Source organism: Mycobacterium sp. DL440, from assembly GCF_011745145.1.
Lineage (GTDB): Bacteria > Actinomycetota > Actinomycetes > Mycobacteriales > Mycobacteriaceae > Mycobacterium.
On the sequence record NZ_CP050191.1, the window covers coordinates 639641 to 1096872 of the forward strand.

The 457232-nt window shown below is 65.2% G+C and carries 448 protein-coding genes, 1 tRNA gene, 1 other RNA gene and 7 pseudogenes (2 of these 457 running past the window's edge); 243 read left to right on the plus strand and 214 right to left on the minus strand.

Annotated elements, in window-relative coordinates:
* The 4 genes from HBE63_RS03200 to HBE63_RS03215 all read right to left on the minus strand — a co-directional run.
* A protein-coding gene (locus HBE63_RS03200; protein ID WP_166903209.1) for an acetyl/propionyl/methylcrotonyl-CoA carboxylase subunit alpha crosses the window boundary here: on the minus strand, positions 1 to 1238 show its 5' portion. The gene continues 562 nt to the left of window position 1, outside the view; only the first 1238 of its 1800 coding nucleotides appear in the window; the start codon lies at positions 1236 to 1238; its stop codon lies beyond the left edge, outside the window.
* A gap of 190 nt (positions 1239 to 1428) precedes the next feature.
* A complete protein-coding gene (locus tag HBE63_RS03205) occupies positions 1429 to 1704 on the minus strand; it encodes a hypothetical protein (protein ID WP_166903211.1) in 276 nt (91 codons plus the stop codon).
* 211 nt (positions 1705 to 1915) lie between these two features.
* Positions 1916 to 2335, minus strand: a complete 420-nt coding sequence (locus tag HBE63_RS03210) for a SufE family protein (protein WP_166903213.1) — start codon at positions 2333 to 2335, stop codon at positions 1916 to 1918.
* A complete protein-coding gene (locus HBE63_RS03215; protein WP_166903215.1) occupies positions 2332 to 3228 on the minus strand; it encodes a sulfurtransferase in 897 nt (298 codons plus the stop codon). Before HBE63_RS03215 ends, HBE63_RS03210 begins: the two co-directional genes overlap by 4 nt.
* 162 nt (positions 3229 to 3390) lie before the next feature.
* On the opposite strand from HBE63_RS03215, the gene HBE63_RS03220 reads away from it, so the two are divergent.
* Positions 3391 to 3627, plus strand: coding sequence for a hypothetical protein (locus HBE63_RS03220; RefSeq protein ID WP_166903217.1), 237 nt, complete (start codon positions 3391 to 3393; stop codon positions 3625 to 3627).
* A gap of 1 nt (position 3628) precedes the next feature.
* Here the strand turns inward: HBE63_RS03220 and HBE63_RS03225 are convergent, their stop codons facing one another.
* The 5 genes from HBE63_RS03225 to HBE63_RS03245 form a co-directional block, all read right to left on the minus strand.
* Positions 3629 to 3856, minus strand: coding sequence for a hypothetical protein (locus tag HBE63_RS03225; RefSeq protein WP_234927067.1), 228 nt, complete (start codon positions 3854 to 3856; stop codon positions 3629 to 3631).
* A gap of 111 nt (positions 3857 to 3967) precedes the next feature.
* Entirely contained in the window at positions 3968 to 4606 is a 639-nt protein-coding gene (locus HBE63_RS03230; RefSeq protein WP_166903219.1) for a nucleoside triphosphate pyrophosphatase, read from the minus strand.
* 10 nt (positions 4607 to 4616) lie between these two features.
* On the minus strand, positions 4617 to 4889 hold the full coding sequence (locus HBE63_RS03235) for an acyl-CoA carboxylase subunit epsilon (protein ID WP_166903221.1): 273 nt from the start codon (positions 4887 to 4889) through the stop codon (positions 4617 to 4619).
* Complete coding sequence (locus HBE63_RS03240) at positions 4886 to 6514, minus strand: acyl-CoA carboxylase subunit beta (protein WP_166903223.1); 1629 nt, start codon at positions 6512 to 6514, stop codon at positions 4886 to 4888. Before HBE63_RS03240 ends, HBE63_RS03235 begins: the two co-directional genes overlap by 4 nt.
* A 126-nt stretch (positions 6515 to 6640) precedes the next feature.
* Positions 6641 to 7261, minus strand: a complete 621-nt coding sequence (locus tag HBE63_RS03245; protein ID WP_166903225.1) for a hypothetical protein — start codon at positions 7259 to 7261, stop codon at positions 6641 to 6643.
* Positions 7262 to 7906: 645 nt separating this feature from the next.
* Here HBE63_RS03245 and HBE63_RS03250 point away from each other — a divergent pair.
* Genes HBE63_RS03250 through HBE63_RS03275 form a run of 6 tightly spaced genes read left to right on the plus strand, consistent with a single transcriptional unit; the run spans position 7907 to position 14184 of the window.
* On the plus strand, positions 7907 to 8476 hold the full coding sequence (locus tag HBE63_RS03250; RefSeq protein ID WP_166903227.1) for a DapH/DapD/GlmU-related protein: 570 nt from the start codon (positions 7907 to 7909) through the stop codon (positions 8474 to 8476).
* Positions 8467 to 9699 (plus strand): WcaI family glycosyltransferase, encoded by a 1233-nt coding sequence (locus HBE63_RS03255; protein WP_166903229.1) that lies wholly within the window; start codon positions 8467 to 8469, stop codon positions 9697 to 9699. The genes HBE63_RS03250 and HBE63_RS03255 overlap by 10 nt, the downstream gene beginning before the upstream one ends.
* 11 nt (positions 9700 to 9710) lie before the next feature.
* Entirely contained in the window at positions 9711 to 10958 is a 1248-nt protein-coding gene (locus tag HBE63_RS03260) for a hypothetical protein (protein ID WP_166903231.1), read from the plus strand.
* A gap of 1 nt (position 10959) precedes the next feature.
* Positions 10960 to 12405 (plus strand): hypothetical protein, encoded by a 1446-nt coding sequence (locus HBE63_RS03265; RefSeq protein WP_166903232.1) that lies wholly within the window; start codon positions 10960 to 10962, stop codon positions 12403 to 12405.
* Complete coding sequence (locus HBE63_RS03270) at positions 12398 to 13597, plus strand: glycosyltransferase (RefSeq protein ID WP_166903234.1); 1200 nt, start codon at positions 12398 to 12400, stop codon at positions 13595 to 13597. Before HBE63_RS03265 ends, HBE63_RS03270 begins: the two co-directional genes overlap by 8 nt.
* Before the next feature lie 11 nt (positions 13598 to 13608).
* Complete coding sequence (locus HBE63_RS03275; RefSeq protein ID WP_243858476.1) at positions 13609 to 14184, plus strand: YdcF family protein; 576 nt, start codon at positions 13609 to 13611, stop codon at positions 14182 to 14184.
* A 9-nt stretch (positions 14185 to 14193) separates the two neighbouring features.
* Here the strand turns inward: HBE63_RS03275 and HBE63_RS03280 are convergent, their stop codons facing one another.
* Both HBE63_RS03280 and HBE63_RS03285 read right to left on the minus strand, forming a co-directional pair.
* On the minus strand, positions 14194 to 14583 hold the full coding sequence (locus HBE63_RS03280; protein ID WP_166903238.1) for a hypothetical protein: 390 nt from the start codon (positions 14581 to 14583) through the stop codon (positions 14194 to 14196).
* Positions 14580 to 14834, minus strand: coding sequence for a hypothetical protein (locus HBE63_RS03285; RefSeq protein ID WP_166903240.1), 255 nt, complete (start codon positions 14832 to 14834; stop codon positions 14580 to 14582). The genes HBE63_RS03280 and HBE63_RS03285 overlap by 4 nt, the downstream gene beginning before the upstream one ends.
* Positions 14835 to 15280: 446 nt before the next feature.
* On the opposite strand from HBE63_RS03285, the gene HBE63_RS03290 reads away from it, so the two are divergent.
* From HBE63_RS03290 to HBE63_RS03360, 15 genes are all read left to right on the plus strand, one after another.
* Complete coding sequence (locus tag HBE63_RS03290) at positions 15281 to 16741, plus strand: sugar transferase (protein WP_166903242.1); 1461 nt, start codon at positions 15281 to 15283, stop codon at positions 16739 to 16741.
* A 59-nt stretch (positions 16742 to 16800) separates the two neighbouring features.
* Entirely contained in the window at positions 16801 to 17835 is a 1035-nt protein-coding gene (gene gmd, locus HBE63_RS03295; RefSeq protein WP_166903244.1) for a GDP-mannose 4,6-dehydratase, read from the plus strand.
* 79 nt (positions 17836 to 17914) lie between these two features.
* On the plus strand, positions 17915 to 18826 hold the full coding sequence (locus HBE63_RS03300; protein ID WP_243858679.1) for a GDP-L-fucose synthase: 912 nt from the start codon (positions 17915 to 17917) through the stop codon (positions 18824 to 18826).
* A 157-nt stretch (positions 18827 to 18983) separates the two neighbouring features.
* Entirely contained in the window at positions 18984 to 20642 is a 1659-nt protein-coding gene (locus HBE63_RS03305; protein WP_166903248.1) for an AMP-binding protein, read from the plus strand.
* Positions 20643 to 20652: 10 nt separating this feature from the next.
* On the plus strand, positions 20653 to 22200 hold the full coding sequence (locus HBE63_RS03310; RefSeq protein WP_166903250.1) for an FAD-binding protein: 1548 nt from the start codon (positions 20653 to 20655) through the stop codon (positions 22198 to 22200).
* Positions 22193 to 23323, plus strand: coding sequence for a Rieske 2Fe-2S domain-containing protein (locus HBE63_RS03315; RefSeq protein WP_166903252.1), 1131 nt, complete (start codon positions 22193 to 22195; stop codon positions 23321 to 23323). The genes HBE63_RS03310 and HBE63_RS03315 overlap by 8 nt, the downstream gene beginning before the upstream one ends.
* A 23-nt stretch (positions 23324 to 23346) precedes the next feature.
* Positions 23347 to 24147: a biotin--[acetyl-CoA-carboxylase] ligase gene (locus HBE63_RS03320; protein WP_166903254.1), complete on the plus strand. Its 801-nt coding sequence runs from the start codon at positions 23347 to 23349 to the stop codon at positions 24145 to 24147.
* Positions 24148 to 24156: 9 nt separating this feature from the next.
* Positions 24157 to 24675 (plus strand): PH domain-containing protein, encoded by a 519-nt coding sequence (locus HBE63_RS03325; RefSeq protein WP_166903256.1) that lies wholly within the window; start codon positions 24157 to 24159, stop codon positions 24673 to 24675.
* A gap of 85 nt (positions 24676 to 24760) precedes the next feature.
* The gene (locus HBE63_RS03330) at positions 24761 to 25510 is read left to right on the plus strand and encodes a glycosyltransferase family 2 protein (RefSeq protein WP_166903258.1); all 750 of its coding nucleotides are present in this window, start codon (positions 24761 to 24763) and stop codon (positions 25508 to 25510) included.
* Entirely contained in the window at positions 25507 to 26460 is a 954-nt protein-coding gene (locus tag HBE63_RS03335) for an acyl-CoA dehydrogenase family protein (protein ID WP_166903259.1), read from the plus strand. Before HBE63_RS03330 ends, HBE63_RS03335 begins: the two co-directional genes overlap by 4 nt.
* Positions 26457 to 27236, plus strand: coding sequence for a PIG-L deacetylase family protein (locus HBE63_RS03340; protein WP_166903261.1), 780 nt, complete (start codon positions 26457 to 26459; stop codon positions 27234 to 27236). The genes HBE63_RS03335 and HBE63_RS03340 overlap by 4 nt, the downstream gene beginning before the upstream one ends.
* On the plus strand, positions 27233 to 27883 hold the full coding sequence (locus tag HBE63_RS03345) for an SAM-dependent methyltransferase (protein WP_243858478.1): 651 nt from the start codon (positions 27233 to 27235) through the stop codon (positions 27881 to 27883). The genes HBE63_RS03340 and HBE63_RS03345 overlap by 4 nt, the downstream gene beginning before the upstream one ends.
* Before the next feature lie 241 nt (positions 27884 to 28124).
* Positions 28125 to 28379 (plus strand): hypothetical protein, encoded by a 255-nt coding sequence (locus HBE63_RS31265; protein WP_243858480.1) that lies wholly within the window; start codon positions 28125 to 28127, stop codon positions 28377 to 28379.
* 120 nt (positions 28380 to 28499) lie between these two features.
* Positions 28500 to 28673, plus strand: coding sequence for a CsbD family protein (locus HBE63_RS03355; protein WP_166903265.1), 174 nt, complete (start codon positions 28500 to 28502; stop codon positions 28671 to 28673).
* Between the two features lie 58 nt (positions 28674 to 28731).
* Entirely contained in the window at positions 28732 to 28881 is a 150-nt protein-coding gene (locus HBE63_RS03360; protein ID WP_166902185.1) for a hypothetical protein, read from the plus strand.
* A 98-nt stretch (positions 28882 to 28979) separates the two neighbouring features.
* Here HBE63_RS03360 and HBE63_RS03365 read toward each other — a convergent pair whose 3' ends face one another.
* Together HBE63_RS03365 and HBE63_RS03370 are read right to left on the minus strand one after the other, a co-directional pair.
* Positions 28980 to 29555, minus strand: a complete 576-nt coding sequence (locus tag HBE63_RS03365) for a DUF421 domain-containing protein (RefSeq protein ID WP_166903267.1) — start codon at positions 29553 to 29555, stop codon at positions 28980 to 28982.
* A 77-nt stretch (positions 29556 to 29632) separates the two neighbouring features.
* Positions 29633 to 30295: a GtrA family protein gene (locus HBE63_RS03370; protein WP_166903269.1), complete on the minus strand. Its 663-nt coding sequence runs from the start codon at positions 30293 to 30295 to the stop codon at positions 29633 to 29635.
* A gap of 113 nt (positions 30296 to 30408) precedes the next feature.
* On the opposite strand from HBE63_RS03370, the gene HBE63_RS03375 reads away from it, so the two are divergent.
* Positions 30409 to 31617, plus strand: coding sequence for a 5-(carboxyamino)imidazole ribonucleotide synthase (locus HBE63_RS03375; RefSeq protein ID WP_166903271.1), 1209 nt, complete (start codon positions 30409 to 30411; stop codon positions 31615 to 31617).
* On the plus strand, positions 31604 to 32116 hold the full coding sequence (gene purE, locus HBE63_RS03380) for a 5-(carboxyamino)imidazole ribonucleotide mutase (RefSeq protein WP_371814909.1): 513 nt from the start codon (positions 31604 to 31606) through the stop codon (positions 32114 to 32116). Before HBE63_RS03375 ends, purE begins: the two co-directional genes overlap by 14 nt.
* A 2-nt stretch (positions 32117 to 32118) precedes the next feature.
* On the opposite strand, the gene HBE63_RS03385 is transcribed toward purE, so the two are convergent.
* Entirely contained in the window at positions 32119 to 32775 is a 657-nt protein-coding gene (locus tag HBE63_RS03385) for a TetR/AcrR family transcriptional regulator (RefSeq protein WP_166903275.1), read from the minus strand.
* A gap of 127 nt (positions 32776 to 32902) precedes the next feature.
* Between HBE63_RS03385 and HBE63_RS03390 the strand changes: the two genes are divergently transcribed.
* Complete coding sequence (locus tag HBE63_RS03390) at positions 32903 to 34072, plus strand: acyl-CoA dehydrogenase (protein WP_166903277.1); 1170 nt, start codon at positions 32903 to 32905, stop codon at positions 34070 to 34072.
* 99 nt (positions 34073 to 34171) lie between these two features.
* Here the strand turns inward: HBE63_RS03390 and HBE63_RS03395 are convergent, their stop codons facing one another.
* Together HBE63_RS03395 and HBE63_RS03400 are read right to left on the minus strand one after the other, a co-directional pair.
* Positions 34172 to 34876 (minus strand): TIGR03089 family protein, encoded by a 705-nt coding sequence (locus HBE63_RS03395; RefSeq protein WP_166903279.1) that lies wholly within the window; start codon positions 34874 to 34876, stop codon positions 34172 to 34174.
* A 25-nt stretch (positions 34877 to 34901) separates the two neighbouring features.
* Entirely contained in the window at positions 34902 to 36383 is a 1482-nt protein-coding gene (locus HBE63_RS03400; RefSeq protein WP_166903281.1) for an LCP family protein, read from the minus strand.
* Between the two features lie 66 nt (positions 36384 to 36449).
* On the opposite strand from HBE63_RS03400, the gene rfbD reads away from it, so the two are divergent.
* Genes rfbD through HBE63_RS03415 form a run of 3 tightly spaced genes read left to right on the plus strand, consistent with a single transcriptional unit; the run spans position 36450 to position 39302 of the window.
* Positions 36450 to 37334, plus strand: coding sequence for a dTDP-4-dehydrorhamnose reductase (gene rfbD / locus HBE63_RS03405; protein ID WP_166903283.1), 885 nt, complete (start codon positions 36450 to 36452; stop codon positions 37332 to 37334).
* On the plus strand, positions 37331 to 38221 hold the full coding sequence (locus HBE63_RS03410) for a glycosyltransferase family 2 protein (RefSeq protein ID WP_166903285.1): 891 nt from the start codon (positions 37331 to 37333) through the stop codon (positions 38219 to 38221). The genes rfbD and HBE63_RS03410 overlap by 4 nt, the downstream gene beginning before the upstream one ends.
* Before the next feature lies 1 nt (position 38222).
* Positions 38223 to 39302: an NDP-sugar synthase gene (locus HBE63_RS03415; RefSeq protein ID WP_166903286.1), complete on the plus strand. Its 1080-nt coding sequence runs from the start codon at positions 38223 to 38225 to the stop codon at positions 39300 to 39302.
* A 250-nt stretch (positions 39303 to 39552) separates the two neighbouring features.
* Here HBE63_RS03415 and HBE63_RS03420 read toward each other — a convergent pair whose 3' ends face one another.
* Together HBE63_RS03420 and HBE63_RS03425 are read right to left on the minus strand one after the other, a co-directional pair.
* Positions 39553 to 40122 (minus strand): hypothetical protein, encoded by a 570-nt coding sequence (locus HBE63_RS03420; RefSeq protein ID WP_166903288.1) that lies wholly within the window; start codon positions 40120 to 40122, stop codon positions 39553 to 39555.
* Positions 40116 to 40436 carry a hypothetical protein gene (locus tag HBE63_RS03425; protein WP_166903290.1) on the minus strand — a complete coding sequence of 107 codons (321 nt, stop codon included), beginning with the start codon at positions 40434 to 40436 and terminating at the stop codon, positions 40116 to 40118. Before HBE63_RS03425 ends, HBE63_RS03420 begins: the two co-directional genes overlap by 7 nt.
* 170 nt (positions 40437 to 40606) lie before the next feature.
* Between HBE63_RS03425 and HBE63_RS03430 the strand changes: the two genes are divergently transcribed.
* Positions 40607 to 40963 (plus strand): DUF732 domain-containing protein, encoded by a 357-nt coding sequence (locus HBE63_RS03430; protein WP_243858482.1) that lies wholly within the window; start codon positions 40607 to 40609, stop codon positions 40961 to 40963.
* Here the strand turns inward: HBE63_RS03430 and HBE63_RS03435 are convergent.
* Genes HBE63_RS03435 through cofD form a run of 3 tightly spaced genes read right to left on the minus strand, consistent with a single transcriptional unit; the run spans position 40960 to position 43858 of the window.
* Positions 40960 to 41502 (minus strand): NUDIX hydrolase, encoded by a 543-nt coding sequence (locus HBE63_RS03435; RefSeq protein ID WP_166903292.1) that lies wholly within the window; start codon positions 41500 to 41502, stop codon positions 40960 to 40962. The genes HBE63_RS03430 and HBE63_RS03435 overlap by 4 nt on opposite strands.
* Positions 41499 to 42842 carry a coenzyme F420-0:L-glutamate ligase gene (locus HBE63_RS03440; protein WP_166903294.1) on the minus strand — a complete coding sequence of 448 codons (1344 nt, stop codon included), beginning with the start codon at positions 42840 to 42842 and terminating at the stop codon, positions 41499 to 41501. Before HBE63_RS03440 ends, HBE63_RS03435 begins: the two co-directional genes overlap by 4 nt.
* A 20-nt stretch (positions 42843 to 42862) precedes the next feature.
* The gene (cofD, locus tag HBE63_RS03445) at positions 42863 to 43858 is read right to left on the minus strand and encodes a 2-phospho-L-lactate transferase (RefSeq protein ID WP_166903296.1); all 996 of its coding nucleotides are present in this window, start codon (positions 43856 to 43858) and stop codon (positions 42863 to 42865) included.
* Positions 43859 to 44284: 426 nt separating this feature from the next.
* Between cofD and HBE63_RS03450 the strand changes: the two genes are divergently transcribed.
* A complete protein-coding gene (locus tag HBE63_RS03450) occupies positions 44285 to 44557 on the plus strand; it encodes a WhiB family transcriptional regulator (protein ID WP_208301400.1) in 273 nt (90 codons plus the stop codon).
* Positions 44558 to 44599: 42 nt separating this feature from the next.
* Here HBE63_RS03450 and HBE63_RS03455 read toward each other — a convergent pair whose 3' ends face one another.
* Positions 44600 to 45022: a metallopeptidase family protein gene (locus HBE63_RS03455; RefSeq protein ID WP_166909312.1), complete on the minus strand. Its 423-nt coding sequence runs from the start codon at positions 45020 to 45022 to the stop codon at positions 44600 to 44602.
* Between the two features lie 129 nt (positions 45023 to 45151).
* Between HBE63_RS03455 and HBE63_RS03460 the strand changes: the two genes are divergently transcribed.
* The 5 genes from HBE63_RS03460 (at position 45152) to HBE63_RS03480 (ending at position 51065) form a co-directional block, all read left to right on the plus strand.
* Entirely contained in the window at positions 45152 to 45571 is a 420-nt protein-coding gene (locus HBE63_RS03460; RefSeq protein WP_166903300.1) for a DUF3499 domain-containing protein, read from the plus strand.
* A 97-nt stretch (positions 45572 to 45668) separates the two neighbouring features.
* A complete protein-coding gene (locus tag HBE63_RS03465; protein WP_166903301.1) occupies positions 45669 to 47057 on the plus strand; it encodes a phosphomannomutase/phosphoglucomutase in 1389 nt (462 codons plus the stop codon).
* Positions 47054 to 48124 (plus strand): TobH protein, encoded by a 1071-nt coding sequence (locus HBE63_RS03470; protein WP_166903303.1) that lies wholly within the window; start codon positions 47054 to 47056, stop codon positions 48122 to 48124. The genes HBE63_RS03465 and HBE63_RS03470 overlap by 4 nt, the downstream gene beginning before the upstream one ends.
* 3 nt (positions 48125 to 48127) lie before the next feature.
* Positions 48128 to 49354 carry a mannose-6-phosphate isomerase, class I gene (manA, locus tag HBE63_RS03475; RefSeq protein WP_166903305.1) on the plus strand — a complete coding sequence of 409 codons (1227 nt, stop codon included), beginning with the start codon at positions 48128 to 48130 and terminating at the stop codon, positions 49352 to 49354.
* A 403-nt stretch (positions 49355 to 49757) separates the two neighbouring features.
* Positions 49758 to 51065: a diiron oxygenase gene (locus tag HBE63_RS03480; RefSeq protein ID WP_166903307.1), complete on the plus strand. Its 1308-nt coding sequence runs from the start codon at positions 49758 to 49760 to the stop codon at positions 51063 to 51065.
* A 121-nt stretch (positions 51066 to 51186) separates the two neighbouring features.
* On the opposite strand, the gene HBE63_RS03485 is transcribed toward HBE63_RS03480, so the two are convergent.
* Positions 51187 to 52020, minus strand: a complete 834-nt coding sequence (locus HBE63_RS03485) for a class I SAM-dependent methyltransferase (protein WP_166903309.1) — start codon at positions 52018 to 52020, stop codon at positions 51187 to 51189.
* 153 nt (positions 52021 to 52173) lie between these two features.
* Here HBE63_RS03485 and HBE63_RS03490 point away from each other — a divergent pair, with 153 nt between their 5' ends.
* From HBE63_RS03490 to ahcY, 6 genes are all read left to right on the plus strand, one after another.
* The gene (locus HBE63_RS03490; RefSeq protein ID WP_166903311.1) at positions 52174 to 53646 is read left to right on the plus strand and encodes an amino acid permease; all 1473 of its coding nucleotides are present in this window, start codon (positions 52174 to 52176) and stop codon (positions 53644 to 53646) included.
* Positions 53647 to 53969: 323 nt separating this feature from the next.
* Complete coding sequence (locus HBE63_RS03495; RefSeq protein ID WP_243858682.1) at positions 53970 to 55136, plus strand: alkane 1-monooxygenase; 1167 nt, start codon at positions 53970 to 53972, stop codon at positions 55134 to 55136.
* A 2-nt stretch (positions 55137 to 55138) separates the two neighbouring features.
* Positions 55139 to 55312, plus strand: coding sequence for a rubredoxin (locus HBE63_RS03500; RefSeq protein ID WP_166909314.1), 174 nt, complete (start codon positions 55139 to 55141; stop codon positions 55310 to 55312).
* Positions 55309 to 55494 (plus strand): rubredoxin, encoded by a 186-nt coding sequence (locus HBE63_RS03505; RefSeq protein WP_166903313.1) that lies wholly within the window; start codon positions 55309 to 55311, stop codon positions 55492 to 55494. Before HBE63_RS03500 ends, HBE63_RS03505 begins: the two co-directional genes overlap by 4 nt.
* 53 nt (positions 55495 to 55547) lie before the next feature.
* On the plus strand, positions 55548 to 56171 hold the full coding sequence (locus tag HBE63_RS03510; protein ID WP_166903315.1) for a TetR family transcriptional regulator: 624 nt from the start codon (positions 55548 to 55550) through the stop codon (positions 56169 to 56171).
* Positions 56172 to 56308: 137 nt separating this feature from the next.
* A complete protein-coding gene (gene ahcY / locus HBE63_RS03515) occupies positions 56309 to 57769 on the plus strand; it encodes an adenosylhomocysteinase (RefSeq protein ID WP_166903317.1) in 1461 nt (486 codons plus the stop codon).
* An 83-nt stretch (positions 57770 to 57852) separates the two neighbouring features.
* On the opposite strand, the gene gjpA is transcribed toward ahcY, so the two are convergent.
* Positions 57853 to 59643 (minus strand): outer membrane porin GjpA, encoded by a 1791-nt coding sequence (gene gjpA, locus HBE63_RS03520; RefSeq protein ID WP_166903319.1) that lies wholly within the window; start codon positions 59641 to 59643, stop codon positions 57853 to 57855.
* A 507-nt stretch (positions 59644 to 60150) separates the two neighbouring features.
* Positions 60151 to 61998, minus strand: a complete 1848-nt coding sequence (locus HBE63_RS03525; protein ID WP_166903321.1) for a fatty acyl-AMP ligase — start codon at positions 61996 to 61998, stop codon at positions 60151 to 60153.
* A 171-nt stretch (positions 61999 to 62169) separates the two neighbouring features.
* Here HBE63_RS03525 and HBE63_RS03530 point away from each other — a divergent pair, with 171 nt between their 5' ends.
* From HBE63_RS03530 to secA, 7 genes are all read left to right on the plus strand, one after another.
* A complete protein-coding gene (locus HBE63_RS03530) occupies positions 62170 to 62802 on the plus strand; it encodes a dTMP kinase (protein ID WP_166903323.1) in 633 nt (210 codons plus the stop codon).
* Positions 62803 to 62854: 52 nt separating this feature from the next.
* Positions 62855 to 63541: a two-component system response regulator MtrA gene (gene mtrA, locus HBE63_RS03535; protein WP_070187218.1), complete on the plus strand. Its 687-nt coding sequence runs from the start codon at positions 62855 to 62857 to the stop codon at positions 63539 to 63541.
* Complete coding sequence (gene mtrB / locus HBE63_RS03540; protein WP_166903325.1) at positions 63538 to 65199, plus strand: MtrAB system histidine kinase MtrB; 1662 nt, start codon at positions 63538 to 63540, stop codon at positions 65197 to 65199. The genes mtrA and mtrB overlap by 4 nt, the downstream gene beginning before the upstream one ends.
* The gene (gene lpqB / locus HBE63_RS03545; protein WP_166903327.1) at positions 65196 to 66956 is read left to right on the plus strand and encodes an MtrAB system accessory lipoprotein LpqB; all 1761 of its coding nucleotides are present in this window, start codon (positions 65196 to 65198) and stop codon (positions 66954 to 66956) included. The genes mtrB and lpqB overlap by 4 nt, the downstream gene beginning before the upstream one ends.
* A 187-nt stretch (positions 66957 to 67143) precedes the next feature.
* On the plus strand, positions 67144 to 67773 hold the full coding sequence (locus tag HBE63_RS03550; protein WP_166909318.1) for a ComF family protein: 630 nt from the start codon (positions 67144 to 67146) through the stop codon (positions 67771 to 67773).
* Between the two features lie 329 nt (positions 67774 to 68102).
* On the plus strand, positions 68103 to 68753 hold the full coding sequence (hpf, locus tag HBE63_RS03555; protein WP_166909319.1) for a ribosome hibernation-promoting factor, HPF/YfiA family: 651 nt from the start codon (positions 68103 to 68105) through the stop codon (positions 68751 to 68753).
* A 183-nt stretch (positions 68754 to 68936) separates the two neighbouring features.
* The gene (gene secA / locus HBE63_RS03560) at positions 68937 to 71801 is read left to right on the plus strand and encodes a preprotein translocase subunit SecA (protein WP_166903329.1); all 2865 of its coding nucleotides are present in this window, start codon (positions 68937 to 68939) and stop codon (positions 71799 to 71801) included.
* Here the strand turns inward: secA and HBE63_RS03565 are convergent.
* The gene (locus HBE63_RS03565) at positions 71798 to 72328 is read right to left on the minus strand and encodes an Rv3235 family protein (RefSeq protein WP_208301288.1); all 531 of its coding nucleotides are present in this window, start codon (positions 72326 to 72328) and stop codon (positions 71798 to 71800) included. The two genes, secA and HBE63_RS03565, sit on opposite strands and share 4 nt — an antisense overlap.
* A 155-nt stretch (positions 72329 to 72483) precedes the next feature.
* On the opposite strand from HBE63_RS03565, the gene HBE63_RS03570 reads away from it, so the two are divergent.
* The 8 genes from HBE63_RS03570 (at position 72484) to HBE63_RS03605 (ending at position 82804) form a co-directional block, all read left to right on the plus strand.
* Positions 72484 to 74337: an ABC transporter ATP-binding protein/permease gene (locus tag HBE63_RS03570; RefSeq protein ID WP_166903331.1), complete on the plus strand. Its 1854-nt coding sequence runs from the start codon at positions 72484 to 72486 to the stop codon at positions 74335 to 74337.
* 117 nt (positions 74338 to 74454) lie between these two features.
* Complete coding sequence (locus tag HBE63_RS03575) at positions 74455 to 75864, plus strand: wax ester/triacylglycerol synthase family O-acyltransferase (RefSeq protein ID WP_166903333.1); 1410 nt, start codon at positions 74455 to 74457, stop codon at positions 75862 to 75864.
* A 61-nt stretch (positions 75865 to 75925) separates the two neighbouring features.
* Entirely contained in the window at positions 75926 to 77713 is a 1788-nt protein-coding gene (locus HBE63_RS03580) for a BCCT family transporter (RefSeq protein ID WP_166903334.1), read from the plus strand.
* 9 nt (positions 77714 to 77722) lie between these two features.
* Entirely contained in the window at positions 77723 to 78232 is a 510-nt protein-coding gene (locus HBE63_RS03585) for a hypothetical protein (RefSeq protein ID WP_166903336.1), read from the plus strand.
* A gap of 22 nt (positions 78233 to 78254) precedes the next feature.
* Positions 78255 to 79676, plus strand: a complete 1422-nt coding sequence (locus HBE63_RS03590; RefSeq protein ID WP_243858483.1) for an amidohydrolase family protein — start codon at positions 78255 to 78257, stop codon at positions 79674 to 79676.
* Between the two features lie 58 nt (positions 79677 to 79734).
* Positions 79735 to 80898 carry a ferredoxin reductase gene (locus HBE63_RS03595; RefSeq protein WP_166903338.1) on the plus strand — a complete coding sequence of 388 codons (1164 nt, stop codon included), beginning with the start codon at positions 79735 to 79737 and terminating at the stop codon, positions 80896 to 80898.
* A 68-nt stretch (positions 80899 to 80966) separates the two neighbouring features.
* Positions 80967 to 82205: a fatty acid desaturase gene (locus HBE63_RS03600; protein WP_166903340.1), complete on the plus strand. Its 1239-nt coding sequence runs from the start codon at positions 80967 to 80969 to the stop codon at positions 82203 to 82205.
* Positions 82206 to 82381: 176 nt separating this feature from the next.
* Positions 82382 to 82804, plus strand: coding sequence for a hypothetical protein (locus HBE63_RS03605; RefSeq protein ID WP_166903342.1), 423 nt, complete (start codon positions 82382 to 82384; stop codon positions 82802 to 82804).
* A gap of 4 nt (positions 82805 to 82808) precedes the next feature.
* Here the strand turns inward: HBE63_RS03605 and HBE63_RS03610 are convergent, their stop codons facing one another.
* The 3 genes from HBE63_RS03610 to aroA are packed head-to-tail and all read right to left on the minus strand — an operon-like array spanning position 82809 to position 85940.
* On the minus strand, positions 82809 to 83615 hold the full coding sequence (locus HBE63_RS03610) for an SDR family oxidoreductase (protein WP_166903344.1): 807 nt from the start codon (positions 83613 to 83615) through the stop codon (positions 82809 to 82811).
* Between the two features lie 36 nt (positions 83616 to 83651).
* Positions 83652 to 84632 carry a ribosome small subunit-dependent GTPase A gene (gene rsgA, locus HBE63_RS03615; protein ID WP_166903346.1) on the minus strand — a complete coding sequence of 327 codons (981 nt, stop codon included), beginning with the start codon at positions 84630 to 84632 and terminating at the stop codon, positions 83652 to 83654.
* 6 nt (positions 84633 to 84638) lie between these two features.
* Positions 84639 to 85940, minus strand: a complete 1302-nt coding sequence (gene aroA / locus HBE63_RS03620; protein ID WP_166909326.1) for a 3-phosphoshikimate 1-carboxyvinyltransferase — start codon at positions 85938 to 85940, stop codon at positions 84639 to 84641.
* Positions 85941 to 86006: 66 nt separating this feature from the next.
* Here aroA and HBE63_RS03625 point away from each other — a divergent pair, with 66 nt between their 5' ends.
* From HBE63_RS03625 to HBE63_RS03640, 4 genes are read left to right on the plus strand one after another with little or no spacing between them, the layout of a single operon-like run.
* Positions 86007 to 86801 (plus strand): SOS response-associated peptidase, encoded by a 795-nt coding sequence (locus HBE63_RS03625; RefSeq protein WP_208301289.1) that lies wholly within the window; start codon positions 86007 to 86009, stop codon positions 86799 to 86801.
* A complete protein-coding gene (locus tag HBE63_RS03630; protein WP_371814910.1) occupies positions 86798 to 88321 on the plus strand; it encodes a methyltransferase in 1524 nt (507 codons plus the stop codon). Before HBE63_RS03625 ends, HBE63_RS03630 begins: the two co-directional genes overlap by 4 nt.
* Before the next feature lie 42 nt (positions 88322 to 88363).
* Entirely contained in the window at positions 88364 to 88954 is a 591-nt protein-coding gene (locus tag HBE63_RS03635; RefSeq protein ID WP_166903350.1) for a TetR/AcrR family transcriptional regulator, read from the plus strand.
* Positions 88954 to 89799, plus strand: a complete 846-nt coding sequence (locus HBE63_RS03640) for an enoyl-CoA hydratase/isomerase family protein (RefSeq protein WP_166903352.1) — start codon at positions 88954 to 88956, stop codon at positions 89797 to 89799. The genes HBE63_RS03635 and HBE63_RS03640 overlap by 1 nt, the downstream gene beginning before the upstream one ends.
* A gap of 13 nt (positions 89800 to 89812) precedes the next feature.
* Here the strand turns inward: HBE63_RS03640 and HBE63_RS03645 are convergent, their stop codons facing one another.
* On the minus strand, positions 89813 to 90601 hold the full coding sequence (locus HBE63_RS03645) for a class I SAM-dependent methyltransferase (protein ID WP_166903354.1): 789 nt from the start codon (positions 90599 to 90601) through the stop codon (positions 89813 to 89815).
* 317 nt (positions 90602 to 90918) lie between these two features.
* Between HBE63_RS03645 and HBE63_RS03650 the strand changes: the two are divergent.
* The 4 genes and pseudogenes from HBE63_RS03650 to HBE63_RS03665 all read left to right on the plus strand — a co-directional run.
* Positions 90919 to 91254, plus strand: a pseudogene (locus tag HBE63_RS03650) (SDR family oxidoreductase); the annotation flags it as partial.
* A gap of 8 nt (positions 91255 to 91262) precedes the next feature.
* On the plus strand, positions 91263 to 92546 hold the full coding sequence (locus HBE63_RS03655) for a MaoC family dehydratase N-terminal domain-containing protein (RefSeq protein ID WP_055111261.1): 1284 nt from the start codon (positions 91263 to 91265) through the stop codon (positions 92544 to 92546).
* Positions 92547 to 92555: 9 nt separating this feature from the next.
* Positions 92556 to 93698, plus strand: a complete 1143-nt coding sequence (locus tag HBE63_RS03660) for an acyl-CoA dehydrogenase family protein (RefSeq protein ID WP_166903356.1) — start codon at positions 92556 to 92558, stop codon at positions 93696 to 93698.
* 22 nt (positions 93699 to 93720) lie between these two features.
* Positions 93721 to 94476 carry an enoyl-CoA hydratase-related protein gene (locus HBE63_RS03665; RefSeq protein ID WP_166903358.1) on the plus strand — a complete coding sequence of 252 codons (756 nt, stop codon included), beginning with the start codon at positions 93721 to 93723 and terminating at the stop codon, positions 94474 to 94476.
* A 279-nt stretch (positions 94477 to 94755) separates the two neighbouring features.
* Here the strand turns inward: HBE63_RS03665 and HBE63_RS03670 are convergent, their stop codons facing one another.
* The 4 genes and pseudogenes from HBE63_RS03670 to HBE63_RS31815 form a co-directional block, all read right to left on the minus strand.
* The gene (locus HBE63_RS03670; protein ID WP_055111256.1) at positions 94756 to 95019 is read right to left on the minus strand and encodes an enoyl-CoA hydratase/isomerase family protein; all 264 of its coding nucleotides are present in this window, start codon (positions 95017 to 95019) and stop codon (positions 94756 to 94758) included.
* 51 nt (positions 95020 to 95070) lie between these two features.
* Positions 95071 to 95709 carry an NAD(P)-dependent oxidoreductase gene (locus HBE63_RS03675; RefSeq protein WP_055111254.1) on the minus strand — a complete coding sequence of 213 codons (639 nt, stop codon included), beginning with the start codon at positions 95707 to 95709 and terminating at the stop codon, positions 95071 to 95073.
* Between the two features lie 15 nt (positions 95710 to 95724).
* Positions 95725 to 96168, minus strand: coding sequence for a TetR-like C-terminal domain-containing protein (locus HBE63_RS03680; protein ID WP_243858484.1), 444 nt, complete (start codon positions 96166 to 96168; stop codon positions 95725 to 95727).
* Positions 96169 to 96225: 57 nt separating this feature from the next.
* A pseudogene (locus HBE63_RS31815) lies at positions 96226 to 96351 on the minus strand (TetR family transcriptional regulator); the annotation flags it as partial.
* 134 nt (positions 96352 to 96485) lie between these two features.
* Here HBE63_RS31815 and HBE63_RS03685 point away from each other — a divergent pair.
* Both HBE63_RS03685 and HBE63_RS03690 read left to right on the plus strand, forming a co-directional pair.
* Positions 96486 to 97634, plus strand: a complete 1149-nt coding sequence (locus tag HBE63_RS03685; RefSeq protein ID WP_055111249.1) for a phosphotransferase — start codon at positions 96486 to 96488, stop codon at positions 97632 to 97634.
* A gap of 27 nt (positions 97635 to 97661) precedes the next feature.
* Complete coding sequence (locus HBE63_RS03690) at positions 97662 to 98834, plus strand: cytochrome P450 (RefSeq protein ID WP_166903362.1); 1173 nt, start codon at positions 97662 to 97664, stop codon at positions 98832 to 98834.
* A 15-nt stretch (positions 98835 to 98849) separates the two neighbouring features.
* Here HBE63_RS03690 and HBE63_RS03695 read toward each other — a convergent pair whose 3' ends face one another.
* Genes HBE63_RS03695 through HBE63_RS03725 form a run of 7 tightly spaced genes read right to left on the minus strand, consistent with a single transcriptional unit; the run spans position 98850 to position 105470 of the window.
* Positions 98850 to 99446, minus strand: coding sequence for a TetR/AcrR family transcriptional regulator (locus tag HBE63_RS03695; RefSeq protein WP_082448856.1), 597 nt, complete (start codon positions 99444 to 99446; stop codon positions 98850 to 98852).
* A 29-nt stretch (positions 99447 to 99475) separates the two neighbouring features.
* Positions 99476 to 101074, minus strand: a complete 1599-nt coding sequence (locus HBE63_RS03700) for a class I adenylate-forming enzyme family protein (protein ID WP_166903364.1) — start codon at positions 101072 to 101074, stop codon at positions 99476 to 99478.
* Entirely contained in the window at positions 101071 to 102303 is a 1233-nt protein-coding gene (locus tag HBE63_RS03705; RefSeq protein ID WP_055111241.1) for a CaiB/BaiF CoA-transferase family protein, read from the minus strand. Before HBE63_RS03705 ends, HBE63_RS03700 begins: the two co-directional genes overlap by 4 nt.
* 5 nt (positions 102304 to 102308) lie before the next feature.
* The gene (locus HBE63_RS03710) at positions 102309 to 103505 is read right to left on the minus strand and encodes a cytochrome P450 (protein ID WP_166903366.1); all 1197 of its coding nucleotides are present in this window, start codon (positions 103503 to 103505) and stop codon (positions 102309 to 102311) included.
* A 55-nt stretch (positions 103506 to 103560) separates the two neighbouring features.
* Complete coding sequence (locus tag HBE63_RS03715) at positions 103561 to 104370, minus strand: SDR family NAD(P)-dependent oxidoreductase (protein ID WP_243858486.1); 810 nt, start codon at positions 104368 to 104370, stop codon at positions 103561 to 103563.
* Positions 104367 to 104513, minus strand: coding sequence for a hypothetical protein (locus tag HBE63_RS03720; protein WP_166903368.1), 147 nt, complete (start codon positions 104511 to 104513; stop codon positions 104367 to 104369). The genes HBE63_RS03715 and HBE63_RS03720 overlap by 4 nt, the downstream gene beginning before the upstream one ends.
* Before the next feature lie 18 nt (positions 104514 to 104531).
* A complete protein-coding gene (locus HBE63_RS03725) occupies positions 104532 to 105470 on the minus strand; it encodes a hypothetical protein (RefSeq protein ID WP_166903370.1) in 939 nt (312 codons plus the stop codon).
* 273 nt (positions 105471 to 105743) lie between these two features.
* On the opposite strand from HBE63_RS03725, the gene HBE63_RS03730 reads away from it, so the two are divergent.
* From HBE63_RS03730 to HBE63_RS03745, 4 genes are all read left to right on the plus strand, one after another.
* Positions 105744 to 106547 (plus strand): enoyl-CoA hydratase/isomerase family protein, encoded by an 804-nt coding sequence (locus tag HBE63_RS03730; protein ID WP_166903372.1) that lies wholly within the window; start codon positions 105744 to 105746, stop codon positions 106545 to 106547.
* Positions 106548 to 106579: 32 nt separating this feature from the next.
* Positions 106580 to 107971: a phosphotransferase family protein gene (locus tag HBE63_RS03735; protein ID WP_166903374.1), complete on the plus strand. Its 1392-nt coding sequence runs from the start codon at positions 106580 to 106582 to the stop codon at positions 107969 to 107971.
* Between the two features lie 109 nt (positions 107972 to 108080).
* The gene (locus HBE63_RS03740) at positions 108081 to 108893 is read left to right on the plus strand and encodes a phytanoyl-CoA dioxygenase family protein (RefSeq protein ID WP_166903376.1); all 813 of its coding nucleotides are present in this window, start codon (positions 108081 to 108083) and stop codon (positions 108891 to 108893) included.
* A 58-nt stretch (positions 108894 to 108951) separates the two neighbouring features.
* Positions 108952 to 109914, plus strand: a complete 963-nt coding sequence (locus HBE63_RS03745) for a hypothetical protein (RefSeq protein WP_243858487.1) — start codon at positions 108952 to 108954, stop codon at positions 109912 to 109914.
* A gap of 129 nt (positions 109915 to 110043) precedes the next feature.
* Here the strand turns inward: HBE63_RS03745 and HBE63_RS03750 are convergent, their stop codons facing one another.
* Positions 110044 to 111054: a phosphotransferase family protein gene (locus HBE63_RS03750; RefSeq protein WP_166909333.1), complete on the minus strand. Its 1011-nt coding sequence runs from the start codon at positions 111052 to 111054 to the stop codon at positions 110044 to 110046.
* Between the two features lie 11 nt (positions 111055 to 111065).
* Positions 111066 to 112274, minus strand: coding sequence for an acyl-CoA dehydrogenase family protein (locus HBE63_RS03755; protein WP_166903378.1), 1209 nt, complete (start codon positions 112272 to 112274; stop codon positions 111066 to 111068).
* Positions 112275 to 112406: 132 nt separating this feature from the next.
* On the opposite strand from HBE63_RS03755, the gene HBE63_RS03760 reads away from it, so the two are divergent.
* Complete coding sequence (locus HBE63_RS03760) at positions 112407 to 113249, plus strand: TetR family transcriptional regulator (protein WP_243858488.1); 843 nt, start codon at positions 112407 to 112409, stop codon at positions 113247 to 113249.
* Positions 113250 to 113511: 262 nt separating this feature from the next.
* On the opposite strand, the gene HBE63_RS03765 is transcribed toward HBE63_RS03760, so the two are convergent.
* Positions 113512 to 114165: a TetR/AcrR family transcriptional regulator gene (locus HBE63_RS03765; protein WP_166903380.1), complete on the minus strand. Its 654-nt coding sequence runs from the start codon at positions 114163 to 114165 to the stop codon at positions 113512 to 113514.
* Positions 114166 to 114498: 333 nt separating this feature from the next.
* On the opposite strand from HBE63_RS03765, the gene HBE63_RS03770 reads away from it, so the two are divergent.
* The gene (locus tag HBE63_RS03770) at positions 114499 to 115728 is read left to right on the plus strand and encodes a CaiB/BaiF CoA-transferase family protein (protein ID WP_166903382.1); all 1230 of its coding nucleotides are present in this window, start codon (positions 114499 to 114501) and stop codon (positions 115726 to 115728) included.
* A 39-nt stretch (positions 115729 to 115767) separates the two neighbouring features.
* Here HBE63_RS03770 and HBE63_RS03775 read toward each other — a convergent pair whose 3' ends face one another.
* The 13 genes from HBE63_RS03775 to HBE63_RS31820 are packed head-to-tail and all read right to left on the minus strand — an operon-like array spanning position 115768 to position 127597.
* Entirely contained in the window at positions 115768 to 116589 is an 822-nt protein-coding gene (locus HBE63_RS03775) for a thioesterase family protein (protein ID WP_166903384.1), read from the minus strand.
* Entirely contained in the window at positions 116590 to 117333 is a 744-nt protein-coding gene (locus tag HBE63_RS03780) for an alpha/beta fold hydrolase (protein WP_166903386.1), read from the minus strand. It abuts the gene before it with no gap.
* A 14-nt stretch (positions 117334 to 117347) separates the two neighbouring features.
* Complete coding sequence (locus tag HBE63_RS03785; protein ID WP_208301405.1) at positions 117348 to 118244, minus strand: LLM class F420-dependent oxidoreductase; 897 nt, start codon at positions 118242 to 118244, stop codon at positions 117348 to 117350.
* A 51-nt stretch (positions 118245 to 118295) separates the two neighbouring features.
* Positions 118296 to 119462 (minus strand): acyl-CoA dehydrogenase family protein, encoded by a 1167-nt coding sequence (locus HBE63_RS03790; protein WP_166903390.1) that lies wholly within the window; start codon positions 119460 to 119462, stop codon positions 118296 to 118298.
* Positions 119462 to 120052: a flavin reductase family protein gene (locus HBE63_RS03795; protein WP_166903392.1), complete on the minus strand. Its 591-nt coding sequence runs from the start codon at positions 120050 to 120052 to the stop codon at positions 119462 to 119464. The genes HBE63_RS03790 and HBE63_RS03795 overlap by 1 nt, the downstream gene beginning before the upstream one ends.
* 22 nt (positions 120053 to 120074) lie before the next feature.
* On the minus strand, positions 120075 to 121565 hold the full coding sequence (locus HBE63_RS03800; protein WP_166903394.1) for an aldehyde dehydrogenase: 1491 nt from the start codon (positions 121563 to 121565) through the stop codon (positions 120075 to 120077).
* Between the two features lie 9 nt (positions 121566 to 121574).
* A complete protein-coding gene (locus HBE63_RS03805) occupies positions 121575 to 122357 on the minus strand; it encodes an enoyl-CoA hydratase/isomerase family protein (protein ID WP_166903396.1) in 783 nt (260 codons plus the stop codon).
* Complete coding sequence (locus HBE63_RS03810) at positions 122354 to 123928, minus strand: class I adenylate-forming enzyme family protein (protein ID WP_208301290.1); 1575 nt, start codon at positions 123926 to 123928, stop codon at positions 122354 to 122356. The genes HBE63_RS03805 and HBE63_RS03810 overlap by 4 nt, the downstream gene beginning before the upstream one ends.
* 16 nt (positions 123929 to 123944) lie before the next feature.
* Positions 123945 to 124466, minus strand: coding sequence for an aromatic-ring-hydroxylating dioxygenase subunit beta (locus tag HBE63_RS03815; RefSeq protein ID WP_166903398.1), 522 nt, complete (start codon positions 124464 to 124466; stop codon positions 123945 to 123947).
* Entirely contained in the window at positions 124463 to 125752 is a 1290-nt protein-coding gene (locus HBE63_RS03820) for a Rieske 2Fe-2S domain-containing protein (protein WP_208301291.1), read from the minus strand. Before HBE63_RS03820 ends, HBE63_RS03815 begins: the two co-directional genes overlap by 4 nt.
* Entirely contained in the window at positions 125749 to 126189 is a 441-nt protein-coding gene (locus tag HBE63_RS03825; RefSeq protein WP_036446922.1) for a Zn-ribbon domain-containing OB-fold protein, read from the minus strand. Before HBE63_RS03825 ends, HBE63_RS03820 begins: the two co-directional genes overlap by 4 nt.
* Entirely contained in the window at positions 126186 to 127340 is a 1155-nt protein-coding gene (locus HBE63_RS03830; RefSeq protein WP_166903399.1) for a thiolase family protein, read from the minus strand. The genes HBE63_RS03825 and HBE63_RS03830 overlap by 4 nt, the downstream gene beginning before the upstream one ends.
* The gene (locus HBE63_RS31820; RefSeq protein ID WP_166903419.1) at positions 127337 to 127597 is read right to left on the minus strand and encodes a hypothetical protein; all 261 of its coding nucleotides are present in this window, start codon (positions 127595 to 127597) and stop codon (positions 127337 to 127339) included. The genes HBE63_RS03830 and HBE63_RS31820 overlap by 4 nt, the downstream gene beginning before the upstream one ends.
* Before the next feature lie 190 nt (positions 127598 to 127787).
* Between HBE63_RS31820 and HBE63_RS03840 the strand changes: the two genes are divergently transcribed.
* From HBE63_RS03840 to HBE63_RS03870, 7 genes are all read left to right on the plus strand, one after another.
* The gene (locus tag HBE63_RS03840) at positions 127788 to 128717 is read left to right on the plus strand and encodes an alpha/beta fold hydrolase (RefSeq protein ID WP_166903421.1); all 930 of its coding nucleotides are present in this window, start codon (positions 127788 to 127790) and stop codon (positions 128715 to 128717) included.
* On the plus strand, positions 128714 to 129565 hold the full coding sequence (gene hpaH / locus HBE63_RS03845; protein ID WP_166903423.1) for a 2-oxo-hept-4-ene-1,7-dioate hydratase: 852 nt from the start codon (positions 128714 to 128716) through the stop codon (positions 129563 to 129565). The genes HBE63_RS03840 and hpaH overlap by 4 nt, the downstream gene beginning before the upstream one ends.
* A gap of 41 nt (positions 129566 to 129606) precedes the next feature.
* On the plus strand, positions 129607 to 130323 hold the full coding sequence (locus tag HBE63_RS03850) for an aldolase/citrate lyase family protein (RefSeq protein WP_208301406.1): 717 nt from the start codon (positions 129607 to 129609) through the stop codon (positions 130321 to 130323).
* Positions 130324 to 130453: 130 nt separating this feature from the next.
* Positions 130454 to 131626 carry an acyl-CoA dehydrogenase family protein gene (locus tag HBE63_RS03855; RefSeq protein WP_166903426.1) on the plus strand — a complete coding sequence of 391 codons (1173 nt, stop codon included), beginning with the start codon at positions 130454 to 130456 and terminating at the stop codon, positions 131624 to 131626.
* A 21-nt stretch (positions 131627 to 131647) separates the two neighbouring features.
* Positions 131648 to 132670, plus strand: coding sequence for an acyl-CoA dehydrogenase family protein (locus tag HBE63_RS03860; protein WP_166903428.1), 1023 nt, complete (start codon positions 131648 to 131650; stop codon positions 132668 to 132670).
* Entirely contained in the window at positions 132667 to 133818 is a 1152-nt protein-coding gene (locus HBE63_RS03865) for an acetyl-CoA acetyltransferase (protein ID WP_166903430.1), read from the plus strand. The genes HBE63_RS03860 and HBE63_RS03865 overlap by 4 nt, the downstream gene beginning before the upstream one ends.
* On the plus strand, positions 133819 to 135375 hold the full coding sequence (locus tag HBE63_RS03870; RefSeq protein WP_166903432.1) for a class I adenylate-forming enzyme family protein: 1557 nt from the start codon (positions 133819 to 133821) through the stop codon (positions 135373 to 135375).
* 252 nt (positions 135376 to 135627) lie between these two features.
* On the opposite strand, the gene HBE63_RS03875 is transcribed toward HBE63_RS03870, so the two are convergent.
* The 14 genes from HBE63_RS03875 to HBE63_RS03940 all read right to left on the minus strand — a co-directional run bounded on the left by HBE63_RS03875 (position 135628) and on the right by HBE63_RS03940 (position 149879).
* Positions 135628 to 136473 carry a patatin-like phospholipase family protein gene (locus HBE63_RS03875; protein WP_166903434.1) on the minus strand — a complete coding sequence of 282 codons (846 nt, stop codon included), beginning with the start codon at positions 136471 to 136473 and terminating at the stop codon, positions 135628 to 135630.
* A complete protein-coding gene (locus tag HBE63_RS03880) occupies positions 136466 to 138445 on the minus strand; it encodes an NAD(P)/FAD-dependent oxidoreductase (RefSeq protein WP_208301292.1) in 1980 nt (659 codons plus the stop codon). Before HBE63_RS03880 ends, HBE63_RS03875 begins: the two co-directional genes overlap by 8 nt.
* A 270-nt stretch (positions 138446 to 138715) precedes the next feature.
* Positions 138716 to 139615 (minus strand): LysR family transcriptional regulator, encoded by a 900-nt coding sequence (locus tag HBE63_RS03885; protein ID WP_166903438.1) that lies wholly within the window; start codon positions 139613 to 139615, stop codon positions 138716 to 138718.
* Positions 139616 to 139702: 87 nt separating this feature from the next.
* Complete coding sequence (locus HBE63_RS03890) at positions 139703 to 140647, minus strand: cyclase family protein (RefSeq protein ID WP_166903440.1); 945 nt, start codon at positions 140645 to 140647, stop codon at positions 139703 to 139705.
* Complete coding sequence (locus HBE63_RS03895) at positions 140647 to 141450, minus strand: HpcH/HpaI aldolase/citrate lyase family protein (protein WP_166903442.1); 804 nt, start codon at positions 141448 to 141450, stop codon at positions 140647 to 140649. The genes HBE63_RS03890 and HBE63_RS03895 overlap by 1 nt, the downstream gene beginning before the upstream one ends.
* A gap of 33 nt (positions 141451 to 141483) precedes the next feature.
* On the minus strand, positions 141484 to 142434 hold the full coding sequence (locus tag HBE63_RS03900; protein WP_166903444.1) for a cyclase family protein: 951 nt from the start codon (positions 142432 to 142434) through the stop codon (positions 141484 to 141486).
* A gap of 224 nt (positions 142435 to 142658) precedes the next feature.
* On the minus strand, positions 142659 to 143273 hold the full coding sequence (locus HBE63_RS03905; RefSeq protein WP_243858489.1) for a TetR/AcrR family transcriptional regulator: 615 nt from the start codon (positions 143271 to 143273) through the stop codon (positions 142659 to 142661).
* 58 nt (positions 143274 to 143331) lie between these two features.
* The gene (locus HBE63_RS03910) at positions 143332 to 143958 is read right to left on the minus strand and encodes a TetR/AcrR family transcriptional regulator (protein WP_166903446.1); all 627 of its coding nucleotides are present in this window, start codon (positions 143956 to 143958) and stop codon (positions 143332 to 143334) included.
* A 317-nt stretch (positions 143959 to 144275) separates the two neighbouring features.
* Complete coding sequence (locus HBE63_RS03915) at positions 144276 to 145310, minus strand: acyl-CoA dehydrogenase family protein (protein ID WP_166903448.1); 1035 nt, start codon at positions 145308 to 145310, stop codon at positions 144276 to 144278.
* Position 145311: 1 nt separating this feature from the next.
* On the minus strand, positions 145312 to 146484 hold the full coding sequence (locus HBE63_RS03920; RefSeq protein ID WP_166903450.1) for an acyl-CoA dehydrogenase family protein: 1173 nt from the start codon (positions 146482 to 146484) through the stop codon (positions 145312 to 145314).
* A gap of 53 nt (positions 146485 to 146537) precedes the next feature.
* Positions 146538 to 147572, minus strand: a complete 1035-nt coding sequence (locus HBE63_RS03925) for a zinc-binding dehydrogenase (RefSeq protein WP_208301293.1) — start codon at positions 147570 to 147572, stop codon at positions 146538 to 146540.
* A 55-nt stretch (positions 147573 to 147627) separates the two neighbouring features.
* Positions 147628 to 148728: an amidohydrolase family protein gene (locus HBE63_RS03930; protein ID WP_166903452.1), complete on the minus strand. Its 1101-nt coding sequence runs from the start codon at positions 148726 to 148728 to the stop codon at positions 147628 to 147630.
* Positions 148729 to 148737: 9 nt separating this feature from the next.
* Positions 148738 to 149199, minus strand: a complete 462-nt coding sequence (locus HBE63_RS03935; protein ID WP_166903453.1) for an Hsp20/alpha crystallin family protein — start codon at positions 149197 to 149199, stop codon at positions 148738 to 148740.
* Entirely contained in the window at positions 149199 to 149879 is a 681-nt protein-coding gene (locus HBE63_RS03940) for a maleylpyruvate isomerase N-terminal domain-containing protein (protein WP_166903455.1), read from the minus strand. Before HBE63_RS03940 ends, HBE63_RS03935 begins: the two co-directional genes overlap by 1 nt.
* A 68-nt stretch (positions 149880 to 149947) precedes the next feature.
* Between HBE63_RS03940 and HBE63_RS03945 the strand changes: the two genes are divergently transcribed.
* The gene (locus HBE63_RS03945; protein WP_166903457.1) at positions 149948 to 151132 is read left to right on the plus strand and encodes a cytochrome P450; all 1185 of its coding nucleotides are present in this window, start codon (positions 149948 to 149950) and stop codon (positions 151130 to 151132) included.
* A gap of 87 nt (positions 151133 to 151219) precedes the next feature.
* Positions 151220 to 152134 (plus strand): MBL fold metallo-hydrolase, encoded by a 915-nt coding sequence (locus tag HBE63_RS03950; RefSeq protein WP_166903459.1) that lies wholly within the window; start codon positions 151220 to 151222, stop codon positions 152132 to 152134.
* 52 nt (positions 152135 to 152186) lie between these two features.
* On the opposite strand, the gene HBE63_RS03955 is transcribed toward HBE63_RS03950, so the two are convergent.
* From HBE63_RS03955 to HBE63_RS03980, 6 genes are read right to left on the minus strand one after another with little or no spacing between them, the layout of a single operon-like run.
* Entirely contained in the window at positions 152187 to 153341 is a 1155-nt protein-coding gene (locus tag HBE63_RS03955; protein WP_166903461.1) for an acyl-CoA dehydrogenase family protein, read from the minus strand.
* Positions 153338 to 154408 (minus strand): acyl-CoA dehydrogenase family protein, encoded by a 1071-nt coding sequence (locus HBE63_RS03960; RefSeq protein WP_166903462.1) that lies wholly within the window; start codon positions 154406 to 154408, stop codon positions 153338 to 153340. Before HBE63_RS03960 ends, HBE63_RS03955 begins: the two co-directional genes overlap by 4 nt.
* Position 154409: 1 nt before the next feature.
* Positions 154410 to 155285 (minus strand): LLM class F420-dependent oxidoreductase, encoded by an 876-nt coding sequence (locus HBE63_RS03965; RefSeq protein WP_166903464.1) that lies wholly within the window; start codon positions 155283 to 155285, stop codon positions 154410 to 154412.
* Entirely contained in the window at positions 155282 to 156175 is an 894-nt protein-coding gene (locus HBE63_RS03970; RefSeq protein WP_166903466.1) for an enoyl-CoA hydratase, read from the minus strand. Before HBE63_RS03970 ends, HBE63_RS03965 begins: the two co-directional genes overlap by 4 nt.
* Positions 156172 to 156564: a nuclear transport factor 2 family protein gene (locus HBE63_RS03975; RefSeq protein WP_166903468.1), complete on the minus strand. Its 393-nt coding sequence runs from the start codon at positions 156562 to 156564 to the stop codon at positions 156172 to 156174. The genes HBE63_RS03970 and HBE63_RS03975 overlap by 4 nt, the downstream gene beginning before the upstream one ends.
* Positions 156565 to 156566: 2 nt before the next feature.
* Positions 156567 to 158051, minus strand: coding sequence for an aldehyde dehydrogenase (locus HBE63_RS03980; protein ID WP_166903470.1), 1485 nt, complete (start codon positions 158049 to 158051; stop codon positions 156567 to 156569).
* A gap of 106 nt (positions 158052 to 158157) precedes the next feature.
* Here HBE63_RS03980 and HBE63_RS03985 point away from each other — a divergent pair, with 106 nt between their 5' ends.
* The 6 genes from HBE63_RS03985 to HBE63_RS04010 all read left to right on the plus strand — a co-directional run bounded on the left by HBE63_RS03985 (position 158158) and on the right by HBE63_RS04010 (position 163622).
* Complete coding sequence (locus tag HBE63_RS03985) at positions 158158 to 159030, plus strand: alpha/beta hydrolase (RefSeq protein WP_166903472.1); 873 nt, start codon at positions 158158 to 158160, stop codon at positions 159028 to 159030.
* A 54-nt stretch (positions 159031 to 159084) separates the two neighbouring features.
* Entirely contained in the window at positions 159085 to 160323 is a 1239-nt protein-coding gene (locus tag HBE63_RS03990) for an amidohydrolase family protein (RefSeq protein WP_166903474.1), read from the plus strand.
* Between the two features lie 59 nt (positions 160324 to 160382).
* Positions 160383 to 160787, plus strand: a complete 405-nt coding sequence (locus HBE63_RS03995; RefSeq protein ID WP_166903475.1) for a Zn-ribbon domain-containing OB-fold protein — start codon at positions 160383 to 160385, stop codon at positions 160785 to 160787.
* Positions 160780 to 161928 (plus strand): thiolase family protein, encoded by a 1149-nt coding sequence (locus HBE63_RS04000; protein ID WP_166903477.1) that lies wholly within the window; start codon positions 160780 to 160782, stop codon positions 161926 to 161928. Before HBE63_RS03995 ends, HBE63_RS04000 begins: the two co-directional genes overlap by 8 nt.
* 33 nt (positions 161929 to 161961) lie before the next feature.
* Positions 161962 to 162765 carry an enoyl-CoA hydratase/isomerase family protein gene (locus tag HBE63_RS04005; RefSeq protein ID WP_208301294.1) on the plus strand — a complete coding sequence of 268 codons (804 nt, stop codon included), beginning with the start codon at positions 161962 to 161964 and terminating at the stop codon, positions 162763 to 162765.
* 113 nt (positions 162766 to 162878) lie between these two features.
* Positions 162879 to 163622 (plus strand): SDR family NAD(P)-dependent oxidoreductase, encoded by a 744-nt coding sequence (locus HBE63_RS04010; protein ID WP_166903479.1) that lies wholly within the window; start codon positions 162879 to 162881, stop codon positions 163620 to 163622.
* Here the strand turns inward: HBE63_RS04010 and HBE63_RS04015 are convergent.
* Entirely contained in the window at positions 163593 to 165143 is a 1551-nt protein-coding gene (locus HBE63_RS04015) for a class I adenylate-forming enzyme family protein (RefSeq protein WP_208301295.1), read from the minus strand. The two genes, HBE63_RS04010 and HBE63_RS04015, sit on opposite strands and share 30 nt — an antisense overlap.
* 413 nt (positions 165144 to 165556) lie before the next feature.
* On the opposite strand from HBE63_RS04015, the gene HBE63_RS04020 reads away from it, so the two are divergent.
* From HBE63_RS04020 to HBE63_RS04030, 3 genes are all read left to right on the plus strand, one after another.
* Complete coding sequence (locus tag HBE63_RS04020; protein WP_166903483.1) at positions 165557 to 167062, plus strand: AMP-binding protein; 1506 nt, start codon at positions 165557 to 165559, stop codon at positions 167060 to 167062.
* A 194-nt stretch (positions 167063 to 167256) separates the two neighbouring features.
* A complete protein-coding gene (locus HBE63_RS04025; RefSeq protein ID WP_166903484.1) occupies positions 167257 to 168327 on the plus strand; it encodes a YCF48-related protein in 1071 nt (356 codons plus the stop codon).
* Between the two features lie 44 nt (positions 168328 to 168371).
* The gene (locus HBE63_RS04030; RefSeq protein WP_166903486.1) at positions 168372 to 169175 is read left to right on the plus strand and encodes a TetR/AcrR family transcriptional regulator; all 804 of its coding nucleotides are present in this window, start codon (positions 168372 to 168374) and stop codon (positions 169173 to 169175) included.
* Between the two features lie 84 nt (positions 169176 to 169259).
* Here the strand turns inward: HBE63_RS04030 and HBE63_RS04035 are convergent, their stop codons facing one another.
* Positions 169260 to 170030: an SDR family oxidoreductase gene (locus HBE63_RS04035; RefSeq protein ID WP_166903489.1), complete on the minus strand. Its 771-nt coding sequence runs from the start codon at positions 170028 to 170030 to the stop codon at positions 169260 to 169262.
* Between the two features lie 415 nt (positions 170031 to 170445).
* On the opposite strand from HBE63_RS04035, the gene HBE63_RS04040 reads away from it, so the two are divergent.
* Together HBE63_RS04040 and HBE63_RS04045 are read left to right on the plus strand one after the other, a co-directional pair.
* Entirely contained in the window at positions 170446 to 171654 is a 1209-nt protein-coding gene (locus HBE63_RS04040; protein ID WP_166909346.1) for a cytochrome P450, read from the plus strand.
* Positions 171655 to 171706: 52 nt separating this feature from the next.
* Positions 171707 to 172537 (plus strand): NAD(P)-dependent oxidoreductase, encoded by an 831-nt coding sequence (locus tag HBE63_RS04045; protein ID WP_166903491.1) that lies wholly within the window; start codon positions 171707 to 171709, stop codon positions 172535 to 172537.
* A 497-nt stretch (positions 172538 to 173034) separates the two neighbouring features.
* Here the strand turns inward: HBE63_RS04045 and HBE63_RS04050 are convergent, their stop codons facing one another.
* The 3 genes from HBE63_RS04050 to HBE63_RS04060 form a co-directional block, all read right to left on the minus strand.
* Complete coding sequence (locus HBE63_RS04050) at positions 173035 to 174312, minus strand: ABC transporter substrate-binding protein (protein ID WP_166903493.1); 1278 nt, start codon at positions 174310 to 174312, stop codon at positions 173035 to 173037.
* An 84-nt stretch (positions 174313 to 174396) separates the two neighbouring features.
* Complete coding sequence (locus HBE63_RS04055; protein WP_166903495.1) at positions 174397 to 175689, minus strand: amidohydrolase family protein; 1293 nt, start codon at positions 175687 to 175689, stop codon at positions 174397 to 174399.
* Positions 175690 to 175879: 190 nt separating this feature from the next.
* A complete protein-coding gene (locus tag HBE63_RS04060) occupies positions 175880 to 177097 on the minus strand; it encodes a CaiB/BaiF CoA-transferase family protein (protein ID WP_166903497.1) in 1218 nt (405 codons plus the stop codon).
* A 441-nt stretch (positions 177098 to 177538) separates the two neighbouring features.
* On the opposite strand from HBE63_RS04060, the gene HBE63_RS04065 reads away from it, so the two are divergent.
* The 4 genes from HBE63_RS04065 to HBE63_RS04080 all read left to right on the plus strand — a co-directional run bounded on the left by HBE63_RS04065 (position 177539) and on the right by HBE63_RS04080 (position 180984).
* The gene (locus tag HBE63_RS04065) at positions 177539 to 178165 is read left to right on the plus strand and encodes a TetR family transcriptional regulator (protein WP_166903499.1); all 627 of its coding nucleotides are present in this window, start codon (positions 177539 to 177541) and stop codon (positions 178163 to 178165) included.
* Between the two features lie 111 nt (positions 178166 to 178276).
* Entirely contained in the window at positions 178277 to 179440 is a 1164-nt protein-coding gene (locus tag HBE63_RS04070) for an amidohydrolase family protein (protein WP_243858490.1), read from the plus strand.
* A 17-nt stretch (positions 179441 to 179457) separates the two neighbouring features.
* Positions 179458 to 180636, plus strand: coding sequence for an amidohydrolase family protein (locus HBE63_RS04075; RefSeq protein ID WP_243858491.1), 1179 nt, complete (start codon positions 179458 to 179460; stop codon positions 180634 to 180636).
* Positions 180637 to 180786: 150 nt separating this feature from the next.
* Complete coding sequence (locus HBE63_RS04080) at positions 180787 to 180984, plus strand: ferredoxin (RefSeq protein ID WP_166909350.1); 198 nt, start codon at positions 180787 to 180789, stop codon at positions 180982 to 180984.
* A gap of 831 nt (positions 180985 to 181815) precedes the next feature.
* Here HBE63_RS04080 and HBE63_RS04085 read toward each other — a convergent pair.
* From HBE63_RS04085 to HBE63_RS04100, 4 genes are all read right to left on the minus strand, one after another.
* Positions 181816 to 182655, minus strand: a complete 840-nt coding sequence (locus HBE63_RS04085) for a hypothetical protein (RefSeq protein WP_166903503.1) — start codon at positions 182653 to 182655, stop codon at positions 181816 to 181818.
* Between the two features lie 717 nt (positions 182656 to 183372).
* Positions 183373 to 184542, minus strand: a complete 1170-nt coding sequence (locus HBE63_RS04090) for a thiolase family protein (protein ID WP_166903505.1) — start codon at positions 184540 to 184542, stop codon at positions 183373 to 183375.
* The gene (locus HBE63_RS04095) at positions 184539 to 185708 is read right to left on the minus strand and encodes a Zn-ribbon domain-containing OB-fold protein (RefSeq protein WP_166903507.1); all 1170 of its coding nucleotides are present in this window, start codon (positions 185706 to 185708) and stop codon (positions 184539 to 184541) included. The genes HBE63_RS04090 and HBE63_RS04095 overlap by 4 nt, the downstream gene beginning before the upstream one ends.
* Before the next feature lie 67 nt (positions 185709 to 185775).
* Positions 185776 to 187272 (minus strand): aldehyde dehydrogenase family protein, encoded by a 1497-nt coding sequence (locus HBE63_RS04100; RefSeq protein WP_166903509.1) that lies wholly within the window; start codon positions 187270 to 187272, stop codon positions 185776 to 185778.
* A 319-nt stretch (positions 187273 to 187591) separates the two neighbouring features.
* Between HBE63_RS04100 and HBE63_RS04105 the strand changes: the two genes are divergently transcribed.
* The 3 genes from HBE63_RS04105 to HBE63_RS04110 all read left to right on the plus strand — a co-directional run bounded on the left by HBE63_RS04105 (position 187592) and on the right by HBE63_RS04110 (position 189302).
* Positions 187592 to 188458, plus strand: coding sequence for a mycofactocin-coupled SDR family oxidoreductase (locus HBE63_RS04105; RefSeq protein ID WP_166903511.1), 867 nt, complete (start codon positions 187592 to 187594; stop codon positions 188456 to 188458).
* A 122-nt stretch (positions 188459 to 188580) separates the two neighbouring features.
* Positions 188581 to 188712 carry a hypothetical protein gene (locus HBE63_RS31675; protein ID WP_256367916.1) on the plus strand — a complete coding sequence of 44 codons (132 nt, stop codon included), beginning with the start codon at positions 188581 to 188583 and terminating at the stop codon, positions 188710 to 188712.
* 80 nt (positions 188713 to 188792) lie between these two features.
* Positions 188793 to 189302 (plus strand): hypothetical protein, encoded by a 510-nt coding sequence (locus tag HBE63_RS04110; RefSeq protein ID WP_166909352.1) that lies wholly within the window; start codon positions 188793 to 188795, stop codon positions 189300 to 189302.
* 20 nt (positions 189303 to 189322) lie between these two features.
* On the opposite strand, the gene HBE63_RS04115 is transcribed toward HBE63_RS04110, so the two are convergent.
* Both HBE63_RS04115 and HBE63_RS04120 read right to left on the minus strand, forming a co-directional pair.
* Complete coding sequence (locus tag HBE63_RS04115; protein ID WP_166903513.1) at positions 189323 to 189979, minus strand: TetR/AcrR family transcriptional regulator; 657 nt, start codon at positions 189977 to 189979, stop codon at positions 189323 to 189325.
* On the minus strand, positions 189966 to 190850 hold the full coding sequence (locus HBE63_RS04120; protein ID WP_166903514.1) for an SDR family oxidoreductase: 885 nt from the start codon (positions 190848 to 190850) through the stop codon (positions 189966 to 189968). The genes HBE63_RS04115 and HBE63_RS04120 overlap by 14 nt, the downstream gene beginning before the upstream one ends.
* Positions 190851 to 191064: 214 nt before the next feature.
* Here HBE63_RS04120 and HBE63_RS31680 point away from each other — a divergent pair, with 214 nt between their 5' ends.
* Together HBE63_RS31680 and HBE63_RS31685 are read left to right on the plus strand one after the other, a co-directional pair.
* Positions 191065 to 191682: an SDR family NAD(P)-dependent oxidoreductase gene (locus HBE63_RS31680; RefSeq protein ID WP_166903516.1), complete on the plus strand. Its 618-nt coding sequence runs from the start codon at positions 191065 to 191067 to the stop codon at positions 191680 to 191682.
* Positions 191679 to 192110, plus strand: a complete 432-nt coding sequence (locus HBE63_RS31685; protein WP_166903518.1) for an SDR family NAD(P)-dependent oxidoreductase — start codon at positions 191679 to 191681, stop codon at positions 192108 to 192110. The genes HBE63_RS31680 and HBE63_RS31685 overlap by 4 nt, the downstream gene beginning before the upstream one ends.
* Positions 192111 to 192132: 22 nt before the next feature.
* On the opposite strand, the gene HBE63_RS04135 is transcribed toward HBE63_RS31685, so the two are convergent.
* Positions 192133 to 193839, minus strand: a complete 1707-nt coding sequence (locus HBE63_RS04135; RefSeq protein ID WP_166903520.1) for an NAD(P)/FAD-dependent oxidoreductase — start codon at positions 193837 to 193839, stop codon at positions 192133 to 192135.
* Between the two features lie 633 nt (positions 193840 to 194472).
* Here HBE63_RS04135 and HBE63_RS04140 point away from each other — a divergent pair.
* From HBE63_RS04140 to HBE63_RS04170, 7 genes and pseudogenes are all read left to right on the plus strand, one after another.
* On the plus strand, positions 194473 to 195204 hold the full coding sequence (locus HBE63_RS04140) for an SDR family NAD(P)-dependent oxidoreductase (RefSeq protein ID WP_166903522.1): 732 nt from the start codon (positions 194473 to 194475) through the stop codon (positions 195202 to 195204).
* Between the two features lie 126 nt (positions 195205 to 195330).
* Positions 195331 to 196248 (plus strand): alpha/beta hydrolase, encoded by a 918-nt coding sequence (locus tag HBE63_RS04145; RefSeq protein WP_166903524.1) that lies wholly within the window; start codon positions 195331 to 195333, stop codon positions 196246 to 196248.
* 14 nt (positions 196249 to 196262) lie between these two features.
* Positions 196263 to 197039 (plus strand): SDR family NAD(P)-dependent oxidoreductase, encoded by a 777-nt coding sequence (locus tag HBE63_RS04150; protein WP_166909354.1) that lies wholly within the window; start codon positions 196263 to 196265, stop codon positions 197037 to 197039.
* A gap of 97 nt (positions 197040 to 197136) precedes the next feature.
* Positions 197137 to 198328 (plus strand): annotated as a pseudogene (locus tag HBE63_RS04155) (MCE family protein).
* A gap of 40 nt (positions 198329 to 198368) precedes the next feature.
* A pseudogene (locus HBE63_RS04160) lies at positions 198369 to 199342 on the plus strand (MCE family protein).
* Entirely contained in the window at positions 199342 to 200424 is a 1083-nt protein-coding gene (locus HBE63_RS04165; RefSeq protein ID WP_166909356.1) for an MCE family protein, read from the plus strand. Before HBE63_RS04160 ends, HBE63_RS04165 begins: the two are co-directional and overlap by 1 nt.
* A gap of 97 nt (positions 200425 to 200521) precedes the next feature.
* A pseudogene (locus HBE63_RS04170) lies at positions 200522 to 200866 on the plus strand (ABC transporter permease); the annotation flags it as partial.
* Positions 200867 to 200922: 56 nt separating this feature from the next.
* Here HBE63_RS04170 and HBE63_RS04175 read toward each other — a convergent pair.
* From HBE63_RS04175 to HBE63_RS04190, 4 genes are read right to left on the minus strand one after another with little or no spacing between them, the layout of a single operon-like run.
* The gene (locus HBE63_RS04175; RefSeq protein WP_166903526.1) at positions 200923 to 201351 is read right to left on the minus strand and encodes a hypothetical protein; all 429 of its coding nucleotides are present in this window, start codon (positions 201349 to 201351) and stop codon (positions 200923 to 200925) included.
* A gap of 30 nt (positions 201352 to 201381) precedes the next feature.
* Positions 201382 to 202053 (minus strand): nitroreductase family protein, encoded by a 672-nt coding sequence (locus tag HBE63_RS04180; RefSeq protein ID WP_166903528.1) that lies wholly within the window; start codon positions 202051 to 202053, stop codon positions 201382 to 201384.
* A gap of 17 nt (positions 202054 to 202070) precedes the next feature.
* On the minus strand, positions 202071 to 202610 hold the full coding sequence (locus HBE63_RS04185; protein ID WP_166903530.1) for a cupin domain-containing protein: 540 nt from the start codon (positions 202608 to 202610) through the stop codon (positions 202071 to 202073).
* Positions 202611 to 202645: 35 nt separating this feature from the next.
* Positions 202646 to 204367, minus strand: a complete 1722-nt coding sequence (locus HBE63_RS04190; protein WP_166903531.1) for a class I adenylate-forming enzyme family protein — start codon at positions 204365 to 204367, stop codon at positions 202646 to 202648.
* 204 nt (positions 204368 to 204571) lie between these two features.
* Here HBE63_RS04190 and HBE63_RS04195 point away from each other — a divergent pair, with 204 nt between their 5' ends.
* The 4 genes from HBE63_RS04195 to HBE63_RS04210 all read left to right on the plus strand — a co-directional run bounded on the left by HBE63_RS04195 (position 204572) and on the right by HBE63_RS04210 (position 207960).
* Complete coding sequence (locus HBE63_RS04195; protein ID WP_166903533.1) at positions 204572 to 205159, plus strand: TetR/AcrR family transcriptional regulator; 588 nt, start codon at positions 204572 to 204574, stop codon at positions 205157 to 205159.
* Positions 205160 to 205220: 61 nt separating this feature from the next.
* Complete coding sequence (locus HBE63_RS04200) at positions 205221 to 206336, plus strand: CaiB/BaiF CoA-transferase family protein (RefSeq protein WP_166903535.1); 1116 nt, start codon at positions 205221 to 205223, stop codon at positions 206334 to 206336.
* Between the two features lie 82 nt (positions 206337 to 206418).
* Positions 206419 to 207708 carry an acyl-CoA dehydrogenase family protein gene (locus HBE63_RS04205; RefSeq protein WP_166903537.1) on the plus strand — a complete coding sequence of 430 codons (1290 nt, stop codon included), beginning with the start codon at positions 206419 to 206421 and terminating at the stop codon, positions 207706 to 207708.
* Between the two features lie 57 nt (positions 207709 to 207765).
* On the plus strand, positions 207766 to 207960 hold the full coding sequence (locus HBE63_RS04210; RefSeq protein WP_166903539.1) for a hypothetical protein: 195 nt from the start codon (positions 207766 to 207768) through the stop codon (positions 207958 to 207960).
* Positions 207961 to 208008: 48 nt separating this feature from the next.
* Here the strand turns inward: HBE63_RS04210 and HBE63_RS04215 are convergent, their stop codons facing one another.
* The 5 genes from HBE63_RS04215 to HBE63_RS04235 all read right to left on the minus strand — a co-directional run bounded on the left by HBE63_RS04215 (position 208009) and on the right by HBE63_RS04235 (position 211962).
* A complete protein-coding gene (locus HBE63_RS04215; RefSeq protein ID WP_166903540.1) occupies positions 208009 to 208554 on the minus strand; it encodes an ester cyclase in 546 nt (181 codons plus the stop codon).
* Positions 208555 to 208637: 83 nt separating this feature from the next.
* Positions 208638 to 209441: an enoyl-CoA hydratase/isomerase family protein gene (locus HBE63_RS04220; protein WP_166903542.1), complete on the minus strand. Its 804-nt coding sequence runs from the start codon at positions 209439 to 209441 to the stop codon at positions 208638 to 208640.
* A 193-nt stretch (positions 209442 to 209634) separates the two neighbouring features.
* Positions 209635 to 210609, minus strand: coding sequence for an NADPH:quinone oxidoreductase family protein (locus tag HBE63_RS04225; RefSeq protein WP_166903544.1), 975 nt, complete (start codon positions 210607 to 210609; stop codon positions 209635 to 209637).
* Between the two features lie 184 nt (positions 210610 to 210793).
* A complete protein-coding gene (locus HBE63_RS04230; RefSeq protein WP_166903546.1) occupies positions 210794 to 210988 on the minus strand; it encodes a nuclear transport factor 2 family protein in 195 nt (64 codons plus the stop codon).
* Positions 210989 to 211383: 395 nt separating this feature from the next.
* The gene (locus HBE63_RS04235) at positions 211384 to 211962 is read right to left on the minus strand and encodes a TetR/AcrR family transcriptional regulator (protein ID WP_166903548.1); all 579 of its coding nucleotides are present in this window, start codon (positions 211960 to 211962) and stop codon (positions 211384 to 211386) included.
* 579 nt (positions 211963 to 212541) lie between these two features.
* Between HBE63_RS04235 and HBE63_RS04240 the strand changes: the two genes are divergently transcribed.
* The 6 genes from HBE63_RS04240 (at position 212542) to HBE63_RS31115 (ending at position 217103) form a co-directional block, all read left to right on the plus strand.
* Positions 212542 to 213573: a phosphotransferase family protein gene (locus tag HBE63_RS04240; RefSeq protein WP_166903550.1), complete on the plus strand. Its 1032-nt coding sequence runs from the start codon at positions 212542 to 212544 to the stop codon at positions 213571 to 213573.
* The gene (locus tag HBE63_RS04245) at positions 213570 to 214334 is read left to right on the plus strand and encodes an SDR family NAD(P)-dependent oxidoreductase (protein ID WP_166903552.1); all 765 of its coding nucleotides are present in this window, start codon (positions 213570 to 213572) and stop codon (positions 214332 to 214334) included. The genes HBE63_RS04240 and HBE63_RS04245 overlap by 4 nt, the downstream gene beginning before the upstream one ends.
* Before the next feature lie 85 nt (positions 214335 to 214419).
* Positions 214420 to 215289 (plus strand): LLM class F420-dependent oxidoreductase, encoded by an 870-nt coding sequence (locus tag HBE63_RS04250; protein ID WP_166903554.1) that lies wholly within the window; start codon positions 214420 to 214422, stop codon positions 215287 to 215289.
* Between the two features lie 274 nt (positions 215290 to 215563).
* Complete coding sequence (locus HBE63_RS04255; RefSeq protein ID WP_208301297.1) at positions 215564 to 216094, plus strand: hypothetical protein; 531 nt, start codon at positions 215564 to 215566, stop codon at positions 216092 to 216094.
* 12 nt (positions 216095 to 216106) lie between these two features.
* The gene (locus HBE63_RS31825; protein WP_208301298.1) at positions 216107 to 216838 is read left to right on the plus strand and encodes an LLM class flavin-dependent oxidoreductase; all 732 of its coding nucleotides are present in this window, start codon (positions 216107 to 216109) and stop codon (positions 216836 to 216838) included.
* A gap of 4 nt (positions 216839 to 216842) precedes the next feature.
* Positions 216843 to 217103 (plus strand): hypothetical protein, encoded by a 261-nt coding sequence (locus HBE63_RS31115; protein ID WP_208301299.1) that lies wholly within the window; start codon positions 216843 to 216845, stop codon positions 217101 to 217103.
* A 197-nt stretch (positions 217104 to 217300) separates the two neighbouring features.
* Here HBE63_RS31115 and HBE63_RS31690 read toward each other — a convergent pair whose 3' ends face one another.
* The 4 genes from HBE63_RS31690 to HBE63_RS04275 form a co-directional block, all read right to left on the minus strand.
* Positions 217301 to 217429, minus strand: a complete 129-nt coding sequence (locus tag HBE63_RS31690) for a hypothetical protein (protein WP_256367917.1) — start codon at positions 217427 to 217429, stop codon at positions 217301 to 217303.
* Positions 217426 to 217935, minus strand: coding sequence for a hypothetical protein (locus HBE63_RS04265; RefSeq protein WP_166903555.1), 510 nt, complete (start codon positions 217933 to 217935; stop codon positions 217426 to 217428). The genes HBE63_RS31690 and HBE63_RS04265 overlap by 4 nt, the downstream gene beginning before the upstream one ends.
* Before the next feature lie 343 nt (positions 217936 to 218278).
* Positions 218279 to 219121: an SDR family NAD(P)-dependent oxidoreductase gene (locus HBE63_RS04270; protein WP_166903558.1), complete on the minus strand. Its 843-nt coding sequence runs from the start codon at positions 219119 to 219121 to the stop codon at positions 218279 to 218281.
* Between the two features lie 103 nt (positions 219122 to 219224).
* Positions 219225 to 219761: a hotdog domain-containing protein gene (locus HBE63_RS04275; protein ID WP_371815005.1), complete on the minus strand. Its 537-nt coding sequence runs from the start codon at positions 219759 to 219761 to the stop codon at positions 219225 to 219227.
* Positions 219762 to 219985: 224 nt separating this feature from the next.
* Here HBE63_RS04275 and HBE63_RS04280 point away from each other — a divergent pair, with 224 nt between their 5' ends.
* Complete coding sequence (locus HBE63_RS04280; protein ID WP_166903560.1) at positions 219986 to 222442, plus strand: CaiB/BaiF CoA-transferase family protein; 2457 nt, start codon at positions 219986 to 219988, stop codon at positions 222440 to 222442.
* Positions 222443 to 222444: 2 nt separating this feature from the next.
* On the opposite strand, the gene HBE63_RS04285 is transcribed toward HBE63_RS04280, so the two are convergent.
* Entirely contained in the window at positions 222445 to 223128 is a 684-nt protein-coding gene (locus tag HBE63_RS04285; protein WP_166903562.1) for a TetR/AcrR family transcriptional regulator, read from the minus strand.
* Between the two features lie 140 nt (positions 223129 to 223268).
* On the opposite strand from HBE63_RS04285, the gene HBE63_RS04290 reads away from it, so the two are divergent.
* The 8 genes from HBE63_RS04290 to HBE63_RS04325 all read left to right on the plus strand — a co-directional run bounded on the left by HBE63_RS04290 (position 223269) and on the right by HBE63_RS04325 (position 230333).
* Complete coding sequence (locus HBE63_RS04290) at positions 223269 to 224405, plus strand: amidohydrolase family protein (RefSeq protein WP_166903564.1); 1137 nt, start codon at positions 223269 to 223271, stop codon at positions 224403 to 224405.
* Positions 224406 to 224409: 4 nt separating this feature from the next.
* Positions 224410 to 225609: a thiolase gene (locus tag HBE63_RS04295; RefSeq protein WP_166903566.1), complete on the plus strand. Its 1200-nt coding sequence runs from the start codon at positions 224410 to 224412 to the stop codon at positions 225607 to 225609.
* Positions 225606 to 226052 carry a Zn-ribbon domain-containing OB-fold protein gene (locus HBE63_RS04300; RefSeq protein WP_166903568.1) on the plus strand — a complete coding sequence of 149 codons (447 nt, stop codon included), beginning with the start codon at positions 225606 to 225608 and terminating at the stop codon, positions 226050 to 226052. The genes HBE63_RS04295 and HBE63_RS04300 overlap by 4 nt, the downstream gene beginning before the upstream one ends.
* A gap of 4 nt (positions 226053 to 226056) precedes the next feature.
* Positions 226057 to 226266, plus strand: coding sequence for a hypothetical protein (locus tag HBE63_RS04305; RefSeq protein WP_166903569.1), 210 nt, complete (start codon positions 226057 to 226059; stop codon positions 226264 to 226266).
* Positions 226267 to 226472: 206 nt separating this feature from the next.
* Entirely contained in the window at positions 226473 to 227678 is a 1206-nt protein-coding gene (locus tag HBE63_RS04310) for a cytochrome P450 (RefSeq protein ID WP_208301300.1), read from the plus strand.
* 1 nt (position 227679) lies between these two features.
* A complete protein-coding gene (locus HBE63_RS04315) occupies positions 227680 to 228660 on the plus strand; it encodes an alpha/beta hydrolase (RefSeq protein ID WP_243858496.1) in 981 nt (326 codons plus the stop codon).
* A 9-nt stretch (positions 228661 to 228669) separates the two neighbouring features.
* Positions 228670 to 229515: an NAD(P)-dependent oxidoreductase gene (locus tag HBE63_RS04320; RefSeq protein ID WP_166903571.1), complete on the plus strand. Its 846-nt coding sequence runs from the start codon at positions 228670 to 228672 to the stop codon at positions 229513 to 229515.
* A complete protein-coding gene (locus tag HBE63_RS04325) occupies positions 229512 to 230333 on the plus strand; it encodes a mycofactocin-coupled SDR family oxidoreductase (RefSeq protein WP_166903573.1) in 822 nt (273 codons plus the stop codon). The genes HBE63_RS04320 and HBE63_RS04325 overlap by 4 nt, the downstream gene beginning before the upstream one ends.
* A gap of 8 nt (positions 230334 to 230341) precedes the next feature.
* Here HBE63_RS04325 and HBE63_RS04330 read toward each other — a convergent pair whose 3' ends face one another.
* Positions 230342 to 230689 (minus strand): nuclear transport factor 2 family protein, encoded by a 348-nt coding sequence (locus HBE63_RS04330; RefSeq protein ID WP_166903575.1) that lies wholly within the window; start codon positions 230687 to 230689, stop codon positions 230342 to 230344.
* Positions 230686 to 231285, minus strand: coding sequence for a TetR/AcrR family transcriptional regulator (locus HBE63_RS04335; RefSeq protein ID WP_166903577.1), 600 nt, complete (start codon positions 231283 to 231285; stop codon positions 230686 to 230688). The genes HBE63_RS04330 and HBE63_RS04335 overlap by 4 nt, the downstream gene beginning before the upstream one ends.
* Before the next feature lie 47 nt (positions 231286 to 231332).
* Between HBE63_RS04335 and HBE63_RS04340 the strand changes: the two genes are divergently transcribed.
* Positions 231333 to 232565: an NAD(P)/FAD-dependent oxidoreductase gene (locus HBE63_RS04340; RefSeq protein WP_166903579.1), complete on the plus strand. Its 1233-nt coding sequence runs from the start codon at positions 231333 to 231335 to the stop codon at positions 232563 to 232565.
* Positions 232566 to 232573: 8 nt separating this feature from the next.
* Here the strand turns inward: HBE63_RS04340 and HBE63_RS04345 are convergent, their stop codons facing one another.
* Entirely contained in the window at positions 232574 to 233656 is a 1083-nt protein-coding gene (locus HBE63_RS04345; RefSeq protein WP_166903580.1) for a phosphotransferase family protein, read from the minus strand.
* A 47-nt stretch (positions 233657 to 233703) separates the two neighbouring features.
* On the opposite strand from HBE63_RS04345, the gene HBE63_RS04350 reads away from it, so the two are divergent.
* Both HBE63_RS04350 and HBE63_RS04355 read left to right on the plus strand, forming a co-directional pair.
* Positions 233704 to 234756: a TIGR03857 family LLM class F420-dependent oxidoreductase gene (locus HBE63_RS04350; protein WP_166903582.1), complete on the plus strand. Its 1053-nt coding sequence runs from the start codon at positions 233704 to 233706 to the stop codon at positions 234754 to 234756.
* Positions 234753 to 236093 carry a phosphotransferase family protein gene (locus HBE63_RS04355; protein WP_208301301.1) on the plus strand — a complete coding sequence of 447 codons (1341 nt, stop codon included), beginning with the start codon at positions 234753 to 234755 and terminating at the stop codon, positions 236091 to 236093. Before HBE63_RS04350 ends, HBE63_RS04355 begins: the two co-directional genes overlap by 4 nt.
* A 4-nt stretch (positions 236094 to 236097) precedes the next feature.
* Here HBE63_RS04355 and HBE63_RS04360 read toward each other — a convergent pair whose 3' ends face one another.
* Positions 236098 to 236733: a TetR/AcrR family transcriptional regulator gene (locus tag HBE63_RS04360; RefSeq protein WP_166903584.1), complete on the minus strand. Its 636-nt coding sequence runs from the start codon at positions 236731 to 236733 to the stop codon at positions 236098 to 236100.
* Between the two features lie 128 nt (positions 236734 to 236861).
* Between HBE63_RS04360 and HBE63_RS04365 the strand changes: the two genes are divergently transcribed.
* Positions 236862 to 238277: an amidohydrolase family protein gene (locus tag HBE63_RS04365; RefSeq protein WP_166903586.1), complete on the plus strand. Its 1416-nt coding sequence runs from the start codon at positions 236862 to 236864 to the stop codon at positions 238275 to 238277.
* Positions 238278 to 238398: 121 nt separating this feature from the next.
* On the opposite strand, the gene HBE63_RS04370 is transcribed toward HBE63_RS04365, so the two are convergent.
* From HBE63_RS04370 to HBE63_RS04390, 5 genes are read right to left on the minus strand one after another with little or no spacing between them, the layout of a single operon-like run.
* Entirely contained in the window at positions 238399 to 239331 is a 933-nt protein-coding gene (locus HBE63_RS04370; protein WP_166903587.1) for a nitronate monooxygenase family protein, read from the minus strand.
* A 9-nt stretch (positions 239332 to 239340) separates the two neighbouring features.
* The gene (locus tag HBE63_RS04375; protein WP_166903589.1) at positions 239341 to 240264 is read right to left on the minus strand and encodes an SDR family NAD(P)-dependent oxidoreductase; all 924 of its coding nucleotides are present in this window, start codon (positions 240262 to 240264) and stop codon (positions 239341 to 239343) included.
* Positions 240261 to 240686, minus strand: coding sequence for a Zn-ribbon domain-containing OB-fold protein (locus HBE63_RS04380; RefSeq protein WP_166903591.1), 426 nt, complete (start codon positions 240684 to 240686; stop codon positions 240261 to 240263). The genes HBE63_RS04375 and HBE63_RS04380 overlap by 4 nt, the downstream gene beginning before the upstream one ends.
* Positions 240687 to 240688: 2 nt before the next feature.
* Positions 240689 to 241492 (minus strand): enoyl-CoA hydratase/isomerase family protein, encoded by an 804-nt coding sequence (locus tag HBE63_RS04385; RefSeq protein ID WP_036446955.1) that lies wholly within the window; start codon positions 241490 to 241492, stop codon positions 240689 to 240691.
* Entirely contained in the window at positions 241489 to 242763 is a 1275-nt protein-coding gene (locus HBE63_RS04390) for a cytochrome P450 (RefSeq protein ID WP_208301302.1), read from the minus strand. Before HBE63_RS04390 ends, HBE63_RS04385 begins: the two co-directional genes overlap by 4 nt.
* 139 nt (positions 242764 to 242902) lie before the next feature.
* Between HBE63_RS04390 and HBE63_RS04395 the strand changes: the two genes are divergently transcribed.
* A complete protein-coding gene (locus HBE63_RS04395; RefSeq protein WP_166903593.1) occupies positions 242903 to 243997 on the plus strand; it encodes a Gfo/Idh/MocA family protein in 1095 nt (364 codons plus the stop codon).
* A 13-nt stretch (positions 243998 to 244010) separates the two neighbouring features.
* On the opposite strand, the gene HBE63_RS04400 is transcribed toward HBE63_RS04395, so the two are convergent.
* From HBE63_RS04400 to HBE63_RS04410, 3 genes are all read right to left on the minus strand, one after another.
* On the minus strand, positions 244011 to 244844 hold the full coding sequence (locus tag HBE63_RS04400) for a mycofactocin-coupled SDR family oxidoreductase (RefSeq protein ID WP_166903595.1): 834 nt from the start codon (positions 244842 to 244844) through the stop codon (positions 244011 to 244013).
* Positions 244845 to 244919: 75 nt separating this feature from the next.
* On the minus strand, positions 244920 to 245114 hold the full coding sequence (locus HBE63_RS04405; protein ID WP_166903597.1) for a ferredoxin: 195 nt from the start codon (positions 245112 to 245114) through the stop codon (positions 244920 to 244922).
* A complete protein-coding gene (locus HBE63_RS04410) occupies positions 245114 to 246310 on the minus strand; it encodes a cytochrome P450 (protein WP_243858497.1) in 1197 nt (398 codons plus the stop codon). Before HBE63_RS04410 ends, HBE63_RS04405 begins: the two co-directional genes overlap by 1 nt.
* Positions 246311 to 246481: 171 nt before the next feature.
* Here HBE63_RS04410 and HBE63_RS04415 point away from each other — a divergent pair, with 171 nt between their 5' ends.
* A complete protein-coding gene (locus tag HBE63_RS04415; protein WP_166903599.1) occupies positions 246482 to 247105 on the plus strand; it encodes a TetR/AcrR family transcriptional regulator in 624 nt (207 codons plus the stop codon).
* On the opposite strand, the gene HBE63_RS04420 is transcribed toward HBE63_RS04415, so the two are convergent.
* On the minus strand, positions 247102 to 248226 hold the full coding sequence (locus tag HBE63_RS04420; RefSeq protein ID WP_036446961.1) for a Zn-dependent alcohol dehydrogenase: 1125 nt from the start codon (positions 248224 to 248226) through the stop codon (positions 247102 to 247104). The two genes, HBE63_RS04415 and HBE63_RS04420, sit on opposite strands and share 4 nt — an antisense overlap.
* A 19-nt stretch (positions 248227 to 248245) precedes the next feature.
* On the minus strand, positions 248246 to 249694 hold the full coding sequence (locus HBE63_RS04425; RefSeq protein WP_166903601.1) for an aldehyde dehydrogenase: 1449 nt from the start codon (positions 249692 to 249694) through the stop codon (positions 248246 to 248248).
* Between the two features lie 78 nt (positions 249695 to 249772).
* On the opposite strand from HBE63_RS04425, the gene HBE63_RS04430 reads away from it, so the two are divergent.
* Genes HBE63_RS04430 through HBE63_RS04440 form a run of 3 tightly spaced genes read left to right on the plus strand, consistent with a single transcriptional unit; the run spans position 249773 to position 252039 of the window.
* Entirely contained in the window at positions 249773 to 250210 is a 438-nt protein-coding gene (locus tag HBE63_RS04430) for a MaoC family dehydratase N-terminal domain-containing protein (RefSeq protein ID WP_208301303.1), read from the plus strand.
* 26 nt (positions 250211 to 250236) lie between these two features.
* Positions 250237 to 250686: a MaoC/PaaZ C-terminal domain-containing protein gene (locus tag HBE63_RS04435; RefSeq protein ID WP_243858498.1), complete on the plus strand. Its 450-nt coding sequence runs from the start codon at positions 250237 to 250239 to the stop codon at positions 250684 to 250686.
* Positions 250687 to 250698: 12 nt separating this feature from the next.
* Complete coding sequence (locus HBE63_RS04440; RefSeq protein ID WP_166903604.1) at positions 250699 to 252039, plus strand: TetR/AcrR family transcriptional regulator; 1341 nt, start codon at positions 250699 to 250701, stop codon at positions 252037 to 252039.
* Here the strand turns inward: HBE63_RS04440 and HBE63_RS04445 are convergent.
* Both HBE63_RS04445 and HBE63_RS04450 read right to left on the minus strand, forming a co-directional pair.
* On the minus strand, positions 252008 to 253216 hold the full coding sequence (locus HBE63_RS04445; RefSeq protein ID WP_166903606.1) for a CaiB/BaiF CoA-transferase family protein: 1209 nt from the start codon (positions 253214 to 253216) through the stop codon (positions 252008 to 252010). The genes HBE63_RS04440 and HBE63_RS04445 overlap by 32 nt on opposite strands.
* Complete coding sequence (locus tag HBE63_RS04450; protein ID WP_166909373.1) at positions 253213 to 255387, minus strand: acyl-CoA dehydrogenase; 2175 nt, start codon at positions 255385 to 255387, stop codon at positions 253213 to 253215. Before HBE63_RS04450 ends, HBE63_RS04445 begins: the two co-directional genes overlap by 4 nt.
* Positions 255388 to 255489: 102 nt before the next feature.
* On the opposite strand from HBE63_RS04450, the gene HBE63_RS04455 reads away from it, so the two are divergent.
* Complete coding sequence (locus HBE63_RS04455) at positions 255490 to 256602, plus strand: CaiB/BaiF CoA-transferase family protein (protein ID WP_166903608.1); 1113 nt, start codon at positions 255490 to 255492, stop codon at positions 256600 to 256602.
* Here the strand turns inward: HBE63_RS04455 and HBE63_RS04460 are convergent.
* On the minus strand, positions 256571 to 257428 hold the full coding sequence (locus tag HBE63_RS04460; protein ID WP_166903610.1) for a 3-carboxyethylcatechol 2,3-dioxygenase: 858 nt from the start codon (positions 257426 to 257428) through the stop codon (positions 256571 to 256573). The genes HBE63_RS04455 and HBE63_RS04460 overlap by 32 nt on opposite strands.
* 124 nt (positions 257429 to 257552) lie before the next feature.
* Between HBE63_RS04460 and HBE63_RS31830 the strand changes: the two are divergent.
* A pseudogene (locus HBE63_RS31830) lies at positions 257553 to 257723 on the plus strand (nuclear transport factor 2 family protein); the annotation flags it as partial.
* Between the two features lie 183 nt (positions 257724 to 257906).
* On the plus strand, positions 257907 to 258950 hold the full coding sequence (locus HBE63_RS04470; protein ID WP_166903612.1) for a spirocyclase AveC family protein: 1044 nt from the start codon (positions 257907 to 257909) through the stop codon (positions 258948 to 258950).
* 6 nt (positions 258951 to 258956) lie between these two features.
* Here HBE63_RS04470 and HBE63_RS04475 read toward each other — a convergent pair whose 3' ends face one another.
* Positions 258957 to 259547 carry a TetR family transcriptional regulator gene (locus HBE63_RS04475; protein ID WP_036446967.1) on the minus strand — a complete coding sequence of 197 codons (591 nt, stop codon included), beginning with the start codon at positions 259545 to 259547 and terminating at the stop codon, positions 258957 to 258959.
* Positions 259548 to 259717: 170 nt separating this feature from the next.
* Here HBE63_RS04475 and HBE63_RS04480 point away from each other — a divergent pair, with 170 nt between their 5' ends.
* The gene (locus HBE63_RS04480) at positions 259718 to 260902 is read left to right on the plus strand and encodes a cytochrome P450 (protein ID WP_166903614.1); all 1185 of its coding nucleotides are present in this window, start codon (positions 259718 to 259720) and stop codon (positions 260900 to 260902) included.
* Here HBE63_RS04480 and HBE63_RS04485 read toward each other — a convergent pair.
* The 7 genes from HBE63_RS04485 to HBE63_RS04510 form a co-directional block, all read right to left on the minus strand.
* Positions 260899 to 261615: a TetR/AcrR family transcriptional regulator gene (locus HBE63_RS04485; protein ID WP_243858499.1), complete on the minus strand. Its 717-nt coding sequence runs from the start codon at positions 261613 to 261615 to the stop codon at positions 260899 to 260901. The two genes, HBE63_RS04480 and HBE63_RS04485, sit on opposite strands and share 4 nt — an antisense overlap.
* Positions 261616 to 261653: 38 nt before the next feature.
* Complete coding sequence (locus HBE63_RS04490; protein WP_166903615.1) at positions 261654 to 262880, minus strand: cytochrome P450; 1227 nt, start codon at positions 262878 to 262880, stop codon at positions 261654 to 261656.
* The gene (locus tag HBE63_RS31120) at positions 262877 to 263293 is read right to left on the minus strand and encodes a carboxymuconolactone decarboxylase family protein (RefSeq protein WP_208301304.1); all 417 of its coding nucleotides are present in this window, start codon (positions 263291 to 263293) and stop codon (positions 262877 to 262879) included. The genes HBE63_RS04490 and HBE63_RS31120 overlap by 4 nt, the downstream gene beginning before the upstream one ends.
* Positions 263286 to 264164, minus strand: a complete 879-nt coding sequence (locus HBE63_RS31125; protein WP_208301305.1) for an NAD(P)-dependent oxidoreductase — start codon at positions 264162 to 264164, stop codon at positions 263286 to 263288. Before HBE63_RS31125 ends, HBE63_RS31120 begins: the two co-directional genes overlap by 8 nt.
* Entirely contained in the window at positions 264161 to 265369 is a 1209-nt protein-coding gene (locus tag HBE63_RS04500; protein WP_243858501.1) for an NAD(P)/FAD-dependent oxidoreductase, read from the minus strand. Before HBE63_RS04500 ends, HBE63_RS31125 begins: the two co-directional genes overlap by 4 nt.
* Entirely contained in the window at positions 265366 to 265560 is a 195-nt protein-coding gene (locus HBE63_RS04505; RefSeq protein WP_036446970.1) for a ferredoxin, read from the minus strand. The genes HBE63_RS04500 and HBE63_RS04505 overlap by 4 nt, the downstream gene beginning before the upstream one ends.
* A 243-nt stretch (positions 265561 to 265803) precedes the next feature.
* The gene (locus HBE63_RS04510) at positions 265804 to 266619 is read right to left on the minus strand and encodes a mycofactocin-coupled SDR family oxidoreductase (protein WP_166903617.1); all 816 of its coding nucleotides are present in this window, start codon (positions 266617 to 266619) and stop codon (positions 265804 to 265806) included.
* Positions 266620 to 266820: 201 nt separating this feature from the next.
* Between HBE63_RS04510 and HBE63_RS04515 the strand changes: the two genes are divergently transcribed.
* Positions 266821 to 268452, plus strand: coding sequence for a PEP-utilizing enzyme (locus HBE63_RS04515; RefSeq protein WP_166903619.1), 1632 nt, complete (start codon positions 266821 to 266823; stop codon positions 268450 to 268452).
* 5 nt (positions 268453 to 268457) lie between these two features.
* Positions 268458 to 269450, plus strand: a complete 993-nt coding sequence (locus HBE63_RS04520; RefSeq protein WP_243858503.1) for a 6-phosphofructokinase — start codon at positions 268458 to 268460, stop codon at positions 269448 to 269450.
* Between the two features lie 33 nt (positions 269451 to 269483).
* Here the strand turns inward: HBE63_RS04520 and HBE63_RS04525 are convergent, their stop codons facing one another.
* Genes HBE63_RS04525 through HBE63_RS04535 form a run of 3 tightly spaced genes read right to left on the minus strand, consistent with a single transcriptional unit; the run spans position 269484 to position 272661 of the window.
* Complete coding sequence (locus tag HBE63_RS04525) at positions 269484 to 270089, minus strand: MarR family transcriptional regulator (protein ID WP_166903621.1); 606 nt, start codon at positions 270087 to 270089, stop codon at positions 269484 to 269486.
* Entirely contained in the window at positions 270082 to 271740 is a 1659-nt protein-coding gene (locus tag HBE63_RS04530; protein WP_166903623.1) for a pyruvate, phosphate dikinase, read from the minus strand. The genes HBE63_RS04525 and HBE63_RS04530 overlap by 8 nt, the downstream gene beginning before the upstream one ends.
* The gene (locus HBE63_RS04535; RefSeq protein WP_166903624.1) at positions 271741 to 272661 is read right to left on the minus strand and encodes a TIGR03619 family F420-dependent LLM class oxidoreductase; all 921 of its coding nucleotides are present in this window, start codon (positions 272659 to 272661) and stop codon (positions 271741 to 271743) included.
* Between the two features lie 161 nt (positions 272662 to 272822).
* Here HBE63_RS04535 and HBE63_RS04540 point away from each other — a divergent pair, with 161 nt between their 5' ends.
* The 6 genes from HBE63_RS04540 to HBE63_RS04565 all read left to right on the plus strand — a co-directional run bounded on the left by HBE63_RS04540 (position 272823) and on the right by HBE63_RS04565 (position 279247).
* Positions 272823 to 274427 carry a class I adenylate-forming enzyme family protein gene (locus tag HBE63_RS04540; protein ID WP_243858505.1) on the plus strand — a complete coding sequence of 535 codons (1605 nt, stop codon included), beginning with the start codon at positions 272823 to 272825 and terminating at the stop codon, positions 274425 to 274427.
* Positions 274428 to 274531: 104 nt separating this feature from the next.
* Complete coding sequence (locus HBE63_RS04545) at positions 274532 to 274897, plus strand: DUF4286 family protein (protein ID WP_036450334.1); 366 nt, start codon at positions 274532 to 274534, stop codon at positions 274895 to 274897.
* Positions 274897 to 275505 carry a nitroreductase family protein gene (locus HBE63_RS04550; RefSeq protein ID WP_166903626.1) on the plus strand — a complete coding sequence of 203 codons (609 nt, stop codon included), beginning with the start codon at positions 274897 to 274899 and terminating at the stop codon, positions 275503 to 275505. The genes HBE63_RS04545 and HBE63_RS04550 overlap by 1 nt, the downstream gene beginning before the upstream one ends.
* 19 nt (positions 275506 to 275524) lie before the next feature.
* On the plus strand, positions 275525 to 277675 hold the full coding sequence (locus HBE63_RS04555) for an acyl-CoA dehydrogenase (protein ID WP_166903628.1): 2151 nt from the start codon (positions 275525 to 275527) through the stop codon (positions 277673 to 277675).
* 13 nt (positions 277676 to 277688) lie between these two features.
* Positions 277689 to 278825 (plus strand): nonspecific lipid-transfer protein, encoded by a 1137-nt coding sequence (locus HBE63_RS04560; RefSeq protein ID WP_166903629.1) that lies wholly within the window; start codon positions 277689 to 277691, stop codon positions 278823 to 278825.
* On the plus strand, positions 278822 to 279247 hold the full coding sequence (locus HBE63_RS04565; RefSeq protein WP_081814220.1) for a Zn-ribbon domain-containing OB-fold protein: 426 nt from the start codon (positions 278822 to 278824) through the stop codon (positions 279245 to 279247). Before HBE63_RS04560 ends, HBE63_RS04565 begins: the two co-directional genes overlap by 4 nt.
* Positions 279248 to 279280: 33 nt before the next feature.
* Here the strand turns inward: HBE63_RS04565 and HBE63_RS04570 are convergent, their stop codons facing one another.
* From HBE63_RS04570 to HBE63_RS04580, 3 genes are all read right to left on the minus strand, one after another.
* A complete protein-coding gene (locus HBE63_RS04570) occupies positions 279281 to 280402 on the minus strand; it encodes a phosphotransferase (RefSeq protein ID WP_166903631.1) in 1122 nt (373 codons plus the stop codon).
* 100 nt (positions 280403 to 280502) lie between these two features.
* Positions 280503 to 280970 (minus strand): Zn-ribbon domain-containing OB-fold protein, encoded by a 468-nt coding sequence (locus tag HBE63_RS04575; RefSeq protein ID WP_166903633.1) that lies wholly within the window; start codon positions 280968 to 280970, stop codon positions 280503 to 280505.
* 61 nt (positions 280971 to 281031) lie between these two features.
* Positions 281032 to 281850: an SDR family NAD(P)-dependent oxidoreductase gene (locus HBE63_RS04580; RefSeq protein WP_166903635.1), complete on the minus strand. Its 819-nt coding sequence runs from the start codon at positions 281848 to 281850 to the stop codon at positions 281032 to 281034.
* A gap of 101 nt (positions 281851 to 281951) precedes the next feature.
* Here HBE63_RS04580 and HBE63_RS04585 point away from each other — a divergent pair, with 101 nt between their 5' ends.
* Both HBE63_RS04585 and HBE63_RS04590 read left to right on the plus strand, forming a co-directional pair.
* Positions 281952 to 282779: an acyl-CoA thioesterase gene (locus HBE63_RS04585; protein ID WP_371814915.1), complete on the plus strand. Its 828-nt coding sequence runs from the start codon at positions 281952 to 281954 to the stop codon at positions 282777 to 282779.
* Positions 282780 to 282843: 64 nt separating this feature from the next.
* Positions 282844 to 283785, plus strand: a complete 942-nt coding sequence (locus HBE63_RS04590) for an SAM-dependent methyltransferase (protein WP_166903638.1) — start codon at positions 282844 to 282846, stop codon at positions 283783 to 283785.
* A 10-nt stretch (positions 283786 to 283795) separates the two neighbouring features.
* On the opposite strand, the gene HBE63_RS04595 is transcribed toward HBE63_RS04590, so the two are convergent.
* The gene (locus HBE63_RS04595) at positions 283796 to 284644 is read right to left on the minus strand and encodes an NAD(P)-dependent oxidoreductase (RefSeq protein WP_166903640.1); all 849 of its coding nucleotides are present in this window, start codon (positions 284642 to 284644) and stop codon (positions 283796 to 283798) included.
* Positions 284645 to 284845: 201 nt separating this feature from the next.
* Here HBE63_RS04595 and HBE63_RS31295 point away from each other — a divergent pair.
* Positions 284846 to 284944, plus strand: a pseudogene (locus tag HBE63_RS31295) (hypothetical protein); the annotation flags it as partial.
* 340 nt (positions 284945 to 285284) lie between these two features.
* Here the strand turns inward: HBE63_RS31295 and HBE63_RS04605 are convergent.
* On the minus strand, positions 285285 to 286520 hold the full coding sequence (locus tag HBE63_RS04605) for an acyl-CoA dehydrogenase family protein (RefSeq protein WP_166903641.1): 1236 nt from the start codon (positions 286518 to 286520) through the stop codon (positions 285285 to 285287).
* 255 nt (positions 286521 to 286775) lie between these two features.
* Here HBE63_RS04605 and HBE63_RS04610 point away from each other — a divergent pair, with 255 nt between their 5' ends.
* Genes HBE63_RS04610 through HBE63_RS04635 form a run of 6 tightly spaced genes read left to right on the plus strand, consistent with a single transcriptional unit; the run spans position 286776 to position 291852 of the window.
* Entirely contained in the window at positions 286776 to 287228 is a 453-nt protein-coding gene (locus tag HBE63_RS04610) for a nuclear transport factor 2 family protein (protein ID WP_166903643.1), read from the plus strand.
* A gap of 11 nt (positions 287229 to 287239) precedes the next feature.
* Entirely contained in the window at positions 287240 to 287752 is a 513-nt protein-coding gene (locus HBE63_RS04615; protein WP_166903644.1) for a ketosteroid isomerase-related protein, read from the plus strand.
* A 21-nt stretch (positions 287753 to 287773) separates the two neighbouring features.
* Positions 287774 to 289366: an AMP-binding protein gene (locus HBE63_RS04620; protein WP_208301409.1), complete on the plus strand. Its 1593-nt coding sequence runs from the start codon at positions 287774 to 287776 to the stop codon at positions 289364 to 289366.
* Between the two features lie 16 nt (positions 289367 to 289382).
* A complete protein-coding gene (locus tag HBE63_RS04625) occupies positions 289383 to 290885 on the plus strand; it encodes an aldehyde dehydrogenase (protein WP_166903648.1) in 1503 nt (500 codons plus the stop codon).
* A gap of 32 nt (positions 290886 to 290917) precedes the next feature.
* On the plus strand, positions 290918 to 291361 hold the full coding sequence (locus tag HBE63_RS04630; RefSeq protein ID WP_243858507.1) for a hypothetical protein: 444 nt from the start codon (positions 290918 to 290920) through the stop codon (positions 291359 to 291361).
* Positions 291358 to 291852: a flavin reductase family protein gene (locus tag HBE63_RS04635; RefSeq protein WP_166903652.1), complete on the plus strand. Its 495-nt coding sequence runs from the start codon at positions 291358 to 291360 to the stop codon at positions 291850 to 291852. The genes HBE63_RS04630 and HBE63_RS04635 overlap by 4 nt, the downstream gene beginning before the upstream one ends.
* An 18-nt stretch (positions 291853 to 291870) precedes the next feature.
* On the opposite strand, the gene HBE63_RS04640 is transcribed toward HBE63_RS04635, so the two are convergent.
* The gene (locus tag HBE63_RS04640; RefSeq protein WP_166903654.1) at positions 291871 to 293061 is read right to left on the minus strand and encodes a LuxR C-terminal-related transcriptional regulator; all 1191 of its coding nucleotides are present in this window, start codon (positions 293059 to 293061) and stop codon (positions 291871 to 291873) included.
* Positions 293058 to 294140: a LuxR C-terminal-related transcriptional regulator gene (locus tag HBE63_RS04645; protein ID WP_243858508.1), complete on the minus strand. Its 1083-nt coding sequence runs from the start codon at positions 294138 to 294140 to the stop codon at positions 293058 to 293060. The genes HBE63_RS04640 and HBE63_RS04645 overlap by 4 nt, the downstream gene beginning before the upstream one ends.
* Before the next feature lie 192 nt (positions 294141 to 294332).
* Here HBE63_RS04645 and HBE63_RS04650 point away from each other — a divergent pair, with 192 nt between their 5' ends.
* The 9 genes from HBE63_RS04650 (at position 294333) to HBE63_RS04690 (ending at position 305278) form a co-directional block, all read left to right on the plus strand.
* On the plus strand, positions 294333 to 295283 hold the full coding sequence (locus HBE63_RS04650; RefSeq protein WP_166909385.1) for a nitronate monooxygenase family protein: 951 nt from the start codon (positions 294333 to 294335) through the stop codon (positions 295281 to 295283).
* A 116-nt stretch (positions 295284 to 295399) separates the two neighbouring features.
* Entirely contained in the window at positions 295400 to 296998 is a 1599-nt protein-coding gene (locus HBE63_RS04655; protein ID WP_166903657.1) for an acyl-CoA carboxylase subunit beta, read from the plus strand.
* A gap of 5 nt (positions 296999 to 297003) precedes the next feature.
* The gene (locus tag HBE63_RS04660) at positions 297004 to 299013 is read left to right on the plus strand and encodes a biotin carboxylase N-terminal domain-containing protein (protein ID WP_243858509.1); all 2010 of its coding nucleotides are present in this window, start codon (positions 297004 to 297006) and stop codon (positions 299011 to 299013) included.
* Positions 299010 to 299768 (plus strand): enoyl-CoA hydratase/isomerase family protein, encoded by a 759-nt coding sequence (locus HBE63_RS04665; protein ID WP_166903661.1) that lies wholly within the window; start codon positions 299010 to 299012, stop codon positions 299766 to 299768. The genes HBE63_RS04660 and HBE63_RS04665 overlap by 4 nt, the downstream gene beginning before the upstream one ends.
* Positions 299768 to 300562, plus strand: coding sequence for a TIGR03084 family metal-binding protein (locus HBE63_RS04670; protein ID WP_166903663.1), 795 nt, complete (start codon positions 299768 to 299770; stop codon positions 300560 to 300562). Before HBE63_RS04665 ends, HBE63_RS04670 begins: the two co-directional genes overlap by 1 nt.
* Entirely contained in the window at positions 300559 to 302313 is a 1755-nt protein-coding gene (locus HBE63_RS04675) for an acyclic terpene utilization AtuA family protein (protein ID WP_166903665.1), read from the plus strand. Before HBE63_RS04670 ends, HBE63_RS04675 begins: the two co-directional genes overlap by 4 nt.
* A gap of 14 nt (positions 302314 to 302327) precedes the next feature.
* On the plus strand, positions 302328 to 303464 hold the full coding sequence (locus HBE63_RS04680; RefSeq protein ID WP_166903667.1) for an acyl-CoA dehydrogenase family protein: 1137 nt from the start codon (positions 302328 to 302330) through the stop codon (positions 303462 to 303464).
* Positions 303465 to 303488: 24 nt separating this feature from the next.
* Positions 303489 to 304517 (plus strand): LLM class F420-dependent oxidoreductase, encoded by a 1029-nt coding sequence (locus HBE63_RS04685; protein ID WP_166903669.1) that lies wholly within the window; start codon positions 303489 to 303491, stop codon positions 304515 to 304517.
* 8 nt (positions 304518 to 304525) lie between these two features.
* The gene (locus tag HBE63_RS04690; RefSeq protein ID WP_166903671.1) at positions 304526 to 305278 is read left to right on the plus strand and encodes an enoyl-CoA hydratase/isomerase family protein; all 753 of its coding nucleotides are present in this window, start codon (positions 304526 to 304528) and stop codon (positions 305276 to 305278) included.
* 4 nt (positions 305279 to 305282) lie between these two features.
* Here the strand turns inward: HBE63_RS04690 and HBE63_RS04695 are convergent, their stop codons facing one another.
* The 3 genes from HBE63_RS04695 to HBE63_RS04705 form a co-directional block, all read right to left on the minus strand.
* Entirely contained in the window at positions 305283 to 306314 is a 1032-nt protein-coding gene (locus HBE63_RS04695; RefSeq protein WP_166903673.1) for an LLM class F420-dependent oxidoreductase, read from the minus strand.
* Between the two features lie 21 nt (positions 306315 to 306335).
* Positions 306336 to 307178, minus strand: coding sequence for a hypothetical protein (locus HBE63_RS04700; protein WP_166903675.1), 843 nt, complete (start codon positions 307176 to 307178; stop codon positions 306336 to 306338).
* Positions 307179 to 307326: 148 nt separating this feature from the next.
* Complete coding sequence (locus HBE63_RS04705) at positions 307327 to 307977, minus strand: TetR/AcrR family transcriptional regulator (RefSeq protein ID WP_166903677.1); 651 nt, start codon at positions 307975 to 307977, stop codon at positions 307327 to 307329.
* Between the two features lie 324 nt (positions 307978 to 308301).
* Between HBE63_RS04705 and HBE63_RS04710 the strand changes: the two genes are divergently transcribed.
* The 12 genes from HBE63_RS04710 (at position 308302) to HBE63_RS04765 (ending at position 319672) form a co-directional block, all read left to right on the plus strand.
* Positions 308302 to 309015, plus strand: coding sequence for an ABC transporter permease (locus tag HBE63_RS04710; protein ID WP_243858685.1), 714 nt, complete (start codon positions 308302 to 308304; stop codon positions 309013 to 309015).
* Positions 309016 to 309085: 70 nt separating this feature from the next.
* The gene (locus HBE63_RS04715) at positions 309086 to 309877 is read left to right on the plus strand and encodes an ABC transporter permease (protein ID WP_243858510.1); all 792 of its coding nucleotides are present in this window, start codon (positions 309086 to 309088) and stop codon (positions 309875 to 309877) included.
* Between the two features lie 3 nt (positions 309878 to 309880).
* A complete protein-coding gene (locus HBE63_RS04720; protein WP_166903681.1) occupies positions 309881 to 311305 on the plus strand; it encodes an MCE family protein in 1425 nt (474 codons plus the stop codon).
* Positions 311306 to 311335: 30 nt separating this feature from the next.
* Positions 311336 to 312364 carry a virulence factor Mce family protein gene (locus HBE63_RS04725; protein WP_166903683.1) on the plus strand — a complete coding sequence of 343 codons (1029 nt, stop codon included), beginning with the start codon at positions 311336 to 311338 and terminating at the stop codon, positions 312362 to 312364.
* Positions 312361 to 313677, plus strand: coding sequence for an MCE family protein (locus tag HBE63_RS04730; protein WP_166903685.1), 1317 nt, complete (start codon positions 312361 to 312363; stop codon positions 313675 to 313677). The genes HBE63_RS04725 and HBE63_RS04730 overlap by 4 nt, the downstream gene beginning before the upstream one ends.
* On the plus strand, positions 313674 to 314975 hold the full coding sequence (locus HBE63_RS04735; RefSeq protein WP_166903687.1) for a virulence factor Mce family protein: 1302 nt from the start codon (positions 313674 to 313676) through the stop codon (positions 314973 to 314975). Before HBE63_RS04730 ends, HBE63_RS04735 begins: the two co-directional genes overlap by 4 nt.
* A gap of 38 nt (positions 314976 to 315013) precedes the next feature.
* The gene (locus HBE63_RS04740) at positions 315014 to 316144 is read left to right on the plus strand and encodes an MCE family protein (RefSeq protein WP_166909388.1); all 1131 of its coding nucleotides are present in this window, start codon (positions 315014 to 315016) and stop codon (positions 316142 to 316144) included.
* A gap of 1 nt (position 316145) precedes the next feature.
* Positions 316146 to 317606 (plus strand): MCE family protein, encoded by a 1461-nt coding sequence (locus HBE63_RS04745; protein ID WP_166903689.1) that lies wholly within the window; start codon positions 316146 to 316148, stop codon positions 317604 to 317606.
* Complete coding sequence (locus HBE63_RS04750) at positions 317570 to 318163, plus strand: mammalian cell entry protein (protein WP_166903691.1); 594 nt, start codon at positions 317570 to 317572, stop codon at positions 318161 to 318163. Before HBE63_RS04745 ends, HBE63_RS04750 begins: the two co-directional genes overlap by 37 nt.
* Positions 318160 to 318825, plus strand: coding sequence for a hypothetical protein (locus HBE63_RS04755; protein ID WP_243858512.1), 666 nt, complete (start codon positions 318160 to 318162; stop codon positions 318823 to 318825). The genes HBE63_RS04750 and HBE63_RS04755 overlap by 4 nt, the downstream gene beginning before the upstream one ends.
* Complete coding sequence (locus HBE63_RS04760) at positions 318795 to 319181, plus strand: DUF732 domain-containing protein (RefSeq protein WP_166903692.1); 387 nt, start codon at positions 318795 to 318797, stop codon at positions 319179 to 319181. Before HBE63_RS04755 ends, HBE63_RS04760 begins: the two co-directional genes overlap by 31 nt.
* Positions 319178 to 319672 (plus strand): CAP domain-containing protein, encoded by a 495-nt coding sequence (locus tag HBE63_RS04765; protein WP_166903694.1) that lies wholly within the window; start codon positions 319178 to 319180, stop codon positions 319670 to 319672. The genes HBE63_RS04760 and HBE63_RS04765 overlap by 4 nt, the downstream gene beginning before the upstream one ends.
* A gap of 183 nt (positions 319673 to 319855) precedes the next feature.
* Here the strand turns inward: HBE63_RS04765 and HBE63_RS04770 are convergent, their stop codons facing one another.
* From HBE63_RS04770 to HBE63_RS04780, 3 genes are all read right to left on the minus strand, one after another.
* Complete coding sequence (locus HBE63_RS04770; RefSeq protein ID WP_166903696.1) at positions 319856 to 320521, minus strand: HNH endonuclease signature motif containing protein; 666 nt, start codon at positions 320519 to 320521, stop codon at positions 319856 to 319858.
* The gene (locus HBE63_RS04775; RefSeq protein WP_166903698.1) at positions 320475 to 321239 is read right to left on the minus strand and encodes a DUF222 domain-containing protein; all 765 of its coding nucleotides are present in this window, start codon (positions 321237 to 321239) and stop codon (positions 320475 to 320477) included. The genes HBE63_RS04770 and HBE63_RS04775 overlap by 47 nt, the downstream gene beginning before the upstream one ends.
* A 101-nt stretch (positions 321240 to 321340) precedes the next feature.
* Positions 321341 to 322189: an NAD(P)-dependent oxidoreductase gene (locus HBE63_RS04780; protein WP_166903700.1), complete on the minus strand. Its 849-nt coding sequence runs from the start codon at positions 322187 to 322189 to the stop codon at positions 321341 to 321343.
* Between the two features lie 109 nt (positions 322190 to 322298).
* Here HBE63_RS04780 and HBE63_RS04785 point away from each other — a divergent pair, with 109 nt between their 5' ends.
* On the plus strand, positions 322299 to 322448 hold the full coding sequence (locus tag HBE63_RS04785; RefSeq protein ID WP_166903702.1) for a metallothionein: 150 nt from the start codon (positions 322299 to 322301) through the stop codon (positions 322446 to 322448).
* Between the two features lie 11 nt (positions 322449 to 322459).
* Here HBE63_RS04785 and HBE63_RS04790 read toward each other — a convergent pair whose 3' ends face one another.
* From HBE63_RS04790 to ybaK, 6 genes are all read right to left on the minus strand, one after another.
* Positions 322460 to 323011, minus strand: coding sequence for a M15 family metallopeptidase (locus HBE63_RS04790; RefSeq protein WP_166903704.1), 552 nt, complete (start codon positions 323009 to 323011; stop codon positions 322460 to 322462).
* A 13-nt stretch (positions 323012 to 323024) separates the two neighbouring features.
* A complete protein-coding gene (locus tag HBE63_RS04795) occupies positions 323025 to 323945 on the minus strand; it encodes a LysR family transcriptional regulator (RefSeq protein WP_166903706.1) in 921 nt (306 codons plus the stop codon).
* Between the two features lie 58 nt (positions 323946 to 324003).
* Positions 324004 to 326445: a CoA transferase gene (locus HBE63_RS04800; RefSeq protein WP_166903707.1), complete on the minus strand. Its 2442-nt coding sequence runs from the start codon at positions 326443 to 326445 to the stop codon at positions 324004 to 324006.
* Positions 326446 to 326448: 3 nt separating this feature from the next.
* Positions 326449 to 327645: an acyl-CoA dehydrogenase family protein gene (locus HBE63_RS04805; protein ID WP_166903709.1), complete on the minus strand. Its 1197-nt coding sequence runs from the start codon at positions 327643 to 327645 to the stop codon at positions 326449 to 326451.
* 2 nt (positions 327646 to 327647) lie between these two features.
* A complete protein-coding gene (locus HBE63_RS04810; protein WP_166903711.1) occupies positions 327648 to 328763 on the minus strand; it encodes an acyl-CoA dehydrogenase family protein in 1116 nt (371 codons plus the stop codon).
* A 181-nt stretch (positions 328764 to 328944) separates the two neighbouring features.
* Complete coding sequence (gene ybaK / locus HBE63_RS04815; protein WP_166903713.1) at positions 328945 to 329436, minus strand: Cys-tRNA(Pro) deacylase; 492 nt, start codon at positions 329434 to 329436, stop codon at positions 328945 to 328947.
* Positions 329437 to 329650: 214 nt separating this feature from the next.
* Between ybaK and HBE63_RS04820 the strand changes: the two genes are divergently transcribed.
* Together HBE63_RS04820 and rsrA are read left to right on the plus strand one after the other, a co-directional pair.
* Complete coding sequence (locus HBE63_RS04820; RefSeq protein ID WP_166903715.1) at positions 329651 to 330295, plus strand: sigma-70 family RNA polymerase sigma factor; 645 nt, start codon at positions 329651 to 329653, stop codon at positions 330293 to 330295.
* Positions 330292 to 330597, plus strand: coding sequence for a mycothiol system anti-sigma-R factor (rsrA, locus tag HBE63_RS04825; protein ID WP_166903717.1), 306 nt, complete (start codon positions 330292 to 330294; stop codon positions 330595 to 330597). The genes HBE63_RS04820 and rsrA overlap by 4 nt, the downstream gene beginning before the upstream one ends.
* 82 nt (positions 330598 to 330679) lie before the next feature.
* On the opposite strand, the gene HBE63_RS31835 is transcribed toward rsrA, so the two are convergent.
* Complete coding sequence (locus HBE63_RS31835) at positions 330680 to 330772, minus strand: 50S ribosomal protein bL37 (protein ID WP_003882799.1); 93 nt, start codon at positions 330770 to 330772, stop codon at positions 330680 to 330682.
* A 135-nt stretch (positions 330773 to 330907) separates the two neighbouring features.
* On the opposite strand from HBE63_RS31835, the gene HBE63_RS04830 reads away from it, so the two are divergent.
* Complete coding sequence (locus HBE63_RS04830) at positions 330908 to 331123, plus strand: biotin/lipoyl-binding carrier protein (RefSeq protein ID WP_166903719.1); 216 nt, start codon at positions 330908 to 330910, stop codon at positions 331121 to 331123.
* 64 nt (positions 331124 to 331187) lie between these two features.
* Complete coding sequence (locus HBE63_RS04835) at positions 331188 to 332687, plus strand: sensor histidine kinase (protein ID WP_166903721.1); 1500 nt, start codon at positions 331188 to 331190, stop codon at positions 332685 to 332687.
* A 180-nt stretch (positions 332688 to 332867) separates the two neighbouring features.
* On the opposite strand, the gene whiB1 is transcribed toward HBE63_RS04835, so the two are convergent.
* The 3 genes from whiB1 to HBE63_RS04850 all read right to left on the minus strand — a co-directional run bounded on the left by whiB1 (position 332868) and on the right by HBE63_RS04850 (position 334766).
* Positions 332868 to 333122, minus strand: a complete 255-nt coding sequence (whiB1, locus tag HBE63_RS04840) for a transcriptional regulator WhiB1 (RefSeq protein ID WP_003882795.1) — start codon at positions 333120 to 333122, stop codon at positions 332868 to 332870.
* Between the two features lie 259 nt (positions 333123 to 333381).
* Positions 333382 to 334344, minus strand: a complete 963-nt coding sequence (locus tag HBE63_RS04845; protein ID WP_166903723.1) for a diacylglycerol kinase family protein — start codon at positions 334342 to 334344, stop codon at positions 333382 to 333384.
* Positions 334345 to 334379: 35 nt separating this feature from the next.
* Positions 334380 to 334766, minus strand: coding sequence for a YchJ family protein (locus HBE63_RS04850; protein ID WP_166903725.1), 387 nt, complete (start codon positions 334764 to 334766; stop codon positions 334380 to 334382).
* A gap of 183 nt (positions 334767 to 334949) precedes the next feature.
* On the opposite strand from HBE63_RS04850, the gene aroQ reads away from it, so the two are divergent.
* Together aroQ and HBE63_RS04860 are read left to right on the plus strand one after the other, a co-directional pair.
* The gene (gene aroQ, locus HBE63_RS04855; RefSeq protein WP_166903727.1) at positions 334950 to 335390 is read left to right on the plus strand and encodes a type II 3-dehydroquinate dehydratase; all 441 of its coding nucleotides are present in this window, start codon (positions 334950 to 334952) and stop codon (positions 335388 to 335390) included.
* Positions 335387 to 335764: a hypothetical protein gene (locus HBE63_RS04860; protein WP_166903729.1), complete on the plus strand. Its 378-nt coding sequence runs from the start codon at positions 335387 to 335389 to the stop codon at positions 335762 to 335764. The genes aroQ and HBE63_RS04860 overlap by 4 nt, the downstream gene beginning before the upstream one ends.
* On the opposite strand, the gene HBE63_RS04865 is transcribed toward HBE63_RS04860, so the two are convergent.
* Genes HBE63_RS04865 through HBE63_RS04875 form a run of 3 tightly spaced genes read right to left on the minus strand, consistent with a single transcriptional unit; the run spans position 335761 to position 337939 of the window.
* Positions 335761 to 336249, minus strand: coding sequence for a GNAT family N-acetyltransferase (locus HBE63_RS04865; protein WP_166903730.1), 489 nt, complete (start codon positions 336247 to 336249; stop codon positions 335761 to 335763). The two genes, HBE63_RS04860 and HBE63_RS04865, sit on opposite strands and share 4 nt — an antisense overlap.
* Positions 336246 to 337343, minus strand: coding sequence for an isochorismate synthase MenF (locus HBE63_RS04870; protein ID WP_243858513.1), 1098 nt, complete (start codon positions 337341 to 337343; stop codon positions 336246 to 336248). Before HBE63_RS04870 ends, HBE63_RS04865 begins: the two co-directional genes overlap by 4 nt.
* A complete protein-coding gene (locus HBE63_RS04875; RefSeq protein ID WP_166903732.1) occupies positions 337328 to 337939 on the minus strand; it encodes an acid phosphatase in 612 nt (203 codons plus the stop codon). The genes HBE63_RS04870 and HBE63_RS04875 overlap by 16 nt, the downstream gene beginning before the upstream one ends.
* Before the next feature lie 28 nt (positions 337940 to 337967).
* Between HBE63_RS04875 and HBE63_RS04880 the strand changes: the two genes are divergently transcribed.
* Together HBE63_RS04880 and HBE63_RS04885 are read left to right on the plus strand one after the other, a co-directional pair.
* Positions 337968 to 338795 carry a ParA family protein gene (locus tag HBE63_RS04880; protein WP_166903734.1) on the plus strand — a complete coding sequence of 276 codons (828 nt, stop codon included), beginning with the start codon at positions 337968 to 337970 and terminating at the stop codon, positions 338793 to 338795.
* A gap of 54 nt (positions 338796 to 338849) precedes the next feature.
* Positions 338850 to 339551 (plus strand): PP2C family serine/threonine-protein phosphatase, encoded by a 702-nt coding sequence (locus HBE63_RS04885; RefSeq protein WP_166903736.1) that lies wholly within the window; start codon positions 338850 to 338852, stop codon positions 339549 to 339551.
* Between the two features lie 12 nt (positions 339552 to 339563).
* On the opposite strand, the gene HBE63_RS04890 is transcribed toward HBE63_RS04885, so the two are convergent.
* Complete coding sequence (locus HBE63_RS04890) at positions 339564 to 340790, minus strand: hypothetical protein (RefSeq protein WP_166903738.1); 1227 nt, start codon at positions 340788 to 340790, stop codon at positions 339564 to 339566.
* Between the two features lie 27 nt (positions 340791 to 340817).
* Positions 340818 to 342320 (minus strand): DEAD/DEAH box helicase, encoded by a 1503-nt coding sequence (locus HBE63_RS04895; RefSeq protein ID WP_166903740.1) that lies wholly within the window; start codon positions 342318 to 342320, stop codon positions 340818 to 340820.
* Positions 342321 to 342613: 293 nt separating this feature from the next.
* Here HBE63_RS04895 and HBE63_RS04900 point away from each other — a divergent pair, with 293 nt between their 5' ends.
* Positions 342614 to 343312, plus strand: coding sequence for a ferritin-like fold-containing protein (locus tag HBE63_RS04900; RefSeq protein ID WP_166903742.1), 699 nt, complete (start codon positions 342614 to 342616; stop codon positions 343310 to 343312).
* 42 nt (positions 343313 to 343354) lie between these two features.
* Here HBE63_RS04900 and HBE63_RS04905 read toward each other — a convergent pair whose 3' ends face one another.
* On the minus strand, positions 343355 to 344131 hold the full coding sequence (locus HBE63_RS04905; RefSeq protein WP_166903744.1) for a hypothetical protein: 777 nt from the start codon (positions 344129 to 344131) through the stop codon (positions 343355 to 343357).
* 230 nt (positions 344132 to 344361) lie between these two features.
* Here HBE63_RS04905 and HBE63_RS04910 point away from each other — a divergent pair, with 230 nt between their 5' ends.
* Positions 344362 to 344601: a DUF3107 domain-containing protein gene (locus HBE63_RS04910; RefSeq protein ID WP_166903746.1), complete on the plus strand. Its 240-nt coding sequence runs from the start codon at positions 344362 to 344364 to the stop codon at positions 344599 to 344601.
* 2 nt (positions 344602 to 344603) lie between these two features.
* On the opposite strand, the gene HBE63_RS04915 is transcribed toward HBE63_RS04910, so the two are convergent.
* Entirely contained in the window at positions 344604 to 345260 is a 657-nt protein-coding gene (locus tag HBE63_RS04915) for a TetR/AcrR family transcriptional regulator (protein WP_166903748.1), read from the minus strand.
* Positions 345261 to 345460: 200 nt separating this feature from the next.
* Here HBE63_RS04915 and HBE63_RS04920 point away from each other — a divergent pair, with 200 nt between their 5' ends.
* The 3 genes from HBE63_RS04920 to HBE63_RS04930 all read left to right on the plus strand — a co-directional run bounded on the left by HBE63_RS04920 (position 345461) and on the right by HBE63_RS04930 (position 348753).
* Entirely contained in the window at positions 345461 to 346498 is a 1038-nt protein-coding gene (locus HBE63_RS04920) for a DUF3152 domain-containing protein (protein ID WP_166903750.1), read from the plus strand.
* Positions 346499 to 346683: 185 nt separating this feature from the next.
* A complete protein-coding gene (moeZ, locus tag HBE63_RS04925; protein WP_166909394.1) occupies positions 346684 to 347862 on the plus strand; it encodes an adenylyltransferase/sulfurtransferase MoeZ in 1179 nt (392 codons plus the stop codon).
* Between the two features lie 36 nt (positions 347863 to 347898).
* Complete coding sequence (locus tag HBE63_RS04930; RefSeq protein ID WP_166903752.1) at positions 347899 to 348753, plus strand: TIGR02569 family protein; 855 nt, start codon at positions 347899 to 347901, stop codon at positions 348751 to 348753.
* A 74-nt stretch (positions 348754 to 348827) separates the two neighbouring features.
* Here the strand turns inward: HBE63_RS04930 and HBE63_RS04935 are convergent, their stop codons facing one another.
* Both HBE63_RS04935 and HBE63_RS04940 read right to left on the minus strand, forming a co-directional pair.
* Complete coding sequence (locus HBE63_RS04935; protein WP_166903754.1) at positions 348828 to 349136, minus strand: MGMT family protein; 309 nt, start codon at positions 349134 to 349136, stop codon at positions 348828 to 348830.
* Positions 349137 to 349138: 2 nt separating this feature from the next.
* Complete coding sequence (locus HBE63_RS04940; RefSeq protein WP_166903756.1) at positions 349139 to 349912, minus strand: alpha/beta hydrolase; 774 nt, start codon at positions 349910 to 349912, stop codon at positions 349139 to 349141.
* A 96-nt stretch (positions 349913 to 350008) separates the two neighbouring features.
* On the opposite strand from HBE63_RS04940, the gene HBE63_RS04945 reads away from it, so the two are divergent.
* Both HBE63_RS04945 and HBE63_RS04950 read left to right on the plus strand, forming a co-directional pair.
* Positions 350009 to 353161, plus strand: coding sequence for an ATP-dependent DNA helicase (locus HBE63_RS04945; RefSeq protein WP_166903758.1), 3153 nt, complete (start codon positions 350009 to 350011; stop codon positions 353159 to 353161).
* Positions 353158 to 356472, plus strand: coding sequence for an ATP-dependent DNA helicase (locus HBE63_RS04950; RefSeq protein ID WP_166903759.1), 3315 nt, complete (start codon positions 353158 to 353160; stop codon positions 356470 to 356472). The genes HBE63_RS04945 and HBE63_RS04950 overlap by 4 nt, the downstream gene beginning before the upstream one ends.
* Before the next feature lie 16 nt (positions 356473 to 356488).
* Here HBE63_RS04950 and HBE63_RS04955 read toward each other — a convergent pair whose 3' ends face one another.
* Together HBE63_RS04955 and HBE63_RS04960 are read right to left on the minus strand one after the other, a co-directional pair.
* On the minus strand, positions 356489 to 357202 hold the full coding sequence (locus HBE63_RS04955; protein ID WP_166903760.1) for a VIT family protein: 714 nt from the start codon (positions 357200 to 357202) through the stop codon (positions 356489 to 356491).
* A 134-nt stretch (positions 357203 to 357336) separates the two neighbouring features.
* Positions 357337 to 357726, minus strand: coding sequence for a hypothetical protein (locus HBE63_RS04960; protein ID WP_166903761.1), 390 nt, complete (start codon positions 357724 to 357726; stop codon positions 357337 to 357339).
* 75 nt (positions 357727 to 357801) lie between these two features.
* Between HBE63_RS04960 and HBE63_RS04965 the strand changes: the two genes are divergently transcribed.
* Together HBE63_RS04965 and nudC are read left to right on the plus strand one after the other, a co-directional pair.
* On the plus strand, positions 357802 to 358896 hold the full coding sequence (locus tag HBE63_RS04965) for a TrkA family potassium uptake protein (protein WP_166903762.1): 1095 nt from the start codon (positions 357802 to 357804) through the stop codon (positions 358894 to 358896).
* Positions 358893 to 359876: an NAD(+) diphosphatase gene (gene nudC, locus HBE63_RS04970; protein WP_166903763.1), complete on the plus strand. Its 984-nt coding sequence runs from the start codon at positions 358893 to 358895 to the stop codon at positions 359874 to 359876. The genes HBE63_RS04965 and nudC overlap by 4 nt, the downstream gene beginning before the upstream one ends.
* A gap of 21 nt (positions 359877 to 359897) precedes the next feature.
* On the opposite strand, the gene HBE63_RS04975 is transcribed toward nudC, so the two are convergent.
* Complete coding sequence (locus HBE63_RS04975) at positions 359898 to 360143, minus strand: mycoredoxin (RefSeq protein WP_166903764.1); 246 nt, start codon at positions 360141 to 360143, stop codon at positions 359898 to 359900.
* A 95-nt stretch (positions 360144 to 360238) separates the two neighbouring features.
* Here HBE63_RS04975 and HBE63_RS04980 point away from each other — a divergent pair, with 95 nt between their 5' ends.
* The 5 genes from HBE63_RS04980 to HBE63_RS05000 all read left to right on the plus strand — a co-directional run bounded on the left by HBE63_RS04980 (position 360239) and on the right by HBE63_RS05000 (position 364888).
* Positions 360239 to 361381 (plus strand): acyl-CoA dehydrogenase family protein, encoded by a 1143-nt coding sequence (locus HBE63_RS04980; protein WP_166909396.1) that lies wholly within the window; start codon positions 360239 to 360241, stop codon positions 361379 to 361381.
* A gap of 23 nt (positions 361382 to 361404) precedes the next feature.
* Complete coding sequence (locus tag HBE63_RS04985; protein WP_166909398.1) at positions 361405 to 362391, plus strand: acyl-CoA dehydrogenase family protein; 987 nt, start codon at positions 361405 to 361407, stop codon at positions 362389 to 362391.
* A gap of 98 nt (positions 362392 to 362489) precedes the next feature.
* Positions 362490 to 363017 carry a helix-turn-helix domain-containing protein gene (locus HBE63_RS04990; protein ID WP_166903765.1) on the plus strand — a complete coding sequence of 176 codons (528 nt, stop codon included), beginning with the start codon at positions 362490 to 362492 and terminating at the stop codon, positions 363015 to 363017.
* 155 nt (positions 363018 to 363172) lie between these two features.
* The gene (locus HBE63_RS04995) at positions 363173 to 363958 is read left to right on the plus strand and encodes an aldolase (protein ID WP_166903766.1); all 786 of its coding nucleotides are present in this window, start codon (positions 363173 to 363175) and stop codon (positions 363956 to 363958) included.
* Between the two features lie 45 nt (positions 363959 to 364003).
* On the plus strand, positions 364004 to 364888 hold the full coding sequence (locus tag HBE63_RS05000; RefSeq protein ID WP_166903767.1) for a dihydrodipicolinate synthase family protein: 885 nt from the start codon (positions 364004 to 364006) through the stop codon (positions 364886 to 364888).
* A 6-nt stretch (positions 364889 to 364894) separates the two neighbouring features.
* Here HBE63_RS05000 and HBE63_RS05005 read toward each other — a convergent pair whose 3' ends face one another.
* Positions 364895 to 365371, minus strand: a complete 477-nt coding sequence (locus HBE63_RS05005; RefSeq protein WP_166903768.1) for an Rrf2 family transcriptional regulator — start codon at positions 365369 to 365371, stop codon at positions 364895 to 364897.
* Positions 365372 to 365444: 73 nt separating this feature from the next.
* On the opposite strand from HBE63_RS05005, the gene HBE63_RS05010 reads away from it, so the two are divergent.
* From HBE63_RS05010 to HBE63_RS05025, 3 genes are all read left to right on the plus strand, one after another.
* Entirely contained in the window at positions 365445 to 366200 is a 756-nt protein-coding gene (locus HBE63_RS05010; protein ID WP_166903769.1) for an SDR family oxidoreductase, read from the plus strand.
* Positions 366201 to 366254: 54 nt separating this feature from the next.
* Positions 366255 to 368381 carry an ATP-dependent DNA helicase UvrD2 gene (locus HBE63_RS05015; protein ID WP_166903770.1) on the plus strand — a complete coding sequence of 709 codons (2127 nt, stop codon included), beginning with the start codon at positions 366255 to 366257 and terminating at the stop codon, positions 368379 to 368381.
* A 481-nt stretch (positions 368382 to 368862) separates the two neighbouring features.
* Positions 368863 to 369174: a WhiB family transcriptional regulator gene (locus HBE63_RS05025; RefSeq protein WP_166903772.1), complete on the plus strand. Its 312-nt coding sequence runs from the start codon at positions 368863 to 368865 to the stop codon at positions 369172 to 369174.
* 116 nt (positions 369175 to 369290) lie between these two features.
* On the opposite strand, the gene HBE63_RS05030 is transcribed toward HBE63_RS05025, so the two are convergent.
* From HBE63_RS05030 to HBE63_RS05040, 3 genes are all read right to left on the minus strand, one after another.
* Entirely contained in the window at positions 369291 to 370625 is a 1335-nt protein-coding gene (locus HBE63_RS05030) for an AarF/ABC1/UbiB kinase family protein (protein ID WP_166903773.1), read from the minus strand.
* Between the two features lie 42 nt (positions 370626 to 370667).
* Positions 370668 to 371513 (minus strand): cyclodehydratase, encoded by an 846-nt coding sequence (locus HBE63_RS05035; protein WP_166903774.1) that lies wholly within the window; start codon positions 371511 to 371513, stop codon positions 370668 to 370670.
* A 64-nt stretch (positions 371514 to 371577) separates the two neighbouring features.
* The gene (locus tag HBE63_RS05040) at positions 371578 to 372993 is read right to left on the minus strand and encodes a zinc-dependent metalloprotease (protein WP_166903775.1); all 1416 of its coding nucleotides are present in this window, start codon (positions 372991 to 372993) and stop codon (positions 371578 to 371580) included.
* 91 nt (positions 372994 to 373084) lie between these two features.
* Here HBE63_RS05040 and HBE63_RS05045 point away from each other — a divergent pair, with 91 nt between their 5' ends.
* From HBE63_RS05045 to HBE63_RS05080, 8 genes are all read left to right on the plus strand, one after another.
* Entirely contained in the window at positions 373085 to 374125 is a 1041-nt protein-coding gene (locus HBE63_RS05045) for a PDZ domain-containing protein (protein WP_166903776.1), read from the plus strand.
* A gap of 94 nt (positions 374126 to 374219) precedes the next feature.
* Positions 374220 to 377225, plus strand: a complete 3006-nt coding sequence (locus tag HBE63_RS05050; protein WP_166903777.1) for a UPF0182 family protein — start codon at positions 374220 to 374222, stop codon at positions 377223 to 377225.
* A gap of 100 nt (positions 377226 to 377325) precedes the next feature.
* Positions 377326 to 377847, plus strand: a complete 522-nt coding sequence (locus tag HBE63_RS05055; RefSeq protein WP_166903778.1) for a WXG100 family type VII secretion target — start codon at positions 377326 to 377328, stop codon at positions 377845 to 377847.
* A 25-nt stretch (positions 377848 to 377872) separates the two neighbouring features.
* A complete protein-coding gene (locus HBE63_RS05060) occupies positions 377873 to 379048 on the plus strand; it encodes a type VII secretion target (RefSeq protein WP_166903779.1) in 1176 nt (391 codons plus the stop codon).
* Complete coding sequence (locus HBE63_RS05065; protein ID WP_166903780.1) at positions 379045 to 379578, plus strand: hypothetical protein; 534 nt, start codon at positions 379045 to 379047, stop codon at positions 379576 to 379578. The genes HBE63_RS05060 and HBE63_RS05065 overlap by 4 nt, the downstream gene beginning before the upstream one ends.
* 47 nt (positions 379579 to 379625) lie before the next feature.
* Complete coding sequence (locus tag HBE63_RS05070) at positions 379626 to 383042, plus strand: BTAD domain-containing putative transcriptional regulator (protein WP_243858515.1); 3417 nt, start codon at positions 379626 to 379628, stop codon at positions 383040 to 383042.
* Positions 383043 to 383157: 115 nt separating this feature from the next.
* Entirely contained in the window at positions 383158 to 384579 is a 1422-nt protein-coding gene (locus tag HBE63_RS05075; RefSeq protein WP_166903781.1) for an FAD-binding oxidoreductase, read from the plus strand.
* A gap of 85 nt (positions 384580 to 384664) precedes the next feature.
* A tRNA-Met gene (locus HBE63_RS05080) sits at positions 384665 to 384741 on the plus strand.
* A 60-nt stretch (positions 384742 to 384801) separates the two neighbouring features.
* On the opposite strand, the gene HBE63_RS05085 is transcribed toward HBE63_RS05080, so the two are convergent.
* Positions 384802 to 385578, minus strand: a complete 777-nt coding sequence (locus tag HBE63_RS05085; protein ID WP_166903782.1) for an RsiV family protein — start codon at positions 385576 to 385578, stop codon at positions 384802 to 384804.
* 34 nt (positions 385579 to 385612) lie between these two features.
* Positions 385613 to 386980: a TIGR00366 family protein gene (locus tag HBE63_RS05090; protein ID WP_166909402.1), complete on the minus strand. Its 1368-nt coding sequence runs from the start codon at positions 386978 to 386980 to the stop codon at positions 385613 to 385615.
* Between the two features lie 276 nt (positions 386981 to 387256).
* Between HBE63_RS05090 and HBE63_RS05095 the strand changes: the two genes are divergently transcribed.
* Positions 387257 to 388702 carry a DHA2 family efflux MFS transporter permease subunit gene (locus tag HBE63_RS05095; protein WP_166903783.1) on the plus strand — a complete coding sequence of 482 codons (1446 nt, stop codon included), beginning with the start codon at positions 387257 to 387259 and terminating at the stop codon, positions 388700 to 388702.
* 10 nt (positions 388703 to 388712) lie between these two features.
* Positions 388713 to 389459 (plus strand): SDR family oxidoreductase, encoded by a 747-nt coding sequence (locus HBE63_RS05100; protein WP_166909404.1) that lies wholly within the window; start codon positions 388713 to 388715, stop codon positions 389457 to 389459.
* A gap of 86 nt (positions 389460 to 389545) precedes the next feature.
* Here HBE63_RS05100 and HBE63_RS05105 read toward each other — a convergent pair whose 3' ends face one another.
* Both HBE63_RS05105 and HBE63_RS05110 read right to left on the minus strand, forming a co-directional pair.
* Complete coding sequence (locus tag HBE63_RS05105; RefSeq protein ID WP_088304596.1) at positions 389546 to 389695, minus strand: hypothetical protein; 150 nt, start codon at positions 389693 to 389695, stop codon at positions 389546 to 389548.
* Between the two features lie 257 nt (positions 389696 to 389952).
* Complete coding sequence (locus HBE63_RS05110) at positions 389953 to 391149, minus strand: acyl-CoA dehydrogenase family protein (protein WP_166903784.1); 1197 nt, start codon at positions 391147 to 391149, stop codon at positions 389953 to 389955.
* A 206-nt stretch (positions 391150 to 391355) separates the two neighbouring features.
* On the opposite strand from HBE63_RS05110, the gene HBE63_RS05115 reads away from it, so the two are divergent.
* Positions 391356 to 393419, plus strand: a complete 2064-nt coding sequence (locus HBE63_RS05115; protein ID WP_166903785.1) for an acyltransferase family protein — start codon at positions 391356 to 391358, stop codon at positions 393417 to 393419.
* Between the two features lie 3 nt (positions 393420 to 393422).
* On the opposite strand, the gene HBE63_RS05120 is transcribed toward HBE63_RS05115, so the two are convergent.
* Positions 393423 to 393845: a nitroreductase family deazaflavin-dependent oxidoreductase gene (locus HBE63_RS05120; RefSeq protein WP_166903786.1), complete on the minus strand. Its 423-nt coding sequence runs from the start codon at positions 393843 to 393845 to the stop codon at positions 393423 to 393425.
* Positions 393846 to 393893: 48 nt separating this feature from the next.
* Positions 393894 to 394865, minus strand: a complete 972-nt coding sequence (locus HBE63_RS05125) for an NADPH:quinone oxidoreductase family protein (RefSeq protein WP_166903787.1) — start codon at positions 394863 to 394865, stop codon at positions 393894 to 393896.
* Between the two features lie 69 nt (positions 394866 to 394934).
* On the opposite strand from HBE63_RS05125, the gene HBE63_RS05130 reads away from it, so the two are divergent.
* Positions 394935 to 396020, plus strand: coding sequence for an NAD(P)-dependent alcohol dehydrogenase (locus HBE63_RS05130; RefSeq protein WP_166903788.1), 1086 nt, complete (start codon positions 394935 to 394937; stop codon positions 396018 to 396020).
* 18 nt (positions 396021 to 396038) lie between these two features.
* Here HBE63_RS05130 and HBE63_RS05135 read toward each other — a convergent pair whose 3' ends face one another.
* The gene (locus HBE63_RS05135; RefSeq protein ID WP_166903789.1) at positions 396039 to 397394 is read right to left on the minus strand and encodes a flavin monoamine oxidase family protein; all 1356 of its coding nucleotides are present in this window, start codon (positions 397392 to 397394) and stop codon (positions 396039 to 396041) included.
* Between the two features lie 27 nt (positions 397395 to 397421).
* On the opposite strand from HBE63_RS05135, the gene HBE63_RS05140 reads away from it, so the two are divergent.
* Positions 397422 to 398393: a TIGR03617 family F420-dependent LLM class oxidoreductase gene (locus HBE63_RS05140; RefSeq protein WP_166909406.1), complete on the plus strand. Its 972-nt coding sequence runs from the start codon at positions 397422 to 397424 to the stop codon at positions 398391 to 398393.
* Positions 398394 to 398438: 45 nt separating this feature from the next.
* Positions 398439 to 399950, plus strand: coding sequence for an NAD(P)/FAD-dependent oxidoreductase (locus tag HBE63_RS05145; RefSeq protein ID WP_166903790.1), 1512 nt, complete (start codon positions 398439 to 398441; stop codon positions 399948 to 399950).
* 65 nt (positions 399951 to 400015) lie between these two features.
* Here HBE63_RS05145 and HBE63_RS05150 read toward each other — a convergent pair whose 3' ends face one another.
* Positions 400016 to 400756, minus strand: a complete 741-nt coding sequence (locus HBE63_RS05150) for an AraC family transcriptional regulator (protein ID WP_243858518.1) — start codon at positions 400754 to 400756, stop codon at positions 400016 to 400018.
* A 13-nt stretch (positions 400757 to 400769) separates the two neighbouring features.
* Between HBE63_RS05150 and HBE63_RS05155 the strand changes: the two genes are divergently transcribed.
* Positions 400770 to 401168: a DUF4345 domain-containing protein gene (locus HBE63_RS05155; protein ID WP_208301307.1), complete on the plus strand. Its 399-nt coding sequence runs from the start codon at positions 400770 to 400772 to the stop codon at positions 401166 to 401168.
* 84 nt (positions 401169 to 401252) lie between these two features.
* On the opposite strand, the gene HBE63_RS05160 is transcribed toward HBE63_RS05155, so the two are convergent.
* Positions 401253 to 402368, minus strand: coding sequence for a hypothetical protein (locus HBE63_RS05160; RefSeq protein ID WP_166903792.1), 1116 nt, complete (start codon positions 402366 to 402368; stop codon positions 401253 to 401255).
* Positions 402368 to 403513, minus strand: a complete 1146-nt coding sequence (locus HBE63_RS05165) for a phosphotransferase family protein (RefSeq protein ID WP_166903793.1) — start codon at positions 403511 to 403513, stop codon at positions 402368 to 402370. The genes HBE63_RS05160 and HBE63_RS05165 overlap by 1 nt, the downstream gene beginning before the upstream one ends.
* Before the next feature lie 45 nt (positions 403514 to 403558).
* Between HBE63_RS05165 and HBE63_RS05170 the strand changes: the two genes are divergently transcribed.
* The 6 genes from HBE63_RS05170 (at position 403559) to HBE63_RS05195 (ending at position 409104) form a co-directional block, all read left to right on the plus strand.
* On the plus strand, positions 403559 to 404167 hold the full coding sequence (locus tag HBE63_RS05170) for a TetR/AcrR family transcriptional regulator (RefSeq protein ID WP_166903794.1): 609 nt from the start codon (positions 403559 to 403561) through the stop codon (positions 404165 to 404167).
* A 97-nt stretch (positions 404168 to 404264) separates the two neighbouring features.
* Positions 404265 to 405557 (plus strand): MFS transporter, encoded by a 1293-nt coding sequence (locus HBE63_RS05175; RefSeq protein ID WP_243858688.1) that lies wholly within the window; start codon positions 404265 to 404267, stop codon positions 405555 to 405557.
* Positions 405554 to 406918 carry an LLM class flavin-dependent oxidoreductase gene (locus HBE63_RS05180; protein WP_166903796.1) on the plus strand — a complete coding sequence of 455 codons (1365 nt, stop codon included), beginning with the start codon at positions 405554 to 405556 and terminating at the stop codon, positions 406916 to 406918. Before HBE63_RS05175 ends, HBE63_RS05180 begins: the two co-directional genes overlap by 4 nt.
* 33 nt (positions 406919 to 406951) lie before the next feature.
* The gene (locus tag HBE63_RS05185) at positions 406952 to 407350 is read left to right on the plus strand and encodes an SgcJ/EcaC family oxidoreductase (RefSeq protein WP_166903797.1); all 399 of its coding nucleotides are present in this window, start codon (positions 406952 to 406954) and stop codon (positions 407348 to 407350) included.
* 2 nt (positions 407351 to 407352) lie between these two features.
* Positions 407353 to 408027 (plus strand): PIG-L deacetylase family protein, encoded by a 675-nt coding sequence (locus tag HBE63_RS05190; RefSeq protein WP_166903798.1) that lies wholly within the window; start codon positions 407353 to 407355, stop codon positions 408025 to 408027.
* 30 nt (positions 408028 to 408057) lie between these two features.
* The gene (locus tag HBE63_RS05195; RefSeq protein ID WP_166903799.1) at positions 408058 to 409104 is read left to right on the plus strand and encodes a zinc-dependent alcohol dehydrogenase family protein; all 1047 of its coding nucleotides are present in this window, start codon (positions 408058 to 408060) and stop codon (positions 409102 to 409104) included.
* Here the strand turns inward: HBE63_RS05195 and HBE63_RS05200 are convergent.
* The 18 genes from HBE63_RS05200 to HBE63_RS05285 form a co-directional block, all read right to left on the minus strand.
* Positions 409101 to 409877 carry an enoyl-CoA hydratase gene (locus tag HBE63_RS05200; protein WP_166903800.1) on the minus strand — a complete coding sequence of 259 codons (777 nt, stop codon included), beginning with the start codon at positions 409875 to 409877 and terminating at the stop codon, positions 409101 to 409103. The genes HBE63_RS05195 and HBE63_RS05200 overlap by 4 nt on opposite strands.
* A gap of 68 nt (positions 409878 to 409945) precedes the next feature.
* A complete protein-coding gene (gene nuoN / locus HBE63_RS05205; protein ID WP_166903801.1) occupies positions 409946 to 411511 on the minus strand; it encodes an NADH-quinone oxidoreductase subunit NuoN in 1566 nt (521 codons plus the stop codon).
* 2 nt (positions 411512 to 411513) lie between these two features.
* Complete coding sequence (locus HBE63_RS05210) at positions 411514 to 413103, minus strand: NADH-quinone oxidoreductase subunit M (protein WP_166903802.1); 1590 nt, start codon at positions 413101 to 413103, stop codon at positions 411514 to 411516.
* Positions 413097 to 414977: an NADH-quinone oxidoreductase subunit L gene (gene nuoL, locus HBE63_RS05215; protein ID WP_166903803.1), complete on the minus strand. Its 1881-nt coding sequence runs from the start codon at positions 414975 to 414977 to the stop codon at positions 413097 to 413099. Before nuoL ends, HBE63_RS05210 begins: the two co-directional genes overlap by 7 nt.
* Positions 414978 to 414984: 7 nt before the next feature.
* Positions 414985 to 415284, minus strand: a complete 300-nt coding sequence (gene nuoK, locus HBE63_RS05220; RefSeq protein WP_166903804.1) for an NADH-quinone oxidoreductase subunit NuoK — start codon at positions 415282 to 415284, stop codon at positions 414985 to 414987.
* 4 nt (positions 415285 to 415288) lie between these two features.
* Positions 415289 to 416074, minus strand: a complete 786-nt coding sequence (locus HBE63_RS05225; protein WP_166903805.1) for an NADH-quinone oxidoreductase subunit J — start codon at positions 416072 to 416074, stop codon at positions 415289 to 415291.
* Complete coding sequence (nuoI, locus tag HBE63_RS05230; protein WP_166903806.1) at positions 416071 to 416604, minus strand: NADH-quinone oxidoreductase subunit NuoI; 534 nt, start codon at positions 416602 to 416604, stop codon at positions 416071 to 416073. The genes HBE63_RS05225 and nuoI overlap by 4 nt, the downstream gene beginning before the upstream one ends.
* A complete protein-coding gene (nuoH, locus tag HBE63_RS05235; RefSeq protein ID WP_166903807.1) occupies positions 416597 to 417820 on the minus strand; it encodes an NADH-quinone oxidoreductase subunit NuoH in 1224 nt (407 codons plus the stop codon). Before nuoH ends, nuoI begins: the two co-directional genes overlap by 8 nt.
* Entirely contained in the window at positions 417817 to 420204 is a 2388-nt protein-coding gene (locus HBE63_RS05240) for an NADH-quinone oxidoreductase subunit G (RefSeq protein WP_166903808.1), read from the minus strand. The genes nuoH and HBE63_RS05240 overlap by 4 nt, the downstream gene beginning before the upstream one ends.
* Positions 420205 to 420320: 116 nt before the next feature.
* Positions 420321 to 421637: an NADH-quinone oxidoreductase subunit NuoF gene (gene nuoF / locus HBE63_RS05245; RefSeq protein WP_166903809.1), complete on the minus strand. Its 1317-nt coding sequence runs from the start codon at positions 421635 to 421637 to the stop codon at positions 420321 to 420323.
* Positions 421634 to 422365: an NADH-quinone oxidoreductase subunit NuoE gene (gene nuoE / locus HBE63_RS05250; protein ID WP_208301308.1), complete on the minus strand. Its 732-nt coding sequence runs from the start codon at positions 422363 to 422365 to the stop codon at positions 421634 to 421636. Before nuoE ends, nuoF begins: the two co-directional genes overlap by 4 nt.
* A gap of 28 nt (positions 422366 to 422393) precedes the next feature.
* A complete protein-coding gene (nuoD, locus tag HBE63_RS05255; protein ID WP_166903810.1) occupies positions 422394 to 423698 on the minus strand; it encodes an NADH dehydrogenase (quinone) subunit D in 1305 nt (434 codons plus the stop codon).
* Positions 423698 to 424393, minus strand: coding sequence for an NADH-quinone oxidoreductase subunit C (locus tag HBE63_RS05260; RefSeq protein ID WP_166903811.1), 696 nt, complete (start codon positions 424391 to 424393; stop codon positions 423698 to 423700). Before HBE63_RS05260 ends, nuoD begins: the two co-directional genes overlap by 1 nt.
* Positions 424390 to 424944 (minus strand): NADH-quinone oxidoreductase subunit B family protein, encoded by a 555-nt coding sequence (locus tag HBE63_RS05265; protein ID WP_036428153.1) that lies wholly within the window; start codon positions 424942 to 424944, stop codon positions 424390 to 424392. Before HBE63_RS05265 ends, HBE63_RS05260 begins: the two co-directional genes overlap by 4 nt.
* Positions 424935 to 425303 (minus strand): NADH-quinone oxidoreductase subunit A, encoded by a 369-nt coding sequence (locus HBE63_RS05270; RefSeq protein WP_003881436.1) that lies wholly within the window; start codon positions 425301 to 425303, stop codon positions 424935 to 424937. The genes HBE63_RS05265 and HBE63_RS05270 overlap by 10 nt, the downstream gene beginning before the upstream one ends.
* A 172-nt stretch (positions 425304 to 425475) precedes the next feature.
* Entirely contained in the window at positions 425476 to 425874 is a 399-nt protein-coding gene (locus HBE63_RS05275) for a response regulator transcription factor (RefSeq protein WP_166903812.1), read from the minus strand.
* Positions 425875 to 425943: 69 nt separating this feature from the next.
* Positions 425944 to 426459, minus strand: coding sequence for a YceI family protein (locus HBE63_RS05280; RefSeq protein ID WP_166903813.1), 516 nt, complete (start codon positions 426457 to 426459; stop codon positions 425944 to 425946).
* A 26-nt stretch (positions 426460 to 426485) separates the two neighbouring features.
* The gene (locus HBE63_RS05285) at positions 426486 to 426878 is read right to left on the minus strand and encodes a nuclear transport factor 2 family protein (RefSeq protein ID WP_166903814.1); all 393 of its coding nucleotides are present in this window, start codon (positions 426876 to 426878) and stop codon (positions 426486 to 426488) included.
* A 56-nt stretch (positions 426879 to 426934) separates the two neighbouring features.
* Between HBE63_RS05285 and HBE63_RS05290 the strand changes: the two genes are divergently transcribed.
* A complete protein-coding gene (locus HBE63_RS05290; protein ID WP_166903815.1) occupies positions 426935 to 427570 on the plus strand; it encodes a class I SAM-dependent methyltransferase in 636 nt (211 codons plus the stop codon).
* Positions 427571 to 427575: 5 nt separating this feature from the next.
* Here HBE63_RS05290 and HBE63_RS05295 read toward each other — a convergent pair whose 3' ends face one another.
* Genes HBE63_RS05295 through HBE63_RS05330 form a run of 8 tightly spaced genes read right to left on the minus strand, consistent with a single transcriptional unit; the run spans position 427576 to position 435211 of the window.
* Positions 427576 to 427929: a DUF6285 domain-containing protein gene (locus tag HBE63_RS05295; RefSeq protein ID WP_166903816.1), complete on the minus strand. Its 354-nt coding sequence runs from the start codon at positions 427927 to 427929 to the stop codon at positions 427576 to 427578.
* Complete coding sequence (locus tag HBE63_RS05300) at positions 427926 to 428906, minus strand: phosphotransferase family protein (protein ID WP_166903817.1); 981 nt, start codon at positions 428904 to 428906, stop codon at positions 427926 to 427928. Before HBE63_RS05300 ends, HBE63_RS05295 begins: the two co-directional genes overlap by 4 nt.
* Positions 428903 to 430147, minus strand: coding sequence for an acyl-CoA dehydrogenase family protein (locus HBE63_RS05305; RefSeq protein ID WP_166903818.1), 1245 nt, complete (start codon positions 430145 to 430147; stop codon positions 428903 to 428905). Before HBE63_RS05305 ends, HBE63_RS05300 begins: the two co-directional genes overlap by 4 nt.
* Before the next feature lie 20 nt (positions 430148 to 430167).
* On the minus strand, positions 430168 to 430779 hold the full coding sequence (locus tag HBE63_RS05310; RefSeq protein ID WP_166903819.1) for a TetR/AcrR family transcriptional regulator: 612 nt from the start codon (positions 430777 to 430779) through the stop codon (positions 430168 to 430170).
* Positions 430780 to 430787: 8 nt separating this feature from the next.
* Positions 430788 to 431690 carry a hydroxymethylglutaryl-CoA lyase gene (locus tag HBE63_RS05315; RefSeq protein WP_166903820.1) on the minus strand — a complete coding sequence of 301 codons (903 nt, stop codon included), beginning with the start codon at positions 431688 to 431690 and terminating at the stop codon, positions 430788 to 430790.
* Between the two features lies 1 nt (position 431691).
* Positions 431692 to 432894 (minus strand): CaiB/BaiF CoA-transferase family protein, encoded by a 1203-nt coding sequence (locus HBE63_RS05320; protein ID WP_166903821.1) that lies wholly within the window; start codon positions 432892 to 432894, stop codon positions 431692 to 431694.
* On the minus strand, positions 432891 to 434117 hold the full coding sequence (locus HBE63_RS05325; RefSeq protein WP_166903822.1) for a S9 family peptidase: 1227 nt from the start codon (positions 434115 to 434117) through the stop codon (positions 432891 to 432893). Before HBE63_RS05325 ends, HBE63_RS05320 begins: the two co-directional genes overlap by 4 nt.
* 2 nt (positions 434118 to 434119) lie before the next feature.
* Positions 434120 to 435211 (minus strand): homogentisate 1,2-dioxygenase, encoded by a 1092-nt coding sequence (locus HBE63_RS05330; protein WP_166903823.1) that lies wholly within the window; start codon positions 435209 to 435211, stop codon positions 434120 to 434122.
* Between the two features lie 177 nt (positions 435212 to 435388).
* Between HBE63_RS05330 and HBE63_RS05335 the strand changes: the two genes are divergently transcribed.
* Positions 435389 to 435946: a type 1 glutamine amidotransferase domain-containing protein gene (locus HBE63_RS05335; RefSeq protein ID WP_166903824.1), complete on the plus strand. Its 558-nt coding sequence runs from the start codon at positions 435389 to 435391 to the stop codon at positions 435944 to 435946.
* Positions 435947 to 435972: 26 nt separating this feature from the next.
* On the opposite strand, the gene HBE63_RS05340 is transcribed toward HBE63_RS05335, so the two are convergent.
* From HBE63_RS05340 to HBE63_RS05355, 4 genes are all read right to left on the minus strand, one after another.
* On the minus strand, positions 435973 to 437799 hold the full coding sequence (locus HBE63_RS05340) for a multicopper oxidase family protein (protein ID WP_166903825.1): 1827 nt from the start codon (positions 437797 to 437799) through the stop codon (positions 435973 to 435975).
* Between the two features lie 131 nt (positions 437800 to 437930).
* Positions 437931 to 438497 (minus strand): TetR/AcrR family transcriptional regulator, encoded by a 567-nt coding sequence (locus HBE63_RS05345; RefSeq protein WP_166903826.1) that lies wholly within the window; start codon positions 438495 to 438497, stop codon positions 437931 to 437933.
* 51 nt (positions 438498 to 438548) lie between these two features.
* Complete coding sequence (locus HBE63_RS05350) at positions 438549 to 439160, minus strand: NAD(P)H-dependent oxidoreductase (RefSeq protein ID WP_166903827.1); 612 nt, start codon at positions 439158 to 439160, stop codon at positions 438549 to 438551.
* Positions 439161 to 439173: 13 nt separating this feature from the next.
* Positions 439174 to 440340 (minus strand): acyl-CoA dehydrogenase family protein, encoded by a 1167-nt coding sequence (locus HBE63_RS05355; RefSeq protein ID WP_166903828.1) that lies wholly within the window; start codon positions 440338 to 440340, stop codon positions 439174 to 439176.
* A gap of 462 nt (positions 440341 to 440802) precedes the next feature.
* On the opposite strand from HBE63_RS05355, the gene HBE63_RS05360 reads away from it, so the two are divergent.
* Positions 440803 to 441780 (plus strand): esterase family protein, encoded by a 978-nt coding sequence (locus HBE63_RS05360; RefSeq protein ID WP_166903829.1) that lies wholly within the window; start codon positions 440803 to 440805, stop codon positions 441778 to 441780.
* 86 nt (positions 441781 to 441866) lie between these two features.
* Here HBE63_RS05360 and HBE63_RS05365 read toward each other — a convergent pair whose 3' ends face one another.
* The 3 genes from HBE63_RS05365 to hisN form a co-directional block, all read right to left on the minus strand.
* A complete protein-coding gene (locus tag HBE63_RS05365) occupies positions 441867 to 443087 on the minus strand; it encodes an acyl-CoA dehydrogenase family protein (RefSeq protein WP_166903830.1) in 1221 nt (406 codons plus the stop codon).
* A gap of 38 nt (positions 443088 to 443125) precedes the next feature.
* The gene (locus tag HBE63_RS05370) at positions 443126 to 444523 is read right to left on the minus strand and encodes an acyl-CoA dehydrogenase family protein (RefSeq protein WP_166903831.1); all 1398 of its coding nucleotides are present in this window, start codon (positions 444521 to 444523) and stop codon (positions 443126 to 443128) included.
* Between the two features lie 161 nt (positions 444524 to 444684).
* Positions 444685 to 445467: a histidinol-phosphatase gene (gene hisN / locus HBE63_RS05375; protein ID WP_166903832.1), complete on the minus strand. Its 783-nt coding sequence runs from the start codon at positions 445465 to 445467 to the stop codon at positions 444685 to 444687.
* Between the two features lie 22 nt (positions 445468 to 445489).
* On the opposite strand from hisN, the gene HBE63_RS05380 reads away from it, so the two are divergent.
* Complete coding sequence (locus tag HBE63_RS05380) at positions 445490 to 445837, plus strand: hypothetical protein (protein WP_166903833.1); 348 nt, start codon at positions 445490 to 445492, stop codon at positions 445835 to 445837.
* A gap of 4 nt (positions 445838 to 445841) precedes the next feature.
* On the opposite strand, the gene HBE63_RS05385 is transcribed toward HBE63_RS05380, so the two are convergent.
* Entirely contained in the window at positions 445842 to 447212 is a 1371-nt protein-coding gene (locus HBE63_RS05385; RefSeq protein ID WP_166903834.1) for an FAD-dependent oxidoreductase, read from the minus strand.
* A gap of 150 nt (positions 447213 to 447362) precedes the next feature.
* Between HBE63_RS05385 and prfB the strand changes: the two genes are divergently transcribed.
* The 14 genes from prfB to HBE63_RS05455 form a co-directional block, all read left to right on the plus strand.
* Entirely contained in the window at positions 447363 to 448481 is a 1119-nt protein-coding gene (gene prfB / locus HBE63_RS05390; RefSeq protein ID WP_166903835.1) for a peptide chain release factor 2, read from the plus strand.
* Between the two features lie 13 nt (positions 448482 to 448494).
* Positions 448495 to 449448 (plus strand): mechanosensitive ion channel family protein, encoded by a 954-nt coding sequence (locus tag HBE63_RS05395; protein ID WP_371814919.1) that lies wholly within the window; start codon positions 448495 to 448497, stop codon positions 449446 to 449448.
* On the plus strand, positions 449445 to 449972 hold the full coding sequence (locus HBE63_RS05400) for a hypothetical protein (RefSeq protein ID WP_166903837.1): 528 nt from the start codon (positions 449445 to 449447) through the stop codon (positions 449970 to 449972). Before HBE63_RS05395 ends, HBE63_RS05400 begins: the two co-directional genes overlap by 4 nt.
* A gap of 45 nt (positions 449973 to 450017) precedes the next feature.
* Complete coding sequence (gene ftsE / locus HBE63_RS05405) at positions 450018 to 450707, plus strand: cell division ATP-binding protein FtsE (RefSeq protein ID WP_064896558.1); 690 nt, start codon at positions 450018 to 450020, stop codon at positions 450705 to 450707.
* The gene (gene ftsX, locus HBE63_RS05410) at positions 450708 to 451604 is read left to right on the plus strand and encodes a permease-like cell division protein FtsX (RefSeq protein WP_166903838.1); all 897 of its coding nucleotides are present in this window, start codon (positions 450708 to 450710) and stop codon (positions 451602 to 451604) included.
* A gap of 10 nt (positions 451605 to 451614) precedes the next feature.
* Positions 451615 to 452103, plus strand: coding sequence for an SsrA-binding protein SmpB (smpB, locus tag HBE63_RS05415; protein WP_166903839.1), 489 nt, complete (start codon positions 451615 to 451617; stop codon positions 452101 to 452103).
* A gap of 104 nt (positions 452104 to 452207) precedes the next feature.
* Positions 452208 to 452576, plus strand: a transfer-messenger RNA (tmRNA) gene (gene ssrA / locus HBE63_RS05420).
* Positions 452577 to 452679: 103 nt separating this feature from the next.
* Positions 452680 to 453012: a hypothetical protein gene (locus HBE63_RS31300; protein WP_243858521.1), complete on the plus strand. Its 333-nt coding sequence runs from the start codon at positions 452680 to 452682 to the stop codon at positions 453010 to 453012.
* Positions 453013 to 453395: 383 nt separating this feature from the next.
* Positions 453396 to 453656 (plus strand): hypothetical protein, encoded by a 261-nt coding sequence (locus HBE63_RS05430; RefSeq protein WP_243858523.1) that lies wholly within the window; start codon positions 453396 to 453398, stop codon positions 453654 to 453656.
* Positions 453653 to 454819: a hypothetical protein gene (locus tag HBE63_RS31130; protein ID WP_208301309.1), complete on the plus strand. Its 1167-nt coding sequence runs from the start codon at positions 453653 to 453655 to the stop codon at positions 454817 to 454819. Before HBE63_RS05430 ends, HBE63_RS31130 begins: the two co-directional genes overlap by 4 nt.
* Before the next feature lie 52 nt (positions 454820 to 454871).
* Positions 454872 to 455669, plus strand: coding sequence for a DUF2993 domain-containing protein (locus HBE63_RS05440; RefSeq protein ID WP_243858524.1), 798 nt, complete (start codon positions 454872 to 454874; stop codon positions 455667 to 455669).
* Positions 455669 to 456226, plus strand: a complete 558-nt coding sequence (locus tag HBE63_RS05445) for a chorismate mutase (RefSeq protein ID WP_166903841.1) — start codon at positions 455669 to 455671, stop codon at positions 456224 to 456226. The genes HBE63_RS05440 and HBE63_RS05445 overlap by 1 nt, the downstream gene beginning before the upstream one ends.
* A 73-nt stretch (positions 456227 to 456299) precedes the next feature.
* The gene (locus HBE63_RS05450; protein WP_166909413.1) at positions 456300 to 456932 is read left to right on the plus strand and encodes a hypothetical protein; all 633 of its coding nucleotides are present in this window, start codon (positions 456300 to 456302) and stop codon (positions 456930 to 456932) included.
* Positions 456929 to 457232: the 5' portion of a hypothetical protein gene (locus HBE63_RS05455; protein ID WP_166903842.1), read on the plus strand. The gene runs 2 nt beyond the window's last position; 304 of the gene's 306 nt are visible here — the first part of the coding sequence; it begins with the start codon at positions 456929 to 456931; the stop codon is cut by the window's right edge — 1 of its three bases falls inside, at position 457232. Before HBE63_RS05450 ends, HBE63_RS05455 begins: the two co-directional genes overlap by 4 nt.

Below are 457232 nucleotides of genomic sequence, written 5' to 3' on the forward strand. Positions count from 1 at the left end.
AGCGCACGACGCGAGCGGGCCAGGGCCTCGTCGCGGGTGGCACCCGACACGATCAGCTTGGCCAGCATCGAGTCGAACTGACCGCCGATGACGGAGCCGGACTCCACTCCGGAGTCCATCCGGACACCCGGGCCCGTGGGGGCCTCGAACTTGGTGACGGGGCCGGGGGCGGGCAGGAAGCCGCGGCCGGCGTCCTCACCGTTGATGCGGAACTCGAACGAGTGGCCGCGCGGGGTCGGATCCTCGGTGATGTCCAGCGCCTCACCGTTGGCGATCTTGAACTGCTGCAGGACCAGGTCGATGCCGGAGGTCTCCTCGGTGACCGGGTGCTCGACCTGCAGACGGGTGTTGACCTCCAGGAAGGAGATCAGGCCGTCCTGGCCGACCAGGTACTCGACGGTGCCGGCACCGTAGTACCCGGCCTCCTTGCAGATGCGCTTGGCGGACTCGTGGATCTCCTTGCGCTGCGCGTCGGTCAGGAACGGGGCCGGGGCTTCCTCGACCAGCTTCTGGAAGCGGCGCTGCAGCGAGCAGTCACGGGTACCGGCGACGACGACGTTGCCGTGTGTATCGGCGATCACCTGGGCCTCGACGTGGCGCGGCTTGTCCAGGTAGCGCTCGACGAAGCACTCGCCGCGACCGAACGCGGCGACGGCCTCACGGGTCGCCGACTCGAACAGTTCGGGGATCTCCTCGATGGTGCGGGCCACCTTCATGCCGCGACCGCCACCGCCGAAGGCGGCCTTGATCGCGACCGGCACGCCGAACTCCTTGGCGAACGCGACGACCTCGTCGGCGTTCTTGACCGGGTCCGGTGTGCCCGGCACCAGAGGCGCCTTGGCCTTGGCGGCGATGTGGCGGGCGGTGACCTTGTCACCGAGATCGCGGATCGACTGCGGGCTCGGCCCGATCCAGATCAGCCCGGCGTCGAGCACGGCCTGGGCGAAATCGGCGTTCTCCGACAGGAAGCCGTAACCCGGGTGGATGGCGTTGGCGCCTGACTTCGCGGCGGCGTCCAGGATCTTCTCGAAGACCAGGTAGGACTGGGCTGAGGTCTGGCCCCCCAGGGCGAAAGCTTCATCGGCGAGCCGCACATGCGGTGCATCAGCGTCAGGCTCGGCATAAACGGCCACGCTGGCCAGTCCGGCGTCCTTGGCGGCGCGGATCACCCGGACCGCGATCTCCCCGCGATTGGCGACCAGCACCTTGGAGATCTTTGAGCTGGCGTGGTTGGCCACGGTGCCTCCTCGGCAGTGTTCTCTAAGAAACGTCTTTAAGAATCTATCGCGGGCAGTTTATGCGCCGCACCTTGGCGCTCGCCAAACCGGTATCGGTTACTGGTGAGTAGGGTTCGGCTCGGATTTCTCTGTGAACCCATCACTCCTGTTGACGACCAGAATTCGCGTGTCGACCGGCAGCCGGACGCCATTACTGTTGGTCCGTGGGCGCGGCGATATTCATCATTGCCGTGGGCGTGTTGGTGGGCGGCGTGATGGTCGCGGCGCCCAGGAGGATCTGGTGGGCCACCCAGTCCTGGAAGTTCCGCGATCCCGATGCCGAAGCGCAACAGCGGGCAGCCGAGGTGGCCTTCGTGGTGCGGACGATCGACGGACCGTGGACGCGGAACTCGTCTGGGCGCCAACCAAACTCGGCGACGTCGAACACGCCGACGACTGTCGGCTGGGCAACAAGTACGTGATCCACGCGGTCGATGTCAGAGACGCGACAGCGACGACTCCGATCCGCACCAAAGGGCCAATCGTCAATCCGGAGGGCAGCGAGATCAACCTCGCGCCGGGGAACGGCAGACGGTACGGGCGTTCCGACGATACTCACCGATGGCCCGGCGGCCGATCGCCGCGGCACCATCGTCATGCCGCCTGCGCCTGGCAACCGGGTTCCTGGAAAGCGCTGATCAGGCGCCGCGCAGCCGCCGCTTGATCCGCGCCAGCATCGCCGACATACCGCGCAGCCGTAGCGGGCTGATCAACGCGGCCAGACCCAGCGCGGTGTAGAAGTCGTCGGGCACCGCCAGGATGTCATCGGCCGACTGGCCATCCAGGCCGGTCGCCAAGATGGCGGCGAAGCCCCGCGTCGTCGGGGCCTCCGGGGGAGCGCTGAAGAACAGCCGCACCTTGCCCCGATCGGACGCGTCGACGTCCAGAAACAGCGGGGACTGGCATTCCGGCACGGGCTCCATCCCCGCCTCCTCGAGATGAGTCGGCAGAGGGGGAAGCTCGTTGGCGAACTCCAGCAACAGCTGCAACTTGTCCTGGCCGGCCACCTCCTGGAAGTCGGAGACAACCTCTGCCAGGGCGGCCGGCATCGAACTCATGAGGCGCCCGGAGCCTCACCTGCATCGGGGCCGACGGCCACTGGCACCCGCACGGCATTGCCCCACTCGGTCCACGAGCCGTCGTAGTTGCGCACACCGGGCAGCCCGAGCAGGTGGGTCAGGACAAACCAGGTGTGGCTGGAGCGCTCACCGATGCGGCAGTACACCACCGTCTTGTCGTCGGGGTTGAGGAAGCCGTAGAGCTCCTCGAGCTCGGCGCGGCTGCGGAACTGGCCGCTGTCGCGGGCGGCCTTGGCCCACGGGATCGACTTCGCCGTGGGGATGTGCCCGCCGCGCAGCGCGCCTTCCTCCGGGTAGTCGGGCATGTGGGTGCGTTCGCCGGTGTACTCCTGGGGCGAGCGGACGTCGATCAACGGCTGCTTGCCGAGAATGTCCAGCACGTCGTTGCGGTAGGCCCGGATCGGGGCGTCGTTGCGTTCCACGACCGGATAGCCGCTGGACTGTCGGGTGGGCACCTCAAGGGTGGTGTCGCGGCCGTGGGAAACCCACAGGTCGCGGCCTCCGTCGAGCAGGCGCACGTCGGGGTGACCGAACAGAGTGAACACCCACAGCGCGTAGGCCGCCCACCAGTTGCTCTTGTCGCCATAGATGACGACGGTGTCGTCGCGGCTGATGCCCTTGCGATCCATCAGTTCGGCGAACTGCTCACCGTCGATGTAGTCACGCACATTGGGGTCGTTGAGGTCGAGATGCCAGTCGATCTTGACCGCGCCGGGGATGTGGCCCGTGTCGTAGAGGAGGACATCCTCGTCGGATTCGACGATGGCCAAACCGGGCCGGCCCAGGTTGCTGGCCAGCCAGTCGGCGGTGACCAGACGCTCCGGATGGGCGTACTCGGCAAGAGTGGGGCTGGGATCAGCAGGCAGCGGCACACCAAGAGCGTACCGTCGGGCCGGATATCCGGGGTGTGGCAGTGCCTACGACCGGCGCAGATTGCCGCATCGGGGGCCCGTTGCGCGGCCTTAGGCTTACGGCCGTGGGAGTTGCGATCCTGTGTCAGTCGATATGCGCCAAAAGGTGTCAATCCGGCGCCGGTGAAGGCCTATCTGAGCTGGGCGCCCGATGTGCCGCAAGTCGACAGTGCCGCTTCGGACCGATGCACCGTCCGCGACATCGGGCAGACGAACGAGATCAAATCGGAAACCCTCTACGTCGAGCCGGGGGTGGGACTGGTCACCGACTCGCCCATCGTCGACACGCACGGAACGGTGCTGATGCCCGCCAAGCCCGGCAACGCGGTGCCGAAACTCGACGCACCGCCCAGGCGCTGAGCTACGCGGTGAATGCCACCTCGTAGGCCACGGCGAAGCGGCGGGCGCCATTGTTGGCGCGGAAGAGTGAGCCACCGTTCTGAGACCAGGTCACCACGCGCAGCAATCGCTTACCCGGAGACAGGCGCTTGGAGATGATGTCGGCGAATGCGGCGCGCAGCCGCTCGAGGTCGCATGTTTCGAAGTCGCGTGCTACGCGAACATCCCACATTGTTTCTTCGACTGGCATCGGCCCAGTGTCAACCCGTGGTTGAGACTATTCGGGACGTCGGCGCGGCGTGCCGCCGTCCAGAAGGTTGCAATTTGGTCACTGCAGTCACACGGCGCCGCGGTAAGGCGGTCAGAGCGGCGCGCCGGCCGCCCACAGATCTGCGATGGAAAGCTCTGCCGCAGCAAGCATCCGGCGCAGCAGCGGCAGGCTCAGCCCGATCACGTTGGACGGGTCACCGTCGATGCCGTCGACGAACCAGCCGCCGAGCCCGTCGAGCGTGAATCCGCCTGCGACACCGAGTGGTTCACCGCTGCGCAGATACGCTTCCAGATCCGCTTCGGTAGGCGAGCCGAAATGCACTGCGGTGACTCCGGTGTCGACGATGCGGTGGCTGACCGACCCATCGCGGACGACGAGCACGGCATGACCGGAGTACAGCTGGGCCGTCCGGCCCGACATGGCCTGCCATTGTCGCCGTGCGGTATCGACGTCTCCGGGCTTACCGCACAACCGTCGGTCGAGAAACAGCATCGAGTCACAACCGATGACGACGCAGTCCGCGGCGATGGCGGCGGGAACCTGGGTGAGCACTTCGTCGGCCTTGGCCGCGGCCAATCCGCTCACCACCCGCTCGGGTGGGGCATCGGCCAACGATGCGATGACGGCATCCTCGTCGACCCCTGACACCACCACCAACGGATCGAGGCCGGCCTGGCGCAGAACGCCAAGCCGGCCCGTCGATGCCGAACCCAGGACGACCCGGGTCATTCAGTGCTCACTAGCGCCGCATGTGGGTGCGTTCCCACAGCGTGATGCGCTGCCAGCTGTAGATCGAGTAGCGCAGCTTGTCCACCGGGTGCCCCCACAGGTTGCGATCCCGCACCACGGGGCCGGCGTCGCCGCCACCTGCGGTACCGAGGACAGCCATCAGCGCGGCCATCTCCGCATCGGTGGGCTGACCGCGCAGCACCTTGATGTGTGCCTCGTGGTTGGCTTGCTGATCAGCCTGAGCCTCGTCGGTGGCGACGTCGGCCTGTACTTCAGCGCTCACAGGGGAATGTTCCCGTGCTTCTTCGGCGGCATCTGAATGATCTTGCGCTCCAACAGCCGCAGCGCATTGGCCACGTACCCGCGGGTGTGCGACGGCGGGATGACCGCGTCGACGTATCCGCGCTCGGCCGCGATGTACGGGTTGACCAGAGTGTCCTCGTAGGTCTGCTGGAGCTCCAGGCGCAGCGCGTCGACGTCTTCGCCATTCTTGGCGGCTTCCTTGAGCTGCGAACGGTAGACGAAGCCCACCGCGCCCGAGGCGCCCATCACGGCGATCTGGGCTGTCGGCCAGGCCACCACCACGTCGGCGCCCATGTCCTTGGAACCCATCACGCAGTACGCGCCGCCGTAGGACTTGCGGGTGATGACGGTGATCTTGGCGACCGTGGCCTCGCCGTAGGCGTAGAGCAGCTTGGCGCCGCGACGGATGATGCCGTTGTACTCCTGGTCGGTGCCGGGCAGGAAGCCAGGGACGTCGACCAGCAGCACGATCGGGATGTTGAAGCAGTCGCAGGTCCGGATGAACCGGGCGGCCTTCTCCGAGGCGTTGATGTCGAGGCAGCCGGCGAACTGGGTGGGCTGGTTGGCGACGATGCCCACTGGGCGGCCGTCGACCCGGCCGAAGCCGATCAGGATGTTGCCGGCGTACCCGGCCTGCACCTCGAGGAACTCGTCGTCGTCGAGTAGGCGGGTGATGACCTCGTGCATGTCGTACGGCTGATTCGGGGAATCCGGGATCAGCGTGTCGAGCTCGATGTCCTCGTCGGTCAGGGTCTCCTCGATCGAGCCCTGCGCGGCGGCCACCGGGTAGTGCGGCGGCTCGGCGTAGTTGTTCGGGGGCAGGAAGCTCAGCAGATCGCGGACGTACTCGAAGGCGTCCTGCTCGCCGGAGGCGACGTAGTGCGCGGTGCCGGACTTGGCCATGTGGGTGTGGGCGCCGCCCAGCTCCTCCATGGTGACGTCCTCGCCGGTGACGGTCTTGATGACGTCCGGGCCGGTGATGAACATCTGGCTGGTCTGGTCGACCATGACGATGAAGTCGGTCAGGGCGGGGGAGTAGACGTGCCCACCGGCCGCGGCACCCATGATCAGCGAGATCTGCGGGATGACACCCGAGGCCTTGATGTTGTTGTGGAAGATCCGGCTGTACAGGCCGAGCGAGACCACACCCTCCTGGATGCGGGCGCCGGCGCCGTCGTTGATACCGATCAGCGGGCGGCCGGTCTTGATGGCCAGCTCCTGGACCTTGACGATCTTCTCGCCGTAGACCTCACCGAGGCTGCCGCCGAACACGGTGGCGTCCTGGCTGAAGATGCAGACGTCGCGGCCGTCGATGGTGCCGTAGCCGGTGATCACACCGTCGCCCAGCGGCCGGTTGCTCTCCAGGCCGAAGTTGGTGCTGCGGTGCTTGGCCAGCGCGTCGAGTTCGACGAACGACCCCTCGTCGAGCAGGGCAAGGATGCGCTCGCGGGCGGTCAGCTTGCCCTTGGCGTGGACCTTCTCCACGGCGGCTTCGCCGACGGGATGCAGCGTCTCCTCGGCCCGCCTCTTGAGATCAGCCAGCTTGCCTGCAGTGGTGTGGATGTCCACCTGGTGCTCGGCGGACGGCTCGGTAACGCTCGTCATGGGTCCCGATGCTATCGGTAACCCTAAGACTGGTCTAAGAGAGGTCGGCGTGGCGCGTGTCACATCCGCCTGGTCGGAAACGCGCCGACGCTTGGAGCAAACCGGCTCGCGGTGCCTGCAGGCCGGTCAGCGACTGGGGAGTTCGGTGTCGAGTTCACTACTGGACCGGTCCTCGGGCAGCACTCCCATCGGGCTGTCGATGACATGTTCGGTCATGCTCAGCGTGTTGCGGTCGAAGTACGCACCTTCCGTCTCCCGTTTCCATGTTGCCGGCGACCCGGCGTACAGCCCGCGCTTCGACTCGGGTGCCGATCCCCGGGTCATGGTCGAGTTGGCAGCCAAGAGCGATTGATCGGGAAGGCGGCTGTCCTTCAGCATCACGGCTCGGCTGCCGACCAATGAGTGGTGCCCGACGGTTATCCGGCCGACCGTCTGTCTCTTGTGGGCGAAATCGGGCTCGTGGGTTTGCAGGAGGCAGCGGTTTCCGCCCACCGCGGCGTACTCGCGGAGGATGATGGTGCCGGAGCAGTCCGCGTAGTGCCTGCTGCCCAGCTTCGCGCCATAACCGACGTACAACGTCCCGGCCCTCGCGTCAATTTGCTGGAAGGCGGGGTGCGCGGAAATCCAATTCCACGATTCCATCGCTGCGTGGTCGTCGAAACGGACCAAACCCAACCCACGGACGACATTGAATGCTCCGATCCGAACACCTTCGCCGAGCTCGAATCGCCCAACGTTGCGCACCACGGTCGGTCCAATTCTGGCCGTACCGGCAATTCGGTGACCGAATAGCCGTAGTGCGCGGTTCTTGAACGACGACGGCGGAAGGAGTAGCCAGCAAAGCATTTCTAGCATCGGCACGCCTTTCTGCGTAAGGGGCGGGATGGCGGACATCGTCGGGTGGTCACTGCCGAATCTACTGAAACCGCCCAGCTCTCACGTTGACCCTGGCGACAGATTGTGGGGCGCATCACGGTGGCGTCGCGATGCGGTACGCGTCGGACATCTGTGCGGGCACGGGTGGTTCCGAGTATGTCAGGACGGCGAGCCGAAGCTGTTTTCCCATGCTCTACCAGGCTATTTGGGACTCTTCATTCGGGAGTGAGCCGCTGTCGGAGAGCCGGGGACATCGAGCGGCCGACCGCGCGCCGATCTGCGGGCGGGTGCGAGATCGCGTGCTGTTGCGTAGGGTCGGGACGTCACACCAGCGTTGAAGACACTGGGTGTCCACGATCTGAACCAGCGACCGGGATCGTAGCCAAAATTGCCGGTAGGCGCCGGGGATGTCCGACAAGCAAACATTGTCATGTCGCGTATTCGCGCATTTTGTTATGGACCTCCGCGTGCCGACAAGGGGACGGGAGTTTTCAACTGATCGCGCCAATGTCATCAATGCCATCGAGCGAGCCACCGTCCACCGGCAATGAGTTCTCGCTCTCCGGCTTCACCGGCCAGGGCTATGACCGCGGTCGGAGTCTGCCAGTGCAGATCATTTGGCTGGTGGTTTCCCGCTCCGTTCTGTTCCGCTGGTGGATGCCGAACCGGGTACGGATAGCCGTACTGCGGGCATTCGGAGCCAGAGTCGGCGCTGGTGCGCTGATCCGCCACGGTGTCAGGATCCACTGGCCGTGGAAGCTCGAAGTGGGCGAGTGTTCGTGGATTGGTGAAGGCGCGTGGATTCTGAACCTGGAGAATGTCACGATCGGGTCGAATTCGTGTGTCTCCCAAGATGTTCTGCTGTGCACGGGCGGTCATGATCGTTACAGCCCGACATTCGAATTCGACAACGGGCCGATAGTGATAGGTGATCGGGTCTGGGTGGCTGCCCGCGCGACCGTGTTGCGGGGTGTGCGGATCGGCGACGGCGCCACAATCGCCGCGACCGCGCTTGTCTCCCAGGATGTTCCGGCCGGCGGCACCGTGTTTCCGCCGCGGTCGACGAAGGGGGCCGCATGCGGGTGACGATCATCGGCATCAACTACACGCCCGAAGTGACCGGAATAGCCCCGTACACCACCGGGATTGCTGAAGGCCTGGCCGAGCGTGGGCATGACGTCACGGTGATCACCGGGTTGCCGCACTACCCCCAGTGGCGTGTCACCGAACAGTACCGCGGCGTGCGGCGCTGTACCGAGGTAGTACGTGGCGTGACCGTGCACCGCGTCGGCCACTATGTGCCCGGCGAGCACAGTGCACTGGGGCGAATCCGGATGGAGGCCAGCTTCGGATCTGCTGCGGCCGCCCACAAGTGGGATGATCCCGATGTCGTCATCACGGTGAGTCCGGCGCTGCTGTCGGCCGCGCAGGCGGTGGCGCGGGCCCGGTTGTCGAAGACCCCGGTCGGGATCATCGTGCAGGACGTCTACAGCAAGGGCGTGGTGGAAACCGGGGCGGTCGGAGGGCGCCGCTCTGCCGCGGCGGCCGCACGGCTGGAATCGACGGTCCTTCGGTTGGCGACCGGCGTCGCGGTAATTCACCCCCGCTTTGCCGATTCTCTGGCCGAGATCGGCGTGAACAGTGACGATCTGACCGTCATCCGAAATTGGACCCATATCGACGGTGCTGCTCCGGTGAGCGGATCGTCGGCAGTGCGAGAGAAGTACGGGTGGCAGCCGAACGAAACCATCGTGATGCACACCGGAAATATGGGTGTGAAGCAAGGCCTTGAAAACGTCGTTGAGGCAGGGAAACTCGTCGGCGGACCGGACGACGACGGTCGGGACATTCGGTTTGTCCTGATCGGTGACGGTAACCAGCGTCGCATGCTCGACAACGCCGCCCGAGACGCCCCGGCGGTGCAACTGATCGACCCGTTGCCGGACGACGAGTTTCGCGCGGCGCTGGCCGCCGCCGACATCCTGCTCGTCAACGAGCGTCCCGGAGTGGGCGAGATGGCCGTTCCGAGCAAGCTGACGTCGTACTTCGTTGCAGCCAAGCCGATTCTCGCCGCCACCGACCGGACCAGCGGAAGTGCCGAAGAGCTGCGCGCGTCCGGAGCTGGACTTGTCATTCCGCCGGGCGACCCGACGGCCCTCGTCGAGTCGGTGCGACAGCTGGCTGCCGACGAACAGAGCCGGCAGCGATTCGGCTCCTGCGGCGCACGGTATGCCCGCGAGCGCCTCGATGGGGCCAACGCGGTTGCGGAGTACGAGAAGTGGGTCAGCGATCTGGTATCCGGCAGGTGAGGGCTACCGGGATGAATACGCAGGTAAGTCGCAACGACTGCTTCTACGCCGGACAGCCGGCCACCTATCTGGTCGGCCCGTTGGAGCGGGTGCTCCCCGTGCCGCTGCTCAGAACGCGGCTGCAGACCATCGCGGCGGCGGGACCGCAGAACCGCCTCGGTTTGCGCCCGAGCCGCACGTCGCGCCACTGGGAATTCGACCCGGAGTGCGACAGGGTGGTGCTGACCAGCGGCCCGGCCCCGGATATGACCGACCCCGGCCGGGCGCTAATGGACCTGTTGGCCGATGGTCCGGCGATTCCGCCGGCTACCCTGCATGTCCACATCGCCGACGGCTGGCTGTTCTTGAATTTCGACCACGGTCTCGGTGGCGGACGGCTGTTCAGCGAGGTGATCGCGGCGGCCGGCGCGGAAGGTCACGGATTCAGTGAACCTGCACCCGTCGCGGGGACCCGCAACCCCGGCCTGCGTGCGTTGGCACATACCGTGCGCAAACAGCCGATGCGGCTGCTGCGGGCCCTGGATGAACCGCTGCGCCGCAGTGCCGCAGTGGTTCCCACCGGGAAATTCGATGAGCGAGAAGCGTTGGCATACGTCCGAAGCCGACCCGGCTTCCTCGAAACGGTACGGGCGAGCCGCGACAAATGTCTGCCACGCGCACCGCTGGCGGCGCTCATCCTCTCGGCCTTCATGGACGGACTGCACAGCCACGGAATAACACCGGAGGACGAAGTCGGCCTCCTGGTCGATCTGGGCCGGTACCTTCCGCCCGGGGCGGGCACCTTGGCGAACTTCGTCGGCATCGCGCCCATACAGATCGCGCCGCCGTACGATCCGGCCGGGGTAGCCCGTGCGATGAACGACTACACGCACGGAGGCCGAGCCCTTATCCGGTACGGCATGGCATATGCGGCGCGGCTCCGGGCCCGCCCGGCTGAGCTTCCCCGTTGGCAGACGAACAGCCGAAAGGCCCGGATCGTCGTGACGGACCACGCCAACTCGGCGGCAGGCAGCAAGATTTCCTGGGCGGCAACGCCGGACGGTCATCACTTCGTCCGTAAGGCCCCGGTGCGTTACGCCAACCAAATCTCGTTGGCGATCAACCGCGTCGGCTCCGAGCTGCATCTCACCGCGTCGTACTACGCCGGCACCTTCGACCCGGGGAAGATCACGGCCGTCCTTGACCGGATCGTGGCAGCGGATTCGCCTCTGATGCGCATGGAACAGATTGCGACACCGAGCAGTCGGGCGGTGCGGTGAGATGGCTCGGATACCCATACCGTCGAGTCAGAGCGGCCCCCAGGGACGCTCGATAGGGGTCATCACCACTGCCGACCAGGTGTTGTCGAGTGCCAGCAACGCGCTGATGGTCTTTGCGGTGGCACAAGTTTCACCGGCCGAGCAGTTCGGGATCGTCGCCCTGCTCGTCACGGTGGCCACCACCTGGATCGGCTTCAATCGGGGTGCGCTGGGCACCGCGCTGCTGCTGACCAGCAACATGCACCGGCGCGAGGTATCGGCCGAAGGTGGGTACGCGACCAGCTGGTCGCTGGTGACATCGGTTGTCGCGGGCGCAGTATTGCTGGTCCTGTCCTGCGTTTTCGGTCAACTCTGGATCGGTGTGGCGTTTGCCGTGAGCGTGGTCGCCGTGCTGGCGCAGGATGTGCTGCGATTTGTCGCCATCGCGCAAGCCAGGCCGCTCGTCGCGGCCGTCTGCGATGGGTTGTGGGTGGCGTGGATCTTGGCCATCTACCTGATCAACCTGATCGGCTCTGGGATGTCGGCCGCGGGCACTGTGTATCTGTGGGGCGCGGGGGGACTCGTTTCGGCGCTGGTGCTGATGCGGGTGCTGCGGACCAGGCCACGGGGCCATCGCCTCGTCGGGTGGTGGCGCACGTACGATCGTGCTCGGCTGAGATTCGGAATTGTTTACGCGCTCAACCAGGTTGGTGCCACCCTCGTGACGCTGACCGTCACGGTTGTCATCAGCGGCACGGCGGCGGCCGGTCTGCGCGGCGCCGCGACACTGTTCGGGCCGATTGCGATGCTGGTGTCGGCGTTGCCGTTGGTGTTCGTGCCGCATGTCCGCCGCGCTGCGTCGTCGGCCGGTGAGCAGTGGCGGGTACTGGTCAAGACATCCATGGCGACATCCGGGTTGACCGTGGCGGCCGGCGTGTGCCTGGCCGTCGTCCCAAGCCGGCTGGGCTCGGCCATCCTGGGGGACACCTGGACATACGCGTCCGCGCTCGTCGTCTATCTCGGGATCGAGTGCGCGGCGATGTGCTGGATGGTCAGTGTCTACAGCTTCTTCCAGGCGCACGGCATGAGCAGGACAGTGTTACGGGTCAAGCTGTTCCAGATCGGTCTGCAACTCGGCCTGTGCGTGTGTGCCGGACTGGCCATCGGCACGGCGGTCGCCATCGCCATCTCCCTGGCTGTGTCTGGCATCCTCGCCGCCGTGGTCGGTGTTGGGCTGGCCTGGCGCGTCGTGCGGCGCGAAGCGACCGAGCATCCCCCTCCTGCCGAGGAGGCGACGGAGACGATCGAAAGCCCCGCCGGCGGCGGTGCTGTCAGCGTGGCGCAACGACAGCGGTCGCGGTACGGCGATACCGTCGAGCTGCAAAAACCGTTGGAACAGAACGGGTTTGCGTGGCCCACGGTTGATGTCCTCGAAGCGGAGATGAGAGGCCACAGATCTGATGAGTGACGAGTTCAGCGGGACGGGCCACCCGCAACCGGCGGTGCTGCAGGTGGTAACGCTGATCACGCCGGATGGCGCCTACGGCGGTCCGGTCAGAGTGGCGTTCAACCAGTCCCGACAACTGCGTGCGGCCGGTCATCGCACCATGGTCGCGGGCGGGGTACGCGGCTATCGGAAGATCCCCACCGCGCTCGACGGGATTCCGGTCCGACTCGCGAAGGCGCGCAGCATCATTCCCATGCTGGGGTTCTCCGGCATGATCGCTCCCGCACTGCTCGGCTGGATGGTGTTGAACCGCAGGTCCTTCGACGTGATCCACGTACACCTGGCGCGCGATCTGATCACGCTGCCGGCGGCCGTGATGGCGCTGATATTGCGGAAACGGCTGGTCGTGCAGACACACGGAATGATCGCCGACAGCAGCCATCCGATCGCGCCGCTCCTGGACCGCGTTCTGACCAGGCCGATCCTCCGCCGAGCAGCCGCTGTCCTGTACCTGACCGTCGAGGAGCGGGTCGCCTTGTCGCGGGTGCAACCCGAGGCCGCGGTGCAACATCTTCCCAACGGTGTGCCCGGGTACGACGGGACCAGCACGGTGGGTAGTGGCGACCGGACGTCCGACCAGGTCGAGGTGCTGTACTTGGCGCGGCTGCAGTCACGCAAACGTCCCGTGCTCTTCGCGAAAACCGCCGCACGCCTTGTGGCCGAGGGGTGCGATGCGCGCTTCACCCTGGTCGGGCCTGACGAAGGCGAGGCGGCCCAGGTTCTCGAAACGATCATGCGATCAGGTACCCGGACCGACGAGATCCGTTGGGAGGGAGCGTTGCCACCCGACCGTACCGTGGCGCGGATGGCTGCTGCGTCCATCTACGTACTGCCGTCGGTCGACGAGCCCTTCCCGATGTCGGTGCTCGAGGCGATGTCTGTCGGATTGCCTGTGGTGATCACCGAGAGCTGTGGACTCGCGGAAACGGTGCGTGCATCCGGTAGCGGAATGGTGGTCGACGAATCGGAGGATTCCCTGATCGAGGCGATACGCATGTTGATCACCGACCAGCGGCTGCGCGAGCAGATGAGCGCTGCCGCGCGGCAGACGGCAGCTGCGGCCTTCAGCATGGAAGCCGTCGCGCGCGATCTGACTGCGGTCTACGATGGTCGCCGCCCGGTGGCGAATTCATGGGCTCGAGCCGAAAGTTGATGGGAGGACGATTGACTCGACGTGTACGCACCGCCGTGACCATCGTCGCCACTGCTGTCGTGGTGGTGCTGCTTCTCGTGGCGGCCGTCGGCACGATCGTGTTCCGCTACGCACCGGAAGACAACTTGCGTAAAGCCGATGCGGTGTTCGTGCTGGGCGGTGAGCACGATGGCCGTGAAGACTATGGCTTTCAGCTCGTTCGCGACGGCGTCGCCCCCGTGTTGGTGCTGTCCAACCCATACCGGTCGTCGGACCCGGTGATGAAAAAAGCGTGCAACCGGCATCCGCGAGGTGTCGAAGTGCTGTGCGTGCCGCCGAAACCTTCCACCACCCTCGGTGAGGCGAAGTTGATTCGGCAGTTGGCCCGCGAAAGAGGTTGGACCACTGTGGTGGTTGCCTCCTGGCAGTACCACCTTCCCCGGGCCCGCTTCATCTTCGAGCACTGTTTCTCATCCGCGGCAGACTCCACCGTGATGCGCGCAGTACCGCGGGAGTACCGCCTGTCTGCCGGCTCGTGGGAGTACACCTACCTGTACCAGTTCTTCGCGTTGGGCAAGGCAGTCATGGAGTCGAAGAAGTGTGACTGACGCGGCGAGTCACCACTTCAACTTGTACTGGACGCCCGCGAATACATAGACACTGAGATATCCGAGCATGGCAAATGCGCTGCAGTACATGGCGGTTAGCGCAAGTGTGCGTGCAGCCCGACGGATCGCCTGCCAGATGTGCTCGCGAGGTTCGATCGCGGCCAGGGGGAACAACACGGTGGTGAGGGGAGCCGCGGTTACCAACAATCCCTCGCCGACGAGCAGGACCGGCGGCGGCGAATCCATGGTTGTCTGCAGGGCAGTGAGACAACCCAGCAGGGCGCACACCACAGAGTTGATCGCAATGATGCGCCAGCGGTCGGCATTTCGATACAGGAAGGCCGCGGCCGGGGCGCCTACCGCGCCCCCCGCCGCGACCAGCAGCAGATCCGTGGTCACGGCAGGGTGCCCTCGCCTCGCGTAGTGGCGAATCTCGACCCCACCGCTGCTCCGCCGCACAGCCCGGCCAACGTGCACGCGGGTGCCAGCAGCAGCATTGCGAGTGCACCCAGCGCAGGCTGGTCGATGGCGAGCGCGTTATAGCCGCTGAGGCTGGCCGCGGCTCCGGCCATGCCCCAGATCAAGGACCGAAACTGTTGGCGCACCGGCCACGTGAGGACGGCACCCACCGCGCAACCGGAGATCGTCATTACGATCAGAGTGCTCAAAAGCAGATGGGCGGGCTTGTCCCATATCTCGATTATGAGATGGCGCACAACGGCTCCGGCTACGGCGCCCACAACGATCCACCGCAGCTGCCAACTGCCGGCAGAACTCGAGGTCATCATCGCTGATCAGGTTAACCGCCGTTGGCCGAACGTCGCGGTGTGGGTTGTCACAGCACCCGTTGTCACTGATTGCGTTGTCGCAGCGTGCGATCGGAAAAGCGAGCGGATCCGGGTCGTTTTGGGCCGGTCTGGCCGGAACCTGCCCGGCTGACGACGACGGCGAACTGTTAGATTGCAGACAGACCGCATAATCGATGTACGACGCCCAAGGTCGCGCGGTTTTGTTGTAAAGATTGTCGCAATTGCCGCGTTGAGTGGATTGCGAGGCATTTCCGCCGGCCATGGGCCGGGGAGGTGCACGATAAAAAATGACCGTCGTGACGATGCCGCGCGAAGTGTTCAAGCGCACTCGATGGCAACGGCAGTACCTGGTCAACATACTGATCACTGACGTCCTCGTGGTAGGCGCGGCGGTGGTGCTGGCACAATACGTTCGTTTCGGGCAAGCCCCGGATCTGTCTGGTACCGACGGATACATCACGTTCGTCTCGATTCTGTTCGGTGTCATCTGGCTGGGCGCGCTCTCGCTGTGTCGCACCAGGTCGGCGCGGGTCATCGGGGCTGGTGCCGAGGAGTACAAGCGTGTTGCATCCGCGTCGTTCTGGACCTTCGGGGGCATCGCGATCATCACGTTCCTACTTCAGCTTGAGATTGCGCGCGGCTACCTTGCGGTAGCGCTGCCCACCGGCACCGTGGCCTTGTGCCTGACCAGATGGCTGTGGCGTCGGTATCTCGCCAAGAAGCGGGCGGAGGGGCATTATCAGACGGCGGTGATGGCGATCGGTGACGCCGACGCGGTCACCTACCTCGCGCAGGAGCTGACCCGCGATCCACGCGCCGGATACGACGTTGTGGCAGTGGGGATTCCGGGGTACGGGGCGCCCGCGGGCGAGCGCCTCACCGTGGGCGACCGGGACATCCCGATCATGGGCGGCGAGGAGCATGTCCTGGACGCCATCCGAGAGTGCGGCGCTGACACGGTCGCCGTCACGGGCGTCGAAAACTTCGGCTACGACGGAATCCGGAAACTCATGTGGGACCTGGAGGCGATGGGAGTCGATCTCGTGGTGTCGCCGGGTGTGATGGATGTATCTGGCGCACGGTTGGAGATGCGGCCGGTAGCCGGGTTCCCGCTGGTACATGTCGAGAAGCCGCAGTACGACGGCGCAAAGCGATTCGAGAAACGGGCCTTTGACTTCGTTTTCGCGGCGTTCGCACTCGTTGTCGCCTCCCCGATCCTGCTGATCGCTGCGATCGCCATCAAGCTCGACAGTCGGGGATCGGTGTTCTACACGGCGGAACGCATCGGCATCGACGGTCGGCCGTTCGCCATGCTGAAATTCCGTACGATGGTTTCGGATGCCGATCGTCAACTGGAGAGTTTGCAAAACCTCAACGAGAGCTCCGGCGGCGTTCTCTTCAAGATCAAAGACGACCCGCGCGTCACGTCGGTGGGCAAGGTTCTCCGCCGGTTCAGCATCGATGAGCTGCCACAGTTCGTCAACGTGCTCAGGCAGGAGATGAGCGTCGTCGGTCCCCGCCCACCGCTGCGACAGGAGGTCGAAACCTACGATGGCGACGTCCAGCGCAGATTGCTGGTCAAGCCCGGTATCACCGGCCTGTGGCAGGTCAGCGGACGGGCGGACCTGTCTTGGCGGGAATCGGTGCGGTTAGACCTTTCCTATGTCGAGAACTGGTCGATGGTGGCCGACCTTGTCATCATCGCCAAGACCGTGCGGGCAGTGCTGCTCAGCCAAGGGGCGTACTGATCTCCAAAAGCAAATCCACCCAATGCGTTACGGGTGTACGAGATTAAGGAGAACACGCAGTGAAGCAGGCCAAGAAGAAAGCCCTGATCACCGGAATCACCGGTCAGGACGGTTCTTACCTGACCGAGTTCCTGCTCAACAAGGGTTACGAGGTACATGGACTGATTCGCCGGTCCTCGTCCTTCAACACCGCTCGGATCGATCATCTGTATGTCGACCCACACGATCCACACGCGCAACTGTTTTTGCACTACGGCGATCTCAGCGATGGGGCACGTCTGGTGACCCTGCTCAGCACCATCGAGCCGGACGAGGTGTACAACCTGGCCGCGCAATCGCATGTGCGGGTCAGCTTCGACGAACCCGAACACACCGGTGACACCACTGGTATCGGCTCCGCGCGACTGCTGGAGGCAGTGCGGATCTCGAAGGTCCCCTGCCGCTTCTATCAGGCCTCCAGTTCGGAGATGTTCGGTGGCTCACCCCCTCCGCAGAACGAGCAGACAAGTTTCTATCCGCGCTCGCCGTACGGCGCAGCCAAGGTGTACTCGTACTGGATGACCCGGAATTACCGCGAGGCTTATGGGATGTTCGCCGTCAACGGCATCTTGTTCAACCACGAATCACCGCGCCGCGGAGAGACTTTCGTGACGAGGAAGATCACCCGAGCCGCCGCGCGGATCAAAGCCGGCATCGATGAGCACCTCTACCTCGGCAACCTGGACGCGGTTCGCGACTGGGGTTACGCACCGGAATACGTCGAGGGGATGTGGCGGACGCTGCAGGCCGACGAGCCCGAAGACTACGTGCTGGCGACCGGCGACAACTACACCGTGCGCGACTTTCTCGTCGCCACATTCGAACATGCGGGCCTGGACTGGGAACGCCATGTGCGATTCGACGAGCGCTACCTGCGTCCCACCGAAGTCGACGCGCTGGTCGGCGACGCCACCAGGGCCGAGCAGTTGCTGGGCTGGCGGCCGTCCGTCCGCACACCGCAACTCGCGCAGATCATGGTGGAGGCCGATATCGCGCAGCTGGAATGCCAGGGCAAGCCATGGATCGATACGCCGGCCTTGGCGGGGTGGAGCTGAATTGCCGCCGAATGACAGCGTGACCACGACACCCCCGCTCGACCCCGCGGCGCCGACGTACATCGCCGGCCATCGGGGCATGGTCGGGTCGGCGATTCACCGGAAGTTGCGATCGGAGGGGTTTACCGATCTCATCGGCCGGTCGCACAGCGAGTTGGATCTGACCGACCGGGCGGCGACATTCGAGTTCTTCGCGAAAACTCAACCACCGGTGGTGGTTTTGGCGGCGGCTCGGGTCGGTGGAATCCTGGCGAACAAGACCTACCCGGTGGACTTCCTCTCCGAGAATCTGCGGATACAGACCAACGTGATGGACGCGGCGCTCAAGTACGGCACCCAGCGTCTGCTCTTTCTCGGATCGTCATGCATCTACCCGAAGCTGGCAGCACAGCCGATTACCGAAGATGCATTGCTGACCGGTTCCCTCGAGGAGACCAACGATGCCTACGCGATCGCGAAGATCGCCGGAATCGTGGCGGTCCAGGCGGTGCGACGGCAGTACGGCTTGCCGTGGATATCGGCGATGCCGACGAATCTGTACGGGCCCGGAGACAACTTCTCCCCGACGACCTCGCACGTCCTACCGGCCTTGATCCACCGGTACGAACAAGCGAACGAGAAGGGTGAGCCCCAGGTGACGAACTGGGGCACCGGCACCGTGCGCCGTGAGTTCATGCACGTCGACGACATGGCGTCGGCCTGTCTACATCTGCTGCAGCGGTTCGATGGGCCCCAACAGGTCAACGTGGGCACCGGGATAGACCACTCGATCCAAGAAACGGCGCAGATCGTCGCGGCCGCAGTGGGATACGAGGGGGAGACGGCCTGGGACACGAGCAAGCCCGACGGCACGCCACGCAAGCTGCTGGACATCAGCACCTTGCGGGACAGCGGCTGGCAACCGTCGATTTCGCTGCATGACGGGATCGAGCAGACCCTGGCGTGGTACCGGCAGAATCGGGCGGACGTCCGACGGGTAGCACTCGCGTGAGAGCCCGACGAAACCGGGCCGAGCGGCCACTTATGACACGCAATACCGCGATCCGCATGTCATAAGTGGCCACCCGACGAGCGTCGGGTGGACGATGATCTGGTGATGACCGAAGGCTGGATGAAGATGATCTATCCGGGCGCCGCCGCCGAAGCTCATGCCTGACGCTCGGACTGACATCGCGTCGCTGCTGCTCGACCGCGTCGGCGACCAACACCTCGGCCTGCGTACCCGCGATCGGGACTGGACCTGGGACGAGGTGGTCGCCGAGTCCGCCGCGCGTGGCGCGCTGGCACAGGCGATGCAGGTGGATGGCCCGTTGCACATCGGCGTGCTGCTGGACAACGTGCCGGATTTCCTGTTCTGGCTGGGTGGTGCGGCTCTGGTCGGGGCCACCGTTGTCGGAATCAACCCGACCCGAGGTGCTACCGAGTTGGCAGCCGAAATCCGGCTTGCCGATTGCCAATTGATCGTCACCGACTCCGCAGGCGCAGCGCGGCTGCGCAGTCTGGACCTCGGCCTGGCGCCCGAGCGGTTCCTCGTGGTCGACGGCCGGGACTACACCGCGCAACTCGACGCGCATCGCGTCACCCCCGCGGTCTCACCCGGGGTCACCGACGACTCCCTGATGCTGCTGCTGTTCACCTCGGGAACGACGGGCGCCTCCAAGGCGGTCATCTGCAGTCAGGGCCGGCTGGCCCGGATCGCCTACACAGCCGCCGAGAAATTCGGCCACGTGCGCGAAGACGTGGAGTACTGCTGCATGCCGCTGTTCCACGGCAACGCCATCATGGCGTTGTGGGCGCCGGCGCTGTCGGTGGGTGCCACCGTCTGTCTGACGCCATCGTTCTCGGCGTCCGGATTCCTCCCGGACGTGCGGTATTTCGGTGCCACTTTCTTCACCTACGTCGGCAAGGCGCTCGGTTACCTGATGGTCACCGCAGAACAACCTGACGATGCCGAGAACCCGTTGATCCGGGGCTTCGGTACCGAGGCGTCACCCGACGACCAGAACGAGTTCCGGCGCCGCTTCGACGCCGAACTGTTCGAAGGCTACGGCTCCAGCGAAGGCGGTGGGGCCGTGGTGCTGGCCCCGGACATGCCGCCGGGCGCTCTCGGCCGCCCGGCACACGACGGGGTGGCGATCGTCGACCCGGAATCACTGAATGACTGTGTGCCGGCAGTTTTCGATGAGCACGGCCGGGTGCTCAACTCCGATGATGCGGTGGGGGAGATCGTCGACAAGTTCGGCACCCGCACCTTCGAGGGGTACTACAAGAACGACGCGGCTAATGCCGAACGCATCCGTAACGGCTGGTACTGGACGGGTGATCTCGGCTATCTCGACGAGCAGGGGTTCATCTACTTCGCCGGCCGCCGTGGTGACTGGATCCGGGTGGACGGCGAGAACACCTCGGCGCTCAACATCGAGCGGGTACTGCGGCGTCATCCCGACGTGGTGGCAGCCGGCGTCTACGCGGTGCCCGATCCGCGCTCGGGTGATCAGGTGATGGCCGCGATCGAGGTGTCCGACCCCACCGGCTTCGACGCCGCGGCGTTCGGGACCTACCTGACCGACCAGAATGACCTGGGTGCCAAGGCAATTCCGCGATTCCTGCGGGTGTCGAAGAACCTGCCGGTCACCGGGTCCAACAAGGTGCTCAAACGTGAACTGCAACAGGAACGCTGGCACACCGGCGAGGTGGTGTACCGGTGGACGGGACGCGGCGAACCGGTGTATCGGGCCATGGGCGACGATGACAAGCAATCGTTGGACGCCGAGTTCAGGCAGTACGGGAGGCAGCGTTACATATGAGGCGGTTCGCATGAAATGGGATGAAGCGTGTGACGTCCTGGTCGCCGGATCGGGCGGTGGCGGCGTGGCCGGCGCCTACACCGCGGCCCGTGAAGGGCTGTCGGTGATCCTGGTGGAGGCCAGCGACAAATTCGGCGGCACCACAGCGTATTCCGGTGGCGGCGGGGTGTGGTTTCCGTGCAACCCGGTGCTCACCCGGGCCGGCACCGATGACACCATCGAGGACGCGCTGGAGTACTACCACGCCGTCGTGGGCGACCGTACCCCGCGGGAACTGCAGGACACCTACGTCCGCGGTGGCGCCGGACTGATCGAGTACCTCGAAGCAGATGACAACCTGAAGTTCGCGCCAATGCCGTGGCCTGACTATTTCGGCAAGGCGCCCAAGGCCCGGACCGACGGGCAACGCCACATCGCGGCTCGGCCGCTCAAGGTGGAGAAGGCCCCGCACCTGCGCGAGCTGGTGCGGGGGCCGCTCGACGCCGACCGGCTCGGCACCGAACAGCCCGACGACTACTTCATCGGCGGCCGGGCATTGATTGCCCGGTTCCTGAAAGCGATCGGGCAGTACCCGAAAGCGTCGCTGCGGCTCAACACCCCGCTGGTGGAGTTGGTGGTCGAGGACGGGGCCGTGACCGGTGCGATCGTCGAATCCGACGGCGAGCGCCACGCGATCCGGGCCCGACGCGGCGTGCTGCTCGCCGCGGGCGGATTCGAAGGCAACGATGAGCTGCGCCGTGAATACGGCGTGCCGGGCGTCGCCCGCGACACCATGGGGCCGCCGGCCAACCTGGGCCAGGCGCATCAGGCGGCGATGGCCGTCGGCGCCGACGTCGACCTGATGGAGCAGGCCTGGTGGTCCCCGGGCCTGACGCACCCCGACGGTCGCTCGGCGTTCGCGCTGTGGTTCACCGGCGGCATCTTCGTCGACCAGAACGGACAGCGTTTCGTCAACGAATCTGCCGCCTACGACCGTATCGGCCGGGCGATCCTGCCGCGGCTGGCCGATGGTTCGATGACGTTGCCGTACTGGATGATCTACGACGACCGGGAGGGGGAAGTCCCTCCGGTCAAGGCCACCAACGTCTCGATGGTCGACACGCAGCACTACGTCGACGCCGGTTTGTGGCACACCGCCGACACCCTGGAAGAGCTGGCCATCAAGATCGGCGTCCCGGCCGAGAACCTGACCGCCACCGTGACGCGCTTCAACGGCTTCGTCGACGCCGGCTCGGACGAGGATTTCGGCCGCGGCGACGAGGCCTACGACCGGGCCTTCTCCGGCGGCGCATCCCCACTCGTCGCGATCGAGAAGGGGCCTTTCCACGCCGCTGCCTTCGGTATCTCCGACCTCGGTACCAAGGGCGGGTTGCGTACCGACACCGCTGCCCGGGTACTCGACGTCGACGGGCAGGCGATCGCCGGACTGTATGCCGCGGGTAACACCATGGCCGCTCCCAGTGGCACCGCATATCCGGGCGGCGGAAATCCGATCGGAACCAGCATGCTGTTCAGCCACCTGGCGGTCAAAGACATGTTAGGGAAGACGTATGAGTGACATCCGGGAAATCGACGCCGGCACTGCGATGACGCGGTTCGCGCGCGGCTGGCACTGCGTCGGGCTCGCTGAATCGTTCCGTGACGGGCAGCCGCACGGCATCGAAGCGTTCGGCACCAAGCTCGTCATCTATGCCGACTCCGCCGGTGAACTGCATGTGCTCGACTCGTACTGCAGGCACATGGGCGGCGACCTGTCGATGGGGTCGGTCAAGGACGACAACCTGGCCTGCCCCTTCCATGACTGGCGTTGGGGCGGCGACGGAAAGTGCAAGCTGGTGCCGTATGCCAAGCGCACCCCGCGGCTGGCACGCACCCGTAAATGGCCCACGTCTGAGGTCAACGGTCAGCTGCTGGTCTGGCACGACCCGGAAGGTTCTGAGCCCGCTGCCGAGTTGATCCCGCCCACCATCGAGGGCTATGAGCAGGGCCTCTGGTCGCCGTGGCAATGGAATTCGCTCCTGATCGAAGGATCGCACTGCCGCGAGATCGTCGACAACAACGTCGACATGGCGCACTTCTTCTACATCCACCACGCCTACCCGACGTACTTCAAGAACGTGATCGAAGGTCACACCGCGAGCCAGTTCATGGAGTCCAAGCCACGTCCGGACTACGCCACCAGAGAGCTCTGGGACGGCACCTACCTGCGTTCGGAAGCTACGTATTTCGGCCCGGCATACATGATCAACTGGTTGCACAACGACCTCGCCCCGGACTTCACCGTCGAGATCGCCCTGATCAACTGTCACTACCCGGTGAGCCATGATTCGTTCGTGCTGCAGTGGGGTGTCGCGGTCCAGCAGAATCCCGCACTGCCGGCGGAGAAGGCCGAGAAACTCGCGGCGACGATGAGCCGGAGTTTCGGAGACGGCTTCATGGAGGACGTCGAGATCTGGAAACACAAGGCTCGCATCGACAACCCGTTGCTCACCGAGGAGGACGGGCCGGTGTACCACCATCGCCGGTGGTACGAGCAGTTCTATGTCGATGTCGCCGATGTCACGCCCGACATGACCGACCGCTTTGAGCAGGAGGTCGACACCACGCACGCCAACGAGCTCTGGCATCAGGAGGTCGCCGACAACCTGGCGGCCCTCAACACTGCGAAAGCCGCGCACTAGGCGCGCCCCGTAGGCTGGCCGCGATGAACACAAGGCCAGCGTTGGACGTGACGACCTTGCGCGACGGGCTCGACGCCCTGTCGTGGCGGCGCGTCGACATTGTCGAGGAGACCGGATCCACCAACGCCGATCTGCTGGCGCGGGCGGCGGCGGGGGAGGACATCGTCGGCGCGGTGTTGTTCGCCGAACATCAGAACGCCGGCCGCGGCCGGCACGGCAGGCACTGGTCGGCGCCGCCGCGCTCACAGGTGATCGTGTCCTTCGGCGTCGACGGGTCGGCGGTGCCCCCGAACCGTTGGGGGTGGCTGCCATTGGCCACGGGACTGGCGATCGTCGATGCGGTCGCAGAGGTCGCCGGGACGCGGGTCGGCCTGAAATGGCCGAACGACGTCCTCGTCGGTCCTGGCGGCGGAAAACTGGCCGGTATCCTCGCCGAGGTGGCCTCGCCCGCTCCGGTCATCGTTGTCGGCCTCGGCCTGAATGTGACGATGACTGCCGAGGAAGCGCCCGATCCTCGTGCTACCTCGCTCACTCAACTCGGCACGGCGACTGTGGACCGCGCGCCGCTGGCGCGGGCCCTGCTGCGGCATCTCGATGCCCGCATCACCAGCTGGCGCAACGATGATCCCTCGCTCGCCGCTGATTACCGGGCCCGCAGCGTCACCTTCGGCAGCCGGATCCGCGCGATCCTGCCCGGGGACAACACATTGGTGGGCACGGCCGTCGACGTCGACGATCTCGGGCGCCTGATCATCGACACCGCGACCGAACAGGTCACGTTGTCGGCGGGCGACATCACGCATCTGCGCCCTGAGGAGTCGTAGAGTTCTGCCGTGGGTTACCCGGAGAATGTGCTGGCCAAGGACGAGCAGGTGGTGCTGCATCGGCACCCGCACTGGAAACGCCTTATCGGCGCGGCCCTCGTCCTGATCCTGGCCACCGCGGCCTCGTCGTTCGTCGCTGCCGTGGTCAACACCATGGACTGGCAGGCCACCGCGAAGAACGTCCTGTTCATCGTGATCGGCGCGATCTGGCTCATCGTGGTCGGTTGGCTGACGGTCTGGCCGTTCCTGAACTGGTGGACCACGCATTTTGTCATCACCGATCGGCGGGTGATGTTCCGGCACGGCGTACTGACCCGCTCGGGCATCGACATTCCGCTCGCACGGATCAACAGTGTCGAGTTCCGCCACGGGCTGACCGACCGGCTCATGCGCACCGGCACTCTGATCATCGAATCGGCATCGCAGGATCCCCTGGAATTCCACGACATTCCGCGCGTGGAACAGGTGCATTCACTGCTGTATCACGAAGTTTTCGACACCCTGGGGTCCGAGGAGTCACCCAGCTGATCGTGTTTTCGCTGGACGGCCCGGCCAGTTGCCGCCACTCGGGCCAGTGGGTGTGGAATCCAGTGGAAATGGCTATCTATCAGCCATGACCGCACGGCTGAACCACTTGGAGACCGCCTTCGATCAGGCCATAGTGGTGATACCGGCGCACAACGAAGCTGCACTGCTGCCTCGCTGTCTGCGCGGGATCACCACGGCCGCAGCATGTTGGCGGGGGCCGGTGCTGGTCGTTGTCGTCCTCGATTCCTGTGACGACAGCAGCGCCCAGTTGGCGGGCCAGTTCGGCTGCGACGTCCACTTCGTCAGTGTCACGGCGGGCAACGTCGGTGCGAGCCGGGCGGCCGGTTTCGCCTATGCGCGCTCGCTGAGCAACCACGTCGACGACTCGCGCGTCTGGTACGCCACCACCGACGCCGACAGCCGAGTGGATCCCGACTGGCTGCTGCGTCAGACCGCGCCGGTTGCCGACATGGTGCTGGGCGTGGTGCGGGTGGCTGACTGGCGGCATCACCCCGCCGCACTGGTCCGGCGATACCTGCGTGCATACGAGTCCGACATGCGGGGCATCAACGGTCACAACCACATCCACGGCGCCAATATGGGTTTCTGTGCCGACGCGTACTGGCGGGTTGGTGGCTTCCACCCGCTGACCACTGGCGAGGATGTCGAATTGGTCGAAAGGTTCGAGACCGCCTCCTATCGGATACGACGGGACCCGTCGCTGTCGGTCACCACGTCAGCGCGGCGGAACGGCCGGGCTCCCGGCGGCTTCGCCGGTTACCTCCGCGATTTGTCGCGATCGGTATTCCCTTCGGCCGAACGGGATTCCGCATGACGGCGGGCTTGGTTCGGAGCTGGTTGGAGTCGGGCCGGCTGGAGTTGCCACTGCCGGGTTCCGGTGCGACGGCGCGGCGCTGGCAGCGGCTTGCGGAGCTGACGGAGATCGACGTCGTCGCTGGGCGACTCGCAGAAGCTCACGTCGACGCGGTCGCGATCCTCGACGAGCTCGGTGCAAAACCGCCTGCACCAGGCGAGCTGTGGGCGGTGTGGGCCGCCGAAGACCCGGAGGCTGTACTCAACGCCCACACCACTGCAGACCGCGAAACAGACACAGTGAGACTGTCAGGAACCAAACCGTGGTGTTCGGGGGCGGGGCTCTGCACACACGCGTTGGTGACAGCTCGCCGAGACGACGGCCGACGCGCGCTGTACGTGGTGGCGACTGACAACGCCGGGGTACAGCCCCTGCCCAGTACCTGGAGGAATGCCGGCATGGCGGCCAGTGACACCCGCTCGGTCCAATTCGGTAACGCGCTGGGTGTACCCGTCGGTGGTCCCGGCGACTATCTGGATCGTCCCGGCTTCTGGCACGGCGCGATCGGCGTCGCGGCGTGTTGGCTCGGTGCCGCCCGCGCGGTCGCCGCACCCTTGTACGCCCGCGTCGCCCGCGGAGATGCCGACGAGCATGCGCTGGCCCACCTCGGCGCTGTCGACGCTGCGATCACGGCCGCCGAAGCGATGCTGGCTGCGGCGGCTGCGGCGACCGACGCCGACCCGTTCGACCGGTCCGGGTCTGCCCAATTGCTGGCCAGGCGAACCCGCGCCGTCATCGAAACCGCCGTCGACGCGGCGATTAACCGCACTGGCCGCGCACTCGGGCCCGCGCCGTTGTGTCGGGATGCCCAACACGCACGTCGCGTCGCGGATCTGACGATCTACGTGCGACAGAGCCACGCCGAGCGTGACCTCGCCGCGCTCGGAAGGCTGGCGGGGGAGCGCCGATGACTGCCGCGGAGTCCGCTGAATCGTGCGGCAACGCACCGCGGTTCGGGTCGCGGCCGCTGAGCTGCGGCGGCACCCCCGGTCACGTCTGGACCAGCTGGGGTCGCTCCTTCGGAGAGTTGGACCTCGGGACATGTCCTGCGCTGGTGGTGGTCGCACCGCATCCCGACGACGAGACCCTCGGCTTCGGGGCGACCATGGCGCTGCTGGCGGCGCGGGGTATCGACGTCCAGGTGGTGTCGGTCAGTGACGGCGGGGCGGCCCAAGGCGATCTCACGCCGTTCGACAGATTCCGACTGGAACGCACCAGGAGCGCCGAGTTGGCAAAGGCAGCAAAGGTTCTCGGTGTGGACGAGCCGATCAGCCTCGCATTACCTGACGGCGAGCTTGCCGGCTACCAGGACTCGATCACCGATCTGCTGACCGGGATTCTCCAGGCCTGCCCGCCCGGCACCTGGTGCGCCACAACGTGGCGCGGTGACGGGCACCCCGATCACGAGGCCGTCGGACGGGCCGCCGCCACGGCCGTGCAACGCACCGCGGCGGTCCTGCTCGAGTACCCGGTCTGGATGTGGCACTGGGCCAGACCCGGAGACTCCGCAGTGCCGTGGGATCGGGCGCTTACGGTGCCACTGACGGCCTCCGCCGTGGGGCTCAAGAAGGTTGCCGCACAATGCTTCCGCAGTCAGTTCCACCCACTGGTGCCTGGTGCGGGCCCAGTGCTGCCGCCGTTCGTGTTGCCTCGGCTGCTCGCGGTCGGGGAGATGGTGTTCCGTTGACGGCGCGCCTGCCCGACGCATACTTCGACCGCATGTACGCGACCTCGGCCGATCCGTGGCAGCTGGCGACCCGCTGGTATGAGCAACGCAAGTACGCGATCACTCTGTCGATGCTGCCGTACCGGCGCTATCGGCATGCCTTCGAGCCGGGTTGCTCGATCGGCACCCTCACCGCGTTGCTTGCCGGGCGCTGCGATCACGTCACCGCAATGGATGTGGCGGCCGCCGCGCTGGAGATCGCCGACGTCCGACTGCGTGCCGATGGCTGCCGTGACGGGACGCGGGACCGCATCACCCTGACGCGTGGGTCTCTCGACGATCCTTGGCCGCCAGGGCCTTTCGACCTACTTGTGCTTTCTGAAGTGGCGTACTACCTAGACGAGGAATTGCTGGCTGAGCTGCTCCGCCGGGAGTGTCCGCAGTTGGTCCGCGGTGCGACGGTGGTAGCGGCGCACTGGCGTCACGAGGTGGCCGACTATCCGCTCAGCGGTGATCAGGCCAACCGGGTCATCGCGGCGACGCCGGGGCTCATTTCGATCGGCGGCTACCGCGACCGCGACGTGGTCATCGAAGTCTTCGACACCCACAGCGCTGCATCCGTCGCTGCGCGCAATGGTGTCCCGGGAGCCGGTTCGTACGGCGAATAGGCCGGACCCATACAAGCCACGTTTGGCGGGCGCGCCGGCGGGGCAATCTCACCCATGAGCACAGACCAGACAGCCGGACCCGCCGGCCGTATGGATCATCGTCGCGGTCGTCGTCATTGCGATCCTGGCACTGGTTACCTGGGCATTGGTCCGCAGGAGCACCGAAAACCGCCGCGGTGAAGCAGCCGATATCCGGGACAAAGCCAGAGACACGTCATTCGAGGTCGGGCAGCGAGAGGCCTTGGCCGAGGAGACTGAGGCCAAAGCTCGGTTGGCTGCGGCGGAGGCCGATGTCAAGGCGGCCGAGGCCGCACGCCTGCAAGAACGCGCGGGCGCACACACCTCCGATGCGGCCGCGTCCCGCGAGGAGCTGAACAAGGATTGGGAACGCGCCGACGCGATCGACCCGGACTACAAGTCAAAGGAGGCGCAGCCCGACACCGACCGCCGGTCGAACCCGGACGAACGTGTCTCTAGATCTCCTGAGAACGGTTAGACCAGCTCCGGGATGGGTATGCAGGAGCTGACCGCGTGGCGAATGTCATTCCCACGCAGCGTCATTGTCGCGCCGCGAATCCGCGGCCGGATTAGTATTGCCAAGCCAAGGAGAAGTCACATGAGTGCTGTTGACAAGGCGAAGAACAAGGCCGAAGAGTTGGCTGGAAAGGCCAAGGAAAAGGTCGGCCAGGCAACCGGAGACAAGGACACCGAGGCGGAGGGTCACAAGGATCAGGCCAAGGGCAACCTGAAGCAGGCCGGCGAGAAGGTCAAGGACGTCTTCAAGAAGTGACGCCCTGTCCGCACAGGCTCCCCCAGGGGTGCTGCACCGGTACTGGAAGGAGTCCGTCGTGATCGGTCTCATTGTTGCGCTGCTTGTGATTTGGTTGATCTTCATTCTGCTCGGGGTGTTCATCAAAGGGCTCTTCTGGCTGGTCGTGGTGGGTGCTGTGCTGTTCGTCGCAACAGCGATCGTGGGATGGGTCAAACGAAACGCCTGAGCCCGAAGACCGCCTAACGGTGGCGGGCGTACCACGGCGAGTCCACCGGCCGGCAGGTGCGGGACCGTCGATGAACTGGCCCGCCACATCGCGGCGAGTCACCCCTGATCGGGCCGGCGGGCGATCGCCAATTGTCGGTCGATGTGATCGAGGCGGGCGAGTAGCAGGGCGAGGTCGCCGCGGGTTGCGGGCTGCGCATCGTGGGCGAGGGTGAGGACCAGCTGGCCGCTGGGCTCCAACAAGCCCAGCTCCACGTCATCGGTGCTGTCACCGTCCTGGACGCGGACGGCGTGTTCCAACTCGGCGCGGCGCAGACCGAGCCGCCGCATCGCCCGCCGGTCCACCTCACCGTTTTCGATGACCGCCGTTGCGGTGCCCTCGAACACCCGGGACGCGGTGGGGCTGACGGCGATCAGCCGGTTCATCGCAGTGTTGACCGCGACCAGCGTCACGGCCCCGACCACCCCGCCGAGCAGGCTGTTGTCAGCGCCGATGATGGCGTTCTGCACAACATTGCTCAACAGGAAGATCACCACGAAGTCCAAGGTGTTGAGGCTGGCCAAGCCGCGTTTGCCGGTCAGGCGGAACAACACCATGATCACCGCATAGACCAGCACCGTGCGCAGAACCTTCTCCAGGATGGGTATCTGCATCACGAACATGTCGTTGACCACGGTGTCCTCCTCGGTAGGTTCCCACTTCTGCGGGTGCTACCGGGAGCATGACAGCGAATGGGGCGTTCACCGCTGAATCAGGAAGTTTTCGACACCCTGGGGTCCGACGGGTCACCGAGCTGACGCGCCTTCGCGCGGCGGCTCGGCCGGCGCAGCGGCGTCACGGTGGCCGACTTGTGCTCGGCATGGTCCTCGAAGGCTTCGGCGAAGCCACCGCCGGTGAGCGTGGATTCGAGTGCCAGGTCGGGCTTGTCGACGAACTCGTCGGGGAACACCCAGCGGCGGAACGCCCAGAACCGGAACGCCATTTGCAGCAGATTGCCCAGGATGTAGGCCGAGACGAAGTCGGCGATGTTCTCCATCGTCAGCGACACCTCGGGAACCCGAAGGCCGAGCACGTAGCTGGAGAAGTACAGCGGCAGCATCGACAGCAGCACGCCCACGCCACTGAACGCGAAGAACAGCAAGGCCTCGTGGTGGCGCTCGCGGCCGCCGCGGTTCTGGAAGCTCCATTCCCGATTGAGGATGTAGGAAGCGATGACCGCGACGACGCCGGCGATGATCTTGGCGGTCACCGGCTTGGGTTCAAGGACCGTGAGCTTGAGGGTGAAGAAGATCGCCGAATCGATGACAAACGTCGTCGCGCCGACGATCGCGAACTTGATCAGTTCGTGATGCCGCTCGGCATAGGGACGGACGAATCGCGGCAATCGAGCGATTGTCGCATCGGCGAAGGACACAGCTAGGCAGTGTACGTAAATGCGCCGTTCGATGCCGAATCGTTGGGAAGCCCGACCTTAACCGCAGGTCAATGCGCCGGTCACGACGAGGACATGAATCCACGCATGACACCATGGAGTGCGTGCCGACAACTCCCAAGAATCCGCCTGTCGTGGTGATGATCGGCGGCGGTCAGCTCGCGAGGATGACACACCAGGCTGCCATCGCGTTGGGGCAGACCCTGCGGGTGCTGTCTGCCGAGCCGGATGAATCCGCCGCGCAGGTGACACCCGATGTCGTCATCGGTTCCCACACCGACCTCGAGGCGCTGAGGCGGGCGGCGGCCGGTGCATCGGTGCTGACGTTCGACCACGAGCATGTGCCGACCGAGCACCTCGAGACGCTCGTAGCCGAGGGCGTCACGGTCAACCCGCCGCCACAGGCCCTGGTGCATGCCCAGGACAAGCTACTGATGCGGCGCAAGCTGCACAGCCTGGGCGTCCCGGTGCCGCGCTTCGCCGAGATCACCTCGGTCGCCGACATCGAGGCGTTCGTGCGGCAGATCGACGGTCCGGTGGTGATCAAGACCGTGCGCGGCGGCTACGACGGCAAGGGCGTGGTGATGGCCGACGATCTGGCCTCCGCGCGCGAGACCGTGGCCGGTTACCTCGCGGACGGGGTACCGGTACTGGCCGAGGAACGTGTCGCGATGCGTCGGGAACTCGCCGCGCTGGTGGCGCGCTCGCCCTTCGGTCAGGGGGCGGCGTGGCCCGTCGTCGAAACGGTGCAGCGAGACGGCATCTGCGTCGAGGTCTACGCACCGGCCCCCGGACTGTCCGACGAACTCGGCTCGGCCGCACAGGAACTCGGCCTGCGAGTGGCGAACGAGCTGGGCGTGGTCGGTACGCTGGCGGTCGAGTTGTTCGAGACTGTCGACGGCGCGCTGCTGGTCAACGAGTTGGCCATGCGTCCACACAACTCGGGGCACTGGACCATGGACGGCGCGGTAACCAGCCAGTTCGAGCAGCATTTGCGGGCGGTCCTGGATTACCCGCTCGGGGACACCTCGGCCATCGCGCCTGCCGCTGTGATGGCCAATGTGCTCGGGGCGCCGCAGACGCCGACGATGTCCATGGACGAGCGATTGCACCATCTCTTCGCGCGGATCCCCGACGCGAAGGTGCACCTGTACGGCAAGGGTGAGCGGCCCGGGCGCAAACTGGGGCACGTCAACATCATCGGCGCGGACTTGGATGAACTTCGCGAGCGCGCGGTGCGGGCGGCGCACTGGTTGTCACACGGTGAGTGGACCGACGGATGGGATGAACATGCCGAGAAGTAGTGCACGGGTCGGCCTCATCATGGGCAGCGACAGTGACTGGTCGGTGATGTCCGACGCGGCCGAGGCGCTGGCCGAGTTCGAGGTGCCGTTCGAGGTCGGTGTGGTCTCGGCCCACCGCACCCCGCAACGCATGCTCGACTACGCCGGGACCGCCGCGGACCGTGGGATCGAGGTGATCATCGCCGGAGCGGGAGGCGCCGCGCACCTGCCCGGCATGGTGGCTTCTGCCACACCGCTTCCCGTCATCGGTGTTCCGGTGCCACTGGCCCGGCTGGACGGCATGGACTCGCTGCTGTCCATCGTGCAGATGCCCGCCGGAGTTCCGGTGGCCACGGTTTCCATTGGTGGAGCGCGTAATGCGGGCTTGCTGGCTGTGCGGATCCTGGGCTCCGCCGACGACGGATTGCGGGCCCGGATGGTGAAATTCCAGGCCGACCTGGAAAACATGGTGTTGGCGAAAGACGCCGCCCTGCGCGATCGCCTGTTGGGCGAGCGCTGACGTCAATCCCCGATGAGCCCGCGAATGCGGGGCGTCAGGGACTCGATCGGTTCATCGGTCGACATCACCACAATCGCGGTGCGACCGACACCGCCCCGGTAGATCGGCCAGGTCGCGGCCAGCGCCTCAGCCAGGTCCGACCGCGGGTTGGTCACGTCGCCGCGCAGCCATCGGCGCAGAACATGGTTGTGGGCAGCGACCACGGCGTTGGCGAATAGTTCGGCGCGCAGGTCCGCCGTCCAATCCCCGGTCTGCGCGGCCCGCAGGTGTCGGGTGAACAGACGGACATACCGCGACACCACGGCCGTTTCGAAGTCGCGCAGGGCAGGTACCGAGCGGGTGAGCCGATACCGCGTCCGGGCCCGCTCGCCCTCGGCCAGATAGTTCTCGAATACCGAGGTTGTTGCCACCGCGATGACTTCGGCCGGGAGCGCTTCGGCCGGCACCGTCGACAACCTCTCGTCGGCGCGGCGCAGCAACGCCTCGTGATCGGGAAAGATCAACGCCTCTTTCGATCCGAACTGGCGAAACGCGGTGGTCCGTCCCACCTGCGCTCGTGCCGCGATGTCATCGACGCTGGTGGCCTCGTACCCGCGTTCTTCGAACAGGTCGAATGCCGCGCTCACCAGACGCTCACGGGTGCTTGGCAGGCCGGACATGGGTGCACCTCCGTTGGGTACTGAGTGCCGATGGTATGGTACTGAGTACCAAAAGTAGCAGGGCGATGTACTCGATGTGCAGTCCGGGCAACGATGGAACCAAGAGCTGAAAGCGAAGGAGAAGATCATGGCTGGTTGGGCCGGTAACCCATCTTTTGATCTGTTTCAGCTGCCGGAGGAGCACCAGGAGCTTCGGGCGGCGATCAGGGCGCTGGCGGAGAAGGAAATCGCGCCGCACGCTGCCGACGTCGACGAGAATGCGCGGTTCCCGGAGGAAGCTCTGCAAGCACTGAATGCCTCGGGTTTCAACGCGGTTCACGTGCCCGAGGAGTACGGCGGTCAGGGTGCCGACTCGGTCGCGGCCTGCATCGTGATCGAGGAAGTGGCCCGGGTCGATTGCTCGGCCTCGCTGATCCCGGCGGTCAACAAGCTGGGCACCATGGGCCTGATCCTGCGAGGCTCCGACGAGCTCAAGAAGCAGGTGCTGCCGTCGCTGGCCTCAGGTGAGGCGATGGCCTCCTATGCGCTGTCCGAGCGTGAGGCGGGTAGCGACGCGGCGGGCATGCGGACCCGCGCGAAGGCCGACGGTGACGGCTGGATCCTCAACGGCACCAAGTGTTGGATCACCAACGGCGGCAAGTCGACCTGGTACACCGTCATGGCGGTGACCGATCCCGACAAGGGCGCCAACGGCATTTCGGCGTTCATGGTCCACAAGGACGATGAGGGCTTCGTCGTCGGCCCCAAGGAGCGCAAGCTCGGCATCAAGGGCAGCCCGACCACCGAGTTGTATTTCGAGAACTGCCGCATTCCGGGGGACCGGATCATCGGCGATCCCGGCACCGGGTTCAAGACCGCGTTGGCGACGCTGGATCACACCCGTCCGACGATCGGCGCGCAAGCCGTCGGTATCGCTCAGGGCGCGTTGGACGCCGCGATCGCCTACACCAAGGACCGCAAGCAGTTCGGCCGTCCGGTCAGTGACAACCAGGGCGTGCAGTTCATGCTCGCCGACATGGCGATGAAGGTGGAAGCCGCCCGGCTGATGGTGTACTCGGCGGCGGCGCGGGCCGAGCGTGGCGAGGGCAACCTCGGATTCATCTCGGCCGCGAGCAAGTGCCTGGCCTCGGATGTGGCCATGGAGGTCACCACCGATGCGGTGCAGCTGTTCGGCGGCGCCGGCTACACGGTGGACTTCCCGGTCGAGCGGATGATGCGTGACGCCAAGATCACCCAGATCTACGAGGGCACCAACCAGATTCAGCGTGTCGTCATGTCGCGGGCGCTCCTGAAGTAATCCCCGCGAGCAGCCCCAAACCTGCCCGTTTTCACGTGAAATTGGGCAGGTTTGTTGGGGGCCCCTCCCGCTTGCGGGGGACTGCTCGGCATGAGAACGCTAGCCGCGGGTGACCTTCTCCGTGGTGCGACGCCGTTCCTGCGCGCCCGCATCGGGGTTGGCCACCTGCACGAGTGACGCACCGGCGGCGAACAGCGCGATGAGATTCGTGATCAGCTCGTCGGGAGTATCCCAGCCCGCGGTGGACAGCACCCGGTCGCCGGCGGTGAAACCCTGTGCGGCAGCGACATTCTGGGCGGCCTCCAACACCTCGGCGACCGATCGCCCTGCCAGCGCCGGGCCCGGAACGCGCTCGGGCACGATCTGGTCACCGTGCACCCGCACCGCGGTCGCGTAGTCGGTGACCCCGATGGGAAGATCTGCGGCCGGCTTGCCGAACGGGTCCAGCGACAGCACCGCGACCTCGCCCCCGGACACCGCATCGTCGGCCTCGTCGAGTCGGTCCCGCGTGCACAGTGCCACGTCGGCTTCCCCGTCCAGAACTACTTCGGCGCCGATCCACCAGATCCCGAACAACACCGCGGCGGTCTGCCAGTGCGCGGGCAGAAGCACCGTCACCCGCGTTCCCGGGCCGGCCCCCATCTCGTCCCGCAACAGATTGGCGGTCTTGGCGGCCCAGTTGGCCATGGTCACGGTGGACAACTCGATCCGCTCACCGGTGGCGTCGTCGTAATAGGTGATCCGCGGCCCGGCCGGGTCCGCGGCCAACAAAGGGTCCAGGACGGCAGCGCTGACTGTGCTCATAGCCTCTGGTTTTACTCGAGGACGATCAGTTCACACACTTGGGATCGTCCGAACCCGCGTTGAGGATCGGAGACGGCGGTGGTGGCGGGCTCTGTTCGCCGGTATCGCTGTAGGTGTCACCGGCGGCAGCCGGATCTACGATGCCCGCAGACGGGTCCATGCCGTCGGAGCCGGGCCCGGTGTAGTCGGCGGCCAGGACTACCCGCACCGCGCCGGGCGGCAGCGACGAATCCTCGTTCACCGGCAACCCACCGAGATCTTTGGCCACCGCCTGGGCGCCGAGGTCCTCGGACTTGGCGGCCAGCACCTGGCTGGACGCCGGCGGGGCGCCTTCGTGATTCCCGGTGGCACCGGGCACGAATCCCTTGTTACCGAGCACCTGCGACACCGCGGCGGCCAGGCCGTTGATGTCGGTGCCGTTGACCACCTCGACGGTGGTGTTTTCCGGTGAAAAGCTGAGTTGTTCGGTCTTACCCGCGTCCTGGTCCTGCAGCAGGCCCGACACCCACTGGTGAACATCGTCGGGATCCACGCGAACCACGCTCTGCATGCCGTCGTCGCTCCACCCGTCCTCACGCAGGATCGGGATGGTGGCGAATGCGACGCTCCCGGCGGCCAGCTTCTGCAGCTGTTCGACGAAATCCATGATGTCCCAGCCATCGGAGATCACCACCGAGCGCTGCACGGCCTGCTGCAGCCGCCCCAGGGTTCCTGGACTGGACAGCGTCTTGCTGGAGATCACCTCGTGAGCCAGCGACGCCATCACCGACTGCTGGCGGGTCACCCGGTCGAGGTCACCGCGCGGTAGGTCATGACGCTGCCGAACGAAGCTGAGTGCCTGCGGGCCGTTGAGCTTCTGCCAGCCCGACGGAAAATCGGCACCCGAAAGGGGTTCGTAGACAGCATCTTTGAGGCACACATTGACGCCGCCCAAGGCGTCGGTGATCAACGCGAAGCCGAGCAGCCCGATCTCCGCGTAATGATCAACGGTGACGCCGGTCAGGCCGGCGACAGTCTGGATCAGCTCCTCGCGGGCGGCCTCGGTGGCCTTGGGCTCGGCGACGGTCGGATCCTCACCCTCGACCTCGACGAGTTGCTTCATCCGGTCCAGCTTCACATCGCCGAACACCCCGTTGATCTTCATCTTTCCCCAGCCCGGCGCTTCGACGTATGAATCACGGGGGATGGAGATGGCGGTGGCCGACTTCCCGTTGTTGGGGATGCGGATCAGGATGATGGTGTCGGTGTTGGTCGAGACATCGTCACCGGCGCGCAAGGTATCCAGCTCTTCCTGCGACAGCGGGTTGCCGTGGGCATCGGTGCGGCTGTCCATACCGACCAGCAGGATGTCGATGGCCCCGTCCTCGCCGCCGCCGCCGAGTGCCGCCGAGCTGATGTGGTTGATGCCGGATTCGAACGAGCGGATCTGGGTCCAGGCCACCCCTGTTCCGAGCACCACGGCCGACGCCGTGGCGACAGCAAGGGAGCGAAGGAGGGGGATACGCACGTGCCCAGGCTACTTGCGGCCGGGACGTGAGCCGGGTAACGCCGACCGGCGTGCCAGACTCGGCGCATGGCGCAACGGATTGTGATCACCGGGGCCGGAGGCATGGTCGGCCGGGTATTGGCTGATCAGGGCCGTCGTGAGGGCCGTGACGTGCTGGCCCTCACCTCTGCGGAATGTGACATCACCAACCGCGACTCGGTTCGGCAATTCGTCGAACCAGGCGATGTGGTGATCAACTGCGCGGCATATACGCAGGTGGACGCTGCCGAGACGGACCAGGCCAGGGCTAACGCCGTCAACGCCGTCGGCCCGGGCCACATCGCCACGGTGTGCGCGCAGGTCCGAGCGCGGCTGGTGCACATCTCCACCGATTACGTATTCGGCGCGTCCCGTGAGCGTCGTACGCCGTACGAGGTCGACGACGTGACCGGCCCGGTCAACGTTTACGGCCAGACCAAGCTGGCGGGGGAACGCGCGGTGCTGGCCGCCAAGCCGGACGCGCATATCGTCCGCACCGCCTGGGTGTACCGGGGCGGCGACGGGAAAGATTTCGTGGCGACCATGCGCAGGCTGGCGGCCGGAGACGGCCCGGTCGATGTGGTCGCCGACCAGATCGGATCGCCGACCTACACCGGCGACCTGGTGACGGCCCTGCTGCAGATCGCCGACGGCGGTGTGCGCCCCGGCGTGCTGCATGCCGTCAACACCGGACCGGCCAGCCGGTTTGAGCAGGCGCGGGAGACCTTCGCCGCCGTCGGTGCAGATCCGGAGAGGGTCCGCCCGGTCGGTAGTGACCGACATCCGCGGCCCGCGCCGCGTCCGGCTTACACCGTCCTGTCCGGGCTCCGATCCGCCGAGGCCGGCCTGGCCCCGCTGCGGGATTGGCGGGAAGCGCTGGTGGCGGCGGTTGGAAATGAGAACCCGTCCGGCCCGCTACCCTCTACGCCGTGACTGAGGATGCGGCCCGCCCGCTCGTGGTGGTGACGGTGACGTACTCGCCGGGCCGACACCTTGACCGTTTCCTGGCGTCGCTCGCGTTGGCCACCGATCGGCCGGTGAAGGTCGTCATGGCCGACAACGGCTCGACCGACGGCGCGCCTGAACGGGCCGAAAAGCACTACCCGAATGTGCAGCTGCTGCGCACCGGCGGCAATCTGGGTTATGGCAGTGCGGTCAACCGCGGTGCGGCCCAGATAACGGATGCGGAGTGCTCGGAATTTTTTGTCATCGCCAACCCCGACGTGCAGTGGGGGCCCCATTCGATCGACCTGCTGCTCGACGCCGCCCAACGGTGGCCGCAGGCCGGGGCATTCGGACCGCTGATCCACGATCCCGATGGATCGGTGTACCCGTCGGCACGCCACCAACCCAGCCTGATCCGCGGTGGCATGCATGCCGTGGTGGGCCCGTTCTGGAAATCGAATCCGTGGACCGCGGCCTACCGGCAGGACCGGCAACAGCCGAGTGAGCGTGAGGTGGGCTGGCTGTCCGGTTCGTGCCTGTTGATGCGCCGGGCCGCCTTCGATGCGGTCGGCGGTTTCGACGAGCGCTACTTCATGTATATGGAAGACGTCGACCTCGGTGACCGGGTCACCCGGGCCGGCTGGCAGAACGTCTACGTGCCGTCGGCGGAGGTGCTGCACCACAAGGGACACTCCACCGGCCGCGACCCGGCGCGCAACTTGGCCGCCCATCACCGCAGTACCTACACTTTCTTGGCTGATCGATACCCGGCAGCCTGGCAGGCGCCGTTACGGTGGACAATTCGGGGCGCGCTGGCAGCACGTGCCGGCCTGGTGGTCGGTAGTTCTCGACGTAAACAGGCGAAAGGGCACTGACGTGATCAATCCCGCGGAGGTGGACGCTGTCGTCCTCGTCGGTGGACGAGGCACCCGGCTGCGGCCCCTGACCCTCTCGGCGCCCAAGCCGATGTTGCCGACGGCCGGCGTGCCGTTCCTGACCCACCTGCTGGCGCGGATCTCCGAGGCCGGGATCAAACACGTGGTGATGGGCACCTCGTACAAGGCCGAGGTATTCGAGGAGGCGTTCGGCAACGGCTCCGAGCTCGGGCTCGAGATCGAATACGTCACGGAGACAGAGGCACTCGGCACCGGCGGTGCCATCGCGAACGTGGCGGACAAGTTGCGCTATGACACGGCGATGGTGTTCAACGGTGACGTTCTGTCCGCGGCCGACCTCGGCGCGTTGTTGGAGTCACACGACACCCACCAGGCCGACCTCACGCTGCATCTGGTCCGCGTCAGCGATCCGCGTGCGTTCGGCTGTGTGCCCACCGATGCCGACGGTCGCGTGACGGCTTTCCTGGAGAAGACCCAGGACCCGCCGACCGACCAGATCAACGCCGGCTGCTACGTGTTCAAAAAGCATGTCATCGACCAGATTCCGAAGGGCCGGCCAGTGTCGGTCGAACGCGAGGTGTTCCCCGGACTGCTCGCCGACGGGCTGAAGGTGTGCGGATATGTCGACGTCTCCTATTGGCGCGATATGGGTACACCCGAGGATTTCGTTCGCGGCTCCGCCGATCTGGTCCGTGGCATCGCACCGTCGCCGGCGCTGGGCGGTCAGCGCGGTGAGTCACTGGTCCACGAAGGCGCGGCGGTCGCTCCGGGCGCATTGCTGATCGGTGGCACTGTGGTGGGCCGCGGCGCCGAGATCGGTGCCGGCGCACGCCTCGACGGCGCGGTGATCTTCGACGGGGTGCGAGTGGAAGCCGGTGCGGTGATTGAACGTTCGATCATCGGCTTCGGCGCCCGCATCGGCCCGCGGGCGCTGATCCGCGACGGCGTGATCGGCGACGGTGCCGACATCGGTGCGCGCTGCGAACTGTTGCGCGGTGCCAGGGTGTGGCCCGGGGTGTCCATCCCGGATGGCGGTATCCGATACTCCACCGACGTTTGAGACTCGTGTGAGTTGCGCCGAAACTGCGGGTTTCGACGGGAATTGACGCTCAGTCTCAACGGGTCGGGTGCAGATCGGACTCGGCGGGTGAATATTCGGACCGGGTCGAATGTTCCTGAAGGCGTGGCATTTTCGATTGTGGTGGCCTCGTCCATCCCCTTCTCGGGATCCTCGACTGACGTGCCGGTGCCCAGCAGCGGGACCAGCAGCGGCGTCGTGAACATATTGTGGTCCACCACGGTGAAGATCCTCAGTACCGGGTGGTCTGCGACCAGGTCCTCGATTGCGCCTTTAGCACCGAACTGAGTCCAGTGCACAGCGCTTTGCCGCCTGGCCAGTCGTGGAGAACGTCTGCTTCATTCAAGTATCCGGAGATGTCTGCGTTGTAAGACTTCTTCGGCTCGTAGCAGGTGCGGGTCGAGGCGACCCTTTCGGCCGTCGCAGGTTCCTCCGGAATTCCAAACGGGTATGCCGCCACTCGCATCACGCCACCAGGTATGTCGACGGCGACCGAACTTCGGTTGTGCATGGTGAGTTTGGCCGAGAGGTGGATGATCGAGCCGGACGAACCCACTGGAGTCAGTTCGGCCTGCACATCGACCAAGGGGAGCGAACGCGCAGGCAGGTAGTCCGATTGCAGCCAGAACTGCACCAGGCCCAGCAGGGGGAAGAGCGCGACGACGGCAACGGCACCGCGGTTGACCGCTCCGTTGAACATCAGCGCGGTCCCGGTGACCCCGCCCAGTTGGTCGACCGGGCTGCGTTCGTCGACCAGCCACAAGTAGGCGGCCAGGCACACCACGAAGATTTGGCTCACCATCGCGGTGAGAACCGCGTTCGACGAGCGTCTGAGTATCCCCTCGGCAGCCAGCCCGCATGTGATGCCGATCCCGAAAGCAGTGCGGTACCTGATAGATCCCACGCCGTGCGCGTCAACGTGGCATCCCAGACGGCGAGCCACAGAAGAATCGCGGCATCGACGGTCAAACAGGTGACGAGCAGTAGCCGCATCCGTCTGGACAGGTTGCCGATGTTGAACTCGGAGGCGGGTTCTGGGCCGGTGACGACGGATTTGGCGGCGTGCTCGGCGTCGACCGCGGGTTCTCCGACCTGAGATCCGGTCTGCAGGCTCATGGTGCCTCCTACACGTATTTGCGTGGGTATCAACGGTATGGCGGCCGGGGACAGCAACGCTCTACCTGATCTGCGGGCGCTGATCTGCTGGCGCAGTCGACGCCTACCGAGAAAGTGTGTTTGCCCCGGCCCGTCAGGTCTTAGGCTTTGAGAGTCGAAAGGGGCGGGATATGTCGATGGGATTGCACATGGCGCGGGAGGTCGCTCGGCGCAGGGCGGTACCGCCGCTCGCGGCACTCATGGTGCTCGGAGCGGTTTTGGGGGCTACCGCGCCGGAGGCAGGCGCCTGGCCGATACCGCTGACCGCGCAGGACACCACCTATCTCAAGGCCACGCGCGGGGTGTTTCCCGGCGACGACGACCAGTTGCTGCTTGTTGGTCGGGAGATGTGTCGCCTGCTCTACACCGGTACGCCGGCGCAGGCGGTGATCGACCAGATGGCAGGCCAGTACGCCGCCACTCCGGATCAAACCGCGGTTGCGTTGCGCGCTGCCCGCCGGGCGTACTGCACGCAGGCGCCTGGTTAGACGGTTACGGTTGCGGCCAGTTGGGTCAACCCGAAGTCGGTACCCTCGGGCAGCGCATCCAACGGCCACCACCGAAGATCCAAAGACTCGTCACTGCAGGCGATCTCAGCACCTTGTGGTGCCCGCACCACGAACTGCATGTCGAGGTGCCGGGTCGGTACACCCAGTGAGCAGGTCACCGGATGCACGTGGAGTGCGGCTAACTGCGGGTCGATGGTGAGCTCGTTGATGCCGGACTCCTCGGTGGCCTCGCGTAGTGCGGCCGAACGCACGTCGGAATCCGTTTCCTCACAGTGCCCGCCGAGCTGCAGCCACCGCCCGAAGCGGGGATGCAGGGTGAGCAACGTCTGAGTTCCGGTGTGGTCGACAACCAATGCCGAGGCGGTGATGTGGCCGGGCACGCACGCCCGTAAACAGGCATCGGGACGGGCCGCCAGAAATGACAGCACCGCATGCCGCAGCGTGTCCTGACCGGGATCTGCTGTCTGCCAATGCGTCAGCACCTCGACTGCGGAAGCGTGCAGACTTTCGGCGCTCACTTCACCACCAGAAGGCCGTCGGTGGGCACCGGGTCGCGGGGCGGCTGCGGATCGGCGGGGTGGCCGATCGCGATGGCCCCCAAGGGCTCCCAATCCGACGGAAGGTCGAGCTCGGTACGCACCAGATCGCCGGCGAAGATCGTGGAGCCGATCCAGCAGCTGCCCACCTCACGCACCGCCAGCGCCACCAGCAGGGCTTGCACCGCGGCGCCGACGGCGACCGTGAACATGGTGCGCTCGGCCTCGGTGCGGGCGTCGTCGGGATAGCTGTGCGCACCGTCGGGGACCATGAAGGGAATCACCAGTTCCGGAGCGTCGTACAAGATCTGGCCGCGGTTCAGGCGTCGCTCGACGGACTCAGGATCTCGACCGTCCCCGGTGAGATCGGCACGCCACTTGTCCTTCATCCGGCCCAGCAGTCGCACGCGGGTAGCACCGTCCTGCACCCAGACGAAGCGCACCGGGCGGGTGTGATGCGGTGCGGGCGCGGTGAGTGCCTCCCCGACGGCGGCTTCGATGAGTGCGTGATCGACCGGTTCATCGGAGAAGGTGCGCACCGAGCGACGCATCAGTTGAGCTTGGCCGCGCCCCATCTCGATTGCCTCGGCCGTACCGAGCCAGAACAGATCGTCCTCGCCGGCGCGCAGCAGCGTGCGGGCGTTCGACCCGTCATCGGTCAGATCCAGCCCGCGCACCACCGCGACGGGGATCGCGGTGAGTTTGCCCTTCACCAGATCGGCTGCTGCGGCGATCTCGTCGGCCACCGCGACCTCGGTGACCAGCAGTTCGTTGCCGTGCCGGTCGTGTGCGCCCGCGTAACCGTGCAGCACGGTGAGCCCGGATGCGCCGATCGCGAAATCGGCTTGGCCGTTGCGCCAGGCGCGGCCCATGGTGTCGGTGATCACGACGGCGACGGTGACGCCGAGTCGCGCGCGCAGGCCTTCGCGCAACGCCTCTGCGCTGCTGTCGGGATCGGTTGGCAGTAGCGCCAACTCGTTCGAGTCGACATTGGAGCCGTCGACTCCGGCGGCGGCCTGGACCAGTCCGATGGCGTTCTCGGTGATCAGGGTCCGGCCCTTGCGTGCCAGCACGCGTATTGCCTCGCCGTCGATCAGCTTGCGCCGCATGGCGTCGCGCTCATCGGGATCAGAAGGGGCGGTGACGATGCGGCCTTCGCACTTGGAGACGATCTTGCTGGTGACCACCAGCACATCGCCGTCGCTCAACCATGGTGCGGCCTCGGCGAGGGCAGCGGCCAGATCATCTCCGGGTCGGAACTCCGGAAGCCCTGGTACGGGCAGAATCTCGACCCGGCCGGCGGATCCGTGCTCGGTGCTCACATCGCTGTCCACTCCAGAGCTCACAGCGGAACGCCGGCCAGGTCCAGGCCGGCCCGCACCATCTCGGCGGTGGTCGGCGGATCTGTCATCAGCAGGGGCACCGCGCGCACCTGAACGCCCTCGATCTCGGCGTCATCGCCCTCGTGCACCAGCCAGCCGTCCAGGATTCCGGTGCCCGAGCGAGCGCCGAAGTGCCGGCCGACGGCCTGTGAGGAGGATTGGACACCGATGATGGACAGGCACTCATCGGCCATGCCGCGCAACGGTTTTCCGTCGATGATGGGGGAGTAGCCGACCACCGGCGCCTTGGTCGAGCGCAGTGCGCCGCGGACACCGGGGATCTGCAGGATCGGGCCGATGCTCACGACGGGATTCGACGGTGCCAGCAACACCACGTCCGCATCGGCGATCGCCTCGGTGACGCCCGGCGCCACGGTTGCCTGTTCTGCACCGACGAACGCGAAGCTGTGCGAGGGCACCTGGGCGCGGTAGCGCACCCACCACTCCTGGAAGTGGATCGCGTGACGAACACCGGCCTGATCACCCGGACCGGGGTCGGTGATCACCACGTGGGTCTCGCTGCGGTCGTCGGTGACGGGCAGCAGGCGCGCCCCCGGCGACCAGCGCTTGCACAACGCCTCGGTGACCTGCGACAGCGGGTAGCCGGCCCGCAGCATCTGGGTACGGACCAAATGGGTGGCCAGGTCCCGGTCGCCGAGGCCGAACCAGTCGGGTTGCACGCCGTAGGCGGCAAGTTCCTCCTTGGCGTGCCAGGTCTCGTCGCGGTGACCCCAGCCGCGTTCGGGATCGATACCGCCGCCCAGGGTGTACATGCAGGTGTCGAGGTCCGGGCAGATCCGGACGCCATGCATCCAGGCGTCGTCACCAACGTTCACGATCGCGGTGAGTTCATGCTTGCTGTCGGTCTCCGCGAACTGGCCCAGGCCCAACAGGTGCTGAACTCCCAGCAAAAACCGGGCGCCTCCGACGCCGCCGACCAGAACGGTGATCTTCACAACGTCCGACCCTAGGCGTTGAGAGCGTGCGGATGGAAACGACGTCGTCACGGGCAGGACACGCCGATGTCGCGACGCGCCGATTTGACATTACGAGATGGTATGAATTCGCGCTCTGGCGCTTGACCCCGGCAGCTAACACGTGTGTAATCACAGTTGTGTCATTTCCCGGTTGGTGACCGATTCCGGTGTCGCGGACCGAGATTCGATCAACTGTTCGAATGGGGTGACCGCACATCGCAGTAGTGGGGCTCCACTTAGGATCTACGAGACCGAGTGAGGAGGCGGGGGATAATGTCTTATGAGAGCGGCGATTTCGATCATGTGGTCCGGTTTGACGATCGGCTACTCGGCTCGGTAGACAACGCACCGCACATCAACACGGGAACGACACCGATGGGGGCGGCCGGACGTCCTCAACTGAGTCTGGTTCCGGTGAGTTCGGTTCCCGAACACATTGATGTTGATCCGGAATCCGAAGACGACCAATGGCAGGAACGTGCGCTGTGCGCACAGACCGACCCGGAGGCGTTCTTCCCGGAGAAGGGCGGGTCTACCCGCGAGGCCAAGCGCATCTGCTTGGGATGCGAAGTCAAGGATGCCTGCCTTGAGTACGCGCTCGCGCACGATGAACGCTTCGGCATCTGGGGAGGGCTGTCCGAACGGGAGCGTCGCCGGCTCAAACGCGGCATCATCTGACGCTCGTCGGCGGGTGCTCATCGCACGATGCAGCGCTCGACGTCAGTCGTCGTCGATCGTTGGGTCGATGACTGACGGTTCAACCCCCAGATAGGTGGCCACCTGCGCCACCAGGATTTCATGCAGCAGGTCAGCCAGCTCTTCGGATCCTTTGACCCGGCGCTCGATGGGCTTGCGGAACAAGACAATTCGAGCCCGGGTCGCATTCCCTCTGACGTCAACCCCAGCAGGTATCAGCCGTGCCAACGCGATCGGGCCATCGGCGATGACCTCGGGTGGCCATTGCACACTGTCGGGATCTTTCGGAGACATCCGCGGAATCTCATCGACGGCGACATCGAGTTCTTTGATCCGCGACGCCCACCGACGCTCGATCGGCTCATAGGCTTCCAGCACCGCCATGTCGAACCGCTCGGCGCGGCTACGCCAGCCGGGAACCGAACGCGGAAGCAGCGGTCCGCGCATATCGCGGCCGCGACGCGATCGCCATGGGTTGCGCTGGGCCACGGCGATGATCGTAACGGTTCGGGATCGGGGACCCGACCCCTGCGTGTCCGGCACCGCACAGCGATCGTCCAAAGTAATCTCTGTTGCGTGAATGTTCCCCGTCGCTGCTGCCGGCCCGGGTGCCCGCACTATGCCGTGGCGACGTTGACCTTTGTCTACTCCGACTCCACGGCGGTAGTCGGACCCCTGGCCACGGTGTCTGAACCCCACTCCTGGGACCTCTGTGTCGGCCACGCCGGCCGCATCACGGCGCCGCGAGGCTGGGAGCTGGTTCGTCATGCCGGTCCGTTGCCCACCCATCCCGACGAGGACGATCTGGTGGCCCTGGCCGACGCGGTCCGGGAAGGCCAGTCCGGTGCGGTTCCCCGCGGCGGGGTGGTAGCCGGATTCTCCGATCCCTCCACCGGGGTGGGCGCCAGCGCGATGATGGCGCCGCAGGCACGTCCCGCCGAGACGAATGGTCGCCGTCGCGGGCACCTGCGGGTGTTGCCGGATCCCACCGATTAAGACCTGATTAGACGACGACCGGCCCAAGAGTAGTGAACGTGTCGATGCCGCCCGGCGGTTAGGCTGGCGCCAACGATCCCGTTTCACAAGGAGCTATATGTCTAGGCCAGCGGCGGCTGTTCACGATGTCATCAAGGCCTATGACGTCCGTGGTCTGGTCGGTAGCCAAATCGATGAGGCGTTCGTGGCCGAGGTCGGCGGTGCGTTCGCTCGTCTGGTCCGCGCCGAAGGCGCCGCACAGGTGGTGATCGGCTATGACATGCGGGAGAGTTCGCCAACGCTGGCAGCCGCATTCGCCGACGGTGTGACGGCCCAGGGCTTGGACGTGGTCCGAATCGGGCTGGCTTCCACCGATCAGCTGTACTTCGCCTCGGGCCTGTTGGACTGCCCCGGAGCGATGTTCACGGCCAGTCACAACCCGGCCGCCTACAACGGGATCAAACTGTGCCGCGCCGGGGCCAAGCCGGTGGGCAAGGAGACCGGACTGTCCGTCATCTCGGACGAAGTGATCGCCGGGGTGCCGGCTCATGACGGCCCGGCCGGTGTGACCTCCGATCGCGACGTGCTGGCCGACTACGGCACCTTCCTCCGCTCGCTCGTCGATCTCAGCGCGCTGCGTCCCCTGCGCATCGCCGTCGACGCGGGCAACGGCATGGCCGGCCACACCACGCCCGCGGTTCTCGGGCCGATCCCGGGCGTCACCATTCTCCCGCTGTTCTTCGAACTGGACGGCAGCTTCCCCAATCACGAGGCCAACCCGCTGAATCCGGCCAACCTCGTCGACCTTCAGGCCCACGTACTGGCCAGCGGCGCTGATATCGGCCTTGCGTTCGACGGTGACGCCGACCGCTGTTTCGTGGTCGACGAACTCGGACGCCCGATATCGCCGTCGGCGGTAACCGCATTGGTGGCTGCCCGTGAGCTCAACCGGGAGATCGGCGCCACGGTGATCCACAACCTGATCACCTCGCGTGCGGTTCCCGAGTTGGTGATCGAGCGCGGCGGCACTCCGGTGCGGTCCCGCGTCGGGCATTCCTACATCAAGGGACTGATGGCCGAGACCGGCGCCATCTTCGGCGGCGAACACTCGGCGCACTACTACTTCCGTGACTTCTGGGGCGCCGATTCCGGCATGCTCGCAGCGCTGCACGTGCTGGCCGCACTGGGCGAGCAGGACCGCCCGCTCTCGGACTTCATGGCGGACTATCAGCGGTACGAGGCCTCCGGCGAGATCAACTTCACCGTCGGCGATGCGCCGGCATGTGTGGAGACCGTACTGAAATCGTTCGGCAGCTCGATCCAGTCCATCGACCACCTCGACGGCGTCACGGTCGACCTCGGCGACGGCAGTTGGTTCAACCTGCGTACGTCGAATACCGAACCGCTGCTGCGGCTGAACGTGGAAGCGCGCACTGCCGAGGACGTCGCCGCGCTCGTCGACAGAGTTTCGGCACAGATCCGTGGGGTGAGCGAGCCGGTGCCGTGAACGCCGTGGACGCCACGGTCGACCTGGACGACAGCGACGGACTTCTCGCCGCCGATCGCAACGGTCTGCTGCGGGCGGCGGCCATGGCGGGTGCCCAGGTTCGTGCCACCGCCGCGGCCCTGGCGGAAGGCTTGCTCGACCCGCTGCGCGCCGATCATCCACCGCGCACAGTGATTTGGGTTGCCGGCCGCGGCACCGCCGAGAATGCGGGCGCCATGTTGGCCGGTGCACTCAGCGCATCGATCGCGGCCCCCATCGTGGTGGCCGCCGAGAGCCCGCCGTGGCTGGGCGCCCTCGACGTGGTGATCGTGGCCGGTGACGATCCGGGTGATCCGGCGCTGGTGAACGCGGCGGCCACCGCTGTGCACCGCGGTGCCCGGGTGTTGATCGTGGCACCGCACGAGGGTCCGTTGCGTGATGTGGCGGCTGGACGCGCGGTGGTGCTGGCACCCCGGCTGTGGGTTCCCGATGACTTCGGACTGACTCGATACCTGGCCGCCGGCCTGGCCGCGCTCCACGTGGTGGATCCCGGTATGCGAGTGGATCTGGCCGCGCTGGCAGACGAATTGGACGCCGAGGCGCTGCGCAACAGCGCGGGGCGGGATCTGTTCACCAACCCGGCCAAGACCCTGGCCGAACGGATGTCGGACAGCGCCGTCGTGCTGGCCGGCGACAATCCGGCCACCCTGGCGCTGGCCCGGCACGGGGCGACGGTGATGCTGCGCCTGGCCGGGGAAGTGGTGGCCGCCGCCGGACTGGGTGACGTCCTCGCCGCGATCGGCAGCGGAGCGATCGGGCTGCCCGCGGCCCGATCGCTGTTCCACGACGAGGAGATCGACGGACCGCTGCCGCGCCGCATGCGTACGTTCGCCTTGATCACCGACACCGAACGACAACTGGTGGGCGCCAAGGTCAGCGGCTTTGACGACATCGCGATGATCAGCGCCGAGGACGTGCCCGACCAGGCTGGAACGACCCTGCCGGTCGGGCGCCCGGAACAACAACTGGCGGTTCTGGCTGTCCGCATGGAGATGACGGCCGTATATTTGAAACTGGTTCGAGGATAAGAAGTGCATCTGCTACGGGGAGCGGTGCGGACCTATGCCTGGGGTTCGCGTACTGCAATCGCTGATTTCACCGGAAGGTCCAGTCCGACAATCCATCCGGAGGCTGAGCTGTGGCTCGGTGCGCACCCGGGCGACCCGGCCTGGCTGCAGACCGAACACGGTGAAGAGTCGCTGCTGCAGGCGGTCCAGGACGACCCAGAGGGGCAATTGGGCAGCGTGGCGATCGGCAGATTCGGCGATGCGCTGCCCTTCCTCGTCAAGGTTCTGGCCGCCGATGAACCGTTGTCGTTGCAGGCCCATCCCAGTGCCGTGCAGGCGAGGGAGGGCTTCGACCGCGAGGACCGGCTCGACATCCCGGTGAATTCACCCATTCGCAATTACCGTGATCGCAGCCATAAGCCTGAATTGCTGGTTGCACTAGGACAATTCGATGCGCTAGCCGGATTCCGCACGGTGGACCGCACGGTCGAGTTGATGCGGGCGCTGGCGGTCTCGGATCTTGACCCGTTCATCAACCTCCTGTCGGACCAATCCGATGCCGACGGGTTGCGGGCCCTGTTCACTACCTGGATCACCGCGCCCCAACCCGATCTCGACGTGTTGGTGCCGGCCGTTCTTGATGGGGCGGTCCACTACATCCGTTCCGGGGCAAAGAAATTCGGTGCCGAGGTCAAGACGGTGCTGGAACTCGGCGAGCGATACCCCGGTGATGCCGGTGTGTTGGCCTCCCTGTTGCTCAACCGCATCAGCCTGCGGCCGGGGGAGGGCATCTACCTTCCCGCCGGAAACCTGCACGCGTATCTGCACGGTGTCGGCGTCGAGGTGATGGCCAACTCCGACAATGTGCTGCGTGGTGGGCTGACCCCGAAGCACGTGGATGTTCCCGAACTCCTGCGGGTGCTGGACTTCACCCCGACTCCGGAAGATCGGCTGCGCCCGGAAACCGTCACGGACGGAACGGAAACCATCTATCGGACGCCCGCGCAGGAATTCGCGGTGTCGGTGCTGACGGTCGACGGCGAACGCATCGGCGACGAGATCGACGTGCACTCCCACCATGATGGTCCGCAGCTGCTGCTGTGCATCGAAGGCGCCGCCGTGATATATGCCGATGACGACAAGCTGACCATAGAGCGCGGGGTGGCAGCCTGGGTGGCAGCCGAGGACGGCCCGATCCGGTTGACCGCCGCCGAGCCGACGAAACTGTTCCGCATCACCATCGGGATCTAGCCGGCGATGCCCGGTGTCAGCAGCTCGTAGCGCTGGCCGGAATAAATTTACGCTGCCACCCATTTCGGTCCCGCGCACGGCGCGTTGCCAGTACGGTGTCCGTGAAATGAGAAGAATTCTTAAGACCTCGCCAGGGTACGTCGCTCACTTGCCGCGCGCCCAAAGCCGCGGGGGCCCAGGCAGTCAGGGGTTGCCACGCCACTCGCGGCGTCGGGGTTTCGTACCCATTTACCTGCGGCCGGAGCGGCTACCGCGAACCGGCGGCGGGCTGCCTGAGTTTGCCTGATGCCGTACGTCTAACGAACATGCAACAACTCATGGCACAATGCCGTGGCTGGAGGCGTGATTCGGCTCTCAGGTTGCTACCCTCTGCAAGGAACCTCACAGATCAACGGATAGGAAAATGACAGCGGTCAGCGACGCGGACGACACGGAAACAGGGGACCTCTATTTCGACAGGGTGGAGGCCCTCTCTCGTGCGACGGTCCGGCGACGCTTCGATCCCTACGTCGACATCGACTGGGACGCACCCGAGAACGCGGTGGAGGACGACGACCCGCGGTGGCAGCTCGATCCAGAGAGCGCTCCTCTCGCGGCGACCGACTGGTATGCCCAACAGCCGTTGCAGCGCCGTATCGACATGGGCCGCTGGGTAACTGCGAACACCCTCAAGGTCACACTCCAGTTCGAGATGATGCTGATCCGGGGTGTGGTGCATTACGCCGGAAAGATGCCGAATCGTTCGCCGGTGTTCCAGTACCTGCTCCACGAACTGATCGACGAATGCAATCACATCCAGATGTTCCAGGAGTTCATCAACCGCACCGGCGAGGATGTGCCAGGGATGCGGCGGGGCTCCCGGGTAATAGGGCCGATCCTGGGCTTCATCGGCGGTTATGCCAACATCATCCTTTTCATCGGGGTGCTGTGCGGTGAACAGCCGCTGCACTTCCAACAGACCTTGCAGCATCGTGGAGCGGCCCACGTGCCGCCACTGCTCAACAAGATCACCTATATTCACTTGGCTGAGGAAGCCCGCCACATCTCGTTTGCCGACGATCTTCTGGCTGAACGGATGGGAGCGGTCACCCGCCTGAAGCGCGCGTGGTACGCAATTCTGTTCCCCTTCTTTCTGCGGTGGTTGATCGGCGAGATGGTGGGGCCGCCGCGGACCTTTGCCCGGCAATTCGGGGTTCCGCGACGGGTTTTCAAGGCTGCGTTCTGGCGGAGTGATCCGTCCCGCCAGATGATGGCGGAATCGGCCGCCGACGTCCGGCGGGTAGCCGAGGACCTGGGTCTGCGGACGGCATGGTCGCGTTGGATCTGGCGAATGTTGGGTATCGAGGGACGTCTACCGCGGTACCGCGGTGAGCCGGATCGGGGTTCTGCGGTCACCCGCGTGGGCAGGCTTCGCACTGCTCTGACGGCGCGCCTCGCGGGTGTGGCGATCATGGCGAGCGTGGCCCTGTTGGTTGCGCCGGACGGCCTGAAGATCATCGCGTGTGCCGCTGCCGGAGCGGGGGTATGGGCGGCTTATCACACTCTCCGGGAACGCCGTGGTGGCGTGATGGGGGACCAGTCCTTTGAATGGCCGCGGCTGTTCGTGTGGGTCGTGGTGTGCGTGGCCATGATTCCCGCGGGCGGGCTGATCGGCCTCGCCTTGGTGGTGTTCATGATCCTGGCGCTTGCCGAATTCATGCCCACCATCTGACCGGACGCCAAGCCCTCGCGCCGGAAGCGGACACGCCGGCCCACATGGAGTCGGCAGCCCGATGACCGCGTCGGCGAGAAGCGCCGCGCGGGTACGGGGTTTCAGGTGGAGGCAGCTGCCGTCAGGCGGGCTTTTGGAATGTGTACACCCGGTACTGGATGAGGCCGACCTTGGACAGCCACTTCATCCACCGGGTGCCGACGATCATCGTCTGCTGGGCATCCGCTGACCCCTGCTCACGGAAGAACTTGAGCAGGAAGGGATACGTCGGCAAGGTGTTCTTCCGGATGTTGCGTTTCGCCGCGAGCTGGAGGCCCGCACGCTTGCCCATGGACTTGTAACCCCGCAGGGGGACGTTTCCGAGTGTTCCGTAGGACTTTGCGATCCGAGGACGGATCGCCATCCAGATCGGGGTCTTGCCGAAGAACATCAGGGTCGGCACGAAGTCGGACACCGCCAGGTAGCCGCCGGGCTTGAGCACCCGCGCCGCTTCCGCGAGGAACTTCTCGCGGGACGGGAAATGGAAGATGCATTCGACGGCCAGGACGCGGTCGAAGGAGTTGTCCTCGAATGGCAGCTGGCAGGCGTCGGCCTCGACCCAGCCGATCTTGTTGCCGTTGGTGGGCTTGGTCTGGGCCTCAGCCGCCGCGAGCTGGCGCGGGTCGATGTTCAGGCCGGTGAGGTCCATGTCCGAGTAGGTGCCGTTGATCTGCTGGATGGTTCCGCCGAACCCGCAGCCGGCATCCAGCAGCTTCTGTCTGTCAGCTACCTCTGCCGCCGCGAACAGCACATGGTCCATCTGCTCCATGGCGGCGATGTAGTCAGCCCGGGTGCCCTTGGCGGCCTTGGGGTCTTCCCAGTAACCCCAATGCACCTGGTTTTCCCACAGCTGGCCGGTTTCGCCACCGCCCTGCCGTTCATCGATCAGCAGGTCAAAGTAGGGGAGCTCAGCCATGCGCGGACCGTATCACGATCCTTGCGAGGTGTGACGTAGGCCCCACTCCTGAGGACGGCACGGTTCGGCGGCAGTTTGAGAGTCCTACCCAATTGGCGGTCAACGTGATGGGAACATTGCGTGACCCCGGCCAGGATGAGAGGCAAACCGATTATGTCTGCCCTTCGGCGAATCAAATCTGTCGAGCAGTCGATTGCCGACACCGATGAGCCGTCGACCCGGCTCCGCAAGGACCTCACGTGGTGGGACCTGACGGTTTTCGGTGTGTCGGTCGTGATCGGCGCAGGCATTTTCACCATCACCGCCTCCACAGCGGGCAATCTGACCGGACCCGCGATCTCGATTGCCTTCCTTATCGCCGCCGTGGCGTGCGGTTTGGCCGCCTTGTGTTACGCCGAGTTCGCCTCCACCGTGCCGGTGGCCGGCAGCGCTTATACCTTTTCCTATGCGACGTTCGGTGAATTCGCGGCGTGGATCATCGGATGGGATCTGATCCTGGAGTTCGCCGTCGCATCCGCGGTGGTGGCCAAGGGGTGGTCGAGCTACCTCGGGACAGTGTTCGGATTCGGCGGCGGAATAGCGGATTTCGGCGGTCTTGCCGTCGACTGGGGTGCGCTGGTGATCATTGCGCTGGTGACGGTTCTGCTGGTGGTCGGCACCAAGCTGTCTGCGCACTTCAGTCTGGTGATCACGATCATCAAGGTGTCGGTCGTGCTGTTGGTGGTGATCGTCGGTGCCTTCTACATCAAGGCCGCGAACTACACCCCGTTCATCCCGCCGAACGAGGCCGGTGAGGGCGCCAGCGGGGCCGACCAGTCCCTGTTTTCGCTGTTGACCGGGGCAGCGGGCAGCCATTACGGCTGGTACGGCGTGCTGGCCGGCGCCTCGATTGTGTTCTTTGCGTTCATCGGCTTCGACGTTGTCGCGACCACCGCCGAGGAGACCCGCGATCCGCAGCGCGATGTGCCCCGCGGCATCCTGGCCTCGCTCGGCATCGTCACCGTGCTGTACGTCGCGGTCTCTGTGGTGCTGTCGGGCATGGTCTCCTACACCGTGCTGCGCGATGCACCCGGTGGCCACGCCAACCTCGCCACGGCCTTCGACGCCAACGGCGTGCACTGGGCGGCGACAGTCATCTCCATCGGCGCGCTTGCGGGGCTCACCACGGTGGTGATCGTGTTGATGCTGGGGCAGACCCGGGTGCTTTTCGCGATGTCGCGTGATGGCCTGCTGCCGCGGCGGTTGGCCGCTACGGGCAGCCACGGCACACCGGTCCGGATCACCATGATCGTGGGTGTTCTTGTAGCGATCGCTGCGTCGGTGTTCCCGATGGGCCGCCTCGAAGAGATGGTCAACATCGGCACGCTGTTCGCCTTCGTGCTGGTTTCGGCCGGGGTGATCGTGCTGCGGCGGACCCGGCCTGACCTACCGCGCGGATTCCGCGTGCCGTGGGTGCCGGTGTTGCCGATCGCCGCGATCCTGGCGTGCCTGTGGTTGATGCTCAACCTGACCGGACTGACCTGGATCCGGTTCCTGCTCTGGATGGTGATCGGTGTAGTGGTGTACGCCGCCTACGGCCGCAGGCATTCGATGCTGGCCAACCGGGAAGCCGCCGCTACGGTCTGAACGTCACGGCGCCGTTGAGGCGGACGGCACGCGGGCCATCGAAACTGAAGCCAGGGACAGATCAATCGCCGATTCTGTCCCTGGCTTCAGTTTCGGTGTCGGCCCCGTGCCGGCACTGCCCGACCAGACTGTGATCCCGCACACCGAATGATTTTACAAATGACTGTCGAATGTCTAGACAACGGACATAACGATGCTTATAGTCAAGTCATTGCAGTGATAGCACTCACATAAGGAGGCTCATCGTGGTGGCAGGACTTTCCGGCAGGCAGGACGTCGCAGACGTCGGGCAATGGCGGGACAAGAAGCGGCATCTCTGGCTCATGGGACTGATCGCCCCGACGGCGATCTTCGTGATGCTGCCGCTGGTCTGGGCGCTCAACCAGCTCGGCTGGCACACCGCCGCCCAGGCGCCGTTGTGGATCGGGCCGATCCTGCTCTACGTGCTACTGCCGCTGTTGGACCTGCGGTTCGGGCCGGACGGCCAGAACCCGCCCGATGAGGTGATGGAGCAGCTGGAGAACGACAAGTACTACCGCTACTGCACCTACGTCTACATCCCGTTCCAGTACGCGAGCGTCATCATGGGCGCCTACCTGTTCACCGCGTCCGACCTCAGCTGGCTCGGGTTTGACGGCGGGCTGGGCTGGCCGGCCAAGATCGGCATCGCGCTGTCGGTGGGTGTGCTCGGCGGGGTGGGAATCAACACCGCCCACGAGATGGGGCACAAGCGTGACTCGCTGGAGCGCTGGCTGTCCAAGATCACCCTGGCCCAGACCTGGTACGGCCACTTCTACATCGAGCACAACCGTGGTCACCACGTCCGCGTCGCCACTCCCGAGGATCCCGCGTCGGCCCGCTTCGGCGAAACGTTCTGGGAGTTCCTGCCGCGCAGCGTGTTCGGCAGCCTGCGCTCATCCTGGGAGTTGGAGGCCCAGCGGTTGCGCCGGCAGGACAAGTCGCCGTGGCACTGGTCCAACGATGTCCTCAACGCGTGGGCCATGTCGGTGGTGTTCTTCGGCATCCTGATCGCGGTGTTCGGACCCGCGCTGATCCCGTTCATCGTCATCCAGGCCATCTACGGCTTCAGCCTGCTGGAATCGGTGAACTACCTCGAGCACTACGGGCTGCTCCGGCAGAAGACCTCCAGCGGCCGCTACGAGCGTTGCGCGCCGGTGCACAGCTGGAACTCCGACCACATCGTGACCAACCTGTTCCTGTATCACCTGCAGCGCCACAGCGATCACCACGCCAACCCCACCCGCCGATACCAGACCCTCCGCAGCATTGACGGTGCGCCCAACCTGCCCAGCGGGTACGCGTCGCTGATCGGGCTCACCTACCTGCCGCCGTTGTGGCGCAGGCTGATGGACCACCGGGTACTGGAGCACTACGACGGTGACATCACCAAGGTGAACATCCAGCCGCGGCTGCGGGCCAAGATGCTGGCGCGCTACGGTGCCGGCGACCAGCAGGGGGCGGCGGCATGACCGTGAGCGCGTACGAGTGCCCCGGATGCGGCTACGTGTACGACGAAGCGAAAGGTGCCCCGCGCGAGGGCTTTCCGGCCGGAACCCCGTGGAGTGAAGTGCCCGACGACTGGTGCTGCCCGGACTGTGCGGTGCGGGAGAAGGTCGATTTCGAGGCGATAGGAGTTCCGAAATGAGCGAGCCGTACAAGCTGTACATCTGCGTGCAGTGTGGATTCGAATACGACGAGGCCAAGGGCTGGCCCGAGGACGGTATCGCCCCGGGCACCCGATGGGACGACATCCCCGAGGACTGGAGCTGCCCGGACTGCGGCGCGGCGAAGACCGATTTCGAGATGGTCGAGGTCGCACGGCCTTGACCGCTTCGAGCGACGCGCTCGAAACCCGCCCGGAAAGCGATAGTGTCGCCCGTGTGAGTCGGCCGCGAGACAAACAGCGCATCCCGTATGCGGAGGCATCCAGGGTGCTGCTGCGCGATTCGATTCTCGATGGCATGCGGGAACTGCTGTTGACCCGCGACTGGTCGGCCATCACGCTCTCGCACGTGGCCCAGGTCGCGGGGATCAGCCGTCAGACCATCTACAACGAGTTCGGCTCTCGGCAGGGGCTGGCCGAGGGATATGCGATGCGCCTGGCTGACCGGCTCGTCGACGCGGTCGACGAGGCGATCAACCACAACGTCGGCGAGGTCCACGCGGCATTCCTGGAGGGGTTCCGGGCGTTCTTCCTCGAATCCGCCGCCGACCCTCTGGTGATCTCGTTGCTCACCGGCGCCTCCAAGCCCGACCTGCTGCAGATCATCACCACCGGCAGCGGGCCGATCATCTCCCGATGCTCGGCGCGGCTGACCGGAACCTTTCAGAACAGTTGGATGAAGGCCAGCGATGAGGACGCCGGCGTGCTGGCCCGGGCGATCGTGCGGCTGGCGATGAGTTACGTGTCGATGCCGCCCGAGGCGGATCACGATGTGGCCGGTGACCTGGCCCAACTGATGACGCCATTCGCCGAGCGCTACGGTGTCATAGATACCCCGTAGCTGTCAGAGCGCCGCCGCCGTCACAACCGCATGAGCGCCTGTCCCGCGAGCCCGCAGGCTAGAGGTATCTGCGTGTGGCGTCGCCGTTCGGCGCACCTCTGCGCTTGCAAGCAATCACGACTGAAAGAGGGCTCTACATGACTGAGTTGAAGGCCGATAGCCGGGGCGGTATCGACTACAAGGTGGCCGACCTCTCGTTGGCCGAATTCGGCCGCAAGGAGATCCGCCTGGCCGAACACGAGATGCCCGGCCTGATGGCCCTGCGTCGCGAGTACCACGACGTGCAGCCGCTCAAGGGCGCCCGCATCTCCGGTTCGTTGCACATGACCGTGCAGACCGCGGTTTTGATCGAGACGCTGGTGGCTCTCGGGGCAGAGGTCCGCTGGGCCTCCTGCAACATCTTCTCCACCCAGGATCACGCCGCCGCAGCCATCGTTGTCGGCCCGCACGGCACTCCCGAGGAGCCCAAGGGCACCCCGGTCTTCGCCTGGAAGGGCGAGACGCTGGAGGAGTACTGGTGGGCCGCCGAGCAGATGCTCACCTGGGAGGGCGAGCCGGCGAACATGATCCTCGACGACGGTGGCGACGCCACCATGCTCGTGCTGCGAGGCGCCGAGTACGAAAAGGCCGGCGTGGTTCCGCCTGCCGAGGAAGACGACTCGGCCGAGTGGAAGGTCTTCCTGTCCCTGGTGCGCAAGCGCTTCGAGACGGAGAAGGACAAGTGGACCAAGATCGCCGCCTCGGTCAAGGGTGTCACCGAGGAGACCACCACCGGCGTGCTGCGGCTGTACCAGTTCGCCGCCGCAGGTGAATTGGCGTTCCCGGCCATCAACGTCAACGACTCGGTCACCAAGAGCAAGTTCGACAACAAGTACGGCACCCGGCACTCGCTGGTCGACGGCATCAACCGCGGCACCGACGCGCTGATCGGCGGCAAGAAGGTGCTGATCTGCGGCTACGGCGACGTGGGCAAGGGCTGTGCCGAATCGCTGGCCGGTCAGGGTGCGCGCGTGCAGGTCACCGAGATCGACCCGATCAACGCCCTTCAGGCGCTGATGGACGGTTACGACGTGGTGACCGTCGAAGAGGCGATCGGCAACGCCGACATCGTGGTGACCGCGACCGGCAACTTCGACATCATCCTGCTCGAGCACATGAAGGCCATGAAGGACCACGCGATCCTGGGCAACATCGGCCACTTCGACAACGAGATCGACATGGCGGCCCTGGAGAAGTCCGGCGCGGTGCGGCTGAACATCAAGCCGCAGGTCGACCAGTGGACCTTCGGTGATTCGGGCAAGTCGATCATCGTGCTGTCCGAGGGCCGGCTGCTCAACCTCGGAAACGCCACGGGGCACCCGTCATTCGTGATGAGCAACAGCTTCTCGAACCAGGTGATCGCCCAGATCGAACTGTGGACCAAGACCGACGAGTACGACAACGAGGTCTACCGCCTGGCCAAGCACCTCGATGAGAAGGTCGCTCGCATCCACGTCGAGGCGCTGGGTGGCGCGCTGACCAAGCTCACCAAGGAGCAGGCCGAGTACATCGGCGTCGACGTCGACGGTCCGTACAAGCCGGAGCACTACCGCTACTGAGTTAGCTTCCTCTGCGCGAGCAGACGGAAAATTGCCCCAAATCACTTGATTTGGGGCAATTTTCCGTCTGTCGACCGGTTTGGTTACTTCTTGTTGTCGTGCTTGCTCTTGCTGCCGGCGTCCTTCTTGGCCGGCTTGGTGGATTCGGAACCGGAGTTGGACGCACCGGCACTCGAATCGCTTGAGCTGGAAGTGGATTCGCTGGACTTGCGGGTGCTGTTCGCGCCCAATCCGTTGCGAACGTTCTTCACCGCATCCTTGACACCCTTGACCAGATTGCTGCGCGGGGTCTTGTCCGTCGGGCCGGCGGTCCGGGTCGTCGGCGCATTCAGGCGGGTCTGAACCTTGGGCGTCGGCTTACCAGCGGTTGCGGCATCGTCGGCCGATTCCGTCGGTGCCGCGGTCTCGTCGGTGGTGCCTGCCTCGTCAGCGGTAGCGACCTTGGTGGCGGCCGGGGCCTTGGCGGCATCCGCGGTCGCGGATACGGCGGTCGGCTTCTCCAGCGACACCGTGACGGTCTTGTTCGCGGTCGAGTAGGTCAGCTCGTTGGCCGCTGCGATGGCGTTCGCGGCCGAACTGTCGGCAGCCGAACCCTCGGCATCCGTGACCGGAGCGGCAGCCTCGTCGGTGGCCTCCTCGGTGCCGGTCGCGATGCCTTGCAGCTTCTTGACGATGTTCTCGACAGCTGCACCCTTCAACGCGTCACGAAGTTTGGTGACGCCTGCGCTTTCGGCGGTGTCGCTCAGGATGTCGCCCGTAGCGAGCGGATGCAGTCCGAACAGTGGGGGCTTCGGGGCCGGAGCATTCCCCTTGCCGTCCCAATCGTCCCAGCCGCTGCCGAGCAGCACGCCGACCGTTTGCGACAGCCCCTGCAAGGCGCCGATCGGGCCGACGGCCTCGCCCTTGACCGAGATGCCGAGGGCACCGAGTTTGACGTCCAGACCGAGGCTGTTGAAGATCGAGCCGCCGACCGAGGGGATCGTTACCTTGTTGCCCTCTTCGTCGGTGTATTCGTAGGTGCTCCGATCGGTTGAGCCCGGGGTGAGCAGACCGCCGAACGCGATGTTGAGCCCGCCGATGGTGACGCTGTCCTTGATCAGGCCCGCATCGTTGATCATCGGCGCCAGCGCGTCGAGGTTCAGATTGGCGCCGTTCAGGAACGCGTCGACCATGCCGGCCGGCACCCCCAGCAGGCTGGAGAGTGCGGTTGTCGAGTCGCCGGCCTGGAGCGCGTCCGAAATCGCCACGGCACTGTTGAGGAGGGCCACCGCCGGGCTGATCACCGGGCCGACCGATCCGATGAGGACGCCGCTCAGCGGCGAGGCCAGGACACTCATGACCGCGGAGAAGGAGTCGACGTCGACACCTTCCTCCAGGAACGAGGGAAACATGTCGAGCGCCAAGCCGTGCATACCGCCGAGGGTGTGCTTGAGCACCGCGTCCTTGGTGGCGTCGTCCGCACCGATCAGGGTGAGACCCGTCACCACCTTCATCGCATTGGCGGCGAACTGTTGCGACACGGCCTCGAAGCTCGACGGGTCATCGAAAAGCTGCTTGGCATAGCCGATCTGGTTGGCGATCGCCTGCTGCAGTCCGACGCCCGGGGCCAACAGGAAGTTGTCGCCCAGGATCGTGCCGTTGGCCTTCGCGGTGTCGAAGGCCGTTTGCAGTGGCGCGAAGGGGTCCCAACCAGCGGTGAGGCGCACGGCGTCGGCGTGAATGTCGTGCTGGGCACCGGCAGGGACGGGAGAGATTCCCGGCGTGGCGGCAATCATCCCGGCGGCGGCGACGACGATGCCCGCTGCGGTGAGCCAGTGACGGGTGGTTTCTTGCTTTGCGCCCACGGGGGGGTGGGGCTGAGCAACGAGATGCACGGCATCTCCTTTCGCATCTGTAAATAATCGGACAGACCATAGCCCGGCGAAGTAGTTGCCGATGCAATATTTGGGCAACGAATGTAGCCAGTTTAAGGTTCGGCGCCGTCGAGCAACGCGGTGTTGCAGGAGAAGTGGCAGCTCGCTGGGCTTGAACCCGATTTGGGCTAATGATTAGACATTTTTTAATGTCGGGTTGCATCCATGGCTGCTTCAGGGCGCGTGCGACTGGACGGCTCTCGCGAGACCGTGATTTGTCTGTCAAAAAATTTGTCTGACAACATGATTCAGAGTTGTGCCATGCCCGCTGCTCCGGTGCGGCGAAGCGCCGTGTCCCCTGATGCCGATGTGCAGGGGCCCACTTTTATTTGTTGGGGAGTGCGCGGCAACCGCGGCTCGTGGTACCGGCAGTGCAGGGACCGCGCAGACCGGACCGGGGTGCGGCACTACCGCGGCGACCGTGCAGGCGGCCGCGATCAGCTAACAAATGCTGGCAGCTCCTGGGCGTCAGTTCAGGCCTGGTGCCTGCTGACGGGCCGCCTCGGCCTTGATCAGCTCGGCGATGCGGATCGCGGCCTCGAGTTCCCTGGCCTTGGCGAGGTCGTCGAGCGCCGACGGCCTGAGCCAGTGCGCCACGGGCGCGATCTCGTCGTCGAGCAACTGTTGCCGGCACCGGCCCCGTTGGATCTTGCCGCTCGACGTCGTCGGAATCGACAGATGTTCCACCAGCAGAACCGCGTTCGGCTCTACGCCGTATCGCGCGGTCACCGCGGCCCGGACCGCATCGGCAACCGCGGAGAGGTCGACCGATCCGTCTCGTTGGCGAGCCACCTCCTGCACGATCACCATCTGTTCGACCGCTCCCAGACCGGGAGTGATCGCGAAGACGGCGCCGCGCCCGGATACGAGTGCCGGATGGCTGTCCTGCACCGTCCGCTCGATGTCGCTGGGGTAGTAGTTGCCGCCGCGGATGACGACGAGATCCTTACAGCGTCCCGTGATGTACAGCTCGCCCGACCGGAGGAAACCCAGATCACCGGTGCGCAGGAATGGCCCGCCGGATACCTCGGCCGCAACAGCGGAAAACGTCTGCGCCGTCTCATCTGGCCTGGCCCAATATCCCCAACCGACGCTGGGGCCGGCGATCCAGATCTCGCCGACCTCATCCGCCCCGCACGGCCGGTGGGTCAACGGATCGATGACGACCACGTGCTGGCCGCCTCGCGGGCGGCCGCACCCCACCAAAGCGACCGCGGACGGATGTCCCGGCTCGACGTCGACGACGCGATCTGCCTGAAGCCCGGTGCGATCGACGTGCGCAACGACCGGCAGCGCGGAGTCCGAACCGCCGGACACCAGCAAGGTCGCCTCGGCGAGTCCGTACACCGGACACAGTGCCTCCGGCCGGAACCCCGCCGGAGCGAACGCCTCGGCGAACTTCTCCAGCGTGGCGGCCTGTACCGGCTCGGCGCCGTTCATGGCGGTGGCGAGGCTGGACAGATCGAGCGCCGCGCGCTGCTCTGCAGTGCTCTCTTCGACACACCGGTCGTAGGCGAAGTTCGGTGCGGCGGTGAAGGTTGCGCGATGCCGGGATATCGCTTCCAGCCAGCCCATCGGCCGTTTGACGAAGGAGGACGGTGACATCAGATGGGTGGTGCACCCCACGTAGAGCATCGACAGAATCCCGCCGATCAGACCCATGTCGTGGTGGGACGGCAGCCAGAACACGCTGGTTGCGGTGTCGTCGCCGTCCCACACCTGGCGGATCGACTCCATGTTGTGGAGAAGGTTGCGGTGCGTCAGTGCGACGCCCTTCGGCGTCGTGGTGGAGCCAGACGTGTACTGCACCATGGCGATCGCGTCCGGGTCGATCTCCGGTGCCGCCCAACTGCTGCCTTCGGCGGCGGGGGTGTCCACCTCATCGGCACGGACCCACCGCAGGTCGCGCCCCTCGGCCAACTCGTCGATCGCGGCCTTGATCTTCGCCTGCGTCTCGGCGGTGGCGAGCGCGAAGCGCGCATGTGCGTCGGGCACCACCGAGGACAGGCGTGGAGCCAGCCGCTCGTGCACCGGCACGGCGACAGCACCCGCGTAGACGCAGCCGAAGAACCCGGCGATGGAATCCAGGCCGGGCCGGCACAGCACCAGGACGCGTTCACCGACAGCCCCCAGGTCGTGCAGGGTGGACGCGATCGCGCGGGCCCGGCGATCCAGGTCGCGGTATGTCAGCTGGGTGCGGTTCTGGTCGTCGCCGTCATACGAGAAGCTGAACGCGACCTTGTCCTGATACGTCGCGGCCCGCTGCTGCAGCAGGTCCAGCAGGGTGGCTGCGGTGAGCGCTGTGTTCTGGTGCATCCGCTACCTCATATGTCGGCGATTCCTGGGATCAGGCGACCGTACCGGACGCAAAAATAAGCCGGGCTATCTTGTGGGGCCTTCCCGGCTGTCTGATTTACCCGCGAGGCAGGGGTGCCACTCCAACGTGACATCGGCGGCGGCGCCCGGTCTCAGGGATAGGCTCGCGGCGTGCTCATTGCGATCGAAGGTGTCGACGGTGCCGGCAAACGTACGTTGACCAACGGCCTGCGGGCGGCGTTCGAGGCCGATCGCAAGTCCGTCGGCAGCCTGGCATTCCCGCGCTACCACCGGTCGGTGCCCGCCGACCTGGCCGCCGAGGCGCTGCACGGGGCGCACGGCGACCTGGCCGAATCGGTGTACGCGATGGCGGCCCTGTTCGCGCTCGACCGCGCCGGCGCCCGGGAGGAGATCGAACACCTGCAGGGCGCCTACGACGTCGTCATCCTGGACCGCTACGTCGCCTCCAATGCCGCCTACAGTGCGGCGAGGCTGCACCAGGGCGCCGACGGCGAGGCGGTCGCCTGGGTGCGCGAGCTCGAGTTCGACCGCCTGAAACTCCCCAGCCCGGATTGGCAGGTACTGCTCGATGTCCCGACCGAGCTGGCCGCCCAGCGGGCCGAGCACCGCGCCAACACCGAGGCCGACCGCGCCAAGGACGCCTACGAACGCGACGGCGGGCTGCAACAGCGCACCGGCGAGGTCTATACCGCGCTGTCGGCCGCCGACTGGTGCGGTCGATGGGCCGTCGCGGGCCCAGACGTGGACGCAACTGTCCTTGCGGGTCGGCTAAGCAGCAGATAAAGCCGAGAAACCCGCGTGTGGTACCCCGGTTTTATCGCGATCGGGTGACACCATGGACACCATGAGGCAAAGGATCCTTGTCGTCGATGACGACCCATCACTGGCCGAGATGCTCACCATCGTCTTGCGTGGTGAAGGATTCGACACCGCGGTCGTCGGCGATGGCAGCCAGGCGCTGACCGCCGTTCGTGAATTGCGCCCCGATCTGGTCCTGCTGGACCTGATGTTGCCCGGGATGAACGGGATCGACGTGTGCCGGGTGCTCCGTGCCGACTCGGGTGTCCCGATCGTCATGCTGACCGCCAAGACCGACACCGTCGACGTGGTACTGGGCCTGGAATCCGGCGCCGACGACTATGTGATGAAGCCGTTCAAGCCCAAGGAGCTGGTGGCCCGGGTGCGCGCACGGCTGCGCCGCAACGAGGACGAGCCTGCCGAGCTGCTGTCGATCAACGATGTCGAGATCGACGTGCCGGCCCACAAGGTGACCCGCCAGGGCGAGCAGATTTCGCTGACACCGCTGGAGTTCGACCTGCTGGTGGCGCTGGCACGCAAACCACGCCAGGTGTTTACTCGTGATGTGCTGCTCGAACAGGTGTGGGGATATCGCCACCCCGCTGACACCCGTTTGGTGAACGTGCATGTCCAGCGGTTGCGGGCCAAGGTTGAGAAAGACCCGGAGAACCCGCAGGTGGTGTTGACCGTTCGAGGAGTGGGATACAAGGCCGGACCCCCGTGATCTTCAGCTCCAGACGGCGCATTCGTGGTCGCTGGGGTGGTTCCGGCCCGCTGTTGCGCGGATTGGGGACGCTTGGTCGGGCGGTGAGCCTGGTGTGGCGTCGTTCGCTGCAACTGCGGGTCGTGACGCTGACTCTGGGGCTCTCGCTTGCCGTCATCCTGGTGCTCGGCTTCGTGCTCACCAGCCAGATCACGGACCGGATCCTTGAGGTCAAGGTCAAGGCCGCCACCGAGGAGGTGGAACGGGCCCGCATCACGGTCGGCGGCATCGTCGGCGGTGAAGAGAGCCGTTCGCTCGACAGCAGCCTGCAGTTGGCCCGGAACACCCTGATCGATCGCAAGGCCGACGCCCGCGCGGACGTGGCCGGAGCGTTCGACGCGGTACTCATGGCTCCCGGCGACGGGCCACGCGAAGCCGCTGCGGCCGGGCCGGTGCAACAGGTGCCGAAGGCCCTACGTGACTTCGTCAAGGCCGGACAGGTCAGTTACCAATACACCACGGTCGCCACCGATGGGTTCTCCGGTCCTGCGCTGATCGTCGGCAGCCCGGCGTCCTCGTCGGTGCCCAATCTTGAGCTGTACCTGATCTTTCCGCTGAACAACGAGGAGAGCACCATCTCCCTGGTGCGCGGCACCATGGCGACCGGCGGCGTGGTGCTGTTGGGCCTGCTGGCGGCGATCGCGCTGGTGGTGGCCCGTCAGATCGTGCAGCCGGTGCGGTCGGCCTCACGCATCGCCGAGCGGTTCGCCGAAGGTCACCTGACCGAGCGGATGCCGGTGCGCGGCGAGGACGACATGGCCCGGCTGGCGGTGTCGTTCAACGACATGGCCGAGAGCCTTTCGCGCCAGATCCAGCAGCTCGAGGAATTCGGTAACCTGCAGCGCCGCTTCACCTCTGACGTCAGCCATGAACTACGTACCCCGCTGACCACGGTGCGCATGGCTGCCGACCTGATCCACGATCACAGCGAGGATCTCGACCCTGCGCTGCGCCGGTCCACCGAGCTGATGGTCAACGAACTGGACCGGTTCGAGACCCTGCTGGCCGATCTGCTGGAGATCTCCCGCCACGACGCCGGTGTGGCCGAGCTGTCGGTGGAGTCGGTGGATCTGCGGACCACGGTGCAGAGCGCGCTGGACAATGTCGGGCACCTGGCGGCGGACGCCGAGGTCGAACTCGACGTCAACATGCCAGGCGACGGGGTGATCGCCGAGGTGGATCCGCGCCGCGTGGAACGCATCCTGCGCAACCTCATCGCCAACGCCATCGATCACGCCGAACGTAAACCGGTGCGCATCCGGATGGCCGCGGACGAGGACACCGTCGCCGTCACCGTGCGCGATTACGGTGTCGGCCTGCGCCCCGGTGAGGAAAAATTGGTGTTCAGCCGGTTCTGGCGGTCCGACCCGTCGCGGGTACGCCGCTCCGGCGGCACCGGCCTGGGCCTGGCCATCAGCATCGAGGACGCGCGCCTGCACCAGGGTCGGTTGGAGGCGTGGGGTGAACCCGGCAAGGGGGCCTGCTTCCGCCTGACGCTGCCGCTGGTGCGCGGTCACAAGGTGACCGCCAGCCCGCTGCCCCTCAAACCCATTGCGCCGCAGCAGAAACAGCGGCAGCATGCCAATCGCGACCGGGAGCATGCGGAGGAGAACGTGTGAAGCGCCTGCTGACGGTCGTGGTCGTCGGTCTGGTCGTTCTGGTGTCCGGGTGCGCGGGAATTCCGAATTCGTCCTCCCCGCAAGCAATCGGAACAGTCGACAGACCGGCACCGCCGAACCTGCCCAAACCCGCGCCGGGCATGGACCCCGATGTGCTCCTGCGTGAATTCCTCAAGGCCACGGCCGATCCCGCGAACCGGCACCTGGCAGCCCGGCAGTTCCTCACCGAGTCGGCCTCCAGCTCATGGGACGACGCCGGCAGTGCACTGCTGCTCGACCGGGTGGTGTTCGTCGAAACCCGTGGCGCGGACCGGGTTTCGGTGAGTATGCGGGCAGACATCCTGGGATCGCTGTCCGACATGGGGGTGTTCGAGACGGGGGAGGGCGCACTGCCCGACCCCGGCCCCATCGAGCTCGTCCAGACTCCGGGCGGTTGGCGCATCGACCGGCTGCCCAACGGGGTTTTCCTTGACTGGCAACAGTTTCAGGCCACCTACAAGCGCAACACGCTCTATTTCGTCGACCCGACCGGAGCCACGGTCGTGCCCGACCCCCGTTACGTCGCGGTGTCCGATCCCGACCAGTTGGCCACCGAGCTGATCTCCAAACTGGTCTCCGGGCCACGCCCCGAAATTGCCAGGGCGGTACGTAATCTGCTCGACGCACCCTTGCGGCTGCGCGGTCCGGTCACCCGGGCCGACGGCGGGAAGACCGGGGTGGGGCGCGGCTACGGTGGTGCCCGAATCGACCTCGAGAATCTCTCGACCACCGATCCGCACAGTCGGCAACTGCTTGCCGCACAGATCATCTGGACCCTGTCGCGGGCCGGGATCAGTGGGCCCTACGTGATCAACGTCGACGGTGCGCCGCTGGACGATCGGTTCGCCGACGGATGGGAGACCTCCGACGTCGCGGCCACGGACCCGGGGGCCGTGCCCGGCGCGGCCGCCGGTCTGCACGCGCTGGTCGGCGGTTCCCTGGTGGCGTTGGACGGGCAGCAGACCGCCCGCGTGCCGGGGGCGTTCGGTTCGGCGCCCAACCAGATATCGGCGGCGGTGTCGCGCAACGGTCAGGACGCGGCGTCGGTCGTGGTACTGCCCGACGCCCCGGAGGCCACTGCCGCCTCGCTGTGGATGGGGCCGTTGGGAGGGCCCACCGCCAAGGCCATCGAGGGCCGCACGCTCAGCCGGCCGAGCTGGTCGCTGGATCAGGCCGTATGGGTGGTAGTCGACGTCGCCAATGTGGTGCGCACCATCCGCGACGCGTCCGGGGTGCCGGCCCGCATCCCCGTCGACGCGGCGGCGGTGACCACCCGCTATCCGGGCCCGATCACCGAACTGCAGCTGTCCCGGGACGGCACCCGCGCGGCGATGGTGATCGGTGGGCAGGTGATCCTGGCCGGGATCGAGCGGACTCCCGAGGGCCAGTTCCTGCTGACCTATCCGCGGCGTCTCGGCTTCGGCCTGGGCAACACGGTGGTGTCGCTGTCCTGGCGTACCGGCGACGACATCGTGGTCAGCCGGACCGATCCGGCGCACCCGGTGTCCTACGTCAACCTCGACGGCGTGAATTCGGACGGGCCCAGCCGCAATCTGCAGGTCCCGGTGGGCACGGTGGCCGCCAATCCGTCGACGGTCTACGTCGCCGACCAGCGCGGGGTGATGCAGCTGTCCGCTTCGGTCAGTGACGACAATCCCGGATGGGTCGAGGTCCGGCCGCTGATGGTTCCCGGTTCGTTGCCGGTGCTGCCCGGCTGACTCTTCGGCGCGTGGTGTGGCGGTGCGCCGGCGGTGCGCCGATTTCCACGCCAGGGCTGCGCTACCCCCCCGGGATCGCGACCTCAGGTAGAAACCGGCGGTGGTGCAGTCGCGGCGGTGCGGTGGCAGCGCGGCGGCCGTGCAGTGGCGGAGCGGCGATGTCACCCCCGGCGGGCAGACTGCCGGCATGCTCGACCTCATCCTGCCGCTGGAGTGCGGTGGCTGCGGGGCACCGTCGACCCGGTGGTGTGCGACGTGTGCCGCGCAGCTCGGTGTCGGTGACGACGAGCCGCACCTGGTCACCCCGCGCACCGATCCGGGAGTTCCGGTGTTCGCCCTGGGGCGCCATGCGGGTATCCGTCGGCGCACCATCGTGGCGGCCAAGGAGCAGGGCCGCGCCGACCTGATCGTCCCGCTGGCCGGCGCGCTGAATGTCGGCCTGCAGCATCTGCTGACCTGGGGCGTCGTCGGTACTCCGCTGACGCTCGTTCCGGCGCCCACCCGCCGCGCCGCGGCACGGCGCCGCGGCGGTGATCCGGTCCGCCGGATCGCGACGGCAGCGGTTGCCGGGCTACCGGGTGTTCGCGTCGTGCCCGCGCTGCGCCTGCGGCCGTGGGTGCGTGATTCGGTGGGCCTGTCGGGCGCCGCCCGCCAGCGCAACATCGCCGGCCGGGTACGTCTGATCAGGCCGGTCGCGGGTGAAGTGGTGCTGGTCGACGACATCGTCACCACCGGAGCCACCGCGGCCGAATCGGTACGGATGCTCACGGCCGCCGGGGTCGACGTGTCTGCTGTACTGGCGATTTCGCACGCCTGACGCGCGCGTCATTTCGTCGAGATCAAACCCACGTGAAGAACTGAGAACACGTATCTGAAATTGGTGGCACGAGTGGGTGAACACGGACTACCGTCGGCAGCAACCACCCGTGAACGACTCACGGCGGCGCCCCCGAACGCGGCGCCACTTCACCGCCAAACGGTAGGAGGTGAGTACCCGACACCTTTCGCCGATGGGTGGAGCAAACTATTCGGCCCATCGGCACCATCTCGATTCGTTGAGAAGTAGGGCACGCGTGAACGCGTGTGACAACTGAGAGAAACGAGTTGCCGAGTATGTCAACCCATTCCCCGGACACAAGCGCCACCATGGTGGTCGACCCCGACGAGCAGGTCGGCGACACCACCCCGGAGCCGAACGCAGAGGTCGTGGTCAAAGGTCGAAACGTCGAAGTTCCCGATCACTTCCGTATCTACGTCTCGGAGAAGTTGTCGCGCCTGGAGCGGTTCGACCGCACCATCTACCTGTTCGACGTCGAACTCGACCACGAACGTAACCGCCGTCAGCGCAAAAACTGCCAGCACGTCGAGATCACGGCCCGCGGCCGTGGCCCGGTGGTGCGCGGCGAGGCCTGCGCAGACAGCTTCTATGCGGCCCTGGAATCAGCGGCCGGCAAACTCGAGAGCAGGCTCCGCAAGGGCAAGGACCGCCGCAAGATCCACTATGGCGACAAGACCCCGGTCTCCCTGGCCGAAGCGACCGCGCACGAGACGCTGTTCGAGCAGCAGCCGATGGCTACGGCCGATGCCGGATTGTCGGATGGTCTCGACGATCATGAGCCAGGCCGGATCGTGCGGACCAAGGAACACCCCGCGAAACCGATGACAGTCGACGACGCCCTCTATGAGATGGAGCTGGTCGGCCACGATTTCTTCCTGTTCCACGACAAGGAGAGTGACCGCCCGTCGGTGGTGTACCGCCGACACGCCTACGACTACGGGCTGATCCGCCTGGCCTGAGCGCCGGCAGTCCCACGCACGTGGGAGGGGCCCAGCGGAATCGCACCTCGGAGCATTCCGGGGTGCGATTTTGTGTGTTCGCGCCAGCAGAACCAGCGACTTCGACCGGTCACCTACGATGGACGTCAACTAAGCCCGTGCGATCCCGCCCACGGGATCCATCGAACCCACAGGGGAAATAGCGTGCTGTCGAAGTTGCTCCGTCTCGGTGAAGGCCGCATGGTCAAGCGCCTCAAGAAGGTGGCCGACTATGTCGACACCTTGTCCGACGACATGGAGAAGCTCTCGGACGCCGAGTTGCGAGCCAAGACCGACGAGTTCAAGAAGCGGATCGCCGACGGCGAGGACGTCGATGACCTGCTGCCCGAGGCGTTCGCGGTGGCCCGTGAGGCGGCGTGGCGGGTGCTGTCGCAAAAGCACTTCGAGGTCCAGATCATGGGTGGCGCGGCGCTGCATTTCGGCAATGTCGCCGAGATGAAGACCGGTGAGGGAAAGACCCTGACCGCGGTGCTGCCCGCCTACCTCAACGCGCTCGGCGGCGAGGGCGTGCACGTCGTCACGGTCAACGACTACCTGGCCAAACGCGACAGCGAGTGGATGGGTCGCGTGCACCGGTTCCTGGGCCTGGACGTGGGCGTCATCCTCTCGGGCTTGACCCCGGAGGAACGCAGGGCGGCCTACCACGCCGACATCACCTACGGCACGAACAACGAGTTCGGCTTCGACTACCTGCGCGACAACATGGCGCATTCCACCGAGGACATGGTCCAGCGTGGCCACAACTTCGCCATCGTCGACGAGGTCGACTCGATCCTCATCGACGAGGCCCGTACCCCGCTGATCATCTCCGGCCCCGCCGACGGCGCCTCCAACTGGTACTCCGAGTTCGCCCGGCTGACCCCGCTGATGGAGAAGGACACCCACTACGAGGTCGACATCCGCAAGCGCACCATCGGTGTGCATGAACTGGGTGTGGAGTTCGTCGAGGATCAGCTGGGCATCGAGAACCTCTACGAGGCCGCCAACTCGCCGCTGGTCAGTTACCTGAACAACGCCATCAAGGCCAAGGAGCTGTTCCAGCGGGACAAGGACTACATCGTCCGCGACGGCGAGGTGCTGATCGTCGACGAGTTCACCGGCCGCGTGCTGCTGGGCCGCCGCTACAACGAGGGCATGCACCAGGCGATCGAGGCCAAAGAGCACGTCGAGATCAAGGCCGAGAACCAGACGTTGGCCACGATCACGCTGCAGAACTACTTCCGGCTCTACGACAAGCTGTCCGGCATGACGGGTACGGCCGAGACCGAGGCCGCCGAGCTGCACGAGATCTACAAGCTGGGTGTGGTGCCCATCCCGACCAACAAGCCGATGGTTCGAGCCGATCAGGGCGACCTGATCTACAAGACCGAGGAAGCCAAGTACATCGCGGTCGTCGACGACGTCGCGGAGCGCTATGAGAAGGGCCAGCCGGTCCTCATCGGTACGACGAGCGTGGAGCGCTCCGAGTACCTGTCGCGGCAGTTCACCAAGCGCAAGATTCCGCACAACGTGCTGAACGCGAAGTACCACGAGCAGGAGGCGAACATCATCGCCGAGGCCGGCCGGCTCGGCGCCATCACCGTCGCCACCAACATGGCCGGTCGCGGTACGGACATCGTGCTCGGCGGCAACGCCGACTTCCTGGCCGACAAGCGGCTGCGCGAAAAGGGCCTGGACCCGGTGGAGACCCCCGAGGAGTACGAGGCCGCCTGGGACGACACCCTCACGGCCATCAAGGAAGAGGCCAACAAGGAGGCCGAGAAGGTCACCGACGCCGGTGGGCTGTACGTGCTGGGTACCGAGCGCCACGAGTCCCGGCGTATCGATAACCAGCTGCGCGGTCGCTCGGGCCGCCAGGGCGACCCGGGCGAGTCCCGCTTCTACCTGTCACTGGGTGACGAGTTGATGCGACGGTTCAACGGCGCGACGCTCGAGTCGCTGTTGACCAGGCTGAACCTGCCCGACGATGTGCCGATCGAGGCGAAGATGGTGACCCGCGCCATCAAGAGCGCCCAGACCCAGGTCGAGCAGCAGAACTTCGAGGTCCGCAAGAACGTCCTCAAATACGACGAGGTGATGAACCAGCAGCGCAAGGTCATCTACAAGGAGCGCCGGATGTTGTTGGAGGGCGAGAACCTCCAACAACAGGCCCGCGACATGCTCGTCGATGTCATCACCGCGTACGTCGACGGTGCCACCGCCGAGGGCTATGCCGAGGACTGGGATCTGGCCAAGCTGTGGGATGCGCTCAAGACGCTGTACCCGGTCGGTATCGACCACCACGACCTGGTCGATTCCGATGCGGTGGGCGAGCCCGGTGAGCTGACCCGCGACGAGTTGCTCGAAGCGCTCGTCGCCGACGCCGACCGTGCCTACGCCGAACGCGAGAAGCAGCTCGAAGAGCTCGCGGGCGACGGTGCCATGCGTCAGCTGGAGCGCAACGTCCTGCTCAACGTGATCGACCGCAAGTGGCGTGAGCACCTCTACGAGATGGATTACCTCAAGGAGGGCATCGGCCTGCGGGCGATGGCGCAGCGCGACCCGCTGGTCGAGTACCAGCGCGAGGGCTACGACATGTTCGTCGGCATGCTCGACGCGCTCAAGGAGGAGTCGGTCGGATTCCTGTTCAACGTTCAGGTCGAGGCCGCGCCTGCGCCTGCCGTGGCACCGGTGGCCGCGCCCAGCGGGCTGGCCGAGTTCGCCGCGGCAGCCGCAGCGAAGGCCGGTGAGGCCACGGCTGCCGATCCGGAGTCGGGTGCGGTGGCGACCAAGGAACGGCCGGCACCCGCGTTGCGTGCCAAGGGGATCGACAACGGGGCAACCGACAATGGGGCATCCGCGCTCACCTATACGGGTCCGTCCGAGGACGGTACCGCCGAAGTGCAGCGCTCCGGTGGTGCCGGACGGCATTCTGCGGCTGCGGGCGGCGGCACTCGCCGTGAGCGTCGCGAAGCGGCCCGCAAGCAGGCCAAGACAGGCCGGCCGTCGAAGTCGCACCGCAAGAGCTAACCGAGCTGTAGCGCAGTGAGTTGCCAACGGCCACTGCGTGTTTCGATACGTCCGGCGATGGCGCGCACCCGCGGGCCGCGGGTGTAGGTGGCGAACAGCTCGGCGGCCTCGGGTGAGGCTGCCGGGCGTAACCCCACCCGGCGCAGGCTGGCGGTGGTGCCGTGGCGCGACGCGGTGGAGGCGATGACCGCGTCGAGCAGCAGTTGGCTCATCAACGATTTCAGCTGGGACGGTGGCCTGCGCCGATCGACGACCTCAAGGACCCGGCGCAGGGCCATATCGGCGAACTGCGCGGCGCCGGGCTGCACTTGCCCGTCGGTCTCGGGGCTGACCAACCGCAACCGGCGCGGGTTGTGGCCGTGTAGCACGGTCGGTGCCGGGCAGGGCGCCGGCGGTGCCGGCAAGTCAGCCGGTGTGCCTCCCAGGGGCAGTGCGGGCGGCTCGCAGTCGATGACCGGGGCGGTCAGCGGCAGACGCCGGGAACCGTTCGCGGTGGCGGATTGCGCGGCAAGTTTCGGGGTGGGCACAGGCAACCTCCAGCGGTCGGCATCACGGACGACATCTGCTGGAGAGGTGCAGACCTACCCATGATCGCATGGGTTCGGCGTGCCGGAAGCACGCATGATCCGGCGCTCGGTTTCGCCGGTTAGCGTGACGAGAGTCGTCGAACCAGGGGGGCGGAATGGTTCAGCCCAGCATCGATTGGCCGGCCGAGCCGCTGCGCTCGCTGCTGTGGACGCTGCAGGCGTGGGTGATCACGCTTGTGGTGTTCCTGGCCGTGGCACTGCTCATCGCGAGATTCACCCGGTGGGGACAGCAGTTCTGGCGGGTCAACGCGCCGTTTTTCAGCGGCGCGGGCAGTTGGCGCACCTGGGCGCTGCTGGCGTTCATCCTCTGGCACACCGTGTATTCGGCGCGGGTGGTGGTGATTTTCACCTACCAGTACGCGGACCTGATGAATGCGGTGCAAGCCGGTGCGGAGGCATTGGCCACCCATGATGGCGCGAAGCTCGACGCTGCACGGCAGGCGTTCATGACGTCGTTTGCGATCAGTGGGATTCTGGTGGCACTCACCGTGATCTACACAGTGGTCGATCTGTTCCTGCGCCGGGTGTTCTCGATTCATTGGCGCATCTGGCTCAACACCCGCCTCGTCGACGACTGGATGACCGGCGATGCGTTCTATCGCAACCGCTTTCTGGACCCGCCGGTGGAGAACCCGGACCAGCGCATCCAGACGGACGTCGAGACGTTCACCACCAAGTCGGTGGACATGAGCATCGGAGCGGTGAACAGGTCGCTGTTGATCGTCATGTTCACCGGCGTGCTGTGGCAACTGTCCGGTCCGTTGCAGTTGGGTGGCTGGACGATTCCGCGGGCCATGGTGTTCGTGGCGTTCGTCTTCTCGATCACGGTGACCGTCGTCGCGTTCTGGATCGGCCGCCCGCTGGTGCGGCTGAACTTCCTCAACGAACGGTTCAGCGCCAGTTTCCGGTACGCGCTGGTTCGATTGCGTGACAGTGCCGAGCGTGTCGCGTTCTACCGCGGCGGGGAGCGCGAACGGCAACTGCTGCACTCCCGGTTCGCCGAGATCATCACCAACATGTGGCGGATCGTGTTCGCCCAGTTGCGGCTGGGCGGCTGGAACCGCGGGGTCGGCGACGTGACGACGGGCATGATTCCCTACATCGTGCAGGCGCCTCGGTTCTTCGCCGGCCAGATCACGCTCGGTGGTCTGCTGCAGACTGTCGCGGCCTTCGGAAATGTTTGTGCCGCAATGGCGTTCTTCCGTGAGAGCTATGACGAGTTCACCGTCTACCGCGCCGCCCTGATGCGTATCGACCAGATGCTCGCTCACGATCACCGGGCACGGGAGTTGCCCAGGATCTCGGTCGCGGCCACCCGGGATTCGCTGGCGCTCACCGAGGTGCAGGTGGATGACCTGCAGGGGCGGCCGATGATCACCGATCTGTCGATGGTGCTGAACCCGGGTGACAGTGTGGTGGTCAAGGGTCCGTCCGGGTGCGGTAAGACCACCCTGCTGCGCAGCCTGGCCGAGTTGTGGCCGCGGACAGCGGGACTGGTGCAGTACCCGCCCGGATGGGCGACGCTGTTCCTGCCCCAATTGCCATACCTGCCACTGGGAGATCTGAGGGCCTCGGTGGTGTACCCGCTGCCGATTGCCGACGTGAGTGACAGCGAACTGCGGGATACGTTGCGCGCGGTGGCCCTCGGGCATCTGACCGAGCGCCTGGACGACGAGGCCGACTGGTCGTCGGTGTTGTCCCTGGGTGAGCAACAGCGGGTCTCCTTTGCGCGGGTGCTGCTGGTCCGTCCGCGGGTGGTGTTCCTCGACGAGTCGACCTCCGCGTTGGACGAGGGACTCGAAGACGCCATGTATGGACTTGTGCGTGAACAGTTACCCGACTGCGTGGTGGTCAGCGTGGGGCACCGGTCCACCATCGACCGTCATCACCGGTCGCGTCTGCAGCTGGAGGGCAGCGGGCACTGGGAGCTCTCGGTGATTACGGCATGAACTCCGGCTAGCTCCGGCGTGAAATTGACGCGGGGCAGCACCCGTGATGCACAACAGCAGATTCGCCAGTTAACGTGACGTGGTTCGAGCGGAGCGACGAGGGGAGGTTGGCGCCGCATGGTGAACAGGCTGTCGGCGTCCGACGCAGCGTTCTTCCATCTGGAGAACACCGCCACGCCGATGTACGTCGGGTCCTTGTCGATCCTGCGCAAGCCGCGGGCCGGCCTGAGTTACGAGACCCTGTTGGAGACCGTCGAGCATCGGTTGCCGCAGATTCCGCGTTACCGCCAGAAGGTGCGTGAGGTGACGCTGGGCCTGGCCCGACCGGTGTGGGTGGATGATCGGGATTTCGACATCACCTACCACATCCGGCGTTCGGCGCTGCCGTCTCCGGGCAGCGACGCGCAGCTGCACGACCTGATCGCCCGGCTCGGCTCGCGGCCGTTGGACCGGACCCGTCCGCTGTGGGAGATGTACCTGGTCGAAGGGCTGACCAAGAACCGCATCGCGATCTACACCAAGACACACCAGGCCCTGGTCAACGGGATGACCGCCCTCGAGATCGGGCACGTGATCGTCGACCGCGCGCAGAAGCCGCCGGAGTTCGGCGAGGACATCTGGATCCCGACCCGCGGACCCAGCGACCGTCAGTTGGTACTCGGCGCGATCGGGGAGTGGATCACCCGGCCGACCACGCAGCTCGCCGCCTTGCGCGACACCGTGGCCGAGGTGGCCACGAGTGCCAGCGAACTGGCGGCGGTGGGCCGTCGAGTTGCCGACGTGGCCCGCACGGTGGCACGCGGTACCGCCCCCAGCAGCCCGCTCAACACCACGGTCTCGCGCAATCGCAGGTTCACGGTGGACGAGCATCGGTTGGAGGATTACCGGCTGGTGCGGGCCCGCTACAACTGCGACATCAACGACGTGGTCCTGGCCGTGGTGGCCGGCGCGCTACGCAACTGGCTGCTGTCGCGCGGGGAACCCGTCACCCCGACCACCACGGTGCGGGCGATGGCCCCGATGTCGGTGTACCCGGATGCCGAACTGGATTCCACGGGGCCGGGTCAGGCCATCAGCGAGGTATCGCCGTTCCTGGTCGACCTCCCGGTCGGCGAGGGCAACGCGGTGGTGCGGCTGTCGCAGATCGCTCATGCCACCGAATCGCATTCCACCGCGGCCAGCCTGGTCGACGCGCGGACCATCGTGACGCTGTCCGGATTTGCACCGCCGACCTTGCATGCCATGGGTATTCGGGTGGCGACGGGCTTCTCGGCGCGGCTGTTCAACCTGCTGATCACCAACGTGCCCGGGGCCCAGAAGCAGATGTATATCGCGGGCACCAAATTGCTGGAGACTTACGCGGTGCCGCCACTGTTGCAGAACCAGGTTCTGGCCATCGGGGTGACGTCGTACGACGGCAAGTTGTACTTCGGGATCAATGCCGACCGGGACGCGATGAGTGACGTCGACGTGTTGCCGAGCCTGTTCCGTGAGTCTCTCGAAGAATTGCTCGAGGCGGCCAGATAAACCTGGCGCAACGTGTGGGCTGTTTGACCTGAGCTGCAATTCGCGGTCTGATGAATTGATCATGCCAGCTGAGATACGAAAAAGTCGATCCGACGACAACACGCAAGACGTCAAGAAATCAGTAGTCAAAAGAACTGAAGATGCGCTCAAGTCGGTTGCCGAGGTGGTACCCCACCATCCGGTGCTCGACGTCCCGGTCGAACAGAAGGCCTACACCCGCCGGGCCGGCGTCGACTGGGTGGTGTTCGGGGTCACCGCCGTCATCGCTCTCGCATTCCTGGTCTGGGGCTTCGTCAACACCGGTTCTCTTGCCGCGGCATCGTCGAACGCACTCAGTTGGGTGATGGCCGATGTCGGTTGGCTGTTCGTCCTGACCGCGTCCGGGTTCGTGGTCTTCGTGATCTGGCTGGCCATGAGCCGCTACGGCAACATCCCGCTGGGCCGTGACGACGATGAACCGGAGTTCCGCACGGTGTCCTGGGTGGCGATGATGTTCAGCGCCGGCATGGGGATCGGTCTGATGTTCTTCGGGGTTTCCGAGCCGCTGTCGCATTTCGACTCCCCGCCACCGGGCACCGGCGGGCCGGGCAATCCCGAGGCCGCGGAGACCGCGATGGCCACCACGATGTTCCACTGGACGCTGCACCCGTGGGCGATCTACGCCGTCGTCGGCCTGACCATTGCCTACGGCGTCTATCGCAAGGGCCGCCTGCAGCTGATCAGTGCGGCGTTCGAGCCACTGCTGGGTAAACACGCCAGCGGGCCGTGGGGCAAGGTGATCGACATGCTGGCGATCTTCGCCACGCTGTTCGGGTCCGCGGCCTCGCTGGGCCTCGGCGCGCTGCAGATCCGCAGCGGATTGCACATCGTCGCCGGAATCGGTGAAACCGGCAATGCCATCTTGATCGGCATCATCACGGTCCTGACCGTCGCGTTCGTCCTGTCGGCGGTGTCGGGGGTGGCGCGCGGGATCCAGTGGCTGTCCAACATCAACATGGTGCTGGCGCTGGGGATGGCGCTGTTCATCTTCCTGGTGGGCCCGACCATGTTCATGCTGAACATGATTCCGACCTCCATCGGCAGCTATTTCCGAGATCTCGCGCAGATGGCCGCCCGGACGGGCGCCGAAGGCGACGCGGTCAGCACCTGGCTGCAGAGCTGGACCATCTTCTATTGGGCATGGTGGATCTCCTGGACCCCCTTTGTCGGGATGTTCATCGCCAGGATTTCCCGTGGCCGCACCATCCGGCAATTCGTGACGGGCGTGCTGCTCGTGCCCAGCGTGGTGTCGGTGGTCTGGTTCTGTGTGTTCGGCGGCGCGGCCATCTTCGAGCAGCAGAACGGGGTGGACCTGGCCGGAATGGGCAGCCAGGAGAAGCAGCTGTTCAGTTTGCTCGGCGAGTATCCGATCGCGACGGTCACCAGTGTGGTGGTGATGTTGCTGGTCGCCATCTTCTTCGTGTCCGGTGCGGATGCCGCGTCGATCGTGATGGGTTCGCTGTCCGAGCGCGGCACCATCAAACCGACCCGGCCCACGGTGATCTTCTGGGGCGTCGCGACCGGTGCGGTGGCGGCCGTCATGCTGCTGGTCGGCGGTGCCGACGCGCTGAACGGTCTGCAGTCGATCACGATCATCGTCGCGGTGCCGTTCGTCCTGGTGATGATCGGGCTCGCGGTGTCGCTGGTTCGGGACCTGCGGCAGGATCCGTTGGTGGTGCGCCGCGAGTACGCGTTGGAAGCCGTCAACGATGCGGTGGTCGCCGGTGTCACCCAGCACGGCGACGATTTCGTGATCTCGGTGGAGAAGGACCCGCAAGCCGACGACCGAAGAGACGCCGAGGACGATTAACCTCGCGGTGTGCGCGTCTACATCCCGACGACCCTGGTCGCCCTGCAGCAGCTCGTCGCCGACCGTTACCTGCTCGTCGTGAACGGAACGGCCTTTGCGGTCACCCCGACACTGCGGGAGGCTTACGCCGAGGGCGACGACGACGAACTTGCCGAGGTGGCCCTGCGGGAAGCCGCGCTGGCTTCCCTGCGGTTGCTGGCCGGCGGGCCGGCCGATTCAGGTCTGCCGCCGCGCCGCGCGGTGGTGGTGGCCGATACGGGGGCGGATGGGGAGGTCACGATCCGTCCCGACCTCGACGACGCCGTCGTGCGGTTGTCCGGACCGTTGCCCATCGAGGCCGTGGTCGCGGTGTACGTCGACAATGCCGACGCGGAGTCGGCGGTGCTGGCCGCGGTCGATGTTGTCGACGAGGCGGACATGGGGGATGAGGACGCGGAACTCACGGTGGGCGACGCCCAGGATCACGACCTGGCGTGGTATGCCCCGCAGGAGTTGCCCTTCCTGCTCGAACTGCTCTGAATCAACTGGATGGGGGATTTTGATGCGCGGAATCGGCTTGCTGACGTTGATGGCCGTGGTTCTGACCAGTGCGGCGTGTTCGACCGGAGGCGGTGACGCCTCATCGGCAGGCCCCACCGAGCCGGGTGCCCCGGCAGAAACTCGGCAGCCCCCGCCACCGGCAGCGACCGGCCCCGGGGCGACGGTGACGGATTTCCGCAACGTGAAAATCTTTGACGGCCAAGCGGATCGGCTGTCGGCGCCATCGAATGTGCGGGTCAAGGGCAACCACATCGAGCAGATCTCCACGGAGCCGTTGCCGGCCGATCCGGGCGCCACGGTAATCGACGGCGGTGGTCGGACGTTGATGCCCGGCCTGATCGACAACCATTGGCACACCATGTTCGTGCGGCCGCCCGCGAACCAGTTGCTGAACCTGGACGTGGGTTATCTCAATCTGCTGGCAGGGGATGAGGCGAAAGACACGCTGATGCGTGGCTTCACCACGGTGCGCGATCTCGGTGGCCCCAGTTTCGGTCTCAAGAAGGCCATCGACGAGGGGGTCACGGACGGCCCCCGCATCTTCCCCTCCGGCGCGATGATCAGCGTGACCAGCGGCCACGGCGACTTCCGGCAACCGGCAGATCTGCCCCGCAGCCCGGGTGGTCCGCCATCGAGGCAGGAGGAGTTGGGCGGCAGCATGATCGCGGACAGCCCCGACGAGGTCCGGTTGCGCGCCCGCGAGCAGTTGTTCCAGGGGGCGTCGCAGATCAAGCTGACCGCCGGCGGCGGGGTCTCCTCGCCGCACAGTCCGCTCGACGTCACCACCTTCACCGAACCCGAACTGCGGGCGGCCACCGAAGCGGCCGGCAACTGGGGCACGTATGTGACCGTGCACGCCTACACCCCGCAGACGATCCAGCAGGCGATCCGTGCCGGGGTCACGTGCATCGAGCACGCTCATCTGATGGACGAGGCAACGGCGAAGGAGATGGCGGACAAGAACATCTGGCTCAGCACGCAGCCCATCCCGGCCGAGATGATCGGCGCGTTCCCGCCGGGCTCCGACGAGGCCGCCAAGGCCAAGGAGATCGTCGACGGTGTCAGCAACGTCTACCAGTTGGCCCGCAAGTACAAGCTCAAGACCGCGTTCGGTACCGACATCCTGTTCTCGCCGCAGCTGGCGCCGAAACAGGGGGCTCTGCTGGCCGGCCTCGGCAAATGGTTCTCGCCCGCCGAGACGCTGACGATGGCCACCGGAACCAACGCCGAACTGCTGGCGATGTCGGGCAAGCGCAGCCCCTACGCGGGCAAGCTGGGCGTGGTCAAAGAGGGTGCCCTGGCGGATCTGTTGCTGGTCGACGGCGACCCGTTGGCACGCCTGGACCTGGTCGCAGACCCGGAGCGCAACTTCAAAGTGATCATGAAGGACGGGAAGACGTACAAGAACACTTTGGTGTCCTGACCTCCGATGGCGCTCGTACGACTAGCTACGGGACAGTAACCTACGGTACCGTAGGTTGATGGCCAAGAACTCGATCAAGGTCTCGGCCAATGTGGCCGATACGGTCCGCCCGACCATTGCCGGTGCCGAGCGACGTCCCGGCTGGAACGCACTGCGTCGCATCGTCGGGCAGGTGACCACACCGCTGCTGCCCGACGATTACCTCAAGTTGGCCAACCCGTTGTGGTCGGCGCGGGAGTTGCGCGGCCGGGTGGTCGAGGTGCGGCGGGAAACTGCCGACTCCGCGACGTTGGTGATCAAACCCGGCTGGGGATTCTCGTTCGACTATCAGCCCGGCCAGTATGTCGGTATCGGCGTGCTGATGGACGGCCGCTGGCGCTGGCGGTCGTATTCGCTCACCTCGGCGCCGGAAAAGACTCCCGCGAGCACTGGTCACGTGGTGGGCACACGCACCATCGCGATCACCGTGAAGGCGATGCCCGAGGGGTTCATGTCGACCCACCTGGTCGACGGGTTGCAGCCGGGCACGGTGGTGCGACTGGCGGCCCCGCAGGGCAACTTCGTGATGCCCGAACCGGCTCCGGCGTCGGTGCTGTTCGTGACGGCGGGCTCGGGCATCACCCCGGTGATGTCGATGCTGCGCACGCTGGTGCGTCGCGATCAGATCACCGATATCGTCCATGTGCATTCGGCCCCAACGGAATCCGATGTGATGTTCGGATCGGAACTGGCTGAGCTGCACGATGCGCACCCCACCTACCGGCTGCTGTTGCGCAGCACGCGGACCGAGGGCAGGCTGAATCTGGCGCAGCTCGACGACGTGATTCCCGATTGGCGGGAACGACAAGTGTGGGCGTGTGGGCCCGAAGGCATGCTCGACGACGCTGAACGGGTGTGGTCAGTCGCCGGTATCGCCGACAATCTGCACCTGGAGCGGTTCGCGGTGTCGCGGGCTGCCCCGCACGGCGCCGGCGGCACGGTGACGTTCGAGCGCAGCGGCAAGGAGATCACGGTTGACGGCGCAACGCCGTTGATGGACGCCGGCGAGCAGGTGGGTATCCAGATGCCGTTCGGCTGCCGGATGGGCATCTGTCAGTCGTGCGTGGTGAGCCTGGTCGACGGGCATGTGCGCGACTTGCGTACCGGCGTCGAACACGAGCCCGGAACTCGGATCCAGACGTGTGTTTCGGCAGCGTCCGGCGACTGCGTGCTGGACGTTTAAACTTTACCGGCTAGTAACCTACGGCATCGTAGGTTACGCTACCGTAGGTAAGCGAGAGGAGGCCGACGATGGCAATTACCGACGTTCCCGAGTTCGCGCATCTCACTGATGCCGACATTGAGAGTCTCGCCGTAGAACTAGATGCGATCCGGCAAGACATCGAAGACTCCCGCGGTGAGCGCGACGCGCGCTACATCCGTCGCACCATCGCCGGTCAGCGCGCCCTCGAGGTGGCGGGCCGCCTGATGCTGGCGGCAAGCTCGCGCCGCTCGGCGTGGTGGGCGGGCACTGTGACCCTGGGCGTGGCCAAGATCATCGAGAACATGGAGATCGGCCACAACGTCATGCACGGCCAGTGGGACTGGATGAACGATCCCGAGATTCACTCCTCGACGTGGGAGTGGGACATGAGCGGGGCGTCCAAGCACTGGCGGTTCACCCACAACTTCATGCACCACAAGTACACCAACATCCTCGGCATGGACGATGATGTGGGCTACGGCGTCATTCGCGTCACCCGCGATGCCAAGTGGAAGCCGTTCAACCTCTACGGCAACCTGCTGTTCAACACGCTGCTGGCGATCGGCTTCGAATGGGGCGTCGGGTTGCAGCACCTGGAGCTCGGCAAGATCTCCAAGGGGCGTGACGACCGAAAGGCCACGCTGGTCCGGGTTCGCGAGTTCGGGGTGAAGGCCGGCAACCAGCTCGCCAAGGACTACGTCGTCTGGCCCGCGCTGACCGCGCTGTCGCCCGGCGCGACCTTCAAGTCGACGCTCAAGGCCAACGCGGTGGCCAACGTCATCCGCAACGTCTGGGCCAACGCGGTGATCTTCTGTGGCCATTTCCCCGATGGCGCAGAGAAATTCACCAAGACCGACATGGTCGGTGAGAGCCGCGGCCAGTGGTACCTGCGCCAGATGCTGGGCAGCGCCAACTTCAACTCGGGTCCGGCCCTGGCCTTCATGAGCGGCAACCTGAGCTACCAGATCGAGCATCACCTGTTCCCGGATCTGCCGAGCAATCGGTACGCCGAGATCGGGGTCCGGGTGCGGGCGCTGTGCGACAAGTACGACCTGCCCTACACCACGGGGCCGTTCCTGGTGCAGTACGGGAAGACCTGGCGCACGATCGCCAAACTGTCGCTGCCGGACCGGTTCCTGCGGGACACCCGCGACAATGCGCCCGAGACGCGCAGCGAGCGGATGTTCGACGAACTCGACGGATATGGGGTTACCGATCCCCAGACCGGGCGTCGGCGTGGCCTGAAGACAGCCATCGAGACCGTGCGCGGTTGGCGCCGCCGCTGAACTGCTCGAATGTGAAGAAGGTGTCGAGAAATCGCTGATTTCTCGACACCTTCTTCACGTTGGGCGCTGTTGGGCTCGGATTCCAAGCAATTGCCCGACGCACTCCCAGGGTCCTCGCAGTCGTCGCTCATAACCTGTGGCCTCAACAGGTAGGCACCGCCGGATCGGAGTTCGGGATGAGGAAGCTACTTGCGGCTGCCATGGTGCTCGGCGCCTCGGCCGTCCCCGTGGGCGTGTTGGCCACCGGGATCGCCGCGGCCGACGACTACGCCGGGCAGAAATACTCCGACGTGCAGTCGGCGCTGTCCGACGCCGGGATGAAAGGTGTGGTCGCCGCTCGCTCGGGCGATTCCGAGGCCGACGACGACTGCGTGGTGACCCACTCGGAGAAGGCGCACTGGCACAAGGGTGACAATTTCTCGCCGGTCACCGACACCGTGCTGCTGGACCTGAACTGCAACGCCGGGGTGGCCACGGCCAAGACCCCGGGCAACTCGGCGGCCAGCCCCGAGGGGCGCGCAGCCATTGCGGAGGCCAAGCAGCAGGCCGAGCAGGAGCAGCAGCAGGCGGCGGCCGACCAGGCCAAGCCCAAGCACTGACCTCTCACATGTTGAGTTCCCACACCTTCGGCCAGTCCCTGCCCCGGAGCGCGGCGTCGATACCGCCGTCGACGAAGATGACGGACCCGACGAAGTAACTCGCCTCGGGGCTCAGCAGGAACGCCACCAGCGCGGCCACCTCTTCGGGCCGCCCGCCGCGCCCGGCGGGAATCGTCTGGAGGAACTGCTTCATCCCCTCACCGGTCAAGGGGTCCTTACGCCCCTCCTCGGTCATCGGAGTGTCGATGAGCCCAGGTGCGATCGCGTTGAGCCGGATGCCGTCGGCGATGTACTCCGCGGACTTGGTGCGGGCGTAGTACGCCAGGGCGGCCTTGGTGGCCGGGTAGGCCTGAAGCGCCGCGAAATCGCCGAAGGTGGATGCGACGGTGTTGGCGCCCACCTCATCACCGGCCAGGCAGGCGTCGGCCAATTCGACCGGCCAATTAGGTTGGCTGGTAGTCGAATTCGAGCTGATCAGTACCACCGAAGCGTTCTCGCGGCCGGCCAGCAGTGGGCGCAGGCCTTCGAGCAGCTCGATCGCGCCGAAGTAGTTGACGGCGATGAGCAGATGCGCCGGACGGCCGGTTGCAGCCGCCAGACCGGCGAACGGGACGAAACCGTCGATACCGCCGTCGGCCAGTTCGGTCACCTTGACGATCGCCTCCGCGCGTCCGTCCGGGGTGCTCAGGTCCACGTTCACGTCCGCGCCGCGCAGGTCGACGCCGATCACCCGATGCCCGTCGGATTCCAGCCGTTTCTTGGTTGCCGCCCCAAGCCCTGAGGCGCTGCCGGTGAGAACGTAAGTAGCCACGTTCAGCGACCATAGTCGCTGAGACGTCAGGGCAGGTCAGGCTTCGCGTAGAGCGGTCAGCAGGTGTCGGGTCGCCGCGACGCGGCCCGCTGCCGGCCCGGTCAGGCTGTCCAGTGCACATTCGGGATCGGCGGGCGGGCCCATATGGCCGCAGCCGCGCGGACAGTCCTCGATGGTGTCGGCCAGATCCGAGAACGCCCTGATCACGTCGTCCGGTTGAATATGTGCCAGTCCAAAGGACCTGATCCCGGGGGTGTCGATCACCCAGCCCTGGCCGTCGAGCGGTATCGCCACCGACTGGGTGGACGTGTGCTTGCCCTTGCCCACCCCGGAAACCTCTCCGGTGGCCCGATCTGCCTCCGGGACAAGACGATTCACCAGCGTGGACTTGCCCACGCCGGAATGCCCGAGGAACACGGTGACCTGATCGGCCAGCAGCGGTGCGACTGCGTCGAGCGGATCCTCGCGGCCTGCCGTGACGATGGTCAGGTCCAGATCCGCGAACTGCGCCGCGAACGGTTCGGGGGCGGCCAGATCGGATTTCGTCAGGCACAGCACCGGTGTCAGCCCGCCTGCATACGCGGCGATCAGCGCGCGTTCGACAAATCCGGTACGCGGCGGCGGGTCGGCCAGCGCCACCACGATCAACAGCTGATCGGCGTTGGCGACCACCACCCGTTCGGTCGGATCGGTGTCATCGGCGGTGCGGCGCAACACCGTTCGACGCTCACCACGACGCACGATCCGGGCCAGGGTATCCGGCCGGCCGGACAGATCGCCGACGATGTCGACGTCGTCGCCAACCACGATCGGGGTGCGGCCCAGTTCACGGGCCCGCATCGCGACCACGTGGTGATGCGGATCGCGGTCGAGGGCGCAGCCCCACCGGCCGCGGTCGACGGTCACCACCATCGCGGACTGGGCGTCGGCATGGTCGGGGCGGATCTTGGTGCGCGGACGGGTCCCGCGGCCCGGCCTGATCCGGACATCGGACTCGTCGTATTCCCGCGCTCCCAAGGTGGTTTACTTCCCCCTCGCGGGCGGGTCGCCCGCCAGCATCCGCTCCCACATGAGCGGGAACTCGGGCAGGGTCTTGGCCGTGGTCTCGATGTTCTCCACCTGTACGCCGGGCACCCGCAGGCCGATGATCGCTCCGGCCGTGGCCATCCGGTGATCGGCGTAGGAACGCCAGGTTCCGCCGTGCAGCGGGCGCGCCGTGATGAGCAGGCCGTCCTCGGTCTCGGAGCAGTCGCCACCGAGTCCGTTGATCTCGGTGGTCAGTGCGGCCAGTCGATCGGTCTCATGTCCGCGCAGATGTGCGATGCCGCGCAGTCGTGACGTCGAGCCGACATCGGCCAGTGCGGCCAGCGCGGCCACTGTGGGAGCGAGCTCGCCGACGTCGTGCAGGTCGGCGTCAAACCCGCCGTAGCCTTCGGCGCCGCGGACCTCCAGATATGAATCACGTTGGTGAACAGCCGCATTCACCTTCGCCAGCAGGCCGAGGATGGTGTCGGCGGGTTGGATGCTGGCCGACGGCCAGTCGGCGATCCGCACCGTTCCGCCGGTGACGATGGCAGCGGCCAGAAAGGGCGTGGAATTCGACAGGTCGGGCTCGATATGCCAGGCCCGCGCGGCGATCGGCCCGGGGGAGACCCGCCAGCGGTTGGGGACCGAGTCATCGACCTGCACGCCGGCGTCGCGCAGCATCGCCACCGTCATCGCCACATGCGGGGCCGAGGGCACCGAGGTGCCGGTGTGCACGATGGTGAGCCCGTCGGTGAATGTCGCACCGGACAACAACAGTCCGGAAACGAACTGCGAGGACCCCGACGCGTCGATCTCGACGGTGCCGCCGGCCACAGCGCCCCGGCCGCGCACCGCGAACGGCAGCGCGTCTCCGTCGACGTCGACTCCCAGGCCGCGCAGCCCATTGAGCAGCGGTGAAATCGGTCGGGCCCGGGCCTGCTCGTCGCCGTCGAACGTGACCGACGCGGTGCCCAATGCGGCGATCGGAGGCACGAATCGCAGTACGGTACCGGCCAGTCCGCAGTCGACCCGCGCATCCGGGGCCGGCGCGATGCGGCCGCTGACCGTCAACGCGGTGTCGTCATGTTCGGCCGGTGTCACGCTGACGCCCAGGCTGCGGATGGCGTCGATCATCAGATCGGTGTCGCGGCTGCGCAACGCGCCGATGACCGTCGAGGGGCCCTGTGCGGTGGCCAGAGCGGCCAGCACGAGCGCGCGGTTGGTCAGAGACTTCGAACCGGGCACCGTCACCGTGGCGTCGACGGGGGTCGTGGCCGACGGAGCCGGCCAATGTGTCATCTGCTCCTCACGTGCGCTCACGCACTACATCCTGCCTTGTCCGCGGACTCTGCAACCATGGGCACTATGTGTGGACGTTTCGCGGTGACCACCGATCCTGCGCTGCTGGCGCAGAAAATACAGGCGCTCGATGAGACTGCAGCGAGCTCGGGCGACAAGGCCGACAAGGCCGACAAGGACGTGGCAGGCGCCAACTACAACGTGGCTCCCACGACGACCATCTCCAGCGTCGTCAAACGGCACACCGAACCCGAGGACGAATCGTCCCGCCGAGTCCGGTCGATGCGCTGGGGGCTGATCCCGCCGTGGGTGAAGACGGCCGAGGGCGGCGGTCCGGATACCAAGGGACCACTGCTGATCAATGCGCGCGCCGAGAAGGTCACCACCTCACCGGCTTTCCGCAACTCCGCCAAGAACAAGCGCTGTCTGATCCCGATGGACGGTTGGTACGAGTGGAAGCCCAACACCGAGGCGAGCGCAGCCGGCAAAAAGGTGGCCAAGACGCCGTACTACATGTACGGCGCCGACGGTGAGCTGCTGTTCATGGCGGGGCTGTGGACCACGTGGCGTCCGCAGGGTGCGCCCAGGGACCAGCCGCCGCTGCTCAGTTGCACGATCATCACCACCGACGCCGCCGGTCCGCTCGCCGAGATCCACGATCGGATGCCGCTGACCATCAGCGCACCGGACTGGGACCGCTGGATGGATCCCGACGCCCCCATCGACGAGGGGCTGCTGCGCGGTCACGGGGACCTGGACCGGATCGCCGTTCGTGAGGTGTCTCGACTGGTCAACAGTGTCCGCAACAACGGCCCCGAGCTCATCGAGCCGGCTGAGCCCGAGGAGATGGGGTTGTTTTGAGCGCGATTGACGGAGGTCTCGACGCCGGCCTTCTCGATGCGATCGGTGCCGACCTGCGATCGGCCGGATTCACCACCGACGGGGTGGCCGAGCTTCTGGGCGCTGACGCCAACGCCGCGCTGGGCCGGGGCGCGTGGTGGCCGGTCCTACGGGCCACCCATGCCGCTCCGGCCGACCGGCAGCGGTTGGCCGTACTGGTGCGCCTGCTGCTACTCGGAACCGAGGAGGCGCCCGAGCTCGTCGAGGCGGCGTTCCCGTCGACCAACCTGCAGACCCTGGCGGCGGGAGGTGTCCTGGAATCGGGCGGTGACAAGGTTCGGGCCGCCCTCGACATCCGCCCGCACAGCGACGGAACCCGGGATTTTTACGTGGTCTCCGATCAGGACGCCGCAGTGCGGCGCGGGCCGTTGCACCACGATCACGTGCTCGGGATCGGCGGGGCGTCGGTGTCATTGGCGCGCGCCGTCGCGCGTAATCCCGTCGGCCGCGCCCTCGATCTCGGAACCGGATGCGGTATTCAGGCACTGCATCTGGACGCACACTGCGACGAGATCGTCGCAACCGACACCAACGAGCGGGCACTGGCACTGGCCGCGATGACCGCGCGGCTCAACGGCATGTCGTGGGATCTGCGCCATGGCAGCCTGTTCGAGCCGGTGGCGGGCGAGCGTTTCGATCTGATTGTCTCCAATCCGCCGTTCGTGGTCGGCTCGGGTGCCCGCGACTACATCTACCGAGACTCCGGTCTGGCCGGAGATGCGTTGTGCCAGAGCCTTATCGAGCAGGTGGGTGATCATCTGCTGCCGGGTGGCACCGCGCACATCATGGCGAATTGGATCGTGCGTGACGGTGGAGAAGGCCGAGAAGGCTCAGATTGGCGGGATCGCGTCCGCGGCTGGCTGGCCGGCACCGGCCTGCATGCCTGGGTGGTGCAGCGTGAACTGGCCGACCCGGTCAGCTATGTGTCGCTGTGGCTGGCGGATGCAGGCGAGGACCTCGAACGGCAGGCTCAGCGGGGTGGGCAATGGCTCGACTGGTTCACCGAGCAGCGCATCGCCGGCGTCGGCATGGGCATGATCTCGCTGCGGGTCCCGCGTGACGGGGAACCGCCCGAGCAGATCCTCGAGGAGATCACCGGCGCCGACGAGGCGGTCACCGGAGCGGAGGTGGACGCGTTCTTCGCCCGGAGGGCCTACCTGCGCGACACCTCCGACGACGCGCTGCTGGCGGCCCGGCTCTGCACGGCGCCGGTCTTTCTGGAGGCACAGTCGCTGCCTGGACCGGAGGGCTGGCAGGAGGTCGGGGCCGCGGTGCGCCGCCCGGGTGGCCCGGCCGCAGTCATCGGGGTCGACGAGGTACTGCGGGCGCTGCTGGCGGGCTGCCGTGGGGAGGTGCCGTTGGGCACCTTGATCCAGCTGTTGGCCACTCATCACGGGGTGGACGCCGACGCGTTGGCGTCGGCCGCGCTGCCCGAGGTGCGTGAGGCGATCGGGCGCGGAATCCTGTATCAGGCAGAATGACAGCTCTTTAGAGGATTACTCGGTTTTGATAGAGTAATCCTCGTGGCGCCGTCAAAGGGTTGGGGCGCGCGGGACCGACTGCTGACGGTCGCGCGGCGACGGTTCGCGGCGGAGGGGACCATCGCCCCGACGCTGGATGAGGTGCGGCGTGAGGCCGAGGTGAGCGTCGGATCGCTCTACCATCACTTCCCTGACAAGCCGGCTCTGGCGGCGGCGGTCTACGCCCAGGTCATGGCCGAATATCAGAGTGGGTTCGTGGAGATGCTGCGCGGGCAGGCCACCGCCGAAGACGGAATCCGCGGCGGGGTACGGCATCACCTGAACTGGATCGCAGCGCACCGCGGCGAAGCCGTGCTCCTGCTGGGGGACAGGCTCGACAGCATCGCACTGCGGGCCGCCAATCAGGACTTCTTCGCAGCGATCCAAGACTGGTGGCGGCCGCACCGCGCCTACGGCGTGCTGGCGGCCATCCAGCCTGGTGTCACGGCCGCCCTGTGGTTCGGCCCTGCGCAGGAGTACGCCCGCCACTGGGTGGCCGGCGGTGTCGCCGAGATGGACAGCGAGGTCGTCGAGATATTCGCCGATGCGGCATGGAATGCATTGCATACCAAACGAATTGAGGAGAATTCCTGATGGACAAGCCCTTGTATCGCAGCATGGTGGCCGAAGGTGACGATCCGGCTGCGCCACAACGGATTCTGGTCGAGCGCAGCGCCGACCGCGCGGTGGTGACCCTCGATGAACCCGACCGGCTGAACGTCCTGTCCGCACCGCTGGTCCGGCAGTTGCGTCGGGCTCTGGAGGAGCTGGCGGCCGACAACGACATTCGTGCCGTGGTGTTGACGGGCGCCGATCCGGGTTTCAGCGCGGGCGGCGACCTGCGCATGATGCGTGCGGCCGTCGAGAATCGGTACCAGGCCGAGGGGACCGCGGACGTATGGCGCTGGATACGACGCGAATTCGGTGGTATCGCCCGACTCATCGCGGGTTCGGACACCGTCTTCGTGGCCGCCCTCAACGGTCCGGCCGCCGGTGTCGGGCTAGCCTGGGCGCTCACCTGTGATCTGACCATCGCCAGCGCGAAGGCCGTCATCGTGCCTGCCTTCGCCCGCCTCGGATTGATCCCGGAGGTCGGCACCAGCTGGGCGCTGACCCGCCGCCTCGGTTATCAGGGCGCGCTGGCCTACTACCTGAAAGGCGAGCACATCGACGCCGAAGCCGCGCAGCGGCTGGGCCTGGTGCATGAGGTCGTCGCCCATGGGCAACTGCTCGCGACCGCCGACGAATGGTGTTCGCGGGTGGCCGCGTTGCCGCCGCACGCGGTGGCGATGACGAAACCCCTGTTGCGTGCCGCGGCCGACGCCAGTTGGAACGACGCGCTCACGCTCGAAGAGTTCGCCGAACCAACCTGTTTCACCACCGCGGCTTTCGCCGACAGCGTCGAGACCATGCTGTCCGGTGGGACGCGTCCGCGCTAGAGCGCCCCGTCGTTCACGCCTTGCGGCGTGCCGTCACCACCGCATAGGGCGCGTCGAAGGCGACTCGGCCGTCGTCGTCGGTCTGTGCGCTCAGCGCCGCGGTGAACGCCCCGATCAGCCGGGTCCGCATCGTGTCATCCAGTCGGCTCAGCAGGTCGACATGCATCGGCGATTCGTCCGAGATGAATCGGACCGCTGATTCGACAGAGTCGAATTGCCATGTGTGTGAGCCGGTTTCGAAATGAACATCGTTGAATCCGGCACTGAGGCGCGAGTGTACGACATCGAGATCGCCCCACTGATCGGGCGAATAGGCCAACGCCGGCGGTTGACCCAGCGTTTCGACGATCGGGGTGAAGAACGGGCTGCCGGCCTGGTCACGGATCCAGGTGGAGAACGCGAATACCCCGCCCGGGGTCAACAGCCGAGTGACCTCGGTGACCAGGCCGGTGGGCTCGACGAAGATGATCCCCATGTTCGACACCACGGTGCCGAATTCGCCGTCGGGCAATCCGGTGTGGGCGGCGTCGGCGACCACCCACTGCACCGCGTCGGCTCCAGTTCGCCCCGAGGCGATGGCGATCAGCTCGGCGGTGAGGTCCACGCCGGTGACGTGGGCCCCGGCCTCGGCGGCGGCCAGTGCAGCGCTTCCGGTGCCGCACGCCAGGTCGACCAGAGTGGTGTCACGGACCGGCCGCACCCGGTCGGCCGTGGCGACGACCTCACCGGCGATGACGGCGATCTGTTCGGCGACGGCTTGATAGCGGCCGGCGGCCCAGTTGGTGGGTTGTGGGTCAGGCATGCCGACGAGCCTAGATGGGGTGTGCGGATATCCGGACGCTTCCCGGGCAGCGGACAGATGCTCGGAATATGAGCGAATCGCCTGCAAGCTGATCACCATCGAATTCGATTAGTACGGAGGGGGTTTGTCGAGTTCGGCGTTGAGCCGGCGTTCGGTGTTGATCCGTTGAGTGCGGGCTTGTTGGCGCGTTTGTTGGCGGAGCGGCATTTTGGTGTGCCGGCCGGTAGCGCTTGCCGGTGCCGGTGCTGTCTCTTTATACACACAACACTAGAGATCATGCCTAGTCTCGGGCGCTCGGAAATGAGTATAAGAGACAGGGCTACAGCTACGCCAAACAGCTCGTGGACTCGTACACCATGCAGCTGGCCGGACAACTGGCACCGCAATCCATCCGCGCCAACGTCGTTCACCCCACCAACTGCAACACCTCGATGCTCAACAGTGATCCGATGTACCGCCAGTTTCGGCCGGACCTCGAAACCCCGACCAGAGACGATGCCCTACTGGCGTTCCCCGCCATGCAGGCGATGCCCACGCCGTACGTCGAGCCGTCCGATATCTCGAACGCCGTTTGTTTCCTGGCCTCCGACGAGTCTCGCTACGTGACCGGCCTACAGCTCAAGGTCGACGCCGGCGCAATGCTGAAGTTTTAGGGGATCTGATGACCACTACCGAGAAGTCGGCCGCTGAAGAGGGCCGGATCACCGATGAGGATATCCAGCGGGCCAAGGCACAGATCGGGATACCGGTTTTTCAACGTGATGAGGCGTGGAACAAGCTGCCATCAGCGGATGCCATCACGCAGTTCGCGTTTGGCTGCGGGGATGACAATCCACTGTTTCACGATCCGGCATACGGAACCGGCACCCGCTGGCACGGGCAGATCGCCTCACCGACCTTCCCGATCTCCACGGGCCTGGACCAGACTCCGAAGTTCACCGATCCAGAGCGAAAGAAGTTGTTCCGCGGACTGTTCCGCGGCACGGGCAAGTACTACTCGGGAGTGAAGTGGACGTGGTACCGCCCGATCTACGCCGGACGCCCCGTGTTGGCGGAGAACTACACGCTGGACGTTCAGGTCAAGGAGAGCGAATTCTCCGGCGGGCGTTCGGTCAAGGAGACCTTCCGGTATCTCTACGTCGACATCGACGGCAATCCCGTCGCCACCCGCGACGAGTCCTATATCAACGCCGAGCGTCAGGGCTCCAAGAAGTCCGGCAAGCTCAAGAACATCGAACGCAAGCACTGGACGCCTGAGGAATTCGAACAGGTCGAGGCCGAGTACGAGGCAGAGGTGCGCCGGGGCGCCGACCCGCAGTGGTGGGAGGACGTGGCGGCCGGTGCCGAACTGCCTGGAATCATCAAGGGCCCGTTGACGGTTGTCGACATCATCTCGATGCACATGGGCTGGGGTTGGGGTGGATACGGTGTCGGACCACTGAAGTTTGCTCATCAGTTACGCAAGCGGATGCCGGCGTTCTACCAGCCCGACGAGTACGGCGTTCCCGACGTCGTGCAACGCCTGCACTGGGACGCGGCGCGCGCTCAGGCTCTCGGCATTCCGGCACCGTACGACTACGGCCAGATGCGAGCAGCGTGGGTCAGCCATCTGCTCACCAACTGGATCGGTGACGACGGCTGGCTGGCCGAGATGGATCTGCAGCTGCGCGGATTCAACTATCACGGTGACGTTCATCGGTTGACCGGCAAGGTCACTGCCAAGGGCGAGAGCGCGGGCGAAGCGGTGTCGTTGGACGTCTTCGCCACCAGCCAGCGCGACGAGGCCACCACTCGCGGTACCGCGAAGGTGTTGCTGCCGTCGAAGGAGACTGGCGCCGTGGTGTTACCGGTCCCCGATGCCGATCTCAGAAGGCGTGGAGCGCAGGTTGTCTCGCGAACATCAGGAAGGGTCGGCGGCGAGATGCGCCGACTGTATGGAGAGTGAGATAGGGCAATGAAGCGACTCGTTTTGGAGGCCGAGCACGAGGCGTTCCGGGACACCGTGCGCCAGTTCATCGAGCGTGAACTTGTGCCGAACGCCGAGAAGTGGGAGACCGACCGCATCGTCGACCGCCAGGCGTATACGGCTGCAGGCGAATATGGACTCATCGGGTTCAACATGCCCGAGGAATACGGCGGTGGAGGCGTCGACGATTTCAGGTTCAACGCCGTCATCGACGAAGAGATCGCCCGCTACGGCGGTCCGGCACCGTCGTTGAGCCTGCAGAACGACGTTGTCGGACCATATTTCTCGTCATTGGCCAACGATGAGCAGAAGAAGCGCTGGCTGCCGGGCATCATCAGCGGTGAGTTGATCGTCGCCGTGGCCATGACCGAGCCGGGCGCAGGCAGTGACTTGGCTGGTATCCGTACCTCGGCAGTTCGCGATGGTGACGACTGGATTGTCAACGGTTCGAAGACATTCATCTCGTCCGGGATCAACTGCGATCTGGTGGTGGTGGTGTGTCGTACCGATCCCGATGCCGGGCATAAGGGCTTCACCTTGCTCGTGGTCGAGGACGGGATGGACGGGTTCAGTCGTGGCCGCAAGCTGGACAAGATGGGTCTGCACTATCAGGACACCGCCGAACTCGTATTCTCCGACGTCCGGGTGCCTGCGGCCAACCTCCTGGGCAAAGAGGGGCGGGGCTTTTATCACCTGATGCACAACCTGCCTTCGGAGCGGTTGTCCATTGCTATTTCGGCCATCGGCGGTGCCCGCGAAACCTGGCGGCAGACGCTGCAATACGCCAAAGACCGCAAGGCTTTCGGGCAACCGATCGGCAGCTTCCAGCACAACCGTTTCCTGCTGGCCGAGATGGACACCGAACTCGAGATCGGCGAGCAGTACATAGACCGGTGTCTGCAAGCGGTGGTCGACGGTGAGTTGACCGCGGTCGAGGCCTCGAAAGCCAAGTGGTGGTGCACCGAGACCGCGAAAAAGGTGATCGATGGCTGTGTGCAGTTGCACGGCGGCTATGGCTACATGACCGAGTACCGGGTGGCCCGCGACTACCTGGACAACCGCATCATGACGATCTTCGGGGGCACCACTGAGATCATGAAGGACATCATCGGTCGCGACTTGGGATTGTGATCCTTCCGATGAATCGGTTGTCGTGAACGGTATTTCGGTCGACCACGAGGGTGCTGTCCAGCGGATTCTGCTGGATCGGCCGGAGAAACTCAACGCCGTCGACACCCCGATGCTCGACGAGTTGTCGGCCCGGCTTGCCGAAGCCGCGGCCGACGACTCGGTACGGGCGCTTCTGCTCACCGGAGCGGGGCGGGCGTTCTGCTCGGGCGGCGACTTGACCGGCGGTGACACCCACGGCGCCGCGCACGCCGCCAACCGGGTGGTTCAGGCGATCACGGCTCTGCCGAAACCGGTGGTCGCCGGAGTGCACGGCGCGGCGGCCGGCTTCGGCTGCCCGCTGGCGCTGGCCTGCGACCTGGTGGTGGCCTCGCCCGCGGCGTACTTCCAGTTGGCATTCAGCCGGGTCGGGTTGATGCCCGACGGCGGCGCCTGTGCGCTACTGCCGGACCTGATCGGGCGTGCCCGCGCGGCACGGATGGCAATGACCGCCGAACGGGTCGACGCTGCAACGGCATTCGAGTGGGGGATGATCTCACATCTGGCCGGCGCTGACGACTACGAGATAGTGCTGGAGGATGTGTTGCGGTCGGCAGCCGGTGGGCCGACATTGTCGTACGCCTGGACCAAGCGCGCGTTGGTTGCCGGGACGCTCGGCGAGCTGCGGCAGGTTCAGGCCATCGAGGCGGAAGGCCAGCTGGCCTTGGCCCACAGCTCAGATTTCCGCGAGGGTGTGCGGGCCTTTCGGGAACGGCGGAGCCCCGATTTCCGAGGTCGTTGAGCTCGATATCAATCTTTGCAACCCGTTGATCGCTAAACAGTTAACTGATTATCGCGATTCTGCTGTGGTGTGGGGCATTCGTGCGATACGTTGCGACCACAGTCATAGAAAGGTGGTCCAGTGGCCGGAGCGGCAGTGGCATTTCTCCTACTCCTACTGGGTATTGGTGCGATCGCGGGGGTTGTCGTGGCGACCGTGTTGGGTTACACCACAATCGCCATAGTCGTTGGGATCGTCTCAGGCGCCTTCTTCGCCGGCCGAGTGTGCTGAGCAGACGCATTAGCCACCGGACGCCTGTTCGCGGGGGAGCCGGCTCCGTTCCTGGAGTTCGGCCCTGAGTTCCTGCGTGTCAGAAGTGTGTTCCAGCACCGACATCAGGTCCGCCGACAGCTGAAGATGCTGACGCATACCCATTTGCTCCCAAGCCCGCACGAGCATGGTCTTCGTCGCCATCAGTGTGGACAGCGGGGCGCGAGCAATCTTGGCCGCCAACGCTTCCGTCACCGGTTCGAGCTCGTCGCGCGCGACGACGCGGTTGACCAAGGTCCGCCGCGGACAGGGTCTGTGCGGGTCATCCGCGTTACTTCCGTTGAGTTAGTTGCTGATTGCCGGTGCGGCCAGCGAGAACCTATCGTCGGTCAGCTGTGCGATGAGGAAGGCGGCGATGTCGGCCCGTGTCATCGCTGATCCGACCCTGTCACGGCCGAGAAAGCCTGCCCGGACAGTACCTTTCGGCTTTCCGTTCGTCGGCCGGGTGATCCGGGCGATGGTCCAGTTCAGCCCGGACTTGGTGATCGCCTGCGTCATCCCGGCGAGCTCGGTGAGGGCGTTGGGAAACATCGTCCCGGCCATGATCGGCAGGATCTTGGCTTTCAGCGTCGGCTGGTCCCGCTCGTCCGGGACCGACGGTGTCGCGAGTCCGATGTAACGACTGACGTTCTCGGCTGTCATGGCGGCAGCGATGTTCTTGGTTCCCTCAGTGATCGGCGTGCCCTTGGCGCCACGTTTGAGCGATGGCCCGAGGGCGCTGATCACTGCGTCGGCCCGGTGGATGGCCTGCCGAATGCGCTCGACGTCTGACAGTTCCCCGGTGACCGTGGTGAGTGCGCCATCGTTGATTTCGAGCTTGGCCGGGTTGCGAACGTATGCAGTGACCTTGTGGCCCGCGGCCAGTAGATCGGTAACGACGAAGCGGCCGATCTGGCCGGATCCGCCGAAAACAGTGATGTTCATGGCGATACCTCTAGGTTAGTCAGGGTCGGCGCCTGGTATCCGGGCGCCGATTCCGGTCAGGACGATGTCAATGAATGGTCGAACATGTTGGTGAGCATTAAGTTTCGCATCGTGATGACTCCCCGGCGCCAGGTTCATAACGTGCATCATGACACTTCCGAACAGGCACTCCGCGACATCGAGTGACGCCGCTTCCGTGGATATTTCACCCCGGCGCAGCGCGCGCTGGAAGATTGCTGTGGACGTCTCGATGAGTGGTTCCGTCACTCGGGCCCGGATACCGTCGAGTGTGGCAATGCCAGCGACCGCGTCCACCGTGATCCGCACCGCCGTCCAGCCGGACGGCTTGAGAAAGTATTCGAAAAGATCTGTGGCCCAAGCCGTAACGTCGTCGTAGAGGGTCCCGGTGTCGGTTCGATCGGCCAGGTGTGCAGCTCCGGCGACGACACTGTCGACCAACAGCTGTTCCTTGGACGACCACCGCAGATACAGTGACGACTTCCCGACGCCTGCCGACTGGGCGACCCCTCGCATCGAGAAACCCGACCAACCGTGCCGGGCGTATTCGTCAAGGGCGGCGGCCATGATGCGATCAGTGGCCAACGGGTCGCGGGGTCTACCGCGAGTCTCGTTGCCCTCCATCGGCCGTCCTTTCCTCGGTTTCGGCAGCTGGTTTCGGCAACTTTAGCCGCAGCGTCCCCGGAATGGGACTTGCGGACCGTAGTGGTCCGTTATAGCGTATGGCCTGCGTCACATTGGCTGAATCGAGGAAACACATGCATTCCGCAGCGAACCTTCGTGCCCTTGCTCAGATTGCCGCCTCGGTGCTGCCGCGGGTTCCGACGCGCGGGCCCTGGAAGTCCGCCGACGTCACCGCCACCTGGCTCACCGAGCACTTGGCGGAGGATGTGCAGGGTGCCGCCGTCCTGGCGGTGGCACCCCTGGACGGAACGACCGGAACGACGGATCGCCAGCGGATCGTGGTCGAGTGGAATGACGTAGGTAAGGAGGCCGGCCTGCCGGCGAACCTGTTCCTCAAGAGCTCACCGCTGTCGGCGAAGAACCGGGTGATGGTGGGCGCCCTGGACATGGCAGTCAACGAAGTGCACTTCTACAACGAGGCTGCCGCCTCCCTCAAGGGCGTGGTGCCCAAAGCCTGGTTCGCCTACGCGGGTATCGGTGCTCGGTTCCTCATCGTCCTGGAGGATATCGTCGCCGACGGCGGTCGACCTTATGCGCTGGCCGACCGCTGTGAAATCGCGCATGCCCGCGGTGTCATCGAGGCTTTCGCTGATCTGCACTCGCAGTTCTGGAACAGCCCCCGATTCAGCCGCGACCTGACCTGGGCGCGGACCTGGAGTGCCCGTCCGGGCTATGCCGTGCTCAAGCAGTTCTACTTGCGGGGCCGCGCCGGAGCGCTCAAGCTCGGCCGCCCAGAAGTGACTCCGGCCGTGCGGGCGGTTTCGCAGGCGCTGGACCGACACGCGGCTGCGTACTACCGCGAATTCGAGGCGGGTCCCTTGACTCTGCTGCATGGAGATTCCCATCTGGGCAACACGTTTTCGACGAGTGACGGCCGGTCCGGCCTGCTCGACTGGCAGGTTGTCTGGCAGGGCCCCGGCCTACGCGAAGTGTCCTACTGGATGACCACCGGCCTCGAGCCTGAAATGCGCCGCGCCCACGAGCGGGAACTACTCGAACGCTATCTCGACGGCCTGCGATCCGGCGGCGTCCCCGATGTGCCGCAATACGGCACGGCTTTCGAACGCTACCGGTTGTTCTCCGCAGAAGCCTGGGACGCCACGGCGATGACCATCAACTGGCCAGGACTGCAAGCCGAGGAGAACGCCGAGGCCGCCTGGCGCCGAGCGTGCGTGGCGGTCGAGGATCTCGACACCGCATCACTGCTGAACCGCCTCCGCTAACCCAGCACCACGACCAGTGAGGATGTTATGACTGATACCTGCCCCGCAATGCCGGCCCTCGATGCGCTGCCGTTTCGCGCCGACCGAACTGGCGCATGGCGCATATTGCATGCCGCCGGCGATGTCAGTGTCTCGGATAAAGGCGTCTACTTCATCACCGGCGCCGATGCGGTCGAGGCCGCCGCCAAGCAACCCAACGTGTTCTCCTCGAGTGGGGCGTTCGCTCTCTTGGGCAGCCCGATCCCGCTCGTACCGATCGCATTCGACCCACCTGAGCACACCCGGTATCGGCGCATGGTGGACAAGTTCTTCAGCCCGCGCAGTATGGCCGCCATCGAACCTGAGCTTCGTCAGCAGGTCGGCGACTTGATCGACGGGATCGTCGCCGGCGGCGACGCTTGTGAAGTGGTCGGCGCGTTGGCAATTCCGTATCCCTCGCAGGTGTTCCTGACATTGTTCGGTTTGCCGCTCGAAGACCGGGACCGCCTGATCGGGTGGAAGGACGCGATCCTCCAGTTCGCCGAAGCAGATAGCCCCGAGCCGACTCCCGAAGTGTTGATGCAGGCTGCCGAGATGTATGGGTATCTGTTCGAGCACCTCACCCACCGCCGCGACAATCAGGGCGACGACCTGCTCAGTCAGCTGCTCGCCGACCGCGAGGAAGGCGGTCTGACCGACGAGGAGATCCTCGGCCTGTGTTTCTTGTTCATCATTGCCGGTCTGGACACCGTCACCGCTGCGGTCGGATTCGCGATCACTGCTTTGGCGCAGGACCCGGCACGTCGGCAACAGTTGATCGAACATCCCGAGGAGATCCCGACCTTCATCGAGGAGATACTGCGCGTTGACGGCCCGGTGCCGTATGCGCCGCGGGTCACCACCGAGGAGGTCCATATCGGCGACGTTGCGATTCCTGCCGGATCCACCTGCTGGCTCAGCTTCGGAGCAGCGAACCGGGATCCGGCCCGCTTCGACGACCCGGACACCGTGCACGATGACCGGGCCAATCATTTCGCCTTCGGGCGCGGTCCACACCGCTGCCTCGGATCACACTTGGCGCGCATGGAACTTCGGCTGGTGATCGAAGAGTGGAACAAGCGGATTCCGCACTACGCGCTGAGCAACGTCGAAGTACCACAGGTCATCTGGCCGAGCGGGACTCTCGCACTCGAGCGAATCGATCTGACTATCTCACAGTGACTTGGTCTTCGGGTTTCAGATGGCCGGGTTACGAACGCCTTCGAGCAGGGCGTCGAGGGCCTCACCGACTGCGACGCGTGCGGCCGGGACGTCGTCGGAGTTGCCGACATACAGTGCTGCCTCTTCGCATGAGACGAGCAGAAGATGCGCTAGGGCGTCGGGTGCCACTGCTCGCATACTCCCGTCGCGAACGCCGTCGGCCACGAGCTGGCGGATAGTATTGAGGCCGTAGGAGGAGCCGATCGCACGGAACCTTTCCCATCCCAGCACCGCGGGCGCATCGAGAACAATGCGGCGGATGTCGCTGTCCAGACCGGTGTCGAGGTAGCTGTCGATCGTTCGCTTCAACCGGCCGAAGCCTGAGGGTAATCCGATGAACGGATCGACGTGCCGATCCATCAGTTCTTTCAGTACCTCTTCGAACACGGCCCCGAACAGGGCGGACTTGTCTTCGAAGTGGTGATACAGCGCGCCTCGGGTCCCGACCCCAGCCGCCCGGGCGATCTCCTCGGTACTAGCGGCGGCGAAGCCCACTCGGGAGAACATCTCTCGCGCAGCGCTGAGTATCTGCTGGCGTGACCGCTCGCCGCGCTTCAGTGACACCCTGGGCATACATCGACTTTAGCCGCCATCAATCACTGTCATCGGAAGTACCGTGCTCGCAGGTCTGCCTTGCGCACCTTGCCCAGTGCTGTGCGTGGCATCGCGTCGACGACGACCAGTCGCTCCGGTGTCTTTTGGCGGGCCAGACCAGACGTTGCGAAATGCGCCTGAATTCCGTCGAGATCGACTGTCGCTCCCGGCTTCAGCACCACCACTGCGGCGACTACATCACCGTAACGCGGATGCGGTGCGGCCACCGCCGCGCCCTCCGCCACCGCCGGGTGCGTGTTCAGGACGTCTTCGACCTGTCCTGACGAGATGGTCTCTCCGCCACGGATTATCACGTCTTTGATCCGGTCGGTGATGGTCAGCCGACCTCCCTCATCGATGTGGCCCAGGTCGCCGGTACGAAACCAACCGTCCGCGGTGAAGGAGTCGGCATTGAGCCGAGGATCCTGATACCCGACGAACTGCTCGGGACCCTGTACGACGATTTCACCGTCGACACCGCACCCACACTCGGTGCCGTCCGGTCCGAGGACGCGTACCTGTGACCCTGGTAGGGGCTCGCCGTCCGTACTCAGTCGAGCCGACCGGTCTTGGCCGGTGTACAAGCCGGTGACCGTCGGGTGCTCGGTGGAACCGTAACTGCGGAACGTTCTGATGCCTGCGGCCGCCGCGCGGCGGCCCAGTTCCTCGGTCACCGGCGCGGCCCCAATCAAGAACTCGCGCAGCGTCGCGAGCGCCTCGGCGGTGTCGCCCAGATCGAGCAGGCTCTCCAGATGGAACGGCGTTCCGGCGGTGGCCGTAACCCCGAATCGTCGCACCACATCCACGGCTTGGGCCGCATCCCAGCCGTCGATGAACACGGCGCGGCTGCCGGAGAACAGTGGTCGCAGAATGCTGCCAACGCCAGCGATATGCCCTGGAGGAAAGCTCACGAGCTGTACATCGTCCGGACCGCCGGCAAGCACGGACGGCATCGTCCGGTGCTCGGCGAGCAGCGTGTTGTGGGAGTGCTGCACGCCTTTGGGTGCCGACGTGGTGCCTGAGGTGTACACCAGCAGACACACCTCATCGGCGGTCACCGCGGGCCGAAAGTAGTCACCGGCGGATCGGTCGAGTTCCGACCATGTCGTGAAGGCCGGCCCCGGCTCGGCGTCGAGCAGGACGACAGCGCGCAGCGTCTCGATATCAGCGAGGTCCGGTACTCGTTCGCGGTAGGACGTCGACCTCCAGCGGTCGGCCATGATCAGGACCTTGGCGGCGGCTTCGGCCAGAATGAACCGGACCTCGGCGAGTCCGTAGATGTGCGGTATCGGTACCAACACCCCGCCGCAGAGCAGGACGGCCTGGTAGGCCACGGCGCACTCGGGCCGGTTCGTCAGCTGGACAGCCACCGCGTCGCCCGCGCTCACTCCCAATCCTTGCAGAGACGCCGCCACCGCCAGTGCGTCACGGTGGATGGCATCGATCGTCGGGCCGCATACCTCACCGTCGACGACAAAAGAGACTGGTGTCGAGCTATTTCCGCGCGCCCCGGTTTCGAAGGCATCCAGGCAGGTCGTCTGCGCGAACCACCCTTGCTGGTACCACTTGTCTCGCAGCTGCGTGTAGTCGAAGACTGCCGTGCTCACGTTACTGCACCGTCGATCTTGAACTGGATCAGTTCGACCTCGGAGAAGCCCAGCGCGCGAAGTACTTCGTCGGTGTGCTCTGCGAACTGCGGTGCCCGGGTCAGCTCGGCCGGGCTTTCGTCGAACTGTACTGGGTTGGCTACCAGCTCACGCGGTACACCATCACTGTCAATGATCTGCGCAATCAACCCATTCGCGCGTAGCGACGGATCCTGGCCGACCTCCCATGAGTTCTGCACTGCGGCCCACTGACCTTCGCCACGCGACAGTATGTCCAACCAGTCGGCGTATGGTCGCCCCGCCACTACGGTGGCGACGATGCCGGCCGCCTCGCCCGCGTTGGTCATCAGCTTCTCGACCGTGTCGAAGCGTTCGTCGACGGCCAGGTCCTCTCGTCCGATCAACGAACAGAACTCGGGCCAGTAGCGACCCGGCTGTAGCATCGCGAATTCCAGCCAACGGTCGTCGGAAGTCCGGTAGGCACCGATCAAAGGGTTGGTCGCGGATCCGTGCTTCGGCGGCTCGGGTGCAGGCAGTGGTCCCTGTGCCATCAACGCCAGGTTCACCGAGAACTGCGTCGCCCACGCACCGACACCCAGCAATGAGACATCGACGACGGAGGGATCGCCCGTGATCGAGCGGGAGTACAGGGCTGCCGCGATTCCGCCGGCGATCGTCATGCCACCCATCGAGTCGCCGTAGGCACCCGCGGGCATCCTGGCCATCTGTTCTGCGGTCGGCGCAGTGACCCCGGCCGCACTGCCCCCGCGCGCCCAGAAGGCAGTGCTGTCGTAGCCGCCTTTGTCTGTCTCGGGTCCGCGCTGGCCGAATCCGCTGCCGCGGACGTAGATGATGTCCCTATTGATCGCTCGCACGTCTTCCAGTTCAATTCCCAAGCGGTGCCGTGCATCCGGCAAAAAGTTGGTGACGAAGACGTCGCTGGAGCGGACCAGGCTTTCGAACACTGGCCGGCACGCCGGGTTGTCCAGCGCCAGGCCAACGCTGCGCTTGCCGCGGTTCGGACCTTCCATGATGGGGAAGTACGACGACCCTTGGCTCGTCACGTCCAAACCCAACAGACGCACCAGTCCGCGTTGGGCGTCACCGCGCTCGGCATGTTCCACCTTGATGACGTCGGCGCCCCAGTCCGCCAGAACAGCGCCTGCTGCCGGCACGAACGTGAACTGGGCGACCTCGAGGATCCGGACGCCCTCCATCGGTCGGCTCATGGCGGCTACGTTTCCCAGTGCAGCGGTAGCGATTGCAGGCCAATCTGGCCGCCGTTCTCGTACAGCGCGACATCCGGGTCCAGTCGGTAGTGCGGGATACGTTTGTGCCACTCCTCCATGGCGATGCGCAATTCGCGGCGAGCCAAATGTGACCCCAGGCAACGGTGTGGTCCCGCGCCGAAAGCGATGTGATTGTTCGGTGTGCGCGTGATATCGACGGAGGCGGCGTTGGCGAACGCTGTGTCGTCTCGGGTGGCGGCATTGATGGGGAGATTGACCATATCGCCGGCTTTCATGGGGCAGCCCTGCACGGTGGTGTCCACGGTGACGCGGCGCGCCGAGGTCACGATGGCGTAGACCCGCAGGAATTCCTCGATTGCGGTCGGAATGGTATCGGGTGCGTCGACAATGAGTTGCCGGTCGGCGGGATTGCCGGCCAGGTGCCAGAAGATCCAGCCGAGTGTCGAGGTGACGGTATCGAGACCGGCCATGAACATCAGCAGGCAGAATGACAACAGGTCGGAATCGCTCACGGGGCTGCCATCGATCTCGTATTGCAGTGCCCTACTGACGATGTCGTCGCGTGGATCGGCGCGCCGTTGGTCGATCACAGTGGTGAAGCGGTCCATGACCGCGACCATGGCGCTAGCTGCGTTGTCACGTCCCGCCTGATCCTGCGGGCTGTGCAGGATGCCAGTCTCCCAGCGCAGGAACTGGTCGAGTTCGTCGGCGGGTAGGCCCATCAACTCGAGAAAAATGGTTGTGGGGAACTGTGCCGCGAACTCCGCAATGAAGTCGCATGAACCCTTGCCTGCAACGGCATCGACGCATTCGATCGCTCGGGCTCGGACGGTGTCATCGAGGCGGGCGATCGCGTTGGGAGCGAACAGTGGCCCGAGTTGGCGACGCCACTGGCGGTGTTCGTCACCGTCGAGCATTTCGGGGATCCATTTGTATTGGGGATCGGGGTCCAGCGCGGTGACCACGCTGCTGGAAAAGGTCTGCGGGTCCTGCATGACCTGCAGGATTCCTTCGTAGTTCACGATCTCCCAGAAGCCAGGTCCGAAATCGTTGTGATACCAGGGAGATCGGGACCTGAGTTCGTCGTAGGTGGCAAAATGCGCGCACACTGGCTGCACGGCGGTGTAATCGAAATTCAGTGAGGTGTGCGGTTGTTTGGTCTGGTCCTGCGACGTGGTCATCGGATCTGCCTCCTGAGTGGTGGATGTGCTGGCGCTCAACAGGTGTGGGCGTGCTCTAGCCGAACAGGCTGGTGTCGGGGGCGCCGCCGTCGACGGCTATGCGCTGGCCGGTGATGTACTCCCCGTCCTGAGAGGCGAGAAATGCGATGACTCCGGCGACATCCGGGGGTCGACAGGTCCGGCCGAACGGATAGGACGGTTCGAGTTCGGCGATCGAGGCTCCCGCCGCAGCAGTGACGAGCCGTTCCCCCATGTCTGTGGCCACCAGGCCGGGGGCGACAACGTTGACCCGAATGCCGTACTGTCGCTCCTCGCGGGCCAGCGTGAGTGCTGCAGCCTCCAGTGCGCTCTTCGCCAGGGTATACGCCGCAGCACCTTTGGCGAACTCGCGGGTTATGGTGCTCGATATCGCGATCACGTCCGCACGACCGGTCGAGCGGAGCTGTGGCAGAGCGGCCCGTATCAGAGCCAGAGGGCCGAGCAGGTGCACATCGAGCAGTCGCTGGTATTCCGCGCGGTCAGTATCGGCGATGCTGGTCCCGCGCGACGCGGTGCCGGCGTTGCTGACCAGCAAGTCGAGCGTGCCCAGATCGTCGCTGATCTTTGACAGCATTGGTAACATGGCGCTTTCGTCGGTGACCGAGCCTGAATAGGCTTGGGCTCGCCCGCCCGTCGAGGTGATTTCGTCAACCACGCTGCGGGCGGCCCCGGCGTCTTTGCGGTAGTTCACGGCCACCGCTGCGCCGTCGCGCGCCAGCCGCAGGGCGATGCCACGGCCCACTCCGCGGGAACCTCCGGTGACGAGGGCGACCCGGCCGGTCAGTGGCTTGGCCAGGCCGTGGACCGACGGTCGCCTCTCAGTCACCTCGGCCACGAGTAGACCACCACAAACAGGATCGCCATCAGGCCATAGCAGGTCAGCAGGATGTACAGCGTCTCGCGCCGTAGCCCTTCGCTGGTTGTCGGAGGCTGCATGAGGGCTTGGATGCGGTCGTCATCCGGGGTCATGAGTGTTGTCCTATCTCGTCAGGGGACGTAGATGCTGTGGCTGCCGGTGGCCACTCGCATGATGAGCAGCGGTAACACGGTCATTGCGAAGAACGAGACCTGGAAGATCACGAACCAGGACCCGAATCGGGCAAGTTCGAACTTCCATCGCGCAATGCTGACCTCGTAGTCCAGGAATGCGTCGAACTCAGCGGTGCGATCGACCCTTGCGGCAGTACGTTGGTCGGCGACCAAGGTTGACGCGCTGGCAGTGTTCTGAGGGTCGCGCGGTGCCGCGGTCGCCGGTACCGGTGGTTTCGGCCGGGTGAACCGTTGCAGCCCGAGGAAGCGTTCGAAGTGGTTCAGCGTCCGGATCCGTGGCTTTCCGGCCCAGTAGGCGATCAGGTTGGGCCAGAATGTCATCAGGCCGATCGTCCATAGCAGGGTGAATTTTCCGCCGTTGGCGAATTCGAGGTGGGGCCCGATGCCTGGGTCGTAGACCCACCAGCCCATCGCTGCGGCGGTGACTTCGACCAGGAAATCCCACACGTAGTTCACCGGTATAGCCAGTACCGCAATGGCTTTGAGAAGGGACCAGCCGTAGCGATCGACCAGGAACTGGCCGATCTTCAGGACTATCCAGGCATGCACGGTCCAGTAGCAGGCGTAGGCAAACGGCATGAACAACGGATCGTTGGGGGTTTTGAGGGGTAGCCAGTCCAGTAGGTGGTGCTGGGCGAAGGTTGGGCTGTAGATCAGTTGCTGACCCCAATCTCCCACTGTCTCCATCCAATACACCAACATGCTGTTGGTCAGAAACAGGAAGCCCCAGGTGAGGCGTCGTCGGCGCACGGTGTCGATCACGGCGAGCAGCACGACCAAGCCGCCGAGGATGGGGATGACCCAGTTGAAGAACCAGACACCGCTCGGGTGTAGCAGCGCCGGCGGTGTGGGCGGCGCAGTGAGTGCAAACGTCATCGTTCCTCCATCGGTCAGCACAGGGCGATTGGGGTCACATCACGCTAGGAGGGTGACGTGGGCCATAGCCATGTGTAACATACAGCTGTATGTTTTTGAGAGTCAATGGGTGCCGAGGCGATGTTTCAGTGGGTCAAACATGTTGCAGGAAGGGATAACCGGGGTGCGAGTACCGATCTACGGCGCATGCAGGCCCGCTGATGTCGCCGTCCAGGCGGCATCCGTAGCGCCGACGGCTGCGCTGTGAGCGCTGTCGGGCCACCGGCAGGATCCGTGCCGGAGGTGGTGCTGTCACGCCCGCGTGCCGGGTTGATCCTGATCGAATTGAATCGGCCGCACCGCTTGAACGCCCTGACTGCAACGATGGTCGAGTCGCTGCATCAAGCGTTGGCTGAGGCCGGCGCGGACCTACAGTGTCGAGTCGTCGTTCTCAGTGGCGTCGGGCGGGGGTTTTGCGCTGGCCTTGACCTCAATGGGTACGGGCAGTTGCGACACGACCCCAATAGCGGAGATGTCCAGGCGAAGTTGTCGGTGCAGCGTCATATCGCATCGCTGGTTCAACGCATCAGGGCGCTTCCGCAGCCGGTGATCGCTTCAGTCAACGGAGCCGCGGCCGGGGGTGGTCTGGCCTTGGTGTGCGCCTGCGATGTGCGGCTGGCTTCGGTAAACGCTGAATTCGCGGTGTCGTTTATCCGGGTCGGATTCTCGGGCTGCGATATCGGAACGTCATGGATGCTGCCGAGGCTGGTGGGGGCCGGTCGGGCCCATGAGCTGATGCTGACTGGTCGAAGGTTTGACGCCGCGGAAGCGCTGCGGATTGGCTTGGTCTCGGACGTTGTGACCGTGGTAGATCTTCCCGACCGGGTCTCCGGCACCGTCGACGCACTGCTGGCCGCGCCACCGTTGTCGTTGGCACTGACCAAACAGGCGATGTGGCTGTCGCTGGAAATCCCGTCTTTGGACGCAGCGATCGAACTGGAGAACCGGCAGCAGGTGCTGACTGCGCTGACCCAGGATCAGGCTGAAGCGATGACTGCGTTTCGCGATGGCCGTAAACCGAAGTATTCCAATCGATGACACGGATGAATCAGACGGGCGGTCGGAAAACGATGACGATGGCGACGCACCAGGACAACGCCTCCACCCTCAGCAGCGACATGCTTGCCTGGGTGGAAGACGTTGTCGGCGCGACTGTCACCGCGGTGGACAGGCGCCCCGGCGGAGGTCGGCGCGAAGCCTGGTTCGTCGACGTCGCGTGTGCCGACGGGTCCACGCTCGAACTGTTTCTTCGTTACGACCGCACGGACCCGTCCGCGTCCGGTGATCCGTTCACCCTCCGTCGTGAGGCGGCGTTCTTTTCTGCCATGGCCGGCAGCGCCGTGCCGGTGCCGCACATCTATGCCGTTCATCCTGTCGAGCAGGCGATCCTCTCCGACCGGGTCGCGGGGGAGGCATGGTTCTCCCGGCTCAAAGATCCCGATGAGCGAGTTGCGGTAGCGACGGACTTCATGCGGATCCTGGCCGCACTGCATGGCCTGGACCCTGAAAGGCTTCAGTTGGATTCGGAGCGGGGTCCGGGGACGTTGCCGGAGTTCGTCGCAGCCGAAATCGACCGGTGGGAAGCGTTTTACCGCACCAGCGAGGCGGCGCCCGACCCGCTCATCGAGGTCGGCTTCGCATGGCTGAAAGCCAACATACCCGCTGCACAAGGGCCGGTGGTCATCGTGCACGGGGACGCCGGGCCGGGAAACTTCTTGTACAGCGGCGGGCGGGTGTGTGCGGTGCTGGACTGGGAGTTGGCCCACCTCGGTGATCCCCACGACGACTTGGCATGGGTCAGCGTCCGCGCCGTGCAGGAGCCGTTCACCGACCTGGTCGACCGATTCGACGACTACGCGCGGTTCAGCGGCAGGCCGGTGGACATCTCCCGGGTGCGGTACTACCGGGTGTTCGCCGAGCTGAGGATCCTGGTGCTCAGCCACCGCACGATCGGTCACACCGACCCGCTCGGGGAAGTCGGAAACGCCTTGATCTACACCGCATTACATCGTCGGTTGTTCGGTGAGGCAATGGCTGACGTGCTGCGGATCGGCCTGCACCAGCCGGCCGACCTCGACGCGCCGAGCACGCCACGTGCATGGTGGTATGACGCGGCACTCACGCAGATCGGTCAGATCATCGTTCCCCGTAGCACGGATCCGTTCGTGATCCTGCGGAGCAAAGGTGTTGCCCGGATGGTGAAGTATCTGCGCGAAATGGACCGGCTCGGCGGCGCGGCTGAGGCGGCCGATCTCGACGACCTGACCGATCTGTTGGGCGCCCGACCGGTGTCGGTGGCCGAGGGCGTCGCTGCGGTCCTCGACCGCTTCGGTTCGGGCGCAATCGATGTCAACGATGTGGTGCGGGTGCTGCACCGGCAGACACTTCGGGAGATGCAGATCTTGCGACCGGCGATGGGCGTGCTCGCCGAACGCATGTTTGATCCGCTGGAACGGTCATGAGCCGCTTCCTCGCCCGACGTGCATGCAGTCCGCAGCGATTGGGCGGAATAGCCAACGCAATCAACAGTTTCCGTGGATCGTCCCCGGCACAGATGGGAAGGGCAGTGCAATGGTGCAATATCTCGCAGTCTCGGATGAAGATCTCGCGCAGCGTGTATGCGCGGCGCTCGAGGCAGACGGAGTGGCCGTCGTCGAGGATGCGATCGGCCCCGACATGATCGCGCGGGCCAAAACGGCCCTGGAACGTGGAGCCCGCGAGGACGAGGCCCACGGTTTTCAGGTCCGCGGATCCGCCTATGACCCTGATGACCTCAACATTCGCGTACGGAATTTGCCCGGCAAAGATGCGGTGTTCCGGGAGATGCTCGAGCTGCCGGCGCTGCGGGCAGCGGTCACCGGATGGCTCGGCCACAGTGTCCGGTTGTCGAATTTCACGTCCAACACGACGTTGCCCGGCGCGGGCGCCATGGCGTTGCACGCCGACCAGAACCCCATCCCGGCTCCGTGGCCGCCCTACCCGTGCACCCTGAATGTGGCCTTCGCGATCGATGCCTTCACTCCAGACAACGCCACTCGCTACATGCCCGGAACGCACCGTGAGAGTGGCCCCCCGGCCTGGGAGGGCACGCATCCCGACGCGATCCCATTATGTGGGCCGGCGGGGTCAATGATCTTCATGGAGGGCCGGATCCACCACCAAACCGGCCGCAACACCGGCACGGCACCGCGCTCAGGCGCGTTCGCCTTCTTCGCCCGCTCCTTCCTGGCTCCGCAATTCGAATGGCACCGCGGCATACCGCAGGACATGCGCGCCACCCTGAGCCCGTGGCTACGCGAGATCCTGGGTTTCGGGCAGTCCGGTGGCACTGCCAACTTCATCCCGGAGGATGCCACCGCTGCCGCGGCCCCGGCGCAGCGATGACCGCCAGACCCACGTGTCCTCGACGTCGAGGCGAACCCGCCCCAATGAGGAGCTGAATGTGAACCTGCACGCCATCCCCATCCCCGCTGTGCCCGGCTCCGAGGACTTTGCGCCATCCGATGACGGCCTCCATGAACCCGGCAGCGAGTTCTATTTCAATGAGACTTACTGGTTTTCGTTCTTCGCACCCGAACGCGGCCTCGGCGGATGGCTCTACTCGGGCATCCGGCCCAATGCCGGAGTAACCACCGGCGGCTGCTGGATCTGGGACTCCAGCGGCACCGATCCGTGGGAGATCCCTTTCTTCGAACAGTTCAACTGGCTGAAACCGCCGACGTCATCCGACGCTCACCAGCTTGTGTTGCCCAACGGAAACACCGTCACCACCGCCGAACCTGGGCAGGCATACGATCTGGTCTTTGACGACCGCGACCGTCTGGAAGCGCGCCTGCGGTTCACCGGTACTGAACGCCCGGTTCCGCTGCGCCCGGGCACACCGCCCTATCCCAAGGCATCGCACTTTGACCAAACCGGACATGTCGGCGGCCACCTGCTCTTAGATGGTCAGCGCATAGACATCGATTGCTACGCCATGCGGGACCGGTCATGGGGACCGCGCCGGGAGCGCGGCTACCGACCGATGGCCTACACCTGGCTTGCCGATGCACACACCTCGTTGCTGACCTATGCCACACCCGATGAAGGCCGCGACGGGACTGACTCGGTCTATGCAGGCTATCTGCGTCGTAACGGTGCAGTCGGCTACCTTGTGTCGGGTGTCCGGCAGGTTCGTCGAGACCCGCGCAAGCACTGGATCACCAACATTTCGATAGACGTCATCGATGGCGACGGGCGCCCCTTCAGCGCACATGGCAGGGCAGTCAGCAGAATGATTTTGCCGACCGCCACGAGCGTGTGCGTCAATTCGCTGATGGAATTCACGGTGGACGGCACGATAGTCCATGGCGAGGACCAGGACGTGTGGCCGATGAACGCATGGCGCACGATGCCCGGGACATAGTGCGCAGGTCTGTGGTGGCGCAGCCAATCTGCGGCTCCGTGCAGCCCGGGGAATTCACGGACGCGGTAGTTTTCCAGGAACGACAGCCAGCCTCGGTGGTTTCGGCCGGGGGTCGGGCTCACGCCATAGTCACGCAGACCGCCTATGGCGGATGGCGCGAAGGCCGGCTGCCATGAACTCCGGTGTCGTCTCCGCCGCGCGGACGGCGTCGTTACCGGCGTCCGCTCCCTGAAGCGCGCGGTGGGTGATGCCCTCGGCGATGACGCCGAGTTTGAAGTACGCCAATGCCAGGTAGAAGCTCCAGTGCGCAAGGTCCCGCCCGGACGCCATGGCGTACATCTGTGCCAGGGCGTCGGGCGAAGGCAGCCGCGGGCTGGTCCACGCAGCCTTCATACCCAGCACGAGGTCGAAAACGGGCTCGCGGTACACGCACATCAGCGCGACATCGGTAAGCGGGTCACCAAGAGTCGACATCTCCCAGTCGACCACGGCGCGAACAATATTCGGGTCGGTGGCGTCGAGAATCGTGTTGTCGACCCGAAAGTCGCCGTGCACGATGGATACCGCCGACGTAGGTGGCACTGCGTCGGCGAGGGCCGAGTGCAGCGCTGCGACGTCAGGTAGGTCGCGTGTCTTGACCCGGTCCCATTGTCCGGCCCAGAGTTTGACCTGCCGGGCCAGGAATCCGTCGGGGCGGCCGAACTTCTCCAGGCCGACGGCCGGGTAGTCGACCGCGTGCAGGTCGGCGAGCACGCTGACCAGTGCGGCTGTATTGGCTTCGACCGCGGCGTCGCTGAGTGTGGCCAGATCGTCCTGATCCCGGATCACGGCGCCGTCGACGAATTCGACGACGGTCATCGGCGCGCCGAGGGCGGTACCGTCGGCATCGAAGGCGACGGTTCTGGCCACTGGAACCGGGCTGTCCTGCAATGCGGAGGTGACGGTGTACTCGCGCGCCATGTCATGCGCAGACGGGGTGAGCCCACTGGTCGGCGGCCGTCGGATCACCCAGGAGCAGGCGTCGTCATACGCCTTGAACGTCAGGTTCGATCGCCCACCGCTGATCAGTTCGACTTGTAGGTCGCCCGTGACCGGAACGCCTGAGCCGACGAGATAGTCGCGCAGCGCGGCGCTGTTCATGCCCGGTAGCGTCACTTTCCCTCCTGTTCAGCGCGTTTGGCAGCGCCGACCACTCGTTTGGCGATGGCCCACCGGTGTACTTCGGAGGGGCCGTCGTAGATGCGGAACGGGCGCACCTCGCGGGCGAGACGGGCCAGCGGCAGGTCGTCGGAGACACCCAGGCCGCCACACATCTGCGTGCTGCGGTCCACGATCCGGAAAATCGCCTCGGCGGCGTGTGTCTTGGCGATCGAGGTCGCGGTCGAGGCGTGTCCGCCCTGATCGAGCTCCCAGCACGCTCGCGTCAACAGTGCACGGGTCGAGGCGATATCGATCTCGTTGTCGGCCACCATCTTCTGGATCATCCCGAGATCACCGAGCCGCGTACCGAAGCCTTCGCGGCGTGCCACGTGAGCCACAGCGATATCGTGCCCGCGGCGCGCCGCACCGAGCCAGCGCATGACGTGCGTCATTCGAGCGGGCCCGAGCCGCACCTGCGCGTATTTGAACCCCTGGTCGACTTCGCCGAGCACCGCGGAGTCCGGGACAAACAGGTCCTCGAAGAACACCTCGCAGTGCCCACCGATCATTGCCTTGTCCGAGGTGCCGATATGACGGCCGACCCGCAGTTCCGGCGCGTCGGCCGGGGACAGGAACATAGTGGCTCCGCCACGTTGGCCGGGCTCGCCGGAGGTGCGGGCGAAGATGATGAAGAAGCCCGCGCCGTCGGCCCCTGTGATGAACCATTTGTGTCCAGAGATCCGCCAGCCGCCGTCAGCGCGCACCGCTCGGGTGCTGAGCGCCGACGGGTCCGAACCTGCGCCCGGTGGCGGCTCGGTCATCGCGAAGGCCGACCGGATCTCACCCCGGGCAAGGGGTTCGAGGTACTGCTGCTTCTGCTCCGAATTGGCGATGTGGGCCAGCATGTGGACGTTGCCCTCATCTGGTGCGGCGATGTTGAGTGCGGTGGGGCCGAACAGGGAGTAGCCGGCCGCCTCGAAGACCGGCGCGCGGTCGGACATGTTCAGCCCGTGGCCGCCGTATTCGATCGGTCCGTGCGGCGCGAAGACCCCGGCGTCTTTGGCGGCCTGCTGCAGGACAGCTCGCACGTCATCGCCGCCGGCCGCAGCGATATCGCCGTTGTGGTCGTCCTCGAGCGGGAGTACGACATCGCGGACGAATGTCTCGGTCTGCTCGACGAGTGTCAGAACCTCGGATGAGTATGACAGGTCAATCGGCATCGGGACTCCTTGGGACGCGCAGGTGCAGCTGGAACGATCGTTCGGCCCTGTGTGCTGAAACGCTGACATACCGTGGAAACTGAAGCAACAAATGTTCAGATATTCCGAACATCGGATGATGAGGAGCGCGCCGTGCCGATACACCAGGCGATTCGCACGGCGCGCCTCGGTACCGGACTGTCGCTTCGGAGACTGGCGCACCTGCTCGATGTCAGCCCCGCGACGATGAGTGCGATCGAGACCGGAAAGACAGGAGTGTCCGTCGAGCGCGTACTCGCGATTGCCGAGGCTCTTGACGTGGACATCCGCACGCTGATCGGCGGTATGCGCCGACCGCCGTTGCTTCGCAACAACACGCACCGGGCGAGTTCCCCGATCGGCGGCCAGGTGTCGTGGCGTGACTTTCCGCCACTGGCACTCGACCCGGTACTGCGAGCCGCCATCGAGTCGTTCGTGGCGACCGGCTATCACGGTGCCACCATGCGCTCTCTGGCGCAGCGGGCCGGCGTCAGCGTTCCCTCGGTCTATCACCGCTACCGAGACAAGCAGGATCTCCTGGTACGCATCTTGGACATCACCATGGGTGAACTGCACTGGCGGGTACGCGCCGCCCACGACGAGGGGAAGACGAGCATTCACCGGGTGGCGCTGATCGTCGAGGCGCTCGCGCTGTACCACACGCACCGGCGTGACCTGGCGTTCATCGGTGCGAGCGAGATGCGGAGTCTGGCCGGAACGAATCGATTCCGAATTGCCAAATCACGCAGTGATATCCAGCATCTGCTCGATGAGGAGATCGCGGCGGCGGTCAGTGACGGACATGTTGCGACCGAGCATCCGCGCGACGCCGGACGTGCAATCGCGACGATGTGCACATCTCTGGCCCAATGGTTTCGGATCGACGGTGTGTCCTCCCCGGAACAGATCGCCCGGGAGTACGCCGATTTCGCGCTTGACCTACTGCGCCGCGACTGATCAACGACCGTGGCCCGTCGTTTCCTCGGCGTCTTGCTGTTGTAACGCGGCAGGTGCTGTCCGCCATCGAGGTGTCCCGCCGGAGTATTTCCACGTACGAACACGTTGCGCTACATCAACGACAACCGGTGCCGTCGGTTCGGCAGCACGCCAGCATCAGCTGCTCAGCATGGATGCGCCGGTGTCCCGCTGTTCCGCGCACCAACTCACGCACCGGGGTTGGCGAGCGGGGAAATGTGCCTAATTTGTCAAGGACGATTTGTTAAGGAAGCCGACGCCGGTCCCCCTGTGGGGCGAGGCAGGCGGGAAGGAAAGCGCGGATGAGTCCTTCGTCGCCGCCGTCCTCGGGCCGGCCGGGTTCGGCGATCAAGCTGAACGCAATGCGTGTGACCCAGCGCGCCATGGTGTCGGCGGTGAGATCGTCGCGAACTTCGCCGGCCTCCATGGCGATTTCGAGTCGTCGGCCCAGAACTTGTGCAAGGTGCTGGCTCCAAGTTTCGGAGACCTCGGCCGCGTGAAAGGTTTTACTCAGATCGTCAGCGCCGATCAGCAGTGCCATGGTGGGCGAGTCCCGTGCCCCGCGCAGCCCAACCGCGGTGGCCTTGACGAGCTGCTCCAGGAAGGGTTCCTCGGTGTCCCAACAGGGTTCGGAGGCGTCGAGCACGGCACGGATCGCTCGTACGAATGACGCGGCCAGCAGGGCGTCCTTGGTGGGGAAGTAGTCGTAGACGGTCCGGCGATGCACACCGGCCCTGTTCGCGATATCGCTCATCCGAGTGCGACTCATGCCGCGCTCGATGTAGCACGCTTCGGCGGCGACAAGCAGTCGCTCCCGGGCCTGCTCTTCGCCGACAGGTGCATCGGCACCCCATGGTGTAGCCCGTCCTGAACTCGTCCGCCCTGACACGCTCGTCATTCTCGCAACCCTCGATTTCGCCCTCTTGACTGCAAACCACGTTTCACCCTACCGTGTGGTAGGAACCACAATATTTCCAATATGTGGTCCAGGAGACTCGGGAATGGATCGGTTGGACCTGTTGGCCTTTCGGTCACGACGTGTACCTAGTAATCTATGTTGGCTATGTGATCCATATCTCGACAAGTAGGAACGCCGTTGATACTGTAACTGGATAACGTCGCATTGATGAGTCATTAGTTGAGAACAAGCGCACATGGCAGTCGTTGCTCGCGCGACCGTGCAGCTCCGCGGCGACAACCTCAGCCCTGGCCCGAGGATGGATGTGGGTAGATGCAGAAACCGATGACCGGGGTGCGCGTCCTGGAAGTCGCGCAGTTCACCTTCGTGCCCTCGGCGGGCGCCGTGCTCGCGGACTGGGGTGCCGACGTCATCAAGATCGAGAACCCCGTGACAGGCGATGGGCAACGGGGGCTGGTGACTGTCAGCGGTCGCTCGGCCACTGCGCCGGGGGTCGCGTTTGCGCCGATGATCGAGGCACCGAACCGCGGCAAGCGCAGCGTCGGCCTGTCCCTTGCTCTCAACCAGTCGCGCCCGGTGTTCGAGGAGCTTGTCCGTCGCAGCGATGTTTTCCTGACCAACTATCTACCGCAGGCGCAGGCCAAGCTACGCATCGACCTCGATGAGATCCGGCGGATCAACCCGGCGATCATCTACGTCGCCGGCAGCGGATTCGGCAGCGAAGGGCCCGACCGGGATGCCGGCGCTCACGATGTGACGGCGTTCTGGGCACGTTCGGGCAGTGCCGACGGGGTGACGCCCACCGAATCGGAAGTGCCGACGGGCATGCCTGCCGGCGGATACGGCGACAACATGGGCGGGATCACCATCGCGGGCGCGGTGGCCGCGGCGCTGTATGGCAGGCAAGCGACGGGGCAAACCTCCGTCATCGACGTCTCTCTGCTGGCAGTAGGGGCGTGGGCCAATCAGTTCAACCTGAACCTGGCGATGCTGTATGACTGCCCCCTTCCCAAGATCGATCACCGCGGCCAGGCCCCCGGCAACCCGCTGACCGGGGCCTACCGGTGCTCGGATGGCCGGTTCATCCAGTTGTCGATGCTGCAGCCGACCCGCTACTGGTCGCCGATATGCCGGCTGTTCGGTCTGGAGGAAGCTGCCGACGACGAGCGGTTCGCCTCGCTGGAGTCGCTGGCGGCGCACGCCGACGAGGCCACGGCATTGATATCGACGGCGGTCGGTGCGCGGACCTTCGAAGAGTGCAAACACCTACTCAACCTGTCCGGCGGCCAGTGGGCGCCGGTGCAGGATGCCTGGGAGGCGGCCAACGACGAGTCGTTGATCGCCAACGGACGCATCGCCGATGTCGTTGATGCACAGGGTAATAAACAGCGGTTGGTGGCCAACCCGGTGAAGTTCGACGAGGCGGCCGCCCATCTCACCCGCGCACCGATGTTCGCCGAACACACCGACGAGGTGTTGCGGGAGTTGGGTATTGGTGATCACGACCTGATCGAGTTGAAAATCGAAGGCGCCATCACCTGAGGCTCACCGGGTCAGCCCGGCGGTTCGCGGATGTACCGCTCAGGTCGGCAGCAGCGACGGTGGTGGTGTGAATCCGGGGTTTATCAACGTCGTTGCCATGCCGCTGCCGACGGGCCCCGCCTTGTCGAACAGCGTGGCGACGCCGGTGCCGACCCCTTCATGGCCGTAGTGTGTCACCGCCGCCAAACCAATGTAGGGACCTTCTGGCAACCGGCTGAGCGTGAGGGTGTAGTCGGTGTTGATGAATTGCAGTCCGTCGGCGCCCCAATGGGTTATCGAGCTGGTCACGTCCCCGGCCATCGCGGCGCGCGTGAAAGGGGACAGCGGCTCGTCGTCGACGAGCGACTTGGTCTCCCGCACCCATGCGAACTTCTGTCCACCGTGCCTCCACTCGTCGCCCCCGACACCCGGACTGCCTGCAACCGGATCGCGGCCGTAGGAGTGGAACAGCATGAGGTGGTCGTCGTTCGGCATGTCGAGTTCCGCAGGGATTTCCGGCATCGTCATTGGCGTTGTCCACACCTTGTCTGTGGTGTGCTCGCTGTGGCGGAGGAACAAGGCGCTGGCCCGTGCCACCATGACGTCGTTCTGAGTCATCACCGCGTCGACGAGCCGAAGTCTGCGTCCGTCACGCACCACCGATGAATGCACCTGCAGGGGTGACAGCGCGACGGGTCTGAGCAGGTCGACTGTCAGCCGGGCGGGCTGCAGATCGGTATCGGCATCGTTGACTTCCTGCTCGACCGCTCGCCCGAGCAACCCGCCGACGTAGTGACCACTGAGTGATGGACCCCATGGCCCGCGCGCCAAACTGGTCGGCACGTAACTATCGCCGTCGGTGACGAAGAAACAACTCTGCACTCACCCTTCTCCTCTCAGCTGGCACCGCTCGATAAGTATGCGTGCCAGTTGTTCCGGGTGACTGATCATCACATCGTGGCAGGCATCGACGGGGATCACGTCCTGTATCCCACCGAGTGCTGCGATGCTCGCCAGCTGGGAATTCAGCGACAGCGCCCGATCATGGGTGGTCAGAATCCACGTGCGCGGCACCTCGTCGGGAAGTCCGCTGCGGTCGACGGGTTCGGCAGGAATCCGGGCCGACTCCGCGTAGAGCCGCGACATCGCGAACTGGCGTTGTGCGCGTGTCATGCCATTGCAGAAGGCGTATTGCGCCGCGAGCCGTGGCACCTTCACCGGGTCGCCCGCTTTGGCGGCACGTCGGGCGAAGAACGCCAAGGGGCCGCCGAGAGTGTCCACGATCGCTTGGCCTTGCCGCGGTATGAAAGCAGTCGCCAGGATCATCTCCCGCACCCGCGTCGAGCCGAGTTTGGCGACCACACCCGGCACCGTGACCCCTGCCATCGAGTGGCCGACGATCACGATGTCACCAAGACCTGCGTCTTCGATATCGGCGACGACCGAATCGACCCACTCACCGATAGTGGCGGTGGCGAGATTTCCGGGCTTGTTGCCATGGCCTGGCAGGTCTACCGCGAGGACACGCAATTCTGGCTCTTGGCAGCGTAGCTCGGCGATGGTCAATTCCCAGCAATCGGCGGCGTGTTCTCCGCCGTGGACGAGGACGAGGTCGGGCAGGGTCACGGGCGGCAGTCCTCTCAGCGGTCGATCAGCTGCGATGCCAGCACGTCGATATCGGTGCGGAAGTCGCTGAAACTCCGGCTGGACGGCTCGATGGTGATCCAGGTGACGCCCGCCTCGGCGTAGGCGTCCAGCTTGGGCTGCACGGCGTTTGTGAACGCGGTGCAGTCGCCGCTGGCGAGCAGGTCTGCCTCGAACGGCACGAACGACACGTCGGCCGGGCCACGGTCGAGCTCGGCCCGCCGCTTGTTCACCGCTCCGATCCACTCGGCCAGTGTGGCGATGTCTTCCAGTGGTCGAGCCCGGGTGATGGCGGCCATCTCGCCCGACGCAGCCATCGGCATCCAGCCGTCGGCCACCTCGATGGCCCGGCGCTGTGCGGCGGCGCTGTTGCCGCCGATCCAGATCGGGGGGCCACCGTTCGTCAGTGGTGGCGGAAGCGCGATGTGTCCGCTCACCCCGAATTCCGGACCGTCGTGGTCGACGCCGGCCCAGGTCGACCGCCACGCCGCGATCGCCTCGTCCAGCAGTGCGCCGCGACGACCGAAATCGGCTCCCAGCGCCTCGAATTCGGACTTCAGGTAGCCGGCACCGGTGCCCAGGGTGAAACGGCCTCCTGACAGCAGGTCCAGACTCGCGGCTCCCTTGGCCGTCAAGTACGGGCTGCGGTAACCCGACACCAGGATGTAGGTCATCACCCGGATGCGGGTGGTCGCGGCAGCGGCGAAACTCAACGATACGAGCGGGTCGAACGCGTGGTGGCCACCGTGGGCCAACCACTCCTTGTCGGGGTAGGGGTGCTCCGACATTGCGAATCCGTCGAAGCCGGCCTCTTCGACCAGCCGCGCGATATCGCCGATCGCGGCGCCCTCGGACCACCGATTCCAATGCTTGACCGCCCGCATTGGGAACATCAGGTTGTAACGCACGTGACCCCTATCACCGACAATTAGCGAACTATATAACTATCTCAGCAATGATCTGGCAATGACCTCGCGCTGAACTTCTGTGGCACCCTCACCGAGCCGCTTGACCCGCAGGTCCCGGAACCACCGTTCCAGCGGCAGCTCTGCGGAAATACCCAGCGCGCCATGGAGTTGGATGCACCGATCCAGCACTTTGTAGGCCGCCTCGGTGCCGTACATCTTGGCCACCGACGCGTCCACCCGGACGTTGCGGCCCAGGTCGGCGTTCCAGGCTGCCTGGTACATCAGGAGCCGGGCGGCGCGCAGCTCCACTTCACTGTCCACCAGCATCCACTGCACGCCCTGCTTATCGGCCAGCCGGCCGCCGAACACGTCGCGGTCCTTGGCCCACTGGCAGGCCAGGTCCAGTGCACTCTGAGCGATCCCGATCGGCCCGGCGGCGTAGATGATCCTGCCGTGGATGAGGAAGTCACTCGCCAGTGAAAAGCCCTGTCCCTCTGCGCCGATCAGCTGATCGCCCGGCAGCCGCACGTTGTCGAAGTGCAGTTCGTACGGGGCGAAGGAGGCCATCACCGGGATACGACTGAATGTGACGCCGGGGGTGTCCTTCTCCAGGATGAACGCCGAGATCCCCTGGCGACCTTCACCGGTGCGGGCGTACACCACCCCCCAGTCGGCGCCGGGTGCGTGTGAGATCCACATCTTGGACCCGTTGAGCAGATAACCGTCACCGTCCCGCGTGGCCTTGAGCTTGATCGCCCGCGCCGGATCGGAGCCGCCGGAGGCTTCGGTGATAGCGGTGTACGCCTTGGACATCGTGCCATCGATGATCGGCTTGGCATACTTCTCGAACTGTTCGGTCGAGGCCTTGAACATGATGTTGGGTGGGTTGCCTCCGAACGCGCCGAGCGCCGGGAAGAACGCTCCCATCCGGCATTTCGCCGCCTCCTCGGCAACCACAACCTGGCCGAGCACGCTCAGCCCGGCGCCGCCGTACTCTGCGGGAGTCTGGAGTGCCCACAGTCCGAGCTCACGCGCTTTCGCCTGCAGCTCGACCAGCTGCTCGCGGGGCAGCCCCACAGTGTCGTGGTCGAGTTTCTCCTCGAGTGGATGCACGTGTGCGTCCATGAACCGCCGCACGGTATCGCGCAGCATCACCAACTCGTCGGGCAGCTCCCACGCCCCGCTGGACTGTTCGTCGGCCATCAGGCTCGAGCCGCGGCGGCCGCCCGCAGGTCCCGTGCGCTCTGTAGTTGCGGCTCGTGATTGGCTTCGTACTGCTCGATCCATTCGTGTGGCAGCTTGCCCCACGCCTCGCCGATGCGGAGCCGCTGCTCGGTGCTGAACACCTCGGCGGCCACCACGTCACCGACGAAGATGGTGTTCTCGTCGTTGTCGAGCGAGCCGGTGATGCGGCACTCGACGTAGCTGTGCGCGTCGAGCAGGATCGGCGCCCCGGTGACCCCGGCCTTGGTGCGCAGCTTGGCGATCTTGTCGCCATCGCGGCCCGAGCTGCCGCCCAGCGTCATCAGGATGTCCATCGAGGCGTCGATCTCCTCCGGGCCGGCCGACAGCATGTGCATCACGAAAATGCCTGAGTTGACCAACATGTCGTGCGTCCGGTTGTACTTGGTCAGGCTGACTGTGGCGCGGGGCAGCTCGGGGACGATGCTGGCCGAGCCTGCCGACAGCGACATCAGGCCGTTCGCGAAGCCGTTGTCGATGGTGGTGATCGCCACCGGGAAGGGTCGTAGGCCGGCCAGTACCTTGTCGGCGGCCGGGAGGTCGATTGTCATGTGTCTCTCCTTTGTTGATTCGCTACCCGAGGGTGAACGGGTCGCGGGTTGCCCCGGACAGCTCCACCCACACCGCTTTGGTTTCGGTGAAGTCCTTGACGGCATCGATACCGTTCTCCCGGCCGATACCGCTGTGGCCGACGCCGCCGAACGGAACATGCGGTGCGACAACGCGATAGGCGTTGACCCACACCGTCCCGGCCCGAAGTTTGGCGGCAACGCGGTGGGCCCGGTGGACGTCCTTGGTCCATACCGATGCGGCTAACCCGAACTCGGTGGCATTGGCCGATGCAACGGCCTCGTCCTCGTCGGCGAACGTCATGACCGCCAGCACGGGGCCGAAGATCTCTTCGGCGACAGCCCGCATCGACGGGTCGACGCCGGTCAGCACCGTCGGTTTGACGAAGAAGCCACCCAGTTCACCGGCCGGCTCGCCACCGTAGGCGACGGTGGCGCCCTCCTCGCGAGCAGACGCGAAGTGCGACAACACTTTCTCGTATTGCGGCTGATTCGACACCGGCCCCATCTCGGTCGCCGGATCTTTCGGATCGCCGAGTTTGATGGTGGCCGCGCGAGCGACGATGCGCTGGACCAACGCGTCGGCGACGCTTTCGTGGACCAGCAATCGCGACCCGGCCAGGCAGGTCTGCCCGGTGGCAGCGAACACGCCGGCGATCACGCCGTTGGCCGCGGCGTCAAGGTCCGCATCTCCGAAGACCACCTGCGCTGACTTGCCGCCGAGCTCCAGGGTGAACCGGGTCATGTTCTCGACCGCGGCCTTGCCAACGCGGATCCCGGTGTCCGTCGACCCGGTGAACGCGACCTTGTCGACACCTGGATGCGAGGCCAGCGCGGCCCCGGTCTGTGGGCCCCAACCGGTGACGACATTGATCACCCCCGGCGGAAAACCGGCCTCAGCGAACAGCTTTGCGAACGCCAGCGTGGAGGTAGGGGTGTGGTCGCTGGGTTTGACCACGAAGGTGCAGCCCGCGGCGAGACCGGCTGCCAGCTTCCAGGTCAACAGCAGCAGGGGCGAGTTCCACGGGGTGATCGCCCCGACGACGCCGACCGGTTCGTGCCGGGTATAGACGAGATAGTTGGGCTTATCGGTGGGTACCACATCGCCCTGCAGCTTGTCGGCCAGCCCCGCGTAATAGAAGTAGTAATCCGGCAGCGCCCGCATCTGTCCGACCATCTCGCGGGTCAGCTTGCCGCCGTCGCGCACCTCCAGCTCGGCCAGCTGCTCGGCGTCACGAGCGATGAGCTCGCCGAGGCGCCATAGCAGCTTGCCGCGCGCGGTCGCGGTGAGCGCACCCCAGGGCCCGTCCAGCGCGGCACGGGCCGCGGCCACCGCGCGGTCGACGTCGGCGGCATCCCCGTCGGGGACCCGGGCCCACGGTTGCCCGGTGAACGGGTCCACGCTCTCGTAAGTGGCCCCCGACGCGGCGGTCGTGGACTCGCCCCCGATCACCAGGTCAAACTCGACCAATTGCTGGGTGCTGATGTCAGCCATGCACGCTCCTCATCGAGTTCGCGGCTTCTTCTTGTTGTTGAGCGAATCGGGGACGGCGCCGGCATTGCCCAAGTCGGTGTAGAACTTGCCGTGCCGTGCAGCGATCGTCGGAGGCAGGTCCCGCGCCTCCCACATGGCGCGCACCGTTCCCTGGATGCCGGCGGGCCGTCGCGCGGCGATCTCGGTGGCCAATTCGGCTGCCCGCGACCGGAGTTGGTCGTCGGGGACGATCTCGGTGACAATGCCGATCCGCAGTGCGGTCTGAGCTGTCATCCGTTCCTCGCTGCCCAGTAGGGCCCAGCGCATCACCTCGCCATAGGGCACGCCGAGGGGAAGCATCCCCATCGGCTCCAGTGCAGAGACGATGCCCGCGTTGGCGTGAGGGTCGAAGAACGTGGTGGTCTCGGCGCAGATCGAGAAGTCACATTCGTTGACGAAGTACATCGCACCGCCGGCGACGATGCCGTGCAGTGCGGCGATCACCGGCTTCCACACCTTGTGCGCCTTCGGTCCCAGCAGCTCGCCCGGATCCTCCTGGTTGAAGACGGACTTGTGTTTCCACCAAGTCCCCTGGGCGACGTCGATGCCGGTGCAGAAGGCGCGCTCACCGTTGGCTTGTAGCACTGCGACGTGGATGTCGTCGTCGTCGCGGACCCGGGCCCACACCGTGGCGAGATCGGCAGCCATCTGTTCGGTGAAGCTGTTCAACTTCTCGGGACGGTTGAGCGCCACGGTGGCGACGTGGTCGCCCACGTGAAACTCGATGGTGCTCAGGCTGGTCGTGTCGGTCACAGCTGCTCCTTTGTCGATCCGATGGATGCGGGCATCATCGCACCTCCATCGCCGACGTGGTTTACCTGGTTAGCGATCTCGCGTTTGAGGATCTTTCCGGCAGGGCCCAGCGGGAACTCACTCCAGAACAGGAACCGACGCGGCTGCTTGTAGCCGGCCAGCTCGGCGCGACACAGCGTGGCCAGTTCTGTGCTGAGCGCGTCCCGGTCGGTGACATCCGATTTGGGGATGACCACCGCGACCGGCGTCTCACCCCACTCCGGGTCGGGAGCTCCGACCACTGCCACCAGGTCGACGCCTGGGTGGTGCGCAATGACCCGTTCGATCTCGGCGGGATACACGTTGAAGCCACCGGAGATGATCATGTCGGTCTTGCGGCCGGTGATGTGCAGATAGCCGTCCTCGTCGAGATAGCCGAGGTCGCCGCTGCGCAGCCCGTCTGGCCGGAACGTCTCGGCGGTCTGCTCGGGCCGGTTCCAGTACCCGACGGCGTTGGCGGGACTCGCGATCACGATCTCGCCGACTTCGCCGGTGGCGGCGTCGTCGCCGTCCGAGCCGACGATCCGGATCACGCACATCGGTGTTTCCCGACCGCAGGAAGTGGCGATCGACGTCCGGCCCGCGACGATATCGCGATGATCCTGCGGGGTGAGGATGGTGGCCTGCCCGCCGCATTCGGTCAGCCCGTAGCGCTGCTGCAGATCGCAGCCGAGCAGGTCCATCGCCTTGCGGGCCAGTCCAGGCGGCACGGGTGCCGAGCCGTAGGAGATCCGTCGCAGGCTGGACATGTCCCGCGGCGGCCCGTCCTCCAGGATGGCCAGGGCGCGGTGCAGCATGGTCGGGATGAAGGTGGTGAACGTAATTTTGCTGCGTTCGATCTCGTCGATCACGGCTTGCGGGTCGAAACGCTGGTGGATCACCATGGTCTGGCCGAGATACAGCCATGACACGGTGCGCACCATTCCGCCTGCGGTGAAGAACGGCGTGGTCGCCAGCATGATGTCCGAGCGATTGGCCTCGGTCACCAGATTGGTGTCGGCGGCCTGGTAGAGCAGTGCGCGATGGGTGTGCATCACCCCTTTTGCGCGGCCGGTGGTGCCGCTGGTGTAGAGGATCACGGCGACGTCATCTGGTGAGACATCAACCTGGAGGGCACTGGGATCCGCTGCGGCCAAGGCCGATTCGTACTCGGGTCCGATGGTCAGGACCTGGCTGAGGCCGGATAGTTCGTCAAGGAACTTGTCGCAGTGGTCGGCGTGGATGATCACCCCCCGCGCGCCGGAATCGTCGCGGACGTGGGCGACCTCGTCGGGGGCGAGCCGGATGTTCACCGGAACGGCGACCAATCCCGCCTTGGCCAGGCCGAACGAGATTTCCGGCCATTCAATGCAGTTGCGGGCGATCACCATCACCCGGTCCCCGGGCGTCAGCCCCCGAGTGGTCAGGTGGTTGGCGAGCCGCCGGGCCCGTTCGTCGACCTGGGACCAGGTGTGTACTCGGTCGGCGTCGACGAGCGCGGTCTTGTCTGGGTAGCGGCGGGCGTTGTTGGCCGCGATGTCTCCGATGAGCATCAGATCAGGAAGTCCTTCAAATCAGGAATGCCAGGGTCTCGACCGGACCACCGGCGTCGATCAGGTTGACGATCTTGCGGATCAGCCATGGTCCGTCGGGTGAGCGGCGAACGGTGTGAGTTACCCGTCCGGCCCAGAAGCGTTGCCGAATACGGTATTCAAACAGGGCGAAATTGGATTCGATCGTGATGATGTCGCGGTCATCTTCGATGACCTCGGAGTTGGACAACATTCGTCGCAGCACCGACGGCGGCGTCTGGGAGTGCCGGTTGCCGGTGTTGAGTTGAGCTACCCGACTCTTGATCCGCCGCCGGTTGTCGTTGATATAGGCCAGCGTGGTCCGCGGATTGTCGTCGGGGTGCATGGGGACGCGGTACTCGACCCGGTCGTCGTCATCGGCCCACAGCGCTTCCCACTCCGAGTAGCGGCCTTCGTCGGCCAGCCGGGCCTCGAGGTAGAGAAACGACAGGATCTCGTCGTCCGGAATCGGCCGCAGGACGGGGCGGACCCGGGGCGAAGTGTCAGCGGTCACGGTCATGCCTCCCCGCCGACGACGGCCGCCCACCGGGAGTAGAACCCGCGTTGTGGCGTCTCGGCGCTCTTGTCCCGGTTGATGATTCCGGTTTCGTCGGTAATGTCGTCACTCACGCCGCGAGCCAGTATCAGCCATTCCGGCAGTTCCGCGGCAAGCCCGGCTTGGTTGCGCATCCCGATCTCACCGTCATCGGCGATGAGGAAGCCCGCCGGGCCCATCGCACCTTCAGATCGGCGCAGTGTGCGTTCGTTGAGGCCATCCTGGCCCGGAATCAGTACCGCGGTGGTGTAGGCGATGGTCCGGTCGGGAGCCTGCGGCTCGACGAACATGACATTCATCTCGGCCAGGAACAGGTTCGGCCAGATCAACGTGTGCGGCGGGCCGACCACCAGAGCGTCGTGTGCCTGCTCGGGACCGTAGGCGCCTTCCAGGGCCTCCACGTAGCCGGCGAGCTTGGCGCGGGGGATCCGCCCATACCAGACGAATTCCTCATCGAGCTTGCGGTATTCGTCGCTGTAGTCGATCTCTGAGTGCCCGTTGCCGAGATCGCGCACCAGCACGTCGACCTTGGTGGGGACATGTGACACCTTGGCCGGCTTGATCGCGTCATACACCGAGGCGTGTGTGAACAGGGCATGGTAGCCGTCAACGTTGTTCTCCACCACCATCTTCCAGTTGGCGTGGTGCAGATGCTTCATCCAATTGGCGCGCAGGTCGATCTTGCGTGTGGGAGACAGGTTCAGGAGGCGGTCGATGGCGCGGGTGGCGTTGCCGAGGTGTTCGAGTAGCGACGGCCCATCGGGGGCGAGCGACGCGAAGACGAACCCGCCGTAGTCGTCCACCCGCGGCGCCTGCGCCAGGCCCAATTCGGCGCGCAGCTCGCGGTAGGTGTCACCGTAGCCCTCACGCATCGGAACACCTTGCAGTGCACCGGTATTGCTGAAAGTCCAGCCGTGGTATGGGCACCGGAACGAGTTGGCGTTGCCGATCTCGGCGTTGCACAGCTTGTTGGCACGGTGGGTGCAGCGGTTGAGTAGCACCCTGACGACGCCGTCCTTGCCGCGCACCACCACGACGGGGTCATGGCCGATGAATCGCGTGAGGTAGTCACCTGGCTCGCTGACCTCGCTCTCGTGGGCCACATAGACCCAGCCGGTCTTGAAGATGGTCTCCATCTCGCGCCGGAAGATGTCAGCGGAGGTGTAAACCGAGCCGTGCACGCGATCGGAATGGACGATTCTGCTGACGTCGAAATCGTCGACTTCAGGAGCGGATTCGAGAGTTGTCACTGGTCCTCCAGGGTGTCGATGGCTGGTATCGCGACGTCGCCGAGGCGGCGGAAGCCGATGCTCACCGCGGTACCGATACCCGGTGCGGTGTCCGTGGGCTGCACGGTCGTCATCACCAGGCGGTGCCCGCTGTCCAGTTCGGTGTCGACGATCGGGTAGGGGATCTGCGCGCGAACCAATCCGGGCTCGCGCCGGTGCATGAGGGTCGCGGAGTGTACTGTCCCGCGTAATTCAACTGCGCACCAATTTGTTTCGGCATCGCCGCAGCGGTCGCATATTTCCTGATCGAGTTCGAGGGGCTGAGCGCAGCCTGCGCAGAACGGCAGCACGAGCTCGCCACGATGGGCGGCCTCGTAGAGCGGCGCCAGCGAATCCCCGTCGACGGTAGGCGCAAGGGTGTTGTCCAGCAGCCAATCCTGCGTCGTCACGGTGGTCATGCCGCCCGCTCCAGCACCAGCGCGGCGTGGTGGTCCAGTCGACCACCGATGCCGCCGACCAGGGCGACGGCGGCGTTCGGTACCTGGCGTTTGCCTCCGGCGCCGCGCAATTGGATGACCGCCTCGGCCAGCGGGGTCATGCCCTGCAGATAGAAGCCGGACAGCTGACCGCCGCCGGTATTGGTGGGCAGGGTCCCGCCAGGGCCGGTCTGGCCGTCACGCACGAAGTCGCCTGCCGGTACTGCGCCGGTGAGACGGTATTCGTCGAGCAGCAGCAGCGTCACGATCGAGAACGGATCGTAGAGTTCGGCGATATCGAGGTCTGAACGGCTCATACCGGCCTGATGGAGTGCGTCGTCCACCGCACTACGGCCGCCTCCGAACCACGACTCTGCTCCCGCGCGTCGTCGGCGCACCGGATGCTGGCGGCCGGTGCCCCGCACCCGGAGCCGGGCCGGGCCTGTCGAAGGCTGATTGGTCAGCAGCACAGCGACTGCCCCGTTCACCGGTCGGGCGCAGTCGAGCAGCCGCAGTGGCTCGGCGATCATCGGGCTGGCGTCGTAGCCGGCCTCGTCGAGGGGTTCGCGGTTGACGGCATCCGGGTTGTCGCGCGCCCAGCGTCGCGCCGTAACAGCAACGGAGCGTAGCGCGGCAGGGTCGGTGCTCGTCGTGTGCAGCCACCGCTGCGCCAACAACGCGTACGTCGGTACCGAGCCGAGCAGTCCGGAGGCGCGTTCCAATCCGCGGACCCCGGCGTTGCCGCCGCTCTGCGCATACGTGGAACCGGCGCCCTTGCCTGCGACCAGCGGTGCATCAGCGAAGACACAGAGCACGGTAGATGCTTCTCCAGTGGCGATCGCATGGCGAGCGCGTTGGATCATTGCAATGGTGGTGGCGCCCTTGATCTCGACGTGTTCGAGCAGTCGCAGATCCCGGAAGCCACCTGCGGCGGCGAAACCGACACCGAGCCGGTCTGGGCGTACACCCTGTGAGGAACCGACGAGGAGCCCGTCAACGTCGGCGCGATCGATTTGAGCGTCGATCAGCGCGGCGGTGCTCGCCTCGGTGGCCAACCGTAACGGTGTGGCGCCGGGCCGCAGCGACATCGCCGTCATCCCCAGGCCGATCAGATCCACCTCGGACGGGCTCATGACTGCCCCCGAGGCCGACGCGCGCCTTGTCCAGGTTCAGACCGGTAGTTGCCGACGCGCAGCCAAGTTTCGCGATCCTCCGCGGTGGCTTGCGTGAAACTCGCGAGTTCCAGCGGACATAGGTAAACGTGCTCGCCGCTCTCCAAGTCTTCTACCAGCAGGCGTGGGCCGTTGCCATTGACATCCAGCGACACCCGCACGGCCGCGAACTCATTCACCAACTCGACGAGCTCGCGACGTCCGGCAGAAGTGTTCACCTGCCCAGTTTTACCGCATACGACTGTCAGAAGCAATGCAATGGGTGCCGTCGATGGGAGATGCAGCACGGGCCGGAGTGACCGGTTTCAGTGGTTATCTACCGGGGAACATGGCACCATTGACGGGTGAGCGGGGGGCCGAGACAATAAGTTGACATGATTGTCAGAAGGACGATGAGGAAGGGTTGAGATGACCCAAGCGCAGGCGCCGCACACCGCGGCCGACGGGAACGCCGGGCAGGATGCCGACAACTACCGCAGCATCTGGATGTATCTGAAGGAACTCGAGTTCCGTCAGGGCTTCGTCGACGTCCCGGTCAATGGCGCCGTCGTGCGAACGCGGTACGCCGAGGCCGGCGCTGGATCGGATAAGCCACACGCGATCCTGCTGCACGGCACCGGCGGGCACTGGGAGACGTTCGCGCCCAACCTCGCCGCGTTGAGCAAGCATTTCCATTGCGTGGCCATCGACATGGTGGGCAACGGTTTCTCCGACAAGCCGGACTATGACTACGAGATCGCGGTATACGTCGAGCATGTGCTCGGGGTGATGAACCATTTCGGAATGGCGTCGGCCAGCTTCGTGGCGATGTCGCTGGGCGCATTCGTCGCCTCCGCCGTATCGGTGGGCCACCCCGACCGGGTGGACAAGGTGATCCTGATGTCGCCGGCGGGCCGGGAAGCCTCGGCCTCGAACATGGCGCGTATTCGTGCCGAACGCACCAAGGCGGTCAACGAGCCGACCTGGGAGTCGCTGCACGCCGTGTTCGCCCACCTGATCGCCGACGAGGCCAATCGGCTTCCGGACCTGATCGGTTTGCGCCAGTCGATCTACCGGCGTGAGGACACTCGCAACACCATCGATCGGCTGTTGATCCTGCAGGACGAGAAGGTGCGCAATCGCAACCTCATCCCGGACGACAAATGGCGCGGCATCACCGTACCCGTGATGATCGTCGCGTCCGGTAAGGATCACGGCGTGTACCAGGACACCGCGCGCACCATCGCGGAGCTGATTCCGAATTCCGAGGTGTTCGAGATGCCGTCGGTTCGGCACTGGCCACATTTCGAGGATCCCGAAGCGTTCAACACCGCTGCGGTCGAGTTCCTGACCAGATGACCAGACCCGATCCCGCTGCGCTCGACGATATCGCTCGTCGGCTGTATGAGGCCGAGCAGAATCGGACGCCGATCCGGCAGCTGTCGCTGGACTATCCCGACATGACCATCGAGGACGCTTACGCCGTGCAGCGGGCGCTGGTAGCGCGCAAAGTCGCCGACGGCCGAAAGGTGAAGGGCCGCAAGATCGGTCTGACCTCCAAGGTGATGCAGCGGGCGGTGTCGATCGACGAGCCCGACTACGGTGCGCTGTTCGACGACATGTTCTTCGAGGACGGTGGACACGTGCCGCTCGGCCGATTCATCCGACCACGGGTCGAGGTCGAGTTGGCTTTCGTGCTCGGCGAGACGCTGCAAGGTCCGGATGTCACGTTGTTCGACGTGCTGCGCGCCACCGAGTTCGTCACCCCCGCGCTGGAAATCCTCGATGCAAGAGTGCAGATGTCGGATCCCGAGACTGGCCACCTGCGTACCATCGTCGACACCATTGCCGACAACGCCGCCGATGCGGGTCTGGTGCTGGGCGGGCGGGTGTTCCGGCCGTTGGACGTCGACCTGCGCTGGGTGTCGGCGCTGCTGCTGCGCAACGGCACCATCGAGGAGTCCGGGGTGGCTGCCGCGGTACTGAACCATCCAGGCAACGGCGTCGCATGGTTGGCGAACCGTCTGGCTCCGCATGGTGTTTCGTTACAGCGCGGCGAGGTGATCCTGTCCGGATCGTTCACCAAGCCGGTGTTCGCCGAACCGGGCGATACCTTCGTTGCCGACTACGGGCCGCTGGGCACTGTGTCGGTGTTGTTCGACCGGAGCTGCGCCGGCGGCGATACCGAGCCGGGTGAGGCCTCGTGAATCGGTGGGTGCAACGAATCGGGGCAGGGCCACGGTTCGGCATGTGGCTGGCCTCCGGCAGTGGTTACGTCGCCGAGATCTGCGCGGGGTCGGGCATCGACTGGATGCTGCTGGACCAGGAACACGCCCCCAACGACTTGCGGACCACGCTGGACCAATTACAGGTGCTGGCGGGTTATCCCGACGTTGACGTGCTGGTCCGTCCACCGTCCGCCGACCCCGTCGCCATCAAGCGGCTGCTCGACGTCGGTGCGCAGAACATCATGGTGCCGATGATCGACAATGCCGAGCAGGCCAGCGGGGCGGTGGCGGCCACCCGCTACCCGCCCGCCGGTATCCGCGGTGTCGGCAGCGCACTGGCGCGCGCCTCCCGGTGGAACCGGATATCGGACTACCTGTCCACGGCGGACGCATCGGTGTCGCTGACCGTTCAGGTGGAAACGGTGGCGGGGCTGGAACAGCTGGGCGACATCGCCGAAGTCGACGGGGTGGACGCGGTATTCATCGGACCCGCCGACCTGGCCGCGTCGATGGGCAAGCTCGGCCAGCCCGAGCACCCGGATGTAGTGAGCGTGATCGAGGACGCGCTGGCCACGATCGTGGCACACGGGAAGTGCGCCGGGGTGAACGCATTCAACGAGAAAATCGCCCGACGGTATGTCGCCGTCGGAGCGGATTTCGTTCTGGTGGGAGCCGACGTGGCGCTGTTGGCCCGAGGTGCCGAGCAGCTGGCCGACCGGTATCGCCAGTCGTCGTGAAAGATCATTATCTGACTATGTCGTCACGATCTGTACGGAGGAATGGTGGGCTACAACTGGCATATATCGCGTCACCCTATCGCCGCAGAGATGTTGGTTCTGACGATAATGTCACCTATAATCGCTAACCATGGACCTGAACTTCACCCCTGATCAGATCGAGTTTCGTGATCAGGTCCGCACCTGGCTCGACGAGAACAAGCCGACCGAACCTCGCCCCCGCGACGACTCGGGCATCCGCGATTACGATCTGGCCTGGCAGCGCACCCAATGGGAGGGCGGTTGGGCGGGAATCGCCTGGCCGACCGAATACGGTGGTAAGGGCTTGACCCTGCTGCAGCAGCTCATCTGGTACGAGGAGTACGCCGCCAGGGGATTTCCCGGTATCGACGCCTGCTTCGTCGGACTCTCGCATGCCGGACCAACCTTGATCACCCGGGCCACCGACGAACAGAAGTCGTTCCATCTTCCGAAAATCCTTCGGGGCGAAGTGCTCTGGTGTCAGGGCTTCTCCGAGCCGGACGCCGGGTCGGATCTGGCCGCACTCCGCACCAGGGCAGTGATCGATGGTGACCATCTGGTGGTCTCCGGGCAGAAGTTGTGGACGAGCTTCGCCACGATCTCCGACTACCAGGAACTCTTGGTACGCACCGACAACACCGGCAGCAAGCACAAGGGCATTACCTGGGTCATCTGCGATATGAAGACGCCAGGGATCGACATCCGCCCGATCGAGACGATCGAGGGCAGTGCGGAATTCTGCGAGGTCTTCTACGACGACGTCCGGATCCCACTGTCCAACGTGGTCGGCGACGTCGGTGCGGGCTGGTCCGTCGCGATGGCCACGTTGTCGTTCGAGCGGGGTACCGCCTTCACCGCCAACCAGGTTCGGCTGGCCAAGATCATCGAAGACCTCATCGACTATGCGCGCGATCACGTCGGCCCCGACGGTCGCAGACCCGCGATCGCCGACGACGAGATCGCGCGGCGGTTGGCGCATGCGCGGGCGTCGGTGGCCTCGCTACGGGCGCTGACCTACACCAACATCTGCGAGGCGTTGAAGACCGAAACTCCTGGACCCCGCGGCTCCATCGTCAAGCTGATGTATGCCGAGTTGGCCAAGCAGATCGGCAAATTGGCGATGGATGTCATTGGCCCAGCCTCCAGCCGCCATTCCTCGCGATGGGACGTCGACGGGTGGGTGGGGTACTACTACTACAGCTTCTCCCAGGCCATCGGCGGCGGCACTTCGGAGATCCAGCGCAATATCGTGGGCGAGCGGGTGTTGGGGCTGCCCCGATGAACGATCAGTCAGGAGGCGGGCGTGGACCTGTTACCAGGAGCTGAACAGCTCGAAATCGTGGCAGCGGCAGGGGAGTTCCTCGCCGAACGGATGCCCGTCGAACGCATCCGTGCCGACCGGTACGCGGAAACATCAGTGCCCGAGCAACTCTGGCGCGAGGGCGCAGAGATGGGTCTGCTCACTCTCGGACTCGACGAGGAGTTCGGTGGGTCTGGCCGGCCATTTGACGACGAGGTGCTGTTGTTCGTCGAGCTCGGTAAGCGCCTCGCACCCGGCCCGTTCCTCGCCTGCACGTTGGCTGCCCGGGTGGCCGCGCGCTGCGGGGACGTGGAGTTGGCGACCCAGATCGGGGAAGGGCGCGCCCTGGTGGCGCTCGCCGTGCTGCGTGGCGACGGTGAAGTCCGGCCCATCAAAGGCACCTTCGACGTGTTCGAACCAGCCGGTGCCTCCCACGCACTCGTGGTTGCCCGCAGCGGGGCTGCACTCATCGGCATCGAGTCGCTCGGCGAACTGACGCCGCTCGTGGCCGCCGACCCCGGCACCCGAATCGCCACCGCCACCGTCGAATCGGCCGAGCCTCGGTACTGGCTGCCCGCCGACGACGAGTGGATCTGGGGGCGGGCCATGGTGCTGACGGCGGCGGTCCTCGCCGGCCTGGCTGCCGCGGCGGGCGCCTCGGCGACCGAACATGCCAAGACACGCGAGCAGTTCGGTAAGCCGATCGGTGTGCATCAGGCCATCAAACACGCCTGCGTCGATATGGAGATCGCCGCCGAGGCCGCACAGGCGCAGACGTTCTTCGCTGCGATCGCGCTGGCCGACGGCCGTGCCGATGCGCTCTTGCAGGTGCTCTCGGCAGTGACTGTCGCCGGCTCGGCGGCTGTCGACAACGCCGCTGCCGGCATCCAGGTGTTCGGCGGTATGGGCTACACCTTCGAGAACGACATGCACCTGTATCTGAAACGTGCGCACGTGTTCCGGCATCTGTTTGCCGAGCCCACCGAGGTGCTGGCCGAGTTGCTGGTGCAGGATCGCGCCCAGTGAGTCGCGGTGTCGCGGTCGCCGGGGTCGCGCTGTCCGACGTCGGTCGGGTCGACGACAAGAGCCCCTATGAGCTGATCGCGCAGGCCAGTCGGCGGGCACTGGCTGATGCCGGCCTGACACCCGCCGATGTCGACGGGCTTGCCTCCACCGGGCAGGGCACGCTGCCGCCGGTCGATGTCGGTGAGTACCTCGGTCTGCGGCCCAGATGGATCGACTCGACTGCCGTCGGTGGTGCGGCGTGGGAGGTGATGGCCGCACACGCCACAGATGCCATTGCCGCCGGACATGCTGACGTGGTCCTGCTCACCTACGGGTCCACCGCGCGCTCAGATCTTCGAAAAGGATTGCGGGGAGCCAACATCAACTGGGGCGCGCGTGGGCCGCTGCAGTGGGAGGCGCCCTACGGGCACACGTTGGTCTCCAAGTACGCGATGGCGGCGCGTCGGCACATGCACACCTACGGCACCACCATCGAGCAGCTGGCCGAGGTCGCGGCTTCGGCACGATTCAACGCCGCGGACAATCCCGAGGCGTACTACCGCGACCCGATCACTGTCGAGGATGTACTGTCTGGGCCGATGATCGCCGACCCGTTCACCAAGCTGCACTGCTGTATCCGCAGTGACGGCGGGGCGGCCGCCGTGCTGGTCAGTGCCGACCGTGCGAAAGATCTTAAAAGTAAACCTGTTTGGGTGCTGGGAACGGGTGAGACCACATCGCACATGCTCACTTCACAGTGGGACGACCTCACTGTCGGCCCAGCCGCGGTCAGCGGGCCCCTGGCCTTCGCACGTGCCGGGGTGTCACCGTCCGACGTCGACGTGGCTGAACTCTACGACGCGTTCACCTACATGTTGTTGCTCACGTTGGAAGACCTCGGCTTCTGTCCGAAGGGGGAGGGCGGCGCATTCGTGGAGACGGGCGCCCTGCGGCTGGGCGGCGCACTGCCCACCAACACCGACGGCGGCGGGCTCTCGGCGTGCCACCCGGGGCAACGCGGACTGTTCCTGCTGGTCGAGGCGGTACGCCAGCTGCGCGGGGAATGCGGGCCGCGCCAGGTGCCCGACGCTAAGCTCGCCTGCGTCAGCGGTACGGGCGGCTGGTTCTGTTCCAGTGGCACCGTGATTCTCGGCGCCGAGGAACCGTAGATGGCTGAATACCGCGCCGACACTACGGTTTATGACGGAATTTCACCGATTTTCGTCATAAACCGTAGTTTCGCGAGTACGCGGGAGCTGTTGGACGCCGCGGCTCTGGCCCACGGTGATCGGGAAGCGTATGTGGAGCCGGGCGCGCGGGTCACCTTCGCCGAGTGGATAGGCCGCGCACGTAGTGTCGCCGCGCAGTTCGCCGATCTCGGAGTCGGCAAGGGTGACGTGGTCACCTTCTGGCTGCCGTCGGGTATCGACTATGCGACGTGTTACGCCGCCGCGGCCATGATCGGCGCGATCACCACCGGACTCAACCCGCGGCTGGGGCGTCGCGAGATCGAATCGATTGTGCAGCAGGCGGACCCTGCACTGATCGTTGCCGATGGACGACTGGGCGAGTTGCCGACCGCCGGACGCCGCGTGCTGCGGCAGGACGCTCTGTCGACCGATTCCGCCGCGGTCGCGCCACCGGCCGAACTGACCCGACGCGATCCCGTGGCGCTGATCTTCACCAGCGGCACCACCGGAACGCCCAAGGGCGCGGTGTACGACGGCGATCGGCTGGCGGCCGGCGCCGCATCGGCCGGGGTGATGAGCGCTCCCTACGACCGGCGGCTCACCTCGACCCCGTTCGCGCACGCCGGCTACATGTTCAAGCTCTGGGATCAGCTGGTCTGGGGCACCACGCTGGTGATCCCACCCGCGCCGTGGTCGGCTCAGGGCATGTTCGACGTGCTGCGCGACGAGCGGATCACCGTCGCGGGCGCCGTGCCGACCCAGTGGGCCAAGCTGCTCGACGTCGACGGGGTAAGCCCACAGGCATTGCCGCACTTGCGGATCGGAGTGGTGGCGACTGCACCGGCACCTCCCGATCTGGTGCGTCGAGTTGCCGAACGGATCGGCGTCCCGCTGGTGGTGCGGTATGCGATGACCGAATGCCCGACCATCAGCGGCACCGCACCCGAGGACACACCCGAGGTGCAGTTCCGCACCGTCGGCCGGTCGGCGGCAGGGATGGACGTACGTGTCGGACCCGACGGTGTCGTGGAGGTCAGCGGTCCGTGCGTGATGCGCGGCTACTGGCGCAATCTGGAACTCACCGCCGAGACGCTGCGTGACGGCTGGCTGCGCACCGGCGACATCGGGGTGCTCGGTGAAGATGGCAACCTCATCCTGGTGGGACGGCGCGGCGACATGTACATCCGCGGTGGCTACAACGTGCATCCCGGTGAGGTGGAGCGGACCCTCGCTGATCACTCAGAGGTCAAACAGGCCGCGGTTATAGGCCGGCCGGCACCGATCATCGGTGAGATCGGGGTCGCCGTCGTGGTCCCGCAAGACCCCGCCATCCCGCCGACGCTGGCCGAGCTACGCGCGCATGTGGCGGCCGAGCTGGCCGACTACAAGGCCCCCGACGAACTGCTCGTCGTCGACGAGCTGCCTCTGACGGCGATGCTGAAGCCCGACCGGGCTGCGCTGCGGGTGCTGATCACGCTGCACGACAAACTCATCCAGCGCCCAGTGCCGACGACGTCTGTTGGCGTGCGGCGGTAGGGACGCCGCGCCCCGACCGGGGCACCTGGGACGCTTGGGCTTTCGATCGGGTTCGTGGTTCGCCCACAGAGCGCCGTCAAAGATGGCGTGAAATTCTTCTCGGGTGAGCGGTAGATCGGCCAGGACGAATTCGTTGGTGAGAACGGATGCGATGTGGGCCGGCGCGCCGGGATCGCCGGTGCGGATGTCCTCGCCGCGCTTGCGCGCATCGAAGCCAGGGTCGTGTTGATGTAGCCATACGATCCTCTTTCCCTAAAATTGTTGTAGTGCCGAGCCAACTTTGGTGGCCTCGGCCGCACCCTGGAGTCGTCCCGCTGCTGCGGCCGGTCCGCGTCGAGTGGGGTCGAAGACGTTGGGTCCGATCGCCTCTGTGGTGTGTTCGTCGGGGACGATGAGGATGACATCGATCCCGGCGGCCGCGAGATCCGCGACCTCCGAACGGGTTCCGCGCATGCCGGGCAATCCGTCCGCCGCGGGCGCGATGACGACGACACGGTCGTAGTCCGCACCGAGGGCGGCGTTGGTGGGTGAACAGGAGCCGCCGTCGATCCATGTTCTGCCTAGTGCGGTGACCACGGGCCACAGGCCTGGTACGGCGCCGCTGGCGGCGGCGGCGGTCACGATCGGCACCCCGGAATCCTTGTCGAACAGGTGCAGGGCTCCGGTCTCGGCGTCGAGGGCGGTCATCTGCAGGGGGCCGGCGGGCCAGTCCTCCGACGGTAGGCGTGCGGCCACGACCGCGGCTCTGGCCTCAGCGGAGACCGTCGTGGCAGCCACCGCCATCCGGCCCAAACTGCGGGCCATCCGCACGGGATCGTCCTTGCCTTCGGCGATGGCCTCCAGGTAGGCGGCGATGCAATCCTCGGACATGGTGGCGGCAATCTCAGTGACGTCGTCGTCGAACTGGGCGTCGAAGTATTTTTCGACGACACCGGCGGCGAGATAGGCCCCGACGAACGAGCCTGCGGAGGACCCGATGATCGCGTCGGCGCCGGCGAGGTCCACACCTTTGTCTGCCAACCCCAGTAAAATCCCGGTCTCCCAGGCAATTCCGGTGACGCCGCCGCCGCCGAGGATGACGGCCGAGCGCTCACTCATGCGCCGACGCGTGCTGTAACGGCTGCGCTGGTGCCCCGGCACGCAGGACGAATGCCGATTCGTCGGGGCGCTGGTTCATGTCCCAGTATTCGATGGCGGTGAAGGGGCTGGGCACGATGATGCGGCCGGATTGGTTGCGGTAGTAGGTGTCGGCGCCGAGTTCGTGGGTCCAGATCAAGTCTTCCATCAGCTCGTCGATCCGGTCGTTGTGCGCATCGTGCGCCTGCTCGGTGACCTCGATTGAGGTGGCGCCGCGTTCCACCATGAGTTGCAGGCATTCGAAGGCATAGTGGTCGACGGTTTCGGCCATGAAGTTATGCCCGGCTCCGCCGGTGGCGACCCCGGTGTTGGGCCCGTCGTTGACAAACAGGTTGGGGAAGCCTGGCACGGTGCCGCCCAGGTAGCTGCGGGGGTTGTTGTCAGCCCACACCTGATTGAGGGTGACTCCGTTGCGGCCGATGATGTCGATGGGGGAGAGCCAGTCCAGTGTCATTCCGGTCGCCCAGATGATGACGTCGAGTTCGTGAAGGGTGCCGTCGGCGGTGACGATCCCTTCAGGGACGACCCTGGCCAGGCCTGAGGTCACGAGGTCGACGTGGGGCTGGGCCAGCGCGTAGTAGTAGCCGCCCGGCTCGAAGCTGCCGGGGTCGCGGATCGGTCGCTTGGCGCCGAATGCGAAGTCCGGGGTGAGCTTGCGGGCAAGCTCGGAACCCTCACCGAAGGTGCCGTTGATGGACGCCAGGGCAATCTGCATGACCATGTCGTTCTCGGCGGAGACCGACAGAGAGTGGGTCTTGGTCCAGTCTTCGTCGACCTTGCACATGTCGTAGCTGATGACGTTCATCTGCCAGAACGTCAGGAACCGGGACCAGTGTTGATAGTAGGGGAGGTGTCGGCGCAGCCAGCGCTCGCCGTCGGCGACCACGCCATTGTCTTCAAGCAGGTTGGGCATCACCCAGTGGGCTTGGCGCTGAAACACCGTGAGGTGCTCGAATTGGTCGGCGAGGGACGCGATGACCTGGATTCCGGCGGCGCCGACGCCGATGACGGCGCCCCGCTTGCCGGCGAGGTCGATATCGCGCCAGCGGACGGTGTGCACCGAGGTACCGGCGAAAGTCTCCCGTCCTGGCACATTGGGGTACTTGGGTCGGCAGAGAAGGCCGGCGCCGGTGATCACCGCGCCCGCCCGGACCGTGCGGGCGGTGTTCTCGACGGTGTCTTGGATGGTGAGTTCCCAGACCTGCTCGGCGTCGAGCCATTCCATTCGGGACACCTTGGAGTTGAAGTGCAGCCGATCGGTGAGTTCGTATTTCTTGGCGAGCCCGGTCAGGTAGCTCTGGTACTCCTCACCGATCGGGTAGTGCCTGCTCCAGTCCGGGGTCATCTCATAGGACAGCGAGTAGTAGACGGACGGAGTATCGACCGCGACCCCGGGATAGGTCTGCGACCACCACAGCCCACCGATGTCCGCCTCCATCTCGAACACCTCGTAGTCGAAGCCGCGGTCGGTGGCCTTGACGGCGGCGTCCAGGCCGGTCATCCCGGCCCCGATGATCGCGAGGTTCAGCGTCGCCGGTGGTGTCGTGCTGGGCGGGATCGCCCGCTGATCCGGCAGGAAGCCGGATTGCTCCAGGTACATCGGGAGTAGCTTTGGGTCGAAGTGGGTGCCGACCGCGAGGTCGGCCATGCGGGAGACCAGCTCCAGGTCGGTGGCCCCGAGGTAGGGGCTCTGATCTCGCTTGGTCAACGCCGCACACAGGATGTCGGTGAGTTCGGCGTGCGCCTGCAGCGTCGCGGGCTCTACTGGGGCCTCGACCGGCCCCAGGATGTACCCTCGCGGAAGTCCGACCTTGTCGGCGAACCGGTCCAGCAAGGAACGGTCACCGGTCACGTGAACGGCGCACACCAGCAACAATGTTGTGTCCACACCCGGGAGATGTGCGCGCAGTTCAGCTTCCGCGACTACGGACATCGGCACATTGTGGGTGAATCGAGAACGCAGATTTCCCTCACGCATGGTCAGCTCCTTCACCGAGCAGATTGGATCGCCGCTGACAAACGGCAACCGCCACCACAGCCGACAGTCGCCGAGCTCAAATTGGCGGAACTTCTGACCCAGGCGAGCGGCTCCGCGGATTGTGGCGATCGATTACGACCCTAATTGGCGGTAAGGGCCGCGTCTACGACCAGTAGTGGGATGAATTAATGCTCGTTGTGTCGCAATCCGGGGTTGGGTGCGGGTTCATCGATCGATGGGAACAGCGAATCTCGATCGGGCAGCGGCCAGAATGGGGCCGAGATCGTCGGGGGCGTCCCGATCGACGCGCCATGCGAGGTACGTCGTAGCTTTGGGAAAGGTGGCTGGCAGCGGTCTGATAATCACGCCTTCGCCGGCGAGGTAGCGATGCCATGGCGAGCGGGGGTTGGCGACGGTGAGGCAACAGGCGTCGCCTCGGGCCACAAGTGTCGGGAGGCCGCCGATGATAGCCGTTGTCAGGTGGACAACGTCGGTGACAGCGTCGAGGTACTCCTTCAAGTGGGTTCCGAACGGTTCGACGCTTTGTTGGACGAGCAGGCGCAGTTCGGTGAGATGCTCGGGCCGCACTTCGGTCAGTCTGGCGTACTCTGGCCGGTCGGGCAGGGCAATACCGGCCTGCTCCAACAGAATTGGGATGTAGTCCAGTCGCGCGTCGTCGACCAGTCGGTTGATCATTCCGAGTGCCAGTCGGCCGTTGAGGAGCTGATCTAGCTGAGGGAGCGAGTCCAGCGGATCGAGGCGAATCAGCGCGTCGGGTTCGACCTGTCTGATCACGTCGTCAACGACCGCATCGATCAGCTCTCCCGGAATCGACCGCATGCCCACCCGGAACTCGGGCCGGCCGAGTACCCGGTGGTGCATCTCCCGCTTGAGCCTGTCAACGTCGGCCAGTGTCCGTTCGGCGTGCGGTATCAACGCCTCACCGAGGGCGGTGAGTTCGACCTTGCGAGTGCCGCGCACGAACAGTGGCCCGCCGAGCTCTGCCTCTAGTTGCTGGATGCTGCGGCTCAGCGGCGACGCGGCCATCATCAATCGCTCAGCCGCGCGGGTGTAGTTCAGCGTTTCGGCGACGGCAAGGAAGTAGCGCAGGTGGCGAAGATCCATGAAGCGATTGTGACACCAGGCGCAGTAATCGAACTTTTCAGCTGGACGTTTTGCAGATTTGGATGACTGACAAGGTCGCAAAAGGGGCTAAAATACGGCGACCGGGTTGGTGGCGCAGGCCGTGACACCGACGAATCGCCACGGCAGCATCGTGAAAAAGAACTCCCAGCGTTGCCGCTCTTCGCAGGTCCGGGCGAGTTCGGTGAGTTCGACGTTGTCGATGAGCCACAGCCCGAGAGCGACGAGTGCCACGGCGTGGATCGGCCGGAACAGGTCGAAGGTGTCGAAGCCGGACGGTTGCACGTCCTGGATGCAGTCGCTGCCAAGGACGGCGATGTCCCGCTCCCTCAGGTACGGCAGACACGCCGCATGCAGGCCGGGTTGCGGGCTGCCCACTTCTCGGCCGCCCTCGTGGAGTGCGCGAGCGACGTGGCCCGTGTGGACGAGCAGTGCGTCGCCGGCGCGGACGGTGACACCTTGGCGTTCTTCGGCAGCGGCCAGTTCCTCAGGCATGATCGGGTAGCTGGCGTCCAGCCAGGGCACGCCGTGCAGGCCGGCGATGTCGAGAAGCAGGCCGCGGGTGATGATTCCGTCGCTGGCATGATGGATTGACAACTTGCCCGCGCCACCGACCGAGGTGGTCTCCTCGGCGTCGAATCCGTTGTAGTTTTTGCCATCCCAGGTGTAATGGGCCAAGCCATCGAGGTGGGTTTGAGAGCCGTGTCCGACGATGCCGACGTACTCGCTGTTGCCGTCGAAGCGAATGCCCTTACCGACGTGGTGGCTCACTTCGCCGAGCTCCATATACCGCTGCACTACGCCGAGACCACTCTTGAGCGGGTCGGGATCTTTGGGGTCGATGTTGCGCGAGAGCGACACGACCTCCCCGGTCTGCACCAGCGCGGCCGCTTCTTTGCGGCGTTCGGGAGTGATCAGGTTCAGCGTTCCGAGCCGGTCGTCGGCGCCCCAGCGCCCCCAGTTCGACAGCGAATCAAAGTAGCCGATGACGTCCTCGGCGGTGGGTTTTGGCATTACCGGGCTCCCGTCACAGTCGGCTCGAGGGCGCTGCGGGCTTCATCCAACTGCGCCTTGAAGACGGTATAGAGCAGCCCGCGGTCGCCGGTGACGTTGATGATCCGAGATCCGCTGGCGGCCACTGCTTCTAGGCCGCCCGAGCCGAAGCCGGGAATAGCGATGTACTCGATGCCGGCATCGTGTGTTGCCTGGATGACTTTGGCTACCGCCGCGTCGACGTCGGGGTGGGTGACGTTGCCCTCGAGACCGAGGGCCATTGCCAGGTCGAACGGACCGAATACCAGGCCATCCAAGCCGGGCACACGGGCGATGGAGTCGACGTTTTCGACCCCTTCGATGTCCTCGATCAGCCCGAACACCAGGGTGTCGCGGTTCGCACGCTGGTAGTCGGCAATCCAGTTCTCGGTGAGGTGGCCCACCGCGCGGGTGGCCGGGCAGGCTCCGCGGGTGCCCTCCGGTTCGTACTTGGCGGCCGCGACGATGGCGGCCGCGACATCGGCATTGCACATGTGGGGGGCCATGATTCCGGTTGCGCCTGCGTCGAGGACGCGTTGGATGAAGGACGGGTTGTGATCCGGTACCCGCACGATGGCGTCAATGCCGACAGCATCGGCGGCCCGAATAAGCGTATTGATATCGCCGAGGTCCATCGTTCCGTGTTCGGCGTCGATCCAGGCAAAGTCGTAGCCGGTGTATCCGACGATGTCCACGGAGTCGGGGGAGGGGAGTTGCACGGTGACGCCGTAGGCGCGTTCACCGGCTTCCAGCTTGTTGCGGATGCGTCGAGGGTAGGTGCGCATGATTGTTCTCCTTCTATCGAAAAGTCAAGGGCGTCAGAACATGGCGATGGGGTTGGTGGCACTGGAGGTGACGCCAACCAGGCGCCACGGCAGCATCGAGAAGAAGAACTCCCATCGCTGTTTGGCCGCACACGTTTCAGCGAGTTCGGTGAGCTCGACGTTGTCGATCAACCACAAGCCCATGGCTACCAACGTGACCGCATGAATCGGCATATACAGATCGGGTGAGTCGAAGCCGGAGGGACGGACGTCCTGGATGCCGTCGCTGCCCAGGACCGCGACGTCGCGCTCGTGTAGGAACGGTAGGCATGCGGCGCTCAAGCCGGGCTGAGTGGTATCGACTCCTTTGGGCCTGTCGGACGCCAGTGCGGCCAGCCGCGCGAAATGTCCGGTATGGACGAGCAGTACGTCGCCCGACCCGACAGTGATGTTCTGACGTTGCTCGGCGGCCAGCAGATCATCGGGAGTGATCGCGTAATCCTCGTCGAGCCACCGGACACCCTTGGCTGCCGGAATGTCCAGCAGGACTCCGCGGCTGACGATCCCTTCTTTGGCCTGGTGTACCGAGAGTTTCGTCGCGCCGCCCACCGAGGTGGTATCCCCGGCGTCGAAGCCGTTGTAGTTCTTGTTCTCCCAGGAAAAGTGAGCCAAGCCGTCGAGGTGGGTGTGCGATCCGTGGCCCACGATGCCCACGTACTCGCGTACCGCGTCGAACTGGATGGCACCGCCCGACATGTGGCTCACTTCGCCCAGTTCCATATAGCGCTGCAGTACCGTGCCCCGTCCCAGCGGGTCCGGGTCAGCGGGGTCCATGTCTCGGGAGAGCGAGACCACGTCGCCGTCGCGGACTGCACCAGCTGCAGCGGCGCGCTTCTCTGAGGTGATCAGGTTGAGTGTTCCGAGACGATCGTCCTCACCCCAACGACCCCAGTTGGACAGGGTGTGAAAATAGTTCCGGACTTCCTGCTCCGTCGGGCGACTCATGGTGAAAAACTCCTTCGGGCACAGCCGCCGGTGGCTGCTCTTCTTGGATCGGATGGTCTTGGATCGGATGGTCGCTTATCGCCGCGTCCATCGATTACGACTCTACGAGTCTTCCAGTGCCGCGTCCAAGACTAATCTTGAAGGATATTGCTGCGGTTTAGGTCATAATCGGGTGGACTGGGGCCGCCCGGTGCTACCGATTGCAGATAATGAAAATAAAGTCGTTAGTCAGACCGTGGATTGTCCGCTGCGTGGGTACCTACTGAGTGCGCGCCTGCGGCATGTTCGCTCGGTTTACGTGAGTCGATGTAGAAGACAATCGCTTCGACGAGCGCTTTCCGTTCGCGCGACGTGTCGAGAGGCTCTGCTGCGGTCAGTTGGGCTATCACGAGCCCGCGCAGGGTCGCCCACATCAGATTGCCGATATCCCTGCCGTGCCGCGTGGCCAATTGCCCGCCGAGACGGCGGCCAAGCGCGCCGAAGGCGTTGTGCAGCTCGGCAAGGTGGGTGGATGCCGTTGATCCACCCGAAGCGCGGGTGGCGACGACGATCTCCAGCGCCGCCAGGGAATTGCCGCTGGAGAGTGCTCGCCAAGCGGCGTCGACTCCGAACGTGATGCGCTGCCGCAGGGTCACGGTGGCGGATTCAGTGCGTATGCCATTGAGAGTCTCGATCAGCTCAGCGAAGACGTAATCGACGACCGACAGGAGTAGCCCGTCGCGATCACCGAAGTGATACTGGATGACGCCCCATGTGACGCCGGCCTTTCTGGCGATGTGCCGGGCGCTCGCGGCGCCGAAGCCTTCAGCATGAATGCATAGGAGCGTCTCGTCGATCACGGCGGCACGGGTGCTGGCGGCACGCGGCTGACTTCCATGAGCAGGTCTGCGTGGCGCGCTACGGGGACACATGATGCCGTTCAAGGTAGCCAGTCACCGTGTTGATCAAGATCTGCCGTTCACGGGCGGTGGTTGCCGGCTCTACGCCGAGCATCTGTGCTGACATCGCCCCCAGCAGAGTCGTCCAGATGAGGTCTCCGATGACGGCGGCGTGACGAGGTGCCAGCCCTTCACCGAGATAGCGACGTCCCAGCTGCCTTAGGGTCTCGAATACCTCGGACAAGTATTGGCTTTTTGTGTCGCCGCGTTCGGCGCGCGTCGCGATCAGAATCTGTATCGCGGCCGCTGAAGTAGGGCTGGTGAAGGCACACCACATGGCATCGATGAGTAAGCGCGCGTTCTGCCGAGCTGACCGTGCCGCGGGCTGAGGCTTCACCGCGCGCAGAGACTCGAGTAGGTCCTTGAAGCCGCGATCCACGACGGCCATGAGGAGTCCGTCCCGATCTCCGAAGTGGTACTGGATGGCCCCCCAGGTAACGCCTGCGCGTTCGGCCACCCGCTTGGCGCTGGCGGCGGCAAAGCCTTCTTCACGTACGCACTGTACGAACTCATCGACAAGCCGCCCACGTTGGTCGTAGATGGCGGAGCCAGTGGTCCGGCCGCGTAGAGAAGCGTGTGTTGTCATTGTTGGGTTCAGCACATTACCGCCTCGTCGACGGTACCCACAACAATCGTCGCGACCACCGCTGCTGGGTTTACAAAGACGTGCGCGGCATCCGAGAGCGCAAGCGGCGATCGATGTTGGACCGTTGCTCTGCGCCGCACAAACAGGATTCGCGGAAGGTGTCGACGTTGCAGGCCGCGTTGCCTAGGGAACGAACGAGGCTGCGTCACTGTGGCGTAGCTCCGCGACATCACGATGTCGTCGAAACCGGAGCCGAATCCTGTGGCTACCGACAGCCGAAATAGCTTGAGAAGCCCGTGTTTCCGGCCGTATTGGACCTATTCAAGGTTCGGCACCGGCTCGGCGAGCAGCGTCGTTTGATGCAGGCGGGTGCCGCCGCTGATGTGGTCAAAGAGATGAGCGCGTTTCAAGTAATGGTGCACATCGCATTCCGCGGTGAAGCCGATGCCGCCATGGATGCGAATGGCGATCGTCGCATTGCGCAGCGCCGCGTCGGTGGCGACGATGCTGGCGGCGGCGGATTGGAAACGCGCGTCATCACGTGCATCGCGGGTAGCCACCGCTGCAAATATCGTTTGCGAGAGAGCCGCTCTGGTCCGCAGCGCCATATCGGCGCAGTGATGGGCCACCGCTTGGAAGGCGCCGATGGGCTTGCCGAACTGCATCCGAATCTTTGCGTACTCCACTGCCAAATCCCGCGTGGCTTCTGCGTTGCCGGCCAGTTGAGCCGCGATGAGTAGATTGGCGTGTAGCGCGATCGGTGCGGCCGCAGCCGGTACGAAGCCGAGGGCGGCGGTATCCACGGCGCTGCCGCGTTCGAGGTCGACCGACCCGTCGAGCGCAGTCACGGAACAAACATCCTTCACGCATGTCCGTTCAATGAGCGCCGCACCGTCGTCATCCCACAGGATCAGAAGATCGTCGTCCTCAGAATCGATCAGATGAAGGTCGCCGCGTACCGACGAACCGATCACGCCAGGCCCAATCATGTTCGCCACCGCGGCGCGGGTCTCGCCGGCCACGATTGACCGGACGAGGTCCGCGTCGCCCGCTGCGCTTGCCACATGAGCGGCGAGCGTCGTCGCCAGGATTCGCGGCGATATCAGGAAGCGGCCGAACTCTCTGAACGCCAGCATCTCTTCCACGACACCGTATCCGGCGCCATCAAGGTCTTCTGGAATCCCGAGGCCGAACCAGCCCTGTGCGGCCAGTTCGGGCCATCCCCGGCGCTCATCGCGTTCGGCGGGCCTGTGCTCTCCGCGCAATCGCTCAACCGGGTACCGTGCGGCCAAGAACCCCGCAATGCTATCGATGATTTCTTGTTGTTCCGAGGACGCGACCAGTTCAATCATGTCAGTAGCTCCGTGGCAGACCGAGGACGCGCTCGGCAATGATATTGCGCCGGATCTCCGCGGAGCCTCCTGCGATCAAGTAATAGCGATCTTCGAGATATGGCACGGTCCATTCCTGCGCATCGCCGGAGACCTCCAGGGCGTCTGCACCGAGAATGTCGAGGGACAGCAGCCGGACGCGTTGCAGGATCTCCCCGCAATAGAGAAAGTCCATGGAGGCCTCCGGACCAGGGGACGCCCCGTCTGCATTTCGCGAGATGGCCTCGTAGTTCATGGCCTGTAATGCCGCGATTTCGGCTCGGAGTGTGGCGAGCCGCGCGGCAATCACATCATCGTCGATGGCCGACTTGCGGCCGTTCGGTCCGGGCCTCGCCTTGGCGAGGTCGATCAGTTGCTCGAGTAGATTGCGCAGCTCGGAAGCGCGAGCGACCGATAGCGCGCCGCGCTCGAAGGAAAGAGTCGACATCGCCACGCGCCAGCCGTCACCGAGCTTGCCCACCACGTTGCTCAACGGGATACGCACGTTGTCGTAGAACACTTCGCAGAAGTGATGGTTGTTCGCCATCGTCATGATCGGGCGGATTCGAATACCTGGCGTGCGCATATCGACGACTACCCAGGTAATTCCTTTGTGCTTCGGCGTCGTCGGGCCGGTGCGCACCAAGGTTTCCTGATATGTGGCGAGGTGAGCATGACTGGTCCAGATCTTCTGACCGTTGAGGACCAGGCTGTCGCCGTCGATGACGGCGCGCAGGCTTAAGGCGGCGAGATCGGAACCCGCACCGGGTTCCGAGAAACCCTGGCACCACACCAGCTCACCGCGCAGAATCGGAGGGAGATACAGCGACTTCTGGGCATCGGTCCCCGAAGCGATGATCGTGGGTCCTGCGTGGTTGAGGGCAACGCTCAGGCAGCCTTCCAAGGGTGCGCGAGCTTGCGCGCACTCGTCGTACCAGATCATCTGCTCGACCAGCGACAGTCCTTGGCCACCGTATTCGCGTGGCCATGCAAGTCCGGCCCAGCCACCTTCGTATTTCTTGCTCTGCCAGGCCAAGTCGAATTCACGCATCGCGACCCCGTCACTGGGACGAGCCTGGCGGGGCTTGTTCTCAGCCAGCCAGGTGCGCACCTTGTCGCGAAACTGAACCTCGTCGGAAGAAAATTCAAACTGCATGCGGAGATCTCCAAGAGTGCGTGTTCATCGCCCCGGAAACCGGGGTCCTTTCCTCAAAGCCGGACAAGGACTTTGAGCGCTGCGCGATCGGCCATGGCGCGGTAGCCCTCGGGCACTTCGTCCAGCCCGATGCTGCGGTCGAACACCTGGCCCGGCTCGATGGTGCCGTCGAGTACGTCGGGCAGCAGTTCCTCGATGTAGGCGCGCACCGGGGCCACGCCACCGGTGATGGTGACATTGCGGTAGAACGGCCCGAATCCCAGGGGAGCGTCTTCGTATTGCGGCACGCCGAGCCGACTGACCGTGCCGCCGGCACGTACCAATCCGACTGCGGTGTCCAGTGCTTCACGGGTTCCGACACACTCCACCACGGCGTGCGTGCCGTCGCCGCCGGTGAGCTCCCGGACCCGCTCGACACCGTTGTCGCCGCGTTCGGCGACGATTTCGGTGGCACCGAACTCGCGGCCGAGGTCGGTGCGTCGCTGATGCCGTCCCATCAAAACGATCTGCTCGGCGCCGAGGCGCTTGGCGGCCAGCACCGCGCAGAGGCCGACGGCGCCATCGCCGATGACGGTCACCGTCGTGCCCTTTTTGACTCCGGATGTCACCGCCCCGTGATGGCCGGTGCAGTACACGTCGGACAAGGTCAACAGCGACGACAGCAACGCCGAGTCTTCGCCGACAGGCAGCTTGACCAGCGTGCCCTGCGCCTGCGGTACCCGCACCGCCTCACCTTGACCGCCGTCGATCCCATTCCATGCCCAGGGGCCGCCATGCCGGCACGCGGCGTGCAGGCCCTCGGTGCAGAAGTCACAGGTGTTATCGGCAAATACGAAGGGCGCCACCACCAGATCGCCTGCCTTCAGGCCGGAAACCTCCGAGCCGACGTCTTCGACCACCCCGATGAACTCGTGACCCATCCGTGAGCCTTGTTCGGTCCGAGTCATTGATTGGTACAGCCACAGGTCGCTGCCGCATATGCACGACTGGGTCACCCGCACCAGCGCGTCAGTCGGTTCGCGCAGGATCGGATCGGGCACATTTTCCACCCGCACATCGCCCGCGGCGTACATCAATGTTGCTCTCACGCATGACCTTTCTTGATTTGCGGCGACAGGCCGGTGACTCGCTCTGCGGACCGGCTCAGACGGGGGTGGTCAGCACTTCGTTCGAGAAGTTGAACAGGCGAGCCGCCGTATCGCGGAACACCGCCGCCGTGGTGGCGTCGTCAAGTCCCTTCGACAACCTGGCAACCGTGTCCCTGCTGAACGGGTAGGTGCCCTCCTCGTGGGGGTAGTCAGAGCCCCAGATCACCGGGGACGCACCGGTGAGCGGGATGTTGTGGATGGCGACCGGATCGTCCTGGAACGTCGCGTGAATCTGCCGACGTAGGTAAAAGCTTGGTGGCTCCGGCAGTTCGGGATTGATCCAGCTCTTGCCGGTCGCGGTCTTGCCGTACTTGCGGAATGACTCGGTGTAGAAGTCGAGGGTCTGCATGGTCCAGGCCAGCCACCCGACGTTGTACTCGACGAACACCACGTGCAAATTCGGGTGGTTGGCCAGGACCCCGGACGTGGCGAACAGGGCGGCCACTCGGGGGGCCATCGATTGAGTCGCCAACAGGTTGGACACGCCGGCGCCCAGCCCTCGGTAGAAGTACATGTCGTGGCCGGTGCCCTGATGGATGACGATGGGCATGCCGCTCGCCTCGGCTGCGGCCCACAGCGGCTCCCATTGAACGTGGTTCCACTCGGGTGCCGCTACCGCGGGCAGCATGATGGACGCAAACCCGTTCTCGGCCAACCATTCAATCTCGCGGACCGCGTCCTCGACCCGCCACGTGGGAACGATTCCGGCGCAACGGAACCGCGGTGAACGACCGAGCGTGCTGGCGATCCACTCGTTGTAGATGCGGCACGATGCGGCGCCCTCGTCGGCATCGGGGAGCATCCACGCGTACAGCCCGATGGTCGGGTAGATGCACTCGCCGGCGACACCCTCTTGGCGCATGATCGCGTAGCGATGTTCGGGGTCGGCGATCTTCATCCGCTCGTCCTCGGGCAGGCCGAGATAACCGACCGACTGGCCCTCCAGGACGATGTCCCAGCCCCCGTCTTCGCCCGCGGTGATCCCGCGCAAGGCTCGGGAACGCATATGCGAAGGGAGGTTGTCCCTCCAGAGGTTCCGCGGCTCGTTGACGTGTGAGTCGCCGGAGATGAAACCCAGCGTGTCGGTGTCAGTCATCGGTATTCCTTAGGTGTCGAGCACTTCAATTACCCGGGCACTGCTTTCAGTGCCCTCGAACGGGACATCTCTTGGTTCGGGTCGTCGTACATGTCTCACACGAATCTCGAGCACGCCGTGGAAGTAGCTGGCGCGCACGCCATTCGGATCGGTGCCGGCGGGTAGGGCGATGCTGCGGTCGAAGTCTCCGAAAATACGCTCGGCCCGCATCGTCAGCTCCGGTGGCGCCTGGTCGGCCGGTGGACGCCGCACCCCGAGGACATACAACACCCGACCGTCGACGCGGACCTCGAGATCATCGGGCAGTACGCCGGGCACCTCGTAGCGCAGGACCATGTCGGTCTTGGTGTGGAACGCGTCCAGCGCCGGAGTCCAAGCAGGCTGTTGTTCCTCGCGCGTGCGAGTGGCTTGCTTGGCAAAGTCGGTCGTTCCACCGATCACCCGCCATGGGTCGTAGTCAGCTAGTTCCATCAGATCGCCCTCGCCGCATCAGGTTTGGCGCGCTCGGCGCGCGCCATGACTCGGATCAATTCGAGATCGGTGTTGACCTTGCGGGACACCGAAACCAAAACCGTCAGTGCCATCGCTGCGGCCTGCGGCCTTATCGGGGGAGTGGGGACATTCACGCTCACGGCGACATCGTCCATGTGCACGATCAACTCGTTGGTGCGATTGGCGACCATCATCGCCAATGCACCCGCCATCGGTGGCAGTCGAGGCAGATACACGTGCTTGTTGGGATCCTGCGCCGGCAGCACCCAACGCAGTTGCTCCAGCCATTGTTCCGCCCGCTCGATGACTGCCCCGGGCCCTTCAGATGCCGCCTGTTCGGCGATGTCGATGATGATGGCGTGGCCGACGTATTTGTCGAGGTCCTCGCGCTTGTCCAATCGCGCGGATCGGGTGTATTCGACGATGCCGAGGAATCGGGCAGTCGCCGGTTCGGGGCGTTCGCAGTTGTCCAGGACCTGCTCGAGATTCCCGAGGCCGTGGGCGGCGACGGCCCCGACGGACATCCGTTCGAGTGCGCTGGGCTCACTCCACCGTCGGGCCACCTCGGGACTCTTGACGAGGTCCAAGAAGTCGTACCCCGTGGCGATAAAAGCGCCGGGGTCGTAGCAGGTAAGCGGGAGGTTAAAGGGATTCGTCATGATGTTCCGAGTATGGTACCACTATTGTTGTGTATCGGTAATGACATTTTCCTACTGAGGTGGTGAGCATGGTTGCGATGGTGCAGGAGTTGGAGCTCCCCGTACTGTGGGACAAGGGCATCGGCGTTTTCGACCCGATCGTTGTGCGCTCCCTCTCCGAGGAGCAGTGGCTGGCCAAGACGCGCGTCGGCTACGTCGTGACCCGCTACGAGGACGTCTGCAACGTGCTGCGCGACCGGCGCTTTTATTCGGCCAGCTCCAGGCGACCAGACGTCCGGAGCGGGGATGACAATCTACGCACCTCGCTCCTAGAGATGGACGGCGACGAGCACACCCGGCTCCGCCGTCTGGTCTCCCGAGCCTTCACCCCCCGCGCCGCCGACCGGCTGCGGCCGTACATGCAAGCCACGTTCGACAAGCTGCTGACTCCAGCGCTCGCGAAAGGCTCCTGCGAGGCGGTGCACGACCTGTGCAACCCGTACCCCATCCCGGTGATCTGCCGGCTGCTCGGAGCGCCGGAAAAAGACACCGCGTTGTTCAGTGGCTGGGCCGATGACATCAATCGCATGTTCGACGTCGATCCGTCTTCGCATCTGGAGTTGATCCGGCACGCCAGCCGTGAGATCGACCAATACATCGGGGCCATGATCGCCGAACGTCGGCAGCAGCCAGCTGACGATCTGCTCAGCGAACTTATCGCCACCGAGGAGCAGGGCGATCATTTGTCGACTGTCGAGCTGACCAACTTGGTGCAGCTCCTGCTGCTGGCCGGCACCGACACAACGCGTAACCAACTCGCCTGCTCGATTGCCGTGCTGATGGCGTATCCCGAACAGTGGAAGCTGTTGGTTGAGCGACCCGATCTGGTGCCGCGCGCAGTCGAGGAAACCATGCGGTACGTCGCAACATTGCGCGGAGCACTTCGCTTTGCGTCCGAGGACATCGTCTACCGAGATGTGCTCTTCCCCAAGGGCACCATGGTCTGGACGTCCACCGCGATGGCCAATAGGGATCCCGCCACCTGGATCGATCCGGATGTCTTCGACATCACTGTCGATCGTCCCGCGCAGCAGATGGCGTTCGGCATGGGCGTTCACTTCTGCTTGGGTGCGTCGTTGGCAAGGGCTGAGTTGCAGGTCGCGCTTGGAGTACTCGCACAGCGCGCACCGACGACGGTCGCCGATGGCACCATCGCGTGGAAGCCCGACACTGTCGGCATCTGGGGGCCGGTCGAAGTCCCGCTTCGATTCTGACTCAATGTTAGGTAAACCTATTGCGGTGCAGGGGTTTCGGAGAACCATCCGGGTTCGGAAAATTAGATTACTCAAAGCGGAGTCACCATGGACATAGATCAATGGATGATCGGCGACATCTCCATCAAGAAGCACGTCGAGATGCTGTTCTGGGCGCCACTTAACCCGGCCATCACTCAGGCGTGGGACGGTGGCTCCTTCGAGGAAATCCTTGCAATGGCGTGGTTGAACCCCACTTGGATGAACGAGGCGGGCGAGGTCGGAGTCGGCGTTCATTCATTCCTGATCGAAACCCCTGACGGCCGCCGTTTCATCGTGGACACGGGAGTAGGAAACGCCAAGAAACGCGCATCGCCAATGTTCGCCGATCTCGACAGCGACTTCCTGGATCGCTTGACCGCCGTGGGATGGCCGCCCGAGAGCGTGGACGGCGTGATCTGCACCCACCTACACATCGACCACACTGGGTGGAACACCAACTTTGTTGACGGGCAATGGGTTCCCACCTTCCCGAACGCCCGCTACTACTTCGTCGGAATCGAGTACGACTACTGGAAGAGCTACGCGGAAGATCCCACCGCACGGGACGGTTACGAGGTTGATTGGGCGCGTGACATGGTCGACGGCGCGGCTGTATTCAATGACTCGGTGCGTCCCATCGCCGACGCGGGACTGATGATGCTCGTGGAACCGGACGAAGTTATTGCGCCGGGAATCCGACTGATCCCCTCGCACGGCCACACGCCTGGGCACGTGTGCGTCGCCATCGAATCCAACGGCCAGAGTGCCGTGATTACCGGCGACATGGTGCACTCCATCTATCAGATCGCGCGACCCGAATGGTCTTCACAGCTCGATACCGATATGGATGCGTCGCGGGTAACACGCCAGCGGCTGGTCTCCGAGTGGGCCGACTCTGGAACGCTCGTGCTCGGCACGCACTTCGGCCCACCTACGTGCGGCCACATCCACCGAGAGGAAACGGGTTACCGTATAGACTGAGGCGGCTGCACTCATCGATCGAAATATCTTGTGCTGTCCCGGAATATCGGAGCTAACTACGCGGGGTGCTGCGCGGCAACTGCAGGTATTTCTCGGCGATCATGTTGCGGAATATCTGGGTCGTGCCGCCGTAGATAGCCGTCCCCGGCGCGAAGCGGAAGAGCTCCTCAAGGAGGCCGTCGGCCGCTGCACCCTCGGCGCCGTGCGGCAGCACGCCGACGGGTCCCATCAGGTCCAGCAGCACCGATGCCGTCCGGATGAACATATCGGCGGCGTATACCCGGGCGAGCGGACCCGCTGCAGCGTCGGCGACCTCGATCTCGAGGGCCACTCGGGCGATGCGCTCGCGCACTGCAACGTCGTCAATGCGGTTGGTAGCCCGCAGATGCGCGACGGCCGCTTCGAGCAGGATGCGGGACTTGTAAATGTTGATACGGCCCAACCCCGCCGTGAGGTCATCGCGCTGATCCATACCGTGCTCGGCGGCCAACGGTGCCTGCAGGACGGCCCACCCCTCGTCGATCCCACCGATACGGTAGTGATCCGGCAGGCGCACACCGTCGAGGAAGACGAAATTGGTGCGTTCCCCGCCGAGGGTTCGGATCGGTTGGATCTCGATGCCCGCAAGGCCCAGTGGCACCAGGAACACGGTCAGCCCACGATGTTTCGCGGCGTCGGGATCGGTGCGAGTGAGGCATAAGCAGTACTGGCAGAACTGCGCGCCGGTAGTGAACATCTTTTGGCCGTTGATGATCCAGTCGTCGCCGTCGCGCACCGCGCGGGTGCGTGTCGACGCCAGGTCGGAGCCACAGTCTGGCTCGGTGTAGCCGAGACAGATGTTGACGGTGCCGTCCGCGATACCGGGTAGTACCTCGGCCCTCAGGGCCTCGTTCGCGAAGCCCTGCACGGCGATGGCAGGCAGTGGAGTTGTCTGGGTGACGACCTCCGGTGCGCCGGACCGCTCAAGCTCAAGCTCCACGATGCGAGTACGCACCGCGTCCAGGCCCGGTCCACCGAGCTCTGCAGGCCAGCGCGGAACGGCCCATCCCCGAGATCCGATGGCGGAGTGGAACGTCTCACTGAGACCGTTGCCGGTCTGCCGCTCTTGTTCGCGCACCGCCTCGGTGACGTGCTCCTCGTGGAAGGCCCGCGCCTCAGCCCAGAACGCCAACGTGTCCTCGTCCAACTCGAGCGGCGTGAAATTCACTGGCGGTCTCCCAACAACTCATCGGCGATGCGCTGCAGGTGCGTCGCGCGAGTTCCCCCGACCAGCGCCCGGCCCTTGGCGCGTCGGTAGTGCAGCTGCACATCTGATTCGAGCGTGAATCCGAAGCCGCCCTGGGTTCGGATGGCCGTCAAACCAGCTTCCTCAGCGGCCTCAGCGGCGTGCACGAAGGCCATCGTTACGAGCGGTCCCAACGACTGCGGCTCATGGTCGGCGTACCACGCCGCCTTGCGCACCAGACGCCGACCGGAGTCGAGCAGTATTTCCAGGTCGGCCAACGGGTGAGCGATCGCCTGGAACATGCCGATCGGCACCCCAAATGCTTTGCGGTTACGGGCATAATCAGCCGCGAGTCGCTTCGCCGAATCGCCGGAGCCGATCAGTGCCGCCGCGGTCAGCAATCGCCACTCGGCCACGGCTTGTCCGAACGCTGCCACCGCGGTATCGCCCTCGGCCAACACGTGGGCATCATCCAGATCCCACCATGCCAGCGGGGCTGCCGCCAGGTTGAGCACGTGCGGTCGCGGCGTGCGGCGGGTCGAGGCCACCACCGCCCCGCCTTGCACTCCGATGACCGTCGCGGCCACCGCGCCGTTCGGTACGAGAAATCGCCCGTCGACATTGTCACCGACAGTCAGCGACATGACGCCACCCTGCAGGCAACCGTCGAGCAGCGTGGCTGCAGCATCTCCGCCGAGGCGAGCAAGGAGGCGGGCCACCACAACGACGTCGATGATGGGGACGGGCGCGGCCGCCCGGCCGATCTCCTCGGCGAGGAGTACCAGTTCGACGAGTCCGCCACCATCTCCGCCGCGACCCTCGGGCACCGCGATCGAAATGAGTCCCTGCGCCACCAGCTCGTCCCAAAGGCCGGCGTCCCAACCGAGTGGTTCGGCCGCCCTGACGACCTCCGATGGACACCGCTTGGTGAGAAACGCGCGAACAACGTCACGCAACTCCGTTTGCTCTGCCGAGAGCGAGTAATCGGCCGGGCGCAACATGAACCGCTCGAGCTCATCGAGGTGCCGGCTGACGTAGGTCGTGCCCACCTCAATCACCCAGCTCAGCGATGACCTCGTCGGCGAATCGCTTCGACCAATCGGCCCACGCCTGCGCGGTCGGCCGTTCGCCCTCCGGTGCTTGGGGCGCCACGACGACACGGGTCACCCCCGCATCTTCCAGCCGTTTGAAGCCATCCAGCGAGGTGTCGAGTGGCGAGGGCATGGTGACCTCGAACGGGCCGTCTCGGCCGGCCTCTGCACGCGCCTTCATGACTATCGCCAGCTTGGTTTTGAAATCGTCGAGGCTCTTGGAACCGAGTTCGATCCAACCGTCGCCCAGCCGGCCCGCTCGACGGCAGGCCGCGGGCGAGCTACCGCCGATATGGATGGGGATACTCGGCTTCTGAACGGGTTTGGGCTGAAACTTCACCGGTCCGAAATCAAAGTGCTCGTCGTGCACCTCGATGACGTCTTCCGACCACAGTCGACGGATCGCATCGATACTCGCGTCCGCGCGCTTACCACGCGTTTTGAAAGGCATATTGACGTAATCGAATTCGTCCTCAAGCCACCCGACGCCCGCACCGAGGATCACTCGGCCGCCGGATAGTCTGTCGACCGTCACCACCGAGCGTGCGGTCAGGAGCGGGTGACGCAGCGTAAGAATGTAGACGTTGGTGGCCAGCATCAAGGTCGTTGTTCCCGCCGCGATGAACGACAGAACGGCCCACGGGTCATACGACGGGGTATCCGGTGTGATTTCCGGCAGTCCCGAATCGGTGTACGGATAGGTCGCGGGGATCTTCGCCGGGAACACCAGGTGCTCGGGGACCCACACCGAGTCGATTCCGTTTAGCTCGAACGCGTGCGCTACGTCGGGCATGTGGCGCAGGCTGATGCCCATGATGTGGCTGCCGAACTTCATGGTGCGTCCTTCCTAGCGGTCTGCAGCGGCGGTGCGTTCTTCCAGCTGACGATGCCGTCAGAGGGCTGGGCGACCGAGATCGGCGGGGGGTGCAGCTGACCCCAGTGTGAGTGGTTGAGCTGATGCAGGGTGAAACAGGCCTGCAGCGCATTGGAGAAGCCCATGTTGTCGACGGTCTGGTTGACCGCTTCCTTGACGAGCAGGCTCGCCATCGTCGGGACGCCGGCGATGCGTCTGGCGAACTCAAGGGTTTTGTCGCCGAGTTCGGCGACCGGGAAGATCTTGGACACCATACCCAGGCGGTAGGCCTCTTCGGCATCGAGTGCGTCGCCCGTGAGCAATAGTTCCTTCGCCTTGCGCGGGCCGAATTCCCAAGGGTGGCCGAAGTACTCGACGCCGCACATGCCCAGGCGGGTGCCGACGACGTCGGCGAACATCGCATCGTCGGAGGCGACGATCAGATCGCAGGCCCAGGCCAACATCAAGCCTGCCGCAAGTACCTTCCCGTTGACCTGCGCGATGGTGATCTTGCGGAGATTGCGCCACCGCCGAGTGTTCTCGAAGAAGTAGTGCCACTCTTGCAGCATCCGGGGCTCAGCACCTTCGCGGGTGCCGCCGTTGATGGCATAGGTTGGGTGGGCGTCTGGACCCGTGGTCTCGGAAAGGTAAGTGGCGGGGCTCATATCGTGACCCGAGGAGAAGGTCGGCCCGGTGCCGCCCAGGATCACGACGCGCACCTGATCGTCTGCCTCGGCAGCGAGAAATGCGTCGTTGAGTTCGACGAGCAGGCTTCGGTTCTGCGCGTTACGCGTCTCCGGCCGGTTGAGGAGGATCCGGACGATGCTGCCCTCGTCGAACCGCTCGACGAGAAGGTGGCGATATTCGGTCACGAAGCATCCCCGCCATCGGGTGTGAATACCCGTTGGACGAAGCGCCACTTGCCGCCCTCCCGGCGGATCTGGTCCCGATAGCGACCGGTCGCAAGGAGTTTCGCCGGCCGACTACCGCGGTAGGCGACCAAATACGCACGCCCCACAGCTTCATCGCCGTCGCCTTCGGCGTAGACCCCCGTCGCAACGTGGCGGATGTTCTTGCCGACGAGGTCGGCGGCGAACTTCCGCAACGCGTCGCGACCCTGAATGGGCGTGCCCACACCACCGAATGTGGCTTCCGGCGTGAAGCATTCGGCGAACGCGTCCGCTTCGCCGTCGTCAAGGGTGTTGCAGAAACCTGCGTAGAGCTGTTGAATCGCGACGATATCGTCGGTTTCGAGTGGCACCTTCAACTCCTCTGTTCAAGCGAGACGTAGACGTTCTTGGTCTGCAGGAATTCTTCGATGCCGACGCGGCCGCCTTCTCTGCCGAAGCCGCTGGCTTTGCTTCCACCGAACGGTGCGGTCGCGGTCATCGACGGGAACGAGTTGATGCTCACGTAGCCGGCGTCGAGATCATCGACGACGCGGTGTGCGCGACCCAGATCATTGGTGTGCAGGTAAGCCGCGAGCGCGTACGGCGAGTCGTTCGCGATGCGAACGGCCTCCTCGTCGTCGTGGAAGGGGATGACGCACAAGACCGGACCGAATATCTCCTCTTGGGCGATGCGGCTGCTGTTGTCGACGTCAACGACCACGGTGGGTTCGACGAAGAAGCCATCCGCCAAGTCGGCACCGGCCCGCGCGCCGCCGGTCACGAGCTTTCCTGCACCGGCGGCAGTCGCTTCTTGGACATAGCCGAGGATCCGGTCGCACGCCTGAGCACTGATCACCGGCCCCATCGTGACTGCCAGATCGAGTGGGTCCCCGATGGTCGCGGCTTCGGCGACCGCACGGACGCGGTCGACCATTTCGTCATAGACCTGGTCCTGGACGAGCAGGCGCGTCGGGAATAGGCAACCTTGGCCTGAACTGGCGATCGTGGCCATGTGTCCGGCCATCTGCGCCGCGCTCGCCAGATCGGCGTCGGCGAACACGATGTTCGCCGATTTGCCGCCGAGCTCGAGAATCAGCGGCTTGGTCGATTCCGCCGCGATCGCCATCACATTGCGGGCGGTGCTGGTGCCGCCGGTGAAGGACACCTTGCTGACGTCCGGATGGCGGATCAGCGCTTGACCCACCTCGGGACCGCCGGCCAGGACGCTGAGCACGCCGTCCGGCAGCCCGGCTTGGGCGAACAACTCGGCCAGCCGCATCAGCGCGAATGGGCCCAGCTCGGGCGATTTGAGCACCACGCAGTTACCCGCCGCCAGCGCGGGGGCGAGTTTCTTGCAGGCCGTGATCAGAGGTGCATTCCAGGGAATCAGCGAAGCGATGACGCCGTAAGGCTCGTAGCGGACGTAATCCAGTGCCTGCCGCGGATAGCTGGCGACCAGCTCGCCGGCCATCTTGTCCGTCCAGCCCGCGTAGTACTCGAGGTAATCGACTGCGGAGCGAACGCTGCTGCGCTGCAGCGGCATTCCGGTCTCCAGCGCGACCAGTACCTTGAACTCCTCTTCGGCGGCCTGCAGTAGAGCTGCGGCATCGAAGAGCAGCCTGCGGCGCTGGTCGGCACCCATTCGCCGCCACGCAGGAAACGCACGACGCGCCGCACGTACCGCACGGTCGACTTCGTCCGGGCCGGCGACGGGGAAGGAGCCCAGGACGCGACCGGTTGTCGGATCCAGCCGATCCATCGTCGTGGTCCCCGTGGTCACGCGTTCGCCGCCGATGAACAGTGCCGCCGCGGGCAACGCCTTGCTTGCGGCGGCCTCGTGAGCTGCCCGGATCTGCATAGTGACTCCCTTGTTGGACTGTTACACTACCCTAAAAGAAAAATGACATGACCCAATAGGGGAACGATCATATCCCGACCGGGTTGGACCAGTGAAAGGGAAGCCGGTGAAGCGCCAGGACGTAGATTTTCTCTCCGAGGGGGTCCTCCTGCGGGCCTGGCTCTACCTGCCCGAGGGAACGGGCCCGTTCCCGGCGATCGCGCTCGGTCACGGATTCACCGGCATCAAGGACGGCTTCCTGCACCACGACTACCCTGGGTTCTTTGCAGCTGCCGGCTTTGTAGCCCTGGCCTTTGACTATCCCAACTCCGGTGATAGCGAAGGCCATCTCCGTGGGGAACTTGATCCGATTGCACAGCAACGGGCCTACCGCGACGCGATTACCTACCTCGTCAATCGGCCCGAGGTCGATGCCGAGCGAATTGGGATCTGGGGGACCAGCTACGGCGGTGGGCACGTACTTACGGTCGGGGCAGTCGACCGCCGGGTGCGTTGTGTCGTTTCGCAAGTCCCGACGATCAGCGGTTCGCGCAACCACATCCGGCGCAACACACCCACGCAGCTGCGGGAGAAGCGGGTTGCATTCGATAAGGACCGCCTTGACCGCGCTCGCGGAGGCACTCCCGCGATGGTCCAGGCGCTCGCTGACGACAACATGTTCACCCGCATGCCGCCCGAGTGCTCCGCGCACCTCGACAAAGATGTCACCTTGCGCACGATGGAGCTCTACGCCGAGTACGAGCCCGCCTCCATCATCGAAAGAGTCAGCCCGACGCCTCTTCTCATGATCATTGCCGACGACGACGACATGACCTTCACCGAGGACGAGCTCGAGGCCTATGCGCGGGCTCGTGAACCGAAGTCGCTCGTGATGGTCAACGGCGACCACCGGGTGGTCTACTTCGAGGAATATAAGCGGACCAGCACCGCGGCACGGGACTGGTTCCTCGCTCACCTCGGCAAACCGACAAGCTCCTGATCGCCAAACGAATGTTGTTGTGGGACTGTGGAGTTTCGATTCAGAGGAGATGAAATGAGCAGGCAGTTCTTTACCGGGGCGAATTTGATCGACGGCACCGGCGATGCCAAGGCTGATGTCACAGTCGTCGTGGAGGGCGAGCTCATCCTCGCAGTCGGCAGGGGTAGCGCGCTTCCCGAGCCGACTGCCGGCGACCAGGTATACCCATTGGCCGGCCGATCTCTGATGCCCGGCATGATCGACGGCCACGCACATCTGAGCTATCCGAACTTTGATCCCGACGATCTCCACAGTCTCGAGATGACCTACCCGTCGACCTACGTGGCGGTGCTGGCGGCCCTCAACGCCGAGGCCACGCTGAAGGCAGGATTCACCGCGGCTGCGGGAGCGGGCTCGATCCACCAAATCGACCGTGTACTGAAGGATTTGATCAATAGAGGCACCGTGCCGGGGCCGCGACTGCTGGCGTGCGGTCAGGACATCGTGCCCACAGCCGGCGGCATGGACCTGAAGCCGTCCTGGTGGAATTTCGGCATGACTGGGTTGGCGGCGATCGTCGACGGGCCCGTCGAAGTACGCAGGGCTGTGCGAGCCCAAGCCAAGGAAGGCAATGACCTTCTCAAGATCTACCCCCAAGGCGGACATGGCGTTCCCATGCGCGGCATGGACATGCAACAGGACGAGATCGAAGCCGCCTGCAACACCGCGCACGACAAGGGCAAACTGGTCCGTGCGCATGTGGTGACCAAGCCCGCCATCCTGGCCTGTCTGAAGGCAGGGGTGGACATCATCGATCACGGCAGCGGCATAGACGACGAGGTGATCGAACTTTTGGTCAAGCAGGATGTGTACCTACTGCCGAGCCTGTACATGGCAAGCATTGCGCCGCAATACTATGCGGCCAAGAAAGACAAGGACGACCCCGCGCGGGGGGTAGGTCAGTGGTTCGAGCGTGCAGCGGAGAAGCTCGCGCGTGCCCAAGCGGCCGGCGTCAAGATGGTGGTCGGCGACGACTTCGGTACCGCGATGACTCCTCACGGCGACAATGGCAAGGAACTGGCTGTGTATGTGAACCAGCTGGGCCTCTCGGCGCACGATGTGATCGGCTGGGCGACGAAGAACGGCGCGGAGATGATGCGCAAGGGTGACGAGTTCGGCACCATAACCCCCGGCAAGCTCGCCGATCTCCTGGTCGTCGATGGCGATCCCGTCGCCGATATCACGCTGTTGGGCGATCCTGCGAAAATTTCGGTCATGCAGGGCGGACGCTTCGTCACGAATTGGCTCGAGTGATCCCTCGGTCGCGGCGGAACGATGGCGCGGTACGCGATCGTGTACCCCTTCGGGAGGGTTTGCTGAACGGGCCGCTGTCCTGTCTCGACGAGGTCAGGCTGGCCGGCAGCAAGTGCGAGACCTGTGGCGAAACGTCGCTGGGTAAGTCCAACGTCTGCCCGAATTGCGGTCGCGATACGGTGCGCGAAGTGTCGCTGAGTGACCGCGGCGTCCTTTGGAGCTTCACGGTGGTTCGCCACAAGCCGCCGGGCGATTACCGGGGGCCGGAACCATTCGTACCCTTCGTACTGGGGTTGGTGGAGCTGCCGAACGGTCTGCGGGTGCTGTCGCCTATCGAATGCAGCGTCGACCGGTTGACATTCGGGCTGGAACTCCGCTTCAAGCCATATGTCCGCCGGGATCCGGAGCGCGATGTCGTGGCCTTCACTTTCGAGCCGACCAACGTACGAGAGCTGCATGTCTGACGTCGTCATTCTCGGAACCGGTATGCATCCGTTCGGCCGGTTCGACAAGTCCTACGAGGAGATGGGCGCCGAAGCGGCGGCAGCGGCGCTGCGCGACGCGGGCGTGGAGTGGCCGCAGATCCAGGCCGCGTACTTATCGCGGATGTATCTGCCCGCCACTTCCGGAGCTCGCATTCTGCGCCGGCTGGGAAGCACTGACATATCCATCGTAGACATCGAAGCCGCGTGCGCCAGCGGCGGTGCGGCGATGCGCCAAGCGGTACTCGGGATCCGTTCGGGCGAAATCGATCTCGCCCTGGTACTTGGCTGCGAGAAGATGCCGCGCGGATTCATGGACCCCGCCATGTTGTACAGCTCTTGGCAGATCGAGCTGGGGACGTCGGTGAACCCCGCCTACTGGGCCATGCGGGCGCAGCGTCACATGCACGACTACGGCACCACAGAGTTACAAATTGCGAAAGTTGCTCTCAAGAACCATCGGAACAGTGTCCACAACCCGAATTCCATGTATCAGAAGGAGTTCAGTCTGGACGACATACTGAGCTCTCCGTTGGTCTGCGATCCGATCCGGCTGCTCGAAATCTGCGCGCCGAACGATGGTGCCGCCGCAGTTGTGATCGCTTCTGCCCAGCGTGCCCGGCAACTCGGCTCGCAGGGAAAGACCATCAGCATCTCGGCGATTTCCCATACCATTGCCCAGTATTCGGCGGATTTTCGTTGCCCGGCGGACAGCATGAGCGCAATCGCAGACAACCCTGGCCCGACCAGTGTGACGGCCAAGCAGGCCTACGAACGGGCGGGCATCGGTCCCGAGAGCATCGACTGTTTCGAGGTGCAGGACACCGACGCCTTCTGCGAAATCGAAGCCTATGAGGATCTGGGTCTGTGCGCTCCCGGCGAAGGCGGCCGCCTTCTCGATGAGGGCAAAACCGAAATTGGTGGCTCCATGCCGGTGAACATGAGCGGCGGACTCATCAGCAAGGGGGAACCGGTCGGTGCATCGCATCTGGGGCAGATCGTGGAGCTGGTCTCGCAGCTACGCGGCACGGGGGGTCCTCGGCAAGTGCTCGATGCCAAGGTAGGTCTGGCCCACGTTCTGGGCGCGGGCGGCAATTGCGCCGTGACGATACTGCAGCGGTAGGCGGCAGACTCGTGCCAATCGAATCCGAATCCTTTGGCGGACATTGGGATCGACGACAAAGGCGATATCAGGAAGAAGATGATGTCAAATTTCGTGGAAACCTCGCGGGATGGAGCGGTCGCCGTCGTGACGCTCAATCATGTGGAGAAGCGCAATGCAATGTCGATGGAGATGCGTCGCGAGCTCCTGGCAGTCCTAGAGGACCTGCAGATCGACGCCACCTGCCGCGCGATCGTATTGACCGGTGCCGGCGGCACATTCTCCTCTGGTGGCGACCTGTCATCGATGCGTCCGGACGATCCGGTGGGTTCTCGTCGCCGACTGGAAATCGGCCAACGGATCATTCGCCTGCTATTCGCCGGGTCGAAGCCTTCCGTGGCCGCGGTCGAGGGGTATGCGCTCGGCCTCGGTTTGGCGTTGACACTCGCTTGCGACATGGTGGTGGCGCATCCGCAGACCGTATTCGGCGCCTCGCAGTCCCGGGTGGGTCTCATGCCGGATATGGCGTTGCTGTGGACATTGCCGCAGCGCGTCAACATGGGTAGGGCGAAGCAGATCATGATGGTGGGTGAGACGTTCAAGGCTTCAGAAGCCGCCGCCGACGGCTTGGTCGACGTATTCGCCGAAGACAGGTCCGTGCTCACGGTCGCGCTGGAGGAAGCCAAGCGCTTCGCGGCCGCTCCACCGCTTGCCGTGGCTTTCACCAAGGCGGCTCTGGCGCGCACCACGGATCTGGACTCCGCCTTCGCCATTGAGGCGGACGGACAGGTCATGCTGCTCCAAAGTGCTGATCATGCCGAAGCCCGCGCCGCGTTCTTCGCCAAGCGGCCGAAGTGATTTCACGGCAGGTGTACCTGCGCTACGCACTTCCGAGCGGGCTCGCCGCGCCCAGCGGTAATTGCATTTTTCATATCCGGTAACCAGAAAGTTCATCGGTGTACGATGGCACGGTGTTCGAGCTAACGGGTCGCGTCGCCCTCGTCACCGGCGCAGGGCGGGGCATAGGTATCGGAATCGCAGCGGCGCTGGCGCGGCAGGGCGCTTTGGTCGCAGTCAACGACCTTCGGGAGGACCGGGCCCAGCGCACCGTCGACGCTATTCATGCCGCGAATGGCACGGCGATCAGCACCGTATTCGACGTGACTGACTACCGTGCGGTGGCGGCCGGAGTCGACGCCATCACGGACGCTCTCGGCCCGATCGACATCGTCGTGAACAACGCGGGCATCCCGCCCGGCGGTATTCCGGTCAAACCGTTCGCGCTCAGTGGCCGCGCGGACTGGCGTCGCTTCGTCGACGTCAATCTTTTCGGGGTGCTGAACACGGTGCACACCACCGTCGGGGGCATGTGCGACCGAGGCTGGGGGAGGATCGTGACAATTTCGTCGGAGGCGGCGAGATTCGGCATGGACGCCAATGTTTCGATATACGGCGCATCGAAGGCCGCCGCGGTGACGTTTTCCAAGCATCTCGCCCTGGAAGTGGCGCAATCAGGCGTCACCGTGAACTGCGTCGCACTCGGCGCGATGAACAACAACGCGGGCGAATGGGGTGAGTCGTTGGCGGCGACCATCCCGCGTCGGCGACTCGGGACGGGTGAGGATGCCGGTGCTGCAGTCGTCTTCCTGGCGTCCTCTGAGGCCGCTTGGATCACCGGTCAGGTGTTACCGGTCAATGGCGGTTCGACCGCGTAGGTCCGTGCCGGCTCTGCGGCGGAGCATCGCAGCCAGCTCTCGTTTGGCAATCTTTCCCGCCGGGAGGGTGGGTATCTCGGCGGCACTGAGAATGGCCAGGACTTTGGGCACTTTGTAGCTGGAGAGCCGGTCTTTGAGCGCCTGTCGGATAGCCACGGGCTCAAGCAACACTCCCGCTTGGACGACCACCGCTGCTCCGACGATCTGACCTCGGTCGGCATCGTCGACGCCGACCACATGCGCGGCAATGATGCCTTCGATGGCCAACAGTTCGCGTTCGACCTCGGCGGGGGCCACATTTGCGCCCGACACCTTGATCATGTCGCCGAGCCGCCCGACGAAGTACAGTGGTCCGGCTCCTACCACGACGCGGTCGCCTGTCCGATAGAAGCCGTCGGCGTCGAAGGTCGACGCCGTGTCGACCTTGTGGAGTCCGAGCATCATGGTCGGACCTCGAAGCAGGATCTCGCCGATGCCGCCTTCGGGAACCGGGTCGCCGTCTGCGCCAACAACCTTGATGTCGTAGCCGGGTTCGAAGCTGACCAGAGGCGGGCACAAGGGGTGTTCCGGCACCGGCATGATCTCGCCCCACGAATAGGGGCCAAATGTCTCCGTCATACCAAGGCCCACAAGCATTTTCATGTGAGCGCCGCGGGCACCGCGGGCCCGGAAGTTCGGGCGCTTGGCGCCCATGGCACCGAGAATCGGCGCGTCGGTAGCCGGCGCACGCTGACACGTGACCGTGCCGCCGGCGTCGAAGACAGGAAACAAGGACATGACCATGCCACCGACCCAGAAGAAAGGCAGCTCACCGGGGACTCGATCGCCTGGTTCGAAACCGAATATCGCGCGCAGGTAGTGTGTCTTTTGCAGGATGCCCCGATGGCCGTGCACGACGCCCTTGGGCTCGGCGCTCTGACCAGAGGTGTAGACCATCAGAGCGGGATCTTCGGGGTGGACTTCGGATTCGGCAGCGGCCAGCAGCTCGTCGCTGAATCCCTCAGCGCCGGCCGATTGCAGCCAGCTCAGATCATGGGCCCACGCCGGTGCAGGCGAGCGGTCGAGGAACGTGACCCAGCGCAGAAATGGCGCTCCCGGTAGGCAAAGCGGAAAGCCACGCGATGCCTCAATCAACGGCAAGGCGCAAGCGAGGTTAGCGGCGAAGTCTTGTCCGGCGTACTCCTGTTGGGCTAGGACCGCCTGGATGTCGCCGTGGCGCAGTACCCGCGCCAGCTCTGGCGGTTTCAACAGGGTGCTCAGCGGCACAGCTATCGCACCGATTCGGGTGACCGCAGCGATCGCGACGGCGAAGTCTGCACCATTGGCGAAGATCAGCGCGACACGGCTGCCCTTGCCAATACCGCGATAAAGCAGCCCCTGCGCCAGCTCGCTCGAACGATCGACGAGTTGGCGATACGTCAGGACCACGTCCTCGTCGTCTACCGCAGGGCGGTCGCCGTACGCGTCGGCGAGCATCCGCACAAACCTGGCCAGCGTCTGCGTCGCGTGCAGACGCTCCATCAGCTCGATGAGTGCCGGCGCTGCTTCAGCGGTTTCGGCACTTCCGCACCGTCGGAGAACTGAATCTTCGAGTGCATCGTTCATCTGGTTCGAAACCTATCTGGCCGGTCTTGGGTGGGCAACTGACGGTGGTGTACGGATACAACTGGAAAATTATAGTTTCCAATAATGGTTTGACAATTTTTCACTGGAACCAATATCGTCGCCTACATGTTCCAATCTCCGTGGGCCATCGGCCGACGTTCCGGGCGCTGCGGGTGCCAGACGCGCTGGAGTATCTCGGAGATGCCTGATATCGCTGCGGCTGCCGCAGCGATCTGTGTTTCGCGGCCGTGCTCCAAAGCCGTTGGCGGGTCGGAGTTTATGGACGGCTCGGGTGTGGACGCTGCCGTGCTCGGAAACAAGGAGCCGTGATGGCCGACCCGACGGGCCCTCTCGGCGTGCCGCGGTGGGCCGCCCTACATCACGGCCGAGACGCGGTCATCATCGACGGGGCCCGCCACAGCTTCGGGCAGCTTTACGCCAACGCAAGCCGTGGTGCGCAGTTGCTGGCAGACCTCGGGGTTGGCCCCGGCGCGCGGGTCGGGCTGGCGATGCGAAATCGGATCGAGTACCTCGAGATCAACCTTGCGGCGTGGCTGAGCGATGCGGTGATGGTGCCCTTCGCGTATCGGTCGACCTCCGACGAACTGGACTACCTCGTCAAAGACGCGGCTATGTCGGTCCTCTTCATGGAAGACGATGGTGCTCGCAGCTCGACACCTGTACCGACGCTCAGCTGGGGTGAATGGAAGCAGCGCATTGGCGCGTATCCCAGCGTGGCGCCAGGCGCACATGCGGCACCCCTTGTCGAGCGGGTGGTCTCCTACACCTCGGGCACCACAGGGCGGCCGAAGTCTCTGAGGCGCAACGATTCACCCGACGGTTCATCCGTACACGATCCCGGCCCGTGGCTTGAACAGTTTCCGGTCGACTTCAGTACCGGGATACATCTGTGTGTGGCACCGATGTACCACGCGCAGCCGAGGCTATTTACCCATGCCGCCCTCGACTGGGGGCACACCGTGGTGATGATGCGCGGGTTTGACGCCGCAACTGCTCTGGAACTGATTGAGCGCGAGCGGGTGACATCGATCTCCATGGCGCCGATCCATTTTGTGCGCATTCTCAAACTTGAACCCGAAGTGATCAGCAGCTACGACCTGTCCTCTGTACGGTTCGTGGTGCACTCGGCCAGCCCGGTTGCTCCCGCCCTCAAACGTCAGATCATCGAGTTGTTTCCGAACGCAGTCTGGGAGATGTACGGGGGGACTGAAGGCACCTTCACAATCATCGGTCCCGACGAATGGTTGAAAAAGCCTGGCAGCGTGGGGCGCTCGATGCCTGGTCGGGATATCAGCATCCTGGACGAGGCAGGCAATCCGTCGCCTCCAGGTGTCGTAGGACGAGTGTTTCGCCACGAACCTGATCCAGCGCGTCGGTTCGTCTACGCGGACGCACCCGACGCCACCGCGGACGCGTGGCAGGGGGAGTGGTTCACCATCGGTGAAATGGGCTACCTGGACGAGGATCAATACCTCTTTCTTACCGACCGGGTGAAGGACATTATCGTCAGAGGTGGTGTCAACATCTCCTCATCGGAGGTTGAGGCGGTGCTTACCGAGCACCCCGACGTCCAGGATGCGGCGGTGATCGGTATGCCCGACGACGACTACGGCGAAGCCGTCCTGGCCATCGTCGAGGCGCGTGGTGCGATCGATACCGCCGATGTGCTTGACCATTGTCGGTCGCGGTTGGCGTCGGGCAAGTGTCCCAGCCGTATCGACGTGGTCGAGACCCTGCCTCGCGAACCAACCGGAAAACTGCGTAAGCGGGTCCTGCGTGAACTCTATTGGAAGGCGGCCGGCCGTGCGATCTGATGGTGGCGCGATCACCATTCGACCGGCACCCAGTGCACCAGGCTGAAATCGCTGCCATCTGGCCGGAGTCGGTCAGGAAAGCTGCACATCCAGCGTTGCCTCGCCGCCCATCGATTCCCGCGGCACGTTGACCGTTGACCAATGGTCACGATAGTATCCTGTAAGGAAAATTGAATTACCCAAAGGGGGTTTGCATGGGTAGCGACTACACCATAGTCGTCGGCACCATCGGCGACGGGCTCTGGCGCAGTACCGACGGTGGGGCTTCCTTTGGGCGTCCGAAGAACACCAGTGGTCGGCCGTACAACACGGTGGACACCCTGGTTAAAGGGCTCGCCGTCGATCCGCACGATCCAGCACACGTTGTGGCGGGAATGGGCTTCAATGCCACGCCGTACTCCCCGGTGGTGGGCAGTTCCCACGCCATCATTGAAAGCCATGACGGCGGGGCGACCTGGGTGCCGTTACCGGGCTTCCCGCACCAGGTCGAGGTGTGGCGATTCGCGTTCGACCCCAACGTGCCCGGCCGCTGGTTTGCCGGCTCGCGGCCCGGCGCCATCTATCGGACCGAGAATGCCGGGGCCAGCTTTGAGCGGCTATCTCTCGACGTCGACGTCTACTGCCGTGGAATCGGGCTGACCCGCATTACGTCGATCTCGATAAACCCCGACGACACCAACATCATCCTCACGACGGTGGAGATCGGCGGTGTCTATCTGTCCCTGGACGGCGGTGACACGTGGGACCAGGTGATGACGAACATCGCCAGCCCCCCGCCGAACGGTGCAGTGTGGGGCGAAGACGGTCGGCTGGACTGCCACTACGGCCGATTCCTCGATGGTGATCCCGCGACCATGTTGGTGAGCACGCCAGATGGTCTCTACTCCAGTGACGACGTCGGCAAGACATGGACCGACTACCCGATCAAGCAGACCTTCCCCGCGCAGTATCACCGTGATATCGCGGTCAAGCTGGACGACCCGAACACCATTTTCGTCGCGACCGGCGACAGCGTCGCGGGCGAGGTCGGCGCTGTTCAGATCACCCGTGACCGGGGTCAAACCTGGGAGACCGCGAACCTGCCCGACGAGTGCAACTCGCCGATGTGGGCCCTTGGCCAGCATCCGAGTGACCCTGAGACGATCGTGGCGTGCACGCATCTGGGAATGTTGTTCGGATCCACCGACGCCGGACGCACATGGACGAAGTTCCGACGCGAATTCTCCGAGGTCCGGGCGATCTGCTGGTTGCCGACTGTCGCGTAAAGTCGATACACCAACAGCGGTCCCACAGAACGGTGAGTTGCTCAGTGCCCACGACTGAAGAACCGAGAAAACGGAAAGCAAGCCCGCGGAAGAGCGCGACAAAAGAGTCGGAGCCCGAGGACGAGTTCGACGACGAATTGTCACCGCCGAATTGGCAGTCGAAGGCGGTGGAACGGTCCCTGGGGCGCTCGCGGGCAGCGGCCGAAAAGCGTAGCGCCGCCTTCGTGAAGGCCGCACTGGCACTCGTGGAACGCCAGGGGGGACAGGACTTTACGGTCCAAGAGCTCGTGAATGACATGCGCATCTCCACCCGGACCTACTATCAGTACTTCAGCAGCAAGGAGGAGCTCCTTGTCGCTATGTTCGAACAGGTACAGCGGGAGGACAACCGTGCGCTGCGTCCTCTTGTAGCTGCCGAGGAGGACCCGCGCGAGCGACTCAAGGCCTTCGTGTTCGGCATCCTCAATCGCGCACACACCGGCTCACCCCGGTATGCGGTCGGGCGGCTACTCATCGAGCAGTTCATGCAGCTGCAGGTAAAGCACCCTGAAGAACTGCGCCATTCGTATGCAGGCGTGCTGGCCTACCTGACGAAGCTGCTGGTGGAAGCCACCTCTCCGGGCGGGGTCGAAACCGCGAGCCATCGGCGGATGGCGGGACTGGTCCTGCAGATGGTCGTCAGCTCGACTCAGGTGATGGTCCTTGGCTCTCCCGTCATCGATCCGCCACCCACGCCTGAAGAGGTCTGGCAATTCTGCCTCAGCGGCATCTCGGGGCTCGACGCCCCAGGTGGCGCGGCGGAGGAAGCGCCGCGTCGGCCGCGCAAGAGCAATTCTGTGGCCAATTAGGTGGCGCAGCAGTCCAATTTCATGTTGACGCGACGCGCTGTGCCGGGGCCCCGCTACCGCTGAAGATGGACCCGGCGGGCCGACTCAGCGAGGTTGGAATCGCTGCGCGCCGTCCATCCGCACGACTTCGCCGTTGATGTAAGTGTTCTCCAGCAGGTGCTGCGCCAGGCTGGCGTATTCGGCTGGTGTGCCGAGACGCTTCGGAAATGGCACCGCCTCAGCGAACTTCTTGAGGCCCTCTTCGCCGATCTGCTCAAGTATCGGGGTACGGATCGTTCCGGGCGCGATAGTGTTCACCCGGATACCGACGGAACCGAGGTCGCGAGCGCCGGCCAAGGTCAATGAGATCACCCCGCCCTTTGCTGCGGAATACGCCGACTGGCCGATCTGCCCCTCGTATCCTGCTATCGAGGCGGTCATCACGATCGCGCCGCGTTCCCCACGTTCGTCGAGATCGGCCATGCCGAGTTTGGCGGCGGTCAGCCGCAACACGTTGTACGTGCCAGTGAGATAAAGATCCAACGTCGTCTTGAAGCCATCCAGCCCGGCCGGGTTGCCGTCACGCTTGAGTATCCGCTCAGCGACACCGAAACCACCGTGAGCGATCACCGCATAGCGCAAGACACCCAGGTCGTCGGCCTTACTCAAAGCGGCTTGCACGGACTCGTCATCTAGGACGTCGGTGCGAACGTACGCCACCCCGCCACCCAGCTCGTCGGCAAGCGCGGCTCCCTTCGCATCGTCGAGATCGGCGATGACAACGGTCGCACCGGCGGCGTGTAGCCGGCGGACAGTCGCCGCGCCGAGCCCGCCGGTTCCGCCGGTTACCAGGGCAACGCTTCCCTCGAACGACACAGGGTCCTCCTCATTCAAGTTGACTCTCAGGCTCGGAGCGGAGCCTGATCGGGTGCAATCTGTATGCCAAACCGACAATACCCAATGTGGAAAATTAAGTTACCGGCACGGGACAATATTGATACCATACGGGCGTGCCTAGGCGTATACGTCGGCCCACCAGCCTGCGGGCCGCATCCCGGCAGTATCAACAGGCTGCGGGGCCCGCCCCGCGACTGCAGACGCATCCATATTGCGTGACTCGGATCACATCGCATAGTCTATGCAATGTTCTCAAGTTTGAAATCCGAGGACAAAAGATCAAAGACAGACCCGCTCGGTCAGCCAGCGAGCCGGGCATTTCCAGGGCCGCACAGTGGTTCGCGGCCGAACTCGGATACAGAGGAGAGGTACGTTGACGGTAGCGAGCCCGGCCGTGTCAGGAAGTCCCATTGAGTTCGACCCGTATTCCGACGACTTCTTCGACTCGCCGTACGAAACCTACCGACGTCTGCGCGATGAAGCGCCGGTCTACTACAACGCGACCCACAACTTCTATGCGCTATCCCGCTACGAAGATGTCGCGCCGGCCTACAAGGACTTCGAAACCTACTCATCTGCCAGTGGTTTCAACCTGGACATGATCGAAGCCACCAGGCAAGGGGAGGAGGTTCCAAAGTTCATCATCACGATGGATCCGCCGGAGCACCATCGGATGCGCAAGCTGGTCAGCAAGGCCTTCACTCCCCGCGCCATGGAGTTGTTGGAATCAATGGTGCGCGATCAGATTCGCACAGTCGCAGAGAAGGTCGATCCGACGTCGTTTGACGCGGTCGAAGATTTCTCAGCGTTGTTCCCGATCCAGATCATTACCACCATGCTTGGCGTTCCCCCTGAGGATCGCGCGCAGGTGCGCATCTGGGTCGACAAAGCGCTTGCGCCCGAATCTGGCTCGCCAGACGCATCGCAAGAGACGCTTGAGTCGATCATCGCGCTATGGGACTACTACCACCGACTCGCTCAGCTTCGGCACGTCGAGCCGCGAGAAGACATGATCAGTCACCTGACTCGCGCCGAGATCACCGATGACGACGGGGAGCTCAGATCACTAGACGATCTCGAAATCGCCGGATTCGCCACCTTGCTCGGCGCGGCTGGAGCCGAAACCGTCGCCAAGCTGGTCGGCAATGCCGCCGTGATCTTTGCCGACAACCCCGGTGAATGGCAGAAACTGCTCGACAACCGCAGCAAGGTCACCGCCGCGGTCGAGGAGCTCCTTCGATACGAGCCTCCGAATCACTACAACGTGCGCTACAGCACGCGGGACGTCACGCTGCACGGCACCACGATCCCGGCGGGCAGTTCCGTCATGTTGCTCATCGGTTCGGCGATGCGCGATGACCGGGTCTTCCCCAACGCCGACAGGTTTGACGTCGATCGCGAGCGACCTTTCGGATACAACCTATCCTTCGGATACGGAATCCATAGTTGTCTGGGGGCGGCGCTGGCCCGCATGGAGAGCCGCATCGCGATCGAGACTCTGCTCGATCTGATCCCCAAATACACGGTCGACCGTGCCGGCCTGCAGCGTGTCCATATGACGAACGTCCGCGGTTACGCGAACGTCCCGGTGCGCGCGCTGTGACAGTGGCAGGTGCTCGAAGGCCCTTTGTAGACGACGGAATGAACGGGTAGCGATGGCTGAGACAATTGGATTCATCGGCGCTGGGCAAATGGGCGAACCTATGGTAGTGCGCCTGCTCGCTGCTGGCCACGACGTAGTACTGTTCGCCCGCCGTGACGATGTCCGGGATCGCCTTGCCAAGGCGGGTGCGGCGGTTACTGATTCGATCCCACACGTGGCGGCAAAGAGCGACATACTGTTCGGATGCTTCTTCTCCGACAGCCAGTTGACGGACGCTGCTTCGGGGTCTGACGGATTTATATCCAGTGCCAAACCTGGTTCGATCTTCGTATCGCATACCACAGGTAATCTATCTACACTCAAATCCATTGCTGCAGAATCGCCTTCACCACCGACGATTCTGGATGCGCCGATCAGCGGCAGCGCCGACGACATCTTGGCGGGTAAACTCACCGTACTGATCGGCGGTCCCGCCGGTGCGGTGGAACAGGTCACCCCTGTCATCCGCGCCTACGCCGAAAACATCATCGCTGCCGGCGATTTGGGTAGCGCGTTGAATCTCAAGCTGATCAACAACGCGTTGTTTGCGGCCAACGCCCAGTTGGTGGCGGTGGCCACCGATATCGGCCGGCAGCTCGATGTTGCCCCTGCGGCACTTCTCGCGGCACTAGCTGTGTCCAGCGGTGGGAGTCGCGCGGCGTCATATGTTCAGGCAGCCGGGGGAGTCGACCAGTTCGCGACGTTGGTCGCGCCATTTCTACGCAAGGACATGGCTGCCGCCAAACTGCAGGCGGATGAGGTCGGTGCCGATCTAGCGCTGCTGGCAGCGGTAGTGCAGGACGGCCCGCTCGAACTGACGTCCCAGACAGCCGCGGCCCATTGACACCGGTCACCGTCCGCGGATCTCATCGTCGGCAGCGCCGGTAGGCAGTGACCTCCAGCCGTATTGCCGCAAACGCAGGGTCTTTGACGGCATGACCATCTAATGCCCTCATGGTACGCAGATTGAATCGCCCCCGGGGGTGAGAAGTGATATGGCAGTCGAGTTCCGCGCGACGGAGCTCAGCTGCCGCGATCGGTGACCGTCGAATGCCTCGACACTCATAAACTGCAGTACGGCGTCGATCCGATCTGCGTGTTGTTCGCACACGGTGTCACGTCGCGCCGTCCACCTAGTACGACACCTGCCGTCGTCAATGGCCTGCTGATCTGGTGGGTAGCCGGTTCTGCCCGGACGGACCAAATGGATGGTGGTAGCGGACATTACAGATTCTTGGCGTGGCCCAGCCGCCACCGCTGATCAGACCCGACTCAAACACCACTCTGGTGGATGCAACTGGGGCACGCCGGAGCCGACCCAGTTGCTTCAGGCACCCTGCGCTAGCTTGTCCTGTTGCTGGTCCACTCCGGCCAGTGGTACGACGTGAAGTGGAACTTGCGGTCGCGCAACTGCTTGAGGAAGAGAAAGTCGCCCTTGTATCCACGGTGGTTGTACGGCCCGAACTCGATGTAGGTGCGGGGACCGCCGAGCACGGACGGCATCAGCTTGATGCGTTCGAGGCCGGCGGAGATGCCCTCTCCGGTCAGCAGCGGAGCGTTGTTGATCGCCTCAGCGGCCGTTCGGCCCTGGTCGTAAATCAACGCGAAGACGGTGTTGTCCATGCGGTAGCCGAACCGCTTCTCGAACCGATCGAGCGCAGGTCCCCAGTTGCGGTTCTTCTCAATGGCCTCGTGATCGCCCAGCGTCTGCTCGATGCCAACCCAGCCGTCGAGCGCATCGGCCCAGGCTTCGCTGCCAAGCGCCCACATGATCGCGGCGTTCATCACCTTGGGCGGGTCCCAGCCGATCCGCTCAAGGGAGGGATTGATCTGCGAGCTGTTCCACCCAAAGCCCGCATACACCAGGGCATCTGGGCCCAGCTCGCGGATCTGGCGGAAGCCGGCGTCGAGCTCGTCCTCGGTGGGCCGCTGGTCGAAGTAGTGCTCCTTGAGGATCTCGATGCCGTACAGGCGGGCCTGCTCGCGGAAGAACATCTGATACTCGGTGTCGCCGGGGGAGCGCTCACCGGTCAACACGACCTTGCGGTAGCCCTGGCTGGCACAGTAGGCGGCGACGATCGCTATTTCCTCGCCGTGGCCACCATTGGGCAGCGAAAAGCAGTGCGGTCCAACGAATCGCGTGGTGCCACCCATCGTGATGTAAGGCACCTTCGACTCGTTGACGAGATCGCAGAGAACCAACGCATTGTCGGTCACCCCGATTGACAGGACGAGAACGCATCCGGCATCGACCAACTCTAGGTATGCCTGCTTCACGTTCTTTGCCGAACCGGCCGGCAGACCGTTCACGTGCAGCGGGAGCAGTTCGATTCCGCGTTTGAGGCGGCCCTCGTTGATCGCGTCTTCGAAGGCCAGGATGAGCGGGTCCAAGAACACGCCGAGGCCGATATCACTGCCCCCAGGGATTTCCGACATGAATCCGATGCGGATGGGTTCGAACGCCTCATTCGCAAGCTCACGGCCACTGGCGACCGGTCTGATGATGATTCGGTCCTCAGTGTCGAGGAGCTTCGCCTGCTCCACCGATGGGTGCGGCTTGGTGCCCAGTGTGGCGGCACCTTGGATGCTGCATTCGGCTCTCGCGGTAACGGTGGACAACGTTGTTCCCCTCATTGAGTGATCACGACGTCTCTTATGTCGCCGGGGCGACTCGGGTTGAGAGGTGTCGAGTGTGGATGTTCCCTATTTGGCGCCGGACATCTCCGCGGCCTTGGCCGCGAATTCGGCGAATGTGGTTTGCTCACCGGTGCGTTCGTGGCTCAGTGCCTGGATGGACACGTCGTGCCCTTGGGCTTGTGCGCGCAGTGCCCCGACGGTGGCTTGGTCTTTGGGGATGTGGGTGAACGGTTCGAAGTGATACAGCTTCATCGCGTTTTCATGGGTCATCTTGTTGATCTCGTCATCAGCCACGTCGTACGTTTTGAATACGGTGTCGAGTTCCTCTGGGGCGCCGGGCCACATCGAATCAGAATGCGGATAGTCCATCTCCCAGCAGATGTTGTCCACCCCGATCTCGTGGCGCAGTTTCACCCCGACCGGATCGGAGATGAAGCATGTCATGAAATGCTCCCTGAATACTTCGGAGGGAAGTTTCCCGCCGAAGTCCTGATGAGTCCAGGTCGAGTGCATGTCGTAGGTGCGGTCCACCCGTTCCAGGAAGTACGGAATCCAGCCGGTCCCGCCCTCGGAGAGGGCGATCTTCAGATCGGGGTAGGTCTTGATCGGCTTGGACCACAGTAGATCCGCCGCGGCTTGGACGATATTCATCGGCTGCAAGGTGATCATCACATCCATCGGCGAATCCGGAGCCGGGATCGACAGCTTGCCCGAAGAGCCGATGTGGACGTTCATCACCGTCTCGGTCTCGACCAACGCCTCCCACAACGGCGTCCAATAGTCATCGTGAAAGCTCGGATAGCCCAGGGCAGCCGGGTTCTCGCTGAACGTCAACGAGTGAACACCCTTCTTCGATACCCGCCGCACTTCCTGGGCGCACAACTCGGCATCCCAGATCACCGGCAACGCCATCGGGATGAATCGGCCCGGATGCGCTCCGCACCATTCGTCGATATGCCAGTCGTTGTAGGCCTGTACCAATGCCAACGAGAAATCGGAATCGTCGGTGGCGAACAGTCGGGCCGCGAAACCTGGGAACGACGGAAAGTTCATCGTGGCCAGGACTCCGCCGGCGTTCATGTCCTTGACCCGCTCGGCGGCGTCATAGCAGCCTTTGCGGATCTCATCGAGCCCCTGGGGTTCCAGGCCGTACTCATCCTTGGGCCGGCCGGCGACCGCGTTCAAGGCCACGTTCGGGATCACTGTGTCCCGGAACTGCCACGTATCGCTGCCGTCAGGGTTATGTACCAACCGCGGCGCCTCGTCGACGTACTTCGCCGGCAAGTGATTCGTGAACATGTTCGGCGGTTCAATGATGTGATCATCGACCGAGATCAGAATCATGTCGTCCTTGTGCACGGCAGGTCCTTTCGAGTGGATGGATTTTAGGAGTCATTCGGCAGGCCGACACGCGTATGTCGGATCAGCTTCGCGGACCGGACGGCCCAATGTCGTCGATACGGCGGTTTCAAGCTCAGCCGGCACGATTCTGCGGGGCTGATCAAGGAGAGGGGTGCGCTGACGCTGTTCGCGCGAAGCCGCTTGTCCACTACCCGATAGCTCCACGGACCTTGAGGTCCACTATTGCGTCCCAGCTGAGGCCGAGCTCCGCCAAGATCTCATCCCCGTGCTCGTTGAATTGGGGCGCCCGTGCCGTCGGTGCAGGTTTCCGATCGAATTGGACCGGTGCCGAAACGAGACGAAATGGCTTGCCTTCTGCCGTCTCGCAGTCTTGCAGATAGCCATTGGCGATTGCCTGAGCATCTGCCGCGGTCTCTCGCGCATCCTGCACCACCGCCCACTGGCCGGCGAAGTCATCGAGCTTGAGATGCCATTCATCGAGAGTTCGCTCTGCGAACACCTTTCGCAGCACGCCGATCGCGTCGAGGTGATTGTTGAGCAGGGAGGTGTAGTCCGCGAAGCGTGGATCGGCGGCGAGGTCTGGTCGCTCGATGACGTCGCAGAGAATGGGCCAATACTTGCCGCCCTGGAGACATGAGAAGCTCAGCCAGCGCCCGTCCTTGGTTTGGTAGTAACTCATGAGCGGGTTCATTGAGATGGCGTTGGCGGGCGGCGGGGTCCAGGCTTTGTCGAGTAGCAGGGCCAATGCGATGGCGTTGCCCATCGCCCACATGCCGGTCCCGAGCAGGGAAACGTCGATTTCGGTTGCCGCGCCTGTGCGCTCGCGGTGGAACAGGGCACCCATGATCCCGCCGGCGATCGTCATGGCACCGATCGAGTCGCCGAAGCCAGGTGCCGGCATCACGGGAACATGGCCGTATTCTTCGCGCATGATGCCAACGGCGACGCCTGAGCGCGCCCAGAATGACAGGGAGTCGAACGACCCCCGGTCCGCTTGAGGGCCACGCTCCCCTTGGCCGGTGCCGCGGGCGTAGATGATCCGTTCGTTGTGCGCCCGGATGTCGTCGACGTCGATCTTGAGCTTCGTGCGCACACCCGGGAGCTTGTTGGTGAGGAATACGTCTGAGGTCTGGGCCAATTGGTACAGAACCTCCCGCCCGTCCTCGGAGGTGAGGTCCAGGGCGAGGCTGCGCTTGCCGCGATTGGCATGTTCGAGGAGGACGTGCACGTCCGTGGGGACGGTAGTGACACCGGTTGAGGCCAACGCTCGCATCGCGTCGCCACGCTCAACGTGCTCGATCTTGACGACGTCTGCTCCCCAGTCAGCCAGAAGTGCAGAGGCGGCCGGGACGAATGTGTGATCGGCGACTTCGAGAATTCGAACACCTTGCATCACAGCGGTCATGTGTTCTCCCGGGTTTGGTGGTGGCCGAAGGATGTGCCCGTTCGTGCGTACTTCGTCGCCGTTCTCGCAAGAACGGTCGAGGCCGCGAGGGGCCCGGTTCCGTCGAGTCGGTTGGCGACGACCGTCCTGAACGAGAATCGCAATCTCGTTCTGATTCGTCAAGCTACCATGAACCTGACGACTGCGTTCGACCTCTGTGCGGTCTGACGCAGTTGCGGCACGAGGCAGGGGAGCATGAAGGTGGGGGTGGTCACCGGTGGTGGAAATCGAGCCCGCCGGCTCCGCGCTCGTCGTCGGCGGCGCTGAAGGGGCTTGCCCCGCATCTAGAATCCAATTACAGTTTCGGTGTGCGGGGTGGAAACCGATGACAAGGACCTCGGTGATCAGCGACTGGGCCGGTGGTTACCCCGATCGACCCGTACCGCCCGGTAGCCTCAGCGTATGACGCGTGATCCGAGCCGCCAAGAAGACGTCGAAGAGCGCGTCGACTACGACCCGGCTGGACTATCGGCACACCGTCGGCGGCGGCGTCAGCGCATAGTTCACGCCGCTATCGAGCTGATCGAAGAACGCGAATACGGCACGGTGCAGATGCGTGATGTCGCGCAACGATCCGACGTGGCGCTCGGCACCGTCTACCGTTATTTCTCCTCTAAGGAGCACCTTTACGCGGCTGCTCTAGCCGAGTGGGGCGCCGGGGTGATTCCGCACCTCGGACCGGGAGGCGTGCAGGCTGACACGGATGCGGAGCGGCTTCGGAGCGTCCTGCGACGGGTCATCGAATCGCATCAAAAGTGGCCGCAGATGATGCGTGCCGAGATGATCCTTGAGAGGTCCGACGACCCGAACTCCAAAGTGCTGCTTCAACAATTCTCGCAGCGCTACGACAGTGTGATTCTCGCGAGTGTGCGGGACATGTCCCCAACGCAGGCCGAAGCTGTTGCGTATGTGGTGCAGTCCGTCATGTACCGCGCACTTCGCTCGTGGGCCGTGGGTCGATGCACCATCGCGGACGTCGAGCGGCACGCAGATCGGACAATCGACCTGATCTTCTCACCGCTCAGCTGAGGCCCATCTTTCGTTCCTTTCGTCTTCGGTTCGCGACCGGCGTGTAGCGGCCATGCGCATAAGATGGTAACGTCGTTTTCCATGACGGCTGTGATACCTCCCATAATTTCCGTGGACGACCACGTCATTGAGCCGCCGGACCTCTGGAAACGATGGTTACCCACGAAGTTTTCCGAACGGGGCCCCAAGGTTATCCGCGCTCCGTACGCCATCGATGACGCTACTAATGTGACGATTGCCGTGACCGGCCCCGAGACCGACTTCTGGGCGTACGAGGACCTCCGTGCAGTCATCAAGAACGGTTCGGCCGCAGTAGGTCTCGAGGCGAGCGAGATCGACTACCAGCCGGTGTCCTTTGCAGAGATGCGTCCCGGCTTCTACGACCTGAAGCCGCGACTGGAAGACATGGACGCCAACCACATCGAGCGTTCGCTGTGCTTCCCGACCTTTCCCCGGTTTTGTGGGCAGACGTTCCTAGAAGCCAGCGACAAAGAACTGGCAATGGCATGTGTGCTCGCCTACAACGATTGGATGGTCGATGAATGGTGCGGCGACAGCGGCGGCCGGCTGATCCCGTTGTGCCTGATCCCACTTTGGGATCCCGTCGCGGCTGGGGCGGAGGTACGTCGCAACGCGGCGAGGGGAGTGCGGGCCGTTGCGTTCACAGAGTTGCCTGCCTACCTCGGTCTGCCCACCCTGCACGACGCTGATCAGCACTGGGACCCCTTCTTCGCGGCGTGCGAAGAGACCGGAACCACGATTTGCATTCACATCGGGTCGGCTTCTCGGTTCAGCAAGAGCTCGAATGACGCGCCCCGGATCGCTCGACAGGCAGCGCTGTTCATCAACTCGCAGCTCTCGATGATCGACTGGCTGACGTCCGGCGTGCTGGCCCGGTATCCGAACATCAAGGTTGCGTTCTCGGAAAGCCAGATCGGCTGGATGCCCTTCGTGCTCGAGCGTCTCGACAACCTGTGGTCGAAGAATCGTGCCGGAGCCGACATCAACCCCCTGATTGTCCGTCCACCGAGCACATATATGGCCGGTCGGATCTTCGGATGCTTCTTCGAAGACGACTTCGGGCTTGCGTCGCGAGACGTGATCGGTATCGACCAGATCACCTTTGAGAGCGATTACCCGCACCAAGATTCGCTTTGGCCGAACACGCTGGGCTACGCCGAAAAATCCATGGCCACATTGACTCCCGAAGAGATCGAGAAGGTCGTGCGGGGCAACGCGATCAAACTATTCCAGCTACCCGCTGAACTACCCTGAGCTAGAGAGGATTACCCGTGGCTACCACCATCTTCGATGAGGTCAAGGTCATCGACGCCGATACTCACGTCATCGAACCACCGGATCTATGGACATCGCGCATCTCGGTGAAGAAGTGGGGCGATCTCGTTCCTCATGTACGCACCGACGACGCCACCGGTGAAGAGTTCTGGCACTTCGGCGAGACGCGGATCTATGGTGCGGCCACGCCCGCGATGGCGTTCTGGCACGAATATCCGCCACTGCACCCGCTCAAGATTGCCGACGCCCACCCGTCGACTTGGGATGTGCCCCAGCGGGTGTCGAAGATGGACGAGTTCGGGATTCACGCCCAGGTGCTGTATCCGAACGTTGCGGGATTCGGGACGGGACGGTTCATGCAGATCAAGCATGAAGAGTTGATGTTGGCCTGTGTCGAGGCCTACAACGACTATCTCGTCGACTACGCGAACGAGGCTCCTGGCCGCTTCATACCGATTGCGGCGGTGCCGTTCTGGGATATCGACTTGGCTGTCAAGGAGATCGAACGCGCAGTCGGTAACGGTCACAAGGGAGTGATGCTGTCGGGTGAGCCGGAGGGATGGGGCCAAAAGCCGCTGACTTCCCCATTCTGGGACCCGATCTGGGCTGTGTGCCAGGACCTCGATGTGCCGGTGAACTTCCACATCGCCGCCGGCGATGTGTCCAATGTGCGCGGTTCGGCACCCGAGCATGGTGAACGGGCGCACTTCGCGTCATTCGGGGTCTCCTTTTTCCTCGGTAACGCCTCGACGATTTCCAAGCTGACCTTCGGCGGCGTGTGCCATCGATTCCCGCGGCTCAATTTCGTGTCGGTGGAGAGCGGCATCGGCTGGTTGCCGTTCGCCCTGTCGGCGATGGACTGGCAGTGGCAGAACTGTGCGGTCACGATGGAGCACCCGGAGTACGACCTGCTGCCGAGCGAGTATTTCAAGCGCCAGATCTACGGCTGCTTCTGGTTCGAGAGGGAAACAGCGGTGCAGGCCATCGAGCTGCTCGGTCCCGACAACATCCTCTACGAGACCGACTTTCCGCATCCGACATCAATGGCACCGGGGCCGGCTTCGATCGCCGAGGCGCCTCGCGACTACGTGGCCGGCGCACTGGCCGGTGTCCCCGACCGTTCTCTGCGAAAGATCCTGCACGACAACGCTGCACGCATCTATCACGTGGATTGAGAACGCAGCCAGCCGAGATTCCGGAGGGTCCGAGGGGTGCCTCTATGGTCGAGGGTCGTACCGAGGAGGAGAAATGTCTGCCTCGGTACGGCCCTCGCCGTGGGCTGAGCACCGTGACTGACGACTTCGGCCCAACATCCAGTAGGGGTTATTGCGATGAAGATCGTCGTCGATTACAGCGTGTGTGAGAGTAACGGCGTCTGCATGGGGTTGATGCCGGAGGTTTTCGAACTGGACGACGTTGACAATCTGAATCTTCTCCAGGACGACGTCACGCCCGAGAACGAAGCGGAAGTGCACGAGGCGGTTCGCCAGTGTCCGCGCCAGGCGATCGCCATCGTCGAGTAGTTCGCGGCTGCGCGGACGACCGGGTGCGGCCGATGGGCATAGTGCGAGTCGGCCAGCTTGATGTCTGTGGGCCGGTGCCAATCGCGCTGTTGGTAGCGCACGGACCCTGCGATGACCACCTGTAGTTCGTCCATGGGGCGCCGCAGGATTGGGGAGCATCTCCACGACATCGCGCGGCGTTTGAATTGCCTATTCAGCCGTTCGATCGGGCTATTGGACCAACTGAGACCTGATCCCATTGCGGTCCAACAGCATTGGGGTTCACCTGAAGCCGTCTCGACTGCCGCCATCATCGGCGGCAGTTCCGCATGAAATGCACGACACCGCTGGTCTCAAGGACCTCCCGGGTGCCCAAATGATTGCGAACCAAGTGGCACCAAGCAGGTGTGGTAGGCCACCCGCGGAGAACGACGTCTTCCGCTGCTGGGGGCCACCCGGCTGTCGATGTCTACGGCGAGGCCGGGTGACACGACAAAAGTCATAACCGCGGCGGCTCTCCGTGGTGCCTCACGTCAAGGTGCCCGCGAAATCACGGTGGGTGTTAGACGGTTTTGGCGTGCACACCCTTGCGGACATCGGGCAGTTCCGCCGGGAGCGAGGCCAGGTAGATCTGTTGGGTTTTGTCTTTGGCCAGGATGAGCAGCCGGTTCTGCAGGTCGTGTTGACGACGACTGAAAACTGACCCCCTATCGACGGGTGAATTTTGACCCCCGTCATTGATAGGAGGGTGATTTCAGTGGAGCAGTGGGTGTGGCCGCCCTGAGTGGCCAATGTCGCCATAGAAGTAGAGCCCGGCGGCCGAAACGGCGCGCCGGGCTCTTTCGTCGGGTATCAAACTCCAATGTCGGAATGGGTCTTTCTGCCAGACGTCGGTGATCGCGCAGGCTCGGGCGCTGTTGGTGTTGTCCCATCGAACTTTGCGCCCAATGCGCGGTACGAGGAGTCGATCTGCTTGATGAGGAGCGGGATCGAGATAAATGGTACGAACACCCAGCAGATGTTCCAGAGGATGAACCTGAAGATGATGCCTTCCCACAATCCGAGACCGATGTCCGCGAAACCGCTACGAAACTCCGTCACGTAGTAGATCGTCACAACAGCGGAGGAAATGGCACATCCCACGAGGCCGAGAAACAGGGGCCGGATTCGCTTTTCGGCGTCATACCCAGCCTTATTGCGCACCAGCCCAATCCAGGAGATGGCGAAGATGATGCCTGCGATCACGGCCACCAATTCCATAGCCCATACGCTGCTATTGCCGGTTAGGTAACGCGTGTCGGCCACCCCGTAGGCCCACCACACCCAGACCGAATGGTCGTCGGGGCCTGCGCCTTTCATGACGCCGAACAGGTCCAGGATCAACCACGGCAGTTCCCACCAGATCTCGGTTAGGGCCGTCACAGGGAACCAGACGAGGATGAATTCGTAAATCTTCTGTTGCATCGTTCGGTTCTCGCCCGGAGCATCCCACCAGACCACGAACAGCGGGATCGGCAACAGCACGCAGTTGATGACGGCCCAGATGAAGTCAGCTGGTTGGGGAGGTATTACCTTAAATGCGACCAGCAGGACGGGAATCAAGGTGGTTACGGCGGAAATCACAGCGACTGCGATGTAAATGCGTTTTCGGTGTGAAGCAACCGGTCGCGCGAAGTCGGATTGCTGGGTCATCGTTGGTAAATCCCTTCCGTGGAGTTGCGAAAATCGATGCGGTGCCAAGGTCGCCCCGCCGTCATAGCTCGATTACCGCGCGTGCGCTGCTGATCGCCGGCGATTATGGCGTTGCGTTGGAGCCAGTTCTCGCGACGACGTGTGCGGGATCGTGCGGGTTGACCCGAGGCCCGTGCCGAAACGATGGAGTCGTCGCCGGTACGTATGATCTCCGGTAACCGCATTTTCTCGAGAGGATATTAACGTTTCTCAAGGGGATGGTAACGTGACCCAGGTCACCGGTCAAGCGGCCGCCGAACATTGCTATGAACGGCAAGCCGGCTGATTGTCGCGGTTCGTGATGCGGCAAGTGCTACACCCAATTCGGGCCGATGCCAGGCGCATTCGTAGCGCACAGCGCCAATAGTTTGGGGCGCGACGCGCAACGAGTACGGTCCGATGTCTTCTTCGACTCTGTGTACAACATATGTGCTAGCGCGGTGCGAAAATACCGCGCCAGCGCACAAGGACTTTGAAACAAAGTCGTCTGCCGTGGGTTTCAACCTCGACATGAGCGAGGCCGCGACGCAGGGGCCAGTACGTTCCAGGTTCATCGTCACGATGGACTCACCGGATCACCTCAGATGCGCAAGCTGGTCAGCGAGTGGTTACCGAATTTTCGGCGCTGTTTCCGGTCAAGAGAGGCGATTCTCGCGCTAGGCGGTGACGACGTTACTCCTATCGCCCGTGGCGACCAGGGCATTCCAGAATGGTGACCGCTGACACCGCCGTGGGACCACCGATGTTGTGCGCCAGGCCAACTCGGGCACCGTCGACTTGATTGGCAGCGCTGCCGCGGAGCTGTTCAAACAGTTCAACGCACTGTGCCACACCCGTTGCGCCTGGCGGGTGGCCTTTGGCTTTCAAGCCGCCACTCGGGTTGACCGGTAATGCGCCGCCAATGGTTGTGACTTCTGCCTCCAGCAGCTTGTAGGCGCCGAACCGGTCGGCGAATCCAAGGTCCTCGTAGCTCATCAACTCGATACCGGTGAAGAAGTCGTGCACTTCGGCGACGTCGACATCCGACGGTGACATCCCCGCCATGGAGAATGCTTGCTTGGCGGCGCGAACTGAAGCAGGGAAAGTCGTCATATCCGGTTTATGCTGGTGCATCACCGATTCCAGGCCGAGTCCGACACCGCGTATCCATACTGGTCGATCGGTGAAACGGTCCACGACTTCGTCGGCGGCGAGTATCAGCGCGGCGGCTCCGTCGCTTTGTGGCGCGCAGTCGTAGACGCCAAATGGAGTCACGACGGTCGGCGCGTCAAGTGCTTGCTCACGCGTGATCTCGAAGCGCAGGCGAGCCTTGGGGTTGCTGACGCCGTGCCGGTGGTTCTTCACAGCGACCATGGCCAGGTGCTCGCGGGTCGCTGGAGACTCGTGCAGATAGCGCTTCACATGCAAGGCAAAGCCGGCGGGTCCCACCAGCCCGAGGGGATAGTCCCAGGCCATATCGCGTGCCGTCGCCTCCCATTCCCACAGCAGATCTTTGGTGGTGGTGTCGCCAGGCTTGTCCGCACCTATCACGAGCGCAACATCGATTGCTCCGGAGGCGATGCCGAATAGGGCGTTTCGGACTGCGTCGTTGCCAGTGGCGCAGGAGTTCTCCACCCGGGTCACGGGCACGTCGCGCAAGCCGAGGGTGTCGGCGAGGATCCCCGACGGCAGTCCGTCCGTGGTGCCGATGGTGCCGAACCACGCGGCCTGCACATCGGCCTTGTTCAGTCCCTTGTCGACGCTGGCCGCGCATTCGGAAAAGGCCATCGGTAGAAGGTTTTTGATACCGAGGGCAAAGTGTTCGGCGAACGGTGTCATGCCGGCGCCAACGATCGCGACGTTTCTCACGTCGCCGCTGGTTCGAACGCATAGCTGTAATCGGGGACCCCGGATCGCATCGCCACGCGCCGAAGCGCCAAGCGGCCACGATCCCCGATGTCTACTGATCCGGGCTGCGCTCCCGTCATTTTGACCAGTGCGCGCACGCCCACATCGTCGAGCTCGACGAGCACCAGCGAGTAGGGCGTGCGTAGGCCCGGCACTGGGATGTGCACCGTCACTTCGGTATAGACCGTGCCGGTTCGCGGTAGAGGAACCAGGTGGTAATCGGAGTTCAGCTTGCAGTCGTCGCCGAGCCGGTACCGCGGCGGGAAGTCAAGCTCGTCGCTGTCGCCGTACTTGCCGGCCTCCCAACGAACCTTGGCCTCAAATGCCCGCTCGTAGGCGGCCAGCGAGATCGGGATATCGCTGCCAGGGACAAATGTGGTCTCGAGCACCGCTCGTGCTGCCGGCTCGCGTCGTATCACCGTCGCGGTGCCGCCTGCGACGGTGATACCGGATAAGCTGGCCTGCTCAACCGCAACCAGCGGCCCAGTGGTCGCCGTGTCCACCAAGTTTGCGAGCGCGAAGAGGCTGGAACTGGCTCCGGTGGTGGGTAATTCGGCAGGGTCGCCACCGCAGAGCTCCGCAGCCTGCTTACGGTCGATCCCCGCAACGGCTACGGGCGTGTCGAGCCAGGCCGCGGAGAGTGAGGCCACCAGGCCGCGTTCGTGGAGTAGTCGCGGGTCGCCGTAGTCGTGCACGACGCCGCCGGCCCTGCGGGTGCGTACGGGCAGACTGCGTGCGACCCGGGCAGCAGTGCGCACGTGCAAGCCGTGGTCGGAAGTGACGATGGCCGCAGCTCCGGCCGGGCCTAGGTCGACACCGATGATCATGGTGCGGGGACGGGCCGAGCTGAGTGCATCCAGCGTCGCCGGCGCTCCGCCCAACCGCTCCGTGACCTCAAGCTCCGGGTCGAGACCGAGGCCGGCCAGCAGTACCGCGGCGTTGCTGGTTTCCAGTAGGGGTAGATCGCGGCTCACCAGAACGACACGTTCGACCGGTCCGTCGGAATGCAGGGCGGCACGGCCCGCTTCAACGGCAAGGGTGATCGCGTCCTCGTCGTCACCGGGCGCCCGGTGACGGTCGCTACCCCAACAGGGTAGGTAGGTGCCGATAGCTGAGACGTAGGGCATCGAATGCTCCGCGCCTAGATTACGGCGCGAGCGTTTCGGAGGTAGAAGGCGCTCGCAGGTAGCGCAGTCATTCGACCACCGTTGCGAATGTCTTGCTCTCCAAATACTCCTCGAGCCCCGCCAGGCCCATCTCCCGGCCGACACCTGATTGTTTGTAGCCGCCGAAGGGAGTGTCGATGCTGAAGAAGTTTCCACCGTTGATCGAAAAGGCGCCGGCTCGGATCCGGCGCGCCACGGCAAGGGCACGATCCTCGTCACGGCCGAACACGGCACCGGCGAGGCCGTAGATGGAATTGTTGGCGATCTGTACGGCGTCGTCCACGTCGTCGTAGCCGATCACCACGAGGACGGGACCGAAGATCTCTTCCTGCGCAATCTCGCTGTCGGGATCCACGTTGGTCAGCAGCGTCGGCTTGTAGAAATAGCCGGGACCGTCGACCTTCTCGCCTCCCACGACCAGCTTGGCTCCGGCTTCCACGGCCCGCTGGACCATGCCATGCACCTTGTCGCGTTGGCGCTCGTTGATCAATGGCCCCATGTAGACGTTGGGATCGGCGGGATCGCCGTACGCCACGTGGGCCAAGTTCTCGACGATGAGGTCGACGATCTCATCGTGATGTTGTTTCGGTACCACCAAGCGAGTGGTGAGCGCACAACCCTGCCCGGCGTGGGTCGCGATCATAAACGCCGACGTCAGGGCGCAGGTTGCCAAGTCCGCGTCGTCGAGCAGGATCCCCGCCGATTTGCCACCCAGTTCGAGGAAGACGTGTTTGACGGTTTCACTCGCCGCGGCCATGATCCGCCGGCCGGTCACGGTCGAGCCCGTGAAGGTAACCAAATCGACATCACGACTGGTGGTCAACGCCGGTCCTACCGCAGGATCCGAAGAGCTTAGAACATTGACCACTCCGGCGGGGATATCCGTGTGGTTGGCAATCAGCTCGCCCAACGCAAGGGTGATCAGTGGCGTGTCCGGTGGAGCCTTGAGCACGACGGTGCATCCTGCTGCCAGTGCCGGCGAAAGCTTGGCCAGGGACAGGTGGATTGGATAGTTGTAGGCGACGATGGCAGCTACGACACCGGTGGCCTCTTTCTCCACCCAGCGGTGGTGCTGCGCGCCGCGGCACTCGATGTTGCCGAGGTCTTCGCTCATCGGGAAGCTCTTCAGCACGTCGGCGTAGTAGCGAACGGTCGCAATCGGGTCGTCCAGCTGAGGACCCTCGTTCAGAAACGGTGTGGACCCGGCTTCGGTGATGAGTAGGTGGGCGAGCTCGTCGCGGTGCTCGATCAGCACCTGGTGCAACTGCTCGAGGCAACGGATGCGCAGTTCGACGTTTGTCGACCAGTCTGTGTTGTCGAAGGCGCGCCGTGCCGCGGCCACCGCGGCTTCGGTGTCAGCAACGGACGCGTCGGGGGCGTGGCCCAGCACAGCGCCGGTGGCGGGATTGATCGAAGGAAACACCTTGCTGGCTTCGATGAGTCGACCATCAATCAGCAGGCGGCGATGGATCGCCTCCGCCGGACGATCACCGGCCGTCGTCACTGCGGTGCTTTCAGCGGACATCGATACTCCTCGGGTATATGAACCAGATTCTAGTTATCGCACACTATACCGTCTAACGTCGCGACTTCGAGTCAAATTGGAAAACTATCTTTTCCTGGCATACGTGCTGTAAGGGACGGGATTTGAGTCATCGATCGAGGACGAATGTCTATCCAGTTGGCGGCCTGAGATGTATTGTAACGAGACTGCAGTTTGGACCTGTGACGTTCCATCGATCGGGATAAGGGCCGCAGCACGGACGGCGCAACACGCATGGTGTGGCCTGATCCGCCGAACCGCAATAGATGGCATCGGCGAACCAACAGTGGAAGGAATCCAAGTGGGACGAGTTGCAGGCAAAGTCGCGTTCGTCACGGGCGCTGCTCGCGGTCAGGGTCGCAGTCACGCGGTTCGATTGGCAGAGGAAGGTGCCGACATCATTGCCGTGGACCTGTGCCAGGACATCGAGTCGATTGAATACCCCCTCGCGCGGGTCGAGGATCTCGACGAGACGGCGCGACTGGTCGAGAAGACGGGCCAAGGAGTGGTGACGGCTCAGGTCGATGTGCGTGAGGCCACTCAACTGCGCGAGGCGCTGGAAACCGGCATCGCCGAATTCGGGAGGCTCGACATCGTCGTGGCGCAGGCTGGGATTCTCGGCATGCAAAGCCAGGCGCCGCTACAGGCCTGGTGTGACGTGATGAATACCAACCTGATCGGAACCATCAACGCCATCCAGGCTGGCTTGCCCCATCTGGGCGAAGGCGGTTCGATCATCGCAACGGGTTCTGTGGCCGCGCTGATGGAGATCGCCAACAACCCAAACCTTCCTCTGGGCGCAGATACTGGCGGTGCCGCTTACACGCACTCGAAAAGACTTCTCACGCAGTACGTTTACAGCCTCGCGGGCGAACTGGCCTCACGCGGCATCCGCGCAAATGTCATCCATCCGACGAACTGCAACACCACAATGCTGCACAATGAGCCGCTGTATCGGATGTTCCGGCCGGACCTCGAAAACCCCACCCGCGCTGACGCCGAGCTGGCATTTCCGGTCCAGCAGGCCATGAATGTCCCGTACGTCGAGCCCGAGGACATCAGCAATGCGGTCCTATGGCTGGCTTCCGACGAAGCACGGTATGTCACTGGTATGCAGTTGCGCGTCGACGCCGGCGGCTATCTCAAGTGGTACGACTACCACGCATGATGCGCTGATCTGGGCTCTGCGCGTGTGGTGACAGATCAAGTACGCCAGCACGTTTCCCGCTGCGCGCGCAGTGGCCTCATGACTGGGTGGTAGGTGTGGTCGGGTAGTACCAAGGAGTATTCATGATCAAGAACGGCACCCGATTGAAGAATCAGGTATGTGATAGGCAGGTCATCATCGTCAAGGCTACTGATGGCCTCGACGGCGCTCACGGCGCTCACGCGGAAACAAGGAAAGGCCCTGTCGGCCAGTGACTGACATCGGGCGCGACCGCAGACACCTCGGATCGCGATCAGAGGGTTCTCCCACCGCCCTGATTGGGCGGGGAATTGCCCTGCCTGACACAAGATATCGGCTGGACGTCATCGCGCCGAACGTGCTGGACGTGGTGAAGTCGGCCGGCGGGTGGTTGTTCGACCACAGTATGGCCGGATGGGATGTGACCGTGATGGTCTGTGCTAGTGGCGATTTCCGTCCACTGCACATCCTGGGAGCTGATGCGCTCGAGCTGACATCGACAACTTGGGAACAGCGTCCGTACCCGCATAATCTCGCGGTCGCAGCGGAACTACTGCACTGTGATGAAAGTGTGAGGCACGCTGTCTTGCGCGCGTTCGAGCATGGGCTGGGCGAAGTCACTCTGTGGGGGGAGCCCTGGCCCGAGGAACTGCATCGCATTATCGGGGGAGCACGGCATCGGCTGAGCCGCGCGGCGCGCGTGTTCAAAGCGCAAGCACTTGGCGCGGCGTGCGATCCGTCGTCGACAGCTGTCGCCGACGCGGAGGCATTTCAGTGTGGGACTGTCGTCCGCTCCCTCGCGCGCCTCGACCCGCGGATCAGTTGATCCGCTTCGGGTCTTCGTGGTCAGCTCGTGGCGGTGAACGGAGCCAGCCACAGCCCGGCTGTGGCGTCGATGAGCCCGGTGGCGACGGCCTCCCAGGTAGCTCGGGGAACAGCTCGGCCGTCGTGCAAGGCGCGTTCCCGTTCGGCGCAGGTGTGCACGAGCAGTTGCCGGCTCATGTCGGCGCGTTCCTGGCGTACCTGTTCGGGCAGGACCGACAGGTGCTGGGAAATTCCGTCGATGGTCTGTTGCATCGACGGTGATGCGACCGCCTCGTCGATCACGATCTGGCGGAGGGCTGGATCGGTGGTGATCTGGGCGGCGAAGCGTGCGTACCAACTGGGGTTTCCCATCGCGGCAAGGTGTTCCGTGACTGGCTTGATGAGGCAAGCAACCCACTCGCGCAGATCGGATGAGGCCGTGAGCTGTGTGAGCATTTCTTGACGGCGCCCTTCGGTGACTGCGTTGTGGCGCCGCGCGATCGCGAGCACGAGGTCGGTCTTGGTGCCAAAGTGGTAGCCGACAACGAAGTTGTTGAACTGGCCTGCCGCGTCGCTGATCTGACGGTTCGACACTGCTGTAACCCCGCGTTCGGCGAAGAGCCGTTCGGCCGTGCCGAGGATCAGCTCACGCGTTTCGTTGCCGCGGTCGGCCTTGGTCGGGGCGTTAGCCTTGCTCATCGCCCGAGTCCTGGGGCGAGACCGTGAAGCCGCTGGCCCATCGCTGCCCAGAGATGGCGCCGCCGTCGACCAGAAGATCAGTGCCGGTGATGAACGTGGAGTCCGGACCCGCCAGGAACGCTGCAGCGGCGGCGATATCGTCCGGGGTACCCAGGCGGCGCGCGCCCGAAGAATCGATGATCGTCTGGATTACCGTGCCCGCCGGACCCGCCAGCTCCTGCACGCCCATCGGTGTGGAGATCACGCCGGGGCTGATCGTGTTCAGTCGCGCGCCATTGCGCCCCCAGGCGTATGCGGCAGCCTGGACGCGGAGCTGGTTGCCGCGCTTGGCCACCGTGTACGCCGCGGCGGAATTCGACGAGTCCAGGTCGATCCCAGAGTGATCGAGAAGCTGATCGGTAGGGGCGGTCGCTAGGTGGCGTTCCAGATCATCGGGCAGCGCGGCGAACTGCCCGGCCATACTCGCCACGCACACCAGGGAGGTGCCCGGGGAAGCGACGGTGAGGAAGGCGTCGATGACGTGCGCGGTGCCGAGCAGGTCGACTTCGTAGATCTGCCGGGCAGTTGCCAGATTGGGGGAGACGCCGGCAGTGTGGATGATCGCATCGATGCGCCCGGCGACCCCGGCCAGGCCGGCCAACGTCTCCACTGAGGCTCGGTCCGCAATATTCACTGGCACGCCTTCGACGGTGTGTCCGTCCGTCTCGAGTGCGGTTACCGCAGCCTCAAGCTGGGTGGGCGAGTAGTCGGCCAGTAACAAGCGCCGTCCGCTGGCTAGGCGCCGAGCCGCGGACAGCCCCATTCCGCCGCACCCAATGACGACGATGACGTTCCGAAATGTTTTAGGGTCGGCCATGTCAGCTCCAGACATTGTTTATGGTAGATGACTTAAGTCGTCCGCCGGGGCCAAGCTAGTCGCGGCCGGAAGGTAAGTCAAGGGGCTTAGCTCGGCCCCGGCTGTTAAATGTGACGGAAACGGCAACCGCAGGTGCAGGGACCAGTCCAGCGGTGCGGCGCCCTTGTGGCACAACGGGATGTGCCGGTCTGATGAGAATAATGGCAGCGTCCTGCATCGTTTGTGGGAAATGACATTGATGATCTGTTCTGGGGTGATAATGTCGCCTTCATCACATAAGGCGAATGACTTAATCCGGTTGTTTCTAGCCAGTTTGGGTCTTGGTCATCGAGGGTCGGAAATCCGGAGTTACGTCTACCTGAACGAGGCAAAGGGGATGCACATGATCAGTGACCTGCACGGCAAAGTGGCGTTCATTACCGGTTCGGCCGGCGGAATCGGGCTCGGCATGGCCCGCGCGTTCGCAGAGGCAGGGATGGCGATCGCCATGGCTGATATCGATGCCGACGCTCTGGGGCGGGCTGCTTCGGACCTTGAAAGCTCTGGAGCGAAGGTTCTCGCACTGCCGCTGGATGTGACCGATCGACCAGGCTGGGCGGCGGCCGCCGAGAAGGTCGCGGCGACACTCGGGCCCGTACAACTCCTCTGCAACAACGCCGGCATCAGCACGTTGGGTCTGAAGTTCGCGGAGGTCACACCGGAGCTGTGGACCAGGGTGATCGACATCAACCTCAATGGTGCGTTCAACGGTGTCCATTATTTCCTCGAGTCGATGGTGGCCGCTGGGGGCGGCCACATTGTGAACACCGCATCCATGGGGGCCTGTTCGGTGGCATTCCGGGCTTGACGGCCTACACAGCCACCAAATTCGCCCTCGTTGGCTTCGCGGAGTCGTTGGGCGCGGAGTTGGCCGACGACGGCATCGGCGTCAGCGTCGTATGCCCCGGCGGGGTCCAGTCCCGGTTGTGGCAGACGTCCCGGCGTGCGCGCGGTTTGCCTGACACCGATGCTGAGCCGGGCGACGTCAGCAGCCAGTCGGCGTCGCCCGACGGGATGGATCCCTACCAAGTGGGTCTGCTCACCGTCGACGCGGTACGCAGCAACGAACTCTATGTGATCACACATCCCGAATTCCGGTCATTGCTGGAGTACCGCCACGACCAACTCATCGCGGCGTGTGACCGCACCCACGCGCAGCAGTCAGATCGCGAAGTGTCGTTCAGCGGCGACGCGCTGGTCGAGGCGGTCACACGCGGGACGACCGAACCGCAGTAGCGAGATTCGCTGCCCGCACGGCTCAGCCGCCGGCGGGTTGTGACTGTCCCGCAAGAACGTCCGTGCGCGGGGCTACAGAGCAGCGGAAGCCGCGGTAACCGTCCGCTGCGACACCGTCGAGGATGTCCTGGAAGGTGCCCACGCCGCCCGCGTATGGCATGAAGACGACCTTCTTGCCTGGGACGTTGAGCCCGGTGTACCAGGAGTTCGCCTTGAACGCGTAGCGGTACAGTGATCCCTGCGCCACCTCTGCGACATGATCCATCCAGCGACTTTCTGACTCACTGTCGGGCTCGATGATCTCCAGGCCGTCCGCGCGGGCGTGCTCGATGAGGCCGGTGATGAAATCGATGCTCTGTTCGGTTGTGGTGATCACGTTCGACAGGACGGACGGTCCGCCCGGTCCGGTGATCAGGAACAGATTGGGGAAGTCGGCCATCTGCATCCCGAGGTATGTCGAGGGACCGTCGGCCCAGCGTTCCCTGATCGTCGTACCCGTCCGGCTATAGACGTCAATGGCGGTAAAGCTGCCCGTCAGTCCGTCGTACCCGGTGGCAAAGATGATGTCATCGACCTCGAACTCGGCACTCGTCGTCTTCAAACCGGTCGCGGTGACTTCCACGATCGGATCATCGATCACACTGTGCAGTCGCACTTTGTCGAGGTTGAAGGTTTCGTAGTAGTCGGTACCGATGATGATCCGGTTGATACCAATGGGATACCCATACGGGGTGAGCGCCTCGGCTGTCGCGGGATCCTTGACGATCTCCCGGATCTTCTTGCGCGCGAAGTCCGCAACGATGTCGTTGACCTCCAGCTTCTTCAGACCCAGGTGCGCACTGAAATGGACGATGAATCCGCCGAGTCCGCCGAGGTTGTACAACCCCTCCATCAACTCTTCTCGATCTGCGACCGACATCTCGTCCAAGTGCATTTCGGGTGCCGGGAACGGAGTGCCGTAGTCACCGCGCCGCGCGGCCTTGCGCAACTCCGGGTACGCGTCCTTGATCGGGCGCGACTCCTCGTCGGTCATCGGGACGTTGGCCGCCGGAAAAATAAACTTCGGCGTGCGCTGGAAGACGACGACTTCCGCGGCATCCTTTGCGACAACCGGGATCACCTGTACGCCGGTCGAGCCGGTACCGATCACTGCGACTTTCCGGCCGGTGAAGTCCACCGGCTCGTGCGGCCAGCGGCCGGCGTTGAACCAGCGCCCGCCGAAGTCATTCAGCCCGGGGAGTTCGGGGACCCGGGATTCGCTCAGGGCGCCGGTCGCCAGGATGAGGTAACGAGACGTGATGTGCTCACCGGCGTGGGTGGTCGACGTCCAGGTGGCTGTGCTCTCGTCCCAGTCGGCCGAGACGAGACTCGTCTCGAACGTGATGTCGCGGTACATGTCTTCTCGGCGCGCGACTTCTTCCATGTATGCGCGAATCGCGTCGTGGGTGGCGAACCGCTCGGTCCACTGCCACTCCTCGTTGAGTTCCGGCGTGTAGGACACGGTGTAGAACAGGCTCGGGATATCGCAGCGGGCCCCCGGATACCGGTTCCAGTACCAGGTTCCGCCGACGCCCGCGGCGCGGTCCAGGACGCGGGTCCGTAGACCCAGCTTCCGTAGCCGATGGAGTTGGTACATCCCGGCGAATCCGGCACCGATCACGAGTGCGTCGACATCGAGGTCGGAGCGGCTTCTCACCGAATCGGCCGCGGCTGAGTCATGGAGTGTCATCAGAGATACCTTTCAATTGCCGCGGCGGCGACCACCTGCCGCGGTCCCGTCGCTGCCGGTTGCGGCCTTGTTGAAAAGCTGGTGGGGACTGGTCGGTCGCGAACGTGGTCACGCACCCTCCGTCGTGTCGTCATGCGGCGCTCGGATACTGATCTCGGCCACATAATGAAAGAATATTTTCTTTGTAGGGTAAGAGCATTATCGCATATCGGCTACGTAGGCAAGCGTTCGGCATGGGGCACGCGAAAAGAGGCGAGTCGGAGGTCGGTGCGCAACCGATGCGGCTGAGCACGCGCACGTAAGGGTGGACTGTTCAGCGAGATCAGGCGCCAGGCCAGGGACTGGGGGTCACCAGCCCGCCCATGTCGCGGAACGCTCAGTCGCGGAACACTCAAAGGCGCCGCCGATGCGAAGCAGTCCGGGGTGGTGGCGACGGTCGAAGGAGTTCTCGCTGGGCGCGGCCTGCCGACATGCGGGCCCGACCGGTGGAAAATCAAATTTTCCTATTCCAAATATACCAATATCGTCATAAGGTCAGCCGGGTGACCGATACTCATCATCAAGGTATGACGCGGGCTGCCGGTACCGATCAGCGATTCGCGATGAACGCGACCACCAGGAGGCAGGGCAGGCATGGGTAGGCTCGAGGGAAAGATCGCCTTGATCACGGGTGCCGCTCAAGGGCAGGGCGCCGCTGGTGCACGAGCGCTCAGCCGTGAAGGCGCATTTGTCTATCTCGCCGATGTGGCCGACGGGGGGGCCGTCGCGAAAGAGATCGGCGTCGAGGCGGAGTTTCTGGACCTCGACGTGAGCGATCCGGCGGCGTGGGCCGCCGCAGGCGAACGGGTGAAGGACCGGCATGGCCGTCTTGACGTTCTGGTGAACAATGCCGGGGTCAAAGGCCCGGTCAAGCCATTCATGGAGATGGAGATCGAGGATTTTCACAAGGTCTTCGCCATCAACGCGGTCGCCCACTTCGTCGGCGTGAAAACCTTTGCGCCCATTATGCCGCCGGGTTCCTCGGTCGTGAATATCACGTCCGTCAACGGGTGGATCGGAAATCCCCGCCTGCTTCCCTACGTAGCCAGTAAGTTCGCCGCCAGAGGTATCAGCAGGACGCTGGCGATCGAGCTGGCTCCGCAGGAGATCAGGGTGAACTCGATCTTGCCAGGGGCGATCGACAGCCCGATGGTCGATCCGGAGGCCACAGGAAACGACGTGCGCCCAAGGCTGGCTGCTCGCTCACCCATGGGTCGCATCGGTCGGGTCGACGAGATCGCCGGGATGATCGTCTTTCTGGCCTCCGACGAGGCAAGTTACTGCAACGGCGCGGATTACATCATCGACGGTGCCTGGTGTGCCTAGCCTTGGCGGGTGTATCCGAGATGGTGATGCCGCACCGAGGACGGAGTGAACCATGTTGCACCGCTACCGTATCGGGCTGCTGATGAGCGGTATCGGTGAGCAATGGCACCGAACCGGGTGCGGGGCATGACAGCACTAGACGACTTTCACCCCGATCTCGCACCACTCGCCGCGCAACTCCCCCAGCACATTATCGACGCGTCGACCCTGCCGCAGATACGTGAGGCGACCGAACAGCTGAAGGGTGAAACGTCGTCCGACGATGTTGAGACGACTCAGCTGCCATCCGGGGCCAGCATGCGCGTGCTGCGTGGTCAGGGCTGCACCGCTTCGCGGGCTCCGGGACTGTTGTGGCTGCACGGCGGAGGCTACGTCATGGGCACGGCACGCCAGGACGAGACTCTGTGCCGCCGATTCGCCGACGAACTCGGGATAACGGTCGGCGCAGTCGATTACCGCCTCGCGCCAGAGCATCCCTATCCCGCCTCCCTCGACGACTGCGACGCGGCATTGAGCGCGCTCGCCGGGCTCGACGGAGTCGACTCGACCCGAATCGCTGTTGGCGGTGCGAGCGCAGGCGCCGGCGTCGCAGCTGCGTGGGCGATCCGTTTACGGGACCGAGGCACGGGCGGTCTGTGCTTCCAATTGTTGACGTATCCGATGCTCGACGACAGAAGCACACAGCGCGCGCACGCCAACGCGGACAACTTCCGCCTCTGGGACAAGGCGAGCAACGAGTTCGGGTGGTCGGCGTATCTGGGTGACGCGGACCCCGCGCAGGCGGTGCCCGCCCGTCAGGCCGACCTCAGCGGCCTGCCTGCGGCCTGGATCGCTGTCGGCACCCTGGACCTGTTCCACGACGAGGCTGTGGCCTACGGCGACCGGCTGCGTGCGTCCGGTGTGCCCTGCAAGGTGAGCATCCTGCCTGGCGCGTTCCACGGTTTCGACTCCGTCGCACCAGAAGCCGGCATTTCGCAAGAGTTCTTCGCCATGCAGCGCGACGCGCTGCGTGCGGCGTTCAGCCACTTCAAGGAAGGGAGTTGACGGTGGATCTTCAGATGGCGGGCAAGGGCTACGTCGTGGTCGGTGGAACGGCTGGGATGGGGTTGGCGGCAGCACGGGCATTGGCCCGTGAGGGCGCGACCGTCGTGGTGGTCGGACGCGACGCCGACCGCGCGAAGGGCGCGGTGGCGCAGATCGCCGAGGCGGGGGCTACGGCGGCCCATGGCTTGGCCTTCGACGTCAGTCAGCGTGGTGCGGCGATCGCCGCAGTCGATGAGGCTGTCGGGATCCTGGGCCGGCTCGATGGGATCGCCGTCACCATGGGCACCGCGGGGATGATGCCGATCGAGTCGGACGACGATGCTTGGGACACAGCGTTTCACGATGTGCTGCTGGCGACGACTAGAAGCGTGCAGGCTGCCCTGCCGCATCTCGAGGCCACACGGGGCGCGATCGTGACCACCGCCGCGTACTCGGCGCGATCGCCACATGAGCCGCGTCTGCCTTACGCGAGCCTCAAGGCGGCCGTGGCCACGTTCACCCGCGGTATCGCGCGTACGCACGGCAAGGCGGGCGTCCGGGCGAACAGTGTTGCCCCGGGTGCAGTGGAGACCGACGCGATGCACGCCGTCCGCGGATATGTCGCCGAGAGCAAAGGATACCCCTACGAGGAGGCACTTGAGCGGGCGCTGGTCGAGGACTTCGGCTTCGACGCGGCCCTCGCCCGTCCCGGGCAGCCGGACGAGATCGGTGCGCTGATCGCCTTTCTGCTCTCGGACACCTGTGCCTTCCTTACTGGACAGACGATCTATGTCGACGGTGGAGCGCCGTGATCTTGCCCATCTCAACCTGCTCCTGTCTGTCTTACGCCGCAAGCTTGAACCCGACCGGAGCCATCGCGCAGACGTGGACATCCCACCGAGTCCCGGTATGTCGATGAGCGGCAACGTGCGCCCGCTTGCGGGTCTTGCCAGCGTTGTCGCCGTCGGTGCGATCGTTGCTTTGGCTGTAGGCATGTTTCAGGGTGAGTTCACTGACTCCGTCCCATTGACGGTGATGTCACAGCGCGCAGGCCTGGTGATGGACCCTGACGCGAAGGTGAAGCTGCTCGGCGTACCAGTCGGCAGGGTCGTTTCGATCGACGAGCGCCCGAACGGCCAGGCCGCACTTCACCTGGAGATGGAACCAGCGCAGCTCGCCCAGATTCCGGCCAACGTGCGCGTAGACATCTCATCAGCCACCGTATTCGGTGCGAAGTCTGTGGACTTGGTGCCCCCCGCCAACCCCTCGCCACAAACCCTGCGGCCGGGGCAGGTGCTCGACGCCGGGCACGTCACCGTTGAGTTGAACACCATCTTTGCGCAGCTAACCTCTAGTGTTGTCGAAGGTCCAGCCCGAGAAGCTCAACGCGACGCTCGGCGCCATCTCTTCAGCGTTGGATGGCCGCGGCGAGAAGTTCGGGCAGATGCTGACCGACCTGGACAGACTGCTGGCCAAACTCAACCCCAGCCTGGATAACCTGAGTCACGACTTCGAGGCCGCGCCAACGGTGCTCAATGCGTATGCCGACGCCGCGCCCGATCTTCTGACGACGGCCGAAGCCGGGACGCAGATCAGCCAGACCATCGTCGATGAGCAGAACAGCCTCGATGCGCTACTGGTCAGCAGCATCGGCCTGGCCGATATCGGTAACGACGTGGTGGGAACCAACCTGAACCCACTGACTGATGTACTTCACCTGCTCGTGCCGACCTTAGATCTCACCAATCGGTACAACGCGGCGCTCACATGTGGCCTGGAAGGCCTGCACATACTCGGATCGGGACCGCCATCGCCAGAGCCCGGAGTGGTGATCACCACCGGGTTTTTGCTGGGCCTGGAACGGTACCGGTACCCGGCGAACCTGCCGAAGGTCGCCGCCAAGGGTGGACCGCAATGCACCGATCTGCCCCAAGTCCCCTTCGACGGCCGTCCGCCATACGTGGTCAGCGATATGGGCACCAACCCGGCGCAGTACGGAAACCAGGGCATCCTGCTGAACTCTGACGGACTCAAGGAGGCGTTGTTCGGACCGCTTGACGGGCCCCCACGCAACACTGCGCAGATCGGGCAGCCCGGATGACGGGGGGACGATCCTGAAGTTCGGGGCATTCGCGGGGGTCATGGTGCTGATGACGCCTTCCTTTTCGCGATATTCGGGCAGTACCGGACCGGCTCGACGAACTCGTACTCGGCAGTGTTCACCGACGTCTCGGGACTCAAGGCCGGCGACACGGTCCGGGCGGCCGGTATGCGGGTGGGCACCGTCAACAATCTGTAGTTGCAACCGGACAACACGGTCGTGGTGACATTCGATGCCGACCGTGACGTCGTGCTAACCGCCGGCAGCAAGGCGGCGGTGCGCTATCTCAACCTCGTCGGTGATCGGTATCTCGACCTGGTCGACAGTCCCGGGTCGTCCAGGCTGATGGCGTCCGGCGCTCAGATTCCGGTCAATCGCACGCTGCCTGCGCTCGATCTCGATCAGCTGCTGGGCGGCCTGAAACCGGTGATCTCCGGCCTCAATCCGCAAGACGTCAACGCGCTGACCGCGTCGCTGCTGCAGGTGTTCCAGGGTCAAGGCAGCACGTTGGACTCGCTGATGTCGAAAACTTCGGCCTTCACCAACGACTTGGCCGACAACAACCAGGTGATCCAGCAGTTGATTGACAACCTCAACACGGTGGTTGCCCTGCTCGCGAAGGACGGCGACAAATTCTCCGGCACCGTCGACCGCTTCGAGCAGCTGATCACCGGCCTCGCCGAGGACCGTGATCCCATCGGCGCCGCCATCGACTCGCTGAGCAATGGAACCGCGTCGATCGCGGACCTCCTCAGCACTGCTCGGCCTCCGTTGGCCGGCACGGTCGAGCAACTCAACCGGCTGGCTCCGCTGCTCGACCAGGACAAGGCGCTGCTGGACACCGCGCTGCAGAAGGCTCCGGACAACTACCGCAAGCTGATTCGTCTGGGATCCTACGGCAGTTGGATCAACTACTACATCTGTGAATTCTCGTTCCGGGTGAGTGATCTGCAGGGCCGCACCGTCGTGATTCCGTGGATCAAACAGACAACCGGGAGGTGTGGTCCCCGCTGATGCTCAAATACCGCGGATCCAACCTTATTCGGCCGGGAATTATCGGCATCAGTCTGATCGCGCTCGTCATCGCCGTCGGGCTGCAACCCGAGAAGCTGATTTCCTGGGCGACATCCATCCGGCACCACGCGCTGTTCGCCGAGGCCGGCGGACTCGCCGTGGGCAACGAAGTCCGGATATCGGGGATGAAAGTGGGTTCGGTAACTGAAGTTTCGCTGGAAGGTGCCAAGGTGGAGGTGGCATTCGTTGTCGACAGCGCAGTCCACCTCGGGTCGGAGAGCGCCGCGCACATCCGGACCGGCACATTGCTCGGTCAACGGATGCTAACCCTGGAGTCGGCAGGCAACGGATCGCTGCACTCCGCCGACGCCATCCCGATCTCGCGTACGTCATCGCCGTACTCGCTGACACAGGCGGTCGGCGACCTCACCACCAACACCGCCGGCACCGACACCGAAAGCGTCAATCAGTCCTTGGACACGCTGTCGGCGACCATCGACCAGATCGCGTCGCAGTTGGGCCCGACATTCGACGGGGTGAGCCGGCTATCGCGCTCGCTGAACAGCCGAAACGAAACGTTGCGCGAGCTGTTCAAGGGCGCCAGTCAGGTCAGCGGTGTGCTGGGGGAGCGCAGTCAACAGCTCAACACCCTGATCCTCAACGCCAACGACCTTATTGGGATGCTCAACGATCGGCGCGAGGCCATCGTCAGCCTGCTCGCAAGCATTTCTGCGGTGGCCCACGAGTTGTCGGGACTGGTGGCCGACAATGAAAAGGACCTTGCACCGGCGCTGGAGAAACTCAACTCCGTGACGGAGATGCTGGAAAAGAATCGCGACAACATCGCCAAGGCGCTCCCAGGGCTGGCGAAGTATCAGGTCACCCAGGGCGAGACCGTCGCCAGCGGCTTCTACTACAACGCCTACGAGCCCAACCTGTCCCCGGCGCAGATTCTGCAGCCCTTCCTCGACTATGCGTTCGGATTCCGCCGGGGCGTCAACGCAGGGCAGCCACCGGACAACGCCGGCCCCCGAGCCGAATTCCCGATCCCCTACAACGGAATTCCTGGAGGTACGCGATGAACCGGATGCGATTCACGGCCATATTGGCGTGCCTGCTGGCAGTGTTGCTTGCGGCCGGGGTCATCGTCCTGGTCCGGCAGATGTACTTCGGTCCCACGCGATCACGCCCCTGTACTCGATTGCGGTGATCCTGTCGTTTCTGGCCAGCCAGTTCACCACGGTCGTGTTGTTGGGCCAGTCCGGCGGCCTCTATGACCACTACTTCAACACCTTCCTGAACCCGATCGACCTGCTCTGGTCGTTCCTACAGGCGATTCTGATGGCACTGGCCATCCTGTTGATCCACACCTACTACGGCTTTTTCGCGACCGGCGGCCCTTCCGGGGTCGGCGTGGCAGTGGGCAACGCGGTACGCACCTCGCTGATCGTCGTCGTGTCGGTGACGCTGCTGATCTCACTGGCCATTTATGGCTCCAACGGCAACTTCAACCTGTCGGGCTAAACATCGCAGGGTCGTGGCGTGTCAAATGGCAGCGGGGTGTGGTGAGACGGCGGCGGCTACTGCTGGTCTTCCAGGATGTGTGCGTAGGGGTCGGCTTCGGAACCCACCGTTTCGGGCATCGGATAATAGGTTTTGATGAGCAGATTTCCATCGTCGTCCCACGCGAATGTCTCTATGCTGTAGGCTGTTTGGACGTTCGGCTCGGTGCCGAAGTGGTTCTCGCAGACCCAGGCCATCTCGTTGCCGTTGACTTGAACCGTGATCATCGTGATCTTGAGGATCGACTGGAACATGTCGAAGGCGTCACCCGTAGCAGTGTCGAAACCTCGCTTCTCCTCGGTGCCCACTGGGTCGAACATGCGAACTTCAGCTGGTGCGATCGTGCGCCACGACGCGATCCACTCGTCTCGCTTGCCTGCGTTCCACAACTCGGCGTGTTGGGCCGCGTGGGCCAGGCGGGCCTGACGACTCGGAACTGCACTCATCTTCGGTCTCCGTTCTCGGGGTTGGGTTGTTCAGTGTTGGATCTGGAAAGGCTTGCCGTCGAATCGGTCCTGGGTGGTGAATTCCTCGACGGGTCTGCGTCGGAGCTTGCTGAGCTGCCGTGTGGGTTTACCGAGGGGGACGAGGGCTGCGACCGCATGGGTGTCGGGGATGCCGAGAAGCGCTCGGATACTGGGCTCCTCCGGGATGGCCATGGTGGTGAGGGTGCCGCCGTATCCCTCGTTTCGGGCGGCCAGCAGGATGTTCCAGACCAGCGGGTAGACCGATGCGCCGCTGGCCATGCCGATCCTGTCCAGGTGCTGGTCCATCGCGGCCACGCACGTCAAGTCGACGGTGATGACCAGCACAACCGCCGCAAGCCGGAACGGCGCGATGAACAGGTCAGGCACCTCGGTTTGGGTGACGGCTGACGAAGACACTTCGCAGGGGACTGTCGGGTTCCAGGGTTTCTCGCCCGCGACGGCCTGGGCCGTGTATTGGCGTGCGCCTGGGACGGTCAGCTCTGCGAGCCGTTCGCGTAGGGCCGCGTCGCGCACCACTGTGATGTGTGCGCCCTGCCGGTTGCCGCCGCTGGGTGCGAATCGGGCGTTGTCGATGATCCGGTAGAGGAGCGGATCGGAAAGCGGGTCGTCGGTGAATTCGCGCACCGCGAAGGTGGTCCGCATGACGTCGTAGAGTTCCATCGTCACTCGCTTCCTGGTCACCCCTGGCGGGTGCGCGACGCTCCGACCATAGCGACGGCGAGGACGGCGGGTTCGCTTCCGCGATTGTGCCAGCGGTGCCGTGTCCCGTTCTGAATGTTCACGTCACCGGGGCGCAGTGTTGCCTCGACGCCCTCGTCGAGTTCGAGGATGATCTCGCCGGAGATCACGATCTCCATGTCCACGGTGTCGGTGGTGTGCATGCCGGGATTGTCGAATTCGCTGGTCTCCAGCATGCCGGGCAGCTTTTCCTGCAGATCACGCAGGCCGGCTTCGATGTCGAGGCCTTCGAGGTCGGCGGTGCCATCCCCGGGTGGAAAGGTCAACAGGAAGAAGCGAAACCCGCCGGCCGGGGGGAGGAAGGTTGTCTTGGGCCCGTTGGTGCCGGCGTCGGGGTGGGTCGGCGGTGAGTCGGCGCGCCAGAGTTCGTGATAGACAGTGGGGCTCAACGTCACGATCGTCGGTTGGACGACGCCATCGTCGACGATGATGGCTTTGCCCTGCTCGTCGTGGCCGGTAACTACGCGACGTACGCTCATCGAGGTCCTCTTCTCGGGGGGCTGCATGGGGGGAGTCATTTCGCGATGAAGCTGTTGCGAAGGGCCATCCGCTGAATTTTCTCGCTAGCGTTGCGGGGCAACGGTTTATCGGTCAGCGCTAGGTATTTTGGCACCTTGAAGGCGGGCAGTTCGGTGCGAAGGTGCTCGTGCAGTTCGGTTTCGGTGAGTGCGGAATCGGCCTGGGGGTGGCACACCATCGCCAACTCCTCGCCCATGGCATCGTCGGGGACGCCGAAGACGGCGACCTCTTTCACCGATGGGTGTCGGTAGGCGACGTTCTCGATTTCGATGGGGGCGATGTTCTCTCCGCCGCGGATGACGATCTCCTTGATCCGCCCGGTGATGTGCAGGAAGCCGTCGTCGTCGACATGGCCCAGGTCGCCGGTGCGCAGCCAGCCGTCGGAGGTGAACGCTTGCCCGGTGATGTCGTCACGGTGCCAGTAGCCGGGAGTGACGGTGATGCCGCGCAGTTGAATTTCACCGTCCAGTCCTGACGGGAGCGTGTTGCCCGCAGTGTCGACAGCCCGTAGGTCGATGATCGGTGAGACGATGCCGGCGGCCATAGGTTTGAGATCGAACACCGGTCCACTCATGGTTGCGCACACTGATGTGGTCTCGGTCATGCCGTAACCCGACGACCGGTTCTCGATGCCGAGTCTGTCGCGCAGCAGCTCGGGAAGCCCGGTGGGAGTGGCGGCCCCGGCTGAGGCCACTCGCGAGATGGACGACAGGTCGAAGTCGTCGAACTTGGGATGAGTCAGCAGGTCCTTGAGGATTGCCGGCACGGTCGAGAGCATCGTGATCTTCTCGGTCTGGATGGTCCGCATCGCCGTCTCGGCGTCCCATTTGCGTAGTAGCACCACCTTGTGTCCTACTGCGCACGGCACCAGAAATCCGCTGAACAGTCCGGTCGCGTGAAACAGCGGCACCGTCACCAGCGGCGCTTCGACGGTTGCGCCTCCGCGCAGTTCGACGGGGCCGCCGAATTCCAGGGCGAGGAACCCGACCAGCATCATGTTCATCAGTGCCTGCCCAACCGAGACATGCTGGTACACAACCCCTTTCGGGTGTCCGGTGCTACCCGATGTGTAGAGCAGCATCGCCGTGTCTTCGGGGGCCGGTTTTGCGGCGGAGTACTCGCGACCGCGACCTGCTGCCACGGCGTCCCGGATGATTCGTACGTCGAGACCCATCGCCGACTCGTCTGCCAGGTGCGCTATGTCGCCGTCGACATCGCTGAACAGCACCGCCAATGGACCTTGGCGGAGTGCATCCGCCGCCAGCCTGAGCCGGGGTAGGTCAGCGGCGAGCACGGTCGGATCCGAGTCGCGCAGCGTGAACTCGAGCTCTTCGGCCGATCCCCAACTGTTGAACGGCACTGGGATCGCGCCGACATGGATGGCGGCCGCAAAGGTCACGAGCCAGTCCGGACAGTTGCGCATGGCGATGGCGATCCGGTCCCCGGGATTGACGCCCATGTCGTGCTGCAGGGTGGCGGCCAATCCGTCGACGTCGGCGAAGAACTTATCGAAGGACCACCGTTGATCACCAAAGACGAGGAAGTCGGCAGCGCCGTGCCCGCGCCCCGAGGTCAGAATGTCGAGCACCGTAGGAGTCGCGTGAGTGAACACCCGTTGGGGCACGCCGGCCACCCGCCGCTCGGTCACCGCGAAGATCCCATCGGCGGCTGTCAACCGGCGTACGGCTTCGTGGACGAGTTCAGGAGTCAGAGTCACGTTATCTTTCCTTCGATCCGTCAGCGGTTCGCGAACCCACGGCAGTAAAACTACACCGTTTTCCTACATCATGGTGGTGCCGGTCACAAGGCGGGCCGCGGCCGTTGTCGCGACGTGCACGGTTAGAACAACGTCGTCACCGTAAGATGACGGGCATGTCGTGGCTGCAGCTCAACCTCACACCTCAGCGATGCCGGTCAGTCAATGGCTAAGCCGCTCATACCGGTCGAGGCGATTTACGACCACGCCTTGGCACTGATCGACGCCGATGGTGCGCAGGCGCTCAACGCGCGTCGCCTGGCTGCGGACCTCAAGTGCTCCACCCGCACGCTCTACCAGCAGGTGGGAAATCGCGAAGAGCTGATTCGGGCGCTCGTCGGCCGCCACTTCTCGCAGCTGCAATTGGACTTCCACGAATACGACACCTGGGAGTCCACAGCCCGCCAGTGGAGTCTCGCGCTACTCGGCGCGCTGCAGGCGCATCCGTTCCTAACCCAACTGATGACTATCGATGACCGCGCTGCCGTCGAGTCCTATGTCGATAAGTTGCTGAAGTCGCTGGTGCGGTCCGGGATCGACCGCCGGCTCGCCACGGAGTTCTGCCGGTCGTTGGTGAACACGACGATCAACCACACGATTGTCGAAACGCAGGCGCTGCACCCGGCGCCACCTACCCGCACTGGTGGCGTCGATGCGAAGAGGCGCCAGCGGTCCTTTCTGCGAACCATCGACTGGATCATCGGCGGCGTACGCCAGGACGCGCTTTCAGCGACAACCGCCAGTCGCCGCTAGCTCGACGGGGCCCGCCACACACCCGAGCCATTTCAGAAAACGATGTTGTTTAATGCACGGTATGAACGACGATGCGGCTGCAAACCCGCCCAACCACGGTCCGCTCCATGGGATACGGGTGGTTGAGTTCGCGGGAGTGGGCCCGGGGCCGCACGCGGCGATGGTGCTTTCGGATCTGGGTGCTGACGTGGTGCGCATTCAGCGGCCGGGTTTATTGCCCGTTGCCCGGCTCAACGCCGATGGGATGCTGCGGGGGCGTGCGGTGGTGGAGGCGGACTTGAAGGACGATGGAGACAAGGCCGCGGTCATGGATCTCATCGCGCGCGCCGATGTCCTGGTCGAGGGTTTCCGCCCGGGGGTAATGGAACGACTGGGATACGGCCCCGAGCGCGTGCAGCCCTTGAACCCGCGCCTGATCTATGCGCGGATGACCGGCTGGGGCCAGACCGGGCCGCGGGCGCCACGCGCCGGCCACGACATCAATTACTTGGCTTTGACCGGATTCCTGCACGCGATCGGGCGCCGAGCCGACCGACCGGTCCCGCCGTTGAACCTGGTCGGCGACTTCGGCGGTGGGTCGATGTTCCTGCTCGTTGGCGTCCTGGCTGCCATCATCGAGCGCCAGACCTCTGATCGCGGCCAGGTGATCGACGCGGCCATCGTCGACGGGGTTTCGGTTCTGGGCCAGATGATCTGGGCGTTCCGTGGAATCGGGCTATGGAGCGACGAACGCGGTACCAACATGCTCGACACCGGCGCGCCGTACTACGACACGTATGAAACCGCCGACGGCGGCTACATGGCCGTCGGAGCCATCGAGCCGCAGTTCTACACGGAGTTACTCGTCGGCCTCGGTCTGTCCGGCCGTGCGGACTTCCCCGACCGCAACGACGTGTCGCAGTGGGAGTTGTTGCGGGAGATCTTCACAGAGGCGTTCCTGGCCCGTACCCGCGACGAATGGGTCGGGGTGTTCGACGGTACCGACGCGTGCGTCACGCCGGTGCTGACGTTCACCGAGGCCGCCACCGACTCGCACATGACGGCCCGCGGAGTCGTTGGCGTCATCGACAACGTCATGCAGGCGTCGATGGCGCCCCGGTTCTCACGCTCGGTGTCCCGCGCTCCAGAAGGGCCCGCCCGCGTGGCCACCAAGGCGGGCGCGGTATGGAACGACTGACTACGACTTTGCAAAAATATGAAAACAATGTTGTTCTAATATCCTGGCCCGAAACGCCCGTCGGGCAGGAGAGGTAGTCGTCATGGCATGGGACTTCAGCGCTGATCAGGATTTTCAACCCACACTCGACTGGGTTCGGCGCTTCGTCGACGAGGAACTGCGGCCGATCGAGCCGCTGCTTGCGCATCTGTCACCGCAGCAGGCCAAGAGCCTGTTGGACCCGCTCAAGGATCAAGTTCGCGAGCGAGGCTTGTGGGCCGTGCATCTGCCGAAGGACATGGGCGGCAATGGCTTCGGCCAGCTGCCGCTGGCCCAGATGAACCTGATCACAGGCCGAGTGGGCCTGGCCATGGAGGTCTTCGGGAACATGGCCCCGGACTCGGGCAACGCCGAACTGATCGCCGAAGGCGGTACCGAGGAACAGAAGGACCGCTGGTTGTGGCCCAACCTGCGGGGCGACATGCGTAGTGCCTTCGCCATCACCGAACCGTGGGTGTCTGGCACCGACCCGACGCAGATCGAGTCGACGGGCGTGTTGACGGGTGACGAGTGGGTGCTCAACGGCCGCAAGTGGATGATCACCAACGCCTCGATCGCTGACTTCATCATCTTCATGGTGGTCACCGACCCGGAGGCGCCACCACATCTGCGGTGCTCGATGATCGTGGTGGAGAAGGACACCCCGGGGTTGACCATCTTGCGTGACATCCCCTCGATGCACGACCCCGATGTCACGTTCGGCCGGATCGGCAACCACGCCGAGGTCGTGCTGGACGATGTGCGCGTCCCACGCGACCACCTGATCGGCCCACAGGGCCATGGGTTCGTGCTGTCACAGGTTCGGTTGGGTCCGGGACGATTGCATCACGCGACGCGCTGGCTGGCCGAGGCCGAGCGGGCGTTCGACATGATGTGCGAGCGAGCCCAGTCGCGGTCCTCGTTCGGCAAGAGCTACACCCGCCATCAGATGGTGCAGGAATACATCGCCGACTCCCGTATCGAGCTGGAGACGGCGAAACTCCTGACCCTGCGGGCTGCGTGGAAGTTCGACCGGGAGGGCAACCGAGCCGCGCGCAGCGACATCGCCATGTGCAAGGTGTACAACGCCCAGGTTGTGCACAACGTGGTCGACCGGGCATTGCAGGTGCACGGATCCCTTGGCTACAGCGGCGACATGCCGCTGGAGTCGATGTACCGGATAGCGCGGATGGCCACACTCGTCGACGGCGCCAACGAAGTGCACAAGGTCAGCGTCGCCAAGAGTGAGCTGGCCCGGTACGAGGCCGTCGACGGCTGGCCCACCGAACACGTCCCGACCCGACTGGCCGCGGCCCGATCGCGCTTCGCCCACCTGTTGGAAGCCAGCGCGTGAACCGTACCGCGGCGGCTTTCGACCTGCCACGCGTCAGCGGCTGATCCTGGGGTCCCCTTGTCCGTCATTTTCTACATCGACGGCGACGCGGTGCGCCGCAACGGACTGCCCGATAGCACATGGAGACGTTCGATCGTGCCGGAAGTCTCCTATGCGAAGTATCGACGCGGCGAGTCCAGCAATCCGCACCACGAATCCGGTGCCGGTGGCATACGCAGATTCGCCGCTGGCGAGAAAGACACCGAACCTTGAGACCTCGGAAACGTCCCGGTGAGGCCGACGTCGATGATCTGCTCCCACTTATAGTTCTGGACTTCCTGGAGCTCTACCAGTCGCAAGAAATTGTTCGATTTTCGCAATAAAGTTATATTTTCTCTCAATTTCATTTGTCACGTAAGCGCGAATCTCTGTGATAAGCCCATCTTTAACTTCAAAACAATCACAGTCATAGTCAGTAAATGATTCTCCCGTTGGAGGTAGAACCAGGCCTGGCATCAGTGGAAAAGGCTCGGTAAAAGTTCCTTTTTCAGTAAATTCGCACACCACCCGGTCGCCCGAGGCTATCAAACTGGTCATATCCCAGCTCCAGTCGGGAAATGCGGTGAAAAATGTCACCATTATTTCCCTCCAGCCCTGCTTGTTGAGCGGCATCCAGTGAGTACTGTCACCTAAGCGAATGAAGTCTTCAGACATAAGGGCCGATGCGGCTTCAAGATCCTTACTGACGTAAGCATCACTCCACGCTCTAACAACCTCTTCGGGTGTCATATTTTTAGACATTTTCAACTCCCAGTTTGAGTGTCCGCCAAATGCAAGCCTGTATCCAGGCATTACCGGCGCAATCATCCGTCGAAGGCGCCTATACGCCCCTTGTCCGTGATTTTTTCGGGCGCTCCTCTATTCCCTCACGGCAAGCCTGCCTCAACGACTCACTTGCCTTTGAAAACCGGCGCTCGCTTTTCCATCATGGCGATGACAGCTTCTCTGCAATCTTCGGTCTGGCTCAACGCCGTTCCAACGCGAGCCTCGAATTGAAGCTGTGCTTCAAAACCAGGGTCTATGGCCTGATAAACCAACCGCTTGATGTTTTCCACCGAAACCGGCGGCATGCTCGCCAGCTTATTGGCCAATTCCATCGCTGACTCCATCAATCCTTCGGGGGGCGTCACTTCCTTTACCAATCCACACCCCATGGCCCATTGAGCGTCTCTTTTCTCTCCAGTACTCAGAAATTCGAGAGCGACGGATAGGGAGGTGACCCGCGGCAAGGTATAACTAATCCCCATTTCAGCAGCCAAACCAAAATTGACGAACTGTGGTGTAAAGGAAGCCGTCTCCGACGCAATGCGATAATCGCAAAGGCTGATCAAAGCCACCGCTATGCCAGAAGTAAAACCATTGATGGCGGCGATCGTAGGCTTCGGGCAATTGTGAAGAGACGAGGGGAGCACCTGATACGGACCAAAGGGTTTATTGAAATTGAATCGCTCCGCATTTTTACCCATATCCGCTTGAATTTGGCTGATATAAGCAGTGTCACTGCCCGCGCAGAAGGACTTTCCAGCACCAGTGATAATGATCGCCCTTGTGTCTTCGTCCTTACTGAGCTCATCCATGCACTGACCAAACTCCTGTAAGGCCACGCCATCGAATGCGTTATGCTTCTCAGGCCTGTTCAACGTCAACGTGGCCACATGATTGGCCTTGTCTACCGATATTCTTTCGTTTGCCATTAACTCAACTCCTCAACATCAAGTGAGACACGTTCCATATCACCCACCGGAACACCGATGCCATTACCTCCACCTGGACCGCCACCGCCGAGACATCCTCGCCAAGGTCGCACTCACCCAGACCTACATCAAGAAGCTCGTCAACAACAACGCTATTAAATGAAACAGAATTACAAGACACGAGCCGCCATAATCACAGTACCGCGACTACTCTGCCAATCACCTTCCGATCAGCGAGATCGGTCAGCGCGTCAGGTATGTCTTCAAATGATATTTCTCGTTTTATTGGCCGGATCTTACCCGCAGCATAGAGTTTCAGTAGATCCTCATGGGTGCGATCCAAGAAGTCTTTGTCATACAAAGCAGCAAGAACACCCACTACCGAGCAGTTTTTAATGACAACAGCCCCCGTCGCCGCATTTTTCCAACTTCCGCTCGAGTAGCCGATAGCCAATAGTCTCCCTTCATTGGCAATGCACTTGAATGACCGAACAAAGACATCGCCCCCCACGGGGTCAAATATCACGTTCGCGCCACGCCCGTCCGTAGCCTTATTGACTGCCTCCGCGAAATCATCCGTGCCGATATCAATCGCCAAAGAAGCCCCCAGATTGAGACATGCGTTGACTCTTTCCGGGCCTGTAGCGGTAGCGATAACCTTTGCCCCAAGTGCACGGCCCACCTGTATGGCGGCCGATCCAACGCCACCGGCTCCACCATGAACAAGTAACGTTTCGCCTCGCAATAATTGGCCACGTCTGGCCAAAGCAATATATGCCGTTTGAAACGGTATGAGGAAAGCAGCCGCATCCTCATCAGGCATATCATCCGGAATGCAATATGTTGCACTGATCGGTGCAAGGGCCTGCACAGCAAACCCCCCATTTCCCTGGATAAAGGAAGTGGTGGCAATCACTCGGGAACGAATGGCAAGATCAACTCCTTCACCGACAGCAGTAACCATGCCCACCACCTCCTGACCAGGAGTGAATGGAATTTCCGGGTTGAAAGCATAAGTTCCTCGGCACATGAACACATCCGGCAAACCTAAAGCCGCAGCCTTAACTAGAATACGGACCTCTCCGGGGCCCGGTTCCGGAACAGCTTTCTCGCCGAGCTCCAATACCTCTTTCGGCTCGCCATGTTTGATAACCTGCCATGCTCGCATACATCTTTCCTCTACATCAGATTCCTTAATATAGTTATAAGATCCTAATCTTCGAAATATCGCATGACTGAAACTTCACAAAAACATGCGCCCGATATCGAATTCGGGTCGTTGCGACGTCGACACGCCTCCGGCGGATATCTCCGACCGGCGTCGGGCCTGTCCGCATGTGTTGACGTTGTTCCTAACGCCAGTCAGGAAACACCGCGCAGAAACTCTTCAAGAATCCGCCCCAGTCGTTCCTTGCCATGGGGTATTCCCACGACGGGTCGCTGTAGTGCTTGTAGTCGTCCGACATCAAGCTCAAACACTCGTCGATGTCATGCCGGTGAATGGCGTCATTCCAGGCGGGGGAAGTTGCTTCTGGATCGATGGGCATCCGCGTGCTGCCTTCCTTCGAATGACCCGACCCTTGGGCGGGGCGGATACGACGGGTTACCGGCGGCGGCCATACCTCTGTGCCGATCACGAAGGGTCAGTTGGCCGTTCCGCTCGATGAATCTCATGAAAGCACAGGCATCAACCAAAGACAACCGTGTTTTCTTAATGTCGCCCGTGGACTTATAGGGGGCGCCGCGGGGGCCGAGTGGTGCGATCGAAGTGGTCGCGATGCACTCGGCGCCGCAGTCCGGCGACATGCCGCTCAGCGGTCGTTCGGCCCTGAAGGGGGCAGGCAATCTCACAGCCGGTGTGCATCTCGACCGTGCGCGTCGGCGGGAACGTGCCCACGCTCGCGCCCCGGCGTGAGTGTTTACATGGACAAGGCTTGGTCCGTCAGTGACGAGTCGATGGCCGAGTGCGTGGGCGCCGTGATTGTGCTGAACCAATTCCCTTGTGGCTGAGTTCCATTCCTTGAATCAGCCAGTTGATGGTCGTGTCGAATATCTCTGGTGTGTCCTCGTGGACGGCCATGTCGGTCACGGTCAGACTCAGTGCGACGTGCACCAGGACGTTGCACGCGTCAACGGCCTCCTTCTCGGTGAAGCCGTACTGCTTGAGCACCCTGATCAGGCGGGTCACGTAGGTGATCACGACATCGCTATCCGCGACTGTCATCAGACTCGTCAAACTGGGCCGCTGCACCAGTGCGCCGCGAAGGGCCTGACACCAGCTGCGAACACTGTCCTGCCAACTGGTGTCGGTAGAGAAGTCCAACTCGATCGAGGCGAACGCCCGGGAAACTACGCCTCGGATGAGCTCCTCGCGATTGCCGACCTGTCGGTAGAGCGTCTTGGTGGAGCAACGTAGGCGCGCGGAGAGGTTTCGGGCCATCAGCCCGGCGGGACCTTCAGCGGCAAGGGCCCGAAGCGCCTCGTCATAGATAGCGTCGGCGCTCAGTAGTGGCTTGGCCACGGCGTGTCCTTGCCTCTGGCGTACACATCTCTCATTTCGGGCTGCCCGGAACGTCTCGGCTCACGATAGCTCGCATTCCTCAGATTCGGTCTGGTGTGCACGATGATAGGACGACGGTTTCGTCCGAGGTGATGTTGGGCCGGGTAAATTCCTCGGCCGCAACGGAAATCGTTGTCAGAGCGACATTGCGTCCCGCAGTTGCCGGCAACTGGGCAGGCGCGTTCGGTCGTTGCCGCGCACACCATCACTCCCTTGCTCGTGCGTGGTACTCCTGATACGTTCGGAAAACAATGTTACTTTAACGCGGTCGGGGTCAGCCGGGTCACGAGGGAGAGAGAGTAGAGCTATGGCTTGGGGTTTATCTGCCGAGCCGGACTTCCAACGCAAGGTTGACTGGCTCGGGAAGTTCGCCGTCGGGGACACGCAGCGAGAGTCGGAACTCCCCAAGCGACACATGTGCGCTCACGGCCCATCGGCGGCGCATCTTCCGAAGGATGAGTGCGGCAATGTCTTCGGCCAGCTTCCGAGACGGTCGGTGGCCGGAAGAGCCCGGTTCGGCCATCTGTCGGAGCCCAGCGCATGACGCGCACCGCGCCGCCGTTCGACGTCCCGCGCTTCAGCGACTGGCTGGGGCAGGTGACCGGTGAGCCCGCTGAGGTGTCGGTGACAGAGATTCGTGGTGGCGCCAGCTGCGAGATGTTCCGTGTCGAGCGGCTGGGGCAGTCGTGGGTGGTGCGCCGGGCGCCCCTGACATCAGTGTCCGACACCGCCCATCAAGTCATCCGTGAGGCGCGAGTCATGCAGTCGCTGTCCGGGTCCGGTGTCCCGGTACCTGCCGTACTGGCGATTGGTGAGGACCCCGCGGTGCTGGGCGCTCCCTTTTTTGTGATGTCGTATGTCGACGGCGCAGTGGTCCGCCGCGACGGCCTCCCGCCGGCACTCGCCGCCGCCCACCAAACACACCACCACGTGGGCGAGCAACTCATCGACACATTGGTGAAGCTCCACGACATCGACTGGCGCAAAACCGTATTGGCCGACCTGTCTCGACCGGCGGGCTTTCTCGAGCGCCAGGTGCAGCGCTGGATGACCCAACTGGCGACGTACCGCGACCGCGAACTGGACGGAGTCGACGACGTAGCCGACTGGCTCACCGACAACCTGCCCACCCACGGCGACCTAACGGTAATGCATGGCGATTACAAACTGGACAACCTGATCTGGATACCCGACCCGCCGCCTCGGGTCGCCAGCGTTCTGGACTTTGAAATGACCACCGTCGGCGATCCACTCATCGACCTCGCGTGGGCGCTGATCTTCTGGCCGGAGGAAGGCAACCTGTTGGCGTTCGCCGCCCCCGGCAGCCCCAACGGGCTCAGTGCCGATCAATGTCAGAGCCCCGCTGATTTGGCGCAGCGGTACGCCACCGCCACCGGTCGCGACTTGTCAGGTTTTGAGTGGTACCAAGCGTTCAGTGCATGGAAGCTCGCCATCGTGTTGGAGGCCTCCTACGTGAAGCATCTCCGCGGAGAGTCCACCAACCCCCTCCACGCATTCCAAGGGTTTGTCGTGGATCAGCTGCTTGAGCGCGCCCGGCGGTTTGCCCGGTGAACGACCCACTGTTCTCCGTGGACGGGCGCGTCATCTTGGTGACAGGCGGCAGCCGTGGCCTGGGCCGGGCCATGTGCCTGGGCTTGGCCGAACGTGGCGCGCGCGTAGTCGTCGCCAGCCGCAAACTCGCGGCATGCGAAGACCTTGTCGCCGACATCGCCGCGCAGGGTGGACAGGCCTTCGCCGTTGCCTGCCACGTGGGCGACTGGCGCTCGCTCGAGGCAGTCGTCGACGCTGCGGCAGGCCGGTGGGGTCGCCTCGACGGGCTGGTCAACAACGCGGGAATGAGCCCCATCACGCCGTCGCTCCTCGAGACGAGCGAGGCGCTGTTCGACAAGGTAGTCGCCGTCAACTTGAAGGGTCCGACCCGGCTGACGGCCTTGGCCGCCCAGGCGATGAAAGCCACCGGCGGCGGGTCGATCGTCAACGTGAGCTCCTTGGCGTCGATCAAGCCCAACCCGATGACCACCGTCTATGGCACCGCCAAGGCGGGGCTGAATGCGCTCACGGTCGCCACCGCCACCGAGTACGCCGACGCCGGGGTCCGGGTCAACGGAATCATCTGCGGCACCTTCGACACCGACGCCACTGCCGGTTTCGTGCACAACCCGGAGGTGCTACCCGAGGTGGTGAGGCCGATTGCACTCGGCCGTGTTGGAAAGCCCGGGGAGGTGGTGGGGGCGGTCTTGTATCTGTTGTCGGACGCCTCGACGTATACGACTGGCTCGCTGATGACGGTTGACGGTGGTGTGTCCAGGTGAGCGCCAACTCGCCACGGGCCATCCCGGGTTGCAGGACCGCACCGCAGAAGCGCAGAGCACTAGTGGCACGGCCAAGGAGACAGCAGTGAGAGTCGGTGTCCAGTTTCCGAACGAGGCATTCGTCGGTGACCCCGTTGAGGTACGGGACTTCGTCCAGACGGCTGAGGGCCTCGGCTACACGCACCTGACAATCTATGAGCATGTCCTAGGTGTTGAACACACCGATCGCAATCCGCCTTTGGTGATCCACTACGACGAGTCAACCGTCTTCCACGAGCCCTTGGTGCTGAGCAGCTATATCGCCGCTGTCACCTCGTCGATCGAGCTCACCACTGGAGTTGTGGTCCTGCCGCAACGGCAGACGGCGCTGGTTGCGAAGCAAGTAGCCGAGGTCGTCTTCCTCGCCGGCAAGCGGTTCCGCCTCGGAGTCGGGGTGGGATGGAATCACATCGAATACGAGTCTCTCGGAATGGATTTCGCTACCCGAGGTGCTCGTCAAGAGGAACAGATCGAGGTCTTGCGTCGGCTGTGGAGCGAACCGGTGATCGACTTCACCGGGCGTTGGCACCGAATCGATCGGGCCGGTATCAGTCCGCGTCCGCGCTCGCCGATCCCGATCTGGATCGGTGGCTTCAGCGAGGCCGCCTTCTGCCGCGCGGCGCGAGTAGCGGATGGGTTCATCTACTCGCTCTACGGACCCGAAGGACCGGACGGCGAGACGAAGGCCGGCGTCGACCACCTCCGCGAACTGGTCGCCGAGGCGGGGCGAGACCAGAGCGATTTCGGTATCGAGCTGCTGGCGCCATTGCCGATCTCGCCTGGCGAGTTCGCCGAATTGGTGCACGCCTGGTCCGACTCGGGAGTGACCCACATGACGCTTCACCTGCTCGGGGGAGCGCCAGACGCCGGGTCGAAGGTCGCTGCGTTGTCCACCTATATGAAGGCCCTGTCCTGAATGTATCTCGACTGAAGTCCCGAAGATTATGAGGAGACACATGCCAGATCTGGCCGGGTACTTTTCGATGGGCCGTCCCTCGAACCGATCTTCACCGACCTTCCAAACATCGCCGCGCGATGGTCCTCCGCGCAGATATGCGCCGTTGATGGCGGACGCCCGACCCTGAGGAATACGTATGCAGACTCACCCTCGGCGGACGGATGACACTGTTCCTGCTCAACGCAGCGATGGCCGACTGAAGGCGCTCAACCCTGGACCACCGAGATTTGCGTTGAACGTCATTGCTACCAGCGTCGCCGATGTCGTCGCTTCGGCCGGCGGATGGCTGTTCGACAGATGCTCAGCCGGGTGGGACGTGAACGTTCTGGTCACCGAGGTGGTCGACACACGCCCGCTGAAGATCTTGGGGGTGGACGTCATCGACCCGCAGGGCGAGCTGGCTGCGGGCCTAGCGCTGGAGGCTTCTGCGGGACTGGCTATAGCCCTGGACCGATTCGCGATCGACGAAGACCTGCGGGTGGGTGTACTCAGAGCTGCGAGATCCGGTACAACCGAAGTTGCCATGTGGGGCGATCGGCCTCCGGCCGATGTCGGGTATCTGGTCGATTCCGTCGATTACCGAATGAGCCGGGCGGCGGAGGCGTTCAAGGGCCACGCGCTGGCCGCCGCGGGTTTGCCCGATCGGCAGATCGGTCAAATCGAAAGGCTGTACCGCTTCGGCCTTCGTTCGACGGGCTCCGCCGCACTAGATTCGGTGGCCACACGACTGGCGCTATTGCGGAGTTCACACTCATCGGACTAAGAAAGACCACATATGTTGCGGCCGAAACTCTCTTTCGCCTGTCCGCCCGGATTGCAGTCCGTTGAACGCAGCCAGATTGCGGAGAAGCTCGGTTACGAGCGCGCCTGGCTGTTCGACTCGCCCTCGCTGTATACCGATATCTGGATTTCCTTGGCGCGAATCGCGGACGCAACCGAACGCATCGGCCTGGGAACAGGTGTCGCCGTCCCCAGCATGCGGCACCCCATGGTCACCGCATCGGCTGTCGCTGCCGTCGAGGCATTGGCACCCGGTCGACTTGTCGTGGCGTTCGGAACCGGCTTCACAGCCCGGGTGACGATAGGCCGAAAGCCGATGACCTGGAAGGCGCTCACCGAGTACACCCGGCAAGTGCGCAAACTGCTGGACGGCGAAGTCGTCGAGATCGACGGCGGTGCCTGCCAGATGATGCACGACGAGGAGCTCGCGCCGGAAAGACCCATTGCCGTTCCTCTTTGGGTGGCGCCCTCGGGTCCGAAAGGGATGAGCGCCGCACGGGAACTGGGCGTGGATGGTGTCCTTGTCGTATCACCGCCAAACGAACCCCTTGATTGTACCCACCGCGGCCTCCTGGTCTTCGGCACGGTCCTCCCAGCCGGGAGAAGACGAGACGTCACAACGCGTGTTGGCTGCAGGCGGTCCGGGCTATGCCACCAGCGTCCACGGGCTGTGGGGCCTCGCCCCCGACGCCGTTGCGTCTGTGCCAGGTGGCGCGGAGTGGCATGAGCGCGTGAAGGCCGACCGCCCCGAAAGGGAGCGCCACCTTCTCGTTCATCGGGGGCACTTGTCGACAGTCACCGATCGTGATCGCGACCTTGTCGCCGCGGCGGGCAAGTCGATCCTCGAATGCGGCTGGACTGGGGATCCCGAGTCGATTGCCGCGCGAATGGACGAGGCGGGCGAGCAGGGCATCACTGAAGTCATTTACATACCGGCTGGTCCCGATGTCCCCTCTGAGCTAGAAGCTTTTGCGGCGGCCGTCCAATTATGAGTTGTGGACGGCCCTCGTGCTCAGCGATGGGGAGTCATTGACACCGGACGAGCTGACGGATTTCCTTGCTGCGCAGCCGGATCTGCCCCCGAAGGCGTGGCCGCGATACGTGCGGATCAGCCGCACGCTTCCGCAGACCGCGACCAACAAGATCCTCAAGCGCGCACCCAGGCGCGCCGACGTGCGCGAGTGCTGGGTCAGTCCTGCCAGAAGTTCATGACGAGTTTGCGGCGTTCGTCGCGCGTCGATTTCTGAGTGAAGTCCTGGATGCCCGCCATCCCGTCCTCGCCGGGACTGAATCGTGAGGGGTTTCCCTCGAGGATCATGCTGGTGCTGATGTCCAAATCAGCGACATCCCGGACCCGATGATCGCGAGGTTCAGCGTCGCCGGTGGAGTCGAGGTGGGCGCGATTGCACGCTGATCCGGCACAAAACCGCATTGCTCCAGGTACATCGGGAGGTATTTCGGGTCCAAGTGGGTGCCGATCGCTATATCGGCCATGCGGGAGACCAGCTCCAGGTCGATCGCCCCGAGGTAGGGGTTCTGGTCTCGTGTGGTCAGCACCGCACAGAGGATGTCGGTGAGCTCGGCGTGCGCCTGCAGCGTCACGGGCTCCACTGGAGCATCTACTGGTCCCCGAACGCTGCTTCGCGGACCTCCGACCTTGTCGGCGAACCGGTCCAGCAACGAGCGGTCGCCGGTCATGTGAACAGCGCACAGGAGCAGCAGCGGCGTGTCTACAGCCGGGAGATGTTCGCGCAGGTCAGCTTCCGTGACGACGGACGTCGGCACATTGTGGGTGAATCGCCAACGCAGATTTCCATCAGACATATTCAGCTCCTTCATCGAGCAGGGTCGGATCGCCGCTGACAAACGGCAACCGCCATCCCGATCGAGCGGTAGTTGAGTCCGTAGTGCTGGGCCTTCTCGCCCAGGCGGGCGTCACCCCAGAGCGTCCCCGCGGGGACTGCAGCAGGGACAATTACGACCATATGTATCAGTGAAGGCGACGTCTACGACCAATATTAGGATGGATTAATGCTCGCTGCGTCTCAACCGCGGGTTGTGGGGCATGTATCTGAGCTGAGCAGCAAGTAGCGCGCCTTGGCATCGGAGAAGTTCAGCGCTGCAGCGTGATTCGCGATCCGCACCTGCGTGGTCGCGACCCAGGCCGTCACGGCGCTGAACTCGATCCGCGGGGTTTGGTGGCGTCGATGTGCTCGTCACCGAACACCATTCGTGCCAGTCCCTCGTAGTTCGCCCCGTCGTGGACACTCAGGCCGCCGCACACGTTGAGCATCTGCCCGGTCACCCAGGAGGCGTCATCGGAGGCCAAGAACGCAACGGCCTGTGCGATGTCGGCCGGCGTACCCAGCCGACCCAAATAGGTTTGGCGCAGTCCGGCTGCCACCGACTTTTCCGTGAGCTGCGTGCGCACGGCATCGGTGAGTATGACGCCAGGTCGGACACCGTTGACGCGGATCCCGAGAGCGCCGAGTTCCCTTGCCGCGCAGGCCACGAGTGAGTCCAGCGCCGCCTTGGTGACGTTGTAGGCGGGCATGAACTTTCCCGCGCGCAGGGCTTCGACGCTGGAGAGGGCCACTACTGCACCGCCGCCGCGGGAGCGCATGGCGTGGCTGGCGTGCTTGATGCACAGTGCCGTGCCGACGACGTTGACGTCATAGGCTACGTGCCACTGCGCTTTGTCCAGCAGCTGCACGGGTCCGGGCCATCCGGTTCCGGCATTGGCGACGAGCACGTCCAGGCCGCCGTCATCGACGGCTGTTGCCACCGCATCCCGTACCAGATCCTCATCGGTGACGTCACATACCGCAGTACGCACCGCGCTGCGTCCGGTGGCGTGGCGCAGCTCGGTGGCAGCCGATTCCAGGACATCGCCTTCGGGTCCGGCGATGGTGACGATGGCGCCGTGTTCGAGGAAGTGCAGTGCGCAGCCCTTTCCGATGCCGGTGCCGCCACCGGTGACCAGCACCGACCGTCCCTCAAAGGTGCTCATCGAATAATCCTCATCTGGATATACCTCCATCGACGTTGATCGGCTGTGCGGGTGGTGGCCAGGGCGCCTGCGTCCTCATCTGTGTGGGTATTGTCCCGATGTTTCATGGCTGGTCGGGGCGCAGCGCGATGAAGAGCCCCTCGGCTTCGGCACACACGGTGTCGCCGTGCTTCAACTCGGCCCGCAGCACACGTTTACGTCCTTGTTCGCTGGCGAACCAGCCGCGTACCGCGAGTTCCTGGCCGACGGGTGTGATGGCCCGGAAGTCGGTGTGCAGATAGGCGGTTCGCGATGGTGCCCGGCTCCCGGAATTGGCCAACCGGCCCAGCACCTCGTCGAACAGCAGCGGAATCGCGCCGCCGTGCACCGCGCCACCACCGCCGAGGAAGTAGCGACCGAACGTGACGGTGCCGCTCACGCCGTGCTCGTCGCCCGCGACCGGAATGAAGTTCGGCGACATGGTCTGCCCGCGCCCGGGTAGGTCGAGGCGCCGGGCGAAGATCTGCCGCCGCTCCGGGACCGCCGCGCTGGCCAGCCGATCGGTCCAGCCCTTCAGGTCCTCCGTCAAGTCCTCCGTCGTCGCCGTGTCCGGCGCAGCGGCGGCGACGGCGTCGAGAAAGTCCCGCAGTGCGGCGACCATGTCGCCGTACTCGGCGCCCCCGCCCGGATTGCGGACGTTCGGCTCCTGCCAAGTGCGCATCGGCGGGAATCCGCCCCGGGTCGCCGGCTCATCGGTCACCTCGCAGACCCTAGCGTCATTTCGCGAGAATAATGCATTGACATTAATAAAAGCCGCTGCAATGCTGGCGTGGCGTGCGTCACAGCATGTCCTGGCGAGAACCGCGAGCACACGTAGGAGCGAACATGCCGGAAGTCGGTTCGACGTCGGACGGTCCACTGGCCGGCCTCGTGGTCGTCGACCTGTCGACGACCCTGCCAGGGGCTCAGGCGACGCAGTTCCTCGCCGACTGTGGCGCCGAGGTGATCATGGTCGAGCCACCCGACGGCAGTCCACTGCGCGATCTCGCGAGCTGGCCCGCCCTGCTGAGGGGCAAGCGCAGCGTGACACTCGACTTTCACGACGACGCCGACCTGGAGCGCCTGCGCACGCTCTTGCGCAGCGCGGACGTCATGGTCAACACCATGCGACCGACCACCGCCGAACGAGTCGGGCTCACCCACGACGCGTTGTCGCAGGCGTACCCGCGACTCGTGGTGGCGACGATCACCGGCTGGGGGTCGACCGGGCCGTTCCGCGACTACAAGGGCTGGGAAGCGCTGGTGATGGCGAAGACCGGCGTCATGCACGAGAAAAGGGGACTTGCGCCACGACCGGGGCCAGCCTTCGTCACCGCGGCCTATGCGTCCTGGGGTGCGGCCCACGCCGCCGTTCAGGGTGTCCTGGCTGCGCTACTCGAGCGGGAGACCAGCGGGCGCGGCCAGATCGTCGAGACCAACCTGGTCACCGGCATGGGGTCGATGGATCCGTACAACTGGTTCTACGAGATGGTGCTCGAGCGGTATCCGGGTGCCTACGAACCGATGGATGCGGCCTACGACGACCAGGGCCGTCCCCAGGCGTACCTCATCTACGCGCTTCTGGTGTGTCCCACGAAGGACGGCCGATGGCTGCAGTTCGCCCAGGTCTCGCCGCGGTTGATCGGAGCGTGGCTGACCGAACTGGAGTTGATGGGGGAGATCGCGGACCCGAAGTGGCAGGGCTTCCCGATGTTGCCGACCCCCGAACTGCGCACCGAATGGTGGGACATGATGATCGAGCGGGTGGGGGCTCGCACCCTCGCCGAATGGCAGCAGGCGATGGCGGAGAACCTCGACCTCAGCGGTGAGCTGTTCCGCGGCCCCGAGGATTCCCTGGATCACCCCCAGACCGCATATGAGGGCCGTTCGGTGACGGTGATGGATCCCGATCTCGGTCCGGTGCGGCAGCCGTCCACACTCATTCACGCTGAGGGCAAGCCGCTGACGGCGCTGCGTCCCGCGCCGCGCCTCGGCGAGCACAACTCCCTGGTGATGGCGCAGGGTCGGAAAGCCGTGAGCTTGGGTGGGGATGGTCCGCGAGCGGACGACCCGCCGCTGCAGGGTGTGACGGTGCTCGAATTCGGCAGCATGTTCGCCGGGCCCTACGGCGCGACCCTGCTCGCCGACCTCGGTGCCCGCGTGATCAAGGTCGAGCCGCTCGACGGCGACAACATTCGCAATCTGGTCGCGTTTCCCGAGGCGGGCGGGGCGAAGGTGCTCCAAGGCAAGGAGAGTGTCGCGATCGACTTCACCACGCCCGAGGGACGCGACCTGGTCTACCGACTCGCCAAACAGTCCGACGTGGTGTTGCAGTGCTTCCGCGGCAAGGCGGCCGAGCGGGCGAAGATCGATGAAGCGTCACTGCGGGCGGTCAATCCCGACCTGGCCTTCGTCACGACGTCGGGTTACGGCGTCGACGGCCCCTTCGCGCACCGCGCGGCCTACGCGCCGTCCGTCGGTGCGGCGTCCGGCCTTGCCCTCATCGACAGTCACGATGCGGGCGACCCGCCCACCGACCTGGATGACATCCACCGCAGAGCGGTCAGACTGCACGCGGGCGGAGCCGTGCCTGCCGTGCAATCGGACGGGATCGCGGCGCACGGCGTCGGCTCGGCACTGATGGTCGCCCTCTACGCCAAGAGTCGCGGCGCGCAGCTCTCGAATCTGGTCACCACGATGCTCGGCACCGTGCAGCAGGCGATGCTGCCGTACAACGCGAGCTACGCATCGCGCCCGCCGACGAGGGCGGCCGACGACCAGTTCTTCGGCATGGCCGCGCTCTACCGGATGTATCGCGCGGCCGACGGCTACATCTTCCTGGCCGCGCCGCTTGCGCGCGAGTGGCCTGCGTTGACGAAGGCCATGTCGGGCTACGTCGATCTCCTCGCCGACGAGCGATTCGCCGACGCCGACTCCCGAGCCGCACACGACGACGACCTGATCGCGGCACTCACGCCGGTGTTCGCGACGAAGACCAAGCTGGAATGGGAGGCCGAGCTCTGTGCCCAGGACGTCGGCTGCGTCGAGGTGCTCGAGGTCAACTCCGAACTCGTGCTGCAGACCGACCCCTTCTTCGAGGCGGGCTACTCGGTTCAAGCGCACAGTCCGATCTTCGAGGAACACCGCCGGCTGGCGCCGCTGTGCCGGTTCTCCCGGTCTCGGTCCGAGGCGAAGGCGGGTTGCACCATCGGCCAGCACACCGATGCCGTGCTGCGCGAGATCGGGCTGGACGAGGACGAGATCGCGGAGCTCCGGGCCGGCAAGGTCGTCGGCGGCGGCTGAATTCAGCAGTCGTTCTGATCGGTCAGCGCACGGGTCTCATAGGACACCGGCGCGGTCAGCATGCCGACCCACGCGTCGACATAGTTGTGCAGCTGCGCCTCACCGAGGCCGTGCCCGGAGCGGGCGGCCGCGGCCAACACGTTGATCAAGCTGAGGTAGAGCTGGAAGGTCCGGCCGCGCCGGATCCGTTCGGGCAGGTCCTGCAGGGCGGCGTCGACCAGTTCCTCCAGCTTCTCCTGGGTCCATTCATCGTCGACATGATCCGGCCAGTAGTCACTGCGCGCCCGCGGATCTTCACTGAGGCGGGCCAGAAACGGCACGAACATCTCGCCTGCCGCGATGCTGTTGGCCAGTGGGCGCACCAACAGCCACACCACGGCCCGCGGATCGGCTTCCTTCCGTTGCTCGCGCATGCGCGCCAGCATTTCCCGGCGATCGGTTCCCAACGAGGCCTGGCGGTAGGCGATGAGCGCGCGGATCAGCCCGTCGCGGGAGCCGAAGTGATAGCGGATCACCGAGGTGTTGGACTGCTCCGCCGCCTGCTGGATCTCCCGCAGCGTCACGGCCTCGATACCGCGGGTCGCGAACAGTCGTTCCGCGACTTCCATCAGCATCACCCGCGTCGACTCGCCCGAGGCGTTGCGGCGTCGTGCGCCGGCGGGCGACTCGGTTCCCAACTCCGCCATCACACCTCCTCCCCGTCGGCCACAGTTTTACCTCGGGGCGCATGGATCGACTCAATAGTAATGTCTATTCATTAAAAAGTGTGGACTTCGATGAGCGCGGCTGGCATCATCGGTTCATCAGCCCAGACCCTGGAGGACCGATGAGCATGATCTGGACGAACTCGGGTGATTCCCATTTTCTGGAGCCCGACGATCTGTGGCAGTCCCGTCTGCCCAAACGCCTCGCCGAGCTGACGCCGCGTGCGGAGAAGGATCCCGACGGCGAATACGAGACGGTCACCGTCGACGGTCAGATCTTCCGGCGCAAGTTGCCATCATCGGCGATGGTGGCCTTCGTCGAGGAGAGCATGAAGCCGCAAGGCATCCGGGACGCCAAGGCACGGCTGGGCGATCTGGACAAGGAGGGCGTCTGGGGCGAGGTCATCTATCCGTCACTGGGCATGTGGGGATCGACGTTCCGCACGCCCGAGCTGCTCAAAGCGTGCATGCGCGCCAGTAACGAGTGGGCACTGGACGAGATTTGCGCGGTGTCTCCGCGGTACGTGGTGACCGCGCAGGTGTCCACTCTGGTCGTCGAGGACGCGATCGAGGAGTTGCACTGGGCGGCGGACAAGGGCTACAAAGCCGTGTTCCTGCCGACCACTCCGCATCCGAGCGCACCCGACTGGCACCGCAAGGAGTGGGAACCGTTCTGGGCGGCCGCCGAAGAGGCAGGCATCGTGATCGCCTTCCACATCGGCACCGACCCGGTCGACATGACCGTCGGCGGCGCCACCGGCGGGGCGGGTATGGTCTACCGGGGGCCGGGCGGCGCGATCATGAACTACGCGGAGACGACGTTCTCCGGTCAGCGCGCGGCGATGAAGATGGTCGCCTCGGGCGCCCTGGACCGCCATCCCAACCTCAAGGTGTTGATCTCCGAGGGCGGCGCGACATGGGTTCCCTTCCTCGGTGACCGCCTGCTGGAGGGCTACCGCCAGCACCACATGGCCGTGCGCCCGAAGCTCAACCGCAATCCCAAGGAGATCCTGTTCAGCCAGGTCTACGCCTCCTTCCAGCACGATGAGAGTGCGGTGGCAGCCTACGAGCACATGGGCTACCGCAACGTGATGTTCGGCAGCGACTATCCGCACATGGAGGGCACTTTCGGCCACACCCAGGACACCCTGAAGAGTCTGTTCGACGGGGTGAGCGATGAGACTCGACTACGCATCACACAGGGCACGTTCTACGAACTCTTCCCCGACGTGCCGCCGATCCCGGCCGAAAGCTTCTGAGCGCGTGGCGAATAACTCAGGGTTACGTGACGTCGCGATCGTGGGAGTCGGCGCGACGCCCTACTACAAGCGCGGTCGTTCGCTGCCCAAGACGACGACCGAACTGGCCTGCGAGGCGATCCTGGCCGCATGCGAGGACGCCGGCCTGCCCGTCACCGACATCGACGGATTCGCCTACTACTCCGGGGCCAGCGCCGGCTACACCGAGAAGATGGACACCGCTGACTTCATGGAAACCCTTGGGATTCCGGAGGTTCGTTTCACCGCGGCGCTGACGTCCGGGGGTGGGGGTTCGGCGGGCGCGATCGGACTGGCCCGGGCGGCGATCGTCTCCGGCGACGCACGGGTCGTTGTGACCGTGATGGCTTTGCAGCAGTCCAGTCAGCGTCTGGGATCGGTGTTCTCGGCGATGGAGCCGGATCCGATCAACTCGTTCCTGCAACCGTCGGGACTGTCCGGTCCTGGCCACCTGATGTCGGTGTTGGCCCGCAGGCATATGCATCTCTACGGCACCCGCCGGGAGGCGTTCGCCGAGATCGCCCTGTCCACGCGCGCCAATGCGTTGAATCGGCCGAAGGCGATGCACCGGCGGCCCCTCACCTTGGAGGACTACTTCAACGCCCGGATGATCGCAGAGCCGTTGTGCCTCTACGATTTCTGTCAGGAGACCGACGGAGCTGTGGCTGTGATCACCACCGGTACGGAGCTCGCGCGCGACCTGCGGCAGCCACCGGTGCCGGTGGTCGCCGCCGCGCACGGCGGTGTCCGTGACTGGGGCAGGGCGTTCGCCTGGATGGGGATGCCGGACGAGTACTTCGCATCGTCGGGGAACAAGCCGATCGCCGACCGCCTCTACCGGCAGGCAGGTATCAGCGCCGCGGACGTCGACGTGGCCCTGCTCTACGACCACTTCACCCCAATGGTGCTGATGCAGCTAGAGGACTACGGGTTCTGCGCCAAAGGGGAAGGCGGTGCGTTTGTCGAGAGCGGCGCGATCCGGTACGACGGCGGCAGCATTCCCGTCAACACCCATGGCGGTCAGCTCTCCGAGGCCTACATCATCGGGATGACCCACATTATGGAAGGGGTTGAGCAGATGCGCGGCACCGCGATCAACCAGGTTGCCGACGCCGAACTCGCACTGGTCACCGGCGGGCCGGCGAGCCTCCCGGTCAGCGGGCTCATCCTGGGACGTGCAGCGTGAGCACCTCGCTGGCGACCACGATTCCCGCAGAGCACATCCGGATCGCGGTGAACGCGACGACGGAACCATTCTGGGCTGCCGCCAAAGAGCGGCGACTGGTGGCACCGCAGTGCGCCGACTGTGGCGCGTTTCGACTGCCGCCCACCCCGTTCTGTCCGAACTGCCGGTCCAAGGCACTGAACTGGGTGGAGCTCGGCGGTGAGGCAATGGTTTACAGCTTCGCGGTGGTGCATGGATTTCCCGGCATTCCCGACCTGGTGCTGGTGCCGGCGGTACTCGACCTGCCCGATGCACCGGGTGCGCGGCTGGTGTCCAACATCGTCGATGTCGCACCCGCCGAGGTGTCGATCGGCATGCGGCTGCGGGTGGACTTCACCCCGATTGCCGATGGGTGGAAGCTGCCGATCTTCCGGGTCGCAGCCGATGACCAGACTCAGGAGTAGCCGGATGTCCGATGACAGCGCGTTGCACGAGAAACCGCTGGAGTTCCTCACCAGCATCGCCAACACCGGCGGATCTTGTGACGGCCAGGCGATCCTGCCCGTCAATGGTCACTTCCGTTGTACGTGCTCCTGTGGGGACTGGGACGTGGACGTCGATGATCCGCAGGAAGGCTTGCGGCAGGCCCGCATCCACACCGGCAGTGCGTTGAACTAGACCTCAAGGAGCTGGCCACGTCGTCGTTCATTGACGGCCCCCCTCGCTATTGCGTGAACTATTTAACATAGTTAACCTAGTACGACCAGTCTTTCTGTAGACGGCTGGCATGATTTCAGTCAATTATGACAGTTGACTGCCGTACTGTTACGGGACACGAGTGCGTGGAAATGCGCGCTCGGTTGAGGCCACTTCGGAAGGACGTCATGAGCGAGAGTCAGGCAGGCGCAAGGTGTCCCGTCAAGGGCATCGAGATGAACACGCCGGACTCGCCGGTGCTGACGCACTTCCGACTGCTCGACGAGTGTCAGGACGATGCACGCCCGGTCTTCCGGAACGCCGAGGCCGGCATGGAGTACTGGGTGTTCACCGACAACGCGGTGATCCTGGACGGACTGCAGCATCCGGAGCTCTGGTCGAGCAGTGTCATCGTGCCGACGGACCCGGAACCGCCATATAAGTGGATCCCGATCATGATCGACCCGCCTGATCACGCCAAGTGGCGCCAGGTGCTGGCGGAGTATTTCTCGCCCGGCCGCGTCAAGGGCCTGCGCGACGCGCAGCAGAAGCTGGCAGCGGAACTCGTCGATCAGCTGATCGACGAGGGTGGATGCGATTTCGTCGAACGGATCTCACGCGTGTTCCCGTCGACGGTGTTCCTCACGATCATGGGCATGCCGGTCGAAGATCTCGACAAGTTTCTGGCGTGGGAGGACATGATCCTGCATCAGAGCGGGGTGGGCGAGGAAGTCAACGCTGCCCGGATGGAGGGAATGACGCATGTGATGGGCTACTTCTCCGGCCTGATTCAGCAGCGCCGCGAGAACCGCGACCCGGATGCCGACGACATCGTCAGCAAGGCCATCGACTGGACGATCGACGGCGAACCGATCAACGACCTGGAGCTGCTCAACTGCCTCCTGCTGTTGTTCATGGCCGGACTCGACACGGTATCCAACCAGCTGTCCTATGCGATGCTGCACCTAGCGACCCACCCGGCCGACCGTGCCAGGATCGTCGCCGAACCCGAGCTCATCCCGAGGGCAGTTGAGGAGATACTTCGGGTGTATCCGATCGTGCAGACCGCCCGAAAGGCTACCCAGGACATGGACTTCCACGGGTGTCCGGTCAAGGCGGGTGACATGGCCTCCTTCTCGCTGGCGTTCGCCGGCCGCGACGAGGCGGCCTACCCGGATGCCCGCGAGGTGGACCTCGACCGCGGCGTCACGCGTCATCTGTCCTTCGGTGGCGGCCCGCACCGTTGCCTTGGCTCGCACCTGGCCCGCCAGGAAATGGTGGTGGTCCTGGAGGAGTGGCATAAGCGCATTGCGAATTACGAACTCGCCGGGGAGGCCATCGAGCACGGTGGTCAGGTGTTCGGCGTGGATTCGCTGAATCTGACGTGGCGCTGACTTGAGTGTTCCGATCTCCCTGACGTTCGACGTCACCGCCGGCGTCGGGTCCGATGAGAAGCTGATGCAGGAAGCGTGGGTGTTCCTGCCCGAGCGTCCGTTGGAAGCGCGTGGCGTGCTCCTATGCCTCGCAGGGGGAACATACGACAAGCACTACTGGCACATCGACATCGACGGCCACCCCGGCTACAGCTTCGGTGAGCACCTCGCCGCCGCCGGTTTCATCGTGATCGCCGTCGATCACCTCGGGATCGGCGAGAGTACCGACCCGATCGCTTCGGGACCCCTGGGTTTGGAGCTGCTCGCGAAGGGCGATGCCGAAGTGGCACGCCAGGTCCGGGAACGGTTGCGACGCGGCGAATTGCATCGTGACCTTCCGCCGACCACTGCGCCGTTGATCGGCGTCGGGCATTCGATGGGCGCTTGCTTGACGACGATGGTGCAGGCGACAGCGCACCCTTACGATGCCGTCGTACTGCTGGGCTACGGCGTGCAGATCACCAATGTGTACGAGGACACCGCCGACGCCCAAGATCTGGAGCAGCGGATTCAGCAGACCATCGCGGTTTCGTGCCAGCTGACCGGTGCGAATCCCACCGACAGTCACACCTTCGCGCCGCGCTCTTACCTGACAGACTTGTTCTACGCCGGTGAGGTTCCCCAAGTCGTCGTTGACGCGGATACCGCGGTACAGAGCCGGGTTCCAGTCCGGGCCGCGGCTGAGGTCACCACACCGGGAATGGTCGAGCAGTACGCGCCCCGAGTGGATGTGCCCGTCTTCCTTGGGTTCGGCGCCGCCGCGGATGTCTCGCCAAATCCCCATACCGAGTCTGCCAACTACACAGGCACACCGGACGTGACGCTGCACATCGTCCCGAAGTCGGGGCACTGCCACAACTTCGCCAGTCACCGCGGACAGCTGTGGGACCGGATCGCGACGTGGGTGCCGACAGTAGTGCACGCCCCATCTGTCCATGTTTAGGAGGACACGATGACCAAGACGGTCGGATTCATCGGTTCGGGTCAGCTCGGAGAACCGATGGTCATGAGGTTGCTCGACGCCGGTCACCACGTGCTGGTGTACAGCCGTCGCGACGACGCGCGGGATCGGCTCACCGCCGGCGGCGCCAAGTCGGCCGGTTCGGTGGCCGAGCTGGCATCGCAGAGCGACATCCTGATCTCGTGCCTGTTCTCCGACGCGCAGCTGCGCGAGACTGGTCTGGGCCCTGATGGTTTCATCGCCAATGCGAAGCCGGGCTCGGTTTTCGTCTCCCACACCACCGGCACCGTGTCGACCCTCGAAGCGCTGCGAGATAGTTCGGCATCCGCGCCCGTCATCATCGACGCGCCGGTCAGCGGCACGGCGGACGATATCGCCGCGGGCACTCTGACCGTGCTCATCGGGGGACCCAGTGACGCCGTCGCCGCTGTGACAGCGGTCCTGGCTGCCTATGCCGATCCGGTGGTGGCCACTGGCGAGCTTGGCAGCGCGCTGGCCATCAAGCTCGTGAACAATCTACTGTTCGCAGCCAACGCTCAACTCCTCGCGGCAGCAACGCAATTGGGCGACGGGTTAGGAGTTGACCCGGACGTCCTGTTGTCCACGCTGCAGGTGTGCAGTGCCAGGAGCCACGCGGCGGCGCACGCCCAGCGCATCGGTGGGATGGACCGGTTCGCCGAGCTGGCCGGACCGTTCCTGCGCAAGGACATCGCTGCGTGCCGTGCGGCCACCGCCGAGGCGGGCGTGGACCTCGGCCTGTTGGGTATGGCCGTGCGGGAGGGTCCGCTGGCGCTTGACGAGCGCGTCGACACTGCAACCGGAAAGGCACTGCGATGACGGGTCGATTGGCGGGGAAGGTGGCGTTCATCACGGGCGCCGCGCGGGGGCAGGGCCGTGCCCACGCGGTGCGAATGGCCGAGGAAGGGGCCGACATCGTCGCCATCGACGTGGCCGGCCCGCTACCAGCCTCGGTGCGCTACCCGTCCGCCACCCCCGATGACCTCGACGAGACCGTGCGTCTGGTGAGGGCCGCAGGCGGGCGAATCATGGCTTCCGCCATGGATATCCGCGATCTTGAGGCACTGCGGAGCGCGGTCGACGAGGGAGTCGAGGCCTACGGTCGGCTTGACGTCATCGTGGCCAACGCCGGCATCTGCATCCCGGCTCCGTGGAACGAGATCACCCCGGAGTCGTTCCGCGACATCATCGACGTCAATGTGACGGGCACCTGGAACACGGTGATGGCCGGCGCACAGCGGATCATCGACGGGGGGCGTGGCGGCTCGATCATCTTGATCAGCTCGTACGCCGGGGTGAAGGTGCAGCCGTACATGATCCACTACACCGCCAGCAAGCACGCGGTGACGGGGATGGCCAGGGCCTTCGCCGCGGAACTGGGCAGGCACGACATCAGGGTCAACAGCGTGCATCCCGGGCCGGTCAACACCCCGATGGGTGGCGGGGACATGATCGCCGCCCTGTTCTCCGCGATCGAGACCAATCCCACGCTCAACAACATGGGCACGCCATTCCTGCCGCAGTGGGCCGCCGAGCCGGAAGATGTGGCGGCCGCGGTGTGTTGGCTGGCGTCCGACGAGTCGCGCTTCGTGACTGCCACCCCGCTGTCGGTAGACCAGGGCATGGCGCAGTACTAGCGCGAGAGTCACTTCTTGGTCGGTGAGGCGTCCCAGAAGTCCCGGTTGGTCGCGACCTTGCCGTTGCGTACGGTGCCGACCGACGCCCCGTGCAGACCTGCCGGTTGCATGATCCACTCGGCGGCGAACTGCTCGCCGTCGGCCAGCGCGCTGATCACCTCATAAGAGGCTCCGGGGGCCATCTTCAGTGCGCCGCTCACGAATGTGCGCGCCTCCTGCGCCCCGCGTGCGACGTGACCGGTCGGGACGTCTTGGAGTATCACGTCCTGGTCGAACCAGGACGTGATGGCGTCGAGGTTGCCAGAATCCCAGTCCGCGTAGTACCGCCTGAGCCAATCGGAATCGCTGTTGGTCATGTGATTTCTCCTTCTGCTGCCGTCAACACGCGGCGGATCGCCGCGAGGAGTGGTTGGTCGCCGTCATTGGCGAGGGCGCCGGCGCCCGCGGCCTCGAGCGACGGATGAATCCCGTCCCCTTCGGCCAAATGTCGGGTGGCCAGCCAGCCGACGAAGATCAGGTATGTCGTCGTGAAGGTCTGCACCGCAGCGGCTTCGGGCAGTCCCGCGTCGCGCAGGATTCGCATGGCCGTATCGGTGAGCCTGGTGGCTCCCGGTGAGGCCCCGGTCGAGGCGAGTGCGCGCAGGCCGGTGCCGGGGTAGGCGAGAAACGCTCGGTCCATCGCAGAGATCAACGTGAGGTACCGCTCCACCCATGGCGCCTTCCCGTCGACTGCGACGTCGATCTGTGCGGCGACGGCCTCGACAACTCGGTCTGCGAGGTCGTCACCGCCGCGCAGGTGGTAGTGAATCGCCGGGGGTGTCACCCCACATTCGGTGGCAACTTCGCGAACCGTCAACTGCTCCAGCGACGATCGCGCGACGACACGCATGGCGGCGTCGACAACGTGGGTCTTCGAAATCGGGGACGGCTGAGTGCCGCCACGGCGTCGCATGAACCCATTATGTCATAGTAAATGGGATTCGCGCGGAAAGGGGATCCATGGACGCCCAAGTGGTCGTTGTTGGCGGCGGAATCGCCGGATGCACGCTCGCGACCCGTTTAGCCGAAGCGGGCCTGGCCGTGACCGTCCTCGAACGGGAACAGGTCTACCGCGACATCGTGCGCGGAGAGGCGATGTTGCCGTGGGGGTATCGGGAAGCAGTGGAGCTCGGTGTGGCCGAGACCATTCTGCAGACTGAAGGTGTCTCGGTGATGACCAAGATGGTCCCGTACGACGAGGGCCTCACCGTGGAGGAGGCGCAAAGACGTTGCCGCGACCTGTCCACCGTTGTCCCGAATGCGCCGGGTGTGGTCGGCGTCGGACACCCCGAGTTGCGCGAAGCGTTGGCCACCGCGGCGGTCAAGGCCGGCGCGAACGTGGTGCGCGGTGTACGGCGGTCGTCGGTGCAAACCGGCGCAGCCCCTTCGGTCAGCTACCAGACTGACGACGGCACCCGAACCCTCCGGTGCCGCCTGGCAATCGGGGCAGACGGAAAGATGTCGGCAATGCGTACAGCGCTCGGTGTGCCGCTGGCGACAACGCAGGCCCGGGTTCGGCTGTCCGGCATGCTCGTCGACGATGGGGGAGTCTGGGATCGGGCCGAGACGGCGATCTCGGTCGACGGCCGAAACCAGTACATCGTCATCCCGCGGGCCGATAATCGATTGCGACTCTATGTCGGTCGCCGTGTCGATGATCCGGAGCCGATCAAAGGGGTCAACGCGGTCCCAGAATTCCTGAAAGCGTTTCGCACCCGGATTTTCCCGCGTTCCGATGCCCTGGCGGCGTCCACGCCGATCGGTCCGTGTGCGACGTTTCCGATGAATGACGCCTGGGTCGATGACCCGGTGGTTAGCGGCGTGGCGCTGATCGGTGACGCGGCCGGCTGGAGCAATCCGGTGACCGCGCAGGGCCTCAGCATCACGATGCGCGACGCGCGCGTATTGTCCGAGGCGCTTTTGGACGGCTCCGATTGGACACCGCACGGGCTTGCCGGATACGCGCAGGAGCGGCGAACCCGGATGGCCCGGTTGCGATTTGCCAGTGCGCTTACCGATCTGATCACCGGCTTCGGGATGCCCGACCGGTTGACGCGGCGGGCGCGGATGTTCGGATTGCTTCGCCGCCGTCCCGAGCTCGGTTTAGCCCTGGAGGCAGTGCATTCGGGGCCTTGGTCCGCGCCGGCGGAGGCCTACAGCCCCGACATCCTGACCACGCTGGCGCTGGCCTGAGCGTTGCGTTACAGCTGCCGTAGGTAGTGCTCGACCAGGGCGACCGCCGCCTGCGGGTAGCTGCGCGCGGTGGCCACGTCGAGGCCGTCGCGAACCAGCAGCAACGCGAGCCGGTTGTTGATCAGCGACAGTACGAACGCGGCCACCAACTGGTAGTAGACGATGTCTCCGGTCAGTGAGCCGCCGAATTGTTGGTACCTGCGTACGATTTCGTCGTCGTCGGGAGCGCCGGGCAGGCGGGCGAACCCCAGCGATTCGCACAGGAAGCGCTCGAACATCAGCCACCAACCGAGGTCGATGTCGGGCGGCCCGGTGCCCGCGGTCTCCCAATCGAACAGCGCGGCCACCGACAGGTCATCGCCGAAGCTCATGTTGCCGACCCGCGCGTCGCCCCAGACGACCGTCTCGGCGTCGGTGTCGGGGGCCGAATCGAGGATCACCCGCAGGGCCTCGGCCAGGGTGTCGGCACCCACCTTCAGGTCGTCGCGACACCAGTCGTACCAGCCTTGAAGGGTGTGCAGGTAGCGCTGCAGTGCGGTGGACCCGTCGGGGCCATCGGCGCGGAGGAAGGTCAGGTCGCCGGGGTCGTCGATTCGATGGACTGCCACCAGTGCGCGTAGCCCGTTGTCACACAGCAGCGCCCGCCCCGAAGTGGTCAACTCGGTGGTCCAGCCCCGCTTGTGCCAACTCGGGACGTCGGACGGGGTTCGGCCGTTGACGCGTCGCATCAGGTAAAACGGTGATCCCAGTACCGACGGGTCGCGTTCGATGCCGACGATGTCGGGAACTGGGATTCCATGCGCGCCAAGCCGCTTCATCACCTCGGCCTGCCGCGGAGCGTCGGGCACGGTGAACAACTGGTGATCATCGGCCTGGGCGCGCAACACCAGGTCCTCGGCGTGATGTCCGGTCTGGTCGGTCCAGGAGGCGGTGAAGAAGACCGTCTTCCCCGAGTAGCCGGCGTTCGGAGCGCTGAACCCGGAGATGTCGAACGACGTCGCGCCGGGCAGTGCGACCCTGGGCGGCAACCACGCCCGCATGACGTCGCGAAGGTCCACGCCGACGTCCCCACGTGGTGATGTGTAGGCCATCAAGACCCCTCTCACACAGAACTGAACACTACTGTCAGAATAGGGGCATGCCGGACGGAGCATCCAATCGTATACCGCTTGGTGCCTACACGCTGCCCGGCCGGGTCTCCGACCCCCAGGCGGTCATCGGGCAGGCGACCGCGGCGGAACGCCTGGGTGCACGCACCCTGTGGCTCAGTGAGCGGTGGGGCACCAAGGACCTGGGCGTGATCGCCGGTGCGGTCAGCCAGGTCACGTCGACCGTCCGCATCGCCTCAGGCATCACGCATTTCCAGTCTCGGCACCCGGCGCTGCTGGCATCCCTGGCGATGACCGCGCAGGCGATGTCGGGCGGCCGTTTCGTCCTGGGCGTCGGCCGTTCCGTCGATGCCATGTGGGACGCCGTCGGTCTGCCGCGATCCACCAATGCCTCCATCGTCGACCACGCCGACATCTTCCGGCGACTGTGTCGCGGCGAGAAGGTGCGCTACGACGGACCTGCGGGTAGATATCCGTCGCTGCGGCTCAACGACGTTCCCGATCAACCGGTGCCGCCGCTGGTTTTCGCCGCGATCGGCCCGAAAGGCCTGGAACTCGCGGGCCGCCATTTCGACGGCGTGCTGCTGCATCCGTTCCTGACTCCGGCGGCGGTGCGGCGGTCGGTGGAGCTGGTTCGAAGCGCCGAACGGGCGGCAGGGCGGCCGGCGGGCAGCGTGCGGGTGTACGCCACCGTCGTGGTGGCATGCGAGCTCGCCGCCGACGAGGTGCTCGCCGTGGTCGGCGCTCGGGCGGTGACCTACTACCAGATCCCCGGCTTCGGAGAGCGGTTGGCGGCGGTCAATGGATGGGATCCGGAACCGTTGGGCAGGTTGCGATCCCATTCGCTGCTCGCCGGTATCAGGGGCTCGGCGGACTCCGTGCTCACCCGGGAGCAACTCATCGAGGTCGCGTCGGTGCTGCCTGCGGCGTGGACTGGCGATGCGGCGGCGATCGGATCGGCGCGCTCATGCCACGAGGTGTTCGAGTCATACCGGGAGGCGGGGGCTGACGAACTCGTCCTGCATGGCAGCACTCCCGATCAGCTAGGGCCGTTGTTTTCGACGATTGAGGCGGGTTTGTGAGCAAGAGTGAGAGCGATCTGATCAGCGAATGGGTTCGCGCAGATCTCGGTGGTCAGGTTGTGTCCATCGAACGACAGACCCGGTGGCGGCCGAACTGGCTGGTGGATGTCACCGTCGATGGACAGCCGATCGAACTCATGGTGCGCGGTCATCGAATTGACTCACCACTGGTATTCCCCCTGCACCACGAGATGACCTTCCAAGATCTGTTGCACCGAAATGACATTCCAGTACCCCGGGTTTACGGCTGGCTCGATGCCCTGCCGGCCTATGTGATGGACCGAGTTCCGGGCCGGCCCGACTTCGTCGACAGCACCCCGGCCGAGCGGGACGCGGTGATGGCCGAATACATGCGCGTCCTTGCGCGCATTCATGCGCTGAACGTCGATGCGTTCGAGGCGGCCGGCGTCACCCGTGCGTCGTCGCCGGCCTCGACACCCGCCTCGGTCGGTATGGCCCACTTCGAGAAGCTCTACCGCCAGACCAAGCGCAGGCCCGATCCCTTCGTGGAGTTTGCACTGGCGTGGCTGCGCCGAAACCCGCTGCCCGCCAACACCCGCGAGGCGCCTGTGGTGTGGGACTCCGGTCAGTTCCATCATCAGGGCGGGAAGATTACGGGGCTGCTGGACCTCGAGATCGGTCACATCGGCGACCCGCTGATGGATCTGGCGGCGTTTCGCATGCGCGACACGGTTCTGAACTTCGGCAACTTCGATGAGCTCTACGGCATCTACGCCGACGCGGCCGGGGTCGAGCTCGACATGGCGGCGGTACAGCACCACCACCTGGCGTTCACGTTGACCAACGAGCTGGCTTTTCACGGCGCGCTGGCCGCCCCGACGCCGGGCTCGGCGTACATGACCAATCTGCAGTGGTGCACCGAAACCAACCTGCACGCTGTCGAAGCCTTTGCCGAACTGCTGGGCTACGACCTCGACGAGACGGTCGATGTGCCCGAGCCGGCACCGTTCACCAATGAGATCGCCTTCGGTCACCTGGTCCGGACGCTGGGCTCGGTCACCGTCGACGAACCGTTCGCGCGCTACGAGGTTCGGAACTCATTCCGGCTGGCCAGGCATCTGCTGCGCCGCCAGGAGATCGGCGCGCAACTCGACGAGCAGGATCTCGATGATGTGGCACCGTTACTCGGGCACCGCCCGACGGACACAGGCGTAGCGGACGCAGAACTGGAGCAGTTTGTGCTGTCCGACGACGGGCGCCACGACGAGGCGCTGGTTCAGCTGTTCTACCGGCGTTTCCTGCGCGCCAACGCCGTGCTCGGGCCCGCCGGCTCGGCGATGACGGTCCACCGGAAGGTGCAGCCCTTCACACGATGATGTGTCAGTGGGTCGGGGCAAGCCGTTGCAGGAGCCCGTCGATGACCTGAATGGCATTGTCGCGGGCCCGACGCGGATCCGGTGCATTGGCCACGAACTGGGCGGCCTCGTCGGCGGCGGCGAGCAGCACATGGGCGAGCACGTCGAGTGGTTGGGGAGTCACCGCGCCCTGCTCGACTGCCTTTTCGAGGAGCGCGCGAATCGACCCGAGACCGAACTGAACTTGTAGCTCGCGCCACCGCTGCCAGCCGAGCACGGCAGGGCCGTCGATCATCAGGATGCGCTGAACCTCGCCGGTGAGCGAAGACTTCAAATAGGAGCGCAGGCCGGCGCGCAGCGCGTCCAAGGCGTCGTCAGCGTCCCCAGGGTGCGGCGCGCGGCTGTCCACCTGTTCCTGAACAGCGAGGAATACCGCCAGGAACAGCGCCTCCTTATTCTCAAAATGGTGGTAGAGCGCACCTCTGGTGCCTACACCGGCGGCCGCCACGATTTCCTCGGTGCCGGTGGCGAAGTAACCCTTCTCCACGAAGAGTCGACGTCCGGCCGCGATCAGCGCCGCCCGGGTGGCCTCGGCGCGTTCGGCGATCTCCGCGGTACGGACCGGACGCTTCTGCGCTTTCGACGGTTGACCACTGGACATGCAGTTAGTATCCTCTACATACAGCCTGTATGTACCGCGTGCGGTGACATCAGGTCGATCGGTGAAGTTCTCAATATGGCAAAGGTATCCCGCGCAGCGCGGGGGCCCCTTGAGCGAGGAGGCGACGTATGGGTGAGACGCAGGACAAGGTACTGGTCTTCTCGGCCGATGGGCATGCCGGGGCGAAACGGATGGCGGACTACCTGCCCTACTTCGACCCGGATGTCCGCGACACCGTCAAGGACCTGCTGACCGAGGAGGAGCAGGCCTATCGACGAATGCTGGCTCCGGATTTCAGTTCCGGGCCGCGCGAGGAGCCGGCGCCCGAGTTGGACCCGCGATGGGCATCTGCATTCCCGGACCGCTTCGGCGGCTGGGACATCGGCGTACGTATGGAACAGCTGGACCGCGAAGGCGTCGCTGGCGAGATGTTGGTACCGGGTCACCAATTCGCGTCACTGCCATTGTTCAGTGTGGTGAACAAGCCCTTCGAGGCGAATTTGCGCGATGCCGGGATGCGGGCGTATCACCGGTGGCTGGCCGACTTCATGTCCGGCGGCGACGGTCGGCTCTACGGAATGGCGGACCCGGGTACATGCCACGACATCGATGCCTCCGTTCGCGAATTGCATTGGGCGCGTCAGAACGGCTACGTCAGCGTGGGTGTGCCCGGCATCATCGAGGACCCCGCACTGCCGTCCATCGTCAGTGATCACTACGAACCATTCTGGAAGGCTTGCGTCGACCTCGACTTCACACTCGCAGTGCATGCCGGGTGGGGATTCCCGCAGGGTCGCTATCAGGAGTTCATCTCTGCGTTCGTGGCCACTCACCTTGGCGGTGCGGAGGCAAGCCAGATGATGGCCGCTCAGCAGCGACTCGACGAAGAGGCCCGCGAAGCGCTGCAGAAGGAATTCGCGGAGTCCCCGGCGTCGCCGTTCCGGTTGGACTACGGTCCGCGTCGGTTGCTCTGGCAATTGATGATCGGCGGAGTGTTCGACCGGTACCCACAGTTGCGGTTCGTTCTGACCGAGGTTCGTTCGGATTGGCTGCCGACCACGCTGAAGATCCTCGACTCCTGGTACGACCAGCGCGATACCCCGCTGAAGATGCGCCCGAGCGAATACTGGGAGCGCCACTGCTTTGCCACCCCGTCGTCGATCCACAAGGTCGAGGTCGAGGCCCGCGACGACATCGGCGTGAATCGGTTGATGCTGGGAATCGACTACCCGCATCCGGAAGGCATGTGGCCCGACACGTGGAACTGGATCAAGGTGGCGTTCGACGGTGTTCCGGAGGGAGAGGCGCGAAAGATTTTGGGGGAGAACGCACTACGTGCCTTCCCGGTGGACGGCGAGCACCTGCGTGCGGTGGCAGACCGGATCGGTCCGGATCCGCGCGACCTGTTGATCGGCGGTGACGCGGTGCCGACCGAACACGTCGAGCATTACCACCGGCGGGGTGGATTCCTGCGGCCCACCGAACGGGTCGATCAAGACGCGGTTCTTCGGTTCGCGGACGAGGATCTTCAGCTCGCCCCGTGAGTTGATACCAGGATCCAAGGCGGTGCTGCGCAACAGTCGGTCCGGGAACGTGATATCGCCGATGACGTCACGTTCCCGGACTGCACGGCCGATCAGTGCGCGGTGCTGGCGCGACGCAACCTCAACCGACGTACTGTCGCTCCAGCTCCGCGACAAGATCCGCCACCGTGGGGACATCGGCGATGCCTGCGACGCCGTGACCACCGCTGAAGACCATCCGCCAGGGCTTGATGTGGCGGGGAATGGTGGGGCGGCGCCTGGTATCCAGGGGCGGTAGATTCTCGGGATCCAACCCGTGCTCCAGTAGTGAGGGCCGAAGAAAGCTGCCCGAGATGCCGCAGATGGCGTCTGTCCAGACGACGTCGGCGAGATCCGCCCTGACCAGCATGCGCTTGTGGTCCTCGTGCACACCCGATTCTTCGGTGGCGATGAAAAGCGTTCCCATGCAGGCCATATCGGCACCGAGCGCCAGTGCGGCACGGATACCCCCGCCGGTGCATACGCCCCCGGCCACCTGGATGAGACCGTCGAAGAAGCTGCGAACGCGTGGCGCAAAAGCCATCGGCGAGAGATTGCCGCCGAGACCGCCGGCACCGGCGCACACCAGCATCAACCCATCGACACCCGCTGCGACGGCCCGTTCGGCCTGCGCCACAGACACGGCATCGTGGATCACGATGCCACCCCAATCATGCACCTGGGCAACGACATCGGAGGGATCGCCGACATTGGTCGTGATGATCTGAACGTTATGACGCCGGCAGAGATCGATCTCTTGCATGAGCAGCTCGGCGGGCTTTGCGCGCGACACATTGATGTTGACCGCATACGGCGCAGGTGCTGACCCGGTGCGGTCAGCGTGATGACGAAGCGAGGAGTCAATGCCCTCCAGCCACTGGCCCAGGCCGGTGTCCTTCCACGCGTTGTGCGTGGGAAAGCAGCCCATCACCCCGGCGCGACAGCAGGCGGTGACCAGTTCCGATGTCGATGCGATCGACATCGGAGCGGCCATTAGCGGCAGCCGCAACCGGTCCAGCAGCTCGGCCTTGTCCACCTCGGCGGCCTACCCTCCGAGACGGAGCCCCGTATTGCGGGTGCCGAACACATCGGTAGCCATTATCGCGCCCAACTTCTGCGCATCCCAGCGCTTTTGACCGTTGGATACCGAGGCGACCGGATGCCAGCCCTTGAGCAGCTGAAGGTTCTCACCCATCGCGCGAATAACCTGGCCGCTGATGTGACCAGCCTCAGGGCTGGCCAGCCACGCCACCACCGGGGAGCCCAGCGACGGGTCCTTCGGATCGAAATCGTCCTCGGCGCGTTCGTCGGGTTCGATCGCTGCCGCAGCTCCGGGCATAGAGGCCGACATCCGGGTACGGCCGCCGGGACTGATCGCGTTCACGGTGGCGCCGATCGACGCCAGCTCCAGGCTCAGGGCCTGGGTCAGCCCCACGATGGCGGCCTTGGCGGTGCTGTAGTTGGTCTGACCGAAATGACCGTGCAGCCCCGCGCCGGACGTGGTGTTGATGATGCGGCCGTACACCTTTCCGCCCGACTCCTTGGACTCTGTGCGCCACTTGCGGGCGACGGCCCGGCTGGTGAGCCAGCTGCCCCGGACATGCACCCGCATCACCAGGTCGAAATCGTCGACGGTCATGTTCCAGATCGCCTTGTCCCGCACGATGCCGGCATTGTTGACCACGATGTCCAACCGGCCCAGCTGTGAGTAAGCACGTTCCACGGCGAGGTCCACCTGTTCCTCATCGCCGACATCGCTGAAGTCCGAAACTGCCTTGCCACCACGGCCTTCGATGATCTGCACCACCTCGTCGGCCACTTTGCCGGTGCCCTCCCCGGACAGGCTGGTTCCGAGGTCGTTGACGATCACGGTGGCGCCGTGTTTGGCCAGCTCCAGGGCGTGGCCGCGGCCGATGCCGTGGCCGGCCCCGGTCACCAGGGCCACCTTGCCGTCGAGTAGTCCAGTCATGCGTGCTCCTCGCTAGGGGTGAAGATAGTCAGATACGGGCTGTCCGGGTCGTTCTCATCGACGGGCCGGAACACCGCGGTAACAGGCATGTCAACTCGAAGGCTCTGTGGGTCAGCACCTTCGATGGTCGTCATCAGCCGTGGGCCCTCCGTCAATTCCACGATTGCCGCGACGTAGGGCAGTCGCTCCTTGAACGGTGCCAGGTCGTTCACGTACACCGTCGAATACGTATAAAGCGTTCCGGTGCCGTTGGCCGCGAACGGATGTACGTCCTCGCTCCAGCAATACGGGCAGAACGGCCGCGGATAGTGGTGGACCTTGCTGCACGCGGTGCATTGGGCGATCAGTAACCGGCCGTCGCGCGCGGCCTTCCAGTACGGCGCGCTGGCCGGGTCGATGGTGGGAATGTCCGCTCGGGTCATGGTCACCACCCGGTGAATTCGGTCGGACGCTTCTCGACGAATGCCTGCACGCCCTCCTTGGAGTCGTGCGAATACGACTGAATTTCCTGCGCCATCGCCTCGGCGACGAAGGCTCCGGCGCGGTCGGTGTCGAGGGAGTCGTTGAGCAGCCGTTTAGTGAACGCGATCGCCGTAGTGGGCGCGGTGGCCAGCCGGCCGGCGAAATCGGCAACCGTGGCATCGAGCGCATCGGCCGAAACCACCCGGTTCACCAGGCCGAGGCCAAAAGCCTCGGTAGCGGTGAGCTTCTCACCGAAGAACGCCAACTCCTTGGCCTTCTGCATGCCGATCCGTCGCGGCAGCAGGTAACAGCCGCCGCCGTCGACCACCAATCCACGTTTGGCGAAAGATTCGGCAAAGTAGGCAGTTTCGGTGGCAATGACCAGATCGGAGGCATACACCAGGTGCGCTCCGACACCGGTAGCCGCGCCCTGCACCGCGGCGATCACCGGTTTGTTGCAGTCCAACACGCTGGCCACCAGCTTCTGGGCGCCGTTCATGATGCGCCGCATCGGGTCCATGACCCGCTTCTCCACCGTGGCGCGGCGGTCGGCGAGTGAGCCGACATCGGCACCGGCGCAGAAGTGTTTGCCATTGGCGCGCAGAACGACCACGCGCACCTTGTCGTCGGCATCCGCAGCAGTCAGCAACGCGATCAAGGTATCGCGGTCATCGGGGCGCACCGCGTTGGCCGATTCTGGACGATTGAGGGTGATGGTCAGGACGCCATCGGTGGTGTCGGACAGCACTGAAGGTGGGGTGTTCATGGGGTGTATGTCGCCTTGAGGTGTTTGATGCCGTTGACGAAGTTCGACCTCAGCATGACGGGCTCGCCGACCGAGGTGATGTCAGGATAACGGTCGTAGAGCATTTTGAATGCGACGTTGAGCTCGAGCCGCGCCAGATGCGCGCCCAAGCAGAAGTGCGGCCCGGGTCCCCCAAAGGCGATGTGGTTGTTCGGCTTTCGGGTGATGTCGAAGAGCTCCGGCTCAGCGAACACGTCTGGGTCGCGGTTGGCGGCGGGATACCAGAGGACAACCTTGTCACCGGCGCTAAAGGTATGAGTGACGTGTCCATCGGCGTTGGTCAGCGTTACGCCCTCGCGGGTGACGGTGCGGCGCATGTGGATCACCGGACTGGCATATCGCAGGATCTCCTCGATCGCGGGTGAGGCCAGATCGTCGTAGTCCGCCAGCAGCCGATCCCGCTGTTCCGGATGCGCGCTGAGGATCAGCAAGCCATGCGTGAGAGCGTTGCGGGTGGTCTCGTTACCAGCGCCGATGAGCAGGATGAAGAACTTGGCCAGTTCCTGGGGAGTCAGATTTTCCTCGCCGGAGGTGACCAGCTTGCTGATGACGTCGTTGCGGGGGCTTGCGATGCGGTCCTCTGCAATACTTTTCAGCAAATCGATCAGGTGCTCGCTGGTTTCCGTTACGGCTGTCTCGATGCCCGTGATGCTCTGGTCCGGTACGTATTCGGGATCGGAGGCACCGAGCACCACATTGGTGGCGTGCAGGATGAACTGCTCGTGCTCGCGCGGCACGCCCAGCATGTTGTCGATGATGCGCAGCGGCAGCAGCGTGGCGAAGGAGGAGACGAAGTCGCACTCACCAGAGCGCGGCATCTCCTCGAGGATCTCGACAGTTGTCTCCTGCACGAGGGCACGCATTTCGGAGAGGATGCGCGGGGTGAATCCACGGGAGACGATCTTGCGGAGACGCATGTGCTCGGGGTCGTCCATGTCGATGATGGACCCGCGGTATTCACGCATCTCGGCCGTCTGGTCGAAAATCTGGGTGCCCTGCCCCGAGCAGAAGTCTTCCGGCCGCCGGCTGATCTGAGCGACGTCGCGGTGCGAGCCGACGGCCCAGAATCCGCGCACCCGCGGGGACTCGGGCCGACTGGTCCGGACGAACACCGGGCGGCCGACATCTCGCAGCTGCCGGTAGAGCTCGCTGCGGTCGGCCGGACGCTCCTGCCACCACTGCAGGTCGATCAGCGGGGCGAACTGCTGTTCATCGATGTCGATCGGACTCACAACACGAATTCTGGCACTAGTGTCACTTTTTAGCAATGCTGGGGTGCATGTGTATCTGGCCCGTTGTGCCGAATATCTGCGTGTTGATAAGTCAAGTGATCTAACATGCGTGTCCATATTGGACGAGGTAAGGAGAACTATGGCGGACCAGACGCCGAAGCGGGTTGGCATCATCGGGGTCGGTTGGGGTGCGCATGTGCAGGTACCCGGCTTCCGGGCGGCGAAGGGCTTTGAGCCGGTCGCACTCTGTGCACGCACGCCTGACCGACTGGAACGCGTGGCCGCCAAGCTGGGGATCGAGGAGACCTCCACCGATTGGCAGTCGTTCGTGACTCGCGACGACCTCGATGTCATCTCGGTCGCGACGCCCACTGTCCTGCATCGTGATATGACGCTGGCCGCCTTGGCGGCGGGCAAGCCTGTGCTATGTGAGAAGCCGCTTGCCGGTGACCTCGATGCAGCGCGCGAGATGGTGCAAGCCGCCGCCGAGTCAAACCTGCCCACCGCCTGCTGTTTTGAGAACCGGTGGAATCCGGACTGGTTGGCCGTCGCCGACCAGGTGCGATCGGGTTTTCTGGGCACGCAGTATCTGGCGCGAGTCAGCCGCAGCGCGTCGTACTGGCACCCAAGCCACCCGTTGCAGGCCGATTGGATGTACGACCGGGGCCAGGGTGGCGGATATCTGGCCGGGATGCTGGTTCACGACCTGGATTTCCTCTGCAGCGTACTGGGCAAGCCGGTGTCGGTGTGCGCCGAGGTACGTACGAGCGATCCGGTGCGGGAACGCCCCGATGGCACGACGCTGAACATCACCGCCGATGACACCGCGGCACTGTTGATGCGGATGGAATCCGGGGTGACTGCGGTACTGAGCGTTTCAGTTATGGGTGCCCACGCCGATCATTACCGGCTGGAGTTGTTCGGCTCTGGCGGCACCATCATCGGCGACGGCGACCTTCGCTCCGCCGCGTACTCGGCAGGCTTGGCCGCCGAGGACGGACTGAGCTCGCTGACGGTGGACGACCGCGAACCGGCGCATCCCGAGAAGCTACCAACTGGTCTGGCCGGACATGCGAGCCGGGCGATGGCACTGATGCTTGAGGACTGGCTGCCTGCCTTCGACGGTGCGCCCAGTTCGGCGGCGACCTTCGAGGACGGGCTGCTCTCGCTCGCGGTGATCGACGCTGCGCACCGCTCCGCCGAAGGCGGGGGCTGGGAGCCCGTCCGGACCTGAACGGCCTGGCCGGTTACTTGACTGTCAGGCCGGCGTCGACGGGTAGCGTGACACCGGTGACGTACCGGCCCGACTCTCCGCACAGGTAGAGCACGGCTTCGCTGATATCGCTGACGTCGACGACCGGGACGTCGAGCAGGTTTTGCATCGTCTCGCCGAATTCCGGGTGCTCCATGGCGAACTGCATGAACTGTTCGTTGATCACCATCGGGCTTGCGACACCGGTCGGGTGGATCGAGTTCACCCGAATGTTTCGCTCTGCCAGGGTGTTCGCATAGAAGCGCATCAGGCCCACGACGCCGTGCTTGGCCGCGGCGTAGCCCGCGATGCCGTGGTTCTTGGTGCTCATCCGGGCACCGCCCGCGCGTAATCCCGCAGAGGAACTCGTGATGACGATGGCGCCCCCGCCGTCGTGGGCGAGCAGTGCAGGTAGGGCCGCCTCGATGGTGAAGTAGACACCGTTGAGCATGACGTTGATTGCATCGAGATAGGCCGTGACCTGGTCGGCTTTATCTCCGATTATCGGCATGATGCCTGCATTGGCGAGCACGAAGTCCAAGCGGCCCAATTGCGCCACGCCATCAGCCACAATTGCTGAGAGCCGCTCCAGATCGCGGACGTCGGCTTGTTCGGCAACGATGCGGCGGCCGGTCTTCTCCACCAGATTGACCGTCTCGTCCAGGTCTTCCGGAGTCGCCATGGGGTATGCGACAGAATTGATCTGGTCGCACAGGTCGACCGCGATGATATCGGCGCCCTCGTCGGCCATGCGTACCGCGTGCGAGCGGCCCTGGCCGCGTGCTGCACCTGTGATGAAGGCGACCTTGCCTTCTAAACGACCGGCCATTGGTATTTCTCCTATTCGAGGGATATCAGTAGGGGAGGGAAGCGAACGGTATTGTCACCCAATGGAAGTGAGCGCCTAGTCTGCGGCGGAAATGGCCCCTTCGGGGCAGATTCGCAGCGCTTCGTGGGCCTGCTGCTCGTTACCGTCGGGCACGGTGCCGCCGTCGATGACATGCCCGTACCCCTGGTCATCGTCGACGAACAGGTCTGGTGCGTAGGCGTAGCACAGGCCATGCCCTGTGCATACCGCTTCGTTGAGAGACAGCTTCATCAGCCGAGCCCGCCCCGCCGGGCAACCATCAGCGGCAATGAGTCAAGGCCGACGGTTCCCCTGGGCCAGTGCACCCGCGGAGTGCACCCAGGGGTGATCTGGTACTCGGGAATTCGGCGGTGCCACTCCTCGTAGACCAGGTGCATCTCGAGGCGGGCCAGATGCGAGCCGAGGCAGCGGTGCACGCCGAGGCCGAAGCTCAAGTGCCGGTTGTCTGGTCGCTGAAAGTCGATCCCGTACGGGTCGCGGAACTGGTTCTCGTCGCGGTTGGCCACTGCGAGGTAGCTGGTCACTCGACTTCCCGCGGCGAGCACGTGACCGCCCAGCGTCGTCTCCTCCGTGGTCACGCGGGGCAGGAAAGGCGCGGGCGGATCAAGACGGAGTAGCTCCTCAGTGACCGAAGGCACCAGGCTGAGATCGTTGGACAGCTCTGCGCGTCGTTGCGGGTCATTGGCCAGTCGCTGCATGCCGAATCCCAGTGCATCCATGACGGTGTCGAGGCCGGCGAGGACGAACAGGAAACACAGCCCGATGGCTTCTTCGTCTGTCAGTGTGTCGGCCTCATCGAGGTTGAGCAGCTGGCTGAGCACATCGGTGCCCGGTGTACCGCGACGCTTCTGGATGAGTTCGGAAAGGTACATGAATAATTCTGCCGCCTGCTGCAGCCCCTCCTGGGCGGCATCGTCGACGGAGGTCTGCCCGCTGGCGGCGCTCAGATTCAGCACCGCGTTCTTCCAAACCACGAACTGATCCCGCATGTCCAGTGGCAGACCGAACAACGTCAGGAACACCTGGACAGGGAAGACCCCGGCGACCTCGGCGATAAAATCGCACTCGCCGCGCGCGGCGATCGGATCGATGAGGTCGATCACCTGCGCTCGGAGGTCGTCTTCCAGCGGCTTGATGACCCGTGGACTGAAGAACGGCTGCAGGATCCGGCGGTACCGGGCGTGCTCGGGCGGGTCGAAAGCGACCGGAACCAGTGGCACCGGGCTGCCCAATACATCGAACGCCTTCTTGGAGGAGAAGAGCGCCGGATTCTTCAGAACAGTTTCCACCAGTGCGCGATTGGTGACGGCATAACCATCCTCCACCTCCACGAGTCGATGCTCATCCAACTGTCGCCACGCGTCGTCACGTGCTTCTGGCATCGGCAGCTCATCGGTTGCGATCTTGGGTAACACCGGGTTCGCCACGACCTACCTCCATCTTCGAAAGAACCCGACAGACCGAATGCACTGCGCGCGCTTCCGGCGCGATGACATCGATCCGTCACAGAATCCGACATTTATATAACTATTGTCGGGTGATCGACACATTATGCCGCTAGTGTCGGGTGCGTCAAGGATCCAGTTAGGCTTCGAAACATGACAGAGGGCGCGGTCAAGGGAGTGGGCCCGTGGGGCACCGACATGCCTCAAGACGAGGGTCAGGCGCGCGCTCGGCTACTGGCGGCCGCTGAGACGTGTTACACCAAGCGCGGAGTTGCTCGCACCACCATCGTGGATATTGCCCGCGAGGCGGGGGTGCACCGGTCGACGGTGTACGCCTACTTCCAGAACAAGGATGAGGTCCTGGCCGCGTGCTTCGTCCAGGCGACGAGATCGGTGCTGGACGCAGCGGAGTCCTGCTTCCACACGGGTGAGCCGTTTCTGGAACAGCTGATTCGGGCGACCGTCGTCGGATTGGCCACTGCGCGTGAGTCTTCGGCGGTGATGCTGCTCTTGGGCGACGACCAGGTCGGGCGCACTTATCGTGCTGCCGAGGCGTCAGAGGCCTGGCGCGGGAATTTGATGGAGTTTCTCGGCGACCGCATCGCGGCCGCTGTGACCACCGGCGAGGTGCGCGACGACGTGGCGGTCGAAACGATGGCCCGCTGGGTGACCCGGCTGGCATTCAGCCTCGTGCAGGAGCCGTGCAGCGCCGAGGACGGCGGGGACGAAGCTCTTTTGTGCGCATTCCTGCCTGGTGCCTTGGCCGCTCGCTCCTAGCCCTCGGCGGGCGGATAGATCAGCACGCCACGGATATTGGCGCCCGCGTGCATGTCGGCGTAGCCGTCGTTGACCTTCTCCAGCGGGTAGGTCCGGGTGATCATGGCCTCGAGGTCCACCTGTCCGGCGCTGCTCAGCTCGAGGATCTTCGGGATATCGGCCCTCGGGTTGCCCGATCCGTACAGCGTTCCGATGATCTGCTTCTCGGTCAGCGTGAGGTCCATCAGGTTGGCCCGGATCTCACGCTCCAGCATGGGGTGGATGTTGGTGACGACGAGCTTGCCGCGCTTGGCCGTCATGGCCAGGGCCTGGCCGACGAGCTGACCGTCGCCGACACCCATCGCGCAGATGAACTTGTCGACACCGCGGTCCCAGGTCGCCTCGGCAATAACACCTTTGGCCTCATCCCAGCTTGCTGCGGTGTGGGTGGCACCCATCTTCATCGCTTCGGCCCGCTTGTATTCCGACGGGTCGATGACGGTGATGGTGCGCGCACCGGCAAGACGGGCACCTTGCACCGCAGCCGCACCGATGCCGCCGACGCCCGCGACAGCCACGGTGTCGCCCGGTCGTACCTCGGCGGCGTACACAGACGACCCCCACCCGGTGATGAAGCCACAGCCCAGCAGACAGGCCGTCTCCAACTTGTAGTGCTCCGGGATCTTCACGCAGCTCGCCTCGTGCACCACCGTGTGGTGGGCGAACGATCCGACGCCACAGGCCAGCGCGAGGTCCTGGTCACCGAAGTGGTGGCGAGCGGTGCCGTCGTGAATCTGCATGCCGGAGTAAATTTTCGCGCCGAGATCGCACAGGCTCTGATGACCGGTCGAGCACGACGGGCAGCGGCCGCACGATGGGATGAAGCTGAACACGACGTGGTCGCCCGGTGCCAACCACGACACGTGGTCGCCAACTGCCTTCACTACGCCGGCGCCCTCGTGCCCGCCGATGCAGGGCAACGCGATCGGCATATCGCCGGTGACGAGGTGGTCATCGGAGTGGCACATCCCCGAGGCGTGTAACTCGACGAGCACCTCGGTCGCCTTCGGTGGGTCCAGGTCGATCGTCTCGATCGACCACGGTGTGTTGCGTTCGAACAGCACCGCCGCTTGCGTCAGCATTGATGAAATCCCTTTCGGATCAACGGATGATGGCCTGGTACTCAGTGAAGCCGGTGATGCCTTCGGGGCCGCCTTCACGGCCGATGCCGGACTGTTTGAAGCCGCCGAACGGGCTGCCGAAGTCGAGCACGGCGGTGGAGTTGACGGCCACCGACCCGACTTCCAGTTGGGCGGCCACCGCGGCTGCACGGTCGGCATCGGCTGACCACACTGCACCCACCAGGCCGTAGTGCGAGTCGTTGGCGATGGTGATCGCCTCGGGGACGTCGTCGTAGGCGATCACCACAACGACGGGACCGAAGACCTCCTCACGGGCGATCTCCATATCGTTGGTGGCCTCGACCAGGGCGGGCGTGACGAACCATCCCGGCAGGTCTGGACGCTCCCCACCGGTGAGCACGGTGGCGCCCTCGTCGCGCGCCCGACGCAACAGACCTTCGAGCTTGGCGCGCGCCGCTTCGTTGATCAGTGGACCGATATCAGTGGACCGCTCGGCCGGATCTCCGACCGTCAGTGCGGAGATCGCGGTGGTCAGGGCGGTGATGTACTCGTCGTACCGACTGCGCGGCAGCAGGATTCGGGTCAAGGCGGCGCACAGCTGGCCGTTGTTTCCCATCGCTCCGCCGACGAGTCCGGCGACCGTCTTCTCGAGTGGCGCGTCGGGCAGCACGATGGCCGCGGACTTGCCGCCCAGTTCGGTGCTGCAGCGGCGGATCCGGGATCCGCACGACGAGGCGATGCGCGCGCCAACGGCGGTGGATCCGGTGAAGCTGATCTTGTCTACCCCGGGATGCTCGGTGAGCAGTTCGCCGGTGGCGGCTCCACCGTTGACGACGTTGACCACGCCGTCGGGGATGCCGGCCTCCTCGATCGCCTCCATGAGCACACCGAAGCTCAGTGGTGCGTCGGGTGCGGGCTTGAGCACCACCGTGCAGCCCGCGGCCAGTGCGGGACCGAGCTTCAGTGCGGCGATGAACAAGGGGGTGTTCCACGGCACGATCGCACCGACCACCCCCACCGGCACCTGCCGTACGTCGACGACGCCACCGGTCATCGAGGGACGGCTGGCGGTGAACGGATGGTCGGGGGTGATGGCGGCGTAGGCACGTAACACCCCGGTCGCGGTGATGACCTGGCCGAAGGTGCTCCACGAGCGCGGCGAGCCGATCTCGGCGGTGGCCAGGTCGGCCAGCTCGCCCTTGCGGGCGGTCAGGACGTCGGCGAGCCTTCCCAGCGCGGCGCCGCGCTCGGCGGGGGAAGTCTGCGCCCAGGCCGGCAGCGCGTCGCGGGCCGCCGCGACGGCGGCAGAGACCTCGTCGTCGCCCGCAATGCCCACGGTGCCCAGCACCTCACCGGTGGTCGGCGAGGCCACCTCCACTGTGGTGGCGGCCGTGCTCGTCACCCATTTGCCTGCGACACAGCTCGCCGCTAACTCGATCATGGACGCCAATTCTGGCATTGATGTCATCTTTAGACAAGCTGGTCATGGGGGATTAATTGTTGTTTGGGTTCCCCAGCCGGAGTTTTTCTGACACTATTGGTCACTATGACTGTAGCGCCTGACAGCGACGCCGACCTCGGCGTGGGACAACCCTGGGAGGTGGTCGTGGAGCGCGGCAAGATCGCCGAGTTCGCCGAAGCCATGCTCAGCGAGGATCCCGCCTACCGCGGTCCGGACGCGATCGTTCCGCCGACCTTCCTGACCAGCGCCGCCCGCTGGGCGCCACCGGGCGTCCGGGTCAACGTGGGTTTCGACCGCAAGCGCCTTCTGCACGGCGAGCAGGAGTACACCTTCCACGGCGAGCTGCCTGCCGCCGGTGATGTCCTGACCGCGCAGGAGCGGATCGTCGAGCGGTTCTCCAAGCCGGGCAAACGTGGCGGCACCATGCGCTTCGCGACCGTGGTGACCGAATACCACGACACTGCAGGGACTTTGGTGGCCGAGGCAAAGGCCACCTTCATCGAGACGGCGGGCTCCCGATGAGCCCCGGCGAAGAGCATCGAACCCGGATGAAGCCTGGCGATCAGGCGTCACCCCGGGAGTTCGGTCCGCTCACCCGGCAGATGTTCGTCCGCTACTCCGGCGCCTCCGGTGACCTCAACCCCATGCACTACGACGATGAACTGGCGCGGTCCGCCGGCTACCCCTCGGTGTTCGCCCAGGGCATGTTCTCCGCGGCGCTGTTGGCCGGGTTCGCCACCGACTGGCTGGGTGCCCCCGCCGTGCGTCGCTTCGGTGTCCGCTTCCGCGAACAGGTCTGGCCGGGTGACGTCCTGACCTGCGCGGGAACGGTGGTCGCGGTGTCCGAAGAGGACGAAGTCGACCGTGTCAGTGTCGAATTGACCGCCACCAGGCAGACCGGCGGAGTGGCGATCACCAGCACCGCGGAATTCGCGGTACCCCGAAGCGGACCGCGAAACGCGGCACGCGGTGCCGCGGGCCCTGCGGATCAGCAATAGGCTGGTGACACGATGTCCGAAGCCTCGATAGTCCGCCGCGCCAGTTACGGCCCGTCCAGCCCCGCTGTGGGGGCACGGGGGGCCAGCACTCGCAGCCGGATCACCGAGGTCTCGCTGGAACTGTTCGGTCGGCTCGGCTACTTCGACACCTCGGTCGACGCGATCGCCAAGGCCGCAGGGATATCGCGGGCCGCGCTGTATCAGTACTTCCAGGGCAAGGACGAGATCTTCCTGGAGCTGCTGAACGAATGCGGCAGCGCACTGTTCCGTGTCGCACGCCGCATCGGTCCCATGGGGCCGGACGAAACCGGCTTCGACAATCTCAACTGGTGGCTCGGCGAGTGGAGTTGGGTCTTCGAGAAGTACTCCACGATGTTCGTGCAATGGACGGCGATCGCCTCGTCGGACACAAAGGTACGTCCCGCGATCACGGGCTTCGTGCGCAGCTACAACCATCGGCTTGCGGCGCGACTCGCCGCGTCAGGTCTGCAAGGTCTGGACCCCGAGGTCGCGGCCATGATGATGACCGCGCTGGTGCACCGCATCAACCTGTTCGTGCACACCGACCGCGCCTACGGTCGCAGCGCCAAGGACGCCATCGATACCCTGTCGGTATTCCTGCAGTTGGTGCTGTTCCCCGATACGCCACCGGCCGTGCTGAAGTCGCTACGACTGCACGCCAGTGCGGATCCGGCCGCCGATGTGGACGCCGTGCAGGTGCCCGACGCTCCCGATCTCACGGGGCTGTCCATCACCGAGCGCACCGCGAACCTGAGTAAGCGCGCCGTCGCCACCGTGACGACGCTGGCCGACGCCGGCGCCGCGCAGTTCCGGGCCAGGGGATATCGCAGTACCAGTGTCGACGACATCGTCGCCGCCGCTGAGGTCGCCCGTGGGACCTTCTACAAGTACTTCAGCGACAAGCAGGATCTGCTCGGCGCGGTGGGCGCCGAGGTCTACGGTGCCGCAACGGTATTCGCGGAACGGATCGGACACGTGGATCCGGTGGCGGACGAATCGACACTTCGACACTGGTTGTCCACTTACGTGGAGTTCTACGACCGGTACTCCGGCTGCATCGACGCCTGGGCCGAAGGCACCACCGACGACCCCACGATCGTCGGGATCGGCGAGAACGGCCAGGTGCTGATGGACATCGGCGCGGCCAGGATGTTGACCCGCCGGTCCGGTGCGTACCCGTACGACCCGGTGATCTCGGCACTGATCCTGCGTGCACTGGTTACCCGGGTGCCCGAAGCCGCCCTCGACCTTCCTGAGCCGCTGAGCCAGGACGACGTCATCGAATTGCTGATGACCTGCATCAAGCGGGGTTTCTTCGCTCAGTCGAAGTGACGCCTGCCGAGATCAATTCGTCGATCTCAGCGGACGGGTATCCCAACTCACCCAGGATCTTTCGGCTGTGTGCGCCCAGAGCCGGCACGTCACCGAGTATCGGCTCGATACCCGCCAGACCCGCCGGCGGCGGCAGCGCCTGCGCGGGCCCACCAGGAGTCTGAATTCCGCGCCACCGGTCTCGGCCGGTGAGCACGGGATGGTCCGACAGGTGCTCGACTTCGTTCATACGGGCATGCGCCACCACCGCTTCGTCAAGACGTGCTTCGAGTTCCTCGGTGCTCAGCCCGGCCGCCGTTTCGCCGATGATGGCCTCCAACTCGTCGCGGTGCGCGACACGGTCCGGATTGGTGGCGAACCGTGGATCCGCAACGAGATCGGGTCTGTTCAAGACGATTTCGCAGAGCGAATGCCATTCCGGCGGATTCTGCACCGCAAGTAGGACCGTGCCGCCGTCGGCGGCGGTGAACGGGCCGTACGGGGCGATGGTCGGGTGCCGTGCGCCCGTGCGGGCGGGAGCTTTTCCGCCGTAACGGCCGTAGTAGAGCGGTTGGGACATCCATTCGACCAGCGCATCGAACAATGACACCGAAACTGGCCGCGCCACACCGGTGGTGGCGCGGGTGTACAGCGCGGTGAGAATTCCGGAGAAGGTGAACATTCCGGCCGCGATATCGGCGATGGACACCCCGGTGCGTGCCACCTCCGTGGGTGAACCGGTCACCGACAGCAGCCCGGCCTCGGCCTGCACCAGCAGGTCATAGGCCTTGCGGTCCTTCCACGGGCCGTCCTGGCCATAGCCGCTGATGGTGGCGGTGACGATCTGCGGATACTTGCGGGCCACCGCATCGGCATCCAACCCCATCCGGGCCGATGCTCCCGGTCCGAGGTTCTGCACCAGCACATCGGCGTCCTCGAGTAGCCGGTGCACGATCCGCAGGCCTTCGGGAGCTTTGAGGTCCAGAGTCAAGGACTCTTTGCCGCGGTTGAGCCAGACGAAGTAACTCGACTCGCCGTGCACCGAGCGGTCGTAGCCGCGGGCGAAGTCACCGCCCTGGGGGCGTTCGATTTTCACCACCCTGGCGCCGAGGTCGGCGAGCTGACGGGTCGCGTACGGTGCCGCGACGGCCTGTTCCAGGCTTACGACGGTGATCCCCGCCAGCGGTGCGTCTGTCATTTCGCCAGCGGATCCCGCGGCAGCCCCAGCAGGCGCTCGGCGATCGTGTTGCGGATGATCTCCGATGTCCCGCCGGCGATGGTCAAGCACCTGGCGTACAGGTAGGCGCGGGTCAACTCGGGCGTTCTGCCGGCGACCGCGGAGGTGCCGGCCAGCTCGATCGCGAGTTCGCTGACGTGTTGCGAGGATTCGGCCTGCAGCAGCTTGCTGACGTTGGCCTCGGCCGCGGTGTCGCCGCCGGCGATGGCACGGCTGGCATTGCGCAGATTCAGCAGGCGCAGGGCATGCAGCTCGGCGATCACCTCGCCGACCCGGTGCTCCCAGCGCGCCGATATTGCGGGAGAAGCGTTGTCGAGCAGTTTGATCAGGTCATCGGCGCCCACGCCGATGGCGCCGGAGCCACCGCCGATCGAGACCCGCTCATTGCCGAGCGTCGCGCGTGCCACCAGCCAGCCGCGGTTGACGTCGCCGACGACATCGCTGTCGGGGACGAACACATCGTCGAAGAACACCTCGTTGAACAAGGCCTCACCGGTGAGCTCACGCAGCGGCAGCACTCGGATCCCAGGAGCGGACATGTCGATCGCCATCATCGTGACACCCGCGTGCTTGGGAGCCTCGGGATCGGTGCGCACAGTCGCCAGGCCCCACTGGCATTCGTGGGCCAAGCTGGTCCACACCTTCTGCCCGGTGACCCGCCAGCCGCCGTCGACCCGGGTGGCTGTGGTGCGTACCGCGGCGGCGTCAGAGCCCGCGCCGGGTTCGGAAAACAGTTGGCACCAGTTGGTCTGACCGCGCAGCACAGGATCGACCCAGCGGGACCGCTGGTCATCGGTGCCAGCCTGCGCGATGGTCAGCATCACCCAGCCGGTGATACCCAGGTCGGGAAGCTCGATACCGCTGTCGGCGGCGAACTCCTCCTCGATGACGAGTTGCTCGACCACACCGGCATGGCGTCCCCACGGTTTGGGCCAGTGCGGCACCAGATAACCAGAATCGACCAGGTAATCGCGCTGCTCGCCGGAAGGTAGCCCACGCAGCCGCCCGACCGCATCGGCCGCCTCACGCCGGAACCGGTCGGCCTCGGCGGGCAGGGCGAACGATGCGCCGTGTGCGACTCCGGTGCGTTGCGCCTCGGCGATATCGGCCAGAGCGTCGCCGGTGTCACTGATCAGCGCGGCCAGGCTGCGGGCCCGCCGCAGGTACAGGTGCGCGTCGTGCTCCCAGGTGTAGCCGATACCGCCATGCAGCTGAATGTTCTTCTGCGCGATGAAGGTCTGCATGCGCGTCGCATGGGCCGCGGCTACCGCGGCGGCGAAGGACGCATCATCGAGATCATTGGAGCGTGCCGCGTCCCACACCGCTGCAGTGCTCTGCTGGGCGCTGATGAGCATGTTGGCGAGGTGGTGCTTGACCGCCTGGAAGGTGCCGATGGGGCGGCCGAACTGCTCGCGAACCTTGACGTAGTCGGTGGCCATCCGGAGCGCCGCCCAGCCGACACCGACCGCTTCGGCGGCAGCGAGGATGCGAAACGCGGTGCGTGCCTTGGTGCTCGCGCCGGGGAGGATTCTTTCGGCGGGTAGCTCGACATCGCGCAGGGTGACATCGCCGATGCTGCGGGTGGTGTCCAGACCGGTGAGGGCGGTGACGGTCACGCCGTCGGCTTCCGCGTCCACCACGATCAGGTCTGCGCCGGCGGCCAGGACAAGCACACCGGCGTCGGGTGCTCCGGCGACGGCTCGAGCGGTACCGTTGGCCACCGAGTCGCGACTGAGCGCGATATCTGACGAGAGGCCCACAGCACCAACGAGTTTCCCGTCGGCCAACGGGGGGAGAAGGGCCCTGCGCAATACATCGGTGCCGCAGCGGTCGATCACCAGAGCGGCGGTCGCAGTGGGTAGGAACGGTCCGGGGCACAGTTCGTGACCCATGGCTTCCAGCACGATGGACAGCTCGGCGATGCCGTAGCCCGAACCCCCGTACTCCTCGCCGATGGCCAGCCCATGCCAGCCGAGCGTGGCGCAGGCGTCCCACAGGTCGGCTGGCTGTGGCGAACCGCCGTCGAGGGTGGAGCGGGCGGCAGAGCGACTGTTGTGCCTGGACAGCTGGCCTGCTGCGGAATCGGCGAGCTCATGGTGTTCCTCGACGATGGCCAGCGCGGAGATGCTCACGATGAATACTCCCGGCATAGTGACGAATGTGTCAGATGCAATCTAACATGGCCTACAAATGACCCAAAAGACCGGCTCAATCATATGAACGGAGCGTCAGAAATGAGTGGCAGTGGTGAGGCGGAAGTCGGTTCCCGACCTGCCCGTGGCGGCCCGCTGGCCGGTATCACGGTCGTCGAGTTGGCCGGTATGGGGCCCGGCCCGCACGCAGCGATGCTGCTTGCTGACCTCGGCGCAGAGGTCCTGCGGGTGCATCGGCGTGGGCACGCGGGTGGCGGCGCTGGGCTGCGCGGTCGCCGGCTGGTCGCTGCCGATCTGAAGAACACCGACGACCTCGAGCAAGTGCGTGAACTGATCGACCGCGCCGACGTCCTCATCGAAGGATTCCGGCCCGGAGTTACGGAGCGGCTCGGTCTTGGACCCGACGAATGCATTCACCGCAATCCGGGTCTTATCTACACCCGAGTGACGGGCTGGGGGCAGACCGGACCGCGCGCCCAACAGGCCGGCCACGACATCAACTACGTGGGCCTGACCGGGTTGCTGCACGCCATGGGCGCTCCGGACAGGCCTCCCGCCCCGCCGCTGAACCTGGTCGGCGACTACGGTGGTGGCTCGATGTCCGCGGTCGTGGGTGTGCTCGCGGCCCTGGTCGAGCGGCAGGTATCCGGGCGTGGTCAGGTCGTCGATGTCGCGATCGTCAATGGCGCTGCGCTGCTAGGGCATGTGATGTGGGCGATGCGCAGCGACGGCCGCTGGTCGGATCAGCGAGGTACCAACATTTTCGACGGATCAGCGCCGTTTTACCGCACCTATGAGTGCGCCGACGGCGGCTACGTCGCGGTGGGCGCTTTGGAGCCGGAGTTCTTCACCGAAATGCTGCGGCTGTTGGAGATCGACCCGGAAACCCTTGGTCCGCAACGGGACCAGACGGGTTGGCCCCAGATGCGGCGGGTGTTGGCGGATACGTTCCGGCAGCGCTCGCGCGACGAGTGGTCTCGGGTGTTCGCAGACAGCGACGCCTGCGTCACGCCGGTTCTGACGGTGGCCGAGGCGGCAGACGATGCCCAGCTGCTGGCTCGCAACGTGTTTGTCGAAGTGGACGGCGTTCGCCAGCCGGCGCCCGCACCGCTGTTCTCCCGGACACCGGCGCCGCAGCCGGTGCCTGCCCGGGCTGGGGCGCTCACGCCGACGTCGCGACCGCCATCCCGGTAATCCACTCCGGCACCGGCTCGTAGACCAGCGGGGTTACCGGCCGGCCACCGCCGGCGGCGCCGGCAGCCAGCCAGGTGCGCACTTCGTTGGCACCGGCGCCGGCACGGTCGTGGGCGGCGTCGACGAGCTGGATCAGGGACTCCAGATCCCAGGCCGCCATCGCATCGAGTACCTCAGAGTCCCAGTCTGGGCGAATCTTGTTGCGCGCGTCCGCCATACCCTCGGCGATGATGCGCGCCCGGTCCTCATCGCTGAGGTCGTAGGTGTCGACCTCCAGGCTCGGCGGAGAATGCGATAACCCGCCGGTGCCGATCAGCAGGACGCGTTGGTCGAGGCCGTCGAGGAACCGGCCGACCTCGGCTGCGAAGTCGGCGACGCGGCGGGCAGTGGGCAGCGGAGCGGTGGCGCAGTTCACCGCCACCGGAATGACTGGCTTGGCCGTCAGTTCGCCGAGCAGGTCTCGAACCGGTTGGGCGAATGCATGATCCAGCCCGATATCGCGGCACACGGCAATGTCGAAGCCGCTGGTCAGGAGATGCTCACACAGGCGTCGGGCGAGCGCGGACGGCACGTCGAGATCACCAGCCGGATGACCCCCCTCGGCCAGGATCGACGCGGACATTGCAACACCGAAGGCGGGTACCACGTGCCGGAACGCGCGCCGGTGATCGCCGCCGAACAACACCACCACATCTGGGTCGAACTCCCGTACCTTTTTGGCGGCGGCGTCGAGCGCCGAGCGGAACAGTCGGCCTTGCAACTGCTCGACATCGCGTTCTTTGCCCGGGCTGTGGCTTGCACACACAACGAGTCGATCGGACGTCATACCCACCACCTCCATAGAAGTGACACTAATGTTAGATGAGTGGCCGCGCCCAGTGGGCATCGGCGGCTGAATCGGTGAGACGAACAACCTGGTCTTGGGAGGCGCGAAAGTGGCTACTGCAGATATTGTCGGCGAGCTGGAGGCGATCAAACAACTGAAAGCGCGCTACTGCCGGTTCCTTGATGCGAAAGATGTCGTCGCGTGGAGGGCGTTGTTCGCCGATGATGTCGTCGGAGCGGTGGACCTGGCCGTGTCCACGGGCGGAGCTGATCCACGCACGACACCGCCGCTGGAGGCTGACGCGCACGTTCTTTGAGCTCGTTGGCGATATGGACGCCGCTCTCCCCGACGTTCTGAAGGCCGGCAACAACTAAGCCGGTCTGGTGTAATGCGCCGGCTCGTCGAACATTCCATGAGGCGTTGACACTTTGACAGTGAACTGTCATCTTTGGTAGGTCATCGCCAAAGGAGGCGTTCAGTGACCGATATTGCCAGCCGCGGGACGTTCGATGAGACGGCCGCACCGGCTCCTGTTCAAATCAAGACACTGCGACCCGTGCTGTTCTGGTCGAGTGTGGGCGCCGTCTGTGTAGCGGTCGCCGCGTACGTCTATCTGTCGTGGATCGTCTCGGGCAATGCGGCGCCAGTCGATCCGGGTCCCGATGCGATCCCCGGCGGTACCCGGCTGGCGATCGCAGTATTCCAAATTGCCTGCCCCATACTGGCTTTCGCCGCGATCGTCTACGTCGTCCGCAAAAGTCTGCGGGAACGGCAGCTGTGCGTCGAGGCCGCTGTCGTGATCGGGTCGGCCATCGCCTGGTGGCATGACCCGCTGATCAACTGGTTCCAGCCCGTGCTCTTCTACAACGCGGGTCTGGTCAATTTCGGCAACTGGATGGAGAACGTCCCCGGCTCGCTCAGCCCGGGAAGCCGGTTGATGGCCGAGCCGGTTTTGATGATCGGGATGATCTACATCTGGATGCCGTTGACCATGGGATCGCTCGCTCGGTGGGCCATGGGCCGGGCGCGACAGTCCTGGCCGACTTTGGGACCCGTCCGTACGTTCTGTTGCGGATGGCTCGCGGTATACGTAATCGAGTTCCCGCTGGAGATCTTCGCGGTGCACCACGGCTTGGTCGCGTACCCGGCCTCGATACCCGGCGCCACGCTGTGGGCCGGGCAGACGGTGCAGATTCCGCTCTACGGTCCCATCCTGTGGTCACTGGTGCTCAGCTCGAGCGGCGCGTTGATGTTCTTCCGCAACCGCAAAGGTCAGATCCGGGTGGAGGCGGGCATCGAGACGCTGCGCTGGGCCGGGCCATCGGTCAAGGCGCTGTTACGGGTTTTGGCGGTCACCGGCTTCCTGCATGTGGTCGCGATCGGCGCGTACGACCTGCCGGTCAACCTCGCCGGCCTCTACGCCGGACCGACCGACACCTACCCGAGCTATCTGCGCACACAGTACTGCGGCCCGGACACTCCACGGGCCTGCCCCGACGGCACGCGCTTCGAAGATCCCTAAACCTCGCTATTTCAGCACGGCGGGCAGTGCGGCGAACTCCTGGCGTACCAGGTCATCGAGGGCGCGTCCCGGCGCAGCCAACCATTGATTGAGGGCCCGCTCGACGAGCAGCATTCCGATCGATGCCAGAAGGTGGCATTCGCTGTCCGGCGAGGGTAGGCGGCGGCGGTCAGCGATCACCTTGGCCACGGTCTCGGCATTGGCTTCGTGGTTCCTGCGCTCGCGGCCTAACAACACCAGCGAGGACGCGACGGCTTCGTGGTACTGCGCAATACGCTTGCGAATACGCTTGAGACTGGGTGCAAGCAACGCGAACGAGTTGGCCATCGCCTCGAAATCGGATACCTCTTCGGGCTGGGCGAGGTAGACGCCGCTCACCGCATCGATGAAGTCGTACTCACCGAAGAACAACACCGACTCCTTGGTCGGGAAGTACCGGAAGAAGGTTCGCGGGGAAACACCTGCGCTCTCGGCGATCTGATCGGTGGTCGTCTCGTCGTAACCATTGGCGCTGAACAGGTCCAGCGCGGCTTCCAACAGGGCATTGCGCACGCGGTCGGCATGCTCGACTCGCGGTGAACGGTCGCCCCGTGCCATCCGCCAACCTCCTCGGCCATCTCAGGTTCCTGAGATTACAACGACAGCAGCATTAGCTACATCGTTGACACCCACCGTCGTGCTGACGATACTTACCTCAAGTATGACAGTCTACTGTCATACTCTATCCGAGACGCCGGTCGGCGTACGAAGAGAGGATTCCCGCCCCGATGACTGAGCTCGGCGTGACTGGAACCGCCAACATCAACGATCTGCCATTCGCCCAGGACAGGTCGCGTGCTTGGCGGGAGCTGCGAGAGGCCGGGGAAGCGGTCAAGTCGGGTGAGGAGATCGTCCTGACCAGCGCCGCGGCAGTGGAGTTCGCCGCAAAACGCCCCGACATCTTCTCCTCGGCCCGGGCCTTCGATCGACTGGGCAGCCCTGTACCGCTGATTCCGATCGCGATCGATCCGCCGGACCACACCCGGTTCCGCCGCATGCTGGATCCCTTCTTCAGCCCGAAGAAGATGGCCGAGCGTGAGGCAGAACTACGCCGCCAGGCCGGCGAGTTGATCGATGCGATCGTGGCAGCGGGAGAATGCGACGTTGTTCCCGACCTCGCCACACCGTTTCCCTCCCAGGTGTTTCTGACGCTGTTCGGATTGCCCATGGCGGACCGCGACCGGTTGGTGCGGTGGAAAGACTCGATTCTGCAGTTCACCGATCCGAGCAGCGCCGAAGCGACTCCCGAGGTGCTGGCCCACGCGATGGAGCTGTTCGCCTATCTGACCGATCACATCGCCGAGCGGCGCGGCGACACCACCGGCAGCGACATGCTCAGCCAACTGATGCGGGACACCGAAGGAGGCATGTCGGACAACGAAATCCTCGGGCTGTGCTTCATGTTCGTGTTGGCGGGTCTCGACACAGTCACCTCGGCGGTGGGATTCTCGTTGGCCAAGCTGGCCGGTGATGCCGACCTACGCCGAAGGATCAGCGCCGATTTCTCGCTGATTCCCGCCTTCATCGAGGACATCCTGCGCGTCGACGGGCCCGTCCCGTTCGCGCCGCGGGTCACTACCGAAGCGGTCGAGATCGCCGGAAGGACCGTGCCGAAGGACACCACCGTGATGCTCAGTTACGGAAGTGCCGACCGCGATCCGAGCCGCTACGAGGATGCTGACGAGGTCCACCTCGACGACAAGGTGGTGCACTTCGCATTCGGTCGTGGGCCGCATCGGTGTCTGGGTTCACACCTCGCCCGTCTGGAACTCCGACTCATCCTCGAGGAATGGCACAATCGGGTACCCGAATACACGCTGGCCGATGGCAAGGATCCGCAAATGACTTGGCCCACAGGGACAATGGGATTGCAATCGGTGCCGCTGAACATCACGCCCGCATATCTTGGCTAGGACTCGTCACCGATCTCGATGACCGTCGCAGCGATGTAACGGTCGACGTCGGTCTCCGGCGGGTAAGCCGGTCCTTGGCGGATCTGCACACTGACCACGATGTCGACGAGACCGTCGGCCATGCCGGCGAGTTGATCGGGGGAGCCGTCGATGGCCAGGCTGTGCTGCACGGAAACCAGGCCGTGTAAGCCCGTCCAGAGGGTATGCGTCGCCTGGTAGAGCGGCAGTGACAACGGGTAACCTGCGTCGGCGCAGGCCGCCAGGGCCCGGCGCAATCTGGCGGAGACCTGTCGTGCGGGGTGCAACCCCATCCGGTCATGTTCGACGGCGGGTTGACGGATTTCGTACATGAGGCGGTAATGCCCGGGGTTGTCCATCGCGAAGCGGCAGTAGGCATGCACCTGCGCGCGGAGTCGCTCGCGCGGCTGTTCCGGGGGAGCCGCGGCGTCCGCGGCACCCATCTGATCGGAGAGTTGCCGATACTTGTCGGTCAGGGCTGCCCACACGAGTTCGGTCTTGTCGGCGAAGTGTAAGTAGATGCTCGCCGGTGTGACACCGACTTCTGCGGCGACGGCTCGCATGGTGAGTTTCTCGTCGCTGCCCCAGTCATCGAGCAACCGGTTGACCGCGGCGAGCACCTCGTCGCGCAGTTGGTCGCCCTGGCCGCGGCGGCTCCGCCGCCGCGTTGGCTGCACCTCTGTACGGTCGGCCACGCCCACCACCTTATGGTGGGCGGGCCGAACCGCAATCGTCACCAGGTGACGAGCATCTTCTTGACGCCGTAGTTGGTCCCGTAGGTGTCCATCTCGACCTCGTCCAACGGGGTGGCCAACTTCAGGCCGGGGAATCGGGCGAACAGTTGAGGGAGGATCGTTTTCAGCTCGGCCCTGGCGATGTTCTGGCCCAGGCACTGGTGTACGCCGTAACCGAAGGCCAGGTGTCGGGTCATCTTCCGGTCGAAGTCCGGCTCGTCCGGGTTGTCGAACACCCGTGGGTCGCGGTTGGCTGCGGGCATGGCGACCACCACCAGGTCGCCCTTAGCGATGGCTTGGCCACCGATCTCCAGGTCTTCCTTGGCGGTGCGGCCCAATCCGAACTGGACGATCGTCAGATAACGCAGCAATTCCTCGATGGCGGTACCGATCTTCTCCGGATGGTCCGCAAGGTCCTGGCGCTGAGCAGGATGGGTGAGCAGCGTCAGTGCCGACAGACCGATCATGGCCATGGTGGTGTCGTGGCCGGCGAACAGCAGCAACACGCCGATGCCGATGAGGTCTTCGTCGGACAGGATGGACCCGTCCTCCTCACTCTTGCGGATCAACTCGGCGAGCAGACCATCGGAGTCGGGGTCGGCGCGCTTCTCGGCGACCAGCTTGGTGATGTATTCCATCAGCCAGTGCGCGCCGGTGTCGCGCTCGGCGCGGCGCTTGCTGGTGTCCATCATCACCTCGGTGGCATGGTGGAACTTGTCCCGGTCCTGATAGGGCACGCCGAGAAGTTCGCAGATGACCAGGCACGGAATCGGCAGCGCGAGTTGCTCGATCAGGTCGACAGGTGTGCCGTCTGCTCCCTGCGCCTCGATGGCATCCAGATGCTCGGTGACGATGGTGTCGATGTAGGGCTGCAGGTTGGCCTGCACCGACTTGGGCGTGAACTTCCCTGAGAGCAGCCGCCGGTAGGCCCCGTGGTCGGGGGCGTCCATCGAGTTGAACGTCGGGGGCAGGGCCTCGGCGGAATCGTTGTCGTTGGGGTCGACGCCGTCCTCTTCTGCGACATCGTGCCGTGGTCGTTGTGAACTCAGCCGTGGGTCGGAGAAGACCTGACTACCCTCCTCGAACCGGGTGACCAGCCAGCCGATGCGTCCACTGGGGAACCGCATCCGGACAATGGGTTGGTCTTCGCGCAGCTGGTGATACGCCAGGGGTGGGTCGAGAAGCTGTTCCCGCTCGATCGGCATTTCGCGAATGCTGGTTGTCATTGGTTGTGCTCCTTGTCTTCTGGATCCGAGTGAGCGAGGTCGTTGGAACGGACCTCGTGCTTGCTGATGGCGGCCTCGACGCCTTGATTGACCTGGGTGCCGTTGCCCCAGCCGACGTAGTAATGCAGCTGCAGGACGGCCTCGCGGAGCTCACCGGGGGTGAGTTCATCGTTCTCGAGCGCTCCTCGGGCTTGGATCTCGATCAGGTCAGCGCGGCCCAGCGCTGCGGTCGCGCCGATGACCAGTAATCGGCGGTCTCGGATCGAGAGACCGGGACGGCTCCAGATCTCGCCGAAGAGGTGGTCGATGGTGTCGTCCAGCATGGGGTTGGACACTTCGGGCATCGTCTTGGAGAATCCCGCTCCGTAGACCGCGTCCATGGTCTTGCGGCCCAGTTCGCTCGTTTCACTCATGAGATTCCTTCTGTGGGATGGCCAAGGTCTCGGCGCCGTTGGCGCGGGCAGCGTCGACGAGGGGAACGGAGATGGCGCTTCTTGACGCGAGTTCCTGGGCTGCCGCGAGGTCCTTGTCCATCAGCCGGCGAACCTGCGGCACCATCTCGCGTGTGCTTTCCTCGGCCGCGAGTTGGTTGCGCAACCAGGAAAACAGCGTGGTGCCGCCGGGATCCGCGTCCTCGACGACGGTGATCAGTTTCGCCGGATCGACGCCGGCGGATTCCACCACCATGGCCGCCTCGTGGACGGCGCGCCAGGTGCCGTAGGTGATGATGTTGCGGGCGATCTTGGTCGCCATTCCGGCGCCCAGCGGCCCACAGTGCACCACGTCGTTGGCGAAGTCCGACAGCACCGGCATGGCGCTGGCGACCGTGGCGTCATCGCCTCCCAGAATGGCGACGAGACCATTCGGCACTGCTTGCGTTACACCGCAATCCAACAGGGCCACACCCTTTTTCGCACATGTCTGGGCGAGCTCGTACACCACGGGCACGGCAACGGTGGACAACAGAACCACGATCAGGCCTGAATGAGCGGCCGAGAGGACCCCGTCGTCGGCGCAGAGCACCTGGCGGGCCTGATCGGCGTCGACCACGGCCAGCAGCACCACGTCGCTGTCGCGGGCCACTTGAGCCGGTGATGTCGCGGGGGCGGGCACCCCGGCAAGTCCGGCGGAGGCGTCGGGGCGGATGTCATAGACCGCCGGCGTCCGGCCGCTCCGGGCGAGGCCGACCGCGACGGCACCACCTATCATGCCCAGTCCGATGACGCCGGCACGCGGTGCGGTTCGTGTGAATTCTACTGTGGCGTCTTCTGTTTGGGTGCTCATGCGATAACTCCCTCGTTGAGGATGGACGTCAGGTCGGCCCGTGCTGCCACCAGTGACCGGGCGGTACGTAGAGGCCGGATCATGTTGATGCCGACGGCCGCTCGGGCGCGGCCACCCTTGCCGTAGACGGCGACCAGCTCGCGGTCACCGATGCTGCCGTCGGTGACCGTGAACGAATCAGCGCCGCGCGGCAGCCCGTAGATCTGGAGCTTCAGGTCGTACTGGTCCGACCAGATGTAGGGGACCGGGACGAACGGGGTGGGATTGGATCCCGCGAGGATGTTGCGAGCGACGGCAAGACCTTGCTCGGCAGCGTTGGTGCGATGTTCGACGCGAATACGTTCACCGATGTCGACGTGATACCAGGACGCGACGTCGCCCGCGGCCCACACGCCCGGTGCGGCTCGGCAGTATTCGTCGCAGAGCACGCCATCGCCGGTCGGGATGCCGCTGCCGGCAAGCCATTCCGTGTTGGGGATCGAGCCGATCGAGACCAGTACGGCGTCGGCGGCCAGTGTCGTGCCATCTGCCAGCTGAACACCGGTGGCTCGACCGCCTTCAGTGACGATGCCGACCACCTTGACGCCGGCGTGAATCCGGACGCCGTGTTCGACGTGTACGTCGATGAGGAGTCGTCCCAGCTCGTTGCCCAGCACATCGGACAGCGGAGCGTCGACACCGGACACCAGAGTGACCGTTGCCCCCGCGGTGCGGGCCACCGAGGCCACCTCGGCGCCGAGGAATCCGGCGCCGACGATCACCAGTCGCGGATTTCGGGCCAGCTCTGTCCGTAGACGGCGGGCATCGTCGAGGGTGCGCAGGACGTGTACACCTGCGACCCCGTCGGTGCCGGGCAGTCGACGGGGACGCACTCCAGTGGCGATGACCAGGTCGCGGTACCGCACCTGTGATCCATCGGAGAGCGTGACCGCTCGGCTCGCCGCGTCCAATGAGTCGGCGCGCACGCCGAGTCGCAGGTCGAGATTCAGTGCGGCGATTTTGTCCGGCTCGCGCAGCTCCAGTCTGTGTTCGGGCCACGCGTCGGCCAGCACCTCCTTGGACAGCGGCGGTCGGTCGTAGGGGAGCCGGTTCTCTTCGCCGATCAGGGTGATCGGTCCGTCGAAGCCACCGCGACGCAACGTTTCGGCAACCGAAAGGCCGGCCGCGGACGCGCCGACTACGACGATGCCTGCGTCGGCGGTCACTCCCGGACCTCGATCGCCACCGCCGGGCAGACCGCCGCTGCCTGGCGCGCACCCTCCCACTGATCTTCGGGCGGGTCGGCGTTGAGAAGAATGACTATCCCGTCGTCTTCTCGCTGGTCAAAGATGTCCGGCGCGGCAAATACGCACTGGCCCGCGGCGCAACACTTCGTCTCGTCAACGGTGATGTGCACAGTCTCAGCTCCTTCGTCGCTATAAATAAACTAAGTTTAGTTATAGGGCGAGGGTATACCGCGAAGTGCGTTCCAGGCGGGGTTGGCGAGGTGATTCAGCACACAATCAATAGATGTGCTAATGAATGGGCGCGCCGACACGGCGCTCCCAGTGGGGTTCGACCGGCGGTTACCGGTGGTTTGCGGCGTCGGGTCCGAACGGCCGTCCTCGCGGCCTTCTCGTGCGCCCGATCCGTCGCAAAGTCAACGAACAGCGAAGCCGGCGTCCAGTGGCCACGTGATACCGGTGATGAACTTCGCTTCCTCGGACACCAGGAAGGCGACGGCACCCGCGACGTCCTCGGGCATCAGCATCGGGATGGGAAGTACGTTCTGCATGGCCTCAATCGCGACGTCGCCCGCTTCGAGCAGCTTTCCCATCGCCTCGTTCATCACCATCCCGGTGGCGACGCCGGTCGGGTGGATGGTGTTGACGCGGATGGAGTACTTGCCGAGGTCGTTGGCCCACACTTGCATCAATCCGACGATTCCCCGCTTCGCGGCCGCGTAGGCCTGCCCGCCGGCCCTGTCGGTGCCGGTGGCTTTGAGCCCGGCGCTGGAACTGGTGATGACGATGGAGCCACCTCGCCCGGCGTCGATCATCGTGGGCAGCGCTGCGCGCACGGTGTTCCACACACCGGTCAAGTTGACGTCGACAATGTCGCGGAACACCCGGCGGTCGTCTGCGCCGGCGCCGAGTCGAATGATGCCCGCGTTGGCCAGCACGATGTCGACGCGCCCGAACTCCGCGACGCCCTCGGCGAGCACGGTCTCCACCGCGTCCCCATCGCGCACATCGGCTTGGCGGGCGACGATGCGTCTCCCAGCGCCCTCGACGAGTTTGACGGTTTCGTCCAGGTCGGAAGGTGTCGCATTGGGGTAGTCCATCGACTCGATATCGGCGCAGATGTCGAGTGCGATGATGTCGGCGCCCTCGGCGGCCAGGCGCAGCGCATGGGCACGGCCCTGCCCGCGGGCGGCGCCGGTGATGAATGCGACCTTGCCGTCGAGGTTTCCCATCTGAAGCTCCTTTGACGGTGTGCGCTGCGGCGACCGCACGGGCTATGTACTTAGGAACGATATGGCAGTCAACTGTCACAGTCAACGAGCCACGGGCTTCGGTCAATAGGCGACGAGCAACGTCAGTACGTGTCAGAATCGGCATCAAGAATGGCAGTGGACTGTCACGAAGGTCCAGGAGGGCCAAGGCTCAGGAGGAACATGGCCGACGAAGGTGTGTCAGCCGACTTGACGGACCCGATTCGGGGGTGCAGCGAGCCGGACCGGATGTGGACGTTGACCAACGTCGGCGAAGCCACACCGGACATCCTGTCCCCGTTGTGCTGGTCCCTCTGGGGCGGCGGAGTCGAACGTGCGTCTCGCGCGGGCATCTACGATTTCGGCGTACTGCCGCGTTCGGCACTCGCCGTGCCTGACGATCCGAATCAATGGGCGACCGCATGCTTTTACGGCAGGCAGGCGATGAACGTCGATCGCGCCCGTGAGCTGGCCGGGCTTCTCCCCGGTACGACAGGCGACGACTTTGAACGTGACCTGTTGGGTTCGGTGCGCGCCAATGCCATCCCCACCAGAAGTGATCCAACCCGGCTGCCATTTGTTGCGGTGAAAGCGCCGCTCGCCGCCATCCGGCAGCGCTGGGCACCCCAGCGAGTACACGATCACCAGATGGCCTGGTGGCGTGCTGAGGTGCTGCCGGGTGACCCTGTCGATCCCGGAGCCCTGCTGGCCGACTCCGCTGACAGGTTCACGGGCGTGATGCGGGCACACATCCGCACTCGGATGATTCTGAATACGTTGCGCTCCCAAGTCGAGTCGATAACCGGTCGGCTGGGCCGCTCGGATCTCGTCCCGACCTTGCTCGCCGGGTACGGCGGAGTCATCGAGACCCGACTCGCCGATGACGTGTGGTCAGTCGGGCAGGGTGAACTCTCCATCGCCGAGTTCATCGGGCGGCATGGATTCCACGGCCCCAACGAGGGCAACGTCATCGGGCACTCGTGGCGGGAAGATCCCGAGGCTGTACTCCGCATCGCCGCGGTGCACGCGGGCAGGCCAGAAGCCGAACGCCCGCGGGCGCGGGCGGACCGTGCGGTGGCTGCCCGGGAGCAGGCGGAAGCCGAACTGCTGGCGGGGTTACCCGCACTGCGGCGGAGCCTGCTCCGGCGGTTGCTGCAGTTCACCGGGTTTCAGGTGCGGTCAGTGGAACTCACCAAGGCCGGCTTCCTCACCGCAGTCGACGGAACCAGGGCCGCCGCAGTCGCGCTCGGCCGACAGTTGGTTGCGGCGGGTGCGCTCGATTCATCCGACGACACCTTCTACCTCACTACTGCCGAGTTGCTCGGACCGTTGCCGCGCGAGGCACGCGCGCTCGTTGCCTTCCGCAGGCAGCGGCGCGAAGAGTACCGGGCGGTGGAGGTTCCGGTCATTTTCACCGGAATGCCGGAGCCGACCGCCCTCGAGGACGCTGACTCCGGTGGCGCTGTGCGGGGCACGCCGGCCGGCCCCGGGGTGGTCGAGGGCACCGTGCGGGTGGTGCTCGATGCCGACTCCGACGACGTTCTCTCCGACGGTGAGGTGCTGGTCTGCAGATTCGTCGACCCTGGTTGGACGGCACTGGTTTCGCTCGCCGGTGCGCTGGTGACCGATATCGGCAGTCCAGCCAGTCACGGGGCGATCGTCGCCCGCGAACTGGGTATCACGTGCGTGGTCGGAACCGGCAACGGCACCCGCGCACTGCGCAGCGGTGACGTGGTCCGGGTGGACGGTGGCACCGGAGAAGTCGCCGTGCTGGTGCGCTCGGGCGGATTGGACAAGGAAGGACAACCGAGTTGACGGGAGTGACGAGTGTGATGTCGGCCGGGCTGAGCATGGAGAGCGAGAGCACGGTGCGGGCATGCCCCGATGTGCCTGGGTGGACCGAGAACCTGTTGTTCACCCCTTACGATCCGGTGAGCGACATCGGGATGTGGCTACATCTGGGCACCGTCGCCGACATGTGGGAGATGTGGGAAGACCGGGTGCTCATTGCGCTTCCCGAAGACCAGGGTGTGCTCAGCATGTGGGCCTACCACCGCACGGTTCCGGAACGACAGCCTGCGGGCGCGAACCTGGAATTCCGCTGCGAGCAGCCATTCTGCAAGTGGCGCATCACGTTTGACGGGTTCTGCCTACGTTCGTCGTACGACGAGATGCGCACCGGCCTGCTTGGCGACGGGCCCAAGAGTCATGTCCGGCTCGATCTCGAAGTGGAATGCGTCACCCCGGTGTGGGACGCCGCGACCGCGGGCGACGGTATGTCCAAGCAGAGTTGGGCCCGAGAGCATTACGAGCAACTCACCCGGGTAACGGGTCAGGTGACGGTCGATGGGGTGGCATCGCATTTCGACGGCGGCGGCTGGCGTGACCACTCCCGTGGACCGCGTGGTGCCGACACCCTGGCCGACTGGGGCGGTCACGTGATCGCCGGGGGAGTCATGCCCAGCGGGCGTGCTTTCGGATTGTGTCGTTATTGGGCTCGGGATGGGCATACCACTCTCGAAGGTGCATACACGGTCACCAACGGTGTCCTCGGACATGTTGCACTGGAACAAATCCCGCAATCCCCGCTGCTCCAGCGCGATGGTGAGCGGTTCACATGCGCACTCGACGGAGCTCCGATGCAGGGCTTCGTACGTTCGTCGTTGTGGCTGTCGATGGCCGACGGACTGCCCTACGGGGTGATGGATCCAGCTCGGGCCTACACGGTCAGCTGGGCAGACTTGACATGGGCCGGCGAAGTCGGCCATGCCTACATCGAGAGGTCGAATCTCACGGATCCCGCTGGACGGTGACGATTTGACTCTCGGCGCAGGCTGGACAGCCGTTTACTGGTCCAGCCCGGCGTCGGCCTCGTCCGCGCGAGTCAGCCCGGCCGCGCCGATGAGTTCTTCATGCAGTTCGAACCACACCGTGTGATACGAGTCGACCAGCGGTCGGGTGAACCAGCTGGTGTCTCCGGCCCGTATCCGCTCCAGCGCCGCCGACAACTTGTCGGTGTAGGCGTCCAGGCGCGGAAGCTCTGCGGCGACAGCGGCCAGAATGGACAGCACCGCGCGGTGAACGTCGTCGAGCCGACACAGCACGGCCGCGTCGTGATCAGGGTCGGTGTGATCGTTCGGCTCGCCTTTCTTGAGCTGCCAGGCCGATACCAGCGACTTGAAATCGCGGTTCACACTGCGGAACTCCGCATATGACCGCATGATCGTGTCACCGTCTAGGTCGTGCCGTTCGACTGCGAGCAGCTCGGTCAGACGGGCCCGCCCGGCGGGGGATAATCGGACGGTCGAGCCACCGGCCACCAGGTCCGCCTCGGTGAGCTGCTGGACTGCCGAATTCACTGTGGCCTCGTTCTCGTCGAGCGTGGCGGCGAGCGCCGCAGGCCGCACCCGCCCCTTGAGCCGAACGGCCTGCAGCAATGTCAGCTCATCCATCGTCGGACCTCCTGTGGTGGTCGGCAAGCTGGATCGCGGTCAGCATGGCGATCAACGGTCTGTCGCAGACCACGTCGGTTCGGCCGCTTGCCAATGCGTCGCGCACCGCGGCCGTGTCCGCGTCGGTGAGCACCGGATGCGTACCGGTGACATGGGCCCGCAAGGGGCTGACGCTGCGGGCGAGTGCGGCCAGCGCAGTGAGGTCGGGGTGGTCGCGCTCGGACCACGCCGTCAACTTCAGGGCGCCTTCCCGCACCTCCCCCTCGCCTCCGTCGACCGTGATCACCTTGCCATCGAGAGCGGCGGCCACGCCTGCGCCACAACCCACCACGGCAGGTCGGCCGAGTTCGCGGCTCACCACGGCGGCATGGGAGGTGGTGCCGCCGAGTTCTGTGACGACGGCGCGGGAGGCCATCATCCCGGCGACGTCATCCGGGCTGGTCGAGGTGCGGACCAGGATCACGTCCTCACCTGCGTCGGCGGCATCGAGCGCGTCATCGATGTCTACATAGGCCGTGCCCGATGCGATGCCCGGACTGGCTGGCAAACCACTGGCCAACAGCTTTGCCGCCAAACGTGTTTCGGGTTGAAGTGCGGGGGACAGTAATGTGCGGACCTGCTCTGGGGTGACCCGTCGTACTGCTTCGGCGTCGTCGATGAGGCCGGCGCCGCGGAACTTGAGCGCCAGCCGGACGGCGGCCTGCGGGGACCGCTTCGCCACCCGGGTCTGCAGCAGCCACAGCTGGCCGGCCTCGACCGTGAACTCGATGTCCTGGACGTCGCGACCCAGCCGTTCGAGTTGGTCCGCTGCCGCGATCAACTCGCTGAAGACCCGTGGCCGCGCGGCGCGCAACGCATCAAGTGGCAGGCAGTCAGAGGTGCCCGAGACCACGTCCTCGCCCTGGCCTCCGGGCAGCCATTCGCCCAGCGGTTCGTCGGCGCCTGTGGCCGGGTTACGGCTGAACAGGACCCCGGTGCCCGAGTCTTCGCCGAGGTTGCCGAACACCATCGCCTGCACCACCACCGCGGTACCCGCGTTGTCGGCCAGGCCCTGATGAGCGCGGTAGGCCTCGGCGCGCGGGCTGTGCCATGACGCCAACACTGCTTCGATCGCGCCGCGAAGCTGGACGAACGGGTCGTCTGGGATTGCGGCGGATGCGTCCGCGCCGAGCACGATTCTGCGGTACATCGTCTGGAACCGGGAGCGGGTGTCGGCGGCGAATCCCGGTGGGGTGTGTGCGGCCAGTGACCTTTCGACTTCGTCGTCGACTCCGAGGTCGAGCACCGTGTCCAACATGCCCGGCATCGACTGCGCAGCACCGGATCGGACGCTGAGCAGCAGGGGCCGCGGGCCGTGGCCGAACGTACGCGAGGTCTCGGCCTCCAGCCGGCAGAGCTTGTCGAGCACGTCGGGCCAGATACGATCCAGGACTTCGCCATCACCTGCCATCAGCGCTGCGGACACGTCGGTGGATACACAGAACGCGGGAGGTACGGGCAGCCCGAGGCCTCGCATCAGGTTGATGCCGAAGCCCTTGTTGCCGAGGGTGTTACGTGACCCACGCGCGCTACCGTCGAGCTGGACTACGTAGGCCCCGTCGAGATGCGGTACGGCGCCGAATTCCGAGGTTGTCCCCGCATTCGGCCGCATTTATCCGACCTTGGGGATGATCTCCTCAGCCACCCACTGCATGTGGTCGAGGTAGGCGTTGAAGTCGTTCAAAGGTGGGGGGTTGACCCAGGTGTCGGTGACGCCACGCTCGGCGAGCATGTTGCAGTTGTCGATGACCTGCTCAGCGCTCTGGCCGAATTGCGCGTTGGAGTCGTCGACAATGGCGTGCTCCTGGCCGATGGACAACACCGCGAGGCTGTAGAACACCGAGAAGGGCCGGTCATCGAAACCCGGTTGGGACCGCAGGTAGTCCAGTTTGGCGGGTAGCTCGTCGGGTTTGGTCAGCCACGGCGCCCAGCCGTCGCCGAAGCGGGCCGCCCGGCGCAGTACCGCATCGGCGTCTCCACCCATCCACAATGTCGGATGGGGTCTGGAAATCGGCTTGGGTCCGAAGGCGATGTCGTCGAACGTGACGAACTCTCCGTCGAAACTCGGTAAATCGTTGTGCCACAACTCAAACATGGCTTCGAGGTACTCGTCGGTCATCCGGCCCCGCTTGTTGAAGGGGACGCCGATGGCGTCGTATTCCTCCTTGAGCCAGCCGACGCCTACGGTGGTCTGCGCGCGACCGCCGCTGAACCAGTCGAGCGTCGCGATCTGCTTCGCGGCGACGATCGGGTTGTGCAGGGGGAGGATGGTGACCATCGACCCGATGGTGATGGTCGACGTGGCACCGGCAATATAGGCCTGCGCGGTGGTCGCGTCGAAATAGTGATCCCCGGAGAGTTCGACATGAGATGCCGGTGTGAAGAAATGCTCGGGCAGGAAGACCATCGAGTAGCCCAACTCTTCGGACCGCTGCGCCACGTGGGCGATATCCCGCCCGCCCAGGTCGTGCTCCCAGGGTTGGGTGATGGCGGCCACGTGCATGCAGTTGGGCAGATAGACAGTGAATCGCATTGCCAGACTCCCAGTTTCGATTTGAACAACACCGCAGGGTACGTACCACCGCCGCCACGCTCGGATCCGTGTCTCAGAACGCTATGGCAGTTGACTGTCACAGTCAACCGTCGAGGCCCCTTGATGGTCGGCAGGGGTACGGAAAGCGCATGATGTCTGGCATGGAAGTTGTCCCGGCCCGGTTTGACCACGCCGTTCTGGGTGACCGGTGGTACCGCGAGGGTTGGTACTCCGAGCGCACCCTCATCGACGCCCTGGCGTTCGGGGCGGCCGAACATGGTGATGTTCCTGTGGTTTTCGTCGCCGACGGTGTCGAAACCACCACGACTCCGGTGGAAATCCTGCGGCAGTCGCAGGAGGTAGCCGCCGGCCTGCAGCGGCTGGGTGTCGGAGTCGGTGATGCGGTAGCGGTGCAGTTGACCAACCGGCTGGAGTGCGCCGTCGCTTACGAGGCAGTGTTGATGTGCGGAGCCACCCTGGTACCGATCATCCACATTTACGGTCCCAACGAGGTGGGGTTCATATTGGCCGAGTCGGGGGCAAAGGTGCTGATCATGCCCGCCCGGTTCCGGTCAGTGTGCTACCTCGACCGGGTAGGCGAGTTCTCGACGATTCCCACGCTGCAACAGGTGGTGGTTGTCGACGCAGCACCCGGCGAGGGCTATCTGGCTTGGCCGCCACTGTCCGGTGACCAATACCGACGTCCGGCGCCGTCGGCCGATGACGTAGCAGTATTGATCTACACCTCAGGCACCACGTCGGCTCCCAAAGGTGTTCAGCACAGCCACAATTCGATGCTCGCCGAGCAGCAGACCTTGCCCGACCTCGTGAGTCGAGGCGACGACGTGGTCCAGCTGGTTACCTTTCCGCCGGGCCATATCGCGGGGGTGGGAGCTCTACTGCGGCCGCTGATCTCCGGGGCATCCTCGGTCTTCATGGACGGTTGGGATCCCGCGACCGCCGTCGACTTGATCCACCGGCATCGGGTATCGGCCACTGCCGGTACGCCGTTCCACCTGGAAGGGTTGCTTGACCTCGGCGACACCGGTGAGAGGCTGGCCAGTCTGCGGGAATTCCTCGTCGGAGCGGCCACCGTTACAGAGGATCAAGGCCGGCGTGCGGCCGCAGCCGGAATCAATACCTACCGGTGTTACGGCTCCACCGAGCAGCCCACCATTACCGCAGCCCGGTCCTACGATGCGGCCCCGGCTCGGATGGGCACCGACGGGAAGCCGATGCGCGGCGTGACGGTGCGGATCGTCGGCCCGGACGGCAGTGAACAAGCGGCCGGTACCGACGGCGAGATTGTCACCCAGGGGCCGGACCAGTTCATCGGCTACCGAGACCCGGCTCTCAATAAGGCTGCGTTCACCGCCGACGGCTGGTTCCGAACCGGCGATCTGGGGCATCTGGACACCAACGGACGGTTGACCATCACCGACCGCATCAAAGACGTCATCATCCGCGCCGGTGAAACCATTTCCTCCGGACAGGTCGAGGACGTTCTCAACGCACATCCCGCGATCGCTGAGGGCGCCGCAGTCGCCGCGCCACATCCGCGCTACGGCGACGTGGTTGCCGCAGTGGTGGTCCTCAAGCCCGGAGTCGCACTGGATCTCGACGAACTGCGTGACCATTTCGCCGCGTCGGGCCTCGCTAGACAGAAGACTCCGGAGCGGCTGGCGATCGTCGATGCGCTGCCCCGCACCTCGATGGGGAAAGTCCGCAAAGCCGAACTTCGCAGGGAGCACTTCGAGCGTCCGTGACGAGGTGTTCGTCGCCGCCGAGGGCTGCGGTCAGTCGTTGACTATGACAGTCAACTGTCATAGTGTCGCTGGTAGCACTGGCCGACCCGAAAGGCGTGTTTTCAATGGCTTCAAACCTCTTCGTTGTGCTGACCAACCCGATCGAGGGTGAGGACACGGCATTCAACAAGTGGTATGACACGCAGCATCTGCCCGAGGTCCTGGACGTTCCCGGGGTCGTGGCGGCCCAGCGGTATGACATCGCAGAACTGACGGTCCCGGATGACCAGGATCTGCCGGCGCAGCTACCGCCGGCCACGCACCGCTACATGGTGATCTACGAACTGGACGGCGAACCGGAGTCGGTGATGGCGGAGTTCCTGAAACGGGTCATGGCGGGCACCCTCACGCTGGGGGAATGGCTGGATCTGAGCACCGTTTCTCTCACTGGATGGACACCGCGTGGTGAACGTGTAGCGGCGTCGCGCTGATGGGAGACCTGCTTACCCGTATTGCGGCGCAACGCGCGTGCCGGCGCTTCGATCCGACCGGAGCTGTGCCCGACGCAGACATCGAGCAGATGCTCACCGCAGCCGTCCACGCACCGAGCGCGGAGAACACGCAGCCTTGGATATTCATCGTGGTCCGCGACGCGCAGAGTCGAAAACTGCTCGCAGATTGGTGGACTGAGACCTGGAACGGCGGCGGTGGTGACTTCGTCAAGCAGAGCCTTGACGACAAGGTGCTCGTTGCAGATCTCGAATACGGGTTCGCCAAAGGCGGATTCGCAGCAGCGCCGGTCGTCGTGGTGGTGTGCGCCGATATCGAGCGGGTCGCCGAGATCCATGCACCGTCTTCGATCTACCCGGCCGTGCAGAACCTGCTGCTCGCCGCCAACGACCTCGGTTACGGATCATGCCTGACCACCGGACTGACCACATTCGGCATCGACCGGGTGCGTGAACTGCTGGCGCTGCCCGCCACCCTCAATCCGATGGCCGCGGTTTATGTGGGTCAACCCAGCAAGAAACTTTCACCGCCCCGTCGTCGCCCGGCCACGTCGGTGACCTACCGCGAGCGGTTCGGGACACCCTGGTGACGAGAATGGAGATATGTCAATGGCATTGGCGATAGCCGAGGATCATCGCGCGCTCGCTGAGGTGGCCGGCGCGATGGTGGCCGGGCGCGGTGGCGTTGCCGGCGCCCGCCGGATTCTGCTCGGGCCTGACACCGTCGGAAGGTGGTGGACCGAAGACGGACTGTGGAAAGAAATCGTGTCCACCGGGTGGCTCGGCCTACACATCGACGAGCGGTACGGCGGCCAGGGCTATGGACTGCCCGAACTGACCATCGTGCTGGAGCAACTCGGACGCGCAGCAATCGGCGGCCCGTTCCTGCCCACTGTCGCAGTGTCGGCGGTGATCGCCGAAATCGGCACCGACGAGCAGCGCAGGCATTGGCTGCCCCAGCTGGCGTCCGGTGACATTGTGGCCGGCATCGGCACCAAGAGTGATGCGGCTGTTGCAGATTCGCGCGTCACAGCCCTCGCGGTACCTACCCTGGCTGAGGCGGCCGCCGACGTGTTCCTTTTGCCGGTGGGCGATGATCTCGTGCTGGTCCGATCAGGTGACGGGGTGAGCACGCGGAATATCGATTCGGTCGACCTGCTCCTAAGGCCCGTCACCGTGGTCAGCCTCGCGTCGGCTGAGATCGCTGAGGTGTTCCCCGGCGCTGCGGCGGCGGCCGCCCGCCTCATTCGCCTGCTGGCCGCAGCGGAGGCGGTCGGCGGACTCGGCGCCTGCACGGAGATGGCCACCGGGTATGCCGCGGCCCGTGAGCAGTTCGGCCGGCCCATCGGCTCTTTTCAGGCGGTCAAACATCATTGCGCCAACATGCTGGTCGACACGGAGTTGGCGGTGGCAGCGACCTGGGACGCCGCCCGAGCCGAAGGCGCGGAGGCCGAACTGGCGGTGGGGATGGCCGCCGGGCACGCCCTGGCCGCCTACCAGCGGGTGGCGCTGCTGAACGTCCAGGTACACGGCGGGATCGGCTACACCTGGGAACACGACGCCCACCTCTATGTCAGGCGGGCGACGGTGCTGCAGACCTTCGCGGGTGACCAGGAGGCGCTGCGCGACCGGGTTGTCGAGTTGCAGGTCCACGGAGTGCGGCGGGGTCACTCCGTGGACCTGCCCCCCGAGGCCGAGCAGTACCGGCAGGCGGCGAACGACTTCCGTGCCGAAGTCGAGGCTGCCGACGCCGAGAGCGCCCAGAAGCTCTGGGCGCGCAGTGGATACCTGCAGCCCCACTGGCCCGAACCATACGGTCGCAACGCCGACAGCACCGAGCAGTTGATTATCGAGGAAGTTCTCGATGGCGTCGACAAACCCAGCCTCGGCCTCGGCGAATGGGTGGTGCCGACGCTGCTGCAGCATGGCAGCGCCGAACAGATCGAGCGGCTGATGTGGCCGAGCCTGGAGGGCGAGGTGCGGTGGTGTCAGCTCTTCAGCGAGCCCGGCGCCGGATCCGATGCCGCGGCGGTGGCCACCAAAGGCCGCCGCGTCGACGGTGGCTGGGTGGTAACGGGTCAGAAGGTGTGGACCAGCGATGCGGTGAACTGCCAGCGTGGACTCGCCACCGTGCGTACCGATCCAGATGTCCCCAAACACAAGGGCATCACCGCGATGGTGATCGACCTTGCCGATCCGGCGGTGCAGATCCGCCCGCTCACCGAAATCACCGGTGAGACGTTGTTCAACGAGGTCTTTTTCGATGACGTGTTCGTCCCCGATCGCGATGTGGTCGGCCCGGTGAACGCGGGCTGGGGCGTGGCGATGGCGGCGTTCGGCAACGAACGCGTATCGATAGGCGGTGGGTCCGTCACGATGACTGCCGACGCGTTGATCGATCTGCTGACAGCGCACCGCCCTGGTGACACTGGCCTGGCGCGCGACGTCGGTGCGCTGCTGATCGAGGCATACACGCTGGCGGCGTTGAACCTGCGGCAGGCCGCCCGGGCGGTCTTCGACTCCGGACCCGGCATCGAGGGCAACATTGCCAAGCTCTTCGGTGCCGAACACGCCCAAAGGGTCGCCGAACTCGCGCTGCGACTTGCCGGACCGGCCATCCTTCTCGGCGAGGAGCCCACCGTCGTGCACGACTATCTGTTCAGCAGGTGCCTGACGATTGCAGGCGGCACGTCGGAGATCGTCAGAAACCTCATCGCAGAACGCATTCTCGGGTTGCCGCGCGATCCGGCGCCCAGGTAGATCGGAGAACAATATGACCTGTGCCGTCGTCGGTATCGGACGCACGCAGTACTCACGCAAGTCCGGTCGCACGACCCGAGCGATGGCGGTGGCCGCGTGTCGTGACGCCATCGCCGATGCGGGTCTCACCCCTGCCGACGTCGACGGCATCTGTACCTACATGGCCAACGACTCCGAGCAGCCGATCTTCGTCGGCTGGGCACTGGGAATCGACGAGTTGGCATGGGCCAACGCCATGTACGGCGGCGGGAACCTGGTGGCTGACCAGATCGCCACGGCCGCCGCCGTGATCGAGGCCGGGATGTGCAAGGCGGTGCTGGTGTACCGCTCGCTCAACGGGCGCTCCGGCTATCGTTTCGGCCACATCGAAGGGCCGATGCAGGTACCCCACCATGACCAGTTCGACACCGCATCGGGCTTCATGGTGCCCCCGCAGTGGTTCGCCATGTGGGCCCGTCGACATCAGCACGAATACGGTTCTACATCAGAGGATCTCGGCCAGATTGCCATCACTCAACGTGCACATGCCGGCCCCAACGACCACGCGCTGCGCCGCGAACCGCTGACCATGGACGACTACCTCGCCGCCCGGTGGATCAATGAGCCGTTCCGGGTGCTGGACTGCACGTCGGAAGTCGATGGCGCGGTGGCCATCCTGATCACCGGCGAGGACATCGCCCGGGACTGCAAGCAGGACCCGATGTGGCTGGTCGGATCGTCGAACTCCCAGGGGGGAGCGGGCTGGACGGAATGGGACGATCCCACCGAGATGTATTCGCGCACCGCCGGTCCGAAGATCTGGGCGAGGACGGGCCTGACGCCGGACGATATGGATGTGGCGTGCATGTACGACTGCTTCACCTACACCGTGATGGCCACCATGGAGGGGTTCGGCTTCTGCGAGAAGGGTGAGGTGGGCAAGTTCTTCGCCACGGGTCGTGCCACCTATGGCGGCGACGTGGTGGTGAACCCACACGGGGGCCTGCTGTCCGAGGGGTATATCCACGGTCTCAACCACCATTACGAGGCGGCGGTGCAGCTACGCCATGCCGCCGGCGTGCGTCAGGTCGACAACGCGCAACTGGCGCTGGTCACCGCGGGTGGGGGATCGTTCGGTGGGGCCAATGTCTACAGCAGGGAGAAACCATGACATCAACCGCGGCGACGAGTCCTACACTTCTGCCACCGATTCCGGTACCTGACCCCGATACCGCGCCGTACTGGGAGGCGCTGAAGAACGGCACGTTGATGCTGTGCCGTTGCGACGACACCGGCAAGTGGATCCATCCACCGTTGGAGCGCAGCCGCTACACCGGCGGCCCTGTGCATTTCGAGGAGGTCAGCGGCGAAGGCACGGTGTTCAGCTACATCGTGGTGCGCCAGGCACTCGTGCCGGGCCGCGTACCGCCCTACGTCGTCGGGCTGATCGAGCTCGCCGAACAACCCGGACTGCGGATCAACGCCGTCATCGACGCCGATCCTGCGGACGTACGAATCGGTCAACAAGTCAGGTTGCGCATCGCCGAGCTCGGGGAAAGTGGCTACCGCATACCCGAATTCGTCCCCAATTAGTTCCGCGAGCACACGCAAGGCAGGTGAGACGGGCTAGGCAGTGAGCAGCGCGCCGGTATCCAGATCGGAATAAGCCTCGGCGAATCGGCCCAACACCGCCTGCACGACCTCTACGGAGTACATCTGGTCGGGCGTGATCGCCCACATGCAGAATCCCCACGCCGGGCTCTGACGGTAGGCGGTCCACATCTGCTCACGGTCCGGTGCGGACACGACACCAGCTTCGGTCAGTCGCGCCCGGTAGTTGTCGAGCAGTTCACGCTCGTGGCTGCGCCGGAGCTCGGGCGGCAGCGCGCCGATCAACGCGTAGCCGACATCATGTGACCACGAACCTCGACGAACCAGTTGCCAGTCGAGGACCCCCATCTGACCGCCCGGCAGTGTGTAGGTGTTGCGCGGATGCGGGTCGCCGTGCAGCAATGTGACCGGGCCGGCGGCGACGGAGGCCTGCAACGCCCAGAACGCCGCTTCCATAGAGTCTGTGTCCTCGCCCGCCGCGTCAAGCAATTCCTTCTTGTACGGAATTTCCAGAAATGCCCGGATTATCTGGAAACCGTTGGTGCGCAGGAACTGTGCGAATCCTCCGGTCTGGGGATGCTGCAGCCAGGCCAGATCGCCTTCCTCGCGTAGCCGCGGACTTTCCCAAAATGGCGCATGCACTCTGCTCAACGTCGCCAACAACTGATCGGCTTGTTCCACGGAGAGACCGGCGACCGCGTCGGGCACCCGGGCGCCTCGCAGGGTGATGTCCTCGCCGACCACCAGGAACTGGGACGGACCGTCGAGGTGGTCGGCGAAGTAGGTCGTCATGGTCTCGACGTCGAGATCGTTGCGCAGGTCGCGGTAGAACCTCGTCTCGTCGTCCAGCAGCACGGTACCGCCGCCGCCCTCCGACAGCGACTCGTCTACCGAGGCAGGCAGATTGTGCACAGTACTCAACTGTGTTTTTACGAAAAGCTGTCGAGGCAGACCGTTTTCGGGCGAGTCGTAGTCGACGTCGAGGTGCAGGTGAGAGGTGGTCCCCTGCCAGGTCCTCCGTACCCGGATATCGGTGACGGTCACACCGGGATGGGATTGACGCAGCAGGGAGGTCAACGTCTGGGGTGTCAGGTCGTCGGGGGATCGCAGGGTCACAGGTAAGGCTTGGCTCGTCATCGGCATCCTCGTTCAAGCATCAAACATGACAGTCAACTGTCACACTAGCAGGATGAGTGGCGGCCGCGGTCGAAATGCCGGGGCGGCTCCGCGCCAGAGGTCAGGCCGTGGCGCTCGCGCCGGCCGGACGGAACAGCGGCAGCCAAACCCGACTTTCCTCGGCACCCGAGAGGGCGGTCCAGTCCTCGAAGAACACCTCGACGGCCATGCCGATTCGAATGTCGTCCTCCGACACTCCCACCACATTGGTGATCAGTCGGACATCGGGTTCGTCCTCGAGTTCCACCATCGCCACGATGTAGGGCGGCTCGAAGCCGGGGATCCACGGCTGGCGGTTGACCGTATAGGTCGCCACCTTCCCGCGCCCGGAGACCGGTTCGGGCGCGACATCGGTGCTGCGGCAGCGCCAGCAAGCTGGGCCGGGGGGATGGAAGAAGTGCCCGCAGCCATGGCAGCGGTTGATCAGCAGCTCACCCCGTTCGCCCCCGGTCCAGAAGGCCCGCGATTCGGCGGTCGGACTCGGTGCCAGCCGAAGCTGCGGCCGCTGGTACCCGGTATCTACTGTCACTTCGTGCCTCCCGTGGTGCTGAGCGACCGGGTTATGACCCGTCGCTGAATGTGGTCGATGCTCACAGCGCTCCCTGCCACTGGGAGCCGGTCAGTTCCGCAGACAGGTCCCACAGTCGGCGTGCGCTGCCAGGGTCGAGGGCCTTGTCTTTGAGCTTGGTGGGCTTCGGCTTGCCCCATTGGTGCATGAGTCCGCGCGGGGCGAGGTAGGTCCCGTTGGGCAGTGTCGTGGTGATCGCGTGAATGGTGGAACGCGCACCGTCTGCCGGGCTTTGAGCGACATGCGGGGAGATCACTCGGCCGGCCCACTGCAGTACGCCCGAACCGTCACGGGTGATCGACGTGTTCGTCATCCCCGGATCCGAGGCGTAGGCGGTCACTCCGCGCGCCGTCAACTCACGCACGAACAACAGGTTTGCCAGCTTCGATTCCCCGTACGCCGCCCATGGGTTGTAGCGACGCCGCTCCCAGTTCAGATCATCGAAGTGAATCCGTGCAGTCGAATAGTTGGTGCTGGCCACCGACACCACCCGATTGAGGATTCGGTCCCCGAGCAGGCACGTCAAGGCGAAGTGGCCGAGGTGGTTGGTACCCATATGGGCTTCGAAACCGTCAGCGGTCCGAGTAAGTGGCAGGCCCAGTACGCCCGCGTTGTTCACCAGCACGTCGACAGAATCGACGGTGTCGGCGAATTTGCGCACACTGGTCAGATCCGCCAGGTCGAGTTCGCGTACATCGACGTCACCCGACATCGATGCCGCGGCCTCGTGTCCTTTGTCGAGGGTTCGGCAGGCGATCACCACCTCGTGGCCTGCCGCGACCAGCGCGGCCGCGGTTGCTCGGCCGACACCACTGTTTCCACCCGTGACGATGATCCGCACGTTGTCGCGCCCTCCTCCGCACCATGTTTCACAAACAGTAAACTATTTAGTGTTTTTGTGACACGGTGATTGGGAGTCGAATGCTAGTAACGCTCGCGGATGTGTTGAACCTGTTCGAGCTCTCAGCTCTCGGGCCTGACACCTTTGAAGGCACTCAGCCTGATCCGCCGAACCACCACATCGTCGGTGGGCAGATCGCCGCGCAAGCGTTGATGGCGGCCAGCAGGACTGTGCAGGGGCGTCATCCGCACAGTCTGCATGTGTACTTCCTGCGCCGTGGCGACGCGCGCTCGCCAGTTCGGTTCGAGGTCGCCCGACTGCGCGACGGCGGCACGTTCTCGTCCCGCCGGATCTCCGCCACCCAGGACGGTGAGGTGCTGATGGAGGGTCTCGCGTCGTTCACCGCGGGCGTTGTGTCTGCCGACTACCAGCGCACGATGCCGCCGGCGCCACCGCCGGAGTCGTTGCCGCCCATCGAGGAACAACTCGCGCCCTACGCCGATGAGTTCGGCGGCTGGTGGGTCGACGAGCGGCCGTTCGACGTCAGGTATGTCGATCCGCCGCCGCGTATCGCCATGGACTCAGGCGAACCAGCGGGGCCGGTGAGTCGGATCTGGCTGCGCGCCAGGGGCGCGATTCCGGAGGATCTCGTCGTGAACAGCTGTGTCCTCACCCTGCAGAGCGCTCTCACGCCGGTGGAGGCCACCCTCGGGCCTATGCGGAAGTCGCAATATGACATCTCGGCCCTGCTCGATCACACAGTGTGGTTCCACCGCCCTGCGGACTTTTCGGACTGGCTTTTCTACGAACAGACCTCGCCCGCGGGGGTTGCCGGACGGGCTCTGGCGACAGGCACGATCTATAACCGGGCCGGCGATCTGGTGTGCTCGGCCGCCCAGGAGATCTATTTCCCGCCGCCTCGCATGTAGTTAGCCTATATAATAATTTGCAGTCCATCCGTAGTGTGCGGACGAAGACGCCGAAGGGGCAAGCATGGCTAGAACAGAGAACGACACCTGGGACATCAACGAGAGTGTGGGTGCCACCGCCTTGGGTGTCGCGGCGGGTCGGGCCGCAGAGACAAATAGCGAGAACCCGCTGATCCGCGATCCGTACGCACAGATGTTTCTGGAGGCCGCCGGCGACGGTCTCTGGAACATGTACCTGCGGCTGGAAGAATTGCCCGCTGAACTGGCGGAGCTCGACCCGCGCTTCAAAGAGCGGATGCAGGCGATGATGGGCTACACCGCCTCGCGCACATTGTTCTTCGACGAGTTCTTCGCTGATGCGGCGGCGTCCGGCATCCGGCAGTCGGTGATCCTGGCGGCGGGTCTGGATGCACGGGCTTGGCGGTTGGATTGGCCCGCGGGCAGCGTGGTGTACGAGATCGATCAACCCAAGGTGCTGGACTTCAAGTTCGCGACCCTCGAAGCGCGGGGGGTATCGCCGCTGGCGACGTATGTAGGTGTTCCGATCGATCTGCGTAACGACTGGCCGGCGGCCCTGGGCGCGGCTGGTTTCGATCCTGCGGCGCCGACCGCGTGGTCGGCCGAAGGGCTGTTGCCTTACCTGACGGCCGACGCGCAGGACGTTCTGTTCGAGCGGATCACGGAGCTGAGCGCGCCGGGCAGCCGGGTGGCGGTGGAGGCGTTCAGCAATGAGTTCTTCAGCGCCGAGAGCTTCGCGCGCCGCGAGGAGCAGATGCAGCGGTACCGCGAAGCGGCGGCCAAGCTGGGCCGGGAGGATATCGCCGCGTCCGGCAATCTGCTCTACGAGGAGGAGCGCACCGAAGTCGTCGACTGGCTCACCGCACATGGTTGGCAAGCCACCGGTGTGAGCGCAGTCGACCTGCTGGCCCGCAATGACCGTTCCATACCAGCCAGTCTGGACGACGGGATCCCAGAGAGCATCTTCGTCGATGGGCGATTGAGCTGAGGCTCCGCGGCTACGGGCCGGTGTATCCGGGCGGGTTGGGGGTGTCCACCCAGAGGTCGACCCCGAGCTCCGAGCCGGGCACGCAGTCGTAGACCGACAGGTCGGTCACGCCGTTCGCGAGCAGCACGTCCTCACACAGCAGGCTCTGCCCGGTGTACTCCCGCGCGGGCTTGTTGAAGATCGCATACGCGGCGTCGGCGTACACGTCGGGCTTGCGGGCCCGGCCCATCGCTTCGTCACCGCCGAGCAGGTTCTGCACCGCGGCGGTGGCCACCAGGGTGCGCGGCCACAGAGTGTTCGACGCGATGCCGGCTTCACGCATTTCTTCCGCGATGCCCAACGCGCACAACGTCATTCCGAACTTGGCCATCATGTATGCGGTCGGCTTGAGCCACTCGGACTCCAGCCGGATCGGCGGGGACAACGTCAGGATGTGCGGGTTCTCCCGGCCCTTCATGTGCGGGATACAGGCCTGCGACACGGCGTAGGTGCCGCGGATCTGGATCCCGTTCATCAGGTCGAAGCGCTTGAGCGGTACTTCTTCGATGGAGCCGAGGTTGATCGCCGAGGCGTTGTTGACGCAGAGGTCGATGCCGCCGAACTGTTCGACGGCCTTGGCGACTGCGGCGGCAACCGAGTCGCCGTCACGCACGTCGCCGACGATCGGCAGGGCCTGCCCGCCGGCCTCTTCGATCTCCTTGGCGGCCGTGTAGACGGTGCCCTCGAGCTTGGGATGAGGTTCGGCGGTCTTGGCGACCAGCGCGATGTTGGCGCCGTCGGCGGCGGCCTTTTTGGCGATCGCCAGGCCGATACCGCGGCTGGCGCCGGAGATGAACATGGTCTTCCCGGAAAGCGGCATGTCGGTCCTCCTGGAGGTTGGGTGTGCGCTGAGCTTGGCGCCGGGGCGGGTGAGGGGGCGAATGGTTCGTGCCGACGCGCTCCCATCCCGACGCAGGCTTCAAGCCACTGAAAGATAAACAGTTAAATAGTTATTACATTGTCGGATTGCAACGATACAATGTTCCGAAAGCGGCTCGCGGAGGGGGAGGGGTGGAATATGGACCCGAATCCTGACTACGACGCGAGCGACGAGGTCGAGTACTTCTTCAACTGGTTACCGTGGGCATTGCGAGGCGTGTATCCGCCACCGGGCCTACCCGCCGACCTAGTCCAAACGGGACCGCGACCCCACCCGGTGGCCTTGTCGCCGTTGAGGTCAACAGGTACGCGATTGCCTCCTGCTGCCCGAATCATCCACGCGCTCAATAGGTCAGGCGTGTGAGGCGCTGGTACTTCGCGATACGCAGGACCGATATGCGCGGAATGCCCACTGTGGGAAGAGGGTTCGGAGGTGAACAGTATTACTGTCGGTAAATCGATCGTGACGCGATTCCGGTTGAACCAATCGGGTGTCCCAGGCTTGACCCATCGCCGTCATGGCGTGCGTGCGCCCCGGCGGATGAAATCCACCGGGGCGTCGGACACTGATGCCGCGTCGTTTACTTGGCCGCAGCCTGCTCGAGTAGAAACTGGCCGACGTAGGTGCGAGTCTGGTCAGCATTGAGCGGCTGGAACATCGATGCCGCCGAATCGCGGTAGAGCCGCTCGAAGATGGTGCCTTTTCGGAAGGACGAGCCGCCGACCAGGCTCATGGCATGCCGCGACATATGCATGACGTTGTCGGCGACGAACGTCTTGGCCAGGCCGAGGTAGGGGAATCGCAGCTCCGGCGCCCAGAGTTTGTCCTTGCCTTCGATCTGCTCCTGGCAGGTCTGGTAGAGAACGCGACGCGACATCTCGACCCGGGAGGCCATGTCGCCGATACCGTCGATGATGTGTCCGACGCTCTTGACCTCAGTGTCGGCGGCCACGATGGCCCCGAAAGTGGCGCCGAGGTGCTTCTTCGACAGGACAGCCACCGACTCTTCCAGAATCCGCTGCTGCATACCGAGATAGATGCTGGCGAACATCAGTGACGCCCACTCGAGCACACCGAAAGCGCCGGCACGCCAAGGCGAGACGAAACCGTCCTCGGGCACGAAGTATCCGTCGAACACGATGGTCTGGGTTCCGGTGGCGTGCATACCGAGTGCGTTCCAGGTCTTCTCAATCCGGATTCCGTCGCCGACACCGTTCTTGTCGACCTTGAAGTCGCCGATGAACAGTTTCTCGGCGGCGATCCGGCCTTCGAAAGTCTCCGGTAGGTTGCCGTCGGCATCGGTTTCGGTGGCATTGGTGGTGATGATGTCTGCGGCCTCACATAACGTGCCCCAGGTCTTCTTGCCGTAGATCTTCCAGCCGCCACCGGCCTCCGGTACGGCCTTCATGTCGGCCAGACCGGAGAAGCCGGCGCGCTGCTCGGAGAACGGCCCGAACATCAGCTCGCCGTCGGCGACGCGGCCCAACCAGTACTTGTTCTGCTCATCAGTCATCAGGTTTCCGGCAATGCCGACCATGATGTAGTGCATGTTGTAAGCGAGTGTGATCGCCGAGTCACCCCGTGACAGCTCCGAGACGATCTTCGATACCTGAAGGATGTTGGCACCGGGCCCGCCAAATGCCTTCGGCACGGGCAGCGTGCCCAACCCGGATTTTTTGAAGACATCGATCGACGGGTAGGCGAACGTGTTCTCCACGTCGTACTTCGGGCCGATCTCGCGGAAGAATTCAGAGACCTCCTGCGCCTTGGCGAAGTAGGGCTCGAAGTCTTCGTCGGTCAGATCTTGTTCCAACATGGTCACTCCCTATAGCTATTGGTGTCCGGTCGTCCACATGCTGCTCCGGCCTCTACGGCTGCACACCTCTCCCAAGGGGGAACTCGCTCCGGCATCGGAGGAGACCGTCTCGCTGACAGGGATATGGGGCGGCAGGATCATGTCCCCCCTACGGGCAGGAGGTTTCCTCCCCCCGGTAGTCGCCGCAGCAGGTCCGTCGTCCATAGCCTCGGAGCTGTCTAACTTGCATTTCAACGCGAGGAGTTGAACTTTCCGATGAGTCATACGTTCGCGGTCAAATGGTTGAAAGCGTTCCGAACCAGCCCGGAGGCCGTGGTCGCCCTTTACACCGACGACTTCCTGTTCGAAGACCCGATTCTCGCGCAGCGGATCACTTCGAAAGAGGAGTTGCTGCGCGTGTTTGCCCCATACGCCAACAAAGACACCGAAAACGGCATCGGTATCAACAACTTCCGCATCGACGAGGTCGTGGGAGACAAGAACGCCGCGATCTACCGATGGACCTGGCACGCCCCCACGGCCGCCGCGTTCGTCGGTGTCCCCACCAATGGGAAGGTGCCTGGCGCGCGCGGCATCACCTTCCATATCTACGACACCGACGGCCGCATCAAGCGGGAAGCAAGTTTCTGGGACGTGTCGACTGCCGTTCGTGATCTCGGTCTGCCTGTCGACCCCACCGCGGTGACCAAAGCCCCGGCTCTGGTCTGAAAGGAACTGCCATGAGCCTTGATACTTCCCAAGCACATCAGCACGCCCAACGCTGGGTCGATGCGCTGACCAGCGACACCGCAGCAGTGGTCGCGCTCTACGCCGACGACCTGGTCTACGACGACCACGGCGATTCCGACCACATGATCGACACCGCCATCACCAAAGCCGAGCTCGAACCGCGGCTTGCACCTTTCGCCAACAAAGACCTCGACAACGGGATCGGTGTGCACGCCTTCACCGCCACCGAGGCTTTCCAGCTCGCCGGCGTGGACGGGCAACCCGCAGTGGTGATCCTGTGGGATTGGACGGGGGAGGGTCTGAGCACGTTCCGCGGCGTTCCCACCGAGGGCAAAGACCTCAGCACTCGGGGCATCACCTGGCATCAGCTGGATGCCCAGGGAAAGATCGCCCGTGAAACCACCTACTGGAATGACACCTCGGTGCTGCAGGAGCTCGGCCTGCCGATCGTCACACCGGAGTACTGGGTCGAGGGCTTCGACCCCGCCTCGCTGACGGGATAGCCGCGGGTGTCCAACGATGGTATGTGGGGTGTGCTCCCCGACGTCCTGGATCGTGCGTGCGCTTACTACGGCGAGCGCACCGCGATCCTGGACGCGGCGTCTGGCGCGAGTGTTACCTATAACGAGCTGGGCCGGTGGCGCAATCGGATCGCCAATGCGCTGATCGGCGTTGGTGTACAGAAGGGTGATCGAATCGGGCTGCTGATGCCCAACTGCCTGGAGTTCATCCCAATTCAGCAGGCCGTGTGGGCGGCTGGGGCGGTGCTGGTGCAGATGCCGACCCGGGCCGCGGCCGAAGGATTCAAGTCAAATCTGGAACAGACCGACGCGACGACGTTGCTGTATCACGCCAAGTTCGAGGACGCCGTCGCCGCGATCCGGGGGCAGTTGCCGAAGCTGCAGACCCTGATCCGAGTGGGCACCGCGTCAGGCGACCCCAAGGTTGAGGCACTGGACTTTTCGACCCTGGTGGCCGCCCAGAGCTCACAGCGTCCACAGGTCGATATCGCCGAGCACGACGAGGCCTATGTGCTGTTCACATCGGGGAGCACAGGTGAGCCGAAAGGCGTGGTCAATTCTCACTTCACGTGGAGCCACTACAGCATTTCGGCGGGGTTGGAGATCGGCGATATCCGGTTCGGCGAAGTGTTCGCCCACGGCGCACCGCTGACGCATTTCACGCAGATCTTCGTGATGCCGACCTTCATCCGCGGTGGCACCAACGTGATGCTTCCCGGGTTGGAACCGGAATCGCTGCTCGCCTACATAGAGCGATACCGTGTCACCGCGGCCGCATTGGTGCCCACCATCATCTATCTGTTGCTCGATCACCCCCGCCGAAGCGAGTTCGACGTGAGTTCGCTGCAGACCGTGGTCTATGCGGGATCCCCGATCACCCCCGAGCGGTTGCGTCAGGCGCTAGAGGTCTTCGGGCCGATCTTCATTCAGACCTATGCGGGCACCGAACCCGGCTACATCGCGTGTCTGCGCAAACACGAGCACGTCCAGCGTGACGGCGAATCCACAGGCCAATGGACCGCTCGTCTCGGAGCCGCGGGCCGACCGATGTTTCAGGTCAACGTAGCGATTCAGGACGACAACGACACGATACTGCCGGTCGGCGAGGTCGGTGAGATCTGCTCACGCCAGCTTGGCCAAATGCTGGGCTACCTCGATCCGGCACGCAACGCCGAGACGCTGCGGGACGGGTGGGTGCATACCGGAGACGTGGGCTACCTCGACACCGACGGGTACCTCTACCTCGTCGACCGCAAAAAGGACATGGTGGTCAGCGGCGGGTTCAATGTGTTCCCACGTCAGGTCGAGGATGTTCTGGCCACCCACATGGCGGTGGCCCAGGCGGCGGTGATCGGGGTGCCTGACGAGAAGTGGGGTGAGGCCGTGATGGCCGTGGTGGTCGCCCGCGCGGGTGAGATCACCGGGCCGGCATTGGAATCAGAACTCATCAGGCACGTCAAGGCTGCGCTGGGCAGCATCCCTGCTCCCAAGACCATTCTTTTTGCCGACAGCCTCCCGCTGAACCCAGCAGGCAAGGTCGACAAGAAGGCTATTCGTAAACCCTACTGGCGCAGCAAATCCCGTCAGGTCGGCTAGAGAAAGGACGCTCGCGATGTCAGAGCACTACTCAATGTACATCGAGGGCAAGTGGGTCGACACCGACGAGGTGTATGAGATCTGCAGCCCGGCAACAGAAGAACTGGTCGCCACTGTCGCCAAAGGAAGCACTGAGCTGGTCGACACCGCGGTGAACGCGGCCAAGGGGGCCTTCGTCGAAGGGACGTGGCGCCGAACCCCGCCCGCGCAGCGGGCGGCGATCATCAACACCGTCGCCGAAAGACTGGGCGCTCGCGCTGAGGAACTCGCAGCCCTGCAGACCCGCGAGAACGGGGCCACGATCCGCATCACCAGCGCATTGCACGTGGGGTTGTCGGTTGCCCAGATGCAGTATCTGGCGGCGGTCGCGCAGAACTATGAGTGGGAGACGGCCGGGCCGGCGATCGCACCGATTGCCGCCGACGGTGTGGTGGTGCGCGAGCCTCTCGGTGTGGTAGCTGCGATCGTGCCATGGAACATCCCGATGCTGACCACGGTGTGGAAGATCGCGCCGGCCTTGGTCGCCGGTAATTCGGTGGTGCTCAAACCCGATGAGCACGCGCCGTTGCTGGCACTGGAGCTGGCCCGCGAGTTCGACGCTGTGGGATTGCCCCCCGGAGTGTTCAATGTCGTTACCGGGGACGGTGAGTCGGCCGGTGCGCACCTGTCCGGGCATCCCGATGTGCGCAAGGTGGCGTTCACCGGTTCGACGGCGGTGGGCAAGAGCATTCTGCGTCAGTCGGCGGACTCGGTGCGTCGGGTCACCCTGGAACTCGGCGGCAAGGGCGCGAACATCATCCTTGATGACGCCGACATCGACATGGCCGTCGACGGCGCCCTGTTCGCGTGCATGGCCAACAACGGCGAGGCGTGTGAGGCGGGCACCCGATTGCTCGTCCCGGCGTCACGACGCGATGAGATAGTGGAGAAGCTGCTGGCGCGGGCATCGACATTGCGCGTCGGTGATCCACTGGACCCTGCGACCCACATCGGGCCGATCATCTCGCAGACCCAACGCGACCGAATCCTCGACTACTTCCGGATCGCGGCCGAGGAGGGCGCCACCGCCGCTATCGGCGGCAAGGCTCCTTCGGGACCGGGCTTCGACAAGGGCTACTGGATCGAGCCCACCATCTTCGTCGACGTGACCAACGACATGAGAATCGCCCGTGAAGAGGTGTTCGGTCCGGTTCTGGTCGTGATGACCTACGACACTGACGAGCAGGCACTCGCGATTGCCAACGACACCAATTACGGCCTGTCGGCCGGCGTTTGGGGCAGTGACGAACGAGCGGCCGGCCTGGCGCGCCGGTTGGAGGCCGGCATGGTGTGGGTGAACAACTGGCACATCATCCACCCCGCCTATCCGTTCGGTGGGTACAAGGAGAGCGGTCTGGGCCGTGAAGGAGGGCCGAACGCGATCGACGAATACGTCGAGGAGAAGTTCATCGCATTCGATCGTTCCGGGGGAATCGAGAACAAGGCGTTCGCCATCGTGATCGATCCCGCAGAGAAGTGAGTTGACGCGGTAACGAGGAGAAGCTGATGACGATGGCGACTGCAACGCGCGACATGGCCGGATGCCCGGGCACATCGAGGCGGCCCTTGCGATTCGGTGTGGTATCTGAGAAAGGGTTGTGGACCAACGGATCTGATGAGTTAGTCCGCATCCGCGCGGTGGACCTGCGGGATTTGACGCACAAGGCGGCTGCGGCCCGCGAGGATTGTCCGCGTGCTGTGGTCGTCGTCGACATCAACGTGCTGATCGCCGGCGATGCCCGAACAGCGCGCGCTGCGATCAGCGATTCGGGGTGTCAGCGCGGTGACACGATGACCTATGTGGGTACCCCGGCCGGATTGTCCGGGCTCATCGCCGATATCTACGCACTGGGCATTGCCGACGGCGCAATTCTGCTGCCAGTCGACAGCGAGGGCGTTGTGGAGCTGATCCGCGACGTCGTTGTTCCCGAGTTGCAGACAATGTCGGCGGCATGATGGTCAGCGCTGAACAGTATCGTGCCGCGCTTCGGCGCCATCCCGCTGGTGTCGCCATCGTGACTATGATGTCAGCGGGCGGGCCCGTCGGTTTCACCGCGACGTCGTTTGCCTCCCTGTCGTTAAATCCACCGTTGGTGTCGTTCAACATCACCCATACCTCTTCGAGTTTCGAGGCCATGCGGGCGGCCGATACATTGGTCATTCATCTGCCCGGTGCCGGTCAGGTCGAACTGGCGCAACGGTTTTCACGATCGGCCGAGCAGCGATTCTCCGATAGGTCGCTGTGGCATCTGCTGCCGACCGGCGAACCCGTACTGGATGGGGTGCCGACCTGGCTGCGGGTCCGAGTGGACCGACTCATCGCCGCCGGTGACTCCACGCTGGTCGTCGGCGCGGTCGCCCAGATTCATTGTGAGGATTCCCCAGCGCGCCCGGAGCCGTTGCTGTATCACGACGGCGCCTACCTATGCACTCAACCGCTCATCTGACGGGCCGGTGTTGCTGGCTCAGGTGTTCTGCAGGGCCCAGGCGATGGCTTGGGCGCGGTTGACTGCCCCGTACTTGCGCAGAATGTGCTTGACGTGGGACTTCACGGTCCCTTCGGTGATCACCAACTGGTCGGCGATCTCGTGGTTGCTGGCACCGGTCATCATGAGCCGCAGCACTTCGGATTCGCGTTCGGTCAGTTCCACCCGGTGCGGCGCGTGGCCCCCGGGGGCTGCGTCGAGGTCATCGCCGCTTGCCCAGTCGTCATTGGACCAAGCGGCGGCGTCGATACCCAGGTCGCACAAATCGTCGATCTGGTCGACGGTGTTGATCAGCAAATCCCTGATGTTGTCGCGCTGTTGGCGCAGGTTCTCCATGAGTGCGGCACGTTGGTAGATATGGCTGAAGCCGTCGGCGAAGGCCCACAACACATCCCGATCGGCCTCGTCGACGCGAGTGGTCTCGGGGTAATGGTCGATGTGCAGGAATCCCATCACATCGCTGCCCTGCACCAGTGGTGCGACAACATAGGAACGCGACTGGCCGGCTTGGACGATCAGCGGTCGATAAACCGGCGCATCGGCGGTGTCCTGGATCAGGGTGGGCTGCCGCCGCGACAGCGACACCGCCTCCGGGGTGGCCGGCATAAAGGGCACCGACTGGTTTTGCCACGCGTTGAACCAAGCTCGTTCAGCGACCTCGGTTCGATCCAGCAGGATCAGCGGCTTCCACCCTGCGGCGTCCACGGTGGAAAGAACTGCGCGTCGAAACCCTAGGCGGAAAACCAATTCGTGGCACGCGTTATCGACCAGAGCTGCCGTGGTCGGCATGGCGCGCAGCCTGTTGAGGCTCACTGCGCAGTCGGCCAGGCGCTGGCTGCGCACGCCGGTCTCGAACAGATACCAGTCCATGGCCAACTGCTGCAGCCTCAATAGCAAGGTGTACAACTGTCGTTCGGTCTCGGTGTCCGAACTAGGCACCGCGCGCATACGCAGCGCACACAGCCTCGAGAAATCCGAGATCACCTCGCCAGCCTGTGCCGGAGAATCGGCTTCCAGTCCTGGCGGCCCCTCGATGCCCAAGACACCGACGACCTGTGCGCGCAGTGCTGAGAAGCGCTCGCTGAACTCGGCTTGTTTCGACGACCAGTCGGCGCGCCCTCGACCGGTGCCGGCTGCGCGTGAAGACTCGCCGCCGATGAGGACGCTCATCGGCGTGACCTGTTCACGCCGCGGGTCTCGCGCAGATAGTACGAGATGGCCGCGGCCCGGTTGGTGGCACCGAGTTTGTGCAGGATGTGCTTGACGTGCGATTTCACGGTGCTCTCCGCGACGGTCAGTTGGTCGGCCAACTGGGCGTTGGTCGCGCCGCTGGCCAACAATCCCAAGACCTCGCGCTCCCGGCTGGTCAATGTGGTCAACCGAGATGAGTCCCGCACCTCGGTGGTATGGGCGGGCTTGGTGTGGCGAACCCTGGGCGGCGGTGCGGATTCGGGTGCTTTGATCGATGTGGTGGCCGCGGCATTGGCGCGCAAGGGGATCGGGCTGGTCATGTCGGTGGTGGTCACCGATCCCACCGCCGCATCGCAAACTCCGAGGACGTACTGGCGCTGACGCTCGATGCGTTCGACGAGTAGAGCGCGTTCGTAGGACAACCCCACACCGTCGGCGAACATCCGCAGCAGGTCGCGATGTGCTGCGGTCAACGGCCGGCCGTCGGTGGGACGGTCTGCGTGCAGCAATCCGATGACCACCGAACCAGCCACGACGGGGGCCACCACGTATTCGCTGGTCCGCATGCGTTCGACCAGAGGACGGTACACCCGAGCCTCATGGTCGACGTCCAGGATCAGGGCGGGTAACCGGCGACGCACCACTTCGGCCTCCACCAGCGGTGATGCCAGCGGAATCTGCAGGTCTTCGACCCGATCGGTGGGGTAGCACTCGATCTGCATGCTCACATGCCGCTGCCCGTCCACCCCGTATATGGCGTCGGGCGACCATGTGGACCCGCGTACCTGGGAATACATCACCCGCTGGAATACCGCCGATTCGGCCAGTGCGCGGGGGGCGCACTCCAAAGTCGCGGCCGGGGAGGGCGCGTCTCTCACCGTTGCCAGGGATGCAAGTAGTGCGGTGAGGGCGGCCGATATCTGCTCGCCCGGTGAGGCGAGGTCGCGGTGTGGCGTGTAATCGGGCGCAATGGCCTGCTCGCTCAGCAACTTTGGGTCGTCGGTCGACGATGACCGCGACAGAAGCTCGGTGCCGATGGGGTGCTCCTTGGTCGTCATCACCACGAATGCGGTTCAGAATTCACTAACGTGCCCTCATCATTGGTGATCTGAATCACTTTGTCAAACCATTCCTGGCCTGCGTTATTGCCGCTGAACCGCAGTTGGTCGGCGATTTGGCGGTGCCGCGGTTGACAATGACGATCCGGTGCTAGTAAATCTCAATTCACTAATTCGGAGGTGAGGGATGAGATGGACCCGTTGATGCGACCTGCTGCCTGGCCTGGGGCTCTAGCGCTACCGGTGATCGCCGCGCCGATGACCAACGTGTCGGGACCGGAATTGGTGATCGCAGCCTGCCGCGCGGGGGTGATCGGGTCGTTCCCCACGCACAACGCGCCTTCACCGGCTGACCTCGACTCCTGGATGGGCCAGATCGCGTCGGAGATCTCCGGGGATGGGTGCGCACCGGTGGCGCCGAACCTGGTGGTGCACCGCAGCAATGCCCGTCTGCAGGCCGACCTGGACTGTCTTATCGGTCACCAGGTGAAACTGGTCATCACCAGCGTGGGCTCCCCGGCGCCGGTCGTGGAGCGACTGCACGCGGCCGGTGCCGAGGTCTACGCGGATGTGGCCAGCGTGCAGCATGCCTGGGCCGCGCTGGAGGCAGGCGCGGACGGACTGGTGCTGTTGACCGCGGGCGCGGGCGGACAGACCGGCTGGGCGAACCCCTTCGCTTTTGTGCGCGCTGTTCGCGAACGGTTCGACGGGCCACTGGTCCTTGCCGGCGGCATCGCAGACGGCCGCTCGATCCTCGCCGCCCAAACCGCTGGTGCCGACCTGGCCTACATCGGGACGCGGTTCATCGCCACCGCAGAAAGCCGGGCCAGCGACGAATACCGCCGAGCGCTGGTCGCCTCGACACTCGACGATGTCCGGCTGTCCGACCGGGTGGGCGGGATACCGGCCAGCCTGCTGGCTGCATGGCTGGATCGCCAAGACGGCGAGTGCGGCGGCCGCGGTGACGGGTTTGCTCAAGATCAGTTGCTGTCCAATGCCGACGCGTGGAGCGCGGGCCACAGCGTCTTCGGCGTTCACGGCCTGACCACGGTCGACGAACTGGTCGCGGAGTTGGCCGGCCAGTACCGCCAAGCCAGGCGGGAACTGGCGGCCCTGTGCGCGGAGGGGCGGCCGGTGGGGTGAATGCCTCGTTCGAACGGCCTTTGTCACCTATTGGGGGTGTTTCGCCGGCATCCCCATTGTGATCAGCGCCAACGCACTTAGTGTATTGGCATTCACTAACAACGTTAAGGACATCGATGCCAGCCCTGTCATCGGAGATTGACACCGACTCCGACACCTTTGTCAGCAACTACGAAGTGCAGTCGGCAGCGGTCGCGGCGCTCAACGAGCAACTCCGAGCCGTGGCCGCCGGCGGCGGTGAGCGCTACGTCAAACGCCATCATGGCCGAGGCCGACTGTTGGCCCGTGAGCGCATCGAGTTGCTTCTCGACCGTGACGCGCCGTTCCTGGAACTGTCGTCGCTGGCGGCGTGGGGCACTCAGTTCAACGTGGGTGCTGCGATCGTCACCGGCGTCGGGGTGGTCAGTGGTATCGAGTGCATGATCATCGCCCACGACCCGACTGTGCGCGGCGGCACCATGAACCCGTACACACTGCGTAAAAACCTGCGCGCGTTGGAGATCGCGAAAATCAACCGACTTCCGGTGCTCTACCTGGTGGAGTCCGGCGGTGCCGATCTGCCCACGCAGTCGGAGTTGTTCGTGCATGCCGGCCGGATTTTCCGGGACCTGACCGAGCTGTCGTCGATGGGTATTCCCAGCGTCGCCATGGTGTTCGGAAACTCCACCGCCGGTGGCGCCTACGTGCCCGGCATGTGCGACTACGCCGTGCTGGTGGACAAGCAGGCCAAGGTATTCCTCGGCGGCCCGCCGCTGGTCAAGATGGCGACCGGTGAGGACGCCGACGACGAATCCCTGGGCGGGGCAGACATGCACACTCGGGTCTCGGGACTCGGTGACCATTTCGCCGTCGACGAGGTCGACGCCATTCGCATCGGCCGCGATATCGTCGCGCACCTGAATTGGCGCAAGCTGGGACCGGGACCGAGCACTCCGGCTGACGAGCCGCTCTACGACAGCGATGAGCTACTCGGGATCGCCTCGGGTGACTCCCGAGTCCCGTTCGACCCCCGAGAGGTGATCGCCCGCATCGTCGACGGCAGCCGCTTCTCTGAGTACAAGCCCCGGTGGGGGACCAGCCTGGCCACCGGATGGGCATCGATCCACGGTTTCCCTGTCGGTATCCTGGCCAACACCCGAGGCGTCCTGTTCAGCGAAGAGTCAAAGAAGGCAACAGAATTCATTCTGCTGGCCAACCAGACCGACACACCTTTGATCTTCCTGCAGAACGTGACCGGCTTCATGGTGGGCACCGAGTACGAGCAGGGCGGCATCATCAAGGACGGCGCGAAGATGATCAACGCCGTCACCAACAGCACCGTCCCGCACATCACCATCAACATGGGTGGATCGTTCGGCGCCGGCAACTACGGGATGTCGGGCCGGGCCTACGACCCGAGGTTCATGTTCAGCTGGGTCAACGCCAAACTCGCCGTCATGGGCGCCCAGCAACTCGCAGGTGTGCTCTCGATCGTGGGCAAGGCCGCCGCTCAGGCCGCCGGCCGGGAATTCGACCTGGAAGCCGACGCGAAGCGCACAGCAGAGATCGAAGAGCAGATCGAGCGCGAATCGCACGCCTTCTTCATCTCCGCCCGCATCTATGACGACGGGGTGATCGACCCACGCGACACCCGATCTGTGCTCGGAATGGCCTTGTCCGCAGCACATTCCAACGTGATTTCCGGACGCCGCGGCTTCGGCGTATTCAGGATGTGAGGAACGTGACCACCACTCATCAGCCCATCGGCAAGCTGCTCATCGCCAACCGCGGCGAGATCGCCTCAAGGATCATTCGAACCGCCCGCGAAATGGACATCGCCACCGTCGCGATCTACTCCGATGCCGACCGGTTCGCCCCCTACGTCGCCGAGGCCGACGAGTCGGTGCACCTACCCGGCACCGCTCCGGCCGATACCTACCTGCGGAGCGACCTGGTTCTGGCTGCTGCCGCCGCCACTGACGCCGACGCGATCCACCCGGGCTACGGATTTCTTTCTGAGAACGCCGAATTCCCCAAAGCCTGCGCCGATGTGAACGTGATCTTCGTCGGTCCCAGCCCCGAAGCCATCGCCGCGATGGGATCCAAGATCGCCGCCAAAGACATGATGGCCGCAGCCGGCGTACCGGTGCTGCCCGGGGTCACCGTGGATGCCGAACAGGACGCCGACCCCGACAACCTGCGCAACGCCGCAAATCAAATCGGCTTCCCGATACTGGTCAAAGCCGCCTTTGGCGGCGGTGGCCGCGGAATGCGGATCGTCGCCGACGAGAACGAACTACTGGAGGCGGTCGCCGGTGCACGGCGAGAAGCGGCGTCGGCATTCGGCAATGGAACTGTGTTCCTGGAGAAGTTCGTCGAATCGCCTCGACACATCGAGGTCCAGATCTTCGGCGACAGTCACGGCACGGTCGTGCACCTGGGTGAACGCGAATGTTCCATTCAGCGTCGCTATCAGAAGATCATCGAAGAGGCACCTTCGACGGCGGTCGACCCGTCGCTGCGCGAAGAACTGGGGCGCGCCGCGGTGGCCGCGGGTAAAGCATTGGCCTACGAGGGGGCCGGCACCGTCGAGTTCGTGATGGCACCCGACGGCGCCTTCTACTTTCTCGAAGTCAACACCCGGCTGCAGGTCGAACACCCGGTGACCGAGCTGGTCACCGGAATCGACCTGGTACGCGCGCAGTTGCTGGTCGCCGCGGGGCAACCGTTGCCGCCTCAGATGCTGAACACCCGCCCCGACGGCCACGCGGTCGAGGTCCGGCTCTACGCCGAAGACGTTGCCGCCGGGTTCATTCCGGCGTCGGGAACGCTGCACACCCTGGAGTTCCCCGATCTGCCCGGCGTGCGTGTCGATGCCGGATTCACCTCCGGGTCGACAGTCAGCACGTTCTACGACCCGATGCTGGCCAAAGTCATCGGCTACGGCCAGACGCGAGACGAAGCCTGCCGGCGGGTGGCCCGGGCGCTGCGCGAGACCCGCATCCACGGCGTCACCACCAACCGTGATCTGCTGGTGGGAATCCTGCGTGAGGCCGAATTCCGCGCCGGCGCGATCGACACCGGCTACCTGCAGCGCCACGATCCCGCCGTCCTGATCGTGGCGGAGCGGGCCGCAACCGGCACCCACGCGGTAGCCGCGGCGCTGGCCTCGCTGGCGCAGCGACGTCAGCAGACAACTGTCGTGCCCGGTCTTCCCGCCGGGTGGCGCAATCTGCCCAGCCAGGATCAGATCGTGCAGTACCGCGTCGGCGAAGACATTGTCGAGGTGCACTACCGCGTAGAGCGTGACGGCGTCAAAGTCACCGTCGGCGACTGGCAGCCCCAGGTGCGGATGGTCAGTGCGGCCCCAGACTTGATTGACGCCGAAATCGACGGAGTGCGACGGCGCTACCAGGTAGCTCGGTCCGGGGACGTTCACTACGTCGACAGTGCACTGGGATCGACCGCACTGCACGAGATTCCACGATTCCCAGACCCCAGCTCGATGCAGGAGACCGGGTCACTGCTGGCCCCGATGCCCGGGGCGGTGGTGCGCGTCGAGGTCAGCGAAGGCGACGAAGTACGCCTAGGCACCGCCATCGTGGTGCTGGAGGCAATGAAGATGGAACACACCGTGCGCGCCCCATCGGATGGCCTCGTGGCAACGATCGCCGTAAAGTCCGGGGACCAGGTGGAATCGGGGCAGGTCCTCGCCGTGGTTTCCGGGCCCGATGACGGTGCCGCGTCGTGAGCGTTGAGTACGAGGTCCGCAACGGGATCGCTTGGCTGACCATCAACCGTCCAGAGGCCCGCAACAGCCTCAACAAGGCAGTCCGCGACGGGTTATTCGACGGGGTACGCAGATTCAACGACGACCGGCAAGCCAAGGTGCTGGTCCTGACCGGCGCCGGGGACAAAGCATTCTGCGCCGGCGGCGACCTCAAAGAGATGTCGGAGGAACATCTCACCGTTCCGCCGGTGGATTTCGTGCCACAGTTCGGGCGCAACATCACCGTGGACAAGCCGACCATCGCCGCGGTCAACGGCGTCGCCTTCGCCGGCGGTTTCCTGCTGGCACAGACGTGTGACCTGTGTGTGGCCTCGACGACGGCGAAGTTCGCCATCACCGAGGTCAAGGTAGGCCGCGGTTCGCCATGGGCAGCGCCGCTGCCACTGATGATTCCGCGCCGCATCGCCGTGGAACTGGTGCTCACCGGCGCGCCGATATCGGCCGCGCGCGCCCACGAGATCGGTCTGGTCAACCGGCTGGCAGAGCCCACCGACCTGCATGCGGCGGCACAAGAGCTCGCAGAGCAGATCGCGGCGAACGCGCCGCTGTCGGTGGCTGCGGGCAAGCAGACCGCGATACTGACTGCGCAGCATCCACTGCGCGAGGCGTTCGAACTAGCCGAATCAATCTGGGAGCCCGTCTATTTAAGCCAGGACGCGCAAGAGGGAATGGCCGCCTTCAAGGAGAAGCGCTCCCCCCAGTGGAAAGGACGCTGATGAGCCTGGACTACCCCGGACTGCTAGCGGCGCTGCACGTGGAATCTGAGCTGCTCACACATCGTTTGCAGGACTTGTCGTTCGAGTATTGGGGTCGCGCGACACCAGCGCAGGGCTGGAGCATCCAAGATCAGGTATCTCACCTGGCCTTCTTCGACGATGCCACCAAACTGGCCTTTACCGCGCCGGATCACTTCGCGCAGATGGCCGCCAAATTGATCGACGGCGGTATGGACTTTCCCGACCGGATCGCCGAACAACACCGCATCCTGGCCCCCGAGGCACTGATGAGCTGGTTTTCGGTGGCACGTCAGGAGCTGCTGACCCTGTTCGCCAACAGTGACCCCAAACGCCGTGTGCCGTGGTTCGGTCCCGACATGAGCGGGGCGTCCTCGGCGACCGCCCGGCTGATGGAGACATGGGCGCACGGACACGACATCTACGAAGCACTCGGTGTCGAACACCCGGCCACCCCCGGGCTGCGCAGCATCGCGCACCTCGGCGTGTCCACCTTCGCGTTCTCACACCGCCTCAACGGTCTTGACGTGCCCAGCGAGCCGGTCGGCGTGCAGCTGCATTCGCCCGAGGGCCAGACGTGGACGTGGGGACCGCAGGACACCGCCAACACGGTCGTGGGCGCCGCGCAAGATTTCGTCCTCACCGTCACCCAACGCAAACACTGGACCGAGACCGGGCTGACAGTCAACGGTGCGGTGGCCACCGGCTGGATGGAGATCGCTCAAGCGTTCGCCGGAGCAGCCAGCAAGCGCAGACCGAAGGTGCAGCAGCGATGAAACGTGCGGTTCGGATCGGCAACGCCTCGGGGTTCTACGGGGACCGGCACTCGGCGATGCAGGAGTTGGTCGCCACCGCCGACGTCGACGTGGTCACCGGCGACTACCTGGCCGAGCTCACCATGCTGATCCTGTGGAAGGCGCGCAAGAAGAATCCCGACACCGGTTATGCGCATACCTTTCTCACCCAATTCCGGGACGTGGCCGCCGAATGCGCGCGCCGCGGGATCAAAGTTGTGGTGAATGCGGGCGGGCTCAATCCCGCCGGAATGGCCCGACGAGTTCGCGACCTGCTCACTGACCTCGACGTCGATCTCACGGTCGCCCACGTCGAGGGCGACGACCTGGTGTCGCGGCTACCGCAGCTGATGGAGCAAGGCATCGACTTCGCCAACCTCGACACCGGGATCCGGCTGCGCGACAAGAACGTCGAACCGGTCTCGGCCAACGCCTACCTGGGCGGCTGGGGAATTGCCTCGGCCCTGACCCGTGGCGCCGACATCGTGATCACGGGCAGAGTGACCGACGCGGCGCTGGTGGTCGGGGTGGGCGCTTGGTGGCACGGTTGGGCAACCAACGACTACAACGCGCTGGCCGGTGCCGTCGCAGCCGGTCACATCATCGAGTGCGGCCCACAGGCCACGGGCGGAAACTACTCCCAGATTCGGGAGGTCACCGACCGGCGCTACCCCGGTTCACCGATTGCCGAACTCGGCCACGATGGCAGCTTCGTCATCACCAAGGCGTCCGGCAGCGGGGGCGTGGTGACACCGGGCACCGTCACCGCCCAGCTGCTCTACGAGGTCGGCGCGCCTGCCTACGCCAACCCCGATGTGGTGGCCCACTTCGACACCTGCTCGATGACCCAGGTCGGTGATAACCGAGTGCGGGTCAGCGGTACGACCGGCACGCCGCCACCGCCGACGCTCAAAGTCGCAGTGAACTACATCGGTGGCTTCCGCAACACCATGACCATGGCGCTGACCGGCCTGGACATCGACGAGAAGGCCCAATGGGCCGTCGAGGAACTCATGACGATCCTTGGCGGGCGAGACCGATTCGACGGTGTCGATATCCAATTGCTGCGCTATGACACTGCCGATCCGGCCAACATGGCCCAGGCAACCGCCCATCTGCGGGTCACCGTCAAAGACCGCGACCGCACCAAGGTCGACCGAGCGTTCTCCAATGCGGTCATCGAGCTGTACGTGGCCGGATACGCCGGCTTCTACACCACCACCCCACCCACCACGGCTAGCGAATTCGGTGTCTACTGGCCGACACTGGTCCCGGCAACGGCAGTGCAGCACACAGTGGTTCACGCCGACGGGACACGAGAGCCGATAGATCCGCCGACCGAGGTGTCCGAGATCGATGTGCCTGATCCCGCACCCTCGCCGGTCCGCTCAGATTTCGGGCCGACCACCCGCCGGCCGCTGGGCAGCATCGTGGCGGCCCGCTCAGGTGACAAGGGCGGAAACGCCAACGTCGGCGTCTGGACCGACACCGACGAGCGTTGGAAATGGCTGGATGAATACCTGAGCGCCCAGAAGTTCGCCGAACTCGTGCCCGAGGTCCACGGGCTGACCATCCGGCGCTACGCGTTCCCCAACCTCAAGGCGCTGAACTTCGTGGTCGTCGGATTCCTCGGCGACGGTGTCGCATCGTGTACCCGCCCCGATGCCCAGGCCAAAAGCCTGGGGGAGTACCTGCGGGCGCTCAACACCGACGTTCCGGACAAGCTGGTCTAGGAGAGCGCAGGCGAATGGACTTCACCGAATCCAGCGAACATCGCGACCTGCGCACCGCCGTTGCCGCGATCACCGACAAATACGGCCCCACCTACTTCGCCGAACGAGCTACCGCTCACGAACCCACCGACGAACTCTGGCTGGAGCTGGCCCAGCACGGATTCATCGGCATCAACTTCCCCGAGGAATTCGGCGGTGGCGGCGCGGGCCTGACCGAACTGGCCATCGTCTGCGAGGAAACCGCCGCTCGCGGATGCCCCTTGTTGCTCATGCTGGTGTCCAGCGCCATATCGGGTGAGCTTCTCACCCGGTATGGCACCAGCAGTCAGCAACGGGAATGGTTGCCGCGCATGGCCTCCGGCGAAACCAAGATGGCGTTCGCCATCACCGAGCCCGACGCCGGATCCAACACCCGCCAGATCGCCACCACAGCGGTACGCGATGGCGGCGACTATGTGCTCAACGGCACCAAGTACTACATCTCCGGAGTCGACGAAGCCGGCGCGATCGTCGTCGTGGCGCGCAGTGCGCCACAGCGGCTGTCGTTGTTTGTGGTGCCCACCGATACAGCGGGTCTGGTCAAACACCGACTTCCGGTGGGGATCAACCTCCCAGAGAAGCAGTACACGCTGCACTTCGACGACGTCCGGGTGCCCGCATCGCAGCTTCTGGGTGTCGAACACGAAGGGTTCAACCACGTTTTCGACGGGCTCAATCCAGAGCGCATCACCGGAGCCGCGGTGTGCGTGGGCATCGGCAGACATGCGGTCGAAAAAGGAGCCGACTACGCCCGCCAACGGTCGGTGTGGGGCCCACCCATCGGCACCTATCAGGCGATCTCACATCCGTTGGCCAAAGCCAAGATCGACGTCGACCTGGCCGCCGTAGCCACCGGCCGCGCCGCCTGGCTCTTCGATCGCCGGTTGCCCGCCGGGGAGGCATCCAACATCGCCAAATACGTGGCCGCCGAGGCAGCGGTCAGCGCCGTCGATCACGCGATCCAACTGCACGGTGGAAATGGAATATCAGCCGAGTACGGCTTGCTCCCGCAATGGGGTCTGGCCAGATTGTTGCAGATCGCCCCGGTCAGCAGAGAGATGATCTTGAACTATGTCGCGCAGCACAGTCTCAACCTGCCCCGATCGTACTAACCCCGGACAGCAAGCAGAACAATCGTGAAGTTCGGTCTGCAGCTTGGCTATTGGGACGCCCAACCGCCCACCAACCACGCACAGCTGGTCGCCGCAGCCGAAGACGCCGGGTTCCGCACCGTGTTCACCGCCGAGGCGTGGGGCTCGGATGCCTTCACCCCGCTGGCCTGGTGGGGCCGGCAGACCCGTCGGATGCGACTGGGAGTGTCGGTGGCGCAACTGTCGGCCCGCACACCGACAGCCTGCGCGATGGCATCGCTGACGTTGGACCACCTCAGCGGTGGACGGCACATCCTCGGGCTTGGAGTGTCCGGACCGCAAGTGGTAGAGGGCTGGTACGGACAGCGGTTCCCGAAACCGTTGGCACGGACCCGGGAATACATCGACATCGTCCGGCAGGTATGGGCCCGTCGAGAGCCGGTAACCCACCGCGGGCCGCACTATCCACTGCCCCTGACGGGGCAGGGCAGCACCGGTGCGGGAACGCCGCTGAAGTCGATCACCCATCCGTTGCGGACCGATATCCCGATCATGCTCGGCGCTGAGGGACCAAAAAATGTCGCGCTGGCCGCCGAGATCTGCGACGGATGGCTTCCGATCTTCTATACGCCACGAATGGCCGAGACATATAACGGCTGGCTCGACGAGGGTTTCTCCCGTCCCGGAGCACGGCGCCGTCGTGAGGATTTCGAGATCTGCGCGACCGCGAATGTCGTGATCACCGACGATCGCGCCGCCGCATGTGCGGCCATGAAACCTCGGTTGGCAATGTATCTGGGCGGTATGGGCTCCCAGGACACCAACTTTCACGCCGATGTCTACCGGCGGATGGGCTATGGCGACGTGGTCGAGGAAGTCACTGTGCTGTTGCGCAGCAAGGGCGCGGACGCAGCAGCACAGGCAATTCCGGACGTACTGGTCGAGGATTCGGCGATCGTGGGAGATCACGAGTACGTCCGCGAGCAGATCAAAATCTGGCAGGCCGCCGGAGTCACCACCATGGTGATCAACGCCCGCAGCCCCGAATTCATCAACCAATTAAGTAACTTGTGAGGACGGACATGCTGGAAATCACCGATCGCAATCGGGTCCGCACCATCGCCTTGGCGCGCCGTGATGCACTCAACGCCTTCGATGAGGCGCTCTACGACGCCACCGCGATCGCACTGCAGGAGGCCACCGAAGACGACGACGTCGCGGTGGTGATTCTCACCGGGTCCGGCCGGGCGTTCAGTGCCGGGACCGACCTGAAGGAGCTTCAGGCCCGAGCATCTCAAAACGGGTTCATTCCAGGGGAATACGGATTCACAGGACTGATGGATGTTCTCGCCGAATTCCCCAAGCCGTTGATCTGCGCGGTCAACGGAGTGGGGTTGGGGATCGGCACCACCATCCTGGGGTTCGCGGATTTGGCGTTCATGTCCACCACCGCCCGCCTCAAGTGCCCGTTCACCAGTCTGGGACTCGCTCCCGAAGCAGCGTCGTCGTACCTGCTGCCGGCGCTGCTGGGCAGGCAGAACGCGGCCTGGGTACTGATGTCCTCGGAATGGATTGATGCCGAGCAGGCCCACGCGATGGGTTTGGTGTGGCGGCTGTGCGAACCGGACGATCTCGACACCCAGGTCCGTCGGCACGCCGAAATCCTTGCCAGTCATCCTCTTTCTAGCTTGATCGCGGTCAAACGGACCATCACCGCACCCCATATCGGGGCGGTTCGCGCGGCGCTGGCCAGGGAGGATGCCTATCTCGAGGATCTTCTCGGGGCTCCAGACAATGCGCAGGCGCTGGCCAGATTCGTCGAGGGCCGTAAGTAGCGACTCACGACCTCATGCCGACGACGATCGCCGCCGCTGCCTCCTCGGCCAACGGATACGGCGTCAGCAGTGTGAATCGGTCGACCAATCCGCTGAACCGACTGAGCACCTGTGGCCCGATCTTGGCCGGTTCACCCACCACGGCAAAGGTATTTAACACCTCGTCGTCGATCAGGGCGCTCATCGTCGTCCAGTCGCCAGTCTTGGAAAGCCGATGCAGCTCGGTGTGCAAGTCGTGCCATCCGTGCAGTTCCAGTACGTGGCGGTAGGCCGGTGTGGACCCGTAGAAGGCGATCTGGCGTCGGACCGCTTCGATGGCGTGGGCGATCTCGCACTCGGTTCGGCCCGAGGCGATCAGTCCGGGATAGGACACGGCGAGATCAGTGCGGGCGCGGCCGGTTTCGTGCAACACCGTGGTGACGGCCGGCAGGGTTACCTCGCTGAGGTAGCGGCGCGTGGTGAAACCGTGCACGAGCAGGCCGTCTGCGACTTGCGCGGCAGCCTGGGTCATCCTGGGCCCCACGGCTGAGACCACGATCTTGGGATCTCCGTAAGGATGAGGGGTTGGGGTGAACATCGGGGTCATCAGCGTGTGCTGGTAGTGCACTCCCCGGAAGTCCAGGCGTTCCCCGGTGCGCCAGGCATGCCAGATCGCACGCAGCGCGTGCACGTATTCGCACATCCGGTCGGCGGGAGCCGACCATGGCATCGAGAATCGTCGTTCGATGTGCGCCTGGATCTGGGTGCCCAGTCCGAGCACGAAGCGCCCGCCGCTCATTTCCTGGAGATCGTTTGCGGCTATGGCAGTGGTCATGGGATTGCGCGCGAACGCCACCGCGACACCGGTGCCCAACTGCACACCGGTGGTGGTCATGGCTGCGATTGCCAAGGGAAGAAACGGATCTCGGTCAACATCGGTCGACCAGATGCCGTCGAACCCGATGCGTTCGGCACGAGCTGCCTGGGCGACGAGACCGGCGATGCCGGCCTCGTCGCTGCCCGAGACTGTGCCCCCGATGTTGCAGTCGATGTACATGAATAGCTCTACCTATGCTTATCAGGCGAGCTGCGCTTGGGCTGGTCGGCCAGGTCGGTTCGTTGGCGCCCCGGCCGCAGCCGGTGCGGCTGGAAGAAAGGCGGTGAGCCCGTAGATGACGATGGTGCACAAGATGATCGACACCAATGTCGCTGCGAAGACCAGTGCGGGGGATGCCAGCCCGTTGTCGAGATGCATCGCGATGATGAGTGGATAGCCCAGACCGAAGTTGGCGCCGAAGAAAGTCATTGGGAACACCACGAAAAGGCTCATCAGCTCCCACCAACGAGAAATCTTGCGCCAGATAAGTACCGCCACAACGGTGAACAGCACGACCTGGGTGCCCTCCAGGATTCCGATCACGATCGGGTAGTTCCATATCCGCAGGGCATGGGGACCGTAGTAGGTGTACACATCGGTACCGGTGCCGATCACTTCGAACACGCAGGAGGTGAGAACTTCCAGCCCCCACAACGCGAACAGGCCCTTGCGGTTGAACCGGCCTTCGTAGATACGCTTTCCGGCATACAGGCAGGCACCGGCGTAAAGGATGATGTAGCCGCTGTGAGTCCAGTTCGGCTGCGGGATACCGAAAGCCGAAAAGTGCATCAGCCCGGCACCGGGCTGGCCGTTGTGCGCGTCGTAGAACCACAGGTCGAACGCCACGTCGTAGAGCGGCTCGGCGTAGGCGGCCACACCGGCTGCCACGCACGCGATGAGGTAAAACGGCGTGCGGTGCCGACGGCCCATCTGAATGGCGACAACGATCATCGCCAACGCGATCGCCCAACTCAGCCAGGTGAAAATATTCTGCCACAGCAGGCTGACGTCATGTGTCATCACCTCGGTGGTCATTCGGCCCATGTGCGCTCCTCCGTTGACGTGGCGACGGTGAGCGTTGAGGTGCCCGGGTGTCGCCCTGCAGGAAGGACGCTATCCACGGTGATGTGTGTCTCATATCCCCCGCGGGGGGACATGCACTCTCATTAGGGGGTGCACGAGCGAAGCGCCGTCAAAGGCGTGCTGCGCCGGCGCGGCTGGTGCTCAAGATGGCGCGAGCTGAGTCGGTCAGCAGAACCCGCAGCTGGTCATCGGCCAGACCTGTGTTGTGAAACAGCGGTGATTGAATGGCGCCGATGGCGGCGTGCACGACGACCCGTGCTTCGGTGTCGTCCAAGTCCTCGCGCAGCTCGTCGACCAGATGTACCCACTCCTCCAGGTACAGCCGCTGCTTTCGGCGCAACCGCCTGCGGTCCTCGTCGGGCAGGTTGTTGATCTCGTTGTAATAGACCTGCGCCAGCTGACGATCTCCGACCACGAACTCGACCTGGCCTTCGATCAGCTGCTCCAGCGCGGTGGGCAGCTCGGCGTTGCCGTCGAGGATGCGCTGTTCCTCGGCGATCAGATCGTCGATCACGCGGTCGAACAACGCGACCAGGATTGCCGACTTGCTGTCGAAGTGGCGGTAGACCCCGGATCCGGTGATACCCGCCGCGTTGCCGATGTCAGCAATCGATACCGCGTGAAAGCCTTTGCGCCCAATCAGATCTGAGGCGGCCAGCAGAATCCGGTTCTTGCGGTCGGGATCGCGGGTTCTGACGCCTGCTGTGCCGGAGGGCGAGTCAACGACGATGAGTACACCTCCTAGTGCATCTCTACTCATTATGCATTGGGCTTGGGCTGGGCATATCACTTCACATAAGTGAACCACAAATAACTAACTCGGGCGTCAATCCAACGTGGGTTGTCACGTGCCGAGGCGAGGTTGTGCCCCGATGGGGGGATCCATCTCCTCCCGCGAGGAGGGGAAACCGCAGTGATCTGTGCCATACATTTTCGGCGTGCTTCCCAACGAAGGGCCCCCGTTTATGCGCACCGCGCACACAGCTTGGCAAATCGACCGCTCGCGGCCAGTGTGTCGGGACGCCCGGTGATCGCGCTGGGACCCGCGGCCAAGCCGGTGGGCGCGCTCGGCGGGTTTTTCGCGATGACCCTCGACGTGTTCGTGCTGATTTTCCGTCCTCCCTTCGCATGGCGCGAGTATCTGAATCAAACGTGGTTTGTGGCCCGGGTATCGCTGGTCCCGGCACTGATGCTGACGATTCCTTACACCGTGCTGCTGGTGTTCACCTTCAATATCTTGCTGATCGAGTTCGGGGCCGCTGACTTCTCGGGAACCGGGGCCGCGATCGGCACGGTGAGCCAGATCGGGCCGATCGTGACCGTCCTGGTCGTGGCCGGCGCCGGCTCCACAGCGATGTGTGCTGACTTGGGCGCCAGGACAATTCGCGAAGAGCTCGACGCTATGCGGGTGATGGGCATCGATCCCATCCAGGCGTTGGTGGTACCGCGCGTGCTGGCCGCGACCACCGTGGCACTCGCACTGTCGGCAACGGTCATCATGGTCGGGTTGGTCGGCGGATTCACCTTCGCCGTCTTCATCCAGCATGTGCCCCCAGGCTCGTTTGTGGCCGGACTGACGGTGCTGACTCACGGAGCCGATGTCGCTGTGGCGCTGGCCAAGGCCGCATTGTTCGGGCTGTCGGCCGGTCTGATCGCCTGTTACAAGGGGATTTCTGTGGGGGGCGGACCCGCCGGTGTCGGCAACGCGGTCAACGAAACAGTCGTGTTCACCTTCATGGCGCTGTTTGCGATCAATGTGATCGCCACAGCGGTCGGCGTGAAGATCACGGTGGTGTGAGGTGGGGGAGTTGAGTTCTGTAGTCCAGCAGAGGTTCCCGAGAGTAAGCAGTCGGGTTGGACGAATCAGGGTGGCGTGGAACGACATCGGTGTGCAAACCCAGTTCTACGCCCGTGCGATCGCGTCGATCGGCGACGCGGCGATGAACTATCGCACCGAGCTCATCCGGCTGATCGCCACGATGGGGCTGGGTGCAGGGGCGTTGGCCGTCGTCGGCGGGACGGTGGCCATCGTCGGGTTTTTGACCACGACCACCGGCGCGCTGGTCGCGGTCCAGGGCTATAACCAATTCGCGTCGGTGGGTGTGGAAGCGCTGACCGGGTTCGCGTCGGCATTCTTCAACGTCAGGCTCATCGCGCCGGGCACTACGGCGGTGGCACTGTCGGCCACGATCGGTGCCGGCGCGACTGCGCAGCTGGGCGCAATGCGCATCAACGAGGAAATCGACGCATTGGAAGTCATCGGTATTCGCAGCGTCAGCTACCTGGCATCGACACGGGTGGCCGCCGGGGTCATCGTGGTGATCCCGCTGTACTGCGTCGCGGTCATCATGTCGTTCGTTTCGTCGCGGTTGGGTACCACCGTGATCTACGGGCAGGGCTCCGGTGTTTACGACCACTATTTCAATACGTTCCTCAACACGACCGATCTGCTGTGGTCGTTCGGCCAGTCCGTGGCGATCACGGTGGTGATCATGTTGGTGCATACCTACTACGGGTTCACTGCCTCCGGCGGACCGGCCGGTGTGGGCGAAGCCGTCGGCCGCGCGGTGCGGACCTCGTTGATCGTGGCCGCCATCGTCGTGGTGATGATCTCGCTGGCGTTGTACGGCCAGTCCGGCAACTTCCATTTGGCGGGGTGAACTATGCACTCGGGACCCAACGATGCCCGGATCAAGCCGGTCTGGTGGACACTGATCCTCGTCGCCGCCCTCGGCGTCTTCTTTTTCACGACCGGTTCGATGTTCGCAGGCACCTTCCGCAACTTCGTACCGGTGACTCTGATGTCGGACCGCGCCGGCCTGGTGATGGAAACCGGGGCGAAAGTGAAACTCCACGGCGTCGAGGTGGGTCGTGTCAGTGCCATCCACGGGGGCGCCTCCGCGGTGAGTCTTCAGTTGGAGATCGCTCCAGATCAGATCAAGTTCATCCCGGCCAATGTCGACGCGAGAATCACCGCGACAACGGCTTTCGGTGCGAAGTACGTGGATCTGAGCTATCCGGACAACCCGGCCAGTCAGCGCCTGGCCGCTGGTGCGGTGTTGCACTCGCGCAACGTCAGCACCGAGGTCAACACGGTGTTCGAGAATCTGACCGGCGTTCTGAAAATGGTCGACCCGGCCAAGCTCAATGCGGTTCTTTCGGCTCTGGCCCAGGGTTTTCGCGGCCAGGGCGAGCGTATCGGGCAGGCGATCACCGATTCCAGTGAGGTTCTGTCGGCGATCAACCCCCGCCAGGACGTGATCCGCCAGGACTGGAAGGCGATGGGAGACCTCAGCGCGACCTACGACCGTGCCGCCGACGACATCGTCGCGATACTCGATGCCGGCAGCACCACCGCCGAGACGATCACTACCCAGCATGCACAGCTTGACACATTGCTGCTCAACGTCATCGGGTTCGGCAGGGCCGGTGTCGACTTGTTGGCACCCAACGCCAAAAACCTTGTCGATGCGGTCAATGGCTTCGCTCCAACCTCGGATCTACTGATGAAATACCAGCCCGAGTACACCTGTCTGCTGGATGGGTCGGTCTCGTTGCTGCAGAACGGCCACGTCGATGCCTTCGGCGCCAACGGCCGCTCGGCGATCTTCGACATCGGTCTGCTGCTGGGCAACGATCCCTACCTCTATCCGGACAACCTGCCGGTCATCGGAGCCAAGGGTGGCCCCGGCGGAACGCCGGGCTGCGGTTCGCTGCCGGATGTCGCGAAGAACTTCCCCGTACGACAGTTGGTGACCAACACCGGGTGGGGCACCGGTATCGACATTCGGCCCAACCCCGGCATCGGGTTCCCCGGCTGGGCGAACTACTTCCCTGTCACCCGCGCAACCCCGCAGCCACCGATAGTGCGCAATCTCGGCGGCGGACCGGCGCCCGGACCCGTTCCGTACCCGGGAGCACCGGCCTACGGCGCGGACTTGTACGCCGACGACGGCACCCCACTGTGGCCAGGTCTGCCGCCGGCACCACCGCCCTCGGATCAGCCACCACCGGATCCGAACACGCCACCACCAGGTGTGGAGCCCTTCGTTCCACCCGCACCCGCTGTCATGACGCCGACTCAGTGATGGCCCGCCGACCCCGACAGGAGCCGATCCGTGAACAAAGAAGTGCTCGCCACCCTGATACGTGTTGTCGCCTTTTTGACCGTCTGCGCTATCGGTGTGTTCGCCCTGTTCTCGATCTTCGCTGACCTGAGGTTCGGTGAGCGCAAGCAATACACCGCACAGTTCACCGACATCAGCGGCCTGAAGAAGGGGGATTTCGTACGGATCGCCGGAGTGGAAGTCGGTCAGGTGCAGGGTGTTTCGATCGACAGCGACGCCAAGGTGCTCGTCGACTTCTCCGCCGAAGACTCGGTGGCCCTGACTACCGCGAGCACCGCGGTGATCCGGTATGACAACTTGATCGGTGGTCGTTACCTGGAGCTGCAGCAGGGTGACGGACCCGGCCAGGCCCTGGCGACCGGCGCGACGATTCCGGTGGAGCGCACTCAACCCGCCCTCGACCTCGACGAACTGATCGGTGGGTTCCGGCCGTTGTTCAAGGCGCTGGACCCAGATCAGGTCAACGCGCTGAGCACTCAGCTCATCGAGGTGTTCCAGGGTCAAGGCGCCACCATCGGGTCCTTCCTGAACCAGACAGCGGCGATGACCTCCACGCTGGCCGATCGTGACCAGCTCATCGGCGAGGTCATCGGCAACCTCAACGCCCTCCTAGGTTCGCTCGGTGGCCAAAGCGACCAATTCGACAAAGCGGTCACCTCACTGTCGGATTTGGTAGCCGGGCTATCGGCGCGCAGGACCGACATCACCGCTGCCATCGCACACAGCGACAACGCAGCCGCCGAGATCGCCGACCTGATGTCCCAAGCCCGTCCGCCACTGCAGAACGTGGTCACCCAGACCGACCGGGTCGCCTCGATCGCCGTCGCCGATCACGAGTATCTCGACAACATTCTCAACACCCTTCCCGACAAGTACCGGGTGCTCGGCAGGCAGGCGATGTACGGCGACTATTTCAGCTTCTACATCTGTGACCTGATCTTGAAGCTCAACGGCAAAGGAGGACAACCCGTTTACGTCAAGCTCGCCGAACAGGTGACAGGACGGTGCGCAGCGAAATGAAGTCCTTCTCAGAACGCAACCCGCGCACGATCGGTCTGATCGGCATTGCCATCACGATCGTCATAGCGGCCGCCGCGCTGAACTTCGACAAGCTGCCGATGCTCAGCAACACCAAAGAGTATTCGGCATATTTCGCCGACGCAGGCGGCCTCAATACCGGTGCCACCGTACGAGTCTCGGGTTTCGCCGTCGGCAAGGTGCACCGCATCAGACTCGACGGCAGGAAGGTCCTGGTCGATTTCACCGTCGACAGCGGAATCCGGCTCGGCGAGCAGAGCGAAGCTGCAATCAAGGTGAAGAGCCTGCTGGGAACGAAGGTGATCGACGTCATCCCGCGAGGCAACGGTCAACTGCACGAAACCATTCCGCTGGAACGCACAACGTCGCCATACCAGCTGCCCGATGCGTTGGGTGACTTGGCCACCACTGTTGAAGGGCTCAACACCGACAACCTTTCAGTCGCACTCGACACGATGGCGCGGACCTTCGCCGGCACACCACCCGATGTCAAGATCGCCGTGGCCGGCGTGGCACGGCTTTCCGAGACGATCAACAAGCGCGACAGCGCGCTGCGCAACCTGCTTACCAATGCGCGCAAGGCGACCGCTGTCCTGGCCAACCGCAGTGACCAGGTCGTCGGCCTGGTACGTGACAGCAACGCGCTACTCGCCGAGTTACGCACTCAAAGCGATGCGCTTGACCGGGTGTCACAGGACATCAGCAGGGCTGCAACGCAATTGAGAGGGTTCATCGCCGACAATCGTCAGCAGCTGCACCCGATGCTCGACAAGCTCAACGGCGTATTGACGATCATCGACAATCGCAAGGAGCGGCTGCAAGAGGCCGTCAAACTCCTCAACAAGTATGCGTTGTCGCTGGGGGAATCGGTGGGCTCGGGCCCGTTCTTCAAGGCCTATATTCCCAACCTGATCCCTGGCCAGATCGCACAGCCGTTCATCGATGCGGCGTTCTCCGACCTCGGCCTGGACCCCGCGACGCTACTTCCCTCCCAGCGCGTCGACCCGCCGGTGGGACAGCCGGGTACCCCGGCATTGCCGGTGCCGTTCCCGCGCACCGGGCAAGGCGGAGAACCACGCCTGAATCTGCCCGACGCGATCACCGGAAAGCCCGGCGATCCGCGGTACCCATACCGGGAGCCTGAACCCGCCCCCGACCCGGGCGGCCCGCCGCCGGGACCGCCAGCACCACCGATCCCCGGGCTGGAATCGACACCGGAGCCCACACCGAGCCCGGTCTTCGTACCCGCGCCCGGCGAGCCCATGAACCCGACTCCGGCAGGTGAAGGACAATGAGGATCAGCAAAACACAACTGGTGCTGACGACGGGCCTGGTGGTCGTCTTGACGGCCGGAGTGCTCTTGGCGTTCCGGATGAACGGCCCAACTGCTCGCACCACCGTTACCGCCTACTTCGAGAACAGCAACGGGTTGTTTGTCGGGGACGACGTGATGATCCTGGGCGTGCCGGTCGGCAAGGTCAGCCAGATCGAACCGCAAGCCGAACGTGCCAAGGTGACGTTCTGGGTGGACAAGGAATACAAGGTCCCGGCAGATGTCACCGCCGCGATCCTCTCACCGCAGCTGGTGACGGGACGGGCGATCCAGCTGACCCCGCCCTATGAATCCGGTCCCCAATTGCCCGATGAAGCTGTTGTACCGATCGAGCGGACCGCAGTACCGGTGAGCTGGGACGACTTTCGAGTGCAGTTCGAGAAGCTGACCCGGACGCTGCAGCCCCAGGGGTCCGGCGGCACCAGTGCCCTGGGCAACTTCATCAACACCGCGGCCGACAACCTGCGCGGTGAAGGCGCCAACATCCACGATTCCCTGCTGAAGCTGTCCAAAACGGTGACCACGCTCAGCGATCACAAGGACGACGTCTTCTCCACCCTGACCAACCTCGCCACTTTGGTTTCGGCACTGCATGACAGCACCGATGTGATGTCTACGCTCAACCGCAATCTGGCCGCGGTGAGCGCACTGCTCGCCGACAGCCCCGACGAGGTGGGGCAGGCGATTGCTGATTTGGGTGCGTTGGCTGTCGACGTGAAAAGCTTCGTGGCCGAAAACCGGGACGCGGTGGGAACGACGTCGGACACACTGGCATCGATCAGCACGGCGCTGGTGCAAAGTCTCGACGACATCAAACAGTCCCTGCACATATTTCCTACCACCCTGGCCAATTTCGGCAACATCTACGAGCCGGCGAGCGGCTCACTGACCGGTGCGCTGGCGGTCAACAACTTCTCCGATCCGATCTCATTCATTTGCGGCGCGGTCGAGGCGGCATCGCGGCTCGGCGCCGAGCAATCAGCGAAGTTGTGTGTGCAATACCTGGCGCCCATCGTCAAAAATCGCCAGTTCAACTTTCCGCCGTTCGGGGAGAACGCCTTCGTCGGTGCTCAGGCACGACCCAATGAGGTCACCTACAGCGAGGATTGGCTGCGCCCCGACTACATTCCGCCTGCGGAGTCTGCGGCGCCTAGCCCAGAACCGGCACCACTGCCCGCCGAGGCAGCGCCGCCCGATCACAGCAGCGACCCAACCGCCGGGTTGCCCGGCCTGATGGTTCCGACGGGAGCAGGATCATGACGAATGCCACTGCGTGGCTGAAGATGTCGACGACGGTGATGAAGCGACTGGTCGCAGGCACGGTTGGGACCACAACGATCGCCCTCAGCGTCGTCGGCTGCGGCAATTGGCGCGGCCTGAACTCGGTGTCGCTGCCGGGAACCGAAGGCGGTGGGCCGGGCGCTTTCGACATCCAGGTGCAGTTACCCGATATCACGAATCTGCAGCCGAATTCGCGGGTTCGGGTCGCAGATGTCACAGTGGGCACCGTCACCAAGGTCGAGCGCCAAGACTGGCACGCACTATTGACGCTGCGCATGAACGGCGAAGTGAATCTGCCGGCCAATGCCACCGCCACCATCGGCCAAACGAGCCTGCTGGGATCATTGCACGTCGAGCTTGCGCCGCCGGCCGATATCGCACCGCAGGGACGGCTGCACCAGGGTTCGCTGATCCCGCTGGCCCACTCGGCTACCTACCCGACCACCGAGCAGACACTGGCCGCGGTGTCGATGCTGCTCAATGGCGGCGGCCTGGGCCAGCTGCAAGACATCACCACGGCGCTGAGCACCGCGCTGAGGGGGCGTGAGGCGGATCTGAGAAACCTCATCAACCAGCTCGAGACCTTCGTCGCGAAAACCAATGAGCAGACGGGCGACATCATTGAGGCCACCGACAAACTCAACAGCCTGACTGGCAAATTCGCCGCCCAGCAGCCCGTCTTGGACAAGGCCGTACGCACCATTCCCGACGCTCTGCAGGTGCTCAAAGACCAGCGCGACAACTTGATCGCAGCACTGGATCAGCTCGGCAAGTTCAGTGCCCTGGCGGCTGATTCGACACGGCAGACCAAGGAGTCACTGGTCCGAGAATTCAACAACCTCGGCCCGGTGCTGGAATCGCTGGCCAACGCGGGCCCCAACATGACGCGTTCGCTGTCGATACTCACCACCTACCCGTTCCCGAACGAAACCCTGGAGAAGTGGCTGCGCGGTGATTACGCCAACATGACTGCGATCGTGGATCTCACATTGAGCCGAATCGATGCCGGGTTCTTCACCGGCACCCGCTGGGAAGGCAACCTGACCGAGCTCGAAATGCAATGGGGCCGAACCATCGGGCAGCTCCCCAGCCCCTATACCGCGGTCAATCCGCTGGTGGCGCCCTATCGCTGGGATCAGGGGCGTTGACATGATTCACCGGAGAACCAAAATTCAGCTGGCCATCTTCGCTGTGATCGCCGTGGTGTTCGGCGCCGTCATGATCTTCGGATACATGAGACTGCCGGCGCATCTGTTCGGCATCGGCCAGTACGCGGTCACCCTTGAGCTGGACAGCACCGGCGGGCTGTATCCGACGGGCAACGTCACCTACCGCGGCACCGAGGTCGGTCGGGTCAAATCGGTGGGCCTCAATGAGAACGGCAGCGTACACGCAGTTTTGACACTTCGATCGGGTATCGACATCCCGTCGGACCTGCGTGCCGAAGTACACAGCCAATCGGCGATCGGCGAACAGTACGTCGAGTTGTTGCCGCGCAACGCCGCAGCCCCACCACTGAAGGACGGTGACGTGATTGCCGCCAAGGACGCCTTCATCCCACCTGATATCAACAGCCTGCTCGGCGCCGCCAACACCGGGTTGCAGGCGATCCCGCATGACAACCTGAAGACGGCAATCGACGAATCATATGCCGCCGTAGGAGGTCTCGGGCCAGAGATCTCCCGGCTGGTACGGGGATCGACCGCGCTGGCCTCCGATGCCAGGAAGAACCTGGACTCACTGACCACCTTGATCGACCAGTGGCAGCCGGTCGCCGACTCGCAAACCCACACCGCCGATTCGATCGAGGCGTGGGCGGCGAACCTGGCCTCGGTCACCGACCAACTCAGACAGCACAATGGCGATGTTGCCGGTCTCATCGAGCACGGAGCGCCGGCGGCTGCAGAGGCCCGCGAACTGCTACAGCGGGTTCAGCCGACGCTGCCGATCCTGTTGGCCAACTTGGTGAGCCTCAACCAGGTGGCCCTGACCTATCAGCCAGATATCGAGCAACTGCTCGTTCTCTTACCTCAGGGCATCGCCCAACTACAGGGGCCCAACCTGGCCAACCGTGACAATAAGGACAAGGCCCATAAGGGCATCTATCTGGCCTTCAACACCAACATCAACCTGCCACCACCGTGCACCACGGGATTCCTACCGGCACAGCAACGCCGCCCCCCGTCCTTCCAGGACTACCCGGAACGCCCAGCCGGTGACCTGTACTGCCGCACCCCGCAGGATTCAGTGTTCAACGTCCGCGGTGCGCGCAACCTGCCGTGTGAGACGGTGCCGGGTAAACGCGCACCGACGGTGAAACTTTGTGAGAGCGACGAGAATTTCGTGCCCCTCAACGACGGCTACAACTGGAAGGGCGACCCCAACGCAACCCTGTCGGGCCAGCCCATCCCCGATTTGGGTCCAGGGCAGGGCCCGCCGGCCGCACCTGCCGAGGGCGAGCCGGTACCGATGGCGGTAGCCCGCTACGACCCGGCGACAGGCACCTATCTAGGACCAGACGGTCAGGTGTACACCCAGGCCGATTTGGCTGACAACGGATCAAAGGAGCAAACATGGCAGTCGATGCTGACCCCGCCAGCGACGAAGTAGCTGAGCCCGGCGCCGAATTCACCGGTTATGAGCCCAAGGCCCGCAACAATTTTCGATCTCGGGTCGCACGTCGGGGCAGGGGGGTGCGTGGTCCGCTGCTGGTGGGAGTGCTCACTCTCGTGGTCATCGGTGGATTGACCGGGTGGCTTGGTTGGCACACCCATCGATCCGAACAGGCTCAGCGGCTCAACGACATGTTCCTGCAGGGAGGCCGTCAGGGTGCGTTGAATCTGACCACCATGGACTTCGCGCATGTGGAAGCTGACATTCAGCGAGTATTGGATGGGTCGATCGGAACGTTTTACGACGATTTCGAGCAGCGGGCGCCGGCATTTGAGGAAGTGGTGAAAAAGACTCAGTCCAAGACGCAGGGAACGGTGACTGACGCCGGGATTGAATCTGTGTCTGGGGATTCGGCCAGGGTGTTGGTGGCGGTGTCGGTGAGGACGTCGAATGTCGCTGCGCCCGAGCAGCGTCCGAAGCTGTGGCGTATGCGCATCGATGTGCAGAAAGTCGGTGATGTCGCGAAGGTGACGAATGTGGGGTTCGTGGCGTGATCACTAGGCTCAAGACCAAGGGAACGTCTGAATCTGATGTCGATATCGATTCCGGTGATGATTTCGTAGAGCACGCGCGGGTGGAGCCCGGCGAAGAGACTCGTGACGACGCCGACGAATCTGCGGGCGAAGCGGTCTCGGAACCAGCCACGGCCGAGGAACGCGCCGGGAGTTCATCTCGACGAGCGGTCATGTGGTTGACCTACGGAATTATTCCGGTCCTCATCGTCGGCCTGGCTGCATGCGCGGGGTATCTGCTGTGGAAAGACAGTTCGCTGCGCGCCGCCCAGGCCGCCAGCGTCAGCGCTGTTCCGGCTGCTACCGACAGCACGATCAAGATATTGTCCTACAAGCCCGATACCGTGCAGAAGGATCTGGAGGCAGCGGGCGAAGGACTCACCGGGGCGTTCAAGGATTCCTACAACGCGCTGACCCACGATGTCGTGATACCGGGCGCCCAGCAGAAGCAGATCTCCGCGGTGGCGACAGTGCCTGCCGCCTCGGTGGTTTCGGCGACCGCCAAGCGAGCGGTGGTGATGGTCTTCGTGAACCAAACGACGATCGTGGGCGCTGATCCGCCGACCGCGACAGCCTCGACTGTCAGGGTGACGCTGGACAAAGTGGGGGAGCGATGGCTCGTTTCCGATTTCACCCCGATCTGAGTCGGCCGACGGCGCTCGTGTTGATTACCGCTGCGATGGGCGCGGCGACAGCGACAACGGCAGCGCCACGTGCCGCAGCAGACGATTTCGTGTACTTGGTCAACGTCACCGTGCGCCCCGGCTACAACTTCGCGGGCCCTGACGCGGCGCTGGTTTATGGGCACGACATCTGTTCGAAGGTGGCAGCCGGAACTGCCTACCGCCAACTCGTCGGCGACATCGAGCGTGACTTCGACACCAGCGACGAGTTCCACGCGTCCTATCTGGTGATGCAGGCCGTCAACGAGCTGTGCCCCGAATTGATCTGGCAGCTGCGGAATTCAGCGGCCGGCTATCGACCTGGCGAGGTGAAATGACAATCATTGCCCGGCGGCTAGCCATCCTGGCCCAATGCGGCGTGCTCACTGTGACCGCATTGCTGCATGCACCAGGTGCGGCAGCCGATAACCGACGCCTCAACAGCAGTGTTGTCGCCAACGTCTACACCGTCCAACGCCAAGCTGGCTGCGCCAACAACATCACCGTAGATCCGCGCCTGCTGGAAGCCGCCCACTGGCACACCCTCGACGTCCTCAACAACCGATCCGTCGACGGTGACACCGGGTCGGATGGGTCGACACCACAAGTTCGGGCGGCCAACGCGGGGTTTCGTGGACGAGTGGCCCAGACCATCGCGATCAACCCGGCGTTGGCGATCAATAACCTCGACGTGATCAATCAGTGGTATCACCGGCGTGACTACCTGGCGATCATGCAGGATTGCGGCTTCACGAGAATCGGTGTCTGGTCGGAGAACAGCCTCGATCGCTCGGTGCTCGTCGCGGTCTACGGCAGCCCCGATCCCTGACGACATCAACACCTCCCCGTCCAGGAATCAATCCCCGGGTCGGAGGAGCGAATTCCCCCCAGCGGTGGGTGTTTCCGGGGGTGCAAGCCAGCATCATGTCACGCATGCCGGTTGATACGCCGCCGGTCTCGATGACGCATGGCGCCGGCCGCCACGATGAAGTAGAGGTGACACGCGATGGATTCACCCTCGATCCGCGCCGGCAGTGTGGCTGAGGAGCAGTCGAGTTTTGTGGCCGGTGGGGGAGGTCCACGTGTGGCTGCCGTCGGGGTGCTGGATGTCGGTCCAGCCGTTTTCGCCGGTTTCGAATGTTTTGATCAGGTGGTGCGTTCGGCACTTGGGGCCGAGATTGCCGGGATGGGTGTGGCCGGCCGGCCAAGGGGTGGCGTGGTCGAGATCGCAATTGTGGGCTGGTACTCCGCAGCCGGGGAACATGCACACGAGATCACGCATCCGGACGAATGTGGCCAGTTTTGTTGAGGGCCGGTAGCGGGTTTCGGCGGCGAGGTCCTCGGAGTTGGTGAGGTACTTGACGGTGGCGCCGGTGGCGATCAGTTCGGCAAGCAGGGGTGCGGGCACGATCCCGCCACCGAGAATGACTGCGGGGCCGCCGGTTACGGTGGGTGCGCGGTCGGCGGTGTGATCGCTGGGGTCGGGTTCGCCGTGGAGGCGTGGGTCGCGGGGTGGTTGCGCCGGGGCGGCGGGCTCGTCGGTAGGTATCTCGACCGCGGCGTCAGGGCCCGTGCGGTCATCGCCTTCGTCTCGGGTCTGTGTCCCGTTGTGGTCCGCGGCGTTGTGGGTGTCATCGGCGCTTTGGGGCAGGATTTGTGCGAGGAGATGGATCATCACGGCGCGGGAGCGGGGGTCGACGCCGGTGGCGTCGCAGTCGGGGTTGCCCGATGGTCCGGGGGTCGTTGTCGCAGACTCCGCGGACCATGGCGGTGAGGAGGTTTTTGAGCAGGGCGGCGTCGGTGGCCAGAAGTCGTCCCCAGATGGACACGGTGCCGTTGGGGTCGTCGGGGTCGCCGAAATGGATGTCGCGTTCGCGGGCGGCGGTGCGGGTTCTGCGTACGGCGGCGGGGTCGAATTTCTCCACCCAGATGTCGATGGCTTGTTCGGCTTTGGTGGTGGTCAGCGCACCGTAGGTGGTGGCGGCGCCGGCCAGTGCGGTGTCGATCAATGCCAATGCGTCGTCGTCGGTGACGAGTTTGGTGCGCCAGGTGATGGTGGAGACCACGGCGGCCGAGATGTCGCCGCGGGCGAACACGGCGGCGACTTTGGGAAGCCGATCGCGCAGTGCTTGAGCGATGCGCATCTGGGCGGAGGCGGCACGGCGACTCAGGTTGCAGGCGGCGCTGACTGCGGCGGTGGCGGTTTCCCAGCCGTCGATCGCAAGGTGGGCGGACGTCTCGTCCTCGTCGTCGCAGTGGCGGGCCACGATCTCGGCGATGACGGCCAGGCGCTGAGCGGCTTCGGTGGCTTCGGTACGGGTGTGGTGGTCGAGGCAGTCGATCAGCGCAGCGTCGGTGAATTCACTGAGCACCGGCCGGTCGAGCAATTCGAACACATGTTCTAGTCTAGTGATGAATATACAGCTGGGCAACCTTTTTCGGGCTGTCGCTGAATTGTCGCTCGCCAGGCGGGCAAACGCCTGGCGAGCGACGAGGATCAAGGCTGGACGTATCCGGGCGGGTTGGGGGTGTCGACCCACAGGTCGACCCCGAGCTCCGAGCCGGGCACGCAGTCGTACACCGACAGATCGGTCACGCCGTTCGCCAGCAGCACGTCCTCGCACAGCAGGCTCTGGCCGGTGTACTCCCGCGCCGGCTTGTTGAAGATCGCATACGCGGCGTCGGCGTACACGTCCGGCTTGCGGGCCCGGCCCATGGCCTCGTCACCGCCGAGCAGGTTCTGCACCGCGGCGGTGGCCACCAGAGTGCGCGGCCACAGCGTGTTCGACGCGATGCCGGCCTCCCGCATCTCTTCGGCGATACCCAACGCGCACAGCGTCATTCCGAACTTGGCCATCATGTACGCCGTCGGCTTGAGCCACTCGGACTCCAGTCGGATCGGCGGGGACAGGGTGAGGATGTGCGGGTTCTCCCGGCCCTTCATGTGGGGGATGCAGGCCTGCGACACCGCGTAGGTGCCGCGGATCTGGATGCCGTTCATCAGGTCGAAGCGCTTGAGCGGTACTTCCTCGATCGAGCCGAGATTGATCGCCGACGCGTTGTTGACGCAGAGGTCGATGCCACCGAACTGCTCGACCGCCTTTGCCACGGCCTCGGCCACGGAATCACCGTCACGCACGTCCCCGACGATCGGCAGCGCCTGCCCGCCGGCCTCCTCGATCTCCTTGGCCGCGGTGTAGACCGTGCCCTCGAGCTTGGGATGGGGCTCGGCGGTCTTGGCGACCAGCGCGATGTTGGCGCCGTCGGCAGCGGCCTTCTTGGCGATCGCCAGCCCGATACCGCGGCTGGCGCCGGAGATGAACATGGTCTTCCCGGACAGAGTCATGAAGACACGATAGGCCGACCGGGTTGCATTGAAATCGACGGTTCAGGGCTGCGAAGGGCGGACGATGGGGGACAGCGTCATCGAACTGCACCAGAAATGGAGGAGAACCATGAGCGCTGTTCCTTCAGGAACCGTCCTGACCTGTGCCCACGAGGGCTGTGAGTGCCGGATCCGCGTCGAGTCCGAATGCCATTGCGAAGGTCCGGAAAGCAGCTACAAGTGCACCTGCGGCGCCGACATGGTGCCGGTCACCGAGTAGGACCGAACAGGTCAGCCCGCCGCATTGGGCTGCAGTGGCGGACAGTTGCCGGCCGGGTCGGCGACGAGTTCGAAATGCCACAGCTCGTTGGCATAGATCTGGCACAGCCCGAAGCGTGCGCCATTGGCGATCAGCCAGCGATCGGCCTGCGGACCGCCGACATCGACCGCCTCACCGGTCACATGCCGGGAAGCGGTCGGCGTCTGCACGTACTGGCGGGCGGCCGCGAGGCTGCCATACGTCTGGACCGCCTGATCGAGCAGTGACTGTTGGAAGTCGGCCGACCGCCACCCCGAATTGATCGTCATGGTCACGCCTTCCGCGGACGCGGCATTCGCGGCGTTCTGAATGGCGGCCAGCAGGCGCGGGTCCAACCGGCCGATCGCCGGGTTCTGCACGTCGAAGGGGGTCAGGACCTGCCCGTCGGCCAGCGAGCCGTCACCTTGGGTCATCGGAACGGTGTCGTCGACCAGCCGGATCTGCGGTGCCGGTGCGGAGGTGCCGAACAGGACGGCCATTGCGGCCACACTCGAGGCCACCGTCGTCCCCACCACCATCGGCATCACCGGCACCACATTACTCAGCCCGCCCCCGCGCGATCACCGGCGCCAGCCTATGCACCAGCGCCTCGATCTCGGTGGGGTCCTTCAGACGGTCGGGCACCCAGGCCAGCGCGATCCGGGCCGGTGCCCAGGTGCTCTCGTCGATGGGAACCAGCGTGAATTCCGGCGGCGAGAAGATCTTGCCGATCAGTGATTCGGGTGCGTAGGGGACCACCGCGACGAGGCGCCGGTTGAACACCTGGGCGGCCATCTCCAGCTCGCCGCCGAACTGGTTGGTGGTGCGCACGATGCGGGTCACCCCGCGCGCGTTGAGCGCACGGGTCAGACCGGCCAGCATGACCGGATTGGGTCGGGCGAAATCGATCACCACGTCGCGATCGCGCAGGTCCTCGATCGACACCAGGTCCTCGGAGGCCAGCGGATCGTCGAATCGCACCGCCACGGCACCCTGGAAGGTGGCCACCACCCGGTACTGCAGCCGCTTGTCGGCGGTGGGCAGATGGATCAGCCCGAGGTCGAGATGGCCGGACACCAGCTTGGCCGTCACCTCGGCGCCCGACCCGGGAACGCTGAATTCGGTCGGCACCGGCAGGTCGGAGACCGCGCGCTGGACCTGCGCGACGAAATCCGATGGGGCATAGGCGGTGGCGCCGACCCGCACCGTGGCGGCCCCCTCGGTGAGCCGGGTCGCGGTAGCCGTCAATTCCTCTACCTGGCGCAGGATTTCGCGCGCCGGGCCGAGCAGCTTGGCGCCCAGCGGTGTCAGCCGGACCTCGTGGTAGTTGCGCTCGAAGAGTTGCCCGCCGAGTTCCTTCTCGAAGAGTTTGATCTGCTTGCTCAACGGCGGCGGCGTGATCATCAGCCGGTCGGCGGCCCGCTTGAAGTGCAGTTCCTCGGCAACCGCCACGAAGTACCTGAGTCTGGTGAAGTCCATGCGGTCTTTTCCGGCGTTACGAGGGCGGGGTGACCAACGAAGCGTACGAGACGCGCGATCAGCGTCCCGCCGGCTCTGGTTGTTCGGCCCGCCCGCGGGCGCCGCTCTGCGGGGCTTCGAGCACGCCGGCGGCGATCAGCTCATCGATATCGGCGCGGTCGAGCCCCAACAGTTCGGCGGCGATGTCGCGGGTCTGCTCGCCGAGCAGCGGCGCCTGCAACAGTGGTGGATCAGCGATGCGATCCGAATGGATCTGCACGTTCTCCATCGTGAACGGTTCATCGGCGTGGGGGTGCAGCTCCTCGCGGAACGCACGGCGCTGCACGTAGTAGTCCCAGTCGGCGACCTCGGCAGCACGCAGCACGGCGCCGGCCGGAACACCGGCCGCCTGCAACAGCTCCATCGCCTCGGTCGCCGGACGTTGAGACGTCCAGGCACGCACGGCCTCGTCGACACGGCCGCGGCGGGCGTCCCGTCCGGTGCGGGTCCCCAGTTGTGCATCGGCACCCAGATCCGAACGGTCGATCACCCCGCACAGTGCGCGCCAATCGGCGTCGTCGCGCACGGTGACGGCAACCCAGCGATCCTCGTCGGCGGCCGGGAACAGGCCCCACGGCGCATCGTGGACCGGGCGGCCCGAGGGTTCGTGCCCGCGCCGCACCAGGACTTCGGCGGCGATCTCGCCGGCCAGGTGGCTCAGCATCACCTCCGATTGGGCGACGCTGACCGAGCCGCCGGTGCCGGTACGTTCGCGACGCAGCAGCAGGGCCAGCGCACCGAGCGCACCGATCCGGGCGGCCACATGGTCGGGGTAGACGGTGACCGTGTCGCAGAACGACTCCGGTTCGTCGGGGTACACCCACAGGTCGGTGAACCCGGCGGCCGCACGCACCAGCGGGCCGTAGCCCATTCGCTTCGCCCACGGCCCGGTGGGCCCGAACGCCGAACTGTCCACGACCACGATGCCCGGGTTCAGCTCGCGCAAGGTTTGGTAGTCCATGCCCAGCGTCTCGGCCACGCCCGGTTTGAAGTTGGTCAGCACGACGTCGGACATCGCGACCAGTTGATGCGCCAGAGCCCGGCCCCGCGGTGTCCGCAGATCGATACCGATCGAGCGTTTGTTGCGATGGCCGGCGGCGTAGGTCTGCGACATCGAGGTCAGGTTGCCGCGCAGACCGTCCGGGAACGCCGAGTTCTCGATCTTGATGACGTCGGCGCCGAGGTCGCCGAACAGTCGTCCGGTGTCGGACCCGACCACGATCACGCCGAGATCCAGCACGCGCACACCCTCCAGCGGAAGGCCCTCGTTGCGGCGTTGGCGGCCGGCCAGCATCGGGGCGACATCAATGCGGTGCGGCCGGCGGCCTGTTTCCGTGTGTCCGGACCCGTTCGGCGTGTTCGCCCGGTGTCCGTCGATCTCGACGACACCCGCCGGCACCGGTGCCGATACCCCGGGGGCGAGGTCGACGTCGTGAAAGTACCCACGGCTCTCGACCTGTTCGGTGCCCAGCGTTTCGGCCAGGGTCAGCACCGCGGCCGTCGGCACCCCGTGCCGCTGGCCGGCGACCTCCAGCTCGGCCCGGGTCTGCCCGGCGCAAAACTGCCCGATCGCGGCCATCAGCTCCGGCGAGTTGAACCGCACCCGCAGCCGGTCGAACGACGGATCGGCGAACTGATCGGGGCGGCCCATCCACTCGAACATGCCGTGCCACTGACGTTTTGCCAACAGGCAGATCCGCACATGCCCGTCTTTGCAGGCGATGATCGGGTACCGCAGCCGTTCGGCGTTCCAGTCGCGTTGTTGCGCGCTCAAGGCGACCCCGGCCGAGGCCGTGCCCGCCGTTCCGTATGGAGGATCGAGCGTCTGCATGGCTCCGTCGAGGATGGAGAAGTCGATGAGATCGCCTTCGCCGGTACGCAATCGGTCCAGGTACACGCTCGTGGTCATCACCGCGGCCTGCGCCGCCGCCACGCGATAGGGCAGTTGTGCTGCAGGCGGTATCAGGGGCTCGCGCCCCGGGATGCCCGAGCGGGACAGCTCGCTGGTCAGGGCATGCAGCACCGGCGTGGTGGCGTGCCAGCCGCGGTAGCTGGTGTCACGGCCGAAATCGCTGATGGACAGGATCACCAGACCGGGGTGTTCGGCGTGAATCCGGCGTACTGCCAAAGCCTTTTCAGCATCCGAGTCGGGTCGGGTGTCCTCGATCAGAATGTCGGCCCCGGCCAGTAGGTGAACCCAGCGAAGGCGGTCGTCGGGGATTGACGGACCGAGGACGACGGTGTTCAGCCCGTGCCGGTTGATGGCGAGGCTGACCGAGTCGGCGTCGACGCCGGTACCCACAGGGGGTGGCGGCTCTGCGGTGACACCGGGCAGGTGCACCTGGGTCACAGAGGCGCCGAGGTCGGCCAGCAGGCGACCGACCGCCGTCATCGGGCCGCGGGACAGGTCGAGGATGTGAACGCCGGCCAGTGGCGGGTCGTAGTTGTCCGGGTTGGCCATCGTTCAGCTCCCGCGGGCCTGGCGGAACGGGATGTCGCGGTCGACCTCGGGCTCTTTGGCCAGGCCGAGGACGCGCTCGCCGATGATGTTGCGCTGGATCTGGTCGGTGCCGCCGCCGATCGAGGTGAAGAATGCGTTGAGGGTCAGGAAGTTGATGTCGTCGGCCTCGGGGTTCTCGGGACCGGCCAGAAGTGCTTCGGCGCCGATGATCTCGGTCTTGAGGCGGGCCTCGGCGTGCAGGATGTTCGACATCGCCAGCTTGCCCAGCGACATGATCGGGCTGGAACTACCTTGTGCCGCAGCGGCTTTGGCTCGTGCATTGTTGAGCGAGTTGAGTTCGCGCAACGCCAGCACATTGGCCAGCTCCTTGCGTACCGCCGGATCCTCCAGGCGGCCGTGCTCGCGGGCCAGGCCGATGAGGTCGTCGGCGCGGGTGCGGTTGCGCGATCCCCGGCCGCCGTCGCCCATGATCGACCGCTCGTAGGCCAGTGCGGTCTGCAGTACCCGCCACCCATTGCCTTCGCCGCCGAGCAGGTAGGCGTCGGACACCCGCGCGTCGGTGATGAACACCTCGTTGAAGTGCGATTCGCCGGTGATCTGCACCAGCGGACGGACCTCGATGCCGGGCCGGCGCATCGGAATCATGAAGAAGCTCAAGCCCTTGTGCTTGGGCACGTCCCAGTCGGTGCGGGCGATCAGCAGCGCGTATTCGGCGGTCGTGGCGCCCGACGTCCACACTTTCTGGCCGTTGATCACCCACTCGTCGCCGTCGCGGACCGCGGTGGTGCGCACGGCGGCCAGGTCGGATCCGGCCCCGGGTTCGCTGTAGAGCAGGCAGGTGCGGGCACGTTCGGTCAGAAAGTCACGCACCAGGTCGCTTTTGAGCTGATCGGTGCCGAACGTGAGCGCGGTATTGGCCGGGATGCTGTATTTGTCCTGGCGCGCGCCGGGGGCCTTGACTGCCCGGAATTCCTGCTCGATGACCGCGGCCAGTGCATTCGGGTATGCCCGCCCGAACCATTCGGTGGGGTATGTCGGCACCGCATAGCCCGCGTCGAGAACTTTCTGCAGCCACGCCACCCGCTCGGGGGAGCTGACCCACGGATTGGTGGATTTCGGTAGCCCAGCCCAGTTCTGGGCGAGCCAGTCGCGCACCTCGGTGCGCAGTTGGTCGGCGCTGGGCAGGTGGCTGGCGGTCATCTTCAGGCGCCTTTCGAGGACAGGTAACTCTCGCGGTGCAGTCCCGAGCCGCCGAACAATTGGAGACCGGTGCGGGCCCGGCGCAGGAACAGGTGGGCCGGGTGCTCCCAGGTGAAAGCGATACCGCCATGCATCTGGACCGCCGACATGGCGGTCGTGTTGTATGCCTCGGCGCATGCGAACCCAGCCAGAGCGATTGCACCACGGGCCTTTTCGCTACCTGCGTCATGTTCGGCCGCGGCGTGCTGGGCGGCTGAAGTGGCTGATTCCACCTGCACCAGCAGGTCGGCGGCCATGTGTTTGAGGGCCTGGAAGCTGCCGATGGGACGGCCGAACTGGATCCGGGTCTTGAGGTAATCGACGGTGATGTCGAAGACGCGCCGGGTCCCGCCGACCTGTTCGCCGGCCAGCGCGATCACCGCGAGGTCGAGAGCCTGCTGCACCGCGTCCCATCCCGCGGTGCCGAGACGACGGGCCGGGGTGGCGTCGAACGTGTAGGTCGACAGCGGGACGGTCGGATCGAAAACCGTTGCGGCCGTGCGCTCGAAACCGGCGGCATCAGGTGCGACCTGGAAGATCCCGAAGTCTCCGTTGGTGCGGGCCACGACCAGGATCACGTCGGCCACCTGACCGTGGATGACGTAGTGCGCATTGCCGGTCAGGGTGTAGTCGGTGCCGTCCGAAGGAGCCGCTGCCGCCGCACGCACCGCGACGCCCTGCGGGGCCCAGGTGCCGCGGGCACCGGTCACCGCGACCGTCCCGACGGAGGTTCCTGCGACCAGCCCCGGCAGCAGACGTTGCTTTTCGGCGTCGGTGCCTGCTGCCTCGATCAGTGCCGACGACAACACCGCGCTGGACAGGAACGGTGCCGGCAGCAGCGCGGCCCCGGTCGCCTCGGCGACGGCCTCGAGCTCGAGGGCGCCCAGGCCGACGCCGCCGTACTCGCTGTCGACCAGCAGGCCCGTCACACCCTGCGTCGCCAGCTTGCGCCACAGCTCACGGTCGAATCCGTCGTCGCTGCCCATCGCCCGGCGCACGTCCTGCTCGGTGCACTCGTCGTGCAGCAACTCGGAGACCGCGGCGGCCAGTTCCGCTCGCTCGGCCACGCTGATCGTCATGGGATCCGCCTTCCTCGTCGGGTCCATGCAATCCGGCGTGGGCCGTGATGTAAACCACGGATTCGGACACCCGCACGTTTCCGATTGCGACATGCCGATGCCAATTTTTCTGGGCGAGCAGACACAAACCTGCCCTGAAATGACGCGAAAAGGGCAGTTTTCTGTCTGCTCGCGGAACGAATCAGGCGGACACGGCGATCTCGGCGGTCACTGCGCCGGTGGCCCGAATCAGGTCGGCCGGGGCGAGTGCGATGTCCCAACCCCGCTTGCCCGCGCTGCACAGCACCTTGTCGAACGCCAGTGCCGAGGCGTCGACGACCGTGGGCAAGGGCCTGCGCTGTCCCAGCGGGGAGATACCGCCCACCACGTAGCCGCTGGAGCGCTGGGCTGCGGCCGGGTCGGCCATCTCGGCCTTGGGCACCCCGAGCGCCGCGGCCGCGGCCTTGAGCGACAGCTTGGTCGGCACCGGCAGTACCGCTACCGCCAGGCCCTTGGGCAGCGCGATGACCAGTGTCTTGAACACCTGCTCGGCGGCGAAGCCGTCCGCGGCCAGTTCTGCGACCGCTTCGGCACCGAACGAGTCGTTGCGGGGGTCGTGGTGGTACTGGACCACCTGATGATCGATACCCGCGGTGACCAGGGCGGCGATCGCCGGGGTTGCTGCTCGGGCCATCGGCCCACCGTAACGGGGCGCGCCGGGGAACACAGAGACCCCTGGATGCTGTTATTGCTCTCGACACCTGCTCAGCGCTACTTGTCGGTAGCACGCTCTAGGATCTGTAAGGAGGATTCTGGTGCCAACCGTATGCCTGGAACGGCCGCCGGATACCTACAGGTATTCCGGACCCCTTGGTGGCGCCGCGACAGAAGGGAAGGTGTTTCCCACGATGACTGACGTCGAGCAGGCCGAGCCTGACGCGCCGCAGCCGCCTGAAACCGATGCTGAGCTGACCGCCCGATTCGAACGTGATGCCATCCCGCTGCTGGACCAGCTCTATGGCGGCGCATTGCGGATGACCCGCAACCCCGCCGATGCCGAGGACCTGCTGCAGGAAACCATGGTCAAGGCGTATGCCGGCTTCCGGTCGTTCCGCGAGGGCACGAACCTCAAGGCGTGGCTGTACCGCATTCTGACCAACACCTACATCAACAGCTACCGCAAGAAACAGCGCCAACCCGCTGAGTACCCGACCGACGAGATCACCGACTGGCAGCTGGCAGCCAATGCCCAGCATTCTTCGACCGGTCTGCGATCGGCAGAGGTCGAGGCGATGGAGGCGTTGCCCGACACCGAGATCAAGGCAGCGCTGCAGGCATTGCCCGAGGAATTCCGGATGGCGGTGTACTACGCCGACGTCGAGGGCTTCCCCTACAAGGAGATCGCCGAGATCATGGATACTCCCATCGGGACCGTGATGTCCCGACTGCACCGCGGCCGCAAGCAGCTACGTGAACTGCTGGCGGATGTGGCCAGGGATCGCGGCTTCATCCGAGGTCAGCAGCTTGGTGAGCCGGAGGAGGTCTCGTCATGAGTGAGAAGCACGATGAGGACGAGCGCTGGAATCCGCCGGTTGGCCCCGTCGACCCCGAGCATCCGGAATGCGCCGCGGTGATCGCCGAGGTATGGACGCTGCTGGACGGCGAGTGCACAGCCGAAAGCCGCGACAAGCTCAAGCACCACCTCGAAGAATGCCCGGCCTGCCTGCGTCATTACGGGGTCGAGGACCGCGTAAAGAAGCTCATCGCGGCCAAGTGCAGTGGTGAAAAGGCTCCCGAGGGGCTGCGGGAACGGCTGCGGATCCAGATCAGCCGGACCACGATCATCCAGGGCTGACGGGGCACGTAGGCTCGGGCGGCCCGACGACAAACCGCCCGATCTCCGAAGGGAGTCGGGCGGTCACAGTCTGCCGAAGTGGCTAGCGCACTGACTTTGAACCGGCGTTGGGGCGCTTGCCGTGGTTCGCCTTCGAGTGCTTGCGGTCCCGCTTCTTGCGGCCACGCTTGGCCATGATGATCCTCCAGATGGTGTAAGAGCTTGCTCTCTAGTGTCTCATGCCCCGGGGGCAACGTTGTCCACCCGGGGTTGTGGTTCGATATAGGCCGCAGAAGTAGTCGGGTTAGCGCCGGAGTGAAGTGGGGTGAAGATGGCCGAGGACGTTCGCGCCGAAATCGTGGCCAGTGTGCTCGAGGTCGTGGTTCACGAGGGCGATCAGATCGGTGCGGGGGACACCCTGGTGCTGCTCGAGTCCATGAAGATGGAGATCCCGGTGCTCGCCGAGATCGCGGGCACCGTCACCAAGGTCAACGTCGCCGAGGGCGACGTGATCCAGGCCGGCCACCTCATCGCGGTGATCGACTGACTCGGTTCGTTTCCGTGCTCCCGGTGGACGGTTTCCTCTCTGCCCCTCACGTGCGCGGTGCCTGATGTCTACCCTCGGTGATCTGCTCGCCGAGCACACCGTGTTGCCCGGCAGTGCGGTGGACCACCTGCACGCGGTGGTCGGGGAGTGGCAGTTGTTGGCAGATCTGTCGTTCGCCGATTATCTGATGTGGGTGCGACGCGACGACGGCGTACTGGTGTGCGTCGCGCAGGTGCGGCCCAACACCGCTCCCACTGTCTTGTTGGCCGACTCGGTCGGCACCCTGGCCGCTGCCGCAGACCACCACGTCATCACGACGGCCTTCTCCTCGGGCGCGATCGGTCGGGGAAACGGTGGTACGCAACGACATTCGCCCGACCTTCCCGGTCTGAACGTGGAAGCGGTCCCGGTGCGCCACCGAGATCACGTGGTCGCGGTGTTGACCCACCAGACCGCTCTGGCCGCCCGTCGGATGGCCAGCCCGCTGGAGGGCGCCTACCTGGACTGTGCGAGCGATCTGCTGCACATGCTGTCCGAGGGAACCTTCCCGAACGTCGGCGATCTGGCCATGTCGCGTTCCAGCCCGCGGGTGGGCGACGGGTTCATCCGCCTCGACGAGGTCGGCGACGTGGTGTTCGCCAGTCCCAATGCCATCTCGGCGTATCACCGCATGGGCCTGGCTTCCGAGCTCGACGGGCACAATCTGGTCACCGTCACCCGGCCGTTGATCTCCGACCCGTTCGAGGCCCAGGAACTGGCCAACCACGTCCGCGACTCGCTGGCCGGTGGCTCCAGCATGCGCATGGAGGTCGATGCCGCCGGTGCGGCCGTGCTGTTGCGGACGCTGCCGCTGGTCGTGCATGGCGCCGCGGTAGGTGCCGCCGTGCTGATCCGCGACGTCACCGAGGTCAAACGGCGTGACCGTGCGCTGCTGAGCAAGGACGCGACCATCCGGGAGATCCATCACCGGGTGAAGAACAATCTGCAGACCGTGGCAGCCCTGCTGCGGCTGCAGGCGCGCCGGACCAACAACCTGGAGGCTCGCGAGGCGCTGATCGAATCGGTGCGACGGGTGTCGTCGATAGCGCTGGTGCACGACGCGTTGTCGATGTCGGTCGACGAGGAGGTCAACCTCGACGAGGTGATCGACCGAATCCTGCCGATCATGAACGATGTCGCCTCGGTGGATACCCCGATCCGGATCAACCGCGACGGGGCGCTCGGCGTGCTCGACGCCGACCGTGCGACCGCGTTGATCATGGTGATCACCGAATTGGTGCAGAACGCCATCGAGCACGCCTTCGACGCCGACACGCCCCAGGGTTGCGTGACGATCCGGGCCGAGCGCTCGGCCCGCTGGCTCGATGTCGTGGTGCACGACGATGGGCGTGGGGTGCCCGACGGGTTCAGCCTGGAGAAGTCCGACCGGTTGGGTCTGCAAATCGTGCGAACGCTGGTCACCGCGGAATTGGACGGGTCCTTGGGCATGCACGATGTCGCGTCGGGGGGAACCGATGTGGTGCTGCGGGTGCCGATCGGTAGGCGGAGTCGCGGCGTCCAGTGAGTCAGGGTGGGTACAGGACGTTCACAGTGGGACGTCAGTACCACTCAAGCAATTACGCAGTTGCGTCAAATGCGAAATGTGATGACTATTACGCAATTTGCTGTCGATAAATGCCGCAAAAAAAGCTATGGCCCCGACATTCGTCGGAGCCATAGCTTGCGTCGGGATCTGGACCGAAGGTCAGACTCCGGTGCGGGCCTTGGTGCGGGCGTTGCGACGCTTGAGTGCACGACGCTCGTCCTCGCTCATCCCGCCCCACACGCCGGCGTCCTGGCCGGAGTCCAAGGCCCAGGTGAGGCACTCGGTGGTCACGGGGCAGCGGTTGCACACCAGCTTCGCGTCAGCGATCTGAGCAAGCGCCGGGCCACTGTTTCCCACGGGGAAGAACAGCTCCGGATCTTCGTCGCGACAGACGGCCTTGTGGCGCCAATCCATATAGATCAAACTCCTCGTTAGACATGTCATGTGTGCGCGGCGAAGCGCACCAGATTTTCTTCGGCTGTTAACGCGTGCACACGAATGTTTCTGCACTGTTGCATTGATGCTTTCACAGGCTGAACAGATGTCAATAGCATTGAGTTAACACGTGGGCAATGTCACTGGGTGGGGCGGTGACCGGAACCCTCACTCCTGTGTACTACACTCTGGATCTAGCTGCGCCCTAATTCCACCTTAAGGGGTGTGTTTGCGCAGGTCAATCAATTTTATTTGTCGGCGCGACGACGCTCAGTGCCTCGGGAACCGACGTGAACGTCATAGTTTCGCGCGTGCCGATGTAATCTCCGTCAATCTGGCAGGCGGCAGGCGTGTTGCTCGTCACGGTGACCGATGAGACGTTGTCGTCTCGGATCAGATGCTTGGCCTCGAGGCGCGGGTTGCGGGCCACCATCTGGCGGACCAGCCGCAGATTCGCCCAGATGTTCATGCTCGTGGTGGCGAACACGCCCAAGCCGGTGTCGAACGTGGTGTCGGGGTTCGTCCACACCGGGCGGCTGTTCGCATACGTCCACGGACTGGAGTTCGACACGAACGCGAAGTGCACCCCGTCGACCGGATCGGCGCCCGGCAGCTGCAGGGTCAGGGTCGGTTCCCTGCGCACGCTGGTCAGGAACTCGCGCACAGCGACCCGGATGTAGCGCGATGCGGTGACCTTGCGTCCCTTCGCGCGCTGGGCCTCCACGGCCGCCACCACGTGGCCGTCCACGCCCATCCCGGCGGTGAACACACCCCAGCGCTCCCCGCAGTCCATCAGACCGATGCGGCGCCACGGGCGCCCCATCCGATAGCCGCCGAGCAGGTCGATGAGTTGGTTGGTGGCCTCGATGGGATCGGGGCTGATGCCCAGTGCCCGGGCGAAGACGTTGGCCGAACCACCCGGGACGACTGCCACCGCGGGCGCCAGGGCGGCATCGGGACGGGTCCCACACTCGCCGAGCACGCCGTTGACGACCTCGTTGACCGTGCCGTCGCCGCCGTGCACGATCAGCACATCCACACCGTCGCGGGCGGCGTCGCGGGCGATCTCGATGGCGTGACCTCGGTGATTGGTGTGTTCGACGGTCAGCGTCACCCGGCTTTCCAGCGCGTGGGCGAGCAGGTCACGCCCGGCCGGGGTGGTCGAGGTCGCGTTCGGATTGACGATCAGCACGGCACGCACGGGGCATGAGCCTAACCGCGCAAGGTGTACAGCCGTTATTCGTAAATCTGTCCATCCAGGTAGCGCCACTGGCCGCCCACCCGCTCGAACCGGCTGCGTTCGTGCAGGATGTGCCGGCTGCCGTCGTGCACGTACTGGGCGCGGAACTCGACCACGCCTTCGGCGTCGTCCTCGCCTCCCGACTCCGTGTCCACGATCTGCAACCGCCGCCAGGTGAGGGTCTCGTCGAGGGTCAGTTCCGCGGGACGGGTGTCGGGATGCCAGGAGGTCAGCAGGTAGCTGACGTCGCCGACGGCGAACGCGCTGAACCGCGAGCGCATCAGTGCGACGGCCGTGGGGGCGGCGCGCGCGCCGGTGTGCAGCGGCCCGCAGCAGTCGCCGTAGGCGCGGCCGGTCCCGCACGAGCAGTCGTGGTCGGTCACGGGGTCAGTATCTCTTCCCGTCCCGCACGCCGACCCATACGCCGAGATCGACGTGAGGGCGGTGAATTCTGCCGATTCACCACCCTGGCGTCGATCTCGACGTGGTGAACCAGCGCAATCGGCACAGTCAACGCGTCGGTGTGCCTCGCCACCACCGGCGTGGGCGTCGGTACCGTACTGAAGGTGACCGCACGTCGATTGCTGCTCGTCAACGGACCGAATCTCAACATGCTGGGCACCCGGCAGCCCGAGATCTACGGGTCCACCACGCTGGCTCAGATCGAGCAGCGGGTGGCCGAGCTGGCCGCCGGGTTCGGCTTCGAGGTCCGCGCCGTGCAGAGCAACCATGAGGGCGCGCTGGTCGACGCCATCCAGGCGGCCCGGCAGGACTGTGTCGGCATCATCATCAATCCCGCGGCCTACAGCCACACCTCGGTGGCGATCCGCGATGCGCTCAGTGCCGCCGAACTGCCCGTGGTCGAGGTTCATCTGAGCAATATCCACACCCGGGAGGCGTTCCGGCACCACTCCTACGTGTCGGCCGTCGCGCAGGTGGTGATCGCCGGCGCCGGTCCGGCCGGATACGAGTACGCAGTGCGCTACCTGGCGGAGCGGCAGTCGTGATCCAGCCTCCCTCGATCCGCTACGCAGGTTTTCTGACCGCCGCCGAAGGGATCGCCGCGCTGATCATGGCGGTCGTGCTCCTGCTGCGGGCGGTGGGCGGTGCCGATCAGCACATCGTCAGCGGTTACGGCACGGCGATCTGGTTCGTGTTGATCGGTGGTGGGGTGCTGGCCGGCGGCTGGGCGCTGATCACGGCACGGCGTTGGGGCCGGGGGATCGCGGTGCTCACCAACCTGCTGTTGCTGCCGGTGGCCTGGTACGTGATCACCTCGCACCACGTGGTGTACGGCGTACTGGTCGGGCTGCTCGCCCTGGTGACCCTGGGCCTGCTGTTCAGCCCGTCCTCGGTGGACTGGATCACCGGCCGCAGTTAGCCGAGCCGCTCGGCGGCCAGCGCCGAAAGCTCGGGGCCCGATACCCGGTAGGTGGTCCACTCGCTCTGCGGCGTGCCGCCCACGGCGTCGTACAGCGCGATGGCGTTGACGTTCCAGTTCAGCACCGCCCAGGTCATCCGGGTGTAGCCGTGTTCGATGCATTCGGCGGCCAAGGTGGACAACAGCTTTCGGGCCAGCCCGCGGCGCCGGAAGGCCGGGCGCACGTAGAGGTCTTCCAGGTACAGCCCGGCGACGCCGTCCCAGGTGGAGAAGTTCAGGAACCACACGGCGGTTGCGGCAACCTGCCCGTCGACCTCCAGCATGTGTGCGTAGGCCACCGGTCGCTCGCCGAAAAGAGCTGTGTGCATCTGTTTTTCGGTCACGGTGCACTCGTCTGCGGCCCGTTCGAACTCCGCCAACTCGCGGATCATCGCAGTGATCTCGACCTCGTCGCCCGGCCGCGCCCGGCGGATCAACTCGCTCATGTCGCCCCTAGTCCGGTCAGGATGGTTCTGAATTTCGTGGTGGTCTCGTCGACTTCGTCATCGGGATCGGATTCGGCGACAATACCGCCCCCGGCACTGGCCAGTGCCGTGTATCGATCCGCGGACAACACCGCACAGCGGATCGACACCACCCAGCGTCCGTCGCCGCTGCTGTCGCACCAGCCGACGGCGCCCGCGTAGAACCCGCGGTCACCCTCCAATTCGCCGATCAGCGTGGCGGCGCGGTCGGTGGGCACTCCGCCGACCGCCGGGGTCGGGTGCAGGGCCAGTGCGAGATCGATTGCCGTGGTGTGTTTTTCGCGCAACCGGCCGAGAACCGGGGTGCTCAGGTGCCACAGCGCGTCGGTGCCGTGCAACTGTGGCTCCTGCGCGATCTGCAGGTCTACGCACAGCGGATCCAGCGCTTGGCGCATCACGTCCACCACCAGCTGATGCTCATGGCGGTTCTTCGCCGAGGCCGCCAGTGCCGCCGCATTGGCCGCATCGATCTGCGGATCGGCCGATCGTGGTGCCGACCCGGCGAACGGCTGGCAGATCACCATCTCGCCGTCGCGCGCCACCAGCAACTCGGGGCTCGCGCCCACCAGAGCGGTGCCGGTGTGGGCATCGCCCGCCGGGGTCAGGTCCGCCAGGTAGACCGTGGCGGCCGGGTCGGCGTCGGCCAGTCGGCGTAACACGGTCCGCTCGTCCCACGGTGAATCGGCGGTCAGGCGCAGCGCACGGGCCAGCACCACCTTGTCGATCGGGATCTGCGGGTCCCGCAGCCGCCGGATCGCCTCGGCCACCCGCTCGCGGTGCACCGATCCCGGCGGCAGGGTTGCGCGCTCCACTACCGCAGGGGGCGGATTCACGGGCCATGCGGGCAGCGCGTCGGTGAACCGGACCGTATCGGGCTCATACAGGGCGGCCGGTGCGGTCGGGTCGAATGGCAACGCGCCCAGAACAATTGGCGTTCCCGACCGCAGCGCTGCCTGAGCGTCGGCGAGGTCGGAAAATCCGGCGTGTACACCCTCGGCGAGGACCGTCCCGTTCGGCCCGGCCAACACGAACGACGTGTTCACTGCGACAGACACGGGTTGGGGTGACCGGTCAGTCCGAGCGCGGTGATCTGGCGCGCGCCGTGTTCGAATCCGCACACGGCCAGAGAGGCGGGCACCATCGACAGTCGGATGCCCTCGGACACCGGCAGTTCCGCCCAGCGGGTCAACATCGCGCGGGAGAAATGCCCGTGCCCGACAAACACGACGTCGCGGGTGGGCAGATGTTCCAACGCCAATGCCACCGCGCGGTCGGCACGGGCGCCGACCTGCTCGAGGTCCTCGCCGCCGGGGCAGCCATGCGTCCACACCAGCCAATCGGGCACCGTCTGGCGGATCTGAGGCGTGGTCAGCCCCTCGTAGTCGCCGTAATCCCACTCGGACAGCACCGGGTTGACCTCGTCGACGTGCAGGCCGGCCAGCTCGGCAGTGTCCAGCGCTCGGCGCCGCGGGCTGCTGATCACCAGCGGGTCGGTCAACTGCAGTTCGGCAAGTGCCGGGCGGGCCAGGACAGCCTGTTCCCGCCCGGTTTCGGTCAGGTCCTGCTCGGTGCGGCCGGTGTGCCTACCGGTGGCCGACCACTCGGTCTCGCCGTGCCGGAGCAGGATCAGGCGGTGCAGGCGGTCGCTCACACCGGCGATTCTGCCGCACGTTCCGGCAATGCCGCCGGGAGCGTGCTTGGATGAAGGTGTGACGCGAGTATTAGCGGTCGCCAATCAAAAGGGTGGGGTAGCCAAGACGACGACGGTGGCGTCGCTGGGTGCGGCGATGTCTGAGCAGGGCCGGCGGGTTTTGCTCGTCGATCTGGATCCGCAAGGCTGTCTGACGTTTTCATTGGGCCACGACCCGGACAAACTGCCGGTGTCGGTACACGAGGTATTGCTCGGCGACGTCGAGCCGGGGGCGGCCCTGGTCGAGACGGCCGAGGGGATGACGCTGCTGCCGGCCAACATCGATCTCGCCGGATCCGAAGCCATGCTGCTGATGCGGGCCGGGCGGGAGTATGCGCTCAAGCGGGCCTTGTCCAAGGTTTCGGACGATTTCGACGTGGTGATCCTCGACTGCCCGCCGTCCCTGGGCGTGTTGACGCTCAACGGTCTGACGGCCGCGAACGACGTGATCGTGCCGTTGCAGTGCGAGACCCTGGCGCACCGCGGTGTGGGGCAGTTTCTGCGCACGATCGCCGACGTGCAGCAGATCACCAATCCCGAGCTGGCCCTGTTGGGCGCGCTGCCGACACTCTACGATTCGCGCACCACCCACAGCCGTGACGTGCTGCTGGATGTTGCGGACCGGTACGAACTGCCTGTGTTGGCTCCGCCGATTCCCCGCACCGTGCGGTTCGCCGAGGCCAGCGCATCGGGGTCCTCGGTGCTGGCCGGCCGGAAGAGCAAAGGTGGGCTGGCCTACCGCGAGCTGGCCCAGGCCCTGCTCAAGCACTGGAAGTCTGGCAAGAAGCTGCCGACGTTCACACCCGAGGTGGTGTAGGCGCGCCCTTCTCCGGTGGCAGGGGGTCGCCGGAGCGACGAGAGGACGATCTGGATGGCTTCGGTGTTACGGTCGGCAACCGCCACCGATCAGGGTCCGGTGCGGCAGAGCAACCAGGATTCTCTGCTCGCCGACGGCATTCTGTACGCGGTGGCCGACGGTTTCGGGCCCGACGGCGATCACGCCAGCCGGATCGCGGTGGAGGTGCTGGCCGCCGGTTTCGCCGCCGCCCCCGATCGCGACGGGCTGATCGGCGCGGTCCAGGAGGCCAACGACCAGGTCTTCGCGCATGTCAGCGCGTCGGGCACCAGTTCGGGCGCCACGCTGACGGTGGTGGCCGTCTTCGGCGACGACCACGGCGGACCTCTGGCCATCAACATCGGAGATTCGCCGCTGAACCGGATTCGCGATGGTGCCATGAGTCAGTTGACCAACGACCACAGCGTTTCCGGTGAGCTGGTGCGTGCCGGTGAGATCACCCGCGAGGAGGCCCGCTTCCACCCGCACCGCCATCTGCTGACGCGGGCACTCGGTATCGGCCCCGTCATCCGGCCCGATCTGTTCGATCTGGACTGCCGTCCCGGAGACCGGCTGTTGATCAGCAGTGACGGATTGTTCGCCGGAGCGGAGGATGCCGACATCGTGAGCGCTGCCGCAGCTGACGAACCTGAGGTCGCGGCACAGCGGCTGGTCCAGGTCGCCAACGACGCAGGCGGCAGTGACAACACCACGGTGATCGTGCTCGATATCGGCTGAGCCCTGCCCGGGTCAGGTCGCGCCGAGGGCCACCAGTTGCGTGCCGCGTTGTTCGAGCACGGTGTCCCCGGCCACCGCCGGCACCACCGGTGACACGCTGGGTTTGCGTGGCAGGGCGATATGGCGCCGGCCGGCGCCGGTCTCCTGATCGAAGGCGTCGTAACCGTCGCTGACCGGAACCAGCAGCTGGCCGGCCATCACCGTGGCTGGTCCCACGGGAAGATGCGGTCCCGATGGGCTGACGGTGAACTTGTACTGAAGGCCCGAGCTGCCGGTGGTGCTGAAGACCAGCACCGAGTCGCCGGTCCACCAGGTGATCAGGTCCCCGGCGCGGGTAGCGGTCGACTGCGGCGCCGCCGGCTTGGCCAGCGGCAGGCTGGCGAGCGTCTTTCCGGTCTCGTCGATGACGTTGACCATCGGCCTCGGCGTGGGCAGGTACACCGCGGTCGTGGTGCCTGACACCGCGATCACCTTGGCCCCGGATTCGTCCGTGATGTCCTGTAGTTCGACGTAGCGCACGTCGGGAGTGTCTTCTTCGTCGGCCGGACGCAGCAGGGTCAACCGGACGAACTTGCTCTTCGGGCACGATTCCAGCACCGACACCGCTGAGGAACTCGCCGCCGCCGACAGCTGGCGGCATACCGGTGAGGCCGGCACGTCGGGTTTGATGCGGGCGTCCAGCGCACCGTAGGACAGCATCCGCACCATGTCCGAGCGCCACAGCTCGAGACGACTGTCCCCGGCGGAGAGCACCGTGGAGCCGTCGGACGACAGCTGCACCTCGGGGTCGGCATAGGCGGTGCGGGCGGGCCCACGCGTGCCGGTCTTGCCGTCGATCGTGCTGACCTGTCCGCAGCCGCGAACATCGGGATACACCGCGACCGCGTACTGATACACCGACGTCACACCGCACAGTGCGAGGTCGCGGGCATAGCTCCACAGAACTGCGCCGCTGACGGGATCGCGGCCTTCGACGGTGGAGCCGTCGGCGGTCACCACCGAGCCGCCGGCGAGCACGGGCTGAGTGGTCCGCGGGCTGCCGGCCGTCCACAGTTGCTGCAGGCCGGGCGGAATCTCGTGGGCCGGTGTCAGGTAAGGAACTGGTGCTGCAGAGGGTCTGCTGATGGTTGCCCGTGCGTCACTGGTCCACCAGATCAGGCCGGCCGCCAGCGCGACGATCGCGACGATTGCCGCCGCGGCGGCCATGTCGCCGCGGGTGCGGCGTTCGGGTTTGACCACTGACCGGTCTTGCCTGGCGTGAGCCGGTCAGCCGGCCGTGGCGGTCTCGGTCTTGCGGGGACGGCGCCGACGTCGACGACGTCCGGCCGACGACGCGTCGTCCGCGGTGTCTGCCGACTCGGTCACCGATGCGGAATCGGTGCTCTCCGATGCCGCAGCAGCGGCGCCCTCGGGATGCCCGGTGCCTGCCTCACCGCCGCGGGTACGGCGACGGTTGCGGGTCCTGGTCTTGGCCGGCCGATCCTCGGAGTCCGCCGAGGAGATGCGCTTCTCGTCGGCGCTGCGCTTGGGTTTGGCTTTGACCGGTTCGCCGATCCGGCCGGTGGCGTCGCTCGGGATGCCCAGTTCCTCATAGATATGCGGTGAGCTGGAATAGGTTTCGGCGGGATCGGGGCAACCCAGGTTGAGCGCCCTGTCGATCGTCTCCCAGCGGGTCAGTTCGTCCCAGTCGACCAGGGTGATCGCGACACCGGTCTTGCCGGCGCGGCCGGTGCGGCCGATGCGGTGCACGTAAGCCTGCTCGTCCTCGGGGCACTGGTAGTTGATGACGTGCGTGACGTCGTCGATATCGATACCCCGTGCCGCGACATCCGTCGCGACCAGAACGTCGACGGCTCCGGTGCGGAACGACTTGAGGGCCTTCTCGCGGGCGCCCTGGCCGAGGTCGCCGTGCACGGCGTCGACCTTGAATCCGCGCTCGGCGAGTTCGTCGGACACCTTCTGCGCGGTGCGCTTGGTGCGGGTGAAGATCATCGTGGCGCCGCGGCTGTCGGCCTGCAGGATCCGGCTGACCAGCTCCGACTTGTCCAGGGCATGCGCCCGGTAGGCGAACTGCTCGGTGGTGTCGTGCGTGGCCGCCGAGTGCGGGGCCTCGGCCCGGATGTGGGTCGGCTGGTTCATGAACGTGCGGGCCAGCGTGATGATCGGGTCCGGCATGGTGGCCGAGAACAGCATCGACTGGCGGTCGTCGGGGGTCAACCGCAGGATGCGCTCGATGTCGGGCAGGAAGCCCAGATCAAGCATCTCGTCGGCCTCGTCGAGCACCAGCACGGACAGACCGCCCAGCTGCAGGTGTCCCTGCTGTGCCAGGTCGAGCAGTCGACCCGGGGTGCCGACGACGACGTCGACACCCTTGCGCAGCGCTTCGATCTGGGGCTCGTAGGGACGGCCGCCGTAGATCGAGGTCACCGAGAATTTCCGGTCTCCGGTGGTCAGGTATTTGGCCGCTCCGGCGAGGTCGCCGTAGACCTGAATGCAGAGCTCACGGGTGGGCACCACGATCAGCGCCCGGGGGGTGCCGTTGAGCGGGCGGGTCTCATCGGTGGAGATGCGATGCAGCAGCGGGATCCCGAAGGCGTAGGTCTTGCCCATGCCGGTGCGGGCCTGACCGATCAGATCGTCGCCGGCCAGTGCCAGCGGGAGGGTCAGTTCTTGGATGGCAAAGGGGTGTTCGATGCCTTCTTCGGACAGTGCACGGACGATTTCGTCGCGGACGCCGAGTTCGGCAAACGTTCTATTCAGATGAGTCATGGTGGGTGGAGGTGGCCTTTCACTGTCAAACCTCAGGGGCATCCAGCGCACACGAGTTTGACGATGAAGCAGTCGGGTTCGCCCGGATACGGTCGTATCCGTCGGCGCTGCCGATCCGCTGGGCCCAGCTCCACAGGGCGGGCCAACTGCGTGCACGCACATTTCCTGGTAGCGGTTCGGGCGCTGAAAGAGTCGGCTCGAAGCCGTTACCAAGTGTCATTGTAGCTGGTCGCGGGATATGGGCCGATTTGCCAGCAGATCACGGTGCCCCGGCGGCGTCTAGAGTTGGTCTCATGAATTCGCCTCAGCCTGCCGCGGAACAGACCATCGAACGGGTCGATGCGGGCGTGACGGCGGATCATCCCGGGGTCAACGAACTGTTCGCAGTGCTGGCCTACGGCGAGGTCGCTGCGTTCTACCGGCTTACCGAAGAGGCACGCATGGCGCCGAATCTGCGCGGCCGGATCAACTTGGCGAGTATGGCCGCCGCTGAGATGGGCCATTACGAGTTGTTGCGGGATGCGTTGGAACACAGGGGAGTCGACGTCGTTCCAGCGATGACGAAGTACGCCTCGGCGTTGGAGAACTATCACCGGATGACCACTCCGAGCACGTGGCTGGAGGCGTTGGTCAAGACCTACATCGGCGATGCGCTGGCCGCGGACTTCTACCTGGAGATCGCCGATGCGTTGCCCGAGGAGGTGGCCGGCGTGGTGCGCTCGGTGCTGGCCGAAACCGGGCACTCGCAGTTCGTGGTTGCCGAGGTGCGCGCGGCCGTGACGGCCAGCGACCGTCAGCGCCACCGGCTGGCGCTGTGGGCGCGTCGTCTGCTCGGCGAGGCCGTCACCCAGGCCCAGTTCGTCCTTGCCGATCACGACGAACTCGTCGACCTCGTCATGTCCAGCGGCGAGGGTCTGACGCAGTTGGCCGAGTTCTTCGGCCGGCTGCAGAACACCCACCAGTCCCGGATGCAGGAACTGGGCCTGGCGTAATACCCGCCAGACCCAGTCCGTCACTGCTTGGTTGGTTCGCCGCTACTGCGTGCAGGTGGTGATCATGGTGTTGTTGGCCTGCGCGACGATCACGGCGCCTGATGCGTCGGTGATCGAGCAGTTGAGCTGGCCGGCGACGCTGGTCGCGGTCACCGACTTGAGCTGGACACCGGGGTTGAGCACCACAGTCTTGGCCCACGGCAGCGCAACGTTGATGTCGGTCTGCAGTGCGCCCTGCGCGTCGGTGTAGACGATGGTCACCAGGTCGATGAGCTGCCGGTTGCCGGTCACCCGGTAGGTGATGGTGCTCGGGCTCACGGTGGCTGCGGGTGGAGCCGCCTCAGCCGGCGGGGCGGCGGGCGCGGGCGCCGCGGTGGCACTGGGCGACGGCGTCACCGTGGTCACGGTTTCGGGGGACAGCGGTGCGGTCGGTGCTGCGCGCGGCGGGACGGGCTTGGAGGTGGCGTCCTGGGCCGGTTGGGTGGTCTGTGTCGGCTGGGCCGATGGCGAGGTGAGGGTGGCCGACACCGAACCGCTGTCCCCGCCGCCGAGGATCACCACGGTGCAGATCACCGCGACCAACAGGATCGCGCCGGCCACGGCCGCCACCCAGATCCAGCGCCGGTCGATGGGGTCCTCGTAGAACGTGACCTCGTCGTCGTATTCCGCGTCGTAGTCGTCGTAATCGGCCGAGTAGTCCGTCCCCGCGTCGGGGGCGTAGCCGTCGGGGGTATGGCCGGCGTACCCGCCCGGCTCATACGAGTTATCCCCGAAGCGCTCGGTCGGGGTGGTGTCATACGGCGAATAATGCCTGGTCATGCGGCTGTCCCAGTCGTCTCGTCCAATGTCGAAACTGATGCTATCGAGGCGGAAGTGACAGATGAGGTTGAGCTCGGTGCGTGTCGGTCACGGTCCGGACTCGGTTCGGTATCTGTGTTTCGCGCACGGCGTACTCCGGTCCAGCCCCGCTCGCGGCGGGCGGGCTCGCCCGTCCACTAGCCTGCTCAGGGAAGTCGACAAACGTTGTGAGAAAGAAAGAAGGGTCCAGCGTGGAGGTCAAGATCGGTGTCACGGACAGCCCTCGCGAGCTGACCTTCAACAGCGCGCAGACGCCCACCGAGGTGGAGCAGCAGGTCGTCGATGCACTCGCCACGGATTCGGGCGTGCTGGCGTTGACCGATGAGAAGGGCCGACGATTCCTGGTGCAGAACAGCCGGATCGCCTATGTCGAGATCGGCGCCGCCGACGTGCGTCGGGTCGGTTTCGGCGTGGGAGCGGAATCCGCCTGAGATCAGGAACGGGTGAGTGGCACGTGTGACAGTCCGCCCCAGGCGAACTGCACCGTGCCATCCACGGCGGTGTTCCGGTCGATGGGCCGGTCATTGGTCAGCCAGTACCGCGCCGAGTCGACGCTGACGGCCACCAACCCGACCGCGATCATCCTGGCGCGGTGCGCCTCCAGCCCGGAATCGCGACTGATCAGATCAAACACCGCATCGGTGCAGGCCTCGGTCGCCACCTTCACCTGAGCCGCCACCTGCGGCTCGCTGACGTAGTCATTCTCGAAGATCAGCCGGTACCCCTGGCTGTCGTGCTCGATGAAATCGAAGAATGCCTCGACCGCGGCGCGCAGCCGTTGCCGGTTGTCGGTCGTGGTGCGCAGGGCCTGACGCACGCCGGACACCAGGTTGTCGACGTGGCGTTGCAGTACTGCCAGATACAGCTCGAGCTTCGACGAGAAATGCTGGTACAGAACAGGTTTGCTCACACCTGCGCGGTCCGCGATCTCATCCATCCCCGCCGCGTGGTACCCGCGTTCGACGAAAACCTCGCTGGCGGCGGCCAACAGCTGTCCGCGCCGCTCATCACGAGGCAGGCGGTTGCCGCGTCGACCACCGGTCGGCGGCTTGTCGCCTCTCCTCTCGGCGGTGTTGGCGAGATCGCTCATCAGGTCCTCAATCTGTATTGCTCTGGCGCACTTGGACATGTTCATCCGAGCCGCTGATCGCACCGACACTACTACCGTGAGGCGCCGCTGCCGTCGCGCGGTCGATGCGAAACGGGCATGGATTTCGAAATGACACCGGCGAGGTCACGGCATAGCTGCGCTCGGAACCGCTCCACAGGACTCTGTGCCATTCTGGTCCGGTGACCTACGACCCGGGACGTCGCGGGGGTGGCCGTGTCCCGGCGCTGCGCAACGAGTGGCGGGAGCCGCTCCGCGCTCAGCGAGATCCGATTGCCTCCGATTCAGGCCGAGCCAGATCCAATCGCGACGACCATCAGCAGTGGCGTAAGCAGACGTGGATCGGCCGCTTCGTGTCCACTTACGGCTGGCGCGCGTATGCGTTGCCGGTGCTCATCGTGCTGACCGTGGTGGTGATGTACCAGACCGTCACTGGCACGAGCGTCTCGCAGTCCGCCCAGGAGGAGGAGGGCCCGGTGCAGGGCCCGCCCACCATCGATGTGGCCAGCACCGCGATCATCGGCGCGCCGCCCAAAGGCCTGACCCGGTTCGACGCGAACCTGCCGACCGGGATCCTGCCGGCAGGCGGCCAGTTCACCGAGGCCGGGACCCGGACCTGGCGGATCGTGCCGGGGGCCGCTCCCAAGATCGGTGAGGGCACCACGAAGTCGTTCACCTACACCGTCGAGGTCGAGGACGGTGTGGACACCACTTCGTTCGGGGGTGACGAAGGTTTCGGCCGGATGGTCAGCGAGACCCTGGCCAATCCGAAGAGTTGGACGCACAACGGGTTGTTCGCCTTCACCCGGGTGGATGAGACCAGCGGTGTCGAACCCGATTTCCGGGTTTCGCTGACGTCCCCGATGACGGTCCGGGAGGGCTGTGGTTACGACATCGAGCTGGAATCGTCGTGCTACAACCCGTCGTACGAAGGGCATCAGCCCCGGGTCTTCGTCAACGAGGCCCGCTGGGTGCGCGGTGCGGTGCCGTTCCAGGGGGACATCGGCTCCTACCGCCAGTACCTGATCAACCATGAGGTTGGTCACGCCATCGGCTACCAGCGGCACGAGGCCTGTGAAGCCAACGGAAAACTGGCGCCGATCATGATGCAGCAGACGTTCTCCACCGCGAACGACGACGCCGCCAAGTTCGACCCCGGAACGGTCAAGGCTGACGGTCTGACCTGCAAATTCAACCCCTGGCCGTACCCGATCGCCTGACCGCCGCCACCGTTGCGGAGTTCGCCGGGTCGCGCGGGCATCGAGATCCGTAGCGGATGCGTGGTGCGCATGATCGCGGTGGCCGGAGCACGGGAAGCATCGGCACCGGATTACCGTTGTGGGTACGAGCAGCTGGGACGATGAACTGCCCAGGAAAACTGAGGAGACATACGGTGTCCGCGAATTTGGACGTGTCGTTACCGCCGTTGGTCGAGCCGGCCGCCGAGCTGACGCGTGAAGAGGTGACGCGCTACAGCCGGCACCTGATCATTCCGGACGTCGGCGTGATCGGGCAGAAGCGGCTGAAGAACGCCAAGGTGCTGGTGATCGGGGCCGGTGGGCTCGGCTCACCGACGCTGCTGTACCTGGCCGCGGCCGGGGTGGGCACCATCGGCATCGTCGAGTTCGACGTGGTCGACGAGTCCAACCTGCAGCGGCAGATCATCCATGGCCAGTCCGACATCGGGAAGTCCAAGGCGCAGAGCGCCAAGGAGTCGATCGTCGAGATCAACCCGCTGGTGACGGTGAATCTGCATGAGTTCCGGTTGGAGCCCGACAATGCAGTGGAGCTGTTCAGCCAGTACGACCTGATTCTGGACGGCACCGACAACTTCGCCACCCGGTACCTGGTCAACGATGCCGCGGTGCTGGCCGGCAAGCCATACGTGTGGGGTTCGATCTACCGGTTCGAAGGCCAGGTGTCGGTGTTCTGGGAGGACGCCCCCGACGGCTTGGGGCTGAACTACCGCGACCTCTATCCCGAGCCGCCGCCACCGGGCATGGTGCCCTCGTGCGCCGAAGGCGGGGTGCTGGGCATCCTGTGTGCGTCGATCGCGTCGGTGATGGGTACCGAGGCAATCAAGCTCATCACCGGCATCGGTGAGGCCCTGCTCGGCCGGTTGATGGTCTACGACGCACTGGACATGACTTACCGCACCATCCGAATCCGCAAGGACCCGGCGACTCCCAAGATCACCGAGTTGATCGATTACGAGGCGTTCTGCGGCGTGGTGTCGGATGCTGCCGCCGAGGCCGCTGCCGGCTCGACGGTCACCCCGCTGGAGCTCAAGGAGCTCATCGACTCTGGGAAACCGTTGGCGCTGATCGATGTCCGCGAGCCCGTCGAGTGGGATATCAATCACATCGAGGGCGCCGAGCTCATCCCGAAGCCGACGTTCGAATCGGGCGACGCATTGGCCAAGCTCCCGGTGGACCGCACACCGGTGCTGTACTGCAAGACCGGAATACGTTCCGCTGAGGTGCTCGCCATCGTCAAGAAGGCCGGTTTTTCCGACGCGATGCATCTGCAGGGCGGAATTGTGGCCTGGGCCAAGCAACTCGAGCCCGACATGGTGATGTACTGACGGCTGGTTTGCCGGTCAACACCTTAGGCTGAGGTTGTGAGTGTGGAACGGCCGCCGGAACATGTGCTGGCGGCGTTCGGCCTGTCCGGGGTGCGCCCGGTACCGCTCGGCTCAGGCTGGGAGGGTGGCTGGCGCTGCGGCGAAGTGGTGATGTCGATGGTGCCCGAGCACGCCCGTGCGGCGTGGTCGGCCAAGGTTCGGGAATCGTTGTTCATCGACGGGGTGCGGCTGGCCCGCCCGGTCCGCTCGACGGACGGCCGCTATGTGGTCGCCGGGTGGCGTGCCGACACCTTCGTCGCCGGCACGCCCGAGCCCCGTCACGACGAGGTGGTGTCGGCCGCGGTGCGATTGCACGAGGGCACCGCGAAATTGGAGCGGCCACGCTTCCTCACCCAGCCGCCAGTCGCGCCATGGGCCGACGTCGACGTGTTCATTGCCGCGGACCGTGCGGCCTGGGAGGACCGGCCGCTGCATTCGTTACCGCCCGGCGCCAGGGTCTCGCCCGGATCGTCGGATGGCCAGCGCTCGGTCGAGCTGATCAACCAGTTGGCCGGCCTGCGGAGGCCGACCAAGAGCGCCAGTCAACTGGTCCACGGTGACCTTTACGGCACAGTGCTTTTCGCCGGAACGGCCGCGCCGGGAATCACCGACATCACCCCTTATTGGCGGCCCGCCCCGTGGGCCGCGGGCGTGGTGGTGATCGATGCGCTGTCCTGGGGCGACGCCGACGACGGATTGGTCGAGCGGTGGCAGTCGCTGCCCGAATGGCCGCAGATGTTGTTGCGGGCGTTGATGTTCCGCCTGGCCGTACACGCGCTGCACCCGCGATCCACCGCCGCGGCCTTCCCTGGCCTGGCGCGCACCGCCTCGCTGATCCGGCTGATCCTGTAGCTCTCCCTTGCCCCGCGAGCAGACACAAACCTGCCTATTTTCGCGCCGAAATGGGCTGTTTGTGTCTGCTCGCCCTAAAACTGGTGGCGGTACTCGGCCAGGCGTACCCGCCCGTCGACCGCCAGCACCCCCTCGGCACGCAGCCGTTCCAACTGCCGGGTGGCCAAGTGCGGGGCCGGGCGTCCCGATGCCGGGATCACCCGGTGCCAGGGCAGGTCCGAGGAATCGGTCCGCATGATCCAACCGACGATCCGTGGACTGGAAAGCTCTGCGGCATCGGCAATGTCGCCGTAGGTGCAGACATGGCCCGGCGGGACCGCCGCGACCAGCGCCCGCACGGTTTCCACCTGGTCCTCGGTGACCCGGTTCGATCCGCCGGCCATCGTCAGCCCAGCTGTTCCAGGATCAGCTTCGCGGTGTCGGCGGGTTTGGCCTGGGCCACCATGTGATCGCAGTCCCAATCCAGCAGAGTGAAATCCGGGCCGAGTTGCCCACTCAGCGCGCCGATGAGACCGTCCCGCGCATACGGTGGGCTGGTGCGGGTGGCGCGGACCAGAACCGTGGGAGTGCCCTTGCGCGGCAGCGCAACCGGGCGGGCCAGCTCGCTCCAATACGACATCATGGCCGGGATGCTGATCCGCCACCCGTAGCGTCCGCGGGGTAGTTCGACGAGGTGTTCGTCGAGGTCACGGTCCAACTCATCCGGTGCGACCTCACCCCATGAACCGTTTGCCTTCTCAGCCCGTGCCTCGGCGCGGTCAGGATAGTCGGGCGAGGCCATCATGCTGTCGGCGATCTCGCGCATCCATTCGCCGTCGAGTTCCACCGCGGGGTCCAACAGCACCAGCCCGCTGACCAGATCCGGATGTGCGGCAGCCAGATTGAGCGCCACCGCACCGCCGAACGAATGCCCGGCCACCAGGGTCGGACCGTCCAGCAGCGCGGCCAAGGCCTCGACATTGGCATCGAGTGTCCACGGGGCAGCCCACGATGAGCGGCCGTGCCCGAGCAGATCGGGGGCGAGCACAGGCACGTCGGGTAGGTGATGCTCGGCCAGTGTTTTCCAGCGTTCACCATGTCCGGTCAACCCGTGGATGAGCAACAGCCTGGCCGGCTGCGCGGGACCGTAGCGGTAGGCGTTCAACTTCGCGGCTGACATCCGTTCATGCTGCCAGGAGTCGCAACCGCTACTTGTCTGGCCCCTCGCTCCAATCCGCTCCGCTACTTGTCGTACCCCTCTGGTGTCATTCCCTCCATGACCACACACCACGTCGAACCGGCACTGGCGGGCACCGAGCTGCTGGTACCGGGCCGCGGCGGGGTGGTGCGGGTGCTGGGTGGCCCGGGCACAGGCAAGAGCTCGCTGTTGATCAGCACCGCGGTCGACCACATCGAGGCGGGCACCGATCCCGAGTCGGTGCTGTTGCTGACCGGTTCGGCCAGGTTGCGGGGCGAGGCCAGGGCCGCCATCACCGCGCGGCTGCTCGGGGCGGGGACCCACGGCGTGGTGCGGGAGCCGATGGTGCGCACCGTGCATTCCTATGCGTTCGCACTCCTGCGGCTGGCGGCTCAGCGCAACGGTGATCCGCCGCCGCGGCTGATCACCACCGCCGAACAGGACGGCATCATCCGCGAGCTGTTGGCCGGTGATCTGGAGGATGGTGCCGATTCCCCGGTCGGTTGGCCGGAGCAGCTGTGGCCGGCGCTGAGCACCGCTGGTTTCGCCACCGAGCTGCGTGATCTGATGGCTCGCTGCACCGAGCGCGGTGTGGATCCGCGTGCCCTGCAGCGGCTGGGCCGGTCGGCGGGACGCCCGGAATGGTTGGCGGCGGGCCGGTTTGCCCAGGCCTACGAGCAGATCATGCTGTTGCGGTCCGCGGTCGGTATGGCCGCCCCGCAGGCCACCGTCCCCGCGCTGGGGGCGGCCGAACTCGTCGGTGCGGCGCTGGAGGCGCTCGCGACCGACGCCGATCTGCTGGCCGCCGAGCGGGGGCGGATCAGCCTGCTGCTGGTCGACGACGCCCAGCACCTCGACCCGCAGGCCGCGTTGTTGGTGCGGGTGTTGGCGGCCGGGGCGGGGCTGACCGTCATTGCCGGCGACCCCGACCAGACGGTGTTCTCCTACCGCGGCGCCGATCCGGTGTTGTTGCGCGATCACGGCGGGGACGACGCCCCGGCGATCACCCTCACCCAGTCGCACCGCTGTGCCCCCGCGGTCGCTTCGGCGATCTCGGGCATCGCGCGCCGACTGCCCGGCGTGGGGGCCGGCCGCGTGCTGGAGGGCAACCCGGAGCGCGGACAGGGTGAGGTGACCATGCGGTTGGCGGCCACGCCGCATGCCGAGAACGCCTGCATCGCTGACGCTTTGCGTCGTGCTCATCTGGTCGACGGGGTGCCCTGGTCCGAGATGGCGGTGGTGGTTCGCTCGATTCCGCGGGTGGGCGCGGCGCTGGCGCGGGCATTGAGCGGGGCCGGGGTGCCGGTGCAGGCTGCGGGCACTGGCCTGGGGCTGGCGCAGCAGCCTGCGGTCGCAGCCTTGCTGACGGTGTTGGAGGTGACGGCACACCACCTGGACGGTGACAGCGCCGTCAGTCTGCTCACCGGTCCGATCGGACGCGTTGACCCAGTGACCCTGCGGCAGTTGCGGCGGGCGCTGCGACGTGCCGATGGTTCCACGCCACCAAGGGATTTCACCGATCTTCTCGTCTCCGCCATCGATGCGGAGCCGGCCGGACTGTCGGCCGAACACGTCAAGCCGCTGCGCCGGGTGCGGTCGGTCCTGGCCGCCGCCCGCCGCAGCGAGCGGGACGGCGCCGATCCGCGCTATACCCTGTGGCAGGCCTGGAATGCCTGCCGGTTGCAGCCGCGCTGGCTGGCCGCCAGTGAGCGGGGCGGCACCATCGGGGCGCAGGCCGACCGTGACCTGGACGCGATGACTGCGCTGTTCGATGTGGCCGATCAGTATGTGAGCCGCACCGCGGGAGCGTCCTTGCGCGGGCTGGTCGACCACGTGGCGACATTGGGGTCGTCGATGTCGGCCTCGGATTCCAACCCCAAGCCCGACGCGGTCTCGGTGCTCAGCGCGCACGCCGCACTGGGCCGGGAGTGGGACTTCGTGGTGATTTCTGGCGTACAGGAAGGGTTGTGGCCCAACACCATTCCCCGGGGAGGCATCCTGGGTACGCAGAATCTGGTGGATGTTCTCGACGGGGTGGCCGCCCCGGATGACCGCGTGGTGTCGACCCGGGCGCCCCTGCTCGCCGAGGAACGGCGGCTGTTGATGGCCGCTATGGGCCGAGCCCGGATCCGGCTGCTGGTGACCGCGGTCGACAGCGACGGTGGGGACGAATCGCTGCTGCCGTCACCGTTCTGCGTCGAACTGGCCGAGGTGGCAACGGAATCCGTGTTGCTTCCGCCATTGACCGCACCGCGGGTGCTGCTGCCCTCGGCGGTGGTCGGTCGGCTGCGGGCCGTCGTGTGCGCGCCGGAGGGCGCCGTCGATGACGAGTCCCGGTCCTGTGCGGCAACCCAATTGGCCAGGCTGGCCGCGGCGGGGGTGCCAGGGGCTGATCCTTCGCAATGGCACACCATGACGGCGTTGTCCACCGAGGAGCCGCTGTGGTCGGAGACCGACGGCGTGCTGCCTGAGGTTGTCTTGTCTCCGTCGACACTGCAGATGCTCACCGACTGCCCGCTGCGTTGGCTGCTGGAGCGCCACGGCGGCAGTGACGGACGCGACGTGCGTTCGACGGTCGGGTCGTTGCTGCACGCGCTGGTCGCCGATTCCGGCAAGACCGAGAGCCAGCTGATCAACGACCTGCAAAAGGTCTGGGAAGACTTGCCTTTCGAGGCGAAGTGGTATTCGGACAACGAGTTGTCGCGCCACCGCGAGATGCTCGAAACCTTCACCCGGTGGCGTGCGGACACCCGGGGCCAGTTGACCGAGGTCGCCGTGGAGATCGATGTCGAGGGCGTGCTCGTCGAGCCCGGGCCCGACGGGCCGGGTGTCCGGGTGCGGGGCCGGTTGGATCGTCTCGAGCGGGACCAGGAGGATCGGCTCGTCGTGGTCGACCTCAAGACCGGCAAGAGTCCGGTCACCAAGGACGATGCACAGAAGCACGCCCAGCTGGCCACGTATCAGCTTGCGGTGGCCGCGGGATTACTGCCGCACGGGGATCAGCCGGGCGGGGGCCGGTTGGTATACCTGGGCAAGGCGGGGGCGGCGGGCGCCACCGAACGCGAACAGGATCCGATGACACCAGACACCCGGGCCGACTGGCTGGGCACGGTCAGCAGCGCGGCGGCGGCCACCGCCGGGCCGCAGTTCGTGGCCCGCGTCAACGACGGCTGCGCGAACTGCCCGGTGCGTTCGTCGTGCCCGGCCCAGGCTGCCGGGGACCGGTCATGACGGACACTGCGCAGGCCGGCGTGCGGTACAGCCCGGCCGAGCTGTCCGCCGCATTGGGTCTGTTCCCGCCGACCGAGGAGCAGGCCGCGGTGATCGCCGCGCCGCCGGGGCCGTTGGTGGTCATTGCGGGGGCAGGCGCCGGTAAGACCGAGACCATGGCGGCCCGGGTGGTCTGGTTGGTCGCCAACGGTTATGCCACGCCCTCACAGGTGCTGGGCCTGACCTTCACCCGCAAAGCCGCGGGTCAGTTGTTGCGCCGGGTGCGGACCCGGCTGGCCCGGCTCGCCGGTACCGGCCTCGCGCCGGTGGCCTTCGGCGCCGACGAGATCGCCACGGTCAGTACCTACCACGCGTTCGCCGGCACCCTGCTCCGCGAGCACGGCCTCCTGCTCCCGGTCGAACCGGACACCCGGCTGCTCAGTGAGACGGAGCTGTGGCAGTTGGCCTTCGACGTGGTGTGTGCGCACCCGGGAGAGCTGGCCATCGACAAGACCCCGGCCGCAGTGACCGGCATGGTGTTGCGGCTCGCGGGCGCGCTGGCCGAGCATCTGGTGGACACCGATCAACTGCGCGATACGCATGTGGAGCTGGAGCGGTTGGTGCACTCCCTGCCGGCCGGCCCGTATCAGCGCGACCGCGGGCCCAGCCAGTGGCTGCTCAAGATGCTGGCCACCCAGACCGAACGCACCGAACTTGTGCCGTTGATCGATGCGCTGCACCAGCGGATGCGTACCGACAAGGTGATGGATTTCGGTATGCAGATGTCTGCTGCGGCGCGGCTGGCTTCGAGTTTTCCTCAGGTTGGTGAGCAACTGCGGCAACGTTTCCGGGTGGTGCTGCTCGACGAGTACCAGGACACCGGGCACGCACAGCGGGTGGCGCTGTCCTCGCTGTTCGGCGGCGGCGTCGACGAGGGCTTGGCGCTGACTGCGGTGGGTGATCCGATCCAGTCGATCTATGGCTGGCGGGGCGCGTCCGCGACGAACCTGCCCCGGTTCACCACGGACTTCCCGGAGGCCGACGGAACTCCCGCCCCGACGCTGGAATTGCGGACCAGTTGGCGCAACCCGCCGGGTGCCCTGCATCTGGCCAATGCGGTGTCGGCCGAGGCACGTCGCCGGTCGGTGACGGTGCATGAACTGCGGCCCCGGCCTGACGCCGAGCCGGGCACCATCCGGTGTGCACTGCTGAATGATGTCGAGACCGAACGTGACTGGGTGGCAGATCATCTGGCACGGATCTACCACGGTGCGGTGGCACCGGGGACGGCCACACCGACCGCAGCGGTACTGGTTCGGCGCAACGCCGACGCCGCACCGATGGCCGAGGCGCTGAGTGCCCGCGGCGTGCCGGTCGAGGTCGTCGGGGTGGCCGGACTGCTGGCCGTACCCGAGGTGGCCGATCTGGTTGCGATGCTGCGGTTGGTGGCCGATCCCGCAGCGGGGTCCGCGGTGATGCGCGTGCTGACCGGGCCGCGGTGGCGGTTCGGCGCCCGGGACATCGCCGCCCTGTGGCGCCGGGCCAGGGAACTCGACGACCGGCCGGTGGGGGAGCCCAGCGCCGCCGAGATTGTGGCCCAGGCCGCCCTGGATGCAGATTCAGCCTGCCTGGCCGACGCACTCTGCGATCCCGGTGCCGCCGAACACTATTCGCCGGCCGGATATGAGCGGATCGAGGCCCTCGGGCGCGAGCTGACCATGTTGCGTGCGCATCTGAGCCACCCGCTGCCCGAGTTGGTGGCCGAGGTGCGGCGCGTCGCAGGACTGGACGCCGAGGCGCGCGCGGCCCGCCCGGTGGCCGCGGGCTGGACCGGGACCGAGAACCTCGATACGTTCTGCGATCTGGTGGCCGATTTCGCCGGACGACGGGGTGGGGCGGTGCTCGCGCTGCTGGCCTACCTCGATGTGGCCACCGAGGTGGAGAGCGGCTTGGCGCCGGCCGAGTTGACGGTGTCGCACGACCGGGTGCAGATCCTGACCGTGCATGCTGCCAAGGGGTTGGAATGGCAGGTGGTCGCGGTTCCACATCTGAGCGGCCGTGTGTTCCCGTCGACGGCCTCGGCACGCACCTGGCTCACCGATTCGTCGGATCTGCCTCCGCTGTTGCGCGGCGATCGTGCGACCGAGTCGGAGCTGGGTATACCGGTGCTGGACACCTCCGACATCAACGACCGGAAGATCTTGTCGGACAAGGTCTCTGATCACAAGCGCAGCCTTGAACAGCGCCGCATCGACGAGGAGCGCCGGCTGCTGTACGTCGCGATCACCCGCTCAGAGGACACTTTGCTGATGTCCGGGCATCACTGGGGCGCTACCGAGAGTAAGCCGCGCGGCCCTTCGGAGTTCCTGTGCGAGATCAAGACCATCATGGAAGATGCTGCCGCGCAGGGTGCTCCGTGCGGCGAGATCGAACTGTGGGCTCCCGATCCATCGGCGGGTGAGGTCAACCCGTTGCGGGACAAAGCTGTCGAAGCGATCTGGCCGGCGGCCCCGGCCAGAGAGACCGACGTCGACCGTGGTGCGGCGCTGGTGGCGCGGGCGCTGGCCGGCGACCGTGGGACCGAAGCCGGCCCCGGTATGACCGGCGAGGACGCCGACGCAGACGGGGAGGGCTGGGCGGCTGACGTCGATGCGCTTCTTGCCGAACGGGACCGTGCACCGCAGGTCGCCCCGCTTGAGCTGCCCGGCCAGGTGTCGGTCAGCACATTGGTGGAGTTGAGCCGTGATCGGGATGCCGCGCTGCAGCGCTTGCACCGCCGGTTGCCGCAACGCCCGGATCCGCATGCCCTGCTGGGCACCGCATTCCACGAGTGGGTGCAGCGGTACTTCCACTCCGAGCGTCTGTTCGACCTCGATGATCTCCCCGGTGCGGTGGACAGTGACAGCGGGCGCGCCAGTGCGGCCGAACTGTCCGAGCTACAGGACGCATTCGTCATGTCGTCGTGGGCCGCACGCACCCCGATCGAGGTGGAGGTGCCGTTCGACATGGTGATCGGAACGACCCGAACCACCATCGTGCGCGGCCGGATCGACGCGGTTTTCGCGCAGGACGACGGGACCACCACTGTGGTCGACTGGAAAACCGGAGAGCCACCGACCACGCCGGAAGCCATGGCGCAGACCGCGGTACAGCTCGCGGTATACCGCCTGGCCTGGGCGGCGCTACGTGGATGCGCGCCAGAATCGGTGCGGGCCGCGTTCCACTACGTGCGCTCGGGGCGGACCGTCAGCCCCGAATCGCTGCCAGGGGAGGACGAACTCGTCGCCCTGCTGATCGACCCCGCCTCGTCGAGCGCCACGCAGGAGCCCTAGCCGTCGCCGGCCGAGGTCAGGTGATGGTGGTCCCCACCAGAAGACCGATCAGATAGGTGATCGCCAGGGCCAGGCCGCCGCCGATCACGTTGCGCAGCACCGCACGTCCCTTCGGTGCCCCACCCAGCCCGGCCGATACCGCCCCGGTGAGCATCAGCGCCAGCAGCACCGCCACCACGGTCACCGGGATGCGCCATGTCGTCGGCGGGATCAGGATCGCGATCAACGGCAGCAGCGCACCGATGGTGAACGACAGCGCCGAGGACGCCGCTGCCTGCCACGGATTGGTCAGATCCTTGGGGTCGATGCCCAATTCGACTTCGGCGTGCGCAGCGAAGGCGTCGTGGTCGGTGAGCTCGTCGGCCACGGTCCGCGCGGTCGCGGTCGACAAGCCCCTGGCCTCGTAGAGCGCGGCCAGCTCGTCCAGTTCGGCGGCAGGGTCGTCGTGCAATTCGAGACGTTCCTTGCTCAGCAGTGCGCGTTCGGTGTCGCGTTGCGTGCTCACCGAGACGTATTCGCCCAGTGCCATCGAGACTGCTCCGGCGGCCAGGCCGGCGATGCCTGCGGTCAGGATCGGCGCCTGCTCCACCGTCGCGGCGGCCACGCCCACCACGATGCCGGCGGTGGAGACGATTCCGTCGTTGGCGCCCAAAACCCCGGCACGAAGAGAGTTCAACTTCGACGACAGCGAACCCACATGCGGCTCGGACGGATGGCTTGGATTCGTCACAGTCCGACGATATCGGCGAAAATCACGCGCCACCAGCAACGATAGCCTTGCCAAACCAGGTCCTCTGTGGGCCCCGGGGGCCTGCTGGTCTACGAAACAGGGTGCTGCCCAGGTGTTCTGGTCAGTCGGTGAGGTTAGGAGTTGCGGTACACCCGCAGCGCCGCGGTGATCATCGGGATCTGCAGCGGCAGCCGGGCGATCGCGACGATCCGCATCGGCCAGGGCTTGTCCCACCACAACCGGACCATGTTCACGTTTCCTGGGAACACCGCGATGAACAGGGTCACGGCGGCCAGCGCGCCCAGGCGCCGGGTGCGGGGCACGGCCAGCAGGGCACCGGTGGCCAGCTCACCGACGCCTGAGGCGTAGGTGTAGAAGCGGGCGCTGCCGGGCAGCTCGGCCGGGATGATGGAGTCGAAGGGCTTGGGTGCGACGAAGTGCAGCGTGCCCATGCCCATGAGCAGGGCAGCCATGCGTTGGGCGGCGGGTGCGGAGGAGATCCGCTGAGGGTCGGGTGCGGTCATGGTTACATTGTGGCGTGCGTCTGATCGGAACGATCCCGGCACGTCCCGGGTTGCTTTGCTCGATGATGGGGTCGCGTGGCTAAAGGCAGGCTGCGGCGCCGCCTCGCCGCGATCGACTCGAACCTGACTTCGCGCCCAGACGCCGCCCTCGTCGACGTGCTGCGCATCCCCGAGCCGTTCATCAGTCCGGCCCGCAAGATCTTCATGCGGGTGTTGTACGCGTTCGGGGCACTGTTCGCCGCGGTGCTGATCGTCTACGCGGACCGTTACGGCTACCGGGACAACGACAGCGCCCCGGATGCGAACAATCCGCTGTCGTTCCTGGACTGTCTGTACTACGCGACGGTGTCGTTGTCGACGACTGGATACGGCGACATCACGCCGTACACGGAATCGGCGCGTCTGGTCAACGTCATCGTCATTACCCCGCTGCGGGTGGCCTTCCTGATCGTTCTCATCGGTACCACCGTGGAAACCCTGACCACCCAATCCCGGCAGGCGCTGAAGATTCAGCGATGGAGGAACAAAGTGCGTAACCACACCGTCGTCGTCGGATACGGCACCAAGGGCCGGACGGCGGTCGCCGCGATGGTCGGCGACGAGGTCTCGCCGGCCGACATCGTCGTCGTCGACGAGAGCGCGGCCGCGCTGGAGCGCGCCAAGGGCGCCGGGCTGGTGACCGTGCACGGTGACGCCACCAATTCCGCGGTCCTACGGTTGGCGGGTGCCCAGCACGCCAAGTCGATCATCGTCGCGGCCGACAACGACGCCAGTGCGGTGCTGGTGACGTTGACGGCCCGCGAGCTTGCGCCGAAGGCCAAGATCATCGCGGCGGTGCGGGAATCGGACAACCTCCACCTGCTCAAGCAGTCCGGTGCGGACTCCACGGTGGTGTCTTCCGAGACTGCCGGCCGGCTGCTCGGGATCGCGACGCAGACCCCCAGCGTGGTGGAGATGATGGAGGATCTGCTGACTCCTGACGAGGGATTCGCCATCGCCGAACGTGAGGTCACTCCGAAGGAGGAGGGCGGCTCCCCGCGCCATCTGCACGACATCGTGCTGGGCGTGGTGCGTGAGGGTCGGTTGGTGCGGGTCGACGCGCCCGAGGTGGATGCGCTGGAGGCCGGCGACCGGCTGCTCTACATCCGCAGCGCGGACGCCGAGCGATGACACACGGCGGGCAGCAGCGCAGCGACCGGGGGAGTGCGCAGCGTCTCACCTTCGGGCTGCGCAATGTTCCCCTGCTCTCGCGGGTCGGCGCCGATCGTGCCGATGCGCTGCGTACCGATATCGATGCAGCGACCGAGGGCTGGAAGGACGCGCTGCTGCTGCGGCTCGACCGACGTAACCAGGTGCTGATCTCCGGCGGCCAGGTGGTGCTCGGCAAAGCCTCGAGCCTGGGTACCGACAAGCCGCCGGAGCAGGCGGTGTTCCTCGGGCGGCTCGTCGATGGGCGGCACGTCTGGGGTGTGCGCAGTGCGTTGGAGGTGCCCGAGGATCCGGATGCACCTGCCGAGGTGCTCGATCTACGCCGGGCCGGCGAGGCCTTCGACGACGCCAGCGCCCAGTTGGTGTCGACTGCCACCGCGTTGCTGAACTGGCATGACCGAGCCAGGTTCAGTGCAGCGAACGGTGCGGCGACCAAGTCGGCGAAAGCCGGCTGGTCGCGGGTGGACCCGGTCAGCGGTCATGAGGAATTCCCGCGGATCGATCCGGCGGTGATCTGTCTGGTCCACGACGGCCATGACCGCGCGGTGCTGGCCCGCCAGACGGCGTGGCCCGAGCGATTGTTCTCGATTCTGGCCGGATTCGTCGAGGCCGGCGAATCCTTCGAGACGTGTGTGGTGCGTGAGATCGCCGAGGAGGTCGGCCTCACAGTGACCGATGTGCAGTATCTGGGTAGTCAGCCGTGGCCGTTCCCGCGGTCGCTGATGGTCGGCTTCCATGCCATCGGCGATCCGGAGCAGCCGTTCTCGTTCAACGACGGCGAGATCGTCGAGGCCGACTGGTTCACCCGAGCCGAGATCCGCGAGGCGCTGGATCAGGGTGACTGGAGTGCCGCCGACGGCGATTCACAGTCGAGGCTGCTGCTGCCCGGGTCGATCTCGATTGCCCGCGAGATCATCGAATCCTGGGCGGCCCTGGACTGAGGGCACCTGCCTGCGGATAGTTCAGCTGAGCTTGGCCTTGACCTGCTTGATGGTCGGGTTGGTCAGCGTCGATCCGTCGGCGAACTTCAGGGTCGGTACCACGTGGTTACCGCCGTTGACCGAGCCGACGAATTCCGCTGCGGTGGGATCCTGCTCGATGTCGACCTCAGTCCACGCGATGCCCTCGGATTTCAGAGCCATCTTGAGCCGCGAGCAGTAGCCGCACCAGGTGGTGGTGTACATGGTCACAGTCGGTGTAGCAGTCATAGTGCACATAACGTAGCGGAACGGCCGCCGCATGCCCGCGGTGACGCAGGTCTCCGGCTTGCAGCGGTAAGTTGCTAATCCGCAGTGGGACGGAGCTGAGCATGACCCGATTGGTGCCGCTGGTGGCCGGCGACCCGCATGTGCTCGACGAGTTGCGGTTGCAGGTGCGCCGGTTCGTCGCCGAGCAGCAGCAGACCGGCAAGGTCGGCCGGTACGCCGACAGTTGGCTGACCGGTTGGGACGAGGACTTCAGCCGGGCGCTGGCTGCCCGCGGTTGGCTGGGCATGACGGTGCCGGTCTCCTACGGCGGGCACGGGCGCAGCCATCAGGAGCGTTTCGTGGTCACCGAGGAACTGCTGGCCGCCGGGGCCCCGGTGGGGGCGCACTGGATCGCCGACCGCCAGATCGTTCCCTCGTTGCTCAAGTACGGCACCGAGGAGCAGCGACGAAAGTTCTTGCCCGCCATAGCCAAAGGAGAATGTTACTTCGGAATCGGTATGAGCGAGCCCGATTCCGGATCGGATCTGGCCAGCGTGCGCACCAAGGCTGTGCAGGTTGACGGCGGGTGGGCGATCACCGGCGCCAAGGTGTGGACGTCAGGGGCGCATCTGGCCCACGCGTTCATCTGTCTGGCTCGTAGCGCTCCGGTAGATCCCGCACACCGCCATGACGGCCTGAGCCAGTTCATCGTCGACCTGCACTCGCCCGGCGTCGATATCCGGCCCATCATCTCGATGAACGGAAAACACCATTTCAACGAGGTGATCCTGGATGAGGTGTTCGTGCCCGATGCCATGGTGTTCGGCACCATCGGCAACGGCTGGCAGCAGGTGACCTCGGAGCTGAGCTTCGAACGCAGTGGGCCCGAGCGCTTCCTGTCGACGTTCCCGCTGCTGGCCGACATGGCCACGCACATGTCTGACGGATCTCTGCCCCGCCACACCGATCTGGGCCGGTACCTGGCCCGCGTCACCGGGCTGCACCAGATGTCGATGGCGGTCGCCGGTGCGCTGGAGCGTCACGAACCGGCGGACACCGCGGCGGCCGTGGTCAAGGTGCTCGGAACGTCCGCCGAAGGTGACATCGCCGATTTCGCCGACGTTCTCGGCGAGGTCGATGACGAGGGCTACTGCGCGATGCTGGCCGATGCCGTGGTGCAGCGCCCCGGGTTCACCCTGCGCGGCGGCACCAACGAGGTTCTGCGTGGGGTCATTGCGCGGGGATTGGGGATGAGGTGAGCGTCGACGCCGAACTGGTCGAGATGATGTCGGCGGTGTTCGCCGCGCATCGCGAACGGCACGAGCCCGGTGAGGGCATCGCCGAATTATGGGGCCGGCTGGGCGAACTCGGACTGGTTCGGCTGACCGGTTCCGAGGAGTCCGGTGGAAGTGGCGCAGGCTGGGCCGAGGCCGTCGAGCTTCTACGCGCCGCCGCCTGGCACGGGGTGAGGGTCCCGCTGGCCGAGCACGATCTGCTGGCCTGCTGGCTGTTGGAAACGGCCGGTCTGGTTGCCGACGATTCCCGTCGCACGGCCTGCCTGCTCGACGACGACGGTGCTGCCCGGGGCGTGCCGTGGGCAGCGGACTCCGAGCGGGTGGTGCTGCTCTGGCGCGACGGCACCGGCTACCGCGTGGCCGATGTGGACGGCGCGTCGCTGTCGGTCACTGCGGGGCACAACAATGCGGGGGAGCCTCGCGATGACGTCAGCGCGAATCTCGCGGATCTGACCGGAACCGCGGTGCCCGACAATGTGATCGGTCAGTTCACGCTACGGGCCGCGCTGGTGCGGGCCGTCCAGGTGTGCGCGGTGCTCGACAGGATCCTGGCGATGTCGGTGTCCCACACCTGCGAACGCACCCAGTTCGGCCGGCCGCTGGCCAAGTTCCAGGCGGTTCAGAATCTCGTGGCCGACATCGCCGCCGAGTCGGCGCTGGCTCGCGCGGCCACCGATGGTGCGCTGGCCGAGGCGCTGAGGTCGGACTGGTCCTCGGTACATCTGGATTTCCTTGTCGCCGTGGCCCGTTCGTGTGTCGGTCACGCCACTTCGGTCGTGGTGCGCAACGCTCATCAGGTGCACGGTGCGATCGGTACCACCCGCGAGCACCGCCTGCACGAGTTCACCATGCCCGCGTTGTCCTGGCGTTCGGACTACGGGTCGGTTGCGCACTGGGACCAGGTTCTCACCGACTATGCCACCACTGCCGGCACGCACGGGTTGTGGGCGTTGGTCACTGGTGCGGGCGGGTAGCTCTACCGATCTGTCGCGTTGTCGACCATAGGACACAGAATGTCCTATGGGAGAATGTGTCGAATAGTGTTCGGTGTTGCTGGACGGCAGGAGGTGGCATGAGCGCTCTGCTGCGCGCCGTGCGTCAGGAGCGGGGGTTGACGCTCGAGGAGCTTGCCGAGGCGACCGGGTTGACCAAGAGTTACCTGTCGAAGATCGAACGACAGCGTTCGACTCCCTCGATCGCGGTGGCGCTGAAGGTTGCGCGTGCGCTTGATGTAGATGTGGCGCAGCTGTTTTCGGAGGATCCGGCAGTGACCACGCTGGCGATTGACCGGGCAGGCGATCCCGCCACCGGCCGCTATCAGGCGGTGGCGTCGGCCATGCTCGGAAAGTCGATGTCGCCGTTCATCGTCAGGCCTACCCAAAAGTTCGCCGAACATCCCCATCCTGAGCATGCCGGGCAGGAGTTGGTGTTCGTCCATGCGGGCACTGTGGAACTGCGTTACCAGGATGAGTCGGTCATCTTGGAAACCGGTGACTGCGCCTATTTCGACGCCTCATCGCCCCATCAGCTGCGCCAGCGGGGAACCGCCCCCAGCGAGGTTCTTGTGGTCAGTCACGCCGATTACACCCGAAACCGCTGACGGCAGACCTCTGCAGCGTTTCCGGCAGCGGATGCCTGCCCGCGTCTGAGCGCGCAGCCCAAGTGGCCGTCGCACCATTGACGATAGGACACCGTGTGTCCTATCGTTCGAGATGTGTCTCCAATGCGGGCTTCCAATCGGAAAGGTGGGCTGAGATGACGACCACGCTGGGTGATTCGAAACAGGTTTTGATGCAGCGTGCCCTCGATGGGTTGTCAACCCATGTCGAGGACTCCACACTGACGACGCAGCAGAAGCTGGCATTGACATGCCGAGCGCTGTTCGACGCAGGCCATGACTCAGGGCTCGCAGGTCAGATCACCGCACGGGCCGAGAAGCCGGGCACGTACTACACCCAGCGGCTGGGATTGGGCTTCGACGAGATCACCGAGGACAATTTGCTGCTCGTCGACGAGGACCTCAATGTTCTCAAGGGTGAGGGAATGGCAAACCCCGCCAATCGTTTCCACACCTGGATCTACCGCGCCCGGCCCGATGTGCAGTGCATCGTGCACACGCACCCGTTCCACGTCGCCGCGCTCTCGATGCTGGAAGTTCCGCTGCAGGTGTCGCAGATGGATATCGCACCGCTGTACGACGACTGTGCATTTCTGGCCGACTGGCCCGGAGTCCCGGTGGGCAATGAAGAGGGCGAGATCATCAGCGCCGCGCTGGGGGACAAGAAGGCCATCCTGTTGGCCCACCACGGCCATGTGATCGCCGGAGCCAGCATCGAGGAGTCGTGCTCGCTGGCGATGCTGATCGAGCGCGGCGCCAAACTGCAACTGGCCGCCATGGCAGCGGGCACCATCGCCGACCTTCCTCCACGACTGGCCCGCGAGGCCCACGACTGGACGTTGCGACCCAAACGCAGCCAGGCCAACTTCGCCTACTACGCGCGCCGGGCGCTCCGCAACCACCCGGACGCGCTGACCAGCTGACCAGCTCGCACCGATCCAATACGAACCGCAGAAGGACGCCAAATCATGACTGCCAACACTGGAATCCACGGCATTCTCGCCTATCCCGTCACGCCGTTCACCGAGGACCACCGCATCGATACCGACAAGCTCGCCGCCCTCGTCGACCGGTTGGTGACGGGCGGTGCGCACGGGATCGTCCCGCTGGGCAGCACGGGTGAGTCGGCCTATCTCACCGAAGCCGAGTTCGATGCCGTCATCGACACCACGATCGGTGTGGTCGGCCGCCGGGTGCCGGTCATCATCGGCGCGTCAGATCTCACTACTGCCAATACCGTTCGTCGGGCGCAGTATGCCGAGCGGGCCGGCGCGGACGCGGTGATGGTGCTGCCGATCTCCTACTGGAAACTGTCCGAGCGGGAGATCGCGCAGCACTATGCCGCAATCGGGGCGGCCATCGGAATTCCCATCATGGTGTACAACAACCCGGCGACCAGTGGCATCGATATGCGGCCAGAACTGCTGGTGCAGATGTTCAAGGACATCGACAACGTGACGATGGTCAAGGAATCCACCGGCGACCTGTCGCGGATGCTCCGCATCGCGGAGCTGAGCGACGGGCAGTTGCCCTTCTACAACGGCAACAACCCGTTGGCGCTCAAGGCCTTCAATGCAGGAGCGAAGGGGTGGTGTACTGCCGCGCCGAACCTCCGTCCGCAGCCGTGCCTGGATCTCTATGAGGCGGTCCGGGCGGGCGACCGGGCAAGGGCCGAATCGTTGTACGAGGATCTGCGGCCACTGTTGGAGTTCATCGTGGCCGGCGGTCTGCCCACCACGATCAAGGGTGGACTCGAGCTGCTGGGCCAGGGCGTCGGAGTGCCGCGGCTGCCGTTGCTCCCGCTCGATGAGGGTGGGCGCGAAGAGCTGAGCCGGCTCCTCGCGGTGTCCTGACCCCGGTTATGAGCGTCCTTTGCCCAACAGCTTTCGGGTGCGCGCAGGCGCCGTGGCGGGGATGTCGGCGAGGATGTCGGCGAGTGTGACGCCGTCGAGGCTGGTCCGCCAGGCCTGGTGGGCATCGGCCATTTTCACCGCCAGGATGCACTCATGGCGGCACCAGCTCGTCGGGAGGGCGCCGCGGCCCTGCTGGCGGATCTCGCGGCATTCGTAGGGCGCGGACGCACCGTCGACGGCCTCGACGATCTGCAGCAGCGTGATGGCAGCGGGTGCCCGGCCGAGCCGAAAGCCGCCGCGCGGACCGGTCGTCGCAACCAGCACACCCGCGCGGGTGAGCGCCTGCAGCTGCTTGGCCAGATAGGCGGCGGGCAGATCGAAATACTCCGCGAGATCGGCAGCCGAGGCGGTGGCCCCGGGCTCGAGCTGCGCCAGCGACGTCGCGCAATGTAGCGCCCACTCGGTGGCCACGGGAAGTTTCACGGCCCGTAGTCTATTACAGATATTACGGACCTATATAGTCCGAGATACCTATTGGCCAGGACGGGAGACCATCATGCGAATTGCAGTGGCAGGCGCGACGGGAAACATCGGGGCGCGCGTGGTCGCCGCTCTGCAGGGCGCTGGACACGAGGTGGTGGCGATCAGCCGCTCGAACGGGGTGGACCTGTCCACTGGCGACGGGCTCGACGCCGCCCTGGCCGGGGTGCGGGCGGTGGTCGACGTGATCAGCACCCCACCCCTTGACCGTGAAGGCACCGTCGACTACCTGGGCAGCGCCACCGGCAATCTGCTCGCCGCCGAAGCCCGCGCCGGGGTGACGCATCATGTGCTGCTGTCCATCGTCGGGATCCACGGCATCGACGGCAATCCGCACTACGCCGGAAAGCGCGAGCAGGAGAAGCTGATCGAAGCCGGGCCGGTGCCCTGGACGATCGTGCCGGCCACTCAGTTCCACGATTTCGCCGAGATGGTGGTGAGCTGGACCGAACAGGAGGGCCCTGATGGTGTCAGTGCGCCGATCGCGCCGCTGCTGGTGCAGCCCATCGATCCGGACGACGTGGCCGCCGTGCTGGCCGAGGTGGTCGTGGGCGATCCGCAGGGCCGCCATGTCGATGTGGCCGGGCCGCAGACGCAGGATCTGGTCGACATGGCCCGCCGGACCCTGGCGCTGCGCGGCCGCGAGGTGACGTTGGTGCCGACGTGGGCGTCGGTCTTCGATGTGCAGATGGCCGGCAACGCGCTGTTGCCCGGCGAGGGCGCGCGCATCGCGCCCACCACCTTCGAGCAGTGGCTGAGCCGGCAGCGGTAGGCCGGGGCCACGCCGGGCCCGGGACTGTCACCGGTCTCTGACACCATGGACCGCATGCCGTTGGAGGCTCCCTCGCCCGCTCTGGGCGATCTCGATGATGAGCAGCGGGAGGCAGTGCTGGCCGCCCGCGGCCCCGTATGCGTGCTGGCCGGTGCCGGTACGGGCAAGACCCGCACCATCACCCGCCGGATCGCGCACCTGGTGGCCGGCGGTCACGTCGCGCCCAGTCAGGTGCTCGCGGTGACGTTCACCGCGCGAGCCGCGGGCGAGATGCGGGGCCGGTTGCGGGCATTGGGTCAGGAGTCGGGGGTGAACACCGCGGCAGTGCAGGCGGTGACGTTCCACGCCGCGGCGCGCCGCCAGCTTCAGTACTTCTGGCCGCGCCTGGTCGGCGATACCGGGTGGGAGCTGCTCGACAGCAAGTTCTCCGTGGTCGCTCAGGCCGCCAACCGGGCCGGAATGCAGACCAGCACCGACGACGTTCGCGACCTGGCCGGCGAAATCGAGTGGGCCAAGGCATCTTTGATCACCCCCGAGGCCTACAGCACCGCGGTCGCGAAGGTCGGGCGTGACATCCCGTTCGACGCGGCCAAGGTCGCGGCCGTCTATTCGGGTTACGAGGCGCTCAAGGCTCGCCGCGACGGCTCGGCGCTGTTGGATTTCGACGACCTGCTGCTGCACACCGCCGCGGCCATCGAGAACGACGCGGCGGTCGCCCAGGAATTCCGCGACCGCTACCGCTGCTTCGTCGTCGACGAGTACCAGGACGTCACGCCCCTGCAACAGCGGGTGCTCGACGCCTGGCTGGGGGAGCGCGACGACCTCACCGTGGTCGGTGACGCCAACCAGACGATCTATTCGTTCACCGGGGCCACTCCGCGTTTCCTGCTGGACTTCTCCCGGCGCTTCCCTGACGCCGCGGTGGTCCGGCTGGAACGCGACTACCGCTCGACGCCGCAGGTGGTGTCGTTGGCCAACCGGGTGATCGCCGCTGCGCGTGGCCGGATGGCAGGCAGCAAGCTGCATCTGGTGGGGCAGCGCGATCCTGGTCCCGAGCCGACGTTCTCCGAGTATCCCGACGAGGTCGCCGAGGCCAACGCCGTCGCCCGGTCCATCAAGAAGCTGATCGAAAACGGCACGGAGCCGGCCGAAATCGCGGTGCTGTACCGGATCAACGCGCAGTCCGAAGTCTACGAGGAGGCGCTCACGGAGGCCGGCGTCGCGTTCCAGGTCCGGGGTGGCGAGGGTTTCTTCAGCCGCCAGGAGATCCGCCAGGCGCTGGTGGCGATGCAACGCTTCGCCGAGCGGGACATTCCGGAGGACAACCTGGCGGCCCTGGTGCGTGAGCTGCTGGAGCCGCTGGGGCTGACGGCCGAGCCGCCGGCCGGCACCAAGGCACGGGAACGCTGGGACGCGTTGACGGCCCTGGCCGAACTGGTGGACGAAGAGGTCGCGGTGCGCCCGGAACTGGATCTGCGGGCACTGGTCGCCGAGCTGCGTCAGCGGGCCGACTCCCGGCATCCACCGGTGGTGCAGGGTGTGACGTTGGCGTCACTACATGCGGCCAAGGGCCTGGAGTGGGATGCGGTGTTCCTGGTGGGCCTGGCCGACAACACCTTGCCGATCTCCCATGCGCTCGCGCACGGGCCCGACAGTGAGCCGGTGGAGGAGGAGCGTCGGCTGCTCTATGTCGGTGTCACCCGCGCACGGGTGCACCTGGGGCTGAGTTGGGCGTTGGCCCGCACCCCTGGTGGGCGGCAGGGCCGACGGCCGTCGCGGTTCCTCAACGGCATCGCGCCGCAGCTACAGAATTCCGCCGGCTCAGCCCCGGACCGGTCGCGTCGTCCGCGCGGTCCGGCGCCGCGCTGCCGGGTGTGCAATGCCCCGCTGTCGACGCCGCCGGCGATCATGTTGCGCCGCTGTGAAACCTGTCCGTCGGACTTGGACGAGGAGCTGCTCACCGAGCTCAAGGAGTGGCGGCTGCGTGTTTCCAAGGAGATGAAAGTGCCGGCGTACGTGGTGTTCACCGACAACACCCTGATCGCCATCGCCGAGTCACTGCCGACCGACGATGCCGCGCTGGTGGCCCTCCCCGGGATCGGTGCGCGCAAGCTGGAGCAGTACGGCCCGGATGTCCTCGAGTTGGTCGTCGAACGGGTGAAAGCCCGCCAAGATTCGTAAAGATCGCGCCAAAACCGCAGGTAGAAAATAGGTTGTGCGATTTGGCTGTTAGGCTTTAGCCTCGTAACACAGCTCTGGTAACGAGACGGAAGGAGGGCGCCCGCAATGGATAGCAACATCAATTTCAGTGGTGTAGCGGCTGCAGGCATGCCGTCGTCCGTTCTCGCCGTCGCCGTTTCCCTGGTTTCCCCGGAGGGACGCCGGCATGCCGCGCCCGCTGCCCCCGCCTCCGCCGCATGGCTGGCCGCCGCCGCTGCTATTGCACCGCAGCACAAGCGCCGTCCGGCCGCCGCGATTGGCGCGTCCGTGGATCGGAGCCCCTTCTAGGAAGCTCCCATCACCAGCCAAATGGCCACGGACCCGCAGTCAACCGGATCCGTGGCCAATTTTTTTGGGTTCTCCACCCCCAGAAACCTGGTCGCAGATCCATCCAAGAGACAGATCGCCGACAACTACGACCAGGAAGTAGGGGGATAAGTACATGTCCATTGCGATGACCGCTCCGGAGGTGAGCGTCGCGCCGATGACATGCGAGCAGCGGCTACCGGCGGTGCCATGCCACATCGGGAATCCCGATCTGTGGTTCGCCGAGAGCCCAGTCGATCTGGAGCAGGCCAAGGCGCTGTGCGCGGATTGCCCGATCCGCAACGCGTGCCTGACGGCTGCGCTGGAACGGCAGGAGCCGTGGGGTGTCTGGGGCGGTGAGATCCTCGACCGCGGAACCATCGTGGCCCGCAAGCGGCCGCGTGGCCGTCCACGGAAGAACGCCGCGGGGAACCCGGCCGCCGCGTGAGTGCGGCGGTCGGGTTGCCGCACCCACACATTGTCACGCTGGAGCGACGCCCGGCCTCGGGCGCCACTCCAGCGTGACGGTCGGGCCGTCAGGGCCTGCCAAAGTACCGGTGGCTCTTAGGCCGCCTCGTCGGCGAAGCCCGGAACCAGTTCGGTGGCAATCGCTTTCATCGGCACATGCGCATCGAGTTGGCAGCTCATCGCGATGGTCGAGGCGATCACCCGCAACGGGATGGCCAGGTTGGGTGGCAGGTCGAGCTGGCGGGCTGTCTTGATCTGGGCCACCCAGTTGTCCATTTGACCGGCCGCCATCTTCTGAATCCACCGGCGGTTGTAGTGGAAGACGTCGACCTCGATCGGTTCGACGTACTGGCGCAACATGTCGTCGACTTCCTCGATCGAAACCTGTTGGCCCTTCTGGATGAAGCCCGCTTCCTCCATCGTGGGCAGCAGCTCGTCGTAGTTCTTGTCCCGGGCCAGCCGGATGCACTCGCCCAGGGCGGTCGGGAAGCCGTCGGGCAGCGGTGCGACGGCGCCGAAGTCGATGACGCCCATCCGCCCGTCGGGCAGCAGCATGAAGTTCCCGGGATGGGCATCGCCGTGCATCATCTGCAGCCGCTTGGGTGCGTCGAAGGTGAGTTCGGACAGCCGGGTGCCCATGAGGTCGCGCTGTTCGGGGGTGCCCTCGCGGATGATGACCGACATCGGGATGCCGTCCATCCATTCGGCGATGACGACCTTTGGCGCGCTGGCGACGATGGCGGGGACGCAGAAATGGGGATCGTCGCGGTACGCCTTGGCGAAGGCGCGCTGATTCTCGGCCTCAAGCCGGTAGTCCAGCTCCATGTCGGTGCGTTCGATCAACTCGTCGACGATGCCCTGGATGTCGATGCCGGGGGCCAGCTGCTTGAACACGCCGACCAGGCGCTGGATTGTCTTGAGGTCCGCCCGCAGTGCCTCGTCGGCACCGGGGTATTGGATCTTGACGGCCACCTCGCGTCCGTCGGACCAGACCGCCTTGTGCACCTGACCGATGCTGGCCGAGGCCACGGGCGTGTCGTCGAACGAGCTGAACCGCTCCCGCCACTTGGTGCCGAGCTGCGCATCGAGGACCCGGTGCACCTTGGCGGCCGGGAGTGGCGGTGCTTCGCGCTGCAACTTGGTCAACGCCTCGCGATACGGCTTGCCGTACTGCTCGGGGATGGCCGCCTCGAGCACCGACAGCGCCTGGCCCACCTTCATCGCCCCGCCCTTGAGCTCGCCGAGCACGGCGAACAATTGTTGGGCGGCTTTGTCCATCAATTCGGCCGTGACCTCGTCCTTGGACTTGCCGGTCAGGCGCTTGCCGAAACCCAGTGCGGCGCGGCCGGCCATGCCGCCGGCCAGCCCGGCAAGCTTGGCATTACGTGCGACGCTTCCCCGTTTGATGTCGGTCACCAGACCATCATCCACGACTCGGCTGAACCGCCCACAACCAACTGGCAACATCCGTTTTCAACATGGGCAGTCGGGGTGCCGGGACCAGCGCCGCGCGACGATCGAGTACCCGTCGGCGTCGAGTTCGAGGGTGGTGTTCAGCGTCGCCGGCGCAGCGGGTGCGGTCTCGTCACCGTCGGTATGTCTGACCGCGCGGATCACCAGGTCGACCTGCCGCATCGCCAGCGCCGCAGTGGCCAGGATGGTCGCGCGGGCGGCGCTGCCGACGGTGCCCCTGAGTTGGGTTGCCACAGCAGGCCACGCCGCGTCGCGATCGGTGCGGTGTAGATCGGCGCAGCGCAGGCAGCTGGTGAGCCCCGGGATCACCAGCGGCCCCACCAAGCCGGCGCCGTCGCGGACCCGCACCGGCAGGTGGGCGATCCCGCCGTGATGCAGTTCTTGCAGCAGCCGCGGGTCGGTGACCTGGTAGTCGGCCAGCACCACCAGGTCGGTAGAGGCCGCCACGTTCCTGGTGTGCGGGTGCGTGCTGTGCCTGACCCGCGCGCCCGAGCAGCGCAGGCCGTTGGCCAGCAGCTCCGACAGCGGTCCGCGGCCGTGCACACGGATGGATGCCGACCGCGTCGGCCGTGCGGGCGTGGCGGCGACGGTGAGCATTCCGGCTTCTGTCAATGCGGCGATCAGCTCATCGATGGCCTCGCCGTCGTCGAATGATTCTGCAGCCGTGACCAATTCATCGCGGGTGGCGCCGGCCTGCAGTACCCGCAGCAGATCGGCCAACTGCGCTTGGCTCATTCCGGCCGGGGGACGCACCAGAACCGCGCGCCGCGGATCCCAGCCCAACTGAACCACCTCGTCGGGACGCAGCAGGATCGGTCGGCCTGCGGCGAGCACGTAGCGCGTCATGCGAAGACTCTGCCACGGCGGCGGGGACCGCCGTTTCAGTTATCCACAGGCCGCCGTGCGGGGGTCAGGACTGGCTGCCGCCGTCACCCTCGGCGCCGCCGTTGCCACCCTCGCGCTGCTCTTTCTCCAGATCGGCGATGGCCTGTTCGAAGGCACTGTCGATGCCGCTGGTATCGCCGCCGATCATCCGGTCGATGAAGCCGGCCGGATCGTCGAGGTCGGCTGCGCTCGGCAGCAGGTCGGGGTGCTGCCACACGCTGTCGCGGACGTCGGTGCCGACCGCCTCGGTCAGCCGTTCCCACAGCACCGCGGCTTCGCGCATCTTGCGGGGGCGCAGTTCCAGGCCGACGAGCGTGGCGAAGGTCTGTTCGGCGGGTCCGCCGGTGGCACGCCGACGGCGAAGCGTCTCGGCCAGTGCCGAGGTGCCGGGGATGCGATCGCCCAGCGCCGCGGTGACGACGGTTTGCACCCAGCCCTCGATGAGCGCGAGCAGGGTTTCGAGCCGTTCCAGGGCGGCTTCCTGCTCGGGGGTGGCTTTGGGCTCGAAGATGCCCTGGTTGAGCAGCTGCTCCATCTCCGACGGGTCGCCGAGGGAGGCCGGGTTGAATCCGCGGGCGAAGTCCTCTATGCCCGACATGTCGACCTTCATGCCCTTGGCGAAGGCCTCGACGGTGCCGAGCAGTTGGCTGGACAGCCACGGCACGTGACTGAACAGCCGGTGGTGGGCGGCCTCTCGGGCGGCCAGGAAGGTCAGGATCTCGCTGCGGGGGCGCTCCAGGCCCTCGGCCAGCGATTCGATGGCCTCCGGCATGAGTGCCGCGACCCCCTTGGGGCCCAGTGGCAGGCCGACGTCGGTGGAGGTGAGCACCTCGCGGGACAGCTTGCCCAGCGCCTGGCCCAGCTGGGAGCCGAACGCCATGCCGCCCATCTGCGACATCATCGCCAGCAACGGACCGGCCATGCTCTTGGCCTCTTCGGGCAGGGCCAACGCCCACACCGAGGAGATCTGCTCGGCCACCGGGTCACACAGCCGCTTCCAGGTGTCCAGCGTGTTGTCCAGCCAGTCGCTCGGGGTCCAGGCCACCGACCTGGTGGTGCCCGCGGGCAGCGGAGTGACTCCGTCGAGCCAGGTCTCGGCCAGCCGCACCGCGTCGACGACCGCGCCGGTGGTCTTCTCCGGCACCGGGGCGACGAACCCGATCGAGTTGGACGCCAACTGCCGGGCCAGGTCGTAGTTCACCGGACCGGATTGTTTGCCGCCCATGGAACTGCCTGCGCCGCTGAACATCTCACCGAGCTTGGTGAAGATCTGCCCGAGGTCGCCCATGTCGAAGTTGGCTCCGCCCATGCCCAAACCGAACGGATCCGAACCCGGACCTGGCCCGGAGTTGCCGGGACCGGACCCCGAATCGGGGTCCTTCTTGTCTTTGTCTCGGTCGGGGTCGTTCCCGGCGGAGAAGCCGAAAGGCAGGTCAGCCATACCCACAACGGTACTCATGACGGGGTGTCCGGGTGTGCCTGCGGGTCACGCTGTGGGTGAACACGATGGTGCAGGCCTTACTGTGGGCGGCGTGAACAGGCGGATTTTGACGCTACTGGTCGCGCTGGTGCCGATTGTGGCGTTCGGCGTGCTGCTGTCGGTGGTGACGGTGCCGTTCGTGTCGTTGGGACCCGGTCCGACGTTCAACACGCTCGGTGACGTCGAGGGCAAACAGGTGGTCGACATCAAGACCACGGACGAGACCGGCGGATCTGTGGTCCACCCCACCTCGGGGCACCTGAACATGACCACGGTGTCCCAGCGTGACGGACTGACCCTCGGCCAGGCGATCGCGCTGTGGATGTCGGGTCGTGAGCAACTGGTTCCGCGCGACCTGGTGTATCCGCCGGACAAGTCCAAGAACGAGATCGACGAGGCCAACAGCTCGGATTTCAAGAAGTCCGAGGACAGCGCCGAGTACGCGGCGCTGTCACTCCTGAAGTACCCGATGGCGGTCACGGTGCAGAGCGTCACCGATCCGGGTCCTTCGGCGGGCAAGCTGCGCGACGGTGACGCGATCGACGGGGTGAACGGGACACCGGTGGCCAACCTCGATGAGTTCCAGGCCATCCTCAAGAAGACCAAGCCGGGTGAGCAGTTGGTGATCGACTTCCGTCGCAAGAACGCACCGCCCGGGGTCGCGACCATCACGCTCGGTGACAACCCGGACCGGGACTATGGATTCCTCGGCGTGGGTGTGCTCGATGCGCCGTGGGCGCCGTTCGACATCGACTTCAACCTGGCCAACATCGGCGGCCCGTCGGCGGGCCTGATGTTCAGCCTCGCTGTCGTCGACAAGCTGACCACCGGCGACCTCAACGACGGCAAGTTCATCGCGGGCACCGGAACCATCACCGGCGAGGGCAAGGTCGGTTCCATCGGCGGCATCACGCACAAGATGCTGGCCGCCAAGGAAGCGGGTGCCACGGTGTTCCTGGTGCCCGCCGACAACTGCACCGAGGCGCGCTCGGCGCCTCAGGACGGCATGGACTTGGTGAAGGTGGGCACGCTGACCGAGGCCGTCGATGCGTTGCACACGATTTCTGCCGGTGGCGAACCGCCTCGCTGCTGACCCGCAAGCACCGGTGGATGGCTAGAGTTGTAGAAAATCGGGCGGCCCGTCGGGCATGCCACGAGTCCACCGAGGCTGGAACGGGAGTTCACGAGTGGGGATGCGGCCCGCGGCGAGGATGCCGAAGCTGACGCGACGTAGCCGGATGCTGATCGGCCTGGCCCTGGTGGCAGTGCTGGCGCTGTTGATCGGGCCTCGGGTGGTCGACGGCTATGTCGACTGGTTGTGGTTCGGCGAGCTGGGGTACCGGTCGGTGTTCACCACCGTCCTGGCCACCCGACTGATCGTGTTCCTCGTGGTCGGGCTGCTCATCGGTTTGGTGGTATTCGCCGGGCTGGCGCTGGCCTATCGGACCCGTCCGGTGTTCGTCCCGGCCACGGGTCCGAATGATCCGGTGGCGCGCTACCGCACCACCGTGCTGGCCCGGTTGCGGTTGTTCGGGATCGGAGTGCCGGTCTTCATCGGCCTGCTGGCCGGTGTCATCGCGCAGAGCTATTGGGTGCGGGTGCAGTTGTTCCTGCACGGTAGTGACTTCGGGATCACCGATCCGCAGTTCGGTCGGGATCTGGGCTTCTACGCGTTCGATCTGCCGTTCTATCGGCTGGTGCTGACGTACCTGTTCGTCGCGACGTTCCTGGCGTTCGTCGCGAACCTCCTGGGGCACTACGTATTCGGTGGAATCCGTCTGGCCGGGCGCAGCGGGGCGCTGAGCCGCGCCGCGCGTATCCAGCTGATCAGCCTGGTCGGCATCCTGATCCTGCTCAAGGCATTCGCGTACTGGCTGGACCGCTACGAGTTGTTGAGCAATACGCGCGCTGCCAAGCCGTTCACCGGTGCCGGCTACACCGATATCAACGCGGTATTGCCGGCCAAGCTGATCCTGCTGGCGATCGCGCTGATCTGTGCGGTGGCGGTGTTCTCGGCGATCGTGCTGCGCGACTTGCGGATTCCGGCCATCGGTGTGGTGCTGTTGTTGCTGAGCTCGATGGTGGTCGGTGCCGGGTGGCCGCTGGTCGTCGAGCAGTTCAGCGTCAAGCCCAACGCCGCGCAGAAGGAAAGCGAGTACATCAAACGCAGCATCACCGCGACCCGGCAGGCCTATGGCCTCACCGACGACACGGTGACGTACCGCAATTACGAAAGCAACGGTCAGACCACGGCCGCGCAGGTCGCCGCGGACCGGGCGACCACGTCGAACATCCGGCTGCTCGATCCGACGATCGTCAGCCCCGCATTCACCCAGTTCCAGCAGGGTAAGAACTTCTACTTCTTCCCGGATCAGCTCGCCATAGACCGCTATGCCGGCCCTGACGGCAGTCTGCGCGACTTCGTCGTCGCCGCACGCGAACTCAACCCGGACCGGCTGATCGAGAACCAGCGCGACTGGATCAACCGGCACACGGTCTACACCCACGGCAACGGATTCATCGCCTCGCCGGCCAACACGGTTCGCGGAATCGCCAACGACCCCAACCAGAACGGCGGTTACCCCGAGTTCCTCGCCAGCGTCGTCGGCGCCAACGGCAAGGTGGTCTCGCCCGGACCCGCGCCGTTGGACCAGCCCCGGGTCTATTTCGGTCCCGTGATCGCCGATACCTCGGCAGACTATGCGATCGTCGGCAAGAACGGTGATGTCGACCGCGAGTACGACTACGAAACCAACACCGACACCAAGAACTACAGCTACTCGGGCAGCGGCGGGGTGGCGATCGGCAACTGGTTGGCACGTTCGGTGTTCGCCGCCAAGTTCGCCGAGCGGAACTTCCTGTTGTCCAACGTGATCGGTGAGAACAGCAAGATCCTGTTCAACCGGGATCCGGCTGAGCGGGTGGAGGCGGTGGCGCCGTGGCTGACCACGGACACGTCCGTGTACCCGGCGATCGTCAACAAGCGCATGGTCTGGATCGTCGACGGCTACACCACCCTGGACAACTATCCGTATTCGGAGTTGACGACGCTGTCGAGTGCGACGGCCGACTCCAACGAGGTGGCGGTCAACCGGCTGGCTCCGGACAAGCAGGTGTCCTACATCCGCAACTCGGTCAAGGCCACCGTCGACGCCTACGACGGCACGGTGACGCTGTACGCCCAGGACGAACAGGATCCGGTGCTCAAGGCCTGGATGAGCGTGTTCCCCGGCACCGTCAAACCGAAGGCGGACATCTCCCCGGAACTGCAGGCGCACCTGCGTTATCCCGAGGATCTGTTCAAGGTTCAGCGGTCCCTGCTGACCAAGTACCACGTCGACGATCCGGTGAAGTTCTTCACCAACGCCGACTTCTGGAACGTGCCGCTGGACCCGAACCCGACGGCAAGCAGCTATCAGCCGCCGTTCTACATCGTCGCCAAAGACCTTGTGAACAACAGCGGTTCGGCGTCGTTCCAGTTGACCAGCGCGCTCAACTGGTTGCAGCGCGAGTTCCTGGCCGCCTATGTCAGTGCCAGTTCGGATCCCGCGACCTACGGCAAACTCACCGTGCTGACCATTCCGGGTGAGGTGAAGGGTCCCAAACAGGCGTTCAACGCGATCAGTACCGATACCGCGGTGACGCAGGATCTCGGTGTGATCGGACGCGACAACCTGAACCGGATCCGGTGGGGCAACCTGTTGACCCTGCCGGTGGCCGACGGTGGATTGCTCTATGTGGCACCGGTTTACGCATCGCCGGGAACCAGCGACGCAGCCTCGACCTACCCGCGGTTGATCCGGGTGGCCATGCTCTACGGCGACAAGGTGGGCTACGGCCCGACCGTCAGCGACGCCCTGACCGAGTTGTTCGGACCCGGGGCGGGCGCCACCGCCACCAATGTGGCACCCACCGACGGTAAGCAGCAGTCGGTCGCACCTCCGGAATCGCCGCCGGCCGCTCAGCCGCCGGTCGGCCCGGACGGTCAGGCGCCGCAGGTCGTTGCGCCGCCGGCGGCGATCCCGCCGGGTGAGCCGGTGCAGTTGTCGCCGGCCAAGTCCGCGGCTCTCAAGGAGGTCGAGTCGGCGCTGTCGGCAGCACAGGATGCGCAGCGCAGTGGCGACTTCGGAAAGTACGGTCAGGCGTTGCAGCGTTTGAACGATGCGATGAAGAAGTTCGATACCTCCAAGTAGCCGACTGCTTTCCTGTCGACATTGGTGCGTCCCCGGGCTACTCCGGTGGGTGACAATGGACCGATAGTTCGGTGGATGGGGGGCGGATGAGGAGTCGCTGGTGTCGGTGACGATCTCGCAGGTGCTGGCCAGCCATCCCGAGCAACTGGTGTCAGCCGCCGGTGAGGTGGCTTCGGCGGCGTCTGACCTCGACAGTCGGATCGCCCGCGAACGCATGCAGTTGACCAGGTTGGCCTCGGACTGGCGGGGCACCGCGTCCGACACCGCACAGGGCCACGCCAACGAGATGTTCGGCGATCAGGAGCTCTACCGCGACAGGCTCAAGTCGCTGCATACCGCGATGTCCTCCGGTGGTGCCGAACTCGGTGGCATCCGCACCCGGGTGTCGGATCTGGTGTCGAGTCCGGAGGCCGACCTGTTCGACATCTCCGACGACGGCCGCGTCGCGCTGGGGTGGCGGCTGAAGCTTCTGGTAGCGAGCCTTCCCGTGCTGGCGCTGAAGTGGGGGATGCGACGCCTGGCGCTGCAGACGGCCATTCAGACTGCGCTGTCCGAATTCGACGCGGCGGACAAGTCGACGGCCAACAAGATAGACCGGATCAACAAGGGGCTCGTGAAGTGAAGTCTCGGGATATGGGCTGCGTGACATGAGCAGCGCAACTCTCGAGGTCGATGAACAGACAATGCGGGAGACGGCGTCCGCCTTCGACACCGCGGGCCACGATGTCAGCGGCAATCGCGCAGGTCCGGTCATCTCCGGCGTCGCCGGGGCGATGCCCTCGCTGGCGGTCGGGACGGCGTGCGGGACGGTCGGATCCGCCCTGACCGAGCAGGCCAGGCTGCTGGGCGGCGATGTGACGGCGTATGCACAGAAGCTTCGGGTGGCCGCCGACCGTTATGAGCGCGGCGACGACGAGGCGGCCGAACGGATCGACTTCACCGGGACGGCCGAGCTGCCCGACGCCGGTGAGCATCCGCCGGTCAGTGACTACGAGAAGGCATTGCGTGATGCCGGGCTCCTCGCCGGGCCGGTGGTACCGGGTTCGAAATACGCGCAGTGGCTGGAGAATGCGTCCAAGCACGGGGTTGATCCGCAGACCATGGTGGACATCGCCCGCGCGCAGAACGTCACCCCGCAGTCGTTCGACGTGCTCAACGGACTGCAGGAAGTCAAGGACAAGGACGGCAAGTCGTTCTTCATCCTGCCGCCCGGTACCAGCAAGGAGGACGCGAAGAAGGCGGTGGTGATGACCTACATCTTCAACGCCGGTACCGACTACGACGCCGCCGAGGCCGGCAACGACGGGGTGCTGGGTACCGCCGATGACGTTCAGAACGATTTCGAGGAAACGCCCTACTCGGCTTCCGAGGTGCAGCGCATCATCGACCGACAGAACGCGAACTCCTGGAGTTATGACCAGATTTTCGACAAGGGCGGTGGGGGATCGTTGGCGACGACACCCAACGGCATGCTGATGGGGTTGGGCGGGCCGGTGATGGACAAGATCGGCGTCCACGGCGGGACGACGTACGGCGACCTGTTCGTGGTCAACATCGACGGATCGAAGGATCCGGCAGCGCAGTTGAGTGAGATCATCGAATCAGGGTCCAGCTGGTCCCAGCGCGACGACGGTACGCCGGTCCAGGGCAGGCTCGACCTCGATCGCTTGTTGCACCACGAGGAGCGCCATTCCGAACAGTGGGCCCAGAAGGGATTCGCCTGGATGGCACGGGATTACGGGCTTGGCGCGCTCATCGAACAGAAGACCGGCATCAACCCGCTGGAACGCGATGCCGGCTTGTCCGATGGGGGTTACTCGTGAGGAGGTCGTGCCTGGCCGTGCTGTTGACGCTGCTGGTGACGGCGGGGCTCACCGCTTGCCGGACCGAGGACCGCCGATGGTCGGATGCGCCGTTCGCCGCCCCGATGCGGCCGGCGTTCGGTGCGCGGGTCACCGATGGCAAGCTGGAGATCTGGGTACCGCCGGGCTGCGTCGGGGTGCGGTCGGTGGAGGTCGGGTTTGGATTTGGCCCGAAGCTCGTGTTGACCGATACCTCCGGTACGGCGACTCTCGACCGGTTCACCGTCGGTGGTCCCTATCCGGGTCTGACCGTGACGGAAGCGCCGCCGCCTGACTTCGATTGGCGCACAGAGGAATATTTGTTTCTCAATGTGCAGTCCACGCCCGGGGGGTACCCCGCGACCGCTCGGACGGCCGAGGTCGTCGCCGGATCGAACAGTCACCCGGCCGACACCTTCTTCTTCGATGGCGTCGGTTGGCTCGACGCCGCGGGTGTGGCGGAGAAGGAAGGCAAGGAGTTCGAAGGGGTGTGCACGCCGCAAAAGAAGTGAGCAGTATCTGCTCCCCGGGTTGCGGTACCGACAATTATGCTGCGTCGGTGCACTTTCGTTTGCTGGGGCCACTGCAGGTGGTGCGTGGCGATGTGACCGTCGAGATCGGTGCACCCAAGCAGCGGGCCGTGCTGGCGATGTTGTTGCTGGGGCAGGGGCGGGTCGTCTCGGTTGACCGGCTGATCAGCGGGGTCTGGGGCGAGGATCCTCCGTCCAGTGCCACCGCGAGCCTGCAGGTCTACATCTCCCATTTGCGCCGCATCCTGCGGGAAGGTTCCCCCGTGGCGTCGCCGATCGTGCGTCAACCGCCGGGGTACTACCTGGACGTGCCTGCCGATTCGGTCGACGTCGCGGTGTTCTCAGACGGCTGCGCCCGGGCCGCGGCGGCGGTGGAGGAGTCGCACTGGTCCGATGCGCTGAGCGCCGCCGATGACGCGCTGTTGCTGTGGCGGGGAGACCTTCTCGAGGACCTGGGGGACCAGGATTGGATCACCAAGGATGCCGCGCGGGTGCGGGAGATGCGCAGCGCATGCCTGGATCATCGGATCACAGCCCTGTTGGCGCTCGAACGGGTCCCGGCAGCACTGACTGTGATATCGGAACTGCGCTCAGCCGAACCACTTTCGGATCGCGGTGCGTGGCTGCACATGCTTGCGCAATACCGGTCGGGGCGGGCGTCGGAGGCGCTGGAGATCTATGCCCGCTACGCCCGGCAGCTCGATGAGGAATTGGGTCTGACGCCGGGCGCCGACTTACGCGAACTGCAGACCTCGATCCTGCGCCAGGCCCCGGAGCTCGCAGCCTGGCCCCGGTCGCCCGAGTGGACCGGGGCCGGTGAGGTGCACATCCCAGGGACGTTTGCGGCCCAGGCTGCCGCACCGGACCGTGAACGCTCGGTCCCCGTCGGACGTGATCGCGAATTAAATGCCGCCGCAGACCTTCTCGCCGAGGTGCGGGCGGGACAGACCCGCTGGCTCGTCCTTTCCGGACCGCCGGGGATCGGCAAGACCCGCCTGGCCGAAGAGATCGATGACCGTCTCGGTGGCGAGGCCGTCTGGGTGTCCTGTCCCGACGAGCAGACCACTCCGCCGTGGTGGCCCATGCGGCAGCTGGTTCGCGGTTTGGGCGGTGACCCTGACGAGGCGCTGGAGGTGCCCGTCGATGCCGATCCGGATACCGCGCGGTTCGGCGTCTACGAGCGGGTGCAGATGTTGTTGGAGTCGGCGCGCCGGCCGCTCATGGTCGTGATCGATGATGTGCAGTGGGCGGATTCGGCGTCGGCAGCCTGTCTGGCCTATATCGCCGGTGCGTTGTGGGGCCACCCGGTCGCGGTAGTTCTCACGGTCCGCGACGGTGAACACATCACTGATGTTGCGCGGCTGCTGGCGGCGGTGGCTCGCGGTGAGGGCAATCGTCATCTGAGCATCCCCGCTCTGTCTTCCAAAGATGTTGCGGTCCTGGCCAATCAGATCGCCGATGATGTGGTCGACGATACCGAGGCCGGGGTGCTGGCCGAACGTACCGGTGGAAACCCGTTCTTCGTTTCCGAGTACGCCCGGTTACCCCGCGCGGAGCGCGACGAGATACCGCTCGCGGTGAAATCGGTGTTGGAACGCCGGCTCGCCGGGCTGGCGCCCGAGGTCGTGAGCGTGATGCGGATTGCCGCGGTGGTGGGAGACACCATCGACGCTGATGCGTTGGCTGTGCTGGCGCGGGTGGCGGGCCTGGACTTCGACAGTCTCGCCGACCGTCTCGATGCGGCGGCCGATGAACGGATCGTGGTGAGTGCGCATGCCGGTGACGGATATGCGTTCGCCCATGGACTGTTGCGTGAGCACCTGGTTTCCGGCCTGCCGGCGCTGCGGCGTCAACGTCTGCACCTGCAGGTGGCGGAGGCGTTGGCGGACAGCGCCTCCGAGGAAGCGGTGACCAGGCGGGCCCAGCATCTGGTGGCCGCTCAACCGTTGGCCGATCCGCAAGCGGTGGTTGCTGCCTGCCGGTTGGCCGCCGAGCAGGCTACCCAGAGGTGGAGTTCGGATATCGCCGCGCGGTGGTGGCAGGCGGCGCTCGACGCCTACGACCGGTTACCGGCGTCGGCGCGCAATGACGCCGACCGCGACGAGTTGACGGTGGCCATGCTCGACGCGCATTCGCGTGCGGGCCGGGGGCGTCTGGTACTCGATGCGGTCAAGCGGAATCTGGCCGAAGCGCTGCGCACTGAGCGGGCCGACACTGCCGGGCGGGTGGCCAGTGCGCTCCTGCGCGCCAGCGGGGGTTGGCCGTGGCTGGCTCCGGGGCATGACCCGGGTCCGTTGCTGGCCTTGTTGGAGAAGGCGGCGGCAATGTCGACGGCGTATCCGGCGGCCGAGGCGCGGGTCCTGGCAGCATTGGCAGTGGGCCGCTGCTACCACCCGGATCCCGCGGTTGTCGCCGGGCATCTCGACCGGGCCGACCAGTTGGCCGAGAGCACGGGCGATCCCGACGTCATCGCCGATACTTTGATGGCCCGCCTCATCGGCTACTCGGGTGTCGCCGAGTTCAGCGCCGCGACGTTCGACTGGATCGATCGCCTGAATTCTTTGCACCACAGCAGATCCCGTGAAGACACGGTGATCGCCCACTCGGTCGCGACGATGGCGGCGATGAATCTCGGTGACATCGACCTGACCGAGCGGCACCTGCGCGCCGGAATGGCGGGCAGCGAGGAACTCCAGCTTCCCGTGCTGCGCGCCCAATTGCGCTGGATGGAATCGGTGTTGGCGATCTGGCGAGGTGACTTCGCCGAGGCGGGCCGTCACCATGCGATCGCGGCGCGCGTGCACGAGCAGACCGAACTCTACGGGGCCGGAAGCGGTCTGCTGGCCGAGGTGACCCTGCTGCGGGAGACCGGTGGGCCAGTCGGGGCGGGCCTTACCTTCGCACAGTTTGACGATGGTTCCGGCGGGCGGGGGATGGAGGCGCTGGTGCACACCGCGCTGCTCACCGCCGTCGAGGGTTCACCTGCCGATGCGGTTGCCCGGCTCGATGATTGGCGTGCGGACGCGGGCCGTGGACAAGTGTGGACCGGTCTGGGGCAGGCTGCCTGGATGGCGCACCTGGCTGTCGACTACGGGTTGGACGAGTATGCGGGCGACCTGCTGGCGGCGCTGGAACCGTTCAGGGACCGCGTCGCGATGATCGGGCAGGTAGGGCACGCGGGGCCGGTGGCGCTGGCGACCGCCCGACTGCACGCGCTACGGGGCGATCACCGGCGGGCGCTGGTCGATCTGGCCCGGGCCGAGGACATCGCGGACCGCACCGGGGCCAAGCCCACTCAGCTGTGGTGTGCGCTGTTGCGGTGTCAACTCGACCCCGAACTCGACGGGCACGGCTCGGCGCGGCGTGAGACAGCGCGCAGGCTGGCTGCCGAGGCTGAGGCGCTGGGCATGGTCGGACTGGCGGCCCGCGCGCTGACGCTCGCGTGACCGGGGGCTTCTCGCGTTCTTGAGCTGCCAGCCAAGTGAACGCCAAGCGGTTGCGGTGATGCTGGGCGCCGACATTTCGCCCGGATGACTGGGATGCATTTCTGAGAGGACCCCGATGACCCTGACCGAACTTCCGCACGACGGCTTGGACGACGCGCTGGAGGGCCTCCGTGCCCACGTCGCCGCGCCCGTCGCGTTGCCGGGCGAGGCCGGCTATGAGCGGGCGACCCCGTGGAATTTGGCGGCCACCGTGGAGCCCGCCGCAGTGGTGTTGGCGACCTCGGCCTACGACATCGCCAACACCGTGCGGTTCGCCTCCGCTCGCGGATTCCGGGTGGCCGTTCAGGCCACCGGTCACGGCGCCACGGCCGTCGCCCCCGACACGATCCTTGTGCTGACCTCTGGCATGACCGGTTGCATCGTGGACCCGGTGACCCGCACCGCGCGGGTGGCGGCCGGAGCCACCTGGCAGCACGTGCTCGATGCGGCGACCCCGCACAGCCTGGCCGGAGTCTGCGGATCCGCGCCGGGAGTCGGCGTGGTGGGTTTCCTCACCGGCGGTGGGATCGGACCGTTGGTGCGCACCGTCGGCTTGTCTTCGGACTATGTCCGGTCCTTCGAACTGGTCACCGGGATGGGGGAGTTCCTGCGTGCCTCGCCGGAGGAGAACGCCGAGTTGTTCTGGGGTTTGCGTGGCGGCAAGTCGACATTGGGCATCGTCACCGCCGTCGAGATCGAGCTGCTGCCGATTCCTGAGTTCTACGGCGGTGCAGTGTTTTTCGACGGTGCAGACGCCGCAGTGGTGCTGCGGGAGTGGGCCAGGTGGTGTGCAGACCTTCCCGAGTCCGTCTCGACATCTATTGCTCTGCAACAGTTGCCGTCGCTGCCCGGAGTTCCCGAGCCGTTGGCCGGACGGTTCACGGTGGCGGTGCGGTATGCCGCCGCGCATGTGAGGAGCGCAGACGGTCCCGCCGGCGACTTCGCCAGGGCCGAACGGCTACTGGCGCCGATGCGTGCGGTCGCGACCCCGGTGCTCGACACCGTCTCGGTCTTGCCGTACGCGGCAATCGGGGCGGTGCACGCCGATCCGGTCGATCCGATGCCGACCTACGAACACCACACGTTGTTGCGGGAATTGACTCCTGAGACGGTCGAGGTGCTGTTGAGCGCGGCCGGACCGGAATCGGGTTCGGTGCAGGCGGTCGTCGAACTCCGGATGCTCGGGGGCGCCTTGGCGCGTGAGGGACGCCATCGCAGCGCGTTCTGCCATCGCGACGCGGCGTTTGCGGTGAGCACCATCGGGGTCTTGGCTCCGCCGACCGCCGATGCCGTGGTCCCGCAGGCCGGCGCGCTCATCGTGGCGCTGTCGCAATGGTCGACCGGCGGCCAGATCGCCAATTTTGCTCCCTCTGATGACGCGGGGCGGGCCGTCCGGGTCTACGACGAGGACACCCGGCACTGGCTGGCGGCGCTGGCCGAACGGCATGATCCGGCCGGGGTGTTCCGGTGCGGTCATGTGGTCCGTTTCGTGGGCTGACCTTCGGCGGTTTTCGGGCCGAAAACCGCCTCTGAGCACTCGATTTGGAGCTCTGGTTAAGACCCCGGTAATCTTGTATTTGCAACGCGGGGTGGAGCAGCTCGGTAGCTCGCTGGGCTCATAACCCAGAGGTCGCAGGTTCGAATCCTGTCCCCGCTACCAGTGAGAATGGCCCTCGGAGATGATCTCCGGGGGCCATTCTCTATCAAGTGGCACGACCCGCTACATCGTCAATGTCTCCCGCATTCCCGGCGCGAGCACTCCGGCGATCGCGTCCCAGTCCACTGTGACCGGGTAGTAGTCGCCGAGCACGTGTGCCACCGGAAGGTAGATGACAAGGCCGTCGTCGTCGGGCACCCAGTTGGCAAGCTGATCGGCGACCGGCTCTGGCGCGGCCTGGTTGGCCAGCTTCTCGTCTCCGGCGATCTCGGCTTTGATGCCGTCGACAAGGGCGGACAGACCGGCGGTCTGGTCGGTGAACAGGTCGGTGATCATGATCGGCTCGGCGGTGCGCGCGTTGATCACCGTCGTCGACACCGCGTTGAAGGGATGCGCTGCGTGGTCGACGAAGATGTTGACAAGGAGCACGCCGGCCACCGCGCCGGTGCCGATGTGGGACACCTCGCTACGGTCGTCCTCACCAAGGACCGCGGGCGCGATCGTGACCGGGGCGTTGCCCTCGCTGGGCTTGAGGCAGTCGCCGAGGGCCGCGCGCATCCCGGTGTTGAATCTGTCACGCACCGCGGTGTTTCCGCCGCGCAGCTGCGGGAGATCCACCTGATAGGTGACGGTTCCTTCAGTGCCCTTGACGGGTTCGATGAAACCCTTGAACGGTGCCGCGTTTGCGGTTCCTGACGCGCTCGTGGTGGTCGATGGCACCGGGTCGGCGGAGGTTCCTGGGCCACCCGGACCGCTTGGATTGCAGGCCGTCGCGGTGCTGATCACCGAGGTGACGGCCAGCACCGACGCCAACCTGCGTATCACCGTTGACTCACTCATTTTTCGACCCTAGCCGGGTGCAGTGGCGACCGCGTCAAATCACGTGGGGCGCGATGAGCGTGGTGGCACCCAACACCAAGACTCCGATCAAGAACGCGACGACGGTAAAGCCCATCACCTGACGGACATTGAGTTTCGCGATCGCCAGCAGGGGCAGTAACCAGAACGGCTGGATCATGTTCGCGACCCCCTCGCCGACGGCGACCGCCATGGAGATCAACCCCAGATACGCCGGCGAGCCCTGACCGATCGCCAGCGCCGAGTCCACCGCGATCGGGCCCTGTACTGCCCAGTGCCCACCGCCCGAGGGCACGAACAGGCTGATGATCAACGAGCCGATGAAGGTCAAGAACGGCAGCGTATGTTGCGTCGCACCGCTCACGACCGCCTCGGCCAGTAGCGTCTGCAGCGGCTTGGCCCCCTCGCTCGCGTGATAACCCAGCAAGCCGACCAGACCGCCGTAGAGCGGATATTGCAGGAGCAGCGGACCGGACACCTTGGCGGCGCCGGTGAATGCCCGGATGAACCGGATCGGCGTGCGGTGCAGCAAGGCACTCGTGATCGTGAACAACATGATCATCGACGAGATGTTCAGCGCGAAGTCGCTGAGGACGAAATAGGCCATGCCCGCGGCGAATACGAGGACATTGAGGATCCAGAGGTCCTCCAGCCATTCGGCGAACGTTCGCTTGCCCTCCGCCGGTGCTTCCGTCTTCTCCTCGTCTTCGAACACCGCGGGATCGGGGGCAAGGCTCTGCGCGGGCTCCATGCGCCAGATCGCGAGCGCGAGCAGGCACAGCACGACGATCACCGACAGCCAGCTGTAGGGCTGGAAGATCGTCAGGCTGAGCGGCACGCTGATGTCAGTGATCTTGTGAATCACGTTGATCGGGCTGCTGGGATCGGTGTTCGCCAGCGCGATCGACGATGACAGTCCCTGTGTCCAGACGATGAAGCCCATGAACGCGGCCGCGATCAGGTAGCCGAAATGCGCGTCGGTGAAGCGCTTCGCGACCTGGCGGGCGACCAACGCACCGGCAACCAGCCCGAGTCCCCAGTTCAGCAGAGACAGGACAGCACTCACACCGAAACAGAGCAGGGCGCCCTGGATTTGGTTGCGTGGCTTGCCGGCGATGTGGACGATGGCCCGCTTGAGGACCGGCGCTTCGGCCAGCGTGTAGCCGGTCACGAGGATCAGGACCATCTGGAAGGCGAACGTGAAGATGTTCTGCGATCCCCAGACACCGCCGTACCACGCCTGGAGCATGCCGCTGGGTGAGGCGCCTTTCACCAAGAGGGCGACCAGGCCGGCGACGATGAGGGTGAGGATGACCGCGAACAGATACGGGTCGGGCATCAGGCGTTCGACGTACCGGACGCACAGTGCGGTGAGGGACTGCATGACGCCACTGCGCCTGGGCTCGGCCTCCGGCACCGTACTCGTGCCCTTCGGGTCCTCGCTCGTGGTCATCGATCCACCTTCGCCGTTTTTTGGCGCGCAACCGGCTCCGCCATCGACCGCCTTCAGTGCGGGTTCGGCACGGACTTTAGCGTCAGAACAGCCCCGCAGCGGGCGGGTCGTCATCATTTACGGGAAAACTGGTTTCCCTCAGCGGGGGTGCCCCACTTACCCTGGGTGGCTGCGCAGACCAGGCTCGGGGGAGACAGGGGAGTGGCAATGACGACGGGCCCGAGCACGGGGGAGATCGCGACGCATCCGCGTGCCCAGTCGAGCGCCAACGTCATCATCGCGCTGCTGGTCGGCTCGGCGTTCGTGATGATCCTCAACGAGACGATCATGAGCGTCGCGCTGCCGGCCCTGATCGTCGATCTGGACATTTCGGCGAGTACGGCGCAATGGCTGACCAGTGGCTTCCTGCTGACCATGGCCGTGGTCATCCCGATGTCCGGATCGCTGTTGCAGCGCTACCCGGTGCGCGGCATCTACCTGGCCTCGATGTCGTTGTTCTGCGCCGGCACGTTGGTGGCCGCACTCGCGCCGGGGTTCGCGGTTCTCATGGCCGGACGGATCGTGCAGGCCTGTGGCACCGCCGTCATGATGCCGCTGCTGATGACGACGGTCATGATGTTGATCCCCGCCGACCGGCGTGGGCAGATGATGGGGACCATCTCGATCGTCATCGCGGTCGCTCCGGCGATCGGCCCGACGTTGTCGGGCTTCATCCTCGGCTCACTCGACTGGCGCTGGATGTTCTGGATCGTGCTGCCGATCGCCTTGGCGGCGCTCGGCGCCGGTCTGGCATGGCTGCGCGTCGACGATGAGCGGGAGGATCCGACCCCGATCGATCCCGTCTCGGTACCGCTGTCGGCGATTGCGTTCGCAGGCTTGGTGTTCGGGCTCTCGCTCATGGGGGAGTCCGCTCACACTCAGCAGTCGGTACCCGCGTGGGCGCCGATGGCGATCGGTGCGGTGGCGATGGTGGCGTTCGGTGCGCGGCAGATTCAGTTGCAGCGACGTGACCGTGCATTCCTGGATCTACGGCCGTTCACCTATCGGCGGTTCTCGGTATCGCTGTGCCTGGTGGTCCTGGGCTTCATGGGTCTGTTCGGCGCCATCATCATGGTGCCGCTGTATGTGCAGGACGTGCTGAAGCAGAGTGCGTTGGTCGCCGGGTTGGCGACTCTGCCGGGCGGGCTGTTGATGGGGTTGGCAGGCCCGCTGGTCGGGCGGGCCTATGACCGTCACGGCGCCCGGCCGCTGGTCGTACCTGGATCCGTGATGTTGAGCGTGTCGCTGTGGGGTTTCACGCGGCTTTCGGCGGCGTCGCCGGTGTGGGAACTGGTTGTCCTGCAGTCGATCATGATGCTGGGCTTGTCGATGATGTTCACCCCGTTGATGACTGACGCACTCGGAGTCCTGCCTGACCGGTTCTATTCGCATGGCAGTGCCATCCTGACGACGCTGCAGCAGGTGGGTGGCGCGGCGGGAACCGCGTTGTTCGTGACGGTGATGACCAAGGCGTCCCACTCGGGTGGGGCCCCGGATCTGCCTGGTGTGCATGCGGCTTTCACGGCCGCCGCGGTGATCAGCGTGCTGGCCGTCATCGGGTCGCTTTTCACCGCGCCGCGCCCGAGCCCGGCCGGCGGTACGCCGACGCACTAGGTCGGGCACAATCGAACCCGTGCAGAAAGTGGTGATCATCACCGGCGCGGGCAGTGGCATAGGCCGTGCGACGGCGCGGGTCCTGCTGGATGCCGGCCACCGCGTGGTGCTGGCGGGCCGTCGCGCCGAACCACTGGCCGAGGTCGGCGGCGGGAACCCGAATGCCCGCGTCGTCCCCACTGACGTCACGGATTCAGTCTCGGTGCAGGCGCTGTTCGCCGATGCGGTGTCGACGTTCGGCCGGGTGGATGTGTTGTTCAACAATGCCGGCGTGTTCGGACCGTCGGCGTCGATCACCGACCTCGACGACGAGCAGTGGCACGCCACGTGGCGCACGAATGTCGACGGCGCGGTGTTCTGCGCGCGGGAAGCCGCCCGCGTCATGGCCGCCCAATTGCCCAGGGGTGGGCGAATCATCAACAACGGATCGATCTCGGCGCACCGGCCCCGCCCCAAAAGCCTGGCCTATACCGTCACCAAACACGCGATGAGCGGGCTGACCGCGTCAATGCTGTTGGACCTGCGCGATATCGACATCTGCATCACCCAGATCGACATCGGTAATGCTGCCACCGACATGACCGCAGGATTCGGCCACCAGACTCTGCAGGCCGATGGAAGTCTCGCGGCTGAGCCGACTTTCGACGTCGAGCATGTGGCCCGCGCCGTCGCGCACCTGGTCGATCTACCCCTGGAGGTGTCGGTCCCGTCGCTGACGGTGATGGCGCGGTCCATGCCCTACTTCGGCCGAGGCTGACCGGCCGGCCGGGTCAAGATCTACCGGTGAAAACAACAGAGCCGGAGGCCTTGGGGCCACCGGCTCTGTACAGGGGAATCGTCGTCTCAGTGATCTGCATCCTGAAGCTCGTGCCGCTGCACGACTGCGATCAGCTCTTCGCGAACCGATGAGTTCGGCAGTTCGTTGATCCGCGCGTAGAGGCGGCGACGCATGTTGGCGCGCTTCTGGTTTGCGCGAAACTGTGCGAAGGACATTCTTCTCACTCCTCGAAAGTGCCCCGGATCACGGGTACTCGTTGTTTGTTGACGTCCACCCCTCAGGGATCGCCCGAGTGAAATGGACATCTCCCATGGTCCTCGCAGCGGCTGTCTAAAAGCAATTCTTAGAGTGTGAGTTTCGCTACAGCTCAACCCGTTTCGCTGCGGAGAGGTGTGCGCTGTCACAGTCGGGTGCCGAGGTGATGCCGGTGACTGTCGCAAGGGCGCGCCCGCGACACCGTCGGCGGCGGTCGTCAGCGGAAGGCTGACTGCCCGGTCAGCGCCTTGCCGATGGCGAGCAGATGCATCTCGGAGGTGCCCTCGTAGGTGAGGACGGATTCCAGGTTGTTGGCGTGGCGCAGCGGTGAGTATTCGAGGGTGATTCCGCTGCCGCCCAACAGGGTTCGGCATTCCCGGGCGATGGCCAGTGCTTCGCGGACGTTGTTGAGTTTGCCCAGGCTGACCTGCTCGGGGCGGACGCCTTCGGCGTCCTTGATGCGGCCCAGGTGGATCGCCAGCAGCATCCCCTTGCCGAGCTCGATGGTCATGTTGGCCAGCTTTTCCTGGGTGAGTTGATAGCTGGTCAGCGGCTTGTCGAACACCTCGCGCGAGCCGGCGTAGTCGATCGCGGTCTCCAGGCTGTCGCGGGCCGCGCCGAGGGAGCCGAACACGATGCCGAACCGGGCTTCGTTGAGGCACGACAGCGGGGCGGACAGTCCCTCGGCCAGCGGCAGTTGCGCCGAGGCGGGCAGTCGGACGTTGTCCAGCACGAGCTCGGAGGTCACCGAGGCCCGCAGGGAGAGCTTCCGATGAATCTCGTTGGCGGTGAAGCCCGGTGTGTCGGTGGGTACCAGGAAGCCGCGGATACCGTCATCGGTCTGCGCCCACACCGTGGCCACGTCGGCGAGGTTGCCGTTGGTGATCCACATCTTGGTGCCGTTGAGCACCCAGTCGGAGCCGTCGCGGCGCCCTCGGGTGCGCATGCCGGCGGGGTTGGAACCGAAGTCGGGCTCGGTGAGGCCGAAGCAGCCGATCGCGTCACCGGCGGCCAGCCGGGGCAGCCATTCGTTCTTCTGTTCCTCCGAGCCGTAACGATAGATCGAGAACATCGACAGCGAGCCCTGGACGGAGACGAAGCTGCGGAACCCGCTGTCCCCGGCTTCCAGTTCAATGCAGGCCAGGCCATAGCTGACGGCATTGGTGCCCGCGCAGCCGTAACCGTGCAGGTGCATGCCGAGTACGCCGAGCTTGCCGAACTCCTTGGCCAGTTCCCTGGGCAGGGTGGCCGATTCGAACCATTCCCCGACGTTGGGCTTCAGCCGGGTATCGACAAATTTGCGAACCGTCGCCGCGATCTCGCGTTCGTCGTGATCGAGCAGCCGGTCGGTGTCGAACAGCTCCAACGGCCGGTAGGTGGACTTCTTGGCGGCCGGTGCGGCAGTGGCGGTCATGACTCAAGGCTAGATTTGCCGAGCACATATGCCTATGGCCGTTCCGTACAGCTGACGAGCGCCAGATGTCCGACAGGGCCTCCTGGACTGCCCGGCCGCCCACCTTGACCACCTTTCCGGTGGCCTATGCTCGGTGCGGCGAACGGCGTGCCCCAGGGTGTTCTCGTCGTCAGTGACCGGCGAAGACAGCCCAGGGAAAGTTCAGCGTGCAGGTGATTGTTGACGATCCGGTTCGCGTTCCTGTTGCCACGCGGCAGGTTCGTGATGACCTGATCGGATTGAGCGGTGTGGCCATCGTGATGGTGGTCGTCTGCCATTTCTGGCTCGGATGGGCATCTGGCGGGGTGGATGTCCTGCTGGTCCTGTCCGGCTTCTTCGTCGGCAGTCGCGTTCTACGCGGAATCGGTGCCGCGAGCCCCTCCGCCTTGGCCGCCGAGGCGGGCCGGGTGGCGCGTTGGGTGGTGCCGCCGTTGGTTCTCGTGCTGGTCGTGTCCGCGGTGCTGACCGTGCTCATCCAGCCGCAGACCCGATGGGAGTCATTCGCCGAGCAGACCCTGGCAGGCCTGGGCTTTTACCAGAATTGGCAGTTGCTCCAGTCGGCGAACGACTATGTGCAGGCCGGTGAGGCGGTGACGCCGCTGCACCACCTGTGGGCGGTCTCGGTGCTGGGCCAGTTCGCGCTCGCGTTCGTCGTGCTGGCCGCTGCGGTCATCGTGCTGACGTTGCGTCGCGGTGGTACCGCGCGACGCCCGATTCTGGTGGCTGTGTCCGGTATCGCGATGGCGGCGTCGCTCTACTACGCGCTCACCACGCAGTCGGACAGCCCGATGCTCGGCTACTACAGCACCGCCGCTCGGGGCTGGGAGTTGTTGGCGGGGGTGATGGCGGCGGCCGTCGTGGCCGGCCCGGTGGGCCGGATCCGGTGGCGCGGCTGGTTGCGGGCCGGTGCGACGGCAGCCGGGTTGGCGGCAATCCTGGTGTGCGGTGTGCTCACCGATCGGACCGTGCAGTCCCCGGGCGTCTGGACGTTGATTCCGGTGGCAGCGACGCTGCTGATCATTGTCAGCGGCGTCGCGGAGACGTCGTCGAAGACGAACGAATTCTTGCGCAGCGCTCCGTTGGTCGCGGTCGGTGCGATCGCCTATCCGCTGTACCTCTGGCACTGGCCGTTGTTGATCTTCTGGTTGGCGACCATCAACGACGATGCCGTCGGTCCGGCCGACGGCATCGCGGTCATGCTGGTCACGGTGCTGCTGGCGGTACTCACCGCGCGGTGGGCTCAGCTGCCGTGGCGTCGTGGGGCCGGCCTGCGGATGGTGTCGGGTGCGGTCGTGGTGTTGGTCGCGGTGACGCTCGTGGCGATGTCACTCATGTGGCAGGGACATGTGGCCTTGGCCCGGGCCAGCGGCGCGGAACTGGGCATGCTCTCGATTCGTGACTATCCGGGCGCGCAGGCGCTCATCGGGAATCACCGAGTGGCAAAGCTGCCGATGCGCCCGAGCGCGCTGGAGGCCGATGACGACATTCCGCCGTCGTCGATCGACCATTGCGTCACCGGATTCACCGGTGATGAGGTCGTCACGTGCGTCTACGGAGATCCCAAGGGCGCCCACACGATTGCGTTGGCCGGCGGGTCGCACTCCGAGCACTGGCTGACCGCGCTTCATCAGATCGGACGTCAACACGGCTTCAAGGTGACCACCTACCTGAAGTTCGGCTGTCCGCTGACCACCAAACTTGTGCCGATCATCGCCGGGTCCTTCGACAAATACCCGTCCTGTCGGACGTGGTCGGACAACGCCTTGGCGCAGATCATCGCCGACCGGCCGGACTACGTGTTCTTCACCTCGACGCGCCCGATTCTCAACGGCCCGGGCGACTACGTGCCCGATTACTACTTGGGGATCTGGGATGAGTTGTCCGCCAATGGAATTCCGATGATCGGTATGCGGGACACGCCGTGGATGATCCGTGACGGGTGGTTCTTCTCACCGGTCGACTGTCTATCCAAGGGCGGTGACGCCGAGTCTTGCGGGGTGCCGCGCGACGAAGCCCTGGCCCAGCGCAATCCCACCCTCGACCACCTGGCCGACTATCCGCTGATGAAGGTCCTCGACCTCAGCGACGCGGTGTGCCGGCCGACGATCTGCCGCGCCGTCGAGGGCAACGTGCTGGTCTACCACGATGTCCACCACCTGTCGGCGGTCTACGTGCGCACTCTCGCCACCGAGTTGGCGCGGCAGATGTCCGACGCCCTCGGTTGGTGGTAGCCGTTATTCGACGATGAAGACCGGAATCTGTCGGTCGGTCTTGGTCTGGTACTCGGCGTACGGCGGGTAGGCCTCGACGGCCAGCTTCCACCAGTGCTCGCGCTCGTCGCCGGAGATTTCGCGAGCAGTCAGCGATGCGGTCTTGTCACCGTCCTGCACCGTCACGGCAGGGTTGGCCTTCACGTTGAAGTACCACGACGGGTGCTCCGGGGCGCCGCCCTTGGAGGCCACCATCGCGTAGCGGCCGTTCTCTTCCACGCGCATCAGCGGTACGTAGCGCTTCTTGCCGGACTTGGCGCCGGTCGTCGTGAACAGCACGATGGGGCGGTCGAGCACCTCGACGCCGTCGGTGGTGCCTTGTTCCAGGATGCGTTGGGTCTGGTCGCGTACCCAGTCGGTCGGGCTCAGTTCGGCATGCTCAGTCACGCACCCGAGAACATCGGCCGCCGCGCCTTTATTCCGTCACTGCACCGATCAGCGAAGCTTCAGCACCACCTTGCCCTTGGCGCTGCGGTTTTCCAGCGACGCGATGGCCTGAGCGGCCTGCTCGAGCGGATACACCTCGGGTTGCGGTGCGGGCACCGCGCCAGAAGCGAGCAGGGGCTGCAATTCAGCCCACTGCTCCTGCAGGTAGCCGGGATGGGAGAACGTCCAGGCGCCCCAGCCCGCGCCGACCACGTCGACGTTGTTGAGCAGCAGGCGATTGACCTTGACGGTGGGGATCTCGCCGCCGGTGAACCCGATGACCAACAACCGTCCGCCCACCGTCAGCGATCGCAGTGAGTCGGTGAAGCGGTCACCGCCGACCGGGTCGACGACGATATCCACACCGCGGCCGTCGGTGAGTTCCTTTACCGCATCACGGAACCCGTCGGCCAGCACCACATCCGATGCTCCCGCGGCCCGGGCGATCTCGGCCTTCTCCTGGGTGGACACCACCGCGATGGTGCGTGCGGCCCCCAGCGCCGGCGCCAGCCGCAGAGCCGAGGTGCCGATGCCACCCGCCGCCCCGTGCACCAGCACGGTCTCGCCCTTGGCCAACCGGCCACGGGTGCGCAAGGCGAACTGGACTGTCAGGTCGTTGAACAGGATGCCGGCGCCGGCCTCGAACGACACCGCGTCCGGCAGCGCGAACACCCGCTCGGCGGGCAGGGCGACGACTTCGGCCATGCCGCCGGAGAGCATGGTCAGGCCCAGCACGCGGTCACCGGCGCTGACGTGAGCTCCGTCGGGGGCGCTGCGGACCACGCCGGCGACCTCGGCGCCCGGGGTGAACGGAAGCTCCGGCTTGTACTGGTAGAGCCCGCGGGTGAGCAGGGCGTCCGGGAATGCGACTCCGGCGGCGTGGACATCGATCACGACTTCATCGGCACCGGAGGGTTCCTCCACCTCGGCCACCTGCACTGTGTCGGGACCGTCGAGCCGGGTGATCTGTGCTGCACGCATCGGTATCTCCTTCTGGTGGGTCGCCAGCCAATTGTGACAGGTGTCAAGTTGGTGGCTTAGCATCACCGGATGCTCAATGCCCGCGCCGCGGTGGTGCTCGACGCCGGAGCCGATCCACAGCTGATCGACGTGCAGATTCGGGAACCGCGCGGCGATGAAGTACTGGTCCGCATCGACGCGGTCGGCATCTGCCACACCGATGTGAGTGTGGCAGCGCGGTTTCGCAAGCTGCCGATGGTGTTCGGTCACGAGGGCGCGGGCACCGTGGTCCAGGCCGGGCCGGACGCCGCACCCCGGATCGGCGACCAGGTCGTTCTCACCTTCTCCAGCTGCGGCAGGTGTCCCAACTGCCAGGCGGACGCCTCGGCCTACTGCGAGGGTTCCACCGATCTCAACATGCGCGGCAACCGCGACGAGTCAGGTGCGCTGTACGCGGACGGTGCCCCCATCGGCGGCGGGTTTTTCGGCCAGTCCAGCTTCTGTACCTATGCGATCGCCGGCAGCCGCAATGCGGTGGTGCTGCCCGAGGCGATCGATCCCGCGCTCGCCGCGCCGCTGGGCTGCAGCGTGCAGACCGGGGTGGGGTCCGTGCTCAATGTGCTTGCGCCGCAACCTGCGGATGCGCTCGTGGTGTTCGGTGCCGGCGCCGTGGGGCTCTCGGCGGTCATGGGTGCCCGCATCGCGGGCTGCCGGACCGTCATCGCGGTTGACCCGATCGCCGAACGACGGACGCTGGCAACCGAATTGGGCGCCACCGCGACGATCGACCCGACCGGCTGCGACGCCGCCGCAGCGGTGCTGGAGCTGACCGGGGGAGTGGCCGCCGCGGTCGACACCACCGCACGGCCCGATGTCCTCGCCGCAGCGGTCGGGGTGTTGCGCGAACGCGGCACGCTGGCTCTGCTGGGCCTCGGCGCATTGACGGCCGACCTGCCCGTCGCGCTCATCATGGGCAAAGGCCTGACCGTGCGCGGGGTGGTGGAGGGCGACAGCGAACCGCACACCTTCATCCCGCGCTTGGTCGATCTGCACCGCCGTGGCGAACTTCCGATCGACAAGTTCGTGAGCCGCTACCCGTTCGCCGACTTCGACCGGGCCTGGGTCGCCGCCAAGTCCGCTGACGTGGTGAAACCGGTGCTGATCACCGGGCGGTAGGTTCGTGAACCCTGCGCTTCAGTCGGCAAGCCGGCCGGCCACCTCGGCGGCCGCACGCTGACCGGACCGGACCGCCCCGTCGAGGAAACCGGTCCACTCATCCGCGGTTTCGGTGCCGGCCCAGTGGATCGCGTCCACCGGTTCCCGCAGCCACTTGCCGTACTGCGTCCACGAACCCGGCGGCACCGCCGCCGTAGGCCCGCCCGGTGCGAATTGTTCTGCGCTCCAACAGTGATCGACGTAATCGATCGGCTGCAGGGCCGCATCGCCGAACAGGGTGGCGAACCCGGACAGGGCCTGCTCGCGGCGCTCCGTCGATGACAGCCGGTCGAAGGTGCGGGCGTCGGTGAACCCCAACAGGATGCCTGGGCCGTCCTCACCCCCGGGGCTCACGTCGAAGGTGATGAACACCGGCCCTTCATCGGACAATGCTTCGCCCGAGCAGCCGTTGGTGCGCCAGAACGGCCGGTCATAGGCGGCGTAAGCCTTGCTGAGGTTGCCCTGCGGCCAGTTCACGGCTAGTTCGGCATACGGCTCGGGCAGCGCCGGGGTGAACTCGATCCCGGTCCGGTGCTGCGGCGGGATCGCCACGATCACCGCACGTGCCCGCACCACGCCGGACGGACAGGTCACCGCCACCGTGCCGTCGTCATGGCGCTCGATGCGGCCCACCGGGGCGCTGAGCACCACCCGATCTCCGAGTTCCTCGGCCATCTTGCGCGCGATCTGCTGGGTGCCCCCGGGAAACCGGTCTTGCTGGGCGCCGCCGCGGACGTCAAGCATGCGGTCCAGCCCGCCGGCGGCCTTGACGTAACGGGCGGCGTGCAGCATCGACACCTCGTCGGGCTCGGCGCCCCAGGTAACCCTCGACATGATCGCCATCAGGTTGCGCGTCGAGGCGTTGGCGCCGGCCGAGCGCAGCCACTGCTCCAGGGTGAGTTCATCGAGTTTCTGGGCGTTCGAACTCTTCCACGGCTCATTGACCCGGATCAGCCGGCAGAGTCGTTCGAAGCGCCACTGGATGCGGGAAACGTCGAACAGCTCCATCATCGACAGGCGCGGGATCGTGCTGCGATACGACCGCACCCGCCCGTGCCACCGGATCAGGTTCTTGCCGCGGTCGTAGGTGGGCACCGTGCGGCACCCCAGCTCGTCGGCCAGCGCCAGCACCGCGTCCTGGGTGGGACCGACGAACGTGCCGCCCAGATCGACGGGCACCCCGGCGATCGTGGTGGTCGACGAGCGTCCGCCCACCCGGTCGCGTCCCTCCAGCACCACCACGTCGTGTCCGAGCCGGACCAGGGTGCGGGCGGCGGAAAGCCCGGCGAAGCCGGCGCCCACAACGACGACGTCGGTGCTCGTTGGGATGCTCACGTGTCTAGGCTCTCACGCGTGAAGGTGATGACAGCGTTGTTCGGTCCGCGAGACGCGATCGATCGGGCCGCGGCCCTGCGCGAGGCCGGGGCCAGTGGGGTGTTCACCTTCGAGGGGCCCCACGACGTCTTCACCCCGCTGACGCTGGCCAGCACGGTCGGGGATCTCGACCTGATGACCAATGTGGCAATTGCGTTCCCCCGCAACCCGATTCACCTGGCACATCAGGCCATCGACCACCAGATTCTGTCCGGTGGCCGGTTTACCCTGGGCCTCGGCACCCAGATCCGCACCCAGATCGAGAAGCGGTTCGGCGCCGAGTTCGACCGGCCGGTGGCCCGGATGTCCGAGTTCGTCGCGGCGTTGCGGGCGATCTTCGCGGCCTGGGAGAGCGGCGAGCGTCTGGAGTTTCGCGGCGAGTACTACCGGCACACGCTGATGACACCCACATTCACCCCTCGGGACAACCCGTACGGTCCGCCGCCGATCTATGTCGGCGCGCTGGGCCCCCGGCTGACCCGGGCCACGGCGCAGTTCGCCGACGGCCTGCTGGTCATGCCGTTCGGGTCGAAGCGGTTCCTGCACGAGGCCACGCTGCCCGCGGTGCGGGAAGGGCTCGCCGCGGCCGAACGTGACGAGGCGGACCTGGCCATCGTCCCGGAGATCATCGTGTCGGCCGGGGACGATCACGACGCGGCGCGACGGCTGCTGGCCTTCTACGGATCAACCCCGGCCTACCGGCCCGTGCTGGAGGTGCATGGGTGGGGCGATTTGCAGCCCGAACTCAATGCGCTGTCCAAGCAGGGCCGCTGGCAGGAGATGGGTTCGCTGATCGACGACGACGTGCTGCACACCATCGCGGCCTGCGGCAGCCCCGCCGACATCGCCGCTCATATACGGGACCGAGTGGCGGGGGTGTCGGACCGGATCTGCCTGTATCAGCCTGGTCCGATCGCCGTGGATTCGCTTGCCCAGATCGTTGACGCACTGCGCAGCTGAACGCTTAGGGTGGGTGGTACTGAGCGGGACCAAAGGAGGTTCGCCATGGGTGCTGCGGATCCGGAGTACACCGACGTACTCATCATCGGGGCGGGAATCTCGGGGCTGGGCGCGGCCTATCGTGTGCACGAGAAGAGCCCCGGACTGACGTATACCGTGCTCGAACGCCGGGAGCGAATCGGCGGCACCTGGGACCTGTTCCGGTATCCGGGGATCCGTTCGGACAGTGACATCTTCACGCTGAGCTTCCCCTACCAACCCTGGACCCGGCCGGAGAATGTCGCCGACGGCGGCGATATTCGCGACTACCTGACCGAGACCGCCCGGGAACACGGCATCGACCGCAACATCCGGTTCAACACCCGTGTGCTGTCGGCGGATTGGGATTCGGGCACCGACACCTGGACGGTGCAGACCGAGCAGGACGGTCAGGCCAGGACCTATCGGTGCCGGTACGTGTTCTGCGGCACCGGCTACTACAACTACGACGAGCCCTACACCCCGGAGTTCCCCGGTATCGAGACCTTCGGCGGCGACGTGGTGCACCCGCAGTTCTGGCCGGAGTCGCTGGATTACTCGGGCAAGCGCGTCGTGGTGATCGGCAGTGGCGCCACGGCCATCAGTCTGGTGCCTGCGCTGGCCGAGCACGCTTCTCACGTGACGATGTTGCAACGCTCGCCGACCTACATGATGTCGATGGCGCGTATCGACCCGATGGTGCAGGGGATCCGGAAGATCCTTCCGCGCAGGGTTTCTCACCAGGTGGTGCGGTTCCGCAATGCGGCGATCCACGTACTGATGTACTTCGTGTTCCGGAAGGCACCCAAGTTCGGGCGGTGGCTGATCCGCAACCGGGCCATCGCCGCACTACCCGAGGGTTACCCCGTCGACGTGCACTTCAAGCCGCGGTACAACCCGTGGGACCAGCGCTTGTGCTTGGTTCTCGACCGAGACCTGTTCGAGCACATCAGCCATGGCCAAGTCGACGTCGTCACCGATCACATCGACCATGTCGACGCCGCGGGCATCGTACTGAAATCCGGTGAGCGAGTGGATGCCGACGTGATCGTCACGGCGACCGGGCTGCAACTGCAGGCTCTCGGCGGCATCAGGCTCGCGGTCGACGGCCACGAGGTCAAGCCGACCGAACGGTTCGTCTACAAGGAGTTCCTGCTCGAGGACGTCCCCAACCTGGCGTGGTGCATCGGCTACACGAACGCGTCGTGGACGCTGCGGGCCGACATGACCGCGCGGGCGTTCGCGAACCTGTTGGCCTACATGGGTGCTCATGGTTACACCCATGCCTATCCGCACAAGGGTGCGGCGCCGATGCCGGAGAAGCGGACCTGGGACCTGGAGGCCGGCTACATCCAGCGCTCAGAGCACGCGCTGCCGCGTTCGGGCACCAAGCGGCCGTGGCACGTACGCCACAACTATGTGCTGGACGCCATCGACCACCGTTTCGACCGCATCGACGAGTCGATGGTGTTCGGTCGCGCCCCCGCCGCCGAGTCCGTGGCGGCGGCGGAGACGGGGGCGGAGACTGCTGCTTCGTAAGCACCGCGAGCGTGCGTGTCTGCTGCCCGCCACACCGCATTTCGTCGGCGGTTTCCGCACGCTCGTCACGGCGTGCGGAGGCGCAAACCCGTCGCCAGGAGCTGCGTCGCCGGCAGCCCGAACGTGGTCTTGAAGGTGTCCGCCAGGTGCGACGGGCTGGCGAACCCGGAATCGGCTGCGGCCCGCGTCAGATTCTGGCCGGCTGCCACGGCAGTCCCCGCCAGCACGAGCCTGCTCCACATCCGGTAGCGCCGCAGGCTGGTCCCGGCCTCGCGGCGGAACAGATGCAGAAACCGCGATTCGGACAAGCCCGCGGCGGCCGCCAGCTCGCGTGCCGGTACCGCTGTCGCCGGATCCTCGCGAATCTGCTTGGCTACCAATTCGATCCGGGGGTCGATCCGATGAGGGGCATTCGGGGCGGCCACGGCCAGCCAGCGTCGCGCGGCCTCGTCGTCGTCCGGCATCGCCGCCAGTCTGGTCTCGGCGGCATGGCCCACACCGATGCCGTCACGGAACTCGGTGAACTGCTGCCGGCACGATGTGCTCCGCTGCGAACTGGGATCGAGATAGCCAGACACCAAGGCACCCTCCATCGAGAGGTGATGGGTGATCCGCGGCGGGATCAACACGCTGTGCGCGACGATCGTGTGGTTTGGCACCGTCACGGTCAGCGGTCCGCCGACGCCGACAGCCAGGCACCACACCGATCCGGAATGCGGCTCGAGGCCGAGGCCCAGTCCGGCGTAGAGCGCCTGCCCAGGCCACAGCCACACCGTCGGGCAGCAGGTTTGTGGAAGCGGCGGCATGGGTTCAGTCTGCATGCTGAGCGGAACAACTGATCAGGAGGCTACCGTGGGCATCGCAGTGATCGTCGTGGTCGGGGTGTTCTTCCTCGGCATGGGTGTCTACGCATTGGCGGCTCCGCAGACGATTCTGCGTCCATTCGACTACGACCTCAGAACGGCCGCGGCCCGCGCGGAAGTCCGTGGTGTCTATGGCGGTTTCGGTATCGCTATCGCCGTGGTGCTGGCCTACGCGGCCATGGCGCCCGGGGAGGTACGCGCCGGGATCCTGATCACCGTCGGCGCCGCGCTGGCCGGGATGGCAGTCGGTCGCGCCCTCTCGGCCGTCTTCGATGAGCGGACGTCGTTCTACCCCAACTGGTTCTACTGTCTGGTCGAGGCGATCGGCGCGGCCGCGCTATTCTGGGCGGCCTAACTTCTTCCGGCGAGCAGACACATATGTACCCGGAAACTCGCGAAATCGGGTACATACGCGTCTGCTCGCGCAAGAAAGGGTGACCTACGGGGCGACAGTGAGCCAGTCGGCGAAGCCGGAGGGGTCGTGCCGGCCGAGTGCGCCGTGTTCGAACAGCCCCCAGCCTTCCACCGGCGCACCATTACCTTCGGTGCATACGGCACGGCCGACGTGGTCGATCACACCGAACGCGGTCCGGCCGACGACCGCCGGATCGGTCATGTCGTAGGTCCGCCGTTCGGTGAACTTCTCGCCCTTCCACACGCCGTGGATCCAGTCGACGTCGCCGCCGTAGCCGCCACCGACGTGAATCGGCACGGGCAGTTTGGATTCCACGTCGAACCGGACGGGGGTGCCGTCGGGAGCGGTGGCCTCGATGGTGGCCCCGGTCGGGATCCGGGTGCCGGAACGGTAGTGGATCTTCACCCGCGGCCAGCCGAGCTGTTCGACGCGGCCGTCCTTGAAGACCCGGCTGCAGTCGTTGAGCGAACGGAACCCGCTGGGATCCTCCTGGATGATGAAGACGATCGAGAAGTCGTCGAACGCCATCGGCACGTACAGCCACCACATGCCCTCGAACGGCGGGTCCGCCGGACGTCCGGCGGGCTCGGCCTCACCGACCGGGCGGATGCCCCAGGACCGGTCGCGCGAACCGATCCAGGTTTCCGGATCGACGTCGATGCGTTGGCCATCGATCTCCAGATAGCCGCTCCAGGAACCTAATTGGGCGAAGCGCTGAGCGTCGAGCGTGACTCGGTTCCCTTGACGCATGAGGTGCGGCTGTTCCTGCACGACATCGAACAAGCCGTCCCAGGTGAGATCCGCAGCGACACCTTCGGTCTCGTCGAGCACGATGCGGATCTTGCGCAGCGGTTCGGTGACCTCGACCCGGTAGCCCATCACGTGCTGGTTGAGCCGGTCCTGATCGATCGCGTCGGACAGATGCACCGCGGTCTGCTCGTTACCACGTCGTACGAGGAAGTACGCGTCCTTGACGCCGAGGTTCGGATAGTAGCCGAGACCGGTGATGACGAAGATGTCGCCGGTGCGGTCGTGGGCATTGAAATACGAACGGTCGTAGAAGTTCCGGTCCGACGATCCCGGCCAGGCGATCGGCTGGGGGACTTGATGTACCGGGTATTCGTCCATCGGTCCGAGCATCAGGCCTCCTCAAGAAGACGCCGCAGCAGCGGCGCGTGGTAGAACATCGTCTCGACGTCGTCGGGCTTCTCGGTCTCGCCGAAGTGCACGCGCCGGGCGCCGGTGCGCATGAACACACAGCACCAGATGACCCCGGAGTAGATGTAGAACCAGCGCAGGTCGCCGAGTTCCGCCCCGGTCAACTCGCGGTAGGTGGCGCGGACATCCTCCTCGCGCATCACGTCGGGCAGGCCCGGCAGCCCGGCCATGCCGGACAGCTCCTGAAACACCATGTGCGCAAAGATGATCCACGAAACATCGAGTTCGCGAGGGCCGAGGGTGGCCATCTCCCAGTCGAGCACCGCGGCGGGACGGAAGTCGTCGTACAGCACGTTGCCGATACGCGAATCACCCCATGTCAACACGGTTTCCGAGGCCGCCACCTCCGCGGGGAAGTTGTCTTCCAGCCATTTCAGTGCCCGCTCCACCAGCGGTGAACGGCCGATATCGGGTACCGAGAACTCGTACCAGTCCTTGAGCCAGCCGAAGTGCCGGTGCAGTGGGGTATCGCCCGGCGGGTCGACCTCGGACAGGTACGCGAACCGCTCAGCCGCGTCGGGGATCGCGTGAAGCTTGGCGAGCACCTCCACGGTGCTGTCCTGCAGCTCGCGCTGGCGTTCGACGGGAGCATCGGCGAACCAGTTGCCGCCGAAGGTGTAGGGCATGACGTCGGGCGGCACCTGGCCGTCGACACGATCCATCAGGAAGAACGGAGTGCCCAGCACCTCGCCGGTGGCGTCGATCCAGCGCACATTGGGGACCGGCACGTCGGTGAGTTCGCTGACCTGACGCATCACCTCGAACTGGTGATCAAGCCGGTAGGACGAGAACACCGGGACATCGTCTTGGGTGGGGGCGACGCGGGCCACCCACTTCTGCTCCTTCGCCTCGCCGTCCTCTTCCCAGCGGCCGGTCAGCATGATCGTTTCCGAGGACATGCCGTTGGAGTCGACTCCGCTTTCCACGGTGATCTCGGGAGCGACACCGTCCGGCATCACGGTGGACAGCCATTTCGACAGCACCGATGGCAGGGTGGTGACGTCGCGACTGGAGCGTTGCAGGTGGTCGACGTTCTCTACAGGAGCGTCCACGGCCTCGTTTGCCATTCAACTGTTCCTTACGGCCACAATTACGATACTGTTAGTAGCGTTATGAAAGCAGAGCCATCACCGGTTGGCAAGACCGCCGGAGCGGGCCGCCCCCGTGACCCGCGCATCGACGCTGCCATATTGCAGGCCACCGTGGAACTGCTTGTCGAAATCGGTTACGCGAACCTGACGATGGCCGCGGTCGCCGAGCGCGCGCAAACCACGAAAACCGCGCTGTACCGCCGGTGGTCGAGTAAGGCCGAGTTGGTGCACGAGGCAGTGTTCCCCGCGACGGCGACGGGTCTGACCGCACCGGCCGGTGACATCGCTGCCGACATCCGGGCGATGATCGGTGCCGCCCGCGATGTGTTCACCAGCCCGGTGATGCGTGCGGCGCTGCCCGGATTGGTCGCCGACGTCGTCGCCGACACCGACCTGAACGCCCGGGTGATGCAGCGGTTCGCCGGGACCTTCGTCACCGTGCGAGCCCGGATCGTCGACGGCATCGTGCGGGGTGAGGTCCAACCAGACGTCGACCCGGACCGCCTGGTGGAGCTGATCGGCGGGTCGACCATGCTGAGGATGCTGCTGTGGCCCGAACGCGAACTCGACGACGAGTGGGTGGCGCAGACGGCGGCGATCCTGGTCCACGGGGCCACCGTCAAGCCGTGACGTCCGACGGCCTTTGCGTCAGGCTGAGGGCAAATCTTCCGAGGGGTTCGGGCGCCGCATAGCCTGCGGCCACGTGACTATTACCGACCCACGTTCAGTGGCCACTGCCAAGCCGAGTGCGCGCTCCGTCGCGTTGGGCAGCGCGGTCGGCACCACGATCGAGTGGTACGACTTCTACCTGTATGCCACGGCCGCGGCACTGGTCTTCAAACCCTTGTTCTTCCCGAATATCTCGTCGACGGCGGGCACGCTGGCCGCGTTCGCGACCTATGCCGCAGGGTTCGGGGCTCGGCCGTTGGGGGCTCTGATATCGGGTCACTACGGAGATCGACTGGGACGCAAGACCGTCTTGGTGGCCGCGCTGGTCGGGATGGGGCTGAGCACTTTCGCGATCGGACTCCTGCCGACCTACGCCCAGGTAGGGCTGTTGGCGCCGGCACTGCTGGTGAGCCTGAGGTTGCTGCAAGGCCTGGCGGTGGGCGCCGAATGGGGCGGTGCGGCACTGCTTTCGGTGGAGCACGCGCCCCATGGTGGCCGCGGTCTGTTCGGCAGTTTCACGCAATTGGGTTCCCCGGCGGGCATGTTGCTGTCGACGGCGGTCTTCTACCTCACGCGGACGGCCAGCGGCCCCGACGCCTTCCTCGCCTACGGTTGGCGAATCCCCTTCCTGCTCAGTGCCGTTCTGGTCGTCATCGGTCTGGTGATTCGGCTGAGGCTGACCGATGCCGAGATATTCACTCAGGTCCGCGATCGCGGCGAGGTGGCGCGACGGCCGGTGCTAGAGGTACTGCGCACACAACCGCGCAATGTGGTGATCACCACCGGCTTACGGTTCTCGCAGATCGCGCTGTTCGTCCTGCTGACCACGTATTCATTGACCTACCTGCAGGATTCCTCAGAAGCGGGCAGTCAGATCGGATTGACGGCAGTCCTGATTGCGTCGGCCATCGGCCTGATCAGTACGCCGGCGTGGGCAATGCTGTCCGACCGGATCGGGAGGCGGCCTCCGTACCTTTTCGGTGCGCTGGCCGGTGTGCTGGCCCTGATCCTGTTCTTCGTCGCGGCGGGGACCGGATCCCACATCGCGATCGTGTTGTCGATCGTGTTCGGTGTCAACATCGCTCACGACGCCATGTACGGGCCTCAGGCCGCTTGGTTCGGTGAACTGTTCGATACCCGGGTGCGCTACAGCGGTGCTTCGTTGGGTTACCAGATCGGTGCGGTGCTCTCGGGTGGTTTCGCACCGTTGATCGCGGCGGGGCTGCTGGTCGCCGGTGGTGGCAGTCCCTGGCTGATCGTCGGATATTTCGCCGTGCTGACGGCGATCACCTTTGCGGCCGCGTATTTCGCGCGGGAAACGCATCAGGATGAGATCGGGGACGCGCGATGACCCGGATCTATCTCAATGCCTTCGACATGGCTTGTGTCGGGCATCAGTCCGCCGGATTGTGGCGCCACCCCGAGGATCAGGGCTACCGATACCGCGAACTCGGGTACTGGACGGATCTGGCTCGCACGCTGGAGGCCGGTGGCTTCGACGCGTTGTTTCTCGCCGACGTCCTCGGCGTCTACGACGTGTACGGAGGATCGCGGGATGCCGCGGTGGCCGATGCCGCACAGGTGCCGGTCAACGACCCGACACTGGCCGTCTCGGCGATGGCGGCGGTCACCGACACCCTGGGATTCGGTGTCACGGTGTCGTTGACCTACGAGCAGCCCTATGCACTGGCACGCCGGTTCTCGACGCTCGACCACCTGACCGACGGCCGCGTGGCCTGGAACATCGTCACCTCCTATCTCGACAGTGCCGCCAGGAATCTGGGGCTGGATGCCCAGATCCCGCACGACGAGCGCTACGAGATCGCCGAGGAGTACCTCGAGGTCTGCTACAAGCTGTGGGAGGCATCGTGGGAGCCCGACGCCGTCGTCCGGGACAGGGAACGAGGCGTGTTCACCGATCCGGCGAAAGTCCATGACATCGAGCACAAGGGCCGCTACTTCAGCGTCCCTGGGCCGTTCCTGTGCGAACCGTCTCCGCAGCGCACCCCGATGCTGTTCCAGGCAGGCGCCTCGCCGCGAGGGGTCCGGTTCGCCGCGGCTCACGCCGAGGCGGTGTTCGTGTCGGGGCCGACGCCCGAGATCGTCGCCAAGCCGGTCAAGGCGCTGCGTGCCGCCGCGGCCGAACACGGACGAGATCCCCGGTCCATCAAGGTGTTCACGATGCTGACGCCGATCGTCGCCGAGACCCGTGAACTGGCCGTCGCCAAGTTGCACGAGTACCGGCAGTTTGTCAGCGCGGCCGGGGCACTGGCACTGTTCGGCGGCTGGACCGGCGTTGATCTGGCCGAGCTCGGGCCCGACGAACCTCTGAAGTACGTCCAGACCGAGGCCAATCGTTCTGCGCTGGCATCGTTCACCACGTCGGACCGGAACTGGACGGCGGGGGAGCTGGCCCACGAGGTCGGTCTCGGTGGCCGCGGCCCGGTCGTGGTCGGTTCGCCCACCGAGGTGGCCGATGAACTCGAGCGGTGGGTCGACGAGGCCGGTGTCGACGGGTTCAACCTGGCCTACGTCACGACGCCGGGCACCTTCGTCGATTTCGCCCGCCATGTCGTACCCGAGTTGCGTCGTCGCGGCCGGTTACCCGACCGGGCTGAGCCGACCACCCTGCGCGAGCGGCTCGGCGGCGCCGGACCGTTGCTTGCTCCTGGGCATCCGGGCGCGGCCTATCGACCGCAGGGCTGGGGTTGACATGAACCAATGTTGAGGTCCGACACTGGTCTGGTGAACGCGAAGGATCAACAGGACATCAGGGCCGTCATGGACGCCGCCACCGACCTGTGGGTAGCCCACGACATGGAGGGCTGGGGCCGGTATTTCACCGAGGACGCCGACTTCGTCGCGCACAGCGGCCTGTGGTGGACCTCGCGTGACGACAATGTCGCGGGGCACCTGGATGTGCCGGAAGCCGTTGTCGGCCAGAAGCGCAAGTACACCCAGCGGGTCGAGGCCATCGCCGAGATCGCGCCGGGCGTGGCGCTCGTGCACACGCGCTGGGATTGGCCCGGCCACGTGCCGGCGGGAGCTCAGCCGGAAGACCGCAGCGGCATCGTCAGCTATGTCGTCGTCGAACACGACGGGCGCTGGCTGATCCGCTCCGCCCACAACACGCGGGTGAGCTAGCCATGGCGGTGCAACCTTTTCCCGCCGATTGGCAGACCGCGCTGGTGTTGGTGCCGCACCCTGATGACCCCGAGTACGGGGTCGGCGCGGCAGTCGCGAAGTGGACCGCCGCGGGCAGGACCGTGCACTACGCGCTGGCCTCACGGGGCGAGGCCGGTATCGCCGGTATGGCGCCCGGGCAGGCCGGGCCGTTGCGGGAAGGGGAGCAGCGCAGGTCCGCCGCCATCGTCGGGGTCGACGACGTGGCGTTCTGGGATTTTCCGGACAGCAACATCCGCGACACCCCCCAGTTGCGCGCGAAGATCGCCGAGACCATCGTCGCGATCCGTCCTGACGTCGTGATCACCATCTACAGCGGTCCGGCCTGGGCGCCCGGTGCGCCGAACCAGCGTGATCACATCGAATTCGCCCGCGCGGTCGCGGCCGCCTATGACGGTCTGGCCGATGCACCCACCTGGCTCTTCGAGAACGGGCCGGAGCCGACGCATTGCGAGGTGGTCGACGGTTACACCGACGTGGCGGTGAATTCCCTTGCTGCTCATGAGGTGTACCTCTCGGTGCTGGATCCGGAGACGCCCGTCGTCGAACAGGCCCGCCGGCAGGTGGAGATGTCGACACCGGCGCAGCCCGGCGTCGGCGAGCGAACCGTCGGCTTCATCCTGAAGCGGCATCGCTGAGCTTGCCGGAGTCGGCCTACCATCACAGCTGTGCGTGCTGTGATGTATTCCGAGGTCGGTGTGCTGCCCGGGGTGGTCGAGATGGCCGACCCCGAATGTCCTGCCGACGGAGTGGTCGTCGAGGTCGCGGCCACCGGTGTGTGCCGGTCTGACTGGCACGCCTGGCGGGGGCATGATCCGGTAGCCCTGCCGATCATCCCCGGGCATGAATTCGCCGGAACCATCGTGGCGGTCGGTCCTGGCGTATCGGGCTGGCAGGCGAGTGACCGGGTGACCGCGCCCTTCGTCCTGGGCTGTGGGCACTGCGAATTCTGCGCGGCCGGTGATGCCCAGGTCTGCCCGAACCAGCTGCAGCCCGGGTTCACCCTGCCGGGCTCATTCGCGCAACGGGTCGCGGTGCCGCGGGCCCAAGCCAACCTCGTGCGCCTGCCCGACAGCGTCTCGTTCGTCACCGCGGCGTCGCTCGGGTGCCGCTTCGCGACGTCGTTCCGGGCCGTGGTCACCCACGGCGGGGTGCAGCCCGGCCAATGGGTAGCGGTTCACGGGTGCGGAGGAGTGGGCCTGTCGGCGGTGATGATCGCGAAAGCGTTCGGTGCCAGGGTTGTTGCCGTCGACCGCGACGCGCAGGCGCTCGCCACCGCCGGTCGCCTCGGAGTCGATGAGCTGATCAACGGTACCGAGATCCCCGATGTCGCAGCCGAAGTCGTTCACCGGACCGGAGGCGGTGTACACATCGGGGTCGACGCCATCGGCCATCCCGCCGTCGCGGCGGCCTCGGTCACCTCGCTGCGCCGCAGGGGCCGGCATATCCAGGTGGGGCTGCTGCTGGGCGATGCGGCGCAGACCGCCTTCCCGATGGACCGGGTGATCGCCCAGGAACTTTCGATCCTCGGGTCGCACGGAATGCCCGCCGTCGACTATCCGGCGATGCTCGACCTCCTCGCTTCCGGCGCGCTGCAGCCGGAGTTGTTGGTCACCCGGCTGATCGGGCTGGACGACGCGGGCGCGGCGATGGCCGCCATGGATGCACCCTCGGGACCGGGAATGACGATCATCGAGCCCGGCCGGGCGGGTTAGTCGTCGATCTGTCCTCGGTTCCGTTGGGCCACAGCGCGATAACGGTCACCGAGGCCGTCGAAGTCGCGCGTCTGCGCACCGGCGATGGCCTGCTCGGCGGCGAGTGCCGGACTGATGAGGGGATCGCTGCCGCGGGTGTAGATCTCCTTGAGGCCGACCATGGTCGGGCCCGGAACCTCGGCGATCTGACCGGCCAACTCCAGCGCCCGGTCCAGTAACCGCTCGTGTGATACCACCTCGGTGACCAGACCCAGGCGTTCGGCGCGGGCGGCGTCGACGACTTCTCCGGTCATCGAGAGCCGGCGGGCCATCGCGGCGCCGACAACCTGAGGGAGCCGTGCCGTCATCCCGCCACCGGGCAGGATCCCGACCCGGGCGTGGGTGTCGGCGAACACCGCGCGTTCGGAGGCGATCAGGAAGTCGCAACCCAGGGCCATCTCCAGCCCGCCGGTGAACGTCGCACCGTTGATCGCCCCGATGATCGGGGTGCGGAGCTCGCCGGTCTTGGTGATGCAGTTGTGGGACCGGAACTTCGCGAAATACTCCATGCCGAGCGTCTGCGCCTGTTTGAGGTCGACACCGGCGCAGAACGCGGGGTCGGTCCCGGTGAGCACGATGGCCCGCACCGTCTCGTCGCCGTCGGCATCGTCGAGGGCACCGTACAGTTCCTCGATCAGCTCACGGCCCAGCGCATTCCGTGATGAGGGGCGGTTCAGCGTCAATACGCGGACGCCACCGTGATCAGTGGCGGATACAACAGCGCGAGCAGACATAAAACCGCATGCTACGCCGCCCTTTGGCGCGAGTTTGTGTCTGCTCGCGGGAGGAATCAGGGAGGAAATCACCGCAGGAACGTCTGGGCGTTGTTGGCCAGATCCAGCAGTGGCTGAGGGAGTGCACCGAGCGCGAACGTGATGGCCGCGGTGACGGTGATGACGGCGGTGGTGAGCCCGCTCGGGACGACGACTTCGGGTGCGTCCTCGGGGGGATCGGTGAAGAACATCAGCACGATCACCCGCACGTAGAAGTAGGCCGCCACGGCGCTGGCGATGACGCCGACGATGACCAGCGGGATCGCCCCGCCTTCACCGGCGGCCTTGAACACCGCGAACTTACTCACGAACCCGCTGGTCAGTGGAATCCCGGCGAACGCCAGCAGGAACAGCGAAAACACCACGCCGACAATCGGATATCGCCGGCCCAGACCGCCCCACCGCGCCATCGATGCCTCCTCCTCGCCCGCGGCGTTGCGCACCAGGCCGACGACGGCGAACGCGCCCAGCGTGCTGAAACCGTAGGCAAACAGGTAGAACAGCGTGGAGGACACCCCGGCGGGGTTCGCGGCGATCACACCGGTGAGGATGAAACCCGAGTGCGCCACCGCGGAGTAGGCGAGCATTCGTTTTACGTCCGTCTGCGTGACGGCAGTGATAGTCCCGATCACCATGGTCAGGATCGCGATCGCCCACAGGACCGGCCGCCAGTCATCCCGAAGCTGCGGTAACGCGACGTAGAAGATGCGCAGCATGGCGCCGAACGCAGCGATCTTGGTGGCCGCGGCCATGAACGCGGTGATCGCGGTGGGGGCGCCCTGGTACACGTCGGGAATCCACGAATGGAACGGAACGGCACCGACTTTGAACAACACCCCGACCAGTAGCAGGGCGATACCGATCAGTGCCAGCGGGGTGTTGGGTGACCTGGTGGCCACCGCAGTGGCGATCCCGCTGAGGTCCAGGGTGCCGGCGTAGCCGTACAGCATCGCCGCGCCGTACAGGAAGAAGGCCGACGAGAACGCGCCCAGCAGAAAGTATTTCAGGGATGCTTCTTGCGACAACAGCCGCCGGCGACGGGCCAGCCCGCACAGCAGATACAGTGGAAGCGACAGCACTTCCAGCGCGATGAACATGGTCAGCAGATCGTCGGCGGCCGGGAACAGCAGCATGCCGCCGATGGCGAACATGGTCAGCGGAAAGACCTCGGTCTGCATCACCCCGGCCTTGGTGGCCAGTTGCTCGGCCACACTTCCCGGCGCCGCGGACGCCTGCGGTGTGAAGCCGTCGAGACCACGGGCACCGTCCGAAGTTTCGGCGGCGGACTGGCGTTCGGCGATGAGCAGGATGCCGAGAATGCCGACCAGGGCGATGGTGCCCTGCAGGAACAACGCCGGGGCATCGAGCACCACCGAGCCCAGCACCGCGGGCTTCCCAGGGGTGCCATGCAACTCCCGGGCCAACAGGACCACCGCCACCACGGCGGCCACCAACCCGCCGAGTGCGAGGGCAACCTGCATCCGATAGCGGGCCGATCGGGGCAGGAATGCCTCGACGAGTACCCCGGCCACGCCTACCCCGAACACGATCAGCATGGGGGAGAGCAGGCCGTATTCGATGCTCGGTGTCACCATGATCAGCGAACCCCCTCTGCCATCTTGGGTAACACCTGCGGTGGCGGATCGCTCTGTCCGATGGTGGTCAATGTGTGTTGGACGGCCGGATTGATCACGTCCAGCGCGGGTTTGGGATAGATGCCCAACACCAGCAGCAGTGCGATCAAGGGCGTCACCACGACGAGTTCGCGAGGCACCAGATCCTGGATCCGGCGCTCGTCTCCGGAGAGCTCGTCGGGGACCGGACCGGTCATCATCCGTTGGTACATCCACAGGATATAGACGGCGGACAGCACCAGTGCGGTGGCGGCGAATACGGCGATCACCGGATAGCGGGTGAATGTGCCGATGAGAACCAGGAATTCACTGATGAACGGTGCCAGGCCCGGCAACGACAACGTCGCGAGGCCGGCCACCAGGAAAGTTCCGGCGAGGACCGGGGCCACCTTCTGAACGCCGCCGTAGGCATCGATCAACCGGGACCCGCGCCGCGTTACCAGGAATCCGGCGATCAGGAAGAGTGCGGCCGTGGAGATCCCGTGGTTGATCATGTACAACGTGGACCCGGCCTGGCCCTGGCTGGTCATCACGAAGATGCCCAGGATGATGAAACCGAAATGCGAGATCGACGTGTAGGCGATCAAGCGCATCACATCGGTCTGGCCGATCGCCAGGACGGCGCCGTAGATGATGCCGATCACCGCGAGGGTGATGACCAACGGGCGGAAATACGTTGACGCGTCGGGAAACAGCGGCAGGCAGTAACGCAGCATGCCGAAGGTGCCGACCTTGTCCATGATCGCCATCATCAGCACCGCGCTGGCTGGGGTGGCCTGCACGGCGGCATCCGGCAACCACCGGTGAAACGGCCACAACGGTGCCTTCACCGCGAACGCGAACATGAAACCCAGGAACAGGAAGTTCGCCACCGCGGGGTTGATCACCAACGCGCCGGACGATACCGCGGCGACGATCGTGCGGAAATCGAAGGTGCCCGAGGCAAACGTGTCGCTGCCCGCGGTGACGACGTAGAGGCCGATCACCGCGGCCAGCATGACCAGACCGCCGAACAGGTTGTACAGCAGGAATTTCACCGCTGCGCGAGACCGATTCTCACCGCCGAATCCACCGATCAGGAAGTACATCGGGATCAGCATGGCCTCGAAGAACACGTAGAACAGCAGGATGTCCAGGGCAACCAGGGACATGAACACCATGCCCTGGACGGCCAGCGTCAACGCCAGGTAGGCCTGCACGCCGCGGCCACCGAGCCCGGTCTGGTGGGCGGCGTCATTCCAGCCCGCGATGATGAGCAGCGGCAGCAGCACAGCGGTGAGCACCACCAGAGCCAGGGCGATGCCGTCGACACCGAGGATGTAGCCGGTTCCGAACGACGGTATCCAGCGGTGTGATTCGACGAACTGAAACTGCTCGCCCGCCGGATCGAAACCGACAGCGAGCACGGCTGCCAGCCCCAGGGCTACCAGCGAGACCGTCAGCGCCAGCCATTTCGCCAGCGTCCGCTGCCCGGCCGGGAGCAACATCACCACGGCGGCTCCCACCGTAGGGGTCGCCCACAACGCCGTCAGCCACGGAAACGTGCTCACCACAGTCGCACCGCCAGGATCGCCGCCACCACCAGGGCCGCACCGCCTAGCATGGAGAGCGCATAGGAACGCGCGAAGCCGGTCTGCAACTGGCGCAACCCATCCGATGTTCGACTGACCAGCGCGGCCAGCCCACCGGCAGTGCCGTCGACCACCTTGTCGTCAACCGCCGCCAGAGCCGCGGTCAAGGTCTGGCCACCTCGCATGAACACCGCCTCGTTGAACGCGTCGCCGTACAGATCGCGCCGGGCAGCCACCGCCCACGCCGACGCGTCGGGCACATCGGCCGGGACCGGCCGCTGCGCGTACATCCGGTAGGCGACCGCGATACCGACCGCGACGACCCCCAGCACCACCACGGTGACCACCCACGCGGGGATCGCGTGGTGCGCCTCGTGAGCACCGACCACCGGCTCCAGCCAATGTGACAATGTGCCGCCGATCGCCAGCGCACCGCCGGAGACCACCGAGCCGACCGCGAGCAGGATCATCGGCCAGGTCATCACGGCCGGGGCCTCGTGTGGATGTGTCTGTTCATCCCAGCGCTTTTCGCCGAAGAACGTCATCAGCATCACCCGGGTCATGTAGAACGCGGTGATCCCGGCGCCCAGGATCGCCGCGCCGCCGAGGATCACACCGCGGGCGCCTCCGGCGCCCAACGCCGCCTCGATGATGCTGTCTTTGGAGAAGAAGCCGGCCAGCGGTGGCACACCGATGATCGCCAGGTAGCCGAGCCCGAAGGTGGCGAACGTGACCGGCAGGACCTTGCGCAGCCCGCCGTAGCGGCGCATGTTCACGTCGTCGTTCATGGCGTGCATCACCGACCCGGCGCCGAGGAACAACCCGGCCTTGAAGAATCCGTGGGTGAGCAGGTGCATGATCGCGAATGCGTAACCGGCAGGCCCGAGTCCAGCGGCCAGCACCATATAGCCGATCTGGCTCATCGTGGACGCGGCCAGCGCCTTCTTGATGTCGTCCTTGGCGCACCCGATGATCGCGCCGAACAGCAGCGTGACGGCGCCGACGATGACGACCCCGGTCTGCGCGCCCGGCGCCAGGTCGAAGATCGGCCCCGACCGCACGATCAGATAGACGCCCGCGGTGACCATCGTGGCGGCGTGGATCAGCGCCGACACCGGGGTCGGGCCTTCCATCGCGTCCCCGAGCCAAGACTGCAGCGGCACCTGGGCCGATTTGCCACACGCGCCCAACAACAGCAGCAGACCGATCGCGGTCAGGGTGGCTTCGCTCAATGCCGGTGCGGCACCGAACACCCCGGCGAACGAGATGGATCCGACGGTGGCGAACATGATCATCAGCGCGATCGCCAGGCCCATGTCACCGACCCGGTTGACGACGAAAGCCTTCTTGGCTGCTGCGGCGGCCGAGGGTTTGTACGACCAGAATCCGATCAGCAGATACGAGGCCAGGCCCACGCCTTCCCACCCGGCGTACAGACCGAGGTAGTTGTCCGCGAGCACGAGCAGCAGCATCGCGGCGAGGAACAGGTTCAGATATGCGAAAAACCTTCGCCGATCAGGATCTTCGGCCATGTACCCGATCGAATATATGTGGATCAAGGACCCGACGCCGGTGATCAGCAGCACGAAGCACACCGACAACTGATCCAGTTGCAGCCCGAAATCGACCTGAAGGCCGGCCACTGGAACCCAGGAGAACAGCGATTCCTGAACCGCGCGGTGCTCGTCGTGGCGGCCCAGCATCTGAGTGAACAGCGCCGCTCCGACGGCGAAGGCCCCCAACGCGGTCGCACAGCCCAGCAGATGCCCCCACCGGTCGGATCGTCGGCCGCTCAACAGCAGCACCGCTGCTCCGGCGGCAGGGAGGGCGATCAACAGCCACAAAGGTAGTGTCATGTCGCCCTTAGTGCTTCAGCAGGCTGGCGTCGTCGACCGAGGTCGAATGACGGGTACGGAAGAGGGTCATGATGATGGCCAGGCCGATCACCACCTCGCAGGCGGCCACCACCATGGTGAAGAACGCAACCACCTGACCGTCGAGATGACCGTGCATGCGGGAGAACGCCACGAATGCCAGATTCGCCGCGTTGAGCATGAGCTCGACGCACATGAACATCACGATGGCATTGCGCCGCAACAGCACTCCCGATGCGCCGATGGTGAACAACAGCACCGACAGGTAGAGATAGTTGTCGGGATTCATCGCATCACCCCTCCCCGTTGGCCGAATTGCTGATCGCGCGCTGCGGCAGGATGGCGCTGACCGACAACGCCGCATCGGAGCCGTCGGGCAGCCGTGCCGGGACATCGACGGCGTTATGCCGGGCGTAGACACCGGGATTGGGCAGCGGGGTCGGATGGCCCCCGGCCTGGAAGCGCTCGACAGCCAGCTCCCGCTGGGTCTTGCGGTGTTCGAAGCGTTCCCGGTGTGCGAGCACCATCGCACCCAGCGCCGCGGTGATGAGCAGGGTGCTGGTCAACTCGAATGCCCACAGGTACCGGGTGAAGATCAGGGCGGCCAGACCTTCCACGTTGCCGCCGCTGTTGGCTTGGGCCAGCCCGGTGAACCCGCTGACCGACACGCTGCCGATCCCGGCGATCAACAGGATGCCGAACCCGGTGCCGGCCGCGAGTGCCGCAAGGCGTTGGCCGCGTATCGTTTCGGCGAACGATTCGGACAGGTCGACACCGATGAGCATCATCACGAAAAGGAACAGCATCATCACTGCGCCGGTGTAGACCACCACCTGCACCACACCGAGGAACGTTGCGTCCTGGGCGATGTAGAGCACGGCCAGCGAAATCATGGTGCAGGCCAGGAAGACCGCGGAGTACACCGCTTTCGGTGCCGCCACCACTCCGATGGCGCCGAGTACCGCGACAGTCCCCAGGATCCAGAACACCGCTGCCTCTGATGTGGAGGTGCGCGCCGGGGTTTCCGCGGCGAGCCGCGCAATGTCGCCCGTGGCGAGCAGCACGACGTCGGGGCTCATTGGACATCCTCGGTGAGCGGGCCGATCCGGCCGAGGTAGTAGTCGTCGTCGGTACTGCCCGGCGCCATGTCATGAGGAGGCGCCTGCATCCCGGGTTGCATCGGGGCCAGGAGTTTGTCCTTGCCCCAGATCAGATCTGCCCGGTTGTCGTCGGCCATCTCGTATTCGTTCGTCATCGTCAGGGCCCGGGTCGGGCAGGCCTCGATGCACAGTCCGCACCCGATGCAGCGCAGATAGTTGATCTGGTACACCTGGCCGTACCGTTCGCCTGGCGAGAAGCGTTCTGCGTCAGTGTTGTCGGCACCTTCGACGAAGATGGCGTCGGCGGGGCAGGCCCAGGCGCACAACTCGCAACCGATGCACTTCTCCAGGCCGTCGGGGTAGCGGTTCAGTTGATGCCGACCGTGATAGCGCGGTGCGACCGGTCCCGGCTTCTCCGGATATCCTTCGGTGATCGGCTTTTTGAACATTGAGCCGAACGTGACGGCGAATCCGGCCAGGGCGTCGAGGAACTTGGGCTTCTTAGACATCGACGACCTCCTTTCCAGCATTCGGCAGCGGCGGCACCGGATAGGCCCCGGCGCTCTGCTGCGGTATCGGCTGTACAGTTCTGCCGCGCAGTGCCTTCCACAGTGCGACGGCCAGCACTGCAACCACCAGAACCGCTGTGGTCACCAGGCCGGTGGCCCAGTTGTGGTAACCGTGCTCGCGCAGGCTGTGGGTGACCGCGACGACCATGATCCAGACGAGTGACACGGGGATGAGCACTTTCCAGCCCAGCGCCATGAACTGGTCGTAGCGCATCCGCGGCAGGGTGGCTCGCAGCCAGAAGTATCCGAACATGAAGGTCCACACCTTGGCGGTGAACCACAGCAACGGCCACCAGCCGCTGTTGGCGCCGTCGATCAGGTTGAACGGGAACGGTGCATGCCAGCCGCCGAGGAACATCGTGGTGGCCAGCGCGGACACGGTGGTCATGTTGACGTACTCGGCGAGCATGAACATGGCGAACTTCAACGACGAGTACTCGGTGTGGAAGCCGCCGACCAGTTCCCCCTCGGCCTCGGGCAGATCGAAAGGCGCCCGGTTGGTTTCACCCACCATCGAGGTCACGTACACCACGAACGAGGGCAGGAGCAGGAACACATACCAGGTGTGATCCTGCGCCGCCACGATGCCGGAGGTGGACATGGTGCCCGCATAGAGGAAGACCGCGGCGAACGACAAGGCCATCGCGACCTCGTAGGAGATCACCTGGGCGCTTGAGCGCAGCCCACCCATGAGCGGGTAGGTGGACCCGGACGCCCAGCCGGCCAGCACGATGCCGTATACGCCGATCGAGGTGACAGCCAGGATGTAGAGCACCGCCACGGGGAGATCGGTCAATTGCAGTGCGGTGCGGTGACCGAATACCGATACTTCACCGCCCATCGGGATCACCGCGAACGCCATGAAGGCCGGGATCACCGCGATCACCGGGGCCAGTAGGTAGAGGGGTTTGTCGACGCCGGCCGGGACGAGGCCTTCCTTGAGCGCGAGCTTCACGCCGTCGGCCAGGGATTGCAGCAGACCCCAGGGGCCGACGCGGTTGGGCCCTGGCCGCATCTGCATGCGGCCCAGCACCTTCCGTTCGATGAGGATCGCCGAGAGCACCGTCAGCAGCAAGAAGACGAACACCCCGAGCGCCTTGGCCAGGATCAGCCACCACGGGTCGTGGCCGAACAGGGTGGGATCGGGGTAGGTCACGAGGCGGCCCGCTCGATCGCGACCAGGGCACCGGCGGTCACCCCGAGTTGACGATGGATCGCCGATCTCGGGGAATTGGTGGGCAGCCACACGACCCGGTCGGGCATCTCGATGACCGACAGCGGCAACGTGACCGATCCGCGGTCGGTGCTGACGGTCACCGGATCTCCCGCTGCCACACCGAGTTCGGCGGCGGTGCTGGGGGAGAGCCGCACCACCGGGCTGACCGCGGTGCCGGCCAGATAAGGCTCGCCGTCCTGTAGCCGTCCGGCGTCCAGGAGCAGGCGCCAGCTGGCCAGCACCGCCTGCCCGGGTGCGGGAGCGGGGGGTGGTGCGGGTGTCGCCGACGGCGCCGGGGCGCGAGGCCCGGTCCAGAAGCCGAGCCGGGCCAGTTCGCCGTCGGCGGCTTCGGGTCCGGTCAGGCCGAGGTCGACGCCGATCTCGTCGGCCAGGTAGTGCAGCACCCGGAGGTCGGGAATCGCGTTGGTCTGCAAGGCCGGCTTGAACGGGCGAATCCGGCCTTCCCAGTTGAGGTATGCGCCGGCCTTCTCCACCACGGGTGCCACCGGGAACACCACATCGGCGAGTTCGGTGACCTCGCTCTCACGCAGCTCGAGGCTCACCACGAACGGGGTGGCCCGCAGCGCGGCCAGCGCCGTGGCGGGGTCGGGGAGGTCGGTGATCTCGACGCCGCCGACCAGAAGCGCGGAGAGTTCTCCATCGGCGGCGGCGGCCAGGATGGCGTTCGTATCGCGGCCGGCGTGGCCGGGCAGTTCGGCGGTGTTCCAGACCGCGGCGGTTTGGGCCCGCGCGTCGACGTCGGTCACGGGGCGCCCACCGGGCAGAAGGTTCGGCAGGGCGCCGGCCTCCACGGCGCCGCGCTCACCGGCCCGGCGCGGGATCCAGGCTAACCGGGCCCCGGTCGCGGTGGCAAGGCGCAGCACGGCCGACAGTGCACCGGGCGAAGTGGCCAGTCGTTCACCGACCAGGATCACGGCACCCGGGCGTCGCAGCCGCTCATCGGTCTCCAGCGCGGCCAATGCGTCAGACTCGGCCCCGGGAACTGTCGCGACGAGCGTGCCCGCCATCTTGGTCAGCCCGCGGCTGGCGAACGGTGCCACCGCGAGCACCTGCTGTCCGTTCTTGCGGGCTGCCTTGCGCAGCCGCAGGAAGACGATCGGGGATTCCTCTTCGGGCTCCAGCCCGACCAGCAGAACGGTCGGTGCCTTTTCCAGGTCGGCGTAACGCAATGTCATCGGCTGCCCGGCGATGCGGGCGGCCAGGAAATCGGCCTCCTCAGCGGAGTGCGGTCGAGCGCGGAAGTCGATGTCGTTGGTGCCGAGCACCATTCGGGCGAACTTCGAGTAGGCGTAGGCGTCCTGCACGGTGCAGCGCCCACCGACCAACACACCGGTGTTCGAAGCGGCGGCCAGCAGGCCTGCCCCGGCGACCGTCAGCGCCTCCGACCACGACGCCGGGCGTAGCGTGCCGTCTTCGCGGATCAACGGTGTGGTGATCCGGTCGCCGGTCGTGGCATAGGTGAACGCCCACCGGCCCTTGTCGCAGTTCCACTCCTCGTTGACCTCGGGATCGTCGCCGGCCAAGCGGCGCAGAACTTTTCCGCGTCGGTGGTCGGTGCGCTGGGAGCATCCCGACGCGCAGTGCTCACACACACTGGGGCTGGACACCAGGTCGAAGGGCCGGGCCCGGAAGCGGTAGGCCGTCCCGGTCAGCGCCCCCACCGGGCAGATCTGCACGGTGTTGCCGGAGAAATAGGACTGTAACGGCTCACCCGGGGCGATGCCCACCTGTTGCAGCGCACCACGTTCCAACAGCTCGATGAACGGGTCGCCGGCGATCTGTGCGGAGAACCGGGTGCACCGCGCGCACAGCACGCACCGTTCGCGGTCCAGGAGCACCTGCGCGGAGATGTTGATCGGCTTCGGGTAGGTCCGCTTGACGTCCTCGAAGCGGGTTTCCGGACGGCCGTTGGACATTGCCTGGTTCTGTAGCGGGCATTCGCCGCCCTTGTCGCAGACGGGGCAGTCCAAGGGGTGGTTGATCAGCAGCAGTTCCATCACGCCGCGCTGTGCCTTGTCGGCTGCCTCGGAGCTGTACTGGGTGTGCACCACCATGTCCGGGCTCACCGTCGTGGTACACGAAGCCATCGGCTTGCGCTGACCCTCGACCTCGACCAGGCATTGCCGGCAGGCGCCGACGGGATCGAGCAACGGGTGATCGCAGAACCGGGGGATCTGGACACCCATCAATTCGGCGGCGCGGATCACCAACGTGCCCTTCGGGACACTGATCTGTTCACCATCGATGGTGAGCGACACCATCTCCACCGGCGGGGTGTCCTTGGTCGGCTCGGCCAGCGTCATTCATGCCCCCCTTTCCCTGCGCGAGCAGTCCCCCGCAAGCGGGAGGTGCCCCCGGCAAAACTGCCCATTTCCGACGAAAAGTAGGCGGTTTTGTGTCTGCTCGCGGTGAGAAACATCTACGCACCCGCCCCTTCGGTCGCCATCAATGTCGAGGCGTGCGGATCGAACGGGCAACCGCCGTCCAGATGCGCCATGTACTCCTCGCGGAAATGCTGGATCGAGGACATGATCGGGCTGGCCGCACCGTCTCCCAACGCGCAGAACGACTTTCCGAAGATGCCGTCGGCGATGTCGAGCAGCTTGTCGATATCGGCCGGAGTGCCCGCACCCGTTTCCAGCCTGGCGTAGATCTGGGCCAGCCAGTAGGTGCCCTCCCGACACGGTGTGCACTTACCGCAGGACTCGTGGGCGTAGAACTGCGTCCAGCGCCGTACCGCCCGGACCACGCAGGTGGTCTCGTCGAAGATCTGCAGCGCCTTGGTGCCCAGCATGGAGCCGACGGAGGCCATGCCCTCGTAATCCAGTGGAACATCGATGTGTTCGGCCGTCAGCAATGGTGTCGACGACCCACCCGGGGTCCAGAACTTCAGGGTGTGTCCGTCGCGGACGCCGCCGGCATAGTCGAGCAGTTCCCTCAGAGTGATGCCCAGCGGCGCCTCGTACTGGCCGGGCCGGTTGACGTGGCCCGACAGCGAATACAGCGTGAAGCCCGGGGATTTCTCCGATCCCATCGACCGGAACCAATCCACCCCATTGACCATGATCGGCGGGACACTGGCGATGGACTCGACATTGTTGACCACCGTCGGGCACGCGTAGAGACCCGCGACGGCGGGAAACGGTGGGCGCAGCCGTGGTTGGCCGCGGCGGCCCTCCAAGGAATCCAGCAGTGCGGTTTCCTCGCCGCAGATGTAGGCGCCTGCACCGGCGTGCACGGTCAATTGCAGGTCGAAGCCCGAGCCGAGGATGTCGGTACCCAGAAATCCCGCCGCATAGGCCTCGGCGACCGCAGCCTGCAGACGCCGCAGCACCGGCACGACTTCGCCACGCACGTAGATGAAGGCGTGCTTGGCCCGGATCGCGTACGCCGCGATGATCACACCCTCGACCAGGAAGTGCGGCGTGGTCAGCAGGAGTGGAATGTCCTTGCACGTACCCGGTTCGGACTCGTCGGCGTTGACTACGAGGTAATGCGGCTTGGCCCCTGCCCCCTCTTCGCCCTGCGGGATGAACGACCACTTGGTCCCGGTCGGGAACCCGGCGCCGCCACGGCCGCGCAGCCCGGAATCCTTCACGAGCGTGATGACGTCGTCCGGCCCCATCGACAGGGCCCGCTGCAGCCCGCGGTAACCGTCGTGGCGGCGGTAGGTGTCCAACGTCCACGGTTCTGGCTCGTCCCAGAAGCGGCTGAGTACCGGGGTCAGCGCCGTCATGCGCTCGGACCTGCCGCCCCGGGAGTGGACATTCCGCGTTTCCGGGCTTCCCGGAGCCCGGCCAGCGTGGCCGCGCCGGGGGCGCCGCCCGGGGTGTGCGGATTGGTCAGGCCGGCCAGGGTGCGGGCTGTTTCCCGGAAGGTGCCCAGCGGCGCGCCGCGCGTCGGTGCGGGTGGAGTTCCGCCGCGGAGTCCGTCGACGAGATCCCGTGCCGACGAAGGAGTCTGGTTGTCGTAGAACTCCCAGTTGACCATCACCACCGGTGCGTAATCACACGCGGCGTTGCACTCGATGTGTTCCAGGGTGACCCGGCGGTCTGCAGTGGTTTCCCCGGCGTGGATGTCCAGGTGCTCCTCCAACGCATCCAGGATCGCGTCGCCGCCCATGATCGCGCACAACGTGTTGGTGCACACCCCGACGAGGTAGTCGCCCGTCGGGGTACGCCGGTACATCGAGTAGAACGTGGCCACCGCGGTGACCTCGGCATCGGTCAGGCCCAACAGCGTTGCGCAGAAACCGATTCCGGCAGGAGTGAGGCAACCGTCCTCGGCCTGCACCAGATGCAGTAGCGGCAGTAGTGCTGAGCGGGCATCGGGATAGCGGGCGGTGATCTGATCGGCCTCGGGAGTGAGCCGCGCCGTCACCTCCTCCGGATATGCCGCGGGCCCGTTGATCGGCGGGCCCGCTTCATCGGGGCGTTGCCCGAGCTGAATGAATACGTCCGTCATCCGTGCTGTCTCCTCTTCGCGCAAGCGCTCATCGGTCAACCCCGCCCATGACCGGATCGATCGACGCCACCGCGGCAATGGCATCGGCGACCATGCCGCCCTCACACATCGCCGCCACCGCTTGCAGATTCGTGAACGAGGGGTCGCGGTAGTGCACCCGGTATGGCCGGGTGCCGCCATCGGACACCATGTGCACCCCGAGCTCGCCGCGGGGGGACTCCACCGCGACATACACCTGACCGGCCGGAACCCGGATGCCCTCGGTGACGAGCTTGAAGTGATGGATCAGCCCCTCCATCGAGTGGCCCATGATCTTGGCGATGTGCTCGGGGGAGTTGCCCAATCCGTCTGGGCCGACCGTGAGATCGGCGGGCCAGGCCAACTTCTTGTCGTCGATCATCACGGGACCGTCGCCCAGCTTCTCAAGTCGGTCGACGCACTGCTCGACGATCTTGAGCGACTCCCGCATCTCCTTGACCCGGATGATGTACCGCCCGTAGGAGTCGCAGCGGTCATCGGTGATCACGTCGAATTCGTAGTCCTGGTAACCGCAGTACGGTTGCGCGCGACGCAGATCGTGGGGCAGCCCGGTGGCGCGCAGCACCGGGCCGGTGATCCCGAGCGCGATACACCCGGTCAGGTCGAGATACCCGACACCGACGGTGCGAGCCTTCCAGATGTAGTTCTCGTTGAGCAGATCCTCCAGGTCCTGCAGGCCTTTCGGCAGCTGATCAAGCAGCGCCCGAACCTCGCTCAGCGCGCCGTCAGGGAGGTCGGCGGCCAGCCCACCCGGCCGGATGTAGGCATGGTTCATCCGCAGGCCGGTGATCGACTCGAAGACCCGCAGGATCTCTTCGCGTTCCCGGAACCCATAAAACATGGCCGACATCGCACCTAACTCCATGCCACCGGTGGCCAGCGCCACCAGATGCGAGGAAATCCGGTTGAGCTCCATGAGCATCACCCGGATGACACTGGCGCGCTGGGGAATATCGTCGGTGACACCGAGCAGCTTCTCTACGCCCAGGCAGTACGCCGTTTCGTTGAAGAACGGCGCGAGATAGTCCATCCGGGTGACGAACGTGACGCCCTGTGTCCAGTTGCGGTATTCGAGATTCTTCTCGATGCCGGTGTGCAGATAGCCGATGCCGCAACGGGCTTCGGTGATGATCTCGCCCTCGATCTCCAGGATCAGCCGCAGCACCCCGTGGGTCGACGGATGCTGGGGGCCCATGTTGACCACGATGCGTTCACCGGCATGCTCGCGGGCCGCGGCCACCACGTCGTCCCAGTCCTCTCCGCCGACCACCACGACGGGGGATTCGGTAGTCATCAGGTGTAGGACCTCCGCTGATCGGGCGGCGGGATCTGCGCGCCGTGGTATTCGACCGGAATACCGCCCAGCGGGTAGTCCTTGCGCTGGGGATGACCGACCCAGTCGTCGGGCATCTCGATTCGGGTCAACGCCGGATGCCCGTCGAACACGATGCCGAAGAAGTCGTAGGTCTCGCGTTCGTGCCAGTCGGTGGTCGGATAGACCGAATACAGCGACGGAATGTGCGGATCCGCGTCGGGCGCTGCGACTTCCAGCCGAATGCGGCGGTTGTGGGTGATCGACATCAGCGGGTAGACGGCGTGTAGTTCACGGTCGGTGTCGTCGGGGTAGTGGACGCCGCTCACACCGAGGCACAGCTCGAACCGCAACGGGGGATCATCGCGCAAAATGCTGGCCACCGCGGGCAGTTGGACCCGGCTGACCTCCAGGGTCAGCTCATCTCGATGAACCACCACACGCTCGATCGACACCGCATAGCGCTCCTCGCCGAGGAGTTCGGTGAGCCGGTCCACCACCTGGTCGAAATACCCGCCGTAGGGGCGCGGGGAACTGCCGGGCAATTCCACCGATCGCACCAGCCGGCCGTATCCCGAGGTGTCGCCCGTGCCCGAGGCGCCGAACATGCCGCGCCGCGTTCCGATCACCTCGGGGGTGTCGCCGCCGCCCGGGCCGTTCCCGTTGGCCGCGCTCACCGCAGCAGCCCCTTGAGTTCGATGGTCGGTGTGACGGACAGCGCTGCCTGCTCGGCCTCCCGGATCGCCTCCTCGCGGTTGACCCCGAGCGGCATCTGCTGAATCTTGTCGTGCAACTTGAGGATTGCGTGCAGCAACATCTCAGGCCGCGGTGGGCAGCCGGGCAGGTAGATGTCCACCGGCACCACGTGGTCGACCCCCTGCACCACCGCGTAGTTGTTGAACATGCCGCCCGAGGATGCGCAAACCCCCATGGCCAGCACCCATTTCGGCTCCGCCATCTGGTCGTAGATCTGTCTCAGCACCGGAGCCATCTTCTGGCTGACCCGGCCCGCAACGATCATCAGGTCGGCCTGCCGCGGCGTCGCGGAGAACCGCTCCATGCCGAACCGGGCGATGTCGAAACGCGGTCCCGCGGTCGACATCATCTCGATTGCGCAGCAGGCCAGGCCGAAGGTGGCCGGCCACAACGACCCCTTACGCACGTAGCCCGCGACCGCCTCCACCGTCGAGAGCAGGATTCCACCGGGCAGGCGCTCCTCTAATCCCAATTCAGGCCTCCTCGCCGCCACACATAGGCGTACGCCACGAATACCGTGAGCATGAACAGCAACATCTCCACCAGCGCAAACAACCCGAGACTGTCGAACGCCACCGCCCACGGGTAGAGGAAGACGATTTCGATGTCGAACACGATGAACAACATCGCCGTGAGGTAGTACCGGATCGGCATGCGCTGGCCGGTCACGCCGGCGGCCCCGGGCTGCATCGGCTCGATCCCGCATTCGTAGGCCTCGAGTTTGGACCGGTTGTACCGGCGCGGACCGATGACGAGCGCGATCCCGACGGATACCACGGCGAACGCGGCCGCGATCGCTCCGAGAACCAGGATGGGCGTGTATAAATTCATGCCACTTATCGCTCCCTCGCCTGCTTGTCGATGTGAGCTAACCCACAGCCTAGCGAGGTTTGCGGCCTGTGCCACACATTTTGGTTAGTATCGTTTCATATCGGGGCAGCACGTCGCTGCGGCCACAGCCGTGCCGCGAAAGTCAACGGCAACACGGTAATTCGCGCAGAAATTACTGAACCGGGGTGCGCAGCAGCGATACCACCGCATCGCCCAGCCGGATCGGATCGATCGGGTGTGGCACGGCGGCTTCCGCTTGTGACCAGCTAGCCAGCCAGGCATCGTCGGGACGCCCGGTGAGCACCAGGATCGGCGGGCAATCGGTGATCTCGTCCTTGAGTTGTTTGGCCACTCCCATGCCCCCGGCCGGCGTGGCTTCCCCGTCGAGAATCGCCAGGTCGATACCCCCGGCGTCCATCTGTGAGATCACCATCGGTGCGGTGGCGATCTCCACGTAGGCCAGCTCCGGCAGTTCCGGGTGTACGCGTTTGCCCAGTGCGAGTCGTACCTGTTCGCGGGTGCGCGGGTTGTCGCTGTACACCAGGATGCGCAGCGGCGCTGGGCCGGCCATGGTGCCGATGCTACTGCGCGAGACGCCGTTGGCCGGACAACTCAGCGAATTCTGTTGTGGCGCATCGCATCAGTCTCGAGTGAACACCAGTTCGCCCGAGAGGATCGTCGTTGGACCGACCATCCCGAGTAGATCGCCCGACACGCCGAAGTCGTCTCGTTGCACCTCGCATTGGCCTGACAGCTGCAGTGCGCCGTCGTCGAGGGCCCGCGCGTCGACCGGCAACTCGATGGGCTTCGACACTCCGCGGACCGTCAGCACCGCCTTCAATCGCACCCTGTCATCGGACGGCTCCAAACCTGTCACCTGCACGGTGATGTCGGGATGAGCCTCGACATCGAAGAAATCGGGGGATCGCAGATGGTTGTCGCGCTTGCCGATCCCGGTGTGCACCGACGCCGCTGCGATCACCACCTGACCGTTTACCCCGGCCCCGGCGGAGCCGTTACCTGTGAATTCGGTGAAGTGGCCGGTGACGGTGGCCAGGCCCCACATCGTCTTGTTCCGAAACGTCACTTTGGACCGGTCCGGGACCAGCGTCCAGTCTCCGGCGCTCGCGGTCAGGATGTCGCTGGTCGTGGCCATGGCACCTCCATGTTCTTCGGGTCGGGTCAGGTGAACAAGGGCTCGATGTCCTTCGGATCGAAGTACTCGTCGATGCGGTGGATCAGACCGTCGGTACCCACTTTGATCACGATGCACACCCGCAGCGCGATCAAAGCGCTGTCGCGTCCGGTGGCATGCAGGACATGTTGCTGGACGAATCCGCCGTCGAAGAACTGCCGATCCAGCACTTCGTAGCGGCGGTCGCCGGTGGCGTTGATGAACCAGTCGATGATCTTCAATGCGCGGATGCGGTCGTTGTCCCGGGAGTCGCCCGCGTGCCATACCGCGACGTCATCGGCCCACAGCCGGGCTACTCCGGCCTTGTCTCCACGCTCGATCGCGTCGAACAGCCCGTCCGCGACGTCATCGATGACCTGGGTGTCGGCTGGGGATATCATCGGCCTCCTCGGCTGGGGCTTGACCTCAATGGTTATTGAGGTTTCAGACTCGAATCATGAACTCCACACCTGCGCACTCCCTGTTCGACGAAGCCTACGAGCACCGCACCGCACCGTGGGTGATCGGTGAGCCGCAGCCGGCGATCGTCGAGTTGGAACGCACCGGCCGCCTGAGCGGCAAGGTGCTGGACGTCGGCTGCGGTACCGGCGAGCACACCATGCTGCTGACCCGACTGGGGTACGACGTGCTCGGAATCGACTTCTCCGAACATGCTGTCGCCCAAGCTCGAGACAATGCCGCGCAGCGGGGTATCGATGCACACTTCGCCGTCGTGGATGCGACCCGCCTCGGGGAGCCACCGGACCCGCGCTACGACACCATCGTCGACAGTGCGCTGTTCCATGTCTTCGGCGATGCCGATCGCCACCGCTACGTCGCCAGCCTGCACCGAGCCTGCCGGCCGGGTGCGACGGTGCATGTGCTGGCGCTTTCCGATGCCGGCCGCGGATTCGGACCCCAGGTCAGCGAGGAGGTGATTCGGCAGGCCTTCGCCGAAAGCTGGCAACTGGAGTCTCTGCAGACCACCACCTACCGCGGTGTGGTGGGTGCGGCACATGCCGAGGCGCTCGGCGAGCCGGTCGGGGCCCGGGTGGACGAACCGGCCTGGCTGGCCCGGATCCGCAGGCTCTGACAGGTTCACGGCGCGTCGTAGCCCGGGTGCGCGGCGGCAAGCCGTTGACGGACCAGTACGCGCAGACAGGCGGTGACATCGTTGGCCCGGTCGTCGAGTTCGCCGGCCCGGATCGCCGCCGCCAGCGCGGCCTCGTCGACGAAGCCGAGGCCGGTCAGGGCCGCTAACGAGGCGGTGGCCGCGGGGGTGTCGGAGGCGAGCAGCTCGCGTTCGACCATGCGCAGGGCGTTGGCGGCGACGCGGGCCTGAAATTTCACGGCGGCTGCAATCGTGTCGCTGTCGCGCACCTCGGTATCGAGGAACTCCGCGACCGCGGCCACCAGTTCGGCCGCGCTCGGCCGTCCGTACAGGTTGCTCACCAGCTGCTCCCGTCCAGCAGACACAACAGGTCCCACTCGGTTTCGCACACGCGACGGCCGATGGTCGCCAGCTCCACCGATCGGGTCTGCCCGCTCAGATGGCGCTCGGCCTGGTAGCGGCAGATGACGCCCCAGCGCAGCGTGGCGAGTACGAGCCACCAGCGGATCGCCGACCGGTCCAACGTCAGCCCGCCGGCTTCCTCGTAGGCGTTCAGGAAGCTCTCGATGCTGCCCAGACCGCCCGCCCCAAGGTCGGCCGGTGCCCCGAACCGCCAGGCCCGGATGCAGAACCAGGCCAGGTCCTCGTACACCTCGCCGAGGTGCACCAGCTCCCAGTCCAGTACTGCGGCCAGGCCCGAGTCGTCGACGATCACGTTGCCCATCCGGAAGTCACCGTGCACCAACCGCGTGGGTGACACGGGTGGCCGGTTGGCAGCCAGCCAGCGAAACACCCACTCGAAAGTGGCTGTCGTATCGCCCATCTCGTCGAGTTGCTCACGCCACTGCGACACCTGGTCCAGCTCCACGAGGCCCGGCAGCGCCGGGGGCTCGGCTTGATGGATGGCGGCCAGCGCCTGCGCGCACTGGGTGAGCAGCCGTCCCCGACCGGCATCGTCGAGCATGCGCTGGATGCGCCGCACGATGGTCTCGCCACCGATGAAGTCGCAGATCAGGAAGGGATCACCCAGGGCGGCAACGGAATCGTCGGCGACCAGCACGTGGGGGACCGGCGCCCCGGCCCGGGCCGCCGCACGTTGTGCGGCGGCCTCCAGTTCCATCCCGGCGTGTACCTCATCGGGTGCGCCGGTACGCAGGATCAGCGCGCGCCGAGTCGAGTCCGTGACGGCATCGAACGACCACGTGGTGCGGCTGGCTCCGCCGGTCAGCGCGCGCACATTCTCGACGGCGACATCGGCGCCCAGCACCGGGGTGAGGACATCGACCAGCTGCGGGGTGAGCAGGCCGGCCTCCGTCACCGCTTGGCCTTGCCGAAACCGAACAGCCGCTGCGCCACTCGGCGCATCTGGATCTCCTCGGCACCTTCGGTGATGCGATAGCGCCGGTGGTGCCGGTAGATGTGCTCGAACGGTTCGTGACGGCTGTAGCCGATGCCGCCGTGCACCTGCATGGCCCAGTCGGCGGCCTCACACACCAAGCGGTTGGCGCGGTAGTTGGCCATCGAGACCTTGTCGGACACCTCCATGTGGTGGTTCTGGTCCAGTTGCGTTGCGGCGTATCGGACCAGCAGCCTGACCATCTGCGCCTCGGTCTGCAATTCCACCAGCGGCCACTGCACGGCCTGGTTCACCGCCAGCGGCTTGCCGAACACCATGCGCCGGTTGGCGTAGTCCACAGCGCGGTCGATGCAGAACTGGGCGGCGCCCAGGCTACTGGCGGCCTGACGAATCCGGTTCTCGTGCAGGAACGTCTGCCCGACCTCCAGCCCCCGGTCGACCTCGCCGAGCACCGCGTCGGCCGGCACCCGGACGTTGTTCAGCTCGACCTCGCCGTGATCGGTGGGCATGTTGAACGTCCACCAATAGAACGGGACGGTGAATCCCGGCGCGTCGGTGGGCACCAGGAATGCGCTGATGCCACGCGCCTGTCCAGGATCCCCGGAGGTCCGGGCGAAGATCAGATCATGAGTGGCACGGTGCACTCCGGTGTTCCACCGCTTGCGGCCGTTGATGACCCATCCCTCGCCGTCCTGCACTGCCGTGGTCTCCAACCAGGTGGCATCCGAACCGTGGTCGGGCTCGGTCAACCCAAAAGCCATCGACCGCTTGCCGGTGAGCATCGCCTCGACCCATTCGGCCTTCTGCGCCTCGGTGCCGAAGCGGTCCATCATGATCACCTGCGGGAAGTTCCCGACGATCGACGACTCGTCCTGCAGGTCGTTGTGCAACCCCAGACCCTTATGTGCCAGGTGTTCTCGGATGACGGCCATGTCCAGATTGCTGCCGTCGCGTCCCCCGAACCGGGCGGGCAGGCCGTAGCGCAGCCAACCGGCGGCATCGGCACGTCGACGCATCTCGTCGAGCAGGTCCTCCCAGGCCCGGGTGGGCACCCCGCCGTTCTCCCAGTCGGTGCGGGCGTACTCGCGGCGCTGGTCGAAGTACTGCATGTGCTCGCGCTCAAGCGGCTTGATCTCGGCCTCGATGAACTCGTCCATCTCGGCAAGCACAGTTGAAAGATGGTCGGGCAAAGCGAAATCCACGATGATCTCTCTTTCTCAGGTCAGAAGCCGTACAGGGTCTTCTTCCAGATTGTGGACAGGGTGGTGATGGCCTCGGCATCGCTGATCTCGATGCCGAGCCCGGAATGGCCGACGAATACCGTGGTGAAGTTCTCGAACAGCAAGGCGATGGCCGCGCCCACGTGTTCTGGCTGCAGTCCCTGAGCGTGGCCCTGCCCTTGGGCGTGGTGCACCGACGCGATGACGATGTCGATACCGAACCGGCGGAACTTGTTCTGGACGTCGGCGAATCGCTGCTGGGTGGCCGCCAGTTGGGCGACCGCGATCATGATGCCGATGTTCTGCTTGAAGATGTTCCAGTAGCCGGTCACCACCGTGGTGAAGAACTCGGTGTCGTCGGGGGAGTCCGGCAGGTGCAGGTTCAGCCCGGACGGTTCGACGACGTCGTGCAGAAACGATTCGGCCAACGCCGCCAGCAGATCCTCTTTGTCGGTGAAATACCGATAGAACACCGCCGGACTCTTGCCCGCGGCCGAGGTGATGTCGGACAAGGTGGTGCCGTGAAAGCCACGCTCGGCGAACAGTTTCCGCGCAGCCAGCTCGATGGCCGACCGCGTCTGGCGGCCCTTGGTGCCCAGCTCGGCAGCGGTCATCGACAGCCTCAGCCCAAGATCCGGTCGCCGGCCCGCAGCAGTGCGCTGGGAAGCTCGTGGCCCACGGCATCCTGGGCGACGCGGGCCGCGTCGATGGCTGCGGGCAGCTCGACATCGACGGCGATGTCGCTGTCGCGCAACATGTAGATCAGGTCCTCGGTGGCGATGTTGCCGCTGGCGCCCGGCGCGAACGGGCAGCCGCCCAATCCGCCGACCGACGCGTCCAGGCGGGTGACCCCGGCTTGCACGGCGGCGTAGGCACTGGCCAGGCCCGCGCCGCGAGTGTTGTGGAAGTGCGCGCCCAGTGGCAGGGTACCGATCAGCGGTCGGACCTTCTCGATCAACGAGCTGACCCGGCGCGGGGTGGTGGTGCCGATGGTGTCGGCGATGGCTATCCGGTTCACGCCGAAATTGACTGCAGCCGAGGCGATGTCGAGCACACGCTGCGGATCGGTGGGGCCGTCGAACGGGCAGTCCCACGCGGTGGCGATGATCACCTCCACCGAGGTGTCGGTGTCGGCCGCGATGGCCACGATGTCGGCGATCTGCGCGGTGGCCTCCGCCGAGGGGCGTCCCACGTTGGCGTGGGAGTGGGCATCCGACGCCGACACCACGTATTCGATGGAACGCAGGCCGGCGGCGATGGCGCGTTTGGCGCCGTTGGGGCTGGCGACCAGTGCGGAGAACTCGACCTCGGGAAACCTGTGGAGCTCTTGTGCGAGTTCGGCCGCGTCGGCCAGGGCCGGCACTTTCGAGGGGGAGACGAAAGCCGTCGCCTCCACCTCCCGTACTCCGGTGGCGACGATGGCCTCGAGGATCGCGATCTTGGCGGACAACGGGATCGGCGTCTCGATCTGCAGGCCATCTCGCAGGCACACCTCGCGGATATCGACCTTGTCGGGCAGTTTCATCTCACAGCACCCCCTCGGCGCGCAGGGTTTCCAGGTCTTGTGCACTGCGCCCGAGCAGGCCGCCGTACACCTCGTCGTTGTGCTGGCCGGGCCGGGCTGAGCCGGCGTTGCGGATCGTGCCGGGTGACTCGGAGAGCACCGGAACGACGCCGGGGCCCTTGACGTTGCGCTGCACGCGTTCGTCCCAATGATCGGCGAGCATGCCGCGGGCCTGCAGTTGCGGATCCTGCATGACCTCGGCCACGGTGTTGATCGGCCCGCTGATGACTCCGGCTTGTGACAGGGTCTCGATGATCTCTTCCGGCTGCCGCCGCGCCGCCCAATCACCGATGATCTTGTCCAGCTCATCCTGGTTGCGTCCCCGGGCAACGTGATTGGCGAATCGATCGTCGGTCGCCAGCTCCGGGCTGCCCATCGCCGCGCACAGCCGGCGGAACACGGTGTCCTGGTTGGCCGCGATCACCACCCAGCTGCCGTTGGCGCTCTGGTAGATGTTGGACGGAGCGATGCCTTCCAGCCGCGTGCCCGACGGCCCGCGCACCACGCCGCCGATGTCGTAGTCGGGAATGGTGGATTCCTGTATCGCCAGGCAACTTTCGGTTAGTGCGGTGTCGACGACCTGGCCCTCGCCGGTGACAGTGCGGCGGTACAGCGCGGCCAGCGCGCCCTGGGCGGCGAACATGCCGGCCAGGCTGTCGCCCAGCGACAGGGCCAGCCGCGGCGGGGGACCGCCGGGAAACCCGTTCATGTGCCGCAGCCCGCTCGACGCCTCGGCCACCGAGGCATAGCCGGCCTTGCCGGCGTCCGGCCCGGTCTGCCCGTATCCGGAGACCCGCACCAGGATGATGCCCTTATTGCGGTCGCGCAGAATGTCGTAGCCCAGATTCCACTTCTCCAGGGTGCCGGGCCGGAAGTTCTCCACGATGATGTCCGACTGCTCGACCAGCTCGAGAAACAGATCCCGGCCCTGAGCAGTCCGAAGGTCCAGGGTGACGGCCTTCTTGTTGCGGGCGTGCACAGTCCAGAAGAAGTGGTGTCCGTCGAGTTCGGCCTGACCCCAGGTGCGCAGCGGATCCGGGGTGGCCGGCAGTTCGATCTTGATGACCTCGGCGCCCATGTCGCCGAGCAGTCTGCCGGCGAACGGCCCCGAGATCAGTGTGCCGAGCTCGATCACCCGCACCCCGTCGAGGGCGCCGGTGGTCATAGCGACTGCGCCAATCCCCGGTCGCTTCGCTCCTGCCCGCCGAATCCGTGTCGGTGCAGCCAATCCGTGCAGATGCTCACAGCTTGGCGCAGGGTGCCGCGCTGATCCGGACCCGAGTAGTAGTGGTTGGCGCCGGGGATCTCGTGCATCTCCTTGTCGGAATGACCGATCGCCTCGTACAGCCGGCGGGTGTGGCTGGGGGTGCAGGCGTCGTCGGCCAGGTTGCCGATCACCAGGGCGGGGACCGCGATATCCGGCCCGGCCTTGACCGCGTCACCGTTGGCGTCGTCGTAGCTCCATTGGGACAGCCAGCTGCGCAGCGTGCAGAAGCGGGCCAGACCGACCGGGCTCATGTTGACCACCTGAGGATCTCCCAGATAACACGTGCCGGGTTTGCGATCGTTCGGGTCGACGCTCGGGTCGAGCCAGCGCGGGTCGGCCATGGTGCCGTGCACGACGAAGGCGAACTCGTCATCGGGACGCCCCTTTTCGGAGAGTTCCGCCAGCTTTTCTTTGACCCACTTGGTGATTCGCCGATTCCGGGCGATCTGGGCCTGGTGGTAACGCTCCAGGAACTCCGGTGTGTACGGCGGCTGGTTCGGATTATCGGGGTTGTACAGATCCAGCTCGGGGTCCCGCTTGGTGGGATCGTGCTCGTCGAGGATGGAGGCGTCCATCCATTCGGTCATGGTGCCGTGGCGGCTGATATGCGCGGCCAGCAGCATGATTCCGTCGGCCGGTATCAACCCCAGCTTGGTCAGGTCCGGCCCGTCCCCGGAGGGGCTCGCCGTCACGGTGGGGTTCTGCGCCTGCTGCTGGTAGAACACCGACAGCGAACCGCCGCCGCTCCAGCCGGCCAGTACCACCTTGTCGTAGCCGAGCCGGTTCTTGGCATCCTTGATGCACTCGCCGAGATCCTCGACTACCTTCTCCATGAGCAATGCCGAGTCGGTGCCGCGGAACCGGCTGTTGCAGTAGATGACATGGTGCCCAGCGCGGGCCAGCGCATTGATCATCGGCAGGTACGCACCGCCGCCGATGGGGTGCATGAACACCAGAACGGTGTCGGAGGGCTTGTCCTTCGGCTTGAGCAGATAGCTCTCCAGCACGACCAGCTCGGCCACCCCGCCGTACACATCGCGTACGGACGAGTTGTTCTGGTAGGCAACCAGATACGGGATGCGGTTGTACTCGTGCTTCACAGGTGCTTCAACAGTTGTCATCTCTAGTGCTGCCCCAGATCGTTGGCGAGGATTTCGGCGGACGGGATGAGACGACGTCGGGTGTCGATGGCGATCACCGACCAGTCGACCCGGTCATAGTCGTCGAACTTGCGGCGGGCGCGCTCCCGCGCCTTCTCGGGTGCCCCGTGGTGAACGCCCTGCGGTGCATGGGAAACCAGACCGGGCGGCATCGGGATGCCGTACAGCGTTCCGCCGTGGAAGAAGGCGATCTCGTCGTAGTCGACGTTGCGGTGATACCACGGGGTGCGCTCGGTACCTGGCACGCTCTCGGCTGGTTTGGGCAGGAAGTTCATCACGTACACGCCGGTGGCCTGCATGAAGAGATGCACGGTCGGCGGCAGGTGCACGCTCTCTGAGGTGATGACGGTGTAGTCCTCGATATTGAAGGTGAACGGGAAGTTGTCGCCCCGCCAGCCTTCCACGTCGAGCGGATTGTGTTGGTAGAACAGCGAAGTCGGGCCACCTTCATGGATGAGGCGAACCTCGTACTCCTCCCGGCCGTCGTCGTCGATCGGTGCCGGTTCAGGGATGGTGACCTGCGCCGGGTCGAACGGGAAGTGCCGTCCCAGTGTCCCGGCCGGCGGAACCCGGAAATCGTCGGTGGCCTGGATCATGAGCCACGTACTCTCGCTGTCGGGCACTTGGCGGAACGTGCAGGCCTTCGGGATGTAGACCCAGTCGCCCTCGCGGTAGCGCAGGGGGCCGAACTCGGTCTCCAGCAGGCCTGAACCCTTGTGGACGAACAACAGCAGGTCACCGTCGACGTAGCGGACGAAGAACGGCATCTCCTCGGTACGGCGGCTCAGCAGCACCTGGCAGTCGGCGTTGGAGAACATCAGCAGCGGGCCGCCCTGTGCGTCGGTGGCGTCGCTGGGCTTGAGCTCGGTGGACAACACGTCGGTGGGGCGTAGGGGGCCGACGGTGCGGTAGGCGGTCGGGTCGTTCCGCCGGTACATGTTGGCGGTGCGGCCGACGAACCCGCCGCGGCCAAGTTCGTCGTCCTTGAGGCCGTCGAGGTCGGCATGCACCCGCTTCGGGGTCTTGCCTTTACGCAGGTGGACGAATGATTCCATGCTCGACTCCTGGGAGGTGCGGATCAAAAACTGAAAGTGACTTTACTTTTTGTTACGGCCGCTGACAAGAGCGTTGAGCCGGTGATCTTCAGCGTTTTGCGGTCCGCGTCCCGGGGTAGCCCTCGCGTGGGTGCCCAAGCTCACTGCTGCCCGTCGGTGTCAACGAAAGGACTTCTCATGAGAAAGGAATTGGAAGGCCGCAGGGTCGGGATCCTTGCCGCCGACGGTGTGGAGCGCATTGAACTCGAACAACCACGCGCGGCCGTCGAGAACGAGGGCGGCCACGTCGAGCTGCTGTCGCTCAAAGCCGGCGAGATCCAGGCCCGTGATCATGATCTCGAACCGGCAGGCACTTTTCCGGTGGATCGCACCGTCGCCGAGGCGAAGGTCGATCAGTTCGACGCGCTGATCCTGCCCGGGGGGACGGTGAACCCGGACAAGTTGAGGCTCGACGAGACCGCCGTGGCGTTCGTCCGCGATTTCGTCAATTCGGGTAAGCCCGTCGCGGCCATCTGCCACGGACCGTGGACCCTGGTGGAAGCAGGCGTGGTTCGCGACCGCACGCTGACCAGCTACCCGAGTATCCGCACCGACCTTCGCAACGCCGGTGCCACCGTGGTGGATCGGCAGGTCTGTGTCGATGGCAATCTCATCACCAGCCGCGCCCCGGGCGATCTGCCCGCGTTCTGCGAGGCGATCACCGAGGTATTGGCGTGTAGTCCGGCGCAGACCTGAGCCCCGGTCAAGCCCCGATGTGAGACTCAATGGTGGTGACGATGATGCCCACCGTTCGTGTCGGGCATGGACTGATCGGGGGCCGCCGGATCGATGACGCGGAGCTGGCGCATCATCTCGTGGTCCTCGTGGTCGAGCATGTGGCAGTGCCACACATAGCCGCGTAATGCACTGCCGTCAGGTCCGTTGAAGATCGCGTCCGGGTCGAACCCGAGTTCTTGGGCGGTGGGCCAGCGCACCAGGATGCGGGTGATCTGACCGCGTGGGCAGCGTACGGTGTCCTTCCAGCCTGTCTCGTATGGTGCGGGCGGCTGCAATGGCCCGCTCACATAGTCTTCGGCCGACGGCGCCCACCGCTTGCCGACGCGGATGTGCATTCCTTGCTCCACCGCATAGCGTGGATGATCGTAGTTCTGTCTGCCGATCACCCGGAACTGGATGAGGTGCAGGTGAATTGCGTGTACCTGGATGGTGGCATCGGCGTTGATCAGGTTCCACATCTGGACGGTGCCCTGTGGGGCCTCGTCGACGTCGGGGCTGTCGAACATCAGGTTGTCGATGTTCATCATGATCCACGACATCAGCAGGCCTTTGGTGTAGAGACTGCTGTTCAGTGTGTGGTTCGAGACTTCGCTCGGTTGCGAAAGTGGCGGCAGTGCAGGCGGTTTGCCAGCTGTGCCGCGCAGGGTGTCGGGAATCGAGGTGTATCTACCCGGCTTGTCGGTCGCCTCGAACTCCATCACCTCGCGCACTGCGGCGCCGCCCGGCATCTGGCCGAACAACGAGATCTGCATCAGGTTGATCATTTCCACGGCATCGCCGGGAGCGAAGCCGGAGAAATCGACCAGGATGTCGTAGCGCTCACCCGCTGCCATGTCCAATGCGCCGACCAGCACCGGCTCGTCGAGCAGCCCACCGTCGCTGCCGATCACCCAGAACGGCATCCTGTTGGAGAAGCTGATCCGGTAGTCGTTGAGCTGGGACGCTTGCACGATCCGAAAGCGGTATACGCCACGGTCGACCATCAACTTCGGCCAGGCTTTGCCGTTCACCACGATGACGTCTCCGGCCAGTCCACCACCCCAGAGACGCTCGAATATCGGTGTGCGGACACTGTTGTAGCGCATGCCGCCGTTGCGATAGAAGACCTTGTCCGAGATCACCAGCGGAACCTCGTGCTCACCCGCCGGCAGCCCCAGGGGATTTTCCTCGGCGCCGGTGTCGAATTCGTCGCGGATCCAGTAGGGCGCGGCCAGGCCGGCGTAGACGTTGAGGCGCGTCAATCCCATCGAATGGTCGTGGTACCACAGCGATGTGGCCTCCAATTCGTTGGCGAAGCAGTAGTTGACACTTTGGCCCGGCGCCATGCACGAGGTCGGGTAGCCATCGTCGACGGGCCGGTTCGGGGCGCCGTGCAGGTGGATGACCAGCGGGGGATGATGTGCGTGTTCCTTGCGAGCGCCGTGCACGCGATGGTCGATGTACTCGGCCAGGATGTGGTGGCCGAGGCCGTTGACGAATGTCGTGACCGTATCGTCGCCGCGTTCTACCTCGATGACCGGGCCGAGGTGGCTGGCCCCGTCGAAACCCCAACTGCGAGCGGGCAACATGTCCCGGTGGAATTGATGCTCGTGCTCGGCGGCGATGATCTGGCCGCCCAGGGGTCGACGCGGCAGGATCGGCAGCGGATCGACGTATTTCTGCAAGCGTGGTGAATGGAAGCCGACGAAGGAGTAGTCCGGCAGCGTCGGTTGGTCGTGGTCGGTGTCAGGCCAGAACGGCGCGGGGTCCGCGCGACCGAATGCGGCGCTGGCGAGTAGCCCGCCCGCGCCCATGGCGGTCGTGGTCAACATTCGCCGCCGGCTGATGAGTGGATCGTGCCCCCGAGGAAACCCCACCCCATTTCCATACCACACCGTATGGTATGGATACGGCAAAACGGCGCAGATGTCCGGTGCTCGCAGGGGGCGCGGGTATGGCGTGGTCAGGGCCTGACCATGAAGTCCAGAAAGCGTTCTCGCTGAGGTGCGGTGAGCGGTAACGGTTTTGACCCGGCCAGCTGCAGAAAGCCGACGCCTGCCGCGAACGTGGTGCCGGCACGCAGTTCGGCCTCATCGGCACTGAATCCCAACTCGACAAAGGCCTGCCGCACCGCGCGCATGACCCGCCGGTCCGATGCGTCCACGCTCGCAGCCACGGTGGCGTCGGCGCGAGCCCACTCGCGCATGGTGCGCTCCAGCTTCCAGTGCCGGGGGCTCACCAACGCGGTGATCATCATCGACAGCCGCTCACGGGGCGGATGATCCTTGATGTCGCTGTAAACGCGATGCTCTTCGCCGCGCTGACTCCCCCAGGATTCGATCAGCGCGGCGCGGTACGCCGCCATATCGCTGAAATGCCAGTAGAAACTGCCCTTGGTGACGCCGAGCCGGTCGCAGAGTCGGTCAACTTTGAGGGCCTGCAAGCCGTCTTCGGTCAGCAGTGAATATCCCGCCTGGATCCAGTCGTCCACGGACAGCCGGTTGCCACCATGGGTGCGAGGGGTGGGCATGCGGGCAGCCTACGGGACGGGACACCGCCCATCAGACAGTCGGGCGATTGTTCAGCGGGCCGCTGCGCGTGCCAACTCGATGGCCTCGGCGCGCATCTGTTCTCGCTCGGCGGGCGTCCAGCGGGTGGTCGGTTCCACCACCAATGTCTCCACCGCATACCCCAGCATCCCGAACACGTACTCCAGATACGGCTTCTGGAAATCCTGCAGTTCAGGGTGGCGCCCGTCGTAGGCACTGCTGCGGGTCAGGATGAGCTGCAACGGTTTTCCCTGCCCGAGGGTGCCGACATGCTCGCCGCGCTCGTTGAGCGTGAAGCTGGCCACCGGTTGCACGATGATGTCGATCCATGCCTTCAGTGCATGCGGCACATGCCAGTTCCACATGGGGGAGGAGATCACCAGCTGGTCGAAGCCGCGCACTCGCTCGATCTCGCCGAGCACCTGCTGCCATACCGATTGCTGGTCCTCGGTGATCGGCTCGCCGAACAGTTGCGCGAACTTCGCGATCGCCGCATCCCGGCCGAAGCGCAGCACATCGTCGTCCCACACTGAGAACCGTTCCACCTCGCCGACCCCGTCGGCGGCATCCAGATAGGCCTGCGCCAATTGTGAGGACAATGCGTCGTCCCCTTTTGGGCTGGCCTCTATCCACAGAGTCCGCATCAGTTCAGCTCCGTCAGATCATCGAGGTCCGGGGGATCTTCATCCCCAGCGCCAGCGCACCGGCCAGTTCGCGGCTGGTGTCGTAGTCGAACACCACATGTCCGGACAGCACGTCGACGTCGCGTTTGAACCGCTGCAGGGGGCTGGACAGGAAATGGATGCTGGCCCCGCCCGCGCCCAGGAGCTGGGCGATCACCGTCCGCGATTCGCCGACGATGTGCGCGGCCGCCAGGCGCGCCTGTGCGCGAACGGGCTTCTCCACTGCGTCGCCGGCCGTCACGATGGCCTCGATCTCACCGACGGTGTCGGCCAGCAGGCCGTGCAATGCGCGGATCCGGACCTGAGCCTCGGCCAGATGTGCCTGCGCGATCGGCTTGTCCTTCTGCATGACGCCCTCGTAGGGCAGGACGCGCTCACCCAGACGCTGCGCGTAGATCTCGGTGACTCGCTCGGCGCTGCCCAGGGCGGGCATCGCCGCGAGCAGGGCCAGGGCGGGCACCATCGGCCAGCGGTAGGCGGCGCTGTCGTGGAGGCCGGCGCCTGGCGCGGTACCGGAGTAGATGTCGAGCACTTTCACCAGTCGGTGCTCCGGGACGAAGACGTCGGTGGCGATGGCGTCGTTGGAGCCGGTGGCCCGCATGCCGTCGGTGTGCCACACGTCGGCCACGGTCACATCGCCGATGGGCAGCAGCGCCAGTGCCGGATACAGCGCATCGTCGGGTCCGCACAGCGCGGCGACGATGATCCAGTTGCCGTGCATGACGCCGGTGGCCCAGGACCACCTGCCGGTCAGACGGATGCCGCCGTCGGCCGGCAGTCCGCGCCCCGTCGGCGCGAGTGGGGCGGGGGCGAGGAACGGGCGGCTCGCGAACGCCTCCTCCTGGGCCTGCTCGCCGAACAGCGACAGCATCCAGTTGTGCAGGGCCAGGAAGCCGATCGTCCAGGCGCTCGACGTGCAGCCGTGGGCCATCCGTCGTACCGGATCCAGGATGGCCGGGAAAACGGCCTGCTGACCGCCGTAGCGGGCGGGTACCAGGAGCTCGGTGAAACCGGACTCGGTGAGGTCGGCGACCGTCGCATCGGGAAGCCGGCGCAACTCCTCGGCTTCACCGGCGCGCTCGGCCAGTCGAGTGACGAATTCGGCAGTGATGACGCAGTCCGTGGTGGGGGGCGAGGTCATGGCCCGAAAGTTACCATACTTTTTAGTATGGCCATGATTGGGGCCCTCCCGAAGGCTCCGCCCGGGCAATTTGAAAACCGGTTGGCGACGATCCGATAACCCTCCGGACACCAGTTGTGAACAGTTGCGCATCGGTGTTCATCGAACGTCATCCGCGCGGTCGCGAGTGTCGAGCTGTTTTCCCAGGTAGATCGCCCGGAGATGGGCAATAGATAAAGACGAAATCACTTTTTGAAATCCGCAGATGTGCAGTTCGGCGGCGCGCCGCGGGTTTTCCCCTGTCGTGGACGCGTGATTTACTCATGGCGCAACAACTGAATTCTTCGGTCCGCTCATCAGAGGCACCGGCTCGGGCGAGCGGGCGTGACAGTGCAGCGACTCGGTCGCTGCGGTGTCGCTTGGCGATGCTTATCGCTGATCGCGCAAATGGCGTAGTTGACCGGAAACGGATGGATTCGCAGTATGACCTTCATTGACAAGATTCGTGGCCATTGGGCACGCCGGATGACGGTGGCGGCTGTGGCAGCGCTGATGCTGCCTGGCTTGATCGGCGTGACCGGCGGGTCGGCGACCGCGGGAGCATTCTCCCGGCCGGGTCTGCCGGTGGAGTACCTGATGGTCCCGTCGCCGTCGATGGGCCGCGACATCAAGATTCAGTTCCAGAGCGGTGGGCCGGGTTCGCACGCGGTGTACCTGCTCGACGGCCTGCGTGCTCAGGACGACTTCAACGGCTGGGACATCAACACCAACGCGTTCGAGATGTTCCTCGACAGCGGCCTGTCGGTGGTCATGCCCGTTGGTGGCCAGTCCAGCTTCTACGCCGACTGGTACAACCAAGCTTGCGGTAAGGCCGGTTGCACCACCTACAAGTGGGAAACCTTCCTGACCAGCGAGCTGCCGCAGTGGCTGGCAGCCAACCGCGACGTTGCGGCGAACGGTAACGCTGCGATCGGCCTGTCCATGGCCGGTTCCGCCGCGCTGATCCTGGCGACGTACCACCCGGACCGGTTCATCTACGCCGGTTCGATGTCGGGCTTCCTGAACCCCTCCGAGGGCTGGTGGCCGTTCCTGATCAACATCTCCATGGGCGATGCCGGCGGCTACAAGGCGAACGACATGTGGGGTCCGACGGAGGATCCCAACAGCGGCTGGAAGCGCAACGACCCGATGGTGCAGATCCCCACGCTGGTGGCCAACAACACCCGGCTCTGGATCTACTGCGGTAACGGCCAGCCCAACGAGCTGGGCGGCGGCGACCTGCCTGCCACCTTCCTCGAAGGTCTGACCATCAAGACCAACCGGACGTTCCAGGACAACTACATCGCCGCCGGTGGTACCAACGGTGTGTTCAACTTCCCGGAATCCGGTACCCACAACTGGGCCTACTGGGGCCAGCAGTTGCAGGCCATGGTTCCGGACCTGCAGCGGGTGCTCGGCTAAGCCGAGTTCCGCGAACAGACGCAAAACTGCCCCAAATCCTCGGATTTGGGGCAGTTTTGCGTCTGTTCGCGGAGGAAAAGTAACCGCTACTTCAGTTCGGCCGAGGACAGGCCAAGCAGGCGGCGGGCGACCACCAGCTGCTGGATCTGCTGCGTGCCTTCGAAGATGTCGAGGATCTTGGAGTCACGGGCCCACTTTTCCAACAGCGTCTGCTCGGAATAGCCGGTGGTGCCGGCCATTTCGACGGCCTTGAGGGTGATGTCGCTGGCCACCCGGGCGGCCTTGGCCTTGCCCATCGAGGCTTCCTTGGAGTTGGGGATGCTGTTGTCGGCCTGCCATGCCGAGCGGACCGTCAACAGGTACCCGGCCTCCCAGTCGGCCTCCATCCGCAGGAACTCTGCCGCGGGGGCGCTCTGCGCATGGGCCGGCTTGTCGTAGGAGATCTCGATGCCTGCGTCGGTGAGGATCGCCCGCAGGTCTTCCAGCGCGGCGCGGGCGATGCCGACCGCCATGGCCGCCACGATGGGCCGGGTGTTGTCGAAGGTCTCCATGACCCCGGCAAAACCCTTCTCTACGTGGACCTCTGGATCACCCAGCAGGTTGTCCTTGGGGATGCGGGCGTTCTCGAAGCGGATCACCGCGGTGTCGGACGCTTTGATGCCCAGCTTGTGCTCCAGGCGCTCGACGGTTACGCCGGGGTGTTCGCGCGGCACGATGAACGACTTGATGGCCGCCCGGCCCAACGACTTGTCCAGCGTCGCCCACACCACGATGTGGGATGCGCGTGAACCCGCGGTGACGAAGATCTTCTCGCCGTTGATCACGTACTCGTCGCCGTCGAGCACCGCTGTGGTGGTCACCGCGGCGGAATCCGACCCGAAGGACGGCTCGGTGATGGCCATCGCGGCCCACACGTCCTTGCCGAGGCGGTCGAGCTGATCAGGGGTGGCCACCGAGGAGATGGCGGCGTTGCCCAGGCCCTGGCGTGGCACCGACAGCAGTAGGGCGACATCGCCCCAGCTGACCTCCAGTGCGTTGAGCAGTGCGGACATGTTGGCGCCGTTGACCGTGACGTGCTCGCCCTTGGTGTTGGCGTCGTCGCGGAACGCCTCGGCGCCCGCGAACGAGATCGTCTTGGCTTCCGAGATGCCTTCGAACAGGGTGGCCAGGGTGTCCAGCTCGACGGGGTAGGCGTGCTCGGCGAGGTCGTACTTGCGCGAGATCGGGCGAAGCATCTCGGCGGCGCCCTGGTGGCCCTTCTCGATGACCGCCTGGAGCTTGCGGGGCATTTCCAGATTGATTGCCATGATTAGTCTTTCAGCTCAGGAAAAGGAATGAGGCCGGGCTAGATGACTACGACACCCTCGGCGACGCCGATGGCCCGCAGGTCGCGGTACCAGCGCTCGACCGGATGTTCCTTGGTGTAACCGTGACCGCCGAGCAGCTGGACACCGTCCAGGCCGATCTGCATGCCCTTGTCGGTGCCGAGCTTGCGCGCGAGTGCTGCCTCACGGGCGAACGGCAGGCCCTGCTCGGCGCGGGCGGCGCCGCGCCAGGTGATCAGCCGCAGGCCGTCGAGTTCGATGGCGATGTTGGCGGCCATGAACGCCACCGACTGACGGTGGGCGATCGGCTCACCGAAGGCCGTGCGTTCCTTGATGTAGGGGATGACGTAGTCGAGTACCGCATGCGAGGTGCCGACGGCCAGTGCGGCCCAGCCCAGCCGGGACAGGGCGATGGCCTCGCTGTAGTCCTGATCGGTCGCGCCGTCCTCGCCGAGACGGTTGCCCAGCGGCACCGCCACGTTGTCGAGCTCGATCTGGCCGAGGGCGGCCGCACGGATACCCATGCTCGGGTCGGGCTTGACTGTGAGACCCGGTGACGCGGCCTCGATGATGAACAACGCCGGCTTACCGTTCAATTGTGCTGCCACTATGAACAATTCGGCATCGGCGGCGGCCGGGACCAGAGACTTGACACCGGACAGGCGGTACCCGCTGGGGGTGCGTACTGCGGTGGTCTTGAGCGCCGTGGGGTCGAACAGGGCATGCGGTTCGGCAATCGCCACGCAGGCCTGCGGCACGTTCTCGCCGGCGAATTCCTTGAGATAGGTGGCCTGCTGGTCGGCGCTGCCCCAGTGGGTCAGTGCCGACGCGACGCCACCAGGAGCCAGGATCGGCAGGGCCAGACCCATGTCGCCGTAGGCCAGGGCCTCGGCGACGAGCGCATTGGTGACGGTGCTGCGGTGCTCGGCGATGCCGTCGAAGTCCTCGGGCACGTTGACGGCGGTGATGCCGAGCTCGGCGGCCTTGGCGATCAGATCCGCCGGGTAGCCGGCGGCCGCGTCGGCGTCGTGCGCGGCGGGCCGCAGGATCTCCGCGGCGAAGTCCTGGACCGTCTCGACGATCATCTGCTGGTCTTCGTCGGGCGTCAGGTCGAAGTAGTCGGCTCCGCTGGCCTTCAGCCGGGTCGGCGCCTTGCCCAGGCCCTGGACCCGCTGGAATTGCCGGGTAGCGGCGCCGGCGGCGGAAAACGCCTGCTTCACACCGTATTTCAGGCCGCGGTTGAGCGGATCGCGCAGGCCGTAGCGGTCCAGGAACTCCTGGCCGACGATGGGCGTGATCAGCGCCAGCCCGATGTCGGTCGCTGTCCGCTTGTGCTTGTGCAGGCCCACGGCGCTTTGCCGGCCGGGGTTGGAGGGATGGGATGGGGTGCCGTTCTTGGACGGCAGGGTGTTGGTCATGTCAGCTGCCTCTGCTGGTCGTGGCGACGCATCTGACCGTATCTTACTCCGGAGTAAGGTACGGTAGCTGTTACCAACCTCACATCGCTCGAGGCCAGGGTTCAGCTGCCGAAAGTGACCGGCACGCTGGGGTGTGTGGGCGGGACGTGCCCAGCCGTGAACTAGTTGCCGGCGAGCCGGTCCAACACCTGTCCGTGGAGTGGCCCGTTGGTGGCCAGCGCACTCCCGCCGTGCGGGCCCGCGGCGCCGTCGATGCTGGTGAACGTGCCGCCGGCCTCGCGGATGAGGATGTCCAGCGGGGCGATGTCCCAGAGCTTCACCTCGGGCTCGCAGGCGATGTCGACGGCGCCCTCGGCGACCATGCAGTAGGACCAGAAGTCGCCGTAGGCGCGCACCCGCCACACCGCGTCGGTGAGCTCGACGAACCGGTCGCGACGGTGCTCCCACCCGGTCGTCAGGTCCGAGTACGACAGGCTTGCCGACGCGAGGTCGGTGACCCCGGACACCGACAGTTTGCGGGTCGCCCCGGCGAACGAACCGAACGCGCCCTGACCCAGCCCGGCCCACCACCGGCGGGCGAGCGCCGGTGCGCTCACCACCCCGATGGTCGGGACGCCGTCTTCGAGCAACGCGATCAATGTGCACCACACCGGGACGCCGCGGACGAAGTTCTTGGTCCCGTCGATCGGATCGATCACCCACTGGCGGCCGGTCAATGTCGTTGTCCCACCGAACTCTTCACCGAACACCGTGTCGTCCGGGCGGGCCGCGGCCAGCGATGCGCGCAGGGCTTCCTCGGCTCCGCGGTCGGCGTCGGTGACCGGGGTCAGGTCGGGTTTGGTCTCGATGCGCAGATCGAGGGCGCCGAAGCGGTTCATGGTCAATGCGTCGGCCTGGTCGGCCAGTTCGAGGGCCAATGCCATGTCATCTGCGACGGAACTCATGGGGCAGTCCTACCATGGCCTCGTGTGGGAAATCGGCATACTCCTCTTGCTCGTGGGTGCGCTCGTGCTGCTGCTGGCGCCACGGATCATGCGGCGCCGCGGAATTCGCGGTGAGCTGGCGCACGGCACGTTGCTGGTGACCGGGGTGAGCCCTCGTCCGGCGGCGACGGGGGAGCAGTACGTCACGATCACCGGGGTCATCACCGGCCCGACGGTGAACGAACACGTGGTGTATCAGCGCATGGCCGTCGACGTCGGCGCCTGGCCGACGATGGGGGCGCTGTTCCCGGTCGTCTACTCCCCGGGCAACCCGGATAAGTGGGCCTTCGCGCCGGACGGCCCGTCACCGGACGGGCCGCCACCGCCCTGACCGATCAGGCGTGGGCGATCCGGAGCAGCTCGGCCACACTCGCCAGCTTGACCCGGGGCCGACCGACCGACTCGCCGGCGGTGCGCTCGTGCGCGTCGATCAGCTGCCAGTGCTCGCCGGTGACGAGGGCCGGCTGGTGTTCCACCAGCCATTCGGCCAGTTCGCGGTCGTACTCGGACCCACGCTCGTCGACTCCGCCGGCCTGAAGGTCGTCCAGCAGGGTGTCGACGGTGTCTTGAGAGTCTTTCTTGTTGCTGCCGATCACTCCGGACGGTCCCCGCTTGATCCAGCCCACCACGTATTCGTTACGGCTGCCGTCGATTCGGCCGTTGGTGTGCGGGATCGTGCCGGAGCGTTCGTCGAACGGCAGCCCCGGGGTGGGCACGCCGCGGTAGCCGACCGCCCGGACCACCAGCTGGACGGGCAGCTCCTCGCGCTCTCCGGTGTCCTTGGCCACCATGCGTCCGTCCGGGTCGCGGACAAGTTCGTTGCGGCCCAGCACAATCGACTCGACCCGGTCCTCGCCGCGCAATTCGATGGGGGAGGTGCAGAAGCGGAACACGATGCGCCGCTTGGATTCTTGAGGTGCCTCGTCGACGTACTTGCGTAGCACCCTGATGTTCTGCTTGACGGTCTTGGTTGCCGCTTGGAGGTCGTCGTCGGTGATGCCGGCGAAATCGGCCGGGTCGAGGATGACGTCGACGTCGCCCAGTCCCTCCATGTCGCCCAGCTCGCGCAGTTCCAGAGTCGTGAACGTCGCCTGCAACGGGCCCCGGCGTCCGACCACCACCACCTCTTCCACCCCGCGGGTGTCCAGCGAGGCCAGGGCGTGGTCGGCGATGTCGGTGTTGGCCAGGGCCTGTGGGTCACTGACCAGGATGCGGGCCACGTCCAGGGCGACGTTGCCGTTGCCGACGACCACGGCCCGCCCGCCCGCCAGATTGGGTGCCATGCCGTCGAAATGTGGATGGGCGTTGTACCAGCCGACGAAATCAACCGCGGCGACACTGCCGGGCAACTCTTCTCCGGGGATGTGCAGGGCCCGGTCGGACTGAGCCCCGATCGCATAGATGACCGAGTCGTAGCGTTGTGCCAACTCGGCCGGCGTGACGTGCTCGCCGATCTTGATGTTGCCGAAGAACCGGAACCGGGGATCGGCGGCGGTCTTGTCGAACTGCGCGCTGATCGATTTGATCTTCGGATGGTCGGGCGCGACCCCCGAGCGCACCAGCCCCCACGGGGTCGGCAGCATCTCGAGCATGTCGACTCGCACATCACGATCAGAGTCGGGTAGATCGGCGAACTTCAGCAGCGATGCGGCAGCAAAGAATCCCGAGGGGCCGGAGCCGACGATCGCTACGTGATATGGGCGCATACCCTGCCTTCTTACGAGCGGAAAAACCGTCACAGACCCGGCTGATGGTGTGCTGGGCCGGGTACCAACCGACTTTAAACACAGATCGTCTGCGCTGCCGCGAGTCGGACAGAACTGCCGCCGAAATGCCGCCGGGTACCCTGAACATTCGTGGATCCAGACCGCCAAGCCGCCGTAGCCGCACTCGACACCACCTTGACGACAGTGGAGCGGGTGCTCGACATCGATGGCCTGCGCCAGCGGATCGACATGCTCGAGCAGCAGGCCTCCGATCCGAACCTGTGGGACGACCAGTCGCGGGCCCAGAAGGTCACCAGTGAGCTGTCGCATGCGCAGAGTGAACTGCGCCGGGTGCAGGACCTCCGTCAGCGCGTCGAGGACCTCCCGGTCCTGTTCGAACTCGCTTTTGAAGAAGCCGGGGCAGAGGGTGACGATACGGCCGCCGAGGCCGACGCCGAGCTCGCCAAGCTCCGCGAGGAGATCGAGACCCTCGAGGTCCGCACCCTGCTCTCGGGCGAGTACGACGAGCGGGAAGCCGTCGTCACGATCCGCTCCGGAGCGGGTGGCGTCGACGCCGCGGACTGGGCCGAGATGCTGATGCGGATGTACATCCGGTGGGCCGAGAAGCACGACTACCCGGTCGAGGTGTTCGACACGTCCTACGCCGAGGAGGCGGGGATCAAGAGCGCGACCTTCGCCGTGCACGCCCCGTTCGCCTACGGCACCCTCTCGGTCGAGCAGGGCACCCACCGACTGGTGCGGATCAGCCCGTTCGACAACCAGAGCCGACGCCAGACGTCGTTCGCCGACGTCGAGGTGCTCCCGGTCGTGGAAACCACGGATCACATCGAGATCCCCGAAGGGGACCTGCGCGTCGACGTGTACCGCTCCAGCGGTCCCGGCGGGCAGTCGGTGAACACCACCGACTCCGCTGTGCGGCTCACCCACATTCCCACCGGCATCGTCGTGACCTGCCAGAACGAGAAATCGCAGCTGCAGAACAAGGTTGCGGCGATGCGGGTTCTGCAGGCACGGCTGCTGGAACGCAAGCGGTTGGAGGAGCGTGCCGAGATGGACGCGCTCAAGGGTGACGGCGGCAGCTCATGGGGTAACCAGATGCGGTCCTACGTGCTGCACCCCTATCAGATGGTGAAGGACCTGCGCACCGAGTACGAGGTCGGAAACCCGGCCACGGTGCTGGACGGGGACATCGACGGATTCCTGGAAGCGGGGATCAGATGGCGCAACAGAAAAGATGACGACGACTAATACGCTGCTGACCATGTCTCTCGCCGACCGCTGGCACGGTTTCTGGGCCGGCGAGATCGGCGTGTGGATCCTGACCACCGGACTGCACATTGCCCTGTTGCTGATCGGCGGTCTGCTCGCCGCGCGCTTCATCAACTGGGCTGCGCAACGCGTGGTGCGCCGGATCGACGCCGAATATCAGGAAAGCGATGCGCTGGTGCGCTCGGAGAGCGCCAAGCACCGGCAAGCCGTCGCCTCGGTGATCTCCTGGGTGTCGGTGGCAGTCCTGTTCATCATCGTCCTCGTCGAGGTCACCGACGCCCTCGCCGTACCAGTGGCCTCCCTGGTGGCCCCTGCCGCGGTGCTCGGTGCCGCGCTCGGTTTCGGCGCGCAGCGCATCGTGCAGGACCTTCTCGCGGGGTTCTTCATCATCACTGAGAAGCAGTACGGTTTCGGCGATCTGGTCCGACTGACGATCGCTGCCGCCAACGAGGCCGAGGGCACGGTCGAGGACGTCACGCTGCGGGTCACCAAGCTGCGGTCATCCGAAGGCGAGATGTACACCGTGCCCAACGGGCAGATCGTCAAGGCGCTGAACCTGTCGAAGGACTGGGCGCGAGCAGTAGTCGACATCCCGGTACCGGCGAGTGTGGACCTCAACCTGGTCAACGACGTGCTCGATGACGTCGCCGAGAAGGCCACCGAAGATCGCGAGCTGTCCAGGTTGCTGCTCGACAAGCCGCAATTGATGGGCATCGAGAGTCTCGGAGTCGACACCGTGAACCTGCGGATGGTCGCCCGTACCTTGCCGGGCAAACAGTTCGAGGTGGGCAGGCGGTTGCGAATACGGGTGGTGCGCGCGCTGCGCCGCGCCGGCGTGGCCTCGACAGGTGCGTCGGTTGCCGCGGCCGGGGACGCCATCCATCCGGCCACGGCCGCCGAGACGGTCGCGGCGCCTCCGGCGTCGGCTCAGGAGCCGAAGAAGTGAAACTCGACTTCTCGCGGGCGACCGAAGCCGCCGAAAAACTCTGGCGTAGCCGTGTCGGCCGGGTCCGCACATCGACAGTGGTCTTGGTCGTCGTGTTCATTGCGCTGTCGTGGGTGCAGCAGGAGTACCGGCCCAAGCAGACCGCGCCGTCGCCCGACACCCAGGTGGTGCCTCCCGGGTTCGTGCCCGACCCCGACTACACCTGGGTTCCGCGGACCAAGCTGCAGACCCCTCGCTCGACGACCCCGACCGAGACTCCGGAGACGACCGAGACCACCGTCCCGGAGACCACGACGCCGACGGAGACCACGTCGCCGACCGAGACCACGACTCCCGGCACACCGACGAGTCCCAGTTCGACGACGCCGCCGCCAGGGGCGCCCCACACCACCGTGTTCGATCCGGACGGTCCGGGACTGCTCCCGCCCATCACGTTGCCACTGGGACCGGCGCCGGCGCCGGCCCCGCCCACCGAACAGCAGCAACCGGGTCAGGAGCCGATGGCGCCGACATTGCCGCGATAGCCTGACCTGCCGGATAATTCCGCCCGGCTACACTGGCGTGCCGTGATGATCACCCTCGACCACGTGACGAAGCACTACAAGTCTTCGGCGCGCCCAGCGCTCGACGATGTCTCGTTGAAAATCGACAAGGGTGAGTTCGTCTTCCTGATCGGCCCGTCGGGTTCGGGCAAGTCGACGTTCATGCGGCTGCTGCTGGCGGCCGAGACGCCCACCTCCGGTGACATCCGGGTATCCAAGTTTCACGTCAACAAACTCGCCGGCCGGCATGTCCCGAGCCTGCGTCAGGTCATCGGCTGCGTGTTCCAGGACTTCCGGCTGTTGCAGCAGAAGACCGTGTTCGAGAACGTGGCGTTCGCGCTCGAGGTGATCGGCAAGCGCGGCGAGGTGATCAACCGGGTGGTCCCGGACGTGCTGGAGATGGTCGGGCTGTCGGGTAAGGCCAACCGGTTGCCGAGCGAATTGTCCGGTGGCGAGCAGCAGCGCGTCGCCATCGCGCGGGCCTTCGTCAACCGTCCGCTGGTCCTGATCGCCGACGAGCCCACCGGAAACTTGGATCCGGAGACCAGCAAGGACATCATGGACCTGCTGGAACGGATCAACCGCACCGGAACCACGGTGCTGATGGCCACCCACGACCATCACATCGTCGACTCCATGCGCCAGCGGGTCGTCGAACTCGAACTCGGCCGGCTGATCCGTGATGAGCAGCGCGGCGTCTACGGAATGGATCGCTAAGTGCGCTTCGGTTTTCTTGTCAATGAAGTTCTGACCGGGCTTCGCCGCAACGTCACGATGACGGTGGCGATGATCCTGACCACCGCCATCTCCATCGGCCTGTTCGGTGGCGGTCTGCTGGTGGTGCGGCTGGCCGACCAGTCCCGTGACATCTACCTCGACCGCGTCGAAAGCCAGGTGTTCCTGACCGACGACATCTCGGCCAACGACCCCAATTGCGACGCCGATGCGTGCAAGGCGCTGTACCGCATGATCGACGACCGTGACGACGTGCGCTCGCTGAGCTTCCTCAATCGCGAGCAGGCCTACAACGACGCGATCAAGAAGTTCCCGCAGTACAAGGATGTTGCGGGCAAGGATGCGTTCCCGGCGTCGTTCATCGTCAAGCTCAACGACCCCGAGCAGCATGACGCGTTCGACAAGGCGATGCAGGGGCAGCCCGGTGTGCTCAACGTGCTTAACCAGAAGGATTTGATCGACCGGCTGTTCGCCGTGCTCGACGGTCTGAGTAGCGTCGCCTTCGCGGTGGCGCTGGTGCAGGCGATCGGTGCGGTGCTGCTGATCGCCAACATGGTTCAGGTGGCTGCTTACACACGTCGCAACGAGATCGGCATCATGCGCCTGGTCGGTGCGACCCGCTGGTACACCCAGCTGCCGTTCCTGGTGGAAGCGATGATCGCCGCATTGATCGGTGTGGTAATCGCGATCGTCGGGCTGATCGTGGTGCGCGCGGTGTTCCTGGAGAAGGCGCTCGACCAGTTTTATCAGTCGAATTTGATTGCCAGGGTCGACTACGCTGACGTCCTCTACTTCAGCGCACCATGGATGCTGTTCCTCGGTCTGGCGATGTCCGGGGTTACCGCGTACGTGACACTGCGGCTCTACATCCGAAGGTAATCGTGAGCTAGTGGCGACCAAGAAATCCAGCCCCGCCGGCAATAAGCAGATTGTGGCCAGCAATCGCAAGGCGCGGCACAACTATATGATCCTCGATACCTATGAGGCCGGCATCGCGCTGATGGGTACCGAGGTCAAGAGCCTGCGTGAAGGCCAGGCGTCACTGGCCGACGCGTTCGCCACTGTCGACGACGGTGAGATCTGGCTGCGCAACGTGCACATCGCCGAGTACCACCACGGCACCTGGACCAACCATGCCCCGCGGCGCAACCGCAAGCTGCTGTTGCACCGCAGTCAGATCGACAACCTGATCGGCAAGATCCGCGACGGCAACCTGACCCTGGTGCCGCTGTCGATGTACTTCTCCGACGGCAAGGTGAAGGTCGAGTTGGCGTTGGCGCGCGGTAAGCAGGACCACGACAAACGGCAGGACCTGGCCAAGCGTGACGCCGACCGCGAGATCACCCGCGAGTTGGGCCGACGCGCCAAGGGCATGTAGCGCTCCCGCGAGCGACACGAGAATGCCTCGGAATAATCACTTGGCGTTCGCCGTTGCTGGTGACGTAATATGGATTGTCCTGCCGAAGTTCGGCAGGGATGCGAGGGGCTGATCGGTTTCGACTTCGCGCATCGAATCAAGGGAAGCGTGCCGGTGCAGGCAAGAGACCACCGTAAGCGTCGATGCAACCAATTAAGCGCCGATTCCAATCAGCGCGACTACGCCCTCGCTGCCTAAGCGACGGTGTGTCTGTCAGACCGGGAGCGCCCTCGGCCCGGACCCTGGCATCAGCTAGAGGGACCCACCCATGGGTTCGGTCGCGGAATCCATGGGGACATCAAACAGCGACTGGGATCGTCATCTCGGCTTGTTCGCGTGACTGAGAGATCCGAGTAGAGGCAAAGCGAACTGCGCACGGAGAAGCCTCGAGGACATGCCGTAGGACCCGGGTTCAATTCCCGGCAGCTCCACCAGTAGTACCCAGATAACTTCATATTCGAGACCTCCTTGCCGACAGCAAAAAGTGTCATACCCGTGGAGTACCACTGGATGCACAGTCGGCAAGGAGGTCTCTGTATGCGGATAGTCGTCGTCCAGAGAAGCGCCCATGCGGGCGAAACACTGCGCGCTCCCGACGGCGCGGCATCGCTCCCGTGGTCATCGGTTGTGGAAACGCTCGACCGACACGATGTACCCGACGGACTGCCGTTCATCGTCGACGACGATGGCTCGCTGAGCGGTTGCGACCGACTGAACACCTACCTGCTGACCGCGTGGCGTCAACGCGCCTATGACCTCGACAGCCTGCGGACCTTCACACATACCACCTCGCCCGGCTGCTCCGGTTCGTTCGGGCGCGCCACGGCGGGGAACTGGTGGACCTCACCGCCACCACTACCGAGGATCTGACCGCTTACCGCGGTGCCCGCCAACAGAAGTCCAGGACACCACGCTGGCCACCGAGTTCGGCTGCTTCTCCTCCTTCTTCTATTTCGCGACCCAGGTCGGCTGGATGGAGAAAGACCCGATCCCTCGCTGGGGCCGCAACAACCGCAACACCCTCGTCTCCCGAACGAGGCGCGAGCGTCAAGCGAGCTGTCTCAAGGCAGCTCAAACGAAGCATTTCCTCGAGATCGGCCTGCGTGGTGACAGCCACGAGCCGTCGGGCGCCCCTTGGTACCCGGAACGGGACTACGTGTACGGGCTGTTGCTCGCAACTACCGGTCAAATCCTGAGTTAGGCTCACGACCAGTGTTGGTTCGGTGGGGGGTGCCGTGGCAAACGAACTGAACGTGAACGCTGCTGGCCTGCGAGGCTCGGCCGCTCGCAGCGATGCGACAGCTGCGGAGTTGGCCGCAGGGACGGCAGGGGGCGGACGGGGTACGACTCCGAGTCAGGCAGGGGCGGCCGCGATCCTGGCCGCCGCTCAGTCCGTCCGCACCCGCCAGTCGCACCGCGTTTCCGGCCAGGCCGATGACCTCTCGGTGAGCGGCGCGCGCTACGACACCACGGACGACGACGGCGCCGCCGCGATCACCACGGTGTCCGTGTGAGCGCAGTTCCTTCACACTCGGGTGCCCTCAGCCGGTCTGAGATCGAAGAGTGGCCGACCCAGCACCTCGACGACGCGGCCACACAACTGCGGAGCATGGGTGCCCAGTCCGTCGCACTGTTCGACGAACACCGCCGCAATGTCGGCTCACCCGGCGGAACCACGTGGGAGGGCAACGCGAAGGACGCCGCTCTCGAGAGGGTGACCGCAGACACCGCGGTTGTGCGCCAGCAGACCACCGTTCAGAAGGAGGCCGCCGACATCGCCGAGAACGGTGGTCATGATGTCCGGGCGGCCAAGCAGGAAGCAGTCGGGGCGATCACCGCGGCCGAGAACGACGGGTTCACGGTTGCCGAGGACTTAACGGCCACCGACTCCGGCCGCTACGACATCAACACGATCGTCGAGCGGAACAAGGCGGCCAAGGAGCACGCCGAGGACATCCGCTGGTATGCCGAGCGTCTCATTCAGGCCGATTCCTTTGTCGGGGAGCGCTTGCAGGCGAAGGCCGCGGAGCTGGAGGCGATCCGGTTCGACGGCGAGGACGATCGGCAGGGCGGGAACGGCGCCCACATCGCTCTCGTCGACCACACGTTCAAGCTGGACCCACCGCCTTCTGATCCAGGTCTGCCACAACCACCCGGCGGGTGGAGCGACGACCCCGTGATGGAGGACGCGCAGCGCATCGCCTACGGCCACGCCTGGCAGAAGCACTTCAGCGACTTCAAGGGGATGACGCAAGACCAGTTGGCCAAGCTCGTGCACGACATGCTCACCGGCAACCCACAAACCGATCCGTCGCTGCACGTGGGTCAGATTCCTGGGCGATCGTCGACGGCCATGTACAAGGACGGCATCGTTGTCATCCACGACCCGTTGACCGGGGACGGGGGCACGGTCTACCGGCCGACCGGAGGGTACGACGAGTTCCTGCGGCTAATCGGAGGTGCCGGGGGTGCTGCGCCCATCATCGGCGCACCTCCGAACCTGCCGCCGTCGCTGCCGCACCCAGTGGAGGCCCTGTCCTCTATACACATCTCCACGGAGGTGTATATAAGAGAAAGGCCCCCGCCAGCCCGAAGCGCCGACCGAGCAGATTCGGGCGCGCCATCAGCCGCCGGAGGCTGCGACCGAACAGATCCGGGCGCGTTATCAGCCCCCTGAGGCGTCGACCGAGAAGATCACGACGCCCCGTCCACCGGCCGCCGCACGGCCGGTGGCACCACCGCCGGTTCAGCCCCCTGTCGCAGCCGACGGGTCGAGGCCCGAACCGGCAAAGCCGTCCTCGCACTGGCGCAGCCCGCAGGCGATCATCCTGATCGCGGTCATCGCCGTCGCACTGGTGGTGATCGGACTGACCGGCGGCGAACTGTTCGCCCGCCACAAGGCCGGCTCCCTGCTGGTCTCGGTTGCCGAATGTGTGGTGGAAGACAACGCCTCGGTCTCGTTCGGGGTCAATCCGCCGTTCCTGTGGCAGCACATCACCGGGCACTACACCAACATCTCGGTGGAGACCGGCGGCAAGCAGGTGCAGGCCGCCAAGGGAATGACCGCGGATGTGGCGCTGTCCGACATCCGGTTGCAGGGCACCGAGGACTCCAAGGGCACCATCGGATCGTTGAACGCCACGCTGACCTGGACGTCGGCCGGGATCAAGGACACCGTGGCCGAGAACCTGCCTGGCGTCGGCGCTTTGGTGACCGATGTGAGCACCGACCCGGCCGCGGGCACCATCACCATGCAGGCCGTCGGGGATACCAAGGTGACCGCAAAGCCGGTGGTGAACAACGGAAACCTGGACCTGCAGATCACCGACGTCAGCGGTCCGTTCGAGAAGGACACCGTGCAGGCGGCCCTCGATGGCCTCACGACGAAGCTCAACGACGCCTACCCGCTCGGGATCCACGCCGACAGCGTCTCGGTGACCGACACCGGAGTGGTGGGCAAGTTCTCCAGCCAGAACGCGTCCATTCCCAACGACGATTCCAACGACGCCTGCTTCGCCAAGCTCTGATGATGGTTCGACTCGCAGCGGTCGGTCTGCTGGCGCTCGCCGCGCTCACCGGTGCGCCGTCGGCCCGGGCGCAGGAGCCCAGCCCGTTGCGGCCGTTGGTCGATGCCGCCGCGCAGCGTCTTCAGACGGCGGATCCGGTGGCCGCCAACAAGTTCCGCGCCGGCGGGCCGATCGAGGATCAGCAACGCGAACAGCAGGTCATCGATGCCACTATCGCCGAGGCGGGCAGCCGCCACATCGACCCGGCCTACGTGGGTGAGGTGTTCCGGGATCAGATCGATGCGACTGTCGCTGTGGAGTACGGGCTGTTCTCGCAATGGAAGCTGGATCCGGCGACCGCCCCGGCGGACGCACCCGACCTGGCCGCGTCGCGGACCACGATCGACGCGCTCAACCACACGATGGTCAACGAGATCGCCGACCAGTGGCCGGTCCTGCACTCGGCCGCCTGCCGCGCCGACCTGGTGAGCGCCGCCGATGCGGTGGCCTCGGCACGAAATCTCGATCCGCTGTATCGGCGCGCTCTGGACCACGCCACCCGGTCGTACTGCCGCTGAAAGACCGCCGCATTCGGGAATTGACGTTTCTGTAGACACTGGACGGGTACTCCTGGCCGCAGGAGGTCTGGAAATGCCTACATGGGGTTGGATTGTCATCGCGGTGGTTGCCGCGGTCATCGTGGCGCTGGCGATGATCGTGGCCGCATCGATGATGCGTCAGAAGCGAAGTGAACGGCTCAGGGATCAGTTCGGCCCGGAGTATGAGCACGCCGTCGAATCGGCCGGTGGCCAGCGCGCTGCGGAGCGTGAATTGCTTGCTCGCGAACGGAAGCACAACAAGCTGGACATCAATGAGTTGACGGCAGAGTCGAAGGCGCGATACGTCGAGGCATGGGGCGTCACTCAGGCGTCGTTCGTCGACGATCCGTCGAAATCGGTCGGCGACGCCGATCGTTTGGTGACTGAGGTGATGCGCGAACGGGGTTATCCGATAGATGATTTCGAGCAGCGCGCTGCGGACGTCTCGGTCGATCATCCGAAGGTGGTCGAACACTACCGGGCGGCGCACGTCCTTCATCTCGCGCAAGAGCAGGGGGGCATCGCTACTGAGGCGCAGCGTGAGGCCATCGTCCATTACCGCGCACTCTTCGAGCAATTGCTCGGGTCTGAGCACGGAACACCGGCCGGCCTGAAAACCCGGACCGAGCGTGATACCGGTACGAACGACGCGGGTACGGACTCGCCGAAGGAGGCGACAGCATGACCACCCACGACGAACAGACGTCAACCGATGACAACGCGTTGTTGTTCGCCGATGAGCATCGATCAGGACTGCACTCGCGCTGGAACGATGTTCAGGCGGCCTTCGTCGACGATCCGAAGGAGTGTGTGCAGAAAGCGGACAACCTCGTGGCGGAAGTTGTCGAAGAGCTCACCGCGAGTTTCGCCGACACCCGTTCTCGGCTTGAGGCCCAATGGTCGCGAGGCCAGGAGGCCTCCACCGAGGATCTTCGGGTGGCTCTCAAGCGCTATCGCGATTTCTTTCAGCGGCTGTTGTCGGTCT

Coding starts and splice junctions, on each gene's coding strand:
- HBE63_RS03210 (WP_166903213.1), bottom strand. CDS start 2,335: ATGAGTTCGATGCCGGCCGCCCTGGCAGAGGTTGTCTCCGACTTCCAG.
- HBE63_RS03225 (WP_234927067.1), bottom strand. CDS start 3,856: ATGCCAGTCGAAGAAACAATGTGGGATGTTCGCGTAGCACGCGACTTC.
- HBE63_RS03230 (WP_166903219.1), bottom strand. CDS start 4,606: ATGACCCGGGTCGTCCTGGGTTCGGCATCGACGGGCCGGCTTGGCGTT.
- HBE63_RS03240 (WP_166903223.1), bottom strand. CDS start 6,514: ATGACGAGCGTTACCGAGCCGTCCGCCGAGCACCAGGTGGACATCCAC.
- HBE63_RS03250 (WP_166903227.1), top strand. CDS start 7,907: ATGCCATCGAGCGAGCCACCGTCCACCGGCAATGAGTTCTCGCTCTCC.
- HBE63_RS03255 (WP_166903229.1), top strand. CDS start 8,467: ATGCGGGTGACGATCATCGGCATCAACTACACGCCCGAAGTGACCGGA.
- HBE63_RS03260 (WP_166903231.1), top strand. CDS start 9,711: ATGAATACGCAGGTAAGTCGCAACGACTGCTTCTACGCCGGACAGCCG.
- HBE63_RS03265 (WP_166903232.1), top strand. CDS start 10,960: ATGGCTCGGATACCCATACCGTCGAGTCAGAGCGGCCCCCAGGGACGC.
- HBE63_RS03270 (WP_166903234.1), top strand. CDS start 12,398: ATGAGTGACGAGTTCAGCGGGACGGGCCACCCGCAACCGGCGGTGCTG.
- HBE63_RS03285 (WP_166903240.1), bottom strand. CDS start 14,834: ATGACGATCTCCGGTTGCGCGGTGGGTGCCGTCCTCACGTGGCCGGTG.
- HBE63_RS03290 (WP_166903242.1), top strand. CDS start 15,281: ATGACCGTCGTGACGATGCCGCGCGAAGTGTTCAAGCGCACTCGATGG.
- HBE63_RS03300 (WP_243858679.1), top strand. CDS start 17,915: ATGGTCGGGTCGGCGATTCACCGGAAGTTGCGATCGGAGGGGTTTACC.
- HBE63_RS03305 (WP_166903248.1), top strand. CDS start 18,984: ATGCCTGACGCTCGGACTGACATCGCGTCGCTGCTGCTCGACCGCGTC.
- HBE63_RS03310 (WP_166903250.1), top strand. CDS start 20,653: ATGAAATGGGATGAAGCGTGTGACGTCCTGGTCGCCGGATCGGGCGGT.
- HBE63_RS03315 (WP_166903252.1), top strand. CDS start 22,193: ATGAGTGACATCCGGGAAATCGACGCCGGCACTGCGATGACGCGGTTC.
- HBE63_RS03320 (WP_166903254.1), top strand. CDS start 23,347: ATGAACACAAGGCCAGCGTTGGACGTGACGACCTTGCGCGACGGGCTC.
- HBE63_RS03330 (WP_166903258.1), top strand. CDS start 24,761: ATGACCGCACGGCTGAACCACTTGGAGACCGCCTTCGATCAGGCCATA.
- HBE63_RS03335 (WP_166903259.1), top strand. CDS start 25,507: ATGACGGCGGGCTTGGTTCGGAGCTGGTTGGAGTCGGGCCGGCTGGAG.
- HBE63_RS03340 (WP_166903261.1), top strand. CDS start 26,457: ATGACTGCCGCGGAGTCCGCTGAATCGTGCGGCAACGCACCGCGGTTC.
- HBE63_RS03355 (WP_166903265.1), top strand. CDS start 28,500: ATGAGTGCTGTTGACAAGGCGAAGAACAAGGCCGAAGAGTTGGCTGGA.
- HBE63_RS03375 (WP_166903271.1), top strand. CDS start 30,409: ATGGAGTGCGTGCCGACAACTCCCAAGAATCCGCCTGTCGTGGTGATG.
- purE (WP_371814909.1), top strand. CDS start 31,604: ATGCCGAGAAGTAGTGCACGGGTCGGCCTCATCATGGGCAGCGACAGT.
- HBE63_RS03385 (WP_166903275.1), bottom strand. CDS start 32,775: ATGTCCGGCCTGCCAAGCACCCGTGAGCGTCTGGTGAGCGCGGCATTC.
- HBE63_RS03390 (WP_166903277.1), top strand. CDS start 32,903: ATGGCTGGTTGGGCCGGTAACCCATCTTTTGATCTGTTTCAGCTGCCG.
- HBE63_RS03395 (WP_166903279.1), bottom strand. CDS start 34,876: ATGAGCACAGTCAGCGCTGCCGTCCTGGACCCTTTGTTGGCCGCGGAC.
- rfbD (WP_166903283.1), top strand. CDS start 36,450: ATGGCGCAACGGATTGTGATCACCGGGGCCGGAGGCATGGTCGGCCGG.
- HBE63_RS03420 (WP_166903288.1), bottom strand. CDS start 40,122: ATGGTGAGCCAAATCTTCGTGGTGTGCCTGGCCGCCTACTTGTGGCTG.
- HBE63_RS03425 (WP_166903290.1), bottom strand. CDS start 40,436: ATGAGCCTGCAGACCGGATCTCAGGTCGGAGAACCCGCGGTCGACGCC.
- HBE63_RS03430 (WP_243858482.1), top strand. CDS start 40,607: ATGTCGATGGGATTGCACATGGCGCGGGAGGTCGCTCGGCGCAGGGCG.
- HBE63_RS03455 (WP_166909312.1), bottom strand. CDS start 45,022: ATGCGCGGACCGCTGCTTCCGCGTTCGGTTCCCGGCTGGCGTAGCCGC.
- HBE63_RS03465 (WP_166903301.1), top strand. CDS start 45,669: ATGTCTAGGCCAGCGGCGGCTGTTCACGATGTCATCAAGGCCTATGAC.
- HBE63_RS03480 (WP_166903307.1), top strand. CDS start 49,758: ATGACAGCGGTCAGCGACGCGGACGACACGGAAACAGGGGACCTCTAT.
- HBE63_RS03485 (WP_166903309.1), bottom strand. CDS start 52,020: ATGGCTGAGCTCCCCTACTTTGACCTGCTGATCGATGAACGGCAGGGC.
- HBE63_RS03490 (WP_166903311.1), top strand. CDS start 52,174: ATGTCTGCCCTTCGGCGAATCAAATCTGTCGAGCAGTCGATTGCCGAC.
- HBE63_RS03495 (WP_243858682.1), top strand. CDS start 53,970: ATGGGACTGATCGCCCCGACGGCGATCTTCGTGATGCTGCCGCTGGTC.
- HBE63_RS03505 (WP_166903313.1), top strand. CDS start 55,309: ATGAGCGAGCCGTACAAGCTGTACATCTGCGTGCAGTGTGGATTCGAA.
- ahcY (WP_166903317.1), top strand. CDS start 56,309: ATGACTGAGTTGAAGGCCGATAGCCGGGGCGGTATCGACTACAAGGTG.
- HBE63_RS03525 (WP_166903321.1), bottom strand. CDS start 61,998: ATGCACCAGAACACAGCGCTCACCGCAGCCACCCTGCTGGACCTGCTG.
- mtrA (WP_070187218.1), top strand. CDS start 62,855: ATGGACACCATGAGGCAAAGGATCCTTGTCGTCGATGACGACCCATCA.
- HBE63_RS03550 (WP_166909318.1), top strand. CDS start 67,144: ATGCTCGACCTCATCCTGCCGCTGGAGTGCGGTGGCTGCGGGGCACCG.
- hpf (WP_166909319.1), top strand. CDS start 68,103: ATGGTGGTCGACCCCGACGAGCAGGTCGGCGACACCACCCCGGAGCCG.
- HBE63_RS03570 (WP_166903331.1), top strand. CDS start 72,484: ATGGTTCAGCCCAGCATCGATTGGCCGGCCGAGCCGCTGCGCTCGCTG.
- HBE63_RS03575 (WP_166903333.1), top strand. CDS start 74,455: ATGGTGAACAGGCTGTCGGCGTCCGACGCAGCGTTCTTCCATCTGGAG.
- HBE63_RS03580 (WP_166903334.1), top strand. CDS start 75,926: ATGCCAGCTGAGATACGAAAAAGTCGATCCGACGACAACACGCAAGAC.
- HBE63_RS03590 (WP_243858483.1), top strand. CDS start 78,255: ATGCGCGGAATCGGCTTGCTGACGTTGATGGCCGTGGTTCTGACCAGT.
- HBE63_RS03595 (WP_166903338.1), top strand. CDS start 79,735: ATGGCCAAGAACTCGATCAAGGTCTCGGCCAATGTGGCCGATACGGTC.
- HBE63_RS03600 (WP_166903340.1), top strand. CDS start 80,967: ATGGCAATTACCGACGTTCCCGAGTTCGCGCATCTCACTGATGCCGAC.
- HBE63_RS03605 (WP_166903342.1), top strand. CDS start 82,382: ATGAGGAAGCTACTTGCGGCTGCCATGGTGCTCGGCGCCTCGGCCGTC.
- aroA (WP_166909326.1), bottom strand. CDS start 85,940: ATGACACATTGGCCGGCTCCGTCGGCCACGACCCCCGTCGACGCCACG.
- HBE63_RS03625 (WP_208301289.1), top strand. CDS start 86,007: ATGTGTGGACGTTTCGCGGTGACCACCGATCCTGCGCTGCTGGCGCAG.
- HBE63_RS03640 (WP_166903352.1), top strand. CDS start 88,954: ATGGACAAGCCCTTGTATCGCAGCATGGTGGCCGAAGGTGACGATCCG.
- HBE63_RS03645 (WP_166903354.1), bottom strand. CDS start 90,601: ATGCCTGACCCACAACCCACCAACTGGGCCGCCGGCCGCTATCAAGCC.
- HBE63_RS03655 (WP_055111261.1), top strand. CDS start 91,263: ATGACCACTACCGAGAAGTCGGCCGCTGAAGAGGGCCGGATCACCGAT.
- HBE63_RS03660 (WP_166903356.1), top strand. CDS start 92,556: ATGAAGCGACTCGTTTTGGAGGCCGAGCACGAGGCGTTCCGGGACACC.
- HBE63_RS03675 (WP_055111254.1), bottom strand. CDS start 95,709: ATGAACATCACTGTTTTCGGCGGATCCGGCCAGATCGGCCGCTTCGTC.
- HBE63_RS03685 (WP_055111249.1), top strand. CDS start 96,486: ATGCATTCCGCAGCGAACCTTCGTGCCCTTGCTCAGATTGCCGCCTCG.
- HBE63_RS03690 (WP_166903362.1), top strand. CDS start 97,662: ATGACTGATACCTGCCCCGCAATGCCGGCCCTCGATGCGCTGCCGTTT.
- HBE63_RS03695 (WP_082448856.1), bottom strand. CDS start 99,446: ATGCCCAGGGTGTCACTGAAGCGCGGCGAGCGGTCACGCCAGCAGATA.
- HBE63_RS03705 (WP_055111241.1), bottom strand. CDS start 102,303: ATGAGCCGACCGATGGAGGGCGTCCGGATCCTCGAGGTCGCCCAGTTC.
- HBE63_RS03710 (WP_166903366.1), bottom strand. CDS start 103,505: ATGACCACGTCGCAGGACCAGACCAAACAACCGCACACCTCACTGAAT.
- HBE63_RS03720 (WP_166903368.1), bottom strand. CDS start 104,513: ATGACCCCGGATGACGACCGCATCCAAGCCCTCATGCAGCCTCCGACA.
- HBE63_RS03725 (WP_166903370.1), bottom strand. CDS start 105,470: ATGACGTTTGCACTCACTGCGCCGCCCACACCGCCGGCGCTGCTACAC.
- HBE63_RS03735 (WP_166903374.1), top strand. CDS start 106,580: ATGACGATGGCGACGCACCAGGACAACGCCTCCACCCTCAGCAGCGAC.
- HBE63_RS03740 (WP_166903376.1), top strand. CDS start 108,081: ATGGTGCAATATCTCGCAGTCTCGGATGAAGATCTCGCGCAGCGTGTA.
- HBE63_RS03750 (WP_166909333.1), bottom strand. CDS start 111,054: ATGAACAGCGCCGCGCTGCGCGACTATCTCGTCGGCTCAGGCGTTCCG.
- HBE63_RS03755 (WP_166903378.1), bottom strand. CDS start 112,274: ATGCCGATTGACCTGTCATACTCATCCGAGGTTCTGACACTCGTCGAG.
- HBE63_RS03765 (WP_166903380.1), bottom strand. CDS start 114,165: ATGACGAGCGTGTCAGGGCGGACGAGTTCAGGACGGGCTACACCATGG.
- HBE63_RS03770 (WP_166903382.1), top strand. CDS start 114,499: ATGCAGAAACCGATGACCGGGGTGCGCGTCCTGGAAGTCGCGCAGTTC.
- HBE63_RS03785 (WP_208301405.1), bottom strand. CDS start 118,244: ATGTTCCCAATGCGGGCGGTCAAGCATTGGAATCGGTGGTCCGAGGGC.
- HBE63_RS03790 (WP_166903390.1), bottom strand. CDS start 119,462: ATGGCCGACGAACAGTCCAGCGGGGCGTGGGAGCTGCCCGACGAGTTG.
- HBE63_RS03795 (WP_166903392.1), bottom strand. CDS start 120,052: ATGACAATCGACCTCCCGGCCGCCGACAAGGTACTGGCCGGCCTACGA.
- HBE63_RS03800 (WP_166903394.1), bottom strand. CDS start 121,565: ATGGCTGACATCAGCACCCAGCAATTGGTCGAGTTTGACCTGGTGATC.
- HBE63_RS03810 (WP_208301290.1), bottom strand. CDS start 123,928: ATGCTCATCGGAGACATCGCGGCCAACAACGCCCGCCGCTACCCAGAC.
- HBE63_RS03815 (WP_166903398.1), bottom strand. CDS start 124,466: ATGACCGTGACCGCTGACACTTCGCCCCGGGTCCGCCCCGTCCTGCGG.
- HBE63_RS03825 (WP_036446922.1), bottom strand. CDS start 126,189: ATGACCACCGTGACGACGCAGGATTGGCTGCTGGACAACACCCTTGCG.
- HBE63_RS03830 (WP_166903399.1), bottom strand. CDS start 127,340: ATGAGCCCGTCCGAGGTGGATCTGATCGGCCTGGGGATGACGGCGATG.
- HBE63_RS03840 (WP_166903421.1), top strand. CDS start 127,788: ATGACCCAAGCGCAGGCGCCGCACACCGCGGCCGACGGGAACGCCGGG.
- hpaH (WP_166903423.1), top strand. CDS start 128,714: ATGACCAGACCCGATCCCGCTGCGCTCGACGATATCGCTCGTCGGCTG.
- HBE63_RS03850 (WP_208301406.1), top strand. CDS start 129,607: ATGTGGCTGGCCTCCGGCAGTGGTTACGTCGCCGAGATCTGCGCGGGG.
- HBE63_RS03855 (WP_166903426.1), top strand. CDS start 130,454: ATGGACCTGAACTTCACCCCTGATCAGATCGAGTTTCGTGATCAGGTC.
- HBE63_RS03870 (WP_166903432.1), top strand. CDS start 133,819: ATGGCTGAATACCGCGCCGACACTACGGTTTATGACGGAATTTCACCG.
- HBE63_RS03875 (WP_166903434.1), bottom strand. CDS start 136,473: ATGAGTGAGCGCTCGGCCGTCATCCTCGGCGGCGGCGGCGTCACCGGA.
- HBE63_RS03880 (WP_208301292.1), bottom strand. CDS start 138,445: ATGTCCGTAGTCGCGGAAGCTGAACTGCGCGCACATCTCCCGGGTGTG.
- HBE63_RS03885 (WP_166903438.1), bottom strand. CDS start 139,615: ATGGATCTTCGCCACCTGCGCTACTTCCTTGCCGTCGCCGAAACGCTG.
- HBE63_RS03890 (WP_166903440.1), bottom strand. CDS start 140,647: ATGCCAAAACCCACCGCCGAGGACGTCATCGGCTACTTTGATTCGCTG.
- HBE63_RS03895 (WP_166903442.1), bottom strand. CDS start 141,450: ATGCGCACCTACCCTCGACGCATCCGCAACAAGCTGGAAGCCGGTGAA.
- HBE63_RS03900 (WP_166903444.1), bottom strand. CDS start 142,434: ATGAGTCGCCCGACGGAGCAGGAAGTCCGGAACTATTTTCACACCCTG.
- HBE63_RS03910 (WP_166903446.1), bottom strand. CDS start 143,958: ATGACAACACACGCTTCTCTACGCGGCCGGACCACTGGCTCCGCCATC.
- HBE63_RS03915 (WP_166903448.1), bottom strand. CDS start 145,310: ATGATTGAACTGGTCGCGTCCTCGGAACAACAAGAAATCATCGATAGC.
- HBE63_RS03920 (WP_166903450.1), bottom strand. CDS start 146,484: ATGCAGTTTGAATTTTCTTCCGACGAGGTTCAGTTTCGCGACAAGGTG.
- HBE63_RS03930 (WP_166903452.1), bottom strand. CDS start 148,728: ATGACTGACACCGACACGCTGGGTTTCATCTCCGGCGACTCACACGTC.
- HBE63_RS03935 (WP_166903453.1), bottom strand. CDS start 149,199: ATGGAACTAGCTGACTACGACCCATGGCGGGTGATCGGTGGAACGACC.
- HBE63_RS03940 (WP_166903455.1), bottom strand. CDS start 149,879: ATGACGAATCCCTTTAACCTCCCGCTTACCTGCTACGACCCCGGCGCT.
- HBE63_RS03945 (WP_166903457.1), top strand. CDS start 149,948: ATGGTTGCGATGGTGCAGGAGTTGGAGCTCCCCGTACTGTGGGACAAG.
- HBE63_RS03950 (WP_166903459.1), top strand. CDS start 151,220: ATGGACATAGATCAATGGATGATCGGCGACATCTCCATCAAGAAGCAC.
- HBE63_RS03965 (WP_166903464.1), bottom strand. CDS start 155,285: ATGAAGTTCGGCAGCCACATCATGGGCATCAGCCTGCGCCACATGCCC.
- HBE63_RS03980 (WP_166903470.1), bottom strand. CDS start 158,051: ATGCAGATCCGGGCAGCTCACGAGGCCGCCGCAAGCAAGGCGTTGCCC.
- HBE63_RS03990 (WP_166903474.1), top strand. CDS start 159,085: ATGAGCAGGCAGTTCTTTACCGGGGCGAATTTGATCGACGGCACCGGC.
- HBE63_RS04000 (WP_166903477.1), top strand. CDS start 160,780: ATGTCTGACGTCGTCATTCTCGGAACCGGTATGCATCCGTTCGGCCGG.
- HBE63_RS04015 (WP_208301295.1), bottom strand. CDS start 165,143: ATGGAGCGTCTGCACGCGACGCAGACGCTGGCCAGGTTTGTGCGGATG.
- HBE63_RS04020 (WP_166903483.1), top strand. CDS start 165,557: ATGGCCGACCCGACGGGCCCTCTCGGCGTGCCGCGGTGGGCCGCCCTA.
- HBE63_RS04025 (WP_166903484.1), top strand. CDS start 167,257: ATGGGTAGCGACTACACCATAGTCGTCGGCACCATCGGCGACGGGCTC.
- HBE63_RS04045 (WP_166903491.1), top strand. CDS start 171,707: ATGGCTGAGACAATTGGATTCATCGGCGCTGGGCAAATGGGCGAACCT.
- HBE63_RS04060 (WP_166903497.1), bottom strand. CDS start 177,097: ATGACCGCTGTGATGCAAGGTGTTCGAATTCTCGAAGTCGCCGATCAC.
- HBE63_RS04065 (WP_166903499.1), top strand. CDS start 177,539: ATGACGCGTGATCCGAGCCGCCAAGAAGACGTCGAAGAGCGCGTCGAC.
- HBE63_RS04085 (WP_166903503.1), bottom strand. CDS start 182,655: ATGACCCAGCAATCCGACTTCGCGCGACCGGTTGCTTCACACCGAAAA.
- HBE63_RS04095 (WP_166903507.1), bottom strand. CDS start 185,708: ATGCCCTACGTCTCAGCTATCGGCACCTACCTACCCTGTTGGGGTAGC.
- HBE63_RS04100 (WP_166903509.1), bottom strand. CDS start 187,272: ATGTCCGCTGAAAGCACCGCAGTGACGACGGCCGGTGATCGTCCGGCG.
- HBE63_RS31675 (WP_256367916.1), top strand. CDS start 188,581: ATGATCAAGAACGGCACCCGATTGAAGAATCAGGTATGTGATAGGCAG.
- HBE63_RS04115 (WP_166903513.1), bottom strand. CDS start 189,979: ATGAGCAAGGCTAACGCCCCGACCAAGGCCGACCGCGGCAACGAAACG.
- HBE63_RS04120 (WP_166903514.1), bottom strand. CDS start 190,850: ATGTCTGGAGCTGACATGGCCGACCCTAAAACATTTCGGAACGTCATC.
- HBE63_RS31680 (WP_166903516.1), top strand. CDS start 191,065: ATGACATTGATGATCTGTTCTGGGGTGATAATGTCGCCTTCATCACAT.
- HBE63_RS04135 (WP_166903520.1), bottom strand. CDS start 193,839: ATGACACTCCATGACTCAGCCGCGGCCGATTCGGTGAGAAGCCGCTCC.
- HBE63_RS04140 (WP_166903522.1), top strand. CDS start 194,473: ATGGGTAGGCTCGAGGGAAAGATCGCCTTGATCACGGGTGCCGCTCAA.
- HBE63_RS04145 (WP_166903524.1), top strand. CDS start 195,331: ATGACAGCACTAGACGACTTTCACCCCGATCTCGCACCACTCGCCGCG.
- HBE63_RS04150 (WP_166909354.1), top strand. CDS start 196,263: ATGGCGGGCAAGGGCTACGTCGTGGTCGGTGGAACGGCTGGGATGGGG.
- HBE63_RS04165 (WP_166909356.1), top strand. CDS start 199,342: ATGCTCAAATACCGCGGATCCAACCTTATTCGGCCGGGAATTATCGGC.
- HBE63_RS04175 (WP_166903526.1), bottom strand. CDS start 201,351: ATGAGTGCAGTTCCGAGTCGTCAGGCCCGCCTGGCCCACGCGGCCCAA.
- HBE63_RS04180 (WP_166903528.1), bottom strand. CDS start 202,053: ATGGAACTCTACGACGTCATGCGGACCACCTTCGCGGTGCGCGAATTC.
- HBE63_RS04185 (WP_166903530.1), bottom strand. CDS start 202,610: ATGAGCGTACGTCGCGTAGTTACCGGCCACGACGAGCAGGGCAAAGCC.
- HBE63_RS04195 (WP_166903533.1), top strand. CDS start 204,572: ATGGCTAAGCCGCTCATACCGGTCGAGGCGATTTACGACCACGCCTTG.
- HBE63_RS04200 (WP_166903535.1), top strand. CDS start 205,221: ATGAACGACGATGCGGCTGCAAACCCGCCCAACCACGGTCCGCTCCAT.
- HBE63_RS04205 (WP_166903537.1), top strand. CDS start 206,419: ATGGCATGGGACTTCAGCGCTGATCAGGATTTTCAACCCACACTCGAC.
- HBE63_RS04215 (WP_166903540.1), bottom strand. CDS start 208,554: ATGATTGCGCCGGTAATGCCTGGATACAGGCTTGCATTTGGCGGACAC.
- HBE63_RS04220 (WP_166903542.1), bottom strand. CDS start 209,441: ATGGCAAACGAAAGAATATCGGTAGACAAGGCCAATCATGTGGCCACG.
- HBE63_RS04225 (WP_166903544.1), bottom strand. CDS start 210,609: ATGCGAGCATGGCAGGTTATCAAACATGGCGAGCCGAAAGAGGTATTG.
- HBE63_RS04230 (WP_166903546.1), bottom strand. CDS start 210,988: ATGCCCATCGATCCAGAAGCAACTTCCCCCGCCTGGAATGACGCCATT.
- HBE63_RS04240 (WP_166903550.1), top strand. CDS start 212,542: ATGACGCGCACCGCGCCGCCGTTCGACGTCCCGCGCTTCAGCGACTGG.
- HBE63_RS31825 (WP_208301298.1), top strand. CDS start 216,107: ATGTTGCGGCCGAAACTCTCTTTCGCCTGTCCGCCCGGATTGCAGTCC.
- HBE63_RS31690 (WP_256367917.1), bottom strand. CDS start 217,429: ATGATCCTCGAGGGAAACCCCTCACGATTCAGTCCCGGCGAGGACGGG.
- HBE63_RS04265 (WP_166903555.1), bottom strand. CDS start 217,935: ATGTCTGATGGAAATCTGCGTTGGCGATTCACCCACAATGTGCCGACG.
- HBE63_RS04270 (WP_166903558.1), bottom strand. CDS start 219,121: ATGAGCACCTTTGAGGGACGGTCGGTGCTGGTCACCGGTGGCGGCACC.
- HBE63_RS04275 (WP_371815005.1), bottom strand. CDS start 219,761: ATGGTCGCCGCACTGCGGGACTTTCTCGACGCCGTCGCCGCCGCTGCG.
- HBE63_RS04280 (WP_166903560.1), top strand. CDS start 219,986: ATGCCGGAAGTCGGTTCGACGTCGGACGGTCCACTGGCCGGCCTCGTG.
- HBE63_RS04285 (WP_166903562.1), bottom strand. CDS start 223,128: ATGGCGGAGTTGGGAACCGAGTCGCCCGCCGGCGCACGACGCCGCAAC.
- HBE63_RS04290 (WP_166903564.1), top strand. CDS start 223,269: ATGAGCATGATCTGGACGAACTCGGGTGATTCCCATTTTCTGGAGCCC.
- HBE63_RS04305 (WP_166903569.1), top strand. CDS start 226,057: ATGTCCGATGACAGCGCGTTGCACGAGAAACCGCTGGAGTTCCTCACC.
- HBE63_RS04310 (WP_208301300.1), top strand. CDS start 226,473: ATGAGCGAGAGTCAGGCAGGCGCAAGGTGTCCCGTCAAGGGCATCGAG.
- HBE63_RS04320 (WP_166903571.1), top strand. CDS start 228,670: ATGACCAAGACGGTCGGATTCATCGGTTCGGGTCAGCTCGGAGAACCG.
- HBE63_RS04325 (WP_166903573.1), top strand. CDS start 229,512: ATGACGGGTCGATTGGCGGGGAAGGTGGCGTTCATCACGGGCGCCGCG.
- HBE63_RS04330 (WP_166903575.1), bottom strand. CDS start 230,689: ATGACCAACAGCGATTCCGATTGGCTCAGGCGGTACTACGCGGACTGG.
- HBE63_RS04335 (WP_166903577.1), bottom strand. CDS start 231,285: ATGCGACGCCGTGGCGGCACTCAGCCGTCCCCGATTTCGAAGACCCAC.
- HBE63_RS04340 (WP_166903579.1), top strand. CDS start 231,333: ATGGACGCCCAAGTGGTCGTTGTTGGCGGCGGAATCGCCGGATGCACG.
- HBE63_RS04345 (WP_166903580.1), bottom strand. CDS start 233,656: ATGGCCTACACATCACCACGTGGGGACGTCGGCGTGGACCTTCGCGAC.
- HBE63_RS04350 (WP_166903582.1), top strand. CDS start 233,704: ATGCCGGACGGAGCATCCAATCGTATACCGCTTGGTGCCTACACGCTG.
- HBE63_RS04360 (WP_166903584.1), bottom strand. CDS start 236,733: ATGTCCAGTGGTCAACCGTCGAAAGCGCAGAAGCGTCCGGTCCGTACC.
- HBE63_RS04365 (WP_166903586.1), top strand. CDS start 236,862: ATGGGTGAGACGCAGGACAAGGTACTGGTCTTCTCGGCCGATGGGCAT.
- HBE63_RS04375 (WP_166903589.1), bottom strand. CDS start 240,264: ATGACTGGACTACTCGACGGCAAGGTGGCCCTGGTGACCGGGGCCGGC.
- HBE63_RS04380 (WP_166903591.1), bottom strand. CDS start 240,686: ATGACCCGAGCGGACATTCCCACCATCGACCCGGCCAGCGCGCCGTAC.
- HBE63_RS04385 (WP_036446955.1), bottom strand. CDS start 241,492: ATGAACACCCCACCTTCAGTGCTGTCCGACACCACCGATGGCGTCCTG.
- HBE63_RS04395 (WP_166903593.1), top strand. CDS start 242,903: ATGGCGGACCAGACGCCGAAGCGGGTTGGCATCATCGGGGTCGGTTGG.
- HBE63_RS04400 (WP_166903595.1), bottom strand. CDS start 244,844: ATGGCCGGTCGTTTAGAAGGCAAGGTCGCCTTCATCACAGGTGCAGCA.
- HBE63_RS04405 (WP_166903597.1), bottom strand. CDS start 245,114: ATGAAGCTGTCTCTCAACGAAGCGGTATGCACAGGGCATGGCCTGTGC.
- HBE63_RS04415 (WP_166903599.1), top strand. CDS start 246,482: ATGACAGAGGGCGCGGTCAAGGGAGTGGGCCCGTGGGGCACCGACATG.
- HBE63_RS04420 (WP_036446961.1), bottom strand. CDS start 248,226: ATGCTGACGCAAGCGGCGGTGCTGTTCGAACGCAACACACCGTGGTCG.
- HBE63_RS04425 (WP_166903601.1), bottom strand. CDS start 249,694: ATGACATCAATGCCAGAATTGGCGTCCATGATCGAGTTAGCGGCGAGC.
- HBE63_RS04430 (WP_208301303.1), top strand. CDS start 249,773: ATGACTGTAGCGCCTGACAGCGACGCCGACCTCGGCGTGGGACAACCC.
- HBE63_RS04435 (WP_243858498.1), top strand. CDS start 250,237: ATGAAGCCTGGCGATCAGGCGTCACCCCGGGAGTTCGGTCCGCTCACC.
- HBE63_RS04440 (WP_166903604.1), top strand. CDS start 250,699: ATGTCCGAAGCCTCGATAGTCCGCCGCGCCAGTTACGGCCCGTCCAGC.
- HBE63_RS04445 (WP_166903606.1), bottom strand. CDS start 253,216: ATGACAGACGCACCGCTGGCGGGGATCACCGTCGTAAGCCTGGAACAG.
- HBE63_RS04455 (WP_166903608.1), top strand. CDS start 255,490: ATGAGTGGCAGTGGTGAGGCGGAAGTCGGTTCCCGACCTGCCCGTGGC.
- HBE63_RS04460 (WP_166903610.1), bottom strand. CDS start 257,428: ATGACGTCCGATCGACTCGTTGTGTGTGCAAGCCACAGCCCGGGCAAA.
- HBE63_RS04475 (WP_036446967.1), bottom strand. CDS start 259,547: ATGGCACGGGGCGACCGTTCACCGCGAGTCGAGCATGCCGACCGCGTG.
- HBE63_RS04480 (WP_166903614.1), top strand. CDS start 259,718: ATGACTGAGCTCGGCGTGACTGGAACCGCCAACATCAACGATCTGCCA.
- HBE63_RS04490 (WP_166903615.1), bottom strand. CDS start 262,880: ATGACAACCAGCATTCGCGAAATGCCGATCGAGCGGGAACAGCTTCTC.
- HBE63_RS31120 (WP_208301304.1), bottom strand. CDS start 263,293: ATGAGTGAAACGAGCGAACTGGGCCGCAAGACCATGGACGCGGTCTAC.
- HBE63_RS31125 (WP_208301305.1), bottom strand. CDS start 264,164: ATGAGCACCCAAACAGAAGACGCCACAGTAGAATTCACACGAACCGCA.
- HBE63_RS04510 (WP_166903617.1), bottom strand. CDS start 266,619: ATGGGAAACCTCGACGGCAAGGTCGCATTCATCACCGGCGCCGCCCGC.
- HBE63_RS04515 (WP_166903619.1), top strand. CDS start 266,821: ATGGCCGACGAAGGTGTGTCAGCCGACTTGACGGACCCGATTCGGGGG.
- HBE63_RS04525 (WP_166903621.1), bottom strand. CDS start 270,089: ATGGATGAGCTGACATTGCTGCAGGCCGTTCGGCTCAAGGGGCGGGTG.
- HBE63_RS04530 (WP_166903623.1), bottom strand. CDS start 271,740: ATGCGGCCGAATGCGGGGACAACCTCGGAATTCGGCGCCGTACCGCAT.
- HBE63_RS04535 (WP_166903624.1), bottom strand. CDS start 272,661: ATGCGATTCACTGTCTATCTGCCCAACTGCATGCACGTGGCCGCCATC.
- HBE63_RS04540 (WP_243858505.1), top strand. CDS start 272,823: ATGGAAGTTGTCCCGGCCCGGTTTGACCACGCCGTTCTGGGTGACCGG.
- HBE63_RS04545 (WP_036450334.1), top strand. CDS start 274,532: ATGGCTTCAAACCTCTTCGTTGTGCTGACCAACCCGATCGAGGGTGAG.
- HBE63_RS04550 (WP_166903626.1), top strand. CDS start 274,897: ATGGGAGACCTGCTTACCCGTATTGCGGCGCAACGCGCGTGCCGGCGC.
- HBE63_RS04555 (WP_166903628.1), top strand. CDS start 275,525: ATGGCATTGGCGATAGCCGAGGATCATCGCGCGCTCGCTGAGGTGGCC.
- HBE63_RS04560 (WP_166903629.1), top strand. CDS start 277,689: ATGACCTGTGCCGTCGTCGGTATCGGACGCACGCAGTACTCACGCAAG.
- HBE63_RS04565 (WP_081814220.1), top strand. CDS start 278,822: ATGACATCAACCGCGGCGACGAGTCCTACACTTCTGCCACCGATTCCG.
- HBE63_RS04570 (WP_166903631.1), bottom strand. CDS start 280,402: ATGACGAGCCAAGCCTTACCTGTGACCCTGCGATCCCCCGACGACCTG.
- HBE63_RS04590 (WP_166903638.1), top strand. CDS start 282,844: ATGGCTAGAACAGAGAACGACACCTGGGACATCAACGAGAGTGTGGGT.
- HBE63_RS04595 (WP_166903640.1), bottom strand. CDS start 284,644: ATGCCGCTTTCCGGGAAGACCATGTTCATCTCCGGCGCCAGCCGCGGT.
- HBE63_RS04605 (WP_166903641.1), bottom strand. CDS start 286,520: ATGTTGGAACAAGATCTGACCGACGAAGACTTCGAGCCCTACTTCGCC.
- HBE63_RS04610 (WP_166903643.1), top strand. CDS start 286,776: ATGAGTCATACGTTCGCGGTCAAATGGTTGAAAGCGTTCCGAACCAGC.
- HBE63_RS04615 (WP_166903644.1), top strand. CDS start 287,240: ATGAGCCTTGATACTTCCCAAGCACATCAGCACGCCCAACGCTGGGTC.
- HBE63_RS04620 (WP_208301409.1), top strand. CDS start 287,774: ATGTGGGGTGTGCTCCCCGACGTCCTGGATCGTGCGTGCGCTTACTAC.
- HBE63_RS04625 (WP_166903648.1), top strand. CDS start 289,383: ATGTCAGAGCACTACTCAATGTACATCGAGGGCAAGTGGGTCGACACC.
- HBE63_RS04630 (WP_243858507.1), top strand. CDS start 290,918: ATGGCGACTGCAACGCGCGACATGGCCGGATGCCCGGGCACATCGAGG.
- HBE63_RS04635 (WP_166903652.1), top strand. CDS start 291,358: ATGATGGTCAGCGCTGAACAGTATCGTGCCGCGCTTCGGCGCCATCCC.
- HBE63_RS04640 (WP_166903654.1), bottom strand. CDS start 293,061: ATGAGCGTCCTCATCGGCGGCGAGTCTTCACGCGCAGCCGGCACCGGT.
- HBE63_RS04645 (WP_243858508.1), bottom strand. CDS start 294,140: ATGACGACCAAGGAGCACCCCATCGGCACCGAGCTTCTGTCGCGGTCA.
- HBE63_RS04650 (WP_166909385.1), top strand. CDS start 294,333: ATGGACCCGTTGATGCGACCTGCTGCCTGGCCTGGGGCTCTAGCGCTA.
- HBE63_RS04655 (WP_166903657.1), top strand. CDS start 295,400: ATGCCAGCCCTGTCATCGGAGATTGACACCGACTCCGACACCTTTGTC.
- HBE63_RS04670 (WP_166903663.1), top strand. CDS start 299,768: ATGAGCCTGGACTACCCCGGACTGCTAGCGGCGCTGCACGTGGAATCT.
- HBE63_RS04675 (WP_166903665.1), top strand. CDS start 300,559: ATGAAACGTGCGGTTCGGATCGGCAACGCCTCGGGGTTCTACGGGGAC.
- HBE63_RS04680 (WP_166903667.1), top strand. CDS start 302,328: ATGGACTTCACCGAATCCAGCGAACATCGCGACCTGCGCACCGCCGTT.
- HBE63_RS04690 (WP_166903671.1), top strand. CDS start 304,526: ATGCTGGAAATCACCGATCGCAATCGGGTCCGCACCATCGCCTTGGCG.
- HBE63_RS04695 (WP_166903673.1), bottom strand. CDS start 306,314: ATGTACATCGACTGCAACATCGGGGGCACAGTCTCGGGCAGCGACGAG.
- HBE63_RS04700 (WP_166903675.1), bottom strand. CDS start 307,178: ATGGGCCGAATGACCACCGAGGTGATGACACATGACGTCAGCCTGCTG.
- HBE63_RS04705 (WP_166903677.1), bottom strand. CDS start 307,977: ATGAGTAGAGATGCACTAGGAGGTGTACTCATCGTCGTTGACTCGCCC.
- HBE63_RS04710 (WP_243858685.1), top strand. CDS start 308,302: ATGACCCTCGACGTGTTCGTGCTGATTTTCCGTCCTCCCTTCGCATGG.
- HBE63_RS04720 (WP_166903681.1), top strand. CDS start 309,881: ATGCACTCGGGACCCAACGATGCCCGGATCAAGCCGGTCTGGTGGACA.
- HBE63_RS04730 (WP_166903685.1), top strand. CDS start 312,361: ATGAAGTCCTTCTCAGAACGCAACCCGCGCACGATCGGTCTGATCGGC.
- HBE63_RS04735 (WP_166903687.1), top strand. CDS start 313,674: ATGAGGATCAGCAAAACACAACTGGTGCTGACGACGGGCCTGGTGGTC.
- HBE63_RS04740 (WP_166909388.1), top strand. CDS start 315,014: ATGAAGCGACTGGTCGCAGGCACGGTTGGGACCACAACGATCGCCCTC.
- HBE63_RS04745 (WP_166903689.1), top strand. CDS start 316,146: ATGATTCACCGGAGAACCAAAATTCAGCTGGCCATCTTCGCTGTGATC.
- HBE63_RS04750 (WP_166903691.1), top strand. CDS start 317,570: ATGGCAGTCGATGCTGACCCCGCCAGCGACGAAGTAGCTGAGCCCGGC.
- HBE63_RS04760 (WP_166903692.1), top strand. CDS start 318,795: ATGGCTCGTTTCCGATTTCACCCCGATCTGAGTCGGCCGACGGCGCTC.
- HBE63_RS04765 (WP_166903694.1), top strand. CDS start 319,178: ATGACAATCATTGCCCGGCGGCTAGCCATCCTGGCCCAATGCGGCGTG.
- HBE63_RS04780 (WP_166903700.1), bottom strand. CDS start 322,189: ATGACTCTGTCCGGGAAGACCATGTTCATCTCCGGCGCCAGCCGCGGT.
- HBE63_RS04785 (WP_166903702.1), top strand. CDS start 322,299: ATGAGCGCTGTTCCTTCAGGAACCGTCCTGACCTGTGCCCACGAGGGC.
- HBE63_RS04790 (WP_166903704.1), bottom strand. CDS start 323,011: ATGCCGATGGTGGTGGGGACGACGGTGGCCTCGAGTGTGGCCGCAATG.
- HBE63_RS04795 (WP_166903706.1), bottom strand. CDS start 323,945: ATGGACTTCACCAGACTCAGGTACTTCGTGGCGGTTGCCGAGGAACTG.
- HBE63_RS04800 (WP_166903707.1), bottom strand. CDS start 326,445: ATGGCCAACCCGGACAACTACGACCCGCCACTGGCCGGCGTTCACATC.
- HBE63_RS04805 (WP_166903709.1), bottom strand. CDS start 327,645: ATGACCGCCAGCCACCTGCCCAGCGCCGACCAACTGCGCACCGAGGTG.
- HBE63_RS04810 (WP_166903711.1), bottom strand. CDS start 328,763: ATGACGATCAGCGTGGCCGAGCGAGCGGAACTGGCCGCCGCGGTCTCC.
- ybaK (WP_166903713.1), bottom strand. CDS start 329,436: ATGGCCCGAGCAGCAACCCCGGCGATCGCCGCCCTGGTCACCGCGGGT.
- HBE63_RS04820 (WP_166903715.1), top strand. CDS start 329,651: ATGACTGACGTCGAGCAGGCCGAGCCTGACGCGCCGCAGCCGCCTGAA.
- rsrA (WP_166903717.1), top strand. CDS start 330,292: ATGAGTGAGAAGCACGATGAGGACGAGCGCTGGAATCCGCCGGTTGGC.
- HBE63_RS31835 (WP_003882799.1), bottom strand. CDS start 330,772: ATGGCCAAGCGTGGCCGCAAGAAGCGGGACCGCAAGCACTCGAAGGCG.
- HBE63_RS04830 (WP_166903719.1), top strand. CDS start 330,908: ATGGCCGAGGACGTTCGCGCCGAAATCGTGGCCAGTGTGCTCGAGGTC.
- HBE63_RS04835 (WP_166903721.1), top strand. CDS start 331,188: ATGTCTACCCTCGGTGATCTGCTCGCCGAGCACACCGTGTTGCCCGGC.
- whiB1 (WP_003882795.1), bottom strand. CDS start 333,122: ATGGATTGGCGCCACAAGGCCGTCTGTCGCGACGAAGATCCGGAGCTG.
- HBE63_RS04865 (WP_166903730.1), bottom strand. CDS start 336,249: ATGAGCGAGTTGATCCGCCGGGCGCGGCCGGGCGACGAGGTCGAGATC.
- HBE63_RS04880 (WP_166903734.1), top strand. CDS start 337,968: ATGCCGCCGGGAGCGTGCTTGGATGAAGGTGTGACGCGAGTATTAGCG.
- HBE63_RS04885 (WP_166903736.1), top strand. CDS start 338,850: ATGGCTTCGGTGTTACGGTCGGCAACCGCCACCGATCAGGGTCCGGTG.
- HBE63_RS04895 (WP_166903740.1), bottom strand. CDS start 342,320: ATGACTCATCTGAATAGAACGTTTGCCGAACTCGGCGTCCGCGACGAA.
- HBE63_RS04900 (WP_166903742.1), top strand. CDS start 342,614: ATGAATTCGCCTCAGCCTGCCGCGGAACAGACCATCGAACGGGTCGAT.
- HBE63_RS04905 (WP_166903744.1), bottom strand. CDS start 344,131: ATGACCAGGCATTATTCGCCGTATGACACCACCCCGACCGAGCGCTTC.
- HBE63_RS04915 (WP_166903748.1), bottom strand. CDS start 345,260: ATGAGCGATCTCGCCAACACCGCCGAGAGGAGAGGCGACAAGCCGCCG.
- HBE63_RS04935 (WP_166903754.1), bottom strand. CDS start 349,136: ATGGCCGGCGGATCGAACCGGGTCACCGAGGACCAGGTGGAAACCGTG.
- HBE63_RS04940 (WP_166903756.1), bottom strand. CDS start 349,912: ATGTCAGCCGCGAAGTTGAACGCCTACCGCTACGGTCCCGCGCAGCCG.
- HBE63_RS04945 (WP_166903758.1), top strand. CDS start 350,009: ATGACCACACACCACGTCGAACCGGCACTGGCGGGCACCGAGCTGCTG.
- HBE63_RS04950 (WP_166903759.1), top strand. CDS start 353,158: ATGACGGACACTGCGCAGGCCGGCGTGCGGTACAGCCCGGCCGAGCTG.
- HBE63_RS04960 (WP_166903761.1), bottom strand. CDS start 357,726: ATGACCGCACCCGACCCTCAGCGGATCTCCTCCGCACCCGCCGCCCAA.
- nudC (WP_166903763.1), top strand. CDS start 358,893: ATGACACACGGCGGGCAGCAGCGCAGCGACCGGGGGAGTGCGCAGCGT.
- HBE63_RS04975 (WP_166903764.1), bottom strand. CDS start 360,143: ATGACTGCTACACCGACTGTGACCATGTACACCACCACCTGGTGCGGC.
- HBE63_RS04985 (WP_166909398.1), top strand. CDS start 361,405: ATGATGTCGGCGGTGTTCGCCGCGCATCGCGAACGGCACGAGCCCGGT.
- HBE63_RS04990 (WP_166903765.1), top strand. CDS start 362,490: ATGAGCGCTCTGCTGCGCGCCGTGCGTCAGGAGCGGGGGTTGACGCTC.
- HBE63_RS04995 (WP_166903766.1), top strand. CDS start 363,173: ATGACGACCACGCTGGGTGATTCGAAACAGGTTTTGATGCAGCGTGCC.
- HBE63_RS05000 (WP_166903767.1), top strand. CDS start 364,004: ATGACTGCCAACACTGGAATCCACGGCATTCTCGCCTATCCCGTCACG.
- HBE63_RS05010 (WP_166903769.1), top strand. CDS start 365,445: ATGCGAATTGCAGTGGCAGGCGCGACGGGAAACATCGGGGCGCGCGTG.
- HBE63_RS05015 (WP_166903770.1), top strand. CDS start 366,255: ATGCCGTTGGAGGCTCCCTCGCCCGCTCTGGGCGATCTCGATGATGAG.
- HBE63_RS05025 (WP_166903772.1), top strand. CDS start 368,863: ATGTCCATTGCGATGACCGCTCCGGAGGTGAGCGTCGCGCCGATGACA.
- HBE63_RS05035 (WP_166903774.1), bottom strand. CDS start 371,513: ATGACGCGCTACGTGCTCGCCGCAGGCCGACCGATCCTGCTGCGTCCC.
- HBE63_RS05040 (WP_166903775.1), bottom strand. CDS start 372,993: ATGGCTGACCTGCCTTTCGGCTTCTCCGCCGGGAACGACCCCGACCGA.
- HBE63_RS05060 (WP_166903779.1), top strand. CDS start 377,873: ATGAGCAGCGCAACTCTCGAGGTCGATGAACAGACAATGCGGGAGACG.
- HBE63_RS05075 (WP_166903781.1), top strand. CDS start 383,158: ATGACCCTGACCGAACTTCCGCACGACGGCTTGGACGACGCGCTGGAG.
- HBE63_RS05085 (WP_166903782.1), bottom strand. CDS start 385,578: ATGAGTGAGTCAACGGTGATACGCAGGTTGGCGTCGGTGCTGGCCGTC.
- HBE63_RS05090 (WP_166909402.1), bottom strand. CDS start 386,980: ATGCAGTCCCTCACCGCACTGTGCGTCCGGTACGTCGAACGCCTGATG.
- HBE63_RS05095 (WP_166903783.1), top strand. CDS start 387,257: ATGACGACGGGCCCGAGCACGGGGGAGATCGCGACGCATCCGCGTGCC.
- HBE63_RS05105 (WP_088304596.1), bottom strand. CDS start 389,695: ATGTCCTTCGCACAGTTTCGCGCAAACCAGAAGCGCGCCAACATGCGT.
- HBE63_RS05110 (WP_166903784.1), bottom strand. CDS start 391,149: ATGACCGCCACTGCCGCACCGGCCGCCAAGAAGTCCACCTACCGGCCG.
- HBE63_RS05125 (WP_166903787.1), bottom strand. CDS start 394,865: ATGCGTGCAGCACAGATCACCCGGCTCGACGGTCCCGACACAGTGCAG.
- HBE63_RS05130 (WP_166903788.1), top strand. CDS start 394,935: ATGCTCAATGCCCGCGCCGCGGTGGTGCTCGACGCCGGAGCCGATCCA.
- HBE63_RS05140 (WP_166909406.1), top strand. CDS start 397,422: ATGACAGCGTTGTTCGGTCCGCGAGACGCGATCGATCGGGCCGCGGCC.
- HBE63_RS05145 (WP_166903790.1), top strand. CDS start 398,439: ATGGGTGCTGCGGATCCGGAGTACACCGACGTACTCATCATCGGGGCG.
- HBE63_RS05150 (WP_243858518.1), bottom strand. CDS start 400,756: ATGCCGCCGCTTCCACAAACCTGCTGCCCGACGGTGTGGCTGTGGCCT.
- HBE63_RS05155 (WP_208301307.1), top strand. CDS start 400,770: ATGCTGAGCGGAACAACTGATCAGGAGGCTACCGTGGGCATCGCAGTG.
- HBE63_RS05160 (WP_166903792.1), bottom strand. CDS start 402,368: ATGCTCGGACCGATGGACGAATACCCGGTACATCAAGTCCCCCAGCCG.
- HBE63_RS05165 (WP_166903793.1), bottom strand. CDS start 403,513: ATGGCAAACGAGGCCGTGGACGCTCCTGTAGAGAACGTCGACCACCTG.
- HBE63_RS05170 (WP_166903794.1), top strand. CDS start 403,559: ATGAAAGCAGAGCCATCACCGGTTGGCAAGACCGCCGGAGCGGGCCGC.
- HBE63_RS05180 (WP_166903796.1), top strand. CDS start 405,554: ATGACCCGGATCTATCTCAATGCCTTCGACATGGCTTGTGTCGGGCAT.
- HBE63_RS05190 (WP_166903798.1), top strand. CDS start 407,353: ATGGCGGTGCAACCTTTTCCCGCCGATTGGCAGACCGCGCTGGTGTTG.
- HBE63_RS05200 (WP_166903800.1), bottom strand. CDS start 409,877: ATGTCTGCTCGCGCTGTTGTATCCGCCACTGATCACGGTGGCGTCCGC.
- nuoN (WP_166903801.1), bottom strand. CDS start 411,511: ATGGTGACACCGAGCATCGAATACGGCCTGCTCTCCCCCATGCTGATC.
- nuoL (WP_166903803.1), bottom strand. CDS start 414,977: ATGACACTACCTTTGTGGCTGTTGATCGCCCTCCCTGCCGCCGGAGCA.
- nuoK (WP_166903804.1), bottom strand. CDS start 415,284: ATGAATCCCGACAACTATCTCTACCTGTCGGTGCTGTTGTTCACCATC.
- HBE63_RS05225 (WP_166903805.1), bottom strand. CDS start 416,074: ATGAGCCCCGACGTCGTGCTGCTCGCCACGGGCGACATTGCGCGGCTC.
- nuoI (WP_166903806.1), bottom strand. CDS start 416,604: ATGTCTAAGAAGCCCAAGTTCCTCGACGCCCTGGCCGGATTCGCCGTC.
- HBE63_RS05240 (WP_166903808.1), bottom strand. CDS start 420,204: ATGACGCTGGCCGAGCCGACCAAGGACACCCCGCCGGTGGAGATGGTG.
- nuoF (WP_166903809.1), bottom strand. CDS start 421,637: ATGACGGCGCTGACCCCGGTACTCAGCCGCTTCTGGGACGAGCCAGAA.
- nuoE (WP_208301308.1), bottom strand. CDS start 422,365: ATGACGGACGTATTCATTCAGCTCGGGCAACGCCCCGATGAAGCGGGC.
- nuoD (WP_166903810.1), bottom strand. CDS start 423,698: ATGACTACCGAATCCCCCGTCGTGGTGGTCGGCGGAGAGGACTGGGAC.
- HBE63_RS05270 (WP_003881436.1), bottom strand. CDS start 425,303: ATGAATTTATACACGCCCATCCTGGTTCTCGGAGCGATCGCGGCCGCG.
- HBE63_RS05275 (WP_166903812.1), bottom strand. CDS start 425,874: ATGGCCGGCCCAGCGCCGCTGCGCATCCTGGTGTACAGCGACAACCCG.
- HBE63_RS05280 (WP_166903813.1), bottom strand. CDS start 426,459: ATGGCCACGACCAGCGACATCCTGACCGCGAGCGCCGGAGACTGGACG.
- HBE63_RS05285 (WP_166903814.1), bottom strand. CDS start 426,878: ATGATATCCCCAGCCGACACCCAGGTCATCGATGACGTCGCGGACGGG.
- HBE63_RS05290 (WP_166903815.1), top strand. CDS start 426,935: ATGAACTCCACACCTGCGCACTCCCTGTTCGACGAAGCCTACGAGCAC.
- HBE63_RS05310 (WP_166903819.1), bottom strand. CDS start 430,779: ATGACCGCTGCCGAGCTGGGCACCAAGGGCCGCCAGACGCGGTCGGCC.
- HBE63_RS05315 (WP_166903820.1), bottom strand. CDS start 431,690: ATGAAACTGCCCGACAAGGTCGATATCCGCGAGGTGTGCCTGCGAGAT.
- HBE63_RS05320 (WP_166903821.1), bottom strand. CDS start 432,894: ATGACCACCGGCGCCCTCGACGGGGTGCGGGTGATCGAGCTCGGCACA.
- HBE63_RS05325 (WP_166903822.1), bottom strand. CDS start 434,117: ATGACAACTGTTGAAGCACCTGTGAAGCACGAGTACAACCGCATCCCG.
- HBE63_RS05330 (WP_166903823.1), bottom strand. CDS start 435,211: ATGGAATCATTCGTCCACCTGCGTAAAGGCAAGACCCCGAAGCGGGTG.
- HBE63_RS05335 (WP_166903824.1), top strand. CDS start 435,389: ATGAGAAAGGAATTGGAAGGCCGCAGGGTCGGGATCCTTGCCGCCGAC.
- HBE63_RS05340 (WP_166903825.1), bottom strand. CDS start 437,799: ATGTTGACCACGACCGCCATGGGCGCGGGCGGGCTACTCGCCAGCGCC.
- HBE63_RS05345 (WP_166903826.1), bottom strand. CDS start 438,497: ATGCCCACCCCTCGCACCCATGGTGGCAACCGGCTGTCCGTGGACGAC.
- HBE63_RS05350 (WP_166903827.1), bottom strand. CDS start 439,160: ATGCGGACTCTGTGGATAGAGGCCAGCCCAAAAGGGGACGACGCATTG.
- HBE63_RS05355 (WP_166903828.1), bottom strand. CDS start 440,340: ATGACCTCGCCCCCCACCACGGACTGCGTCATCACTGCCGAATTCGTC.
- HBE63_RS05360 (WP_166903829.1), top strand. CDS start 440,803: ATGACCTTCATTGACAAGATTCGTGGCCATTGGGCACGCCGGATGACG.
- HBE63_RS05365 (WP_166903830.1), bottom strand. CDS start 443,087: ATGGCAATCAATCTGGAAATGCCCCGCAAGCTCCAGGCGGTCATCGAG.
- HBE63_RS05370 (WP_166903831.1), bottom strand. CDS start 444,523: ATGACCAACACCCTGCCGTCCAAGAACGGCACCCCATCCCATCCCTCC.
- hisN (WP_166903832.1), bottom strand. CDS start 445,467: ATGAGTTCCGTCGCAGATGACATGGCATTGGCCCTCGAACTGGCCGAC.
- HBE63_RS05385 (WP_166903834.1), bottom strand. CDS start 447,212: ATGCGCCCATATCACGTAGCGATCGTCGGCTCCGGCCCCTCGGGATTC.
- HBE63_RS05395 (WP_371814919.1), top strand. CDS start 448,495: ATGTCTCTCGCCGACCGCTGGCACGGTTTCTGGGCCGGCGAGATCGGC.
- ftsE (WP_064896558.1), top strand. CDS start 450,018: ATGATCACCCTCGACCACGTGACGAAGCACTACAAGTCTTCGGCGCGC.
- HBE63_RS31300 (WP_243858521.1), top strand. CDS start 452,680: ATGCGGATAGTCGTCGTCCAGAGAAGCGCCCATGCGGGCGAAACACTG.
- HBE63_RS05445 (WP_166903841.1), top strand. CDS start 455,669: ATGATGGTTCGACTCGCAGCGGTCGGTCTGCTGGCGCTCGCCGCGCTC.
- HBE63_RS05450 (WP_166909413.1), top strand. CDS start 456,300: ATGCCTACATGGGGTTGGATTGTCATCGCGGTGGTTGCCGCGGTCATC.